This window comes from Streptomyces sp. CNZ287, from assembly GCF_007827615.1.
On the sequence record NZ_VISV01000002.1, the window covers coordinates 1 to 461,373 of the forward strand.

The 461,373-nt window shown below is 73.8% G+C and carries 394 protein-coding genes, 5 tRNA genes, 8 pseudogenes and 1 riboswitch (1 of these 408 only partly in view); of the genes and pseudogenes, 259 read left to right on the forward strand and 148 right to left on the reverse strand.

What is annotated here, in order from left to right:
* Positions 1-196 precede the first annotated feature (196 nt).
* Positions 197-994: an MIP/aquaporin family protein gene (locus FB457_RS04195; RefSeq protein WP_047014858.1), complete on the reverse strand. Its 798-nt coding sequence runs from the start codon at positions 992-994 to the stop codon at positions 197-199.
* 189 nt (positions 995-1,183) lie between these two features.
* A complete protein-coding gene (locus tag FB457_RS04200) occupies positions 1,184-1,948 on the reverse strand; it encodes an IclR family transcriptional regulator (protein ID WP_047014857.1) in 765 nt (254 codons plus the stop codon).
* A 258-nt stretch (positions 1,949-2,206) separates the two neighbouring features.
* Between FB457_RS04200 and metH the strand changes: the two genes are divergently transcribed.
* The 4 genes from metH (at position 2,207) to FB457_RS04220 (ending at position 10,248) form a co-directional block, all read left to right on the forward strand.
* Positions 2,207-5,743, forward strand: coding sequence for a methionine synthase (gene metH / locus FB457_RS04205; RefSeq protein ID WP_145780894.1), 3,537 nt, complete (start codon positions 2,207-2,209; stop codon positions 5,741-5,743).
* A gap of 164 nt (positions 5,744-5,907) precedes the next feature.
* Entirely contained in the window at positions 5,908-6,642 is a 735-nt protein-coding gene (locus FB457_RS04210) for an HAD family hydrolase (RefSeq protein ID WP_047014855.1), read from the forward strand.
* Positions 6,643-6,982: 340 nt separating this feature from the next.
* Positions 6,983-8,587, forward strand: coding sequence for an ABC transporter substrate-binding protein (locus FB457_RS04215; RefSeq protein WP_186461923.1), 1,605 nt, complete (start codon positions 6,983-6,985; stop codon positions 8,585-8,587).
* A gap of 59 nt (positions 8,588-8,646) precedes the next feature.
* Entirely contained in the window at positions 8,647-10,248 is a 1,602-nt protein-coding gene (locus tag FB457_RS04220) for an ABC transporter substrate-binding protein (RefSeq protein WP_047014853.1), read from the forward strand.
* A 67-nt stretch (positions 10,249-10,315) separates the two neighbouring features.
* Here FB457_RS04220 and FB457_RS04225 read toward each other — a convergent pair whose 3' ends face one another.
* Together FB457_RS04225 and FB457_RS04230 are read right to left on the reverse strand one after the other, a co-directional pair.
* Complete coding sequence (locus FB457_RS04225; RefSeq protein WP_047014852.1) at positions 10,316-10,987, reverse strand: response regulator; 672 nt, start codon at positions 10,985-10,987, stop codon at positions 10,316-10,318.
* A gap of 32 nt (positions 10,988-11,019) precedes the next feature.
* Entirely contained in the window at positions 11,020-12,036 is a 1,017-nt protein-coding gene (locus FB457_RS04230; RefSeq protein ID WP_186461924.1) for a PD-(D/E)XK nuclease family protein, read from the reverse strand.
* Positions 12,037-12,139: 103 nt separating this feature from the next.
* On the opposite strand from FB457_RS04230, the gene FB457_RS04235 reads away from it, so the two are divergent.
* From FB457_RS04235 to prcA, 8 genes are all read left to right on the forward strand, one after another.
* A complete protein-coding gene (locus FB457_RS04235) occupies positions 12,140-13,309 on the forward strand; it encodes a site-2 protease family protein (protein ID WP_047014851.1) in 1,170 nt (389 codons plus the stop codon).
* Between the two features lie 26 nt (positions 13,310-13,335).
* On the forward strand, positions 13,336-14,241 hold the full coding sequence (locus FB457_RS04240) for a tRNA (adenine-N1)-methyltransferase (protein ID WP_047014850.1): 906 nt from the start codon (positions 13,336-13,338) through the stop codon (positions 14,239-14,241).
* Positions 14,242-14,340: 99 nt separating this feature from the next.
* Positions 14,341-14,916, forward strand: a complete 576-nt coding sequence (locus FB457_RS04245) for a hypothetical protein (RefSeq protein WP_145780896.1) — start codon at positions 14,341-14,343, stop codon at positions 14,914-14,916.
* A 292-nt stretch (positions 14,917-15,208) separates the two neighbouring features.
* Positions 15,209-16,975 carry a proteasome ATPase gene (arc, locus tag FB457_RS04250; RefSeq protein WP_047014848.1) on the forward strand — a complete coding sequence of 589 codons (1,767 nt, stop codon included), beginning with the start codon at positions 15,209-15,211 and terminating at the stop codon, positions 16,973-16,975.
* 244 nt (positions 16,976-17,219) lie between these two features.
* Positions 17,220-18,731, forward strand: a complete 1,512-nt coding sequence (gene dop / locus FB457_RS04255) for a depupylase/deamidase Dop (RefSeq protein WP_078898142.1) — start codon at positions 17,220-17,222, stop codon at positions 18,729-18,731.
* Between the two features lie 161 nt (positions 18,732-18,892).
* On the forward strand, positions 18,893-19,111 hold the full coding sequence (locus FB457_RS04260) for a ubiquitin-like protein Pup (RefSeq protein ID WP_018836875.1): 219 nt from the start codon (positions 18,893-18,895) through the stop codon (positions 19,109-19,111).
* Between the two features lie 130 nt (positions 19,112-19,241).
* Positions 19,242-20,087 carry a proteasome subunit beta gene (gene prcB, locus FB457_RS04265; RefSeq protein ID WP_047014846.1) on the forward strand — a complete coding sequence of 282 codons (846 nt, stop codon included), beginning with the start codon at positions 19,242-19,244 and terminating at the stop codon, positions 20,085-20,087.
* 54 nt (positions 20,088-20,141) lie between these two features.
* Positions 20,142-20,978, forward strand: a complete 837-nt coding sequence (gene prcA, locus FB457_RS04270; protein ID WP_145780898.1) for a proteasome subunit alpha — start codon at positions 20,142-20,144, stop codon at positions 20,976-20,978.
* A gap of 84 nt (positions 20,979-21,062) precedes the next feature.
* On the opposite strand, the gene FB457_RS04275 is transcribed toward prcA, so the two are convergent.
* Positions 21,063-22,163 (reverse strand): LacI family DNA-binding transcriptional regulator, encoded by a 1,101-nt coding sequence (locus FB457_RS04275; RefSeq protein WP_047014844.1) that lies wholly within the window; start codon positions 22,161-22,163, stop codon positions 21,063-21,065.
* Between the two features lie 101 nt (positions 22,164-22,264).
* Here FB457_RS04275 and FB457_RS04280 point away from each other — a divergent pair, with 101 nt between their 5' ends.
* From FB457_RS04280 to FB457_RS04355, 16 genes are all read left to right on the forward strand, one after another.
* Positions 22,265-23,515 carry an MFS transporter gene (locus FB457_RS04280; protein ID WP_145780900.1) on the forward strand — a complete coding sequence of 417 codons (1,251 nt, stop codon included), beginning with the start codon at positions 22,265-22,267 and terminating at the stop codon, positions 23,513-23,515.
* Positions 23,516-23,524: 9 nt separating this feature from the next.
* The gene (pafA, locus tag FB457_RS04285; protein ID WP_018836870.1) at positions 23,525-24,886 is read left to right on the forward strand and encodes a Pup--protein ligase; all 1,362 of its coding nucleotides are present in this window, start codon (positions 23,525-23,527) and stop codon (positions 24,884-24,886) included.
* A gap of 127 nt (positions 24,887-25,013) precedes the next feature.
* The gene (locus FB457_RS04290; protein ID WP_047019763.1) at positions 25,014-26,000 is read left to right on the forward strand and encodes an FKBP-type peptidyl-prolyl cis-trans isomerase; all 987 of its coding nucleotides are present in this window, start codon (positions 25,014-25,016) and stop codon (positions 25,998-26,000) included.
* Positions 26,001-26,266: 266 nt separating this feature from the next.
* Positions 26,267-26,641, forward strand: coding sequence for an FKBP-type peptidyl-prolyl cis-trans isomerase (locus FB457_RS04295; protein WP_047014842.1), 375 nt, complete (start codon positions 26,267-26,269; stop codon positions 26,639-26,641).
* A gap of 179 nt (positions 26,642-26,820) precedes the next feature.
* Positions 26,821-27,837 carry a helix-turn-helix transcriptional regulator gene (locus tag FB457_RS04300; protein ID WP_047014841.1) on the forward strand — a complete coding sequence of 339 codons (1,017 nt, stop codon included), beginning with the start codon at positions 26,821-26,823 and terminating at the stop codon, positions 27,835-27,837.
* A gap of 47 nt (positions 27,838-27,884) precedes the next feature.
* Positions 27,885-28,820 carry a helix-turn-helix transcriptional regulator gene (locus FB457_RS04305; protein ID WP_125938797.1) on the forward strand — a complete coding sequence of 312 codons (936 nt, stop codon included), beginning with the start codon at positions 27,885-27,887 and terminating at the stop codon, positions 28,818-28,820.
* Positions 28,821-28,915: 95 nt separating this feature from the next.
* Positions 28,916-29,140 carry a hypothetical protein gene (locus FB457_RS04310; protein WP_047014840.1) on the forward strand — a complete coding sequence of 75 codons (225 nt, stop codon included), beginning with the start codon at positions 28,916-28,918 and terminating at the stop codon, positions 29,138-29,140.
* A gap of 134 nt (positions 29,141-29,274) precedes the next feature.
* A complete protein-coding gene (tatA, locus tag FB457_RS04315; protein ID WP_047014839.1) occupies positions 29,275-29,583 on the forward strand; it encodes a Sec-independent protein translocase subunit TatA in 309 nt (102 codons plus the stop codon).
* A 124-nt stretch (positions 29,584-29,707) separates the two neighbouring features.
* Positions 29,708-30,649: a twin-arginine translocase subunit TatC gene (tatC, locus tag FB457_RS04320; RefSeq protein ID WP_145781270.1), complete on the forward strand. Its 942-nt coding sequence runs from the start codon at positions 29,708-29,710 to the stop codon at positions 30,647-30,649.
* 17 nt (positions 30,650-30,666) lie between these two features.
* Positions 30,667-31,557 carry a diacylglycerol kinase gene (locus FB457_RS04325; RefSeq protein ID WP_047014837.1) on the forward strand — a complete coding sequence of 297 codons (891 nt, stop codon included), beginning with the start codon at positions 30,667-30,669 and terminating at the stop codon, positions 31,555-31,557.
* A gap of 112 nt (positions 31,558-31,669) precedes the next feature.
* The gene (locus FB457_RS04330) at positions 31,670-34,507 is read left to right on the forward strand and encodes a DEAD/DEAH box helicase (RefSeq protein ID WP_145780902.1); all 2,838 of its coding nucleotides are present in this window, start codon (positions 31,670-31,672) and stop codon (positions 34,505-34,507) included.
* Positions 34,508-34,534: 27 nt separating this feature from the next.
* Complete coding sequence (locus FB457_RS04335; RefSeq protein ID WP_145780904.1) at positions 34,535-36,016, forward strand: oxidoreductase; 1,482 nt, start codon at positions 34,535-34,537, stop codon at positions 36,014-36,016.
* Positions 36,017-36,155: 139 nt separating this feature from the next.
* Entirely contained in the window at positions 36,156-36,299 is a 144-nt protein-coding gene (locus tag FB457_RS35860; protein WP_253911151.1) for a hypothetical protein, read from the forward strand.
* Positions 36,300-36,438: 139 nt separating this feature from the next.
* Positions 36,439-37,140, forward strand: a complete 702-nt coding sequence (locus FB457_RS04345) for a PadR family transcriptional regulator (protein ID WP_078898141.1) — start codon at positions 36,439-36,441, stop codon at positions 37,138-37,140.
* 184 nt (positions 37,141-37,324) lie between these two features.
* Complete coding sequence (locus FB457_RS04350) at positions 37,325-38,362, forward strand: ATP-binding cassette domain-containing protein (protein WP_145780905.1); 1,038 nt, start codon at positions 37,325-37,327, stop codon at positions 38,360-38,362.
* Positions 38,359-39,135, forward strand: coding sequence for an ABC transporter permease (locus tag FB457_RS04355; protein WP_047014833.1), 777 nt, complete (start codon positions 38,359-38,361; stop codon positions 39,133-39,135). Before FB457_RS04350 ends, FB457_RS04355 begins: the two co-directional genes overlap by 4 nt.
* Before the next feature lie 19 nt (positions 39,136-39,154).
* Here FB457_RS04355 and FB457_RS04360 read toward each other — a convergent pair whose 3' ends face one another.
* Positions 39,155-40,015 carry an SIP domain-containing protein gene (locus tag FB457_RS04360; protein WP_145780907.1) on the reverse strand — a complete coding sequence of 287 codons (861 nt, stop codon included), beginning with the start codon at positions 40,013-40,015 and terminating at the stop codon, positions 39,155-39,157.
* 105 nt (positions 40,016-40,120) lie between these two features.
* Positions 40,121-41,029, reverse strand: coding sequence for a 5'-3' exonuclease (locus FB457_RS04365; RefSeq protein ID WP_047014831.1), 909 nt, complete (start codon positions 41,027-41,029; stop codon positions 40,121-40,123).
* Positions 41,030-41,264: 235 nt separating this feature from the next.
* Here FB457_RS04365 and FB457_RS04370 point away from each other — a divergent pair, with 235 nt between their 5' ends.
* Together FB457_RS04370 and FB457_RS04375 are read left to right on the forward strand one after the other, a co-directional pair.
* A complete protein-coding gene (locus FB457_RS04370; RefSeq protein ID WP_078898606.1) occupies positions 41,265-42,335 on the forward strand; it encodes a quaternary amine ABC transporter ATP-binding protein in 1,071 nt (356 codons plus the stop codon).
* Positions 42,328-44,958 (forward strand): ABC transporter permease/substrate binding protein, encoded by a 2,631-nt coding sequence (locus tag FB457_RS04375; protein WP_145780909.1) that lies wholly within the window; start codon positions 42,328-42,330, stop codon positions 44,956-44,958. Before FB457_RS04370 ends, FB457_RS04375 begins: the two co-directional genes overlap by 8 nt.
* Positions 44,959-45,041: 83 nt before the next feature.
* On the opposite strand, the gene FB457_RS04380 is transcribed toward FB457_RS04375, so the two are convergent.
* Together FB457_RS04380 and FB457_RS04385 are read right to left on the reverse strand one after the other, a co-directional pair.
* Positions 45,042-45,764, reverse strand: coding sequence for a helical backbone metal receptor (locus FB457_RS04380; protein ID WP_047014829.1), 723 nt, complete (start codon positions 45,762-45,764; stop codon positions 45,042-45,044).
* A 24-nt stretch (positions 45,765-45,788) separates the two neighbouring features.
* The gene (locus tag FB457_RS04385) at positions 45,789-46,871 is read right to left on the reverse strand and encodes an SLAC1 family transporter (protein ID WP_047014828.1); all 1,083 of its coding nucleotides are present in this window, start codon (positions 46,869-46,871) and stop codon (positions 45,789-45,791) included.
* Positions 46,872-46,941: 70 nt separating this feature from the next.
* Here FB457_RS04385 and FB457_RS04390 point away from each other — a divergent pair, with 70 nt between their 5' ends.
* The gene (locus FB457_RS04390; protein ID WP_047014827.1) at positions 46,942-47,886 is read left to right on the forward strand and encodes a LysR family transcriptional regulator; all 945 of its coding nucleotides are present in this window, start codon (positions 46,942-46,944) and stop codon (positions 47,884-47,886) included.
* Positions 47,870-48,391, forward strand: coding sequence for an SAM-dependent methyltransferase (locus FB457_RS04395; protein ID WP_253911150.1), 522 nt, complete (start codon positions 47,870-47,872; stop codon positions 48,389-48,391). Before FB457_RS04390 ends, FB457_RS04395 begins: the two co-directional genes overlap by 17 nt.
* 13 nt (positions 48,392-48,404) lie before the next feature.
* Here the strand turns inward: FB457_RS04395 and FB457_RS04400 are convergent, their stop codons facing one another.
* The 3 genes from FB457_RS04400 to FB457_RS04410 form a co-directional block, all read right to left on the reverse strand.
* Positions 48,405-49,103, reverse strand: coding sequence for a gamma-glutamyl-gamma-aminobutyrate hydrolase family protein (locus FB457_RS04400; protein ID WP_047014826.1), 699 nt, complete (start codon positions 49,101-49,103; stop codon positions 48,405-48,407).
* Positions 49,103-50,638 (reverse strand): ethanolamine permease, encoded by a 1,536-nt coding sequence (gene eat / locus FB457_RS04405; protein ID WP_047014825.1) that lies wholly within the window; start codon positions 50,636-50,638, stop codon positions 49,103-49,105. Before eat ends, FB457_RS04400 begins: the two co-directional genes overlap by 1 nt.
* A gap of 141 nt (positions 50,639-50,779) precedes the next feature.
* Positions 50,780-51,520: a FadR/GntR family transcriptional regulator gene (locus FB457_RS04410; protein WP_047014824.1), complete on the reverse strand. Its 741-nt coding sequence runs from the start codon at positions 51,518-51,520 to the stop codon at positions 50,780-50,782.
* Positions 51,521-51,616: 96 nt separating this feature from the next.
* Between FB457_RS04410 and FB457_RS04415 the strand changes: the two genes are divergently transcribed.
* Genes FB457_RS04415 through FB457_RS04425 form a run of 3 tightly spaced genes read left to right on the forward strand, consistent with a single transcriptional unit; the run spans position 51,617 to position 55,217 of the window.
* Positions 51,617-53,008 carry a glutamine synthetase family protein gene (locus FB457_RS04415; protein WP_047014823.1) on the forward strand — a complete coding sequence of 464 codons (1,392 nt, stop codon included), beginning with the start codon at positions 51,617-51,619 and terminating at the stop codon, positions 53,006-53,008.
* Positions 53,009-53,019: 11 nt separating this feature from the next.
* Complete coding sequence (locus FB457_RS04420) at positions 53,020-54,426, forward strand: aldehyde dehydrogenase family protein (RefSeq protein ID WP_047014822.1); 1,407 nt, start codon at positions 53,020-53,022, stop codon at positions 54,424-54,426.
* Positions 54,427-54,431: 5 nt separating this feature from the next.
* Positions 54,432-55,217: a 3-oxoacyl-ACP reductase gene (locus tag FB457_RS04425; RefSeq protein ID WP_047014821.1), complete on the forward strand. Its 786-nt coding sequence runs from the start codon at positions 54,432-54,434 to the stop codon at positions 55,215-55,217.
* 51 nt (positions 55,218-55,268) lie between these two features.
* Here the strand turns inward: FB457_RS04425 and FB457_RS04430 are convergent, their stop codons facing one another.
* Positions 55,269-56,489: an alanine racemase gene (locus FB457_RS04430; RefSeq protein WP_047014820.1), complete on the reverse strand. Its 1,221-nt coding sequence runs from the start codon at positions 56,487-56,489 to the stop codon at positions 55,269-55,271.
* A 570-nt stretch (positions 56,490-57,059) separates the two neighbouring features.
* On the opposite strand from FB457_RS04430, the gene FB457_RS04440 reads away from it, so the two are divergent.
* The 11 genes from FB457_RS04440 to pheT all read left to right on the forward strand — a co-directional run bounded on the left by FB457_RS04440 (position 57,060) and on the right by pheT (position 68,085).
* Complete coding sequence (locus tag FB457_RS04440) at positions 57,060-57,872, forward strand: hypothetical protein (protein WP_253911149.1); 813 nt, start codon at positions 57,060-57,062, stop codon at positions 57,870-57,872.
* Positions 57,869-59,206 (forward strand): type VII secretion-associated serine protease mycosin, encoded by a 1,338-nt coding sequence (gene mycP, locus FB457_RS04445; RefSeq protein ID WP_047014818.1) that lies wholly within the window; start codon positions 57,869-57,871, stop codon positions 59,204-59,206. The genes FB457_RS04440 and mycP overlap by 4 nt, the downstream gene beginning before the upstream one ends.
* Positions 59,184-59,939, forward strand: a complete 756-nt coding sequence (locus tag FB457_RS04450) for an SseB family protein (RefSeq protein WP_047014817.1) — start codon at positions 59,184-59,186, stop codon at positions 59,937-59,939. Before mycP ends, FB457_RS04450 begins: the two co-directional genes overlap by 23 nt.
* Positions 59,940-60,017: 78 nt before the next feature.
* Positions 60,018-60,383, forward strand: a complete 366-nt coding sequence (locus FB457_RS04455) for a DUF1844 domain-containing protein (protein ID WP_047014816.1) — start codon at positions 60,018-60,020, stop codon at positions 60,381-60,383.
* A gap of 319 nt (positions 60,384-60,702) precedes the next feature.
* Entirely contained in the window at positions 60,703-61,311 is a 609-nt protein-coding gene (infC, locus tag FB457_RS04460) for a translation initiation factor IF-3 (RefSeq protein WP_078564259.1), read from the forward strand.
* Between the two features lie 108 nt (positions 61,312-61,419).
* Entirely contained in the window at positions 61,420-61,614 is a 195-nt protein-coding gene (gene rpmI / locus FB457_RS04465; RefSeq protein ID WP_018852864.1) for a 50S ribosomal protein L35, read from the forward strand.
* A 99-nt stretch (positions 61,615-61,713) separates the two neighbouring features.
* On the forward strand, positions 61,714-62,100 hold the full coding sequence (gene rplT, locus FB457_RS04470) for a 50S ribosomal protein L20 (RefSeq protein ID WP_047014815.1): 387 nt from the start codon (positions 61,714-61,716) through the stop codon (positions 62,098-62,100).
* 128 nt (positions 62,101-62,228) lie between these two features.
* Positions 62,229-63,098, forward strand: a complete 870-nt coding sequence (locus FB457_RS04475) for a TrmH family RNA methyltransferase (RefSeq protein WP_047014814.1) — start codon at positions 62,229-62,231, stop codon at positions 63,096-63,098.
* 73 nt (positions 63,099-63,171) lie between these two features.
* Positions 63,172-64,257 carry a sensor histidine kinase gene (locus tag FB457_RS04480; protein WP_047014813.1) on the forward strand — a complete coding sequence of 362 codons (1,086 nt, stop codon included), beginning with the start codon at positions 63,172-63,174 and terminating at the stop codon, positions 64,255-64,257.
* A 154-nt stretch (positions 64,258-64,411) separates the two neighbouring features.
* Complete coding sequence (gene pheS / locus FB457_RS04485) at positions 64,412-65,557, forward strand: phenylalanine--tRNA ligase subunit alpha (RefSeq protein ID WP_145780911.1); 1,146 nt, start codon at positions 64,412-64,414, stop codon at positions 65,555-65,557.
* Positions 65,557-68,085 carry a phenylalanine--tRNA ligase subunit beta gene (gene pheT / locus FB457_RS04490; protein WP_145780913.1) on the forward strand — a complete coding sequence of 843 codons (2,529 nt, stop codon included), beginning with the start codon at positions 65,557-65,559 and terminating at the stop codon, positions 68,083-68,085. Before pheS ends, pheT begins: the two co-directional genes overlap by 1 nt.
* Positions 68,086-68,148: 63 nt before the next feature.
* Here pheT and FB457_RS04495 read toward each other — a convergent pair whose 3' ends face one another.
* Positions 68,149-69,006: a 3-hydroxybutyryl-CoA dehydrogenase gene (locus tag FB457_RS04495; RefSeq protein ID WP_047014794.1), complete on the reverse strand. Its 858-nt coding sequence runs from the start codon at positions 69,004-69,006 to the stop codon at positions 68,149-68,151.
* Positions 69,007-69,187: 181 nt separating this feature from the next.
* Here FB457_RS04495 and FB457_RS04500 point away from each other — a divergent pair, with 181 nt between their 5' ends.
* Positions 69,188-70,465, forward strand: a complete 1,278-nt coding sequence (locus tag FB457_RS04500) for a glycoside hydrolase family 10-like protein (RefSeq protein ID WP_486588924.1) — start codon at positions 69,188-69,190, stop codon at positions 70,463-70,465.
* Positions 70,466-70,522: 57 nt separating this feature from the next.
* Here the strand turns inward: FB457_RS04500 and FB457_RS04505 are convergent, their stop codons facing one another.
* The gene (locus tag FB457_RS04505) at positions 70,523-70,726 is read right to left on the reverse strand and encodes a DUF1918 domain-containing protein (protein WP_047014793.1); all 204 of its coding nucleotides are present in this window, start codon (positions 70,724-70,726) and stop codon (positions 70,523-70,525) included.
* Between the two features lie 130 nt (positions 70,727-70,856).
* Here FB457_RS04505 and FB457_RS04510 point away from each other — a divergent pair, with 130 nt between their 5' ends.
* The 3 genes from FB457_RS04510 to FB457_RS04520 all read left to right on the forward strand — a co-directional run bounded on the left by FB457_RS04510 (position 70,857) and on the right by FB457_RS04520 (position 73,798).
* Positions 70,857-71,315, forward strand: a complete 459-nt coding sequence (locus FB457_RS04510; RefSeq protein WP_145780915.1) for a GNAT family N-acetyltransferase — start codon at positions 70,857-70,859, stop codon at positions 71,313-71,315.
* A 21-nt stretch (positions 71,316-71,336) separates the two neighbouring features.
* A complete protein-coding gene (locus FB457_RS04515; protein WP_047014791.1) occupies positions 71,337-71,912 on the forward strand; it encodes a histidine phosphatase family protein in 576 nt (191 codons plus the stop codon).
* A 128-nt stretch (positions 71,913-72,040) separates the two neighbouring features.
* Positions 72,041-73,798, forward strand: coding sequence for a GMC family oxidoreductase (locus FB457_RS04520; RefSeq protein ID WP_145780916.1), 1,758 nt, complete (start codon positions 72,041-72,043; stop codon positions 73,796-73,798).
* 30 nt (positions 73,799-73,828) lie between these two features.
* Here FB457_RS04520 and FB457_RS04525 read toward each other — a convergent pair whose 3' ends face one another.
* Entirely contained in the window at positions 73,829-76,276 is a 2,448-nt protein-coding gene (locus FB457_RS04525) for an Hsp70 family protein (RefSeq protein WP_145780918.1), read from the reverse strand.
* 297 nt (positions 76,277-76,573) lie between these two features.
* On the opposite strand from FB457_RS04525, the gene argC reads away from it, so the two are divergent.
* The 7 genes from argC to FB457_RS04560 all read left to right on the forward strand — a co-directional run bounded on the left by argC (position 76,574) and on the right by FB457_RS04560 (position 83,006).
* Positions 76,574-77,602 (forward strand): N-acetyl-gamma-glutamyl-phosphate reductase, encoded by a 1,029-nt coding sequence (argC, locus tag FB457_RS04530; protein WP_047014789.1) that lies wholly within the window; start codon positions 76,574-76,576, stop codon positions 77,600-77,602.
* Positions 77,599-78,765 (forward strand): bifunctional glutamate N-acetyltransferase/amino-acid acetyltransferase ArgJ, encoded by a 1,167-nt coding sequence (gene argJ, locus FB457_RS04535; protein ID WP_047014788.1) that lies wholly within the window; start codon positions 77,599-77,601, stop codon positions 78,763-78,765. The genes argC and argJ overlap by 4 nt, the downstream gene beginning before the upstream one ends.
* Positions 78,762-79,712: an acetylglutamate kinase gene (argB, locus tag FB457_RS04540; protein ID WP_047014787.1), complete on the forward strand. Its 951-nt coding sequence runs from the start codon at positions 78,762-78,764 to the stop codon at positions 79,710-79,712. Before argJ ends, argB begins: the two co-directional genes overlap by 4 nt.
* On the forward strand, positions 79,709-80,893 hold the full coding sequence (locus FB457_RS04545) for an acetylornithine transaminase (RefSeq protein ID WP_047014786.1): 1,185 nt from the start codon (positions 79,709-79,711) through the stop codon (positions 80,891-80,893). The genes argB and FB457_RS04545 overlap by 4 nt, the downstream gene beginning before the upstream one ends.
* A gap of 60 nt (positions 80,894-80,953) precedes the next feature.
* A complete protein-coding gene (locus FB457_RS04550; RefSeq protein WP_101425469.1) occupies positions 80,954-81,478 on the forward strand; it encodes an arginine repressor in 525 nt (174 codons plus the stop codon).
* A 654-nt stretch (positions 81,479-82,132) separates the two neighbouring features.
* The gene (locus FB457_RS04555) at positions 82,133-82,456 is read left to right on the forward strand and encodes a DMT family transporter (RefSeq protein WP_047014784.1); all 324 of its coding nucleotides are present in this window, start codon (positions 82,133-82,135) and stop codon (positions 82,454-82,456) included.
* Positions 82,446-83,006 carry a TetR/AcrR family transcriptional regulator gene (locus tag FB457_RS04560; RefSeq protein ID WP_047014783.1) on the forward strand — a complete coding sequence of 187 codons (561 nt, stop codon included), beginning with the start codon at positions 82,446-82,448 and terminating at the stop codon, positions 83,004-83,006. The genes FB457_RS04555 and FB457_RS04560 overlap by 11 nt, the downstream gene beginning before the upstream one ends.
* Positions 83,007-83,061: 55 nt before the next feature.
* On the opposite strand, the gene FB457_RS04565 is transcribed toward FB457_RS04560, so the two are convergent.
* The 3 genes from FB457_RS04565 to FB457_RS04575 all read right to left on the reverse strand — a co-directional run bounded on the left by FB457_RS04565 (position 83,062) and on the right by FB457_RS04575 (position 85,380).
* Positions 83,062-83,616 (reverse strand): GNAT family N-acetyltransferase, encoded by a 555-nt coding sequence (locus FB457_RS04565; protein WP_145780920.1) that lies wholly within the window; start codon positions 83,614-83,616, stop codon positions 83,062-83,064.
* Positions 83,617-83,636: 20 nt separating this feature from the next.
* The gene (locus FB457_RS04570; protein WP_047014781.1) at positions 83,637-84,221 is read right to left on the reverse strand and encodes a pyridoxamine 5'-phosphate oxidase family protein; all 585 of its coding nucleotides are present in this window, start codon (positions 84,219-84,221) and stop codon (positions 83,637-83,639) included.
* 103 nt (positions 84,222-84,324) lie between these two features.
* The gene (locus tag FB457_RS04575) at positions 84,325-85,380 is read right to left on the reverse strand and encodes a tartrate dehydrogenase (protein ID WP_145780922.1); all 1,056 of its coding nucleotides are present in this window, start codon (positions 85,378-85,380) and stop codon (positions 84,325-84,327) included.
* Between the two features lie 85 nt (positions 85,381-85,465).
* On the opposite strand from FB457_RS04575, the gene FB457_RS04580 reads away from it, so the two are divergent.
* The 11 genes from FB457_RS04580 to FB457_RS04630 all read left to right on the forward strand — a co-directional run bounded on the left by FB457_RS04580 (position 85,466) and on the right by FB457_RS04630 (position 97,715).
* Positions 85,466-87,073, forward strand: a complete 1,608-nt coding sequence (locus FB457_RS04580; protein WP_145780924.1) for a DASS family sodium-coupled anion symporter — start codon at positions 85,466-85,468, stop codon at positions 87,071-87,073.
* A gap of 142 nt (positions 87,074-87,215) precedes the next feature.
* Positions 87,216-88,412, forward strand: coding sequence for an argininosuccinate synthase (locus tag FB457_RS04585; protein WP_047014778.1), 1,197 nt, complete (start codon positions 87,216-87,218; stop codon positions 88,410-88,412).
* Positions 88,409-89,869 (forward strand): argininosuccinate lyase, encoded by a 1,461-nt coding sequence (gene argH, locus FB457_RS04590; protein ID WP_047014777.1) that lies wholly within the window; start codon positions 88,409-88,411, stop codon positions 89,867-89,869. Before FB457_RS04585 ends, argH begins: the two co-directional genes overlap by 4 nt.
* Positions 89,870-89,989: 120 nt before the next feature.
* Entirely contained in the window at positions 89,990-90,961 is a 972-nt protein-coding gene (locus FB457_RS04595; protein ID WP_047014776.1) for an aldo/keto reductase, read from the forward strand.
* A 115-nt stretch (positions 90,962-91,076) separates the two neighbouring features.
* Complete coding sequence (locus FB457_RS04600; RefSeq protein ID WP_047014775.1) at positions 91,077-91,313, forward strand: hypothetical protein; 237 nt, start codon at positions 91,077-91,079, stop codon at positions 91,311-91,313.
* Positions 91,310-92,398 carry an AAA family ATPase gene (locus tag FB457_RS04605; RefSeq protein WP_145780926.1) on the forward strand — a complete coding sequence of 363 codons (1,089 nt, stop codon included), beginning with the start codon at positions 91,310-91,312 and terminating at the stop codon, positions 92,396-92,398. Before FB457_RS04600 ends, FB457_RS04605 begins: the two co-directional genes overlap by 4 nt.
* Positions 92,395-93,354, forward strand: coding sequence for a DUF58 domain-containing protein (locus FB457_RS04610; protein ID WP_047014773.1), 960 nt, complete (start codon positions 92,395-92,397; stop codon positions 93,352-93,354). The genes FB457_RS04605 and FB457_RS04610 overlap by 4 nt, the downstream gene beginning before the upstream one ends.
* A 517-nt stretch (positions 93,355-93,871) precedes the next feature.
* Positions 93,872-94,822, forward strand: a complete 951-nt coding sequence (locus FB457_RS04615; RefSeq protein ID WP_145780927.1) for a VWA domain-containing protein — start codon at positions 93,872-93,874, stop codon at positions 94,820-94,822.
* A gap of 11 nt (positions 94,823-94,833) precedes the next feature.
* Positions 94,834-95,760, forward strand: coding sequence for a S1C family serine protease (locus tag FB457_RS04620; protein WP_047014771.1), 927 nt, complete (start codon positions 94,834-94,836; stop codon positions 95,758-95,760).
* A 9-nt stretch (positions 95,761-95,769) separates the two neighbouring features.
* Complete coding sequence (locus tag FB457_RS04625) at positions 95,770-96,441, forward strand: response regulator transcription factor (RefSeq protein WP_186461925.1); 672 nt, start codon at positions 95,770-95,772, stop codon at positions 96,439-96,441.
* The gene (locus tag FB457_RS04630) at positions 96,438-97,715 is read left to right on the forward strand and encodes a sensor histidine kinase (RefSeq protein WP_047014769.1); all 1,278 of its coding nucleotides are present in this window, start codon (positions 96,438-96,440) and stop codon (positions 97,713-97,715) included. The genes FB457_RS04625 and FB457_RS04630 overlap by 4 nt, the downstream gene beginning before the upstream one ends.
* Before the next feature lie 32 nt (positions 97,716-97,747).
* Here FB457_RS04630 and FB457_RS04635 read toward each other — a convergent pair whose 3' ends face one another.
* Positions 97,748-98,419, reverse strand: coding sequence for a lysophospholipid acyltransferase family protein (locus tag FB457_RS04635; RefSeq protein WP_047014768.1), 672 nt, complete (start codon positions 98,417-98,419; stop codon positions 97,748-97,750).
* A 217-nt stretch (positions 98,420-98,636) separates the two neighbouring features.
* Between FB457_RS04635 and FB457_RS04640 the strand changes: the two genes are divergently transcribed.
* The gene (locus FB457_RS04640) at positions 98,637-99,806 is read left to right on the forward strand and encodes a glycerophosphodiester phosphodiesterase family protein (protein WP_145781274.1); all 1,170 of its coding nucleotides are present in this window, start codon (positions 98,637-98,639) and stop codon (positions 99,804-99,806) included.
* 283 nt (positions 99,807-100,089) lie between these two features.
* Positions 100,090-100,614, forward strand: a complete 525-nt coding sequence (locus tag FB457_RS04645; protein WP_047014766.1) for a GNAT family N-acetyltransferase — start codon at positions 100,090-100,092, stop codon at positions 100,612-100,614.
* On the opposite strand, the gene FB457_RS04650 is transcribed toward FB457_RS04645, so the two are convergent.
* Entirely contained in the window at positions 100,547-101,008 is a 462-nt protein-coding gene (locus FB457_RS04650) for a membrane protein (RefSeq protein ID WP_047014765.1), read from the reverse strand. The genes FB457_RS04645 and FB457_RS04650 overlap by 68 nt on opposite strands.
* A complete protein-coding gene (locus tag FB457_RS04655; protein ID WP_047014764.1) occupies positions 101,001-101,369 on the reverse strand; it encodes a hypothetical protein in 369 nt (122 codons plus the stop codon). Before FB457_RS04655 ends, FB457_RS04650 begins: the two co-directional genes overlap by 8 nt.
* 572 nt (positions 101,370-101,941) lie before the next feature.
* On the opposite strand from FB457_RS04655, the gene FB457_RS04660 reads away from it, so the two are divergent.
* The 8 genes and pseudogenes from FB457_RS04660 to FB457_RS04690 all read left to right on the forward strand — a co-directional run bounded on the left by FB457_RS04660 (position 101,942) and on the right by FB457_RS04690 (position 113,681).
* On the forward strand, positions 101,942-102,964 hold the full coding sequence (locus FB457_RS04660; protein ID WP_047014763.1) for a methionine ABC transporter ATP-binding protein: 1,023 nt from the start codon (positions 101,942-101,944) through the stop codon (positions 102,962-102,964).
* A pseudogene (locus tag FB457_RS35865) lies at positions 102,961-103,680 on the forward strand (methionine ABC transporter permease); the annotation flags it as partial. The gene FB457_RS04660 and the pseudogene FB457_RS35865, both read left to right, overlap by 4 nt.
* Positions 103,681-103,770: 90 nt before the next feature.
* Positions 103,771-104,481 (forward strand): annotated as a pseudogene (locus FB457_RS35870) (MetQ/NlpA family ABC transporter substrate-binding protein); the annotation flags it as partial.
* Positions 104,482-104,559: 78 nt separating this feature from the next.
* The gene (locus FB457_RS04670; protein ID WP_047014761.1) at positions 104,560-105,165 is read left to right on the forward strand and encodes a GNAT family N-acetyltransferase; all 606 of its coding nucleotides are present in this window, start codon (positions 104,560-104,562) and stop codon (positions 105,163-105,165) included.
* 143 nt (positions 105,166-105,308) lie between these two features.
* Positions 105,309-106,580 carry a precorrin-6y C5,15-methyltransferase (decarboxylating) subunit CbiE gene (gene cbiE / locus FB457_RS04675; RefSeq protein WP_145780931.1) on the forward strand — a complete coding sequence of 424 codons (1,272 nt, stop codon included), beginning with the start codon at positions 105,309-105,311 and terminating at the stop codon, positions 106,578-106,580.
* A 376-nt stretch (positions 106,581-106,956) separates the two neighbouring features.
* Entirely contained in the window at positions 106,957-111,225 is a 4,269-nt protein-coding gene (gene cobT, locus FB457_RS04680) for a nicotinate-nucleotide--dimethylbenzimidazole phosphoribosyltransferase (protein WP_347613142.1), read from the forward strand.
* Between the two features lie 271 nt (positions 111,226-111,496).
* The gene (cobA, locus tag FB457_RS04685) at positions 111,497-112,780 is read left to right on the forward strand and encodes a uroporphyrinogen-III C-methyltransferase (RefSeq protein WP_145780935.1); all 1,284 of its coding nucleotides are present in this window, start codon (positions 111,497-111,499) and stop codon (positions 112,778-112,780) included.
* An 82-nt stretch (positions 112,781-112,862) separates the two neighbouring features.
* Positions 112,863-113,681, forward strand: a complete 819-nt coding sequence (locus tag FB457_RS04690) for a TrmH family RNA methyltransferase (protein WP_145780937.1) — start codon at positions 112,863-112,865, stop codon at positions 113,679-113,681.
* Positions 113,682-113,781: 100 nt separating this feature from the next.
* On the opposite strand, the gene FB457_RS04695 is transcribed toward FB457_RS04690, so the two are convergent.
* Positions 113,782-115,113 (reverse strand): serine/threonine protein kinase, encoded by a 1,332-nt coding sequence (locus FB457_RS04695; RefSeq protein WP_047014756.1) that lies wholly within the window; start codon positions 115,111-115,113, stop codon positions 113,782-113,784.
* 170 nt (positions 115,114-115,283) lie between these two features.
* On the opposite strand from FB457_RS04695, the gene FB457_RS04700 reads away from it, so the two are divergent.
* The 4 genes from FB457_RS04700 (at position 115,284) to FB457_RS04715 (ending at position 117,592) form a co-directional block, all read left to right on the forward strand.
* Entirely contained in the window at positions 115,284-115,538 is a 255-nt protein-coding gene (locus FB457_RS04700) for a hypothetical protein (RefSeq protein ID WP_047014755.1), read from the forward strand.
* Between the two features lie 184 nt (positions 115,539-115,722).
* On the forward strand, positions 115,723-115,929 hold the full coding sequence (locus FB457_RS04705; protein ID WP_047014754.1) for a hypothetical protein: 207 nt from the start codon (positions 115,723-115,725) through the stop codon (positions 115,927-115,929).
* A gap of 249 nt (positions 115,930-116,178) precedes the next feature.
* Positions 116,179-117,237 carry a phosphotransferase gene (locus FB457_RS04710; RefSeq protein ID WP_047014753.1) on the forward strand — a complete coding sequence of 353 codons (1,059 nt, stop codon included), beginning with the start codon at positions 116,179-116,181 and terminating at the stop codon, positions 117,235-117,237.
* 67 nt (positions 117,238-117,304) lie between these two features.
* Positions 117,305-117,592 carry a TFIIB-type zinc ribbon-containing protein gene (locus FB457_RS04715; RefSeq protein WP_047014752.1) on the forward strand — a complete coding sequence of 96 codons (288 nt, stop codon included), beginning with the start codon at positions 117,305-117,307 and terminating at the stop codon, positions 117,590-117,592.
* A gap of 98 nt (positions 117,593-117,690) precedes the next feature.
* Here the strand turns inward: FB457_RS04715 and FB457_RS04720 are convergent.
* The 6 genes from FB457_RS04720 to FB457_RS04745 all read right to left on the reverse strand — a co-directional run bounded on the left by FB457_RS04720 (position 117,691) and on the right by FB457_RS04745 (position 120,891).
* Positions 117,691-117,762: transfer RNA gene (locus FB457_RS04720), tRNA-Val, on the reverse strand.
* 153 nt (positions 117,763-117,915) lie between these two features.
* Positions 117,916-119,058: a S1 family peptidase gene (locus tag FB457_RS04725; protein ID WP_047014751.1), complete on the reverse strand. Its 1,143-nt coding sequence runs from the start codon at positions 119,056-119,058 to the stop codon at positions 117,916-117,918.
* A 211-nt stretch (positions 119,059-119,269) separates the two neighbouring features.
* Positions 119,270-120,487 carry a GNAT family N-acetyltransferase gene (locus FB457_RS04730; protein WP_145781275.1) on the reverse strand — a complete coding sequence of 406 codons (1,218 nt, stop codon included), beginning with the start codon at positions 120,485-120,487 and terminating at the stop codon, positions 119,270-119,272.
* Positions 120,488-120,645: 158 nt separating this feature from the next.
* Positions 120,646-120,720 (reverse strand) — tRNA-Val (locus FB457_RS04735).
* 1 nt (position 120,721) lies between these two features.
* Positions 120,722-120,792: transfer RNA gene (locus tag FB457_RS04740), tRNA-Cys, on the reverse strand.
* A gap of 26 nt (positions 120,793-120,818) precedes the next feature.
* Positions 120,819-120,891, reverse strand: a tRNA-Gly gene (locus tag FB457_RS04745).
* A gap of 192 nt (positions 120,892-121,083) precedes the next feature.
* Here FB457_RS04745 and FB457_RS04750 point away from each other — a divergent pair.
* The 3 genes from FB457_RS04750 to FB457_RS04760 are packed head-to-tail and all read left to right on the forward strand — an operon-like array spanning position 121,084 to position 123,873.
* Positions 121,084-122,154, forward strand: a complete 1,071-nt coding sequence (locus FB457_RS04750) for a chorismate-binding protein (RefSeq protein ID WP_145780939.1) — start codon at positions 121,084-121,086, stop codon at positions 122,152-122,154.
* A complete protein-coding gene (locus tag FB457_RS04755; RefSeq protein ID WP_047014748.1) occupies positions 122,151-122,990 on the forward strand; it encodes an aminotransferase class IV in 840 nt (279 codons plus the stop codon). Before FB457_RS04750 ends, FB457_RS04755 begins: the two co-directional genes overlap by 4 nt.
* Before the next feature lie 52 nt (positions 122,991-123,042).
* Positions 123,043-123,873: a GNAT family N-acetyltransferase gene (locus tag FB457_RS04760; RefSeq protein WP_047014747.1), complete on the forward strand. Its 831-nt coding sequence runs from the start codon at positions 123,043-123,045 to the stop codon at positions 123,871-123,873.
* 108 nt (positions 123,874-123,981) lie between these two features.
* On the opposite strand, the gene FB457_RS04765 is transcribed toward FB457_RS04760, so the two are convergent.
* Positions 123,982-124,494 carry a DsbA family protein gene (locus FB457_RS04765; protein WP_047014746.1) on the reverse strand — a complete coding sequence of 171 codons (513 nt, stop codon included), beginning with the start codon at positions 124,492-124,494 and terminating at the stop codon, positions 123,982-123,984.
* A gap of 128 nt (positions 124,495-124,622) precedes the next feature.
* On the opposite strand from FB457_RS04765, the gene FB457_RS04770 reads away from it, so the two are divergent.
* Both FB457_RS04770 and FB457_RS35100 read left to right on the forward strand, forming a co-directional pair.
* Positions 124,623-125,105: a hypothetical protein gene (locus tag FB457_RS04770; protein WP_047014745.1), complete on the forward strand. Its 483-nt coding sequence runs from the start codon at positions 124,623-124,625 to the stop codon at positions 125,103-125,105.
* 152 nt (positions 125,106-125,257) lie between these two features.
* Positions 125,258-125,410 (forward strand): hypothetical protein, encoded by a 153-nt coding sequence (locus FB457_RS35100; RefSeq protein ID WP_164492506.1) that lies wholly within the window; start codon positions 125,258-125,260, stop codon positions 125,408-125,410.
* A gap of 94 nt (positions 125,411-125,504) precedes the next feature.
* Here FB457_RS35100 and FB457_RS04775 read toward each other — a convergent pair.
* Together FB457_RS04775 and FB457_RS04780 are read right to left on the reverse strand one after the other, a co-directional pair.
* A pseudogene (locus FB457_RS04775) lies at positions 125,505-126,062 on the reverse strand (CGNR zinc finger domain-containing protein); the annotation flags it as partial.
* 179 nt (positions 126,063-126,241) lie between these two features.
* Positions 126,242-126,655, reverse strand: coding sequence for an SsgA family sporulation/cell division regulator (locus tag FB457_RS04780; protein WP_018836768.1), 414 nt, complete (start codon positions 126,653-126,655; stop codon positions 126,242-126,244).
* A 423-nt stretch (positions 126,656-127,078) separates the two neighbouring features.
* Between FB457_RS04780 and FB457_RS04785 the strand changes: the two genes are divergently transcribed.
* Positions 127,079-127,150: transfer RNA gene (locus tag FB457_RS04785), tRNA-Val, on the forward strand.
* 137 nt (positions 127,151-127,287) lie between these two features.
* On the opposite strand, the gene FB457_RS04790 is transcribed toward FB457_RS04785, so the two are convergent.
* Positions 127,288-128,016 carry a 3'-5' exonuclease gene (locus FB457_RS04790; RefSeq protein ID WP_047014743.1) on the reverse strand — a complete coding sequence of 243 codons (729 nt, stop codon included), beginning with the start codon at positions 128,014-128,016 and terminating at the stop codon, positions 127,288-127,290.
* Between the two features lie 187 nt (positions 128,017-128,203).
* On the opposite strand from FB457_RS04790, the gene FB457_RS04795 reads away from it, so the two are divergent.
* From FB457_RS04795 to FB457_RS04815, 5 genes are all read left to right on the forward strand, one after another.
* On the forward strand, positions 128,204-128,512 hold the full coding sequence (locus tag FB457_RS04795; protein ID WP_145780943.1) for a hypothetical protein: 309 nt from the start codon (positions 128,204-128,206) through the stop codon (positions 128,510-128,512).
* The gene (locus FB457_RS04800) at positions 128,512-129,669 is read left to right on the forward strand and encodes a hypothetical protein (protein ID WP_145780945.1); all 1,158 of its coding nucleotides are present in this window, start codon (positions 128,512-128,514) and stop codon (positions 129,667-129,669) included. The genes FB457_RS04795 and FB457_RS04800 overlap by 1 nt, the downstream gene beginning before the upstream one ends.
* A 113-nt stretch (positions 129,670-129,782) precedes the next feature.
* The gene (gene thrS / locus FB457_RS04805) at positions 129,783-131,765 is read left to right on the forward strand and encodes a threonine--tRNA ligase (protein ID WP_047014740.1); all 1,983 of its coding nucleotides are present in this window, start codon (positions 129,783-129,785) and stop codon (positions 131,763-131,765) included.
* 61 nt (positions 131,766-131,826) lie between these two features.
* Entirely contained in the window at positions 131,827-132,387 is a 561-nt protein-coding gene (locus tag FB457_RS04810; protein ID WP_047014739.1) for an HIT family protein, read from the forward strand.
* A 130-nt stretch (positions 132,388-132,517) separates the two neighbouring features.
* Entirely contained in the window at positions 132,518-133,570 is a 1,053-nt protein-coding gene (locus FB457_RS04815; RefSeq protein ID WP_145780946.1) for a hypothetical protein, read from the forward strand.
* Positions 133,571-133,615: 45 nt separating this feature from the next.
* Here FB457_RS04815 and FB457_RS04820 read toward each other — a convergent pair whose 3' ends face one another.
* Positions 133,616-134,803 (reverse strand): trans-sulfuration enzyme family protein, encoded by a 1,188-nt coding sequence (locus tag FB457_RS04820; protein WP_047014737.1) that lies wholly within the window; start codon positions 134,801-134,803, stop codon positions 133,616-133,618.
* Positions 134,804-134,866: 63 nt separating this feature from the next.
* Here FB457_RS04820 and FB457_RS04825 point away from each other — a divergent pair, with 63 nt between their 5' ends.
* Positions 134,867-136,321 carry an aminotransferase-like domain-containing protein gene (locus tag FB457_RS04825; RefSeq protein WP_145780949.1) on the forward strand — a complete coding sequence of 485 codons (1,455 nt, stop codon included), beginning with the start codon at positions 134,867-134,869 and terminating at the stop codon, positions 136,319-136,321.
* 39 nt (positions 136,322-136,360) lie between these two features.
* Here FB457_RS04825 and FB457_RS04830 read toward each other — a convergent pair whose 3' ends face one another.
* Positions 136,361-137,974 (reverse strand): hypothetical protein, encoded by a 1,614-nt coding sequence (locus FB457_RS04830; protein ID WP_078898602.1) that lies wholly within the window; start codon positions 137,972-137,974, stop codon positions 136,361-136,363.
* A 140-nt stretch (positions 137,975-138,114) separates the two neighbouring features.
* On the reverse strand, positions 138,115-140,313 hold the full coding sequence (locus FB457_RS04835; protein ID WP_145780951.1) for an elongation factor G-like protein EF-G2: 2,199 nt from the start codon (positions 140,311-140,313) through the stop codon (positions 138,115-138,117).
* A gap of 251 nt (positions 140,314-140,564) precedes the next feature.
* Between FB457_RS04835 and pgsA the strand changes: the two genes are divergently transcribed.
* The 15 genes from pgsA to FB457_RS04910 all read left to right on the forward strand — a co-directional run bounded on the left by pgsA (position 140,565) and on the right by FB457_RS04910 (position 156,034).
* On the forward strand, positions 140,565-141,281 hold the full coding sequence (gene pgsA / locus FB457_RS04840; RefSeq protein ID WP_145780952.1) for a phosphatidylinositol phosphate synthase: 717 nt from the start codon (positions 140,565-140,567) through the stop codon (positions 141,279-141,281).
* Positions 141,278-142,168 (forward strand): phosphatidylinositol mannoside acyltransferase, encoded by an 891-nt coding sequence (locus FB457_RS04845; RefSeq protein WP_145780954.1) that lies wholly within the window; start codon positions 141,278-141,280, stop codon positions 142,166-142,168. Before pgsA ends, FB457_RS04845 begins: the two co-directional genes overlap by 4 nt.
* Complete coding sequence (locus tag FB457_RS04850; RefSeq protein WP_047014731.1) at positions 142,165-143,337, forward strand: glycosyltransferase family 4 protein; 1,173 nt, start codon at positions 142,165-142,167, stop codon at positions 143,335-143,337. The genes FB457_RS04845 and FB457_RS04850 overlap by 4 nt, the downstream gene beginning before the upstream one ends.
* Position 143,338: 1 nt before the next feature.
* Positions 143,339-143,893, forward strand: coding sequence for a LemA family protein (locus FB457_RS04855; protein ID WP_047014730.1), 555 nt, complete (start codon positions 143,339-143,341; stop codon positions 143,891-143,893).
* 183 nt (positions 143,894-144,076) lie between these two features.
* Positions 144,077-144,997, forward strand: a complete 921-nt coding sequence (gene pdxS / locus FB457_RS04860; RefSeq protein ID WP_047014729.1) for a pyridoxal 5'-phosphate synthase lyase subunit PdxS — start codon at positions 144,077-144,079, stop codon at positions 144,995-144,997.
* An 11-nt stretch (positions 144,998-145,008) separates the two neighbouring features.
* The gene (gene pdxT / locus FB457_RS04865; protein WP_047014728.1) at positions 145,009-145,602 is read left to right on the forward strand and encodes a pyridoxal 5'-phosphate synthase glutaminase subunit PdxT; all 594 of its coding nucleotides are present in this window, start codon (positions 145,009-145,011) and stop codon (positions 145,600-145,602) included.
* Positions 145,603-145,673: 71 nt separating this feature from the next.
* The gene (locus FB457_RS04870; RefSeq protein WP_047014727.1) at positions 145,674-146,426 is read left to right on the forward strand and encodes a YebC/PmpR family DNA-binding transcriptional regulator; all 753 of its coding nucleotides are present in this window, start codon (positions 145,674-145,676) and stop codon (positions 146,424-146,426) included.
* A gap of 123 nt (positions 146,427-146,549) precedes the next feature.
* Positions 146,550-147,209: a crossover junction endodeoxyribonuclease RuvC gene (gene ruvC, locus FB457_RS04875; protein WP_078898138.1), complete on the forward strand. Its 660-nt coding sequence runs from the start codon at positions 146,550-146,552 to the stop codon at positions 147,207-147,209.
* Positions 147,206-147,829 (forward strand): Holliday junction branch migration protein RuvA, encoded by a 624-nt coding sequence (gene ruvA, locus FB457_RS04880; protein ID WP_047014726.1) that lies wholly within the window; start codon positions 147,206-147,208, stop codon positions 147,827-147,829. The genes ruvC and ruvA overlap by 4 nt, the downstream gene beginning before the upstream one ends.
* A 67-nt stretch (positions 147,830-147,896) precedes the next feature.
* Positions 147,897-148,940 carry a Holliday junction branch migration DNA helicase RuvB gene (gene ruvB, locus FB457_RS04885; protein WP_047014725.1) on the forward strand — a complete coding sequence of 348 codons (1,044 nt, stop codon included), beginning with the start codon at positions 147,897-147,899 and terminating at the stop codon, positions 148,938-148,940.
* 233 nt (positions 148,941-149,173) lie between these two features.
* The gene (gene yajC, locus FB457_RS04890; protein WP_173534818.1) at positions 149,174-149,668 is read left to right on the forward strand and encodes a preprotein translocase subunit YajC; all 495 of its coding nucleotides are present in this window, start codon (positions 149,174-149,176) and stop codon (positions 149,666-149,668) included.
* A 163-nt stretch (positions 149,669-149,831) separates the two neighbouring features.
* Entirely contained in the window at positions 149,832-151,613 is a 1,782-nt protein-coding gene (gene secD, locus FB457_RS04895; RefSeq protein WP_186461926.1) for a protein translocase subunit SecD, read from the forward strand.
* 1 nt (position 151,614) lies between these two features.
* Complete coding sequence (gene secF, locus FB457_RS04900) at positions 151,615-152,817, forward strand: protein translocase subunit SecF (protein ID WP_145780956.1); 1,203 nt, start codon at positions 151,615-151,617, stop codon at positions 152,815-152,817.
* Positions 152,814-153,362: an adenine phosphoribosyltransferase gene (locus tag FB457_RS04905; RefSeq protein WP_047014721.1), complete on the forward strand. Its 549-nt coding sequence runs from the start codon at positions 152,814-152,816 to the stop codon at positions 153,360-153,362. Before secF ends, FB457_RS04905 begins: the two co-directional genes overlap by 4 nt.
* A gap of 173 nt (positions 153,363-153,535) precedes the next feature.
* Entirely contained in the window at positions 153,536-156,034 is a 2,499-nt protein-coding gene (locus FB457_RS04910; RefSeq protein ID WP_047014720.1) for a RelA/SpoT family protein, read from the forward strand.
* Positions 156,035-156,115: 81 nt separating this feature from the next.
* On the opposite strand, the gene FB457_RS04915 is transcribed toward FB457_RS04910, so the two are convergent.
* Together FB457_RS04915 and FB457_RS04920 are read right to left on the reverse strand one after the other, a co-directional pair.
* Positions 156,116-157,345 (reverse strand): DUF349 domain-containing protein, encoded by a 1,230-nt coding sequence (locus FB457_RS04915; RefSeq protein ID WP_047014719.1) that lies wholly within the window; start codon positions 157,343-157,345, stop codon positions 156,116-156,118.
* Positions 157,346-157,575: 230 nt separating this feature from the next.
* A complete protein-coding gene (locus FB457_RS04920) occupies positions 157,576-158,430 on the reverse strand; it encodes a peptidylprolyl isomerase (RefSeq protein WP_047014718.1) in 855 nt (284 codons plus the stop codon).
* A gap of 193 nt (positions 158,431-158,623) precedes the next feature.
* Here FB457_RS04920 and FB457_RS04925 point away from each other — a divergent pair, with 193 nt between their 5' ends.
* The 15 genes from FB457_RS04925 to aroQ all read left to right on the forward strand — a co-directional run bounded on the left by FB457_RS04925 (position 158,624) and on the right by aroQ (position 173,852).
* Positions 158,624-159,343: an MBL fold metallo-hydrolase gene (locus FB457_RS04925; protein WP_047014717.1), complete on the forward strand. Its 720-nt coding sequence runs from the start codon at positions 158,624-158,626 to the stop codon at positions 159,341-159,343.
* Positions 159,340-160,626 carry a histidine--tRNA ligase gene (gene hisS, locus FB457_RS04930; RefSeq protein WP_145780958.1) on the forward strand — a complete coding sequence of 429 codons (1,287 nt, stop codon included), beginning with the start codon at positions 159,340-159,342 and terminating at the stop codon, positions 160,624-160,626. The genes FB457_RS04925 and hisS overlap by 4 nt, the downstream gene beginning before the upstream one ends.
* Positions 160,627-160,807: 181 nt before the next feature.
* Positions 160,808-161,449, forward strand: coding sequence for a vitamin K epoxide reductase family protein (locus FB457_RS04935; protein WP_047014715.1), 642 nt, complete (start codon positions 160,808-160,810; stop codon positions 161,447-161,449).
* Positions 161,450-161,482: 33 nt separating this feature from the next.
* Entirely contained in the window at positions 161,483-162,871 is a 1,389-nt protein-coding gene (locus FB457_RS04940; RefSeq protein WP_145780961.1) for a replication-associated recombination protein A, read from the forward strand.
* A 161-nt stretch (positions 162,872-163,032) separates the two neighbouring features.
* Positions 163,033-163,644 (forward strand): 30S ribosomal protein S4, encoded by a 612-nt coding sequence (rpsD, locus tag FB457_RS04945; RefSeq protein ID WP_047014713.1) that lies wholly within the window; start codon positions 163,033-163,035, stop codon positions 163,642-163,644.
* 196 nt (positions 163,645-163,840) lie between these two features.
* On the forward strand, positions 163,841-164,296 hold the full coding sequence (locus FB457_RS04950) for a DUF948 domain-containing protein (protein WP_078898137.1): 456 nt from the start codon (positions 163,841-163,843) through the stop codon (positions 164,294-164,296).
* Between the two features lie 5 nt (positions 164,297-164,301).
* The gene (locus FB457_RS04955) at positions 164,302-164,652 is read left to right on the forward strand and encodes a DUF6167 family protein (RefSeq protein WP_047014711.1); all 351 of its coding nucleotides are present in this window, start codon (positions 164,302-164,304) and stop codon (positions 164,650-164,652) included.
* Positions 164,652-167,321, forward strand: coding sequence for an alanine--tRNA ligase (gene alaS, locus FB457_RS04960; RefSeq protein ID WP_145780962.1), 2,670 nt, complete (start codon positions 164,652-164,654; stop codon positions 167,319-167,321). The genes FB457_RS04955 and alaS overlap by 1 nt, the downstream gene beginning before the upstream one ends.
* Positions 167,322-167,346: 25 nt before the next feature.
* Complete coding sequence (ruvX, locus tag FB457_RS04965) at positions 167,347-167,814, forward strand: Holliday junction resolvase RuvX (RefSeq protein ID WP_173534916.1); 468 nt, start codon at positions 167,347-167,349, stop codon at positions 167,812-167,814.
* A 78-nt stretch (positions 167,815-167,892) separates the two neighbouring features.
* Positions 167,893-169,551, forward strand: coding sequence for an endolytic transglycosylase MltG (gene mltG / locus FB457_RS04970; protein ID WP_145780964.1), 1,659 nt, complete (start codon positions 167,893-167,895; stop codon positions 169,549-169,551).
* Positions 169,551-170,387 (forward strand): shikimate dehydrogenase, encoded by an 837-nt coding sequence (locus FB457_RS04975; RefSeq protein WP_047019751.1) that lies wholly within the window; start codon positions 169,551-169,553, stop codon positions 170,385-170,387. The genes mltG and FB457_RS04975 overlap by 1 nt, the downstream gene beginning before the upstream one ends.
* Before the next feature lie 141 nt (positions 170,388-170,528).
* The gene (gene aroC / locus FB457_RS04980; protein WP_047014708.1) at positions 170,529-171,713 is read left to right on the forward strand and encodes a chorismate synthase; all 1,185 of its coding nucleotides are present in this window, start codon (positions 170,529-170,531) and stop codon (positions 171,711-171,713) included.
* Complete coding sequence (locus tag FB457_RS04985) at positions 171,710-172,291, forward strand: shikimate kinase (RefSeq protein WP_047014707.1); 582 nt, start codon at positions 171,710-171,712, stop codon at positions 172,289-172,291. Before aroC ends, FB457_RS04985 begins: the two co-directional genes overlap by 4 nt.
* Entirely contained in the window at positions 172,288-173,415 is a 1,128-nt protein-coding gene (gene aroB / locus FB457_RS04990) for a 3-dehydroquinate synthase (protein ID WP_145780965.1), read from the forward strand. The genes FB457_RS04985 and aroB overlap by 4 nt, the downstream gene beginning before the upstream one ends.
* Positions 173,412-173,852: a type II 3-dehydroquinate dehydratase gene (gene aroQ, locus FB457_RS04995; RefSeq protein WP_047014705.1), complete on the forward strand. Its 441-nt coding sequence runs from the start codon at positions 173,412-173,414 to the stop codon at positions 173,850-173,852. The genes aroB and aroQ overlap by 4 nt, the downstream gene beginning before the upstream one ends.
* Before the next feature lie 60 nt (positions 173,853-173,912).
* Here aroQ and FB457_RS05000 read toward each other — a convergent pair whose 3' ends face one another.
* Together FB457_RS05000 and FB457_RS05005 are read right to left on the reverse strand one after the other, a co-directional pair.
* A complete protein-coding gene (locus tag FB457_RS05000; RefSeq protein WP_145780967.1) occupies positions 173,913-176,312 on the reverse strand; it encodes a protein kinase domain-containing protein in 2,400 nt (799 codons plus the stop codon).
* A complete protein-coding gene (locus tag FB457_RS05005) occupies positions 176,309-178,906 on the reverse strand; it encodes a protein kinase domain-containing protein (RefSeq protein ID WP_145780969.1) in 2,598 nt (865 codons plus the stop codon). The genes FB457_RS05000 and FB457_RS05005 overlap by 4 nt, the downstream gene beginning before the upstream one ends.
* Positions 178,907-179,098: 192 nt before the next feature.
* Between FB457_RS05005 and FB457_RS05010 the strand changes: the two genes are divergently transcribed.
* The 5 genes and pseudogenes from FB457_RS05010 to nusB all read left to right on the forward strand — a co-directional run.
* Positions 179,099-179,314: a hypothetical protein gene (locus FB457_RS05010; RefSeq protein WP_253911146.1), complete on the forward strand. Its 216-nt coding sequence runs from the start codon at positions 179,099-179,101 to the stop codon at positions 179,312-179,314.
* A gap of 145 nt (positions 179,315-179,459) precedes the next feature.
* Positions 179,460-180,197, forward strand: coding sequence for an AAA family ATPase (locus FB457_RS05015; protein WP_078898136.1), 738 nt, complete (start codon positions 179,460-179,462; stop codon positions 180,195-180,197).
* A 131-nt stretch (positions 180,198-180,328) separates the two neighbouring features.
* On the forward strand, positions 180,329-181,435 hold the full coding sequence (locus tag FB457_RS05020) for an aminopeptidase P family protein (protein ID WP_047014701.1): 1,107 nt from the start codon (positions 180,329-180,331) through the stop codon (positions 181,433-181,435).
* Between the two features lie 65 nt (positions 181,436-181,500).
* A complete protein-coding gene (gene efp / locus FB457_RS05025) occupies positions 181,501-182,067 on the forward strand; it encodes an elongation factor P (RefSeq protein WP_047014700.1) in 567 nt (188 codons plus the stop codon).
* 1 nt (position 182,068) lies between these two features.
* Positions 182,069-182,494, forward strand: a pseudogene (nusB, locus tag FB457_RS35875) (transcription antitermination factor NusB); the annotation flags it as partial.
* A 519-nt stretch (positions 182,495-183,013) separates the two neighbouring features.
* Here nusB and bldD read toward each other — a convergent pair.
* Positions 183,014-183,517, reverse strand: coding sequence for a transcriptional regulator BldD (gene bldD, locus FB457_RS05040; RefSeq protein WP_018836716.1), 504 nt, complete (start codon positions 183,515-183,517; stop codon positions 183,014-183,016).
* Positions 183,518-183,744: 227 nt separating this feature from the next.
* Between bldD and pyrR the strand changes: the two genes are divergently transcribed.
* The 14 genes from pyrR to FB457_RS05110 all read left to right on the forward strand — a co-directional run bounded on the left by pyrR (position 183,745) and on the right by FB457_RS05110 (position 200,424).
* On the forward strand, positions 183,745-184,305 hold the full coding sequence (gene pyrR, locus FB457_RS05045) for a bifunctional pyr operon transcriptional regulator/uracil phosphoribosyltransferase PyrR (RefSeq protein ID WP_047014698.1): 561 nt from the start codon (positions 183,745-183,747) through the stop codon (positions 184,303-184,305).
* A 93-nt stretch (positions 184,306-184,398) separates the two neighbouring features.
* Positions 184,399-185,406 carry an aspartate carbamoyltransferase catalytic subunit gene (locus FB457_RS05050; protein ID WP_047014697.1) on the forward strand — a complete coding sequence of 336 codons (1,008 nt, stop codon included), beginning with the start codon at positions 184,399-184,401 and terminating at the stop codon, positions 185,404-185,406.
* Entirely contained in the window at positions 185,403-186,698 is a 1,296-nt protein-coding gene (locus FB457_RS05055) for a dihydroorotase (RefSeq protein WP_047014696.1), read from the forward strand. The genes FB457_RS05050 and FB457_RS05055 overlap by 4 nt, the downstream gene beginning before the upstream one ends.
* The gene (locus FB457_RS05060) at positions 186,695-187,300 is read left to right on the forward strand and encodes a PH-like domain-containing protein (RefSeq protein ID WP_047014695.1); all 606 of its coding nucleotides are present in this window, start codon (positions 186,695-186,697) and stop codon (positions 187,298-187,300) included. The genes FB457_RS05055 and FB457_RS05060 overlap by 4 nt, the downstream gene beginning before the upstream one ends.
* Positions 187,297-188,466 (forward strand): glutamine-hydrolyzing carbamoyl-phosphate synthase small subunit, encoded by a 1,170-nt coding sequence (gene carA / locus FB457_RS05065; RefSeq protein WP_047014694.1) that lies wholly within the window; start codon positions 187,297-187,299, stop codon positions 188,464-188,466. Before FB457_RS05060 ends, carA begins: the two co-directional genes overlap by 4 nt.
* On the forward strand, positions 188,459-191,779 hold the full coding sequence (gene carB / locus FB457_RS05070; RefSeq protein ID WP_047014693.1) for a carbamoyl-phosphate synthase large subunit: 3,321 nt from the start codon (positions 188,459-188,461) through the stop codon (positions 191,777-191,779). Before carA ends, carB begins: the two co-directional genes overlap by 8 nt.
* An 85-nt stretch (positions 191,780-191,864) precedes the next feature.
* The gene (locus FB457_RS05075; RefSeq protein ID WP_047014692.1) at positions 191,865-193,034 is read left to right on the forward strand and encodes a quinone-dependent dihydroorotate dehydrogenase; all 1,170 of its coding nucleotides are present in this window, start codon (positions 191,865-191,867) and stop codon (positions 193,032-193,034) included.
* Complete coding sequence (pyrF, locus tag FB457_RS05080; protein WP_145780973.1) at positions 193,031-193,882, forward strand: orotidine-5'-phosphate decarboxylase; 852 nt, start codon at positions 193,031-193,033, stop codon at positions 193,880-193,882. Before FB457_RS05075 ends, pyrF begins: the two co-directional genes overlap by 4 nt.
* 207 nt (positions 193,883-194,089) lie before the next feature.
* Positions 194,090-194,413: an integration host factor gene (locus FB457_RS05085; protein ID WP_018836707.1), complete on the forward strand. Its 324-nt coding sequence runs from the start codon at positions 194,090-194,092 to the stop codon at positions 194,411-194,413.
* Positions 194,414-194,451: 38 nt separating this feature from the next.
* Positions 194,452-195,045: a guanylate kinase gene (gene gmk / locus FB457_RS05090; protein WP_047014690.1), complete on the forward strand. Its 594-nt coding sequence runs from the start codon at positions 194,452-194,454 to the stop codon at positions 195,043-195,045.
* Positions 195,046-195,076: 31 nt separating this feature from the next.
* On the forward strand, positions 195,077-195,349 hold the full coding sequence (rpoZ, locus tag FB457_RS05095) for a DNA-directed RNA polymerase subunit omega (protein WP_018836705.1): 273 nt from the start codon (positions 195,077-195,079) through the stop codon (positions 195,347-195,349).
* 90 nt (positions 195,350-195,439) lie between these two features.
* Entirely contained in the window at positions 195,440-196,669 is a 1,230-nt protein-coding gene (gene coaBC, locus FB457_RS05100) for a bifunctional phosphopantothenoylcysteine decarboxylase/phosphopantothenate--cysteine ligase CoaBC (RefSeq protein ID WP_145780975.1), read from the forward strand.
* Positions 196,670-196,887: 218 nt separating this feature from the next.
* Entirely contained in the window at positions 196,888-198,099 is a 1,212-nt protein-coding gene (gene metK / locus FB457_RS05105) for a methionine adenosyltransferase (protein ID WP_018836703.1), read from the forward strand.
* Between the two features lie 192 nt (positions 198,100-198,291).
* On the forward strand, positions 198,292-200,424 hold the full coding sequence (locus FB457_RS05110; protein WP_145780976.1) for a primosomal protein N': 2,133 nt from the start codon (positions 198,292-198,294) through the stop codon (positions 200,422-200,424).
* A gap of 295 nt (positions 200,425-200,719) precedes the next feature.
* Here the strand turns inward: FB457_RS05110 and FB457_RS05115 are convergent, their stop codons facing one another.
* Entirely contained in the window at positions 200,720-201,232 is a 513-nt protein-coding gene (locus tag FB457_RS05115; RefSeq protein WP_047014687.1) for a hypothetical protein, read from the reverse strand.
* Between the two features lie 299 nt (positions 201,233-201,531).
* Here FB457_RS05115 and fmt point away from each other — a divergent pair, with 299 nt between their 5' ends.
* The 4 genes from fmt to FB457_RS05135 all read left to right on the forward strand — a co-directional run bounded on the left by fmt (position 201,532) and on the right by FB457_RS05135 (position 205,927).
* The gene (gene fmt, locus FB457_RS05120) at positions 201,532-202,485 is read left to right on the forward strand and encodes a methionyl-tRNA formyltransferase (protein WP_145780978.1); all 954 of its coding nucleotides are present in this window, start codon (positions 201,532-201,534) and stop codon (positions 202,483-202,485) included.
* A 42-nt stretch (positions 202,486-202,527) separates the two neighbouring features.
* The gene (locus FB457_RS05125) at positions 202,528-203,946 is read left to right on the forward strand and encodes a transcription antitermination factor NusB (RefSeq protein ID WP_145780979.1); all 1,419 of its coding nucleotides are present in this window, start codon (positions 202,528-202,530) and stop codon (positions 203,944-203,946) included.
* A gap of 135 nt (positions 203,947-204,081) precedes the next feature.
* On the forward strand, positions 204,082-204,771 hold the full coding sequence (gene rpe / locus FB457_RS05130) for a ribulose-phosphate 3-epimerase (RefSeq protein WP_047014684.1): 690 nt from the start codon (positions 204,082-204,084) through the stop codon (positions 204,769-204,771).
* A 166-nt stretch (positions 204,772-204,937) separates the two neighbouring features.
* Positions 204,938-205,927 carry a sugar-binding transcriptional regulator gene (locus FB457_RS05135; RefSeq protein WP_047014683.1) on the forward strand — a complete coding sequence of 330 codons (990 nt, stop codon included), beginning with the start codon at positions 204,938-204,940 and terminating at the stop codon, positions 205,925-205,927.
* Between the two features lie 93 nt (positions 205,928-206,020).
* On the opposite strand, the gene FB457_RS05140 is transcribed toward FB457_RS05135, so the two are convergent.
* Together FB457_RS05140 and FB457_RS05145 are read right to left on the reverse strand one after the other, a co-directional pair.
* Positions 206,021-208,339, reverse strand: coding sequence for an ATP-binding protein (locus FB457_RS05140; RefSeq protein WP_253911145.1), 2,319 nt, complete (start codon positions 208,337-208,339; stop codon positions 206,021-206,023).
* Positions 208,314-209,501, reverse strand: a complete 1,188-nt coding sequence (locus tag FB457_RS05145; protein WP_253911144.1) for an acyltransferase family protein — start codon at positions 209,499-209,501, stop codon at positions 208,314-208,316. The genes FB457_RS05140 and FB457_RS05145 overlap by 26 nt, the downstream gene beginning before the upstream one ends.
* 144 nt (positions 209,502-209,645) lie before the next feature.
* Here FB457_RS05145 and FB457_RS05150 point away from each other — a divergent pair, with 144 nt between their 5' ends.
* Entirely contained in the window at positions 209,646-210,944 is a 1,299-nt protein-coding gene (locus FB457_RS05150; protein ID WP_047014681.1) for an MFS transporter, read from the forward strand.
* 57 nt (positions 210,945-211,001) lie between these two features.
* Here the strand turns inward: FB457_RS05150 and dgoD are convergent, their stop codons facing one another.
* The 5 genes from dgoD to FB457_RS05175 are packed head-to-tail and all read right to left on the reverse strand — an operon-like array spanning position 211,002 to position 217,360.
* Complete coding sequence (dgoD, locus tag FB457_RS05155; protein ID WP_125933853.1) at positions 211,002-212,150, reverse strand: galactonate dehydratase; 1,149 nt, start codon at positions 212,148-212,150, stop codon at positions 211,002-211,004.
* A gap of 4 nt (positions 212,151-212,154) precedes the next feature.
* Entirely contained in the window at positions 212,155-213,075 is a 921-nt protein-coding gene (locus FB457_RS05160) for a carbohydrate ABC transporter permease (protein WP_078898134.1), read from the reverse strand.
* A complete protein-coding gene (locus FB457_RS05165; protein WP_047014679.1) occupies positions 213,072-214,022 on the reverse strand; it encodes a carbohydrate ABC transporter permease in 951 nt (316 codons plus the stop codon). Before FB457_RS05165 ends, FB457_RS05160 begins: the two co-directional genes overlap by 4 nt.
* Positions 214,019-215,341 (reverse strand): ABC transporter substrate-binding protein, encoded by a 1,323-nt coding sequence (locus FB457_RS05170; RefSeq protein ID WP_125933850.1) that lies wholly within the window; start codon positions 215,339-215,341, stop codon positions 214,019-214,021. Before FB457_RS05170 ends, FB457_RS05165 begins: the two co-directional genes overlap by 4 nt.
* A gap of 24 nt (positions 215,342-215,365) precedes the next feature.
* Positions 215,366-217,360 carry a beta-galactosidase gene (locus tag FB457_RS05175; RefSeq protein WP_145780981.1) on the reverse strand — a complete coding sequence of 665 codons (1,995 nt, stop codon included), beginning with the start codon at positions 217,358-217,360 and terminating at the stop codon, positions 215,366-215,368.
* A 100-nt stretch (positions 217,361-217,460) separates the two neighbouring features.
* Between FB457_RS05175 and FB457_RS05180 the strand changes: the two genes are divergently transcribed.
* Together FB457_RS05180 and FB457_RS05185 are read left to right on the forward strand one after the other, a co-directional pair.
* Positions 217,461-218,252, forward strand: a complete 792-nt coding sequence (locus FB457_RS05180; RefSeq protein ID WP_047014676.1) for an SDR family NAD(P)-dependent oxidoreductase — start codon at positions 217,461-217,463, stop codon at positions 218,250-218,252.
* 64 nt (positions 218,253-218,316) lie between these two features.
* Positions 218,317-219,129, forward strand: a complete 813-nt coding sequence (locus FB457_RS05185; protein ID WP_145780983.1) for an FCD domain-containing protein — start codon at positions 218,317-218,319, stop codon at positions 219,127-219,129.
* 85 nt (positions 219,130-219,214) lie between these two features.
* Here the strand turns inward: FB457_RS05185 and FB457_RS05190 are convergent, their stop codons facing one another.
* The 4 genes from FB457_RS05190 to FB457_RS05205 all read right to left on the reverse strand — a co-directional run bounded on the left by FB457_RS05190 (position 219,215) and on the right by FB457_RS05205 (position 222,476).
* Positions 219,215-220,105 carry an aggregation-promoting factor C-terminal-like domain-containing protein gene (locus tag FB457_RS05190; protein WP_047014674.1) on the reverse strand — a complete coding sequence of 297 codons (891 nt, stop codon included), beginning with the start codon at positions 220,103-220,105 and terminating at the stop codon, positions 219,215-219,217.
* Positions 220,106-220,111: 6 nt separating this feature from the next.
* Positions 220,112-220,286, reverse strand: a riboswitch (cyclic di-AMP (ydaO/yuaA leader).
* Positions 220,287-220,389: 103 nt separating this feature from the next.
* Positions 220,390-221,034, reverse strand: a complete 645-nt coding sequence (locus tag FB457_RS05195) for an LLM class flavin-dependent oxidoreductase (protein WP_145780985.1) — start codon at positions 221,032-221,034, stop codon at positions 220,390-220,392.
* Between the two features lie 332 nt (positions 221,035-221,366).
* Entirely contained in the window at positions 221,367-221,615 is a 249-nt protein-coding gene (locus FB457_RS05200; protein ID WP_047014672.1) for a DUF397 domain-containing protein, read from the reverse strand.
* On the reverse strand, positions 221,616-222,476 hold the full coding sequence (locus FB457_RS05205; RefSeq protein WP_145780987.1) for a Scr1 family TA system antitoxin-like transcriptional regulator: 861 nt from the start codon (positions 222,474-222,476) through the stop codon (positions 221,616-221,618).
* 235 nt (positions 222,477-222,711) lie between these two features.
* On the opposite strand from FB457_RS05205, the gene FB457_RS05210 reads away from it, so the two are divergent.
* Entirely contained in the window at positions 222,712-223,164 is a 453-nt protein-coding gene (locus FB457_RS05210) for an ATP-binding protein (RefSeq protein ID WP_253911143.1), read from the forward strand.
* The gene (locus FB457_RS05215) at positions 223,161-223,586 is read left to right on the forward strand and encodes a hypothetical protein (protein WP_047014670.1); all 426 of its coding nucleotides are present in this window, start codon (positions 223,161-223,163) and stop codon (positions 223,584-223,586) included. The genes FB457_RS05210 and FB457_RS05215 overlap by 4 nt, the downstream gene beginning before the upstream one ends.
* A 163-nt stretch (positions 223,587-223,749) precedes the next feature.
* On the opposite strand, the gene FB457_RS05220 is transcribed toward FB457_RS05215, so the two are convergent.
* The 8 genes from FB457_RS05220 to FB457_RS05255 form a co-directional block, all read right to left on the reverse strand.
* Positions 223,750-224,703 (reverse strand): sugar phosphate isomerase/epimerase family protein, encoded by a 954-nt coding sequence (locus FB457_RS05220; RefSeq protein ID WP_047014669.1) that lies wholly within the window; start codon positions 224,701-224,703, stop codon positions 223,750-223,752.
* Positions 224,704-224,794: 91 nt separating this feature from the next.
* Positions 224,795-226,894, reverse strand: a complete 2,100-nt coding sequence (locus tag FB457_RS05225; protein WP_047014668.1) for a PQQ-dependent sugar dehydrogenase — start codon at positions 226,892-226,894, stop codon at positions 224,795-224,797.
* Between the two features lie 305 nt (positions 226,895-227,199).
* Positions 227,200-228,288, reverse strand: a complete 1,089-nt coding sequence (locus tag FB457_RS05230; protein WP_047014667.1) for a mechanosensitive ion channel family protein — start codon at positions 228,286-228,288, stop codon at positions 227,200-227,202.
* A gap of 402 nt (positions 228,289-228,690) precedes the next feature.
* Positions 228,691-229,329 (reverse strand): LuxR C-terminal-related transcriptional regulator, encoded by a 639-nt coding sequence (locus FB457_RS05235; protein WP_047014666.1) that lies wholly within the window; start codon positions 229,327-229,329, stop codon positions 228,691-228,693.
* The gene (locus FB457_RS05240) at positions 229,326-231,074 is read right to left on the reverse strand and encodes a sensor histidine kinase (protein ID WP_253911142.1); all 1,749 of its coding nucleotides are present in this window, start codon (positions 231,072-231,074) and stop codon (positions 229,326-229,328) included. Before FB457_RS05240 ends, FB457_RS05235 begins: the two co-directional genes overlap by 4 nt.
* A 265-nt stretch (positions 231,075-231,339) precedes the next feature.
* Positions 231,340-231,951 carry a transglycosylase SLT domain-containing protein gene (locus FB457_RS05245; RefSeq protein ID WP_145780988.1) on the reverse strand — a complete coding sequence of 204 codons (612 nt, stop codon included), beginning with the start codon at positions 231,949-231,951 and terminating at the stop codon, positions 231,340-231,342.
* 322 nt (positions 231,952-232,273) lie between these two features.
* The gene (locus FB457_RS05250; protein WP_047014664.1) at positions 232,274-233,431 is read right to left on the reverse strand and encodes a winged helix DNA-binding domain-containing protein; all 1,158 of its coding nucleotides are present in this window, start codon (positions 233,429-233,431) and stop codon (positions 232,274-232,276) included.
* 222 nt (positions 233,432-233,653) lie between these two features.
* Positions 233,654-234,547 (reverse strand): universal stress protein, encoded by an 894-nt coding sequence (locus tag FB457_RS05255; RefSeq protein WP_078898132.1) that lies wholly within the window; start codon positions 234,545-234,547, stop codon positions 233,654-233,656.
* Between the two features lie 436 nt (positions 234,548-234,983).
* Here FB457_RS05255 and FB457_RS05260 point away from each other — a divergent pair, with 436 nt between their 5' ends.
* A complete protein-coding gene (locus FB457_RS05260) occupies positions 234,984-236,060 on the forward strand; it encodes a S1 family peptidase (protein ID WP_047014661.1) in 1,077 nt (358 codons plus the stop codon).
* Positions 236,061-236,142: 82 nt separating this feature from the next.
* On the opposite strand, the gene FB457_RS05265 is transcribed toward FB457_RS05260, so the two are convergent.
* Positions 236,143-236,934, reverse strand: coding sequence for a diacylglycerol/lipid kinase family protein (locus tag FB457_RS05265; protein WP_047014660.1), 792 nt, complete (start codon positions 236,932-236,934; stop codon positions 236,143-236,145).
* 126 nt (positions 236,935-237,060) lie between these two features.
* The gene (locus FB457_RS05270) at positions 237,061-238,668 is read right to left on the reverse strand and encodes an FAD-binding oxidoreductase (RefSeq protein ID WP_186461927.1); all 1,608 of its coding nucleotides are present in this window, start codon (positions 238,666-238,668) and stop codon (positions 237,061-237,063) included.
* 82 nt (positions 238,669-238,750) lie between these two features.
* Here FB457_RS05270 and FB457_RS05275 point away from each other — a divergent pair, with 82 nt between their 5' ends.
* Positions 238,751-239,350, forward strand: a complete 600-nt coding sequence (locus tag FB457_RS05275) for a TetR/AcrR family transcriptional regulator (protein WP_047014658.1) — start codon at positions 238,751-238,753, stop codon at positions 239,348-239,350.
* Positions 239,347-240,966: a glycerol-3-phosphate dehydrogenase/oxidase gene (locus tag FB457_RS05280; RefSeq protein ID WP_047014657.1), complete on the forward strand. Its 1,620-nt coding sequence runs from the start codon at positions 239,347-239,349 to the stop codon at positions 240,964-240,966. The genes FB457_RS05275 and FB457_RS05280 overlap by 4 nt, the downstream gene beginning before the upstream one ends.
* Here FB457_RS05280 and FB457_RS05285 read toward each other — a convergent pair.
* The 3 genes and pseudogenes from FB457_RS05285 to FB457_RS05295 all read right to left on the reverse strand — a co-directional run.
* A complete protein-coding gene (locus FB457_RS05285; RefSeq protein ID WP_222439485.1) occupies positions 240,950-241,771 on the reverse strand; it encodes a GDSL-type esterase/lipase family protein in 822 nt (273 codons plus the stop codon). The two genes, FB457_RS05280 and FB457_RS05285, sit on opposite strands and share 17 nt — an antisense overlap.
* A gap of 124 nt (positions 241,772-241,895) precedes the next feature.
* Positions 241,896-242,087, reverse strand: a complete 192-nt coding sequence (locus tag FB457_RS05290) for a hypothetical protein (RefSeq protein ID WP_047014655.1) — start codon at positions 242,085-242,087, stop codon at positions 241,896-241,898.
* Positions 242,084-242,596, reverse strand: a pseudogene (locus FB457_RS05295) (succinate--CoA ligase subunit alpha); the annotation flags it as partial. The gene FB457_RS05290 and the pseudogene FB457_RS05295, both read right to left, overlap by 4 nt.
* A gap of 133 nt (positions 242,597-242,729) precedes the next feature.
* On the opposite strand from FB457_RS05295, the gene FB457_RS05300 reads away from it, so the two are divergent.
* From FB457_RS05300 to FB457_RS05350, 11 genes are all read left to right on the forward strand, one after another.
* Positions 242,730-243,356, forward strand: a complete 627-nt coding sequence (locus tag FB457_RS05300; RefSeq protein ID WP_240661948.1) for a TetR/AcrR family transcriptional regulator — start codon at positions 242,730-242,732, stop codon at positions 243,354-243,356.
* Positions 243,357-243,520: 164 nt separating this feature from the next.
* On the forward strand, positions 243,521-244,438 hold the full coding sequence (locus FB457_RS05305; RefSeq protein WP_145780992.1) for a ferritin-like domain-containing protein: 918 nt from the start codon (positions 243,521-243,523) through the stop codon (positions 244,436-244,438).
* Positions 244,435-245,433: an ATP-dependent sacrificial sulfur transferase LarE gene (gene larE / locus FB457_RS05310; RefSeq protein WP_047014652.1), complete on the forward strand. Its 999-nt coding sequence runs from the start codon at positions 244,435-244,437 to the stop codon at positions 245,431-245,433. Before FB457_RS05305 ends, larE begins: the two co-directional genes overlap by 4 nt.
* On the forward strand, positions 245,430-246,167 hold the full coding sequence (gene larB / locus FB457_RS05315) for a nickel pincer cofactor biosynthesis protein LarB (RefSeq protein WP_145780994.1): 738 nt from the start codon (positions 245,430-245,432) through the stop codon (positions 246,165-246,167). The genes larE and larB overlap by 4 nt, the downstream gene beginning before the upstream one ends.
* A 140-nt stretch (positions 246,168-246,307) precedes the next feature.
* Positions 246,308-247,564 (forward strand): nickel pincer cofactor biosynthesis protein LarC, encoded by a 1,257-nt coding sequence (gene larC, locus FB457_RS05320; protein WP_253911140.1) that lies wholly within the window; start codon positions 246,308-246,310, stop codon positions 247,562-247,564.
* Positions 247,565-247,625: 61 nt separating this feature from the next.
* Positions 247,626-249,992: an HAD-IB family hydrolase gene (locus FB457_RS05325; protein WP_047014650.1), complete on the forward strand. Its 2,367-nt coding sequence runs from the start codon at positions 247,626-247,628 to the stop codon at positions 249,990-249,992.
* Complete coding sequence (locus FB457_RS05330) at positions 249,989-251,227, forward strand: zinc-dependent alcohol dehydrogenase (protein WP_047014649.1); 1,239 nt, start codon at positions 249,989-249,991, stop codon at positions 251,225-251,227. Before FB457_RS05325 ends, FB457_RS05330 begins: the two co-directional genes overlap by 4 nt.
* A 131-nt stretch (positions 251,228-251,358) precedes the next feature.
* The gene (gene larAH / locus FB457_RS05335) at positions 251,359-252,936 is read left to right on the forward strand and encodes an NPN-dependent hydroxyacid isomerase, LarAH14/15/16 family (protein WP_253911139.1); all 1,578 of its coding nucleotides are present in this window, start codon (positions 251,359-251,361) and stop codon (positions 252,934-252,936) included.
* A complete protein-coding gene (locus FB457_RS05340; protein WP_145780996.1) occupies positions 252,933-253,961 on the forward strand; it encodes a lysophospholipid acyltransferase family protein in 1,029 nt (342 codons plus the stop codon). Before larAH ends, FB457_RS05340 begins: the two co-directional genes overlap by 4 nt.
* A 462-nt stretch (positions 253,962-254,423) precedes the next feature.
* A complete protein-coding gene (locus FB457_RS05345; RefSeq protein ID WP_145780998.1) occupies positions 254,424-256,094 on the forward strand; it encodes a bifunctional 3'-5' exonuclease/DNA polymerase in 1,671 nt (556 codons plus the stop codon).
* A 157-nt stretch (positions 256,095-256,251) separates the two neighbouring features.
* Positions 256,252-257,070 carry a putative protein N(5)-glutamine methyltransferase gene (locus FB457_RS05350; RefSeq protein ID WP_145781278.1) on the forward strand — a complete coding sequence of 273 codons (819 nt, stop codon included), beginning with the start codon at positions 256,252-256,254 and terminating at the stop codon, positions 257,068-257,070.
* Here FB457_RS05350 and FB457_RS05355 read toward each other — a convergent pair.
* A complete protein-coding gene (locus FB457_RS05355) occupies positions 257,039-258,145 on the reverse strand; it encodes a glycoside hydrolase family 183 protein (protein WP_145781000.1) in 1,107 nt (368 codons plus the stop codon). The two genes, FB457_RS05350 and FB457_RS05355, sit on opposite strands and share 32 nt — an antisense overlap.
* 243 nt (positions 258,146-258,388) lie before the next feature.
* Between FB457_RS05355 and FB457_RS05360 the strand changes: the two genes are divergently transcribed.
* Positions 258,389-258,943, forward strand: a complete 555-nt coding sequence (locus FB457_RS05360) for a pyridoxamine 5'-phosphate oxidase family protein (RefSeq protein ID WP_047014645.1) — start codon at positions 258,389-258,391, stop codon at positions 258,941-258,943.
* A gap of 40 nt (positions 258,944-258,983) precedes the next feature.
* Here the strand turns inward: FB457_RS05360 and FB457_RS05365 are convergent, their stop codons facing one another.
* Positions 258,984-259,805: an SAM-dependent methyltransferase gene (locus FB457_RS05365; protein ID WP_047014644.1), complete on the reverse strand. Its 822-nt coding sequence runs from the start codon at positions 259,803-259,805 to the stop codon at positions 258,984-258,986.
* A gap of 166 nt (positions 259,806-259,971) precedes the next feature.
* Here FB457_RS05365 and FB457_RS05370 point away from each other — a divergent pair, with 166 nt between their 5' ends.
* Both FB457_RS05370 and FB457_RS05375 read left to right on the forward strand, forming a co-directional pair.
* Positions 259,972-260,394, forward strand: a complete 423-nt coding sequence (locus FB457_RS05370) for a limonene-1,2-epoxide hydrolase family protein (protein ID WP_253911137.1) — start codon at positions 259,972-259,974, stop codon at positions 260,392-260,394.
* Positions 260,391-261,179: an SDR family NAD(P)-dependent oxidoreductase gene (locus tag FB457_RS05375; protein WP_047014642.1), complete on the forward strand. Its 789-nt coding sequence runs from the start codon at positions 260,391-260,393 to the stop codon at positions 261,177-261,179. The genes FB457_RS05370 and FB457_RS05375 overlap by 4 nt, the downstream gene beginning before the upstream one ends.
* A gap of 149 nt (positions 261,180-261,328) precedes the next feature.
* Here the strand turns inward: FB457_RS05375 and FB457_RS05380 are convergent, their stop codons facing one another.
* Positions 261,329-262,300, reverse strand: coding sequence for an ArsR family transcriptional regulator (locus FB457_RS05380; protein WP_145781002.1), 972 nt, complete (start codon positions 262,298-262,300; stop codon positions 261,329-261,331).
* A gap of 61 nt (positions 262,301-262,361) precedes the next feature.
* Here FB457_RS05380 and FB457_RS05385 point away from each other — a divergent pair, with 61 nt between their 5' ends.
* On the forward strand, positions 262,362-263,654 hold the full coding sequence (locus FB457_RS05385) for an MFS transporter (RefSeq protein ID WP_047014640.1): 1,293 nt from the start codon (positions 262,362-262,364) through the stop codon (positions 263,652-263,654).
* An 82-nt stretch (positions 263,655-263,736) separates the two neighbouring features.
* On the opposite strand, the gene FB457_RS05390 is transcribed toward FB457_RS05385, so the two are convergent.
* From FB457_RS05390 to FB457_RS05405, 4 genes are read right to left on the reverse strand one after another with little or no spacing between them, the layout of a single operon-like run.
* Positions 263,737-265,098 (reverse strand): GH1 family beta-glucosidase, encoded by a 1,362-nt coding sequence (locus FB457_RS05390; RefSeq protein ID WP_047019741.1) that lies wholly within the window; start codon positions 265,096-265,098, stop codon positions 263,737-263,739.
* Positions 265,099-265,118: 20 nt separating this feature from the next.
* The gene (locus FB457_RS05395; RefSeq protein WP_047014639.1) at positions 265,119-265,973 is read right to left on the reverse strand and encodes a carbohydrate ABC transporter permease; all 855 of its coding nucleotides are present in this window, start codon (positions 265,971-265,973) and stop codon (positions 265,119-265,121) included.
* A complete protein-coding gene (locus FB457_RS05400) occupies positions 265,966-266,967 on the reverse strand; it encodes an ABC transporter permease subunit (RefSeq protein ID WP_145781004.1) in 1,002 nt (333 codons plus the stop codon). The genes FB457_RS05395 and FB457_RS05400 overlap by 8 nt, the downstream gene beginning before the upstream one ends.
* Positions 266,968-266,977: 10 nt before the next feature.
* Complete coding sequence (locus FB457_RS05405) at positions 266,978-268,294, reverse strand: ABC transporter substrate-binding protein (protein ID WP_047014637.1); 1,317 nt, start codon at positions 268,292-268,294, stop codon at positions 266,978-266,980.
* Between the two features lie 149 nt (positions 268,295-268,443).
* Between FB457_RS05405 and FB457_RS05410 the strand changes: the two genes are divergently transcribed.
* Entirely contained in the window at positions 268,444-269,694 is a 1,251-nt protein-coding gene (locus FB457_RS05410; RefSeq protein ID WP_047014636.1) for an ROK family protein, read from the forward strand.
* 211 nt (positions 269,695-269,905) lie between these two features.
* On the opposite strand, the gene FB457_RS05415 is transcribed toward FB457_RS05410, so the two are convergent.
* Positions 269,906-273,361 carry a ThuA domain-containing protein gene (locus FB457_RS05415; RefSeq protein WP_145781006.1) on the reverse strand — a complete coding sequence of 1,152 codons (3,456 nt, stop codon included), beginning with the start codon at positions 273,359-273,361 and terminating at the stop codon, positions 269,906-269,908.
* A 279-nt stretch (positions 273,362-273,640) separates the two neighbouring features.
* On the opposite strand from FB457_RS05415, the gene FB457_RS05420 reads away from it, so the two are divergent.
* The 3 genes from FB457_RS05420 (at position 273,641) to FB457_RS05430 (ending at position 276,786) form a co-directional block, all read left to right on the forward strand.
* The gene (locus tag FB457_RS05420) at positions 273,641-274,459 is read left to right on the forward strand and encodes a class I SAM-dependent methyltransferase (protein ID WP_047014634.1); all 819 of its coding nucleotides are present in this window, start codon (positions 273,641-273,643) and stop codon (positions 274,457-274,459) included.
* A gap of 24 nt (positions 274,460-274,483) precedes the next feature.
* Entirely contained in the window at positions 274,484-275,206 is a 723-nt protein-coding gene (locus FB457_RS35105) for a hypothetical protein (protein ID WP_186461928.1), read from the forward strand.
* Between the two features lie 371 nt (positions 275,207-275,577).
* Entirely contained in the window at positions 275,578-276,786 is a 1,209-nt protein-coding gene (locus FB457_RS05430; protein WP_486588925.1) for a PP2C family protein-serine/threonine phosphatase, read from the forward strand.
* Between the two features lie 704 nt (positions 276,787-277,490).
* On the opposite strand, the gene FB457_RS05435 is transcribed toward FB457_RS05430, so the two are convergent.
* The 5 genes and pseudogenes from FB457_RS05435 to FB457_RS05455 form a co-directional block, all read right to left on the reverse strand.
* The gene (locus tag FB457_RS05435) at positions 277,491-278,957 is read right to left on the reverse strand and encodes an amino acid permease (RefSeq protein WP_047014632.1); all 1,467 of its coding nucleotides are present in this window, start codon (positions 278,955-278,957) and stop codon (positions 277,491-277,493) included.
* Positions 278,958-279,020: 63 nt separating this feature from the next.
* A complete protein-coding gene (locus FB457_RS05440) occupies positions 279,021-281,393 on the reverse strand; it encodes an alpha-L-fucosidase (RefSeq protein WP_486588926.1) in 2,373 nt (790 codons plus the stop codon).
* 244 nt (positions 281,394-281,637) lie between these two features.
* A complete protein-coding gene (locus tag FB457_RS05445; RefSeq protein WP_145781007.1) occupies positions 281,638-283,881 on the reverse strand; it encodes an MMPL family transporter in 2,244 nt (747 codons plus the stop codon).
* A gap of 107 nt (positions 283,882-283,988) precedes the next feature.
* Positions 283,989-284,588 carry a TetR/AcrR family transcriptional regulator gene (locus FB457_RS05450; RefSeq protein ID WP_047014629.1) on the reverse strand — a complete coding sequence of 200 codons (600 nt, stop codon included), beginning with the start codon at positions 284,586-284,588 and terminating at the stop codon, positions 283,989-283,991.
* A 98-nt stretch (positions 284,589-284,686) separates the two neighbouring features.
* Positions 284,687-285,675, reverse strand: a pseudogene (locus FB457_RS05455) (DUF3048 domain-containing protein).
* 287 nt (positions 285,676-285,962) lie between these two features.
* On the opposite strand from FB457_RS05455, the gene FB457_RS05460 reads away from it, so the two are divergent.
* The gene (locus tag FB457_RS05460; protein WP_047014628.1) at positions 285,963-286,151 is read left to right on the forward strand and encodes a hypothetical protein; all 189 of its coding nucleotides are present in this window, start codon (positions 285,963-285,965) and stop codon (positions 286,149-286,151) included.
* A 37-nt stretch (positions 286,152-286,188) separates the two neighbouring features.
* Here FB457_RS05460 and FB457_RS05465 read toward each other — a convergent pair whose 3' ends face one another.
* From FB457_RS05465 to FB457_RS05480, 4 genes are all read right to left on the reverse strand, one after another.
* Positions 286,189-287,601 (reverse strand): NAD(P)(+) transhydrogenase (Re/Si-specific) subunit beta, encoded by a 1,413-nt coding sequence (locus tag FB457_RS05465; protein ID WP_145781009.1) that lies wholly within the window; start codon positions 287,599-287,601, stop codon positions 286,189-286,191.
* Positions 287,598-287,915 carry an NAD(P) transhydrogenase subunit alpha part 2 gene (locus FB457_RS05470; RefSeq protein ID WP_047014626.1) on the reverse strand — a complete coding sequence of 106 codons (318 nt, stop codon included), beginning with the start codon at positions 287,913-287,915 and terminating at the stop codon, positions 287,598-287,600. Before FB457_RS05470 ends, FB457_RS05465 begins: the two co-directional genes overlap by 4 nt.
* Positions 287,912-289,069 (reverse strand): NAD(P) transhydrogenase subunit alpha, encoded by a 1,158-nt coding sequence (locus tag FB457_RS05475; protein ID WP_047014625.1) that lies wholly within the window; start codon positions 289,067-289,069, stop codon positions 287,912-287,914. The genes FB457_RS05470 and FB457_RS05475 overlap by 4 nt, the downstream gene beginning before the upstream one ends.
* A gap of 149 nt (positions 289,070-289,218) precedes the next feature.
* Positions 289,219-289,716: a MerR family transcriptional regulator gene (locus FB457_RS05480; RefSeq protein ID WP_486588927.1), complete on the reverse strand. Its 498-nt coding sequence runs from the start codon at positions 289,714-289,716 to the stop codon at positions 289,219-289,221.
* Between the two features lie 157 nt (positions 289,717-289,873).
* Here FB457_RS05480 and FB457_RS05485 point away from each other — a divergent pair, with 157 nt between their 5' ends.
* Positions 289,874-290,266, forward strand: coding sequence for a VOC family protein (locus tag FB457_RS05485; protein WP_186461929.1), 393 nt, complete (start codon positions 289,874-289,876; stop codon positions 290,264-290,266).
* Positions 290,267-290,324: 58 nt separating this feature from the next.
* Here FB457_RS05485 and FB457_RS05490 read toward each other — a convergent pair whose 3' ends face one another.
* Positions 290,325-291,005: a helix-turn-helix domain-containing protein gene (locus FB457_RS05490; protein ID WP_145781011.1), complete on the reverse strand. Its 681-nt coding sequence runs from the start codon at positions 291,003-291,005 to the stop codon at positions 290,325-290,327.
* A gap of 28 nt (positions 291,006-291,033) precedes the next feature.
* Here FB457_RS05490 and FB457_RS05495 point away from each other — a divergent pair, with 28 nt between their 5' ends.
* Entirely contained in the window at positions 291,034-291,903 is an 870-nt protein-coding gene (locus FB457_RS05495; RefSeq protein ID WP_047014622.1) for an Fpg/Nei family DNA glycosylase, read from the forward strand.
* A 36-nt stretch (positions 291,904-291,939) separates the two neighbouring features.
* Here FB457_RS05495 and FB457_RS05500 read toward each other — a convergent pair whose 3' ends face one another.
* Both FB457_RS05500 and FB457_RS05505 read right to left on the reverse strand, forming a co-directional pair.
* On the reverse strand, positions 291,940-292,161 hold the full coding sequence (locus FB457_RS05500; RefSeq protein WP_047014621.1) for a dodecin: 222 nt from the start codon (positions 292,159-292,161) through the stop codon (positions 291,940-291,942).
* Positions 292,162-292,222: 61 nt separating this feature from the next.
* Entirely contained in the window at positions 292,223-292,633 is a 411-nt protein-coding gene (locus tag FB457_RS05505; protein ID WP_047019739.1) for a universal stress protein, read from the reverse strand.
* A 239-nt stretch (positions 292,634-292,872) separates the two neighbouring features.
* Between FB457_RS05505 and FB457_RS05510 the strand changes: the two genes are divergently transcribed.
* The gene (locus FB457_RS05510) at positions 292,873-294,417 is read left to right on the forward strand and encodes a DHA2 family efflux MFS transporter permease subunit (RefSeq protein WP_145781013.1); all 1,545 of its coding nucleotides are present in this window, start codon (positions 292,873-292,875) and stop codon (positions 294,415-294,417) included.
* 63 nt (positions 294,418-294,480) lie between these two features.
* Here FB457_RS05510 and FB457_RS05515 read toward each other — a convergent pair whose 3' ends face one another.
* Positions 294,481-295,032, reverse strand: a complete 552-nt coding sequence (locus FB457_RS05515) for a dihydrofolate reductase family protein (RefSeq protein WP_047014619.1) — start codon at positions 295,030-295,032, stop codon at positions 294,481-294,483.
* 68 nt (positions 295,033-295,100) lie between these two features.
* Entirely contained in the window at positions 295,101-295,805 is a 705-nt protein-coding gene (locus tag FB457_RS05520; protein ID WP_145781015.1) for a helix-turn-helix domain-containing protein, read from the reverse strand.
* A 271-nt stretch (positions 295,806-296,076) separates the two neighbouring features.
* On the opposite strand from FB457_RS05520, the gene FB457_RS05525 reads away from it, so the two are divergent.
* Both FB457_RS05525 and FB457_RS05530 read left to right on the forward strand, forming a co-directional pair.
* Positions 296,077-296,847 (forward strand): hypothetical protein, encoded by a 771-nt coding sequence (locus FB457_RS05525; RefSeq protein ID WP_047014617.1) that lies wholly within the window; start codon positions 296,077-296,079, stop codon positions 296,845-296,847.
* Positions 296,848-297,173: 326 nt separating this feature from the next.
* Entirely contained in the window at positions 297,174-301,247 is a 4,074-nt protein-coding gene (locus FB457_RS05530) for a discoidin domain-containing protein (RefSeq protein WP_145781016.1), read from the forward strand.
* A 512-nt stretch (positions 301,248-301,759) separates the two neighbouring features.
* Here FB457_RS05530 and FB457_RS05535 read toward each other — a convergent pair.
* Both FB457_RS05535 and FB457_RS35880 read right to left on the reverse strand, forming a co-directional pair.
* On the reverse strand, positions 301,760-302,713 hold the full coding sequence (locus FB457_RS05535; RefSeq protein WP_145781018.1) for a pirin family protein: 954 nt from the start codon (positions 302,711-302,713) through the stop codon (positions 301,760-301,762).
* A 222-nt stretch (positions 302,714-302,935) separates the two neighbouring features.
* Positions 302,936-303,067 (reverse strand): hypothetical protein, encoded by a 132-nt coding sequence (locus FB457_RS35880; protein WP_486588928.1) that lies wholly within the window; start codon positions 303,065-303,067, stop codon positions 302,936-302,938.
* Between the two features lie 767 nt (positions 303,068-303,834).
* Between FB457_RS35880 and FB457_RS05545 the strand changes: the two genes are divergently transcribed.
* From FB457_RS05545 to FB457_RS05555, 3 genes are all read left to right on the forward strand, one after another.
* Positions 303,835-304,185 (forward strand): zinc-ribbon domain-containing protein, encoded by a 351-nt coding sequence (locus tag FB457_RS05545; protein WP_047014614.1) that lies wholly within the window; start codon positions 303,835-303,837, stop codon positions 304,183-304,185.
* Between the two features lie 100 nt (positions 304,186-304,285).
* Positions 304,286-304,879, forward strand: a complete 594-nt coding sequence (locus FB457_RS05550; protein ID WP_145781020.1) for a hypothetical protein — start codon at positions 304,286-304,288, stop codon at positions 304,877-304,879.
* 148 nt (positions 304,880-305,027) lie between these two features.
* A complete protein-coding gene (locus tag FB457_RS05555) occupies positions 305,028-305,771 on the forward strand; it encodes a hypothetical protein (RefSeq protein ID WP_145781022.1) in 744 nt (247 codons plus the stop codon).
* A 259-nt stretch (positions 305,772-306,030) separates the two neighbouring features.
* On the opposite strand, the gene FB457_RS05560 is transcribed toward FB457_RS05555, so the two are convergent.
* Complete coding sequence (locus FB457_RS05560) at positions 306,031-308,460, reverse strand: RICIN domain-containing protein (RefSeq protein ID WP_145781024.1); 2,430 nt, start codon at positions 308,458-308,460, stop codon at positions 306,031-306,033.
* Between the two features lie 149 nt (positions 308,461-308,609).
* A complete protein-coding gene (locus FB457_RS05565; protein WP_486588953.1) occupies positions 308,610-311,201 on the reverse strand; it encodes a PA14 domain-containing protein in 2,592 nt (863 codons plus the stop codon).
* Positions 311,202-311,423: 222 nt separating this feature from the next.
* Between FB457_RS05565 and FB457_RS05570 the strand changes: the two genes are divergently transcribed.
* The 6 genes from FB457_RS05570 to FB457_RS05595 all read left to right on the forward strand — a co-directional run bounded on the left by FB457_RS05570 (position 311,424) and on the right by FB457_RS05595 (position 319,718).
* On the forward strand, positions 311,424-312,455 hold the full coding sequence (locus FB457_RS05570) for a LacI family DNA-binding transcriptional regulator (RefSeq protein WP_047014611.1): 1,032 nt from the start codon (positions 311,424-311,426) through the stop codon (positions 312,453-312,455).
* Positions 312,456-312,695: 240 nt separating this feature from the next.
* Positions 312,696-313,784, forward strand: a complete 1,089-nt coding sequence (locus tag FB457_RS05575; protein WP_145781026.1) for a substrate-binding domain-containing protein — start codon at positions 312,696-312,698, stop codon at positions 313,782-313,784.
* 5 nt (positions 313,785-313,789) lie between these two features.
* The gene (locus FB457_RS05580; protein WP_145781028.1) at positions 313,790-315,514 is read left to right on the forward strand and encodes an ATP-binding cassette domain-containing protein; all 1,725 of its coding nucleotides are present in this window, start codon (positions 313,790-313,792) and stop codon (positions 315,512-315,514) included.
* Complete coding sequence (locus FB457_RS05585) at positions 315,507-316,472, forward strand: ABC transporter permease subunit (RefSeq protein WP_145781030.1); 966 nt, start codon at positions 315,507-315,509, stop codon at positions 316,470-316,472. Before FB457_RS05580 ends, FB457_RS05585 begins: the two co-directional genes overlap by 8 nt.
* Positions 316,469-317,488, forward strand: coding sequence for an ABC transporter permease (locus tag FB457_RS05590; protein ID WP_047014607.1), 1,020 nt, complete (start codon positions 316,469-316,471; stop codon positions 317,486-317,488). The genes FB457_RS05585 and FB457_RS05590 overlap by 4 nt, the downstream gene beginning before the upstream one ends.
* Positions 317,489-317,726: 238 nt before the next feature.
* Entirely contained in the window at positions 317,727-319,718 is a 1,992-nt protein-coding gene (locus FB457_RS05595; RefSeq protein ID WP_047014606.1) for an N-acetylmuramoyl-L-alanine amidase, read from the forward strand.
* A gap of 91 nt (positions 319,719-319,809) precedes the next feature.
* Here FB457_RS05595 and FB457_RS05600 read toward each other — a convergent pair whose 3' ends face one another.
* Entirely contained in the window at positions 319,810-320,409 is a 600-nt protein-coding gene (locus FB457_RS05600; RefSeq protein WP_486588929.1) for an LCP family protein, read from the reverse strand.
* Positions 320,410-320,677: 268 nt separating this feature from the next.
* Between FB457_RS05600 and FB457_RS05605 the strand changes: the two genes are divergently transcribed.
* The 5 genes from FB457_RS05605 (at position 320,678) to FB457_RS05625 (ending at position 326,005) form a co-directional block, all read left to right on the forward strand.
* Positions 320,678-322,273 carry an ABC transporter substrate-binding protein gene (locus FB457_RS05605; RefSeq protein WP_047014605.1) on the forward strand — a complete coding sequence of 532 codons (1,596 nt, stop codon included), beginning with the start codon at positions 320,678-320,680 and terminating at the stop codon, positions 322,271-322,273.
* A gap of 20 nt (positions 322,274-322,293) precedes the next feature.
* Complete coding sequence (locus FB457_RS05610; protein WP_145781285.1) at positions 322,294-323,259, forward strand: ABC transporter permease subunit; 966 nt, start codon at positions 322,294-322,296, stop codon at positions 323,257-323,259.
* A complete protein-coding gene (locus FB457_RS05615) occupies positions 323,252-324,190 on the forward strand; it encodes an ABC transporter permease (protein ID WP_047014604.1) in 939 nt (312 codons plus the stop codon). Before FB457_RS05610 ends, FB457_RS05615 begins: the two co-directional genes overlap by 8 nt.
* Before the next feature lie 110 nt (positions 324,191-324,300).
* Complete coding sequence (locus tag FB457_RS05620; RefSeq protein ID WP_145781283.1) at positions 324,301-325,314, forward strand: oligopeptide/dipeptide ABC transporter ATP-binding protein; 1,014 nt, start codon at positions 324,301-324,303, stop codon at positions 325,312-325,314.
* Entirely contained in the window at positions 325,304-326,005 is a 702-nt protein-coding gene (locus FB457_RS05625) for an ABC transporter ATP-binding protein (RefSeq protein ID WP_047014603.1), read from the forward strand. Before FB457_RS05620 ends, FB457_RS05625 begins: the two co-directional genes overlap by 11 nt.
* Positions 326,006-326,042: 37 nt before the next feature.
* Here FB457_RS05625 and FB457_RS05630 read toward each other — a convergent pair whose 3' ends face one another.
* Positions 326,043-326,771 carry a haloacid dehalogenase type II gene (locus tag FB457_RS05630; RefSeq protein WP_047014602.1) on the reverse strand — a complete coding sequence of 243 codons (729 nt, stop codon included), beginning with the start codon at positions 326,769-326,771 and terminating at the stop codon, positions 326,043-326,045.
* Positions 326,768-327,580, reverse strand: coding sequence for an SAM-dependent methyltransferase (locus FB457_RS05635; RefSeq protein WP_047014601.1), 813 nt, complete (start codon positions 327,578-327,580; stop codon positions 326,768-326,770). Before FB457_RS05635 ends, FB457_RS05630 begins: the two co-directional genes overlap by 4 nt.
* A gap of 135 nt (positions 327,581-327,715) precedes the next feature.
* Between FB457_RS05635 and FB457_RS05640 the strand changes: the two genes are divergently transcribed.
* Positions 327,716-328,564, forward strand: a complete 849-nt coding sequence (locus FB457_RS05640; RefSeq protein ID WP_186461930.1) for an ATP-binding cassette domain-containing protein — start codon at positions 327,716-327,718, stop codon at positions 328,562-328,564.
* Entirely contained in the window at positions 328,561-329,232 is a 672-nt protein-coding gene (locus tag FB457_RS05645; protein WP_047014599.1) for a hypothetical protein, read from the forward strand. Before FB457_RS05640 ends, FB457_RS05645 begins: the two co-directional genes overlap by 4 nt.
* A gap of 14 nt (positions 329,233-329,246) precedes the next feature.
* Here the strand turns inward: FB457_RS05645 and FB457_RS05650 are convergent, their stop codons facing one another.
* The gene (locus tag FB457_RS05650; RefSeq protein WP_047014598.1) at positions 329,247-330,446 is read right to left on the reverse strand and encodes an anhydro-N-acetylmuramic acid kinase; all 1,200 of its coding nucleotides are present in this window, start codon (positions 330,444-330,446) and stop codon (positions 329,247-329,249) included.
* Between the two features lie 296 nt (positions 330,447-330,742).
* Here FB457_RS05650 and FB457_RS05655 point away from each other — a divergent pair, with 296 nt between their 5' ends.
* From FB457_RS05655 to FB457_RS05690, 8 genes are all read left to right on the forward strand, one after another.
* Positions 330,743-332,092, forward strand: coding sequence for an extracellular solute-binding protein (locus tag FB457_RS05655; RefSeq protein WP_145781031.1), 1,350 nt, complete (start codon positions 330,743-330,745; stop codon positions 332,090-332,092).
* Entirely contained in the window at positions 332,089-333,057 is a 969-nt protein-coding gene (locus FB457_RS05660) for a carbohydrate ABC transporter permease (RefSeq protein ID WP_047014596.1), read from the forward strand. The genes FB457_RS05655 and FB457_RS05660 overlap by 4 nt, the downstream gene beginning before the upstream one ends.
* 14 nt (positions 333,058-333,071) lie before the next feature.
* On the forward strand, positions 333,072-333,884 hold the full coding sequence (locus FB457_RS05665; protein WP_047014595.1) for a carbohydrate ABC transporter permease: 813 nt from the start codon (positions 333,072-333,074) through the stop codon (positions 333,882-333,884).
* Between the two features lie 101 nt (positions 333,885-333,985).
* The gene (locus FB457_RS05670; protein WP_145781033.1) at positions 333,986-337,228 is read left to right on the forward strand and encodes a glycoside hydrolase family 38 N-terminal domain-containing protein; all 3,243 of its coding nucleotides are present in this window, start codon (positions 333,986-333,988) and stop codon (positions 337,226-337,228) included.
* Positions 337,229-337,249: 21 nt separating this feature from the next.
* Positions 337,250-338,962, forward strand: coding sequence for a class I mannose-6-phosphate isomerase (locus tag FB457_RS05675; protein WP_047014593.1), 1,713 nt, complete (start codon positions 337,250-337,252; stop codon positions 338,960-338,962).
* A complete protein-coding gene (locus tag FB457_RS05680; RefSeq protein ID WP_047014592.1) occupies positions 338,959-340,212 on the forward strand; it encodes an ROK family protein in 1,254 nt (417 codons plus the stop codon). The genes FB457_RS05675 and FB457_RS05680 overlap by 4 nt, the downstream gene beginning before the upstream one ends.
* On the forward strand, positions 340,209-341,270 hold the full coding sequence (locus FB457_RS05685; RefSeq protein ID WP_145781035.1) for a substrate-binding domain-containing protein: 1,062 nt from the start codon (positions 340,209-340,211) through the stop codon (positions 341,268-341,270). The genes FB457_RS05680 and FB457_RS05685 overlap by 4 nt, the downstream gene beginning before the upstream one ends.
* 105 nt (positions 341,271-341,375) lie before the next feature.
* Positions 341,376-342,176 (forward strand): IclR family transcriptional regulator, encoded by an 801-nt coding sequence (locus tag FB457_RS05690; protein WP_047014590.1) that lies wholly within the window; start codon positions 341,376-341,378, stop codon positions 342,174-342,176.
* 144 nt (positions 342,177-342,320) lie between these two features.
* Here the strand turns inward: FB457_RS05690 and FB457_RS35885 are convergent, their stop codons facing one another.
* From FB457_RS35885 to FB457_RS05710, 5 genes are all read right to left on the reverse strand, one after another.
* Positions 342,321-342,653, reverse strand: coding sequence for a hypothetical protein (locus tag FB457_RS35885; RefSeq protein ID WP_052770213.1), 333 nt, complete (start codon positions 342,651-342,653; stop codon positions 342,321-342,323).
* On the reverse strand, positions 342,650-343,180 hold the full coding sequence (locus FB457_RS35890; protein WP_486588930.1) for a hypothetical protein: 531 nt from the start codon (positions 343,178-343,180) through the stop codon (positions 342,650-342,652). Before FB457_RS35890 ends, FB457_RS35885 begins: the two co-directional genes overlap by 4 nt.
* A 23-nt stretch (positions 343,181-343,203) precedes the next feature.
* The gene (locus tag FB457_RS35110; RefSeq protein WP_186461943.1) at positions 343,204-343,464 is read right to left on the reverse strand and encodes a hypothetical protein; all 261 of its coding nucleotides are present in this window, start codon (positions 343,462-343,464) and stop codon (positions 343,204-343,206) included.
* Positions 343,465-343,570: 106 nt separating this feature from the next.
* Positions 343,571-344,158, reverse strand: a complete 588-nt coding sequence (locus FB457_RS05705; protein WP_047014589.1) for an N-acetylmuramoyl-L-alanine amidase — start codon at positions 344,156-344,158, stop codon at positions 343,571-343,573.
* A 163-nt stretch (positions 344,159-344,321) separates the two neighbouring features.
* Positions 344,322-345,638: an ROK family transcriptional regulator gene (locus FB457_RS05710; protein ID WP_047014588.1), complete on the reverse strand. Its 1,317-nt coding sequence runs from the start codon at positions 345,636-345,638 to the stop codon at positions 344,322-344,324.
* Between the two features lie 241 nt (positions 345,639-345,879).
* Between FB457_RS05710 and FB457_RS05715 the strand changes: the two genes are divergently transcribed.
* The 4 genes from FB457_RS05715 (at position 345,880) to FB457_RS05730 (ending at position 350,741) form a co-directional block, all read left to right on the forward strand.
* A complete protein-coding gene (locus FB457_RS05715) occupies positions 345,880-347,367 on the forward strand; it encodes a GntP family permease (RefSeq protein WP_253911133.1) in 1,488 nt (495 codons plus the stop codon).
* 8 nt (positions 347,368-347,375) lie between these two features.
* A complete protein-coding gene (locus FB457_RS05720; RefSeq protein ID WP_253911132.1) occupies positions 347,376-348,713 on the forward strand; it encodes a four-carbon acid sugar kinase family protein in 1,338 nt (445 codons plus the stop codon).
* Between the two features lie 139 nt (positions 348,714-348,852).
* Complete coding sequence (gene pdxA, locus FB457_RS05725; RefSeq protein ID WP_047014586.1) at positions 348,853-349,890, forward strand: 4-hydroxythreonine-4-phosphate dehydrogenase PdxA; 1,038 nt, start codon at positions 348,853-348,855, stop codon at positions 349,888-349,890.
* Positions 349,891-349,949: 59 nt separating this feature from the next.
* Entirely contained in the window at positions 349,950-350,741 is a 792-nt protein-coding gene (locus tag FB457_RS05730) for a DeoR/GlpR family DNA-binding transcription regulator (RefSeq protein ID WP_047014585.1), read from the forward strand.
* Positions 350,742-350,840: 99 nt separating this feature from the next.
* Here the strand turns inward: FB457_RS05730 and xylB are convergent, their stop codons facing one another.
* Complete coding sequence (xylB, locus tag FB457_RS05735) at positions 350,841-352,262, reverse strand: xylulokinase (RefSeq protein ID WP_145781037.1); 1,422 nt, start codon at positions 352,260-352,262, stop codon at positions 350,841-350,843.
* A 102-nt stretch (positions 352,263-352,364) separates the two neighbouring features.
* On the opposite strand from xylB, the gene xylA reads away from it, so the two are divergent.
* The 3 genes from xylA to FB457_RS05750 all read left to right on the forward strand — a co-directional run bounded on the left by xylA (position 352,365) and on the right by FB457_RS05750 (position 355,305).
* Complete coding sequence (gene xylA, locus FB457_RS05740; protein WP_047014583.1) at positions 352,365-353,528, forward strand: xylose isomerase; 1,164 nt, start codon at positions 352,365-352,367, stop codon at positions 353,526-353,528.
* 390 nt (positions 353,529-353,918) lie between these two features.
* Positions 353,919-354,371, forward strand: a complete 453-nt coding sequence (locus tag FB457_RS05745; RefSeq protein ID WP_486588931.1) for a hypothetical protein — start codon at positions 353,919-353,921, stop codon at positions 354,369-354,371.
* 58 nt (positions 354,372-354,429) lie between these two features.
* On the forward strand, positions 354,430-355,305 hold the full coding sequence (locus FB457_RS05750) for an alpha/beta hydrolase family protein (RefSeq protein ID WP_145781039.1): 876 nt from the start codon (positions 354,430-354,432) through the stop codon (positions 355,303-355,305).
* An 11-nt stretch (positions 355,306-355,316) separates the two neighbouring features.
* On the opposite strand, the gene FB457_RS05755 is transcribed toward FB457_RS05750, so the two are convergent.
* From FB457_RS05755 to FB457_RS05770, 4 genes are all read right to left on the reverse strand, one after another.
* Positions 355,317-356,117, reverse strand: coding sequence for an amino acid ABC transporter ATP-binding protein (locus FB457_RS05755; RefSeq protein ID WP_145781041.1), 801 nt, complete (start codon positions 356,115-356,117; stop codon positions 355,317-355,319).
* Positions 356,114-356,941, reverse strand: coding sequence for an amino acid ABC transporter permease (locus FB457_RS05760; RefSeq protein ID WP_145781044.1), 828 nt, complete (start codon positions 356,939-356,941; stop codon positions 356,114-356,116). The genes FB457_RS05755 and FB457_RS05760 overlap by 4 nt, the downstream gene beginning before the upstream one ends.
* Positions 356,938-357,732, reverse strand: a complete 795-nt coding sequence (locus FB457_RS05765; protein WP_047014580.1) for a basic amino acid ABC transporter substrate-binding protein — start codon at positions 357,730-357,732, stop codon at positions 356,938-356,940. The genes FB457_RS05760 and FB457_RS05765 overlap by 4 nt, the downstream gene beginning before the upstream one ends.
* Before the next feature lie 132 nt (positions 357,733-357,864).
* Complete coding sequence (locus tag FB457_RS05770) at positions 357,865-359,127, reverse strand: citrate synthase (protein ID WP_047014579.1); 1,263 nt, start codon at positions 359,125-359,127, stop codon at positions 357,865-357,867.
* A 93-nt stretch (positions 359,128-359,220) separates the two neighbouring features.
* Here FB457_RS05770 and FB457_RS05775 point away from each other — a divergent pair, with 93 nt between their 5' ends.
* A complete protein-coding gene (locus tag FB457_RS05775) occupies positions 359,221-360,384 on the forward strand; it encodes a citrate synthase/methylcitrate synthase (RefSeq protein WP_047014578.1) in 1,164 nt (387 codons plus the stop codon).
* A gap of 69 nt (positions 360,385-360,453) precedes the next feature.
* On the opposite strand, the gene FB457_RS35115 is transcribed toward FB457_RS05775, so the two are convergent.
* From FB457_RS35115 to FB457_RS05790, 3 genes are all read right to left on the reverse strand, one after another.
* Positions 360,454-360,825: an alpha/beta fold hydrolase gene (locus tag FB457_RS35115; RefSeq protein WP_052770210.1), complete on the reverse strand. Its 372-nt coding sequence runs from the start codon at positions 360,823-360,825 to the stop codon at positions 360,454-360,456.
* A 110-nt stretch (positions 360,826-360,935) separates the two neighbouring features.
* Positions 360,936-362,249, reverse strand: a complete 1,314-nt coding sequence (locus FB457_RS05785) for an SWF or SNF family helicase (RefSeq protein WP_145781047.1) — start codon at positions 362,247-362,249, stop codon at positions 360,936-360,938.
* A complete protein-coding gene (locus FB457_RS05790; RefSeq protein WP_145781049.1) occupies positions 362,246-365,146 on the reverse strand; it encodes a DEAD/DEAH box helicase in 2,901 nt (966 codons plus the stop codon). The genes FB457_RS05785 and FB457_RS05790 overlap by 4 nt, the downstream gene beginning before the upstream one ends.
* A 241-nt stretch (positions 365,147-365,387) precedes the next feature.
* Between FB457_RS05790 and FB457_RS05795 the strand changes: the two genes are divergently transcribed.
* The 7 genes from FB457_RS05795 (at position 365,388) to FB457_RS05830 (ending at position 372,387) form a co-directional block, all read left to right on the forward strand.
* Positions 365,388-366,440, forward strand: a complete 1,053-nt coding sequence (locus tag FB457_RS05795; protein WP_047014575.1) for a fatty acid desaturase family protein — start codon at positions 365,388-365,390, stop codon at positions 366,438-366,440.
* 219 nt (positions 366,441-366,659) lie between these two features.
* Positions 366,660-366,842 carry a hypothetical protein gene (locus FB457_RS05800; protein WP_026276228.1) on the forward strand — a complete coding sequence of 61 codons (183 nt, stop codon included), beginning with the start codon at positions 366,660-366,662 and terminating at the stop codon, positions 366,840-366,842.
* A 177-nt stretch (positions 366,843-367,019) separates the two neighbouring features.
* Complete coding sequence (locus tag FB457_RS05805; protein ID WP_047014574.1) at positions 367,020-367,799, forward strand: MHYT domain-containing protein; 780 nt, start codon at positions 367,020-367,022, stop codon at positions 367,797-367,799.
* A 73-nt stretch (positions 367,800-367,872) separates the two neighbouring features.
* Positions 367,873-370,920, forward strand: a complete 3,048-nt coding sequence (locus FB457_RS05815; protein WP_486588932.1) for a sensor histidine kinase — start codon at positions 367,873-367,875, stop codon at positions 370,918-370,920.
* Complete coding sequence (locus FB457_RS05820; RefSeq protein ID WP_047014573.1) at positions 370,917-371,354, forward strand: roadblock/LC7 domain-containing protein; 438 nt, start codon at positions 370,917-370,919, stop codon at positions 371,352-371,354. Before FB457_RS05815 ends, FB457_RS05820 begins: the two co-directional genes overlap by 4 nt.
* Positions 371,355-371,372: 18 nt before the next feature.
* A complete protein-coding gene (locus FB457_RS05825; RefSeq protein WP_047014572.1) occupies positions 371,373-371,792 on the forward strand; it encodes a DUF742 domain-containing protein in 420 nt (139 codons plus the stop codon).
* The gene (locus FB457_RS05830; RefSeq protein ID WP_047014571.1) at positions 371,773-372,387 is read left to right on the forward strand and encodes a GTP-binding protein; all 615 of its coding nucleotides are present in this window, start codon (positions 371,773-371,775) and stop codon (positions 372,385-372,387) included. The genes FB457_RS05825 and FB457_RS05830 overlap by 20 nt, the downstream gene beginning before the upstream one ends.
* Before the next feature lie 21 nt (positions 372,388-372,408).
* On the opposite strand, the gene FB457_RS05835 is transcribed toward FB457_RS05830, so the two are convergent.
* Positions 372,409-372,837: a PPOX class F420-dependent oxidoreductase gene (locus FB457_RS05835; protein ID WP_047014570.1), complete on the reverse strand. Its 429-nt coding sequence runs from the start codon at positions 372,835-372,837 to the stop codon at positions 372,409-372,411.
* 107 nt (positions 372,838-372,944) lie between these two features.
* Here FB457_RS05835 and FB457_RS05840 point away from each other — a divergent pair, with 107 nt between their 5' ends.
* Positions 372,945-373,949, forward strand: a complete 1,005-nt coding sequence (locus FB457_RS05840) for a DUF6397 family protein (protein WP_047014569.1) — start codon at positions 372,945-372,947, stop codon at positions 373,947-373,949.
* 7 nt (positions 373,950-373,956) lie between these two features.
* Here the strand turns inward: FB457_RS05840 and FB457_RS05845 are convergent, their stop codons facing one another.
* On the reverse strand, positions 373,957-376,485 hold the full coding sequence (locus FB457_RS05845; protein WP_145781051.1) for a DEAD/DEAH box helicase: 2,529 nt from the start codon (positions 376,483-376,485) through the stop codon (positions 373,957-373,959).
* A gap of 148 nt (positions 376,486-376,633) precedes the next feature.
* On the opposite strand from FB457_RS05845, the gene FB457_RS05850 reads away from it, so the two are divergent.
* Entirely contained in the window at positions 376,634-377,428 is a 795-nt protein-coding gene (locus FB457_RS05850) for a metal-dependent hydrolase (RefSeq protein WP_145781052.1), read from the forward strand.
* A gap of 116 nt (positions 377,429-377,544) precedes the next feature.
* On the opposite strand, the gene FB457_RS05855 is transcribed toward FB457_RS05850, so the two are convergent.
* Positions 377,545-379,326 carry an ABC transporter transmembrane domain-containing protein gene (locus FB457_RS05855; protein WP_145781054.1) on the reverse strand — a complete coding sequence of 594 codons (1,782 nt, stop codon included), beginning with the start codon at positions 379,324-379,326 and terminating at the stop codon, positions 377,545-377,547.
* A complete protein-coding gene (locus FB457_RS05860; protein WP_145781056.1) occupies positions 379,323-381,158 on the reverse strand; it encodes an ABC transporter ATP-binding protein in 1,836 nt (611 codons plus the stop codon). Before FB457_RS05860 ends, FB457_RS05855 begins: the two co-directional genes overlap by 4 nt.
* Before the next feature lie 160 nt (positions 381,159-381,318).
* Between FB457_RS05860 and FB457_RS05865 the strand changes: the two genes are divergently transcribed.
* A complete protein-coding gene (locus tag FB457_RS05865) occupies positions 381,319-382,077 on the forward strand; it encodes a L,D-transpeptidase family protein (RefSeq protein WP_047014564.1) in 759 nt (252 codons plus the stop codon).
* Between the two features lie 37 nt (positions 382,078-382,114).
* On the opposite strand, the gene FB457_RS05870 is transcribed toward FB457_RS05865, so the two are convergent.
* From FB457_RS05870 to FB457_RS05880, 3 genes are all read right to left on the reverse strand, one after another.
* Positions 382,115-383,551, reverse strand: a complete 1,437-nt coding sequence (locus tag FB457_RS05870) for a Gfo/Idh/MocA family protein (protein ID WP_047014563.1) — start codon at positions 383,549-383,551, stop codon at positions 382,115-382,117.
* A 113-nt stretch (positions 383,552-383,664) separates the two neighbouring features.
* On the reverse strand, positions 383,665-386,628 hold the full coding sequence (locus FB457_RS05875) for an FAD-binding and (Fe-S)-binding domain-containing protein (protein WP_145781058.1): 2,964 nt from the start codon (positions 386,626-386,628) through the stop codon (positions 383,665-383,667).
* Positions 386,629-386,640: 12 nt separating this feature from the next.
* On the reverse strand, positions 386,641-387,096 hold the full coding sequence (locus FB457_RS05880; RefSeq protein ID WP_125933725.1) for a MarR family winged helix-turn-helix transcriptional regulator: 456 nt from the start codon (positions 387,094-387,096) through the stop codon (positions 386,641-386,643).
* Positions 387,097-387,186: 90 nt separating this feature from the next.
* On the opposite strand from FB457_RS05880, the gene FB457_RS05885 reads away from it, so the two are divergent.
* The 3 genes from FB457_RS05885 (at position 387,187) to FB457_RS05895 (ending at position 390,416) form a co-directional block, all read left to right on the forward strand.
* Entirely contained in the window at positions 387,187-389,031 is a 1,845-nt protein-coding gene (locus FB457_RS05885; RefSeq protein WP_145781060.1) for an ABC transporter transmembrane domain-containing protein, read from the forward strand.
* Positions 389,032-389,089: 58 nt separating this feature from the next.
* Positions 389,090-389,605, forward strand: a complete 516-nt coding sequence (locus FB457_RS05890; RefSeq protein ID WP_145781062.1) for an O-acetyl-ADP-ribose deacetylase — start codon at positions 389,090-389,092, stop codon at positions 389,603-389,605.
* 73 nt (positions 389,606-389,678) lie between these two features.
* On the forward strand, positions 389,679-390,416 hold the full coding sequence (locus FB457_RS05895) for a DUF2071 domain-containing protein (protein WP_145781064.1): 738 nt from the start codon (positions 389,679-389,681) through the stop codon (positions 390,414-390,416).
* A 22-nt stretch (positions 390,417-390,438) separates the two neighbouring features.
* On the opposite strand, the gene FB457_RS05900 is transcribed toward FB457_RS05895, so the two are convergent.
* The gene (locus tag FB457_RS05900; RefSeq protein ID WP_486588933.1) at positions 390,439-391,194 is read right to left on the reverse strand and encodes a S1 family peptidase; all 756 of its coding nucleotides are present in this window, start codon (positions 391,192-391,194) and stop codon (positions 390,439-390,441) included.
* Between the two features lie 249 nt (positions 391,195-391,443).
* Positions 391,444-392,418 (reverse strand): LuxR C-terminal-related transcriptional regulator, encoded by a 975-nt coding sequence (locus tag FB457_RS05905; protein WP_145781066.1) that lies wholly within the window; start codon positions 392,416-392,418, stop codon positions 391,444-391,446.
* 89 nt (positions 392,419-392,507) lie between these two features.
* Between FB457_RS05905 and FB457_RS05910 the strand changes: the two genes are divergently transcribed.
* Both FB457_RS05910 and FB457_RS05915 read left to right on the forward strand, forming a co-directional pair.
* Positions 392,508-395,897, forward strand: a complete 3,390-nt coding sequence (locus tag FB457_RS05910) for a S8 family serine peptidase (RefSeq protein WP_145781067.1) — start codon at positions 392,508-392,510, stop codon at positions 395,895-395,897.
* A 117-nt stretch (positions 395,898-396,014) separates the two neighbouring features.
* Positions 396,015-396,881: an alpha/beta fold hydrolase gene (locus FB457_RS05915; protein ID WP_145781069.1), complete on the forward strand. Its 867-nt coding sequence runs from the start codon at positions 396,015-396,017 to the stop codon at positions 396,879-396,881.
* On the opposite strand, the gene FB457_RS05920 is transcribed toward FB457_RS05915, so the two are convergent.
* A complete protein-coding gene (locus FB457_RS05920) occupies positions 396,855-397,505 on the reverse strand; it encodes a TetR/AcrR family transcriptional regulator (RefSeq protein ID WP_047014553.1) in 651 nt (216 codons plus the stop codon). The genes FB457_RS05915 and FB457_RS05920 overlap by 27 nt on opposite strands.
* A 107-nt stretch (positions 397,506-397,612) precedes the next feature.
* Here FB457_RS05920 and FB457_RS35895 point away from each other — a divergent pair, with 107 nt between their 5' ends.
* On the forward strand, positions 397,613-397,768 hold the full coding sequence (locus FB457_RS35895; protein WP_253911128.1) for a hypothetical protein: 156 nt from the start codon (positions 397,613-397,615) through the stop codon (positions 397,766-397,768).
* Positions 397,769-397,785: 17 nt separating this feature from the next.
* Positions 397,786-398,268 (forward strand): hypothetical protein, encoded by a 483-nt coding sequence (locus tag FB457_RS05925; protein WP_253911127.1) that lies wholly within the window; start codon positions 397,786-397,788, stop codon positions 398,266-398,268.
* 16 nt (positions 398,269-398,284) lie between these two features.
* On the opposite strand, the gene FB457_RS05930 is transcribed toward FB457_RS05925, so the two are convergent.
* The 10 genes from FB457_RS05930 to FB457_RS05975 all read right to left on the reverse strand — a co-directional run bounded on the left by FB457_RS05930 (position 398,285) and on the right by FB457_RS05975 (position 411,745).
* Entirely contained in the window at positions 398,285-399,100 is an 816-nt protein-coding gene (locus FB457_RS05930; protein WP_047014552.1) for an APH(3') family aminoglycoside O-phosphotransferase, read from the reverse strand.
* Complete coding sequence (locus FB457_RS05935; protein WP_047014551.1) at positions 399,097-399,450, reverse strand: VOC family protein; 354 nt, start codon at positions 399,448-399,450, stop codon at positions 399,097-399,099. The genes FB457_RS05930 and FB457_RS05935 overlap by 4 nt, the downstream gene beginning before the upstream one ends.
* A 76-nt stretch (positions 399,451-399,526) precedes the next feature.
* A complete protein-coding gene (locus FB457_RS05940; RefSeq protein WP_047014550.1) occupies positions 399,527-400,816 on the reverse strand; it encodes an exo-beta-N-acetylmuramidase NamZ family protein in 1,290 nt (429 codons plus the stop codon).
* Positions 400,817-400,912: 96 nt separating this feature from the next.
* Positions 400,913-401,551: a LutC/YkgG family protein gene (locus FB457_RS05945; protein WP_047014549.1), complete on the reverse strand. Its 639-nt coding sequence runs from the start codon at positions 401,549-401,551 to the stop codon at positions 400,913-400,915.
* Positions 401,552-401,603: 52 nt separating this feature from the next.
* On the reverse strand, positions 401,604-403,067 hold the full coding sequence (locus FB457_RS05950) for a lactate utilization protein B (RefSeq protein WP_145781293.1): 1,464 nt from the start codon (positions 403,065-403,067) through the stop codon (positions 401,604-401,606).
* A 32-nt stretch (positions 403,068-403,099) separates the two neighbouring features.
* Entirely contained in the window at positions 403,100-403,816 is a 717-nt protein-coding gene (locus tag FB457_RS05955; RefSeq protein WP_047014548.1) for a (Fe-S)-binding protein, read from the reverse strand.
* Positions 403,795-405,312 carry a rhamnulokinase gene (locus FB457_RS05960; protein WP_145781071.1) on the reverse strand — a complete coding sequence of 506 codons (1,518 nt, stop codon included), beginning with the start codon at positions 405,310-405,312 and terminating at the stop codon, positions 403,795-403,797. The genes FB457_RS05955 and FB457_RS05960 overlap by 22 nt, the downstream gene beginning before the upstream one ends.
* Positions 405,309-407,369 carry a bifunctional aldolase/short-chain dehydrogenase gene (locus FB457_RS05965; RefSeq protein WP_145781073.1) on the reverse strand — a complete coding sequence of 687 codons (2,061 nt, stop codon included), beginning with the start codon at positions 407,367-407,369 and terminating at the stop codon, positions 405,309-405,311. Before FB457_RS05965 ends, FB457_RS05960 begins: the two co-directional genes overlap by 4 nt.
* Complete coding sequence (rhaI, locus tag FB457_RS05970; protein WP_047014545.1) at positions 407,357-408,514, reverse strand: L-rhamnose isomerase; 1,158 nt, start codon at positions 408,512-408,514, stop codon at positions 407,357-407,359. The genes FB457_RS05965 and rhaI overlap by 13 nt, the downstream gene beginning before the upstream one ends.
* Positions 408,515-408,559: 45 nt before the next feature.
* On the reverse strand, positions 408,560-411,745 hold the full coding sequence (locus tag FB457_RS05975) for an alpha-L-rhamnosidase (RefSeq protein ID WP_047014544.1): 3,186 nt from the start codon (positions 411,743-411,745) through the stop codon (positions 408,560-408,562).
* A gap of 209 nt (positions 411,746-411,954) precedes the next feature.
* Here FB457_RS05975 and FB457_RS05980 point away from each other — a divergent pair, with 209 nt between their 5' ends.
* The 8 genes from FB457_RS05980 (at position 411,955) to FB457_RS06015 (ending at position 421,008) form a co-directional block, all read left to right on the forward strand.
* Entirely contained in the window at positions 411,955-413,466 is a 1,512-nt protein-coding gene (locus FB457_RS05980; RefSeq protein WP_145781075.1) for an ATP-binding cassette domain-containing protein, read from the forward strand.
* Positions 413,463-414,503 carry an ABC transporter permease gene (locus tag FB457_RS05985; RefSeq protein WP_047014542.1) on the forward strand — a complete coding sequence of 347 codons (1,041 nt, stop codon included), beginning with the start codon at positions 413,463-413,465 and terminating at the stop codon, positions 414,501-414,503. Before FB457_RS05980 ends, FB457_RS05985 begins: the two co-directional genes overlap by 4 nt.
* Entirely contained in the window at positions 414,500-415,483 is a 984-nt protein-coding gene (locus FB457_RS05990) for an ABC transporter permease subunit (protein ID WP_145781077.1), read from the forward strand. Before FB457_RS05985 ends, FB457_RS05990 begins: the two co-directional genes overlap by 4 nt.
* Positions 415,484-415,578: 95 nt before the next feature.
* Positions 415,579-416,652 carry a rhamnose ABC transporter substrate-binding protein gene (rhaS, locus tag FB457_RS05995; protein WP_125933704.1) on the forward strand — a complete coding sequence of 358 codons (1,074 nt, stop codon included), beginning with the start codon at positions 415,579-415,581 and terminating at the stop codon, positions 416,650-416,652.
* Positions 416,652-416,987: an L-rhamnose mutarotase gene (locus tag FB457_RS06000; protein ID WP_145781079.1), complete on the forward strand. Its 336-nt coding sequence runs from the start codon at positions 416,652-416,654 to the stop codon at positions 416,985-416,987. The genes rhaS and FB457_RS06000 overlap by 1 nt, the downstream gene beginning before the upstream one ends.
* Positions 416,988-416,997: 10 nt before the next feature.
* A complete protein-coding gene (locus tag FB457_RS06005) occupies positions 416,998-418,464 on the forward strand; it encodes a BNR-4 repeat-containing protein (RefSeq protein ID WP_145781081.1) in 1,467 nt (488 codons plus the stop codon).
* A gap of 8 nt (positions 418,465-418,472) precedes the next feature.
* A complete protein-coding gene (locus FB457_RS06010) occupies positions 418,473-419,918 on the forward strand; it encodes an L-fucose/L-arabinose isomerase family protein (RefSeq protein ID WP_145781083.1) in 1,446 nt (481 codons plus the stop codon).
* Positions 419,919-419,994: 76 nt separating this feature from the next.
* Positions 419,995-421,008, forward strand: coding sequence for a LacI family DNA-binding transcriptional regulator (locus FB457_RS06015; RefSeq protein ID WP_047014536.1), 1,014 nt, complete (start codon positions 419,995-419,997; stop codon positions 421,006-421,008).
* On the opposite strand, the gene FB457_RS06020 is transcribed toward FB457_RS06015, so the two are convergent.
* Positions 420,992-422,116: an NAD(P)-binding domain-containing protein gene (locus FB457_RS06020; RefSeq protein WP_047014535.1), complete on the reverse strand. Its 1,125-nt coding sequence runs from the start codon at positions 422,114-422,116 to the stop codon at positions 420,992-420,994. The genes FB457_RS06015 and FB457_RS06020 overlap by 17 nt on opposite strands.
* Positions 422,117-422,171: 55 nt before the next feature.
* Here FB457_RS06020 and FB457_RS06025 point away from each other — a divergent pair, with 55 nt between their 5' ends.
* From FB457_RS06025 to FB457_RS06040, 4 genes are all read left to right on the forward strand, one after another.
* Positions 422,172-422,594 (forward strand): secondary thiamine-phosphate synthase enzyme YjbQ, encoded by a 423-nt coding sequence (locus FB457_RS06025; RefSeq protein ID WP_047014534.1) that lies wholly within the window; start codon positions 422,172-422,174, stop codon positions 422,592-422,594.
* Positions 422,595-422,746: 152 nt separating this feature from the next.
* Entirely contained in the window at positions 422,747-423,796 is a 1,050-nt protein-coding gene (locus FB457_RS06030; RefSeq protein WP_486588934.1) for an endonuclease/exonuclease/phosphatase family protein, read from the forward strand.
* A gap of 229 nt (positions 423,797-424,025) precedes the next feature.
* Positions 424,026-426,254 carry a PEP/pyruvate-binding domain-containing protein gene (locus FB457_RS06035; RefSeq protein ID WP_486588935.1) on the forward strand — a complete coding sequence of 743 codons (2,229 nt, stop codon included), beginning with the start codon at positions 424,026-424,028 and terminating at the stop codon, positions 426,252-426,254.
* 67 nt (positions 426,255-426,321) lie between these two features.
* Positions 426,322-427,209: a hypothetical protein gene (locus tag FB457_RS06040; RefSeq protein WP_145781088.1), complete on the forward strand. Its 888-nt coding sequence runs from the start codon at positions 426,322-426,324 to the stop codon at positions 427,207-427,209.
* Positions 427,210-427,604: 395 nt separating this feature from the next.
* On the opposite strand, the gene FB457_RS06045 is transcribed toward FB457_RS06040, so the two are convergent.
* A complete protein-coding gene (locus tag FB457_RS06045; RefSeq protein ID WP_145781090.1) occupies positions 427,605-428,981 on the reverse strand; it encodes an IS1380 family transposase in 1,377 nt (458 codons plus the stop codon).
* Between the two features lie 224 nt (positions 428,982-429,205).
* Between FB457_RS06045 and FB457_RS35900 the strand changes: the two are divergent.
* Positions 429,206-429,559: pseudogene (locus tag FB457_RS35900) on the forward strand (DUF6851 domain-containing protein); the annotation flags it as partial.
* A 269-nt stretch (positions 429,560-429,828) separates the two neighbouring features.
* Here the strand turns inward: FB457_RS35900 and FB457_RS06055 are convergent.
* Positions 429,829-430,515, reverse strand: coding sequence for an HAD family hydrolase (locus FB457_RS06055; protein WP_145781091.1), 687 nt, complete (start codon positions 430,513-430,515; stop codon positions 429,829-429,831).
* Positions 430,516-430,577: 62 nt separating this feature from the next.
* Positions 430,578-431,410 (reverse strand): annotated as a pseudogene (locus FB457_RS06060) (right-handed parallel beta-helix repeat-containing protein).
* Between the two features lie 127 nt (positions 431,411-431,537).
* On the opposite strand from FB457_RS06060, the gene FB457_RS06065 reads away from it, so the two are divergent.
* Positions 431,538-432,584: a lactonase family protein gene (locus FB457_RS06065; protein ID WP_047014530.1), complete on the forward strand. Its 1,047-nt coding sequence runs from the start codon at positions 431,538-431,540 to the stop codon at positions 432,582-432,584.
* Between the two features lie 106 nt (positions 432,585-432,690).
* On the opposite strand, the gene FB457_RS06070 is transcribed toward FB457_RS06065, so the two are convergent.
* The 5 genes from FB457_RS06070 to FB457_RS06090 all read right to left on the reverse strand — a co-directional run bounded on the left by FB457_RS06070 (position 432,691) and on the right by FB457_RS06090 (position 437,344).
* Positions 432,691-433,596 carry a sirohydrochlorin chelatase family protein gene (locus tag FB457_RS06070; RefSeq protein WP_173534816.1) on the reverse strand — a complete coding sequence of 302 codons (906 nt, stop codon included), beginning with the start codon at positions 433,594-433,596 and terminating at the stop codon, positions 432,691-432,693.
* A gap of 177 nt (positions 433,597-433,773) precedes the next feature.
* Complete coding sequence (locus tag FB457_RS06075; protein WP_047014528.1) at positions 433,774-434,766, reverse strand: N-acetylglucosamine kinase; 993 nt, start codon at positions 434,764-434,766, stop codon at positions 433,774-433,776.
* Positions 434,767-434,771: 5 nt separating this feature from the next.
* The gene (locus FB457_RS06080) at positions 434,772-435,458 is read right to left on the reverse strand and encodes a uracil-DNA glycosylase (RefSeq protein ID WP_047014527.1); all 687 of its coding nucleotides are present in this window, start codon (positions 435,456-435,458) and stop codon (positions 434,772-434,774) included.
* A 43-nt stretch (positions 435,459-435,501) separates the two neighbouring features.
* Positions 435,502-436,584 (reverse strand): beta propeller repeat protein, encoded by a 1,083-nt coding sequence (locus FB457_RS06085; protein ID WP_145781094.1) that lies wholly within the window; start codon positions 436,582-436,584, stop codon positions 435,502-435,504.
* A 106-nt stretch (positions 436,585-436,690) separates the two neighbouring features.
* Complete coding sequence (locus FB457_RS06090) at positions 436,691-437,344, reverse strand: DUF305 domain-containing protein (protein ID WP_145781096.1); 654 nt, start codon at positions 437,342-437,344, stop codon at positions 436,691-436,693.
* A 175-nt stretch (positions 437,345-437,519) separates the two neighbouring features.
* Between FB457_RS06090 and FB457_RS06095 the strand changes: the two genes are divergently transcribed.
* Positions 437,520-438,998 carry an LVIVD repeat-containing protein gene (locus FB457_RS06095; protein ID WP_078898126.1) on the forward strand — a complete coding sequence of 493 codons (1,479 nt, stop codon included), beginning with the start codon at positions 437,520-437,522 and terminating at the stop codon, positions 438,996-438,998.
* Positions 438,999-439,088: 90 nt separating this feature from the next.
* Here the strand turns inward: FB457_RS06095 and FB457_RS06100 are convergent, their stop codons facing one another.
* Positions 439,089-439,730, reverse strand: coding sequence for a TetR/AcrR family transcriptional regulator (locus FB457_RS06100; RefSeq protein ID WP_047014524.1), 642 nt, complete (start codon positions 439,728-439,730; stop codon positions 439,089-439,091).
* A 294-nt stretch (positions 439,731-440,024) separates the two neighbouring features.
* On the opposite strand from FB457_RS06100, the gene FB457_RS06105 reads away from it, so the two are divergent.
* From FB457_RS06105 to FB457_RS06115, 3 genes are read left to right on the forward strand one after another with little or no spacing between them, the layout of a single operon-like run.
* Positions 440,025-440,513, forward strand: a complete 489-nt coding sequence (locus tag FB457_RS06105) for a DUF402 domain-containing protein (RefSeq protein ID WP_145781098.1) — start codon at positions 440,025-440,027, stop codon at positions 440,511-440,513.
* Between the two features lies 1 nt (position 440,514).
* A complete protein-coding gene (locus FB457_RS06110; RefSeq protein WP_047014522.1) occupies positions 440,515-441,288 on the forward strand; it encodes a nucleotidyltransferase domain-containing protein in 774 nt (257 codons plus the stop codon).
* A gap of 58 nt (positions 441,289-441,346) precedes the next feature.
* The gene (locus tag FB457_RS06115; RefSeq protein WP_047014521.1) at positions 441,347-441,844 is read left to right on the forward strand and encodes a hypothetical protein; all 498 of its coding nucleotides are present in this window, start codon (positions 441,347-441,349) and stop codon (positions 441,842-441,844) included.
* A gap of 32 nt (positions 441,845-441,876) precedes the next feature.
* Here the strand turns inward: FB457_RS06115 and FB457_RS06120 are convergent, their stop codons facing one another.
* The 5 genes from FB457_RS06120 to FB457_RS06140 all read right to left on the reverse strand — a co-directional run bounded on the left by FB457_RS06120 (position 441,877) and on the right by FB457_RS06140 (position 445,696).
* On the reverse strand, positions 441,877-442,575 hold the full coding sequence (locus tag FB457_RS06120) for an HAD family hydrolase (protein ID WP_047014520.1): 699 nt from the start codon (positions 442,573-442,575) through the stop codon (positions 441,877-441,879).
* Positions 442,572-443,261: a phosphatase PAP2 family protein gene (locus FB457_RS06125; protein WP_047014519.1), complete on the reverse strand. Its 690-nt coding sequence runs from the start codon at positions 443,259-443,261 to the stop codon at positions 442,572-442,574. Before FB457_RS06125 ends, FB457_RS06120 begins: the two co-directional genes overlap by 4 nt.
* A gap of 10 nt (positions 443,262-443,271) precedes the next feature.
* Positions 443,272-444,213: a M56 family metallopeptidase gene (locus FB457_RS06130; protein ID WP_047014518.1), complete on the reverse strand. Its 942-nt coding sequence runs from the start codon at positions 444,211-444,213 to the stop codon at positions 443,272-443,274.
* Positions 444,214-444,285: 72 nt separating this feature from the next.
* On the reverse strand, positions 444,286-444,846 hold the full coding sequence (locus FB457_RS06135; protein WP_145781099.1) for a DUF5134 domain-containing protein: 561 nt from the start codon (positions 444,844-444,846) through the stop codon (positions 444,286-444,288).
* A 166-nt stretch (positions 444,847-445,012) separates the two neighbouring features.
* Positions 445,013-445,696 carry a glycerophosphodiester phosphodiesterase gene (locus FB457_RS06140; protein WP_078898125.1) on the reverse strand — a complete coding sequence of 228 codons (684 nt, stop codon included), beginning with the start codon at positions 445,694-445,696 and terminating at the stop codon, positions 445,013-445,015.
* 324 nt (positions 445,697-446,020) lie between these two features.
* On the opposite strand from FB457_RS06140, the gene FB457_RS06145 reads away from it, so the two are divergent.
* The 5 genes from FB457_RS06145 to FB457_RS06170 all read left to right on the forward strand — a co-directional run bounded on the left by FB457_RS06145 (position 446,021) and on the right by FB457_RS06170 (position 450,808).
* A complete protein-coding gene (locus FB457_RS06145; RefSeq protein WP_047014515.1) occupies positions 446,021-447,430 on the forward strand; it encodes a DUF6421 family protein in 1,410 nt (469 codons plus the stop codon).
* A gap of 41 nt (positions 447,431-447,471) precedes the next feature.
* Complete coding sequence (locus FB457_RS06150; RefSeq protein WP_047019723.1) at positions 447,472-448,257, forward strand: SDR family NAD(P)-dependent oxidoreductase; 786 nt, start codon at positions 447,472-447,474, stop codon at positions 448,255-448,257.
* Positions 448,254-449,354, forward strand: coding sequence for a threonine aldolase family protein (locus FB457_RS06155; protein ID WP_047014514.1), 1,101 nt, complete (start codon positions 448,254-448,256; stop codon positions 449,352-449,354). The genes FB457_RS06150 and FB457_RS06155 overlap by 4 nt, the downstream gene beginning before the upstream one ends.
* A 27-nt stretch (positions 449,355-449,381) precedes the next feature.
* On the forward strand, positions 449,382-449,957 hold the full coding sequence (locus FB457_RS06160; RefSeq protein ID WP_047014513.1) for a transglutaminase-like domain-containing protein: 576 nt from the start codon (positions 449,382-449,384) through the stop codon (positions 449,955-449,957).
* 182 nt (positions 449,958-450,139) lie between these two features.
* Positions 450,140-450,808: a phenylalanine--tRNA ligase beta subunit-related protein gene (locus FB457_RS06170; RefSeq protein ID WP_145781100.1), complete on the forward strand. Its 669-nt coding sequence runs from the start codon at positions 450,140-450,142 to the stop codon at positions 450,806-450,808.
* Positions 450,809-451,004: 196 nt separating this feature from the next.
* Here FB457_RS06170 and FB457_RS06175 read toward each other — a convergent pair whose 3' ends face one another.
* Positions 451,005-451,742, reverse strand: coding sequence for a lysophospholipid acyltransferase family protein (locus tag FB457_RS06175; RefSeq protein WP_047014511.1), 738 nt, complete (start codon positions 451,740-451,742; stop codon positions 451,005-451,007).
* Positions 451,743-451,915: 173 nt separating this feature from the next.
* Here FB457_RS06175 and FB457_RS06180 point away from each other — a divergent pair, with 173 nt between their 5' ends.
* From FB457_RS06180 to FB457_RS06195, 4 genes are all read left to right on the forward strand, one after another.
* The gene (locus tag FB457_RS06180) at positions 451,916-452,338 is read left to right on the forward strand and encodes a TlpA family protein disulfide reductase (RefSeq protein WP_047014510.1); all 423 of its coding nucleotides are present in this window, start codon (positions 451,916-451,918) and stop codon (positions 452,336-452,338) included.
* Between the two features lie 137 nt (positions 452,339-452,475).
* Complete coding sequence (locus FB457_RS06185; RefSeq protein ID WP_047014509.1) at positions 452,476-453,261, forward strand: electron transfer flavoprotein subunit beta/FixA family protein; 786 nt, start codon at positions 452,476-452,478, stop codon at positions 453,259-453,261.
* Between the two features lie 60 nt (positions 453,262-453,321).
* Positions 453,322-454,314, forward strand: a complete 993-nt coding sequence (locus FB457_RS06190) for an FAD-binding protein (protein WP_145781102.1) — start codon at positions 453,322-453,324, stop codon at positions 454,312-454,314.
* 154 nt (positions 454,315-454,468) lie between these two features.
* Positions 454,469-455,377 carry a hypothetical protein gene (locus FB457_RS06195; RefSeq protein WP_145781104.1) on the forward strand — a complete coding sequence of 303 codons (909 nt, stop codon included), beginning with the start codon at positions 454,469-454,471 and terminating at the stop codon, positions 455,375-455,377.
* 27 nt (positions 455,378-455,404) lie between these two features.
* On the opposite strand, the gene FB457_RS06200 is transcribed toward FB457_RS06195, so the two are convergent.
* Entirely contained in the window at positions 455,405-455,857 is a 453-nt protein-coding gene (locus tag FB457_RS06200) for a winged helix-turn-helix transcriptional regulator (protein WP_145781106.1), read from the reverse strand.
* 92 nt (positions 455,858-455,949) lie between these two features.
* Between FB457_RS06200 and FB457_RS06205 the strand changes: the two genes are divergently transcribed.
* Together FB457_RS06205 and FB457_RS06210 are read left to right on the forward strand one after the other, a co-directional pair.
* A complete protein-coding gene (locus FB457_RS06205) occupies positions 455,950-457,188 on the forward strand; it encodes an MFS transporter (RefSeq protein WP_186461932.1) in 1,239 nt (412 codons plus the stop codon).
* Between the two features lie 73 nt (positions 457,189-457,261).
* Entirely contained in the window at positions 457,262-458,587 is a 1,326-nt protein-coding gene (locus FB457_RS06210) for a DUF6986 family protein (protein ID WP_078898124.1), read from the forward strand.
* Positions 458,588-458,809: 222 nt separating this feature from the next.
* Here FB457_RS06210 and FB457_RS06215 read toward each other — a convergent pair whose 3' ends face one another.
* Entirely contained in the window at positions 458,810-460,003 is a 1,194-nt protein-coding gene (locus FB457_RS06215; protein ID WP_047014505.1) for a fumarylacetoacetate hydrolase family protein, read from the reverse strand.
* Positions 460,004-460,204: 201 nt separating this feature from the next.
* Complete coding sequence (locus tag FB457_RS06220) at positions 460,205-461,191, reverse strand: LacI family DNA-binding transcriptional regulator (protein ID WP_186461942.1); 987 nt, start codon at positions 461,189-461,191, stop codon at positions 460,205-460,207.
* A gap of 151 nt (positions 461,192-461,342) precedes the next feature.
* Between FB457_RS06220 and FB457_RS06225 the strand changes: the two genes are divergently transcribed.
* Positions 461,343-461,373 carry the 5' portion of an ROK family protein gene (locus FB457_RS06225; RefSeq protein ID WP_145781109.1) on the forward strand. It continues 944 nt past the right edge of the window, so only the first 31 of its 975 coding nucleotides appear in the window; it begins with the start codon at positions 461,343-461,345; its stop codon lies beyond the right edge, outside the window.

Genomic DNA, 461,373 nt, shown 5'->3' on the forward strand with positions numbered 1-461,373 from the left:
TCCTTCTGGTCCACCGACACGATCCGGCCATCGGTGTCGAACACGATGCACCGGCTCGAAGTCGTCCCCTGATCGATAGCCGCAATGAACGGGCCTGCAGTGTGTGCGTCGGTCATGTCGCTCCGATACGTCGTTGGTCCGGCATGGGTCGAGGTGGTGCCCTGCGCCGTCCCGCCCGGCGGGCGGGACGTCCGGCTCAGGCGAAGACGGCTTGGTACAGGCCGCCGGCGGCGGCGCCGCCGATCAGCGGACCGACGACGGGCACCCACGCGTAGGTCCAGTCCGAGCCGCCCTTGTTGGGCAGTGGAAGGAGGGCGTGGACGATGCGCGGCCCGAGGTCGCGCGCGGGGTTGATGGCGTAACCGGTGGGGCCACCGAGCGAGAGACCGATGCTGACGACCACCAGGGCGACGATCAGTACGCCCAGCGGGCCGAGCCCGTTGCCCTCCTGGTTGAGGCCCTGGGTGAGGATCGCGATGACCAGGACGAAGGTGCCGATGATCTCTGTCATGAGGTTCTGCACGGCGTTGCGGATCTCGGGGCCGGTGGAGAAGACGCCGAGCACCGGGCCCGCCCCCTTCTCATGGGCCTCGATCGCCTTCGCGTCCGCGTTCTCCAGGTGACCGACGACTTCCCTGTCGGTCAGGTGGTCGTGGAACTGGCCGTAGTAGGCCAGCCAGACGAACGCGGCGCCGATCATGGCACCGAGCATCTCGGAGGCGAGGTAGAGCGGTACGTCGCCCCAGTCGGTGTCGCCCTTGATCGCAAGCCCGAGGGTCACCGCGGGGTTGAGGTGGGCGCCGGATACGCCGGCGACCGCGTAGGCACCGACCATGACCGCGAGACCCCAGCCGAAGGCGATCGCGACCCAGCCCGCCTGGTGCGCCTTGGACTTCTTGAAGGTGATGGCGGCGACCACGCCGCCACCGAGAACGATCAGCAAGGCCGTCCCGAGCACCTCGCCGCTAAATATGTCCCAATTGGACGGGTCCATCCTGCGACTCCTTTGTCCTGGCTGGTCCGTACAAGGAATCCGCTCCGCGCATCACACCCTACGTCAAAATTATCGTTAGGTGTTCGACAATGCCGACCGGTGCACGGCAGTGTTCCGCCACGTCACAGGCACGTCAAGGCCCGGTGGCGGGAAAACGGGGAATCGGCCAGTCGGAGGAGGCTCGCGCGGTCAGAAGCGCCCGGCGCCCAGGTCCCTGGCGACCGCCCGGGCGCAGTCGCGCACCGCGGCCACCAGTTCCGGCCGCAGCTCGCCGCCGGGGCAGACGCGCTCCACCGCCCCGGTGACGCCCACGGCGCCCACGGGCATGCCGCGGCGGTCCCGCACGGGGGCGGCGACGGCCGCGATGCCGTCCCAGGTCTCCTCGACGTCGGAGCCCCAGCCGCGGGCCCGGGTCAGCTCCAGGATCCGCTCGAAGTCCGCCGCCCCGGTGACCGTGGCGGGCGTGAGCGCCTTGCGGTCGCCCTCCGCGGCCTCGGCGTGGGCCACCGGGTCGACCGCGCACAGGACCTTGCCCAGCGCCGTGCTGTGCAGCGGCAGCATGGCGCCTATCTCCAGCACCTGCCGGCTGTCGTCGGGCCGGAAGACGTGGTGGACGATGAGCACGCCCTGGTGGTGCAGCACGCCCAGGTGCACGCTCTCGCCGCTGGCCCTGGCCAGGTCGTCGGTCCAGGGCAGGGCGCGGGCGCGCAACTCGTGCACGTCCAGGTAGCTGTTGCCCAGGCGGAGCAGTTCGGCGCCGAGCTGGTACCGCCCGGAGACCGGGTCCTGCTCGACGAAGCCCTCCTGCTGCAGCGTGCGCAGGATGCCGTGCGCCGTGCCCTTGGCCAGGCCCAGCGTCGAGGCGACGTCGGACAGGCCCAGGCGCCGCTCTCCTCCGGCCAGCAGGCGCAGCACCGCAGCCGCTCGCTCGAGCGACTGGATGTTCCGTGCCACGGAAGATCCTCCTCAACGAGACCGGGAGTTCGACAATGCTGAACAGTATCGGTCATTGTTCCGCCGCAGGGGAGCGGTCGGGGAAGACCCCGGACGTGCCGATCGTGCCCGAGTCTGCCGGAAAACCCCGCACACCTGCACCGTCCGGGTCGTGGGACAGCCCGCGCCGCACCGGCTCCGGCCGATACCCTTGGCCCGTGCACCGGCCCCCGCGGGCCGCGCATAGCCGACAGCCGTCGCACACGAGGGAGTATCCCCATGGCCTCGCAGCCGTCCCAGCCCGCCGCCAGCCAGCAGACCCGCGCCGACGCACTGCGCGAGGCCCTCGCCACCCGCGTGGTGGTGGCCGACGGCGCGATGGGCACGATGCTCCAGGCGCAGGAGCCCACGCTTGACGACTTCCAGCAGCTGGAAGGCTGCAACGAGATCCTCAACGTCACCCGCCCGGACATCGTGCGCTCCGTGCACGACGAGTACTTCGCGGCCGGCGTCGACTGCGTCGAGACCAACACCTTCGGCGCCAACCACGCCGCCCTCGGCGAGTACGACATCGCCGACCGGATCTTCGAGCTCTCCGAGTCCGGCGTGCGCATCGCCCGCGAGTCCGCCGACGCGCACACCGCGGGCGACGGCCGGCAGCGCTGGGTCCTCGGCTCCATGGGCCCGGGCACCAAGCTGCCGACCCTCGGCCACGTCGCGTACGGCACGCTGCGCGACGCGTACCAGCAGAACGCCGAGGGCATGATCGCCGGCGGCGCCGACGCGCTGCTCGTCGAGACCACCCAGGACCTGCTGCAGACCAAGTCCGCCGTCCTCGGCGCCCGCCGGGCGCTGGCGGCCACCGGCGTGGACCTGCCGCTGATCTGCTCGGTGACCGTCGAGACCACCGGCGCCATGCTCCTCGGCAGCGAGATCGGCGCCGCGCTCACCGCGCTGGAGCCGCTGGGCATCGACATGATCGGGCTGAACTGCGCCACCGGGCCGGCCGAGATGAGCGAGCACCTGCGCTACCTCGCCCGGCACTCCCGGGTGCCGCTGTCCTGCATGCCCAACGCCGGCCTCCCGGTGCTCGGCAAGGACGGCGCCCACTACCCGCTGACTGCGGGCGAACTGGCCGACGCCCAGGAGACGTTCGTCCGCGAGTACGGGCTGTCCCTGGTCGGCGGCTGCTGCGGCACCACCCCGGAGCACCTGCGGCAGCTCACCGAGCGGGTACGGGAGCTGCAGCCGGGCGAGCGCACGCCCCGCCCCGAGCCGGGGGCCGCGTCGCTGTACCAGACGGTGCCGTTCCGGCAGGACACCTCGTACCTGGCGATCGGCGAGCGCACCAACGCCAACGGCTCGAAGAAGTTCCGTACCGCCATGCTCGAAGGCCGCTGGGACGACTGCGTGGAGATGGCCCGCGACCAGATCCGCGAGGGCGCCCACATGCTCGACCTCTGCGTCGACTACGTCGGCCGCGACGGCGCCGCCGACATGGCCGAACTCGCGGGCCGGTTCGCCACGGCTTCCACGCTGCCCATCGTGCTGGACTCCACCGAGGTCGACGTGATCCGCGCCGGCCTGGAGAAGCTCGGCGGCCGGGCCGTGATCAACTCCGTCAACTACGAGGACGGCGACGGCCCCGAGTCCCGCTTCGCCCGCGTCGCGACGCTCGCCCGCGAGCACGGCGCCGCCCTGATGGCGCTCACCATCGACGAGGAGGGCCAGGCCCGTACCGCCGAGCACAAGGTCGCCATCGCCGAGCGGCTGATCGAGGACCTCACCGGCAACTGGGGCATCCACGAGTCCGACATCCTCATCGACTGCCTCACCTTCACCATCTGCACCGGCCAGGAGGAGTCCCGCGGCGACGGTGCCGCCACCATCGAGGCGATCCGCGAGCTCAAGCGCCGCCACCCCGCCGTGCAGACTACGCTCGGGCTGTCGAACATCTCCTTCGGCCTCAACCCGGCCGCCCGCGTCGTGCTCAACTCCGTCTTCCTCGACGAGTGCGTGAAGGCCGGCCTGGACTCGGCGATCGTGCACGCCAGCAAGATCCTGCCGATCGCCCGGCTGGAGGAGGAGCAGGTGCAGGTGTGCCTGGACCTCATCTACGACCGGCGCCGCCCGGCCGAGGGCGACGAGCCCGCGTACGACCCGCTGCAGCGCCTGCTGGAGCTCTTCGAGGGCGTCGACACCAAGTCGATGAAGGCCGGCAGGGCCGAGGAACTGGCCGCGCTGCCGCTGGAGGAGCGGCTGAAGCGGCGGATCATCGACGGCGAGAAGAACGGCCTGGAGGCCGACCTGGACGCCGCGCTCGCCGAGCGGCCGGCGCTGGAGATCGTCAACGAGACGCTGCTCGACGGCATGAAGGTCGTCGGCGAGCTGTTCGGCTCCGGGCAGATGCAGCTCCCGTTCGTGCTCCAGTCCGCCGAGGTGATGAAGACCGCGGTGGCGTATCTGGAGCCGCACATGGAGAAGGTCGACGACGGCGAGGGCGGCTCGGGCAAGGGCACGATCGTGCTGGCCACCGTGCGCGGCGACGTCCACGACATCGGCAAGAACCTGGTCGACATCATCCTCTCCAACAACGGCTACCACGTGGTCAACCTCGGCATCAAGCAGCCCGTCTCGGCGATCCTGGAGGCCGCGGAGGAGCACGCCGCCGACGTGATCGGGATGTCCGGGCTGCTGGTGAAGTCCACGGTGATCATGAAGGAGAACCTGGAGGAGCTGAACCAGCGCCGGCTGGCCTCCCGCTACCCGGTGATCCTCGGCGGCGCCGCGCTCACCCGCGCGTACGTCGAGCAGGACCTGCACGAGGTCTACGAGGGCGAGGTCCGCTACGCCCGCGACGCCTTCGAGGGCCTGCGCCTCATGGACGCCCTCATCGGCGTCAAGCGGGGCGTCCCCGGCGCCGAGCTGCCCGAGCTGCGCCCCCGCCGGGTACGCGCCGCCACCCCGGCGCCCGCCGCCGACGAGGAGGCTCCCGCCCGCTCCGACGTGGCCACCGACAACCCCGTGCCCACCCCGCCGTTCTGGGGCACCCGGGTCGTCAAGGGCATCCAGCAGGCCGACTACGCCTCCTGGCTGGACGAGGGCGCGCTCTTCAAGGGCCAGTGGGGGCTGAAGGCGCCGCGCGGCGGCGGCCCGTCGTACGAGGACCTGGTCGCCACCGAGGGCCGGCCCCGGCTACGCGGGCTGCTGGACCGGCTGCAGACCGGCAACCTGCTGGAGGCGGCCGTCGTCTACGGCTACTTCCCCTGCGTCTCCAAGGGCGACGACCTGATCGTCCTCGGCGACGACGGCGCCGAGCGCACCCGCTTCACCTTCCCGCGGCAGCGGCGCGGCCGGCGGCTGTGCCTGGCGGACTTCTTCCGGCCGGAGGAGTCCGGCGAGACGGACGTCGTCGGCTTCCAGATCGTCACCGTCGGCTCGAAGATCGGCGAGGCCACCGCCGAGCTGTTCGCCGCCGACTCCTACCGCGAGTACCTGGAGCTGCACGGCCTCTCGGTACAGCTCGCCGAGGCGCTGGCGGAGTACTGGCACGCGCGGGTCCGCGCCGAACTGGGCTACGCCGGCGAGGACCCGGCGGAGATCGAGGACATGTTCGCGCTGAAGTACCGCGGCGCCCGGTTCTCGCTCGGCTACGGCGCGTGCCCGGACCTGGAGGACCGGGCGAAGATCGCCGAGCTGCTGGAGCCGGAGCGGATCGGGGTGAAGCTCTCCGAGGAGTTCCAGCTCCACCCGGAGCAGTCCACGGACGCGATCGTCATCCACCACCCCGAGGCGAAGTACTTCAACGCCCGCTGAGCGCCGCCGGCGCCCGGTCCCCGCCGGCGCTCCGGCATCGCCGTAAAACGCCCCGAACGGACTCCACGGGCGCTTTCCGGGCAGTCGGCTTACACTGGTCGGTCCGGAACAGGCCGGTCGCTTCTGGCGGCCGGCCTTTGCGCCCCTTCGAGGGAGGTGAGCGGATGACCAGCAGCATTCCCGCTGAAGGCACCCGAACGGCCCAGGACACCGCCCGGGAACGCCGGGTGCGGTCCTTCCGCGGTACGACGCCGCAGGCCGTACTGCTCGACATGGACGGCACCCTGGTCGACACCGAGGGCTTCTGGTGGGCCGCCGAGGTCTCGGTCTTCGCCGAGTTCGGCCACGAGCTGACCGAGGAGCAGCGCCAGGTCGTCGTCGGCGGCCCGATGTCGCGCAGCGCCGCGTACCTCATCGCCACCACCGGCGCCGACATCGGCCTGCCGGAGCTGACCGTGCGCCTCAACACCCGCTTCGAGGAGCTGGTCGACGGCGACGTGCCGCTCATGCCCGGCGCCCGGCGGCTGCTCACCGAGCTCGCCGCGCACGACGTGCCCACGGCCCTCGTCTCCGCCTCCCACCGGCGCATCATCGACCGGGTGGTGCGCTCGCTCGGCCACGAGTTCCACCTCTCGGTGGCCGGCGACGAGATCCCGCGTACGAAGCCGCACCCCGATCCGTACCTGCACGCCGCGGCCGCCCTCGGGGCCGACCCGCGGCACTGCGCGGTGATCGAGGACACCCTGACGGGCGTGACGGCGGCGGAGGCGGCCGGCTGCGCCGTCGTGGCGGTGCCGTCGGTGGCACCGATCGAGCCCTCGCCCGGACGGCACCTGGTGCGTTCCCTCACAGAAGTCGATCTCCCCTTTCTCCGCTCCGTAGTCGAGCGCCTCCACTGAGAAAGCGCTTGGGAAACTCCGCGCAGCGGTTCATGTATTTTGCGTGACGAAAGCCGATACCCCATTGCCGTCACCGGGCGCGGATTCGACAGGGTGAGCTTTCTCACGCGCTTGCCTCTCGACAGGAGTGCGGAACTGTGCCGAACGGGTCCCGGGGATCTCCCGAGGTGCCTCCCTGTGCCCGGTTTGGTTGGGGTTCGCGGCCATTGTTCCCGCATCCGGTTATCGGAAAGGCGCCGGGCGTAATCGGCATGTGATTTCTTCTCAACTTCCCTGCCACCCGGCCCAGCTGGGTGCTCCGGCTAATCTCTCCGGGGACGCCCGAGGGAGAAAGTCGACCATGATTCGTAAGTCGTTGGTGCTGCCCGCGCTGCTGGGTGTGCTCGTCCCGGTCGTCACCTCCTGCGGCGTGGTGGGCGACTCCGGCGGAGATGACGACGCGATCGTGGTGGGTACGACCGACAGGCTGGAGCTGACGAAGGAGAACCCGGCTCCGCTCGACCCCGCCACGGCGTACGACATCAACTCCTGGAACATCCTGCAGAACACCTTCCAGACGCTGATGCGGATGCCGCGTACGGGCTCGGAGCCCGAGCCGGACGCCGCCGAGCGGTGCGTCTTCGCCGACCGGCTCAGCGAGCAGTACCGCTGCACGCTCCGCGACGGCCTGACGTTCACCAACGGCCACGACCTCACCGCCGCGGACGTGAAGTTCTCCATCGAGCGGATGCTGAAGATCAAGAACCCCAACGGCCCGTTCCCGCTGCTCGCCAACGTCGACACGGTGGAGACCCCGGACGCGCTGACCGTGGTCTTCCACCTCAAGACGCCTGACGCAACGTTCCCCCTCAAGCTCGCCACCCCCGCCGCCGCCATCGTCGACAGCCAGGTCTATGAGAAGGACAAGCTCTACGAGGGCTTCGAGATCGCCGGCTCCGGCCCGTACAGCCTGAAGGTGGAGCACGACGACGACGTGGCCACCAAGGCCGTCTACACCGGCAACGGCGACTACAAGGGCGAGGTCGAGCCGCAGAACGACGCGGTCGAGGTCCGCTACTTCGGCACCTCCACGAGCATGGAGGACGCCATCGCGGCCGGCGACATCGACGTGATGGGCCGCAGCCTGAAGCCGGAGCAGATCAACCGCCTCGACGAGGGCACCGACGGCGACGTCAGCCTCTTCGAGACACCGGGCGCGGAGATCGCCTACCTCGTCTTCGACGTCGAGAACCCCACCGTGAAGGACCGGGCCGTACGCCAGGCCGCAGCCGAGGTGATCGACAGGACGAAGCTCGCCCGCGACGTCTACCAGCGCACCGTCGACCCGCTGTACGCGATGATCCCGCGCGGCATCATCGGGCACAACACCGCGTTCCACGACGCCTACGGCGACCGTCCGGACACCGGCGGCGCCCGCGAACTGCTGCGGGAGGCGGGCGTCGAGATGCCCGTGAAGCTCACCCTGAACTACACCACCGACCACTACGGCGAGACGACGAAGGCCGAGTTCGAGGAGCTGCGCGACCAGCTCAACAGGTCCGGCCTGTTCGACGCCGACATCAAGGGCGACACCTGGGAGACGTACAAGAAGAACTACGCGGAGAACCGGTACGCCGTCTACGGCCTGCACTGGTATCCCGACTTCCCCGATCCCGACACGTTCACCGGGCCGTTCGTCGGCGAGGAGAACTTCACCTTCAACAACTACGACAGCTCCGTCATCGGGGATCTGATCCCGCGGACCCGCCAGGAGGCACAGCGGGAGCGCACGACGGACAGCTTCGAGCGGATACAGGACGTGCTCGCCAGCGACGTCCCGTACCTTCCGCTCTGGCAGGGCAAGCAGTACATCGCGGCGCGCGACACCGTCACGGGGGCGGAGTGGGCGCTCAACTCGTCGTCGACGCTGCAGCTCTGGGAGCTGCGGCGCGGGCTGAGCGAGTAGGGGCCTCCGGCGGTGCCGCGCCGGGCAGAGATCCGACCCGAGTGAAGGAACGCACACACGTGAAGAAGGCTGTCCAGCGGTTCGCCCCACCCCTCGGCGCCGCCATGGCCACCGTACTGCTCGCTGCCGGCTGCGGCTCGGACTCCGGATCGGGGGCCGGCTCCGGCGACGCGGTCGTGATGGGGATGACCGACGAGGTCAGCGCCATCGACCCCGCCGCGGGCTACGACGTCGGCTCCTGGCTGGTGTTCAACAACGTCTTCCAGTCCCTGCTGAGCTTCCCCAAGGGGTCCACGGAGCCCGAGCCGGAGGCGGCCGAGGAGTGCACCTTCGAGGACGCCGACAGCCGCGTCTACACCTGCAAGCTGCAGGACGGGCTGAAGTTCTCGAACGGCTCGGAACTCACCTCCGAGGACGTGAAGTTCTCCTTCGAGCGCACCATCGGCATCGACGACCCCGCGGGCCCCGCGGTCATGCTCGACTCGGTCGGCAGCATCGAGACGCCCGACGAGCTGACCGTGACGTTCCGGCTGGACTACCCCGACGCGACCTTCCCCATGAAGATCGCCTCGGGCGCCGGCTCGATCGTCGACAGCGAGTCCTACCCCAAGGACAAGCTGCGCGACGACGGCAAGGCCGTGGGCTCGGGACCGTACAAGCTGGACTCCTACCAGGAGGGCAAGGAAGCCAAGTTCTCCGTCAGCTCCGGCTACAAGGGCACCGCCAAGGTGCAGAACTCCGGGATGACGCTGAAGCTCTACGGCGGCACCGGCGGCGACGAGAAGCTGAAGGCGGACCTGGAGAGCGGCGACATCGACCTGGCCTACCGCGGCCTGGCGATGAAGGACATCGCCGAGCTGCAGGACCAGGCCGGCGCCGGCCAGAAGATCCAGCTCGTCGAGGGCACCAGCGCCGAGGTGCAGCACCTGGTCTTCAACATGGACGACCCGGTCGCCGGCGACCCCGCCGTGCGCAAGGCGTTCGCGTACCTCATCGACCGCAACGCGCTCGTCCGCGAGGTCTACGAGGGCACCGCCGAGGAGCTGTACTCGATCGTCCCGGCCGGTATCACCGGCCACAACACCGCCTTCTACGACACCTACGGCGACCGCCCCGACCCGTCCAGGGCCGAGCAGGTGCTGCGCGAGGCGGGCATCGACGAGAAGGTCCGGGTGACGCTGTTTGCCACGCCCGAGCGCTACGGTCCCGGCACGGTGCCGTCCTTCGAGCTGATCGCCAAGCAGCTCAACGACAGCGGCCTGTTCCAGGCGGACGTGGAGTCCGTGCCGCTGGACGAGTTCGAGAAGGGCGTCGAGAAGGGCTCGTACGGCGTCTACGTCAAGGGCTGGGTGCCGGACTACCCGGACCCGGACAACTTCACCGCGCCGTTCTTCGGCGAGGGCAACGTGCTGGCCAACAACTACAACCCGGGCCGGATCACCAGCGAGCTGATACCGGCGACCGCCGCGCAGTCGGAGCGTACGGCCACGGTCGACGACTACGGCGAGCTGCAGGACATCGTCGCCGACCAACTGCCGGTGATACCGCTCTGGCAGGGCAAGCAGTACGCGGCCGCCCGGGAGAACATCCTCGGCCTGGAGTGGACGCTCGACGCCTCGACGGTCTTCCGCTTCTGGGAGATCTCGAAGGGCTCGGAGTGATCCGCCCGCACTGACCCGGGGTACGCGACCGGGAGCCCCGCGCACGGAAGGGCTCCCGGTACGCCGCTCAGGCCCCGCCGGGGCGCACCAGCCCGCTCTCGTACGCGTACACCGCGGCCTGCACCCGGTCGCGCAGGCTCAGCTTGGTCAGCACGTGGCCCACATGGGTCTTCACGGTCGTCTCGCTCACGAACAGGTCGGCGGCGATCTCCGCGTTCGACAGCCCGCGGGCGACCAGCTTCAGCACCTCTACCTCGCGCTCGGTGAGCGTGTCCAGGGTGTCCGGCACGTCCTGCTCTCCTGTCGGCAGCTTGGTGGCGAACTTGTCGAGCAGCCGCTTGGTGATGCTCGGGGCCAGCATCGCGTCCCCGGCGGCCACCACGCGGATCGCCTGCACCAGCTCCCCGGCCGGCGCGTCCTTCAGCAGGAAGCCGCTGGCCCCCGCGCGCAGCGCCTCCACCACGTACTCGTCGAGGTCGAAGGTCGTCAGGACCAGCACCTTCGCGGGCCCGTCCCGGCCCGCGCCGGTGATCTGCCTGGTGGCCTCCACACCGTCCATGCGGGGCATCCGGATGTCCATCAGCACCACGTCCGGCTGCAGCGCCCTGACCTGGTCGAGCGCCTGCAGCCCGTCGCCGGCCTCGCCGACCACGGCGATGTCCTGCTCTGCCTCCAGGATCATGCGGAAGCCGGTGCGCAGCAACGGCTGGTCGTCGACGAGCAGGACGCGGATGGCCACAGGGTCTCCTCTTCCTCGGCCGGACCGGGCTGTCAGGCGGTGTCCATTCTGCCCTGCGCACCCTCCCCGGCCCCGGCCGGGCGGGGCTGCGGCAGGCCGGGATCGACGCCGGTCAGCGGATACGGGGGCGGGGTGCCGCCGAAGGCCGGGCAGGAATCCTTGAAGTCGCACCAGTCACACAGCCGGCCCGGCCGGGGCCGCCAGTCGCCGCTCTCCGTCGCCCGCCGGATCGCCTCCCACAGGGCGTGCACCTTGCGCTCCACGCCGCGCAGGTCGGCCTCGTCCGGGTCGTACGTCAGCACGTCGCCGCTGCCCAGGTAGACCAACTGCAGCCGGCGCGGGACACTGCCGCGCAGCCGCCACAGCACCAGCGCGTAGAACTTGATCTGGAAGAGGGCGTCCGCCGCGTACTCCGGCGGGGGCGCCTTGCCCGTCTTGTAGTCCACGACGCGGACCTCGCCCGTCGGCGCCACGTCCACCCGGTCGATGACGCCGCGCAGCTTCAGCCCGGAGGCCAGCACGGTCTCCACGAACAGCTCCCGCTCCGCGGGCTCCAGACGCGCCGGGTCCTCCAGCGTGAACCACCGCTCGACGAGCCGCTCGGCCCCGGCCAGCCACTCCGCCAGCCGCTCCGCTGCCCCGGCAGAGGGGCCGTCCCCGCCCCCGCCCGTGCTCCCGGCCCCGTCTTCGTCACCGTCCGTGAACAGCTCGGCCAGCTCCGGCCGGTCCGCGAGCAGCCGCTCCCAGGCCGGCGCCACCAGCGCCCGCGCCCGCGGCGGCGTACGCTCGGCGGCAGGATCGTCGAACAGGCGCTCCAGGACCGCGTGCACCAGCGTCCCGCGGGCGGCGGAGGCGCGCGGCTTCTCCGGCAGTCTGTCGATCACCCGGAAGCGGTACATGAGCGGGCAGGTCATGAAGTCCGCCGCGCGGGAGGGAGACAGCGCCCGGGGCGGCGCCGGGGCCCGTGGCGCGTCCGGCCCGCCGTCCCCCCCGGGCGGCGGCGGTACGGGGTCCGCGGGGTGGTTCCCGGTGTCGGTGCGGGTACTCATGGTGTACGACCCTAGGGCCCGGGACCGACATCCGGCGGCATACGATGCAGGCCGGACCTGCGGGCAGGAAGACGGGCACCGCGAGCGGGCAGGAGTGGGAGTCGTGAGCGAGGAGCGCAGGGGCGATCGGCCCGGCCGCGGCGGCGGCATCCTCATGGGCCGCCCCTTCGGCGTGCCCGTGTACGTCGCCCCGAGCTGGTTCCTCGTCGCCGCCCTCATCACCTGGGTCTTCGGCGGCCAGCTCGAACGGATCCTGCCCGAGCTGGGCGCCCTGCGGTACGTGATCGCGCTCTTCTTCGCCGTCGCGTTCTACGCTTCCGTGCTCGTCCACGAACTGGCCCACACCCGCGTCGCCCTCCACTACAAGCTGCCCGTACGCCGCATCCAGTTGCAGTTCTTCGGCGGCGTCTCGGAGATCGAGAAGGAGTCCGAGACCCCCGGCCGCGAGTTCTGGCTCGCCTTCGCAGGCCCGCTGCTCTCCCTGGTCCTCGCCGGCGGCTTCTACGGCGCCCTCCAGCTCGTCGAGGAGGACACCGTGCCGGCGGTGCTCCTCGCCGCCCTCACGATCTCCAACCTGATCGTCGCCGTCTTCAACCTGCTGCCCGGCCTGCCGCTGGACGGCGGCCGGATGCTGCGCGCCGCGGTCTGGAAGGTCAGCGGCAAACCCATGACGGGCACGGTCGTCGCCGCCTGGGTGGGCCGCGCGCTGGCCGTGGCGACGCTCATCGGCCTGCCGCTCTTCACGCACTCGCGCGCCTCCGACCCCGGCAGCGTCGACACCGTCACCGACGCCCTGCTGGCGGCGATCCTCGCCGCGATCATCTGGACCGGCGCCGGCAACAGCCTGCGCATGGCCAGGCTGCGCGAGCGGCTGCCCGAGCTGCGCGCCCGCGCCCTCACCCGCCGGGCGGCCCCCGTCACCGCCGACACCCCGCTCTCCGAGGCGCTGCGCCGGGCCGAGGCCGCGGGCGCCCGCGCCCTCGTGGTCGTCGACGGCCGCGGCTTTCCCACCGGGGTCGTCCGCGGCGCGGCCATCGCCCAGACCCCCGCCCACCGCCGCCCCTGGGTGGCCGTCAGCTCGCTCTCCCAGGACCTCACGGACGAGATGAAGGTCTCCGCCGAGCTGACGGGCGAACAACTGCTGGAGCACCTGCGCGAGAGCCCCCACAGCGAGTACCTCGTGCTGGAGGAGACCGGCCACATCTACGGGGTCCTCGCCACCGCGGACGTCGAGCGCGCCTTCGTCGCCGCCATGGCCCGGCCGCAGTCCTGATCACCCCCGGCGGTAGGGTGAGCGGCATGTCCGAGCCGACCGGTGCCGCCCGCCGCCGCGGGCCCTTCCAGGTCGGGGACCAGGTACAGCTCACCGACCCCAAGGGCCGCCACTACACGTTCACGCTCGAGGCCGGGAAGTCCTTCCACACCCACAAGGGCTCCTTCCCGCACGACGAGCTGATCGACGCCCCCGAGGGAACCGTCGTGCGCACCACGGGCAACGTCCCGTATCTCGCGCTGCGCCCCCTGCTCCCCGACTACGTCCTGTCCATGCCGCGCGGAGCGGCCGTCGTCTACCCCAAGGACGCCGGCCAGATCCTCGCGTTCGCCGACGTCTTCCCGGGCGCGCGCGTGGTCGAGGCGGGCGTCGGCTCAGGGTCGCTGACCAGCTTCCTGCTGCGCGCGGTGGGCGACAGCGGCATGCTCCACTCGTACGAGCGCCGCGCGGACTTCGCCGACGTCGCCCGGCAGAACGTCGAGCGCTACTTCGGCGGCCCTCACCCCGCCTGGCAGCTCACCGTCGGCGACCTCCAGGACAACCTGTCCGACACCGGGGTCGACCGCGTCATCCTGGACATGCTCGCGCCCTGGGAGTGCCTGGACGCGGTCGCCAAGGCCCTGGTGCCCGGCGGCATCGTCTGCGCCTACGTCGCCACCACCACCCAGCTCGCCCGCACCGTGGAGTCCATCCGCGAGCACGGCAACTTCAACGAGCCGCAGGCGTGGGAGACCATGCTGCGCAACTGGCACGTGGAGGGCCTGGCCGTGCGTCCGGACCACCGCATGATCGGCCACACCGGCTTCCTGCTCACCGCCCGCAGGCTCGCCGACGGTGTCGAGCCGCCGCTGCGCCGCCGCAGGCCCGCGAAGGGGGCGTACGGGGAGGATTACACCGGCCCCGGCGGGCAGCGGGCTACCGCAGGGGACTGAAGGGGCAGAGAAGCGGCAGGGGTCGTTCCGCGGGCGGGCGGTGTGTGACACCATGCTGGCCTCCCCACGGCCCTCCCAGCCCTCCCAGGAGCCTCACCCGTGCAGCCTCTGCCCGGCGCCGACTTCCCGCACACGCAGCCCCGCGCGGTGCACTGGATCGCGACGGCGGCCGCCATGGCCGCCGTCATCGCCCTCGCGGCGCTCATCAAGCCCCCGTCCGTCGCCGCCGGCAACGACGCCAAGGGCGACCACGGCGGCAGACCCGCCCCCGGGCCCGACGCGAGCGCCGCCCACTACCCGGTCGACTGCGCCGGGACCGAGCCCGAGGTCTACAAACAGGGCTCCGCCGACTTCGACGCCGACGGCCGCGCCGAGACCGTCGCCGTGGTGCGCTGCCGCGCCGCCGCCGGCACCCCGCCGAGCGGGATGTACGTCGTGTCCGCCGCCAAGCCCGGCCGGTCACCGCGCGTGACCGAGACTCTCGTCGATCCCGCCGAGGGCATGAGCGTCGGGGAATTCGCTGTGCGCGAAAACGAGATTTCGGCCACCCTCCTCGGCTACTCCTCGCCCGACGTCCCCCGCAGCAAGCCGGACAAGCAGCGCAACGTGACCTGGACGTGGGAGAACGGCCGCTTCCGTCTCACCGCGGAGCCCGTCCCCGGCACCCAGGTCTGACCCCGCCGCGGCACCCCCTCCCACGTCGCCTTCCCGCCGGTTCCCGGAACCGGCGGGGGAGCGGTCGCCGTTCCGCTGCAATTCCAGGCACCCTTGGCGGGTGTTGAGCGTTGTAGACGAAACAAATGGCTGCTTTCCGATGTTGCTGGATGGGTATTTGCCTGGCGTGAGGACGGGCGCACGGGTGAAGATCGGATGCACCCCGACCGTCTTTGTGATCTAGGGGTTTCAAGCGGGACGCGGCCAGGTAGGGTCAGGAAGCGTCCAGCTCCCCTTGGAGGAGGTGAGGACCGTGGCAGCCCACGACGACGACACCAACCGCGGCATCCGGCCGGGTCGAGGGTCCGAAGACCCTGCCGGCCAGGTCGCCTACCTTGAGCAGGAGATCGCCGTCCTGCGACGAAAGCTCGCCGACTCGCCGCGTCACACGAGGATCCTCGAAGAACGCATCGTCGAGTTGCAGACCAACCTCGCCGGAGTGTCCGCGCAGAACGAGCGCCTGGCAAGCACTCTCCGTGAGGCCCGGGACCAGATCGTCGCCCTGAAAGAAGAAGTCGACCGGCTGGCCCAGCCGCCCGCCGGCTTCGGAGTCTTCCTCGAGGCCAACGACGACGGCACGGCGGACATCTTCACCGGCGGCCGCAAGCTGCGGGTGAACGTCAGCCCCAGCGTGGAGCTCGACGAGCTGCGCCGGGGTCAGGAGCTGATGCTCAACGAGGCGCTGAACGTGGTCGAGGCCATGGCGTTCGAGCGCTCCGGGGACATCGTCACCCTGAAGGAGATCCTGGAGGACGGCGAGCGCGCCCTCGTGATGGGGCACACCGACGAGGAGAAGGTGGTCCGGCTCGCCGAGCCGCTGCTGCACACCACCATCCGCGCCGGCGACGCCCTGCTCCTGGAGCCCCGCTCCGGGTACGTCTACGAGGTCATCCCCAAGAGCGAGGTCGAGGAGCTGGTCCTCGAAGAGGTCCCGGACATCGACTACACCAAGATCGGTGGCCTGGGCAACCAGATCGAGCTGATCAGGGACGCCGTCGAGCTGCCGTACCTCTACCCCGACCTCTTCAAGGAGCACGAGCTGCGGCCCCCCAAGGGCGTGCTCCTCTACGGCCCGCCCGGCTGCGGCAAGACGCTGATCGCCAAGGCGGTCGCCAACTCGCTCGCCAAGAAGGTCGCGGAGCACACCGGCCGCCCCGCCGGCAAGAGCTACTTCCTCAACATCAAGGGCCCCGAGCTGCTCAACAAGTACGTCGGCGAGACCGAGCGGCACATCCGCCTGGTCTTCCAGCGGGCCCGCGAGAAGGCCAGTGAGGGCACGCCCGTCATCGTCTTCTTCGACGAGATGGACTCCCTCTTCCGCACCCGCGGCTCCGGCGTCAGCTCGGACGTGGAGAACACCATCGTCCCGCAGCTCCTCTCCGAGATCGACGGCGTCGAGGGCCTGGAGAACGTGATCGTCATCGGCGCCTCCAACCGCGAGGACATGATCGACCCCGCGATCCTCCGCCCCGGCCGGCTCGACGTGAAGATCAAGATCGAGCGCCCGGACGCCGAGGCCGCCAAGGACATCTTCTCCAAGTACCTCACCCGGACCCTGCCGCTGCACGCCGAGGACATGTCGGAGCACGGTGACTCCGCCGAGGCCACCGTCGACGCGATGATCCAGTCCGTCGTCGAGCAGATGTACGCGGAGTCCGAGGAGAACAGGTTCCTCGAAGTCACGTACGCCAACGGTGACAAGGAAGTCCTCTACTTCAAGGACTTCAACTCCGGCGCGATGATCGAGAACATCGTGGACCGCGCCAAGAAGATGGCCATCAAGGCGTTCCTCGACCACAACCAGAAGGGCCTGCGCGTCTCCCACCTCCTCGCCGCCTGCGTCGACGAGTTCAAGGAGAACGAGGACCTGCCCAACACGACCAACCCCGACGACTGGGCCCGTATCTCCGGAAAGAAGGGCGAGCGGATCGTGTTCATCCGCACCCTCGTCACCGGAAAGCAGGGCGCGGACACCGGCCGGTCGATCGACACGGTGGCCAACACCGGTCAGTACCTGTAAATGCGGCGATCCGGCTGCGGGGGGCACCACACGGCCGCCCGCAGCCGGACACGTATTTCCACGGGTGCAAACGGACCGGAGCAAAGACTGTAATGATCTCCCCACTGCCGCCAAGGCGTTCTAGGCTCTTCCGTACCGGCGCGCAGCGCAGCGCATCGCCGCCGCGGGGACCACACGTGCCGCAGACGCCGCGGTACTTGAGTTCCGTCCAGGGCCGCGGACGGTACCGGGCAAGGAGGGCCGCATGACCGTACGGCGAGTAATGGGCATCGAGACGGAGTACGGAATCTCCGTTCCGGGCCATCCCAACGCCAATGCCATGCTCACCTCGTCCCAAGTCGTCAACGCCTACGCGGCGGCGATGCACCGGGCGCGCCGCGCCCGGTGGGACTTCGAGGAGGAGAACCCGCTGCGGGACGCCCGCGGCTTCGACCTCGCCCGCGAGGCCGCCGACTCCAGCCAGCTCACCGACGAGGACATCGGCCTCGCCAACGTCATCCTCACCAACGGCGCCCGGCTCTACGTCGACCACGCCCACCCCGAGTACAGCGCCCCCGAGGTCACCAATCCCCGCGACGCCGTGCTCTGGGACAAGGCCGGCGAACGCATCATGGCGGAAGCGGCGGAGCGCGCGGGACAACTGCCGGGTGCCCAGCCCATCCTTCTTTACAAGAACAACACCGACAACAAGGGCGCGTCCTACGGCTGCCACGAGAACTACCTGATGAAGCGGGAAACCCCCTTCTCGGACATCGTGCGCCACCTCACGCCCTTCTTCGTCTCCCGCCAGGTCTTCACCGGTGCCGGCCGCGTCGGCATCGGCCAGGACGGCAACGAACACGGCTTCCAGATCAGCCAGCGCGCCGACTACTTCGAAGTCGAGGTCGGCCTGGAAACCACCCTCAAACGCCCCATCATCAACACCCGCGACGAGCCCCACGCGGATGCCGAGAAATACCGCAGACTCCACGTCATCATCGGCGACGCGAACCTCTCGGAAATCTCCACCTACCTCAAGCTCGGCACCACCGCCCTGGTGCTGTCGATGATCGAGGACGACTTCATCGCGGTCGACCTGGCCGTGGAACAGCCCGTGCGCACCCTGCACCAGGTCTCCCACGACCCCACGCTGCGTCACCAGGTGGTGCTGCGCAGTGGCCGCACGCTCACCGCCGTACAGCTCCAGATGGAGTACTGCGAGCTGGCGCGGAAATACGTCGAGGAGCGCTTCGGCGCGGACGCGGACGAGCAGACCAAGGACGTGCTCACCCGCTGGGAGGACACCCTCAACCGGCTGGAAGCCGACCCCATGAGCCTCTCCGGCGAGCTGGACTGGCTGGCCAAGCGGGAACTGCTGGAGGGCTACCGCCGCCGCGACGCCCTGGACTGGGACGCGGCCCGCCTCGCGCTGGTCGACCTGCAGTACGCGGACGTACGCCCGGAGAAGGGCCTGTACAACCGGCTGGCGGCCCGCGGCCGCCTCAAGCGGCTCCTCACCGAGGACGAGGTCCTGCGGGCCGTGAAGAACCCGCCGGAGGACACCAGGGCGTACTTCCGCGGCCGCTGCCTCGAACAGTACGCGGACGACGTCGCCGCCGCCTCCTGGGACTCGGTCATCTTCGACCTCCCCGGCCGCGACTCCCTCCAGCGGGTCCCCACCCTGGAACCCCTGCGGGGTACCCGCAACCACGTCAAGGAACTGCTGGACCGCTGCCGCACGGCGGAGGAGCTGGTACGGGTCCTCTCGGGCGGCTGATCCGGGACGGACCGGGCTAAAGGTGGCGCGGAGGGGAATCATCCGGGTGGCCTCCGAGCGTTGAGAGAGCACCGGGCCGATGTCGGGCCCAGCTTGTAGGGTCGGATCTTGCAGGGCGACGCAGTCAGGACCATCGGGCGACACCGAGCGGGGTGAGGGATATGGCGACCAAGGACACCGGCGGTGGTCAGCAGAAGGCCACGCGCTCCCAGGAAGAGGTCGAGGAGCAGGCGCAGGACGCCGAGGTCTCCGAGGACCTGAAGGAACGGCAGGAGAAGCTGTCGGAGGACGTGGACTCGGTCCTCGACGAGATCGACGACGTGCTGGAGGAGAACGCCGAGGACTTCGTGCGCTCCTTCGTGCAAAAGGGCGGCGAGTAGCCGTCCCGGGCGTCCGTCCGGGGAGCACCCGGGCGGACGCCCGGCAGCGGCACGGGTAAGGTCCGTGCCCAGCGCAAGTCACCGGCTCGGCCCGTGGGGGGCGGGCCGCCGTACCCCCGGAAGGATTCGCGTGGAAGCCAACATCCGTGGCGCAGGGCGACTGCCGGCCGCCTTCCTCACGCCGGGCTCGTCCTCGTTTATGGACTTCCTGGGTGAGCATGCTCCGGCGGCGCTGCCGGGGAACCGGGAGGTGCCGCCCGTAAAGGGCGCCGTCGAGGCGCCGCACGGCACCACCATCGTGGCTCTGACCTTCCCCGGCGGGGTCGTCCTCGCCGGTGACCGGCGGGCCACGATGGGGAACATGATCGCGCAGCGTGACATCGAGAAGGTCTTCCCCGCCGACGAGTACTCCGCCATCGGCATCGCGGGCACCGCGGGCGTCGCGGTCGAGATGGTGCGGCTCTTCCAGCTCGAGCTGGAGCACTTCGAGAAGGTCGAGGGCGCCCAGCTCTCCCTGGAGGGCAAGGCCAACCGGCTGTCCACGATGATCCGGTCCAACCTGGGCATGGCCATGCAGGGCCTGGCCGTGCTGCCGCTCTTCGCCGGGTGGGACCCGGCGCGGGAGAAGGGCCGCATCTTCTCGTACGACGTGACCGGCGGCAGGACCGAGGAGCGGGGGTTCGCCTCCGTGGGATCCGGCTCGGTGTTCGCGCGCGGTGCCCTGAAGAAGCTGTTCACCGACGAGCTGACGGAGCGGCAGGCCGCCACCGTCGTCGTCCAGGCGCTGTACGACGCGGCGGACGATGACTCCGCCACCGGCGGGCCGGACCTGACCCGCCGTATCTTCCCCATCGTCACGTCCATCACCGACGAGGGCTTCCGCAGGCTGCCCGACGCCGAGGTCTCCGAGATCGCCCGCTCGGTGGTCGACGGCCGGCTGGAGCTGCCCGACGGCCCGCGCGCGTCCGTGCTCTAGCGGGCGCGCGGCCCCACGAGATTTCTCCACGAGCAGAGAGGGACGGATAAGCCGGTGTCGACACCGTTCTATGTCTCACCCCAGCAGGCCATGGCGGACCGCGCGGAGTACGCCCGCAAGGGCATCGCGCGCGGCCGCAGCGTGGTCGTGCTGCAGTACAGCGACGGCATCCTGTTCGTCGCCGAGAACCCGTCCCGGGCCCTGCACAAGGTCAGCGAGATCTACGACAGGATCGCCTTCGCCGCGGTCGGCAAGTACAACGAGTTCGAGAACCTGCGCATCGGCGGCGTCCGTTACGCCGATCTGCGCGGGTACACGTACGACCGCGAGGACGTCACCGCCCGCGGCCTCGCGAACGTCTACGCGCAGACTCTCGGCACGATCTTCTCCAGCGGCGCCGAGAAGCCGTACGAGGTGGAGCTGATCGTCGCGGAGGTGGGGGAGACCCCCGCCGACGACCAGATCTTCCGGCTGCCGCATGACGGTTCGATCGTCGACGAGCACGGTTCGGTCGCGGTCGGCGGCAATTCCGATCAGATCAGCAGCTATCTCGACCAGCGGCACCGCGAGGGCATGACGCTGGCGGAGGGGCTGAAGCTGGCGGCGGAGTCGCTGGCGCGGGACAACAACGGCGGCGAGCGGGAGCTGACGTCGAAGCAGCTCGAGGTCGCGGTCCTCGACCGCAACCGGCCGCAGCAGCGCAAGTTCCGGCGGATCCTCGGCAGTCAGCTCGCCCGGCTGCTGGAGGAGGACGGCGAAGGACCGGCGGGTGCCTCCGGCGCGGAGGACGGGGAGGACACCGCGGCGGACGCGGACGGCGGCGCCGAGGGCGCGGGCTCCGCGGACGGTACCGCGAAGAAGCCGGGCAACGGGTCCGGCAAGAAGAAGTAGCCGTACGGCATCGACCGGGCGGGCCCAGCGACGGGCCCGCCCGTCGTCGTGTCCGGGCCCGTCCCGGGGACGGCCCCGGCGGCTCTACGCGCCCGGGGCCGGGGCCGTCGACGCGCGTACCGTCAGGCGGGCCGGGACCGTCGTGCTGCCCGCGCCGCGGCCCGCGAGGGCGTCGAGCAGCGCCGTCATGCCGGCCGCGCCGACGCTGTCCGCCGGGAGCCGCACGGTGGTCAGCTCCGGCTCGACGGCGGTGGCCAGCGCCAGGTCGTCGAAGCCGGTGACCGACACGTCGTACGGCACCCGCAGCCCGAGGCGCCGTACGGCCTTGAGGGCACCGGCCGCGAGCAGGTCGTCGTCGCAGACCAGCGCCGTGGGCCGGTCCGCAGCCGGGGCCGTGAGCGCCCGCTGGGCCGCCGCGAGACCGCCGGCGACGGACAGCTCGGCGGGTTCGGTGCACAGCCGCACGGCGGGCACGGCGCCGAGCGCCTCGGCCAGGGCCCGGCCGCGGGCGGTGAAGGTCCACGAGTCGATGGCGGCGGCGAGGCGTGTGATCCGCCGGTGCCCGAGCTCCAGCAGGTGCCGGGCGACCTGCCGCATGCCGTCGGCCACGTCGGCGTTGACGGTGGCGACGGCACCGGTGCCGGCCGGGTCGCTGTCGAGCATGACGAGCGGGAGTCCGCCGCCGCGCAGGTTCCGTACGGCGTCGGTGGCCATGGACGAGGCGATCACGCCGTCGACGGCGGTGTGGGCGGCGGCGAAGGGGTCGCGGGCGGGGCCGATGCCCTCGGGAGAGGGGTAGAGCACGACGCCGAAGTCGTGGGCGGCGGCGGCGCGTGCGGCGCCGGCGTGGACGCCGGCGAAGAACTCGTTGGTGAGCGCGGGGACGACGAGGAGCGCGGTGCGGGTGCCTCCGGTGCGCAGGGTGCGGGCGGCCGCGTTGGGGCGGTAGTCCAGCTCGCGGGCGGCGGCGCGGACGGCGTCCGCCTTGGCGGCGGAGACGCGGCCGCGCCACTTGCCGCCGAGGACGAGGGAGACGGCCGCCTGGGAGACGCCCGCGGCGCGGGCGACGTCGCGGCTGGTGACGCCGCCGCCGCGGCCCGCGGCCGGCCGCGGGGCCGGCTCTCCCGCCGCCGGCGGCCCGGTGCGCGCCGCGGCGCGCCTTCCGTCCTCGTGCGCGCCCCGCATCGTGCCTCCTCGTCGCGTTCCGGCCTACGGGGTCGACCCTCGCCCGTGTTACGTATAACCTACGGCGTTATACGTAACACTTCAGCGTCTCGGGAGGGACCGTGCTGCGGGGATACGCCGAGTTGCTGCGCGTCAGACACGTCGGCAGGCTGCTCACCGGGACGCTCATCGGGCGGCTGCCGAACGCCACCGCCGCGTTTGCCATCGTGCTCTTCGTCCGGGCGGAAGGCGGCTCGTACACCCTGGGCGGCGTCCTCTCCGGCGGCTACGGCCTGGCCACCGCGATCGGGCAGCCGCTCCTCGGCCGCGCCGTCGACCTGCGCGGCCAGCCGCGCGTACTGCTGCCCAGCGCGCTGCTCTCCGCCGCCGGGATGGCCCTCTTCGCCGTCGTGGGCATCGATCCGCTCCCGCTGGCCTGCGTCGCCGTCCTGGTCGCCGGGCTCTTCACGCCGCCGCTTGAGGGCGCCCTGCGGGCGCTGTGGCCCAGCGTGCTCAAGCGGGAGGACCGGGTGCACGGCGCGTACGCGCTGGACGCCGTGGCGCAGGAGGTGATGTTCGCCGTCGCGCCGCTGGTCGTCACCCTGCTGGTCGCCACCGCCTCCGAGTCCGCCGCGCTGCTCGTGCTCAACGCCCTGGGCGTGCTGGGGGCCCTGTGGGTCGTCCTGTCGCCGCCCGCCCGCCGGTGGCGCTCCGAGCCGCGCGAGGCGCACTGGCTGGGGGCCCTGCGGGCGCGGGGGCTGCTGGTGATCCTCGGCGCCTTCTTCTTCGTCGGCGTCGCCCTCGGCGGTACGGCCGTCGCCTCCGTCGCGTACGCCGACGCCCGCGGCGACGACGCCATCGGCGGCTACCTCCTCTCCGCGCTCGGCGCCGGCGCGCTGGTCGGCGGCGTCGTCTACGGCGCCCGGCAGTGGCCGGGCCGGGCCGAGCGGCGGCTGCAATTGCTGCTGGCGGGCCTGGCGGTCGGCTATCTGCCGCTGATGCTCACGCCCGGCACCGTCGCCATGACGCTGCTCTCCGGTGTCGCGGGCCTCTTCCTCGCCCCGGCGCTCGCCTGCTCGTTCGTCGTCGTCGACCGGCACGCGCCGCGCGGCACGGCAACGGAGGCGTTCTCCTGGCTGGTGACGACCTTCGGTTTCGGCGCCGCCGCGGGCACCGCGATCAGCGGTCCCGCGGTCGAGCACGGTGGCGAGACGGGCGGCTTCGCGGTCGTCGCACTCGGCGGGGCGGCGGCGCTGCTGGTGTTCACCGGCTTCGTACGGGTTCTGGCGGGCACCGGCCGCCCGCCCCTGCCGGTCGAAAAAGATCGAATCGGCGGAGCTGCACCCGGTTTCGAAACCGAGCGACAGGCGTAATGTTCAGTCATGGACCGCCGCATTTTCGGGCTTGAGAACGAGTACGGCGTCACGTGCACGTTCCGGGGACAGCGCCGCCTGTCCCCGGACGAGGTGGCGCGCTACCTCTTCCGCCGGGTCGTCTCCTGGGGCCGCAGCAGCAACGTCTTCCTGCGCAACGGTGCACGCCTGTACCTGGACGTCGGCTCGCACCCCGAATACGCAACTCCCGAGTGTGACAACGTCATCGAGCTGGTCACCCACGACAAGGCGGGCGAGCGCATCCTCGAGGGCCTCCTCGTCGACGCCGAGCGCCGGCTCCACGAGGAGGGCATCGCCGGCGACGTCTACCTCTTCAAGAACAACACCGACTCCGCCGGGAACTCCTACGGCTGCCACGAGAACTATCTGGTGGCCCGGCACGGAGAGTTCTCCCGGCTCGCCGACATCCTCATCCCGTTCCTCGTCACCAGGCAGCTCATCTGCGGCGCCGGCAAGGTGCTGCAGACGCCGCGGGGCGCGGTCTACTGCGTCAGCCAGCGGGCGGAGCACATCTGGGAGGGCGTCAGCTCCGCCACGACGCGCTCCCGGCCCATCATCAACACCCGCGACGAGCCGCACGCCGACGCCGAGCGTTACCGCAGGCTGCACGTCATCGTCGGCGACTCCAACATGTCCGAGACCACCATGCTGCTCAAGGTCGGCGCCACCGACCTCGTGCTGCGCATGATCGAGGCCGGCACGGTGATGCGCGACCTGACTCTGGAGAACCCGATCCGGGCCATCCGCGAGGTCAGCCACGACATGACCGGGCAGCGCAAGGTGCGGCTCGCCAGCGGGCGGGAGGCGTCCGCGCTGGAGGTCCAGCAGGAGTACTACGAGAAGGCCGTGGACTTCGTGGACCGCCGGGGCATCCGCACCGGTGTCGTCGAGCAGGTCCTGGAGCTGTGGGGCCGCACCCTGGAGGCGATCCGCTCCCAGGATCTCGCCAAGGTCGGCACCGAGATCGACTGGGTGATGAAGCACCAGCTCATCGAGCGCTACCGGGCCAAGAACAACATCACCCTCTCCCACCCCCGGATCGCGCAGATAGACCTCGCCTACCACGACATCCACCGCCGCCGCGGGCTGTATTACCTGCTGGAGAAGCGGGGCCAGGCCGCCCGGGTCTGCAACGATCTGAAGATCTTCGAGGCCAAATCGGTCCCGCCGCAGACCACCCGGGCCAGGCTGCGAGGCGACTTCATCCGCCGGGCGCAAGAGCAGCGGCGCGACTTCACGGTGGACTGGGTGCACCTGAAGCTGAACGACCAGGCGCAGCGGACCGTGCTGTGCAAGGACCCCTTCCGCTCCGTGGACGACCGGGTGGAAAAGCTGATCGCCGGAATGTAGGCGGGGCGCGCGGTGGGTGCGGGACGGATGTGATGACGGGGATCCGGGCGCGAAGGCCGTAGAGTGGCCGAAGCTGCCCGGACCCCCTACACGAGTTGGACCCATGACACATCGCAAAATGACCCGCATGGGGGCGGCGCTCATCGTGCCCGCCCTGCTGTTCGCCGCGGCCTGTGGCTCCGAGGACTCCTCCGACTCGGACAACGGGGGGAAGACCGGCGCCGTGACCAAGGTCACCGGAGCCTTCGGCGAGGAGCCGAAGTTCGACGTCCCGGACGACGCCAAGGCGTCCGACGAGGCCGTCGTCAAGGTCCTCGGCAAGGGCGACGGTGCCAAGGTCGGGAAGGGCGACCAGGTCCGGCTGGACTTCGCCGGCAAGACCATGAAGGGCGACCAGGACCTGGGGAGCACCTGGGCGCAGCCCGCCGCGGGCGGCGGCGGTGGCCAGCAGGCCGGCGGCGCCGTGCACCAGCAGCTCATGGGCAAGGTCGGCGAGCCGAACCAGTCGCTGCCGCCGGACGTCCTCGACTCCGTCGAGGGCCATACCGTGGGCAGCCGCCTGCTGGTCGAGGGCACCGCGGGCGCGCTCGTCGGCGAGAGCCTGAACCCCGAGTCCGGTATCAAGAAGGGCGACGGCCTGGTCTGGGTCATCGACGTCGCCGGCGCCGGGAAGGTCGACGCCAAGGCCGAGCTGAAGGGCGAGTCCGCCGAGCCGCGCGAGGGCATGCCGGAGATCGAGATGCCCGCGGGCAAGGCCGCGAAGATCACCATCCCGGACGGTGCGGATGCCCCGAAGGAGCTGCAGGAGCAGGTCCTCATCAAGGGCAAGGGCGCCAAGGTCGAGGCCGGCCAGGGGCTCGTCGCCCAGTACACCGGCTACGCGTGGGAGGACGGCAAGAAGTTCGACTCCTCCTGGGACAACGCCGGTGCGGCCACCTTCCAGATCGGCACCGGCTCGGTCGTCGCGGGCTGGGACAAGGCGCTGGTCGGCAAGAAGGTCGGTGACCGGGTGCTCCTGGTCATCCCGCCGGACCTGGGCTACGGCAAGTCCAAGGGCCACGAGCTGGAGAAGAAGACCCTGGTCTTCGTCGTCGACATCCTCGGCACGGTCTGACCTGCGGTCCGCGCGGCCGGACCCGGTCCGGGACGCGCCGTGGTGCTGCGGTGCGGGTGCGGGGTGCCGGTTCCGGTGCCGTCCAGCGCAGGCGGCCGGCGGACCGGCCCCGGACCGTGAGGGCCGTCGCACCCCGCGTACGGGGGCGGCAAGCGCCGGGAGCCCGGATCCGCGCCCCCGGGGGAGGCGGCGGCACCGCCGCCCCCGGGTGTCTGCAAGACTTACGGCCCAGTCACCGTCCACTCATGCGCGAGGAGTGTTCTTCCGTGAGCATCGACAAGCCCGAGGTCGACTTCCCCGAGGGCCCGCCGCCGGCCGACCTGGAGGTCCAGGACCTGTGGGAGGGCGATGGACCCGTCGCGAAGGCCGGTGACACCGTCTCCGTCCACTACGTCGGGGTCGCCTTCTCCAGCGGCGAGGAGTTCGACGCGAGCTGGAACCGCGGCAAGCCGCTGCAGTTCCAGCTCGGTGCCGGCCAGGTCATCCCCGGCTGGGACCAGGGCGTGGCGGGTATGAAGGTCGGCGGCCGCCGCCGGCTGACCATCCCGCCGCATCTGGCCTACGGCGAGGCCGGCGCCGGCGGCGGCCGGATCAAGCCGGGCGAGACGCTCATCTTCGTCTGCGACCTGGTCGCCGTCTGACGGCACCGTCCGCACCCGGCAGCGCGCAAGGCCCCCGCCCTACGGCGGGGGCTTTCGCTTTGGCCGCCGGGCCCAGGCGGAGTACGGTCGTCATCTGCGAACACAAGCGACACGTGCGGTAGACGGTCGCCGGCGGCAGCCGCCCGCTGCCCCGGACGCGCAATAAGGAGACCCCCTCGATGGCGATCGCCAAGGCGGAGCGGCTGATGTGCCTGGCGCTGTGCCTGCTCGGCACCGGCCGCCCGCTCAGCAAGCGTGAGCTGCGCACGTCCATCGAGGCGTACGTGGAAGCCTTCGGACCCGGCCGCGGGACCGCGTTCGGCTCCGACACCTCCGGCGAGGACGCCTTCAACCGGATGTTCGAGCGCGACAAGGACGATCTGCGCGAGCTGGGCATGGTGATCGACACCGTCGAGGGCCTGGACGGCGAGCCCGGCTATCTGGCCCGCCGGGACAACAACCGGCTGCCGCCCGTCACCCTGGACGCGGAAGAGGCCGCCGCGCTCGGAGTGGCCGCGAAAGTCTGGCAGCAGGCCCGGCTCGCGGGCGCGGCCAGCGGCGCGCTGCAGAAGCTGCGCGCCGCCGGGATGCCGCTCGCGGGGGAGGGAGACGACCCCGAGGCGGGCGCGGTGGAGCAGGTCAGCGCGCTGGAGCCGCGGATTCCGGTGCGGGAGGCGGCGTTCGAGCCGCTGATGCTCGCCTGCCGGGACCGCCGGCCCGTCGTCTTCCCGTACCGCAAGGCCAATGCGGCCCGCCCGGAGGAGCGGCACGTCGAGCCGTGGCAATTGGAGTGCTGGCGGGGCCACTGGTACCTCGTCGGCCACGACCGCGGCCGCGACGCCGAGCGCGTCTTCAGGCTCTCGCGGATCACCGGCCGGGTCCGCAACCGCGGCCGCGGCTTCACCGCCGAGGTGCCGGACCGGGTGACCGTGCGCGAGACCGTCGAGCGCTGGGCCGGCGAGAGCGCGGACCGCTCGGCCCTGATCCGGCTGCGCACCGGCGCCGGCTACCCGCTGCGCGCCCGCGCGTACGGCATCCGCGAGGCGGTGCTGCCCGGCTGGGACGAGCTGGAGATCCCGTACGGGCACGGACTGGACGCCTGGCTGGTGGAGTTCGGCCCGGACGTGGTGGTCCTGGAGCCCGCTGAGCTGCGGGCCGACGTCATCGACCGGCTGCGTGCCGTGGCCAAGGGCTGAGGGGGAGCGGGGGAGCAGTGGCCAGTGCCATCGACCAGACCCGGCGGATGCTGTCGCTGGTGACATATCTGCGGGAGCGCAACGGCGCGTACCTGTCGGACGTCGCCCGCGCCTTCGGCGTCACCGAGGACGAGCTCATCGCCGACCTGGACGTGCTGCCGATGTGCGGGACGAGCTTCCGCGGCGGCGACCTGCTGGACATCGACACCGACGGCGAGCGCATCTGGTTCCACAATCCCGAGTCCACCGGCACCGGCGAGCCGCTGCGACTGGCCGCGGACGAGGCCACCGCGCTGCTGGTGGCGGCCCGGGCCGTGGCCACTTTGCCGGGGCTGCGGGCCGGTGACCGGCGGGCGCTGCTGCGGGCCACCGCGAAGCTGGAGGCCGCGGCCGGCGAGTCGGCGGCGGCCAGCTCCAGCCTGTCGGTGACGTTCGAGTCCGAGGGCGGGGTCTTCGCCGAGGTGGACCGGGCGATCTCCGAGCGGCGCCGGCTGTGGCTGCGGTACTACTCACCGTCCCGGGACGAGCTCACCGAGCGGGAGATCGACCCGATCCGGCTGGTCTCCGTCGGGCACACGTACGTGGAGGCGTGGTGCCGGCTGTCGGAGGCGCGGCGTACGTTCCGGCTCGACCGGGTCGCCGAGATCCGGATCCTCGACGCCCCGGCCGACCCGCCGCCCGTCGAGCTGCGCGACCTCTCCGAGGGCATCGTCCAGCCGTCCGCGGAGGACCCCGAGGTCGTCATCGAGGTGGGTCCCGGCGGCCGTTGGGTCGCCGAGTACTACCCGCACGACAGCGCGGAGGAACTGCCCGACGGGGGGCTGCGGATCTCGCTGCGGGCCCCGGACCCGGCGTCGCTGCGCCGGCTGGCGCTGCGGCTGGGGCGGGACGGGCGGATCGTCGCGCCGGGCGATCTCGCGGACAGCGCGCGCGACGCGGCGGTCAAGGCGCTTGCCGCGTACGACGTCGAGCATCAGGCTTAGCCATTCCGGCATAAGGGGCGTAACGTGCGAATCGGTGATCGACCCCTCCGTGCACCGGCGTCCTCCGGGGCCGCCGCGGCGGCTAGGCTGCGCCCATGATGTGGCCCATGACCGCCGTCGCGCTCGGCTTCCTCGGGCTCGTCGCCCTCGCCGTTCCGGCCCTCCGCGTCGGCCTCGAAGTGCAGCGGCTCGCCCGCCGCCTCGATGACGCGGCGCAGCAGATCAGCCGTGCGACGAGTGATCTGGAACGCTCCGCGGCGGACGTCGCCCGGCGGGCGGGCTCGACACGTGACCTCCCCGGATCGGATTTCGGGAGGTAGGCTGCAGGTCGCGGCTCCGGTGCGAGGCGGGGGCCACGATTGGTGTACGCCGGGGGATTGCCCGGAGTTCACCCCCGGGGGTTACGATCGATCACGCCCAAACCCACGCAGCCTCGGTGAGAAGGTAGACGCATATGTTCGGACGGCTCGGCCCTACCGAGATCATCCTGATTCTCGTCGTCGTCATCCTGCTGTTCGGCGCGAAGAAGCTTCCGGACATGGCCCGTTCGCTGGGCAAGTCGGCCCGCATCCTCAAGAGCGAGGCCAAGGCCATGAAGAACGAGGGCAAGACGGACGAGGCCGCTCCGGCGGACCCGCCGCAGCCCGCGCCCAAGACCATCCAGGCCGCCCCCGGCGACGTGACCAGCTCCCGTCCGGTGAGCGAGCCGCAGGTCAACGACCAGCAGCCGCAGGCTCAGACGCAGCAGCAGTCGCAGCGCTGACCGATCCGCAGGGGCACACCGCGGCCGGAGACGGCCTCGCGGCACGAGATGAGGACGTGGGTTGCTAAGCGTTGCCCGCCGTAAGGAGCGCAAGGAGCGCCAGGAGAGGGACCCCGAGGGGCGCATGCCGCTCGCGGAGCACTTGAGGGAGCTTCGCGACCGGCTCGTCAAGGCCGTCGGGGCCATCCTCGCGGTCTGCATCGTCGCGCTCTTCTTCTATCAGGACATCGTCGACTTCCTGATGGACCCGGTGCTCGAATCCGTCGGCTGCCCGGACGACCTGAAGGCGTCCGACATCGGCAAAGAGGAGGACTGCGCCTCCTTCACCGTCAACGGCCTCATCTCGCCGTTCACCATCATGCTCAAGGTCTCCTTCATGACCGGCATGGTGCTCTCGACGCCGATCTGGCTGTACCAGTTGTGGGCGTTCCTCGCCCCCGGGCTGCACAAGAACGAGAAGAAGTACTCGCTGGGGTTCGTCGCCGCCGGTGTGCCGCTCTTCCTCGGCGGTGCCTTCTTCGCGTACAAGATCCTGCCGACCACGGCAGAGGTGCTGCTGGAGTTCACCCCGGAGAACGCCACCAACCTGCTGCCGCTGCCGGAGTTCATCGACCTGCTGACCCGCATGGTCGTGGTCTTCGGGCTCGCCTTCGAGCTGCCGCTCGTGCTGGTGATGCTCAACATGGGCGGGGCCGTCACCGGTCGCCGCATGCTCGGCTGGTGGCGGGCCATGATCTTCGGCATCGTCGCCTTCGGCGCCGTCGCCACCCCCAGCACCGACCCGATCGGCATGTTCGCGCTGGCCGGCCCGGTGATCGTGCTGTACTTCCTGGCCACCGGGTTCTCCCTGCTCAACGACCGCCGCCGGGCCCGTATCGCGGCCCGTGGCCCGGCGGACGACGAGGCGTCCGACCTCGACCTCACCCCGGAGGACGTGGGCGACGTGGAGCCCGTGAGCGCCTCGGCGACGCTGCCCGAGCAGTCCACCGGCGAGGCCGACAGCGCGGGCGGGACCGGGAGCGGGGACGGTACGCCCCGCAGAAATGGTTACGACGACGCCACCTGACCGCTAGGGTCACGCGGGTGACCAGCGATATCACCGTGTTCGTCAACCCCACCGCGGGCCGCGGCCGGGGCGCCAAGGCCGCCCCCGTCGTCACCGAGGCGCTGCGCGACGCCGGCTACGAGGTGGCCACCGTCCAGGGCAGCGACGCCGCCACCGCGCTCGCCGGCGCCCGCGAGGCGGTGGCCGCGGGCACCGGGGCGCTCATATCGGTCGGCGGTGACGGGATGGCCGCCCTCGCGCTGCAGGCCGTGGCGGGCACCGAGGTGCCCGTGGGCATCGTGGCCGTGGGCACCGGCAACGACTTCGCCCGCGCCACCGGGCTGCCCGTGCGGGACCCGGCCGCCGCGGCGGAGGTCGTCGTGGGGGCGCTGGAGTCCGGCAGCACCCGGGCGATCGACCTGGGCATGGCGGGGGACACGTACTTCGGGACCGTGCTGGCCTCCGGCTTCGACTCCCGCGTCAACGACCGCGGCAACCGGATGAGCTGGCCGCCGGGCCGGTTCAAGTACGACGTGGCGATGGTCGCCGAGCTGGCGTCCTTCCGCCCGATCCCGTACAGGATGCGGCTCGACGACGGCCCCGAGACCGAGATCGAGGCGACCCTCGTCGCCGTCGGCAACGGTCCGTCGTACGGCGGCGGCATGCGGATCTGCCACGAGGCGCGGATGGACGACGGGCTCTTCGACATCACCGTCGTCGGCCGGTGCAGCCGGCGCACGCTGCTGCGCGTCTTCCCGCGGGTCTACAAGGGCACGCACCTGACCCATCCGGCGGTCACCGTGCACCGGGCCGCGCGGGTGTCACTGAGTGCCGCCGACGTCACCGGGTACGCGGACGGGGAGCCGCTGGGGCCGCTGCCGCTGACCGCGGAGTGCGTGCCGGGCGCGGCCCGGGTGCTGGTGCGCTGAGCCGCCCGGCGGCGGGGGCGCCGCAGGTCGAGGCCGTCGCCGTCCGGCTGACCTGGGGCGTCCGCAAAGATCGGGTGCGCTGTCGGTGCTGCCCGGTAGGCTCGTACTCACGATGACCGACGAGCACATCCCTCCCGCCGAGGCGTACGCGGCGCACCGCCGCCGGGCAGCCGAGGAAGCCACCGCACTCGGCTCGTTCCGCGGGCTCTACGACTTCGCGCTCGACCCCTTCCAGCTCGACGCCTGCCGGGCCCTGGAGGACGGCCGCGGCGTGCTGGTCGCGGCGCCGACCGGCTCCGGCAAGACGGTCGTCGGCGAGTTCGCCGTCCACCTGGCGCTGGAGCAGGGCCGCAAGTGCTTCTACACCACGCCGATCAAGGCGCTGTCGAACCAGAAGTACGGCGACCTCGTCCGGCGCTACGGCGCCGCGAACGTCGGCCTGCTGACCGGCGACAACACCATCAACTCCGACGCCCCGGTGATCGTCATGACCACCGAGGTCCTGCGGAACATGCTGTACGCGGGCTCCCAGACCCTCCTCGGCCTCGGCTACGTGGTGATGGACGAGGTGCACTACCTCTCCGACCGCTTCCGCGGCGCCGTCTGGGAAGAGGTGATCATCCACCTCCCGGAGTCCGTCACCCTGGTCTCCCTGTCGGCGACGGTCTCCAACGCCGAGGAGTTCGGCTCCTGGCTCGACACCGTGCGCGGCGACACCGCCGTCATCGTCTCCGAGCACCGCCCCGTGCCGCTCTGGCAGCACGTGATGGCCGGCCGCCGGATGTACGACCTGTTCGAGGAGCGCACCGCCGCCGGCGGCCGGCAGGAGCCCGCCAAGGCGGTCAATCCCGACCTGCTCCGGCTGGCCCGGCAGGAGTACGCGCGCCCCTCGGGCCCGCGCGACCGCCGCCGCGGCCGGGGCCGCGAGGCCGACCGCGAGCGCGAGCGCCGCTCCCGCTCCCGGGTCTGGACGCCCAGCCGCGTCGAGGTCATCGAGCGGCTGGACGCCGAGGCGCTGCTGCCGGCGATCACGTTCATCTTCAGCCGCGCCGGCTGCGAGGGCGCCGTACAGCAGTGCCTCTACGCGGGCCTCCGGCTCAACGACGAGGAGGAGCGCGCCGCGGTCCGCGAGATCGCCGAGCTGCGCACGGCCGCGATCCCCCGCGAAGACCTGCACGTGCTGGGCTACTTCGACTGGCTGGAGGCCCTGGAGCGGGGCATCGCCGCGCACCACGCGGGGATGCTGCCGACGTTCAAGGAGGTCGTCGAGGAGCTGTTCGCCAAGGGCCTGGTCAAGGCGGTGTTCGCGACCGAGACGCTGGCCCTGGGCATCAACATGCCGGCTCGCTCCGTGGTGCTGGAGAAGCTGGTGAAGTGGAACGGCGAGACCCACGCCGACGTCACGCCGGGCGAGTTCACGCAGTTGACGGGACGCGCGGGGCGCCGGGGCATCGACATCGAGGGCCACGCGGTGGTGCTGTGGCAGCGCGGCATGAGCCCGGAGTACGTCGCGGGCCTGGCCGGCACCCGGACGTATCCGCTGCGCTCCTCCTTCCGCCCGTCGTACAACATGGCGGTCAACCTCGTCGCCCAGTTCGGCCGGCACCGCACGCGCGAGCTGCTGGAGATGTCCTTCGCGCAGTTCCAGGCGGACAAGTCGGTCGTCGGCATCTCCCGCCAGGTGCAGAAGAACGAGGAGGGTCTCTCCGGCTACCGCGAGGCGATGACCTGCCACCTCGGTGACTTCGAGGAGTACGCGCGGCTGCGCCGCGATCTCAAGGACCGCGAGACGGAGCTGGCCCGCCAGGGCGCCGCGCAGCGCCGGGCCGCCGCCGCGGGCTCGCTGGAGAAGCTGCGTCCCGGCGACGTGATCCACGTGCCCACCGGCAAGTTCGCCGGCCTCGCCCTCGTCCTCGACCCCGGCACGCCCGCGGGCCGCACCAACGGCCACCGCGGGTTCGAGCAGCACGACGGCCCGCGCCCGCTGGTGCTCACCGCCGCCCGGCAGGTCAAGCGGCTGGCCGCGATGGACTTCCCGGTGCCGGTGGAGGCGCTGGAGCGGATGCGCATCCCCAAGTCGTTCAACCCCAAGAGCCCGCAGTCGCGCCGCGATCTGGCCTCCGCGCTGCGCACCAAGGCCGGTCACCTGGAGCCGCGGCGGCACCGCAAGGAGCGCGCCCCCGCCGCCGACGACGCCGAGATCGCCCGGCTGCGCAAGGCGATCCGCGCCCACCCCTGCCACGGCTGCGACGAGCGCGAGGACCACGCCCGCTGGGCCGAGCGGTACCACCGGCTGCTCCGCGACACCCACCAGTTGGAGCGCCGCATCGAGGGCCGGACGAACACCATCGCCCGCACCTTCGACCGGGTGTACGCGCTGCTCACCGAGCTGGGCTACATCGCCGAGCAGGACGGCGGCGAGAAGGTCACCGAGGACGGCCGCCGGCTCGCCCGGCTCTACGGCGAGCTGGACCTGCTGGCCTCCGAGTGCCTGCGCGAGGGCGTCTGGGAGGGCCTGGGCCCCGCCGAGCTGGCCGCCTGCGCCTCCGCGCTGGTCTACGAGGCCCGCCAGTCCGACGACGCGATGGCGCCGAAGCTCCCGGGCGGCGGCGCCAAGCGGGCCCTGGGCGACATGGTGCGCCTCTGGGGCCGGCTCGACGCCCTGGAGGAGGACCACGGCATCCGCCAGACCGAGGGCGTCGGTCAGCGCGAGCCGGACCTCGGCTTCGCCTGGGCCGCGTACCAGTGGGCGTCCGGGCGCAGCCTTGACGAGGTGCTGCGCGAGGCGGACATGCCGCCGGGCGACTTCGTGCGCTGGTGCAAGCAGTTGATCGACGTGCTGGGACAGTTGTCCGCCGCCGCCGACCCGGAGAGCACGGTCGCGGGCAGCGCCCGCAAGGCGGTCGACAAGGTGCTGCGCGGCGTCGTGGCGTACAGCTCCGTGGGCTGAGGCCGCCCGCGGCACTACCCTTCCCGGGTGATCACCTACGACGATCTGACGCCCCCGGAGCGGGAGTTGTGGGCCGCGTTCTCCGAAGGCCGCCCGGTGGACCTGCGCGTCGGCGACGCGGCCCTGGACGACCCCGCAGGCGGCGCGGCCTGGGGTCCGGAGCGTACGGTACGGGCCGCCGTCCTCGCCGCGCTGCTGCTCGGCGCGCACCCGCCGCAGCCCGGTGCCATTCCGGCGCTGCGGCTCGCCGGGGCGCGGATCACCGGAGGGCTGGACCTGACGGGGGCGGAGACCACCCACCGGCTGCGGCTGGAGCACTGCTACCTGCACGAGGAGGTCGTGCTCACCTCGGCGACCACCGCGAGCGTGCACCTCGACGACAGCGTGCTGCCGCGCGTCGACGCCCGGCTCGCCCGGGTCGAGGGCGTGCTGTCGGTGCGGCGCAGCTGGGTCGCCGGCGCCCTGCTCGCCACCAACGCCCGGATCAGCGGCGAACTCCTCCTGCACGGCGCCCGGTTGACCGGCGAGAACGGCTGGTCGCTCTTCGCCGGCGGGCTGGAGGTCGACGGGGCGGTCTTCTGCACCCACGGCTTCACCGGCGGCGGGGGGATACGGCTCATCGGCGCCCGGCTGTCCGGCGGGCTCTTCCTCGACGGCGCCCGGATCGGCGCCGCGGACGGCCTCGCGCTCCTCCTCGACCACGCCGAGATCACCACCGTCCGGCTCACCGACGGCTTCGCCGCCGCGGGCCGTCTGGAGCTGCGCGGCACGCACATAGCCGACCTGCTCAGCCTCGACGAGGCGCGGCTCGGCGACTGCACCGGCATCGACTGCGCCCGGATGCAGGCCACCGACTTCCGCTTCATGCCCGCCGTCCGCCCCGCCGGGCCGGTCTCGCTCGACGGCACGCAGGTGACCACGCTCCACGACGACCTGGAGAGCTGGCCCGTGACCGTCCTCCTCGACGGCTTCGCGTACGGCTCCATCCAGTCGGCGGGCGCCGCGGGGAAGGACTCCGTACCCCGCCGGCTCGACTGGATCCGCCGCGGCACCGGCTACGCCCCGCAGCCGTACGAGCAGCTCGCGGCCTGGTACCGGCAGATCGGCCACGTCGACGACGCCCGCCGCGTCCTGCTCGCCAAGCAGCGCGCCCGCCGCCGCACGCTGCGCCCCGCGGGCCGCGCCTGGAGCCTGCTGCTCGACGGCACCGTCGGCTTCGGCTACCGGCCGTGGCTGGCCGGGCTGTGGCTGGCGGCGCTCACGCTGCTCGGCAGCCTGGTCTTCGCCGCGGGCGACGACCGGCCCGTGCGCGAGGGCGAGGGGCCGGACTTCCACCCCGTCGTCTACGCCCTCGACCTGCTGATCCCGGTCGGGGGTCTCGGCCAGCGCGACTTCTGGTACATGTCAGGCGGGGCGGCGCAGATTCTCTCGTACGTGCTGGTCGCCACCGGCTGGCTGCTGACCACGGCGCTGGTGGCCGGGATGACGCGGACCCTGGAGCGTACCTAGGGCCCGGCCGCGGCGGTCTCCGCCGCCGCCCTGTCCGTCCTCGCGGCCGCGCCGACCTGCGCACGTACCGCTACGTTCTCGCCGACCGGGTCCGCCGCGCCCCGCGGAGCGCGCCGGATGCCCGGCCCGCGCCGGCCGCGTGACGTGGGTGGACCTCAACCGGCAACTGCTGTGGGTGCAGCAGGACGACGGGCTGGAGACCAGGGGCGGATGGCACCGGATCTACTGGCGCAGCATCGACCACTACTCCACCGTCGGCACGAAGCCGGGCACGGGCGGCTGAGCGGCGAACCATGCCCGGCGGCACCGTCGCCACTCGGCCGGCCCCGCTTCCGAATTCGCGATACATCTCGTCTTGACGGGCTCGGGAAACTCGCGATATGTTCGGCCACGAGTATACGGTGCCGGGTAAAGGAGGGGTCGTGCCCGCGAAGCGGCGGAAGCTCGGCAACCCGCTGGCCCTGGCCGTGCTGGCCCTCCTCGCCGAGCGGTCGATGCACCCGTACGAGATCGCCCAACTGCTGCGGCAGCGCGGCAAAGAGGAGAGCATCAAGATCAACTTCGGCTCCCTCTACACCGTGGTGCAAAACCTGGAGAAGCACGGCTTCGTCACCGCCGCGGGGGTGCAGAAGCAGGGGAACCGGCCGGAGCGCACGGTCTACGCCATCACCGACGCCGGCCGCACGGAGATGCACGACTGGCTCACCGAGATCGTCGCCGCCCCCCGCCGGGAGTTCACGCACTTCGAGGCCGCCCTCTCCCTGATCGGCGTGCTGCCGCCGGACGAGGCGGTCGAGGCGCTCCAGACGCGGCTGGCCCGGCAGGAGGTCCTTGCGGCGGGGCTGCGCGGCGCACTGGCGAAGCTGTACGAGACGCTGCCGCGCGTCTTCGTCGTCGAGACGGAGTACCAGGCGCACATGCTGGAGGCCGAGGCCGCCTGGCTGCGCGGCCTGCTGGCGGAGCTGGCCGACGGCTCCCTCAGCGGGGTCGCGGAGTGGCACGCCTGGCACGAGACCGGCGAGATGCCGGCCGAATGGCGGGATCTGGAGGAGGAGTTGCCCGGCGGCGCGGGCGGGACGCCCGGCGCCGCACAGGAGACGCAGGACGCGAGGAAGGGTCCGTAGCGGCCCGGAAGAATGCGTCCCGGCGGGCTGCGCCAACAGTCCGCCGGGACGGACCCCGAACATCCGGACCTGCGCGGAAGCAGGCGCCGGGCGCCGAGGTGCGGCACACCCCAGGATAGCCAGGCTCCGCTTTCGCCGATCGTCCGGCAGCACCCACGCACACCGTGCGAGAGCGGAGTTCACCATGCCCGGAAGAGGGACGCTCGCCGTTGAGGCGCGCGAGCTGACCAAGAGCTATCCCCACGGCGTCACGGCCCTGGACGGCATGTCCCTGGCCGTCGCGGCCGGTACGGTCTTCGGGCTGCTCGGCCCGAACGGCGCCGGCAAGTCCACCACCGTCAAGATCCTCACCACCCTGGCCAGGCCCGACGGCGGCACCGCCGCCGTCGCGGGACACGACGTGCTGCGCCGCCCCGGCCGGGTCCGGCGCGCGATCGGCGTCGTGGCGCAGAAGTCGGGCGCCGACCCGATGGCCACCGGACGCGAGAACCTGCTGCTGCAGGGACGGTTGTACGGGCTGCGCGGTGCCTCGCTCGGCCGCCGCGCCGACGAACTGCTGGCGCGCTTCGACCTGGCCGGCGCCGCGGACCGCCTCGTGCGCGGCTACTCCGGCGGCATGCAGCGGCGCCTCGACGTGGCGCTGGGCCTGGTGCACCGGCCCGAGGTGCTGTTCCTGGACGAGCCCACGACGGGCCTGGACCCCGAGGCCCGTACCGCACTGTGGGAGGAGATCGCCCGGCTCGCCGGCGGCGAGGGGCTGACCATCGTGCTGACCACGCACTACCTGGAAGAGGCCGACCGGCTCGCCGAGCGCGTCGCCATCGTCGACCGCGGGCGCGTGGTCGCCGAGGGGACGCCCGACGGGCTGAAGGGCGAGCTGCGCGGCGACGCCGTGCACGTCGAACTCGTCCGCGCCCCGGGGGAGAGGGAGGCGGAGCCGCTGCGGGCGGCGCTCACCGGGTTCGCGGGCGTACGCGACGTGGGGCTCGACGGGCGCCGGCTGAGCGCGCGGGCGGCGGACGGCGCGGCCGCCGTGCCGCTGGTGCTGGCCGCGCTGGAGCGTGAGGGCGCCGAGGCGGCCGCGGTCACCGTCGCCCGGCCCTCGCTGGACGACGTGTATCTGCGGTACGCGGGCCGCCGGTTCGCCGACGCGGACAGCGCGGGCCCGGCGGGCGACGCGCCGGCCCCGGCCGCCCCGGCCGCCGCGGGAGGTGCGCGATGAGCGCGCTCGCCGCCCACACCTGGTACATGACGCAGCGTCAACTGACCGCTTTCCTGCGGCAGCCGGCGTATCTGCTGATCACCCTCGTCCAGCCGGTGATCTGGCTCTTCCTCTTCGGCAACCTGTTCCGCGAGATCACCGAACTGCCGGGCTTCGGCACCGGCTCGTACCTGGACTACCTGGTCCCCGGCGTGGTGGTGATGACCGCGCTCAGCTCCAGCATGTGGGCGGGCATGGGCACGCTGGAGGAGATCGAGCGCGGCACGCTCAACCGGTTCCTCACCACCCCGGTCAGCCGCGGGGCGCTGATGAACGCCAACGTGGTCAACAACGGCCTCAGTGTCTTCGTCCAGTCGGTCGTGATCGTCCTGCTCGGGCTGCTCGGCGGCGCGGACTACGCGGGCGGGGCCGCCGGGCTGCTGGTGCTGGTGGCCGCGGCGATCCTGCTGGGCACCGTGTTCGGCGCGATGTCCAACGCGATCGGCATGGTGGTGCGGCAGCGTGAGTCGATCATCGGGATCAACACGTTTCTGCTGCTGCCGCTGACGTTCCTCTCCTCGGCGTTCATGGCGCCGGCGCTGATGCCCGCGTGGATGCGGCACATCGCCGACGCCAACCCCGTCGACTGGGCGGTGGTGGCCGGCCGGGGCGCGCTGTCGGCGGACCCCGACTGGGGCGAGGTGCTGCTGCGCTGCGGCGGGCTGCTGGCGGTGGCGGTGGCGGCGGTGTGGCTGTCGACCCGTACGTTCCGCACATACCAGCGGTCGGTCTGAGCGGTCCGCCCCGCGCGCCTCAGGGTGCGGAGCCGGCGGCCGGCTCCGCACCCTCCTGCTCGCGTTCGACGGCCTCGTTCCACTGCTTCTTCGAGGACTGCCAGCCGTCCTCGTCGTGGCCGAGCCGCCAGTAGCCGGAGATCGACAACTGCTCGCGCGGCACCCCCCGTTCCAGCCGCAGGTGGCGGCGCAGTTCCTTGACCATCCCCGCCTCGCCGTGCACGAAGACCTGTGCCCGGCCCGGCGGGAACTCCAGCGCCCGGACGGCCTCGACGAGGGCCCGGCCCACCGGCCTGCCGTCGCGGCAGAGCCAGGTGACCGCGCCCTCGGGGGCCGCGAGCGGCTGCCGCTCGGCGGCGTCGGCGACCTCGATCAGCACGTGCGTGACGGCCCCGTCGGGTACGCGCTCCAGCGAGGCGGCGATGGCCGGCAGCGCGCTCTCGTCGCCCGCCAGCAGATGCCAGTCGGCGGCCGGGCTGGGCGCGTACGCGCCGCCGGGGCCGAGGAAGCGCACCACCTCGCCCGGCCGGGCGCGCAGCGCCCAGGGGCCGGCCACGCCGGCCGCGCCGTGCACGACGAAGTCCAGCGTCAGCTCCCGGGCCTTGGCGTCCCAGTCGCGCACGGTGTACGTGCGCATCAGAGGCCAGCGGTCGCGGGGCAGGTCGCGGCGGATGGCGTCCAGGTCGTACGGCTCGGGGTACTCCGCGCCCGGCGCGGGAAAGAGGAGCTTGACGTAGTGGTCGGTCCACTCGCCCGCGGTGAAGCCGGCCAGTTCGTCGCCGCCGAGGACCACGCGCACCATGTGCGGGGTGAGTTGCTCGGTGCGCACCACGCGGGCGGTGTGGACCTGGCGCTTCCGGCCGGCGGGGCGGTCTGCCACGTGGACCTCCGGGACGAGGGGAAGTTAGGGTGACCTAACCTAACATCCCGACGGCCGGACCGCGGCCGGGAACCGCGGCGCCCGGCCCGTGCCGCGGCCCCGCCGTCAGCCGCGCAGCGTCGTCAGCAGCCGCTCCAGCGAGCCGCCGAGCCCCCACTGCTTCCCGAGCGCCGCCAGCCGCTCCGGGTCCCGCGGCGTCCGCGGCAGCGCCGGGTCGTACGCCGGCAGCGGCACGTCCGCCGCGACCCGCACCACCTTCGGCGCCACCTCGACGTACGGCCGCGCCTCCGCCAGCCGGCGCCGCTGCGCCGGGGTGAGGCGTGAGGAGGGGTCGTCGACGGCGGCCATGATGCCGGCGAGGTCGCCGTACGCGTCGAGGAGCTTGGCCGCGGTCTTCTCGCCGATGCCCGGCACGCCCGGCAGTCCGTCGCTGGGGTCGCCGCGCAGCAGGGCGAGGTCGGCGTAGCCGGAGCCGTCGACGCCGTACTTCTCGCGCAGGGCCGTACCGTCCATGACGGTGGCGTTGCCGACGCCCTTGACCGGGTACACCACCCGTACCCCCCGCGCGTCGTCGACGAGTTGGAAGAGGTCGCGGTCGCCGGTGACGATGTCCACGGGCCCGGCCGCCCGCGCGGCCAGGGTGCCGATCACGTCGTCCGCCTCGTACGGGGACACGCCCACCCGCGCGATGCCGAGGGCGTCCAGCACCTCCTCGATGACCGGCACCTGCGGCGACAGCGTGTCCGGCACCACCTCCTCGTCGGCCTCCTCCCCGGGGTGCTCCTCGGCGACCCGGTGCGCCTTGTACGACGGGATGAGATCCACCCGCCACTGCGGCCGCCAGTCGGCGTCCATGCAGGCCACGAGGTCATCGGGGCGGTAGTCGGCGACGAGCCGGGAGATGAAGTCGAGCAGCCCCCGCACGGCGTTCACGGGGGTGCCGTCGGGGGCCGTGACCGATTCCGGTACGCCGAAGTACGCGCGGAAGTAGAGGCTGGCCGAGTCGAGCAGCATCAGGCGTCGGGTCATCCCCTGATGATGCCGTACGCACCGCGACCAAACGCGATCGACGTGTGAACTGGATCACGCAATGGTTTGGACAGCGTGATCCTGGGCAGCGGCCGGAGTGGAGTGAACCGATGGTCTATACACGGACAATTCGGGAAGCAACCGGGCAGAACCCGCGTCACTCCACGACTTGCCGACGGGGGAGGCAGGTCGATTTTTCCGTCCGATGCGTGAGGTGTATGTGAGCAGGCTCCAGGCGGAGCACCTGTACAAGGTGTTCGGCAAACGGCCAGAAGACGCGGTCGCCCGGCTAGAGGCAGGGGAAGACCGCGAGAAACTTCGCAAGAAGGGCACGACCGCGGCGGTGGTGGACGCCTCCTTCACCGTCGAGTCGGGCGAGATATTCGTGGTCATGGGCCTCTCCGGGTCCGGCAAGTCCACGTTGCTGCGCATGCTCAACGGGCTGCTCGACGCGACATCGGGCCGGGTGCTCTTCGACGGCCAGGACCTGACGTCGCTGACCGACCGCGAGTTGCGCGAGGTGCGTTCCACGAAGATCAGCATGGTCTTCCAGCACTTCGCGCTCTTCCCGCACCGCAGCGTCCTGGAGAACGCCGCGTACGGCCTCGAAGTGCAGGGCATACCCCGGGCGGAGCGCGAGCAGCGCGCCACCGAGGCGCTGGAGCTGACCGGCCTGAAGGGCTGGGAGCACCACTGGCCCGACGAGCTGTCCGGCGGGATGAAACAGCGCGTGGGCCTGGCCCGCGCCCTGGCCACCGACGCCGACCTGCTGCTCATGGACGAGTCCTTCAGCGCGCTCGACCCGCTGATCCGGCGGGACATGCAGGACCAGCTCATCGAGCTGCAGTCCAAGCTGAAGAAGACCATCGTCTTCATCACCCACGACCTCAACGAGGCCATGCGCCTGGGCGACCGCATCGCCGTCATGCGCGACGGCCGCATCGTCCAGATAGGCACCCCCGAGGACATCCTCGTCCGGCCCGCGGACGACTACGTACGCCGCTTCGTCGAGGATGTCGACCGCACCCGGGTGCTCACCGCCGGATCCATCATGGAGGAGCCGCAGGACGGCCTCTCCCCGAAGGAACTGCGCGCCGCGGCACCCGTCAGCGTCACCGAGGACACGCCCGTCGCCGAGCTGTTCGGCCCGTTCGCGACCGGCGACGACGCCGTGGGCGTCACCGACGCCGACGGCGACCTCGTCGGCCTCGTGGAGCGAGGCCGGCTGCTGTCCATCCTGGGCGACCAGGCAGGCGACGACGAGGGCGAGAAGGTGACCGCGGGTGCCTGAGATCGACTTCGGGTCCCGGGTCGAGTCGGTCGTCGACTGGCTCAAGGATCACCTCGGCTGGCTCTTCGACTTCATCGACACGGTCCTCTCCGGCATGTACGACGGCGTCAACGCCGTCCTCGACGCGCCGGAACCGCTCGTCATGGCGGGCATCTTCGCCGTGATCGCCTTCTGGCTGCGCGGCCCGCTGCCCGCGGTGCTCGCGTTCGCCGGATTCGCCGTCGTGGACTCGGTGCAACTGTGGCCCGAGGCCATGGAAACCCTGTCGATGGTGCTGGTCGCCACCGCGATCACCGTGGTGATCGCCGTGCCGCTGGGCATCTGGGCGGCCCGTAACAAGGTCGTCAGCACCGCCGTCAGGCCGATGCTCGACTTCATGCAGACGATGCCCGCCTTCGTCTATCTGATCCCGGGCGTCATCTTCTTCTCCATCGGCATCACCCCGGGCATCATCGCGACCATCGTGTTCGCCATGCCGCCCGGCGTGCGCATGACCGAGCTGGGCATCCGGCAGGTCGATGCCGAACTGGTCGAGGCCGCCGAGGCGTTCGGCACGAAGCCCGCCGACACGCTGCGCCGCGTGCAACTGCCGCTGGCGCTGCCGACGATCATGGCGGGCGTCAACCAGGTCATCATGCTCGCGCTGTCCATGGTCGTCATCGCCGGCATGGTCGGCGGCGGCGGCCTCGGCGAGGTCGTCTACAACGCCGTCACCCGCGTCGCCATCGGCACCGGCTTCGAGAGCGGCCTCGTCGTCGTCATCCTCGCCATGTACCTGGACCGGATGACCAGCGCGCTCAACCAGCGCGTCTCGCCGCTCGGCCGGCGCGCGCTCGCCAAGACCGCGGCCGCCGTCGACCGGTGGAAGTTCCTGCACTACAAGCCCACCACCGCGATCGCCACCGTCGGCATCGTCGTGCTGGCGCTGCTCGCCGGCGGCCTGAACCTGGCCGAGTCCGACGACGAGGGCACCCAGGAGGCCGCCGCCGCGTCCACCGACGTCGGCGAAGGCCGGAAGATCGACATCGGCTACATCCCCTGGGACGAGGGCATCGCCTCCACCTTCCTCTGGAAAGAGGTGCTGGAGCAGCGCGGCTTCGAGGCCGAGGCCAAGCAGCTCGACCCCGGCCCGCTCTTCACCGCCGTCTCCGAGGGCCAGGTCGACTTCCAGACCGACGCCTGGCTGCCCGTGACCCACGAGCAGTACTGGGAGCAGTTCGGCGGCAAGATGGAGGACATGGGCTCCTGGTACGGGCCCACGACGCTGGAGCTGTCCGTCCCGTCGTACATGAAGGACGTCACGTCCCTGGAGGATCTGAAGGATCACAAGGGCGAGTTCGGCGGGAAGATCATCGGCATCGAGGCCAGCGCCGGGATGATGGGGATCCTGAAGGACAAGGTCGTGGGCGAGTACGGGCTGGAGGACTGGGAGGTCGTCTCCTCGTCCACCTCCTCGATGCTCGCGGAGCTGGAGCGCGCGTACCAGGCCGAGGAGCCGGTGGTCGTCACGCTCTGGTCGCCGCACTGGGCGTACAGCAAGTACGACATGACCAAGCTGGAGGACCCGAAGAAGGCCTGGGGCTCCGGTGACGACGTGCACACCACCGCGCGCAAGGGCTTCGCGAAGGACGAGCCCGTCGTCGCCGATTGGCTGCGCGACTTCACCATGAAGGAGAAGGAGCTCACCAGCCTGGAGGAGATGATCGTCGACGCCGGGGAGGGCAACGAGCAGCAGGCCGTCCGCGACTGGCTGGAGCAGAACGAGGGCTACGTCGACAAGATGGCCCCGCTCCCCGACGGCGGCAACGGCGGCGGCACCCGGGGCAAGGACGCGGGCAAGACCGTGAATCTCGGCTACTTCCCGTGGGACGAGGCCATCGCGTCCACGTACCTGTGGCAGAACGTGCTGGAGGACCGCGGCTACAAGACCAACGTCAAGCAGCTCGACCCCGGCCCGCTCTACACCGCGCTCGCCGAGGGCCAGATGGACGTGCAGTTCGACGCCTGGCTGCCCGTGACGCACGAGCAGTACTGGGAGAGATTCGGCGACAACCTCACCGACATCGGCTCCTGGTACGGGCCGACCACCCTGGAGCTGTCCGTCCCGTCGTACATGAAGGACATCAAGTCCCTGGAGGATCTGAAGGATCACAAGGGCGAGTTCGGCGGGAAGATCATCGGCATCGAGGCCAGCGCCGGCATGATGGGCATCCTGAAGGACAAGGTCGTGGGCGAATACGGGCTGGAGGACTGGGAGGTCGTCTCCTCGTCCACCTCCTCGATGCTGGCCGAGCTGGAGCGGGCGTACGACAAGAAGGAGCCCATCGTCGTCACCCTCTGGTCGCCGCACTGGGCCTACGGCAAGTGGGACCTGACCAAGCTGGACGACCCGAAGGGGGCCTGGGGCGAGGGCGACGACATCCACACCGTGGCCAAGAAGGACTTCGCCGAGGACTTCCCGGAGTTCCACGAGTGGCTGAAGGACTTCACGCTCTCCGAGGAGGAGCTGTCCTCGCTGGAGGTCGAGATCCAGAACGGCGGTGACGGCAAGGAGAAGGAGTCCGCCCGCAAGTGGATGGACGACAACCCCGAGGTCATCGACAGGATCGCACCGGTCTCCTGACCGGCGGTCACGCTCCGGGCGCCTCGCCGTCCCCCTGCGCGGGGGCGGCGGGGCGCCCGCCTTTTGCGCCTGCCGTCGCCGTCCTACGCCGCGCGCAGCGCCGCGCCCAGCACCCCGGGCGCTTCCGCCAGCGACGGCCCGTACCACGTCAGATGCCGCCCGCTCACCGGCGCCGCCGCCAGCGCGGGGAACGCCTCCGGGCCGTCGTCCGCCCCGAACGCGTACGGCTCGTCGGGCAGCACCACCAGCTCCGCGCCGCTCCCGTGCAGCTCCGCGAGCGGCACCCGCGGATACCGCTCCGCGTGCCCCGCGTACACGTTCGCCACCCCCAGCCGCGCCAGCAGGTCCCCGGCGAAGGTCTCCCGGCCCAGCACCATCCACGGCCGCCGCCACACGGGCACCACCGCCCGCCGCACCCGCCCCGGCGGCCGTACGTCCCGCCAGGCCGCCTCCGCGGCGGCCAGCCACGCCGGCCGCGCCGCGGCCCCGCACGCCGTCAGCACCCGCGCCAGCTCCGCGAACGCCTGCTCCAGCGTGCGGACTTCGGTGACCAGCACCTGAAGGCCCGCCGCCCGCAGCGCGGCGAGGTCCGGCTCGCGGTTCTCCTCCTCGTTCGCGACGACCAGGTCGGGCGCCAGCGCGACGATCCGCTCGACGTCCGGGTTCTTCGTCCCCCGCACCCGTACGACGTCGAGCCCCGCCGGGTGGGTGCACCAGTCGGTGGCGCCGACGAGGGCGCCGGGCGCCGAGACGGCGACCGCCTCGGTCAGCGACGGTACGAGGGACACCACACGCCTGCCTGCCATCCCCTCAGGCTACGGCGGCGGTCGTCAGCGGGCCGGGGCCGCGAGGAGGCCGCCGCGGGCCACCGCCGCCGCGGTACGGACCGCGGCCGTCAGCCAGGCCGCGACCAGCAGCCCGTACAGCAGCAGCGCAAGCCCGCGGAACGCCGCGAGCCCCGTATGCTCCGCCAGGCTCGTCGCACCCGTCACGCACGTGCCCACCGGAAACGTGAACGCCCACCAGGTCAGCGCGAACGGCATGCCGCGCCGCGCGGCCCGTACGACCAGCGCCCCCGCCACCGCCAGCCACAGCAGCGCGAAGCCCAGCACCGGCACCCCGTACAGCGCGGCGAACGCTCCCGGTACCGCCGCCGAGCCGTCCGCCAGCGCCCCCGCGGCCGTCGTCGACTGCCCGAGCGGGCCCAGCACCAGGAACAGCGCCGGGGTGAGCGCGAGCGGCAGCGGGCCCCGCTCCACCAGCCGGGCGAAGACCAGCGGCAGCATCAGCAGTGTCGCCAGCAGGCTCATCCCGAACATCCCGAAGCAGCCCAGCACCAGCGACTCCCGCCACTGTCCCGCGGGCAGCCGCGGCGCCAGCGCCGGGCCGGTCGCGGCCGACACCATCGGGGCCACCACCGGCAGCAGCCACACGGGCGAGGCGTCGCCGGGCCGCACCCGGTGGCGTACGACCATCAGGTACGGCACGGCCACGGCCGCCGCCAGCCCCACCGCGGTACCCGCCACCCACAGGGCGGCGTGCACGGCGAACGCCGCGTCGCCGCCCGTCACGCGCGCCCCCACGGCGGTCGTCGCGGCACCGACCGCGAGCAGGGCCATCGACAGGCACCCGTAGAACGGCGCGACCGCGGGATCGGCGAGGTGCTCGCGGGCGCGGTCGGCGTGCCGGGCCCAGTGAACGGCGCGGGCGGCGAGCAGCGCGGCGAGGAGCACGGCGGCCAGGGCCCAGACGGGGACCAGCGCGGCGGGCGGCAGGCCGACCGCGGCGCCGGCGGTGGCGACGATGGCGGTGCCCATGACGCCGGCGTACCAGTGGGGGCCGAGCTCGCGGACGGAGAGCCGGTGGTGTGCGCGGGCGGCGGGGCGGGGGCGTACGAGGACGGTGGCGGCCATGGCAGCAGCCTCGCCCGGGTGGCGGGCGCCCGGTAGGGACCGATTTTCTCTCAGCTCATAAGCTGGGGTTATGAGCGCGTACGAGGCCGCGGGCGAACCGGAGTCGCTGGCCCGCCGGGTGCCGGACCTGGCGGCGCTGGAACTGCTGCTCGCCGTGGCCCGGCTGGGCAGCCTCGGGCGGGCGGCGAAGGCCGTCGGCGTGAGCCAGCCCGCGGCCAGCGCGCGCATCCGGTCCATGGAGCGGCAGCTCGGTGTCGCGCTCGTGCACCGCTCGCCCGCGGGCTCGCGGCTCACCGAGGCCGGGGGTGTGGTGACGGAGTGGGCCCGGCGGGTGGTGGAGGCGGCGGAGGCGTTCGACGCGGGCGCGGCGGCGCTGCGCGCGCGCCGGGACTCGCGGCTGCGGGTGGCGGCGAGCCTCACGGTCGCGGAGTACCTGCTGCCGGGGTGGCTGGTCGCGCTCCGCGCGGCGCGGCCGGAGACGGCGGTGTCGCTCCAGGCGGGCAACTCGGTGGCGGTGGCGTCGCAGGTACGGTCCGGGGCGGCGGACCTGGGGTTCGTGGAGGGCCCGGGGGTCCCGTCGGGGCTGGACGGGGCCGTGATCGGGCGCGACCGGCTGCTGGTGGTCGTGGCGCCGTCGCATCCGTGGGCGCGGCGCCGGCGGGGGCTGCCGCCGGGGGAGCTGGCATCGGCGGCGCTGGTGCTGCGGGAGCAGGGCTCGGGTACGCGGCAGGTGCTGGACGAGGCGCTGGGCCCGTACGGCGGGCTGGGGACGCCGCTGCTGGAGCTGGCGTCGACGACGGCGGTGAAGTCGGCGGCGGTGACGGGGGCGGGGCCGGCGGTGCTGTCGGAGCTGGCGGTGGCGGACGAGGTGGCGACCCGGCGCCTGGTGGCGGTCGCGGTCACGGGCCTGCCCCTGACCAGAGCCCTCCGCGCGGTCTGGCCCCGCGGCCAGCGCCCCACGGGCCCGGCCCGTGACCTCCTGTCCCTGACGAGAAGGGGTGAGCGGGCGGGATGAGGGCCGGCCGGGTGCGTGGTGGGGTTGCCCCGTCCCCGCCCCTTCCCGGTTCCTCAGGGGCTCCGCCCCCGGGCCGCTCGTCACCCGGCTCATCGACTTCGACGAACCGCTCGCCGTGCTCTACCTGTCGGTCATGCACCACGTACCCGACGCCGACGACCCCGTCGGCGTCCTCGGCGCCGTGCTCGGCCGCGCGCGGCCCGGCAGTTGCGTGTGTCTGTCGCAGGTGGTCACCGACGATCCCGCCACCAGCGCCGCGATGACCGAGAGCGTCCGGGCCAAGGGCATCCCGTGGCAGACGAGGACGCCCGCCGAGGTCGACGCCCTCGTCCGGGGGCTGGAGCCCGTCGAGCCCGGGCTGGTGGATCTCGTCGACTGGCGGCCCGACCGGTTCCAGCCGCCGCTGGCCCCCGTCGACCCGGCCCTCCGGCCGTACCTCGGCACCACCAAGCACGCCAAGCCCGTCTACGAGTACGGCGGCATCGTCCGCAAGCCCGCGGGCTGAGGCGCCGGGTCCGTCAGCCCGCCGCCTCCACCAGGCCCCGCAGCACCCGCGCGTCCTCGCCCATCTCCGGGTGCCACTGCACCCCCAGCGCGAAGCCGCCCGCGTCCGGCAGCTCCAGCGCCTCCACCACGCCGTCCGCCGCGTACGCCGACGCGATCACGCCGGTGCCCAGATCCGCCACCGCCTGGTGGTGGTACGCCGGGACCGTCACCGCCTCCGGCAGCAGCGAGGCGAGGCGCGTGCCCGGGACCGGTTTGATCTCGTGGGCGCCGAAGACGCCCGGGCGCTCGCGGTGGCCCTCCATGTGCTGGCGCAGCGTGCCGCCGCGGACGACGTTCAGCAACTGCGCCCCGCGGCAGATCCCCAGCAGCGGCAGCTCCGCCGCCAGGGCCGCCTCGATCAGGGCCAGTTCCCACTCGTCGCGCTCGCGTGACGTCGGGGTGACGGGGTCCGTACGGGCGTCCGCCTCGGCGCCGTAGCGGGCCGGGTCCAGGTCGGGGCCGCCCGCGATGATCAGGCCGTCCAGGCGGCGCAGGGTCTCCGCCGCGCGGGCCGGGGCGTCCGGGGGGAGCAGCGCGGCGAGGCCGCCGGCACGCTGGGTGAGGCGGTGGTAGCCGGCGGGCAGCAAGGCGGCGGGCAGGTGCCACCGGCCCCATGCGGCCTCGTCGACGAGGTAGGTGGAAACGCCGATCAGGGGCCGGGTCCTGCTCATCACTTCTCCCTCGTCGTCGGGCGTTCGAGTTCGGCTTCCGCCTCCGCCAGCGCCGCGAACTCCTCCTCGGGCGCCGCCGCTACCAGACGGTGCCGACTGTAGAGCGCGAAATATCCCAGGGCCACGGCGTACACGCAGCCCGCGATCATCGCCGCCCACTTGTCCACCAGGAACGTCGCCACCAGCGCGGACAGCGCGAGCACGAACGCCACGGAGGACGTCACCGCCCCGCCCGGCGTGCGGTACGGGCGGTGCAGCCCCGGTTCGCGGCGGCGCAGGACGATGTGCGAGAGCGCCATCAGCGCGTACGAGATGGTGGCCCCGAACACCGCGACGTTCAGCATCCGCGCCCCGTTCCCGCTCCCGGCCGCCAGCGCGAAGCCGATCGCGCCGGGCACCAGCAGGCCCAGGAACGGGGCCTTGCGGCGGGAGGTGAGGGAGAGGACGCGGGGCAGGTAGCCGGCCCGGGAGAGCGCGAAGAGCTGGCGCGAGCCGGCGTAGATGAGGGAGAAGAACGAGGCGACGAGCCCGGTGAGGCCCGCGTAGTTGACGAACCGGCTGAGCGCGGTCGCCTCGCCGTCCGGCTGCAGCGCCTCCACCAGCGGATTGCCCGCGTCCTGTACGGCGGCCGAGCCGCGGGCGCCGGCCGCGGCGATGAAGGTGACGACGGCGAGCAGCAGCAGCACGCCCATCGCCCAGGCCATCGCCCGCGGCAGCGTACGGGACGGGTCCTTGGTCTCCTCCGCGGCCAGCGGCACGCCCTCGACGCCCAGGAAGAACCACATCCCGAACGGGAACGCCGCCCAGATGCCCAGGATCCCGAACGGCAGCCAGGAGCTGGCGCCCAGCGCGCCGTGGTCGACCGGGATGTCGTTCAGCGAGCCGGCGCTGAACTCCGTGAGGGCGCCGACGGCGAAGATCAGCAGCGCGGCGACCGCGACGGCGGTCACGACGAGGCTGAAGCGCAGCGCCTCGCCGACGCCCCACAGGTGGATGCCGAGGAAGAGGACGAAGCAGGCGAGGTAGACGGGCCAGCCCGAGGTGAGCCCGAACAGCTCCAGCGACTCGACGTAGTCGCCGATGAAGATGACGATCGCGGCCGGCGCCAGGACGTACTCGATGAGGATCGCCGTGCCGGTCATGAACCCGCCCCAGGGACCCAGCGCCTTGCGCGCGAAGCCGTAGCCGCCGCCGGCCGTGGGCAGCACGGAGGCCAGCTCGGCGAGGGCGAAGACCAGGCACGTGTACATCACGCCCATGAGCAGTGCGGCGATGGCCAGGCCGCCGAACCCGCCCTCGGCCAGGCCGAAGTTCCAGCCGGAGAAGTCGCCGGAGACGACGTACGCCACGCCCAGGCCGGTGAGCAGCAGCGGCCCGGCGCTGCCGGCGCGCAGCGCGCGGCGCCGGAGGTACGCGTCGTCCGCGGCGTCGTGCGCGGCCGGGCCCGAGCCGGCAGGGCCGGGGGCGCCGGGACCGCCGTCGGGGGCGGCGCGGGGGCCGGGCGGTGCGGTGCGGGACTCGGTGCCTTCGCTCATGGTGCCGCTCCTGCCTCAACGGACGATGGGATCCAGCAATGGTGTGGCCCCATACCTTTGCGGCGCCGAGGTCACGAGCGCAAGCCCCCTGCATGAAGGTCCTGTTACACGGCCCCGCCCGCGGCGGTGTGCCGGACGGGCCTAGCCGAGGAAGCCGCGCAGCAGCGCCGCGGTGCCGGCGCAGTGCTCGCGCATCATCTCGCGGGCGGCGTCCGGATCGCCGTCGAGCACCGCGCCGACGAGCGCGGCGTGCTGCGCCTGGCTGTGCTCCAGGTTCCGCACCAGCAGCGGGATGCAGTCCAGCAGGTCGTTGACGGTGGCCCGGACGGCGGCGTACTGCGCCGCGAGCCGCGGCGAGCCCGCGAGTTCCGCGAGGGTGAGGTGGAGCAGGGTGTCCAGCCGCCGGTAGTCGCCCAGCGGTGCGTCCTGGGTGGCCTCCAGGGCGGCGCGCAGCCGCGTCCGCTGCCCGGGCGCCATCTCGGTGCCGGCGCACAGCTCGGCGGCGCCCGTCTCCAGCACCTCGCGGAAGCGCAGCACGTCCTCCAGGTCCGTACGCTCCGTGCGCCGGCGCAACTCCTCCTGCGCGTCCCGGCTGGCGGGGGTGCGCTCCCGTACGAACGTGCCTCCGTAGCGCCCCCGGCGGCTCTCCACCAGCCCTTCGTCCGCCAGCACCTTCAGCACGTCCCGCAGCGTCACCCGGCTGATCCGCAGCCGCTCGGCCAGCTCCCGCTCCGCGGGCAGCCGCTCGCCAGGCGGCACCAGACCCAGGCGCAGGACCTGGAGTATCTGCTCCAGCGCCTCCTCGAAGCCGTTGCCCGCGCGCACCGGGCGCAGTACGGTCCGCAGCCCGTCGCCGGCCGCCGCGTTGCTGAACGCCTTCATCCCGACCCCGCCCTCCCGACCCGCTGCCTCTGCCTACTTCCCAACCAAAGGTATCCACGCATACCTTAAGACGTCCGCAGAAGAGGAGACCGATCCGTGACCGACTCCGCACGCACCCCCGCTCTGCCCGTGCCCGAGCTGCGCCGGCTCGTCGAGGCCGGTGAGCTCGACACGGTAGTCCTGGCCTTCACGGACATGCAGGGCAGGCTTCAGGGCAAGCGCTTCGCCGCCCCCTTCTTCCTCGACGAGGTGCTGGCGCACGGCACCGAGGGCTGCAACTACCTGCTGGCCGTGGACGCCGACATGAACACCGTCGAGGGCTACGAGATGTCGTCCTGGGAGCGCGGCTACGGCGACTTCGCCATGCACCCCGACCTCGCCACCCTGCGCCGCATCCCCTGGCACCCCGGCAGCGCCATGGTCACCGCCGACCTCGCCTGGCACGACGGCGCGCCCGTCACCGCCTCGCCGCGGCAGGTGCTGCGGCGCCAGCTCGACCGGCTCGCCGAGCGCGGCTGGACCGCGTACGCGGGCACGGAGCTGGAGTTCATGGTCTTCAAGGACACCTACGAGCAGGCGTGGAACAGCGCGTACCGGGACCTGACCCCCGCCAACCAGTACAACGTCGACTACTCCGTCCTCGGCACCGGCCGCGTCGAGCCCCTGCTGCGCCGCATCCGCAACGAGATGGCCGCCGCCGGAATGACCGTGGAGTCCGCCAAGGGCGAGTGCAACCTCGGCCAGCACGAGATCGCCTTCCGCTACGACGACGCGCTGACCACCTGCGACCAGCACAGCATCTACAAGACCGGCGCCAAGGAGATCGCCGCCCAGGAGGGCACGGCGCTGACCTTCATGGCCAAGTACGACGAGCGCGAGGGCAACTCCTGCCACATCCACCTGTCCGTGCGCGACGCCGACGGCGCCCCCGTCTTCGCCGCCCCCGGCGGTCCTGACGACGGGGACGCCCCGTACGGCATGTCCGAGACCATGCGGCACTTCGTCGCGGGGCAGCTCGCCTGCCTGCCGGAACTGACGCTCCTCTACGCCCCGAACATCAACTCCTACAAGCGCTTCCGCCCCGGCTCCTTCGCCCCCACCGCCGTCGCCTGGGGCCCCGACAACCGCACCTGCGCCATCCGCGTCGTCGGCCACGGCGGCTCGCTGCGGCTGGAGAATCGGCTGCCGGGCGGCGACGTCAACCCGTACCTCGCCGTCGCCGGGATGATCGCCGCCGGGTTGCACGGCGTCGAGCGGAAGCTCGAACTCCCCGAAGCCTGCACCGGCAACGCCTACACCGGCGACGCCGCGCACGTCCCCGCCACCCTCCGGGACGCCGCCGAGCTGTGGAGCGGCAGCACGCTGGCCCGGGAGGCGTTCGGCGAGGACGTCGTACGCCACTACCGCAACATGGCGCGGGTCGAGCAGGAGGCGTACGACACCGCCGTCACCGACTGGGAACGCTTCCGGTCCTTCGAGCGCATGTGAGGTCGACACCCTTGGCAGCATCGGCACCCGCAGCGCCGGCACCCCCCGCCGCGCCGCACGAGCACACCGTCGTCAACCCCGCCACCGAGGAGGCCGTCGCCACCGTCCCGGCCGCGGGCCCCAAGGAGGTCGCCGCCGCCGTCGCCCGCGCCGCCGGGGCCCAGCGGGGCTGGGCCGCCCTCGCCCCCGGCGACCGCGCCCGGCTGCTGCGCCGCTTCGCCGCCGAGGTCGACGCCCGGATCGAGGAACTGGCCCGGCTGGAGGTCACCGAGGCCGGGCACCCGGTGGCCGCCGCCCGCTGGGAGGCGGGCAACGTACGCGACCTCCTCGACTACGCCGCCGGGGGAGTGGAACGCCTCACCGGCAGCCAGATCCCGGTGGCCGGCGGACTCAACGTCACCTTCGCCGAGCCGCTCGGCGTCGTCGGGGTCATCGCCCCGTGGAACTTCCCCATGCCGATCGCCGCCTGGGGCACCGCCCCCGCGCTCGCCGCCGGCAACGCCGTCGTCCTCAAACCGGCCGAGGCCACCCCGCTGACCGCGCTGCGGCTCGCCGAGCTGGCGCTCGAAGCGGGCCTGCCGGAGGGGCTGTTCCAGGTCGTGCCGGGCGCGGGACCGGTCGCCGGCGCCGCCCTCGTCGACCACCCGGACGTGGCGAAGGTCGTGTTCACCGGCTCCACCGCCGTCGGCAAGCGGATCGCGGCGCGCTGCGCGGAGCAGGTCAAGCGCGTCACGCTCGAACTCGGCGGCAAGAGCCCGAACATCGTCTTCGCCGACGCCGACCTGGAGCGCGCCGCGGCCGCCGCCCCCGCCTCGTTCCTCGACAACACCGGCCAGGACTGCTGCGCCCGCAGCCGCATCCTCGTCCAGCGCAGCGTGTACGACCGCTTCCTCGCCCTGCTGGAGCCCGCCGTCCTCGCCTTCACCGCCGGCGACCCGGCCGACTCCGGTACCCGGATGGGCCCGCTGATCTCCGCCGCCCACCGCGAGCGGGTCCGCGGCCACGTCCCCGAGTCCCGCCCCGCCGCCATCCGCGGCACCGTCCCGGAAGGCCCCGGGTACTGGTACCCGGCCACCGTCCTCACCGACGCGCCGCCCGACGACCCGGTCAGCCGCGAGGAGGTCTTCGGCCCCGTCGCCGTCGTCCACCCCTTCGACGACGAGGCCGACGCCGTACGCCTCGCCAACGCCGGACCGTACGGTCTGTCCGGCTCGCTGTGGACCCGCGACACCGCCCGCGCCGTCCGCGTCTCGCGCGCCGTCGCCGCCGGGAACCTCTCGGTCAACTCGCACAGCAGCGTGCGCTACTGGACCCCCTTCGGCGGCTTCAAGCAGTCCGGCCTCGGCCGCGAGCTGGGCCCGGACGCGCTCGCGTCGTTCACCGAGACCAAGAACGTCTTCATCAGCACCGAGGAGTGAGCACGTTGACCGACCAGACCCCCGTCTGCCGCCGGCTGCCCGGCCGCACCGCCGTCGTCACCGGAGCCGGCAGCGGCATCGGCCTGGCCACCGCGCGCAGGCTCGCGGCGGAGGGCGCGCACGTCGTCTGCGCCGACGTCGACGAGACCGCGGGCAAGGCGGCGGCCGAGGCCACCGGCGGGCTCTTCGTACGCACCGACGTCACCGTCCAGGAGGACGTCGAGGCGCTGTTCAAGGCCGCGTACGACACGTACGGCTCGGTCGACGTCGCGTTCAACAACGCGGGCATCTCGCCGCCCGAGGACGACTCCATCCTCCTCACCGACATCGACGCGTGGCGCCGGGTGCAGGAGGTGAACCTGACCTCCGTCTACCTGTGCTGCAAGGCCGCCATCCCCTACATGCAGCGGCAGCGCCGCGGCTCGATCGTCAACACCGCCTCGTTCGTGGCCGTCATGGGCGCCGCCACCTCCCAGATCAGCTACACCGCCTCCAAGGGCGGGGTGCTGGCCATGTCCCGCGAGCTGGGCGTGCAGTTCGCCCGCGAGGGCATCCGGGTCAACGCGCTGTGCCCGGGGCCGGTGAACACCCCGCTGCTCCAGGAGCTGTTCGCCAAGGACCCGGAGCGCGCGGCGCGGCGGCTGGTGCACATCCCGGCGGGCCGCTTCGCGGAGGCGGAGGAGATCGCCGCCGCGGTGGCGTTCCTGGCGAGCGACGACGCGTCCTTCGTCAACGCCGCGGAGTTCCTGGTCGACGGCGGCATCGCGGGCGCATACGTCACGCCGCTGTAGCCGTGCTCCGCGCGGGCGGTCCGCTCCGGCGGTCCTTCCGGGCGGTCCCGCCTAGAGGAACGTGCGGCCCTCGCCGCGGTACGTCGGGACCGTCTCCGTGACGCGCTCGCCCTCGATCAGGTGCAGCGCGTCGAACCGCTCGCACAGCTCGCCCGCCTTGGCGTGCCGGAACCACACCCGGTCGCCGACCAGCAGGTCGTCGGCGGGCGGGCCGAGCAGCGGGGTCTGCACCTCGCCCGCGCCCTCCTGCTTGTCGTAGCGCAGGCCCTGCGGCAGGTACGGCACGGGCGGCCGGTCCGGGCCGGCGGGCCCGGAGGCGGGGTAGCCGCCGCCGAGGACGGTGACGACGCCGACGCCGGGGCGGCGGACGACGGGCAGCGCGAAGACGGCGGCGGGGCGGCCGGTGAACGCGGTGTAGTTGTCGAACAGCCGCGGCTGGTAGAGCCCCGAGCCGGCGGCGATCTCGGTGACCGCGTCCTCGGCGGCGGTGTGCTGCACGCTGCCCGTACCGCCGCCGTTGACGAACTCCAGGTCCGCCAGCCGCCGCACCGCCGCCACCGCCTCCGCCCGGCGCTCGGCGAGCTGCCGCCTGGCCACCGCCTGCATCAGCCGTATCCCGCGCGACGTGAGCGGCCACCCGGGGATGTCGTCCCCGACGCCGGCCACGTGCCCCTCGTACGCCATCAGCCCCACCAGCCGGAAGCCCGGCCGCCGCACCACCTCGCGGGCCACCGCCGCCAGCGCCGCCGCGTCGGACAGCGGGGAGCGGCGGGCGCCGACGCGCAGCCGGCCGCCCAGCAGCCGCAGCGAGGTGTCCAGCTCCAGGCAGACGCGCACCTCCTCGCGCCCGCGCCCCCGGGCCGCGTCGACGAGGTCCAACTGCGCCGGGTCGTCCACCATCACCGTCACCGCGGCGGCGAGCTTCGGGTCGCCGGTCAGCTCGGCGAAGCCGGCGCGGTCCGCGGACGGGTACGCCAGCAGCACGTCCGCGAAGCCGGAGCGCGCCAGCCACAGCGACTCGGCGAGCGTGAAGGACATGATCCCGGCGAACCCCGGCGCGGCGAGCACCCGCTCCAGCAGCGCCCGGCAGCGCACCGACTTGCTCGCCACCCGCACCGGCTTGCCGGCGGCCCTGCGCACCAGATCCGCGGCGTTGGCGTCGAACGCTTCGGTGTCGACGGCGGCGAAGGGGGCGTCGAGGTGGGCGGTGGCGCGGTCGTAGCGGGCGCGCAGGGCCGCGTGGTCCGGGACGGGGGCGGTGTGGGCCGGCATGGGGGAAGCCTGCCACCGCGTGCCCGGGAGGCGGTAGTGGGTACGGACAGGATGAGGCGCTCGGGCGGCGCACCGTCCGTCGCGGGAGCCCAGTAGAGTGTCGCGAGCGCCTGTCCGGCAGGCCATCGGGGGGCTACTCACAGGAGGGGAGTGAGGGGGCTGTTGAGCACTGACGCAGAGCAGACTCCCGCGGCCCCGCCGTCGCCGGATTCCCCGCCCGCGGCGAGGCCGCGCGAGAGCGCGAAGCCGGAGAGCGCGGAGCCCGTACGGCCCGTACGGCCGCGGCCGGGCGCGGAGCCGCAGCGACCGGTCGGCCCCGCGGGCGGTTCCGGCACCGCGGCACGGGCCGCAGGGCCCGCGCCGACCGGCGGTCCCGTGCGGCCGAAGCGCCCGCGGGCGGCCGAACCCCCGCCACCCGCCGCCGAGTCCGCCGGCACCGCCACGTCCGGCGGCACCGTGCCCCCAGCCGGGTCCGGGTCCGCCGGGGCCACGCCGCCGCGGCTCCCGCCGCGGCCGTACGCCCCGCCCGTGCCCGCCGTCCCTCCCAAGCCCGTAGGCGCCCCGCTGCACATGGCATCCGTGCTCCCCTCCGACATCCCCCGTCCCGAGCCGGAGCCGCCCGCGGAACGGCGCAGCATCGCGCGCACCGTGGCCGCCGCCGTCGCGCTCGTCACCGGCGTCGGCCTCGTCGTGGGCGCCGCCACCGGCAGCCTGCTCAGCGACGGGCCGAGCGCGCAGGCCACGCCCGGGGCGTACGAGGTGGCCCGCGGCCTCTGGCACGCCACCCCCGTCGACACCCTCTTCCCGCCCCGGCTCGAAGGCGACGGCGCGGGCCCCGGCGGCGCCGACCGCGTCTGGGTACGCGTCGCCGTCGCCCCGCCCGCGGACTGCAAGGAGGGCCTCGACGCGGCGCTGGCACGGGAGTTGCGCCGCGTCGGCTGCGAGAAGCTGCTGCGCGCCACGTACACCGACGCCACCCGCAGCAGCGTCACCACCGTCGGCATGGTCTTCACCGCGGCGGGCGCCGCGAAGATGGGCCGGTTCGAGGACCGCTTCGACGAGCGGGAGCTGGCCGCGCGGGCGGACATGCTGCCGCGCGCGTACGGCACGGAGACGGGACCTGCCGCCGGCTTCGGCGCCGAGCAGCGCGCGACCTGGACCATGCGCGTGCTCTCCGACGCCCCCGTCGTCCTCTACGCCGTCACCGGCTTCGCCGACGGCCGCGCCGTGACGGAACCGCAGCCCGCCAACGAGGCCGTCCACCCCGACGCCACCACCGCGCCCGCCCAGGCGGGACTCGGCCACGACGCCGAGGGCATCGCCGACCGGGTCGAGCGCGGACTGCGCAAGACCTCCGCCAAGGCCACGGAGTCCCCGCGGTGACCCGCCCGTTCCGCGTCCACCGCCGCGCCGCCGCGCTCCTCGCCGCGCTGGCCGCCGCCGCCCTGCTCGGCGCCACCGCCGCCCCCGCGCACGCGGACGGCCTCCAGGAGCTGCAGTGGGGCCTGGACGACGTCCGCGCCCCCGAGGCGTGGAACACCACCCGCGGCGAGGGCGTCACCGTCGCCGTACTCGACACCGGCGTCGACGCCGGCCACCCCGACCTCACCGGACAGGTGCTGGACGGCAAGGACTTCGTCGGCTTCGGCGCCCGCCGCGGCGACGACTCCTGGGCCCGGCACGGCACCGCCATGGCCGGCATCATCGCCGCGCACGGCCACGGCCCCGGCGCCGCGGAAGGCGTCACGGGCGTCGCGCCGGACGCGAAGATCCTGCCGGTACGGGTCATCCTGGAGGACGGCGACGCGCAGCGCGGCAAGGCCCGCGAGACCCGCGGCAGCGCGCTCGCCGACGGCATCCGCTGGGCCGTCGACAACGGCGCCGACGTCATCAACCTCTCCCTCGGCGACGACAGCAAGTCCGCCCACCCCGAGCCCGGCGAGGACGCCGCCGTGCAGTACGCGCTGCGCAAGGGCGTGACCGTGGTGTCGTCCGCGGGCAACAGCGGGGAGAAGGGGGACCGCATCTCGTACCCCGCGGCCTACCCCGGCGTCATCGCCGTCACCGCCGTCGACCGGACGGGGGCCCGCGCCGACTTCTCCACCCGGCACTGGTACGCCACCGTCGCCGCCCCCGGCGTCGACGTCGCCATCGCCGACCCCGACCGCACCTACTACGAGGGCTGGGGCACCAGCGCCGCCGCCGCTTTCGTCTCCGGCGTCACCGCCCTGGTCCGCGCCGCCAACCCGGACCTCACCCCCTGGCAGATCCGCGACCTGCTGCGGGAGACCGCGCAGGACCCGCCGGAAGGCGGCCGCGACGACGAGCTGGGCGCCGGCCGGGTCGATGCGGCGGCGGCGGTCGCCGCGGCCCGGGAGCTGAAGGCCGCGCCGCAGGAGCCGAAGTCGGCCGCGTACGACGAGAAGCGCTTCGGCTCGGCGCCCGCGCTCGTCGCCACCGAGGACGACGGGCCCAACGGCCTGGCGCTCGCCGCGGGCGTCATAGGCGTGGGGCTGATCGCGGGCGCGTGGTTCCTGTGGCGCGGTCCGCGGTCGCGTGCGGCCGGCGTCTGGCGCGGCCCCGAGCCCCCGCCCTTCGCGCCGCCGCCGGCCGGGCCGTCGCGGTCGGCGCCCCCGCCCGGCGCCGCAGGACCGCGCCCGCGGGGCGACGACGGGCGACCGCTAGGCTCGTCGGGTGTCGCTGAAGAACATCCCTGACCCCGGCTTCGCCGCCGACGACGGCTCGGCGGACCCCGGCCTCGCGGCCGCCCTCACCGCGTACGCGGAGGCCCCCGACGACCCCGCGGCCGGGGTCCGGGTGCTCGCGGCCCTCGCCGGCACGCGGGTGCTGGTCCCCGTCGTCGCGCTCCTCGGCGAAGCGGAGGAAGGCCCGGACAGGCTGCGCCGCGACAAGACCAGCGATATGGCGGTGCCCACCCTCGAAGTCCCCGGCGGCCGGCGCGCCCTGCCCGCCTTCACCTCCACCGCCGCCCTCGCCCGGTGGGACCCCGCCGCCCGCCCCGTGGCCGTGGCGCTGCCGCAGGCCGTACAGGCCGCCGTCGCCGAGCGCGCCGACACCGTCGTCCTGGACGTCGCGGGCCCCGTGCCGTACGAGCTGACCGGGCCGGCCCTGCTCGCCGCCGCCGAGGGCCGCGGCAGCACCGACCCGCTGGCCGACCCCGGCGTCGTCGCGGCCGTGACCGCCGTGGTCTCCGGAGTCGCCGGGATACGTGCCGCGTCCCTGGCCCGCGCCGGCGAGGCGGACGGCACCCTGGCCCTCGTCCCCGCCGCCGGCACCGCCCCCGCCGCCGTCGCCCGTGCCGTCGCCGAGGCGCTGGCCGCCGACGCCACCCTGCGGGCCCGGCTGGTCCGCGGTCTGGACCTGGCGCTGCTGCCGCCGGACACCCCGCTCCCCGGCGCACCGCTGCCGCTGCGGCCCGGGGCCGGGTAGCGCCCGTACCCGGCCCCGGGCCGCGGCCCCGGCGCTGGTTAGGGTGGCCTCCGGTCCCGTACGAGGAAGTGAGCCCCCATGAGCGACACCGGCCCCGGCGCCGACGCAGGACCCGACTTCGACGCGCTGACCCGCGACATCGCCGAGGTCCCCGCCGTGGAGGTGATCACGACGGTGGCGGTGCACCTGATGAGCGCCGCCGCGGTCAAGCTCGGGCTCGCCGAGGACGGCGCCGCGCACAAGGACCTCGACGAGGCCCGCAAGCTGATCACCGCACTGGCCGGGCTGGTCACCGCGGGTGCCGCGGAGGTCGGCTCGTACCACGCGGCACCGCTGCGCGACGGGCTGAAGTCGCTCCAGCTCGCCTTCCGCGAGGCGTCCGAGCACCCGGACGAGCCGGGCCAGGGTCCCGGCGAGGCGTACACGGGCCCCGTCTTCAGCTGACCCCCGCCGTGGGCGCGGCACGGATGTGCGGGGTCTCTCCGCGCACTGGTATGCTGGACAGCGACCGGCCGGACGCGCCATGCAGGAAAGAGGAGCGACCGGCCCGCAAGTGGAGGCTCCGATCTCCCACCTTCCGGCCCCCGGTCGGCGGGTCACCGGTCCCAAGCGCCCCGCGGCTGGCTCTGCGGTGGTGCTCCCCGGCAGGAGCCGCATTTGCGTCCCGTCCGGGGATTTTTTCGTGCCCGCGTCGGATGGTCGGCAGACAGAACGTGACGCGGTTGCCCGCCAGGCAGTCGCGTGGTGGAAATGAGGAGGCCACATCAGCGCCGAGCCCCGCATCAACGACCGGATTCGCGTCCCCGAGGTGCGACTTGTCGGCCCCAGCGGCGAGCAGGTGGGCATCGTCCCGCTCGCCAAGGCTCTGGAGCTTGCCCAGGAGTACGACCTCGACCTGGTCGAGGTGGCGGCCAACGCCCGTCCTCCGGTGTGCAAGCTGATGGACTACGGGAAGTTCAAGTACGAGTCGGCCATGAAGGCCCGTGAGGCGCGCAAGAACCAGGCGCACACGGTCATCAAGGAGATGAAGCTCCGGCCGAAGATCGACCCGCACGACTACGACACCAAGAAGGGTCACGTCGAGCGGTTTCTCAAGCAGGGTGACAAGGTCAAGATCACGATCATGTTCCGCGGTCGTGAGCAGTCCCGTCCCGAGTTGGGCCGGCGGCTGCTGCAGCGGCTCGCGGAGGACGTGCAGGAGCTGGGCTTCGTGGAGTCCAACCCCAAGCAGGACGGCCGCAACATGATCATGGTCCTCGGTCCGCACAAGAAGAAGACCGAGGCGATGGCCGAAGCCCGGGAGGCCCAAGCCGCCCGCAAGGCGGAGCGCAGGGGCGACGACAACGCTCCGGCGGAGCGCGCCGAGGCCTGATCGCGGACCCGGCCCCGGGTCCGGAGACGTACGAAGTCAGTCTGACGCTTCCGCATGCCCTTTTACGGGGGTGGTGGGAGGCGCCGAAGACGAGGAGTGAACGGCGAGATGCCGAAGAACAAGACCCACAGTGGTTCCAAGAAGCGCTTCCGCGTGACCGGCTCCGGCAAGGTGCTGCGTCAGCGTGCCAACCGGCGCCACTACCTGGAGCACAAGCCGTCGACTCTGACCCGGCGCCTCGCCGGCACGGTCGAGCTGTCCAAGGCCGACGCCAAGAAGGTCAAGAAGCTTCTCGGCAGGTGAGTCGCCGCCCTGCACCGGCAGGGCGCAGGACTCAAGAGACCGGGACCCAGCCGTTCCGGGTCGCGCAGCCGACGCGACCCAGCCCCAAGGAGTGAACAAGTGGCACGCGTCAAGCGGGCAATCAACGCCCAGAAGAAGCGCCGGGCGATCCTCGAGCAGGCCAGTGGTTACCGCGGCCAGCGCTCCCGCCTCTACCGCAAGGCGAAGGAGCAGGTCACCCACTCCCTCGTCTACAACTACAACGACCGCAAGAAGCGCAAGGGCGACTTCCGGCAGCTCTGGATCCAGCGGATCAACGCCGCTGCCCGCGCCAACGGCATCACCTACAACCGCTTCATCCAGGGCCTGAAGGCCGCGGGCGTCGAGGTGGACCGCAAGATGCTGGCCGAGCTGGCCGTGAACGACGCGGGCGCGTTCGCCGTGCTCGTCGAGGTGGCGCAGAAGGCGCTGCCCAGCGACGTCAACGCGCCGAAGTCCGCCGCCTGAGCCACCGCGCTCGCACGGTACGTACCAAGGACCCGCAGGCCCCGCCGGCCTGCGGGTTCTGTCTTCGGCGCGGGTCGTCCCGCCGCCCGCGCCCCGCACCCGCTGTACGAAAGGTCTCCCCGCCGCCCATGGGCATCCCCGAGCCGATCTCGCCGCGCTCCGCCCGCGTCACCGCCGCCCGCAAGCTGCTCAGGCGCGCGGGGCGGGCCAAGGAGCGCAGGTTCCTCGCCGAGGGGCCGCAGGCCGTGCGGGAGGCGGTGGCGTACGGGGCCGGAGCGGCCGGCGGCGCCGGTCCCGTGCTGGCCGAGCTCTTCGTCACCGCGGAAGCCGCGGAGCGGCACGCGGAGATCGTCGGGGCGGCCCGGAGCACGGGGGTACGGGTGCACACCGCCGCCGAGGACGTCGTCGCCGGGCTCTCGCAGACCGTGACCCCGCAGGGTCTCGTGGGCGTCTGCCGGTTCCTCGACGTGCCCCTCGCCGACGTCGTCGCCGCCCGCCCCCGGCTCGTGGCCGTCCTGGCGCACGTCCGCGACCCCGGCAACGCCGGCACCGTGCTGCGCTGCGCCGACGCGGCGGGGGCCGACGCCGTGGTGCTGACCGACGCCTCCGTGGACGCGTACAACCCCAAGGCCGTACGGGCCTCCGCCGGCAGCCTCTTCCACCTGCCCGTCGTCACCGGCGTGCCCGCCGAGCGTGCCGCCGCCGAGCTGCGCGCCGCCGGCGTGCGGCTGCTGGCCGCGGACGGTGCGGGGGAGCGGGACCTCGACGACGAGCTGGACGACGGCGGCCTCGCCGCCCCCACCGGCTGGATCTTCGGCAACGAGGCGTGGGGGCTGCCCGCGGAGACCAGGGCGCTCGCCGACGCCGTCGTGCGGGTGCCGATCCACGGCCGCGCCGAGAGCCTGAACCTCGCCACCGCCGCCGCCGTCTGCCTCTACGCCTCGGCCCGGGCGCACCGCCCGATCGGCGGGTGCCGTGCCGTCAGCTCCGCCCGGTAAGGTGACCGCTCTAGGTCCGCGAGTCGACCGTACGGGCAGGCCAACGCCCGGTCCGCGGGAGGGGGTTCATGGGGTGGAGAGTGCAGATGACGGGCCCGGGGTGAAGGACCTCGGCTGTGCGCCCGACGATCTGCCGGACGGCCTCGTCGTGGCCGACGAGCACGGCGTCGTGGTGCGCTTCAACGCCGCCGCCGCGCGGATCACCGCCCTGGAGCCGGCCGCCGTCCTCGGCCGCCCGCTGGCCGAGGCGCTGCCCCTGGAGGATCTGAAGGGCCGCCGCTGGTGGCGGCTGACGGACCCGTACGGCGGCCTGGCCATCCGCACCGGGCACCCGGAGCGCAACCTGCTGCTGCCCGGCAACCGCGAGGTGCTGGTCGCCGCCCGGTACGTGCGCGACGGGCGCACGGGCCCGGTGCGCAAGCTCGTCGTCACCCTGCGCGGCACGGAGGCCCGGCGGCGCAGCGAGCGCAGCCACGCGGAGCTGATCGCCACCGTCGCGCACGAGCTGCGCTCGCCGCTGACCTCTGTGAAGGGCTTCACCGCCACGCTGCTGGCGAAGTGGGAGCGGTTCACCGACGACCAGAAGCGGCTGATGCTGGAGACGGTGCACGCCGACGCCAACCGCGTCACCCGGCTCATCGCCGAGCTGCTGGACATCTCCCGGATCGACTCCGGCCGGCTGGAGGTGCGCAAGCAGCGCGTCGACGTGGTTGCCGCGGTGCACCGGCACGTGGAGGCGCAGACCACCGCGGGCCAGGACCCGGCGCGGTTCCGCACGCTGGTGCCGGGGGAGCTGCCCGAGCTGTGGGCCGACCCGGACAAGGTCGACCAGGTGCTGGGCAACCTGCTGGAAAATGCCGTGCGCCACGGCGAGGGACTTGTCACCATCGAGGTGGCACCCGCCACTCTCACCCACGGCAGGGAAGGCACCCAGGTCACCGTGAGCGACGAAGGCCCCGGCATCCCGGAGGAGTCGATGAGCCGCGTCTTCACCCGCTTCTGGCGGGGCAGCAAGCGCGGCGGCACGGGCCTGGGGCTGTACATCGTCAAGGGCATCGTGGAGGCCCACGGCGGGATCATCACGGTCGGCCGCGCCCCCGGCGGCGGCGCCCGCTTCCGATTTACCCTGCCCGTCGGCGCCCCGGCCCACCTCGCCTGAGCAGCGGCCGCCCGCCCACGGGCCACACCCACGGGCTTCACCCACGTCCACGCGCCCGTAGACTCGACCCCCGGCCCCTCGGCGACCTCGCTCGCCGACACCGCCGCGGCCGCCGGGTCGGGGCGCAGCCAGCCAATCGGAAGTACGGGAAGAGATGTCGGCACCGAACAAGTCGTACGACCCTGTCGAGGTCGAGGCACTGAAACCGGAAGAGATCGACCGGGTGCGCGACGAGGCGCTGGCCGCCATCGCCGCGGCCGGCGACCTCGCAGAGCTCCGCGAGGTGAAGATCGCCCACGCCGGCGACCGCTCCCCGCTGGCGCTGGCCAACCGCGAGATCGGCGCCCTGCCGCCGCACGCCAAGGCGGACGCGGGCAAGCGCGTGGGCCGGGCCCGCGGCGAGGTGGGCCAGGCGCTCAAGCGGCGGCAGGAGGAGCTGGAGGCGGAGCGCGACGCCCGGGTGCTCGTCGAGGAGGCGGTGGACGTCACGCTGCCGTACGACCGCTCGCCCGCCGGCGCCCGCCATCCGCTGACCACGCTCTCCGAGCGCATCGAGGACATCTTCACGGCGATGAGCTGGGAGGTGGCCGAGGGCCCCGAGGTCGAGGCGGAGTGGTTCAACTTCGACGCCCTCAACATCGCGCCCGACCACCCCGCGCGCAGCGAGCAGGACACCTTCTTCGTACGCGGCCCGCAGGGCGACGGCGCGGGGGAGCGGCAGGGCGACGACGAGTCCGGCGTCGTGCTGCGTACCCACACCTCGCCCGTGCAGATCCGCACCATGCTCGACCGCGAGCCGCCGGTCTACGTGATCTGCCCCGGCCGCGTCTACCGCACCGACGAGCTGGACGCCACCCACACCCCCGTCTTCATGCAGGTCGAAGGGCTGGCCGTGGACGAGGGCCTGACGATGGCCGACCTCAAGGGCACCCTCGACCACATGGTCTCCTCGCTCTTCGGCGAGGGCATGCGGACCCGGCTGCGCCCGGACCACTTCCCCTTCACCGAGCCGTCCGCCGAGATGGACATGGTCTGCTTCGTCTGCCGCGGCGAGTCCGTCGGCAACCCGGACCGGCCCTGCCGCACCTGCGGCTCCGAGGGCTGGATCGAGCTGGGCGGCTGCGGCATGGTCAACCCGAAGGTGCTGGTCGCCTGCGGCATCGACCCGGAGCGCTACAGCGGGTTCGCGTTCGGGTTCGGGATCGAGCGGATGCTGATGTTCCGCCACAACGTCGAGGACATGCGAGACATGGTCGAGGGTGACGTGCGCTTCACCAGGCCGTTCGGGATGGAGATCTGATGCGAGTCCCGCTTTCGTGGCTGCGGGAGTACGTCGACCTGCCGGCCGGCGAGACCGGCCGTGCCGTCCAGGCCCGGCTGATCAGCGCCGGCCTGGAGGTCGAGACCGTCGAGCGGCTCGGCGCGGGCCTGACGGGCCCGCTGGTCGTCGGCCGGGTGCTGGCGATCGAGGAGCTGACGGAGTTCAAGAAGCCGATCCGCTACTGCCAGGTCGACGTCGGCCAGGCTGGGGGTACCGGCGAGCCGCAGAACATCATCTGCGGCGCGAGCAACTTCGCCGTCGGCGACAAGGTGGTCGTCATCCTGCCCGGCGGCGAGCTGCCCGGCGGCTTCAAGATCGGCGCCCGCAAGACGTACGGCAAGGTCTCCGAGGGCATGATCTGCTCGGTGCGCGAGCTGGGCATCGGCGACGACCACGACGGCATCCTCGTGCTGCCGCCGGAGTACGAGCCGGGCACCGACGCGATCGAGCTGCTGGAGCTGAACGACGAGGTCCTGGACATCGCCGTCAACCCCGACCGCGGCTACGCGCTGTCCCTGCGCGGCGTCGCCCGCGAGACCGCCATCGCCTACGGCCTGCCGCTGCGCGACCCGGCGCTGCTCGACGTGCCCCCGCCGAACGACTACGGCTACCCGGTCAAGGTCGACGACCTGCGCGGCTGCGACCGGTTCACCGCCCGCGTCGTCACCGGCGTCGACCCTGAGGCCCGCTCGCCGATCTGGCTCCAGCGCCGGCTGCAGAAGGCCGGCATGCGCCCGATCTCGCTCGCCGTGGACGTCACCAACTACGTGATGCTGGAGATCGGCCAGCCGCTGCACGCCTACGACCGCGACCGGCTCGACGGCCCCCTCGGCGTCCGCCGCGCGGCCCCGGGCGAGAAGCTCACCACCCTCGACGGCGTCGAGCGCACCCTCGATCCCGGGGACCTGCTGATCACCGACAACCGCGGCCCGATCGGGCTGGCCGGGGTGATGGGCGGCGCCGACACCGAGATCGCCGAGGCCGGGGTACGCGACCACCTGCTCGGCGCCGTGGCGGGCACCACCGACATCGTGATCGAGGCCGCGCACTTCGACCCCGTCTCCATCGCCCGCACCTCGCGCCGCCACCGCCTCACCTCCGAGGCGTCGCGCCGCTTCGAGCGCGGCGTCGACCCGGAGGCGGGACCGGCCGCGGCGCAGCGCACCGTGGACCTGCTGGTGCTGCTCGCCGGCGGCTCCGCCGAGGCCGGCGTGACCGGGGTCACCGCGCCCCGGGGGCCGCGTACGGTGCGGATGAAGGCCGACCACCCGGACCTGGTGGCGGGCGTGACGTACGGGCGCGACACCGTGGTGCGCCGGCTCCAGGAGGTCGGCTGCGACGTCTACGGCGCCGACGAGCTGACCGTCACCGTGCCGTCCTGGCGCCCCGACCTGGGCTCGCCGAACGACCTCGCCGAGGAGGTCATCCGGCTCGAGGGCTACGAGAACCTGCCTTCGACGCTGCCCCGGCCGCCCGCGGGCCGCGGTCTGACCGGCCGGCAGCGGCTGCACCGCAGGGTCGGCCGGGTGCTGGCCGGCGCCGGCTACGTCGAGGTGCTGAACTACCCGTTCGTGGGCGAGGCGGCGCTCGACGCCCTCGGCCTGGAGCCGGACGACGCCCGCCGCCGTACGGTCACCCTCGTCAACCCGCTGAGCGACGAGGAGCCGGCGCTGCGCACCACGCTGCTGCCGGGGCTGCTCGCCGCCCTGCGCCGCAACCACGGCCGCGGGGCCGCGGACCTGGCGCTCTTCGAGACCGGCCTGGTCTTCCGGCCCTCCGGCTATGAGACCGCGCCGGTGCGGCTGCCCGTCGACCGGCGGCCCACGGACGAGGAGATCGCCCGGCTCGACACCGCCCTGCCCAAGCAGCCGCGCCGCGCCGCCGTCGTCCTCGCCGGCGCCCGCGAGCGTGCCGGCTGGTGGGGCCGGGGCCGCCCGGCGGACTGGGCGGACGCGGTGGAGGCGGCCCGTACCGTGGCCCGCGAGGCGGGCGTGGAGCTGGCGGCGGAGTCCGACCGGCACGCGCCGTGGCACCCCGGCAGGTGCGCCGCGCTCTTCGCGGTCGTGGACGGCGAGCGGCGGGTCGTCGGCCACGCGGGCGAGCTGCACCCGCGGGTGGTCAAGGCGATGCAGTTGCCGGAGCGCACCTGCGCGATGGAGGTCTCGCTCGACCTGCTGGAGATCGCCGGCGGCGGCCCGCTCCAGGCGCCGCGGATCTCCACGTACCCGGTGGCGACGCAGGACGTGGCGTTGGTCGTGGCCGCGGACGTGCCGGCGGCGAAGGTCGCCGCCGCGCTGCGCGCGGGGGCGGGGGAGCTACTGGAGTCGGTGCGGCTGTTCGACGTCTTCACCGGCGAGCAGGTGGGCGAGGGCCGCAAGTCGCTCGCCTACGCGCTGCGGTTCCGCGCCCCCGACCGCACGCTGACCGCCGAGGAGGCGGGTGCCGCCCGCGACGCCGCGGTGGCCAGGGCCGCGGCGGAGACGGGCGCGGTGCTGCGCGGGGCGTGAGCCCGCACGATGGTACGGGGCCGGCCGCGGGCCCGGGCCCCGTACCGTGCCGGCCGGGACGCCTCAGTACGTGTAGAACCCGGCGCCCGACTTCCGGCCCAGCCTCCCGGCCTCGACCATCCGCGCCAGCAGCGGCGGCGTCGCGTACGACGGCTCCTTGTACTCGGCGTACATCGAGTCGGCCACCGAGGCGACGATGTCGAGGCCGATGAGGTCCGAGAGCTTCAGCGGGCCCATCGGGTGGGCGCAGCCCAGCTCCATCCCGTTGTCGATGTCCTCGCGCGTGGCGATGCCGGACTCGAACATCCGGACCGCGGAGAGCAGATACGGGATCAGGAGCGCGTTGACGACGAACCCGGAGCGGTCCTGGGCCCGGATGGCGTGCTTGCCGAGCACGTCGCGGGCCAGCGCCTCGGTGCGCTTGAGCGTGTCGTCGCTGGTCGTCAGCGCCGGGATCAGCTCGATGAGGCGCTGCACGGGCGCGGGGTTGAAGAAGTGCATCCCGATGACCTGCTCCGGTCGCGTGGTGGCGACGGCGAGCTTGACCAGCGGGATGGAGGAGGTGTTGGAGGCGAGGATCGCGTCCTGGCGGGCGACGACCTGATCAAGGACCTGGAAGATTTCGGTCTTGACCTGTTCGTTTTCCACCACCGCCTCGATCACGAGATCGCTCTCCGCAAGCTCTCCGAGATCGGTCGTGAAGCTCAGCGCGCCCAGCGCCGCGTCCCGTTCCTCCTTGCTGATCTTGCCGCGGTCGGCCGCCTTGGCGAGGGAGCTGATGACGCGGGTACGGCCCAGTTCGAGGGCATCGCCGGTGGTCTCGGCGACGACGACCTGAAGGCCGGAGCGGGCACACACCTCGGCGATGCCCGAGCCCATCTGGCCGGATCCGACCACTCCGACGCGTTCGATGTCGGTCAATGTCTCTCCTCGTCCCTCGTCCTGCCGTGTGGGCAACCCTTTCGGACCCCTGACGTTACCCGCGTAGCGCATGGCTCTTGTCCCCGGGTGAGGCAGGGCGCGAGGATGTGCCGCAACTGACGAGTGGTTCAGACCACTTGGCGCAGTCGGATTCTTGTTCTCGGCGATTCGGAGGATCCAGATGGGGAGCAGCACTCCCGGCAGACCGCACCACCTCAGCCGGCGCCGGTTCGGCGCCGCGGCGGTGGGCGCCCTGTCCGCGGTGACCGTGGCGGGCGACGCGATCGCGTCCCCGGCGGGCGCCGCGGGACGCGCCCACGGCCGACCGGCCGGGCAGATGCGCGGCTCGTGGGTGGCGACGGTGGCGAACATCGACTGGCCGGACCAGCAGGGCCTGAGCGCGGCGGAGCAGCAGCGACAGTTGCTGGCCCGGCTCGACGAGGCGGCGGACCGGCGGATGAACACCGTCGTCTTCCAGGCCCGGCCGACAGCGGACGCGATGTGGCCGTCGCCGTACGAGCCGTGGTCGGAGTGGCTCTCCGGGACCCAGGGCGCCGACCCGGGCTGGGACCCGCTCGGCTTCGCGGTCCGCGAGGCCCACCGGCGCGGTCTCGAACTGCACGCCTGGTTCAACCCCTACCGGGTGCGCAACGACGCGCTCGCGGAGAAGCTGGTGCCCGACCACCCGGCGAACCGGCACCCCGAGTGGGTCGTCCCGTACGGCGGCAAGATCTACTACGACCCGGGGGTGCCGGAGGTCCGCCGCTTCGTCCAGCGCTGCATCCTCGATGCCGTCCGGCGCTACGACATCGACGCCGTGCACTTCGACGACTACTTCTACCCGTACCCGGTCGCGGGCCAGGAGTTCGCCGACGAGGAGACGTACCGGAGGTACGGCGGCGCCTTCGCGGACAAGGCCGACTGGCGGCGCAACAACGTCGACCTGCTGGTCGCGGAGCTGGGCCGGGCCATCAAGCGGACGAAGCGCACCGTGCAGTTCGGTGTCAGCCCGTTCGCGGTCTGGCGGAACGCGGCCACCGACCCCGAGGGCTCCGACACCCAGGCGGGCACGCAGACGTACGACAACCTCTACGCCGACACCCGCACATGGGTGCGCGAGCGCTGGATCGACTACATCGTCCCGCAGGTGTACTGGAACATCGGCTTCGCGGTCGCCGACTACGCCAAGATCGTGCCCTGGTGGAACGACGTGGTCGCAGGCACCGGCGTCAACCTCTACATCGGCGAGGCGCTCTACAAGGTCGGCGCCGCCGGCCAGCCCGCCGCCTGGTTCGACCCGGCGGAGCTCTCCCGTCACCTGACGTTCTGCCAGGGCTACCCGGAGGTCCAGGGCAACATGTACTTCTCCGCGAAACTGCTGCCCCAGGACCCCCTGGGCGCGGTCAGCAGGCTCGTCGCCGACCACTACCGCGAGCCGGCCCGGCCGCCGCGCTGCTGACGGCGCGCCCGCCGGCCCCCGTCGTCCCGGCCGCCCCGCCACCCGCGGCCGCGGACGTCAGCCCTGCCCGGACTCCCGGTCCCGATGCCGGACCACGGAGTCCGGGCCGGGTGACACCAGCGCCTCGTGGCCGTCGTCGAACCGCACCCGGTAGGGCGGTGCCCCGGCTGGGCCCATGACTTCGAGGATCTCCGCCGTCCGGTCCTCCTGACCGACGACACGGCCGTGCACACACAGCTTGTCGCCCACTTCAGCCTGCATCGGGTCGACCTCCTGTCCGGCTCGTCCCCAGATGATGGGGTCCGTGACCGCCAGTTTAAGGGCGGGCGCGGCGCTTGGCTTCCGGAGAATTCCGGTGTACGGGCCATGCACCGCGTGCCAGGCTCTGCCCATGGCTCACGTACCCGCACCGTATGAGGTCTCCACCGACCCCGCCCGGCTCGACCGGGCGCTCGTCCACCGGTGGCTGTCCACCGACGCGTACTGGGCGCTCGGCCGCAGCCGCGCGCAGCAGGACACCGCGATCGACCACTCCCTGAACTTCGGCGTCTACGCCGCGGAGACGGCCGCCGCCGGGGACGGCCCGCGCGGCGCGGGCGGGCAGATCGCGTACGCGCGCGTCGTCACCGACCGTGCCACCTTCGCCTGGCTCTGCGACGTCTACGTGGCCCGCGAAGCCCGCGGCGCGGGCGTCGGCAGCGGCCTGGTCGCCGCCGTCCGCGACCACCTCGCGCCGTACCGGCTGCGCCGCATCCTGCTGGCGACCGGCGACGCCCACGAGGTCTACGCGAGGCTCGGCTTCGAGCCGCTGGCGGATCCGACCCAGTGGATGGCTCTGGGCAGAGCCTGACGGCGCTCCTACCATCACCGCATGAACGTTCGTCTCACGCTCCTCGCCGCGGCCCGCAACTCCTCGCGGCTCGCGGAGCGCTTCGACGACGACCGGCCGCTGGACGCGGACGGCTGGGTGGCGGCGGAGCGCGCCGTTCCGGTGTTCTCCCCGCTGGCCGCCGCCGAGTTGCGGTACTGCTCGCCCACCCAGCGCTCCCGCGAGACCGGCCGGGTGCTCGGCCTCGCGCCGCTGGCCCAACTCGCGCTGCGCGACTGCGACATGGGCCGGTGGCGGGGGCGCACGCTGGAGGAGGTGATGATGACCGAGCCGCGCGACGTGGACGCCTGGCTCGCGGATCCGCACGCCGCCCCGCACGGCGGCGAGGCGCTGATCGCCTTCATCCAGCGGATAGGGGGCTGGCTGGACACCCGCCCGGTGGACGACGGCACCCACGTGCTCGCCGTCACCGAGCCCTCGATCATCCGCGCCGCGCTGGTCTACGCGCTGAAGGCGCCGCCCGTCTCGTACTGGCACATCGACGTGATGCCGCTGTCGGCGATCAGCCTGACGGGGCGTCCCGGGCGGTGGAGCCTGCACATCGACAGCTGGGCGTGAGCGCCGGGGCGAGTGGACTGCGGGGCGCGGCGGGCGGATGATGTCGGGGCCATTGCCAACTCCCTACGGGTAGGTAAGTCTACTGCCTGGTAGGTAGCCGCAGCACCGGGTGCGAGGAGCGAGACGCGATGAGCTCGTACGACGTGATCGTGATCGGTTCCGGCTTCGGCGGCTCGGTGGCCGCCCTGCGCCTGACCGAGAAGGGCTACAAGGTCGGCGTGCTGGAGGCCGGCCGCAGATTCGCCCGCGAGCAACTGCCCAAGAACTCCTGGCGGCTGCGCGACTACCTGTGGGCCCCCGCCCTCGGCCTCTACGGCATCCAGCGTATCCACCTGCTCAGCAACGTCATGGTGCTCGCCGGCGCCGGCGTGGGCGGCGGCTCCCTCAACTACGCCAACACCCTCTACGTGCCGCCGCCCGCCTTCTTCCGGGACGGGCAGTGGGGCCACATCACCGACTGGCAGGAAGAGCTGGCCCCGTACTACGACCAGGCGCAGCGGATGCTCGGCGTCCGGGAGAACCCCACGACCACCGAGGCGGACACGTACCTGAAGACCACCGCCGAGCGCATGGGCGCCGGCGACTCCTACCGGCTCACCCCCGTCGGCGTCTTCTACGGCGACGGCCGCGACGCCCGCGGCGAGACCACCGCGGCCCCCGGCGAGACCGTGCCCGACCCGTACTTCGGCGGCGCGGGCCCGGAGCGCGCCGCGTGCCTGCAGTGCGGCTCGTGCATGACCGGCTGCCGCTACGGTGCGAAGAACACCCTGACGGAGAACTACCTCTACCTCGCCGAGCGGCACGGTGCCGTGATCCACCCGCTCACCACCGTCGTCGACGTGCACGAGGCCGCCGGCGGCGGCTACGAGGTGACCACCGTGGCGACGAACAAGCGCCGCCGCGGCAAGCGGGAGGTGCTCCGCTGCGACCACGTGGTGGTCGCGGCGGGCACGTACGGCACCCAGACCCTGCTGCACCGCATGAAGGCCGGCGGCCGGCTGCCCGGGCTCTCCCCGCGCCTCGGCGAGCTGACCCGCACCAACTCCGAGGCCCTGGTCGGCGCGGTGACCTTCCCGCGCACGTACCGGAAGAAGCGGGGCGCGGGTGAACTGGACTTCACCAAGGGGGTGGCCATCACCTCCTCGATCCACCCCAACGACACCACGCACATCGAGAACGTGCGCTACGGCAAGGGCTCCAACGCGATGGCGCTGCTGTGCGTCCCGCAGTTCAAGCCCACCGGGAAGCTGCCCAAGGCGCTGCGCGTGCTGGGCGCGTATCTGCGGCACCCGGTGCTGGTGGCGCGGACGGCCACGACGTACCGGTGGTCCGAGCGGACGATCATCGGGCTCGTCATGCAGACCCACGACAACTCGCTCACCACGTACCTGAAGGACAAGGGCCTCGGCAAGGGCCTGCTCACGGCCCGGCAGGGCCACGGGGCGCCCAACCCGGTGCACCTCCCCGAGGGGGCGGAGGCGGCACGGCTGCTCGCCGAGCAGATCGGCGGCCAGCCGGGCACGAACCTCGGCGAGCTGATGGGCAAGCCGCTGACGGCGCACTTCCTGGGCGGCTGCCCCATCGGCGAGGACGCGGAGCACGGCGTCATCGACCCGTACCACCGGCTCTACGGCCACCCGGGGATCTCGGTGGTGGACGGCTCGGCGGTCTCCGCGAACCTCGGCGTGAACCCGTCGCTGACGATCACGGCCCAGGCGGAGCGCGCGATGGCGCTGTGGCCCAACAAGGGCGAGAAGGACCCCCGCCCCGCCCAGAACGACCCCTACGCCCGCGTCCGCCCGGTGCCGCCGCGGCAGCCGGCGGTGCCGGCAGGCGCGTTCGGCGCACTGTTGCTGCCGATCCCCGAGGTCCCGCCCAAGGGCTGACCGGTCACACGGACCGCGCGGGACACGCTCTCAGGAGTCCGGGAGAGTCGCAGGGGCGAGAGCGCGCAGGCCGGGCCAGCGGGAGGAGCGGAGGAGCGCGGCAGCCCGTTCCATCGTCGCCTGGTCGACGGTGGCGACCGCCTTGTTGCCCGTGCCCAGGTCCTCGGCTGTGATGTGCAGAATGTCGTTGGGATCGCAGTCGGCCGTCACCTCGATCCGTGGCACGCCGCGGGGAGCGGGCGGCAGGGCGAGTTCGAGGACCGCAAGGGTCCGGTCGCGGGCCGGGTCCTCCCCCTCGCCCTCGACGACGTGGAGCACCACCGCGCTCTGGTGATCCGTGTGGGTGGTGAAGACCTCGGAGCGCTTCGTGGGGATCGTCGTGTTCCGCTCGATCAGCTCCGTCGTGGTCCCCTCGACGGTTTCGATGCCGATGGAGTGAGGGGTGAGATCGAGGAGCAGCACGTCCTTCACGTCGCCGGTCATGATGCCCGCCTGAAGAGCGGCGCCGCCGGCGACAGCCCCGGGGATCAGGCCCCGGTGGGGCTCACGGCCGCCCGTGAGCCGGCGGATCAGGTCGCCCACGGCGGGCATCCGGGCGGCGCCGCCCGTCAGGACGACCCGGTCGATGTCGGCGGGCGTCCGTTCGGCGTCGGCGAGGATGTGTTCGACGTGCGCCCGGCAGCGTTCCAGCAGATCCCGGGTGAGCGTCTCGAACTCCTCGCGGGTCAGCTCCTCCTCGAGGTGGACGGGGCCGTCCGGTCCGGTGGCGAGGTAGGGCAGCCGGAGGGTCGTGGTGCGCACCGCCGAGAGCTCGATCTTCGCGGCCTCGGCCGCCTCGCGCAGCCGCTGGGCCGCGGTGGCGTCGCCGGTGAGGTCCACGCCGTGCCGCAGCCGTACGCGGTCGGTCAGGTGCTCGACGATCCGCCGGTCCCAGTCGTCGCCGCCGAGCCGGCTGTCGCCGGCGGTGGCCCAGGCCAGCACGGTGCCGTCGCCGAGGTCGACGAGGGAGACGTCGAGGGTGCCCGCGCCGAGATCGAAGATCAGGACGGTGCAGTCGTCCCGGTGCAGGCGGTAGGCCATCGCCACCGCCGAGGGCTCGTTGATCAGCCGCATGACGGGGAGCCCGGCCCGTTCGCCGGCCCGGAGCAGCGCGGCCCGCTGGTCGCGGCGGAAGCCGGCGGGCACCGCCAGCACCGCGGCGGTGAGCGGCCGGCCGAGGTGGGCCTCGGCGTCCTGGCGCAGGCGGGCGAGGATCAGCCCGGCGGCGTCCTCGGCGGTCAGCCGGACGTCGCCCCGCGTGACACGCCAGCCGGTACCCAGCTCCAGCTTGGCGGCGCGCGGGGTGTGAGCGGGGTTGGCGAGGGCCTGCCGCCCGGCGGCCGTGCCGACGAGGACGTCCCCCTCGGCGGTGAGGCTCACCAGGCTGGGAGTGGTCTGCGCGCCCTGGGCATTGGGGACCGGCCGGACCTTGCCTGCTTCCAGGACGGCCACGGCCGAGTTCCTCGTGCCGAAGTCGATGCCGGCGACGGCCGGACGCGACGCGTCCGGTTCGCCGTCCGGCGCCGTGGTCCCGGCGGCTTCGGTGTAGGGGGCGGTCGGGGGTGTGGCGCGCCTCTGGATGAGGGTGGTGACGGCATCCGGCCAGGGTGAGACGCCGGGGAAGTCGTCCGCCGGCTCCCAGTGCGCCCCGATCCGCGCCAGCAACGCTGTGAGCGTGGGCCGTTCACGGGGGTTCTTCGCCAGGCATGCACCGACCAGTTCGCGCAGCGGTCCGGTGAGCCCGTCCAGCCGTGGTGGCCGGTTGACGACCCGGTGGAGCACCGCCAGCGGCGGGCCCTCCCCGAAGGGTCCGGCGCCCGTGGCGGCGAAGGCGATCACCGCCCCCAGCGCGAACACGTCGCCTGCCGGGCCGACTTCACCGCCCTCTGCCTGCTCAGGCGCCATGAAGCCCGCCGTCCCCACCACCAGGCCGGTCGCCGTCAGTGCGGTGTCCTCCAGCGTCCGCGCGATCCCGAAATCGATCACCCGCGGCCCGTCCGCGGCCACCAGCACGTTCGACGGCTTCAGATCCCGGTGCAGCACCCCCACCGCGTGAATGGCCTGCAACGCCTCCACGAGCCCGGCCGCCAGCCGCCACGCCGCGCCTTCAGGGAACGGCCCCGCCCCGCCGACCGCCGCCGCCAGATCGGGCCCCGGAATGTAGCCGGTCGCGATCCACGGCAGGTCGTCCTCAGGACCGGCGGCCAGCACCGGAGCCGTGAACGCCCCGCCCACCGCCCGCGCCGCCGCCACCTCCCGCGCGAACCGCCGCCGGAACTCCGCCTGCCGCGCCAGATGCGGATGCACCACCTTCACCGCCACCGCCCGCCCGCCCGGCGACCGGCCCAGGAACACCTCGCCCATCCCGCCGGCACCCAGCCGGCCCCGCAGCCCGAACCCGCCCACCGTCTCCGGGTCCCCGGCCCTCAGCGGCTCCACCCCGGCCCCCTTCCCCACCCCGGCTCCCACGACCCGGCGCCAACGCCCGGCGCCCCCACGCAGGTTACGTTCCCCCGGCGCTCGCCGTGGCCGGCCGGAGGGCCGAGCCCGCATCCGGACGTGTGCCCGGCGGTGCGTGCCAATGATGAGGACGGCGGCTCTGCCAGGCGCGGCCCCGGGAGCGGCGAGCACACGAGTGCGGCCGGTAGCCGGCGATCCGGCGACCGGGTGCCGCCGGATATTCTTTGCATAGCTCTGCTGTCATCCGTATAGTCATGCTGGGACGAGGAGGAGCGGATGACCGTGCGGGTGGCAGTGGCCGGGGCGAGCGGGTACGTGGGCGGGGAGCTGCTGCGGGTGCTGCTGGGGCACCCCGGGGTCGAGATCGGGGCTCTCACCGCCCACGCCAACGCCGGGCGGCCCCTCGGGGACATACAGCCCCACCTCGCGCCCCTCGCAGGACGGGAGCTGGCCGGGACCGCGCCCGGCGTGCTCGCCGGGCACGACGTCGTGTTCCTCGCGCTGCCGCACGGGCAGTCCGCCGCCGTGGCCGCGGAGCTCGGCGACGACGTGCTCGTCGTCGACTGCGGCGCCGACCACCGGCTCGCCGACGCCGCCGACTGGGAGCGGTTCTACGGCACGCCGCACGCCGGCACCTGGCCGTACGGGCTGCCCGAGCTGCCCGGCCACCGCGACGCGCTCCTTGGGGTCCGGCGCATCGCGGTGCCCGGGTGCTATCCGACCGCCGTCTCCCTCGGCCTCTTCCCCGCGTACGCCGCCGGGCTCGCCGAGCCGGAGGCCGTCGTCGTCGCCGCCTCCGGCACCTCCGGCGCCGGCAAGGCGCTCAAGCCGCACCTGCTGGCCAGCGAGGTGATGGGCTCCATGAGCCCGTACGGCGTCGGCGGCGGGCACCGGCACACGCCGGAGATCGGCCAGAACCTCAGCGCCGTCGCGGGGGAGCCGGTCACGGTCTCCTTCACCCCGACCCTCGCCCCGATGCCCCGCGGCATCCTCGCCACCAGCACGGCGCGGGCCCGCCCCGGCACCACGGCGGAGGCGGTGCGCGCCGCGTACGAGAAGGCGTACCAGGGCGAGCCGTTCGTCCGGCTGCTGCCGCCCGGGCAGTGGCCCGCCACCGGCGCGGTCACCGGCTCCAACACCGTGCTGCTGCAGGTCGCGTACGACGAGAGCGCCCGGCGCATCATCGCCGTCAGCGCCATCGACAACCTTACGAAGGGCACCGCGGGCGGCGCGGTGCAGAGCATGAACATCGCCCTCGGACTCCCCGAGGAGCTGGGGCTTTCTACGACAGGAGTGGCACCTTGAGCGTCACGGCAGCCAAAGGGTTCACGGCGGCGGGCATCGCCGCCGGGATCAAGGAGAACGGCAACCCGGACCTGGCCCTCGTGGTCAACGAGGGGCCGCGCCGCGCCGCCGCCGGCGTCTTCACCGCCAACCGCGTCAAGGCCGCCCCGGTCGTCTGGTCCGAGCAGGTGGTCAAGGGCGGCGAGGTGTCCGCGGTGATCCTCAACTCCGGCGGCGCCAATGCCTGCACCGGACCCCGCGGCTTCCAGGACACCCACGCCACCGCCGAGCGCGTCGCCGAGGTGCTCGGCCACAGCGCCGCGGAGGTCGCCGTGGCGTCCACCGGGCTGATCGGCACGCTGCTGCCGATGGACAAGCTGCTGCCCGGCGTCGGCCTGGCCGCGGCGGAACTGTCCGCGCACGGCGGAGAGAAGGCCGCCATCGCCATCAAGACCACCGACACCGTGCACAAGACCGCCGTCGTCACCGCCGGCGGCGACGACGGCGCGGCCTGGACCGTGGGCGGCATGGCCAAGGGCGCGGGCATGCTCGCGCCCGGGCTGGCGACCATGCTCGTCGTCCTCACCACCGACGCCGACGTGCCCGCCGCCGATCTCGACGCCGCGCTGCGCGCCGCGACCCGTACCACCTTCGACCGCGTCGACTCCGACGGCGCCATGTCCACCAACGACACCGTGTTGCTGCTGGCCTCCGGCGCCAGCGGGGTCCGGCCGCCGCAGGCGGAGTTCGCCGAGGCGGTACGGGCCGTCTGCGACAGCCTCGGCCGGCAGCTCATCGCCGACGCGGAGGGCGCCAGCAAGGAGATCAAGATCGAGGTCGTGGGCGCCGCCGGCGAGGACGACGCGGTGGAGGTCGGCCGCTCCATTGCCCGCAACAACCTCCTCAAGTGCGCCATCCACGGCGAGGACCCCAACTGGGGCCGGGTGCTGGCCGCGATCGGCACCACCTCCGCCGCCTTCGAGCCGGACCGGCTGAACGTCGCGATCAACGGCGTGTGGGTGTGCAAGAACGGCTCGTTCGGCGAGGACCGCGAGCTGGTCGACATGCGCTACCGCGAGGTCCACATCGTGGCGGACCTCGCCGCCGGCGACGCGGAAGCGGTCGTCTGGACCAACGACCTGACCGCCGACTACGTCCACGAGAACAGCGCGTACAGCTCATGACGACGACCTCCGCGCCCGCCGCGGCACCGGCAACCCCCACCCGCAAGCACACCGCCCTGCCCAAGGCCCGCACCCTCATCGAGGCGCTGCCCTGGCTCACCCGCCACCACGGCAAGGTCGTCGTGGTCAAGTTCGGCGGCAACGCCATGGTCGACGACGACCTGAAGCGCGCCTTCGCCCAGGACGTCGTCTTCCTGCGGCACGCCGGGCTCAGGCCCGTCGTCGTGCACGGCGGCGGCCCGCAGATCAGCGCGCAGCTCGACCGGCACGGCCTGGCCAGCGAGTTCCGCGCCGGGCTGCGGGTGACGACGCCGGAGGCGATGGCCGTCGTACGGATGGTGCTCGCCGGCCAGGTGCAGCGCGAGCTGGTCGGGCTCCTCAACGAGCACGGCCCCTTCGCCGTCGGCCTCACCGGCGAGGACGCGCACACCATCACCGCCACCCGGCACCGGCCGCTGGTCGACGGCGAGCCGGTCGACATCGGCCGGGTCGGCGAGGTCACCGACATCGACACCGGCGCGATAGAGGCGCTGCTCGCGGACGGCCGCATCCCGGTCGTCTCCTCCGTCGCCCGCTCCGCCGACGAGTCCGACGCGGCCGGCGAGGTCTTCAACGTGAACGCCGACACCGCCGCCGCCGCGCTGGCCGCCGCGCTCGGCGCGGAGACCCTGATGGTCCTCACCGACGTCGAGGGCCTGTACGAGAACTGGCCGGACAGCGACGAGGTCATCAGCCGGCTCACCGCCGGCGAGCTGGAGCGGCTGCTGCCCGACCTGGCCAGCGGCATGGTCCCGAAGATGGAGGGCTGCCTGTACGCGGTGCGCCACGGCGTGCACACCGCGCGGGTCATCGACGGCCGGGTGCCGCACTCCATCCTGCTGGAGATCTTCACGGACGAGGGCATCGGCACGATGGTCGTGCCGGACGCGGAAGGGGCTGCGACATGAGCGGCAACGCGGAGCTGACGGAGCGCTGGCAGGGCGCGCTGATGGACAACTACGGCACCCCCCGCCTGCCCCTCGTCCGCGGCGCGGGTGCGAAGCTGTGGGACGCCGACGGCAACGAGTACCTGGACTTCGTCGGCGGCATCGCCGTCACCTCCCTCGGCACCGCCCACCCGGCGGTCGTCGAGGCCGTCTCCCGGCAGATCTCCACCCTCGGCCACGTCTCCAACCTGTACGTCGCCGAGCCCCCGGTGGCGCTCGCCGAGCGGCTCCTCGAACTCGCCGGCCGGCCCGGCCGGGTCTTCTTCGCCAACTCCGGCGCGGAGGCGGTGGAGGCCGCGTTCAAGATCGGCAGGCTGACGGGCCGTACGCACATGGTGGGCACCGAGGGCGGCTTCCACGGCCGCACCATGGGCGCCCTGGCGCTGACCGGGCAGCCCGGCAAGCAGGAGGGCTTCGGCCCGCTGCCGGGCGAGGTCACGCACGTGCCGTACGGGGACGAGGAGGCGCTGCGCGCCGCGGTGACCGAGGAGACCGCGCTCGTGATCGTCGAGCCGGTGCAGGGCGAGAACGGCGTCGTCGTCCCGCCGGACGGCTATCTGGCCGCCGCCCGCGAGATCACCAGGGCCGCGGGCGCGCTGCTGGTGCTGGACGAGGTGCAGACGGGCATCGGGCGTACGGGCCACTGGTTCGCGGCGCAGGCACAGGGCGTGGAGGCGGACGTCGTCACCCTCGCCAAGGGCCTCGGCGGCGGCCTGCCGATCGGCGCCACGCTGGCCTTCGGGCCCGCCGCCGGCCTCTTCACCCCCGGAAGGCACGGCTCCACCTTCGGCGGCAACCCCGTCGCCTGCGCCGCCGCGCTGGCGGTGCTGGACGTGATCGCGGCCGACGGGCTGCTGGCGCAGGTGAAGCGGGTGGGGGAGCGGCTTCGGGACGGAATCGGCCGACTCGGGCACCCGCTGGTCGACCATGTGCGAGGCGCGGGCCTGCTGCTCGGTATGGTGCTCACCGAGGCCGTCGCGCCGCAGGTGCAACAGACGGCCCAGGCAGCGGGATTCCTGGTCAACGCGGTGGCGCCGGACGTGATCCGGCTCGCCCCGCCGTTGATCCTCGGCGAGGCGGAGGCGGACGCCCTCCTCGCCGCGCTGCCGGCCGTCCTCGATGCGGCGGGTCCCGCAGCCTAGGGGGCCCTGGACGGCGCTGTTTGCCAGACAGGGCCCAGCCCCGACGAGCCGGAGAGTGACATGTCCGAGGAGCACAACGGTCCCGCCGTGCCGCACACGCGCACGGCACGCCACCGCAGGATCGTCGACATCCTGAACCGGCAGCCGGTCCGCTCGCAGAGCCAGCTGGCCAAGCTCCTCGCCGACGACGGCCTGACGGTGACGCAGGCGACGCTCTCCCGGGACCTCGACGAACTGGGCGCGGTGAAGATCCGCAACACGGGCGGCGAACTGATCTACGCGGTCCCCTCGGAGGGCGGCTTCCGCACCCCGCAGGTGCCGCTGGGCGAGTCGGCGAAGGAGGAGCGGATGGCCCGGCTCGCGGGTGAACTGCTCATCTCGGCGGAGGCGTCGGCGAACATCGTGGTGCTCCGCACCCCGCCGGGCGCGGCGCAGTTCCTCGCCTCGGCGATCGACGCGGCTGAGCTGACGCCGATCCTCGGCACGATCGCGGGGGACGACACGCTGATGGTGATCAGCCGCGACCCCTCGGGCGGCCAGTCCCTCGCCGACCACCTCCTGAAACTCGCCGAACGCGAACGGTGACCCCTGCGGGGCGCGGCGGGGCCTCCGGGGTGGTCCGTGCCGGTGGCGAAGCTGGCGGGGTGCTGCGCGGCGGGAAGGGGGCGGGAGCGTAGCTTCCGGGGTGGTCCGCGCCGGTGGCGAAGGTAGCGGGGTGTGAGGCACAGCCTCACGGGGGGGGGAGGGGTGCTGAGCCTCGGGTCGTTCCGTGGGCCCGCGGCTCTGGCCGGCGGGTGCCGCGGGCAGCGCGGCGTGGGGGCGCGGGCCCCGGTGGGCAGGGGCGGAGCCCGAGATCGTCCGCGCAGGTCGCGTGTAGCGGGGGGTGTCGGGCGGCCTCCTACCAGACAGCGGTGGTGCTTCGGTCGGTCGCGCGGGCAGTGGGGTCCGGGGCGGAGCCCCGCGCGGGGGCCGGAGGGCGCAGCCCCCGGTGGGCCGCGCCGCAGGCGCGGTGGGGGTTGTGCCGACAGCGGGGTCCGGGGCGCCGCCCCGTGCGGGGTCCGGGGGCGTAAGCCCCCGGTGGTCCGCGCCGTGGGCGCGGTGGGGGCCGCGGCAGCGCCCCGGTTTCGGGAAGGGGCGGGGTCGGGGAACACCCCCTCCCCGCCACCGCCCCCGGCTCCCGTACACTGAAAACCTGGACAGATGTCCAGCTAGTTTCCCCGGAGTACGGGAGGGCGGACGATGACCTACGTGCTGCTGATCGGTGCCATCCTCAGCGAGGTGACGGCAACCGTCTCGCTGCGGCTCTCCGAGGGCTTCTCGAAGATCCTCCCGTCGCTCGTCGTGGTCGTCGGCTACATCACCGCCTTCACCCTCCTCAGCCTGGTGCTCAAACGCGGCATGTCCATCGGCATCGCCTACGGCATCTGGGCCGCCGCCGGCGTGGCCCTGGTGGCGCTCATCGGCGCCGCCTTCCTCGGCGACGGCCTCACCGGCGTCCAGATCGGCGGGCTCGTCCTCGTCGCCGCGGGGGTCGTCGCGCTGGAGGCCGGCGGTGCGCACTGAGACCGGCGCCGCCGACGGGCGCGTGCAGCGCGGGCAGGAGCGGCGGCGGCTGCTGCTCGCCGCCACCGTCCGCGTCATCGGCCGCGGCGGCGTCGCCGCCGTGACGCACCGGGCCGTCGCCGCCGAGGCGGGCGTGCCCAAGTCGGTGGCCACGTACCACTTCCCGGCCGTCGCCGATCTCTTGGCGGCAGCGCTCAGCGACAGCGTCGACGCCTACGCCACCGCGCTCGCCGGCGCGCTGCCGGAGTCGTACGACACCGCCGATCTCGGCCGGCACCTGGCCGCGTATCTGGACGAGCACGGCGCGCGCTGCGCCGCGGAGTTCGACCTGTACCTCTACGCCGCCCGCCACCCGGAACTGCGCCCCGTCCTGGGCCGCTGGCACGATCTGCTGGCCGGCATCGCCGGCCGGTTCACCAGCGATCCGGTCGCCGTCACCGCGTTCTCGGCCGCGCTCGACGGGCTCAGCCTGCAGTCGCTGCTGCGGGACGAGCCGCTCACCGCCGCCGAGATCCAGCAGGTCGTCGACCACGTCCTGCACCGCCGCTGAGCCGCTGAGCCGCTGCCGCCGCCGAGCCGCGGCGGCCCGGCGGCTTGCGCCGGGATCAACTGCCCCGCGCCTCCCGCCACTCGTGGCTCAGCAGCGACCAGACCTCCAGGTCGTGCCGCTTGCCCGCCATCTCGAACCGGCTGCGCAGCGTGCCCTCGTGGCTCATGCCCAGGCGCCTGGCGACCGCGATGCTGGCCTTGTTCGCCGGGTCGACCAGCCACTCCACGCGGGACAGCCCGCGTACGTCCACCGCCCACTCGATCATCCGCCGGGACGCCTCGGTGACCAGCCCGCGCCCCTGCGCCTCGGGCGCCAGCCAGGCGCCCAGCTCGCAGGAGCCCTCCGCGGTGTCGAAGAGCCGGTAGATCATGCCGCCGACCAGTTCGCCGTGCAGCCGGATGGCGAACATCCGGCCGGCGTCGCGGGCCTGCTTGTCGGCGTACGCCTGGAGGAAGCGGCGGGCGCCCGCCTCGTCGGTGACGGCGTGCACCCAGGGCAGCCACGGCTCCAGGTGCGCCCGGTTCCGGTCGGTGAACGCGGTGAGCTCCGCGGCCTGCCACGGCTCCAGCGTGGTCAGCTCCGCGCCTTCGGCCAGGGGTGTGCTCAGCATCGGTGCGGCTCTTTTCTCGGTCACGGGGTGGGTGGCAGCGGCAGCGGAAGCCCGGGCAGCCCGTCGATGCTGGCCGCGATGTGCTCCTTCTTGCGGAAGTACGCGTCCAGCCCGGCGTCGTCCTCCCGCGCGAAGCGCCGGGCGTGCAGGTCGCGGTCGGCTTCGTAGGTCATGAAAGGCACAGCGTAGCCGCAGGTGTCGCGAATCAGTTCGGCGGTCACGACGACGATCGCCCGCAGCCCGTGCCGGGACGGGTCGATGGCGGGGAAGTGCCCGAGCAGGGCGGGGAAGCGGGGGTCGTCCCGGAAGACGGCCTCACCGCTGCCGTGCACCCGCACGATGTTCGGCGGGCCGTCGAAGGCGCACCACATCAGCGTGATCCTGCCGTTCTCCCGCAGGTGCGCGATGGTCTCGGCGTTGCTGCCGGCGAAGTCGAGGTAGGCCACGGTGCGCTCGTCGAGGACGGCGAACGAGCCCGTCAGCCCTTTCGGCGAGAGGTTCACGGTGCCGTCCGCCGCCAGCGGCGCGGTCGCCGTGAAGAACATGTGCTGCGCCTCGATGAAGGCGCGCAGCCGGCCGTCGATGCGTTCGTACGTTTTCCCCATGCGCCAAGTGTGCGGCGCGGTACGGCCGCGGCGCGCGGAGTTTCGCGGTGCGGGACCGCGTGCCGCGCCCCGCGGCGTCACCGTGCCGCCGCCCCGCCCGCCGTCACAGCCGGGCGACCACGGTACGGGTGAACTCCTCCGTGCTCGCCGAGCCCCCCAGGTCCGGGGTGCGGACGTCGGTGGCGGCGAGCGTCGCGGCGATGGCCTCGACCACTTCTGCACCGGCCCGCTCGTGGCCGAGGTGGTCGAGCATCAGCGCCGCCGACCAGACGGCGCCGATCGGATCGGCGATCCCGCGGCCCGCGATGTCCGGCGCCGAGCCGTGCACCGGCTCGAACATCGAGGGGTGCGTGCCCTCGGGGTTGAGGTTCGCCGACGGCGCGATGCCGATGGAGCCGGCGACGGCGGCGGTGAGGTCGCTGAGGATGTCGCCGAAGAGGTTGGAGGCGACGATCACGTCGAACCGCCCGGGGTCGAGGACAACCTTGGCGCAGAGTGCGTCGATGTGCTCCTGGTCCCACGCCACCTTCGGGTGCTCCGCGGCCCGTTCGCGTACCAGCTCGTCCCAGAACGGCATGGTGTGCACGATGCCGTTGGACTTGGTCGCCGAGGTGAGCCGGCCGGTGCGGCGGCCGGCGAGGCCGAAGGCGTAGTCGAGGACGCGGGTGACGCCGGCCCGGGTGAAGACCGCCTCCTGCACTGCCATCTCCTCCGGGAAGCCGCGGTGCAGCCGGCCGCCGATCTCGCTGTACTCGCCCTCGGTGTTCTCGCGCACCACGACCAGGTCGACGTCGCCGGGGCCGGCGGCCCGCAGGGGGCTCTCCATGCCCTCGAAGACCCGCACGGGCCGGAGGTTCACGTACTGCCGGAAGGCCCGGCGGATGGGAATGAGCAGTCCCCACAGCGAGATGTGGTCCGGCACGTCCGGCGCGCCCACGGCGCCCAGGAACACCGCGTCGTACGCGCACAGCCGCGCGATGCCGTCCTCCGGCATCATCGCGCCCTCGCGCTGGTAGCGCGCGCAGGACCAGTCGAGGTGCGTGTACGCGAACTCCACCCCGTGCCGCCGCCCGACGGCGTCCAGCACCTCCAGTGCGGCGGGTGTGACCTCCTGCCCGATGCCGTCCCCGGGGATGACCGCGATCCGATGTGTTGTCATGACCCCTTCCCCTCAGCCGAGTTGTGCCCCACCTTACGGAGCAGCCCTGAATGTAAGCCAGGCCGCACGGTTATCCGGAGGGACGATGAAGTCCGACGCCACGGCGCCACGTACCAAGACCGACGTCGAGCAGGCACTGCTCGGCCATGCCACCTACCGCAGCCTCGGCGAACAGAAACTCTCGCCGCAGGAGGAGAAGTTCGAACGGGGGCGGCGGACCACCGGGTTCTGGCTGGCCCCGCTGGTCGCCCTCATCTTTCTCGCGCTCCCGCTGGACATGGCGCCGAGCCAGCAGACACTGGCCGGCATCCTGCTCGGCGTGATCGTGCTGTGGGTCACCGAGCCCGTGCCGATCCCGGTGGGCGGGCTCATCGGCGTCGGCGCGATCGTCGTCCTCGGCGTGGTGCCGCCGGACGACGCGCTGGCGCCCTTCGGCTCCTCCACGATCTTCACCTTCATCGGCGCGTTCATCCTCGCCCAGGCCATGCTCAAGCACGGCGTGGCCCGCAGGTTCGCGTTCTGGATCCTGGGCCTGCCGGGGGTCGGCCGCTCGACGTTCCGGCTGATCGCCGCCTTCGGCGTGATCACCTGCCTGCTGTCGGCGTTCGTCTCCAACACCGCGACGGTGGCGATGCTGCTGCCCACTGCGCTGGGCATCCTCACCGTGATCGCCAAGATGCTCCAGGACCGCGGCCTGGTGGAGCAGGACTTCGACCCCACGCGGCTGCGCGTCGGCGCCGCGCTGGTGCTCATGCTCGCCTACGGCGCGAGCGTCGGCGGCCTGCTCACCCCGGTCGGCAGCCCGCCGAACCTCATCGGCCGCGGCCTCATCGAGGAGGCCACCGGCGAGAAGATCTCCTTCGCCGAGTGGACGGCCACCGCGCTGCCGCTGTGCGCCTGCATGTTCGTGATCCTCGTCATCGTCCTGCTGCTGCTCAACAAGCCGGAGATCCGGCGGATCGAGGGCGTGGAGGAGTACGTGCGCGAACAGCGCGCCGCGCTCGGCAGGTTCTCGCGGGCGGAGTGGAACACGCTGATCGCCTTCGGCGTCACCGTGGTGCTGTGGATCACGCCGGGCATCGTCGCGCTCGCCGTGGGCACCGAGGCGTCCGCGTACACCACCGTCAGCGACCGGCTCGACGAGGGCATCGTCGCCGTGCTCGGCGCCGCGCTGCTGTTCATCCTGCCGACGAACTGGGCGCGCCGCGAGGCGACCCTCAACTGGAGCGACGCGGCCCGTATCGACTGGGGCACGATCCTGCTCTTCGGCACCGGCATCATCTTCGGCTCGCTGCTCGCCGACACCGGGCTGGCCGAGACGATCGGCAAGGAGTCCAACGACCTGCTCGGCTTCTCGAGCGTCTTCACCATCACGATCTTCGCGGCCGTGCTGGCGGTGATCGTCTCCGAGACGACGAGCAACACGGCCTCCGCGGCGGTGGTGGTGCCCATCATCATCCCGATCGCCATGGCCGCCGAGGTCGATCCGTTCGTCCCGGCGCTGGCCGCGACCTTCGCCGCGTCCTTCGGCTTCATGCTGCCGGTCTCGACGCCGCAGAACGCCATCGCCTACGGCTCCGGGGTCGTGCCGATCACCACGATGATCCGCTCCGGTGCGGGCTTCGACGTCCTCGGGGTCATCCTGATCATCCTGGGGCTTCCGCTGATGGTCACGGTCACCGGCATCGGCTAGCGGGCTCCCCGGGCCCGTAGAACCGCCCGGCCGGGGCGCGCTGCTCCGGCCGGGCGGTCCGCTGTGCGCGCGGCGTTTTGACGAACCATACGGTGTGCTGCATACTTATTCCGGTCAGCGTATGCATCCTAAGGAGACTCCCGTGACCGAGCGCGTCGTACTCGCCTACTCGGGCGGCCTGGACACCTCCGTCGCCATCGGCTGGATCGCCGCGGAGACGGGCGCCGAGGTCATCGCCGTCGCCGTGGACGTCGGCCAGGGCGGCGAGGACCTCGACGTGATCCGCAAGCGCGCGCTGGCCTGCGGCGCCGTGGAGGCCGAGGTCGCCGACGCCAGGGAAGAGTTCGCCGACGAGTACTGCCTCCCGGCGATCAAGGCCAACGCGCTGTACATGGACCGCTACCCGCTGGTCTCCGCGCTCTCCCGGCCCACCATCGTCAAGCACCTCGTGGCCGCCGCCCAGAAGCACGGCGCCGGCACCGTCGCCCACGGCTGCACCGGCAAGGGCAACGACCAGGTCCGCTTCGAGGCCGGCATCTCCTCCCTCGCCCCGGGCCTGAAGTGCATCGCCCCCGTCCGGGACTACGCCATGACCCGGGACAAGGCCATCGCCTTCTGCGAGGAGAAGGGCCTGCCCATCGCGACCACCAAGAAGTCGCCGTACTCCATCGACCAGAACGTCTTCGGCCGGGCCGTCGAGACCGGCTTCCTGGAGGACATCTGGAACGCCCCGATCGAGGACGTCTACGAGTACACCCAGAACCCCGCCGTGGCCCGCGAGGCCGACGAGGTCGTCATCGCCTTCGAGCGCGGCGTGCCCGTGGCCCTCGACGGCCGCCCCGTCACCGTGCTCCAGGCCGTCCAGCAGCTCAACGAGCGGGCCGGGGCGCAGGGCGTGGGCCGGATCGACATGGTCGAGGACCGGCTCGTGGGCATCAAGTCCCGGGAGGTCTACGAGGCGCCCGGCGCCATCGCGCTGATCACGGCCCACCAGGAGCTGGAGAACGTCACCGTCGAGCGGGAGCTGGCGCGCTACAAGCGGCAGGTCGAGCAGCGCTGGGGCGAGCTGGTCTACGACGGCCTGTGGTTCTCGCCGCTCAAGCGGGCCCTGGACGGCTTCATCCAGGAGGCGAACGAGCACGTCACCGGCGAGATCCGGATGACGCTGCACGGCGGCAGGGCCGTCGTCACCGGCCGGCGATCGCCCGCCTCGCTCTACGACTTCAACCTCGCGACGTACGACACGGGCGACACCTTCGACCAGTCGATGTCCAAGGGCTTCATCGAGATCTTCGGCCTCTCCTCGAAGATCGCGGCCGGGCGGGACCTCGCCCGGTGAGCGACGGCACCGAGGGCGCGGCGCCGCAGGACGTGAAGCTCTGGGGCGGCCGGTTCGCCGACGGCCCCGCCGCGGCGCTGGAGCGGCTCTCCGCGTCCGTCCACTTCGACATGCGGCTCGCCCCGTACGACATCGCCGGCTCCCGTGCGCACGCGCGGGTGCTGGCCAGGGCCGGCCTGCTGACGGCCGATGAGCTGAACCGGATGCTCGCCGGTCTCGACCATCTGGAGACGGACGTCGCGACCGGGGTGTTCACCGCCACCATCGCCGACGAGGACGTGCACACCGCGCTCGAACGCGGCCTGCTGGAGCGGCTCGGCCCCGAGCTCGGCGGCAAGCTGCGCGCCGGCCGGTCCCGCAACGACCAGGTCGCCACCCTCTTCCGGATGTACCTGCGCGACCACGCCCGCACCCTCGGCGGACTCCTCGCCGAGCTGCAGGAGGCCCTGGTCGGCCTCGCCGAGGCGCACCCGGACGTCGCCATGCCGGGCCGTACGCACCTCCAGCACGCCCAGCCCGTGCTCTTCGCCCACCACGTGCTCGCGCACGCCCAGGCGCTCTCCCGGGACGCCGAGCGGCTGCGGCAGTGGGACGAGCGCACGGCCGTCTCGCCGTACGGATCCGGGGCGCTCGCGGGCTCCTCGCTCGGCCTGGACCCGGAGGCCGTCGCCGCCGAGCTGGGCTTCGAGCGCGGCTCGTCCGGCAACTCCATCGACGGCACGGCCGCGCGGGACTTCGCGGCGGAGTTCGCGTTCGTCACCGCGATGATCGGCGTCGACGTCTCCCGCATCGCGGAAGAGGTCATCCTGTGGGCCACGAAGGAGTTCTCCTTCGTCACCCTGCACGACTCCTTCTCGACCGGCAGCTCGATCATGCCGCAGAAGAAGAACCCGGACATCGCCGAGCTGGCGCGCGGCAAGGCGGGCCGGCTGATCGGCAACCTCACCGGGCTGATGGCGACGCTGAAGGCGCTCCCGCTCGCGTACAACCGCGATCTGCAGGAGGATAAGGAGCCGGTCTTCGACTCGATCGACACCCTGGAGGTCCTGCTGCCCGCGTTCACCGGCATGATGGCCACGCTCACCGTCAACCGGGAGCGGCTGGAGGAGCTGGCCCCGGCCGGCTTCTCGCTGGCCACCGACATCGCCGAGTGGCTGGTCAAGCAGGGCGTGCCGTTCCGCGTCGCGCACGAGAGCGCGGGGGAGTGCGTCAAGGTCTGCGAGGCCGAGGGCATCGAGCTCGACCAGCTCACCGACGAGCAGTTCGCGAAGGTCTCCCCGCATCTGACGCCCGAGGTACGGACCGTGCTCACCGTCCCCGGCGCGCTCGCCGCGCGCGACGCCCGCGGCGGCACCGCGCCGGCGGCGGTCGCGGTGCAGCTCGCGGAGGTCAAGGAGGACGTGGCGGCGCAGGTGCGCTGGGCGGCGGCGACGCGGCAGGCGGGTCCCGCGGCGTAGCAGAGCGGACGCGGTGGTGGGGCGGCGCGGCAGAAAGCCGTGTCGGGCGCTGCGGGCGGCGGGGCCCGTCTTCTACGGTGGACGGGCCTGACAGCCGCACCGAGGACGTAGGAGCCCGCGATGGCGTTCGACCGACTGACCGAAGTGACGACGCCCGCCGCCCACATCGGCTTCGGGCTGGCCGCCGTGGGCCGCCCCGCGTACCTCACCACGGGGCGCGCCGAAGACCTCCCCGCCGGGCGGGGCGTCGAGGAGATGCGCGCCCGCACCCACGAGCTGCTGGACGCCGCCTACGCCCAGGGCGTGCGGTATTTCGACGCCGCCCGCTCCTACGGCCGGGCCGAGGAGTTCCTCGCCGACTGGCTGAAGCAGCACCCGGACGCCCGGGACGCGGTCGTCGGCAGCAAGTGGGGCTACGCCTACGTCGGCGACTGGCGCGCGGACGCCGAGGTGCACGAGGTCAAGGACCACGGCGTCGATGCCTACGACCGGCAGCGCGAGGAGTCCGCCGAACTCCTCGGCGACCGCCTCGACCTCTACCAGATCCACTCCCTCACCCCCGACAGCCCGGCGCTCACCGACACCGACCTGCACCGGCGCCTCGCCGCCCTGGCGGCGAACGGCGTCACGGTCGGCTTCTCCACCAGCGGCCCGGAGCAGGCCGCGGCGGTACGGGCGGCGCTGGAGGTCACCGTCGAGGGCGAGCGGCTCTTCGACACCGTGCAGAGCACGTACAACGTGCTGGAGCCGGCGGTCGGCGAGGCGCTGGCCGAGGCGCACGACGCCGGGCTGACGGTGATCGTCAAGGAGGGCCTGGCGAACGGCCGGCTCGCCGGCGCCGACGCGCCCGCGGAACTGCGCGCCGTCGCCGCCGAGTGCGGCGCGGAGCCCGACGCCGTGGCGCTCGCCGCGGTGCTGCGCCAGCCGTGGGCCGGCGTCGTGCTCTCCGGCGCCGCCACCGCCGCGCAGCTGCACTCCAATCTCGCCGCCGCCGCGGTCGACCTCGACCCCGCGCAGTACGACCGCGTCGCCGCCCTCGCCGAGCCCGCCGCCGACTACTGGCAGCGGCGCGCGGCGACCCCCTGGTCGTAGGCGCGGTGATCGGCACCGCCCGTCCGACGGGCCCCGTGCGCGGCGGGCTTTAAGGGGATTTTCGCCTCCCGGTGATGACATGCGGTAACGCACTCGTCTGACGGAGGAGACCCCGATGTCCCGTCGTATACGCAGGCTCTCGGTCGCCGGTGCCGCCGTGTTCGCCGTCGCCGGCCTGGCCACCGGCGCGTCCGCCGCGCTCGACCGCGGCGACGACAAGCCCGAGGTCCGGCTCGTGGTCAACGAGGACCGCGAGCAGACCGGCGCCCAAAGCGCCGACCACGAGGACTGCCCCGACAAGGGCGGTTCCGGGGCGCCCTCGGGAGCCGCCGAGAACGCGGGCGACCTGTGACCACCACCACCCCCGCGGGACCGGGGCCCGGCGCCGCGCCGGGCCCCGGGACGGCGCTCCTGGAACAGGCGCTCTTCGAGGTGAAGCGGGTGATCGTCGGCCAGGACCGGATGGTCGAGCGGCTGCTGACCGCCGTGCTCGCCCGCGGGCACTGCCTGCTCCAGGGCGTACCGGGCGTCGCCAAGACGCTGGCGGCGGCCACCCTGGCGACCGTGTCGGGCGGCACGTTCCACCGCATCCAGTTCACCCCCGACCTGGTGCCGTCCGACATCACCGGCACCCGCATCTACCGGCCCTCCAGCGAGACGTTCAGCGTCGAACCCGGGCCGGTCGCCGCCAACTTCGTGCTCGCCGACGAGATCAACCGGGCCCCCGCCAAGGTCCAGTCCGCGCTGCTCGAAGTCATGGCCGAGCGGCAGGTCAGCATCGGCGGCCGGACCATCCCCATGCCCGAGCCGTTCCTCGTCCTGGCCACCCAGAACCCCATCGAGTCCGAGGGCGTCTACCAGTTGCCCGAGGCCCAGCGCGACCGCTTCCTGCTCAAGGTCGACGTCGCCGCGCCCACCGAGGACGAGGAGCTGGCGATCCTCTACCGGATGAGCGTGGACCCGCCCGCCGCCCGCCGGGTGCTCGCGCCGCACACCCTCGCGGCCCTCCAGCGCCGCGCCGACGACGTGTTCGTCCACCACGCCCTCGCGCAGTACGCGGTACGCCTCGTCCTCGCCACCCGCGACCTCGCCGCCCGCGGCGACGCCGCCGGCGGCGGCCGGCTCGCGTACGGCGCGGGGCCGCGGGCCACCCTCGGCCTGGTGGCGGCGGCGCGGGCGCTGGCGCTGCTGCGCGGGCGCGAGTACGTGCTGCCCGCCGACATCACGGCGCTCGCCCACGAGGTCATCGCCCACCGGCTGGTGCTCTCCTTCGACGCGCTGGCCGACGACGTCACGCCCGAGTCGGTCGTCGACGAGGTGCTGGCCGCCGTGCCGCAGCCCCGGGTCACGCCGCACCAGGCGGAGGACGCGGCGGCCGGTGGCCTGGCCGAGGCCGGGAGTGCCGCGAGCGCCGGGAAGGCCGGGAGGGCGGCATGAGCGCGACCGGCAGCGCGGCGGGTGCGACGGCCCGGGGCGTGCCCGGCTCGCCGTCGCTGGGCGAACTCACCCCGGAACAGGCGCTCCAGCACCTGCGGCTCCTCTTCACCCGCCGCCCCGACGGCCTCCTCCAGGGCGACCTCACCGCCCTCGTCCCCGGCCCCGGCGGCGAGCCGGACGAGAGCCGCCCGTACGCCCCGGGCGTGGACGACGTACGCCGCATGGACTGGAACGCCACCGCCCGCACCACCGTGCCGCACGTGCGGATGACCCTCGCGGACCGCGAGCTGACCACCTGGATCGTCCTCGACGCCAGCGCCAGCATGGACTTCGGCACCGGCCGGATGGAGAAGCGCGACCTCGCCGTCGGCGCTGCCGCGGCCGTCGCGTTCCTCACCGAGCGCGCGGGCAACCGCCTCGGCGCCCAGCTCGTCCGCCCCGACGGTATCCAGCGCATCCCCGCCCGCGGCGGGCGGCGGCATCTGATGCGGGTGCTGCGCACCGCGCTCGAACGCCCCCGCGTGCCGGCGGGCCCGCAGACCCACACTCTCGCCGAGGCGGTGGCCGCGCTGCAGCGCGCGGAGCGCCGCCGCGGGCTGGTCGCCGTCGTCTCCGACTTCCTCGAACCGGGCTGGGAGCAGCCGCTGCGGGCCCTGGCCCGGCGGCACCAGGTCCTGGCCGTCGAGATCGTCGACCCCCGCGAGCTGGAGCTGCCCCCGGTGGGGCTGCTCACCGTCGTGGACCCGGAGTCGGGCCGGCGCCGGGAGATCCCCACGTACTCGAAGCGGCTGCGGGAGCGGTACGCCGCCGCCGCGGCGGAGCAGCGCGCGGCGATCGCCCGGGCGCTGCGGGCCGCGGGCGCGGCACGGCTGCCGCTGCGCACGGACCGTGACTGGGTCCGGGACATCGCCCGCTACGCGGCGGCACAGCGCCGCGGGACGGGCGGTGCGGCATGACCTCCGGTCCTGCACCCGGTTCCCGCGCGGCCCCGGCGGTCTCGCCGGGCCTGGCGCCGCCGGCCGCGGGCGCGGCTGGATACGGACCACGACCGGGGGCGGGGCATCGGGCGCTACGCGCCACAGCGCCGCCGCACGGGCGGGGCGGCATGCCCCCCGGCCGTCCGGGTCCCGCCGTGGTGCCGGTGGCGGCGGCCCGGTCGTCCCGGGCGGGGCGGGGGCCGTACCCCCGCCGTCCGCCGGGCCGCGAGGACAGCAGGCACCCCGCGGGTCACCGCCGCACCGGTACGGCAACCGCCGCCCCCACGCGCCGGGTTCGCCTGCCCGGCCCCGGCCCGTACGGCACACGGGGAAGTGCCCCCGGTCTCCGCCCACGGCGGCACACCGCCGCCCCCGCGGCTCCCACGCGCGCCGCCCACACCGGCGGCGGCCCCGCGTCCGGCGCGCACGCCCTCGGCCGCACCGGCCCGCCCCGTACCCGCGTCCGCCCACCCCGCCGACTCCCGGAGGGCCCCGCATGAGTCTCGCCTCGCCCGGGTGGCTCCTGCTGCTCGTGCCGCTCGCCGCCCTCGCCGTCGCGTACGTCGTCATGCAGGCCCGGCGCAGCCGCTACGCCGTGCGGTTCACCAACGTCGACCTGCTCGACAAGGTCATGCCCCGCCGCCCCGGCTGGCGCCGCCACGTGCCGGCCACCGCGTTCTGCGCCATGGCCGGGCTGCTCGTCGTCGGCTTCGCCCGGCCCACCGCCGAGACCGAAGTGCCGCGGGAGCGGGCGACCATCATGGTCGCGCTGGACGTCTCCGCCTCGATGCGGGCCACCGACGTACAGCCGTCGCGGTTCACCGCCGCGCAGGACGCCGCCCAGGCGTTCGTGACCGAGCTGCCCGAGCGGTTCAACGTCGGGCTCGTCACCTTCAGCGGCACCTCCGCCGTCGCGCTGCCGCCGACCACCGACCGCGAGGCCATGCGCCGCGCGCTCGACCGGCTGGACACCCGGCAGGGCACGGCGATCGGCGAGGCGGTCTTCTCCTCCGCCGAGGCGATCCGCACGCTCGACGAACAGGCCGAGCGCGAACCGCCGCCGGCGCACGTCGTGCTGCTCTCCGACGGGCAGAACACCACGGGCCGTGCCACCTCCGCCGCCGCCGAGGAGGCTGCCGCGGCCGGGATCCCGGTGTCGACGATCGCGTACGGCACCGAGGGCGGCACCATCGACCTGGCCAGCGGGCAGAGTGTGCCGGTGCCGGTCGACGCGCCCGCGCTGGAGGAGCTGGCCACCGCGACCGGCGGCGCGTTCCACGAGGCCGCCTCCGGCGAAGAGCTGCAGGCCGTGTACGAGGACATCGGCAGCTCCATCGGCTACCGCACCGAGGATCGCGAGATCTGGCAGTGGTTCGTCGCGGCCGCGCTGATCGCCGCGCTGCTGGCCGCGGCCACATCCCTGCTGTGGTTCTCGCGCCTACCGTGAGGAGAACGACCGTGACCCACGCCCGTCCCGGCCTCGGCGAGCCCCGCGGCCCCGCGTTCACCGCGGGCGACCGCGCCGGCACCGCCGCCCCGCGTCCCGCGGGCGGGCCCCCGCAGGCCGGGCCCGTGCCGCCCGCGTCCCCGTACCGCGTCCCCCCGGCACCCACCCCGACCCCGCCCCCGGCGCCCCGCCGCGCGGCGAACCGGGCCCTCGCCGTCGCCGTCGTCGCCGCAGTCCTCGCCGGCGGCGCGGCCGGGTTCGCCGCCGGCGAGATACGCGGCCCCGGGGGCGGTGAGGAGGCGGCGGCCGGAGCCCTCCCACCGGCCGCCGCCGGGCGGAACCCCGGCGACCTCGACAGCGTCGCCGCCCGGGTGCTGCCCAGCGTGGTCTCCGTACAGGCCGGCGAACGGCAGGGCTCCGGCTTCGTCTTCGACGACCGTGGCCGCATCCTCACCAACGCCCACGTCGTCGGCACCGCCACCGACGCCACCGTGGTGCTGCACAGCGGCCGCCGGGTGGACGCCGAGGTGCTGGGCCGCGACACCGGACGGGACGTGGCGGTGCTGGAGGTGGCGGGCCCGTACGCCCCGCGCCCGCTGCCCAGGGGCCGCGCCGCGGACCTGTCCGTCGCCGACTCGGTGCTGGCCATCGGCTCGCCGCTGGGCCTGACCGGCACCGTCACCTCCGGCATCGTCAGCGCCGTCGACCGCGAGGTCTCGCTCGGCGGCGGCGCGCAGCAGCGGGCGGTGCAGACGGACGCCTCCATCAACCCCGGCAACTCCGGCGGCCCGCTGGTGGACGCCGCAGGCCGCGTCGTCGGCATCAACACCGCCATCGCCTCGCTGGACCGGGGCAGCGGCGGCTCGATCGGCATCGGCTTCGCCGTACCCGTGGAGGACGCGGTCCGGGCGGCGGACTCGATCATCGACGGCGATTAGGTTCATGGCATGCGGATACTCGTGGTCGAGGACGAAGAGGACCTGGTGGGCGCGCTCCGGGTCGGGCTGGTGCGCTCCGGATACGCGGTCGACACCGCCGCCGACGTGGACGGCGCGCTGGAGAAGCTCGGGGTCAACGAGTACGACCTCGTGCTGCTCGACCTCACCCTGCCCGACGGCGACGGCCTCGCCGTCTGCCGGGAGATACGCGGGGCCCCCGGCGGGCCGCGGATCCTGATGCTCACCGCCCGCGACCGCCTCGCCGACCGGGTGCGCGGCCTCGACGCGGGCGCCGACGACTATCTCGTCAAGCCGTTCGCGCTGCCGGAGCTGCTGGCGCGGATACGGGCCCTGCTCCGCCGCGACGAGGGCGGCACGTCCGTCGTGGAGGTCGGCGAACTGCGGCTGGACACCGCCAGGTTCGAGGCGTACCGCGGCAGCCGCCCGCTGCGGCTCACGTCCAAGGAGTTCGGCGTGCTGCACTACCTGATGACCCGCCCCGGCCGGGTCGTCTCCGCGGAAGAACTCCTGGAGCACGTCTGGGACGAGAACGCCGACCCGTTCACCAACACCGTGCGCGTCACCGTCGGCTCGCTGCGCCGCAAGGTCACCGGCCAGGAGGAGCCGCTGATCGAGACCGTCATCCGGCACGGCTACCGGCTGAAGGAGGAGACGCCGTGAGGCGGCCCCGGCTGCCGCTCCCGGCCTTCGTCCACACCATCCGCTTCCGGCTCACCGTGCTCTACTCGGTGCTCGTGTTCTGCCTGACCGCGCTCGTGCTCGGCGGCGCGTACGTCGCGGTGCAGCGCAGCGGCGACGCCCAGCCGGTCAGCAAGGAGCTGCAGGCCGAGAAGCGGGTCGACGGCGTACGGGTCGGGGACATCGACGTCGTCAAGGCCGAGGACGTCGAGGCCGCCGTGAACTACGAGACGCTGGGCAACCTGCGCACCTTCTCCTTCGCCGTCCTCGGCGGCGTGGCCGTCGCCAGCCTCGGCACCGGCTGGGTGCTCTCCGGCCGGGCGCTGCGCCCCGTACGCGCCATCGCCCGTACCGCCGAGGAGATCCAGGCCGGCAGCGACCTCTCCCGCCGGATCCGGCTCGAAGGACCGCGCGACGAGCTGCGCATGGTCGCCGACACCGTCGACTCGATGCTCGACCGGCTCGACGGCGCCTTCGCAGCGCAGCGCCAGCTCGTGGACGACGCCTCGCACGAACTGCGCACCCCGCTGGCCATCATCCGGGCCAACCTCGACGCGGTGCTCTCCGTCGAGGAGTCGGAGCCGGAGGAGCGGCGGCGGGCCGTCGCCGTGGTCGACCGGGCCACCACGCGGATGACGCGGCTGGTGGAGGACCTGCTCGCGACCGCGCGGCGGTCCGCCGCCGCGTTCGCCGACGCGGACGTGGACCTGGCCGACGTGGCGGACGAGGCGTGCGAGGAGTTCGCGCCGCTGGCGACGGAACGGGGCCTGGTGATCCGGCGCCGGCTGGACGAGGGCCTGGTGCTGATCGGCGACCCGTACGCGCTGCGCCGGGCCGTCGGCAACCTCCTCTCCAACGCGGTACGCCTCGCGCCCGCCGGCACCCGCATCACGGTCGCGGCCGGCCGCGCGGAGGGCTGGCTGTGGATCGCCGTGCAGGACGCGGGCCCCGGCATCGGCGAGGGCGAGCAGGCCCGGGTCTTCGACCGGTTCTGGCGCGGCGAGGCGGGCCAGGAGGGGCGGCCCAGGGACCGGCACGCGGGTCTCGGGCTGGCGATCGTGCGGCAGATCGTGGAGTCGCACGGCGGGCAGCCGCGGCTGTTCTCCCGGGTGGGCGCGGGCAGCACGTTCGTGCTGTGGCTGCCCGACGCGGGCGCGGCGGCCGGTGCGCGCGGTGCGGGCGGGCCGCCGGACGGGCTGCCCGCGGAGATGCGCGGCGGGGAGGGCGACGGGCCGGTGGAGCTGCTGGAGAAGTAGCCGCCGCGGACGGGCGGTTCGTACCGTACGGCTCAGGCGGCCGACTTCACCTTCGTGGCGTACACGTCGACGTACTCCTGCCCGGACAGCCGCATGACCTCGCTCATCACCTCGTCGGCCACCGCCCGCAGCACGTACCGGTCGCGGTCCATGCCCTCGTAGCGGGAGAAGTCCAGCGGCTCCCCGAAACGCACCGTGAACCGGGCGATCCGCGGCCGGCCCGCGCCGCCCGGCTGGATCTTCTCCGTACCGACCATCGCGAACGGCACCACGGGCGCGCCGGTCATCAGCGTCAGCCGCGCCACACCCGTACGCGCCCGGTACAGCCGGCCGTCGGGGGAGCGGGTGCCCTCCGGGTAGATGGCGAAGACCCGGCCCTCCTCCAGGATCCGGCGCCCCGTCATCAGCGCCGCGACACCGCCGCGGCCGCCGTCCCGGTCCACCGGGATCATCCCGACCGAGGTGAAGAACCAGGCCATCAGGCGGCCCTTGACGCCCTTGCCCGTGACGTACTCGTCCTTGCCGATGAAGAACACCGGCCGCTTCACGACCAGGCCGAGGAACATCGAGTCGACGAACGTGAGGTGGTTGCCGGCGAGGACGACCGGGCCCGTGCCGGGAATGTGCTCGTGGCCCTCCACCCGGGGGCGGTACAGGACACGCATGAGCAAGCCGAGAAACGCCTTGATCAGGATGCGGAACAAGGAAGGATCCTCCGGTCGGGACGGTGACGCCTGCGACCATACTCGCCTGACCGGGCGGTTCCCACTCCGGCTTCAACCGGCCGAGACGCAGTGTTGCCGCCGATTTCACAAGCGCGCCGCCGCAAGTCTCCCGCACCCGCGCCGCTGCCGCCTAACATCGGGCCGTCTTTTGTCGAGGCGCCGTCGATGGCGCGGGTACGACGGAGAGGTGGCTGATATGAGCGACGGCGGTACGGAGCGGCAGCAGCCCGGCAGACGGGCGGTGCTCGGCGCGGCGGCGCTGGGCGGTGCGGCGGCCGCGGTGGGCCTGCCGGGTACGGCGCGGGCGGCGGGCGGGTCCGGCGGCAGCGGCGGTCCGGGCCCGGGCGGGAGGCTGCCGAACCCGGCGGTGATCGCGCACCGCGGGGCCAGCGGCTACCGGCCCGAGCACACCCTGGGCGCGTACCAGTTCGCCCTCGACATGGGCGCGGACGTCATCGAGCAGGATCTCGTGCCGACGAAGGACGGCCACCTCGTCTGCCGGCACGAGAACGAGATCGGCGGCACCACCGACGTCGCGGACCACCCGGAGTTCGCCGCCCGCAAGACCACCAAGACGGTCGACGGCGCGCAGATCACCGGCTGGTTCACCGAGGACTTCACCCTCGCCGAGCTGAAGACGCTGCGGGCCACGGAGCGCATCCCCGCCGTACGGCAGCGCAACACCCTCTACAACGGCCGCTGGGAGGTGCCCACCTTCGAAGAGGTGCTGCAGTGGGCGGAGCGGCAGCGGCGCGGCACCGGCAGGCCGGTTTACCTGCACGTCGAGACAAAACACCCCAGCTTTTTCCGCTCCATCGGCCTTGAGCTGGAGAAACCGCTGGCGCGGCTGCTGCGCCGCTACGGCCGGGACAAGAGCAACTCGCCCATCTTCCTGCAGTCGTTCGAGCCCAGCAGCGTCGAGCGGCTCGCCGGGCTCGTCGACTCACCGGGTGTCGTGCTGCTCGGCGCGGCGTCCTCGCGGCCATGGGACTTCGTCCAGGCCGGGGACCCGCGCACCGTCGCCGACCTGGTCACGCCCGAGGGGCTGGCGTGGATCGCGGGCTTTGCCAAGGGCCTCGGCCCGACGCTCGACCTGATCATCCCGAAGGACTCCACCGGCAAGCTGCTGGAGCCCACCGCCCTCGTCCGCGACGCGCACGACGCCGGGCTGGTGCTGCACCCGTACACGATGCGCAACGAGAACACGTTCCTGCCGGCGGACTTCCGCAGGGGCACGGACACGACGCACTACGGCGACGCGTTCGGCGCCTTCCAGGTCTACTTCGAGACGGGCATCGACGGGATCTTCACCGACAACCCCGACACCGGGCTGCTCGCCCGGGACGCCTTCCTCACGCGAGGCTGACCCCGGGGGGCCGCCGGGCAACCGGCGGCCCCCGTCCGCCCGTTGCCTCCCGCGGGTCCGTTCCCGGCGGCGGACGGCGGGCCCGCCCGTGTCCCGTACCCCGACATCTCAGGCGAGTTGGCAATATCACAGGGATGCCGGGGCCTCGTCCGTAGCCACGGCACGACCGCGCCGCGCAGAATGCTCACGGCGGAGGTTGCGCCGGGTGAAGTGCGGGGAAACACGCGGTAGGCCGCAGGTTTTTGCGGCCTGTCTACGGGTGCACAGAGGAGGCGGGCGCGGCATGGGCAAGAGTGTGACGATTACGCCGGCGACGAACGACGACGCCGAGCAAGTCCTGAAACTCCAGTACCTCTGCTACCAGGCCGAGGCCGCGCTGTACGGGGACTACCGCATACCCCCGCTCACCGAGACCCTGGACGAGCTGCGCGCGGAGTTCGACCGCGGCGCCGCCGTCGTCGCCCGCCTCGGCGACGAGGTGGTCGGGGCCGTCCGCGGCACGGTGCAGGCCGACGGCACCGCCGTCATCGGGCGGCTCATCGTGCACCCCCGGATGCAGGGCCACGGCCTCGGCGCCCGGCTGCTGCTCGCCATGGAGGTCAGGCTCGCCGAGGGCGGCGCGCCCGTCGAGCGGTTCCAGCTCCTCACCGGACACCGCAACGAGGCGAACCTGCGGCTGTACCGGCGGCTGGGCTACGAGCCGGTGGGCACGGAGAAGGTCAGCCCGCGGCTGAGCCTGGTCACTCTGGAGAAGGCCCCTCAGGGCGCGCCCGCGACGACTGCTTCCTCAGCCACCACAGCCCGATGACCGGCAGGATCACGGGCAGGAAGAGGTAGCCGCGGCCGTAGTCGGACCACACGGTCTGGTCCGGGAACTCGGACGGCTGCACCTCCGTCCAGGTGCCGATCGCCAGCACGCCGATCAGCTCGGCGGTGATGCACACCAGCGCGAGCCGCCGCGCCGTCTCCCCGCCGCGCGCGAGGGCGACGGTGATGAAGACGTAGACGACGGCGGCGAGCGCGGAGAGCACGTACGCGAGCGGCGCCTTGCCGAACTCCGTGCTGAGCTGGTAGACCGCCCGCGAGGTGGCGCCGACCGCGAAGACCCCGTACAGCGCGAGGATCAGCCGCCCCGGCCCGCTGGACAGCCCCGTGTGCCCGCTCTCGCGCGGCTCCCCGGCCGCCTGCCGCTGCTCAGCCACCGGAGCCCGCCCAGATGTCGTGCAGCCGCACCTGGAGCACGGCCAGGACGAACCCCCCGACGGCCACCGTCGCCGAACCCCAGCGGCTGCGCTCCGACAGCGACAGCAGGCCGGTGGCGGGGACGGCGAAGCCCGCGGCGAGCAGATAGGCGACGAAGACCGCCGTGCCCTCGTCCGCCTCCTCGCCGCGGCCGAGCTGCACCAGGCCGACGGCGACCTGGGCCAGCGCGAGCACCGTCACCACGGCCATGCCGGCGAAGTGCCAGTCCTTCGTGGGCTCATCCTTGACCGCGGCGTACCCGCACCAGGCCGCGAGGGCGAGCGCGGCCACCGCGACCGCGATGGTCAAGGGGAGGAACATGACTCGACCTTACTGCGTCGCCCCGGGGCCCCTGATCCGGGTCCCGGCGCGGTCCGTACGCTTCCGCCCACGCGCCCGCCGCCGTGGCGTTGGCCACAGGGCGCACCCCTCCGCGCCCCTTCCGCTTCCCCGCCCGGCACCGTATTTATGCAGGTCACAGAGGTGTACGGGGACTCCGGTGCCGCTCCGCCCCGGGTTGTCCGCAATGCGGACAGCCGTCCCGGCCCGTGGCACCCATCTGTTTTACTGATCCGCATGACCACGACGAGCAGCCGCACCTGTGCGACCGAGGCGAGCAGCATGACGCCCGGTGCTCGTTGTATGTGTCGAATGCACCGCTGAGGGCCCCCGCCACGAGACTCGCGCCCCGAAGCGAGTCCGCGGGCCGCTCCGCCGCCGTGCCCCGCACGGCCGCGCCCCGAGCCGAGCCCGTGTGTACCGAGGCCGCGCCGCGCCCCCCGCGCACCGCCGCCCGGAGCCACCCCCCGAGACCCGAGCCGCGCGCCCCGCCGTGGGCGCGCCGTGCCCTCCCGCGCCCCCGCGGCCGGGCACCCGAGAGCGATGGAACCCACGTGATCACAGTCAGGGACCTGAAGAAGGTCTACCGCTCCCGCGGCCGCGGGACCGCCGCGCTCGACGGCGTCGACCTGCGCGTACGCGAGGGCGAGGTCTTCGGCGTCGTCGGCCGCAGCGGCGCCGGCAAGTCCACCCTCATCCGCTGCATCAACCTCCTGGAGCGCCCCGACTCCGGCACCGTCACGGTCGCGGGCCAGGACCTCACGGCCCTGACCGGCCGCGAGCTGCGCGCCGCCCGTACCCGTATCGGCATGATCTTCCAGCACTTCAACCTGCTGAGCGCCCGCACCGTGCAGGACAACGTAGAACTGCCGCTGGAGATCCTGGGCCTCTCGGGGCAGGAGCGCGCCCGCAAGGCGCTCGAACTCCTCGACCTCGTCGGCCTCGCCGACCGCGCCAGGGCGTACCCCGCGCAGTTGTCCGGCGGCCAGAAGCAGCGCGTCGGCATCGCCCGCGCGCTCGCCGGGGAACCGCAGGTGCTCCTCTCCGACGAGGCCACCTCCGCGCTCGACCCCGAGACCACCCGTTCCGTCCTGGAGCTGCTGCGCGAACTCAACCGCGAACTCGGCCTGACCGTCCTGCTCATCACCCACGAGATGGACGTCGTCAAGGCCGTCTGCGACTCCGCCGCGCTGATGCGCGCCGGCCGCATCACCGAGTCCGGCACCCTCGACGAGCTGCTGGCCACCCCCGGCTCCGAGATCGCCGCCCAGCTCTTCCCGGTGGGCGGCGAGGCATACGGCAGCGAGAGCACCATCGTGGACATCACCTTCCACGGCGACGCTCGCGGCCGGCCGGTGATCTCCCACCTGTCCCGCACCTACAACCTCGACGTGTCGATCCTCGGCGCCGCCATGGACACCGTCGGCGGCCGGCAGGTCGGCCGGATGCGCATCGAGCTGCCCGGTCCGTACGAGGAGAACGTCGTCCCCCTGGGCTTCCTGCGCGAGCAGGGCCTGCAGATCGACCCGGTCGGCGTCGACGCCGCCGGCCTGCCCGCCCTGGAGAGTGCCAAATGAGCTGGACCGAGATACGCCCCGAGCTGCTGACCGGGCTCTGGGAGACGCTGGCCATGGTCGGCTGGGCGGCGCTCGTCGCCGTCGTCGTCGGCACCCCGCTGGGCGTGCTGCTGGTCCTCACCGACCGCGGCCGGCCGCTGCAGAACGTCCTCGTCAACCGGGTCATCGGGCTCGTCGTGAACGTCGGCCGCTCGCTGCCGTTCATCATCCTGCTGCTGGCGCTGACCGCGTTCACCCGCGCGCTGGTCGGCACCTCCATCGGCCTCAAGGGCGCCATCGTGCCCCTGGCGATCAGCGCCATCCCGTTCTTCGCCCGGCTGGTCGAGACCGCGGTACGGGAGGTCGACGCCGGCCTCGCCGAGGCCGTGCAGTCGATGGGCGGCAGCACCTGGACCGTGGTCGTCAAGGCGCTGCTGCCGCAGGCGCTGCCGTCCCTGGTCGCGGGCCTGACCACCACCGTCATCGCCCTCGTCGGCTACTCGGCCATGGCCGGCGCCGTCGGCGGCGGCGGCCTCGGCGACGTCGCCATCCGCTACGGCTACCAGCGCTACGAGGGCGACGTCATGCTCGCCACCGTCGTGCTGCTCGTCGTCCTCGTCAACGCCGTCCAGCTGATCGGCGACTTCTTCGTCCGCAGCCTCGCCGACCGCAGCACCCGCAGCGCCGCCTACCTGCGCATCTCCCGCCCCGCCCGGGCCGGGGTGACCGCGGTCGCCGGCGTCGCGCTCGTCGGTTCGCTCACGGTGGGCACCGTGAACCTCACCTCGGAAGGCGGCGACGGCGGCGCGAACACCGTCACCGTGGCCGCGACGCCCGCGCCGCACGGCGAGATCCTCACCTTCGTCAAGGACAACCTCGCCGCGGACGCCGGGATCGACCTGCGCATCCGTGAGTTCACCGACTACGTCAAGCCCAACGAGGCCGTCGCCAACGGCGAGGTCGACGCCAACTTCTTCCAGCACACCCCGTTCCTGGACGACTACAACGACAAGAACGGCACCGACATCGTCCCGACCGTCGGCGTGCTGGTCGAACCGCTCGGCCTCTACTCCGAGCAGGCGGACGACGTCTCGGGCATCGGCGGCGGCGACACCGTCGCCGTACCGAACGACACCACCAACATGGGCCGCGCCCTCCACCTCCTCGACGCCGAAGGTCTCGTCGAGCTGAAGGACGGCACGGGGCTCAACGCCACCCTCGCCGACATCGCCGACGACCGGGGCCTGGACATCCGGGAGCTGGAAGCGGCCCAGACGCCGCGTGCGCTCCAGGACGTCGACGCCGCCGTGATCAACGGCAACTACGCCATCGACTCCGGCCTCGACCCCCGGTCCGACGCCATCGCGCTGGAGGAGGCCGAGGGCAACCCGTACGTCAACATCCTCGCCGTACAGGCCGGCGACGCGGACGACCCGGAGATCGAGAAGCTCGGCGACCTGCTCAACTCCCCGGAGACCAAGGCGTTCATGGAGAAGGAGTTCCCCTCGTCCGTCCCGGTGTTCGGCCCCGTGGGCTGAGGCCGTGGCACATCCGCCGTCGGATGCTGCATGCTGTCCGGGTCAGCTCGTCATCGGTCCACGCACTCGGAGAAGCGCATGTCATCCACCTTCCCGGACGTCTCCCTCAGCACGGACCGGCTGGTGCTCCGCCCGTTCGACGAGGAGGACGTGCCGGCGCTGACGGAGATGATGAACGACGAGGCGGTCACCGCGTGGACGCAGGCGCCGCACCCGTACACCGGGGACGACGCCTACGACTGGGTGACGCGCGTAGCCCCGGCCGAGCGCACCGGCGGCCGGGGCATCGTCTTCGCGGTCTCGGAGTTCCTCACCCAGCGCCTCGTCGGCAACGTCCACCTGAGACGGACCGACTGGCGCACGCTGGCCACGGAGGCCAGGTTCGTCGTCGCCCCCTGGGCGCGCGGCGAGGGGTACGCCGCGGAGTCGGTGCTCGCCGTCGCGCGCTGGCTCTTCGACGTGCAGAAGTTCGAGCGCCTCGAACTGCGCACCGCCGCGGACAACACCGCGGCGCAGCAGGTCGCGCAGAAGCTCGGCGGCATCAGCGAGGGCGTCCTGCGCAACGCCTGGATAGCGCGCACCCGCACCGAGGACGGCGGCTGGACGGATATCCGCACCGACCTCATCGTCTGGAGCCTGCTGCCGGAAGACCTGGATCCGGACGGCGGGAGCAGTGTGCTCTGACGCCCCCTTACCTCCGGCCCCCACCTCCGGCGCGCCTTCGCGCGGACGGCACGTACGCTACGGGCGTGCCCCTTCGCGGCGCCGGGAGCGGCCGCCGGCGGGCCGGCGCACCCCGCAGTCGACGACCAGGAGAAGAGTGAGCGATGGCGGACCGGGTCACCGTGATCGGGTGGGACGGTTCCCCGCTGACCGAGGCGGCGCTCGGCGCGCTCGGTGCGGCCAGCCTCGTGGCCGGGGCGGCGCACCACCTCGCCCTGCCCGAGGTGCCGCCCGGCGCCGAGCGGATCCGGCTGGGCAGCGTGGGCCTCGCGGCCCGCAGGATCGCCCGGCACCGCGGCACGGCGGTGGTCATCGCCGACGGCGACCCGGGCTTCTTCGGCGTCGTACGCACCCTGCGCGCCCCTGAACACGGCCTGGAGGTCGAGGTGCTGCCGGCGGTCTCGTCCGTCGCCGCCGCCTTCGCCCGCGCCGGGATGCCCTGGGACGACGCGCAGGTCGTCGTCGCACACGAGCGCAACCTGCGCCGGGCCGTCAACGTCTGCCGGGCGCACCCCAAGGTCGCCGTCCTCACCTCGCCGGGCGCGGGACCCGCGGAACTCGCCCTGCTGCTGCGGGACGTCCACCGGACGTTCGTCATCTGCGAGGAACTGGGCGGGGCGCACGAGCGTGTGACGGTGCTCACGTCCGACAAGGTGGCCGAGCACGTGTGGCGCGACCCGAACGTGACGCTGGTCATCGGCGGCGGCATCGGGGCCGGCGCCGGGCCGACGACCGCGGGGGGCGCCGCCGCGCCCGCGGCCGGCGGCTGGCTCGCCGGCCACGACGCGGGCTACCCGCCCCCGGTGCGCGGCTGGAGCCTGGCCCCCGCGGAGTACGGCGCCGCCCCCGACGAGGGCGAGGCGCCGCAACTGCGCGCCGTCCAACTCGCCCGGCTCGGGCCCCGGCAGGGCGACCTGGTGTGGGACATCGGCGCGGGCAGCGGCGCGGCCGCGGTCGAGGCCGCCCGCTTCGGCGCCGCGGTCATCGCCGTCGACCGCGACCCCGGCGCCTGCGCCCGCGCCTCGGCCGCGGCCCGCCGCTTCGGGGTGCTGCTGCAGACCGTCCACGGCACCGCCCCCGGGGTCCTCAACGACCTGCCGGAGCCGGACGTCGTCCGGGTCGGCGGCGGGGGCGCGGCGGTCGTCGCGGGGTGCGCGGCCCGGCGGCCGGAGCGGATCGTCGCCCACGCCCGTACCCGGGACGGCGCGGAGGAGATCGTACGGGCCCTGACGGACGCCGGATACGCCGTGGAGTGCTCGCTGCTGCAGTCCGTCGACCTCGACCCGCAGGGCCCCGCGGACGCGGGTGCAGGCGCGGGGTGGCGGGAGCGGGAGCGCACGGTGGTGTTCCTCATCGCGGGGAGCCGCGCGGGCTGAGCCGGGGGTGCGCCACGGGGTGCGCGCGGTGCGCACGACGCGCTCCGGGCGCGCGGGAGGCATGCGCCGGATGCTCCCCGCGATGCACCGGACGGCACCCGCGGGGCCCGACCCCAGCCGGACTCGCGTGCGGATTACGGGTAGGCTGGCCGACTGTTGTGCCGTGACCTGGCATTCGTTGCAGCGTTGCCGAATGCCGGTAATGTCCGGGGGTCTTGTCGCAGTTGTCGGGAACGTAAACCGCGCGGGTGGTCGTGCCGCCGGGCGGGGTGTGCTCGTTCTAGCTATGGGCGGCCGGTCTGTCCCGCGGGGGCTGCGGCCGGACGGACGGACGGTCGGAGAAGGAGCTGGAGCGATGGGCGAGGGGTACGGACGCATGACTGACACCGGCAAGCTCCCGGAAGGGCACCAGCCGGAGCCGGACGACGTCGCCGGAGGCCACCACCCCGCCCCCGCCGCGACTCCCGACACCGCCCCTGCGGTCGAAGGCGCGGCGGACGACGACGATTTCCTCTTCCTGCCCGGCGCGCAGGGCGCCTGGACGGACCCGGGGGTCCCGGCCCCCGCGGGCGCGCGCGGCGCGGAGCCGGCCACGGGCGCGCAGCGGCGTCCGCTGCACATGGGCCCGCCGGTGCCGGAGCAGGCCGGGGGAGTGGTGCGCTCGCTCGCGGACCGGGGTCCGGCGAGCGGTTCCGCCGACACCCGGGAGGCGGTCGCCGCCGCGGACGCGGCGAACGCGGGCGGCACGGGCGCCGGTTCGGCGGCGCAGGGCGCCGGCGGCACTCCGCAGCCGCCCGCGGCCTCCGCGTACACCGAACGGACGAACCAGACCGCGCAGGCCGAAGAGGCTGGACAGCCCGCGGAGAACACCGTCGCGGGACCGGGCATCGCAGCGGTGGCCGAGCAGGATGCGCCCGCCGGACCGGCGGCCGCACCGGGGGCCGTGGCGGACCAGGGCGCTCCGGCGCCGGGCGGGAACGCCGCCGACCAGACCGCGGCCGCGTCGGGGCAGTCGGCGCCGACCGCGGCGGTTTCCGGACCGCCGCAGGCGGCGGGGGTGCCCGGGCAGGCGCCGCAGCAGCCGGTACGTACGCCGGGGCCGCCGACGGTCGGCCCGGAGTACCTGGACGTCACCCGGGTCGGCGCGACTCACCTGCCGGGCCCGCAGCTCGGCGAGATCCCGCCCGCGCCGGCGGGCTGGACGGCGGTGTCGCAGGCCAACGGCGAGGCGCTCGCCCAGGCCCAGCCCCGGGAGGTCGGCGGAGAGGCACCGGCCCCCGGCGCGGAGGCGGCCCCCGCGCAGTACGCGCCGGCTCCGAACGGCGAACCGGCCGCGGCGGCGCAGACCACGGGCGGTGCGCCCGCACCGGCCCCGGTGGACGCGGCGCAGGCCGCCGTGCGCAGGGCGGCGGCCTCCGCGGGCGCGTCGCTGGGCCGCGGCATCTCCGCCAACGGCGCCGTCGCGAACGGCCGTCACGAGGCCACCGGGGCGGAGCCCGCGGACGCGACCCACGTGCGGCAGCCCGCCGACGGCACCGCGGACGCGGCCACCGCCGCGGGGCAGACGAATCAGCCGGCCCCGGACGGGCAGCCAGGCGCGGCGGCGGCGCCCGGGAGTGACCCGCAGACGGAGAGCGGTCAACCCGCGGCGGGCGCCGCCCAGCCCGCCGAAGGCGCCGCAGGCCGGACGCCGGGCGGTCACGCCGCGGACGGGTCCGCGGTGCCCGCGGGGGAGAACGGCCAACCGGCCGCCGATACGGCAGGGTCGAGCGGTCCGGAGGGCGCCGCCGCGGCCCAGGCGCCGAGCGGTCATGCCGTGAACGAGTCCGCGCCGCACGCCGTAACGGTCGACGGGACGGCCATCGCCGTATCGGGTGTCTCCGAGGGCTCCGCCGCGCCCCAGGCGCAACCCGCGAACGGGACCGTGCCGCATGCCGTCCCCGCCGTCCGATCCAGCAGCGATGCCGCGGCCCAGCCCGGTGCAGCCGCCGCCGTACCGGGCGGGGCGGAAGGCGCTTCGGCCGGCAACCCCGTGGCCGCGGCGGCGCCGCAGGCCGGCGACAACTCCCGGGCCCCGGCCGGCGGTCAGGACGACTCCGACACCGGGGACCGGCCCGCGGACGGGCCCGTCCTCCACGCCGTACCCGGCGACGACACCGCGGCCCAGGCCGCGGACAGCGCGGTCCGCACCTCCGGGCAGGCGGCCGCGGACCAGGCGGCCGCCGCCGCGCAGGCGAACGAGCAGACCGGCGGCGACTCCGCCGCCCGTCAGGACCGTCAGGGCGACGCCGGGCAGCAGCTCGCGGACGCGGCCGTGCTCCACGCCGTGGCCAACGGGCAGCCCGTCAACGGCGCCAAGGCGCGGGCGGCGAACGGCCAGGCGGTGCCCGGTGGGCAGCCCTCCGTCCCCGCCGCGCGGGCGGCGAGCGACGAAGCCGCCACCGCCGGTGCCGTACACGCCGCCGCCGCTGGGCGGCGCGGCGTGTCGCTGGGGGTCCAGAACGGCGCCCAGGCCGCCGCCTCCGGCACCGCGGGGGAAGCCGCGGCCGGCTCGCCGTCCGAGGCTCAGCCCGATGGCGGCGCGGCGCAGCGCACCGGTGCACCCGTGACGCAGATCCGCACCCGGCGGCGCCGCGGCACGGCCGTGAGCGCGCCGGTCACCGCCGGCACCCCGGCCGGCGACGCGCAGGCGGCGCAGGACACCGCGGCGGCGCCCGGCGCCTCCGTACCGGCGCAGGCCGCCGCGCCCCAACCCGCCCCCGCGGAGGAGGCGCCGGCCACCCCGGTGCCCGCTGCCGCCGAGGCCGCACCCGCGGCCGACGCACCGGCTGCCACCGGCGACGCAACGCCCCCGGCCGCCGCCGCACCGGAAGCCCCCGCCGCCGACGCGCCCGCCGCTCCCGCGGACGAGCCCGCCGCCCCCGGCTTCGCCGACGCCGAGCGGGCCGCCGTCCACCGGGTCATGCGCGAACGCCGCGACATCCGCAACGGCTTCCGCTCCGACCCCGTGCCGCACGAGGTGCTGCTCCGCGTCCTGGAGGCCGCCCACACCGCCCCCAGCGTCGGCCACTCCCAGCCCTGGGACTTCGTCGTCATCCGTTCCGAGGAGACCCGGCACCGGATGCACGAGCTGGCCGCCCGCCAGCGCGAGGCGTACGCGAAGAGCCTGCCCAAGGGCCGCGCGAAGCAGTTCAAGGAGCTGAAGGTCGAGGCCATCCGGGACACCCCGGTGAACATCGTCGTCACCGCCGACCCCACCCGCGGCGGCCGGCACACCCTCGGGCGGCACACCCAGCCGCAGATGGCCCCGTACTCCTCCGCGCTCGCCGTCGAGAACCTCTGGCTCGCCGCCCGCGCCGAGGGCCTCGGCGTCGGCTGGGTCAGCTTCTTCGACGAGCGCGAGCTGGTCCGCGAGCTGGACCTGCCGGAGCACCTGGACGTCGTGGCGTACCTCTGCATCGGCTACGTCGACGAGTTCCCCGACGAGCCGGAGCTGGTGCAGGCCGGCTGGTCCAAGCGCCGTCCGCTCTCCTGGGTCGTCCACGAGGAGAGCTACGGCCGCCGCGCGCTGCCCGGCGCGGACCCGCACGACCTGCTCGCCGAGACCCTGGAGGGCATCCGCCCGCTGGACGCCAAGGCGCTCGGCGAGGCGTGGGAGCGGCAGAAGCGGATGACGAAGCCGGCCGGCTCGCTCGGCATGCTGGAGATCATCTCGGCGCAGCTCTGCGGCCTGTCCCGCAAGTGCCCGCCGCCGGTGCCCGAGCCCGCGGCGGTCGCGGTCTTCGCCGGCGACCACGGCGTGCACGCGCAGGGCGTCACGCCCTGGCCGCAGGAGGTCACCGGCCAGATGGTCGCCAACTTCCTCGGCGGCGGCGCCGTCTGCAACGCCTTCGCCACCCAGGTCGGCGCCGAGGTGTGCGTCGTGGACGCCGGGGTGGCGGCGGAGCTGCCCGCCACCGCGGGGCTCGTACCGCGGAAGGTGCGCAAGGGGACCGCGGACATGACCGCGGGTCCCGCGATGACCCGCGAGGAGGCGCTGCGGGCCGTCGAGGTCGGCATCGAGACCGCACGGGACCTGGTCGCGGCGGGCAACAAGGCGCTGCTGACCGGCGAGATGGGCATCGCGAACACGACCGCGTCCGCCGCGATCATCGCCGTCTTCACCGACTCCGAGCCCGCCGACGTGACCGGCCGCGGCACCGGCATCGACGACGAGACGTACGACCGCAAGGTCGACGCCGTCCGCCGCGCGATCGAGGTCAACCGCCCTGACCCGGCCGACCCGATCGGCGTGCTGGCCGCGGTCGGCGGCCTGGAGCACGCCGCGCTCGTCGGCTACATCCTCGCCGGGGCCTCGCTGCGCACGCCCGTCGTGCTGGACGGGGTGAGCGCGGGCGCGGCGGCGCTGGTCGCCCGCGCGGTGGCGCCGGAGGCGCTGGCCGCGTGCATCGCGGGCCACCGCAGTCCCGAGCCGGGGCACGCGGCGGCGCTGACGAAGCTGGGGCTGCGCCCGCTGATCGACCTCGACCTGCGCCTCGGCGAGGGCACCGGCGCGCTGCTGGCGCTGCCGCTGGTGCAGAGCGCGGCGCGGGCGATGCACGAGGTGGCGACGTTCGACGCGGCGGGCGTGACGGAGAAGGGCTGACCCCGCCGCGCCTGGGGCGTTCGCACGCGCGCGTCGACGTGCCGCGTACGCCCCCGGGCGCACCCGCGGTCCGCGCCGGGGCGGCTTTTCCGCGTACGTCGCGGGCGGACCGGGCCCGTCGCGCGGGCGTCCGCCGCGGCGGGGCGTCCGCGCAGGCCATAGGGTTGGCGTCGCGGGCCCGCGACGCCGCGCCCGTCCCGACCGCAGTCCGCGACGAACCGCCGCTCCAGCGCCGCAGCGGCCGGCACACCGTACGAGGAGCCGCTTCGCCATGTCCCGTCCCCCAGCCCACTCCGCCCCCGGTTCCGACGCGTTCGCCTACCCCGTCGGGCTGCGCCTCGCGGGCCGGCGCGTCGTCGTCCTCGGCGGCGGCCAGGTCGCCCAGCGCCGGCTGCCCGCGCTGCTCGCCGCCGGCGCCCGGGTCACGCTCGTCTCGCCGTCCGCCACCCCCTCCGTGGAGGCGATGGCCGACGCCGGGGAGCTGACCTGGGAGCGGCGGCCGTACGCGGACGGGGATCTGGAGGGCGCCTGGTACGCGGTCGTGGCCACCCGCGACCCCGCCGCCAACGCCGCCGCCTCCGCAGAGGCCGAGCGCCGCCGCGTCTGGTGCGTACGCAGCGACGACGCCTCCGCCGCGACCGCCTGGACCCCCGCCACCGGGCGCAGCGAGGGGGTCACCGTCGCCGTGCTCACCGGCAGCGACCCGCGCCGCTCCGCCGCCGTGCGCGACGCCGTCGTGGAGGGCCTGCGCGACGGCACCCTCAGCGCCCCTCGCCACCGCACGCTCCCCCAAGGACCTCCGACAAGCTCCGGTCCAGGGGGTACCCCCGTCCCAGGCGTCGCCCTCGTCGGCGGCGGACCCGGCGACCCGGACCTCATCACCGTCCGCGGCCGCCGGCTGCTCGCCGAGGCCGACGTCGTCATCGCCGACCGCCTCGGCCCCCGCGACCTCCTCGACGAACTGCCGCCGCACGTCGAGGTGATCGATGCCGCGAAGATCCCGTACGGCCGGGCCATGGCCCAGGAGGCGATCAACGACGCGCTGATCCGGCACGCCAGGGCCGGCAAGGCGGTCGTCCGGCTGAAGGGCGGCGACCCGTTCGTCTTCGGCCGCGGCATGGAGGAGGCGGAGGCGCTGGCGCGGGCGGGCGTGGCGTGCACGGTGGTGCCGGGCGTCACCAGCGCGATCAGCGTCCCCGCGGCCGCCGGCATCCCGGTGACGCACCGCGGGGTGGCGCACGAGTTCACCGTCGTCAGCGGCCATGTCGCGCCCGGCGACGAGCGCTCGCTCGTGGACTGGCCGGCGCTCGCCCGGTTGCGCGGCACGCTGGTCCTGCTCATGGCCGTGGAGCGCATCGGGGCCATCGCGGAGACGCTGGTACGCGAGGGGCGCGACCCCGCAACGCCGGTGGCGATCGTGCAGGAGGGAACGACGGCGGCGCAGCGTCGGGTGGACGCCACACTCGGCACCGCCGCGGCGGCGGTGGCGCGCGAGGGGGTGCGGCCGCCGGCGGTGATCGTCGTCGGCGAGGTGGCGGCCAGGTCGCCCGGCTGACGGAGGGGCGGGCGCCGCGGGGCGGCGCACGTCACGTACCCCCGGCGTCGGAATCCGGCCCGCGGCACGGCAGGATCGTCCCGTGGCAGAACTCCTCACCGTCGACGACCCCGCCGACCCGCGCCTGTCCGACTACGCGAGCCTCACCGACGTCGAGCTGCGCCGCCGCCGCGAGCCGGCGGAGGGGCTGTTCATCGCCGAGGGCGAGAAGGTCATCAGGCGCGCGATCGGGACCGGCTACGAGACGCGCTCCATGATGCTCTCGGTCAAGTGGGTCGACGCGATGCGGGACGTCATCGACGCGCTGCCGGCCCCGGTGTACGTCGTCGACCCCGGGCTGGCCGAGCAGGTCACCGGTTACCACGTGCACCGCGGTGCGCTCGCCGCCATGCGCCGCAAGCCGCTGCCCGGCGCCGCCGCGCTGCTGGCGCGCGCCCGCCGCGTCGCGGTGCTGGAGACCGTCAACGACCACACCAACGTCGGCGCGGTCTTCCGCAGCGCCGCCGCCCTCGGCATGGACGCCGTGCTGCTCTCGCCCGACTGCGCGGACCCGCTCTACCGGCGGTCGGTGAAGGTCTCCATGGGCGCCGTCTTCCACGTCCCGTACGCGCGGCTGTCCTCCTGGCCGCAGGATCTGGAGACGGTCCGCGAGGCGGGCTTCACCCTCGTCGCCCTCACCCCGGACCCGCGGGCGGTGCCGATCACCGAGGCGGCGCCGGGGCGGCTGCCGCGGGCCGCGCTGATGCTGGGCACGGAGGGCGCGGGGCTGTCGGCGCGGGCGCTGCGGGCGGCGGATCAGCGGGTACGCATCCCGATGTCGAACGGCGTCGACTCGCTCAACGTCGGCGCCGCCGCGGCGGTCGCGTTCTACGCCGTGGCGACGGCCCCCGCCGGGGACTGAACCCGCCCCCGGGCCAGGCGCATGGCGCCGTGGCCGAAATCCGCTCCGGGCGCGGCGGATCCCCCCGGGGCGGTGCACCCCATGTGATCCGCCGGTTGTACTAGAGCGGGCCCTGGCAGCCCTGGGCCGCCGCGATACCGAGCGCGACCAGCAGCGTCACCGTCACGAACACGATCAGCCGCTGCCGCATCAGCCGGGCCCGGTCCGGCGCGGGCCTCCGCTGCGGCGCGGGCTTGCGCGGCGCCGACGCGGCACCCTCGCGCGGACCGCTCCGCGGCGCCTGCGCCCGCTGTTCCGCCTGCCGCCCGCGGTCCGCACCCTGCCGGCCGCGCTCCGGCGCCGGAGCCGGTGCCTGCTTGCGCGCCGCACCGCCGCCCGCGCGCTGCCCCGGCCGCTGCGCCGCCCCGGGCCGCTGCGCGGGTCCCGGACGCTGCGGCGCACCCGGCCGCCCGGCGCCGTGCGGCCCCGGCCGCTGCGCGGCGCCCGTACCGGGACCCGGCCGGCCCGCGCCCGTCGCCCGCGGCGCCGGCGGCCGGTGCGCGGCCGTCGGGCCCGGGGCCGCACGCTCCGCGGCGGTCCTCCGCGGCGGGGCCTCCTCCGGCCCCGCGCCGTGCGCCTCGCGGGCCGCGATCTCCTTCAGCCGCAGCGACAACTGCAGGGTCGAGGGACGGTCGTCCGGGGTCTTCGCCAGACACGTGCGCAGCAGCGGCGCCAGCGCGTCCGGCACCCCGTCGAGCAGCGGCTCCTCGTGCACCACCCGGTAGAGCATCACCTCGGAACTGCCCTGCCCGAACGGCGAGTCGCCCGTCGTCGCGTACGCGAGCGTGGCGCCCAGCGAGAACACGTCGCTCGCCGGCGTCACCGGCTGCCCGCGCACCTGCTCGGGCGCCAGGAACCCGGGCGAGCCGACCGCCGTGCCGACGTGCGTCAGCGTGGAGGCGCCGGTCGCCCAGGCGATGCCGAAGTCGATGATCCGCGGGCCCTTGGGGGAGAGCAGGATGTTCGACGGCTTCAGGTCGCGGTGCACCACGCCCGCCTCGTGCACGGCGACCAGGCCCTCGGAGAGCGCCGCGCCGATCGCCGCGACCCGCGCCGCGATCAGCGGCCCCTCGTCGCCGACCTTGTCGTGCAGGGAGGGCCCCGGCACGTACTGCGTGGCGAACCACGGCCGGTCCGCGTCCAGATCGGCCGCCACCAGCCGCGCCGTACAGCCGCCGCGGATCCGCCGGGCGGCGGAGACCTCGCGGGCGAACCGCGACCGGAACTCCTGATCCTCCGCCAGATCGGGCCGGATCACCTTGAGTGCGACCCGCTGGCCGCGCCGGTCCGAGCCCAGGTAGACCACGCCCATGCCGCCCGCGCCGAGCCGCCGGTGGATCCGGAACGAGCCGACGACACGCGGATCCTCCCGGCGGAGCCGCATCATCGCCATGCCGTAACCATCCCCGCTGCCCGGTCTGTCTGCCGTGCACAGCTTACGGACTTGACCGCCGCTCGCGCTGGCAGGGCGCCGTGCGGCGGGCCGAATTGTCAGTCCCAGGTGGGATCCTGGAGATATGGCCGGGCCCAAGTGCGGCCCCTACGAAGGGGGATGCGGGACAGGTGAAGGGCGATCGAGTGGAGATAGTCGTGGACGCGGGGGACACGACGCGGACGTACCAGGTGGTGGCCTCGCGCGCAGGCCGGAGGGTCGAGACGTCGGTGCGCCGGGGCGTGGTCGAGGTGAGCGAGGTGACGCGCAGCGGCTCGGTGGTGCGCACGGCGCGGTTCATGGCCACCAGGGTGCTCGCCCTGGTGGAGCATCCCGTGCCGCGTACGGACGGCGAGGTCCCTCTCGGGGAAGACCCTGGGACGTAGTACCCGGTCTCCACCCATGGGAGTAGCGACTTCGCGCCGCAGTCATCCTCCGGGAGGCCAGGCAATCGATACGCGGGCATGACGACCCGTGCCGATCATTTCCCTAATGTTGTCGTCAAGCGGCGGGCGCAGCACTCGTCCCCCGAGGTCGGACGCCCGCCGCCCCAACACAGGAGTGGCTGCCATGGAGAGAACAGCGGAGCACACCGCACGGCCCAAGGCCGTCGCAGGGGCGCTCGCCGCGTTCGGCGCACAGCCGTCGGAGCGCAGGCACCCGCTGGTCGCTCTCGCGATGGTGCTGCCCCTGGCGATCGTGCTCACCGTCCTCTTCGGCGGGTGGGAAGCGGTCATCACACATGCGTCGTCCGTGGCCGGAATGATGGGGCACTAGCCCCGTCAGGCCCGGGAGAGCGGCCCGGGCCGGGGACAGCCGGCTCAGCCCCGTGGGGACGGGGGTGCGGCGGACGGACGTGTACGCCCGGGCGTCTGGGGAGACGCCCGGGCTACGCGTTTTCCGGGGCGGTACGCGGCGGGCACGCCTGTGCCGCGGCCCGCGGCGAGGCACCTCGCCGCCGCGGCCGCCGGTACCGGTCCTGTCACGTTCGTGCAGGCCGTCGCGGTGGGGGCCTAGGATGAGCCGGTGCGCGCACGCCTCGTCGACCGGCTGGCGGAGCTGAGCCGGGGGGCCGGCGAGCCCGCGGTGATCGTCGACCGCCCGGACGTGACCGTCGTACGCGGCGGGGGCACCGTACTCAAGGCGCACGCGCCGCGGCTCGACCCCGCCGCTCTCGCCGTCCGGCTGCGGGTGGCGGCGCATCCGCTGCTCGCGGGCATCCTGCTGGCGCCGCTCGGCGGGCTGACAGGGCCCGTCGAGGGCCGGTACGTGAGCCGCTGGCCGTACGGGACCCCGGTGGCACCGGACGCCCCGGAGGCGGCGCCGTGGCGGGAGGCGGGGCACCTGATCGCCCGGCTGCACGCGGTGCCGGCGGACCGGCTGCCGGGCCCCCTGCCGCCGATGTCGGGACCGGCGAACGCGGCCCGCGCCATCGCGGCCCTGCGCGCGGCACAGGCCGCCCCCGCGCCCCGTACCCCCGCTGACTCCAGCCCGCCGCCGGACGGTACCCGCGCGACCGTTCCGGCGCCGCCCGCACCGGAGCGCGTCCCCGCACCGGCCCCCGCTCCGTACCCCGCCCCCGCCCCGGGCCGTACCGCCGCCGCGGTCGTGCTCCGGGCCTGGGCGCGGCTGCCCGCCTGGGCCCGGGACGACGAGCCCCGCGCGCAGCCCCGCTCGCTCCTCTGCCACGGCGACCTCCACCTCGGCCAACTCGTGTGCCACCCCGCCCCCGACGGCCCCTGGCACCTCATCGACGTCGACGACCTCGGCCTCGGCGAGCCCGCCTGGGACCTCGCCCGACCCGCCGCCGGCTACGCCACCGGCCTCATCCCCGCCGCCGACTGGGCCGCCTTCCTCGCCGGCTACCGTGCCGCCCGCGGCCCCGCCGTCGCCCCCGGCGACGACCTCTGGCCGCCCGAGGTCGACGTGCCGGCCCGCACCCTCACCGTCCAGCTCGCCGCCCGCGCCCTCGTGGACGCCGCGACGGGCGCGAGGCCCCTGGACGGCACCGACCACGACCTGCTCGCCGCCTGCGCGCGTATCGCCGGGATGGAGGACGGGACGGAGCCGGGCGGCACATCGTAGGCTGTGCAGCCATGGCCGCCGTCCGTCATCCGTGGCGGCGGAAGAGTTCGAGGAGTTGAGGGCGACCATGCAGTGTCCCAAGTGCCGTGCGCCGATGCAGACGTACAACCGCAACGGCGTGCAGATCGAGCAGTGCAGCGGGTGCCGGGGGATCTTTCTCGACTACGGCGAGCTGGAGACCCTGACCCGGCTCGAGGCCCAGTGGGCACAGCAGGCCCCGCCGCCCCCGCCGCCGCCCGCCCAGGGCGGCTACCCGCAGCAGGCCCCGGGCTGGGGCGGCGGCCACCACGGCGGCGGCCACGGTCACTACGGCCACCGCAAGGGCGGCTTCTCCCGCATGCTGTTCTCGTCCTGACCGGCGGTCTGACAGCGGCCGTACGGCCCCCGCCCGCGGGGGCCGTACGCGCGACCACACGGAGAAGGGCCGGAGCGTCGGCTCCGGCCCTTCTGCTGTGCGCGGTACTGGGATTGAACCAGTGACCTCTTCCGTGTCAGGGAAGCGCTCTCCCGCTGAGCTAACCGCGCGGGCTTGCTGCGGCTAGATACTTCCACGCGCCGACCGCCATCGCAAGTCCATGATCATCGCGTGGCCGTACGGCCCGTGCCACCCGCCGGCGGGCGAGCGGCACGGGCCTGCGGTCACCGGCGAGGGGCCGGTGCCACGGGGATCGCGTCGCCCTACGCGGTGTGCAGCGTCAGCCCGTAGCGGCCGAGGATCTCGTTGACCGGCTGGTACCAGGTCTCGCCGCCGCCGCTGCAGTTGCCCCAGCCGCCGGACGTGACGCCCTGCGCCTGGTCACCGCTGATGAACGAGCCGCCCGAGTCGCCGGGTTCCGCGCAGACGCTCGTCTTGGTGAGCTGGCGCACGACCGCGCCGCCGCTGTAGTTGACCGTCTCGTTCTTGGCCAGCAGCGTGCCGCAGTGCCAGCGCGTGGTGGAGCCGGAGCGGCAGATGGAGGCGCCCACCGGGGCCTCCGCGGAGCCGCGGACGAGCTGGTCGGGCACGGTGCCCCAGCCGAGGACCACGGGGACGGTCCACCAGCCGCTGCCGACATTGACCCAGGCGTAGTCGTTGTCGGGGAAGGACGAGCCCTGGAAGTTGCCGATGTACGAGCGGTCCCAGCCGCTGACCGCCTGGCCCGCGCCGCCGCAGTGGCCCGCGGTGACGAAGCCGCCGTGCACCGAGAAGCCGATGGAGCAGCGGACGTTGCCCGTGTAGTACGGGTCCCCGCCGACGGTGCCGGCGGCGAAGGTGCTCGGCGCCTCGGCGACCGTGCCGACCTCGACGGGACCGGCGGCGCGGGCCCGTTCGAGGAAGGCGCGGACCGGTGCGTCGCCGCGGTGGCCGGCGACGACGTCGACCCGGACGCTGTTGGCGCGCGCGTCCACGTGCCAACTGGCCACCCCGGCAGGGGCGGAGAGCGCGTCCAGGCGCTTCATCGTCGCGTCCAGCCGCGCGGCGCTGTGCTCGACGACGCGTACGTCGGCGCCCGTCGCCCGGACCGCGTCCGCGCGCCGGGTGCCCGTGAGGGCGACGGTGAGCCGGCCGCTGTCCGCGTCGAACCAGGAGCCGCCGTAGGCGGCACCGGCCGCGCGCTCGGCCTTCTTCTCGGTCTCGCCCGCCCGCCGTTCGTCCGCCAGCCGCTCCCGCGCCTGGTCGGCCGTGAGGCCCAGGTCCCGCTGGAGTGCGCGGGCCAGGCCCGGCGAGAGCTCCCGCGCGGAGTCCGCGCCGGCGGCGGGGGCGAGGGCGGCGGCGCCGCCCCAGGTGCTGAGGAGCAGGAGTGCGGACAGGCCGAGCCTTAATCCGAAGGTGCGTCTCACGATGGTGACCTTTCTGCTGTTCCCTCATGTCGAGTGGGGGTGGAACACAGATGGTTGAGAGCGCTCTCAATCGGCGCGCTGTCACCACAGCACGGGCCCGCACGTTTGTCCAGACCTTTCGCAGGCGCGAAAGGCGGCCGCCCGGCCCCGCGGGGACCGGGCGGCCGCCTTTGCAACCGCCGTGCGGCGTACGCCTCTTCGGCCGCGCCTGCTAGAACTCCTCGACCGTGTGCGGCAGCAGCGGCGTGCGCAGCGCCGCGTCGAGCGCGTCGGTGGCGCCCGCGGTGTGCTCGGTCGCCAGGCCCGCGCGGACGGCGGCGGCGAGGGGGGTGCCGCCGAGGTAGGCGGCGGACAGGTCGCGGATGTCGACGGTGAGGTCCGGCGCCGCGTCGGTGCTCTCGTACGCGGCCGGGGCGCCGGGCGCGACGGTGAGCCGGAACGTGCCCTCGTTGGCCGGCACCGCCGGGTCGGTCACCGCCAGCACGACGTCCGCCGCGGCGGCCCAGGAGCGGCGGCGCAGGGCCGTGCCGACGTCGAGCAGCCGCACCCACAGCGCGGGGAACGTGCTCGTGACCCGTACCTGGTCGCGGTCGGCGGCGAAGAGCAGCAGCGGGTCGTCGAGCGGGCGGCCCCAGGCGCGTACCGTGCCGGTCAGGTCCAGGGAGGCGAGATAGCGCCACAGGGCCGCGGCCACGGCGGGGGTGTCCGCCTCCAACTCGTCCAGCCGCACCAGACCCGAGGTCTCCGGACGGTCGCTGTCGCCGTCCTTCGTGCGGTAGACGGCGTAGCCGGCGAGCGGCTCGCCGAGGGCCACGACGCGCGGCCGGGAGAAGTCCTCGTCGTCCGGGTCCTGTTCGGCCATCCATTCCCTGGCCCACCACTCCTCGCTGCGCTCGGGGCGGCCGGCGCGCACGGCGCGGGTGCGGTCGTAGTACGGGCCGAGCAGCGCGGGCGCCGCGGCCGGATCGACCAGCCGCAGGGGCCGCTCGTCGGGGGCGATCCGCAGCCGCAGCGCCTCCCGGGAGTCGATCTCGATGGTGGCGCCGTACGTGCCGGGGCCGAAGCCGAACCGCCCGTAGATCGCGGTCTCCGACGCCCACAGCGCCGCCACCGGCCAGTCCTCGGCCGGGCAGCGCGCGAACAGCTCGGCGATCATCCCGGAGAGCACCCCGCGGCGCCGGTGCGTCGGCGCCACGGAGACGAACGTCAGGCTGGGACAGGGGAGTTCGGCGCCGGGGACGGCCATCGTGAACGGCAGCGCGGCGACCATGCCGACCAGCGTCTCCGCGTCGTACGCGCCGATGCGCAGGCAGCCCGCCAGGAGTTCGTGATGGCGTTTGCGAAGTTCGTTCTCGGGCTTTTCGTGGAAGACCAGATAGGCCAGCTCCTGCGCCCGGTCGATGTCACTTTCGGGTATTTCGCGGACCACAATGGCAGCACGGTCGTTCATATTCTGACACTATCTATCATGACCGATGCCTGCACATCGCTTTCGTGCCAGGTCCCGGGACGGGTGCGCCACGGCCGGGCGGCAACGACGAAGGCGGCCCATGCGCGCGCCGGGCGCGGGCATGGGCCGCCTTCGGGTGGTGGACGATACTGGGATTGAACCAGTGACCTCTTCCGTGTCAGGGAAGCGCTCTCCCGCTGAGCTAATCGTCCGAGGTGGAGACGGGATTTGAACCCGTGTAGACGGCTTTGCAGGCCGTTGCCTCGCCTCTCGGCCACTCCACCAGCGGGGGCCCGGGAGACCCCCATCGAGCGGACGACGAGATTCGAACTCGCGACCCTCACCTTGGCAAGGTGATGCTCTACCAACTGAGCTACGTCCGCCGGTCGTGCTCCGAAGGCGCCCGGTGAGGCGCTTCCGGTAGTCATGAACCTTAGCGGATTCCGGGGCCAGCTCAAATTCGGTTTCGCGCGCGCCCGGCCCGCGCCCGGCCCGCGGACGGCCCGCGGACGGGCCCGTGCCGGGGCGGCGCCCGCCCCGGGCCCGGTGTCCGCCGGCCGCCATAGACTCGCGGCGTGCCCCGCCTCGCCCCGCTCGTCCGCTTCGGCGGTCTCGTCGCCTCCGACCTGCGCGACGTGACCGACGACCCGGCCGCGCTCGACTCCGCGGGCTGGTGGGCCGTCGTCGCCGGGTACGAGGGCCGGACGGTGTGCGCGCGCTTCGGTGACGTACGCCCCGATCCGCACCCGCCCGCCGCCCGCGCGCACCGCTGGCGCGGCCCCGGCGCCGCGTGCTGGACGACCTCCCTCGACCGCGCCGGATACGTGGCCGGGGTGCATCGCATAAGGGAGCGCATCGCCGCCGGCGACGTCTACCAGGTCAACCTCTGCCGCGTCCTCGCCGCCCCGCTCCCCGGACCGGACCAGGACGCCGCCGACGTCGACGCCCTCGCCGCCGTCCTCGCGCGCGGCAACCCCGCCCCGTACGCCGGCGTCGTCCGGCTGCCCGCGCACGGCGTCGAGGTCGCCACCGCCTCGCCCGAGCTGTACCTGCGCCGGGCCGGCCGCGCCGTCGAGTCCGGCCCGATCAAGGGCACCGGCCGCACCGCCGCCGACCTGACCGCCAAGGACCGCGCCGAGAACGTCATGATCGTCGACCTCGTGCGCAACGACCTCGGCCGCGTCTGCACCACCGGCTCCGTCACCGTGCCCGCCCTCTGCGCCGTCGAGGAGCACCCGGGCCTCGTCCACCTCGTCTCCACCGTCCGCGGCGAGCTGGCCCCCGGCGCCGGCTGGGCGGAGCTGATCGGCGCCACCTTCCCGGCGGGATCCGTCACCGGCGCGCCGAAGAGCAGCGCGCTGCGGATCATCGACGAGCTGGAGACCGTCCCCCGCGGTCCGTACTGCGGTGGCGTCGGCTGGGTCGACGCCGACCGCGGCACCGGCGAACTGGCCGTCGGCATCCGCACGTTCTGGATCGACCGGGCCGCGCCCCGCGGCCCGGCGCTGCGCTTCGGCACCGGCGCGGGCATCACCTGGGGCTCCGACCCGGAGCGCGAGTGGCGGGAGACCGAATTGAAGGCATCCCGGCTGCTCGCGGTAGCGTCGGAGGCGGAAGTGACGAGTGAAGGGACCGTACGCCCATGAAGGTCTGGCTCGACGGCGGGCTGCGCGAGGTGGCCGACGCCCGGGTCTCCGTGTTCGACCACGGCATCACCGTGGGCGACGGCGTCTTCGAGACGCTGAAGGCCACCGGTGGCACCGCCTTCGCCCTCACCCGGCACCTGGAGCGGCTTGCCCGCTCCGCCCGTGGCCTCGGCCTGCCCGAGCCCGACCTCGACGAGGTGCGCCGGGCCTGCGCCGAGGTGCTGGCCGCGGAGCCCGTGGCGCACGGCCGGCTGCGCATCACGTACACCGGCGGTGCCGCGCCGCTGTCCTCCCACCGCAGCGATCCGGACGACAGCCGCCCCACCCTGGCCGTCGCCCTGGCCGCCGCCGACCCGCGGCCGGACGAGACGGACGCCGTCACCGTCCCCTGGACGCGCAACGAGCGCGGGGCCGTCGCGGGGCTGAAGACCACCTCGTACGCGGAGAACGTCGTCGCGCTCGCCCGCGCGCACGAGGGCGGCGCCAGCGAAGCGCTCTTCGCGAACACCCGGGACCGGCTCTGCGAGGGCACCGGCTCCAACGTCTTCGTCGTCCTCGGCGGCGAGCTGCACACGCCGCCGCTCGCCTCCGGCTGCCTGGCCGGGATCACCCGGCAGTTGCTGCTGGAGTGGACCGGCGCCCGGGAGACGGACCTGCCGTTCTCGGTGCTCGCGGAGGGCGGCGAGGTGGAGGAGGTCTTCCTGACGTCCTCGCTACGCGACGTCCAGGCCGTACGGCACCTCGACGGCCGCGAACTGCCCGGTGCCCGCGGTCCGGTCACGGCGAAGGCCATGCAGGTGTTCGCGGAGCGCTCCGCGGGGGACATCGACCCGTAGAAGGACCGCGCCACCGGCGGACTCCGCGCGTCCGAGGACGAAGGGGGAAGCGATGACGACCCATCTGCGCCCGGCCGGAGCCGAGCGGCGTGAGCCGGACGGCGGCCGTACGCGCGCGTTCGCCGTGTGCGTCAACGGCCGCCCGGTCGGCGAGGTCGAACTGGCCACCGCCCCGCGCCTCGGCTCCGCCACCGGGCGCGTCCGCACGCTGCGGATCCAGCGGTCCGAGCGCGGCCGCGGCCGGGGCACGGTCGCGGCGCTGGCCGCCGAGGAGGTGCTGCGCGGCTGGGGCTGCCGGGAGGTCCTGCTCAGCCTGGACCCGCGCGCGGAGGTCGGCCTGCGGCTGGCCGCGGCGCTCGGCTACACCGAGACGGGCCGGACGATGGCCAGGGAACTGGCCGCGGTGCCGAAGCTGCCGCCCGGCTCCGCGGTGCGGCCGATGGCCGCGGGTGAGTACCCGGGATGGCGGACGGCGGAGGTGGAGGCGTTCGCGCGCCACTGGCTGGACCGGGGGACGCCGCCCGACGAGGCGCGGAGCCGGGCCGGTGCCGCCCACGACGCCCTGCTGCCGGCGGGCGCCGCCACCCCGGACATGGCGCTGCGGGTCCTGGAGCACGAGGGGGCGGGGGTGGGCACGGTCTGGATCGCGCTGAAGCCCGAGATCGCCACCGGGGGGTACGTCTACGCCGTGACCGTCGTTCCCGAGCACCGGGGGAGGGGCCACGGCCGGACGCTGATGCTCGCCGCCGAGCGCGAGTGCCTGGCGGCGGGGCTGCCCACGCTGGGGCTGCACGTCTTCGCGTGGAACGAGGTGGCGCGGCGGCTGTACGAGTCCCTGGACTACGCGCCCACGGCGTACCACCTGCGCAAGCCGCTGATCTGAAGGCGGGCGGCGGCCCACGGTGCCCCGGCCGGGGGAGGAGGGCCGGGGCGCCGCCTGGCCGTAGGCCCCGGCCTCCGCGCGGGGGGTTCCGCGGGCCCGGGCCCCGCGTCAGTCCGCCGCGGCCAGCAGCCGGTCCGCGATCTCCTCGATCCGCTCGCGCAGCCCCTCCTGGCTCTTGCCGCCGTCCAGGCGCTCGCCCCCGATGACGTACGTCGGCGTGCCCGTCACGCCGATCGCCTTGCCCTCCGCGACGTCCGCGTCCACGATCAGGAAGTGGCGCCCGTCCACGAGGGCCGTCTCCACCTCCGCGGCGTTCAGGTCCAGCTCGCGCGCCGTCTCGACCAGCAGCGGCTCGCCCCGCTTGCCGAACGTCTCCGCCACGGCCAGGACGGCCTCGGCGTACTCCCAGCCCTTCCCCTGCGCGAACGCCTCCTCGGCGGCCTGGGCGCCCGCCATCGCGTGCTGGTGCTTGTCCAGCGGGAAGTGGCGCAGCCGGATGTCGAGCCGGTCCCCGTAGCGCTCCCGCAGCGCGCGCAGGTCGGTGAGCGCCGTCCGGCAGTCCGGGCACTGCAGCTCGCACCAGACGTCGAGGACGGGCGCACCGTTCACATCGTTCTCCATGGACGCCAGTCTTCCAGGCTCCGAGGGGTGGCGCCGTCTCGGTCCTGCGGACGACCCGGACCCGGAGATGTCCCCCATGACGTGCCGCACCATGGCAATCGCGGCGCGTTCCGGTGCACGATGGAGACATGTTCACCACCACGGTATGCGCCGCGCTCTCCGCGGCGGGGCTCGCGATCGCGCTGTTGACCGCATACCGGCGAAGGTTCCGGCGGGCGACGAAGATCGCTGCCCTGTCGCTGGTGCCCGTCGGCCTGGCCATGGCGGGGCTGGTCAAGCTCGGCGGCAAGGTAGGCAGGGCCACGGGGGACTGGGCCACGGATCTCGTCTTCAAGCCCTCCGTCTGGGGCGGCTTCGGCGTGCTCGCGGTCGCGGTCGTGCTGTGGGTCGCCCAGCGCTTCGCCGGCGAGCGCGCCAAGCGCAAGGCCGGCGGGGGCGCCGCGGCCCCCGCGGCGGCGCCCGCGGCGTCGCAGCCCGCGCTGGGCGCCGGCCGGGGAGGCAAGTCGCGCGGCTCCGCCCCGGCGACGACGGGGCGGCGGGGCTCCGGCTCCGGCTCCGGGGACGAGGACTTCTCGGACATCGAGGCGATCCTGAAGAAGCACGGAATCTGACGCTACGGGCCCGCCGAACTACCCTGCGCAGCCGCGAAGTCGATCTCTGTCGACAAGAATTGATCATGCGCGGCCGATCTTCGTGAACAGGCCGGGTTTTCCTGGCGTGTTGCCCACTTGGGCATGCGTGCCTGCGCAATTATCTGCGCGAGATGAACGACCACACGCCCGCACCGCGGCCTCCCGCCCCCGCCGAGACCCGCGGCTGCCTCTTCGCCCTGTCCCAGCCGCCGTTGATGCTCTTCCTCACCGTCGTGGGCGTGCTGATCTTCGGCACTTCGGTCTACGACCTCATCGGCTGGTGAGCGCCGCCCCGCCGGCGGCCCCGGCCGCCGCCTTCCCGTTCCCGTTCCCGTTCCCGTTCCCGTTCCCGTTCCCGTTCCCCGTCCCGTTCTCCGCCGCCGCCTCGCGCTGCCGGGCGCGGTACGCCGCCACGTGCAGCCGGTTGCCGCAGGTGCGGCTGGAGCAGTAGCGGCGGGAGCGGTTGCGCGAGTAGTCGACGAAGGCCCGGCCGCAGTCCGGCGCCTCGCAGCGGCGCAGCCGCTCGCGCTCGCCGGCGACGACGAGGAACGCCAGCGCCATCCCGCCGTCCGCGGCCAGATGTTCCGCGACGGAGGCGCCGGGCGCGAAGTAGTGCACGTGCCACTCGTACCCGTCGTGGTCCGTGAGCTGCGGCGTGGTGCCGGCGGCGGCGACGATCGCGTTGAGCCGCTCCGCGGCCGTGCGGTCGTCAGGCGCGGCGAAGACGGCCGAGAGGTCCCTCCGTACGGCCCTGACCGCGTCCAGGTCGGAGCGGCAGAGCGCTTCCAGCCCGCTGATCTCGTGCTCGTCGACGAAACTCTGGAGCGCCCTCACGTCCACGAGCACGTCCGCTTCCTCGCCCCCGTCCCCGGCGTCCGTGTTCAGCAGCGCCACGACGATGTCTAGCGCGCACCGGGTGTCGTGATTGATCAGCACCGTTCCGCTCCCCTGGTCGGGCCGCGCGTTCCCCTGGTCGGTCTGACGCCGACTCTAGCCAACGCGTGACACCGCCGTCGCCCAGTGGAACGACGGCGGGTGCAGTGATGCGGTTGTCCGGTGGGGTGTCCGGCCGTCTCCCCGAGGCGGACGGCTACGGACGGTGAGGTCGTAGGGGTTCAGCTCTCCGCGAGGATGTGCGAGAGCTCGGTGTCGAGGTCGAAGTGGCGTGGCTCCGTCCCGGGCGGCACGGCGGCGTCCGTGCGCTTCAGGAAGGACTCCAGCGCCCGCGCGGGGGCTTCGAGCAGTGCCTCGCCCTCGGGCGAGCTGAGGGCGATGCAGACGACGCCCTGGCCGTGGCTTCTGGATGGCCAGACGCGGACGTCGCCGGTGCCGGTCGGGCGGTGGAGCCCTTCGGCGAGCAGATCGCGGGCGAACACCCATTCGACCGTCTCTTCTGCGCCCGTGTGGAAGGTGGCGTGCACGGCGTAAGGATCCGCGGTGTCGTACCGCAGACCTGCGGGGACAGGCAGGGAAGACTCGCTCGACACAACGAGGCGCAGGTGCAGCTCGCAGCTGACCGTGTGGTTCATAAGCGCCAGGGCCTTTCGCTCAGTGTGCGCTCGGGGATTCGCACGTCGGCGAAGTCGACATGCCACCTACCGGGGCGTTGTAAACCCCTCTGACTGTTTTGCGATGTTTTTCGTAGTTCGTACGGCCTAGTGAGGGTTCTCGGAGCAGGGCCGTTCCGGTGAACTCTCCGACACGCATAGTTTGCGCTCTCTGGATGCGGAGAGTAACGAGAACTGGGCACAGTGTGACGGAGGCGCGCGGAGGGTGCGTCGGCGATGGCCGGTAAGGGGCATACGGGGATGCTCACGCCGGGTGACGTCGGGCGTCCCCAGTGTGCGGCTGCGTCGCGCGGAAGTGACCCTCTGCTGCCCTGCCGCGGCAACGGGTTTGAACGCCGACCCCACCGCCCTGTATGGTTCTGACCGCGCCACCAAGGCGCTCCAGGGCGATTAGCTCAGGGGGAGAGCGCTTCGTTCACACCGAAGAGGTCACTGGTTCGATCCCAGTATCGCCCACAGAGACGAAGGCGATCTGCATCCGCAAGAAGCACGGACGCAGATCGCCTTCGTCGTTACCGCGCGGCTCCGCCGCGGGGGCTTCGCCCCCGCACCCCCGCTTCCCGGCGACGGGGTACACCGCAACGCCAATCGAGTCAGGCCACCGTCGCCAGGCCGGACGTGCGCAAGGGCCAGGCCGGGTCGCAGCGTTCGTCCGAGCCCGTGCGCGCGAACCACGCCGTCAGGCCGCGCGCCTGCGCGCCGTGCCAGGCCGCCTGCCGCTCGTGCAGCTCCGGTGCGGTCAGCTCGCCCAGCCGGTCCGCGTACCGTTGCCCGATGGCCCGTACGAGACGCAGCGCCGCCGTCGCGTCCGCGCCCGCCTCATGGGCGCCGGCCAGCTCCACGCCGTAGTGCTCGCACAGCGCCGTGAGCGTGCGGCTGCCCTTGCGGTAGCGGTCGAGGTGACGGTCCAGCACCAGCGGGTCCAGCACGCACAGCGGCGCGCCGCCGAGGTACTTCGGCAGGGAGGAGGCGCGGTGCCGGCGTAACTCGCGGTCCAGCAGCGTCAGATCGAACGGTGCGTTCATCACCACCAGCGGTACGTGGCTCGCGCACTGCGCCGCCAGGGCCTTGCCGACCTCCTCCATCACCGGCGCCGGCCAGCGGCCCAGACGCTGCAGATGCGCCAGCGTCAACCCGTGGACCGCCGTGGCCGCGGCCGGGATCTCCACGTCGGGGGAGACGAGCCACGAGGTACAGCGGGGCGGCGAAGTGATGTGGGGCTGGACGACGACGGCTGCGGAGAGTATCCGGTCGCGTTCCACGTCCACGCCGGTCGTCTCGGTGTCGAAGGCGGCCAGCGGCCCCTCGTACCAGAGCGTCATCAGCCCAACTCCCTGGAGTTTTATGGTGGGTGGGGTCGTTCCCACCCGACCGGGTGATACCCCCAACGCCCCTCGTTCGAACAATGGTTGTTTGGCGGAGAGCCCGTGCGGTGACAACAGAGAGTGAGGGCCGGGCGCACCTCGGCCGCCCGTGGCGGGGCCGGCCCCCGTCAGCTACCGACAGCGCGTGGAAGGCAGTTGGGCCATGGCCCTCACCCGGCCGGAACCGCGCGGTCCGCTCCTCGGGCGGACCGCACCGCGGCGCGGCGCTCTCGCCGCGACGGCGTGCACGGAGACGCTGCGGACCGGCTGTCCGCACGCGGTCGTTGCCGCTGCCCGCTGCACCCCGGTGCAGCCCTTCCCCGGCAGCGGCATCGACCGGCACGTCCGGGTGCGGGCCGGGTGCGACCGGGCCGGCCACGCGCTGACCCGTGTCTTCGCCGGCCGTGCGCTCCACGCGCTCACCGCCCGGGCCGGCAGGGGAGGGAGACCCTGATGTACCGGCAGCCTCCGGAGCCCGACCCCGCCCATACGGACCCCGCCGTGCTCGGCGCCCTCCTCGCCCGCCATGGCTGGCGCCGGCACGGCGGTTCCACCGGCCGGTACGCGCGCTTCACCCCGCCCGGCGACGCACCGGGCGGCGCCGGCGTCCTCGTACCGGCCGACCGCGCCTTCCCCGACTGCACCGACCTGCTCGCCGAAGCGCTCAGCGCGCTGGCCCGCAGCCCCGAGCCGTCCGCCCCGCTCGTCCTCACCGCGGTGGCCGTGCCCAGCGACGAGGTGAGCTGGGAGTACGGTGCCGGGCGGCGCGCCGGGCCGGCCCGGTGGGCCGACGCCGAGCGGCTGTCCGCCGCCGCCCGCGCCATGCTGCTGGCCGGTGCGCTCGCCGCCCGCCGCCCCGCGGGCTTCCACGGCGCCCGGCTGCGCCCGCATGCCGCGCGGGACGTCGAGCAGACCCTGCTCGGCTCCGGCGCCCACGCCGCCCGGCTCACCGCCTTCGTCCCCGCGCCGGAGAGCCGCGCGGTCACCACCACGCTGCTCCGTGCCCTGCGCGGCACCCGCGAAGCGGTGGACCGCCATCACACCACCGGGGCCATGGACGACTTCGACCACGCCGTCGGACTCGGCGTGTGCCACGAGCTGGCCGAGGCCCTGACCGCGCTTGTGCGCGGCACGGACGGCGTGCGCATCGCCCTGGCCTGGGCGCCCGCGTACCCGCCGCCGGAGGGCTTCGCCGCCGCCCCCGAACCTACGGAGTTCACCCCCGGCGACATCCCGGCCCTGCAGCGGGCCGCCGTGCGCTACCGGAGCCGGGAGCCCTCCCTCCCGGTCCGGCTCACCGCAGCCGTCACCCGGCTCAGCCGGACGGCAGCCACCGGCCGGGGCCGGGTGCGGCTGCGGGTACTCGCGGGCGCGGACGTCACCGAGGTGCGCACGTCGCTCGGCGAGGAGGAGTACCGCGTCGCCGGCCAGGCACACCTGGCCGGCGTCCCGGTGCGGCTCAGCGGCATGCTGGAGAGCCGCGGCGGCTTCCGGCGGCTGACCGGGGCGTCGGGGGTGCGGCCCGTACCGGTGGCGGACGCCGAGGGGGACCGGCTGCCGAAGGCCCACGAGCACCTGGACTTCTGCGACGAGGCGTACGGCGACGGCTGAGAGCACCGGTCCGCGCACGCGACGCCCGATTTCGCGGTGCGCCCCCCCGGCTCGGTACGATTCACGCCGTGCCGCCGCCGCGTGCGGCACCCCGTTCCCGTGAAGGAGACCCCGTGTCCGACGTCCGTGTGATCATCAGCCGCGATGCCGCCGAGCGGGAAGAGCGCGTGGTCACGACGGGCACGACGGCCGGCGACCTCTTCCCCGGCGAGCGCACCGTGATCGCCGCCCGCGTCGCAGGCGCGCTGAAGGACCTCGCGTACGTGGTCGCCGACGGCGACGAGGTCGAGCCGGTGGAGATCGACAGCCCCGACGGGCTGGACATCCTGCGGCACTCCACGGCCCACGTCATGGCCCAGGCCGTGCAGGAGCTCTTCCCCGAGGCCAAGCTCGGCATCGGCCCGCCCATCAAGGACGGCTTCTACTACGACTTCGACGTCCCCGAGCCCTTCCACCCCGACGATCTCAAGCGCGTCGAGAAGAAGATGCAGGAGATCGTCAAGCGTGGCCAGCGCTTCTCCCGCCGCGTCACCACCGACGCCGACGCCCGCGAGGAACTGGCCGCCGAGCCCTACAAGCTGGAGCTGATCGGCCTCAAGGGCAACGCCGCCGACGCCGCGGAGGGCGCGTCCGCGGAGGTCGGCGCCGGCGAGCTGACGATCTACGACAACCTGGACGCCAAGACCGGCGAGCTGTGCTGGAAGGACCTCTGCCGCGGCCCCCACCTGCCGACGACGCGGCTCATCCCCGCCTTCAAGCTGATGCGCTCCGCCGCCGCGTACTGGCGCGGCAGCGAGAAGAACCCGCAGCTCCAGCGGATCTACGGCACGGCCTGGCCGTCGCGGGACGAGCTGAAGGCGCACCTGGAGTTCCTGGCCGAGGCCGAGAAGCGCGACCACCGCAAACTCGGCACCGAACTGGACCTCTTCTCCATCCCCGAGGACATCGGCTCCGGCCTGGCGGTCTTCCACCCCAAGGGCGGCGTCGTGCGCCGCGTGATGGAGGACTACTCGCGCCGGCGGCACGAGGAGTCGGGCTACGAGTTCGTCTACACCCCGCACGCGACGAAGGGGAAGCTCTTCGAGAAGTCGGGCCACCTGGACTGGTACGCCGACGGCATGTACCCGCCCATGCAGCTCGACGAGGGCCAGGACTACTACCTCAAGCCCATGAACTGCCCGATGCACAACCTGATCTTCGACGCCCGCGGCCGCTCGTACCGTGAGCTGCCGCTGCGCCTCTTCGAGTTCGGGACCGTCTACCGGTATGAGAAGTCCGGCGTCGTGCACGGCCTCACCCGGGCCCGGGGCTTCACCCAGGACGACGCGCACATCTACTGCACCAAGGAGCAGATGGCCGGCGAGCTGGACTCGCTGCTGACCTTCGTGCTGAACCTGCTGCGCGACTACGGCCTGGAGGACTTCTACCTGGAGCTGTCCACCAAGGACCCGGAGAAGTCCATCGGCTCCGACGAGGTCTGGGAGGAGGCCACCGAGATCCTGCGCCGGGCCGCGGAGAAGCAGGGTCTGCAACTGGTCATGGACCCGGGCGGGGCGGCGTTCTACGGGCCGAAGATCTCGGTGCAGGCCAAGGACGCCATCGGCAGGACGTGGCAGATGTCCACGATCCAGGTGGACTTCAACCTCCCCGAGCGCTTCGACCTGGAGTACACCGCCGCGGACGGCTCGCGGCAGCGGCCCGTGATGATCCACCGCGCCCTCTTCGGCTCCATCGAGCGGTTCTTCGCCGTCCTGCTGGAGCACTACGCGGGCGCCTTCCCGGCGTGGCTGGCGCCGGTGCAGGTCGTCGGCATCCCGATCGGCGACGACCACGTGCCGTACCTTCAGGAGGTCGCGGCGAAGATGCGGGCCCGCGGGCTGCGGGTCGAGGTCGACTCCTCCTCCGACCGGATGCAGAAGAAGATCCGCAACGCCCAGAAGGCCAAGGTCCCGTACATGCTCATCGCGGGCGACGACGACATGGCCAAGGGCGCCGTCTCCTTCCGCTACCGCAGCGGCGAGCAGAACAACGGCGTGCCGATCGACGACGCGATCGACGAGGTGGCCCGCGCGGTCGCGGAGCGCGCCGGGTCGTGATCCTGCGCGGCCGGGGGCGCCGGGCCGGGCCCGGCGCCCGGTCGGCGGGCCCGTACGCCATATGCTGCTGAGCATGACCAGTGAGCCGGAGCAGCAGCTCGGGGTCGGCACCCCGGATCAGTTCCAGCGGCTGTGGACACCGCACCGCATGGCGTACATCCAGGGGGAGAACAAGCCCACCGGCACCGCCGCCGGCGACGGCTGCCCGTTCTGCGCGATCCCGGAGAAGTCCGACGAGGACGGGCTGATCCTCGCCCGCGGCGCACAGGTCTACGCGGTGCTGAACCTGTACCCGTACAACGGCGGCCACCTGATGGTCGTCCCGTACCGGCACGTCGCGGACTACACCGAGCTGACCGGCGAGGAGACCGCGGAGCTGGCGGTCTTCACCAAGCGCGCGATGACCGCCCTGCGCGCCGCGTCCGGGGCCCAGGGGTTCAACCTCGGCATGAACCAGGGCCCGGTCGCGGGCGCGGGCATCGCCGCGCACCTGCACCAGCACGTGGTGCCGCGATGGGGCGGCGATACGAACTTCATGCCGGTCGTCAGCCACACCAAGGTGCTGCCCCAACTCCTGGCGGACACCCGGGCGATGCTCGCCGCCGCCTGGCCCGCGGACTAGCAGCGGCCCGTACCGCCCGCGCAGGTCCGTGGTGTCCGACCGGGGTCGGATTTCCGGGGTTTCGTGCACACTGGATCCGAAAGCGGGGGTTCGGCCCCCCGCGTGCGCGGCGGTGTGCAGGGGGGCACAGATGTCGGGTGACGAGACGGTCGTCTACGCGGAGAGATCGTGGAACCCGCTGGCGGCGAAGGTGCGGCTGACGGCGGACGGGTTGTCCCTGGCGCGGGGCTCGTACGTGCGGGCCGGGGACATGAACCTGATGGCCATGGCCGAGGCGTACGTGCGGGGGAAGTGGCTCGGCGGGCGCGGGACGGAGCGCGCGCTGGCGCGGATCAGGAACGGGCCCGGTGCCGTGCCCCTGACCCGCGTGACCGGTTCCGCCCAGGTGATCCGGGTGCGGCAGGCGGCGGCGTTCGCCGGGGCCCTCGGCGAGCTGGCCGTGGAGCTGAGCGGCGGGCCCGCGGAGGTCGCCGCGGCCGGGCGGCGGGCCGAGGAGGAGGGCGTGCCGCTGTGGATGGCACGGCGGTCCGCAGCGGGGCCGCACGGCGGCATGGTGACGGTGGCCCTCGACCGGCGGCTGGTGCGCGCGGACGTGTGGGCCGCGGGGGTGCCGGGGACGCCCGCGGTGCGGCTGCGCGGAGAGGCCGGCCTCACCACGGAGGAAGTGCGGACGAGGAATCCACCGCTGACGGTCACCGTGGCCGGGCGCCCGGCCGTCCTCACCGTTCTCGACTCCTCGGCCCGGGGGTTGGTCGCCCGCCTCCGGACGGCGAGGACGCAGTGGGAGCTGGAAGGGCGGGACGTCGAGTCGTCCCGCTTGCTGCGGGGCGGGCGCCCGGTGGCCCTTCTCACCCGGCGCCGCGACTTCGAGGTGCGGTACGCGGCGGTGGAGCCGCTGAGGGACGTGCGGTACGAGTCCGGCGACCCGCTGGACGCGGTGGTGGCCCACTTCTTCGGTGCGGTGTGCGGTGCGGGAGACGAGAACGCGCTCATCCGCCTCGGCACGGTGGAGCCGGTGCGGGACCCGTACGGGGCCGGCGGGGCGGACGGTGCGCAACGCGGCTGGGACACCCCGTACTCCACCGACCTGGGCCACTCGCCCTCCGGCGGCGCCGGCGGGGGCTGGTTCGACGGCGGTGGCCACGACAGCGGCGGTGGCAGAGGAGGCGACGGCGGCGGGTGAGCCCGGGGCGCCCCGGGCCGGTGGCGCCAGGGCCGCCCCGGCCGCTCAGCCCGCCGACTTCGCCAGCGCCTGCGCCAGGTCCGCCCACAGGTCGTCCGGGTGCTCGATGCCCACCGACACCCGCACCGTGCCCTCGCCGATGTCCATCGCCGCCAGCGCCGCCGCGTCGAGCTGCCGGTGCGACGTGCTCGCCGGGTGCATCACCAACGTCTTGACGTCCCCGAGCGACGGGCTCAGCAGCGCCAGCCGCAGCGACTCGACGCACCTGCGCCCCGCGTCCCGGCCGCCCGCCAGGTCGAACGCCAGCACTCCGCCGCCGGCGGCCAGCAGCCGGGCCGCCGTCGCGCGGTCCGGGTGGTCCGGCAGCCCCGGGTGGCGGACCCGGGCGACCGCCGGGTGGACGGCGAGCCGTTCGGCCAGCGTCAGGGCGGTCGCGGACTGCCGCTCGACGCGCAGCGCCAGGGTCGCCATGCCCCGCAGCGTCAGCCACGCCGCGAACGGGTCGGCGGCGGCGCCCTGTTCGACGGCGTGCGCCCAGACCCGGCGGCGCAGCCCGGCGTCGCGGAAGACGGCGACCCCGCCCAGGACGTCGGCGTGGCCGCCGAGGTACTTCGTCGCCGAGTGCACGACGACGTCGGCGCCGTGCTCGACCGGGCGGCAGAGCAGCGGGGTCGCGAAGGTGTTGTCGACGACGCCGGTGACCCCGGCCTCCGCGGCGGCGGCCAGGAGCGCGGGCAGGTCGGTGACGGCGGTGGTGGGGTTGGCGATGGTCTCCAGGTAGAGCACCCGGGTCCTTGGCGTGCACGCGGCCCGTACCTCGTCGGCGTCCCGGCCGGAGACGTACGTGACCGACACCCCCCAGCGCTCCGCCAGATCGGTCAGCGTCGCGTAGGTGCCGCCGTACAGGGAGCGCTGCGCGACGACGTGGTCGCCCGCGGAGAGGAGGCTGAGCAGCACGGCGTTGATCGCGCCCATGCCGGACGCGAACGCCAGCCCGCCCGCGCCCCCTTCGAGGTCGCTGACGGCCTCCTCCAGCGCGCGGACGGTCGGGTTGCCGAAGCGGCTGTAGAGGTACGCGCCGTCCGGGTCGTGGAAGGCGGCGGCCATCGCGTCCGCGGAGCCGAACGAGAAGACGTGCCCCTGGTGGATCGGCACGGTCACCGGGCGGCTGCCCTCGGGGACCGGCACGGGCGGGTGGGCGGTACGGGTCGAGGGGTGCAGGTCGGCGCTCATGGTGAAAGTCTCCGCGGTGAATGGGTTGCCGGAACAGGGCCAATTCCGGGAGATTGGTCCGCCATGGACACCGACGACGTGCGGGCCTCGGAACTGGTGGCCGCCCTGGGCCGGTGGTCGGCCGGGCGCGGCCCGCTGTACGTGCTGCTCGCCGCCCGGCTCCGGCGGCTGGTCGACGAGGGCCGGCTGCGCCCGGGCGCCGCCCTGCCGCCGGAGCGCGCGCTCGCGACGGCGCTGGCCGTGGGGCGCACGACGGTGGTCGCGGCGTACGGCGTGCTGCGGCAGGAGGGCCGCGTCGTCCGGCGGCAGGGGAGCGGCACCCGCGTCGCCGAGGCGGCGCTCGTGCCGGGCCGTACGGCGGAGACCGCGAACCCGCTCTTCCTCAACCTGCTGGAGCCGGCCGACGGCGTGATCCTGCTGAGCTGCGCCGCCCCGGACGGCCCGCCGCCCGAACTGGCCCGCGCCTACCGGGACCTGGCCCTGCCCGCGACCGGTCTCGGCTACCACCCCGCCGGGCTGCCCGCCCTGCGCGCCGCCGTCGCCGCCCGCTACGCCGCCCGCGGCATCCCCACGGACCCGGCGCAGATCCTCGTCACCACCGGCGGCCAGCAGGCGCTGGCGCTGCTGACCCGGCTCTTCGTCGCCCCCGGCGACCCGGTGCTGGTCGAGGCGCCCGCGTACCCCGGCGCGCTGGACCTGTTCCGGGAGGCGGGCGCCGTGCTGCGGCCCGTGGCGGTGGGGCCGCACGGGATCGACGTGGACGCCGCCGTGCGGACGCTGGCGGAGCACCGGCCGGCGCTCGCGTACGTCGGCTCGGTCTACCAGAACCCGACCGCCGCCGTGCTGCCCCCGCTGCGCGGGCGGCGGCTCGCGGAGGCGGCGGGGCACTTCGGCGTACCGCTGGTGGACGACGAGGTGGTGGCGGACCTCGCGTTGGAGGGCGCCGCGCCGCCGGCGCTCGCCGCGGGCGCGGACAGCGCCGAGGTCATCAGCGTCGGGTCGCTGAGCAAGGTGGTCTGGGGCGGCCTGCGCATCGGCTGGGTGCGCGCCCCCGCGGGCGTCGTCACCCGGCTCGCCCGGCTGAAGGCCGTCCACGACCTCGGCACCGACGTGCCGGCGCAACTCGTCGCCGTCTCCCTGCTGGCCGCGTACGAACCGCTGCTCGCCCGCCGCCGCGCCGAACTGCGCGCCGCCCACGGCCACCTGCGCGCCGAACTGGCCCGGCTGCTGCCCTCCTGGGTCTGCCCGCCGGTGCCCGGCGGGCAGACGGTGTGGGTGCGGCTGCCGTACGGGGACGGGGTGTCCTTCGCACAGGTCGCACTCCGGCACGGGGTCGCCGTCCTGCCCGGCGCCTGCGTGGACGCCGCAGGGGGAAGCGGCCCGTACCTGCGGCTGCACTTCTGCTCCCCGCGGGACGTGCTCACCGACGCCGTCGAGCGGCTGGCCGCGGCCTGGACGGCGTACGACGGGAGCAGCCGGCCGGCGACGCCCGCGGCCCTCGGCGGCGTGACGGTGTGAGCGGGGCAGAACCCCCGCCCGTGTGCGCCGTGCGCGCCGTCAGCCGTCGTACACGTCCGCCTGCCGCGGCTCCGCGCTCTGCACCATCCCGCTGAGCGCCATCGACCGGCCGGCGAAGTTCGTGGTGTCCACGTTGTTCTCCTCCAGCACCCGCAGCGCGGCCTGGTGCACCACCCGCAGCACCGGCGTCGCCGCGCGCAGCGCGTCGTCCGCCATGAAGCGGTGCCGCCACGGCTTGTCCGCCCACACGTGCCGCAGCCCGAAGGGCTCGGGGAGCTTCAGCTTGCCGCCCAGGTAGTCGAGGAGCGGCGGGTACCAGGTGAACGGCGCCCGCGCGGCCAGCCGCACCACCTCGCGGGTGCGGACCAGGGGGAGCGGCTTCTCCTTGGTCTCCCAGAACTTCATGCCGCTCACGGTCTTCGTCTCGCGGCTGGGCTTGCTGGTGAACAGCGGGTGCACCGGGCCCAGCGCGTGCCCCGTGACCTCGATGCGCAGCGTGTGGTGCAGCACGGTCACCGAGACCAGCAGCGTGATGACCAACTGGCCGTCCCAGAGCGTGAACTGCACACCCAGATAGTGCCGGTTGCCGGCGCCGAACTGCTGCTCGTTGCAGATCCGCTGGACCTCGAAGTCCCGTACGGAATAGCCGTCGACGATCGTGCCGCCGGGCCGGGCGACCTCGCCGGCGCCCTCGCCTATCGGCGAGACGATCCAGTGCTTTATCGCGGGCGCCGGGAAGCCGCCGGTGTGCAGCGGGGTGCGCTCCAGCATGCGCAACTGGTCGTGCACCGCCTTGACGATGTCCCAGCTCCGGAAGGGGTTGATCTCGCCGCCGGACTCCTTCGGCTTGAGGTCCTCCGCCAGGTGCCAGGCGCCCCAGCGGGTGCCCATGCCGAGTATCCCCTTGGGGCCCGCGTAGAAGACGACGTTGCTGTGCTGCTCCGCCGACAGCTTCGCCAGGCCCAGCCGCAGCCGCTCCGCGCTGGCCTCGCCGGGGTTGCTCGGCACCGCCTCGGGGATCTTGGCGCCGAGGCCGCCGCCGGACAGCAGCGCCGTCCAGTGCTCGCGCAGGCCCTTGGCGTACTTCTCGCAGATCCGGTTCGCCCAGAACCAGCCTATGATCGGCGCGACCAGCAGGCCGCGCAGATAGATGTAGAGCAGGCCGTCGAGCGGCATCGTGAGGAAGAGGTAGATGGCCGCGACGCCGATAAGGCCCAGCAGCACGTACCCCACCGCGCCGACTCGCTTGTCCGACGCGCCGGCCAGGGTGCGGCGGAGCTGGAAGACGCCGAGCCAGAGCAGCACCCCGGGCAGGAACAGCAGCCCGAAGACGCCCATGACCACGGTGAGCCGGGTGTCGCGCTCCTTGCGGTAGCGGTTGGCCGCCAGGCAGTGCTCCAGCACCGCCTGCGGTTCCGTGCCGAACGACTGGATGAGCGGCTTGCGGCCGTCGGCGAGCATACGCACCGTGACGGCGCGCGCGAACGCCTCGCCCAGGTTCGGCTCGAAGAGCGACAGCCGGCCCTTCTTGAATTCCGACTTGCTCCAGTCGTTGTTGGCGTCGAGGAGTTTGGTGACGGCGCTGTCGCGGTACGCCGTGGAGGCGAGCGCGTGCGTCGCCGCCGTCTGACCCTGGGCGCCGGAGAGCGGCACCTGTGCGCGCGGGGCGAAGTCGAACTCCAGCCCCTCAGAACCTGCCACTGCCGCCCCCAACGCCGCGCGTCCGCCCCGGTGATGGGGCCAGGCCCGCGGGCAGCGGGCCCGACCACCAATGTGCCCCAGCCTAGCCGCGGTCAACCGTCGCGGGCCTGCCGATCACGGATCTTGGCCGCCAACTGCTGCGGCATCGGCTCGTGTCTGGCGTAGGAGCGGTCGAACCGGCCGGTGCCGTGCGACAGGGAGCGCAGATCCACCGCGTACCTGCCGATCTCGAACTCCGGCACCTCCGCGCGCACCAGCGTCCGGCCGCCGCCCGCCTGCTCGGTGCCGACCACCCGGCCGCGCCGCCCGGACAGGTCGCTCATCACCGGGCCCACGTACTCGTCGGCGACCAGCACGCCGATCTCGGCGACCGGCTCCAGCAGATGGATCTGCACCTGCGCCGCGGCCTCCCGCAGCGCCAGCGCGCCCGCCGTCTGGAACGCGGCGTCGGACGAGTCCACCGAGTGCGCCTTGCCGTCGACGAGCGTGATCCGTACGTCGACCAGCGGATAGCCGGTGGCCACGCCCTTGACCGCCTGGCCGCGTACGCCCTTCTCCACCGACGGGATGAACTGCCGCGGCACCGCGCCGCCGACCACCTTGTCCACGAACTCGATACCCGAGCCCTCCGGCAGCGGCTCGACCTCGATCTCGCAGATGGCGTACTGCCCGTGGCCGCCGGACTGCTTGACGTGCCGCCCGCGCGCCGCCGATCTGCCCGAGAACGTCTCGCGCAGCGACACCTTGTGGTCCACCGAGTCGACCTGCACGCCGTACCGCGTGCGCAGCCGCTCCAGCGCGACGTCGCGGTGCGCCTCGCCCAGGCACCAGAGCACCAACTGCCGGGTCGACGCGTTCTGTTCCAGCCGCATCGTCGGATCCTCGGCGCACAGCCGCGCCAGACCCTGCGACAGCTTGTCCTCGTCCTGCTTGGTGTGCGCCTCGATGGCCACCGGCAGCAGCGGGTCGGGCATCACCCACGGCGCCATCAGCAGCGGCTCGTCCTTGGCCGACACGGTGTCGCCGGTCTCCGCGCCGTTCAGCTTGCCGACGCAGGCGATGTCGCCGGCGATCGCCGCGTCCAGCGGGCGCTGGAGCTTGCCGAACGGGGCGGTCAGCGAGCCGATCCGCTCGTCGGTGTCGTGGTCCTCGTGGCCGCGGTCCTCCATGCCGTGCCCCGAGACGTGCACCGTCTGTTCGGGGCGCAGCGTGCCGGAGAAGACGCGCAGCAGCGACAGTCTGCCGATGTACGGATCCGAGGACGTCCTGACCACCTCGGCGGCCAGCGGCCCGGCCGGGTCGCAGGCCAGCCCCGGGCGCTTCTCGCCGCGCACGGTGGTCACGTCGGGGATCCGGCGCTCCAGCGGGGTGGGGAAGCCGCCGGTGATCAGCTCGAGCAGCTCGACCGTGCCGAGACCCTGGGTGCCGCCGTCCGCGGCGGGTGCGGCGGCCAGCACCGGGTGGAACACCCCGCGCGCGACGGCCTTCTCCAGGTCCTGCACGAGTGTCTTGACCTCGACGTCCTCGCCGCCGAGGTAGCGCTCCATGAGGGACTCGTCCTCGCTCTCGGAGATGATCCCCTCGATGAGCCGGTTGCGCGCCTCCTCGATCAGCGGCAGCTCCTCCTCGCGGGGCGGTCTGTCCTCGCGGGCGCCGGAGGTGTAGTCGAAGACGCGCTGCGTGAGCAGGCCGATCAGCCCGTGCACGGGCGCGTGGCCGTCCGCCGCCTGCTCGCCGAGGAGCGGCAGGTACAGCGGCAGCACGGCGTCGGGGTCGTCGCCGCCGAACGCCTCCCGGCAGGTCTCCGTCATCTGGTCGAAGTCGGCTCTGGCGGCGTCCAGGTGCGTGACGACGATCGCCCGCGGCATCCCTACCGCCGCGCACTCGTCCCACAGCATCCGGGTCGCGCCGTCCACGCCGTCCGCGGCCGAAACGACGAAGAGGGCCGCGTCCGCGGCGCGCAGACCGGCCCGTAGCTCCCCGACGAAGTCCGCGTAGCCGGGGGTGTCCAGCAGATTGATCTTGATGCCGTCCCATTCCACCGGGACCAGCGAGAGCTGCACCGAGCGTTGCTGGCGCTGTTCGATCTCGTCGTAGTCGGATACGCAGCCGCCGTCCTCGACCCGGCCGGCCCGGGTGAGCGCCTTCGTGGTGAACGCCAGCGCCTCCACCAGCGTCGTCTTACCGGATCCGCTATGGCCGACCAGCGCCACGTTCCGAATGTCGGAGGGCCGGGCGGCCGCCGCTGCCCTGCCGGCGGCTCCGGGGTGTGCGTTTGCCTTGTCACCCATGTGTCTCGCCTCCGTCTGACACGTGCGGTGCATTCGAGCTTTGCACCGCGGTCAGACCCCGTCCATAGCACGGACGGCTTCGGAAACGGCGAGCGGCCGGACGTGCGTACGGCCCGGCCGGTCAGGGGCGTACGGCCCGCGCGGCCCCTGCGGGGCGCTGGCTACGATGGCTGCGCTACGTTGAGCGACTTCCACCGACGAGCCCCCCGGCCACCCGCGGGGGCCCGCCGACCGGCGACCCTGGGACGGCCATGCTGAACAAGTACGCGCGTGCGATCTTCACGCGTGTCTTCGCACCGATCGCCGCGATGCTGCTGCGTCGTGGCGTGAGCCCCGACACCGTCACCTTCGTGGGCACCCTCGGGGTGATGGCGGGGGCCTTGGCCTTCTTCCCGCGCGGGGAGTTCTTCTGGGGCACGGTGATCATCACCCTCTTCGTCTTCTCCGACCTGATCGACGGCACCATGGCCCGCCAGTCCGGCCGCTCCAGCCGCTGGGGCGCGTTCCTGGACTCGACGCTCGACCGCGCCGCGGACTCCGCCGTCTTCGGCGGCATCGCGCTCTGGTACGCGGGAGACGGCGACGACCTCATGATGTGCGCGGTGGCGATCTTCTGCCTCGCCGGCGGCCAGGTCGTCTCGTACACGAAGGCCCGCGGCGAGAGCATCGGGCTGCCGGTGAAGGTCAACGGGCTGATGGAGCGCGCCGACCGGCTGGTGATCACCCTGGTGCTCGCCGGCTTCGCGGGCATGGAACGCACCTTCGGCATCCCGCACATCGACCTCCTGCTGCCCATCGCGCTCTGGGCGGTCGCCGCGGGCAGCGCCGTCACGCTCTTCCAGCGGATGGTGACCGTGCACCGGGAGGCGGCGGAGAAGGACGCGGAGGACCCGCTGCCGCCGCCCGCGCCGCGCGGCGGCCCGCGCCCCGACGCCGAGGCCGCGCCGGCGGACCAGGAGAGCGCGTGAGGGAGCGCCTGACCGACGGGGTGTACGGCCTGGGCTGGGCCGCCGTGAAACGGCTGCCCGAGCCCGCCGCCGCCGCCCTCGGCAGGCGCATCGCCGACACCGCCTGGCGCCGCGACGGCAAGGGCGTACGGCGGCTGACGTCGAACCTCGCCCGCGTCGTCCCGGACGCCGGGCCCGAGCGGCTGGCGGAACTCAGCCGGGCCGGCATGCGCTCGTACATGCGCTACTGGATGGAGTCCTTCCGGCTGCCGGCCTGGAGCAAGCAGCGCATCCGCGACGGCTTCGACCCCCAGGACGTGCACTGGCTCGAGGACGGGCTCGCCGGTGACACCGGCGTGATCCTCGCGCTGCCGCACATGGGCAACTGGGACCTGGCGGGCGCCTGGGTCACCACCAAGCTGGGGGTCCCCTTCACCACCGTGCAGGAGCGGCTGAAGCCGGAGTCGCTGTACGACCGCTTCGTCGCGTACCGCGAGAGCCTGGGCATGGAGGTGCTGGCGCACGGCGGCGCGAGCGCCTTCGGCACCCTCGCCCGGCGGCTGCGCGGCGGCGGTCTCGTCTGCCTGGTCGCCGACCGCGACCTGTCGGCCACCGGCGTCGAGGTGGACTTCTTCGGCTCCGCCGCCCGGATGCCCGCGGGACCCGCGCTGCTCGCCCAGCAGACCGGCGCGCTGCTGCTGCCCGTCACGCTCTGGTACGACGACTCCCCCGTCCTGCAGGGGAAGGTGCACGCGCCCGTCGAGGTGCCCTCGACCGGTACCCGCGCCGAGAAGACCGCCGCGATGACCCAGGCGATGGCCGACGACTTCGCCGCCGGGATCGCCGGGCACCCGGAGGACTGGCACATGCTCCAGCGCTTCTGGCTGGCGGACCTGGAGTCGCGGTGAGGGTCGGGATCGTCTGCCCGTACTCCTGGGAGGCGCCCGGCGGGGTGCAGTTCCACGTCCGGGACCTGGCGGAGCACCTGCGCGCCGCCGGCCACGAGGTCTCCGTCCTCGCTCCCGCGGACGACGACACTCCGCTGCCCGAGTACGTCGTCTGGGCCGGCCGCGCCGTCCCCGTGCCGTACAACGGATCCGTGGCGCGCATCAACTTCGGCTTCCTGTCCGCCGCCCGGGTGCGCCGCTGGGTGCGCGACGGCGACTTCGACGTGCTGCACATCCACGAGCCGGCCGCCCCGTCGCTCGCCCTGCTGGCCTGCTGGGCGGCGAAGGGGCCGATCGTGGCCACGTTCCACATGTCGAGCCCGCGCTCCCGCGGCATGATCGCCGCGTACCCGATCCTGCAGTCGGCGCTGGAGAAGATCAGCGCGCGCATCGCGGTCAGCGAGTACGCGCGCCGCACCCTGGTCGAGCACCTGGGCGGCGACGCCGTCGTCATCCCCAACGGCGTCGACGTCTCCTTCTTCGCCGGGGCCGGGCCCAAGGCCGAGTGGCAGGGCCGCACGCTGGGCTTCATCGGCCGGATCGACGAGCCGCGCAAGGGACTGCCGGTGCTGATGGAGGCGTTCCCGCGGATCCTGGAGCGGGTGCCGGACGCCCGCCTGCTGGTCGCCGGGCGCGGCGATCCGGCCGAGGTCGCCGGGCACCTGGCGCCCGGGGTGCGCGAGCGGGTGCAGTTCCTCGGCATGGTCAGCGACGAGGACAAGGCGCGGTTGCTGCGCAGCGTCGACCTGTACGTCGCGCCGAACACCGGGGGCGAGTCGTTCGGCATCATCCTCGTCGAGGCGATGTCCGCGGGCGCACCCGTGCTCGCCGCCGACCTCGACGCCTTCGTGCAGGTGCTGGACGGCGGCACGGCGGGCGAGGTGTTCGCGCGCGGGGACGCCGGGGACCTGGCCGAGCGGGCGGCCGGGCTGCTGCTGGACGACGCCCGCCGGGCCGAACTGCGCGAGCGCGGCAGCAGGCACGTACAGCGCTTCGACTGGTCGACGGTCGGCGCGGACATCCTGGCGGTGTACGAGACGGTGACCCAGGGCGCCGCGTCGGTGGCGGAGGACGAGCGCGCCGGCCGCTGGGCGGCCCGCTTCGGCCCCGCCCGCGACCGGGAGGCATGACGTGTCGACCGCCCTCACCCTGCTGCTCGTCGCCGTCGGGCTCTGCCTGATCGGCGTCTACCTGAGCTGGACCGCCGGCCGGCTCGACCGGCTGCACACCCGCATCGACGCCGCCAAGGCGGCCCTCGACGCCCAACTGCTGCGCCGCGCCTCGGTGGCGCAGGAGCTGGCCACCAGCGGCGTGCTCGACCCGGCCGCCTCGATCGTGCTCTACGAGGCCGCGCACGCGGCCCGGCAGGCGGAGGAGGACCAGCGCGAGGTCGCCGAGAGCGAGCTGAGCCAGGCGCTGCGGGCGGTCTTCGAGGCGCCGGAGCAGGTGGAGGCGGTACGCGGGGCGCCGGGCGGCGAGGAGGCCGTACACGAGCTGGCGGAGGCCGCACGGCGGGTCCCCATGGCACGGCGCTTCCACAACGACGCGGTACGGGCGGCGCGGGCGCTGCGCCGGCACCGCAAGGTGCGCTGGTTCCGGCTGGCCGGGCACGCGCCGTTCCCACTGGCGGTCGAGATGGACGACGAGCCGCCGCCGGCGCTGACCGACCGCGCCCCCGCGGGCTGACCGCCGCCGCCCGCCGGGCGGCCACAGCTTGCCGATTGGCTCTTTCCCGACCCCTCCCGCCTGGGGTTTCCTTGTCGGTGGCGCGCGTTCGGGCCCGGCGTCCGAACGTGTTTACGATGGAAGCAGCGCACCGTACGCCGCCCACACACCCACACCGCACCCATCACCGAGCGAGGTTCCACCGTGTCCAGCACGCCCAGGTCCGCCCCCCAGTCGTCGGCTCCCGAGACCGGCACCGCACGCGTCAAGCGCGGCATGGCCGAGCAGCTCAAGGGCGGCGTGATCATGGACGTGGTCACCCCCGAGCAGGCGAAGATCGCCGAGGACGCGGGTGCCGTCGCGGTGATGGCCCTGGAGCGGGTGCCCGCCGACATCCGCAAGGACGGCGGCGTGGCGCGGATGTCGGACCCCGACATGATCGAGGGCATCATCGAGGCCGTCTCCATCCCCGTGATGGCCAAGTCCCGCATCGGCCACTTCGTGGAGGCGCAGATCCTCCAGGCGCTCGGCGTGGACTACATCGACGAGTCCGAGGTGCTCACCCCCGCCGACGAGGTCAACCACTCCGACAAGTGGGCCTTCACCACCCCCTTCGTCTGCGGCGCGACCAACCTCGGCGAGGCCCTGCGCCGGATCGCCGAGGGCGCCGCCATGATCCGCTCCAAGGGCGAGGCCGGCACCGGGAACGTCGTCGAGGCCGTCCGCCACCTGCGCCAGATCAAGAACGAGATCGGCGCCCTGCGCGGCCTGGACAGCCACGAGCTGTACGCCGCCGCCAAGGAGCTGCGGGCGCCGTACGAGGTGGTCGCCGAGGTCGCGAAGCTCGGCAAGCTGCCCGTCGTGCTCTTCTCCGCGGGCGGCGTCGCCACCCCCGCCGACGCCGCGCTGATGCGCCAGCTCGGTGCCGAGGGCGTCTTCGTCGGCTCGGGCATCTTCAAGTCCGGCGACCCCGCCAAGCGCGCCGCCGCCATCGTCAAGGCCACCACCTTCTACGACGACCCGAAGGTCGTCGCGGACGCCTCCCGCAACCTCGGCGAGGCCATGGTCGGCATCAACCTCGACACCCTGGACGACGCCGAGCGCTACGCCGGCCGGGGCTGGTGAGGTCGGCAGCCATGGGCACCGCCCCCGTCATCGGCGTCCTCGCCCTCCAGGGCGACGTACGCGAGCACCTGGCCGCCCTGGAAGAGGCCGGCGCGAGCGCCGTGCCGGTCCGCAGGCCGGCGGAGCTGGCGGAGGTCTCCGGCCTGGTCATCCCCGGTGGCGAGTCCACCACGATCTCCAAGCTGGCGGTCGCCTTCGGGCTGCTGGAGCCGCTGCGCGAGCGGGTGCGGGCGGGTATGCCCGCGTACGGCTCCTGCGCCGGCATGATCATGCTGGCCGACAAGATCCTCGACCCGCGCTCCGGGCAGGAGACCGTCGGCGGGATCGACATGATCGTGCGCCGCAACGCCTTCGGCAGGCAGAACGAGTCGTTCGAGCTGCCGCTGGAGGTGGCCGGCGTCCCCGGCGGCCCCGTGCACGGTGTCTTCATCCGGGCGCCGTGGGTGGAGTCCACCGGTGCCCGGGTGGAGCGGCTGGCGGAGGCCGGCGGGCATCCCGTCGCGGTCCGGCAGGGTCCGCTGCTGGCGACGTCGTTCCATCCGGAACTCACCGGCGACCACCGCGTGCACGCCCTCTTCGCGGATATGGTGCGCCGGGCGGCCTGACCGGCACCGGTAGGATCGACGAGTTCGTTGCCGGTTAGTCGAATGCGCGGAACGCGGAATGGAGCGGGGCTGTGTCCGGCCACTCTAAGTGGGCAACCACCAAGCACAAGAAGGCCGTGATCGATGCCAAGCGAGGAAAGCTCTTCGCCAAGCTGATCAAGAACGTCGAGGTCGCGGCGCGGCAGGGGGGAGCCGACCCCGACGGAAATCCCACGCTGTACGACGCGATCCAGAAGGCCAAGAAGCAGTCCGTCCCGAACAAGAACATCGACAGCGCCGTCAAGCGCGGCGCCGGTCTCGAAGCGGGCGGCGCCGAGTACGAGACGATCATGTACGAGGGCTACGGCCCCAACGGCGTGGCCGTGCTCATCGAGTGCCTGACGGACAACCGCAACCGCGCCGCCTCCGACGTCCGGGTCGCCATGACGCGCAACGGCGGCTCCATGGCCGACCCCGGCTCCGTGTCGTACCTGTTCAACCGGAAGGGCGTGGTGATCGTCCCCAAGGGCGAGCTGAGCGAGGACGACGTGCTGGCCGCGGTGCTGGACGCCGGCGCCGAGGAGGTCAACGACCTGGGCGAGTCCTTCGAGGTGCTCAGCGAGGCCGGCGACATGGTCGCGGTCCGCACCGCGCTGCAGGACGCCGGGATCGACTACGACTCGGCCGAGGCCAACTTCGTCCCCACCATGCAGGTGGAGCTGGACGAGGAGGGTGCCCGCAAGATCTTCCGGCTCATCGACGCCCTGGAGGACAGCGACGACGTCCAGAACGTCTTCGCCAACTTCGACGTCTCCGACGAGGTCATGGAGAAGGCGTCCGCCTGAGCCGCAGGCGCACACCGTGAGGGGCCCGCAGGATGGCGACATCCGGCGGGCCCTTCGGCCGCGCTGTCGGTGCCGGCCGGTAGCCTGCACACACGTACGCGGGCAGACGAGAGGGGGCGGCCGGTGCGGGTGCTCGGAGTGGACCCGGGGCTCACGCGGTGCGGCGTGGGCGTCGTGGACGGAGCGGCCGGCCGGGCGCTGCGGATGGTCGCCGTCGGGGTCGTGCGCACCCCGTCCGACGCCCCGGCTCCCGAGAGGCTGCTGCTCATCGAGCGCGGCATCGAGGAGTGGCTGGACGCGCAGCGGCCCGACGCCGTCGCCGTCGAGCGGGTCTTCAGCCAGCACAACGTACGCACGGTGATGGGCACCGCCCAGGCCAGCGCCGTCGCCATCCTCTGCGCCGCCCGCCGCGGCCTGCCCGTCGCGCTGCACACCCCCAGCGAGGTCAAGGCCGCCGTCACCGGCTCGGGCCGCGCCGACAAGGCACAGGTCGGCGCCATGGTCACCCGGCTGCTGCGGCTCGACGCCCCGCCCAAGCCGGCCGACGCCGCCGACGCCCTGGCACTCGCCATCTGCCACCTGTGGCGCGCCCCCGCCCGGGACCGCCTGCTGCGCGCGCGTGCCGCCGGCGCGCCCGCGCGCGCCGCGACGGCCGCCCGCGCCGCCGCCCCGGGTGTGCGGCGCACCGCGCGCCCGGCCGGCCAGGGCGCCCCGTGCGCGGGCCGCACGGGCCAGGACCGCCCGGAGCCCCGGGACCGCGAGATCCGGAGAGACCCCGCATGATCGCCTTCGTCAGCGGCCCCGTCGCCGCCCTCGCCCCCGACGCCGCGGTCATCGAGGTCGGCGGCATCGGCATGGCCGTGCAGTGCACGCCCGACACCCTCTCCACGCTGCGCGTCGGCAAGGACGCCCGGCTGGCCACCTCCCTCGTCGTCCGGGAGGACTCCCTCACCCTCTACGGCTTCGCCGACGACGACGAGCGCCAGGTCTTCGAGCTGCTGCAGACCGCCAGCGGCGTCGGCCCCCGGCTGGCCCAGGCCATGCTCGCCGTGCACCGCCCCGACGCGCTCCGCCTCGCCGTCTCCACCGGCGACGAGAAGGCGCTGACGGCCGTCCCCGGCATCGGCAAAAAGGGCGCGCAGAAGCTGCTGCTGGAGCTGAAGGACCGGCTCGGCGAGCCGCTGGGCAGCAGCGGCCTCGCCGGCAGGCAGGCAGGCGCCGCCGCGGCCGCCGGCTGGCGCGAGCAGTTGCACGCCGCGCTCACCGGCCTGGGGTACGCGCCACGCGAGGCCGACGAGGCCGTCACCGCCGTCGCCCCGCAGGCGGAGGAGGACGGCGCAGCGCCCCCGCCGCTGCCGCAGTTGCTGCGCGCCGCCCTGCAGACCCTGAACCGCGCCCGATGACGGCGCCCGGCCCCCGGCGCGTACGACACCTCGCACCAGCACCCGAACCACGACGGACGGATCCACGATGACCTGGGAGGACGCCGACCCGCGGCTGGTGGACTCGGCCGCCGACGCCGACGACCGGGCGGTGGAGACCGCACTGCGCCCCAAGGACCTGGCCGAGTTCGTCGGCCAGGAGCGGGTCCGCGAGCAGCTCGACCTGGTGCTGCGCGCCGCCCGCCAGCGCGGCGGCGCCGCCGACCACGTGCTGCTCTCCGGCGCCCCCGGCCTCGGCAAGACCACCCTCGCGATGATCGTCGCCGCCGAGATGGCCGCCCCGATCCGCATCACCTCGGGCCCCGCCATCCAGCACGCCGGCGACCTCGCCGCGATCCTCTCCTCCCTCCAGGAGGGCGAGGTGCTCTTCCTCGACGAGCTGCACCGCATGTCCCGCCCCGCCGAGGAGATGCTCTACATGGCAATGGAGGACCTGCGCGTCGACGTCATCGTCGGCAAGGGCCCCGGCGCCACCGCCATCCCGCTGGAGCTGCCCCCCTTCACCCTGGTCGGCGCCACCACCCGGGCCGGGCTGCTGCCCCCGCCGCTGCGCGACCGCTTCGGCTTCACCGGGCACATGGAGTTCTACTCGCCGGCCGAGCTGGAGCGCGTCCTGCACCGCTCCGCCCACCTCCTCGACGTCGCCGTGGACGCCGCAGGCGCCGCCGAGATCGCCGGCCGCTCCCGCGGCACGCCCCGCATCGCGAACCGCCTGCTGCGCCGGGTGCGGGACTACGCCCAGGTCAAGGCCGACGGCGTGATCACGCGCGAGATCGCCGCCCGCGGCCTGGAGGTCTACGAGGTCGACGACCGCGGCCTCGACCGCCTCGACCGGGCGGTCCTCGGCGCCCTGCTCAAGCTCTTCTCCGGCGGCCCCGTCGGGCTGTCCACGCTGGCCGTGGCGGTGGGGGAGGAGCGGGAGACCGTCGAGGAGGTCGCCGAGCCCTTCCTCGTACGCGAAGGGCTGCTGGCCCGTACGCCCCGCGGCCGCGTCGCCACTCCGGCGGCCTGGGCCCACCTGGGCCTTGCGCCCCCGCAGCCCGGCGGCGGCGTGCAGCAGACCGCGTTCTGAGGTCCCCGCCGCGCCCGCCGCGGCGTGGCGGGGGCCGGCGGCGCGGGCGCCCCGGCGGGTACCCGCGGCGGTGCGGGGAGTCGCCGGTTACGGAACCCGGGTGACATGCTGGGCGTTGTTCACACGGCGGAACTCGCTTAGACTCCGCCGACGCCTTCCGGAATCGGAGGGTACCCCCGCCCCCCAGAACGAGGCCGTGGCGAACGCGGTCCTACGAAGGAAACCCGGACACCGTGGATATCACGATTCTCTTGCCGTTCATCGTGCTCATCGGGGCGATGTTCCTGATGACCCGCTCGGCAAAGAACAAGCAGCGCCAGATGATGAACATGCGGGACCAATTGCAGCCGGGCAGCGGCGTGCGGACCGTCGGCGGCATGTACGCCACGGTCAAGGAGGTCCACGAGGACACCATCCTTCTGGAGGTGGCCCCCGGAGTACACGCGATCTACGCCAAGAACTCCATCGGCGCCGTCCTGGACGACGCCGAATACAACCGCATCGTGCACGGCGCTCCGGAGTTCGACGACGAGGACATCACGGCGCCCGACGACGCCTCCTCGCTGACCGGGTCCGCCGACGGCGACGCCGGTGACGAGGACGCCGAGGACCGCAAGGAGACCTCGGACCGCATCGACCTCGACAAGAAGGACGCGGCCGACGACGCCGAGAGCGCGGACACGAAGGACGAGGACGAAAAGAAGAACGGCGGCTCCGCCGCGAAGTGACCGCGGCCCTTCGGCGGCGGCCCCGCACCTGGTGCGGAGGCGCCGCCGCCGGCCGCGGTGAACGGGGGACCGGTCACTTTTCGCCTCGCGGCACCGCGGGGCTACACTTCGTGACCGCGCGACGAGCCCCGCCGCGCGGTGTCTGGACAGGAGAATCGAGAAGGTGGCAGCACCCAAGACGGGCCGCAGGTCCCAGGGATCTCACGGCAGGCCCTGGCGCCCCCTGCTGCTGATCCTGACCGCGATCGCCGCGCTCACCGGTGGGATGTTCCTCTCCGGGCACACCACCCCGCGCCTCGGCATCGACCTGGCCGGCGGCACCAGCATCACGCTGGAGGCCAAGCCCCAGCCGGGCGGCGAGAACGCGATCAACTCCACCAACATGGAAACCGCCGTCAACATCATCGAGCGCCGCGTCAACGGCCTCGGGGTGCAGGAGGCGGAGGTCCAGACCCAGGGCGACCGGCACATCATCGTCAACATCCCCAAGGGCACCGACCAGAAGACGGCGCGCGAGCAGGTGGGCACCACCGCGCGGCTCTTCTTCCGCCCCGTGCTGTCGTACGAGGTGAACGAAGCCCCGAAGCCGTCGCCCAGCGCCTCGGAGTCCGGGGACAAGGACAAGGACGCCGACAAGGAGAAGGACGCCTCCTCCTCGCCGTCCCCGTCCGAGAGCGCCTCCGACGAGGCGAGCGACGGCGCGAGCCCGAGCGACGGCGCCACCGAGCAGGGCCGCGCCCTCTCCGAGGGCCTCGCCCAGGCCGACGACTCGCCCAGCCCGACCGAGTCGCAGGCGCCGCCCGCCGAGACGCCCCCGGCCGAGCAGGCGCCCACCGGTCAGGTCCCGGCCGACGTGCAGAAGAAGCTGGACGCGCTGGACTGCTCCGACGCCGAGGAGCGCACCAAGATCGGCGAGAACGCCAAGCCGACCGACACCGTCGTCGCGTGCGACAGCGAGGGCGCGTACAAGTACGCGCTCGGCCCGGCCGAGGTCGAGGGCACGGACGTCGACGACGCCTCCGCCACGTACGACGCCCAGCAGGGCTCCGGCTGGATCGTGCAGCTCGAGTTCAACGGCAAGGGCTCCGACAAGTTCGCCGACGTCACCGGCACCCTCGCCGGCCAGGCCCCGCCGAACAACCAGTTCGCGATCGAGCTCGACGGCGAGGTCGTCTCCGCGCCCTCCGTCGACGAGTCGATCACCGGCGGCCGGGCGCAGATCTCCGGCAGCTTCAACCAGGAGTCGGCCGAGGAACTGGCCAACGTCCTGTCGTACGGTGCCCTGCCGCTGTCCTTCGAGGAGTCCGAGGTCACCACCGTCTCGCCGGCCCTCGGTAACGAGCAGCTCCAGGCGGGCCTCATCGCCGGCGCCGTCGGGCTGGGGCTGGTGATCATCTATCTCGTCGCGTACTACCGCGGGCTGGCCCTGGTGGCCGTGGTCAGCCTCATGGTCTCCGCCGCCCTCACGTACACGATCATGGCCCTGCTCGGCCCCGGCATCGGCTTCGCGCTGAACCTCCCGGCGGTCTGCGGCGCGATCGTGGCGATCGGCATCACGGCGGACTCGTTCATCGTCTACTTCGAGCGCATCCGCGACGAGATCCGCGAAGGGCGCACGCTGCGCCCCGCGGTGGAGCGCGGCTGGCCGCGGGCCCGGCGCACCATCCTGGTGTCCGACTTCGTGTCCTTCCTGGCGGCGGCCGTGCTCTTCGCGGTCACCGTCGGCAAGGTGCAGGGCTTCGCCTTCACCCTGGGCCTCACCACGCTCCTCGACGTCGTCGTGGTCTTCCTCTTCACCAAGCCGGTCATGACCATCCTGGCCCGCAAGCGGTTCTTCGCCAGCGGCCATCCCTGGTCTGGGCTCGATCCCAAACGGCTGGGAGCCAGGCCACCGCTGCGCGGGCGCCCGCGCACCGCCGGTCCCGTCAACCCGAAGGAGGTCTGAGATGTCGCGCCTCGGCACCCTCGGCGCCCGCCTCTACCGCGGTGAGGCCGGCTACGACTTCGTCGCCAAGCGGTTCCTCTGGTACGGCGTCTCCGTCCTCATCACGATCATCGCGATCGCGGGCTTCCTCATCCGCGGCCTGAACATGGGCATCGAGTTCGAGGGCGGTGCGGTCTTCACCACCCCGAAGACCGAGACCTCGGTCTCGCAGGCCCAGGAGGTCGCCGAGGAGGCGTCGGGGCACCAGGCGATCGTCCAGGAGCTGGGCAGCGGAAAGCTCCGCATCCAGGTCAGCAGCATCGAGACGCAGCAGTCCGACAAGGTCAAGACGGCGCTCGCCGACGAGCTGAACGTCTCCGCCGAGGACATCAACGACCAGCTCGTCGGGCCCAGTTGGGGCGAGCAGATCGCGAAAAAGGCGTGGCAGGGCCTGGCGATCTTCATGGTCCTGGTGGTGATCTACCTCGCCATCGCCTTCGAGTGGCGCATGGCGCTCGCGGCGCTCGTCGCACTGATCCACGACCTGACGATCACGGTCGGCGTCTACACCATCGTCGGCTTCGAAGTCACCCCGGGCACGGTCATCGGTCTGCTGACCATCCTCGGTTACTCGCTGTACGACACGGTGGTGGTCTTCGACGGGCTCAAGGAGAGCACGAAGGACATCACCAAACAGACGGGCTTCACCTACCGCGAGGCGGCCAACCGCAGCCTCAACGGCACGCTCGTCCGCTCCATCAACACCTCCGTCGTGGCCCTGCTGCCGGTCGCCGGCCTGCTCTTCATCGGCGGCGGCGTGCTCGGCGGCGGCATGCTCAACGACATCGCGCTGTCGCTGTTCGTCGGCCTCGCGGCCGGCGCGTACTCCTCGATCTTCATCGCCACCCCGCTGGTGGTCGACTTCAAGGAGCGCGACCCCGCCATACAGTCCCACAACAAGCGGGTCGCCGCCCGGCGCGCCTCCGACGCCCGCTCCGCCGCCCGCGGTGAGAGGGGGACGGCCGGGCGCGCGGACGGCCCGGACGCGGCGGCCGTCGAGGACGACGAGCCCGAGGACGGCCCCCGTGCCCCCCAGCCCGCGGGCCAGGGCGTCGTCGGCCCCGCGCGGGCCGAGGGCCGCAGGCAGCAGCCGGTGTCCCGGCAGCGCGGCCGTGGCCGCCCCTCCGGCAGCCGCGGCGGCCGGTCGGGGGGCAAGCGGCGGTGAGTGTGCCGGAGGGGACCAGGGAGCTGCTGCTCAGCCGGATCCAGGACGTGCCGGACTACCCGCAGCCGGGCGTGATGTTCAAGGACATCACCCCGCTGCTGGCCGACGCGAAGGCGTTCGCCGTGCTCACGGACGCGCTGACGGAGGTCTGCCGGGAGCAGGGCGCGCAGAAGGTCGTGGGCCTGGAGGCGCGCGGCTTCATCCTGGGCGCGCCGGTCGCGGTGCGCGCCGGGATCGGCTTCGTGCCCATACGCAAGGTGGGGAAGCTCCCGGGCGCCACCTTCGGGCAGGCGTACGACCTGGAGTACGGCACGGCGGAGATCGAGATACACGCCGACGCCGTGCGGCCCGGCGACCGCGTGCTGATCATCGACGACGTGCTGGCCACCGGCGGTACCGCGGAGGCGTCGGTGCAGCTTATCCGGCGGGCCGGCGGCACCGTGACCGGCGTGGCCGTGCTGCTGGAGCTGGGCTTCCTGGCCGGCCGGGCGCGGGTCGAGCAGGCGCTCGCCGGGGCTCCGCTGGACGCGCTCGTCACCGTCTGAGCCGACCCGGGGCCCACCCCTGGGCCCGGGGCACGTGCGGAAAGCCCGCCCGGCCGGTGTTCTGCCCGGTCGGGAGCCTGGTCAGGCGGTTGCCGGGTGGTGAGGGCGGGACGGCAGATACCATGGCAGTTCCGGGGATCTCCCCGTGGGCCTTCCACCGTCGAGGAGTGCTCTTGCCAGACGAGGCTCATCGGTCCACCGCCGCGCCGCCCGAGAAGCAGCGGCAGCCGGGCGCGGCGGACCGCCCGCTGCCCGCGCGGGCCGCCGAGAACGGCTCGGGACGCCGGACCGCGCCGCCGGAAGGGCGGACGCAGCCGGCCGCTCCGGCGCGCGTCGAGCCCGCCTCGGGGCACGGCGGCGGGCAGGCGGGCCGCGGCGGCTCCCCGAGCCGCGTGCGGGCCCGGCTGGCGCGCCTCGGAGTGCAGCGGCAGAGCCCGTACAACCCGGTGCTGGAGCCGCTGCTGCGGATAGTGCGCGGGAACGACCCCAAGGCCGACACCTCGACGCTGCGCCAGATAGAGCGCGCCTACCAGGTCGCGGAGCGCTGGCACCGTGGCCAGAAGCGCAAGAGCGGCGACCCGTACATCACCCACCCCCTGGCCGTCACCACGATCCTGGCCGAGCTGGGCATGGACCCGGCCACGCTCATGGCCGGCCTGCTGCACGACACGGTCGAGGACACCGAGTACGGCCTCGAGGACCTGCGCCGCGACTTCGGCGACCAGGTGACGCTGCTGGTGGACGGCGTCACCAAGCTGGACAAGGTGAAGTTCGGCGAGGCCGCGCAGGCGGAGACCGTGCGCAAGATGGTCGTCGCCATGGCCAAGGACCCGCGGGTCCTGGTGATCAAGCTTGCCGACCGACTGCACAACATGCGCACGATGCGCTACCTGCGCCGCGAGAAGCAGGAGCAGAAGGCGCGCGAGACGCTGGAGATCTACGCGCCGCTGGCCCACCGGCTGGGCATGAACACCATCAAGTGGGAGCTGGAGGACCTCGCCTTCGCGATCCTCTACCCGAAGATGTACGACGAGATCGTCCGCCTGGTCGCCGAGCGCGCCCCGAAGCGGGACGAGTACCTGGCCGTCGTCATCGACGAGGTGCAGCAGGACCTGCGCAGTGCCCGGATCAAGGCGACCGTCACCGGCCGTCCGAAGCACTACTACAGCGTCTACCAGAAGATGATCGTGCGCGGCCGGGACTTCGCCGAGATCTACGACCTGGTGGGCATCCGCGTCCTCGTCGACTCCGTCCGCGACTGCTACGCGGCGCTGGGCACCATCCACGCGCGGTGGAACCCCGTCCCCGGACGGTTCAAGGACTACATCGCGATGCCCAAGTTCAACATGTATCAGTCGCTGCACACGACGGTCATCGGGCCCGAGGGCAAGCCCGTCGAGCTGCAGATCCGCACGTTCGACATGCACCGCCGCGCCGAGTACGGCATCGCCGCGCACTGGAAGTACAAGCAGGAGGCCACCGGTGGCGCCGCCCGCCAGCAGGGCGCCGGCACCCGCAGGGGCAGCAAGTCCGAGCAAGTCAACGACATGGCCTGGCTGCGCCAGTTGATCGACTGGCAGAAGGAGACCGAGGACCCCGGCGAGTTCCTGGACGCGCTGCGCTTCGACCTCTCCCGCCACGAGGTCTTCGTCTTCACGCCCAAGGGCGACGTGATCGCCCTGCCCGCCGGCGCCACGCCCGTCGACTTCGCGTACGCGGTGCACACCGAGGTCGGGCACAAGACCATAGGGGCGCGGGTCGGCGGCCGGCTCGTACCGCTGGAGTCCGCACTCGACAACGGCGACACCGTCGAGGTCTTCACCTCCAAGGCGGCCGGCGCGGGCCCCTCCCGGGACTGGCTGAACTTCGTCAAGTCGCCGCGCGCGCGCAACAAGATCCGCGCCTGGTTCTCCAAGGAGCGCCGGGACGAGGCCATCGAGCAGGGCAAGGACGCCATCGCGCGGGCGATGCGCAAGCAGAACCTGCCGATCCAGCGCATCCTCACCGGCGACTCGCTGGTCACCATCGCGCACGAGATGCGCTACCCCGACATCTCCGCGCTCTACGCGGCGATCGGCGAGGGCCACATCTCCGCGCAGAACGTGGTGCAGAAGCTGGTCCAGGCGCTCGGCGGCGAAGAGGCGGCCACCGAGGACATCGAGGAGACCGCGCCGCCGTTGCCCGGCAAGACCCGCAAGCGCCGGGCGGTCAACGACCCCGGGGTGATCGTCAAGGGCGTCGACGACGTCTGGGTCAAGCTCTCCCGCTGCTGTACGCCGGTGCCCGGAGACCCGATCATCGGCTTCGTCACCCGCGGCAAGGGCGTCTCCGTGCACCGTGCCGACTGCGTCAACGTCGAGTCGCTGTCGCAGCAGCCCGAGCGGATCATCGAGGTGGAGTGGGCGCCGACGCAGTCGTCGGTCTTCCTCGTCGCCATCCAGGTGGAGGCGCTGGACCGCTCCCGGCTGCTCTCGGACGTCACCCGGGTGCTGTCCGACCAGCACGTGAACATCCTGTCCGCCGCCGTGCAGACCTCCCGCGACCGTGTGGCCACCTCGCGCTTCACGTTCGAGATGGGCGACCCGAAGCACCTGGGGCACGTACTGAAGGCGGTACGGAAGGTGGAGGGCGTCTACGACGTGTACCGCGTCACCTCCGCCCGGAACAACTGAGCGCACCCGCCGCCACCGTCCCCGTACGTACGACCAGGGCCCCGCCGTCCGGCGGGGCCCTGGTCGTACGTACGGCTCGTCTCAGCCGCCGAACTCCCGCAGGCCCTTGAGCGCCTGGTCGAGCAGCGCCTGCCGGCCCTCAAGCTCACGCGCCAGCTTGTCGGCCTTGGCCGTGTTGCCCTGCGCCCGCGCCTGCTCGATCTGCCGGTGCAGCTTGTCGACGGCGTCCTGCAACTGCCCCGTCAGACCCTCGGCGCGCGCCCGTGCCTCCGGGTTCGTACGGCGCCACTCGGCCTCCTCCGCCTCGCCGATGGACCGCTCCACGGCGTGCATCCGGGCCTCGATCTTCGTCCGGGCGTCCCGCGGCACGTGCCCGATGGCCTCCCACCGCTCGTTGATCGAGCGGAAGGCGCCTCTGGCGGCCTTGAGGTCGGTGACCGGCAGCAGCTTCTCCGCCTCCGCGACCAGTTCCTCCTTGCGCGTCAGGTTCTCGCGCTGCTCGTGGTCGCGCTCGGCGAAGACCTCGCTGCGGGCCTGGAAGAAGACGTCCTGCGCGCCGCGGAAGCGGGACCACAGGTCCTCCTCCTGGTCGCGCTGCGCGCGGCCCGCGGCCTTCCAGTCCGCCATCAGCTCGCGGTAGCGGGCGGCCGTCGGCCCCCACTCGCGGGAGCCGGAGAGCGCCTCCGCCTCCTCCACCAGCTTCTCCTTGCGCCGCCTGGCCTCCTCGCGCTGGGCGTCGAGCGAGGCGAAGTGCGCCTTGCGGCGCTTGGAGAACGCCGAGCGCGCGTGGCTGAAGCGGTGCCACAGCTCGTCGTCGCTCCTGCGGTCCAGCCGCGGCAGCCCCTTCCAGGTCTCCACCAGCTCCCGCAGCCGCTCGCCCGCCGCGCGCCACTGCTCGCTCTGCGCCAGCTCCTCCGCCTCGGCGACCACCGCCTCCTTGGACTCGCGCACCTCCTGCTGGTGCTTGACCTTGGCCGCCTTGCGCTCCTCCTGACGGGCGCCCACGGCCTCCACCAGCCGGTCGAGCCGCGCCGTCAGCGCGTCCAGGTCACCGACCGCGTGCGCCTCCGAAACCTGCGCCCGCAGGTGATCGATGGCGATGGTGGCGTCCTTCGTGGACAGGTCGGTGGTCTGCACCCGGCGCTCGAGGAGGCCGATCTCCACGACCAGGCCCTCGTACTTGCGCTTGAAGTAGGCGAGCGCCTCCTCGGCCGAGCCCGCCTGCCAGGAGCCGACGACTCGCTCGCCGTCGGCGGTACGCACGTACACGGTGCCCGTCTCGTCGACCCGGCCCCATGGGTCGCTGCTCACAGCGCCTCCTCACATGACGCCCCGCGGGCCCGGCAGCCCGGCGGCGTCTTCCACAGTTGTCTGCGGCCGGAAAGGGGATGGGGTACCGGATCCGGCCGATCCGGCGGCGGGCGAAAGCGACTGCCGCCGGCACCCCCGCACCTGCACAACGCCAACATAGGCGAACGGCGGGCCGGCTGTCCGCATCCCGCGCGAGACCAATCACGTAACGACGCAGGGCCGGCCGTGGCTCAGTGGTCGGTCTCCTGCTCCTTGGTGCCCTTGGTGACGGTCGCCTTGTCGATGACCACCGTCGCGTTCGGGGCGGTGTTGCCCGTCTGCGGGTCCTGCGGCTGCGCGCCGGCCTCGGCGATGGTCTTGACCGTGGCCGTGCCCTCGTCGGTGAGCTGACCGAACGGCGTGTAGTTCGGGGGCAGCGGGCTGTCCTGGTAGACGAGGAAGAACTGGCTGCCGCCGGAGTCCTTCTGACCGGTGTTGGCCATCGCCACGGTGCCCGCGGGGTACGTCCCGCCCTTCACCGCCTTGTCCTTGAGGTTCTCGTCCGGGATCGTGTAGCCGGGGCCGCCCTGGCCGGTGCCGGCCGGGTCGCCGCACTGCAGCACGAAGATGCCGGACTCCTGACCGGTCAGCCGGTGGCACGGGCTGTGGTCGAAGTAGCCCTCGTCGGCGAGGAAGCGCATGTTGTTCACGGTGTGCGGCGCCTTGCCCGCGTCCATCTCGATGCCGATGTCGCCACAGGTGGTCGACAGCGTCATCGTGTACGTCGCCGAGTCGTCGATGTCGAGCTTCGGCTCCTTCTTCCACGTCTTCTCCGACGGCTTGCCCTTCTCCGGCTTGCCGCAGGGGTCGTGCGCCTTCTCCGGGCTCGCGCTGGGCGCCGCGGCGTCGTCCTTCTTCTTGTCGTCGTCGTCCGACCCGAAGCCCGTGGCCGCCGCGACCGTGACGGCGGTGATCACCACCACGAGCGGGGCGGCGATGATCGCCGCGATCTTCCGCCTGTGCTTTCTGCGGTCGGCGCGCCTGCGCTGCTGCCGCTCGTACTTGTCCCGGGCGAGCTGCCGCCTCCGCTGGTCCCTGCTGACCACCGCGTCTTCTCCCTCGAGTCGCTGCCACACGCGTTCGTGGACCGGAATTCCGTGTGCCGTACCGTATATCGATTCGCTGCCGGATGAGGAGCGCCGGTAGTCTCGGTACGGCCGCAATTCCGGGGCCCCCGCCGGCCGCGCGGATCCCGGCGGCGGCACACATCCGACGAGATCCGACAGGTGAAGGACGATCGTGCTCATTGCCGGGTTCCCCGCGGGCGCATGGGGCACCAACTGTTATCTCCTCGCCCCGGCCGCCGGGGAGGAGTGCGTGATCGTCGACCCCGGGCACCGGGCGGCGGACGGCGTCGCGGAGACCGTCGCCAAGCACCGGCTGAAGCCGGTCGCGGTGGTGCTCACCCACGGACACCTCGACCATGTCGCTTCGGTGATCCCCGTCTGCGGCGCCCACGACGTGCCCGCCTGGATCCACCCCGCCGACCGGTACATGCTCGCCGACCCGGAGAAGGCGCTCGGCATGGCCGTCGGGGCGCCGCTGCTCGGCGACCTGACCGTGGGGGAGCCGGACGACGTGGCCGAGCTCGCCGACGGCGCCGAGCTGGAGCTGGCCGGGCTGAGCCTCACCGTCGCGCACGCGCCGGGCCATACCAAGGGGTCGGTGACCTTCCGGCTGCCCGAGCAGCGGGATGTGCCGCAGGTCCTCTTCTCGGGTGACCTGCTCTTCGCCGGCTCCATCGGACGCACCGACCTGCCCGGCGGCGACGGCGCCGAGATCCTGGAGTCGCTGGCCCGCGTGTGCCTGCCGCTCGACGACTCGACCGTGGTGCTCCCCGGGCACGGCCCCCAGACGACCATCGGCCGCGAGCGCGCCGGCAACCCCTTCCTGCGGGAGCTGGCCGCCGGCCGGGCGGGCGGCCCTGCCGCCCCGCTCCGCCACCGACGAGGAATGTGACGACACCCTCCGTGAGCACTTCACCGGCCTTCAAGGCCCCCAAGGGCACCTACGACCTCATCCCACCGCGCTCCGCGGCCTACCTGGCCGTCCGCGAGGCGTTCGCCGCGCCCGTACGCCGCGCCGGCTACGGCTACGTCGAGACCCCCGGCTTCGAGGACGTGCGGCTCTTCGCCCGCGGCGTCGGCGAGTCCACCGACATCGTGACCAAGGAGATGTACACCCTCACCACCAAGGGCGGCGACGAGCTGGCGCTGCGCCCCGAGGGCACCGCCTCCGTGCTGCGCGCGGCGCTGGAGAGCAACCTGCACAAGCAGGGCAACCTGCCGGTCAAGCTCTGGTACTCCGGCTCCTACTACCGCTACGAGCGCCCGCAGAAGGGCCGCTACCGGCACTTCTCCCAGGTCGGCGCCGAGGCCATCGGCGCCGAGGACCCGGCGCTCGACGCCGAGTTGATCGTCCTGGCCGTCGACGGCTACCGCGCGCTGGGGCTGACCGGCTTCCGGCTGCTGCTCAACTCGCTCGGCGACCAGGAGTGCCGGCCCGCGTACCGCACCGCGCTCCAGGACTTCCTCCGCGGTCTCGACCTCGACGAGCCCACCCGCGAGCGGATCGAGATCAACCCGCTGCGGGTGCTCGACGACAAGCGCCCGGAGGTCAGGACCCAGCTCGACGCCGCGCCGCTGATGCGGGACCACCTCTGCGAGGCGTGCAAGGCGTACCACGAGCAGGTCCGCGAGCTGCTGACCGCCGCGGGCGTCGCGTACGAGGACGACCCCCGGCTGGTCCGCGGCCTCGACTACTACACCCGCACCACCTTCGAGTTCGTCCACGACGGCCTCGGCGCGCAGTCCGCCATCGGCGGCGGCGGCCGGTACGACGGGCTGTCGGAGATGATCGGCGGCCCCGCGCTGCCCTCGGTGGGCTGGGCGCTGGGTGTGGACCGCACGGTGCTGGCGCTGGAGGCCGAGGGCGTGGCGCTGGACCTGCCCGCGACGACCGACGTGTACGCGGCGGCGCTCGGCGAGCAGGCCCGCAGGACGCTCTTCGGGGTGGTCACCGAGCTGCGCAGGGCCGGGATCGCGGCGGACTTCGCGTTCGGCGGCAAAGGGCTGAAGAACGCGATGAAGTCCGCCGACCGCTCCGGCGCGCGCTTCGCGCTGGTGGCGGGGGAGCGGGACCTCGGCGAGGGCGTGGTGCAGCTCAAGGACCTCGGCAGCGGCGAGCAGCGGGCGGTCGGGCTGGCCGAGGTCGTCGGCGAGCTGCGGAAGCTGCTGGCCTGACCCCTGCGGGTGGCGCGGTGACGGGTGGATTTACGCCGGTCGAATGCGCGGTCGGGCATCGTTGACCCCTGCCGGTGGATGGCCGGGGGTCACCGGCAGGGCACCGGTGCACCGGTGCCTGATCGCCCTGCGTTGCGGCACAATGAGGTGCCGCCACCGAGCCGAGCCCACGGAAGCAGAGATGACCACGACCGCAACGAGAACGGCCCCGTCCCAGCACGAGGATCCGCCCGATTCCGGACTGATCGGATCGGGCCGACCGTTCGCCTGGCTGCTGGTGATCGGCGGTGTGCTGGGTCTGGTCGCGTCCGCGGTGATCACGCACGACAAGATGAAGCTGCTGGAGGACCCGGACTACGTCTCGGCCTGCAGCCTGAACCCCGTCCTGTCGTGCAACAACATCATGAAGAGCTGGCAGGCGTCGGTGTTCGGGTTCCCGAACCCGTTCGTCGGCTGGATCGCCTTCCCGATGCTCGTCGTGATCGGCGTCGGCCTGCTGTCCGGCGCCACGCACCGCCGCTGGTGGTGGACCGGGCTGTGGGCGGGCTCCCTCTTCGGGGTCGGCTTCGTCACCTTCCTCCAGTACTCGTCGCTCTACAAGATCGGCTCGCTCTGCCTCTGGTGCTCGCTGGTCTGGGCCGTGACGATCCTGATCTTCTGGTACACCACCGTGCACAACGTCAAGACCGGCGTCTTCCCGGTCTCGGCGCGGGTGCGCGAGACGGTGCTGGAGTTCAACTGGGTGGTGCCCGTCCTGTGGTACGGGATCCTGCTCATCCTGATCGGCATCCGCTGGTGGTCGTACTGGAAGACGCTCCTCTGAGCGCTGTCAGTCCCGTGGCATAGGGTCGGAAGCGTGGAGCCCGACCTGTTCACCGCAGCGGCCGAGGAGCGCCAGGAGAAGGATCCCGGCAGCTCCCCGCTGGCTGTCCGGATGCGCCCGCGCAGCCTCGACGAGGTGGTGGGCCAGCAGCATCTGCTCAAGCCCGGCGCGCCGCTGCGCCGGCTCGTCGGCGAGGGCGCCGGGGGCCCGGCGGGCCCGGCGTCCGTGCTGCTGTGGGGTCCGCCGGGCACCGGCAAGACGACCCTGGCCTACGTGGTCAGCCAGGCCACCCAGAAGCGCTTCGTGGAGCTGTCCGCGATCACCGCGGGGGTCAAGGAGGTCCGCGCGGTCATCGAGGGCGCCCGCCGCGCCGCCGGGGGGTACGGCAAGGAGACCGTCCTCTTCCTCGACGAGATCCACCGCTTCAGCAAGGCCCAGCAGGACTCGCTGCTGCCCGCGGTGGAGAACCGCTGGGTGACGCTGATCGCGGCCACCACGGAGAATCCGTACTTCTCGGTGATCTCCCCGCTCCTCTCCCGCTCGCTGCTGCTCACGCTGGAGCCCCTCACCGACGACGACGTGCGCGGGCTGCTGCGCCGGGCGGTCGCCGCCGAGCGCGGGCTGGGCGGCGCGGTGACGCTGCCCGAGGAGTCCGAGGAGCACCTGCTGCGCATCGCCGGCGGCGACGCGCGCCGGGCGCTCACGGCGCTGGAGGCGGCGGCCGGCGCGGCGCTGGCGCAGGGCGAGGCGGAGGTGTCGCTGCCGACGCTGGAGGCGGCGGTGGACCGCGCCGCCGTGGCGTACGACCGGGACGGCGACCAGCACTACGACGTGGCGAGCGCCCTGATCAAGTCCGTGCGCGGCTCGGACGTGGACGCGGCGCTGCACTATCTGGCGCGCATGATCGAGGCGGGCGAGGACCCGCGGTTCATCGCCCGCCGGCTGATGATCTCCGCCAGCGAGGACATCGGCCTCGCCGACTCCTCGGCGCTGCAGACGGCGGTCGCGGCGGCCCAGGCGGTGGCGATGATCGGCTTCCCGGAGGCGGCGCTGACGCTGGCGCACGCCACGGTGGCGCTCGCGCTGGCCCCGAAGTCCAACGCGGTGACGATGGCCATCGGCGCCGCCATGGACGACGTACGGGCTGGGAAGGCGGGCCCCGTGCCGGCGCATCTGCGGGACGGGCACTACAAGGGCGCGGAGAAGCTGGGGCACGCGCAGGGGTACGTGTATCCGCACGACATACCGGGCGCCATCGCCGCCCAGCAGTACGCCCCCGACGCCCTCGCCGGCCGCAGGTACTACGAGCCGACGCGGTACGGCGCCGAGGCCCGGTACGCCGAGGTGGTCGAGCGGGTGCGGGAGCGGCTGGCGGGCGGGGGCCAGGACGCCCCCGGCCGGGGCGGCGACGGACGCGACTGACAGTGGCGCACGGCCGCCCGGCCGCCCGGTGACGCGGATCACGGCGCCCGGTCGCCGGGAATGCCCGAAATCGCGGGCGCGTTTTCCAATGTGAGAGTGCGAGAGCGCCGACATCGCTTAAGGTAAGCCTTGCCTAACTTCCCCAAGGAGGACGGAACCACGTGAACCAGCCGCGCCCCAAGGTCCGCAAGTCGCGGGCCCTCGGCATCCCGCTCACCCCGAAGGCCGCCAAGTACTTCGAGAGCCGCCCGTACCCGCCCGGCATGCACGGCCGCGGCCGGAAGCAGACCAGCGACTACAAGGTACGGCTGCTCGAAAAGCAGCGCCTGCGCGCGCAGTACGACATCAGCGAGCGCCAGCTCGTCCGGGCGTACGAGCGCGCCAGCAAGGTGCAGGCCAAGACCGGGGAGGCGCTGATCGTCGAGCTGGAGCGCCGGCTCGACGCGCTGGTCCTCCGCGCGGGCCTGGCCAGGACCGTCTACCAGTCCCGGCAGATGGTCGTCCACGGCCACATCGAGGTCAACGGCCGCAAGGTCGACAAGCCGTCCTTCCGCGTCCGCCCCGACGACGTGGTGAAGGTCCGCGAGCGCAGCCGCGAGAAGTACCCGTTCCAGGTCGCGCGCGAAGGCGGTTACGCGACGGACGGCGAGACCCCCCGCTACCTGGAGGTCAACCTGCCGGCGCTCGCCTTCCGGCTCGACCGGGAGCCCAACCGCCGCGAGATCCCGGTCATCTGCGACGAGCAGCTCGTCGTCGAGTACTACGCCCGCTGACGCCCCGCCCGCCGCGGGGCGCACGGAACGTACGCGGAAGTATGCGCAACGTACAATCCGCTCGCGCAACTCCCCAGTGCACGGGGGCTAATCCGGTACGGGCCTGTCGGTCCGGCGCGATAGGGTCGGAGCCTGCCCTGGCAGCGCAACACCCCGTCGACTCGCCCGGCGAGCAGCCCTGAAGGAGCGGTGCATCGTGTCCGGTGGAGAGGTGGCCGGCATCCTCGTGGCCGTCTTCTGGGCCATCCTGGTCTCGTTCCTGGCCGTGGCCCTCTTCCGGCTCGCCCGCACGCTGCGCGCGGCGGGCGAGTTGGTCACGCGCGTGACCGAGGAGGCCGTCCCGCTGCTCACGGAGGCAGGCGCCACGGTCCGCTCGGCCAACACGCAGCTCGCCCGGGTCGACGCCATCGCCTCCGACGTGCAGGAGGTCACGGCCAACGCCTCGGCACTCTCCTCCACCGTCTCCACCGCCTTCGGCGGCCCCCTGGTGAAGGTGGCCGCGTTCGGGTACGGCGTGCGCCGCGCGCTCGGCCGGAACCGCGGTCCGGCCGGGGACGACGGCGACGTGATCGTCGGCCGCCCGGTCGGCGGGCCCGCGGGCGCCCGGGTGCCCGCCGCCCGGGGCTTTTCCGCCAGGCGCAGAAAGGGCTGAGCAGCATGTTCCGTCGGACCTTCTGGTTCACGACCGGTGCGGCCACCGGGGTCTGGGCCACCGTCAGGGCGCAGCGCGCGATGCGCCGCGTCTCGCCGGAGGGCATCGCCGCCACGGCGGCCAACCGCGCCGTCGACACCGGCCGCCGCGCCCTGCTCTTCGCCCAGGACGTGCGCGCCGCGATGGCGGAGCGCGAGGACCAGCTCAACGACGCCCTCGGGCTCAGCCGCCGCAGCCGCCCCGCGGAGCTGCCGGGACAGCGCGCCAAGGCACAGCTCGAACGGAAGGCCGCGCGGCGCCGCCCCGGCGACCGCGGCCCGTACCACCGCAATCGCAACCTGAAAGAGGACCACTGATGGAGTCGGCCGAAATCCGCCGCCGCTGGCTGCGCTTCTTCGAAGAGCGTGGGCACACCGTCGTGCCGTCGGCGTCGCTGATCGCCGACGACCCCACGCTGCTCCTCATCAACGCGGGCATGGTCCCCTTCAAGCCGTACTTCCTCGGTGAGGCCACCCCGCCGTACAAGCGCGCCACGAGCGTGCAGAAGTGCATCCGCACCCCGGACATCGACGAGGTCGGCAAGACCACCCGGCACGGCACGTTCTTCCAGATGTGCGGCAACTTCTCCTTCGGCGACTACTTCAAGGAAGGCGCCGCCACCCTCGCCTGGGAGCTGCTCACCAGCTCGCAGGACGCGGGGGGGTACGGTCTCGACCCCGAGCGCCTGTGGATCACGGTCTACGAGGACGACGACGAGGCCGAGCGCATCTGGCGCGACGTCGTCGGCGTGCCCCCGGAGCGCATCCAGCGCCTGGGCAAGGAGGAGAACTACTGGGACATGGGCGTGCCCGGTCCCTGCGGCCCGTGCTCCGAGGTCAACTACGACCGCGGCCCCGAGTTCGGCGAGGCCGGCGGCCCCGCCGTCAACGGCGAGCGGTACGTGGAGATCTGGAACCTGGTCTTCATGCAGTACGTGCGCGGCCCCGGCAAGGGCAAGGACTACCCGATCCTCGGCGACCTGCCCCAGCAGAACATCGACACCGGCCTCGGCCTCGAGCGACTGGCGATGATCCTGCAGGACGTGCACAACATGTACGAGATCGACACCTCGCGCGCCGTCATCGACAAGGCCGAGGAGCTGACCGGCGTGCGCTACGGCGCCGCCGACCATTCGGACGTCTCGCTGCGCGTCGTCTCCGACCACATGCGCGCCTCCGTCATGCTCATCGGCGACGGCGTCACCCCCGGCAACGAGGGCCGGGGCTACGTGCTGCGCCGCATCATGCGCCGCGCCGTGCGCAACATGAAGCTCCTCGGCGCCGACCGCCCCGTCGTCGGCGAGCTGGTCGACGTCGTCATCAGCACCATGGGCGAGCAGTACCCGGAGCTGGTCGCCGACCGCAAGCGCATCGAGTCCGTCGCGCTCGCCGAGGAGGCCCGCTTCCTCAAGACCCTCAAGGCCGGCACCAACGTGCTGGACGCCGCCGTCACCGAGGCCAGGTCCGCCGGCTCCGGCGTGCTCCCCGGCGACAAGGCGTTCCTGCTCCACGATACCTGGGGCTTCCCGATCGACCTCACGCTGGAGATGGCCGGCGAGCAGGGCCTGACGGTCGACGAGGACGGCTTCCGCCGGCTGATGAAGGAGCAGCGGGACCGGGCCAAGGCCGACGCCGCCGCCAAGAAGACGGGCCACGCCGACCTCTCCGCGTACCGCGAGGTCGCCGACTCCGCCGGCGCCACCGAGTTCACGGGCTACACGCACACCGCCGCCGAGTCCACCGTCGTCGGCCTGCTGGTCGGCGGCGCGGCCTCGCCCGCCGCCACCGAGGGCGACGAGGTCGAGGTCATCCTCGACCGCACCCCCTTCTACGCGGAGGGCGGCGGCCAGCTCGCCGACACCGGCCGGATCCGGCTCGGCTCCGGCGCCGTGGTCGAGGTGCGCGACGTGCAGCAGCCGGTGCCCGGCGTCAGCGTCCACAAGGGCGTCGTCCAGGTCGGCGAGGTCACCGTCGGCGAGCCCGCCCAGGCCGCCATCGACGTGAGCCGCCGCCGTGCCATCGCCCGTGCCCACAGCGCCACCCACCTGACCCACCAGGCGCTGCGCGACGCCCTCGGCCCGACCGCCGCTCAGGCGGGCTCCGAGAACGCCCCGGGCCGCTTCCGCTTCGACTTCGGCGCGCCCGCGGCCGTACCGGGCGGTGTCCTCGGCGACGTCGAGCAGAAGATCAACGAGGTGCTCGCCCGCGAACTCGACGTGCACGCCGAGGTCATGTCGATGGAGGACGCCAAGAAGCAGGGCGCGCTGGCCGAGTTCGGCGAGAAGTACGGCGACCGGGTGCGCGTCGTCACCATCGGCGACTTCTCCAAGGAGCTGTGCGGCGGCACCCACGTGCACAACACCGCCCAGCTCGGCCTGGTCAAACTGCTCGGCGAGTCCTCCATCGGCGCCGGCGTGCGCCGGGTGGAGGCTCTGGTCGGCGTGGACGCGTACAACTTCCTGGCCCGCGAGCACACCGTGGTCCACCAGCTCACCGAGCTGCTGAAGGGCCGCCCGGAGGAGCTGCCCGAGCGGATCTCCGGCATGCTGGCCCGGCTGAAGGACGCGGAGAAGGAGATCGAGAAGTTCCGCGCCGAGAAGGTGCTGCAGGCCGCCGCCGGGCTCGCCGAGGGCGCGAGGGACGTCGGCGGCGTCGCGCTCGTCGCCGCCCGGGTGCCCGACGGCACGGCCGCCGAGGACCTGCGCAAGCTCGTCCTGGACGTACGCGGCCGGATCCCCGGCGACCGGCCGGCCGTCGTGGCGCTCTTCTCCGTCGCGGGCGGCCGTCCGGTCACCGTGATCGCCACCAACGAGGCCGCCCGCGAGCGCGGTCTGAAGGCCGGCGACCTGGTGCGTACGGCCGCCAAGACGCTCGGCGGCGGCGGCGGTGGCAAGCCCGACATCGCCCAGGGCGGCGGGCAGGACCCGCAGGCCGTCGGGGAAGCCGTGGCCGCGGTGGAGCGGGGCGTCGCGGAGGCAGCCGCCTGATATGGAACCGCCGCCGGAGGGCCGGATGATCCGCCGCGGGCGCAGGCTCGCGGTGGACGTCGGCGACGCCCGCATCGGGGTCGCGTCCTGTGACCCCGACGGGATCCTCGCCACGCCCGTGGAGACCGTGCCGGGCCGCGACCTGCCCGCGGCGTTCCGCAGGCTGGCCGCGCTCACCGAGGAGTATGAGCCGCTGGAGGTGCTCGTCGGGCTGCCGCGCTCGCTGCACGGCGGCGAGGGCCCGGCGGCCGCCAAGGTCCGCGGCTTCGCGGAGAAGCTGGCGCGCCGCGTCCACCCCGTGCCCGTGCGGCTCGTCGACGAACGCATGTCCACGGTGACGGCCGCGCAGAACCTGCGTGCGGCCGGGAGGTCGAGCCGCAAGGGCCGATCGGTGGTCGACCAGGTGGCGGCCGTCGTCATCCTCCAGAGTGCGCTGGAAGCCGAACGGGCGTCGGGGGTGGCGCCGGGTGAGAGCGTCGAGGCGGCCCTGTGATCGCGATACGGTAACGTTCCGCGCGGACACGGCACCCGTCGTATAAAAGCACCGGCGGCCACGCGGCATAGGGGACTGATGACTGACTACGGCCAAAACCCCGGCTCCCAACCCTGGCAGCCCGACGACGGCCTTTACGGCGGGCAGCAGGAGTGGCCGGGCGGGCAGCCCGGCGCCGGGCACCACCACTACGGGGGACAGCAGCCGCAGCAGCACCACCCGCATCAGCAGCAGTCCTCCTGGGACCCGGGCCAGCACCAGCAGTACCCCGGCGGCTGGGACACCACCGGCGGCGCCGGGATGCCGCTGGCCGACCCCTACGCCGCCCCCGAGCCGCAACCCGACTACTACGGCACGCCGGACGCCTACCCGCCGCCGAACCCGCACCCGGGCCGCCCGCACCCGCAGCAGCAACCGGGCCCCCCGCACCAGCAGCAGGGCCCCCCGCAGCACGGGCACCACCAGCCCCCGCCGCACCAGCAGCAACCCCCGCACCCGGGCCAGGGCGCCCGCCGCAACCGCGGCCGCGAGGACTGGGACCCCGCCTCCCGCCCGCCCGAGCGCGACGGCCACCCCTTCTTCGACGGCGACGGCGACGGCGACGGAGACGACGACTTCGACGACGGCCCCCGCGAGGGCCGCGGCGGCGGCCGGAGCGTCGGCCGCGGTACGGGCCGCGACCGCCGCGGCGCCAAGCGCCGCAACGGCTGCGCGTGCCTCGTCATCGCCCTCGTGCTGGCCGCGGGCCTCGGTGGCCTCGGCTACCTCGGCTACAACTTCTGGAACGACCGCTTCGGCGCCGCCCCCGACTACTCGGGCGAGGGCGAGGGCAGCGTGAACGTCGAGATCCCCGAGGGCGCGAGCATCACGCAGATGGGGAACATCCTCAAGGACAAGGGCGTGGTCAAGAGCGTCCAGGCGTTCGTCGACGCCGCCGGCGACGAGATGCTCCACCCCGGCTCGTACACGCTGCACAAGGGGATGTCGGGCGAGGCCGCGGTGAAGATGATGCTGAGCCCGGAGGCCGCCAACCAGCTCGTCATCCCCGAGGGCCGGCGCGCCACCGCCGTGTACGCGATGATCGACGAGCACCTCGGGCTCAAGGAGGACACCACCGCCAAGATCGCCGAGAAGGGCGACCTCGGCCTGCCCGACTGGGCGGACGGCAACCCCGAGGGCTTCCTGTGGCCGTCGAGCTACTCCGCCGCCGAGGGCACGGACCCCGAGAAGCTGCTGCGCGAGATGGTCAAGCGGGCCAACGCCAAGTACACCGAACTGGGCCTGGAGGAGAAGGCGGAGAAGGTCGGGCAGACCCCGTACGAGATCGTCACCATCGCCAGCCTCATCGAGGCGGAGGGGCAGTCGAAGGAGGAGTTCGGCAAGGTCTCGCGGGTCATCTACAACCGCATGAAGCCGGACAACACCGCCACCAACGGCATGCTCCAGTTCGACTCCACCATCAACTACGCCAAGGGCGAGTCGAACCTCGACATCTCCAACCAGGACACGCAGTTCGACTCCCCGTACAACACTTACCTCCACGCCGGACTGCCGCCCGGCCCCATCGACAACCCCAGCGAGCGGGCCATCGCGGCGGCCCTCGAGCCGACCCCCGGCGACTGGCTGTACTTCGTCACCGTCAAGCCGGGCGACACGCGCTTCACCGCCAGCAAGGAGAAGCACGACCGCAACGTCGAGGAGTTCAACGAGAACCAGCGCAAGAAGGAGGACGAGTGATCGCGCAGACCCGGCGAGCGGCCGTCCTCGGCTCGCCCATCACCCACTCCCTCTCGCCGGTGCTGCACCGCGCCGCCTACGGCGAACTGGGCCTGACCGGCTGGACGTACGGCCGCTACGAGGTGGACGAGCGGCGGCTCGCCGGCTTCCTCGACAGCCTGGAGCCGGGGGAGTGGGCCGGGCTCTCGCTCACCATGCCGCTCAAGCGCGCGGCGATCCCGCTGCTCGACGAGGTGAGCGCCACGGCCCGGTCGGTCGAGGCGGTCAACACCGTCGTGCTGCACGACGACGGCCGCCGCTTCGGCGACAACACCGACATCCCCGGCATCACCGCGGCGCTGCGCGAGCGCGGCATCGAGAAGGTCGAGCGCGCCGCCGTCCTCGGCGCCGGCGCCACCGCCTCCTCCGCGCTCGCCGCCCTCGCCTCCGTCTGCACCGGGGAGGTCACCGCGTACGTGCGCTCCGCCGCCCGCGCGACGGAGATGGAGCAGTGGGGCGAGCGCCTCGGCGTCTCGGTGCGCTGTACGGACTGGTCCCAGGCCGCAGCCGCCTTCGACGCCCCGCTGGTCGTCGCCACCACCCCGGCCGGTGCCACCGACGCCCTTGCGGCCGCGGTCCCGGAGCATCCGGGCGCGCTCTTCGACGTGCTGTACGAGCCCTGGCCCACCCCGCTCGCCGGGGCCTGGGCCGCGCGCGGCGGGACAGTCGTCGGAGGTCTCGACCTGCTGGTGCACCAGGCGGTGCTGCAGGTGGAGCAGATGACGGGCGTCGCGCGCGCCCCGCTGGCGGCCATGCGCGAGGCCGGCGAGGCCGCGCTGCGCGCCCGTACGCCCTGAGCCCCGGCACCCCCGGCGAGCCGGCCGCCGGGGGTGCAAGTGTTTGCCCGTCCGGCCGTCCATTCCGTGGACCTGGACGAGTGCGGGGCCCGGAGCGTGCGAGGATCGGGGCGAGGACTTCGCACTCGTAAGGGAGCACCGTTGAGCAGGTTGCGCTGGCTCACCGCAGGGGAATCGCACGGCCCGGCACTCGTGGCGACACTGGAGGGCCTCCCCGCGGGGGTGCCCGTCACCACCGACCTGGTCGCCGACCACCTCGCCCGCCGCCGGCTGGGGTACGGCCGCGGGGCGCGGATGAAGTTCGAGCGCGACGAGGTCACCTTCATCGGCGGCGTACGCCACGGGCTCACCCTCGGCTCCCCGGTCGCGGTCATGATCGGGAACACCGAGTGGCCCAAGTGGGAGAAGGTCATGGCCGCCGACCCGGTGGACCCGGCCGAGCTGGCGGGCATCGCCCGCAACGCCCCGCTGACCCGCCCGCGGCCCGGCCACGCCGACCTGGCCGGCATGCAGAAGTACGGCTTCGACGAGGCCCGGCCGGTGCTGGAGCGCGCCTCCGCCCGCGAGACCGCGGCCCGGGTGGCGCTGGGGGCCGTGGCCCGCTCGTACCTGAAGGAGACCGCCGGCATCGAGGTCGTCTCGCACGTCGTGGAGCTGGGCGGCGCCAGGGCCCCGTACGGCAGCGTCCCCACCCCGGCCGACGTGGCGCGGCTCGACGCCGACCCGGTGCGCTGCCTGGACGCCGACGCGAGCAAGGCGATGGTCGAGGTCATCGACCAGGCCCACAAGGACGGCGACACCCTGGGCGGTGTCGTCGAGGTCGTCGCGTACGACGTGCCGGTCGGCCTCGGCTCGCACGTGCACTGGGACCGCCGTCTCGACTCCCGGCTGGCCGGGGCGCTCATGGGCATCCAGGCCATCAAGGGCGTCGAGCTGGGCGACGGGTTCGCGCTGGCCCGCGTGCCGGGGTCGCAGGCCCACGACGAGATCGTCGGCACCGACGACGGCATCCGCCGCTCCTCCGGCCGCTCCGGCGGCACCGAGGGCGGGCTGAGCACCGGCGAACTGCTCCGGGTGCGCGCCGCGATGAAGCCCATCGCGACCGTGCCGCGGGCGCTGGCGACGGTGGACGTCGCCAGCGGCGCGGCCACCAAGGCGCACCACCAGCGCTCCGATGTCTGCGCCGTACCCGCCGCGGGCATCGTGGCGGAGGCGATGGTGGCGCTGGTGCTGGCCGACGCGGTGGCGGAGAAGTTCGGCGGCGACAGCGTCACGGAGACCGCCCGCAACGTCCGCGGCTACCTGGAGAACCTGGCGATCCGATGACCAGCAGCACCGAGGGCCGTGAGCGCCCCGACACCGCATCCGAGCCGGCCGCCGCGGGCGGTACGGACGGCCCCGCCGTCGTGCTCGTCGGCCCGCCCGGCGCCGGCAAGTCCACCGTCGGCGCCGTGATCGCCGCCCGCCTCGGCACCACCGTCCGCGACACCGACGAGGACATCGAGAAGGCCGCGGGCAAGCCGATCCCCGACATCTTCTACGACGACGGCGAGCCCGCCTTCCGCGCACTGGAGCGCGCCGCCGTGCGCGCCGCGCTCGCCGAGCACCCCGGCGTGCTGGCCCTCGGCGGCGGCGCCGTCATGGACCCCGGCACCCGCGAGCTGCTCGCCGCGCACCGCGTCGTCTTCCTCGACGTCGAGATGGCCGACGCCGTCAAGCGCGTCGGCCTCGACGCCCCCCGCCCGCTGCTCGCCGTCAACCCGCGCCAGCAGTGGCGCACCCTGATGGAAGAGCGCCGCCCGCACTACACCGAGGTCGCCCGCGCGACCGTCACCACCGCCGGCCGCACGCCGGACGAGGTCGCAGAGCTCGTACTCGCCGCATTGGAGAGCCACCCCGCATGACACCGAGCGCCGAAGGGGCCGAGGTCACCCGCATCCACATCGGCGGCACCGCCGGTACGGAGCCGTACGAGGCCGTCGTCGGCAGGCAGTTGCTCGGCGAGCTGCCGCGGCTGATCGGCGAGCGGGCCAGGCGTGTCGCCGTCCTGGTGCCGGAGGCGCTGGCCGAGACCGGCGAGGCACTGCGCGAAGACCTGGCGGGGCAGGGATACGAGGCCGTCGTCATCCAGGTGCCGAACGCGGAGGAGGCCAAGACCGCCGAGGTCGCCGCGTACTGCTGGCGGGCCCTGGGCCAGTCCGGCTTCACCCGCAGCGACGCCGTCGTCGGCGTCGGCGGCGGCGCCACCACGGACCTCGCCGGGTTCGTGGCCGCGACCTGGCTGCGCGGCGTGCGCTGGGTCGCGGTGCCGACGACCGTGCTGGGCATGGTGGACGCGGCGGTCGGCGGCAAGACCGGCATCAACACCGCGGAGGGCAAGAACCTCGTCGGCGCGTTCCACCCGCCGGCCGGGGTGCTGTGCGACCTCGCCGCGCTGGACTCCCTCGGCGTCCACGACTACGTCTCCGGCCTCGCCGAGGTCATCAAGGCCGGCTTCATCGCCGACCCGGCGATCCTGGAGCTGGTCGAGGCCGACCCGGAGGGCGCCCGCAGCCCCGCGGGTCCGCACACCGCCGAGCTCGTCGAGCGCGCGATCCGGGTCAAGGCCGAGGTGGTCTCGGCGGATCTGAAGGAGTCGGGGCTGCGCGAGATCCTCAACTACGGGCACACCCTCGGCCACGCCATCGAGAAGAACGAGCGCTACAAGTGGCGGCACGGCGCCGCCGTCTCCGTCGGCATGGTCTTCGCCGCCGAGCTGGGCCGGATCGCCGGCCGCCTCGACGACGCCACCGCCGACCGGCACCGCGCGGTGCTGAGCGCCGTCGGGCTGCCCGTGACGTACCGCGGCGACCAGTGGCCCAAGCTGCTGCAGACGATGAAGGTGGACAAGAAGACCCGCGGCGACCTGCTGCGTTTCATCGTCCTCGACGGGCTGGCGAAGCCCGCCGTGCTGGAGGGCCCCGACCCGGCGATGCTGCTCGCCGCGCACGCAGAGATCGCGGCGGACGCGGGGGTGGCGGCCCGGTGACGCGCGTGCTGGTGCTCAACGGGCCGAACCTCGGCCGCCTCGGCTCCCGCGAGCCCGACGTCTACGGCGCCACGTCCTACGCCGGGCTCGTCGAGCAGTGCACCGCGCTCGGCAAGGAGCTGGGCTTCGAGGTCGAGGTGCGGGAGACCAACGACGAGGGCGAGATGATCCGCTGGCTGCACGAGGCCGCGGACGGCCGGCTGCCCGTGGTGATCAACCCGGGCGCCTTCACGCACTATTCGTACGGGATGCGCGACGCGGCGGCGCAGCGCACGGCGCCGCTGATCGAGGTGCACATCTCCAACCCGCACGCCCGCGAGGTGTTCCGGCACACCTCGGTGATCGCCGCCGTCGCCTCCGGCACGATCGCGGGCTTCGGTATCGGCTCGTACCGGCTGGCGCTGCGCGCGCTCGCGGAGGACCTGGCCTCCTCCTGAAGCCGCGGGTTCGAACTCCGGGCCGAGCGGGCGCCCTGACGGCCCGTACGGTACGGGCCGTCAGCCGCCGTCCCGGACGGTGTAGCCCTCCGCGCCGGTCGCGCGCCGGCCGATGAACGACACCACGCGATCGCCCGCCGCGGCGACCCGCCGGTCCGTCGGGTCCTCGAACGCGGCGGGCAGCGTCCCGTCGCCGAGGACCTCCCCGTCGTCCAGCGCGTACTCCACCAGGTGCACCTCGTCCTCGGTGCCGAACTCGGCCCGTACGGTGACCGATTCACCGTCCATCGCCAGGATCGACGGCGCGCCGAAGGTCAGGCCCTTGTGCCAGCGGATCTCGCCGGTCGCCGCGTCGATCGCCGCCAGCCGGTCCGGCGCCACCACGCTCGGCGCCTCGGCGGCGACGACCACGCTGTCGCCGTACGCGCCGATCCAGGGGAGGGCGATGTCCTCGGCGCCGTTGAGGTTCAGCTCGCCGAACGGCGTGTGCACCGGGACCTCGTGGTGGTACTTGCCGGTCCGGTCGATGACCAGCAGCGCGTTCTTGCTGCCGTCGCCGCCGCGCCCGAGCTGGACCGAGACCGGTTCCGCGGTCAGCGGCCACGACTCGATGGCGTTGTCCGGCAGTTCGAAGCGCCAGCGCTCCTTGCCGGTGGCGGAGTCGAGTTCGACGACCGTGTTGGGGTTGGTGGCCCGGCCGCAGGTCTCCATCAGCACCGTCGTGCGCGGTCCGGTCAGCGCGTCGGACAACTGGCAGCCGTCGATGCCCTCGGTGCGCTGCCAGCGCTCGTCCCCGGTGCGTGGATCGAGGCCGAGCACCCCCTTCTCGGCGGCGATGACCAGCCGCCCGCCGGACATGCCGACCGCCGGACTGCGGGTCGAGGAGCCGCCGGTCTCCCGCTGCCACAGCAGCTTGCCGGCGGCGGTGTCGACGGCGCCGACCACGCCGCAGTCGTCGAGCCCGTCGGCCCTGTCGCCGTAGACGACCGCGCCGATCCCGTCGTGCGTGGCGGTGCGGCCCTGGGACGTCCGGCACGCCACCGCCGAGCCCTTCGGCGGGGGTACGGACCACAGCCGGCTGCCGTCGGCGGGGTCGAGTCCGAGGGTGCCGCGGGAGTCGGTGCGGGCGGCGGCGTGTTCGGTGAGCCAGCCCCCGACCAGGGCCGTCTGGTTCTCGGTGCCGGAGACCGGGGCGCGCCAGTCGCGGACGCGGTCACCGGCTGCGGTGACGCCGGCGGGGGAGTCGGCGGCGGGGCCGGAGGGCTCGGGCGCCGCGGTACGGCCGCCGCCCTTGCCCTTGTCCCCGTCACCGTCCTTGTCCCCGGGTGTACGGGGCGAGGTCGTGCCCATCCCGGCAGACTCCGGCCCGCCGTCGTCGCCGGGGAGGAGGAGGAAGGCGCCGGCCAGCAGCGCGGCCGTCGTCACCGCCGCCGTGGCGGCGAGTGCCACGGGGCGGGCCGCCAGCCGCCGGAGATCGCCCCGGCCCGCCGCGGCCGTCGGCGCGGGGGAGCGGGGCGGAGCCAGCGGGTACGAGGTGGTCGCGCCGCCGCCCGGGGGGGCCGGGGCGCCGCCGGCCGCGGGCGACCGCGGTGTGGGGGGATGCGGCGACCCGGGATCCGGTGCCTCCGGATCCGGCGCCTCCGCCGCCCGGGCCGCCGCGATCACCTCCGTCGGCGTCGGCCGGTCCGCGGGCTCGCGCGCCAGGCAGGCCCGTACGAGGTCGGCCAGCTCGGCCGGCACCCCCGTCACGTCCGGCGTGCCGTGCACCGTCCAGTACGCCAGCGTCGCGGCGGGGGCGTCGCCGTAGGGCGGCCGCCCGGTCGCGGCGTACAGCAGCACCGCGCCGAGGGAGTACACGTCGCCGGCCGGGCCCACGGGGCCGTCGTCGACGAGCTGCTCCGGCGAGGCGTAGCCGAGGGTGCCGATGGCCATGCCCGTACCGGTCAGGCCCGTCGCGTCGGCGGCCCGCGCGATACCGAAGTCGATGACGCGCGGCCCGTCGTCGGCGAGCAGGACGTTCGACGGCTTCAGGTCGCGGTGCACGATCCCGGCGGCGTGCACCACGACGAGCGCCTCGCCGAGCGCGGCGGCCAGCGAGCACAGCCGGCGCGGCGGCAGCGGCCCGTCCGCCGCCACCGCCTGCGCCAGCGAGGGGCCCGGGACGTACTGCGTGGCCAGCCAGGGCGCCGGGTCGTCGGGGCCGGCGGCGACGAGCGGCACGGTGAAGAAGCTCAGCACCCGGCGCGCGGCGTCGACCTCCTGGCGGAAGCGCGCCCGGAACTCGGGGTCGGCGGCCAGATCCTCGTGCACCAGCTTCAGCGCCACGTGCCTGCCGTCCTCGGCCCGCGCGAGGTGCACCTCACCCATGCCGCCCGCGCCGAGCAGCCGCACCAGCCGGTACGGGCCGACGCGCGCGCCGGCCGCCCGGCCGTCCGGCTCCGCCCCCCGCGGCGTACTCATGTGCCCGGCGCGGACAGCAGCGCCATGCCCTCGGTGGAAGTCGGCGAGTCGAAGATGATCACGGTGTCCTCTCGTGCCAGCAGGGCGTCGACGTCGGGGATCTGCAGCGGGAGCGTGCCGCCGGTGCGGACGTCCCCGTCCGCCAGGGCCAGCCGCATCAGCGGGATGTTGCCGAAGACCTTCTCCGAGCTGCCGAGGAGCACCCCGTCGTCGTCCACGCCGTAGACCGCGCCGAGGGCGTCGCCGGGCAGGGTGCGGTGCCAGCGCCACTCGCCCGTGCGCGCGTCGTACGCCGCGATGCCGAACTCCGGCCGCGTCCCGGGACCGGCGTGGTACTGGGTCACCAGGGTGTTCCGCCAGCCGACCATCTCGGGCGCGAGGGTCTCGCCGAAGTTGCTCGTGACGACGTCGCCGAACGGCTGCTTCCCGGTCAGCGGCCGGTGCGCGGTCCCGTCCGGGGCGAAGACCTGGAGCGGCTGCTCGTCGGAGTCCTCCAGGTAGGTCCGTACGGCGACGGGCTCGACCGTCTCGATGTTGCCGCCGGTGACTTCCGCCCCCAGCTCGGTGGACCAGCGCTCCGTGCCGTCCGCCGCGTTGAGCTGCGCGACGCGCACCCGGCTCCCGCTCGACTGGTCGGCCCGCCGCCGGTCGTCGCCTGCGGGCTCGCAGACGGAGATCATCGCGACGCTCGTCCGCCCCGCGGCGGCGCCGCCGAGCGCGCACCCGTCGCCGGTCCTCGGGGTGCGCAGCCACACCGGGCGGCCGTCGCCGAGGGCGTAGCCGACGAGGCCGGAGTACGAGCGGACGACGACCCGGTCGCCCACGACCCCGACCGTCGTGCTCACTACGTGGTCCCGGTCGCCGTCCGGGGGCCGCAGCCCGGTGCGCCAGACGGTCGCGCCGCTGCCGGTGTCGAGGACGGCGAGCCGGTCGCAGCCCTCGTCGGCCTCGGCGGAGGTGCCGTACGCGACAGCGCCCCGGCCGTCGCTCACGGTCCGCGACATGGCGCACGGCACCAGCCCTTTCGCCGGGGGCGTGGCGGTCCACCGGAGGTCGCCGTCGGCGCGGTCGTAGCCGCGCACGGCGTGCTCGTCGGCCTGGACGACGGTGTCGTCGGTGAGCCAGACGCCGAGCAGGCCGAGGGGGGTGATCTCGTTGGTGCCCTCCCCGGCCGAGGGCTCGGGCGGGCGGTTGTCCCAGGTCACGGACCACTCCCCGGCGGCGAGGCTGACGTCCTCGACGAGGCTGGCGGGCTCGGGCAGGGCCCGGTCGCCGCCGGGCTGCGCCGGGTTGGTGACGGGCGAGCCGGAGGCCGCGGGGCGGCCGCGGCCTCCGGCGCCCGGCGGTGCACCGTCCCCGTCGTGGTCGCCCCCGTCGCCGCCGTCGCCGAGCAGGGACGCGGCGAGGACGGCGGTGGCCGCGAGCACCGCGACGGCGGCGACCGCGGCGGCGAGCACGCCCCGGCGGCGCCGGGGGCCGCCGGCGTAGCGGCGCGCGTCGGCGGTGACGGGCGGTCCCGGCAGGGCGCGTGCCCCGGGGGCCGCCGTCGGCGGTACGGGACCGAGGTCGGGCGGCGGCCCGAAGACCCCCGCGGGGCCTGCGCCGTTCCGCGGCACGGGCCGGTCGCGGGGGAGATCGGCGGGCGGCTCGTCGCGCACGTCGGGCGCGCCGCCCTCGCCGCCCGCGTCCTGCGGGGTCCCCGCCCCGCCGGGGCCGGATGCGCCTTCCTCCCGTACGGGCCCGGCCCCCCGGTCCCGTACCGCCTCCGCCGCGAACGCCCACGACACCCCGCCCGCGGGACCGGCCGCCTCCGCGACCGCCGCGACCCCGGGCCGCCCGCCCGGGTCCTTGGCCAGGCAGCCCGCGACCAACTCCCGCAGCCCCTCCGGCACTCCCGCGAGGTCCGGCTCCCCGTGCACCGTCCGGTACGCCACCGCGTGCGCGGGGCCGTCGCCGAACGGCCGCCGCCCCGTCGCCGCCGTCGCCAGCACCGCGCCCAGCGCGAACACGTCGCAGGCCGGCGTCGAGACGCCCTCGGTCAGGTGTTCCGGCGCCGCGTACCCGGCGGTGCCCATCAGCACGCCGGTTCCCGTCAGCCGCGTCGCGTCGGCAGCGCGGGCCACCCCGAAGTCGATGACGCACGGCCCGCCGGCGCCCACGATCACGTTCGACGGCTTCAGGTCCCGGTGCACGATCCCCGCCGCGTGGATCGCCGCCAGTGCCGCCGCCAGCGCGGCGGCCAGCCCTCTCAACCGCCCCTCGTCCAGCGGCCCGTGCGCCCTCAGCAGCGCGGCGAGCGTCGGCCCCTCGACGTACGCGGAGGCCAGCCAGGGACGTTCGGCGTCCGGATCCGCGGCCAGCAGCGCCGCCGTGCAGGGGCTCGTCACCGCCCCCGCCGCCGCCACCTCCCGGGCGAACCGGACGCGGAACTCGGGGTCGCGGGCGAGGAAGGAATGCACGACCTTGACGGCCGCCGCCCGGCCGGCGGCGTCGCGGGCGAGGAACACCCGGCCCATGGCGCCGCGGCCGAGCGATCCGACCACGCGGTACGGGCCGAACCGCGCCCCGCCGTCCGCCTCCTGCCGACCACTCATCCGCCGCTCCTTCGCCGGTCCTTCGTCTCCCGCCGCTCGGATGACAGAGACGCCCCGTACCGCCATTGGAGTTCCGGATCTTCTCCTCGATACGAAGGCGTAACCTCGCCGCCCCTCCCGCGGATAGGAAGGCGGGACCGCCGAGTCTCCGTCAGAAGCACTCGGCAACACCGACGACGAGGAGAAACGCGTATGCGCGTATGGGCACGGGTGGCGGTCGCGATGGTCGCGGCGCCGGCGGGCGTGGGACTGCAGGGAGGAGTCGCCGCCGCCGACGAGCACTACAACGGCGGCAGCGTCTCGAACGGGTCGAGCTTCGCCCTCCTCCGCACGGGGCAGATCGACGACCCGATGGAGGACGTGCTGGAGCACTTCCTCCTGCTCGGCGGAAACCACACCTGGGACTAGGCCGGCACGGGGCTCCTGGCAGGATCGTTCCCACCATGGCGGGTCGTGCGGGTACCGTGCGGGGCTAAGGCAGCCCCGGACCGCGGTACGGCCATGACCAGCCGGGCGTCGGTACGTGACGGTCACAGAGCAGAGGGTGCACGGGATGCAGCACGCAGTGGGGGTTCCGCAGCCGCCCCAGGGCAGACCTGGCCCTGCCGGTCCGCCGCCGCCGGCGGCCGGGCCGCATGACGCGGTGGAGACGACCGGCCACATCAAGCTCCCGGTCGGCGGCCCCGTGGCCCTGCCCAGCCCGCCGCCCGCACCCATGCCGCACGGTGCACCGCCACCGACGGTGGCGGTGCTCCTCATCGGCCCGGCCGGGGCCGGCAAGACCACCGTCGCGCGCTACTGGGCGGACACCCGCAGGGCGCCGACCGCCCACATCAGCCTCGACGACGTACGCGAGTGGGTGCGCGCCGGCTTCGCCGACCCGCAGGCCGGCTGGACCGACCACTCCGAGGCGCAGTACCGTCTCGCCCGCCGCACCTGCGGCTTCGCCGCCCGCAACTACCTGGCCAACGGCATCTCCTGCATCCTCGACGACGCCGTCTTCCCCGACCGCCCCGTGGTCGGCCTCGGCGGCTGGAAGCGGCACGTCGGCCCCGGGCTGCTGCCCGTGGTGCTGCTGCCGGGACTGGAGTCCGTCCTCGCCCGCAACGCCGCGCGCACCGGCAACCGGCGGCTCGCGGACGAGGAGGTGGCCCGCATCCACGGCCGGATGGCCGGCTGGTACGGGTCCGGCCTGCCGATCATCGACAACTCCCACCACGACGTGCCCGCGACCGTACGGATGCTCGACGACGTCGTCGGGCGCAGCCTGGCGAGCCCGCCGGCCTGGTAACCCGGGGCACGCCGTGCGAGGCCCGCCGGGGCCGGACTCCGTACCGACGGCGTGCCGTGCCGAGCCGGGCCCCGTGCCCGTACGGACGCGCTCCGGCGGCCCGGGACCCCGGGCCGCCCTAGGCTCGGATCATGCCCGAGGTACACGCTGCCCGCCGTACCCGGCTGCGCTCCCACTGCGAGGCGGCCGGCGGCGACGCCGTGCTCGTCTCCCGGCCGGCGAACATCACCTACCTCACCGGCTGCGCCCCGCCGGGGGCCGTCCTGCTGCTCGGCGCCGGCGAGGACATCCTCGTACGCCCCGGCGACCCCGCACTGGACCCGGCCGGCGCTCCGCACCCCGACGACCTGCGGATCCACGCCCTCGGCGGCCCCGAAGGGGACGCCGCCGTCGCGGCCACCGGGCTCGCGGCCGCGAGCGGGGCCACCATGCTGGCCGTCGAGGAGCACCACCTGACCGTGGCCCGGCACCGTGCCCTGGCCTCCGTCGCGCCCCGCCTCGCGCTGATGGACCTCTCCCGCGCCGTGGAGCAGCAGCGCCTCGTCAAGGACGACGAGGAGATCGCCTGCCTGCGGATCGCCGCCGAGATCGGCGACCAGGCGCTGGGCGAGCTGCTGGAGTCCATCCTCGTCGGCCGTACGGAACGGCACCTGGCGCTGGAGCTGGAGCGGCGGCTGGTCGACCACGGCGCCGAGGGGCCGGCGTTCCCCACCGCCGTCGGCACCGGGCCGCACGCCGGCCGCGCCGGGCACGTGCCGACCGACCGGCGGGTGGAGGAGGGCGACTTCCTCACCGTCTGCCTGGGCGCGCGCTACCGCGGCTACCGCTGCGAGATCGGCCGCACCTTCGTCGTCGGCACCGCCCCCGACGACTGGCAGATCGAGCTGTACGACCTGGTCTTCGCCGCGCAGCGGGCCGGCCGGGAGGCGCTGACGCCCGGCGCGGAGTACCGCGAGGTGGACCGGGCGGCGCGCCAGGTGCTCACCGCGGCCGGACACGGCGACGGCGTCGGTCCCTTCACCGGCCACGGGGTGGGACTCGAAATCGACGAGGACCCGCGGCTGGCCCCGGGGGCGATGGGTAAACTGGACGCTCGTGTGCCGGTCACCGTCGAGCCGGGAGTCCATCTCCCCGGCCGGGGCGGGGTCCGGATCGACGACACGCTCGTCGTCCGCTCGCCGGCGGACGGCGGTCCCGAGCTACTCACCATCACGACGAAGGAACTGCTCGCGCTCTGACCCGGCCGGGTCCCGGGCGAACCGGGCCTCCTTCGTCGTCCACGCAGTCCAGGAGATTTCGCGACGTGGCCACCACGAACGACCTCAAGAACGGCTTGGTGCTCAAGCTCGACGGCGACCAGCTCTGGTCCGTCGTCGAGTTCCAGCACGTGAAGCCCGGCAAAGGCCCTGCCTTCGTCCGTACGAAGCTGAAGAACGTGCTCTCCGGCAAGACCGTCGACAAGACGTTCAACGCCGGAGTGAAGGTCGAGACGGCCAACGTCGACCGCAGGGACATGCAGTTCTCGTACAAGGACGGCGAGTACTTCGTCTTCATGGACATGGAGACGTACGACCAGGTCCACATCGACCCCAAGACCGTCGGGGACACCGCCAACTACCTGCTGGAGGGCTTCGACACCACCGTGGCGCTGCACGAGGGCACGCCGCTCTACGTCGAGCTGCCCGCGGCCGTCGAGCTGACCATCGCGCAGACCGACCCGGGCGTGCAGGGCGACCGCTCCACCGGCGGCACCAAGCCGGCCGAGCTGGAAACCGGGTTCTCCATCCAGGTCCCGCTCTTCATCACCACGGGCGAGAAGATCAAGGTCGACACCCGCTCCGGCGAGTACCTCGGCCGCGTGAGCGGCTGACGTGGCCGCACGGAACACGGCGCGCAAGCGCGCGTTCCAGATCATCTTCGAGTCCGACCAGCGCGGCGCGCCCGCGGGGCAGGTGCTGGAGGACTGGATCCGGCTGGGGCGGACCGATCCCCGGCAGCCGCCGGTCGGCGACTTCACCCGGCGGCTGGTCGAGGGCTACGCGGAACACGCCGCCCGGATCGACGAGCTGCTGAGCTCGTACTCGGTCGGCTGGACCCTGGACCGGATGCCGGTGGTGGACCGCAGCATCCTGCGTCTGGGGGCGTACGAGCTGATCTGGGAGGACGAGACGCCCGACGCGGTGGCGATCGACGAGGCGGTGCAGCTCACCAAGGAGTTCTCCACGGACGACTCCCCGGGCTTCGTCAACGGCCTCCTGGGCCGGCTCCAGGAGCTGAAGCCGCGGCTGCGCAGGGACACGGACGAGGGCCCGGCGGCGGCAGCGGAGGCGGTCCCGGAGCCGGGAGCGGACGCGGTCGGCGCGTCGGCGCCCCGGGATGCCGGTGCGGACCCGGGCCGTGACACGGCAGCCGACGGGAGCCGGAGCGCGGCGCGGGACGAGAGCGGCGACGCCGCGGCCACCGGGGACTCCGGTGGCGCCGCGGCGGAGCAGGTGCCCGGAGCCCCCCCGGCGGAGGACGTGCCGGACGGCGCACGGTCCGACGCCGGCTAGCGCCCCGCGCGCCTCCTACGCGGACTGCCGCCGTGGGGGGGCCCCGGCCCGCCCGGGCCCCGGCCCCCCCCGGCGCGCCGGTTAGGACGGGGGGGGGGCGGGCCCGCTGCGCGGGGCCGCCCCCCTGGGGGGTCTCCCGGCCCCCCCCCCCGGGCGCGTCCCCCGGCCCCCGGGGCCGGCTCACGGCGTGGCTCCCGTCGGCGGACCGGGCCCGTCCGGGCCCGGTCCGCCGACGGCGGCACGTTTCTGCAGGTGAGGCGAGAGTCAGGCGTCTTCGTGCACCACGACGGCGCGGCGGGCGTCGGCGTCCAGGACACCCCAGCCGATGAGCTGCTCGGTCAGCACCGAGGGGGACTGGTCGTAGATCACGGCGAGCGTGCGCAGGTCGTCCTGGCGGATGGAGAGGACCTTGCCGTTGTAGTCCCCGCGCTGGCTCTGGATCGTCGCCGCATAGCGCTGCAGCGGGCCCGCCTTCTCCGCGGGGATCTGGGCCAGGCGCTCCAGGTCCAGCACGAGCTTCGGCGGCGGCTCCGCGGCCCCGCCGGGCGCCGAACCCGGGAGAAGCTCCTGCACCGGCACCCCGTAGAAGTCCGCCAGCTCCGCCAGGCGCTGCACGGTGACCGCACGGTCCCCGCGCTCGTACGACCCGACGACGACGGCCTTCCAGCGCCCCTGGGACTTCTCCTCCACGCCGTGCAGTGAGAGGCCCTGCTGGGTACGGATGCCCCGGAGCTTGGCCCCGAGCTGTTTGGCGTATTCGCTGGACATATGGCTCCCCGGACGACAGTCTGGTAACTCACTGTGAGGTTACGCAGCGTAACTTGGCTTCGTCAAGCGGAAGATTCATCCGGTCGCCACCCATCGGGGTGGTGCGCGCGCGGCGGTGGAGCGGCGGAGCCCCGGCGGCGGTGGTGTCCGGCCGCGCTGTTACGGTAGAGGGGACCTGACGTCCTTTAACGCCCGTCCTGTGAGGCGGGGAAGGGGGTCCTTTTCGTATGGACACGCACAGCCCTGAACCGGCGCGGCCCGTGCTGGAGGCGCCGGACATCCAGCGGGTGCTGACCCGCATCGCGCACGAGATCGTGGAGCGCACCAAAGGCGCCCACGACGTGGTGCTCCTGGGCATCCCGACCCGCGGCGTGTGGCTCGGCCACCGGCTCGCCGCGAAGCTCGAAGAGATCACCGGCAGCAAGTTCGGCCAGTCGGGCGTCGGCTCGCTCGACATCACGATGTACCGCGACGATCTGCGCATGGGCCCGCCCCGCGCGCTCGCCCGCACCGACATCCCCGCGGAGGGGATCGACGGCCGGCTGGTGGTGCTCGTGGACGACGTGCTCTTCTCCGGACGCACGATCCGCGCCGCGCTCGACGCGCTGAACGACATCGGCAGGCCGCGGGCGGTACAGCTCGCCGTCCTCGTCGACCGCGGCCACCGCGAGCTGCCCATCCGCGCCGACTACGTCGGCAAGAACCTCCCCACGTCGCTGCGGGAGACGGTCCGCGTCCAGCTCACCGAGGAAGACGGCCGCGACGCCGTGCTGCTCGGCTCCAAGTAGGACGCCTGCCCCGGCCGCCGGCCGCCGGGGGCGTACACCCCCGTGAGCCGCGGCGCGCGACCCGCCGTACCCACGACACCCCGGAGCATCCCAGTGAAGCGCCATCTCATCTCGGCCGCCGACCTGTCCCGCGACGACGCCGTGCTGATCCTCGACACCGCCGAGGAGCTGGCCCGGATCGCGGACCGGCCCATCAAGAAGCTGCCCACCCTGCGCGGCCGCACCGTGGTCAACCTCTTCTACGAGGACTCCACCCGCACCCGCATCTCCTTCGAAGCCGCCGCCAAGCGGCTCTCCGCCGACGTCATCAACTTCTCCGCCAAGGGCTCGTCGGTCTCCAAGGGCGAGTCCCTGAAGGACACCGCCCTGACCCTGGAGGCCATGGGCGCCGACGCCGTCGTCATCCGCCACCACGACTCCGGCGCCCCGCACCGGCTGGCCACCTCCGGCTGGATCAACGGCTCCGTCGTCAACGCGGGCGACGGCACCCACGAGCACCCCACGCAGGCCCTCCTCGACGCCTTCACCATGCGCCGCCACCTGGCGCCCGGCACCGGCGGCGGGCTCGACGGCCGCCGGATCACGGTCGTCGGCGACATCCTGCACAGCCGGGTCGCCCGCTCGAACGTGCTGCTGCTGCACACCCTCGGCGCCGAGGTCACCCTGGTCGCGCCGCCCACGCTGGTGCCGGTCGGCGTGGAGAGCTGGCCGTGCGAGGTCTCGTACGACCTGGACGCCGTGCTGCCGAAGTCCGACGGCGTGATGATGCTGCGGGTGCAGCGGGAGCGGATGAACGCCGCGTTCTTCCCCACCGAGCGGGAGTACGCCCGCCGCTACGGCCTCGACGGCGACCGGATGGCGCGCATGCCCGAGCACGCCCTCGTCATGCACCCGGGCCCGATGAACCGCGGTATGGAGATCACCGCCGAAGTCGCCGACTCGCCCCGCTGCACCGCCGTCGAGCAGGTCGCCAACGGCGTCTCCATCCGCATGGCCGTGCTCTACCTGCTGCTCGGCGGCGCACCGGGCGAGGCCCCCGCGGCAGCCCCGGCCGCCACCCCCGCCCCGACCACCGCACGCACCGAGGAGACCGACCGATGAGCAAGACCCTGATCCGCGGCGCGAAGATCCTCGGCGGCGAGGCCCGGGACGTCCTGATCGACGGCGAGACCGTCGCCGAGGTCGCCGGGCCCGGCGTGGCGCTGCCGGCCGGCGGCGCCGAGGTGGTCGAGGCCGCCGGGCGGATCCTGCTGCCCGGCCTGGTCGACCTCCACACCCACCTGCGCGAGCCCGGCCGCGAGGACTCCGAGACCGTCCTGACCGGCACCCGCGCCGCCGCGAAGGGCGGCTTCACCGCCGTCCACGCGATGGCCAACACCTTCCCCGTCGCCGACACCGCGGGCGTCGTGGAGCAGGTCTGGCGGCTCGGCCGCGAGTCCGGCTACTGCGACGTGCAGCCGGTCGGCGCCGTCACCGTGGGCCTGGAGGGCAAGCAGCTCGCCGAGCTGGGCGCCATGCACGAGTCCGCGGCCGGCGTCGTGGTCTTCTCCGACGACGGCAAGTGCGTGGACGACGCCGTGATCATGCGCAGGGCGCTGGAGTACGTGAAGGCGTTCGACGGCGTCGTCGCGCAGCATGCGCAGGAGCCGCGGCTGACCGAGGGCGCCCAGATGAACGAGGGCGTCGTCTCCGCCGAGCTGGGCCTCGGCGGCTGGCCCGCCGCGGCCGAGGAGTCGGTCATCGCCCGGGACGTGCTGCTCGCCGCCCACGTCGACTCCCGCGTGCACGTCTGCCACCTGTCCACCGCCGGCTCGGTGGAGATCGTGCGCTGGGCGAAGTCCAAGGGCTGGCGGGTCACCGCCGAGGTCACGCCGCACCACCTGCTCCTCACCGACGAGCTGGTCCGCTCCTACGACCCCGTCTACAAGGTCAACCCGCCGCTGCGCACCGAGACCGACGTACGCGCCCTGCGCGAGGCGCTGGCCGACGGCACCATCGACTGCGTCGCCACCGACCACGCCCCCCACCCGCAGGAGGACAAGGACTGCGAGTGGGCCGCCGCCGCCATGGGCATGGTCGGCCTGGAGACGGCGTTGTCCGTCGTGCAGCAGACGATGGTCGACACCGGGCTGCTCGACTGGCCGGGCGTCGCCGACCGGATGTCCTTCCGCCCCGCCGCCATCGGCCGCCTCGACGGCCACGGCCGCCCCGTCGCCCCCGGCGAGCCCGCCAACCTCACCCTGCTCGATCCGGCCTACCGTGGCCGGGTGGATCCGCACAGCTTCGTCTCCCGCAGCCGCAACACCCCGTACGCGGGCCGCGAGCTGCCCGGCCGGGTCACGCACACCTTCCTGCGCGGCCGGGCCACCCTCGCCGGAGGTGAGCCCGTATGAGGCTCGCCACCCTCCTCGCCGAGGAGCCGCGGTCGCAGCCGGTGACCGACTGGGCGGCGCGCATCGGCTGGGTCGTCGGCCTGATCCTCTTCATCGCGCTCGTCTACTGGCTGATGCGCGAGGGCTGGAAGTGGCGCGGCCAGCTCCAGTCCGGCATTCCGGACCTGCCCGCGATCCCCGAGGAGACGGGGGAGGTACGGCTGGAGCTCACCGGCCGCTACCACGGCACGACCGCCGCCGGGCAGTGGCTCGACCGCATCGTCGCCCACGGCCTGGGCGTACGCAGCCGCGTCGAGCTGACCCTCACCGAGCAGGGCCTGGCGGTCGTACGCCCGGGGGCCGCAGACTTCTTCGTCCCCGCCGCGCACCTGCGCGGCGCCCGGCTCGACAAGGCCATCGCGGGCAAGGTCCTCACCGAGGGCGGCCTGCTGGTGGTCACCTGGGCCCACGGCGGCGCGGAGTACGACTCCGGGTTCCGCTCAGACCACGCCGCCGAGCACGCCGCCTGGGTGGCGGCGCTCGGCGCCCGGACGACCGAGAACGCTCCCGCCGACGCCGCCGCGAGCACCGCAGACAGCACCACCACGGAAGGCACACGATGACCGCAGCCCACCGCGGCCAGGACAGCCCCGCCGTACTCGTCCTCGAAGACGGCCGCAGCTTCCGCGGCCGCGCCTACGGAGCGACGGGGGAGACCTTCGGCGAAGCCGTGTTCTCCACCGGCATGACCGGCTACCAGGAGACCCTGACCGACCCCTCGTACCACCGCCAGGTCGTCGTCATGACCGCCCCGCACGTCGGCAACACCGGCGTCAACGACGAGGACGCCGAGTCCGCCCGCATCTGGGTCTCCGGCTACGTCGTGCGCGACCCCGCCCGCGTCCCCTCCAGCTGGCGGGCCACCCGCTCCCTCGACGAGGAGCTGCGCCGCCAGGGCGTCGTCGGGATCTCCGGCGTCGACACCCGGGCGATCACCCGGCACCTGCGCGAGCGCGGCGCCATGCGCGTCGGGATCTTCTCCGGCGACCGGATCGCGGACCCCGACGCGATGCTCGCCAGGGTGCGGGTGCAGGAGCAGATGAAGGGCGCGGACCTCGCGCCCGAGGTCGCCACCGACGAGCCGTACGTCGTCCCCCCGATCGGCGCGAAGCGCTTCACCGTCGCCGCCCTCGACCTCGGCATCAAGGGCATGACGCCCCGGCGCATGGCCGAGCGCGGCATCGAGGTGCACGTGCTGCCGGCCACCGCCACGGTCGAGGAGGTCTACGCGACCGGGCCCGACGGCGTGTTCCTCTCCAACGGCCCCGGCGACCCGGCCGCCGCCGACCTCACCGTGGTCCGCGCGGTGCTGGAGCGCGGCACGCCGCTGTTCGGCATCTGTTTCGGCAACCAGCTCCTCGGCCGCGCCCTGGGCTTCGGCACGTACAAGCTGAAGTACGGCCACCGCGGCATCAACCAGCCCGTCCAGGACCGCACCACGGGCCGGGTCGAGGTCACCGCGCACAACCACGGCTTCGCCGTGGACGCCCCCCTGGACGAGATCACCGAGACCCCGTACGGGCGCGCCGAGGTGAGCCACGTGTGCCTCAACGACCGGGTGGTCGAGGGCCTGCGGCTGCTGGACCGGCCGGCGTTCTCCGTCCAGTACCACCCCGAGGCGGCCGCCGGGCCGCACGACGCCGCGTACCTCTTCGACCGCTTCGTCCAGCTCATGGCCGCTCAGCCGGCCCAGACAGCACCGCCAGCACAGGGAGCCCAGCGTGCCTAAGCGCACCGATATCCGGTCCGTCCTGGTCATCGGCTCGGGCCCGATCGTCATCGGCCAGGCCGCCGAGTTCGACTACTCCGGCACCCAGGCGTGCCGCGTGCTCAGGGCCGAGGGCCTGCGCGTCATCCTGGTCAACTCCAACCCGGCGACGATCATGACCGACCCGGAGATCGCCGACGCCACCTACGTCGAGCCGATCACCCCCGAGTTCGTCGAGAAGATCATCGCCCGCGAGCGTCCCGACGCCCTGCTGCCCACCCTCGGCGGGCAGACCGCGCTCAACACCGCGGTCTCGCTGCACGATTCCGGGGTGCTGGAGAAGTACGGCGTGGAGCTGATCGGCGCCAACGTCGAGGCCATCCAGAAGGGCGAGGACCGCGACCAGTTCAAGGAGGTCGTCGCCGAGGTCCGGCGCAAGACCGGGCACGGCGAGTCCGCGCGCTCGGTGATCTGCCACACGATGGACGAGGTGCTGGCGGGCGTCGACGGGCTCGGTGGCTACCCCGTGGTCGTCCGTCCCTCCTTCACCATGGGCGGCGCCGGCTCCGGCTTCGCCCACGACGAGGAGGAACTGCGCCGTATCGCAGGCCAGGGGCTCGCGCTCTCGCCGACGACCGAGGTGCTGCTGGAGGAGTCCATCCTCGGGTGGAAGGAGTACGAGCTGGAGCTGATGCGCGACAAGCACGACAACGTCGTGGTCGTCTGCTCCATCGAGAACCTCGACCCCATGGGCGTGCACACCGGCGACTCCGTGACCGTCGCGCCGTCGATGACGCTCACCGACCGTGAGTACCAGATCCTGCGCGACATCGGCATCGCCGTCATCCGCGAGGTCGGCGTCGACACCGGCGGCTGCAACATCCAGTTCGCGGTCGACCCGGCGGACGGCCGGGTCGTCGTCATCGAGATGAACCCGCGCGTCTCCCGCTCCTCGGCGCTCGCCTCCAAGGCCACCGGCTTCCCGATCGCCAAGATCGCCGCGAAGCTGGCCGTGGGCTACACCCTGGACGAGATCCCCAACGACATCACCCGCGAGACCCCCGCGTCCTTCGAGCCCACGCTCGACTACGTGGTGGTGAAGGTGCCCCGCTTCGCCTTCGAGAAGTTCCCCGCCGCCGACGCGACGCTCACCACCACGATGAAGTCCGTCGGCGAGGCCATGGCCATCGGCCGCAACTTCACCGAGGCGCTGAACAAGGCGCTGCGCTCGGTCGAGAAGAAGGACGCCCCCTTCGACTTCGCCGGCCCGCCGCCGGGACCCGGGGAGAAGGCCGCGCTGCTGGAGAAGGCCGCCGTGCCCACGGACGGCCGGCTGAACACCGTGATGGCCGCCATCCGGGCCGGCGCCACCGAGGCGGAGGTGCACGAGGCGACGCGGATCGACCCGTGGTTCGTCGACCAGTTCTTCCTCATCAAGGAGGTCGCCGACGAGCTGGCCGCCGCGGACCACCTCGGCCCGGACCTCCTCGCGTACGCCAAGCGCCACGGCTTCTCCGATGCTCAGATCGCCGGCGTCCGGGGGCTGCGCGAGGACGTGGTGCGCGAGGTGCGGCACGCGCTGGGCGTACGCCCGGTGTACAAGACCGTCGACACCTGCGCCGCCGAGTTCGCGGCCCGTACCCCCTACCTCTACTCCTCGTACGACGAGGAGACCGAGGTCGCCCCGCGCGAGCGGCCCGCGGTGATCATCCTCGGCTCCGGGCCCAACCGCATCGGCCAGGGCATCGAGTTCGACTACTCCTGCGTCCACGCCTCCTTCGCCCTCGGCGAGGCGGGCTACGAGACCGTCATGGTCAACTGCAACCCGGAGACCGTCTCCACCGACTACGACACCTCCGACCGGCTGTACTTCGAGCCGCTGACGCTCGAGGACGTGCTGGAGGTCGTGCACGCCGAGACCCAGGCGGGCCCGGTCGCCGGCGTCCTCGTGCAGCTGGGCGGGCAGACCCCGCTGGGGCTGGCGCAGGCGCTGAAGGACAACGGCGTGCCCGTCGTGGGCACGTCGCCGGAGGCGATCCACGCCGCCGAGGATCGCGGCGTGTTCGGCCGCGTGCTCGCCGAGGCGGGGCTGCCGGCGCCCAAGTACGGCACCGCGTTCTCCTTCGCCGAGGCCAAGAAGATCGCCGCCGGAATCGGCTACCCGGTCATGGTGCGGCCGTCGTACGTGCTCGGCGGGCGCGGCATGGAGATCGTCTACGACGAGCCGTCGCTGGCCGCGTACCTGGAGCGGCACGCCGGGCTCATCTCCGAACACCCCGTCCTCGTCGACCGGTTCCTCGACGACACCATCGAGATCGACGTCGACGCGCTCTACGACGGCCACGAGCTGTACCTCGGCGGCGTCATGGAGCACATCGAGGAAGCCGGCATCCACTCCGGCGACTCCGCCTGCGCGCTGCCCCCCATCACCCTCGGCGGGCACGACATCAAGCGGCTGCGCGCCTCCACCGAGGCCATCGCGCGCGGCGTCGGCGTCCGCGGGCTGATCAACATCCAGTTCGCGCTGGCCGGGGACATCCTCTACGTCCTGGAGGCCAACCCGCGCGCCTCGCGCACCGTCCCCTTCACCTCCAAGGCCACCGCCGTCCCGCTGGCCAAGGCCGCCGCCCGCATCTCCCTCGGCGCCACCGTCGCCGAGCTGCGCGCGGAGGGCATGCTCCCGGCCACCGGCGACGGCGGCACGCTGCCGCTGGACGCGCCGATCTCGGTGAAGGAGGCCGTGCTGCCGTGGACCCGCTTCCGCGACATCCGCGGCCGCGGCGTCGACACCGTGCTCGGCCCGGAGATGCGCTCCACCGGCGAGGTCATGGGCATCGACAGCGTCTTCGGCACGGCGTACGCCAAGTCGCAGGCCGCCGCCTACGGCGCGCTGCCCACCCGGGGCCGCGCGTTCGTCTCGGTCGCCAACCGGGACAAGCGCTCGATGGTCTTCCCGGCCCGCGAGCTGGTCCAGCACGGCTTCGAGCTGCTGGCCACCTCCGGCACCGCGGAGGTGCTCAGGCGCAACGGCATCGCCGCGACCGTCGTACGCAAGCACTCGCAGGGCCCGGGGCCCGACGGCGAGCGCACGATCGTGCAGTTGATCCACGACGGTGCCGTCGACCTCATCGTCAACACGCCGTACGGCACCGGCGGCAGGCTCGACGGGTACGACATCCGTACCGCCGCCGTCGCCCGCGGCGTGCCGTGCCTGACGACCGTCCAGGCGCTGGCCGCCGCCGTCCAGGGCATCGAGGCGCTGACCCGCGGGGAGGTGGGGGTGCGCTCCCTGCAGGAGCACGCCGGGCACCTCACCGAGGCCCGCGCCCGCTAGCCGCCGCCCCCGAGTCGTCCCGTGCCCCCGCCGGTCCGCCACCGGCCGGCGGGGGCACGGCACCCGAAGCAGCCGAAGGTCCCTCATGTATCCCTTGCTCTTCCACAGCGTCCTCTCCCGGCTGGACTCCGAGCGGGCCCACCGCCTGGCGTTCGCGGCCATCCGCGCCGCCGCCGCCGCACCCGGCGTGCGCAGCGCGGTCCGCGTCACCGCGGCCCCCCGCCACCCCGAACTCCGCGTCCACGCGCTCGGCATCGACTTCCCCGGCCCCTTCGGGCTCGCCGCGGGCTTCGACAAGAACGCCGTCGGCATCGACGGACTGACCATGCTCGGCTTCGACTTCGTCGAGGTCGGCACCGTCACCGCGCGTGCCCAGCCGGGCAACGAGCCGACCCGGCTCTTCCGGCTGATCCCGGACCGGGCCCTGGTCAACCGGATGGGCTTCAACAACGACGGCTCCGCCGCCGTCGCCGCCCGGCTGGCCCGCCGCCGGTACGGGCAGCGCACCCCGTACCGGCCCCACGCCGTCGTCGGCGTCAACATCGGCAAGACCAAGGCCGTCCCCGAATCGGGTGCCGTCGCCGACTACGTCACCTCCGCGGAACGGCTCGCGGGACACGCCGACTACCTCGTCGTCAACGTCTCCTCGCCGAACACCCCGGGACTGCGCGACCTCCAGGCCGTCGACCACCTGCGCCCGCTGCTCGAAGCGGTCCGCGCCGCCGCCGACCGCGTCGCGGGCGGCACCGCCAGGGCCGCCGCGCCGGGCACCCCGGGACGCGTACCGCTGCTGGTCAAGATCGCCCCCGACCTCGCGGACGAGGACGTCGACGCGGTCGCCGACCTGTCCGTGGAACTGGGCCTCGACGGCATCATCGCCACCAACACCACCATCGCCCGCGAAGGGCTTGTCACCGCGCGCTCCCGGGTCGAGTCCATCGGCGCCGGCGGCCTGTCGGGGGCGCCGCTGCGGCGCCGCTCCCTGGAGGTGCTGCGCCGCCTCTACGCGCGCGTGGGCGCGCCCGGCGAGCACGGGATCGTGCTCGTCGGCGCCGGCGGCATCGAGACCGCCGAGCACGCCTGGGAACGGATCCTCGCCGGCGCCACCCTCGTCCAGGGCTACAGCGCCTTCGTCTACGAGGGCCCGCTGTGGCCCCGCAGGATCCACCGCGGCCTGGCGGAGCTGCTGGCCGCGTCCCCGTACGCCACCCTCGCCGACGCCGTCGGCGCCGACGCCAGGAAGGCGACCGCATGAGCCCCGAGCCCGCCGAGCCCTTCGGCCGCCGGCTGCACCGGGCGACGGCCGCCCGCGGCCCGATGTGCGTCGGCATCGACCCGCACGCCGCCCTGCTGGCCCGCTGGGAGCTGCCGGACGACCCAGCGGGTCTGGAGTGGTTCGCGATGACCGCCGTCGAGGCGCTGGCCGACCGCGTCGCCGTGCTCAAGCCGCAGTCCGCGTTCTTCGAGCGCTTCGGCTCCCGCGGCGTCGCCGTGCTGGAGAGGGCGGTCGCGGCGGCGCGGGCGGCCGGGGCGCTGGTCCTCATGGACGCCAAGCGCGGCGACATCGGCTCGACGATGGGCGGCTACGCCGCCGCGTACCTCGGCGAGGACGCCCCCCTGCGCTCCGACGCGCTGACCGTCACCCCCTATCTGGGGTACGAGTCGCTGCGCCCCGCGCTGGACGCCGCCCACGCCGCGGGCGCCGGCCTCTTCGTCGTCACGCTCACCTCCAACCCGGAGGGCGCCGAGGTGCAGCGCGCCGCCGTGCACGGCGCGCACGGCGCACGAACCGTCGCGCAGACGATGCTGGACCACATCGCCGCCGAGAACCGCGGTGCCGAGCCGCTCGGTTCTGTCGGCGCCGTCGTCGGCGCCACCCTCGCAGAAGCCGGCGCCGACCTGGCCGTCAACGGCCCGCTGCTGGCCCCCGGGATCGGCGCCCAGGGAGCCGCGCCCGCCGACCTTCCGCGGGTCTTCGGGGCCGCGCTGCCCCAAGTCCTGCCCAGCGCAAGCCGGTCGGTGCTGGCGCACGGACCGGATATCCGGAGGCTGCGGACGGCGGCCGAACAATTGGCCGATGACGTACGGAACGTATACTCATAAACCGGGTCATATACCCAGAACTTGCCGCGGAACTTGAGTCTGACCAGGACTTTTCGTCTGTTCTCGCTGACTGGCGCGTTCTCGGCCGCTAGTCTCCGTCATCAGAGCGCGGGCGCCAGCGCGTTGCTCGTTGCTCCGCAGGTGCGGGGCCACTAGGTTCCACACCGTTCCATATCCGATTAGTTCGACATCCGAGGTGACGTAGGCGTGGCTCTTCCGCCCCTTACCCCTGAACAGCGCGCAGCCGCGCTCGAGAAGGCCGCAGCGGCTCGCCGGGAGCGCGCCGAGGTCAAGAATCGGCTGAAGCACTCCGGCGCTTCCCTGCACGACGTCATCAAGCAGGGCCAGGAGAACGACGTCATCGGCAAGATGAAGGTCTCCGCCCTGCTTGAGTCCATGCCCGGCGTGGGCAAGGTGCGCGCCAAGCAGATCATGGAGCGTCTCGGCATCTCCGAGAGCCGTCGGGTGCGCGGTCTGGGCTCCAACCAGATCGCCTCGCTGGAGCGCGAGTTCGGCAGCACCGGTTCCTGACGTTCCGAGGCACTTCCGGAAACCGGGATAATCGCTGCATGAGTACAGCCTTCTCCCGGGGGGCGGCCCCCGTCCCGCCGGCAGATCGTCCGCGGCTGACCGTGCTCTCCGGCCCCTCGGGGGTCGGCAAGAGCACGGTCGTCGCGCATCTGCGCAAGGTCCATCCCGAGGTGTGGCTCTCGGTCTCCGCGACGACCCGCAGACCCCGCCCCGGCGAGCGGCACGGCGTCCAGTACTTCTTCGTCAGCGACGACGAGTTCGACAAGCTCGTCGCCAACGGCGAGCTGCTGGAGTGGGCGGAGTTCTCCGGCAACCGGTACGGGACCCCGCGCGGGCCCGTGCTGGAGCGGCTGGACGCCGGCGAGCCCGTGCTGCTGGAGATCGACCTCCAGGGGGCGCGGCTGGTCCGGGAGAGCATGCCCGACGCGATGCTGGTCTTCCTCGCCCCGCCGAGCTGGGACGAGCTGGTCCGCCGGCTCACCGGGCGCGGCACGGAGCCGCCGGAGGTCATCGAGCGCCGGCTGGCCGCGGCGCGGACCGAGCTGGCGGCCGAGGAGGAGTTCGACACGACCCTTGTCAACACCTCCGTCGAGGACGTCTCCGCCGAGCTGCTAGCCTTGATGCAGGTTTGATTCGTGAAGTTCCACTGGAAGGCTGGATAGGTTGTCCTCTCCCATCACCGCGCCCGAGGGCATCATCAACCCGCCGATCGACGAGCTGCTTGAGGCGACCGACTCCAAGTACAGCCTCGTGATCTACGCGGCGAAGCGCGCGCGGCAGATCAATGCGTACTACTCCCAGCTCGGCGAGGGCCTGCTGGAGTACGTCGGCCCGCTGGTGGACACCCACGTGCACGAGAAGCCGCTGTCCATCGCGCTCCGCGAGATCAACGCGGGTCTGCTGACCTCCGAGGCCACCGAGGGCCCCGCGCAGTAGGCATCCCTCATCCACCGGGCCCGGCAGCGCGGCTGCCGGGCCCGTGGTGTGTCATGGGGGGTGGAGACGACGAGCGGCGGGGAGCGGAGCATGGCGGAAGCGGCGAACGAAGCGGCACCGGCCGAGGTGGTGCTGGGCGTCAGCGGCGGCATCGCGGCGTACAAGGCGTGCGAGCTGCTGCGGCTCCTCACCGAGTCGGGCCACGCGGTACGGGCTGTGCCCACGGCCGCCGCGCTGCACTTCGTCGGCGAGGCCACCTGGGCGGCGCTCTCCGGCCGCCCCGCCGCCACCCAGACCTGGACGGACGTGCACGAGGTCCCGCACGTGCGGATCGGCCGCCGGGCCGACCTCGTCGTCGTCGCCCCCGCCACCGCCGACGTGCTCGCCAAGGCCGCTCACGGCCTGGCCGACGACCTGCTGACGAACACCCTGCTCACCGCCTCCTGTCCGGTCGTCTTCGCGCCCGCCATGCACACCGAGATGTGGGAGCACCCCGCCACCCGGGCCAACGTGGCCACGCTGCGCGCCCGCGGCGCCGTCGTCATCGAGCCCGCCGTCGGCCGGCTCACCGGCGCCGACACCGGCAAGGGCCGGCTTCCGGAGCCGGCGGAGATCTTCGAGGTCTGCCGCCGCGCGCTCGCCCGCGGCGCCGGGGGCCTGGCCCCCGACCTCGCCGGGCGGCACGTCGTCGTCAGCGCCGGCGGCACCCGCGAGCCGCTGGACCCCGTGCGCTTCCTGGGCAACCGCTCGTCCGGCCGCCAGGGCTACGCCCTGGCCCGTACCGCCGTGGCCCGCGGCGCCCGCGTCACGCTGCTGGCCGCGAACACCGCGCTGCCCGATCCCGCGGGCGCCGACATCGTGCGCGTGGGCACCACCGTGGAACTCCAGGAGGCCGTGGTGAAGGCCGCGGCCGACGCCGACGCCGTCGTCATGGCCGCGGCCGTCGCCGACTTCCGCCCGGTCACGTACGCCACCGGCAAGATCAAGAAGAAGGACGACCGCGAGCCTGACCCGATCACCCTCACCCGCAACCCCGACATCCTCGCCGGGATCTCCGCCGCCAGGCCGCGCCCCGGGCAGGTCGTCGTCGGCTTCGCCGCCGAGACCGACGACGTGCTCGCCAACGGCCGCGCCAAGCTCGCCCGCAAGGGCTGCGACCTGCTCGTCGTCAACGAGGTGGGGGAGACCAAGGCGTTCGGCTCCGACGGCAACGAGGCCGTGGTGCTCACCGCCGACGGGCACGAGGTGCCCGTGCCGTTCGGCCCCAAGGAAGCGCTGGCCGACGTGGTGTGGGACCTCGTCGCGGAACGGTTCGGCTGAGCCGCCCCCGACCGACACTCCGGCAGATTATTGCTGCTTGCCGGGGGAACTCCTGCGGGAACCTGCTGTTCCCCAGGTCAACGGGCATCCAGGGACCGAGACGGGTTGTCCCCCGAGCGAGACTCCCGGATAAAATGGCCCGCGGGCCCGTCCCGGAAGTGCCGTGCCCGGGTTCCGCAACCGATCAGCCAGCAGCCGCTGCAACCGTGGGGAGCGATGTGTCCCGCCGCCTTTTCACCTCGGAGTCCGTTACCGAGGGCCACCCCGACAAGATCGCTGACCAGATCAGCGACGCCATCCTCGACGCTCTGCTCAAGGACGACCCGCACTCGCGCGTCGCGGTCGAGACGCTGATCACCACCGGCCAGGTGCACGTGGCCGGCGAGGTGACCACCTCCGGTTACGCCGACATCGCGACCCTCGTGCGGAACAAGATCCTGGAGATCGGGTACGACTCGTCGAAGAAGGGTTTCGACGGCGCCTCCTGCGGTGTCTCCGTGTCCATCGGCGCCCAGTCGCCGGACATCGCCCAGGGTGTGGACACCGCGTACGAGAGCCGGGTCGAGGGATCCGGCGGCGACGACCTCGACCTCCAGGGCGCCGGCGACCAGGGCCTGATGTTCGGCTACGCCTGCGACGAGACGCCCGAGCTGATGCCACTGCCCATCCACCTGGCGCACCGGCTCTCCGCCCGGCTCAGCGAGGTCCGCAAGAACGGGACCATCCCCTACCTGCGCCCCGACGGCAAGACGCAGGTCACCATCGAGTACAACGGCGACAAGGCGGCCCGGCTCGACACCGTCGTCGTCTCCTCGCAGCACGCCTCCGACATCGACCTGGACTCGCTGCTGACGCCCGACATCCGCGAGTTCGTCGTGGAGCCGGAGCTGAAGGCGCTCCTCGACGACGGCATCAAGCTGGACACCGAGGGCTACCGCCTGCTGGTGAACCCCACCGGCCGGTTCGAGATCGGCGGCCCGATGGGCGACGCCGGGCTCACCGGGCGCAAGATCATCATCGACACCTACGGCGGCATGGCCCGCCACGGCGGCGGCGCCTTCTCCGGCAAGGACCCGTCCAAGGTCGACCGCTCCGCCGCGTACGCCATGCGCTGGGTCGCCAAGAACGTCGTGGCCGCAGGACTGGCCTCGCGCTGCGAGGTGCAGGTGGCGTACGCGATCGGCAAGGCCGAGCCGGTCGGGCTCTTCGTCGAGACCTTCGGCACCGCGACGGTCGACGTCGAGAAGATCGAGAACGCGATCTCCGAGGTCTTCGACCTCCGCCCGGCGGCGCTCATCCGCGACCTGGACCTGCTGCGCCCGATCTACTCCCAGACCGCCGCGTACGGCCACTTCGGCCGCCCGCTGGCCGACTTCACCTGGGAGCGGACCGACCGCGTCGACGCGCTGCGCAAGGCCGCCGGCATCTGAGCGCCCATCCCGCTTCCCCGCGGAGCGCGGTCCGCACACCGGGCCGCGGTACGCGGACGGCGCGACGACTGAGGTCCCGCGCCGCACCGCGGGCCCGTAGGTGATCCGCCGGACGATCCCGGGGCCCCGGACCGCGGTCCGGGGCCTCCGGCCGTCCGGCGGGGTGTCCGCCGCGTCTGGTAGGACGGAAGGGTGAGCAGCGACGACGGCCGGGAGGCGGCACCCGAGGGCGTGGAGCAGCTCGCCCTCATCCGGGAGACCGTGCGCAAGGCCAAGGGCCCCCGCGCCCGCCCGCGCACCTGGCGCGGCGCCGCGCTGGCCGAGGAACTGCCCGTCGCCCGCGTCCTGGTCGACAAGGGCCTGCTCCACCTCGACCGCCTCTTCGACTACGCCGTACCCGCCGCGATGGACGCCGAGGCGCGCCCCGGCGTGCGCGTCCGCGTCCGCTTCGGCGCCGGCGAGCGCGAGGGGCGCCGCGAGGGCGGCGGGCTGATCAACGGGTACGTGGTCGAGCGCCGCGCCGACAGCGACTTCCCCGGCACCCTCGCCCCCCTTGCCCAGGTCCTCTCGCCCGAGCCCGTCCTGGGGGCGCAGCTCCTGGACCTGTGCCAGGCCGTCGCCGACCGGTACGCCGGCGCCCTCGCCGACGTCGTCCAGCTCGCGCTGCCGCCGCGGATGGCCCGTGCCGAGAAGAAGCCCTCGCCGGACCCGCTCCCGCCGCCCCCCGCCCCGGACGCCGGGAGCTGGGCGCGCTACGCCAACGGGCCCGGGCTCCTCGCCGCACTGGCCGGCGGCGGCGCCCCGCGGGCGGTGTGGACGGCGCTGCCGGGACCCGACTGGCCCGACGAGCTGGCCCGCGCGCTCGCCGCCGCCCTCGCCGCCGGCCGCGGCGCCCTCGCGGTGCTGCCCGACGCCCGCGCCGCCGTCCGCGTCGACGAGGCGCTGACCGCCCTCGTCGGGCGCGGCCGGCACGTGCTGCTCACCGCCGACGCCGGGCCCGAGGCCCGCTACCGCCGCTGGCTCGCGGTGAACCGCGGCGCCGTCCGCGGCGTCGTCGGCACCCGGGCCGCCGCCTTCGCGCCCGTACGGGACCTCGGGCTCGCCGCCATCTGGGACGACGCCGACACCTCGCATGCCGACGACCGCGCCCCGCAGCCGCACGCCCGCGAGATCCTGGCCCTGCGCGCGGCCCGCGAGCACACCGGGCTCCTCGTCGGCGGTCACGCGTGCAGCGTCGAGGCCGCCCGCTACGTGGAGAGCGGCTGGGCCCAGCCCGTCGCCGCCGCACGTGAGACGGTACGGGCCGCGGCGCCGCTCGTCCGCACGGTCGGCGACAGCGAGCAGGCCCGCGACGCGGCGGCCCGCGCAGCCCGGCTGCCGACGCTCGCGTGGCAGGTCGCGCGGGAGGGGCTGCGGGCCGGTCCCGTGCTGGTGCAGGTGCCGCGCCGCGGGTACGCGCCCCGGCTGGCCTGCGCCCGCTGCCGCGCGCCCGCGCGCTGCGCCCGCTGCGCGGGGCCGCTGGTCGGCGAGGGCCGCGGGGAGGCGCTGGTGTGCGGCTGGTGCGCGACCCGGGAGCACGCCTGGCGGTGCCCCGAGTGCGGCGGCACGCGGCTGCGCGCGCAGGTCGTCGGCGCCCGGCGGACGGCGGAGGAGCTGGGGCGGGCGTTCCCGTCGGTGCCGGTGCGCACGTCGGGGCGCGACCATGTGCTGGCGCGGGTGCCGGACGCCCCGGCGCTGGTCGTCAGCACGCCGGGCGCGGAGCCCGTTGCGGAGGGGGGGTACGCGGCGGCGCTGCTCCTCGACGGCTGGGCGCTGCTGAACCGCCCGGACCTGCGGGCCGGGGAGGAGGCGCTGCGGCGCTGGCTGACCGCCGCGGCGCTGGTCCGCGGCTCCGCCGAGGGCGGGGTCGCGGCGGTCGTCGCGGACCCGGCGCAGCGTCCGGTGCAGGCCCTGGTGCGCTGGGACCCGGCGGGCTTCGCCGGCACCGAGCTGGCGGAGCGCGCGGAGCTGGGCTTCCCGCCGGTGTCCCGGATGGCGGCGGTCTGGGGACCGGGGGAGGCGGTCACGGCGTTCGTCGGCGACGCGGGGCTGCCGGCGTCGACGGAGGTGCTTGGCCCGGTGCCGGTGCCGGAGTCGCCGGGCAGGCGGGGTGCGCCGGGCGGTGGCCCGGCGCCCGGGGAGTCGTGGGAGCGGGTGCTGCTGCGGGTCCCGCCGGGCCACGGCGCCGCCCTGGCGGCGGCCCTGAAGGCGGCGCAGGCGTCCCGCATGGCCCGCCGTACGGGCCCGCCCCTGCGCATCCGCATCGACCCCCCGGACATCGGCTAGCCGCTCCCTGCGGGGGCGGCGGGGTCCGGGAGGGGTGCCGGGAAGCCGTACGTGCGCGGTACGAGCCGCAGAGGCGCAGGAGGGTACGGGACGCCCGCCGTCGCCACGGGTGGGCCCGCGGCGCCGCGCGGGTCAGGAGTGCGCGCTGTCGGCGTCGTGCCGGACTCCGGGAGGGCGGGGCGGCACTCGACGGGATGCACGAGTGCGGGCCGGCCCTCGTGGCACAGGACGGCAGGGGACTGGCGCGTGCATACGGAGGGGGCAGCCGTCGACCGCGGGCCCCGGGCGGCCGCTGTCAGGACTGCGTGATCGCCACCGCGTCCGTCTGCTGCGTCGGCGTCGTCGTGCCCGGAGCCGGGCGGGCGGCCGGGACGACCGGGAGCGTGCCCGACGGCAGCCTGGACTCGCCGGTGGGAGCGCCCGCGGCCTCGGCGGAGCCGGCCTCGCGGGGCGCCTGCTGGGCGCGGCGGGTGCCGTAGCGGCGGTGGACCGCCTGCTTGGTGACGCCCAGCGCCGAGCCCACCGCGTCCCAGGAGAAGCCGAGCGAGCGGTCGAAGTCGACGGCCGCGGTCACCAGCGTCTCGACGCTGTCCCGCAGCTCCTGGGCGAGCCGCACCGTGGGCGCCGGGGCCCGCCCGTACACGACGAATCCCGCGGACGGGCCCGTCCGCCGGGGGCGGTAGACGTTGCCAAGCTGGGCGGTGAGGGTGCGCAGCGCGTCGACCTGCCTGCGCACCCTCTCGATGTCCCGCACCAGGAGCTGCAGGCTCGCCCGCGCCTGGGCGTCGTGGCTTGCGTGGTCGGCCATGGAGAAGCCTCTCGAACCGGCGTCGTTCGGATCGGGCCGCGGAGCGGCCCGTTTCGGTCGTTCTTCACTTTCCTGACTGAGCAACGCGACACTTACCCGGCGGTCACGGGTCGGGGGCGCACGCTCCGTGCCCGGGAGCGTGCGGCCGACCGCACGCCCCTGGCGTATCCGGACCACGGCGTTCCGCACGTGCCCGCCCCCGCCCCCGCCTGCACGGGTCCTAGACTTGGCGGCCCGACGTGGTGCCGCCTACCGCCCCATGTCGCCCCACGCAGCAGCCGAGAGGATCCGCACCGCCCATGAGGCTCGTTTTCGCCGGTACGCCGGAAGTCGCCGTACCCGCCCTCGACGCCCTGCTCGCGTCGGACCGGCACGAGGTCGTCGCCGTCGTCACCCGGCCCGACGCGCCCGCCGGGCGGGGCCGGCGGCTGGTGGCGAGCCCGGTCGCGCAGCGCGCCGAGGAGACCGGCATCGAGGTGCTGAAGCCCGGGCGGCTCAAGGAGCCGGAGTTCCTCGACCGGTTGCGCGCCATCGGCCCCGACTGCTGCCCCGTCGTCGCGTACGGCGCCCTGCTGCCCAAGCCCGCGCTCGACATCCCGGTGCACGGCTGGGTCAACCTGCACTTCTCGCTGCTGCCCGCCTGGCGCGGCGCCGCGCCCGTGCAGCACGCGATCCTCGCCGGCGACGAGGTGACCGGCGCGACCACGTTCCGGATCGAGGAAGGGCTCGACTCCGGGCCGGTGTTCGGGGTCGTCACCGAGCAGGTGCGGCCCACCGACACCAGCGGCGACCTGCTGACCCGGCTGGCCATGGCCGGCTCGGGGCTGCTCGCCGCCACCATGGACGGGATCGAGGACGGCAGCCTCGAGGCCGTGCCGCAGCCCGCCGAGGGGGTGACGTCGGCGCCGAAGATCCAGGTGGCGGACGCGCGGCTGGACTTCGCCGCCCCCGCGCTGCGCGTGGACCGCGTGGTCCGCGGCTGCTCCCCCGCACCCGGCGCCTGGACGACGTTCCGCGGCGAGCGGCTGAAGGTCCGCTCGGTTGCCCCCCGCCCCGAGCGCACCGACCTGGCGCCCGGTGAGCTGGCCGTGGGGAAGTCCGCGGTGCACGTCGGCACCGGTTCGTACGCCGTGGAGCTGCAGTGGGTGCAGCCTCAGGGCAAGCGCCCGATGGCGGCGGCGGACTGGGCGCGCGGGGTGCGCATCGCCTCCGGCGAACGCCTCGGCGACGGGCCGGAGCCCGCCGGGGCGTAGGCTTCCGGTGTACGCAACTGCCAGCCCCGGAGCACATTTCACGTGAGCGACCAGCCGCGCCGTCGCCGGCCCGCCAAGCCCTACCGCAGGCCGCAGAAGGATCCCGTGCGGATCCTCGCCTACGACGCGCTCCGCGCGGTCGACGAGCGCGACGCCTACGCCAACCTCGTGCTGCCGCCCATGCTCAGGCAGGCCCGGCAGCGCGACGGCTTCGACGCCAGGGACGCGGCACTGGCGACCGAGCTGGTCTACGGCACGCTGCGCCGCCAGGGCACGTACGACCGGATCATCGCCGCCTGCGTCGACCGCCCGCTGCACGAGGTCGACCCCGAGGTGCTCGACGTCCTCAGCCTCGGCGCCCACCAGCTCCTCGGCACCCGCATCCCGCCGCACGCCGCCGTCTCGGCGACGGTCGAGCTGGCCCGCGTCGTCCTGGGCGACGGGCGGGCGCGGTTCGTCAACGCCGTGCTGCGCAAGATCGCCGCCCGCGACCTGGACGGCTGGCTGGCCGAGGTGGCACCGCCTTACGCCGACGACCCCGAGGAACACCTCGCCGTCGTCCACTCCCACCCCCGCTGGATCGTCTCCGCGCTCTGGGACGCGCTCGGCGGCGGCAGGGCCGGGATGGAGGAGCTGCTGACCGCCGACAACGAGCGCCCCGAGGTCACCCTCGTCGCCCGCCCGGGACGGGCCACGCCGGCGGAGCTGAGCGGGCCGGACACGCTGCCGGGGCGCTGGTCCCCGTACGCGGTGCGGCTGGCCGAGGGCGGCGACCCGGGCGCGCTGGACGAGGTGCGCGACGGCCGGGCAGGCGTGCAGGACGAGGGCAGCCAGCTCGTCGCGCTGGCGCTCGCGAACGTCCCGCTGGAGGGCCCCGACACCCGCTGGCTCGACGGCTGCGCGGGCCCCGGCGGCAAGGCGGCGCTGCTCGGGGCGCTGGCCGCCGAGCGCGGCGCGGCGCTGGTGGCGGCCGAGAAGCAGCCGCACCGGGCCCGGCTGGTCGCCCGCGCCCTTGCCGGTAACCCGGGCCCGTACCAGGTCGTCGTCGCCGACGGCACCCGCCCGGCCTGGCGCCCCGGCGGCTTCGACCGCGTCCTCGTGGACGTCCCCTGTACGGGCCTGGGCGCCCTGCGCCGCCGCCCCGAGGCCCGCTGGCGCCGCCGCCCCGAGGACCTGGAGGGCTTCGCGCCGCTCCAGCGGGCGCTGCTGGAGGACGCGCTGCGGGCGGTGCGCACCGGGGGCGTCGTCGGCTACGTCACCTGCTCCCCGCACCCCGCCGAGACCCGCGCCGTCGTCGACGACGTGCTGAAGGCGGCCGGCGCCCCCGCCGCCGAGCTGGTCGACGCCCGGCCGCTGCTGCCCGGCGTACCGGAGCTCGGCGAAGGACCCGACATCCAGCTCTGGCCGCACCGCCACGGCACCGACGCGATGTACCTCGCGCTGCTGCGCCGCACCGGCTGAGCCCCCCCGGCCCACGGCCCCCGGCGGAAGGACCCGGCGCCGAACCCGACATTCCGGCCCACGCACGGTGAACGGGGAGTGGCGGCACGGGTACCGCGGCCCCGGCCCCGGCGCGGGCATGGCAGGCTGGGGGGCATGGCAGTCCAGATCAACCCCAGCATCCTCTCCGCCGACTTCGCCCGCCTCGCCGAGGAGGCGGACGCGGTGTCGGGCGCCGACTGGCTTCACGTCGACGTCATGGACAACCACTTCGTGCCCAACCTGACGCTCGGCGTCCCGGTCGTCGAGTCGCTGCGCCGGGCCACCGACACCCCGCTGGACTGCCACCTGATGATCGACGAGCCGGACCGCTGGGCCCCCGCGTTCGTGGACGCGGGCGCCGGCTCCGTGACCTTCCACGCCGAGGCGGCCGCGGCGCCGGTGCGCCTGGCGCGCGAGCTGCGCGCCAAGGGTGCGCGGGCCGCGATGGCCCTCAAGCCCGCCACCCCCATCGAGCCGTACGAGGACCTGCTGCCCGAGCTGGACATGCTGCTGGTCATGACCGTCGAGCCGGGCTTCGGCGGCCAGGCGTTCCTGGACATCATGCTGCCCAAGGTGCGCCGCACCCGGGAGCTGATCGCCAAGCACGGCCTGGAGATGTGGTTGCAGGTCGACGGCGGTGTCTCCGCGGAGACCATCGAGCGCTGCGCCGAGGCGGGCGCGGACGTGTTCGTCGCCGGTTCCGCGGTGTACGGGGCCGAGGATCCGGCCGCCGCGGTGCGGGCGCTGCGCGCCCAGGCGCAGGCGGCCGGCGAGGGGGCTCCCTGGGCGACGGGCTGCCACTAGCGCCCGCGCACACCGGCACAGCCCCGCGCCCGCGGCCCGCGCCCCTTCGGAGCCGACGCCTCCGGGCCGGGATCGTGAAAGTATTGAAGACGGAGCAGCGCCTTCGAGCAGCTCCGCCGGGGAGAGCAAAGGAGATCTCGTGTCGACGGGCCGGACGGCTGCGCGGATGGGACCCGCGGAGCTGGTACAGGCGGCGGCGATGGCCCGCCGCTTCTACCTGGAGGGCAAGTCCAAGATCCAGATCGCCGACGAGTTCGGCGTCAGCCGCTTCAAGGTCGCCCGGGTGCTGGAGACCGCGCTCGAGCGCGACCTCGTACGGATCGAGATCCGCGTCCCCGCCGAGCTCGACGCCGAGCGCTCCGACGCCCTGCGCGCCCGCTTCGGCCTCAGGCACGCCGTCGTCGTGGAGGCGCCGGCCGACGCGGTGCCCGACACCCGCGACCCGGAGAACCTCGGCAGCGTCGCCGCCGACCTCCTCGCCGAGCTGGTCACCGAGGGTGATGTGCTGGGCCTGGCCTGGGGCCGGTCCACGATCAACATGGCGCAGGCGCTGCACCGGCTGCCCCCGTGCACCGTCGTGCAGCTCACCGGCGTCTACGACGCGGGCACCGCGGAGCGCGGCTCCGTGGAGGCCGTGCGCCGCGCCGCGGAGGTCGCCGGCGGCGAGGCCCACCCGATCTACGCGCCGATGCTGCTGCCCGACGCCGCCACCGCCACCGCGCTGCGCAGCCAGACCGGGGTGGCCCGCGCCTTCGAGTACTTCGACAAGGTGACCGTCGCCGCCGTCTCCATCGGCTCCTGGGAGGAGGGCATCTCCGCCATGCACGACATGCTCTCCGAGGAGGAGCGCGCGCACTACGCCTCGCTGGGCGCCGCCGCCGAGATGTCCGCGCACCTCTTCGACGCCGAGGGCCGGCGCATCGGCCGCGACCTGGGGGAGCGGTGCATCACCGTCGAGGCGGACCGGCTGCGCCGGATTCCCGAGGTGGTCGCCATCGCGGGCGGCGCGCGCAAGCGCGAGGCGATCGTGGCGGTGCTGCGCTCGGGGCTGGTCACGAGCCTGGTCACGGACACCGTGGCCGCGGACTACCTGCTGGACGAGGTGGCGCCGGGCCCGCGCCCCGCGCTGGAGCGCGCCGACCCGGACGAGCTGTAGCCCCGCGGGGGCCGTGGCGTACGAGCCGCGCCGTAGGGAGGCCGGCCCGTTCCGTACGCCCGGCGCACCTTTCCCGTACGAACCGGGCCGCGGTCATCCGTCCACGGGCGCGTGCAGCGGGCCGGAGAGGACGCCCGGGATCTGCGAGCGCGAGGTGAAGCCGAACTTCGCCAGGATGTGTTCCACGTGCGCGTCCACCGTGCGTTTGGAGATCACCAGCTTCTCGGCGATCTCCCGGTTCGTCAGCCCTCTGGCCACCAGCCCCGCCACCTGCCGCTGCCGCGGCGTGAGCCCGTCGCCCGCGCCCGGCGGCTGCGCCGGTACCGCGGGCGCGGCCGGCGCCGCCTCGTCGGCGAGCGCCAGCGCCACCGCGGCGTTGGTGGGCAGCCGGCCGCCCTCGCGGAACGCGGTGTCGTAGCCGTCGTTGCCCAGCGCCTCGCGGGCCGCGTCCGCCGCGCCGCCGTGCAGGTCGTGCAGGACGCAGATGCCGAACCTGGCCTCCTTCACCGCCCGGCGCCACAGCGCGTCCGCCGCGCCCTGCAACACGGCCACCCGCTCGAAGTGCCGCAGCTCCGCCGCCCGCCAGGCGAAGCCCTCCAGGAAGTGCGCGACGCCCGTCAGGTCGTGCAGCACCGCCTTGGCGCGGATGCCCTGCCTGGCGCACTCGATGCTCTCCAGGTGCTCGCCCTTGAGCCACAGGCCGATGCTCTTGACCCACAGCGCCCAGCCGCGCGACCAGAGCTCGGCCGGGGTGGCCGCATTGCGCCGGAGGGAGTCCTCGCTGAGCGCGATGCCCTCGCCCGTACCGCCGTTGAGGACGTGGAAGAAGCCCACGATGAAGCCGCTCATGAGCAGCCCGGTCTCGTCGCCCTGCTCCGCCAGCTCCCGCCGGGCGGCCTCGAAGCCCTCGGCGACGCCGTCGGTCCGGCCGCGGAAGTAGCGGGAGTGGTGGCGGAAGGTGCGGGTCCAGGCGAGGCCCGTACGGTCGTCGATGCGCAGGGCGATGGCCTCGGCCTCGTCCAGCAGCGCGAAGGTGTCGCCGCGCTCGCCCTGCATGTCCATGAACCAGCAGGTCAGCCAGAGCGCCTTCACCCGCTCCGGGCGGTCCTCAGGGCAGCGGTCCAGGGCGCGGCGCAGCCAGTAGCGGCCCTCGGTGAGCAGCCCGGTGCAGTGCCAGTAGCCCCACAGCAGCGTGGCCATCCGCAGGCCCGCGGAGGGGTCGTCCGGGTCGGCGACGCAGAACTCCAGCGCGACCCGTACGTCGGCCTGGTCGCGCACCATCTCCCGCAGCAGCACCGCCTGCCGGTCGCCGGTCCACTCGGCGTCGAAGAACCGGGCCCGGCGCAGGAAGTGGTCGCGGTGCCGGCGCCGGGTGCGCTCCGCCTCGGCGCCGGGGCCGAGCTGTTCCAGGCCGAACTCCCTGATGGTGTCCAGCATCCGGTAGCGGGTGCCGTGCTCGGACTCCACTCGCAGCACCACGGACTTCTCCACCAGCCCGATCAGCGCGTCGAGCACCCCCTCGACGGGCAGCGCCCCCTCCGCGCCGACCGCCTCGGCGACGTCCAGGCTGAACTCCCCGGCGCACACCGCGAGCCGCGACCACAGCAGCCGCTCGGGCTCGGTGGACAGATCGTAGCTCCAGCCGATGGTGGTACGGAGCGTCTGGTGCCGCGGCACGGCGGTGCGCCGGCCGCCGGTGAGCAGTTGGAAGCGGTGGTCGAGCCGGTTGAGCATCTCCTCGGGGGAGAGCACTCGCAGCCGGCTGACGGCCAGTTCGATGGCGAGCGGGATGCCGTCGAGGCGGCGGCAGAGGGCGAGGACGTCGGCGCGGTTGTCGTCGTCGACGGTGAAGCCGGGCACGGCCGCGGCGGCCCGGTCGGTGAACAACTGCAGCGCGTCGTCCGCGGGCCCCGAGTCCGGGACGGCCAGCGGCGGGATCGGCAGGATGTGCTCGCCCGCCACGTCCAGGGGCTGCCTGCTGGTGGCGACGACGTGCAACTGCGGGGCGGCGCGCAGCAGTTCCTCGGTGAGCACGGCGCAGGCGTCGACCAGGTGCTCGCAGGTGTCGAGGATGAGCAGCGCCGTCTTGTCCTTGAGGTACGCGGCGAGCGCGTCCTGCGCCGGCAGCGCGGTCTGCTCCGGCAGGTCGAGCGCGGCGGCGACGGTGTTGGGCAGCAGCCGAGGGTCGGCGAGGGCGGAGAGCGGGACGAGGGTGACGCCGTCGGGGAAGCGGGAGCGCAGCCGGTGCGCGCCGCGCACGGCGGTGCGGGTCTTGCCCACCCCGCCGGGTCCGGTGAGCGTGACCAGGCGGGCCTGCCGCAGACAGGCGTCGAGCAGCGCGAGTTCCTGCCGGCGGCCGACGAAGCTGGTGGCTTCGGCGGGCAGCTCACCGGCGCTGCGGTTCCTCATCATGGCCCCCCGGAGGTCGGTGACCGGCTGGCGAGGTACAACCGGCGGTCGTACAACCGACGACGGTAAAGGGCGCGCGGGCGGGCATCGGAGCGAGTCCGCGGGATTCAACCGAACGGGGGGCGCGGGAGGGCACACTGCCCGCCGGTCGGAACAGCGGCGCGAGCCGTGGCTCGACCGCCCAGCGCAGCGCCCGGCGTACCGGCGGGCTGCACAGCAGCGCCATGCCCGCGGCGGCGGCGAGGGTGACGGCCACCGGCCCGGCGGGTGTCGAGAGCCACGCGGGCTCGTACCAGCCGCCGTAGCGGACCCCTTGGGTGGCGAAGGCGTGCAGCAGGTAGCCGTAGAGGGTGCCCGTGCCCAGCACGGTCCACCACAGCCGCCGTCCGGGCACCCAGGCGAGGAAGGCCGCGGCAAGCAGCAGCGAGCAGCAGAAGAGCACGGGTACGGCGAGCAGTCCGGTGGTCCCGGAGTAGCCGATCTCCTGGGCGGCGGTGCTGCGGTAGAGCCAGCGACGGTCGGTGTGGGGGCCGAGGAGGTAGGCGGCCACCGGTGCGGCGAGGAGCACCGGGGCGGCCAGGATCCGCGCTTCGCGCCGCCGCAGCAGCCGCAGCGGCTCCGGTGCGCAGGTGAGGCCGAGGACGAAGAACGGCAGGAGCTGGAGCACTCGTTGCAGCTCCAGGTCATTGCCGATGCCGGGGGTGGCGGTGGCCAGCGCCGCGACCGCCAGCGCCACCGGCAGCGGGTGGCGGAGCGCCGTCCACAGCGGCACGGACAGCCGCCAGACGAAGAGCGCGAGCAGGAACCACGTCACGCCCCAGGGGTCGAGCAGGCTGAAGGGGCTCGCGTTGTCGCCGGCGTGGCGGCCGAAGAGCGTGTACGCCGTTTCGAAGACCAGGTACGGCACGGCCAGCCCGGTGATCAGGCCCCGGGCCCGGCGGGGCGAGCCGTCCTGGCCGCGGGAGAAGTAGCCGGAGACGAGGACGAACAGGGGCATGTGGAACGCGTAGACGGTCTCGTACGCCGCGGCGACCGCCCGGCTGCCGTCCACCAGCGGCTCCCAGGCGTGCCCGCACGCGACGAGCACCACCGCCAGGAACTTGACGTTGTCGAAGTACGGGTCCCGCGGGGTGCCGGGGCTGCCCTTGTCGTTGCCGCTCACCATTCTTCCCTATCATGCCGATAGGAATTCTAGGGAAACTGCCTCGGTCGGTGCCGCGGGCTCCCCCGGACTCCCCGGCCGCCACCTGCACTTCAGGGCGCGCGGGTGATCTCGTACAGTGTCGGCCGACCCTGCCGAGGAGCGCGCATGACGGCCGACGCCCGCCGCACGGACCGCGCCCTCGGCGCCCCCGCACCCGTTCCCGGCGGCCCGCCGGGCGGCTCGCGGCGGTGGATGTGGCTGGCCGCCTGGCCCGTCGTGGCCGCGCTCGCCCTGTCCAACGAGCCCGCGCCGCTGTACGTGCTGTGGCAGGGCCGGTTCGGCTTCTCCGCCGCCACGATCACGCTGGTCTACGCCGCCTACATCGCCGGCCTGCTGGTCACCCTGACGTTCGCCGGCACCCTCGCCGACCGGTACGGCCGCAGGCCGGTGCTGCTGCCGGGGCTGGCGCTGTCGCTCACCGCCACGGTGCTCTTCGCCACCGCGGAGTCGGTCGCCGTGCTCGGCGTGGCGCGGCTGCTCAGCGGGTTCGCGGTGGGCGCGGTGCTGGCGGCGGGGATGGCGGCGGTGGCGGACCTGGCGCCGCCGGGGCAGAAGCAGTTCGGCGGGCTGGTCGCGTCCGCGTCGATGGTCGGCGGGGCAGCGCTGGGGCCGATGCTCGCCGGGGTGCTGGCGGAGACGCTGCCGCACCCCACGAGGCTGGTCTTCGTGGTGCAGACGGGGCTGCTGCTCGTCGCGCTCGCGGTCGTGCTGCGGATGCCGCTGTCCCGGCCGGGGGAGCGGCGTGGGGAGCGGCCGGGCGGGGGAGCGGAGGCCGGGACCGGTGACGGGAGCGCGGCGGACTCCGCTGCCCGGCGCGCGCGCCGGCTCGTGCGCATCCCGTCCGTGCCCCGCCCGCACCGCCGCACGCTGCTGCTGAGCCTGGCCGTCCTCGCCCCGGGCATGACCGCCACCGGCTTCGTGCTCTCCCTCGGCCCTGCCCTGCTGGCCGACTTGCTGGACAGCGACAACCGCGCGCTCGCCGGCGGCATGATCTTCCTGCTCTTCGCGGCGGCGACCGGCGTGCAGTTCGCGGTGCGCACCCTGCGCGTACGCGTCCTCTTCATCCTCGGCGCCGTCCTCACCACCGCCGGCATGGCGGCGCTGGTGCTGGCGACCGCCGTGACCTCGGTGCCGCTGCTGCTGGCCGCCGCGGTGCTGGCCGGGCTCGGCCAGGGCAGCGCGCAGCTCGGCGGGCTCAGCACGCTCAGCGCCCGGATACCGGCCACCCGGCTGGCCGAGGCGAACGCGGCCCTCACCGGCGGCGGTTACCTGATGGCCGGGGTGCTGCCGGTCGCCGCCGGGTACCTCAGCGACGCGGTGGGGCTGACGGCGGGCACCACGGCGTTCGGCATCGCGGTCGCGGTGCTGGTGACGGCCGGCGCGGTGGCGGCGACCCGGCGCTGAGCCGCCGCCCCCGGCGCGTCACCACCCCGCGTCACACCACCCCGCGTGCACTCCACGTCACCACTCCGCGTACGACCCGTCCGGGTGCCGCCACACCGGGTTGTGCCAGGACTCCGCCGTCCCGTCCGCGGCCCGTACCGCCCGCTCGTCGATCTCCACGCCGAGACCGGGCCCGGCCGGCCGCAGCAGGTGCCCGTCGTGGAAGCGGAAGACCTCCGGGTCGGCGACGTAGTCGAGCAGTTCCGCCCCGGTGTTGTAGTGGATGCCGATCGACTGCTCCTGGATGAGGAAGTTCGGCGTGCAGAACGCGAGTTGCAGGCTCGCGGCCAGCGCCAGCGGCCCCAGCGGGCAGTGCGGCGCGATCGCCACGTCGAACGTCTCGGCCAGCGAGGCGATCCGCCGGCACTCCGAGATGCCCCCCGCGTGGGAGAGGTCCGGCTGGAGCACCGCGACGCCCGCCCGCAGCGCCGGCAGCATCTCCGCGCGGGAGAACAGCCGCTCGCCCGTCGCCACCGGCAGCGCCGTCGAACCGGTGACCCGCTCCAGCAGATGCGTGTGCTCGGGCAGCACCGGCTCCTCCACGAACATCGGCGCGTACGGCTCCAGCACCCCGATCGCCTTGATCGCGCCGGCCGCGGAGAACCGGCCGTGGAAGTCGACGGCGAAGTCCCGTTCCGGGCCGAGCGCGTCGCGCGCGGCCTCCGCGCGCGCGGCGACCCGGCGCAGCTCCGCGACGTTCGGCAGCCGGTCCATCCGCCCGGAGCCGTTCATCTTCACCGCCGTGAAGCCCGCTTCCACCTGCGCGGCGACTTGGTCGCGCACCTCGCCCGGCTCGTCGCCGCCCACCCAGCAGTACGCGCGGGCGCGCTCGCGCACCGGGCCGCCGAGCAACTGGTGCACGGGTGCGCCGAACGCCTTGCCCGCGAGGTCCCACAGCGCCTGGTCGAGACCCGCGACGGCGGAGGAGAGGACCGGACCGCCGCGGTAGAAGGACCCCTTCGTCATGAGCTGCCAGTGGTCCTCGATCCGCAGCGGGTCCGCGCCGAGGAGGAACTGTTCGGCGAGCTCGTGGACGGCGGTGCGGACGGTCGCCGCCCGGCCCTCCACGACCGGCTCGCCCCAGCCCACGAGACCGTCGTCGGTCTCGATCCGGCAGAACAGCCAGCGCGGCGGCACGGCGAAGGTCTCGACCCGGGTGATCTTCAACTGCCTACTCCTTGACGCTGCCCTCGGTGAGCCCGGTCTGCCAGAAGCGCTGGAGGACGAGCATCGCGACGGCCAGGGGGATGACGGAGACGAAGGCTCCGCCGATGGTGTACTGGGTGAGTTCCGGCACCCGGTCCGCGGCCTGCTGCCAGGTGACCAGCCCGAGCGTGATCGGGTACTTCCGGTCGTCGGAGAGCATCACCAACGGCAGGAAGTAGTTGTTCCAGATGTGCACGAACTGGAAGAGGAAGACGGTCACCAGCGCCGGGGTCATGATCCGCAGCACCAGCGAGAAGAAGATCCGCCCTTCGCCCGCGCCGTCCACCCGCGCCGCCTCCAGCAGCGTGTCGGGCACCGCCGCCTCCGCGTAGATGCGGCACAGGTAGACGCCGAACGGGCTGACGACGCTGGGGATCAGGACGCCCCAGTAGGTGTTGGTGAGCTCCAGCTTGCTGAACATCAGGTACAGCGGCAGCGCCAGCGCCGTCGAAGGCAGCAGCACGCCGGCGAGGACGAACGTGAACACCGCCTCCCGGCCCGCGAAGTTGTACTTGGCGAGTGCGAAGCCGGCCGCGGCGGACAGCAGCGTCGCCAGCACCGCGCCGACGCCCGCGTACAACAGGGAGTTCAGCATCCAGCGCAGGTAGACATGGCCGTCGTAGCTGAAGACCCGGCTGAGGTTGTCCCACAGCCGCGGGTCGTCGAACCACAGGCCGAAGGAGCCGTAGAGGCTGTCGTTCGACTTGGTGGCCGCGATCACCAGCCAGTAGACCGGCAGCAGGAAGTACAGCGCGGCCGCCGTGAGCACGGCCACCAGGAGGATGCGGCCGGGGCGCGGTGCCCGCCGCGGGCGCGGTGCGGGGGTGGCGGGCGGAGACCCGGCCACCTCGGTGCCGGTCCTTGGCCGGGTGCCGGTGGCGCTCACCGCTCGCTCCTTTGCCTGCGGGTGACGAGGCTGAGGAATCCGAACGACAGCACCATGGCGACGACGGCGAGGATGACCGACTTGGCCGCCGCCAGATAGAGGTTGGCGTTCGCGAAGGCGTCGAAGTACGCGCTGAGGTTGGGGGTGTAGTCGGTGGTGACGGCCGGGGCGACCTTCTTCAGCACCAGCGGTTCTGCGAAGAGCTGCATCGTGCCGATGATGGAGAACACGGTGGTCAGCACGAGGGCCGGCCGTACCAGCGGGATCTTGATGCGCAGCGCCGTCTGCCACGGCCCGGCGCCGTCGATCCTGGCCGCTTCGTACAGCTCCTGCGGCACGGATTTGAGCTGGGCGATGATGATCAGCATGTTGTAGCCGGCGAACTGCCAGACCACGATGTTGGCGATCGACCACAGCACGCTGTCGTAGCCGAGGAAGTCCGGCTGGAAGCCGAGGTCGCCGAGCACGGACGTGATCGGGCTGACCCCGGGCACGTACAGGAAGCCCCACAGGATGGTGGCGACCACGCCGGGGATGCCGTACGGCAGGAAGTACGTGGCCCGCAGCAGTCCCGCCCAGCGGTGGGAGACCTGGTCCAGCAGCAGCGCGAGCACCAGCGCGAGCAGCAGCATCACCGGCACCTGCACGATGCCGAAGAGCAGCACCCGGCCGAAGCCGTCGACGAACGTCTCCTGCTGCAGGGCCAGGGAGTAGTTCTCGAAGCCGGCGAAGCCGACGGACGGCTCGCCGAGCCCCATCGGGCCGCTGCGCTCGACCTTCAGCATGCTCTGGTAGACGGCGTAGAGGACCGGCACCACCATCGCGAACAGGTACAGCGCCAGGAACGGGCCGAGGAACGCCCACGCCTTGCGGTCGGGGCGGCCGCCGCGCCGGCCGCGGCCGGCCGTGCCGGACCGCGCCCGGCCGGGTTTCACGGATGTGCTCATCGCGCGCTCCTCGCCTTGAGCCCCTTGGCCTTCAGGTCGTCCACGAACATGCCCTCGGCGTCCTTGAGGGCGTCCGCGAGCGAGCCGTGGCCGGCCAGGACGCGGCCGAAGGCGTCCTGGATGTGCGCGTACGACTGCGTCGTCGTCGGCGCGAAGCGCCAGGAGGTGTCGACGTTGCGGTCGGCGAGCTGGAAGACCTCGTTGTAGCGCTGGCCGCCGAAGAACGGGTCGGGCTTGCCGAGCGCGGAGTCCGCCAGCTCGATCTTCGCCGCGGGCCAGCCGTAGCCCGCGGCGATCAGCAGGTCGATCGCCCCGGGGTCGGTGTTGAGCCAGTGGGCGAACTCCAGCGCCTCCACCGGGTGCCGGCTGCCCTGGAGGATCGCGGTGGCCGAGCCGCCCCAGTTGGACGAGGCGTGCCCGCCGCGCTCCCACTGCGGCAGCTCGGCGACCCGCCACCGGCCCTCGGTGCGCGGCGCGTTGCCGCGGATCAGGGCGTCGTACCACTGCGCGCCCGGCCAGGTGGCGAGTCCTCCCGTCTGCAGCCCCTTGAAGAACGCCGACTGCGCGTCCTGGACGGGCGCGACGAGCCCGTCGGCGAGCATCCCGTCCCAGAAGTCGGCGACCTCGAGCGACTCCGGGCCCGCGAGGTCGACCACCCAGGTGTCGCCCTCGGTGGTCACCCAGTGGGCGCCGCGCTGCCAGGGGAAGGCGGCGAACCACTGGGCGTTGGCGGGCGGGAAGGCGGTGATGAGGGAGCCGCGCTTCTTGATCTTCACCGCGGCGGCCCGGTACTCGTCCCACGTGGCCGGGACCTCGATGTCCCACTTGTCGAAGAGGTCCTGGCGGTAGAAGAGCCCCATCGGGCCCGACGCCTGCGGGATCGCGTAGGTCTTCCCGGCGAACACCCCCTGTTGCCACTGCCAGTCGACGTAGGCGCCCTTCAGCTCGTCGGCGCCGTACTCGCTCAGGTCCGTGAGGCCGTTCACCAGCATGAACTCGGGCAGTGCGTAGTACTCCACCTGCGCCAGGTCGGGCGGGTCGCCCGCGGTGAGGGAGGAGTGCATCTTCTGGTAGCCGCCGGAGGTGTTGGCCGGCACCGTCTGCACGTCGACCCGCACGTCCGGGTTCTGCTCGTTCCACAGCGCCACGGCCTTCTGCAGGGGCACCCAGGTCCAGAAGGTGAGCGTGACCTTCTGCCCCGGCCTGCGCCTGGCCGCCGTGGTCGTACGGGCCGCGCCGACCTCCTCGCCGCAGCCGGCCAGTGCGGGCGCGGCGGCGGCCGCCGCGCCCCACGCCAGGATCTTCCTTCGGGTGGGCATCCGACCTCCTTGTCAGTGCACTCCTCAGGCCCGCAGGACGACGACGCCGCGGGCGGGCAGGTCGACGGAGGCGACCGGTCCCGCCGCCGGGTCCACGCCGTCGCCGGCGACCGCGGGCATCGGCTCGGGCAGGGTGACGGTCGCGGTACCGGCACCGTGGTTGAGCAGGAAGAGGAAGCGCCCCTCCGCGCCCTCCCGCACGGTGGCCTGGATCCCCGCCGGCAGCCCCGGCAGCACGGGTGCCACGCCCGCCCTGGCGCGTACCCGGTCCACCAGAGCGCGCATCGCCGCCACCGGCAGCCGGGTGCCCGCGTACCAGGCGACTCCGTCCCCGTACGCGTGCCTGGTGACCGCAGGCCGTCCGGCCAGCTCGCCCGCGCCGAAGGCTGCGACCTCCTCGGCGCCTTCGAGGTCGATCGCCTCGGACCACAGGTCTCCGCTGCCGGTCAGCGTCCCGGTCAGCGGCAGGTGCTGCCCCTCGGCCAGCGGCCAGAACTCCTCGACGCGCAGCCCCAGCACCTCGCGCAGCGGCGCCGGGTAGCCGCCGAGGTGGACGCGGTCGCAGTCGTCGGAGATGCCGGTGAAGTACGAGACGAGCAGGTGGCCACCGGCGCGTACGAACTCGGTCAGCCGGGCGCCCGTCTCCGTGCTCATCAGGTACAGGTTCGGCACCACCACGAGCCGGTACGCGGACAGGTCGCGGTCCGGCGGCACCACGTCGCACTCCACGCCCGCGTCGAAGAACGGCCGGTAGTGGCGGCGCAGCGTCTCGGCGAAGTCCAGGTCCGCGGACGGGTGCGAGCCCTGCTCCAGCGCCCACCAGCTGTGCCAGTCCGCGAGCAGCGCCACCTCCGGGCGCGAGCGGGCGCCGGCGAGCTGCGGCACCGCGGCCAGCTCCCGGCCCAGCGCGCGCACCTCGCGGAAGATCCGGGTGTCGGTGCCGGCGTGCGGCACCATCGCCGAGTGGAACTTCTCGGCGCCGCCGGGGGTCGCCCGCCACTGGAAGTACAGCACCGCGTCCGCGCCCTGCGCGACGGCCTGCCAGCTCCACAGCCGCATCGTGCCGGGCGGCTTGGGGCTGTTGCGGGCCCGCCAGTTGACGGCGCTGGGCGCCTGCTCCATCAGCATCCAGGGGCGCCCGCCGCCCGCCGAGCGGGTCACGTCGAAGGCGAGGGCCGCGCCGACGTGTGTCTCGGGGTCGTACGGGTCCTGGTAGAAGTCCAGTGCCTGGACGTCCTCGTGCGCCGCCCAGGCGTACGGGTCGACGGGCTTGTGCAGCGGCATGTGGTTGGTGGTGACGGGCACGTCGGGGGTGATCCGGCGCAGCGCCTCCTTCTCGGCGAGGTAGCACTGCAGCAGCGCGTCGTCGCAGAAGCGGGCGTAGTCCAGCACCTGGGCCGGGTTGGGGAAAGTGGGGGTGGTGCGCGGCGGGAACACCTCCTCGAAGGTGCCGTAGCGCTGGGACCAGAAGGTGGTGGCCCAGGCGGTGTTGAGCGCCTCGACGGTGCCGTAGCGCTCGTGCAGCCAGCGGCGGAAGTCGGCGGCGGAGACGTCGCAGTAGCAGCGGGGGTTGGAGCAGCCGTACTCGTTGCCGATGTGCCAGCTCTCCAGGGCGGGGTGGGTGCCGTAGCGGGTGGCCAGCTCGGTGACCAGGCGCACGGCGTGCTCGCGGTAGACCGGGCTGGAGGGGCAGAAGTGCTGGCGTGAGCCGGGCCACCTGCGGACGCCGTCGGCGTCCTGCGGCAGCACCTCGGGGTGTTGTTCGGTCAGCCACGGCGGCGGGGAGGCGGTCATCGTCGCCAGGCAGACGCGGATGCCGGCGCCGTGCAGGTCGTCCAGCACGCGGCCGAACCAGTCGAAGTCGTACGCGCCGGGCCGCGGTTCGACCAGCGCCCAGGAGAAGATGCCGGCCGTGACCATGGAGACCCCGGCCTCCTTCATCAGCCGGATGTCCTCGGCCCTCACCTCCTCCGGCCAGTGCTCGGGGTTGTAGTCGCCGCCGAAGTGGATGCGCCCCACGCTGCCTCCGCCCCTCTTGCTCAATTCTTAAATTACGAATTAACCTTGGGGAAACGTAGAAGTGCCGCGGCGGATCCGTCAACACCCGGAGCGTGAACTCGTGACAGCAGCCGGAGCCACGCAACTCCCGCACACCGCACGCTTCGACGGCCGCACCGCCGTCGTCACCGGGGCCGCCGCCGGCATCGGCGCGGCCACCGCCCGCCGGCTCGCCGCCGAGGGCGCCGCGGTCGTCGTCGCCGACATCGACGGCGACCGGGCGGAGGCCACGGCCGCGGAGATCCGCGCCGCGGGCGGCGCGGCGGCCGCGGCCGCCGCGGACGTGGCGGAGGAGGACGGCTGGCCCCGGATCCTGGCCGCGGCCGCGGACTTCGGGCCCGTCGGCGTCCTCGTCTCCAACGCCGTCGCCGTCGACGTCGCCCCCGCGCACGAGACGTCGCCCGCCTCCTGGCGGCGCCAGGTCGACGTCGGGCTGACGGCCGCGTTCCTCGGCTTCCGCGCCTGCCTGCCCGGGCTGCGCGCGCAGCAGGGCGCCCCGGGCGCCGCGGTGCTGGTCTCGTCGGTGCACGCCAGGCACGGCATCCCCGGCCACCCCGCGTACGCCGCCGCCAAGGGCGGGCTGCTGTCGCTGGCCGGCCAACTGGCCGTCGAGTACGGCCCGTCGGTGCGGGTGAACACCGTGCTGCCGGGACCGGTGCTCACCCGGCTCTGGGACCGCGTCCCCGAGGAGGACCGCAGGGCCAGCGCCGCGCAGACCGCCGCGGGGCGGCTGGGCGCGCCGGAGGAGGTGGCCGCCGCCGTCGCCTTCCTCGCCGCGCCCGAGGCGTCTTACGTCACCGGTGCGAGCCTGGTCGTGGACGGCGGCTGGAGCGTCGTAAAGTCATCGGCCTGAGCGGGGGCGCCGCGGGGGCGGCGGAGCACGGGCGGGCGGGGAGCTGAGGGAGGAGCGAGGGGGCATGGCGGGTTATGCGCGCCGCGGGGTGCACGGGCAGACGGTGGAGACCCTCGCGCACCGGGTGCTCGGCGGTGAGATCGCCGAGGGCGCCACCCTCGACCTCGCCGCCCTCCAGGCCGAGCTGGGCGTCAGCCTCACCGCGCTGCGCGAGTCGCTGAAGGTGCTGGCGGCCAAGGGCATGGTCGACGCCCGGCAGAAGCGCGGCACGTTCGTCCGGCCGCGCGCCGACTGGCACCTCCTCGACGCCGACGTGCTGCGGTGGCGCTTCGAGACCGCGGGCAGGCAGCAGGGCGAGGGCGCCGCCGCGCGGGCCGCCTCCCCGCTGCTGCGCGACCTGGACGAGGTGCGCGGGATCGTCGAGCCCGCGGCGGTCCGGCTGGCCGCGGTGCGGCGCACCGACGCGGACCTGGCGGCGCTGGAGGCGGCGCTCACGGCGATGGCCGGGGCGCGGGACGGCGCGGCCGAGGCGGTCGCCGCGGACCTCGCGTTCCACCGTGCCCTGCTGGCCGCCTCGCACAACGAACTGCTGGAGCGCATGGACCAGGTCCTCGCCAGCGGGCTGGCCGCCCGCGACCGCCTGGTGCACGGCCCCGGACACCACCCGAGCGACCCCGTGCCCGGCCACCGGGCCGTGCTGGCGGCGATACGGGCGCAGGACCCGGACGCCGCGGAGGCGGCGATGCACCGGCTCCTCGCCCAGGCGGCCCGGGACCTGGCCGAGTTGTCCGCCGGTGAGCCCGGCGCCGGCTCCGCCGAGGGTTCCGCCCCCGAGCCCGCCGGCGGGTCCGCCGCGGAGCGGGCGGCCGGGGCGTAGCCCGTACGGCGAACACGCCCCGCCGCGCGGACGGATCCGCGCGGCGGGGCGAGAGGAGAATCCCGCGGGCCAGGGCCCCCCGGTATCAGTACCAGTTGTTCGCCTGCCAGAAATCCCACGCGCCGCACGGGCTGCCGTAGCGGTCGTTCATGTAGTCCAGGCCCCACGTGATCTGCGTGACCGGGTTGGTGCGCCAGTCGTCGCCGGCCGAGGCCATCTTGTCGCCCGGCAGCGCCTGCATCAGGCCGTACGCGCCGGAGGTGGGGTTCGTCGCGGTGTGGTCCCAGCCGCTCTCGCGCTCCACGATGCTGCTGAAGCAGGTGAACTGGTCGGCGGGCACGATCTCCCGGGCCGCCGCCTGGATGCCGGACTCGGTGGTCGGGACGCTCGCCTGCGACGCCTCGGTGGCGCCGCCGGAGCCCTCGGACGCCGACGAGCCGTTCGGGTCGATCGACTTGTCGACCTTGCCGCCCTCGGTGTCGACGCGCAGCTCGGTGCCGACCGTCAGTGCGGCCGGGTTGTCGCCGATGGCCTCCTCGTTGTCGACGTACACCCGCTGCCAGCCGCCGGGCACGTCGTACTTCCCGGCGATCGTGGCCAGCGTCTCGCCGGCGGCGACGGTGTGCTCGACGTAACGCTGCTGCTTCTGCTCGGTCTTGGCGGCGCTCTGGTCGGCCTCGGCGGGCTTGCTGGCGGCCTTCTCATCCCCCAGGTCCAGCTCCTGGCCCGGCAGGATCAGGTGGGGATTGTCGCCGACGGCCTCCTTGTTGGCCTCGTACAGCCGCTGCCAGTCGGGACCGAACCCGTTGTCCTCGGCGATCTCCGAGAGGGTGTCGCCCTTCTCGACCGTATAGGCGTGCGCGGCGGTCGCCGCGATTCCGCCGGCGACGGGCAGGGCTATGCCCACCCCCGCAGCGGCGGCATAGCGGCGGGTGGAGCGCGACTTGGGCGCGCGCCGGGTGCCGGTTCCGGCCATGTTGGCTCGCTCTTTCTCCGACGCCTGCGAAGTGAGCTGTCGGGTTCGGGCTGGAGTTGCCCGGCCGCGTCGTGCTGTGCGGCTTCACCCCGAGTCGGGGAGTGCGGTGCGGTGCTGCCACCGTGCTCCTGCCGACGGAGAAGTGGTTCCCCCGCTCCTGCCCGAACGGCTGTGGGGACGACGGTTCCGGGCTCCGACGGGCAGGATTCGGCGTACCGGAGCACGGTGCTCGCGTGTGCGAACGACTCGGACACTAGGAGATCGAACGGCAGATCACAAGCGGATCACGAGGATCCATGCGGACTCTGACGCTCCGTGGTGACGCGCGCACCCGTGGGGCGGTTGTGGCGCGTGTGACGTTCGGCACGCACGCTGAGGCGCAGTGCCTCCAACAGGGGCTGCCCGGCCGGTACGACGAGACCGTGCACCCCGCGCTCCGCGGCGCCGGTGAGCGCGGTCCGCCAGGCGTCGGGACCCGCGGGCGCCGCCGCCGGGGTCCAGCGCCCGGCGCCCGGCTCCTCGTAGCCGGGTCCGGCGGGGGCGAGCCGGCGGAAGGCGGGCACCGCCGGTGCGACGGCGCCGAGTTCGGCGCACCGCCGGGAGTCGGCGGCGAGCGCGAGCCGGCCGCCGCTGAGCAGCACCACGGTGGCCAGCGCCCGGGCCAGCAGCGCGGCCTGCGGCACGTGGTCGGGCAGCGCGACGACCAGCCGCGCCCGGCCGGTGGCGGCGGCCAGGGCGGCGGCGAGCGCCAGCACGTCGTGCGCCGGGTCGGGACCGCCGTCCAGCCACAGTGCGTCGGCGCCCGCCGAGTCGTACGCCGCGCACTCCGCCAGCCAGGCCGCGGGCTCCTCCGGCAGCCGGGGGAGTAGCACTCCGACGCGGACCGCAGGCGGAACCGCGCCGGCGGACGGAGGTGGAGATGCGCTCATCGCGGGCCTCCCCGGGGGCTGACGAGGGCCATCGGGGGCATACCGTACGCCCATACCCTGCGGAAGGCAGCGGTGCGGACACCCACGGTTCATGATTTCTGGAATTTCATCTGCCGTGCCCCCGGGCGCCGTTGCGCGCCCGTACCCCGGCGAACGCCGAGGGAGGGGACCCCCCCGGGGTGTCCCCTCCCTCTCTGTGCTCCCGGCCGGTGGCCCACGTCAGTGCGGGTGGGCCACACCCCCGTTCGCCGGGATGGGCTCGCCGTCCGGCTCGGACGGCGAGTGGACCGGGCGGCGCGGTTGCCGGTGCGCGGGCACCGCGCCTGACGCGGTCACGCCGGGCTCCGCGACAGCAGGAAGTCGGCTTCGCCGGCCTTGGCACCCTCGATGAACGCGTCCATTTCACCGGGGGTGTAGATGAGGGCGGGACCGTCGGGGTGTGCCGAGTGCCGTACCGCTATGCGCCCGTCCCGCAGCTTCATGGCCTCGACGCAGTTGCCGCCGTTGCCGCCGCTCCACGGCTTGTGCCAGCCCTCGGTGCCGAGGTCCGCCGCCGGCATGCCGTTGTAAATGCGTTCCATTCACAGCTCCTTGCGGAAGTCCCGGAGGATTTCCTTCGTGCGTTTAGCCGTCGCCGCCTGGGCCGCCATGTGGTCCAGGGCGGCGAGGTGTGTGGCCACCTCGTGCCGGCCGTCGAGGTAGACGGCGCCGGTGAGGTACTCGGTGTAGATCATGTCCGGCAGCTCGGGCATGGCGAACCGGAAGAGGACGAAGGGGCTGTACGTGCCCGGGTGGTGGCCGGTGCGGAACTCCGCCATCTGGAGCGTGACGTTGGGCAGCGAGGCGATGTCGAGGAGCCGGTCGACCTGCGCGCGCATCACCGCGGCTTCGCCCACCGGGCGGCGCAGGACCGTTTCGTCCACGATGACCCAGAAGCGGGGCGCGTCCTCGCGGGTGAGCAGCTCCTGGCGCTCCATGCGGAGCGCGACGTGCCGCTCGATCTCCGCGGGCGCGACCCGGCCGAGGGAGCCGACCTTCAGCACGTGCCGCGCGTAGTCCTCGGTCTGCATCAGACCGGGCACGAAGTGCGGCTCGTACGACCTGATGAGCGACGCCGCGCCCTCCAGGCTCACGTACATGCTGAACCAGTCGGGCAGGATGTCGTGGAAGCGCTGCCACCAGCCGGGCTCGTTGGCCTCCTCGGTGAGCGCGATGAAGGCGTCGATCTCCTCCTGGTCGATGCCGTACGCCTGCAACAGCAGTTGCACGTACGGAACCTTCAGCGCGACCTCGGCGGTCTCCATCCGGCGCACGGTGGCGGGGGCGACGCGCAGGGTCTTCGCGGCTTCCTCGCGCTTGAGCCCGGCCCGCTCGCGCAACTCCTGGAGCCGCTTGCCGAGCACGACCTGCCCCACGGTCGGCGCAGACCGCGGTTCGCTCACGCCATACCTCCCTGTCGGAACTGCCTCAAGCAGTGTGCCACGCCCCGGGCTTGGCGAACACAGTGCAACAGCAACTCTGAAAAATTCACAGTGGGGGTTGCCAAGTGGCCGTGGCAGGGCCATAGTTTGGGATGTGAGCCAGTCCACACAGCCGTACCAGACGGGGGTCGTGACACAGGATCCCGGCTTGCCGGGATTCCGTTCGGGGGCCGGTGCGGTGCGGTGCGGTTTCGAGGTGCCAGGTCGGGCGGACGCCGTTATGGTCGCCCGCCGGCTGGCCCGCGAGCAGATGCACCGCTGGGGGGTGGAGGGCGAGGTGGGGGAGACTGCCACCCTCGTCCTCTCGGAACTGGTGACCAACGCACTGCTGCATACGGGGAGTCGGCGCATAGGGTGCGAACTGCGCTGTAGCGCCGACCGCCTGCGGCTGGCCGTCACCGATCAGGGTGTCGAGCCGGGAAGCCTGCGGGTGCAGCGGTCGTCCGCGGACGAGCAGGGTCGGGGGCTCCTGCTCGTCACCGCGGTCAGCAGTAGCTGGGGGGCATACGACGCGCGGCCCGGCCCGGGTCTGGTGGTCTGGGCGGAGCTGCAGCGCGAGGTGTCGGCGGCCGGGGGGGCCGCCGCGCCGCGCGTTTCCGGTTCCCGTACCGGGGCCGGCCCAGCCGCCGGTGAGCGGGCGGCCGGATGATGCGCACCGAGCCCGGCGGCCGGCTCCGGCTGGCCGTACCGGGCGCGGGTGCCGCGGCCCTCGGCTGCGACGCGGTGGGCGTGTCGCAGCGGATCGGCTACGACGTCATGGCCCGGCTTCCCCGCGTGGGCTGTGTCTTCGCCGACGGCAGCCGATGGTGGTGGATCGTGCCGGCCGGCGCAGGTCTCGGCCTGCAGTGGCCGCGGAGCGTGCACTACGCGCCGGGCGCCGATATCTCGGGGGCGGCCGCCGGCACCGGCGGGCCGGCGGCCGTACCCCGGCTGGTGCACCGGCCGGCCGACGGGGTCCCGTACACGCCGCCGATCCCGCTCTTCCTGGCGGTCTGCCGGCGTACGGGTGTCGAGCCCGCCTGGTCCTGCGATGTCGCCCTGGCGGCCGCGGGCCGCAGCGACGCCGCCTGAGCACCCGCGGCGGCCCGGCCGGCGGGCACCTCCTTGTTTCGGTTGCGGGGGAGGAGCCCGCGGCCGGCCCGCCGCGGGAATGACGAACCGCGGCCCGCGGCGCGGGTCCCGCGGATCGTGTCGTTCGCGCGTGCGGTGGCTACCGCGCGGTGCCGGGGTTTACTCAGTCCCGGCTGCGCAGCGCGACCATCGCGTCGTAGCTGGCCTCGGCCGCCCAGATCGAGCCCTGCGGCTCCTGCGGAGCTCGGTCCTGCTCCCAGAAGTACAGCGGCAGCCCCGGCGCCCGCAGCCCGCTGAAGAAGCGGCGGAAGTCCAGCTCGCCCTGGCCGAAGACGACGTCGCGGTACTGGTTCGTCAGCGCCGGGTCCCGCACGCCGTCCTTGACGTGGAAGGCGATGTAGCGCTGCGGGGCGGCGTTGACGTAGTCCAGCGGGTCGAACTCGCCGAGCTGGTCGCGGAACCTCACCGAGGCGCCGAACGCCCAGAGGATGTCCAGCTCCAGGAAGACGTACCGCGGGTCCGTGCCGCTCAGGAAGAGGTCGTGGCGCCGCTCGCCCGGCCGGTCGGTGACCGGGCCGAACTCGTTGGTGTGGTTGTGCTGGTAGATCTTGAGCCCGTAGCCGCGGGCCACCTCGCCGGACTCGTTGAAGCGGTCGGCGCCGGCCTGGATCTCCGCCGCCGTACGGCCGGGGAAGTCGCTGGCGGTGCCGACGTAGTCCATGCCGAGCGCGGCGGCGTTCTCGAACTCCCGCTCGCGGGTGCTCGCGTTGAGCAGGGCGTCGAGCCCGAGGTGGGCGCCGCCGGCGCACAGCCCGTTGTCGTCGAGGAGCTTGCGGAGCTTGGGGACGGTCATGTCCGGCTCGGCCGGCGAGGTGTAGCCGGCGAACTCGATGTGCTTGTAGCCGATCGCGGCCAGCTCGGTGAGCACGGGCGTGAAGCCGCGCTGCTGGATCTGGTCGCGGACGCTGTAGAGCTGCAGGCCGATACGGCCCCGGGGGATCAGGCCGCCGTGGCCGGCGGCGGCGGGGGACGCGAAGGCCCCGGCGCCCGCGGCCACGGCGGCGGTGCCGGCGGCGGCCCTGAGGAATCCACGGCGGTGCAGGCTGGATTTGCTCATGTCGGATCTCTCCTGCGAAGTTCGGGTGTGGATGTGGTGGGAACCGCGGGGTGGCGTACGTGCGCACGCCACCCCGCGCCGTAGCGGAAGGTCAGCCGACGATCTTCATGACCGCCCGGTCGCTGCCGGTGAGGCCGCCCGGGTCGGTGTACTCGGCGACGAACACGCCGGTGACGTTGCCCTCGGACGGGTCGTGGCCCGCCACGGGCTCGGTCTGGACCGTGCCGGTGCAGCCCGCGGTGGTGCTCTGCGGGTGGCCGTGCGCGTCATGGCCCACGATGTAGTGCACCTGGACCTTGCTGCAGTCGACCTCGGCCTCGTCGGTCACCGTGACCTCGAACTGCACCGCGTCGCCGAAGTGGAACTCCTGCTGGTTGACGGGCTTGACGAGGGTGACGACCGGGGCCTGGTTGCCCACGGTGATGTCGACGTCCTTGTACGCCGCCCGGCCCTTGCTGTCGGTGACCTTCAGGGCCGCCTTGTAGGTGCCGTCCTCGGTGTACGTGTGCGAGGGGCTGACGTCGGTGGAGTCGGTCCTGCCGTCACCGTCGAAGTCCCAGGCGTAGCGCACCGTGTCGCCGTCCGGGTCGGTGGTGCCGGCCGCGGAGAACCCGACGGTCAGCGGCGCGAGGCCCTTGACCGGCGTGGCGGTCAGCGCGGGCTTCGGTGCGTGGTTGCCGGTGCGGCCGATGTAGTCGATCCGCGAGAGCTGCGCGTCCGGGTTCTCGGAGAAGTAGCCGTCGCCGTACTCCAGGACGTAGAGGGCGCCGTCCGGGCCGAACTCCAGGTCCATGGGGTTGTCGACGGGCGGCTGCCCGACCCCCTGGGCGACCGGGTTGATCGCTTCCACGGCGCCGGAGCGGTCGAGCCTGAACTCCCTGATGTAGTCCCGGCCCCACTCGGCGAAGAGCGGTGTCCCGTCGTAGTACCGCGGCCAGGCCACGGCCCGGTTCCGCGCCTCGGTCGCCGGGTCGTACTCGTACGCCGGTCCGGCCATCGGGGCGATGCCGCCGGTGCCCAGGCCCGGGAACTCCGCGGACTGACCGTAGGAGTACCAGACCTCCGGCTGCTCGACCTCGGGCAGCTCGGTGCGGCCCGTGTTGTGCGGCGAGGCGTTCACCGGCTTGGCGCAGTCGAACCGCGCGCCGGAGGTCTTGGTGGCGAAGTCGTAGTCGTTGTACGGCATCTTCGCGGTGGCGCAGTACGGCCAGCCGTAGTTGGCAGGCTCGTCGAGCACCAGCCACTTGCCCTGCCCGGCGGGGCCGCGGGTGTCGCTGGCCGCGCGGGCGTCGGGGGAGTAGTCGGCCACGTAGACGTCGTCGGTCTGCGGGTCGATCTCCATCCGGAACGGGTTGCGCAGGCCCATGGCGTAGATCTCCGGCCGGGTCTTCTCGGTGCCCGGCTTGAAGAGGTTGCCCCTGGGTATCGCGTACGAGCCGTCGCCGCGGACCTTGATGCGCAGCACCTTGCCGCGCAGGTCGTTGGTGTTCCCGGAGGTCCGCTGGGCGTCGAACGCCGGGTTGCGGCCGTCCCGTTCGTCGATCGGCGTGTAGCCGTCGGACTCGAACGGGTTGGTGTCGTCACCGGTGGTCAGATAGAGGTTGCCGTCGGAGTCGAAGGCCATGTCGCCGCCGACGTGACAGCAGATGCCGCGGTCCACCGGGACCTGGAGGATCTTCTGCTCGGTGGTGAGGTCGAGGGTGTCGCCCTTGAGCTTGTACCGGGAGAGCTGCAGGTGGCCCTTGTAGCGGTCCCAGTCCGCCTGCGTGCCCTGGAAGGGCGCGTCACCCTCGTTGACGGGGGTGTCGGGGTCGTCGACGGGGGTGTCCAGCGGCGGCGAGTAGTAGAGGTAGACCCACTTGTTCTTGCTGAAGTCCGGGTCGATGGCGACGTTCTGCAGCCCCTCCTCGTCGTGCTGGTACACGTCGAGTTCGGCGGCGAGCTTGTTCACGCCGGTGCCCGGGTCGTTGAGCCAGACCTTGCCGGCGCGGGTGACGTGCAGGACTCGCTTGTCCGGCAGGACGGCCAGGTCGAGCGGCTCGCCCGGGCGGTCGTTGAGCGTGATCTTCTCGAAGGCGTTGTCCGGTGGCGGCTGCTCGGCGGCTTGCGGTGCCACCGCGGTCGCGCCGGGCGCGACCAGCAGTGCGGCACTGACCGCGCCGGCGGCCAAAAGGGCCAGTTTACGTAGCATTTCCCCTCCCGGGGGCTGGACGACAAGGCGGCTGGACACGCTCCTGGGTGGTCGGCCCGTTCGCGCCGTCCTTGATCGGCCCGCGCGCTGCGGCTCGTGCGCGGCTTCACGTCCCCCCGCCGTCCACGTCCCGACATGTGACGGCGGCCGGTTGGAGATTAGACCTCTTTAGACGAAACGCCAATGCCTACGGCCAGGATTGGCATCACTTTGTCTTTGGAAAGAGCAAACTAGGGTGCGGTCACGGACGGTCCGGCCCCGCCTGGCGGGGCCGTACGGGAGGGGAGCGGGAGGGCGCCGCGGGGTCAACTCGCGGACGGGCCGCCGACGGGCACGTCGGACTCCTTGCGCTGCCGCGGCAGCAGCAGCACCGGGGTGTCCTGGTGCTGCAGGACGATGTTGCGTACGGGGTGGGCGATCTCGATGCCCTCTTCCCGGTAGCGCAGTTGCAGCCGCTTGATGAACTCGTGCTTGATCCGGAACTGGTCGCTGAACTCGAGCGCGCGGAGCACCACGGAGAAGCCGGCGCGCGAGTCGCCGAAGGTGTGGAAGCGGACCACCGGGTCGTGGTCCGGCACGCCGCCCTCGACCGCCGCCATGACCTCGTGCGCCACCTCCACCGTCACCCGCTCGACCAGGTCGAGGTCGCTGGAGAGCGCCACGCCCGCCTGTACGACGATGGACAGCTCCTGCTCGGGGCGGTGGTAGTTGGTCATGATGGTGCTGGCGAGCTGGTCGTTGGGGATGACGACGAGGTTGTCCGACTGGGTGCGGATCACGGTGTTGCGCCAGTTGATGTCGGTGACGTAGCCCTCCTCGCCGCTGCTGAGCCGGATGTAGTCGCCGACCTGCACCGTCTTGGAGGCCAGGATGTGCACCCCGGCGAAGAGGTTGGCGAGGGTGTCCTGCAGCGCCAGCGCCACCGCGAGGCCGCCGACGCCGAGCGCGGTGAGCAGCGGGGCGATCGAGATGCCCAGGGTCTCCAGCAGGATCAGCAGCCCGATCGCCAGCACCGCGATGCGGGTGATGTTGACCAGAATCGTGGCCGAGCCCACCCCCTGTGAGCGGACGCCCATGAGCTGTGCGACCACCCGGGCCGCGGCCACGGTGACCGTCAGGATGAGCACGGCGACGACGATCTGCTCCACCGTGTGCTCGACCGGGCGCTTCAGCGGCAGCGCGGCGGCGGCGATCGAGACGCCGCCGGCCAGCGCGCCCCAGGGGGCCATCGTGCGCAGCGCGCCGACGAGGATGTCGTCGCCGGCCCAGCTCGTCCGGGTCGCGCCCTTGCCCAGCCAGCCCAGCAGCACGCGCAGGAGCAGGCCGGCGCCGATGCCGCCGAGTATCGCGGAGCCGGCGACGACCAGATCGTGCAGAGTGAGGGCTCGGTTCACCTTGATACCTGTCTTCGTTCGGGGACGGGGGCGTCCGGACGTCTGTGCGATCCGGCGCGTTCGCCATCCTGCCGTATGCGGCGGGGCAGTTGGCGCCGTGACCGTAGGAACCGGACGATCCGGTCCCGTTCGCGCGCGTGGGCCGCGCCGTTGCGGAGGCGGAAGTTCAGGGTCAGCCCTGAGGCGCGGTCCGCACCGCGCGGCTACGGTGGTCGGCACCGGCTCCGCTCCGCGGCGGGCACGCGGGGATGCGCGGGGGACGAACGGGGGCGCGCGTGGGGGATCGCCGCGGAGCGGCGGCCGGCACCGCGGCCGGGTGCGGCGCGCCGACGCGGCCGGCCGCGTGCGCCGCCGGTCCGGGGCTGCCGCCGCGGGGGGTGCGGCCTGCCCCGGCGGGAGCGTTCAGCCGCGCAGATACCTGAGCACGGCCAGCACCCGTCGGTGTCCCGAGTCCTCCGACTCCAGGCCGAGCTTGGCGAAGATGTTCCGTACGTGCGTCTCGACGGTCTTGCCGCCGATCACCAGGTCCCGCGCGATGGCCTCGTTGGAGCGCCCCTCCGCCATCAGCGCCAGTACGTCCCGCTCCCGCGCCGTCAGCCCGGCCAGCGGCTCCGCCGCGCGCGGCGACCGCATCAGGTGCGTGACCACCCGCGGGTCCACGACGCTCTGGCCCGCCGCCACCCGGTGCAGCGCTCCGGCCAGCTCGTCCGCGTCGGCGACCCGCTCCTTCAGCAGATATCCGAAGCCGCGCGGGTCCTCGGTGAGCGCCCGTACGACCGTGCCGGTCTCGACGTACTGCGAGAGCAGCAGCACGCCCGTGCCCGGATGCCGGGCGCGGATCGCGGCCGCGGCCCGCAGCCCCTCGTCGGTGTGCGTCGGCGGCATCCGGATGTCGAGCAGCACCGCGTCCGGGCGGTGCCGCTCGACCAGGGCGAGCAGCGGGTCGGCGTCGCCGCACTGCGCGGGGACCGCGACGCCCGCGTCGCCCAGCAGCCGGACGATGCCCTCGCGCAGGATCGCGGAGTCCTCGGCGACGATCACTCGCACGGCAGCTCCGCGACCACGCGCGTACCGCCGCCGGGCGGGCTGTGCACCGTGAGGACGCCGCCCACCGCCGAGACCCGGTCGGCCAGACCGCGCAGCCCGCCGCCGAGGTGGTCGTGGCGGGCGCCGCCGATGCCGTCGTCCACCGCCTCGACGACCAGCCGGCCGTCACGGTGGCGGGCGCTGACGCTGACCGCCCGGGCGCGGGCGTGCTTGGCGGAGTTCGCCAGCGCCTCGCTGACGGTGAAGTACGCGGTGGCCTCGACGTGCGGCGCGAAGCGCCGGTCCTCCGCGGCCACCACCACCGGCAGCTCCGCCCGCCCGGCCAGCTCCCGCAGCGCGGACGCCAGCCCCTCGCGGGTCAGTACCGCCGGGTGGATGCCGTGCGCGAGGCCGCGCAGCTCCTCGACGGCCAGCCGCAGGCTCCGCTCCACCTCCGCGACCGAGCGGCGCAGCTCCTCGTCGGGGTGGTCCGCCAGGCCCTTCTCCACCCGGCGGAGCGTCATCAGCGCGAAGACCAGCCGGGCCTGCGCCCCGTCGTGCAGGTCGCGCTCCAGCCGCCGGCGCTCGCTGTCCGCGGCCTCGACGACGCGGGCGCCCGCCGCCCGTGCCTCGGCCTGCAGCCAGACGTTCTCCAGCGCGAGCCGCAGCGCGGCGACCGCCGAGCGCAGCAGCTCCTCGTCCTGCGCGACCGCCGGATCGTGGCGCAGCAGTGCCAGCGGGGCGCCGCCGGCCGCGTCGATCCGGGTGCTGCCCGTCGCGGCCTCCTCGACCGGATCACCCGCGGCGTCCACGTAGGCGCCGGCCGCGGGCCGCCACACGCCCAGCCGCAGCCCAGGGTCGCCGAGCACCGGCACCAGCGCCTCGCGCAGCCGCCCGGGGTCCGGGTCGCCGCCGACCTCCATCACCAGGCCGCCGACCTCCGCGCGCTGCAAGCGCATGCGGAGGAGTCCGACGAGGAAGGCGAGTGGCACGGCGGTCTGCGCCACGTCCGAGAACACGCCCACGGCGCCCTCGACCGGCTCGCCCGCGGGCACGAGCACCACGAGCACGTCCCAGAGCAGGAAGGAGGTGGCGACCAGGACGGCGAGCCAGGCCGGCAGCAGCGCGCGGCGGCGGGCGGCGGAGGCGCGCCGCCAGCGGCGTACGACCGCCACCACCACGGCGAGCGAGACGGCCCAGCCGATGGCGCGGAAGCCGGCGTCGAACGTGGGGAAGAGGTCGCTGAGCGCGGGGGTGAAGAGCGGGTTGGGGCCGCAGTCGCGGCAGGCGAGGTAGGAGCCGCCGGGGTGGGCAGCCGGATCGAAGGCCAGGGTGCGCAGCAGGCCGCCGGTGGCCACCAGGCCGTAGCCGAGGAGCACTATCCGGCGGGTGGCGGGCGAGCCGGTGCGGCCGTCGGGGTAGGCGAGGACGAGGTGGGCGAGGACGGCCACGTTCAGGCCCTCCCACCAGGCGCCGAGGGCGAAGAGCGCCGGGATCGTGGTGCCCTGGAGGTTGCCGATGAACCAAGTGATGCCCACCGCGGTCATCAGCGGCCCGGTGGCGTTGGCCGGGCGCCGCCACCAGGCGGCGAGGCCGGCGCCCGCGTAGGCCCAGCCGACGGCGAGGTCGCGCAGGAGGTCGGCGGTGGAGGCGCCGGTGCCGGCGTACGCCCAGGCGCCGACGCCGCCGGAGACGACGGCGGCCAGCGCGGCGGCCACCGTCCAGCAGCGCATGACCTGCGTCGGTTCCGGGGAGTGCACGGGCCAACGCTAAGCCATCCGGAGGGGTGCATGTCGCCGCGAGCGGGCCGGGAGACGACCCTGGCGGGCCGTCTGACCTGGGGCGGGACCCCGGGGAAGGCGGTAGGGACTACCGGAAGGGTGAATTCCGGCGGTCGGTGTGACGGGGTGACGGAAAGCCGGGACCCCGTCGTCCGGCGGGGGAGAGAGAGTGCCGGACGGCGGGGTCCCGGGGATCAGGTGCGCGCGGGGCGGGCCGCCGCCGCGGGGACGGTGCGCGGCCGGCTCAGTAGGCGCCCCAGACGTTGTCGATCGAGCCGTAACGGTCGGCGGCGTAGTTGCACGCGGCGACGATGTTGGCGACCGGGTCGACGATGTTCTTGGTGGTGCCGGGCACGTGGTAGGCGTCGAACGTGGGCGGGATCACCTGCAGCAGGCCCTGTGAGGGGACGCCGTTGACGGCGTTGATGTCCCAGTTGTTGACCGCCTGAGGGTCGCCGCTGGACTCACGGATGATGTTGCGGTGGATCCCCTCGTATGTGCCGGGTATGTCGTGGCGCTCCATGACGTCCATGGCCTGCTTGATCCACTCGTCCAGGTTCGTGCCCTTCGTCGCGTGCACGGGGGACGAGGACGACGAGGACGGCGCGGAGGGCTTGGCCGGCGCGGCGGGCTTGGAGGGGGCGGCGGGCTTGGCCGGTGCGGAGGGCTTGGAGGATGCGGCGGGCTTGGAGGGTGCGGAGGCGTGGGCGGAGGCAGGGGCGGCGCTCTGCGGCGCGGCGGCGACGGCCTGCGGCGCGACCGCGCCGGTGAGGGCTACGGCCGCGGCGGCCCAGCCGCCTGCGGCCAGCAGTCGTCGGCGGGCGGCGGCGGGACGCAGAAGGGTGGGAGCAGACATGTGAGCGGGTCTCTTTCCGTGTGCCTACGTGGGGGGACAGCCGCCCGGAGTCGGCAAAACGGGCGACTCGGGAAGTTTTAACGGACACAAACCGGGAATGTCACGCACCCCTGTTACTACCGCCCGTAGTGCGACAAGCCGGAAAGGATGCCCCCTCGCTGAGGCACCGGGCGCCCCCGTGCCGGGAGGCGGAGTACGACCGCGCTTCGTATGTGACGCAGCCCATGTGGGGGAGGTCACAAATGAAAGCGGGCGCTACCCGCTGAAACGGACATGTCCGTCTCTTGGTCTGCAACCTGCCACGGGTGCCCGGGGCGGGGCGTCAGCCGGTCAGCTCCTTGGTCATCGGCGCCGGGAAGCTGACCACGAGCCGCTGCTCCGCGAGCCAGCCCTCCAGCCGCTCCGCCTCCGCCGCCACGGCCCTGCGAGCCTCGGCGCCGCGGTCGGCGAGCAGCCGGTGCACCACGGCGCCGTCCCGGCGCTGCGCCCAGGCGCCGATGATCTCGCCGCGCCACCAGACCGTGGGCCCGGCGTTCCCGGCGCTGTCGAAGAGCCTCGTCCGGTGCGCCGGGTCCGTATACCAGTCGCGGTCGCGCCAGCCCATCGTGGCCGGGTCGAGGCCGGGCAGCAGCGCCGCCCACGGGCCGGGGTCCGGATCCTCGCCGAGATCGCCCGGCAGGACGTATCCCACGCCCGCGTCGAGCGCCGCTTCCTCCGCCCCCAGCTCTGCCAGCGCGGCCCTGACCTGGCGCAGCGGCAGCCCGGTCCACCACCTGACGTCCGCGAGCGTCCCCGGCCCGAACGCCGCCAGCCAGCGCCGCACCAGCTCGGCGCGCGCCCGCGCCGGGTCCATCGGAGCCACCGGCGGCGCCACCGCGAAGCGGAACTGCCCCGACGTCCAGCCGCCCAGCGGCCGGGTGCGCCGGATCCGGCCTTCCATGCCCAGCACCCGCATGACCCCGCTGCCGGCCCGGGGGCGTGACTCGTACGGCTTCCCCGGAGAGAGGGTGTACCTCAGGGCCAGCTCCGGCACCGCCGCCGTGACCTCGGCCGCGCTCGCCTCGCCCAGCTCCGCCAGCGCGGCCAGCGCCCGCTCTTCCGCGGCGGTCAGCCACGCCTCGTCGTACTGCGGCCCCGCGGTGCCGAGCTGCTTCACCAGCAGCGCGCGCTCGCGCGCGGCGACGGTCTCGCCGACGGCGAAACGGAAGACGGGCACCAGCTCCGTGGGCACCACCCACAAGGTGCGCCGCATGGCGTGCATGCGCTGCAGCGACCCCTCCTCGTACAGCGCGCGGTCCAGCGCGGCGAGCGACGGCTCGCGCAGCCGGGCGCGCGCGGACAGCGCGACGGTCGGCGAGTCGGTCGCGTGCAGCCCCGCGAGCGCCTCCGCCACCTCCTCGGGCGACGTGGCGCGGGCCGGGCCGACGAGCAGGTGGCGGTGCGCGAGCCGGGCGCGGCGCTGCGCGGTGGTGATCACCATGCCGCCACCCTACGGAGCGGGTCTGACACCGGCCCGTACGCGACCGCGGGAGCCGCCCCGGCGCGGGTGCCCCGACCGCCTGCGCCGGGTGCCGCCAGGCGGCGGGACGCTGGGCCGCGTCCCCTTCTGTCCCCTCTTCCGGGCCCGCCGGCCGTCCCAGTCCTTCCCGTCCCTCTAGCTTGATCTTTAACCTGTGCGCACGCCGCACAGGTTAAGACCAAGCTAGTCCTCCCGGACCACCGCCACCGGGCACGGGGCCAGGTGCAGCACCCCGTGGCTGACCGGGCCCAGTTGTATGCCCGTCGCCCCCGCGCCCGCCGTCGCGTCCGCGAGCGGAGTGCGACGGGCGCCGAGGACCACCAGGTCCGCCTCTGCCGCCGCCGTCAGCAGGGTGTCGCGCGGCAGGCCCTCCGGCGACTGCCGCTCCAGCGGTACGTCCGGATGGCGCTCCACCGCCGCGCGCACCGCGCGGCCCAGCGCCCACTCCGCCTCCCGCATCCGCGGGTCGGGTGTCCCGCCCAGGGTGTGCGCGTGCGTCGCCACACCCCGCTCCGGCGAGCGCCACGAGTGCACGGCCGTCACCCTGCAGCCGCGCGCCTGCGCCGCCCGGAACGCGAAGTCCACGGCCGCCGGCTCCGCCCCGTCGTTCCCGGTGCCGAGCACGATCCGGCCGAACTCGCCGCGCCGCGCAGCCTCTTCGCCCCGCACCACCACCACCGGGCAGGCCGCCCGCGCCGCCACCGTCAGCGCCACCGAGCCCAGCGGCAGCGCGTCGTGACCGCCGCGGCCCCGGTCGCCGACGACCAGCACCGTGCCCTTCTCGGCCTCGCGCAGCAGCGCAGGCACCGGATCGCCGGAGAGGAGCTCCGTCTCCACCTCGATGCCCCGGCCCTGTTCGCGGGCGCGGTCCGCCGCGGTCACGAGGACGTGCTCCGCCACGCTCCGGCCGCGCGGCCGGGCGACGGCGAACTCCGGCCACGTGCGCTCGTACGGCTCCCACAGCGGCGCGTACACGATCCGCAGCTCCGCCCCGCGCCGGACCGACTCGGCCACCGCCCAGTCGAGTGCCGCGAGGCTCGCGTCCGAGCCGTCCACCCCTGCCACCAGCTTTCTCATGCCTCCGAGGCTTGCACATCGCGCCCGGCGCGGGCGAGGGGGCGCACTTCCCCTTGACGTCCGGGGCGCGCCCCGCGGGCGCCCTCTGCCGCCGTCGCCACCGGTGCTCCGGGGGCCGCGGGGGAGCACGGCGCGGGCCGCGCGCCCCGTGTGCGCCGGGCAACACCGCCCGCGCCCGGGCCCGTCCACGGCGCCCGCAGGCGTGCCCGCGAAGCGCCCCGTACGGCCGGGCTCTTGGACGCGTTCCGTTGCCCCGGCCTCAAGTGATCTGGCACACAAGGAGCGTGGCCTTGTGTGCTACTCACGAGTTGGTCATACTCGGCGAGTTGTCTGGCAGTGATAAATCTGTTCGCTGCTTGGCATGCGCATGTCCAACTAAATCCTCCAAGATCCGCCCCTCAGCGGGTGGATCCAACCCCCCATAGGAGGCAGCACGTTGAGGTATCGAGCCATATCCAAGAGCCGGTACGCCCTCGCGGGCGTCGGCGCCGCCGCGCTGATCGCCGGCAGTCTGACGCTCGCGACCGCCAACGCCAGCACGAGCGAGCCCGTCGCCGACACGCTGTCGTCGGCCGCCGCGGGTGAACTCGCCGGCACCCTCGTCCAGGACCTCAAGGGCGGGGCAGCAGGGGCGTACTACGACGCCCAGGCGAAGGAACTCGTCGTCAACGTCGTGAACGACGAGGCAGCCGAGCAGGCCGAGGCGGCGGGCGCCCGTGCGCGTACCGTCGACCACACCACGAAGGAGCTCAAGGCCGCGAAGGCGGACCTCACGCAGGGCGCCATTGCCGGCACGTCGCGCGCGCTCGACCCGGTCACCAACCAGGTCGTCGTCACCGCCGACAGCACGGTCAAGGGCGCGGAGCTGGCCCAGCTCAAGAAGGAGGTCGCGGCGCAGGACGGCAAGGCCGTGCTCAAGCGCACCGCGGGCACGTTCAAGCCGTACATCTCCGGCGGCGACGCCATCTACACCGGCGGCTCCCGCTGCTCGCTCGGCTTCAACGTGACCAAGGACGGGGAGCCCTACTTCCTGACCGCGGGTCACTGCGTCGAACTCGGCGGCAGCTCCTGGTCCGAGTCCTCGGGCGGGCCCGTCATCGGCGAGGCCGAGGCCGCGACCTTCCCGGGCAACGACCGGGCGCTCGTCAAGTACACGGCGGACGTCGAGCACCCGAGCGAGGTCGACACCTACGACGGCAGCGCCCAGGAGATCACCGGCGCGCGTGAGGCCACGGTCGGCGAGACCGTGCAGCGCAGCGGCAGCACCACGCAGCTCCACGACGGCAGCGTCGTGGCGCTCGACGTGTCGGTGACCTACCCGGAGGGCACGGTCGACGGTCTGATCCAGACCGACGTCTGCGCCGAGCCCGGCGACAGCGGCGGCGCGCTCTTCGCGGGCAGCGACGCGATCGGCCTGACCTCGGGCGGCAGCGGCGACTGCACCAACGGCGGCGAGACGTTCTTCGAGCCGGTGGTCGCGGCCCTCGACGAGTACGGGGCCACCATCCCGTAACCGGAGCGCTCCACGCACCGGCGCAGCACGTACGACCCGGGCCCCCGGCACCGCGCGCCGCGCGGTGCCGGGGGCCCGGCCGTCAGCGCAGCACCCGGAGCGCCCCCGGCAGCACCTGCGCCGTCAGCGGCACTCCGGACGCCGGGATGCCGTCGGCGGCGTACGGCATCGGCCGGTCCGCCTCGACCCGCACGCGCCGCCCGCGCAGCGTCTCGCCGCGCGTCCGCGTCGGCCGCCCCGGGCCGCCGCCGAGGACCGCGACGTCCAGTGCGCCGTCGTCGAGCAGGACGCCGGGTCCCGACCCCGGGGCGGCCGGGGCGCCGTGGCAGGGGGCGTTGGCGAGGACGGCGGTGTGCCCGCGCAGCTCGTACGGCGTGCCGTCCACGGTGATCCGGAAGAGCGCCGACCGCCGCGACGCCAGCGCCCGGCCCGGTGCCGTACGGGCCGCGCCCGCGCCGATCCACACCGCGCCGAGCGCGAAGGACCGCGTCTCGCCGTCGACCCGCAGCACGTCCACCGGCCGCGGCTCGCCGTGCAGCAGCAGCTCCGCCAGCTCCTCCGCCGCCCGCGGCAGCCCCAGCGCCCGCGCGACCGCGTTGCGCCCGACCGCACCGGGCACCAGCCCGCACACCGCGTCGCTCTCCGCGAGCGCCCCGGCCACGGTGCCGGCCATCCCGTCGCCGCCGACCGCGAGCACGGTGCGCCCCGCCCCGGCGGCGCGTTCGGCCAGCTCGGCGGCGTGCCCGAACCCCCGGCTGTACTCCGCCTCGACCTGCGCGCCCGCGCCCCGCAGGGCCCGTGCCAGCGGAATGAGCGCGGCCGCCCCGGCGGCCCGGCCGGCGGCGGGATTGACGAGGGCGGTGAATCGGCGCATGGCGGCCTCCGGTTCGGTGGTGCGTACAGCGGTCAGGAGGTCACCGGCGAGCCGGGGGCGGGCGGCCCGCGCGCCGGCCGGACGGCCGTCCCGTACCGGACGGGCCGTGCGGGCGCCGCCGCCCGCTCACTCGTCCGCCCCCGGCAGCAGCACGCCCGGGTTGAGGACGCCCGCCGGGTCCAGCGTCGACTTGACCGCCCGGAGGGCCGCCACGGCCAGGGGGCCGATCTCCCGGGCGTACCACGGGCGGTGGTCCGTGCCCACACCGTGGTGGTGCGTGATCGTGCCGCCGCACTCCAGGATCGCGTCGCTCGCCGCGCCCTTGGCGCGCTCCCACGCGCCCAGCGGGTCGCCGCCGCGGGCGCCGACCACCGTGAAGTACAGCGACGCACCCGTCTCGTACACGTGCGAGATGTGGCACATCACCAGCGGCGGCGTCCCCGCCGCCGTCAGGGTCTCCGTGAGCGCACCGCGCACCGCCTCGTACAGCCGGGGCAGCGCCGGCCAGAAGGCCGCCGTCTCCAGCGTCTCCGCGAACGCCCCGGCGTCCAGCAGCGCGTCGCGCAGGTACGGGGCCCGGTAGCGGCCCGCGGCCCAGGACTCGCCCGGCTCCGCGCCCAGCGACTCCCCGCCCGCCGCCCGCAGCACGACCCGCGCCGCCGCGCGGCGGTCCGCCGTCTCGCCCGCCGCGCCCTCGTACCCGGTGACGACCAGGCAGCCGCCCGGCGAGGAGCCGTCCGGCGCGCCGAGGTCCTCCGGGCGCGCCAGGCCCACCATCGTCTCGGTCTCGTCGGACAGCCGCAGCACCGTCGGCAGCGGCCCGTCCTGCGCCAGCGCACGCAGCGCCGCCGCGCCCGCGTCGAAGGAGCCGAACCGCCAGCCCTCGTACGCCCGCACCTGCGGCAGCGGCCGCACCCGTACGGTCACCGAGGTGATCACCCCGAACGCGCCCTCGGAACCCAGCACCAACTGCCGCAGATCCGGCCCCGCCGCGGAGCGCGGCGCCCGGCCCAGCCGCAGCGTGCCCTCCGGCGTCGCCACGGTCAGACCCACCACCATTTCGTCGAACCGCCCGTAGCCCGCGGACGCCTGGCCGCTGCCGCGGGTCGCGGCGAAGCCGCCGACGGTCGCCCACTCGAAGGACTGCGGGAAGTGCCCGAGGGTGAACCCCCGCTCGCCGAGCAGCCGTTCGGCCTCCGGCGCGCGCAGGCCCGCGTCCAGCTCCGCGGTGCGCGCGACCTCGTCGAGCGCGGCCAGCCGGTCCAGCCGGCGCAGGTCGAGGGCGATGACGCCGGAGAAGCCGCCCCCGTTCGCGTACGGCGCGAGCCCGCCGGTCACCGACGTGCCGCCGCCGAACGGCACCACCGCCACCCGCCGCTCCGCGCACGTGCGGAGCACCGCCAGCACCTCGTTGTGGCCGCCGGGCAGCACCACCGCGTCCGGCGCGTCCGCGACCTCCCCGGCGCGGATGCGCAGCAGGTCGGGCGTGGACTTGCCGCGGGTGTGCCGCACCCGGCCCGCCGCGTCGGTGCGTACGTGCGCCGCGCCGCCCGCCGCGCCCGCGAGCGCGTCGAGGACGTCCGCGCCGAGCCGCGGCGGCGGCACGTCGAGGCCCGCGAGGGCCACCGGCGGGGTGTCCGCGGGCCGTACCCCCAGCAGGTCGCGCAGCAGGTCGCGGACGCCGTCGGGGAGCGGTGCCGCCTGCCCGGGGTCGCCCCACCCGTTCCACAGCATGTCCAACGCGAACCTCCCGTACGGGCCCGGCACCCCGGCCGGAGGGGTTTCCTCGACCGCTATCCTCGTTACACTGTGACAGGTGAAGTCGAAACGTCACAAGCCCTCGCTGGACGACCTCGCGCTCGACGCGCTGCGGGACTGCGTCCTGGCCGTGGGCGTGCGCCGCACCACGCTCACGGACGTGGCCCGCCGCGCGGGCGTGTCGCGGATGACGCTGTACCGGCGCTGGCCCGACGTGCAGTCCCTCGTGGGCGATCTCATGACGCGCGAGTGGATCGGTGTCGCGCGCGGGGCGCTCCCCGCCGCGGACGGCGCGGCGAACGCGCGCGAGGTCCTGGTGGCGGGGCTCACGGAGGGCTCGCGCGCGCTGCGCGCGCACCCGTTGTTCCGCAAAATCCTCGACGTCGACCCCGAACTGCTGCTGCCGTACATGCTCGACCGCCGCGGCGCCAGCCAGGACGTCCTGCTCGACCTGATCGCCGAAGACGTCCGCAAGGGCCACGCCGACGGCTCCGTACGCGAGGGGCACGCGGTGCGGCAGGCCAGGGCCGCGCTGCTCGTCGTGCAGTCCTTCACCTTCTCCATGCGCACCATGACCGACGAGGACGACCCCGACCTCGGCACCGCCGCGTTCGAGCACGAGCTGCGCGGGGTGCTGGAGAGGATGCTCTCGCCATGACCGTGCAGCCCGCCGGCGGGCCCGCCGGCCCGAGTGCCGCGAGCGCGGCCGACGCCCCCCGGGACTTCTCCCTGAACGCCCGCCGCCGCACCCGCGAGCTGGCCGCGCTGGCGGCCGGCGAGCGCGTCGACCTGCTGGTCGTCGGGCTCGGCGCCACCGGCGCGGGCGTCGCCCTGGACGCCGCTGCGCGCGGTCTCTCCGTCGCCGCGATCGACGCGCACGACCTGGCGTTCGGCACGTCGCGCTGGAGCAGCAAGCTCATCCACGGCGGGCTGCGCTACCTCGCCTCGGGGCAGGTCGGCATCGCCCGCGAGTGCGCGGTGGAGCGCGGCGCGCTGCTGGAGCACATCGCGCCGCACCTCGTGCACGCCCAGCCGTTCGTCATCCCGCTCACCCCGCTCACCACCCGCGCGCAGGCCGCCGTCGCCTGGGCCGGACTGCGCTCGGGCGACCTGCTGCGCGCCGCCGCGCGCACGTCCCGCGCGGCGCTGCCGCCGCCCCGCCGGCTCTCCGCGGTGGAGACCGGGCAGCTCGTCCCCGGGCTGCGGCGGTACGGGCTGCGCGGCGGGCTCCTCTCCTGGGACGGGCAACTGACCGACGACGCCCGGCTGGTGACGGCAGTCGCGCGGACGGCCGCGGGGTACGGGGCCCGGGTGCTGACCCGGGTCCGTGCGGAGGAGCTGACCGGCACCGGCGCCGTGGTCCGCGACGAGACGACGGGGGAGCGGCTCCGGATCCGCGCCCGCGCGGTGGTCAACGCGGCCGGGGTGTGGGCCGGTTCGCTGGTCCCGGGGGTGCGGCTGCGCCCCTCGCGCGGCACGCATCTGGTGCTGCGCGCCGAGGCGCTGGGGATGGGGCGCCAGCCCGGCGGGGCCGGGGTGCACATCCCGATCCCCGGCGCGACGGGACGGTTCGCGCTGGTGCTGCCGCAGGACGACGGCCGGGTGTACGTGGGGCTGACCGACGAGCCGGTCGACGGCGAGGTGCCGGACGTGCCGGCGGCGCCGGAGACGGACGTCGGCTTCCTGCTGGACGTGCTGGACTCGGCGCTTGACGTGCCGGTGCGCCGGTCGGACGTCGTCGGCGCCTTCGCCGGGCTGCGCCCGCTGCTGGAGAGCGACGGCAGCACCGCCGACCTCTCCCGCAGGCACGCGATCCGCACCTCCCCGGACGGCGTGGTCACCGTCGTCGGCGGCAAGCTGACGACGTACCGGCGGATGGCAGAGGACGCGGTGGACACGGCCGTGTCCTGCGCGGGACTGACCGCGGGCCCGTGCCGCACCGCCCGGCTGCCGCTCGTCGGCGCCGCGCCCGCGGCGGAGCTGGCCGGGCTCGACGCGCCGCGCCGGCTGGTGCAGCGCTACGGGACGGAGGCGCCTGCGGTGCAGGCGCTGGCCGCCGCCGAGCCGGCACTTGCCGCGCCGGTCGTCCCCGGGTATCCGGTCACCGGCGCCGAGCTGGTGTGGGCCGTACGCCACGAGGGCGCGCTCGACGAGGCCGACCTGCTGGACCGGCGCACCCGGCTGGGGCTGGTGGCGGCGGAGCGGGCGGCCGCGGTGGCGGCCGCCCGCGAGGTGCTGTCCGCGGTGCGGTCGGCGGTCAGGCCAGGCCGTTGAACACGGGGTAGTAGCCGCCGGACTGCCCGGCCGCCGTGGGGTGGTACGAGTCACCGATGGGGAAGGTGACGCTGTGCAGCCATTCGCTGTCCGAGCAGATCTCGTGCCCGGAGAACGTCGGCCGGACGTCGCCGTACGCGAAGCCGTGGTCGGCCGCGCGCTTGGCGGTCACGTCGCTCAGGAGGTCCGAGGCGCCGTTGATGGCGGCCCTGGAACGCTCGCTGATGCCGAAGAAGCAGCCGCCGTTGAGCTTGTACATCCGCGGGTAGCCGAGCACGACCACCTGCGCGTTGGGGGCGCGGGCGGTGATCGCGTCGTAAGCCGCGTCCAGCCGCCCCGGAAGGGTGCCTTCGATATAGGTGCGCGCCTGGTTGATGCGGTTGATACAGGCCGACTCGCCCTGGAGCACACAGGTGGTCATGGCATCGGCGAAGCCCGCGTCGTTGCCTCCGATGCTGATGGAGACGAGGGAGGTGCCGGAGTTGAGCGGGCCGAGCTGGTTGTTGATGACGTCGTTGGTACGGGCGCCGGAGCAGGCGGTGAAGGAGAAGGACGCCGGGGCGTGCGCGTTCTTCCACAGCACCGGGTAGGCGTTGTTGCTGCGTTTGCAGTCGCCGCTCGCCGAGTCGTACGAACCGGCGCCCACGCCGGAGGCGTAGGAGTCGCCGAGCGCTACGTAGTTTTCGGCGTAGGCGCTCGAGCCGGCCGCGCTCTCGGCGGCCTGCGCGGGCACGCTGCCGAGCAGCGCCACTGTGGTGGCGACGAGGAAACCCAGCAGCAGCCGCAAGGGCCGGGCAGTTCTCATGGAACCCCCTGGGGGTGAGGTTGTACCGAGTGGTAACCACACCCTGCCCCCTGAGACCCATGTCCATGCCAAGTTGCAACTGCGCGCCTGTGATGAGCCGTTCAGTCCGTGTGACGCGCGTTCATCAGGGCATGAGCTGATAATCGGGGAATTTGCCCGGCGGGCGTTCGCCCGCCGGTCCCTCGGTGACGCCCAGCCGGGCGTCCATGCAGGCGAGTACGGCGACCCTGCCGGCCGGTGTCCTGGCCGCCGGATCGAGCGGGGCGAGGGCCGCGCCGCCCCGGCGCCGGGCGAGCAGGTCCTCGGCGCCGGTCATCCCAGCGCCCCGCGGGCCAGCCGCGCCGTCTCCGACGGGGTGGTGCCGACCCGTACGCCGGCGGCCTCCAGGGCTTCCTTCTTCGCCTGGGCCGTGCCGGAGGAGCCGGAGACGATGGCGCCGGAGTGGCCCATGGCCTTGCCCTCGGGGGCGGTGAAGCCGGCGAGGTAGCCGACGACGGGCTTGGTCACGTGGGCCTTGAGGTAGTCCGCGGCCCGCTCCTCGGCGTCGCCGCCGATCTCGCCGATCACCACGACGAGTTCGGTGTCCGGGTCGGCCTCGAAGGTGCGCAGGCAGTCGATGTGCGTGGTGCCGACGACCGGGCCGCCGCCGATGCCGACGCAGGTGGAGAAGCCGAGGCCGCGCAGCTCGTACATCAACTGGTACGTGAGCGTGCCGGACTTCGACACCAGGCCGATGCGGCCGGGGCCGGTGACGTCGGCGGGCATGATGCCGGCGTTGGAGAGGCCGGGGGAGAACAGCCCGGGGCAGTCGGGGCCGACGAGCCGTACGCCCGCGGCCTCGCCGACGTGCCCTCTTGACCGGAGCTTTGGCCCGCCCCTCTTGTCCCGGCCGGGCGTTCACCGAAGACTTGACGCAATGAGCAAAATGCACACCTGCGTTGGAGCGTGAGCGACCACCGTGACCGGGAAGAGAACGCTGGGCCCTCGGGTGCGGCCGCTCGGGCCCCGCCCCGGCCGTCCCGACACCAGGGCGGACATCATCCGGGCCGCCAAGCGCATGTTCGCCCGCGGCTACGGTGCCTGCAGCCTGCGCGCGGTCGCGCGCGAGGCGGGCGTCGACCCGTCCCTCCTCGTCCAGTTCTTCGGCAGCAAGGAAGGGCTGTACCTGGCCGCCATCGCCGACGTGATGCGCCCCGACGACGTGCTCGGGCGAATCATCGGCGACGCCTCCGACGGTCTGGGCGGCCGGCTCGCCGCCTATTACTTCGATCTGTGGGACGACGCCGAGACCAGGTGGCCCTTTCAGGCGATCCTGCTCTCCGCCGCCTCGTACCAGCCGGCCGCCGCCATCCTGCGCGACTTCATCACCCGCGAACTGGTCGCCCGCATCGCCTCCCGCGCCGTCAAGGACCGCGCGGAGCTGCGCGCCGGCCTCGCCGGCTCCCACCTCGTGGGCACCGCGCTGGTGCGGTACGTGGTGCGCTTCGGCCCGCTCGCCGAGTTGCCTCGGCCGGAGTTGGCCGAGATCGTGGGCCGTACCATCGACGGCTATCTCTTCGGACCGCTTCCCGCCGCAGCGAGTTAGCGCGCCGAGTCAACCTCAGGAGTGTCTGCTGCGTCACGGGTGGGGGCAGTGGCGTGCGGGTCAGGCCGCGATCTAGAATCGCGAGCTAACTCAACAGATGTTGATAAAGAGCTTCGTGCCGTGATGGACTCGGCGCAATCGGCGCATCTGCCGGAGGGAGAGCAATGGCCTTCGACATACCGGGCTACATCAACACGGCCGGACGCGTCCAGGTCGACGATCTGGATCTCGACGCGTTCGCCGAGCGCCCGCTGTCCGCGGAGGCGCTGCGCTGTCTGCGGTACATGTCGGACGTGGAGAGCCACACGGTCTGCTACCTGCGGGACGTGCTCGTCACCCCCTCACACCGGGATCCGGACGTCACGGCGTTCATGTCGATGTGGGCCTTCGAGGAGTTCTGGCACGGCGAGGCGATCGACTCGGTGCTGCGCGCCCACGGGCAGAAGGCCGACTACGACCACATCCGCGAGGTGCGCGAGGCGCAGGGGCTCAAGGACCGGCTGGCGCCGATCTACCAGTCCATCGCGGCCAACGCCATCGGCGACGACTTCGTCGCCGTGCACATGACGTGGGGTGCCATAAACGAGTGGTCCGCGCACGCCGCGTACGGCAGCCTCATCGAGAAGGAGCAGCACCCCGAGCTCACCAAGCTGCTCGGCCGCATACAGCGTCAGGAGTCCCGCCATCTCGCGTTCTACGCCAGCCAGGCCAAGGAGCGCCTGGAGCGCTCCCAGCGCGCCCGTTCACTGGCCCGCTGGGTGACCGAGCGCTTCTGGCAGCCGGTCGGCTCCACCATCCAGCCCGTGGAGGAGACCCAGTTCGTGCTGCGGCACCTGCTGGGTGACGACGCGGGCGCCACCGCCGTGCGCAAGATCGACGAGAAGGTGCACAAGCTTCCCGGCATGGAGGGGCTCAACCTGGTCCAGCGCGGCGTCGCGGGCTTCGGCGTCGGCGTGCCGGTCGGCGACGTGGGCGCCGCCAAGCGCGGCTCCCGCAAGCGGCTGGTCGCGGGCGCCGCGGTGGTCGCGGGCGCGGCCGGGATCGCCGCCGTACGACGTCGATCGGCGGGCTCACACGCATGACGGACGCCGGCCCCGCCGCGCACCACGGCCCCGCCGCCGACCGGCGCGGGCCCACCGCAACCGCCGCCGGTGACCCCGCGGCCGTCCCCGCACCGGGGGCGGCGGCCGCGGACTCCGGCGAGCCGGACGCGGGCGCGGCCGCCGCCGCTCTGCTGGCGGAAGTCGGACGACTCGGCAGCGTCGCGGTGGCATACTCCGGTGGCGTGGATTCCACGGTCGTCCTCGCCGCGGCCGTACGCGCCCTCGGCCCCGGCCGGGCCGTCGCCGTCATCGCCGACTCGCCCGCCCTGGCCCGCGGCGAGCTGGCCCTCGCCCGCGAGACGGCGGCGGACCTCGGCGCCGAACTCGTCGTGCTGGACACCGACGAGCTGTCCGTCGCTGGCTATCGCGCCAACGCCGGCGACCGCTGCTACTTCTGCAAGCAGACCGTCCTCGGCCGGGTCTCCGGCTACGCCGCGGAGCACGGCTTCGCGCACGTCGCCACCGGCACCCACCTCGACGACCGCCGCGCCGCCCACCGCCCGGGGCTGCGCGCCGCCAAGGAACTCGCCGCCGCGGAACCGCTGGCCGCCGCCGGGCTCGGCAAGGCCGCGGTGCGCGCGGTCGCGCGGGCGTGGGGGCTGCCGGTCGCGGAGAAGCCCGGCATGCCGTGCCTCGCGTCCCGGATCGCGGTGGGCATCACGGTCTCCAAGGACCGGCTGCACCTGGTCGAACGGGCCGAGGAGCGGGTCCGCGAGACGCTGGACGAGCACCGGGTGGGCGCCCGCGACGTCCGCGTACGGCTGCTGAAGCAGGGATTCCGGATCGAGCTGGACGCGCCCGCGCACCGCGAGGTCGCCGCCGCCCACGGCCTCGGCGACACGCTGCTGCGCGAGGTCGCCGCCGTCGGCCCGCTCGGCGAGGGCAGCCTCGCCCCGTACCGTACGGGCGCGGTGAGCACCGCCGCCCGCGCCGCCTCCCGCACCGTCTCTTCCGACGGAGCGCCGACGCGATGAGCGAGCCGCGCGGCAGCGCCCTCGACCCCACCGGCCTCGCCGGGCTGCTGTCCGGCGGCGTCGCGGAGGTCGGCGACTTCGCCCGCCTCGACGTGGGCAGGCGGCGGCGCACCGGCGTGCCCGAGGTCGTCTACGCGGACGGCAAGACCCCGCAGCAGACCCTCCAGCTCCTCGCCGAACTGCGCCTCCGCGCACCGGACTCCCCGGCGCTGGCCACCCGCTGCCCCGAGGAGGTGCTGCGGGACGCGCCCGACACCTTCGCCGACGAGCCGGTACGGGTCGACACCCGCGCCCGCACCGTCACCGTGGGCCCGCTGCCGGCCCCGCGCGGTACCGTCGCCGTACTCACCGCCGGCACCAGCGACCTGCCCGTCGCCCGCGAGGCCGTCGCCACCCTCGACGCCCTGGGCACCGGCTCCCGGCTCTACGCCGACGTCGGCGTCGCCGGGCTGTCCCGGCTTCTCTCGGTGCTCGCCGAGGTGCGTGCCGCGGACTGCGCGATCGTCGTCGCGGGCATGGACGGCGCCCTCCCCAGCGTCGTCACCGGACTGCTCACCGCCCCCGTCGTCGGCGTCCCCACCAGCGTCGGCTACGGCTTCGCCGACGGCGGCCGCGCCGCCGCGGGCGCGATGCTCGCCTCGTGCGCCCCCGGGCTCACGGTCGTCAACATCGACAACGGCTTCGGCGCCGCTGTGCACGCCGCCAAGATCGTGGGGGTACGCGCCGGTGACTGAAGAGCGCAGCGCCCGCCCCGCCTTCGCGTACGACGTCGCTCACACGGGGGAGGCCGCCCCGCGCGCCGGTGTGGCGGCGGAGACGTACGGGAAGGGCTCCCCCACCGCTCACGAACGGGACTCGCCGGGGGTGACACACGGTGGCTGAGGGGACGGCCGCGGCCCATCTCGACTGCACCGCCGGGGTGGCCGGCGACATGCTGCTCGGCGCGCTGCTCGACGCCGGTGCGCGCCTGGCGGCCGTACGTGACGCCCTCGCCGCACTCAAGATCGACGGGCTCGACGTGTCCGTGGCGCGCGACCGCCGCGGCGGCTTCGGGTGCCACCGCGTCACCGTCCACCGCCCCGCCGTCCCCGACCACCACCGGCACCTCGCCGACGTCCTCGCCGACCTCGACCGTGCCACGGGCGCCGGACTCGCCCCGCCCGCGGCGGACTTCGCCGCCCGCGTCTTCCGGCTGCTCGCCGAGGCCGAGGGGAAGGCGCACGGCACGGCCGCCGAGGAGGTCCACTTCCACGAGGTCGGCGCCTTCGACGCGCTCGCCGACGTGGTCGGCTGCGCCGCCGCCCTCGCCGATCTGGGGCTGCTCGCCCCCGGCGCCGCCGTCACCACCTCCCCGCTCGCCGCCGGCAGCGGGGAAGTCGACTGCGCGCACGGCCGGATGCCCGTCCCCGTACCCGCCGTACTGCACCTGGCCGCCGCCGGCGGCCTCGCGCTGACCGGCGGCGGCCTCGCCGGCGAGCGCACCACCCCCACCGGCGCCGCGCTCGTCGCCGCCCTCGCCGCGCCGGGACCGCTGCCGGACATGACGGTACGGGCCGTGGGCACCGGCGGCGGCCGCCGCGACACCCCCGACCGCCCCAACATCACCCGCGTCGTCGTCGGCACCCGCACCGCCGCCGCGTCCGGCGGGCCCGCCGAGGGCGAGGTCACCGCCGTGGAGAGCACCGTCGACGACCTCGACCCGCGGCTGTGGCCCTCGGTCCTCGCCGCCCTGCGCGCCGCCGGCGCGTGGGACTGCTGGACCACCGAGACCGTCGGCAGGCACGGCCGCCCCGGCCGCGTCGTCACCGCGCTGTGCGCGGCGGAGGTGCGGCCCGCCGTGGCCGACGCGCTCTTCCGGCACACCACCACGCTCGGCGTCCGCTGGTCCGCCCACCGGCGCCTGATGCTGCCCCGGCAGAGCGCCGTGGTCGCCGTCGGCCCGCCCGGCGCCGAGCAGCAGATCACCGTCAAGGTCGCGGAAGGACCCGGCGGCGCGCTCACCGTGCAGCCTGAACTGGCCGAAGCGGAGGCCGCCGCGGCCGCGCTGGGCTGGCCCGTACGCGCGGTGTGCGAAGCTGCCGCAGTCCGCTACCGGGGCGACCTGGCGGTGCCGCGGCCCGCCACCGGTTGACGCCGGTCCGCAAGAGAAACAGAGACCGGCACATGCAAGACCAGACCAGGGGAGGGCACGAGTGACGGGGACTTACCGCATCGGGCGACTCGACGACGCGCACGTCCTGCTGACGGGGGCCACCGGCTTCATCGGGCAGGCGCTGCTGGAGCGGCTGCTGTCCGGCCATCCCGGCACCCGCGTCTCGATCGTCGTCCGCCCGCGGGGCAACGGCGGCGCCGCCGACCGCTTCCGCCGCCTGCTGCGCAAGGACGTCTTCCGCACCTGGCGCGAACAGGTCGGCGACGAGGCCGCGTTCGCCGAGGCGGAGCGGCGCGTCACCGTCATCGAGGGGGCCCTCGACAGGCTGGAGGACGTCGAGTTCCCCGCGGACATCGACGTCGCCATCCACTGCGCCTCGTCCGTCTCCTTCGACCCGCCCATCGACGAGGCGTTCCGCAGCAACGTCTCCGGCGCCGTCGCGCTGTACGAGAAGCTGGGCAGGCAGGAGCGCCCGCCGCACATCGTGCACATCTCCACCGCGTACGTCTCCAGCGGCGGCCAGGGCCTCGTCCGGGAGGGCCGGCTCACCCACGACGTCGACTGGCGCGGCGAGCTGGCCCAGGGCCTGGCCGCCCGCGAGGACGTCGAGCGCGCCTCCCGCCGCCCCGAGGTGCTGCGCAAGGCGCTGGAGAAGGCCGGCCGCGACCACGGCAAGGCGGGACCGCAGATCGCCGCCAAGGACGCCGAGGACGCCCGCCGCGCCTGGGTCGAGGAGCGACTCGTCGAACACGGTGCCACCCGCGCCGAGATCCTCGGCTTCTCCGACGTCTACACCTTCACCAAGGCGATGTCCGAGCGCGCCGTCGAGGAGCTGTGGGCGGGCCGGCCGCTGTCGATCGTGCGCCCCGCGATCGTGGAGAGCGCGCTGCGCCACCCGTACCCGGGCTGGATCGACGGCTTCAAGATGGCCGACCCGCTGATCATCGCGTACGGCAGCGGGCTGCTGCGCGACATGCCGGGGCAGCCGGACACCGTCATGGACGTCGTCCCCGTCGACCTCGTCGTCAACGCCACCCTCGCCGCGGCCGCGGCGCCACCCGAGGAGGACGCGGGACCGCACTACTTCCACGTCGGCTCCGGCGCCACCAACCCCCTCACCCTGCGCGACCTCTACAAGCACGTGCACTCCTACTTCCGCCGGGACCCGCTGCCGGAGAGCAGCGGCCGCGGCCACGTCCGGCCGCCGTCGTGGACGTTCCCCGGCGCCGCCCGGGTGGAGTTCGCGCTCGGCGCCGGCGAGCGCGCCGCGAACCTCGCCGACAAGCTCCTCGGCCAACTGCCCGGCACCGAGCGCACCCAGGAGTGGGCGAGCAGGCTGCACAAGGAGAAGCGCTCGCTGGAGACCCTGCGCCGCTACTCCGACCTGTACGGCGTCTACACCCGCACCGCCGTCGTCTACGACGACCGCGAGCTGCGCGCGCTGAACGCCGCGCTGCCCGCCGACCGCGCCGCCGAGCACGGCTTCGACCCGGCCGAGATCGACTGGTACACGTACCTCGAAGAGGTCCACTGCCCCAAGGTCACCGCGCCGCTGCGGGCCAGAACCGGCGGCGGACGCAAGACCCGCAAGCCCAACCCGGCCGCGCTCCCGTCCGGCGGCGACGTCGCCGCCGGCAGCACGGCCGCCGTCTTCGACCTGGACGGCACGATCATCGCCTCCGACATCGTCGAGTCCTACGTCTGGACCCGGCTGGCGTCGCTGCCGCGCGGGCGCTGGGCCCCCGAGCTGTTCGACCTCGCCCGCAACGCGCCGCGCTACCTGCTCGCGGAGCGGCGCGACCGCGGCGACGTGATGCGCTCCTTCTTCCGCCGCTACGAGGGCGCACGCGCGGAGGAACTGCGCGCCCTGGTCGCGGAGCAGGTCGGCGACGCGCTGCTGCACCGCGTGATGCCCGAGGCCGTACGCCGCATCCGCGCGCACCGGGCCGCAGGACACCGCACCGTGCTCATCACCGGCAGCCTCGACCTGCTCGTGGAGCCGCTGCGGCCGCTCTTCGACGACATCGAGGCCACCCATCTCGCCGAGCACGACGGCGTTCTGACCGGCTTCCTGCGCACCCCGCCGATCGTCGGCGAGGGCCGCGCGGCGTGGCTGCAGAGCCACGCCCGCGAGCGGGAACTGAACCTCGGCGCCAGCTTCGGCTACGCCGACAGCTACTCGGACCGGCCGCTGCTGGAGGTCGTGGGCAAGCCGCACGCGGTCAACCCCGACACCCGGCTGTTCCGGCACGCCAAGCGCCACCGCTGGGAGATCGCCCGCTGGGGGACGCACACCGCGAGCCGCTGGGACGCGCTCGCGGGCACCGTGATCAGCCACACCCGGCCGCGTCCCGTACGGGCCCTGCCCGCGGCCGGCCGCACCGCATCCGACGGAGAGGCCCGATGAGCCTGGCGCTTCAGTACCACCGTTCGCCCGCGCGCTTCCTGGCCGCCCGCGGGCTCAGCCGCACCCGCAGCCGCGCCGCCGGCTCGCTGGCCGGCTCGCTCGCGCCGCTGCGGCTCACCCGCGACCGGCGCGAACTGCCCAAGGGCGACGGCTGGACCCGGCTGGCGCCCAGCCTGTCCGGCATCTGCGGCTCGGACCTCGGGATGCTCAACGGCACCGTGTCGCCGTATCTGGCGGCGCTGACGTCCACGCCGTTCGTGCCGGGACACGAGGTCGTCGGCACCACCGTCGACGACCTGCCGACCATCCCGCGCGGCACCCGCGTCGTGCTCGACCCGGTGCTCTCCTGCGCGGTGCGCGGCCTGCCCGAGTGCGACGCCTGCCGCGCCGGGCACACGAACCGCTGCGACCACATCACCTCCGGGCACCTGTCGCCCGGCATGCAGACCGGCTACTGCGCCGACACCGGCGGCGGCTGGGCGCAGCGCATGGTCGCCCACGAGCACCAGCTCCGCCCGGTGCCCGACGACCTGCCGGACGAGCGCGCGGTGCTCGTCGAGCCGCTGGCGTGCGCGATCCACTCGGTGCGCCGGGTGCCGATCGAGCCGGGCGCCTCGGTGCTGGTCATCGGCGCCGGCACGGTGGGGCTGTTCACCGTGCTCGCGCTGCGGCAGCTCACCGAGGCGGGCACCATCCACGTCGTCGCCAAACACGGCCACCAGCGCGAACGGGCGCTGGCGCTGGGCGCGGACGAGGCCGTCGAGCCGGACCGCGCGCTGCGCGCCGTCCGCCGGATGACCTCGGCGCTCGCCCAGCGTCCCGAGATGGGGTCGGAGTTCCTGCTCGGCGGGGCGGACATCGCGTTCGAGTGCACCGGCGGCGGCGCCGGCCTCGACACCGCGCTGCGTACCGTACGGGCCGGGGGGACGGTCGTCGTGTCCGGCATTCCGGGGGGCGCCGACCTGACCCCGCTCTGGTACCGGGAGCTGAGCCTCGTCGGCGCGTACACGACCAGACGCCGCGAGGACGTCACCCCGGACGACCCGGACGCGGGCCCCGACGGCCGCGCCGGCACCGACTTCGACAAGGCGGTGCAGCTCGCCGCCACCGCGCCCCTGGACGGGTACGTCGAACGCTATGCGCTCCAGCAGTGGCGCCCTGCGCTGGAGCACGCGTTCGCGGCCGGCTCGGCGGGCTCCGTCAAGATCGCCTTTGATCCGACCCTGGACGGCTGACCGGGGACGAATGGCAGGGTAGGGGCCGGTACCGTAGTCGGCCGCCCCCCACCGCCGTACGCAGCCGCCGGGCACCCGACGCCCGCACCGCCGCCCGCTGCAGGCGCCGGCGACCACACTGAGGAGAGAGCGTGAGCAGACCAGGCTTCGTGCTGGAAGTCGACGAACGAACCCCGCCCCTGCTGGTGCACGAGGGCGAGAATTTCCGGCTGGAGCGGCTGCCCCACGGCACCCGGGTGATCTACCCGCCCGACTCGCTGCCCGGCATCCGCGACCTCGACGGGGTCATCCGCCGCGCGCTGCTCGAACCGCACGGCAGCGAACCCCTGCCCGAGCTGCTCTTCGCCGGCATGCGGCTGACGATCGTCTTCGACGACCTGTCGCTCCCGCTGCCGCCGATGCGCCGGCCCGACGTACGCCAGCGGATCATCGAGCAGGTGCTGGAGATGGCGGCGGTCAAGGGCGTCGACGACGTCGAGCTGATCGCCGCCAACGCCCTGCACCGGCGCATGACCCCGGCGGAGCTGCAGCACGTCGTGGGCGACCGGGTGTTCCGGTCGTTCTTCCCGCAGCACCTCACCAACCACGACGCCGAGGACCGCGACAACCTCGTGCACCTCGGCGACACCGCGGAGGGCGAGGAGGTCGAGATCAACCGGCGGGCGGCCGAGAGCGACCTCGTCGTCTACGTCAACATCACCTCGACGGCGATGAGCGGCGGCCCCAAGTCGGTGTCGGTGGGCCTGGCCAGCTACCGCAGCATCCGCCACCACCACAACGTGCACACGCTGCGGCACTCCCGGTCGTTCAACGACCCCCCGAAGTCGGCCATGCACCACTCGTACAACCGCATGCACGACCTGATCGGCGGCCAGGTCAAGGTGTTCACCGTCGAGACGACGCTGAACAACGACACCTTCCCGTCCGCCACCCGCTTCCTCAACAAGCGCGAGTGGGAGTGGAACTACGGCGACCAGGCGGCCTACCTCGCCTCCCGGCGCGGCAACTCCCTGATGACGCCGTCGATGCGGCGCCGGCTGTGGCACAAGACGGAGGCGCCGTACGGGGTCACGGGCGTGAACGCGGGCGCGCCGAGCGAGGTGCACCCGATCACCCTCCGCAACGTCCACCGCCAGCAGCTCACCGAGGTGCAGGGGCAGGCGGACGTCGCGGTGTACGGCCTGCCGTACATCTGCCCGTACAACGTCAACTCGGTGATGAACCCGATCCTGACGATGTGCCTGGGCCTCGGCTACTTCTTCAACCTGTATCTGAACAAGCCGATCGTGCGCGAGGGCGGCGTCGGGATCTTCTACCACCCGATGCCGAACGAGTTCCACCCCGTGCACCACCCCAGCTACATCGACTTCTACGAAGAGGTGCTGGCCGAGACCACCGACCCGGCGGTCATCGAGGCCAAGTTCGAGAAGCAGTTCGCCACCGACCCGTGGTACACGCACCTTTACCGCAAGAGCTACGCCTACCACGGCGTGCACCCCTTCTACATGTGGTACTGGGGCGCGCACGCGATGCAGCACCTGGGCCAGGTCATCTTCGTCGGCGCGGACCGCAGCGCGGCGTCCCGGCTCGGCGTGCAGTCGGCGTCGACGCTGAACGACGCGCTGCAACTGGCCTCGCAGACGGTGGGCACCAGCCCCTCCATCACTTACCAGCACATGCCGCCGCTGACCCTGGCGTCCGTCCGATGAGCGGCGCGAAGGGCCCGCGCAAGGGCGGCAAGCCGGGCCGGGGGAGCCTCCGCGGCGACCTGGCGATGGTGCGGTCGGGCCGCGACTGGCGGGGCCGGGCCCTGGCCCCGCGCGGCTACCGCACCCCGGGCGGCAGCGCGGCGGGCTTCGGGGCGGGGAAGGTGGAACAGAAGACGTTCCCCACCGCGTGGGCGCGGACGCCCGCGGCCCGGGCGGTGCGCAACGTCCTGCAGCGCGGGGTGCTCAAGCAGTACGCGTGGGCCAAGACCCGGCCGCAGATCGAGGGCCTGGACCTGCTGGAGTCGCTGCGCGGCCCGGCGATCTTCGTCGCCAACCACTCCAGCCACCTCGACACGCCGCTGATCCTCGGCTCCCTGCCCCGCCGCATCGCCGACCGCACGGCGGTCGGCGCGGCGGCGGACTACTTCTTCACCTCGACGGCGGTCAGCATCACCACCGCGCTGATGTTCAACGCCTTCCCGGTGGACCGCTACGGCTCGCGCCGCGGCGGGGTGTCGCTGCCGGCGGAGCTGATCGACGACGGCTGGAGCCTGCTGCTGTACCCGGAGGGCACGCGGTCGCACGACGGCTGGATGAGCTCGTTCAAGATGGGTGCGTCGCGCCTGTGCGTGAACATGGGCATCCCGGTCGTCCCGGTGGCGGTCCGCGGCACGTTCGCCGCGATGCCCCGCGGCAAGGCCCTGCCCACCCGCACGGGCACGCGCCTGGTGGTCCGCTTCGGCCGCCCCCTGCCCCCGCAGACGGGCGAGTCGGTCACGGACTTCCGCGCCCGCATGCTGCGCCACATCGCCGCTCTGTGGGCGGAGGAGGACCTGGGCTGGTACCAGTCGCTCCGCGCGGCGGAAGAGGGCCGCCTGACCCTCCCGGAGGGCCGCACGACGGCGCTCCCGCTGACGTCGACGCCGGTGGAGCAGGGGAAGCCGGTGGCGGAGTGGCGGAGAGTCTGGGAGGCGACGAGACCGTCGCTGGGGGACGGCCGCCGGGAGGTGTGGCGGGACGACTGAGGGCCACGGCGCCGGGGCGAGGCGAGGGGCACAGGAGGGGACGCAGCCCCCGCACCTGCCGACGCCGGAGCCACGGTAACGGCGATCCGGGGCGCCAGCCCCGGTGACCGCAGGGCCGAAGCCCCTGAACGCTCCCCACCGCGCCGCACCGGCGCTCGCGGGGCCCGGGGCGGAGCCGAGGTTACGGCAGGGGCGGGGCGCCGCGGCGGGGTCCGGGGCGCCGGGGTGTCGCAGGGGCGGAGCACCTGGCGTCTTTGGGCGTTGGGGCGTCGGGCGTCGTGGCGGGGTCTGGGGGCGGCAACTCCGGGGTCTCAGGGGCGGAGCCCCTGAATCCGCCCACCGCGCCGCGGGCGCAACGGCGGGGTCCGGGGCGGAGCCCCCGGGTTCGGGAAGGGGCGGGGTCGGGGGACGAACCCCTGCCGACCCGGCCCGTTGTCAGTGCGCGGTGGCAGACTCGGGCTCATGCGCTGGGCCATGGCCGACGGACCCCGCGGCGGGGTCATCGTCTGCCCCGTCGACGCCGCAGGCGACCCCCAGGGCCCCGAACACACCTACCCCCACCCCGCCCACGCCCTCCGCCACCACCCCACCGCCGACCGCTGGATCTGGTCCTCCACCGCCGCGTTCTACCCCCGCCTCCTCGACGCCGGCGAGACCGTCCCCCGCTGCCACGACGTCGAAGCCGCCGAAGCCATCCTCCTCGGCCACGAGGGGATGTGGGGCCTGCCCCGCTCCCTCGCCGCCGCCTGGGCGCGACTCCGCGGACTCCCCGTCCCGAAGGACCCGCCGCCCCGCTCGTTCGCCGGCGAGCCCCAGCCCACCCTTTTCGACGCCGCCCCCGCCCGCCCCCACGGCACCGACGACCTGCCCGCCCTCCTCGCCGTCCACGCCGCGCAGCAGGATCGCGTCGCCGCCTCCGCCCACCCGCACCGCCTGCGTCTCCTCCTCGCCGCCGAGTCCGCCGGCATGCTCGTCGCCGCCGAGATGCACCACGCCGGCCTGCCCTGGCGCGCCGACGTGCACGACGCCCTCCTCACCGAGCTGCTCGGCGGCCGCTACCCGGGCGGCCTGGAGCCGCCCCGTCTCGCCGCGCTCGCCGACGACGTGTCCCGCGCCTTCGGCGAGCGGGTCCGCCCCGACCTGCCCGCGGAGGTCGTCCGCGCGTTCCGCAAGGCGGGCGTCAGGATCACCTCCACCCGCAAGTGGGAGCTGCAGGACATCGACCACCCCGCGGTCGCCCCGCTGCTGGAGTACAAGAAGCTGTACCGGCTGCATACCGCCCACGGCTGGTCCTGGCTCCAGACCTGGGTGCACGGCGGCCGGTTCCGCCCCGAGTACCTGCCGGGGGGTGCCATGTCGGGACGCTGGACCACGCACGGCGGCGGCGCGCTGCAGATCCCGCGGGTGGTGCGCCGCGCGGTGGTCGCGGACGAGGGCTGGCGGCTGGTGGTCGCCGACGCCGACCAGATGGAGCCGCGGGTGCTGGCGGCCGTCTCGGGTGACGCGGGGCTGATGGCGGCGGCGGACGGTACCAGGGATCTGTACGAGGCGCTGGCCGCCCGCGCGTTCGCCGGCGGGCGCGCGGAGGCGAAGCTGGCGCTGCTGGGCGCGATCTACGGTCAGACCTCCGGCGACGCGCTGACGTACCTGGCGGATCTGCGCCGCCGCTTCCCCGCCGCGGTGGCGTACGTGGACGAGGCCGCCCGCGCCGGCGAGGAGGGCCGGCTCGTCCGCAGCCATCTGGGCCGTACGTGCGCGCCGTCGGAGGCGGCGGACGACGGCGAGGCGGGGCTGCCGCAGGAGGACGACGGGGGCGGGGCGGCGGCCCGCGGGGGCGCCGCGGCGCGGGCGCGGGGCCGCTTCACGCGCAACTTCGTGGTGCAGGCGAGCGCGGCGGAGTGGGCGCTGTGCCTGCTGGCGGCGCTGCGCCAGGAGCTGGCGGGGATGCGGGCGGAGCTGGTGTTCTTCCAGCACGACGAGGTGATCGTGCACTGCCCGGAGGCGGAGGCGCCGGCGGTGGAGAAGGCGCTGGCGGTGGCGTCGGCGCGGGCGGGGGAGGTGATGTTCGGCCAGACGCCGGTGGTGTTCTCGTTCACGACGGCGGTGGTGGAGTGCTACGCGGATGCGAAATAAGGAGGGGCGGAGCGTACGGGCCACGAGGTAGAACGGGTACGTGCCAGAGACCCCGCAGCGGAACGCCCCGCACCACGAACCCGCACGGCACGAAGGACGCCCACAGGAACCCGCACCGCCCCAGCCCCCGCCTCACCGGCCCGGCCCTCCGGCCCCGCTGGTGGCCCGCCTCCGCGCCGCCGGCTGCGTCTTCGCCGAGGACGAGGCCCGTCTCCTCCGGGCCGCCGCCTCCACCCCCGCCGAGCTGGACGCCCTCGTCGCCCGCCGCGTCGCCGGGTGGCCGCTGGAACAGGTTCTGGGCCGGGCCGAGTTCTGCGGGCTGCACATCGCCGTCGAGCCCGGCGTGTTCGTACCCCGCAGGCGCAGCGAGTTCCTGGTCCGGCACGCCGCAGAGGCGGCGGCGACCGCCGCATGCCCCGTCGTGCTCGACCTGTGCTGCGGCTCCGGCGCCATCGGTGCCGCCATTGCCGCCGCCGTGCCCGGCGCCGAGCTGCACGCCGCCGACGTCGACCCGGCCGCGGTCCGCTGCGCCCGGCTCAACGTCGGGCCCGGCGGCACCGTCTACGAGGGCGACCTGTACGCGCCGCTGCCCGGACACCTCCGCGGCCGCGTCGACGTGCTCGTCGCCAACGCCCCGTACGTGCCCACCGCCGAGGTCCCGTTCCTGCCGCCCGAGGCCCGCGACCACGAGCCGCTGACCGCGCTGGACGGCGGCGCCGACGGGCTCGACGTGCAGCGCCGCGTGATCGCGGCGGCCCCGGAGTGGCTGGCGCCCGGCGGGCTGCTGCTCGTGGAGACGAGCGGGCGGCAGGAGCCCCGTACCCGCGCGGCCGTCGCCGCCGCCGGGCTGACGGCGCACACGGCGGTGTGCGCGGACCTGGCGGCGACGGTCGTCACCGGTCGCGCGCCGCGGGCGGGCGGTGCGCGGCCCGGCGCGGGCCCGGCTACACGAACCCCCTCACCCGGTGCTGCATGACCCGGTACGGCCAGCCTTCCGCGGTGTTCCACTGGCTCACCGCCAGGTGCAGGTTGTCCGGCGTCGAGCCGGGGATGACGTAGCCGCCGTACAACTGCGCCACGTGTGAGTCGTCCTCGTTGCCCCACTGCCCGCCCCACACCAGCGTCCGCCGGTGCGCCTCGTACAGGTTGGACGTGGGGGTGTCCATGAGGATGCCGTCGATGCGGTAGTCGGCCTCGTTGAACCACGTGAGGATCCACTTGCCCGCCATCGGCCGCAGGCACATCTCGCCGAAGCGCCCCTCCAGCACCGGCGTCGGCGGATTGCCCCACGCCCAGGCGCCGTTGCGGTAGCCCCACGGCTCGTACGCGCCGGGGTCGGCGATCCGGGCCGCCGGCACCCGCTGGAGGATCACCGGCTTGCTGCGGGTGAACTCCGTGGAGAACACGTACACGAAGCCGTCGTCGCCCGCCGCCCAGGTCAGCAACTGGAAGAGCCCGCCGTGCAGGTCGGGGGCGAACTTCGCGCCGGTGTGCACCCAGGTGGCGCCGTTGTCGTCGGAGCGCCAGATCTCCGTCCAGACGACGTTGCCGAGGCCCTTGTTGACCATGGCGTGCAGATACATCGTCGAGCCGATGGTGATGACGTCGGACGGCAGGACGGTGGAGAAGACGGGGTTGTCGTGCTCGTACGCCCACAGTTGCTGCGCCGCCGCACCGCCCACCGCGCCGGACCAGGTGACGCCCGCGTCGAGGTTCGTCGTCCGCGAGTACAGCGCGACGGGCGAGCGCCACCAGCCCCCGCCGACGCGCGCCCCCTCGAAGGTGTCGCCGAAGACGAAGAGCATCCGGCCGTCCGGCGTACGCACGGGGATGCCCAGGTCGGTGGCCTCCATCCGGTACGCGGTGGTGATCCCTGGCCCGGTGAGGTCCCGGATCTTGGTCACCTCCGGGGCCGCCGCCCCGCGCCCGTCACGTGGCGCGCCCCCGCGGCCCGCGCCCGCCGGCTCCGCCGCCGCCCGGCCGGTCCCCAGCAGTACCCCGCCGCCGACGGCGGCGCCGGCCGCCGTTCTCAGGAACCGCGCCCTGCTCATGGGCGTACCGCGCCCGGCTCCGACTTCGCGATGACTGCCCATGGGCCCTCCCGAAGGTGTCCTGAGAAATCGATTTCACGAACTCGGAAACAGAGCCTCCCATCGCGTTCCTGGACCGTCAACAACGCCGACACGCCTCCGTGGTGGCGCCGCCCGATGAGTTCCGGCCGCCAGGCTGGTCGACACCGGCAGGGAGAACAGCGCGCGGGAGACCGCCGAGACCGTGCACCGCAAGGAGTCCGCATGACAGAAGCGACAGCCCACCAGCCCGAGACGACGCTCGATGCGGCCTTCAGCGGCGCCGGGGCCGCCGCCACCCCCTGGCCGGACGCCCGCCGCGAGCTGGAGACGGCCGCGACCTTCTGGCTGACGTCCGTACGCCCCGAGGGCCGCCCCCACGTCACCCCGCTGATCGGCGTGTGGCTCGACGGCGCCGTGTACTTCGGCACCGGTGCCGAGGAGCGCAAGGCCCGCAACCTCGCCGCCAACCCGCACTGCATCGTCAGCACCGGCGGCAGCGCCCTTGACGAAGGGCTCGACGTGGTCGTCGAGGGCGACGCCGCACAGGTCCGCGACCGCGCCCTGCTCGGCCGGGTCGCGGACGCGTACACCGCCAAGTACGGCCGCCACGTCACCTCGCCCGAGGGCACCTTCCACGGGCTCCCCGAGGCCATCCGCCGCGGCGAGGGCCCGCTGGTCTTCGAGGTCACTCCGCGGGTCGCGTTCGCCTTCGCCAAGGGCGAGCCGTTCGGCCAGACCCGCTACCGTTTCCCCGCCCGGGCGCCCGGCGGAGCCTGAGCCGCGGGCGCTCCGGCGGGGCCTTGCCGGGTCCGCCGCGTCACGGCTTGCGGCCGACGCCTCCGGCCATCAGGCGCTCGTAGAGCTTCAGATCCGTGCGCACCGGCTTGTCGGGACGCCAGTGCGGCAGCGAGACCACGCCCGGCTCCAGCAGTTCGAGACCGGTGAAGTAGCTCTCGATCTCGGCGGCGGTGCGGAAGCGGCCGGTGCCGAGGAAGGAGAGGAAGGTGTCCTGCAGCGCCCGGGCCTCCTCGCCGACGTCGCAGAAGGCGGTGATCACCAGGTGGCTGCCCGACGGGACCGCGTCCATGTACGCGTCCACGATGCCCTGCGGGTCCTCGTCGTCGTGGAGGTGGTGGAGGATGCCGACGAGCAGGATCGCCACCGGACGGGAGAAGTCGATCAGCCGGCGCACGTCGGGGTGCTCCAGGATCTCCTGCGGGCGCCGCAGGTCTGCGGTGATGACGAAGGTGTCGTCGTTCTCCTGGAGCAGCGCGCGGCCGTGGGCGAGGACGATGGGGTCGTTGTCGACGTAGACCACGCGGGCGCCCGGCAGGTGGCGCTGGGCGACCTGGTGGGTGTTCTCCATGGTCGGCAGCCCGGCGCCGAGGTCGATGAGCTGGTCGATGCCCGCCTCGGCGGTCAGGTAGCGCACTGTGCGGCCCAGCGCCTCGCGGTTGAGCCACGCCAGGTCGTCGATGTGCGGCATGGTCTCCCGCAACTGGTCGGCGACGGCCCGGTCGACCTTGTAGTTGTCCTTGCCGCCGAGCACCACGTCGTAGGCCCGGGCGATGCTGGGCTTGGTGGTGTCGATGTCGCCGGGTCCCGGTTTGGCCGCCCGCCCGTTGCCCTCGTCCTCCACAACAGTCCCTTTCTGCCCGGCTGGTGACGTGGGGGCCGAGCCTATCCGCTGCCACGGGGCGTCGCACCATGGGGTCAACGACCTTGAGCCATGGGACGATTGGGGCTGGCGAGAAGTACGGCTCCGCCTTGACGGGCGGCGCGGGCGCTCAATAGCGTTCCGGGACATGCCAGCCCCGAACGAACCCGCCACCGAAGAAGAAGCCCTCGTCGTGCAGTTCTTCGCCGACATGGGCACCACCTACGCCGAGATGGTGCCCGCTTTCCGCCGCCATCTGGCCGACGACTGCGTCTGGGACAACCAGGGGCTGCCGGAGGTCCGCGGCACGGAGCAGATCCTGGGCTTCCTCCAGCAGCTCGTCGACCAGACCGGACTGGAGAGCGTGGGGGGAGAGGTGTTGCGGATCGCGAGCCGGGGCGGCACCGTGCTCACCCAGCGCCACGAGCACTGGACCGGCAAGGACGGCGCCGTCCTGGTCGAGTCGCTGCCCGTCATGGGCACCTTCGAGGTCGCCGACGGCAAGATCACGTCCTGGCGCGACTACTACGACTCCGCGCTCCTGGCCCACCTGATGGCGGGCGACGCGTGACCGCGCAGACCGGGGAGGACCCGGGCGGGCGGTTCGCGGGCAGGACCGCCGTCGTCGCCGGGGCCAGCGAGGGCATCGGCCTGGCGGTCGCCGCCGGGCTGGTGGCCGGCGGCGCCAACGTCGTCCTGGTGGCAAGGCGCGAGGACGTGCTCGCCGAGGCCACCGCCAAGCTCGGCCCGGCCGCCTCCGGCGTCGCCGGCGACGTCGCCGACGAGACGACCGCCGCCCGCGCGGTCGCCCACGCCGTCGACACCCACGGCGGTCTGGACCTGCTGCACTTCAACGCCGGCACGCTGCTGCCCGGCGACATCGCGGGACAGCCGCTCGACCACGTCGACCGCATGCTCGCGGTCAACCTGCGCGGCCCCATCACCTTCGTCCGCGCGGCGGCGCCGGAGCTGGCGAAGCGCCCCGGCGCGGCGGTGACCCTCACGTCGTCGGCCACCGGCCGGCTGCCCGTCCCGGGCCTCGGCGTGTACGGCGCCACCAAGGCGGCGCTGCACTACCTGGTGTCCACCTGGGCCATCGAGCTGGCGCCCAGCGGCATCCGGGTCAACGCCCTCTGCCCGGGCGGCACGTACACGCCGTCGATGTACGAGGCGGCGAAGGCCATCCCGGGGCTGGAGGAGGCCACGATCGCCACCAACCTCGTCAAGCGGATGGCCACCCCGGAGGAGATCGCCCGGCCGGCCCTGACCCTGCTGGACAGCGCGGAGAGCGGGTACGTCACGGGCGCCGTCTGGGACATCGACGGCGGCTACCAGCGCGACCGTTCGGCCGGCTGAGCGTTCCCGGCGGTACGCACGCACCCGTCCCGGACCGGGACGGCGGGCGGGCCCGTCACGGGCGGCCGCGTACGCCCGTCTCGCGGCGGCCCGTACGCCGCGGGGGCGGCACCCGTATGACGCCGGGGCCGCGCCCGTACGCCGCGGGCTCAGTCGTCCCGTTCCGCCGCGACCAGCACCTCGCCGACTGCCGTGCGGTAGTACAGCACCGACCGCCCCGCGCGCCGCCGTCCCACCAGCCGGGCGTCGCGCAGCACCCGCAGGTGCCGCCCCACCGAGCCGAGGCCCTGCCCGGTGAGCGCCACCAGTTGCGTGGTGCTCTTCGGGGTGTCCAGCAGCGCCAGCACCGTCGCCCGCCCCGGGCCGAGGAGCCGGCCCAGCGACTCCGCCGGGGCGGCGGTCCCGGTGTCGGCCAGGGCCCCGGCGCAGGGGTAGACGAGGGCGTAGCGGTGCGGTGCCTCCCAGCAGACCCAGCCGGTGCGCGGCACCACGGGCACGAAGAGCAGTTGCGCGCCGGAGACGTCCCGCGGCGGGTAGTCGCGCACGTTTATCTGCAGCCGGCTCGCGCCCAGCCACCGCGTCCCCGGCCGCAGCGCGTCCAGCGCCGCCGCCCAGCCGCCGTGCCCCACCTGCGCGGTGCGCGCGACGATGTCCGCCTCGATGATCCGCCGGCGCCGCGGCCAGTCCGGCAGCACCGTCTCCCGCCAGACCCACTCCATGACCTCCGCCGCCCGCCGCGGCAGGTCGTCGCGGCGCAGCCGCTCCGGCAGCCGGCCGTCGAGGGAGACGGCGACGTCGGCGCGGGCGGCGTCCGGGGGCGTGGCCCGTACCGCCGCCAGCTCCTCCTCGAAGGACGCCCCCGCCGCGCCCGTGGGCGTCGGGGTGAGGAAGTCCGCGTTCCACGGCCGCAGGAGCCCCGCCCGGACCAGCTCGTCGGCCACCGGGTCCGCGGCCTGCCGCGCGCGGTACGCGGGCAGGTGGGCGTCGAGCCAGGCGCGCTCCCCGGGGTGCGAGGGGGTGCCGCGGGCGAGGGTCTTCAGGCACGCGAGGGTCTCCGCGAGCGGCGAGACCACGAACCGGCTGCCCGCCAGCGTGTCCGCGTCGACCTGCCACCACCCCATTGCTTTCGCCTCCCGGCGAAACTCTAACCCCCCGGCCGCGATCTCCCCGAGGCTGCCCGGCATGCGCACCTATCGCGAGCTGTTCCGGGCCCCGGAGTTCACTCCCCTCTTCGCCGCCTCCTCCCTCCAGGTCGCCGGGCTGACGATCAGCGGCCTGGCGCTCGGCACGCACATCTACGAGCAGACGGGTTCCCCGCTGCTGTCGGCCCTCGCCATGTTCGGCCCCTCGCTCGCCCAGGTGCTCGGCGCGACCCTGCTGCTGTCCGCCGCGGACCGGCTGCCGCCGCGCGGCGCGATGACCGCGCTCGCCCTCGTCTACGCCGCCGCCACCACCGCGCAGGCCGCGCCGGGGCTGCCGGTGTGGGGCGCGTTCGCGATCCTGGTCTGCCTCGGGCTGCTCGCCTCCGTGGGCGGCGGGGTGCGCTACGGGCTGCTCAACGAGATCCTGCCGCGCGACGGCTACCTGCTCGGCAGGTCGGTGGTGAACATGTCCGCCGGCGCCATGCAGATCACCGGCTTCGCGGTCGGCGGCGTGCTCGTGACCGTGCTGTCGCCGCGCGGCACGCTCCTCGTCGCCGCCGCGGCGTTCCTCACCGGCGCCGCCGTCGCCCGCGCCGGGCTCGGCCGCCGGGCGCCGCGCGCGGCGGGCCGGCCCTCGGTCGCGGAGACCTGGCGGGTCAACGGGCTGCTCTGGTCCTCGCGGCACCGCCGCACCCTGTATCTCGCGCTCTGGCTGCCCAACGGCCTCGTCGTCGGCGCCGAGTCGCAGTTCGTGCCGTACGCACCGGACCGCGCCGGCGCCCTGCTGGCCCTCACCGCGCTGGGCATGCTCACCGGCGACGTCCTCACCGGACGGGTGCTGCCCGCCCGGTGGCGGCCCCGGCTCGGGGTGCCGCTGCTGTTGCTGCTGGCGGTCCCGTACCTGGTCTTCGCGCTGCGCCCGCCGCCGGCGGTGGCGGCGGTGGCGGTCACCCTCGCCTCGGCCGGGTTCGCCGCGAGCCTCGTCCAGCAGGAGCGGCTGATGGCGCTGACGCCTGACGAACTCAGCGGCCAGGCTCTCGGGTTGCACACCTCGGGGATGCTCACCATGCAGGGCGTGGCCGCCGCCCTCGCCGGCGGCATCGCGGAGCTGACCTCGCCGGCGACGGCGATGGCCGCGATGGCGGCGCTCTCGATCGCCGTCACGCTGACCCTGACTCCCGGCCTGCGCGCGGCGGGTGCGGCGGGCCGGGTGAGTGCGGACGGTGGTGCCGCCACCGCCCCGGCGCGGGACCCGGCCCCGCGTCCGCCCGGTGGCGGGGGCGGGACGCGGGACCGGGAGTCCGGGGCCGGGCCGCGGGCGCCGCGCGCGTGACCGCCCGGGCACGCCGTCGTGGTGGGGGGATGCCGTGCGGGGCACGCGGCGGCGGACCCGGGCGGAGCGTGTGCCGTACGCGCTACGCCGCGCGCCGCGCCGCCGCGCGGTGGCCGCGGATCAGCTCGGCGTAGCGCCGGCCGCTGCCCTTCACGGTGCGCCGCTGGGTGGCGTAGTCGACGTGGACGAGCCCGAAGCGCTTGTCGTAGCCGTACGCCCACTCGAAGTTGTCCAGCAGCGACCACGCGAAGTACCCCGCCAGCGGCACACCCCGGCGCACCGCCTCCGCGCAGGCGGCGAGGTGCTCCTCCAGATAGCGGGTGCGCTCCGGGTCGTCGATCCGGCCGTCGGGGCCGACCGCGTCCGGGTAGGCGGCGCCGTTCTCGGTGACGTACAGGCAGCGGGCGCGGTAGTCGTCGGCCATCCGCTCCAGCGTCTTCGTCAGCCCCTCGGCGTGAACCTCCCAGCCCATCGCGGTGCGCCGCACGCCGGGCAGGTCGACCTGGCGCGCGTACGGCAGCGGCCCGTCCGGATCGTCGGCGACGACCTGGCGGAAGTAGTAGTTCAGGCCGAGCCAGTCCAGCGGGGCGGCGATGGTCTCCAGGTCCCCGGGGTGCTCGGGCAGGTCCACGCCGTACAGCCGGCGCATGTCCTCCGGGTAGCCGCGGCCGTGGACGGGGTCCATCCACCAGCGGTTGGTGTGCCCGTCCGCGCGCGCGGCGGCGGCGATGTCCTCGTCGCGGTCGGAGGCCGGCTCGCAGTGCGTGAGGTTGTTGACCAGCCCGATCCGTGCCCCCGGCACCGCGGCGCGCAGCGCCTGGACCGCCAGGCCGTGGCCGAGGTGGAGGTGGTACGAGGCCCGTACCGCCGCCGTGAGGTCGGTGAGCCCCGGTGCCATCCGGCCCTCCAGATGGCCGATCCAGGCCGAGCAGAGCGGCTCGTTGAGCGTGGCCCAGTCGGTGATCCGGTCGCCGAGCCGGCGGGCCACCGCGTCCGCGTACGCCGCGAACGCCTCGGCGGTCGCGCGCTCCGCCCAGCCGCCGCGCTCCTGGAGCGCCTGCGGCAGGTCCCAGTGGTAGAGCGTGGGGAAGGGCGTGATGCCGGCTTCGAGGAGCGCGTCGGTGAGCCGGTCGTAGAAGGCCAGCCCCGCCTCGTTGACGGGCCCGTCGCCGCCCGGGACGACCCGCGGCCAGGCGATCGAGAAGCGGTACGCCCCGGCGCCCAGCCGGCGCATCAGCGCGATGTCCTCGGGCCAGCGGTGGTAGTGGTCGCAGGCGGTGTCGCCGGTGTCGCCGCCGTCGACCATGCCGGGCGTGTGCGAGAAGGTGTCCCAGATCGACGGGGAGCGCCCGTCCTCGCGTACGGCGCCCTCGATCTGGTACGCGGCGGTGGCCGTGCCCCACACGAAGTCGGACGGGAGGCGGTCGAGGTGCAGGTCGGTCACGGAGTTCCTTTCGGACGTGGTCACTTGACGGCTCCTGCGGTCAGCCCGGCGACGAGATAGCGCTGGAGCAGCAGGAATCCGGCGACGACGGGGAGGCTGACGACGAGGGAGGCGGCCATGACCTGGTTCCAGTACACCTCGGTCCGGGTCGCGTACCCCTGCAGCCCGACGGAGAGCGTCCGGGTGACGTCGTTGGTCATGACCGAGGCGAAGAGCACCTCACCCCAGGCGGTCATGAAGGAGTAGATGGCGACGGCGACGATCCCGGGGACCGCCGCCGGCACCACGACACGGAACAGCGCCTTCAGCGGCCCGCAGCCGTCGACGAGCGCCGCCTCGTCCAGGTCGCGGGGGAGGGAGTCGAGATAGCCGACCAGCATCCAGATCGAGAAGGGCAGGGTGAAGGTCATGTACGTGAGGATCAGGCCGCCGCGGGAGCCGTAGAGGGCGATCCCGGTGGTGTTCCCGATGTTGACGAAGATCAGGAAGAGCGGCAGCAGGAACAGGATGCCGGGGAACATCTGGGTGGACAGCACCGTGACCGTGAAGAGCCGCTTGCCGCGGAAGCGGTAGCGGCTGACCGCGTACGCGGCGAAGACCGCGATGACGACCGAGCAGCCGGTCGCGGCGCCCGCCACGATCAGCGAGTTCAGGAAGTAACGGGCCAGCGGCACCGTGTCCCAGATGTCGAGGTACGGCCGGATGGTCAGCCCGCTGGGGATCCACCGGAACGCCCCGGTGACGTCCTCCAGCGGCTTCAGCGAGCTGCTGAGCATCACGTACACGGGCGTGACCGCGAAGACCGTCAGCAGCGTGAGCACGATCCGCCGGGTCCAGACGAACGACCGCGGTGGTGCGGTGGGGGAGCTATGCACGGGCCGCCTTCCTTCCCCGCGAGGTGAGCAGCAGATAGCCGGCCGTGACGACCAGGAGGAAGAGCAGCAGCAGCACGGACATGGCCGAGCCGGCGCCGAAGTTCCAGGTCACGAAGGACGACTGGTAGATGTGGATGGAGATGATGTCCGCGGACTCCGGTGCCGACTTGCCGAAGAGGATGTACGGCACGTTGAAGTCGTTGAAGGTCCACAGGAACAGCACCAGGACCAGCACCTGGTTGACCGGCCGCAGCGACGGCAGCGTGATCCGGCGGATCTGCTGCCAGATCCCGGCGCCGTCGATCGCGGACGCCTCGTACACCTCGCGCGGGATGCTCTGGAGCGCGGCGGTGAGCACCAGGAAGGCGAACGGCCAGGTGCGCCAGACCGAGACGACGACCAGCGAGACGAACGCGTTGTCGCCGATCAGCCAGAACGTGGGCTGGCCGGTGAACCCCAGCTGGTCGTGGAGCACGTGGTTCACCAGGCCGTTGTCCCGCTGGAGCATGAAGGACCAGGTGATGACGGCGGTGTAGACGGGCAGCGCGTACGGGGTGAGGAAGAGCGCGCGCAGCAGGCCGCGGCCGCGGAAGGCGTCCTGCATCAGGATCGCCGCGGTGACGCCGAGCAGCCACGAGAACCCGACCGCGAGCACCGTGAACGCGCAGGTGATGAAGAACGAGCGCAGCAGCGCCTCGCCCACGGGGGCGTCGAAGTCGACGGCGATACGGAAGTTGTCCAGGCCCGTCCAGGGTGCGGCGCCCCAGTCGCGGATGTAGTGCTGGGTCAGCTCCTTGAAGCTCATCACCACGCCGACGGCCATCGGCACCAGGTGGATCAGCAGCTCAAGGAGGAGCGCGGGCAGCAGCAGGAGGTACGGCAGGGCGCCGCGCCGTACGCGGCCGGTGCGGCGGCGCTTGCGGGTGGCGTCCCGGCCGGCGGGCGGCTTGTCGCCGGGGCCGGCCGGGGGCGTGTCGAGGACGGTCGCGGTCATCCGGCGCCGCTCACTTCTGCATCTGCTGCTGGGCCTCGGTCAGCCGCTTCCGGACCGACTCCGTGGTCACCTCGTCGCCGGCGGCGGCGTCCGCGAACAGCTCCTTCATCGCGTCGCCGACGAGGGTCTCGAACTGCGCCTCGTCCGGCACCTGCGGCAGCGGCGCGGAGCTGGTGGACAGCACCTCGCGCAGCACGGTCAGGTCGGTGGTGCTGAACGCCTCGTGCTCCTGCGCCTCCTTGACCGGGGGGATGGAGCCGTAGGTCTTGTTGAGGATCTGCTGCTCCTCGGTGGAGGTCATGAACTCCACGAAGTCCAGGGCGCCGTCGAGGTTGTCGGTGTTCTTGAAGACGGCGATGTTGATGCCGGCGACCATGGAGTTGACGTTCCGGCCCTCCGGCGGGTTCTCGCTCTGCATCGGTACCGGCGCGACGCCGTACTCCTCGGGCTTCATGCCGTGCGCCTTGAGCGAGCTGCCGGCGGCCTGCCACAGCAGCATCCCGGCCTTGCCGGTGGCGAGGTCCTTGATCGACTGGTTCTGTGCGTACTCGGCGTTGCCGACCGCGGCGATCTTGTCGTCGGCGAGGAAGTCGACGTACTGCTTGACCGCCGCCACCGCCTCGGGGGTGTCGAACGTCGGGTTGCCCTCGGCGTCGAAGAAGTCCGCGCCGTGCTGCTTGCCGAAGACGAAGGCGTGGTGCGAGTTCTCCACCGGGTTGCCGCCCTCGACGGCGACGCCGTACTTGCCGTCCTTCGTCAGCTTCTTGCCGACGGCGACGAAGTCGTCCCAGGTCGCCGGGGGTTCCTCGATCCCCGCGTCGGCGAACATCTGCTTGTTGTAGTAGAGCGCGTACGAGAGGGAGTACAGCGGTACCGCCGCGGGGTCCTGGCCCTCGGCACCCGCGGCGGCCAGCGCCGAGGGGACGAACCGGTCCCTGCCGCCGATCCGGTCCAGCGTCTTGTCGTCCCACGCCAGCAGCCCCTCGCTCGCCTGCAGCGAGGCGGACCAGGTGTTGCCTATGTTGAGCACGTCGGGGCCCTGCCCGGAGGAGGTGGCCGCGAGGATCCGGTCCAGCAGGCTGTCCCAGGGGATGACTTCGAGCTTGACGTCGATGCCCGTCTTCTTCTCGAACTTCTCGATCTCCGGGGTCAGCACCTCCTTGTCGTGCTCCAGGCTGGTGCCCTGGTTGCTCGCCCAGTACGTCAGCTCGTCGGGCTTGTCGTTGCTGCCCTCCGAACCCGTCGAGCTGCCGCCGCCGCAGGCGGCGGCGGTCACACTGAGGGCGGTGGCGAGTGCGGCGGTCGCCGCCAGGCGGATTCTGCGCATGGGTGGGGCCCCTCTCCGGGCACATGGCTTAAGGCTGTGAACGCGGCCCGCGCTTAATTCAGGGCGTGAGTTAAGTAGTGAAAGAAGTCCTCGTCAACCCTTCTCACACGCGTTTCCCGGCACGTATCTTTCCTCCGGGAAGGAGCCACATGGCGAGAAACAACGGCCGTACCGTGCGCGACCTGCGCCGTAGCAACCGCTCCGCGGTACTGCGCCACCTGTACTTCGAAGGGCCGCTGAGCCGTCAGGAGTTGGGCCCGGTCACCGGGCTCAGCTCCGGGTCGATCAGCAACGTCGCCGCGGAGCTGATCGCGGAGGGGGTGCTGGAGGAGGCGGGCGCGGTCGACTCCGACGGCGGCCGCCCCCGCACCCTGCTGCGGGTGGCGCCGCGCTGCGGGCACATCGCCGGCGTCGACGTCGGCGAGACCCGGGTGCGGGTGGAGCTGTTCGACCTCGCCCGTACCGAACTCGCGCGTGCCGAGCGCCCGCTCGCCGACGGCGGCCGGGACGCCGGGCGGGTCGTCGCGCACATCGCCGAGGGGCTGGCCGCCGTGCTCGCCGACGCGGGCGTCGCCGCCGGCGAGCTGCTCGGCGTCGGCCTCGGCGTCCCCGGCATCGTCGACCGCGAACCGGCCCGCGGCGGCGCGGTGGTGTACGCGCAGACCATCGGCTGGGACGCCGTACCCCTGGAGGCGATGCTGCGCACCGCCGCGACCGGCGCGCCCGGCCTGGCGGACGTGCCGTACACCGTGGCCAACGGCGCCAAGACGCTGGGCCAGGCCGAGATGTGGTTCGGCGCGGGCCGCGGCGCGCGCAACGCCGTCATCGCGCTCATCGGCTCCGGCGTCGGCGCCTGCGTCGTCACCGACGGCACCGCCTACGGCGGCTCGTCCAGCGGCGCGGGGGAGTGGGGGCACACCACCATGCGGATACGCGGACGGCGCTGCCGGTGCGGCGCCCGCGGCTGCCTGGAGGCGTACGTCGGCGCGGAGGGGATGCTGCGGCGCTGGCGGGAGGCGGGCGGCGAACCGGTCGCCACGGACGAGGAGTCGGCGCTCGCGGAGCTGATCGCCGCCGACGACCCCGCGGCCCGCGCCGTGCTGGACGAGACCGCCGAGTACCTCGGCGCCGGCATCGCGGACCTCGTCAACCTCTTCAACCCGGAGCGCATCGTACTGTCGGGCTGGGCCGGGCTGCTCGCGGGCCCCCGGCTGCTGCCGGCGGTACGCGGGGCCACGGCCATGTACGCGCTGCGCTACCCGGCGGCGCGCGCGGCGATCGAGATGGGCGAACTCGGCACCGACGCCGTGACGGTCGGCGCCGCGACGCTCCCGCTGAGCCACTTCCTCGACGCAGGCGGCACGTCACACCGCGACACCGCGGCAACCCCGGCCCGCTGAAGCCTCCCGGCGCTCCCGCCCGCGCACGAACCGCCGCCCGGCGCCGGGTGGGCGGCGCCCGGTGCGGGCCGCCGCGAAGCCTGCGGCCTTCTCCGGCTCCGGTCCGCCCTGCGCTGCCCCGGCCCGCCCTCCCGCGGCGCCCGCGGCAGGCGCAGGGCGGCCGGCCGGGCGTCCCCGGCCGGCCGCCGCCGCATGGTGCGTCAGCCTGCGGTCAGTTCACCGTCACCTGCACCGCACCGGTCGTCAGGTTCCCGGTGTCGTCCGTGACGGTCAGATGCGCGGTGTACGTCCCCTTCCCGGTGTACGTGTGCGTCGCCGTCGCCGCACCGTCGCCCGTCGCGTTGTCCCCGAAGGTCCAGTGGTACGACGTGGCCGTACGCCCCTCGGGCAGCGTCACCGCGCCCTCGAAGGAGAACTCCGCCGGCGCCGTCGCGCTCTCCGGCGAGGCCGTCACCGTCACCTTCGCCGCCGACTCCTTCTCCGCGCCGCGGCCGTTGAAGTGCAGCCAGTCCAGCGCCATCAGGTCCGGGCTCGACGGCGTCCACGCCGGGTTGGTGAAGACCAGGTAGACCTTCTCCACCCCGCCCGGATCGGTGAGCGGCACCGTGGGCGAGACCACCTTGGCGAAGTCCCCGGTGTTCGGGATCGTCGCCTTGCCCAGCAGCTCGCCGTCCGGCGCGTTCGCGCGGAACTCGACGTCGCCGCCGAGCCCGCCGGAGGAGGCGCCGACCGTCACCGAGTCGATCCCGCTCGGGGTCCCCGGGTCCAGCACGATCCAGTCGCCGTGCTCGATCTCGCCCAGCCGCTTGCCCCCGGAGGAGTCCTCCCGGGCCAGCGTCTCCACGCCGCCGTTCGCGCCGCCGGTGCCGTTGTGGTGCTCGGCCTCGCGGAACTTCTGCCGCAGGCTCAGCGAGTCGGAGCCGACCAGGCTCGGCACGCCCTCGGCGCCGTCGTCCTCGTACTGCGCGCTGATGCCGTAGTAGAGGTTCTGCCCCGGGCCGTGGCTGTCGCCCGGGTCGGTCTTGAACTCGCCCTCGCAGCCGGTCAGGTTGTCCAGCGGGTGCAGGTGGTCGTCGTGCCCGAGCTGCGTCTGCACCACCACGCGCGAGCAGTCGATGTCACCGTCCTCCGCGTCGCTCACCTCCACCTTGTACGGAACGGTGTCGCCGAAGTCGAACGCGGTGCCGTCGGCCGGCGTGGTGACCTTCACCTCGGGACGGGTGTTGCCGACGGTGACCTCGTGCACCGCCATCGCCGTACGCTCCGGCGGCCCCTCCACCGTCAGCCGGGTGGTGAACCGGCCCTTCTCGGTGTAGGTGTGCGTCGGGTGGGGGTCCGTGGAGTCGGTCGTGCCGTCGCCGTCGAAGTCCCAGGCGTACGTGATCGGGTCGTCGCCCGGCGAGTGCGAGCCCTCCGAGGAGAACTCCACCGTCAGCGGCGCGGGCCCGGAGTCCGCCGACGCCGACAGCTTCGCCACCGGCGGCCGGCCCTCGGCCACGTAGTCGATGCGGTAGATGCCCGCCTTCTCGTTGCTGCCGCCGCGGCCGGTGCCGCTGCCCTCGCCGAAGTCGATGACGTACAGCGAGCCGTCGGGGCCGAAGTCCGCCTCGAAGGGCTGCACCCAGCTCATGTCGCCGAAGATCCCGTTGATCGACTGCAGGTCGCCCTTCTTGACGGGCGCGAACCGCGGATCCTCGAACTGCTGGTCCTTCTCCTGGAACGAGAAGGTCTTGAACCACTTGCGGGTCAGCTCGTAGGTGATCCACTTCCCCTCGAAGTACTCGGGGAACTTGTACGGGCTGTCGTTCTCCGGGTCGTAGTCGTAGACGGGGCCGCTCATCGGGCCGCCGCCGCCGGTGCCCAGCTCGGGGAACTCCTGCGAGGCCGAGTACGCGTACCAGACCGTGGCGGGCTGCGCGGGCGGCAGCTCCGTCTTGCCGGTGTTGTTCGGTGAGTCGTTCACGGGCGCCGAGCAGTCGAACTTCTCCCCGGCCTTGCCGGCCGCGAAGTCGTAGTCGTTGAACGGCGTGTTGTTGCCGATGCAGTACGGCCAGCCCTGGTTGCCCGCCTTGGTGATCCGGTTGTACTCCACCGTCCCCTCGGGGCCGCGGTTCGGGTCGGCGCTGCGCGCGTCGGGGCCGTAGTCCGCGACCAGAAGGGCGCCGGAGATCGGGTCGGTGGTGATGCGGAACGGGTTGCGGAGGCCCATCGCGTAGATCTCGGGACGGGTCTTCGATTCGCCCTGCCTGAAGAGGTTGCCCTTCGGGATGGTGTAGCCGCCGCCGTTCGTGGGCGTCACCCGCAGCACCTTGCCGCGCAGGTCGTTGGTGTTGCCCGCGGTGCCCTGGGCGTCCCAGGCGCGCCGGCCTTCGCGCTCGTCGATCGGCGTGAAGCCGCTGGACTCGAACGGGTCGGTGTTGTCGCCGGTGGCGACGTAGAGGTTGCCCTTCGTGTCGAACGTCAGCGAGCCCGCCATGTGCACGTTGGCCCGGCCCTCGCCGCGCCACGTCGGGACCGTCAGCAGCACCTTCTGCGACGCCGGGTCCGCGGTGTTCCCCTTCATGGTGAAGCGGGACAGGTTGATGAGGTTCTTCTCCTTGTCGGAGTGGAGGAGATAGATCCAGTTGTTGCGCGCGAAGTCCGGATCCAGGGTGAGCCCGAGGAGGCCGTCGGACTGGCTGGTCATCTCGGGGGTGTAGTCGAAGTCCAGGGCCGTGGTGACCTGCAGCGTCTCCTGGTCGACGACCTTCAGCTCACCGGTGCGCTGGGCGTAGAACACCCGCCGGTCGGGGGCGACGGCCAGCTCGAACGGGTCGGCCAGGTCGCTGGTGACCAGCGGGGTGCGCTGGAAGTTGCCGGTCTGGGTGGCCGAGCAGTCGCCGGGCGCGTCGCCCGCGGCCCACCGGATGCCGCCGAGCAGGTGCTTGAGGAAGAGCGGCTCGTCGAAGGACGAGGCGTCGTGGCCGCCGGCGGTGAACCACGACCGGCCGCCGTCGTACTTCTGGCACCACGAGAACGGATGGTCGACGCCCTCGTCCAGCCCGGTGATGCCGTCGCGCACCTTGATCTGCGCGAGGGTGTGCACCTTGCCGGTCGGGTTGGCGCGCCAGTTGTACCACTCCTCGTTCCGCTCCCAGAGCTGGGGCAGGCCCTTGGTGGAGGGGTGGGTGTTGTCCAGCACCTTGATCCGGCCGGTCTGCGGCACGGGGTGCTTGTCGAAGATCGCGCCGACCAGGCCCTCGTACCAGTCCCAGTCGCGCTCGCTGGCCGAGGCGGCGTGCAGGCCGAGCCAGCCCCCGCCGCCCTGGATGTACGACTGCAGCGCGGCCCGCTGGCCGGCGTCGAGCAGGTCGCCGCTCTCCGGCGTGGAGTTGGTGTTGTTGAAGACGACCGCCTCGTAGTTCGCGAGGTTCTCCTCGGTGAACGCGGCCGCGTCGTCGGTCGAGTCGACCTCGAACCCGTGCTCCTCGCCGAGCTTCTCGACAGCCTCGATGCCCGCCGGTATGGAGTCGTGGTAGAAGTTCGTGACCTTGGAGAAGACCAGGACCCGGAAGCCGGCCTCCTCGTCCTGCGGGGCGGCCGTCGCCGAGGCCGTGCCCAGGAGCAGCGCCAGCAGCGCGGCCAGGACGGCGATGGGTGACAGGGGTGGTCTTGCTAGGCGTCTCATAGTGCTCCCAGTCGTGCCGGAACGCGGGCGCGCCGGAGGGCGGGCCCGTTTCGAGTGGCGTAGAAAGCGCTTGCTGACGGTGCCCTGTCAAAGTAAGCCCTTACCTCCAGGTGGTCAACGGTCGTGCGCGGACCGGGAACCGGCCGCCCTCCGGGTGTACGGGAAGGGGCGGAAACCCCACGTGAGCGGAGCGCCGGGATGTCCGGTCACGTGCGGCGCACCGCCCCGCTCGCGGCGTCGCCGCGAGTTCAAGATCTCGTAGCCGGGTATCCTCACGGAATGGGCGAGGACCTGAGCGCGGCGGCGGCCAAGGGCTGGGCGGTGCGCTGGGAACTCCAGCGGGAGCAGCGGGAGGCCGGTCGCGAGGAGCGGTTCACCGTCGTCGGTGACCTCGTGGAGCTGATCACCGCGGGCCGGGAGCGCCCTGTCGTCCTCGACCTCGGCTGCGGTACGGGCTCGCTGGCTTCCCGGCTCAAGCGCCGGATGCCCGCGCTCGACGTCGTCGCCGCCGACGCCGACCCCGTGCTGCTCGGCCTCGGCCGCCGGATGCACGGCACGCAGGTGCGCTTCGTCGACACGGTGATCGGCGGCATCGGCTGGCAGGACGAGCTGGAGCTGGACCGCCCCCTGGACGCCGCCGTCTCCGCGACCATGCTGCACCGCCTCCCCGAGCGCGTGCTCCTGGAGGTCTACGGCAGGCTGCACACCCTGCTCCGCCCCGGCGGGCTGCTCGTCAACGCCGGCCGGCTGCCGCCGGAGGACGCGGCCGTCGCCGAGCTGGCGGGCGAGGTCGGCAGCCGGCTGGCCGAGCGGCGGCGGATGCCGGGCGGCGAGGACTGGTCGTCGTGGTGGGACGCGGCGGCCGAGGCGCCCGAGCTGGCCCGGCTCTTCGCCGAGCGGCGCCGCCGCGGCGCGGCCCCCGCGGGGGACAACGGGCTGAGCCTGGCGCGCCACGTGGACCTGCTGCAGAAGGCGGGCTTCGCGGCCGTCGGCACGGTCTGGCAGTGCGGCGACAGGTGCGTGCTGGTCGCGGTCCGCGGCGATGAGCCCCCGACACCCGCCGAGGACGACGTCGAGCGGGCCCCATCCGGCCGGTGACGTCTCCCGGTAGGTCGAGGCGCGATGAGCGCCGAGCGTACGGACGAAGTCCAGGTTGGCGGCCCTGGCCAGGGCCGTGACGTCGGGGCCGTACGCCCGGCCGAGCTGACCTCCGCCGCCGCCCGGCCCGCCGCCGCGGCGACCGTCGTCACCGTGCTGCACCCGGTGCTGCTGCCGCTGCTGGTCCTCTCCGTCACCCCCCTGCGCATGGGGCGCCGTACGGGGCGCGCGGTCGAGCACGCCGCGCACCACCGCAACCTCGGCGACTCCCGCCTGCGCAACGTGTTCCGCTCCTACACCACCGAACGGAACACCGCCGACGAGGTCCGTGCCGGCACCATGGCCGGCTTCCTGACCCGGCAGTACCGCATCGCCTCCGGCCGCCTGGAGGCCGAACAGCTCACCGCCACCCGGCAGGCCCTGGTCGTGCAGGGCGCCGGCGACGCCCTCACCGCCGTCGGAACGCTCGCGACCTGGAGCGCGCTCGTGCTCCTGATGTCGCCGGCCGCATGGATCTCGCAGACGCCGACCCCGCCACCGTCCTGTGCAAGGTCGCGCTCGTCCCGCAGGACTACAGCCGCTGGCCGCCGGCCGCCCGCGAGAACATCACCCTCGGCCAGCCCTGCCCTGAGGGCGACGCCGCCGTGCACGCCGCCGCCGAAGCAGCCGGCGCCGACACCGTCATCGCCGGTTTGCCGAATGGCCTGGACACCTCGCTGGCCCGCTCCTGGTCGGGTCACCGGATAGCCGCGGACGCGTGGCGGGCGGCCCATATCCGGGCACCACGGACGCATCTCCACGGCTTCAGCATGCGTTCGAGTGCAAGGCCAGGCCGCGACGCCGCGGCGCTTGCGGGCCTCGCGCACCGACGCCTCCTGGAGGTCCACCAAACAGGAACCGCCTCCGCTCCGCGGGGGGACACGTGGCTCGATGCCGATGTCTCTTGGCCGCCCCGGGAGTTCTGCGGCCGCGTCGCGCTCCTCGCAGACCCTCTGAGACACCTGCTCGGCCGAATCCGGGAGGGCTTCGGCGATCGTTAACTCCACGGTGATGGTGTCGGACGAGTGAAGGGACGTGACCCGGTGGCGCGGGGTGAGTCGGAGAACCGGAGGGTTCCGGTGGATCTGTCGGAGGGGTTCGGCGAGCGGCTGCTGGGTCAGCTGCTGGACCGGGCCCATGAGATGCCGCCGCAGCTCATCGCCCCGCTGGTGGCCGAGGAAGTGAAGAGGGTCGGTGGCTGGGACGTGATGATCCTGCTCCAGGACTACGAGCAGCTCATGCTGGTGCCGCTGCCGGGCAGAGGGCTGGTCGGCGGTGAGGCAGTGCCCATCGATGATTCCCGGGCGGGCGAGGCGTTCTTGCACCTGACGGCGGTTGAGGAGGCCCGGGACGACGGTGTCCGGGTGTACCTGCCGCTGCTGGACGGAAGCGACGAGGTCGGGGTGATGGGCTTGACCCTGGAGACCGTCGAGGACGGAGACCGCAGGCTGCTGCGGCGGCTGGCCGGCCTGGTGGCCGACATGCTGGTGACCAAGGACGCGTACACGGACAGGTTCTTCCAGGCCCGGCGTCGAGAGCCGATGAGTGTGGCCGCCGAGATCCAGTGGTCGCTGCTGCCACCGTTGTCCATGCGTACCCCGCAGGTCGAGGTCGCCGGCATTCTGGAGCCCGCCTACAACATCGCCGGTGACAGTCTGGACTACGCCCTCAACGACGACATTCTGCACCTGGCCATCGTCGACGCGATGGGCCACGGCCTGAACGCGTCCGTCCTTGCGACCGTCGCCGTGGGCGCCTACCGCCACGCTCGGCGCGCCGATGTCAACCTGGACGAGTTGTACTCCTTCATGGACACCGCCATCGACGAGCAGTTCGGCCCTGACCAGTTCGTCACCGCACAGATGATGCGCCTGAACATCGGAACCGGTCACCTGCAATGGGTCAACGCCGGACACCCGGCCGCACTGCTGATCCGCGACCACCGGGTCGTGCGGTCACTGGAGAACCCGGGCACGCTGCCGGTCGGCTTCGGCGGCGCCACACCACTGGTCTCAGCCCTGGAACTCCAACGAGGCGACCGGGTGATGTTCTTCACCGACGGTCTCACCGAAGAACACCAGCCTGGCCAGGAACAGTTCGGCGAGGAGCGCATGATCGAGATGATCGAACACGTCGGACCCACGTGCGGGAGCGTGCAGCAAATGGCGCGGGCCCTGTCCCACGCCCTGAAGAGAGAGAGGCGCGACCTCACCAGCGATGACGCCACCCTCTTCCTCGTCGAATGGCGGGGCGGCACCGCGGACCACCTGGCCACACTGGACTTCTAGCGAGAACGGACCTCCCTGCGTACGGCGGGGCGTGCGAGCACCTGACCGATCCGGCGTCGGGTTACCGGCCGTTCCCCGCCCGGCCGTCGTCCCAGACCGAGTCCTGGAGCGGGGTATCCGAGGCCATGAGCCTGATGCGCACGCCCAGGGTGCAAGATCATCCCGTTGCGGGTTTCTGCCGTGTCTGGGTCATGCCCTCCCTCGGTGCGACCGGGCTTCATCGCCCGGTGCTGCACCAACGGAATCGCCCAGGCCCGGCTCACGGCGACCGTGCGGACGGCGTCGACCTTGCCGCCGAGGCGGTCGGCGACGGCGTCGGCCGCGGCGAGCCGGCGGCGCCGGCGCCGCCGGCCAGGGCCGCGAGAGCTAAGAGCACGGCCAGCGGGCCGTGACGCGGGTGGACATGGGCTACTCCGATGAGACCTCGAAAATGGGGCCTCGGCGGCCCCTCGGTCTCGTCTAAGACGATCGTCCCGTTGCACTCTCGGTCGGGAGGCGGCGGCCCAGCCGGGCCGCCGGTGGCGGTGTGGTTCCGTCTGGAAGGTGAGACCCGGCGGGCGCCGGAAACTCATCACCCCTCCTCAGGAATCCACCGGCGGGTTGAGCCCCGGTCCGTGGGCGGTCGCAGTCCCGTCTCAGCACCCCCGGGCGGCAGGGCCCGTACCGGCGCACTGTCCGCGTCCGGTACGGGGCCCGCCCCGGCGTCAGCCGCGCGGCTCGTCCCGCTTGTGGAGATCGGGCCCGTCCGCCGCCGCCTGCTCGGCGCGGGCCAGTTCACTGCGGCGGTAGGAGTACGCGAAGTACACGACCATCCCGACCGCGAACCACACGCCGAACCGCAGCCACGTCTCCCACTTCAGGAACGTCACCAGCCAGATCGAGAAGCCGACCCCTATCAGCGGCACGACCGGCATCCCCGGGCAGCGGAACGTCCGCGGCAGGTCCGGCTGCCGGTAGCGCAGCACGATCACCGCGACGCACACCACCACGAACGCCAGCAGGATCCCGATGTTCGTCAGCTCCGCGGCCTCTCCGATCTTCAGGAAGCCCGCGATCAGCGCCGAGCCGACGCCCACGATCCACGTCACCCGCGTCGGCACGTGCCGCGTCCGGTGCGTCTTGGCGAACCACTTCGGCAGCAGACCGTCGCGGCTCATCGAGAACCAGACGCGCGTGACGCCGAGCATGAAGGTGAACATCACCGTGAGGATGCCGATGATCGCTCCCACCGCGATCAGGTTCGCCAGCCAGCCGAGACCCACCGACTCGAACGCCGTGGAGAAGCCGCTCTCCGGGTCGATGCCCTTGTAGTTCTGCATCCCCGTCAGCACCAGCGTCGCGGCCACGTACAGCAGCATCGAGATCGCCAGCGAGTAGAGGATCGCCTTCGGCATGTGCCGCTGCGACTCCTTCGACTCCTCGGCCGCCGTCGACATCGCGTCGTAGCCGAAGACCGCGAAGAACACCGTCGCCGCGCCGGTGAACGCGCCGCCGACGCCGTAGGGGAAGAAGGGGTTGTAGTTGGCGGTGTCGATGTGGAAGACGCCGACCAGGATGACGACGAGCACGACCACGACCTTCAGCACCACCACGACGGTCTCGAAGCGCGCCGCGTTCTTGATCCCGAGGGTCAGCAGGTACGCGACCAGCAGGCACAGCACGACCGCGAACAGGTCGACCTTGTGCCCTTCGCCGGTGCCCGGGGCGCCGAGCATCCACGCCGGCAGGTCGGCGCCCAGGTTCTCCATGAGGAAGGAGAAGTAGCCGGAGATGCCGATGGCCACCACCGCGACGATCGCGGTGTACTCCAGCAGCAGATCCCAGCCGATGAACCACCCGGCGAGTTCGCCGAGGACGGCGTAGCCGTACGTGTACGCCGACCCCGCCTTGGGGATCAGGCCGGCGAACTCCGCGTACGACAGGGCCGCCGCCGCGCTCGCCACCCCCGCGATGAGGAAGGAGACGAGCACGGCGGGGCCCGCCGTACCGTTGGCGACCGCGCCGGCGAGCGCGAAGATGCCCGCGCCGATGATGCCGCCGACGCCGATCGCCGTGAGTTGCCACAGCCCGAGGACCCGGGTGAGCTGTTCGCCGCTCCCGCCCTCGGTCGCCCCGATGTGCTCGATGGGCTTGCGGCGCAGTACGCCGTCCGTGCTCCAGAGCCCTGCCATGGTGCGTCCTCTCCGTCGAGGCCGTTCGATGACAGTGGAGCACGATGACGGATGAGGTGCCTTTCAGGAAGAGGGGCGGGTGCTCACCTTGAAAACCCAGACGTGCTTCCCCGCCCTGCGGGCCGCCGCCGGAACCTCGACGACCAGCGCGCCGCCGTCGACGTCCCAGTTCAGCGGGCGGTCGCCGTAGCCGAGCATGGTGATCTCGTCGCCGGCCCTGACGGGCACCGGGGCCTCGACGACGAGCCGGGGCGAGGGTGCGGCGAGCGAGTGAATGTAGAAGGCGTCGCGCTTCATGGTGAACCGCAGGTCCTCGCCGAGCTGGGCCATGCGCGACCAGTAGGTGGTGCCGTAGATCGCCTCGCCGTTGACGCGCAGCCACTCGCCTGTCTCGCGCAGCCGCCGCTCCATGATCTCGGGGATGGTGCCGTCGGCGCGCGGGCCGATGTCGAGGAGGAAGTTGCCGTTCTTGCTGACGATGTCGACGAGGCTGTGCACGACCTCCTCGGTCGTCATGTATGCGTCGTCGGGCGTCTCGGCGTTGTAGCCGTAGGACCGCGGATCGAGGCCGCGGCTGGCCTCCCACTTGGCGACGACGGTGTTCTCGTACACCTCGTACTCGGGCGTGGTGAAGTCGTGCGGGCCGATGCCGGAGCGGTTGTTGACCGTCACCTCGATCGGCCGCGGGCGGTTCTTGGCGTGGTTGAAGAACTCGGCGAGCACCCGGTGGCTGTCGTTGTCGCCGCCGATGTCGCACCACATGATCTCGGTGTCGTACTCGTGGATCAGCTCCAGCATCTGCCCGGCCTGGTAGTCGCGGACGTAGTCCTGCCCCGGGGCGTAGCCGGTGTAGGGCACGGGCTCCAGGGTGTACGGGTTGCGCGGGGCGTGGCCGTACCAGGGGTTGTCCGGGTTGAACCACTCCGGCATCGAGAAGTACAGCCCGCAGTGCAGGCCGGGGGTGTACCTGCGGGACGCGTCGAAGAGCTCCCTGATCAGGTCGCGGCGCGGGCCCATCGCGACGGAGTTGCGGGTGGAGAGCTTGGTGTCCCAGAGCGCGAAGCCCTCGTGGTGCTTGGAGGTGAGCACGTGGTACTGCGCGCCCGCGTCCCGGAACAGCTCGACCCAGGAGCGCGGGTTGAAGCGCTCGGCCCGGAACATCGGGATGAAGTCGTCGTACGCGAAGTCCTCGCCGTACACCTCCCGGTGGTGCGCGTGCGTCGGGTTGTCCGGCTGGTTCATCTGCTGCCAGTACCACTCCGCGTACTGCTTGCCGACCGGCGCCCAGGCGGGCACCGAGTACACCCCCCAGTGGATGAAGATGCCGAACTTGGCGTCGTTGAACCAGTACGGCGCCTGATGGCTGCTCAGCGACGCGTCGGTGGGCTCGAAGTCGGGCACGCCGAGAGTCAGCGGACGCGTGACCTCGGCGGCCGTGCCGCCCCGCCCGGTGGCGACGACGCGGCCTTCCTGCACGGTGCCCGGCGCCACGCCCGCGCGGTTGCGGATGCCGACCGTGACCCGGGCCTGCTCGCCGGGGCCGAGCCGCGGCACCGCGACGGGCGCGACCGTACGGGCTCCCTCGGTGTCGACGGTGACCGACAGGCCGTCGCGGGCGGCGATCCACACTCCGCCGGCGTTGATCAGCGTTGCCTCGACGGACTGCGCGCCGGAGCGCTCCAGCGAGGTGGTGGTGGAGCGGACGTTGCGCAGCGCGACGGCGCGCCCCTCGGCGACGGGCTGCAGGGAGAGCGCGAAGACGTGCAGCGCCGACTTGTCGGGCTCGGCCCGGTTGATGACCGGCAGGGTGAGCGCGACCGCCTCGCGCACCGGGTCCAGGCCGAGTTCGACGACGGCGATGGAGACCTGGTGCGGGTCCTTGGTGCCGTCGGGGGCGTAGCGGTACGGGGCCCTGAGCGAGCCGCCGCCGGAGTACCAGTCGGGGGCGGACAGTCCCGCGGTGGCGGTGCCGCCGTCGGCGTAGTGCACGGTGGCCTCGCCGGAGGCGGTGCCGTACGAGGAGGAGGCGAGGAAGAGCACGCTCAGGTAGTGGCCCGGGGGCAGTTCGATGCGCTGGCCCATGGCGACGACGTTGTTGGGGGCGCCGGCGCCCGAGCCGGGGAAGTCGAAGGGGAACCCGTCGACCTCGACCGGCCCCGCGGGCAGTTCCTCGCCCGGGTAGGTGTAGCCGCTGCCGTCGAAGTCGCCGCCGCGGGCGTCGGCGGTGTCGACGCCGTCGTTGTCGAAGTGGCCCGTCAGCGGTACCGGTACGGGGTCGGGGACCCGGCCCCAGTCGTCGGCGGTCGCGTTCTCGCCGGCGGCCCCGGCCGGGCCCTGTGGCGCGGCGCCCGCGGCGGTGGGCGCGAGGCCCAGCGCGGAGCCCGCCGCGGTTCCCGCGCCGATCGCCAGCACGTGCCGTCGTGCAAACCCGTTCATCCCGTTCTCCCTCTAGGACCTTGACCCATCCGATGTCTATGGGGGTTGTGTCAGATTCAAGCGCTTGCTGGAGAGGGAACGTAGAGATTCATCGGATGAACGTCAAGGCTCGCCGCAGCGGGCCGCAGCGGGGCGGCGACAGGTGGGGCCGAGCGGCAACGCGCCGGGGCCCGGTGGCGCGAACGCCACCGGGCCCCGGTCGGGTTGATGTGGTCCCGCGGTGCCGGGCACCGCGGGTCGTGCCTCAGCGCACGCCGGTGGGCTCGGGTGCCCGCTCCTCACCGGCCGTCGGCGGCGGCGCGGGGGCCGCGGCGAGCTGCCGGTACAGCTTCTCGCCCTCCACGTCGACGTTCGGCAGGATCCGGTCCAGCCACTTCGGCAGCCACCAGGCGGACGTGCCGATCAGCGCGAGCACCGCGGGAACGATGGTCATGCGAACCAGGAAGGCGTCGAAGAGGACCGCCACCGCCAGGCCGAAGCCCATCATCTTGATCATGGAGTCGCCCGCGCCGATGAAGCCGGCGAAGACGCTGATCATGATGACCGCGGCCGCGGTGACCACCCGGGCGCCGTAGCGGAAGCCGGTGACTACGGCGTCGCCGGCCGACTCCCCGTGGACGTACGCCTCGCGCATCCGGCTGACGAGGAAGACCTCGTAGTCCATGGCCAGACCGAAGACCACGCCGATGAGGAAGATCGGCATCATCGACATGATCGGACCGGTCTCCTCGACCCCCAGCAGCCCGGCCAGCCAGCCCCACTGGAAGACCGCGACGACGGCGCCGAGCGCGGCCAGCACGGAGAAGAGGAAGCCGAGCGCGGCCTTCAGCGGCACCAGCACCGAGCGGAACACCAGCATCAGCAGGACGAACGCCAGGCCGACGACCAGTGCCAGATACGGCACCAGCGCGTCGTCGAGCACCTGCGAGAAGTCGATGATCACGGCCGTGTTGCCGGTGAGGTAGAGCTCGGCACCGGTCTCGTCCTGGAGCGCCGACGCCAGGTCGCGGATCTCGTGGACCAGGTCCTTGGTGTCGGTGTCGCTCGGGCCGGTGGACGGGGTGACCATGACGGTCGCGGTGTCTCCGGCCTCGTTGAACGCCGCGGGGGTGACGGAGACGACGCCGTCCACATCGGAGATCCGCGCGACGGCTTCGTCGGCCGCCTGCTGCGGGTTCTCCGCCTCACCGGCGTCGATGACGCCGGTGACCGGGCCGTTGAAGCCCGGGCCGAACGCCTCGGACAGCATGTCGTACGCCTTGCGCTGCGTCGTGTCCGTCGGCTGGCTGCCCTCGTCCGGCAGGCCCAGCTCCATGCTCGCCACCGGCGCGGCCAGCGCGCCGAGCCCGATGACGGTGGCGGCGAGCACCAGGACCGGGCGCTTGAGCACCCCGCGGGCCCAGCGGGTGCCCATGTTCGGCTTGGCGTCGTGGTCGGACGCCTTCGGAGCGCCGGTCTCCGGGTTGGCCTTGCGCACCTTCTTGCCGTAGATCCGCTTGCCCACGATGCCGAGCGCCGCCGGGACCAGCGTGAGCGCGATGAGCACGGCGAGCGCGACCGTGCCGGCCGCGGCCAGGCCCATCTTCGTCAGGATCGGGATGTTGACGACCGCCAGGCCGGCCAGCGCGATGATCACGGTGAGGCCGGCGAAGACCACCGCGGAACCGGCGGTGCCCACGGCGCGGCCCGCCGCCTCCTCGCGGGAATGGCCGTCCGTCAGCTCCGCCCGGTAGCGGGAGGCGATGAACAGGGCGTAGTCGATGCCGACCGCGAGGCCGATCATCATCGCCAGCGTGGAGGTGGTCGCGGACAGGTCGAACACGGTCGCCAGGGCGGTGATCGAGGAGATGCCGATCCCGACGCCGATCAGCGCGGTGATGATCGGCAGCCCGGCCGCGACCAGCGAACCGAAGGTGATCACGAGCACGACCAGTGCGATGCCGATACCGATGATCTCACCGTTGCCCATGTCGGGCTCGGCCATCACGGCGTCGCCGCCGGCCTCGATGGTCAGCCCGTCGTCGCGCTCCTTCTCCCCCAGGTCGGTGAGGGCTTCGCGGGTCTTGTCCTCGATCTCCATGGACGTGACCTTGTAGTCGACGACCGCGTACGCCGTGGAGCCGTCCTTGCTGACACCCGCGTTGTCCGCGAAGGGGTCGCTGACGGACTCCACCTGGTCGCCCGCGATGCCGTCGAGCACGCCGTCGACAGCCTCGCGGTTGTCGGTGGCGGTGATCTTCTGGCCGTCGGGTGCCTCGAAGACGATGCGGGCCGTCGCGCCGTCGGCGGACTGCCCGGGGAAGCGCTCCTCAAGAAGGTCGAAGGCCTGCTGTGCCTCGGTGCCGGGCAGCGCGAATTCGTCCTCGGGCGGGGTGCCCGCCGTCGCCGCCCCGGCCCCGGCGAGGCCGAAGAGCAGCAGCCATATCAGCGCCGTGATACGGCGCCGCCGGAAGGCTAGCCGACCGAGTTTGTATAGGAAGGTGGCCACGAGCAGGTTCTCCTGATCTCGACGGTGGGTTGTGTTGAACCAGCCCGACGACGAGAGCGGCGTGCGCCAGGTGGAGCCGTGTTCTGTTGTGGTTGGCGAACGACTGGTCAGTTCATATGCAGGGCGGGGAGAATCACTGCGTCGACATAACGGACAAGATAGTCGCTGGTGACCGGCGCGTTCTCGATGAGGGGCCGGGCCAGCATGGCCCCCAGCATCATGTGCGGGACGAACTTCGCGGCGGGGATGTCCGCGGGCAGCTCGCCGCGCGCGACGGCGCGATCGATCAGCTCCTGGAAGGCGGCCAGCTCCGGCTCGATCAGGAGGTGCCGCATGGCCTGCTGCAGTTCCTCGTTGGACTGCTGGGCGAAGGCGACCGCGCGCAGAAGGGCCGAGTCCTTCTCCGCGTTCTGGCACACGCCGTCGGCGAACTGCACGAGGTCTCCGCGCAGCGTGCCGGTGTCGATCCCGGCCGACCTCACCGGCTTGCTGTGCCGGAGCGCCGTGGCGACCAAGTGCGGCTTGGAGTGCCACTGGCGGTAGAGGGTGGCCTTGCTCGACCGCGTACGAGCCGCGACCGCGTCCATGGTGAGGGCCTCGTAGCCGACTTCGCGCAGTTGGTCGAGCACGGCGTCGAAGAGCTCCTGCTCGCGCTCGGCGCTCAGCCGGCTCCGGCGCCCGGTGGTACTGGTGTCCTGCACGACCATCGGGCCCCCTCCCCAGTCAGCGGAACGAAACGGTTTCGTACTCAAAAAATGGTAGCGGCTGTCAGAACCTGTTCGCGCCAATCAGGGTGTGGTTTGCGTCACTCCGTGAAGACGACCCAGACCGGGCCGCGCGCGAATCGCAGCCGCTCGCCGTCGGCGTCGGTGAACTCCGTGCCGCCGCCCGCCGATCGGCGCTCCCAGCGCGCCTCGTACGACCTGCCGCCGCGCAGCACCTCCGCCTTCCCGGTGCTGACGGTCTCGGTGAAGGGGGAGACGTTGCCCGAGCGGTCGCCGAAGCCGGAGCCGTGGATCTTCACATGCTGGACGACGACCGTCGCCGCCGAGAGCCGCCCGCCCGCGACGGTGGCGGCAGGAGTGCCGTCGAAGGAAACCAGCCAGCGCGCTTCCCGTCCTCGTCCCAGGTGAAGCCGAAGCTGGCGGCCGGGTAGCGCACGGTGCGCTCGGCGGTGGCCTCGCCGCCCTTCGGCGCCGGGCCGAAGCGGAAGCCGACGTCCCGTGCCCGGTCCGCGTCCGGCGCCGCGGCCGGCGCCCGCTCCGGCCGGACGAAGAGGTGGTGCGGTACGGGCTTCGCCGGGTCGCGCAGGTACGCGTCGGCGGCCGTGCCCGGCGGCACCGGGAACAGGGGTGCCTCGTCGATGACCGGGAGCAGCTTGGACTGCGCCCCGGAGAAGGCGAGCGCGGGCCTGCCGAACTGCTCCAGGACTTCGAGGTCGGACTCGCGGGCGCTGCGCACCGGGCCGACCCGCTCCGGCAGGTGCGAGGCGTAGACCGCGAGCAGCCGGCTGAGACCGGCTTCCACCCGTTCGACGTAGACGATGTCCGCGTGCTCCAGGCCCGTCTGCGGGCGGCCGGGCTCGGCGTTGTCGACCTTCACGCCCAGGACCGGTCCGCCGCGTCCCGCCAGTCCGGGGAACGGCGAGCCGCTTCCCTGCTCGTCCCGGGGTTTTCCGGGCTTCTGCGTCGCCTCCTCGGTGCATCCGCCCGCGAGCAGCAGCGGCAGCAGCAGGAGTACGGCCGGCAGGGCCGCGGCCGTACGCAGAAGGCGGGCTATGCCGCTGGTGCCCATGGCGCCCCTTCCCCGGGTGAAATGACCCTGATATGCGGCTGTGGCCCGATTCCAGAATCGATCCGCCGGACCGGATAACGCCGGGCGTCCCCGGCCCCGAGTCGTTACCCTGGGGAAATGGACAGCCCCGCCCCCGGGGAAGGGTTCGACACCTCGGACCGTCCGCGAGCTACGCCGGCGCCACCGCGTCCGAACTGCCCACCCGAACAGCCCGGGGTGTCCGCCGCCGACACCCGCCGCCCGGCCAGGGCGGGCTGACCAGTTCACATGACCCGGAGGAGTGCACCTTGACCACCGAAGCCGCACCGGAACGGCATCCTCAGCCCGCGCCCCGGCCGCACCCGCGCCCGCGCGTGCCTGAGGAGTCCCTGACAAGCCTGGACGTGTGGGCGCGCTCGGCCCCCATCCGGCTCGCCGGATACGAGGACGACCCGGCCGACACCGCCGAGCTGCACATCCTGCGCGGCATCGACTGATCCGGCCGGGCCGCCCGCGCCCGCACGCCACGGTGCCCTAGCCGACGAACGTGCGGACCGCCGCCTTGAGGTCGGCGAGCCCCTTCTTGGCGTCGGTGAAGAACATCCCGGTGTTCTCCGCGGTGTACAGCTCGTTGTCGATGCCCGCGTACCCGTGGCCCATCGACCGCTTGATCACCACCACGCTCTTGGCCCGGTCCACGTCCAGGATCGGCATGCCCGAGATCGCGTTGCCCGGCCGCCGCGCGGCCGGGTTGGTGACGTCGTTGGCGCCGATCACGAGCGCCACGTCCGCCTGCGGGAACTCCGGGTTCGCCTCCTCCATCTCCTTGAGCTGCGGATACGGCACGTTCGCCTCGGCCAGCAGCACGTTCATGTGCCCGGGCATCCGGCCGGCCACCGGGTGGATCGCGTACGTGACCTCCACGCCGTGCTCCTCCAGCAGGTCCGCCAGGTCGCCCAGCTCGTGCTGCGCCTGCGCGGCCGCCAGCCCGTACCCCGGCACGATGACGACCTTGCCGGCGTATGCGAGCTGGATCGCCACGTCGTCGACGGAGACCGGCCGCACCTGCACGTCCCCGTCCGTGCCCACGGCCGCCGCCTCGTCGCCGGTGCCGAAGCCGCCGACGATGATGGCCGGAATCGAGCGGTTCATGGCGTCCGCCATCAGCTTGGTGAGGATCGTGCCCGAGGCGCCGACGAGCGCCCCGGCGATGATCAGCGCCGGCTCGTTGAGCACGAAGCCGGCCATGCCGACCGCGGTGCCGGTGAAGGCGTTGAGGAGCGAGATCACCACGGGCATGTCCGCGCCGCCGATCGGCAGCACCATCGTGACGCCGAACGCCAGCCCCGCGAGCGTCAGCAGCGTCAGCGCCGCGACGCTGCCCGGGTCCACCACCAGCCAGACGCCGGCCCCGGCGAAGACCACGGCGAGCCCGGCGTTCAGCGCCCGGGTGCCCGGCAGGACGATCGGCTTGCCCGGGATCACGCCCTGCAGCTTCCCGGCGGCGATCAGCGAGCCGGAGAAGGTGATGGCGCCGATGAGGATGTCGATGCCGCCCGGCACGGTGGTGCGCGCGCCGAGGTCCTCCGGATGCGCGTGCTGGAGTACCTCGACGATGGCGAGCAGCGCGGCGGCGCCGCCGCCGACCGCGTTGAAGAGGCTCACCAACTGCGGCATCGCGGTCATCTCGACGGTACGGGCCAGATACAGCCCGGCGCCGGAGCCGACGATGGTCGCGGAGAGCAGCACCAGCCAGCCGGTCGCCGTGATGTCGCCGCGCTCCGCCAGCAGCACCGCGGTGGCCACGATCGCCACCGCCATGGCAGCGGCCGAGAGGGTGTTGCCGCGGCGGGCGGTGGCGGGGGAGTTCATCAGCCGCAGGCCGAGCACGAAGCACGCGGCGGCGGCCAGCAGCACGTACCGTACGGCGGTCTCGAGATCGCTCACTTCGCCGCACCCCCCTTGGCGCCGCCCGGCGTGGGCCGGGCACGGAACATGTGGAGCATCCGGTCCGTGACGACGTACCCGCCGACGACGTTCATCGCGCCGAACGCGACGGCCACGAACGCCAGCGCGTACTCCAGCGGCTCGTCGGCCAGGGACGTCACCAGCATCGCGCCGATCAGCACGATCCCGTGGATCGAGTTGGCGCCGGACATCAGCGGCGTGTGCAGCGTCGCCGGCACCTTGCTGATCACTTCGAAGCCGACCAGCACGCTGAGCACGAAGATCGTGACGGCGGTGAGCAGATCGAGGTTCACCGGTTCCCTCCGTTCCGCGGGGCGACCGCGTCGCTGACGACCTCGCCGCCGTGCGCGACGACCACGCCGGCCTGGATGTCGTCGTCGAGGTCGATGCGCACCGCCTCGTCGGCCACCAGGTGTGCCAGCAGCGCGCTGATGTTGCGGGCGTACGCGGTGGAGGCGGCCGTCGCCATCACCGACGGCAGGTTGCCCGCACCGATCAGCGTGACGCCGCCGGCGAGCACCGCGGTCTTGTCCGGCTCGGAGAGCTCCACGTTGCCGCCGAGTTCGCTGGCGGCCATGTCCACCACCACCGAGCCCGGTCGCATCTGCTCCAGCGCCTCGGCCGTGACCATCAGCGGCGGCTTGCGGCCCGGCACCCGGGCGGTGGTGATCACCACGTCGAAGCGCGGCACCGCCGCCGTCAGCGCGGCGAGCTGCGCCCGCTGCTCCTCGTCGGTGAGCACGCGCGCGTAGCCGCCCTCGCCGGCCGCCGAGGCCACGCCCTCCAGCTCCAGGAACTTCGCGCCCAGCGACTCGATCTCGCCCTTTGCCGCGGGCCGGACGTCGTACGCGGTGACGATCGCGCCGAGCCGGCGGGCGGTGGCGATGGCCTGCAGCCCGGCGACGCCCGCGCCGAGCACGAGGACGGCGGCGGGCTTCGAGGTGCCCGCCGCCGTCGTCAGCATCGGAAAGTACCGGTCGTAACTGTCGGCGGCGAGCAGCACCGCCTTGTATCCCGCGACGTTGGCCTGGGAGGTCAGCGCGTCCATCGTCTGGGCCCGGCTGAGCGTACGGGGCAGCAGGTCGAGGCTGACGACGGTCACCCCCCGGGCGGCCAGCTCGCCGATCAGGGTGGCCTGGCGGAGCGGGTCGAGCATGCCGATGAGCGTCTGCCCGGAGCGCAGGGCGGCGGCGGTCTCGCGGTCGGGCGGTGCGACGCAGAGCACGACGTCGGCCCGGCGGATCAGCTCGTCCGCGCCGACGACCTCGGCCTCCGCGGCCGTGTAGTCGGCGTCGGTGAACCAGGCGCTCGTGCCCGCGCCGGTCTCGACGAGGACGTCGACACCCGACCGGCGCACACGGGTGACGACTTCGGGGGTGAGGGCGACGCGGCGCTCATCCGGCGCGCGCTCCCTCAGGACCCCCGCGGTGACGGCTTGGGCTCCCATGCTTCTCGCTCCCTCTTGGGCGAATTGCGGGCGACCTCAGGGTGCTGCCCTCGGTGCGCGGTGGGGACACCTCGGGCAGTGGTGATGCGGGTGTGCGTTGGCGGTGCGGTGGTGGCGCGGTGTGCGGTGGTGGTGCCGGGACGGGCACGCTATCGGATAACCGTTCCGTTCGGACCGCCCCGGACGTGCGGTTCCTGCGGATCGCGACCGGCGGACGGGCCGGTCCCGACCGGGAGCTGAGCCAGGCTCTCGCCGGCCGCGAGCCGGCGCACGAGGGCCTGGAAAGTGGGGCAGCGGGTGAAGTCGTGCGCCTCGCACTCCAGCGCGTGGTCGATCATCGCCTTCGACCGCTCGATCTCCCGCATCCGCTCCTGAAGCTCCTCCCGGTGCCGTGCCAGCAGCGCGTGCCGGTCGCCGGGGCCCTGCGCGGCGAAGAGCTCGCGCAGTTGCTCCAGGCTGAGCCCGCCGCGCTTGCCGCCGATGATCATGGCGACCCGGGAGATATGGTCGGAGGTGTAGCGCCGGCGGCCGTTCACGCGCTCCGCCGGGGTGAGCAGGCCCATGGCCTCCCAGTGCCGCAGCACGTGGGCGGCGAGGCCGAAGCGGCCGGCCAGCTCGCCGATGGTCATGGACTCGTCCGACTTCATGTTCACATTAACTTGCAGAGTCGGCGCGGAGTCAAGGGCGGAGACCCGGGTACGACGTGATGGCCGCGGGCACCGGGCCGGCCGAACTGCGCCGGGCGGGTGAGGGCGTCCGATTCGTTCAAGACGCGCGTGCGGGACCGTTCCTAGGGTCGGGGCCATGACCGCACGATTCGACGCCATCGGAATGGTGACCGCCGACATGGCCGCCACCCTCGCCTTCTACCGCCTGCTCGGCCTGGACATCCCCGGCGACGCCGACGGGCAGCCGCACGTCGAGGCCGCACTACCCGGCGGGCTGCGCCTGATGTGGGACGCGGAAGAGACGATCAAGTCCTTCGCGCCCGACTTCGAGCCGCCGACCGGGGAGGGGCGCATCGGCCTCGCCTTCCGCTGCGAGGGCCCCGCCGACGTGGACGCGACGTACGCGATGCTCACCGAGGCGGGGTACAAGTGCGCCATGGCGCCCTGGGACGCCGAGTGGGGCCAGCGCTACGCGCAGGTGCACGACCCGGACGGCAACGGCGTCGACCTCTTCGCCCCGCTCGGCTGACCGCCGCGCCCGCGGGGGCCCGGGGCCGGGGTGGCCGCGGCCCGGGCCGGGGTGCAGGTCAGAGCAGGGCCGTCAGCGGCACCCCGGTCAGCGCCCGCATCTCGCGCGCCAGGTGCGCCTGGTCCGCGTACCCCGCCAGCGCCGCCGCCGCGGCCGGGGGCGTACCCGCCCTGGCCAGCGCCAGCGCGCGGTTCATCCGCAGCACCCGGGCCAGGGTCTTCGGCCCGTACCCGAAGGCCGCGAGGCTGCGCCGGTGCAACTGCCGTTCGCCGAGCCCCACCGCCCCCGCGACCTCGGCCACCGGCCGGCCCGCCGCCAGCGCCGCGACCACCGCCGGCACGTACGGCTCCGGCGGCTCCGCGTCCGCCAGCCGGGCCCGCGCCAGCGCCTCCAGCGCCGCGCCCGGGTCCGCCGCCCCGGCGACCCGCTCCGCCGCGATCCGGGCCCGCCGTTCGCCCCACAGGTCCGCCAGCGGCACCCGCAGGTTCCGCAGCTCGTACGCGGGCGCGCCCAGCACCGCCGGGCCCTGCCCGGGGGCGAAGCGCAGCCCGGTGTACGTGTCGCCCGCGGCCGCGGTGCCGACGTGCGCCACCGTGTCGGGGCCCGCGGCGAGCAGCCCGCCGGGCGTGAGGATCAGGTCGGTGCCGCCGTCCGGGAGCACCCGGTACGGGCCCGGGCGGACGTCCCGGCGGTGCCAGACGACCGCGCCGCCGAGCAGCACCGGTCTCTCCTCGTACATCACTCCAGGATGCCGCAGACTGGGAGGCATGCCCGAGCTTCCCGAAGTCGAAGCGCTCAGCGGATTCCTCACCGAGCACCTGGTGGGGCGGTACATCGCCCGGGTGCAGCCGGTCGCGATCAGTGTGCTCAAGACGTACGACCCGCCGCTCACCGCGCTGGAGGGCGCCGAGGTCACGGCCGTCGGGCGGCACGGCAAGTTCCTGGACCTCACGGTCGCCGACGAGCTGCACCTGGTGATCCATCTGGCCCGGGCCGGCTGGCTGCAGTGGAAGGACAAGCTGCCGGCCGCGCCGCCGCGTCCCGGCAAGGGCCCGCTGGCGCTGCGGGTGCGGCTGGCCGAGCCGGAGGGCGCGGGCTTCGACCTCACCGAGGCGGGCACCCAGAAGCGCCTCGCGGTCTACTGCGTACGGGATCCGCGGGACGTGCCCGGCGTCGCCCGGCTGGGGCCCGACCCGCTGGACGCGGCGTTCACGGCGGAGGCGTTCGCGGGGCTGCTGGCGGGCGAGCGGCGGCAGATCAAGGGCGTGCTGCGGGACCAGTCGACGATCGCCGGGATCGGCAACGCGTACTCCGACGAGATCCTGCACGTCGCGAAGCTCTCCCCGTACAAGCTCGCCGCGAACCTCACCGACGAGGAGACCGCCGTGCTCTACGCGGCGATCGGCGACACCTTGCGCGGCGCCGTCGAGCGCTCCCGCGGCGTGGCCGCGGGGCGGTTGAAGGCGGAGAAGAAGAGCGGGCTGCGGGTGCACGGGCGGGCCGGGGAGAAATGCCCGGTCTGCGGCGACACGATCCGCGAGGTGTCGTTCGCCGACTCGGCGCTGCAGTACTGCCCCACCTGCCAGACCGGCGGCAAGCCGCTGGCCGACCGGAGGATGTCCCGGCTGCTGAAGTGAGCGCGGCCGCGGCGGGCTGCCGGCCGCGGAGGGCCGTCAGGAGCCGCCCGCGTCCTCCAGCCGGAAGCCCACCTTCAGGCACACCTGCCAGTGCGCCACGGCGCCGTTCTCCAGTTGCCCGCGCACCTGGGTGACCTCGAACCAGTCGAGGTTGCGCAGCGTCTGCGAGGCGCGCGCGACGCCGTTGCGGACGGCGTCGTCGACACCGGTGTGGGAGGAGCCGACGATCTCGGTGAGGCGGTACGTGTGATCGCTCATGAACCCACCGTGCCGCAGACCCGCCGGGCCCGCGACACGGACGGCGCCCGGCCGGCGGCGGTTACGGCACCACGGTGACCGGCCAGCGGCCCGCCTTGACCAGGCGCACCGCCACCGAGCCGACGAGCCGGTGCCCCGCCTGCTCCGAGGCGCCGACGATCACCGCGTCCGCCGTGAGGTCCTGCGCCGCCTGCACCAGCCCCGTGTACGCGTCACCGTGCAGGGTGTGGAACTCCCAGCGCACGTCGAACAACCCGCGCAACTGAGCCACCGCCTGCCGGATCTCCGCCACCAGCTCCTCGGCGACCTCCGCCGTCGTGCCCGCCACCGGCGCGCCGAGCGCCGCCGCGGCGGCCAGCGTCGGCTGCACGTACACCACCGCGAGCAGCGAGCCCTGCCGCCGGGCCAGCCCCGCGGCGTAGGCGGCGGCGCGCCAGGAGGTGTCGGAGCCGTCGACGCCGACGAGGATCACCTTGGGGCCGTCGGTGCCGCGCTCGAAGCCGGACGCGGCCCCGGGCCGGTCTCCCGGGCGGTCGTCCGGGCGCTCCCCGGTCCCGTCCCCGGACCCGCCCGCCGACCTCTTCTCTGACCTGTCGTCGAGGTTGCCCCCGGTGCCGGCTTCGCTCACAACCCGGACGGTACCCGACGCGCCGCACGGCGGGCACGCTCCGGTACGGTGCGCGCGGCCGGGCGGTGCGGTTGACTGCGGGCATGACGCACTCCCACCCGCCGGCCGGTGCACCCGCGGATCTGCGGCTCGCCCAGCCGGCCGGGCGCTGGCTGCTGACCGCGGTGGTGATCGGCTCGGGCATCACCTTCCTCGACGCCACCGTCGTCAACGTCGCGCTGCCCACCATCGGCGACGAACTCGGCGCCTCCCTCGGCGGTCTGCAGTGGACCGTCAACGGCTACACCCTCACCCTCGCCGCGCTCATCCTCCTCGGCGGCGCCCTCGGCGACCGCTACGGCCGCCGCCGGATCTTCATCTTCGGCACCGTGTGGTTCGCGGTGGCCTCGCTGCTCTGCGCGCTGGCGCCCAACGTCGGCATCCTCATCGCCGCCCGCACCCTCCAGGGCATCGGCGGCGCGCTGCTGACGCCCGGCTCCCTCGCCCTCATCCAGGCTTCCTTCGCCCCCGAGGACCGGGCCCGCGCGATCGGCGTCTGGTCGGGGCTCGCCGGCATCGCGAGCGCCCTCGGCCCGCTGCTCGGCGGCTGGCTGGTGGAGGCGGCGAGCTGGCGGTGGGTGTTCGCCATCAACGTGCCGCTGGCCGCCGTCGTCGTGGCCGTCGCCGCCCGGCACGTACCCGAGAGCCGCGACGAGACGGCCACGGGACGCTTCGACTGGACCGGCGCCGCGCTCGGCGCGCTCGGCCTGGCGGGCGTGACGTACGCCCTGATCGCCGCGCCCGGGAAGGGCGTCTCGGCGCTGCTGCTGGCCGCGAGCAGCGCCGTGGGGGTGGCGAGCCTCGCGGCGTTCGTGTGCGTCCAGCGGCGCAGCAGCCACCCGATGCTGCCCACCGGGATCTTCGGCTCCCGCCAGTTCACCGCGGCGAACCTGGTCACGTTCGTCGTCTACGCCGCCCTCGGCGGGGTGACCTTCTTCCTCGTGCTGGACCTGCAGATCGCCGCCGGCTACTCGCCGATCGCCGCGGGCTCCGCGCTGCTGCCGGTGACGCTCATCATGCTGGCGCTCTCGGAGCGGTCGGGAAAGCTGTCGGAGCGCATCGGGCCGCGCATCCCGATGACGGTCGGCCCGGCGATCTGCGCCGGCGGGCTGCTGCTGATGCTGCGCATCGGCGGCCCCGGCGACAACGTGTCGTACGTACGCGAGGTGCTGCCCGGCGTGGTGCTCTTCGGCTTCGGCCTGGCGACGACGGTCGCGCCGCTCACCGCCACCGTCCTCGGCGCGGTGGAGGACAGGCACTCCGGCATCGCCTCCGGCGTCAACAACGCGGTGGCCCGCGCCGCGGGCCTGCTCGCCGTCGCCGCGCTGCCGCTCGCCGCCGGGCTCTCCGGCAACGACTACCGCAACCCCGGGGCGTTCGGCGACGGCTTCCGCGTCGCGCTGCTCATCTGCGCCGCGCTGCTCGCGGGCGGGGCCGTGCTGTCGTGGCTGACGATCCGCTCGCCGAAGAAGCCGGCGGTACCGGCGGAACCGCCGTGCCACGTGCACTGCGCGGTGGCGGGCCCGCCGCTGCAGTCCCTGATCGAGGACCCGCCCGCCACCGACCCCGAGGAGCCGGAACGCCCTTAGGCCCCGGACGCCGGTTCGGAGGCGGTACGGCTCGGCGACTCGAGTGGGGGACGGGCCTGCCGTCTAGTCGGCCGGTCCGTAGACCAGGTGCAGCACGCCGGAGGCGAACGCCCTGGAGTCGAGCAGCTTCAGGGGGATCCTGGTGCCGCCCTCGTCGAAGAGCCGCTCGCCCTGGCGCACCGCCACGGGGTGGACCAGCAGGTGCAGTTCGTCCAGCAGGCCGTGCGCGAGCAGTTCGCGGATCACGGAGACCGAGCCGCCGATGGAGACGTTCCCGCCGGGCTCCTTCTTGAGCGCGGTCACGCCGGTGACCAGGTCGCCCTGGAGCTTCTCGGAGTTGCGCCAGCTCAGGTCGACCTCGCCGCGGCTGACGACGATCTTGCGGGCGTCGCCGAGGATCTTCGCGAACCCGGCGTCCTCGTCGTCGGTCCCCTCCCGCTGCGGCCACGCCTCCGCGAAGCTCTCGTAGGTCTTGCGGCCGTAGAGCATGGTGTCGGACATCAGCCCGCCGACCGCCTCGCCCATCTCGTCGTCGAAGTAGGACATGTGCCACTGGTCGGGCGCCTCCACGACGCCGTCGAGGGAGATGAACAGGCTGGCAACGATCTTTCTCACGAGAGGCTCCAGAAGGCGGGGGGTCGGCGGACGTGCAGTCCGTCGGGACGTTAGCGGCCGCCGGGCCGTCAGGTCTTGTACAGAAGCGCCAGCGGCCGCGCGGGCCGCGGGTCGTTCCGCAACTGTCCCGCGGTCCGGCCGATGAAGCGGCTGAGCGCGTGGGCCAGATGGGGTTCGTCGTAGTAGCCGAGGCGGTGCACCACGTCGTCGGCCGCCGTGCCCTCGCGGAGCAGCACCGCGGCGTGCCGCGCCCGTTCTATCTGCCGGGCGGCGCCGTGGGTGAACCCGGTCGCGGCCTGGAAGCGCCGCTGCGCGGTGCGCGCGGAGACGTCCGGCGTGCCGCCGCGCATCAGGTCGCTGACGAGCGGGTCGCGGGCGAGCACGCCGGCGCGCACCAGCCGGTCCGCGAACGCCTCGGCGTCGTCGGGCCCCGGCACCGGCCAGTGGGAGCCCTTCAGCCAGAACGACCTGTGCGTCGCGCCGGGTATGTCCACCCCGCCGTCGACGAGCAGGGGCGCCGGCAGATGCGTCAGCGAGGTGCCCAGCGCGAAGGTGATGCCGAAGAACGCCGCCTCCTCGGGCACCGGCGCCGTGCTCGTCCGCGACTCGGGGCCCGCCACCGCGGCCTGGAACCCGGCGCGCGACTCCCAGAACACCAGGTCCCAGCAGGCCGACGCGACCGCCGTCATCCGGTCGACGCCCTCGCTGCGGCTGCGCCAGACGTATGACACGTACGGTGAGTCCGACGCCCGTCCCTCGATCTCCAGCCCCATCGCGCCCCTTGCGACAACCGGCACCCCGCGCGGGCGCGCTCCCACCGTGCAGTCTGGCACGCGCCACCGACACCGGCCCGGCGGCGGACAGCGGGACGGGCGCGCGGCGGTCGCCCCGGACCGTCTCCGCCGCCGCGAAGCCCCGTGCGGCGTACGGGTGTTGCCCGCGGCGGCGCGCACCCCCCGGAGCAGGGCTTTTATACCCGCTTTCGCGGCCCGGTGCTTCGATGCGGGCCGCGAACGATCCACCGAGATCCCTGAGGGGGACCCCTTGAGACGTCTCGCCACGGCCCTGGCCGCCGTCCTGGCAGGTGCGGTCGCGCTGACCCCGCTCGCCCAGGCCGCCGCGCCCGCGGCCGCGCCCGACCCCGCGCCCGGCGGGCCGCAGCGCCCGTACGAACCGGATGTGGAGGGCACCGACAACATCGACACCCTGGACGTCACCGCGACCCGCGGACCCGGGCGGAGCGTGACCGTCGCCTTCGACCGGCGCAGCCGCGCCGCCGAGGGGACGACGCCCGTCGCGGCCCGCCGCTTCGTCTTCCTCTTCGACAGCTCCGTCAGCCTCCGCCCGGAGTCCTTCCCGACCTGCGCCCGCGCCGTCGTCGAAGCCGGCGGCGTGGCAGCCTGCCCGCCCGGCTCACTCGTCGGCGAGGGCCTCGGCACCTGGCCGGACGGCTCGGAGCACGAGGTGACCGTCGTCAACACGCGCGTCGACGGCACGCCAGGGGTGCTCGTGGTCATCCCCGGCGCCGGCTCGATCCTGGAGCAGACCTTCGAGCGCGTGGCGGATCCGTACCGCGGCGACTACCGGTGGGCGGCCGACGAGATCCTGCCGCCCAGCCCGGTGCCGCCGGGGGAGCGCGTGGGCACCACCCGCTTCCAGCTGTCGTTCGGCGCGACCCGCGAGGACCGCGGCCGCACCGTCGGCTTCGTCGAGACGACGGCGCGGCCCGGCGACGAGCTGCGGTTCGGGCTGTGGAGCGAGTTCGTCACCGGCCAGGTCGTGCTGCCCACGGCGACGGTGCGGCTACGGCCCTGACCTCCTCCCGGCCGGGGCCTGTATCCCGTACGGGCCCCGGCCGGGGTCGTGGTGTGCGCAAGAAGCCACCAAGAAATGTAAGCGAGTTGCGTCCTGGGGCGCATGGCGGGCGGGTCGGCATCGGCGACGTGGATGTCTCCAGCTCCGCACGCTGCCAACTCGTGCGTACGCGGCCCCTGAAGGCATGCTGTCATGTCCACGCAAGTCGATGAGTTATGGCTGCGTGCAGGAACGGGGTCGGTGTCGCGGCCGTAGACTTACCATGATCGTTCTGCAATTCTTCGATATCTCAGCGCAATTAGCTAACTCACAGGTTGGACGACCCCATGAGAAAGCACCGCTCGAGACATCGGCCCACCGTCGCCGCCCTCGCCACCGGACTGCTCCTGTTCGGCCTGCCCGCCCTCCCCGCCCTCCCCGCCGTCGCCGCGACCGGCTCCGACGCCGCAGCCGGCCGCCCCGCCGCCGCGAGCAGCGCCGCCCCGCGGCACGCCGCCGCGGAGGTCACCGACGGCGACCAGGACACGTACTGGCAGAGCCGGGGCACCGGCGCGCAGTGGGTGCAGACAGACCTCCGTCGGCGGGCGCGCGTAGACGAGGTCGTGCTGCGACTGCCCGCCGACGCCTCCGCGCGCAAGCAGACGCTCGCCGTGCAGGGCAGCGCCGACGGCACCACCTTCCACACCCTCTCCGCCGAGGACACCCGGGCCTTCCGCCCCGCCGCGGACAACACCGTGACCGTGCGCTTCCCCGCCTCCCTCACCCGCTACGTGCGCGTGCAGTTCGCCGGCACCACCGCGGAACGCCCCGCCCGCCTCGCCGAACTCACCGTGCACACCGCCGCGGACGGCGCCGCCGACCTCGCCGCGGGCCGCCCCCTCCTGGCCAGCAGCCACACCGGCGACCGGACCGCCGACCGGGCCGGCGACGGCGACCGCGACAGCTTCTGGCAGAGCGGGAAGAGCAAGCGCGAGCAGTGGCTGCGGACCGACCTGGGCGCCACCGTCGGCATCGACCGCGCCGTGCTGAAGCTCCCCGAGGGCGGCGCCGCCCGGGTGCAGAACCTCAAGCTGCAGGGCAGCACGGACGGCCGGGAGTTCACCGACCTGACCGCCGCCCGCGACATCGCCTTCGGCTCCTCCGGCGGCCACAGCGCGACCCTCTCCTTCGACACCGCCGTCACCCGCCACGTACGCGTCGTCTTCACCGCCGGCACCGGCAGCGCCCGGCTGGCCGAGCTGGAGGTCTACGGTCCGGCCGAGGGCGACACCCGGCCGCCCGGCACCCCCCGCGACCTCACCCGCACCGCGCTGCCCGACGGCCGCGTCCAGCTCGACTGGCGGCCCCCGGCCGGCGGCGCGGACGACCTCGACGGCTACGACGTCTACGCCGACGGCCGGCTGCGCACCGGCGTCGGCGCCGACGTGACGACGTACGTCGACACCCCGGCGCCCGGCGATTCCGTCACGTACCGCGTACGTGCCCGGGACACCGCCGGCAACCAGTCGCCCGACAGCGCCAAGGTGGCCGTCCGGGCCCGCCCGTCCGCCACCGCCACCGCCGAGCCCGCCGCACCGGACCCCGGCACCGCCGCCGCGACCGCGGCCGCCGCCGATCCCGACCTGGCCGGGGGCAAGCCGATCACCGCCTCCTCCCACGTGCACAACTTCGTCGCGACCAACGCCAACGACGGCAACCGGGGCACCTACTGGGAAGGCGCCGGCGGGGCCTACCCGGGCACCCTCACCGTCGAACTCGGCGCCAACGCCGACGTCAGCGCCGTCGTCGTCCAGCTCAATCCCGACCCCGTCTGGGGCCCGCGCACCCAGACCTTCTCGGTCCTCGGCCGGGAGCAGGACGCCACCTCGTTCACCACCCTCAAGGCCGGCGCCCAGTACGCCTTCGACCCCGCCACCGGCAACAGCGTCACCGTCCCCGTGACCGGCCGCGTCGCCGACCTGCGGCTGTCGTTCACCGCCAACACCGGCGCCTCGGCGGGCCAGGTCGGCGAACTCCAGGTCCTCGGCACCGCCGCGCCCAACCCCGACCTGGAGATCACCGGCCTCACCCCCACCCCCGCGAGCCCCGACGAGACCCAGTCCGTCACCCTCGCCGCGACCGTGCACAACGCCGGCGGAGAGCCCGCGGCGGCCACCGGCGTCGACTTCCTGCTCGGCGGCGAGCCGGCGGGCACCGCCGACGTCGGCACGCTGGCCCCGGGCGCCACGCGGACCGTGACCGCGAACACCGGGGCGCACGACGCCGGCGAGTACGCACTCGCCGCCGTCGTCGACCCCGACGACACCGTCGTCGAACAGGACGAGGCGAACAACGAGTACACCGCTCCCACCCCGCTCCGCGTCTCGCCCGTGCAGAGCAGCGACCTCGTCGCCTCCGTGGGCTGGACGCCCAGCTCCGCGACCGGCGGGGAGAGGGTCGACTTCTCGGTCACGCTGAAGAACCAGGGCACCCAGGCGTCGGCGAGCGGCAGCCACCCGATCACCCTCACGCTGCGCAGCGCCTCCGGCGGCACGGTCACGACGCTGAACGGCGCCCACAACGGCACCATCGCCGCCGGTGCCACCACCGCCCCGGTCGGCCTGGGCAGGTGGACCGCGGCCAACGGCTCGTACACCGTCGAGGTGACGGTCGCCGCCGACGCCAACGAGGTGCCGGTCAAGCGCGAGAACAACACCAGCACCGAGTCGCTCTTCGTCGGCCGCGGCGCCGACATGCCGTACGACACGTACGAGGCCGAGGACGGCGCCGTCGCCGGCGGCGCGCAGGTCGTCGGCCCGAACCGCACCATCGGCGACGTCGCGGGCGAGGCGTCCGGGCGGCGCGCGGTGACCCTCGACCAGACCGGAGAGTCGGTCGAGTTCACCACCAAATCGAGCACGAACACCCTGGTCACCCGGTTCTCCATCCCCGACGCTCCGGGCGGCGGCGGCATCGACGCCACCCTGAACGTCTACGTCGACGGCACCTTCCACAAGGCCATCAGCCTCACCTCGACGTACGCCTGGCTGTACGGGGCCGAAGCCGCCCCGGGCAACAGCCCCGGCGCCGGGCCCGCGCGGCACATCTACGACGAGGCGAACCTGATGCTGGACAGGACCGTGCCCGCCGGCAGCAAGATCCGGCTGCAGAAGGACGCGGCCAACACCACCAGCTACGCGATCGACTTCGTCAGCCTGGAGCAGGTCGCGCCGAAGGCCAACCCGGACCCGGCCGCGTACACCGTGCCCGCCGGGGTCACCCACCAGGACGTGCAGAACGCCCTGGACCGCGTGCGCATGGACACCACGGGACAGCTCAAGGGCGTCTACCTGCCGCATGGCGAGTACCAGACGTCGAGCAAGTTCCAGGTGTACGGCAAGCCGGTGCAGGTCGTCGGTGCCGGACCCTGGTACACCCGCTTCCACGCGCCCGCGGGCCAGCAGAACACCGACGTGGGCTTCCGCGCCGAGCAGGCGGCGGCGGGGTCCTCCTTCCGCGGCTTCGCCTACTTCGGCAACTACACCAGCCGTATCGACGGCCCCGGCAAGGTCTTCGACTTCCAGAACGTCTCGGACATCACGATCGACGACATCTGGAACGAGCACATGGTGTGCCTCTACTGGGGCGCGAACACCGACGACATCACCATCGGGAACTCCCGCATCCGCAACTCCTTCGCGGACGCGATCAACATGACGAACGGCAGCACCGGCGCCCACGTCGTCAACAACGAGTCCCGCGCCACCGGCGACGACAGCTTCGCGCTCTTCTCCGCGATCGACGCGGGCGGCTCCGACATGCACAGCAACGTCTACGAGAACCTGACCTCGCTGCTCACCTGGCGGGCCGCGGGCATCGCCGTCTACGGCGGCTACAACAACACCTTCCGCAACATCCGCATCGCCGACACCCTCGTCTACTCCGGAGTCACCGTCAGCTCGCTGGACTTCGGCTATCCGATGAACGGCTTCGGCACCCAGCCGACGACCCTGGAGAACATCACCATCGAGCGGTGCGGCGGGCACTTCTGGGGCGCGCAGACCTTCCCCGGCATCTGGCTCTTCTCCGCCTCGAAGGTCTTCCAGGGCATCAGGATCAACAACGTCGACATCACCGACCCGACGTACTCCGGGATCATGTTCCAGACGAACTACGTGGGAGGCCAGCCGCAGTTCCCGATCAAGGACACCATCCTCACCGACATCACCGTCTCGGGCGCCCGCAAGAGCGGTGACGCCCTCGACGCCAAGTCCGGCTTCGGCCTGTGGGCGAACGAGATGCCCGAGGCGGGGCAGGGCCCGGCCGTCGGTCAGGTCACGTTCCGCAACCTGACCCTGAGGAACAACGCGCAGGACGTCAAGAACACCACGTCCACCTTCACCATCGACATCCAGCCCTGATCCGCGGCCCCTCGCGGGCCGGCGCCCCGGCCGGAGCCCGATGCCCGGCCGGGGCGCCGTCGCCGGCACATACGGCGCGCGCCCCGGAGCCCGGGGGCGGCCGGGCGCGGCCGGAGCAGGCGAATCCGCCGTTCTCGTACCTCATCCGCCTGACTGCCCGCGCCTCCGCCACCGCCGGGCGCTGCCCCAGCGGCATCTCGGCGCCGCCGCACGCGGCGCCCCGGTGGCGGGCGGAAGATTCCGGGAAACGGCACTTCTGACTATTGGGCGCCTTGATCCCGGTTCGCCATGGGGTTCGTGCCCGTCTCCCGGCGTGCGGCGGGCCCCGTATGCCTGAACGGTCATCGACGCAGGTGGCCGGATTCTGACCAGGCGCGGGCGGACCGCTTCGCAAGAGCGCTACTGACGCGTAGTCTTCTGTTCGGGCCCCGTTGTTCCCCCGGCAGCGGGGCCCATGACGTGCCCCGCCGCCGTGCCCGTACGGGTACGGCGGCGGGTGAACAGCCAGGCGCTCAGCGCGGCTTGAGCGGGGTCGGCGGCAGCGGCGGCGCCTCCAGCCGAGGGCCCTCGTAGCCGTGGACCTCGCCGAAGCCGGTGCCGCTCATCCACTCCGCACGGGCCCAGTCGATCTCGTCGTGGTGGCGGCCCACGAAGTTCCACCACATCACGAGCCGCTCCGCGAACGGCTCGCCGCCCAGCAGCATCAGCGAGCTGTCCACGTCGGCCCGCAGCGGCAGCTCCGTACGGCCGCAGCCCAGGTAGACCATGGACTCCGGGGCGAGTCGCAGCCCATCGACCTCCGCCTCGCCGGACATCGTCAGCGCCGCGTACTCGTAGTCGGGCTCGACCGGCAGCCGCGCCTCCGTGCCCGCCGTCAGGGTGACGTCCGCACCGACGATCGGCGTGTACGTCGTCCCCGGGGACGACGCGCCGGCCAGCTCGCCGAGGATCACCGTCGCCGACAGGCCGCCGCCGGCCACGTGCGGCAGCTCCGCGTGGTGCTCGAAGGCGGGTGCGGTGGCCCGGTGGGCGTCGGGCAGCGCCACCCACAGTTGCGCGCCGTGCAGCATCCGCGAGTGGTCGCGCGGCGACTCCTCCGAGTGGGCGATGGCCCGCCCCGCCGTCATCAGCCCCAACTCCCGCGGCCGCACCGTCTGCAGGCTGCCCAGGCTGTCGCGGTGCAGGACCTCGCCGTCGTGCAGCCAGCTCACGGTCTGCAGCCCGGTGTGCGGATGCGGCGGTACCTGCATCCCGGGCTCGCCCGCGATGTCGTCGGGGCCGTAGTGGTCGACGAAGCACCAGGCGCCGACCATCCGCCGGCCGAGGTTCGGCAGCAGCCGCCGCACCACCGTGCTCTCGCCCAGCGGCATGTGGCGCGCCTCCAGCACCTCGCGCACCGGCTCCGCCGTCACGTCCGCCCGCCCGCCGCAGGCGGCGACGGGGGGCTTCATGTCCAGATTGCTCATGGTGCCCATGGTAGGGAAAGCGCCCTTGAACTGCGATGATGTGAGCTTCCTGACGGGCACGGTGAGTCCCTGGGACTTCTCGGGGACATTCGGCACGCCGGACGGGCCCCGGCGATGACCGACCGGTTCCGGGGCCGCACGCGGCAGCGGAGCCCACACCCCGTCCGGCTAGCGCGCCCTGTCGCGTGGCCGCAGCACTCCCTGCGGGGTGCGGACGGCGACTCACTGCTCCTCTGCGGGCAGGCCGATGACGTCGACGGGCCGAGGGGTGCCGTCCGTCCCGGCCGAGCCGGGCTCCCGCCGCAGCGGCCTGCGAGCCAGCCACACCTGACCGGCCCGCCCGTCGGTCTTCATCAGCGGCTGCTGAGGAAGTGCCCTGAGCCTTGCGTGCACATAGTGGTAGACGTCGGTGACCGTGACGGAGCCGTCGTGGCCACGGCTCCGTGGCGCAGCCCGGCGACCAGGTGCTCGGTGAAGAGACTGGGCCTGCGTCCCCGACTGTTCGCGTCTCCGCGGTTCTGTCGGCGGCGCTGTCGTACGACGTCTCGTCCGGGCCGGAACCGGTCATCACGAACCGTCCGTGTCCGGCGAACCGGGCCGCGGGATCGGCGCCCTTTCCTGACGGCCGCGACGACCGAGGTTGTGACGGCCGGTGTGAGGACGACGACCACTTCAAGGCCACCGCCCTTCGCGCCAGGTGTCTCCCGTGTGTGGGGCGCAGGGCCTTCGGCCGTGTGCGCCAGGTCCTGGTGCAGCGGCCGGGTCTCCTGTCAGATTTCGTCAAGGTTCTTCACCAGACGCGTGTGGGAGGGTTGTTCCGCTGCAGATCGCCATGCCAGGAACGGGGAGCGTCATGTCCGTGCGACCAGCGGCCTCTCCGACGTCAACCCACGCGTCCAGGCTCCCGGGGCCTTCTCCTTCGTGCGGGCCTCGGAGACAGCCGGACTCTGCAGTCGCGAGCATCCGCAGCTACGTTCATCCGTTGCGCCGGGAGTTCGGCACGGACGCAGCGCGGACATGGGGCCCGAGGCTGGGAAGCCGGGTGGAGCGCATGAGCGGGCGGCGTCAGCCAGGGGCATCACCCCCCGTTCGACATCATTTCCGAGGGAGCGGACAGAACAGTGATCATCTTTGGTACCCGGACCACCGCGGCCCAGCTCGCCGTGATCAACCTCCTGTGCGGCATGTGCGGGAACCCGGCGGCACACAGCCTGCTCAAGCGGGTCACGAAGTTCACGCTGTTCTTCATCCCGCTGTTCCCCGTCTCGACGAAGTACTTCACCCAGTGCACGTTCTGTGGGGCGTCGGGCCAGATAACCAAGGAGCAGTCCGAGCAGTTCCAGTTGCAGGTTGCACCGCAGCCGGCGCCCCAGCAGGGCACCGGCAACCCGTTTGCCCAGGAGCCCGCGTCTCAGCAGCAGCCGCAGCCCGGTGGCCGGCACCCGTACAGCCGGGACCCCCACAGCTCCTGAGAACAGTCGACCCGCAAAGTGAACTCTTCGAAGTTCAGCGCGTCTGAGTAGTTCGCAACGAGCTCTCGATCTCGTATCCCGGACCATTCGACCTGTTCTCATGAAGGAGGATTTCGTGCCAAGCCTGAGGAAACTTTCTGCACTGGCCCCCGTGTCGTGCGCGGCCCTCGTGCTGACCCTCGCATTGCCGGGGACGGCCTCCGCGGCAGCGCCGACCCCCGACCCCGACGGCGAGCACTGTGTCCTCGTCCTCGGCGAGTCCGACGAGGAAACGGTGTGCTTCGCAACGGCAGAGGAGTCGACTCGCTACATGTCCGTCAAGCAGCTCCGCAACCTGGTGACGGTCTATGACTGGGTCGGCTTCAACGACTCCGGCCCCACCACCGCCGTTGCCTCGACCGATTACGCAGTCTGCACGGACAGCACCGGCGATATCGACTGGGCCAGACAGACCCTCTACGGCAAGCAGTTCGTCATGCGCAATCCCGATGGCGTGTCCGAGAATGATGCATACAGCTCGGTGCAGACGTTCAACGGGTGCGACATCAGGCTGTCGGACTGGGTCAACAACAACGTGGACGGCGGCCGCTCCGCCTGGATCAACTCCTGCTCCAATCTGAACGGGAGCGGCGAAGGGGACTGCCCCACCGTGAACAACTGGAACAACCGTGCCAGTTCCTGGCAGCTGAGTTGATCATGGGGCGATTTTCGATGTCCAGGCGCGGGTTACGCAGCCGCCGCGGCCGGCTTGCCGGGTTGCTTGCCCTCGTGCTCGGCGCCGGTCTGCTGCAGACTCCGGCCTCTCAGGCGGACACGCACCACCGCCGTCCTCCGTGCAGGGCGTGTGGGACCAGCTCCAACCGGCCACTCCGGCCGGGGAATCGTCTCCCGGGCCCGCGCCCGGCGACGCGGTCGGGCCCGGCGTCCGCGCCGAGGTGCTGGGCGAGGACTGGAAGTCCTCCGCCGACCGGGCCTGGACCACAACGGGAGACGCCACGGGGTTCCACCTCCTGGTGGCCGACGTCCGCCACGGCTGCGCCTGGCGCACGGCAGCCACGCCGGCCGAACCCGGCTTCGAGACGGACAGGTGGATCGGCAACGCCTGCGTGACCGGGTCGGGGAAATGGGCGGTGGTCGTCTACGCGCCGCGGACCTTCACCAACGATCCGCTGCTCATGTCGCGGGGCGCCTTCACCTCGGTGGTGAACCTTGCCTCGGGCGAGGTGCGCCGGCTGCCCGCCCAGGCGAGTCTGCCGTACTGCAACCCCGGCTGCGGGACGGGCGACAGGGCGGTGCTGGCCCAGTCGGGCGGCGACCATGACGCCACCCGGCTGACGGTCGTCGACGTGCCGCGGGCAGACCCTGCCCCGCCGGTCGAGGTGTCCGGGCAGGTGACCTCGGCGGTTCCGGTCGGCGGCAAGGTGTACGCCGCTCGCGGCGGGGCGTCGTCTCCGTCTCGGACACCGGGAAACCGACCGACATCGCCGCCACCGGTAGCACTCCGTACCGACTGGCGCCGGACGCGGACGGTGGGCTGGTCTTCATGGCACCAGACGGCGAGGAGAGGGCGCGGACCGGACATCTGACCGCCGCGCAGCTCGCGGACGGCGCGCAAGGGCTGCGTGCCCGCACGCCGCGGACGCTCGCCGAAGGGCCGCTGAACGGCACCGTCCTGACCCGTACGGCGACGGGCGGGGTCTGGCTGACCGGCGAAACGGAGCAGGTCGCACGCGATCTGCCGGACGGCGTCCGGGTGCTGCCCGGCACGCCACGCGACGCGCGAGCCTCCACCACCGGCGCGGCCCTGGTGACGGACGTGGCCGCCCGCGCGTCAGCCGGCGTGGGTCAGGCCGGGGCCGCGGCCAGTCGCCACAGGTGGTCCGCGGTGCCGTTGTCGTCGTACTGCACCACCTGCGCGCTGTTCGACGCCGACATGCCGTCCACGCCGAGCACCTTGCCGCTGTGCTCGTTGCGGATGCGGAACCAGCCGTCCGCGTCGGGCACGATCCGCCACAGGTGGTCAGGGGCGCCGTCGTCCTCGTACTGCACGACGGGCGCGCTGTTCGCCGTCGATCCGCCGTCGACGGCGAGCACCTTGCCGCTGTGGCCGTTGCGGATCACCAGCAGCCCGTCGCCCCGCTCCAGCAACTGCCAGGAGTGGTCGGACGTGCCCGAGTTGTCGAACTGGTGGACCCGCGCGCCGTCCGACAGCGACATCCGGTCGACGGCGAGCACCTTGCCGCTGTGCTTGTTCTCCACCCGGTGGTGCGGGGGCTCCGGGGTCCACGGCGTGCCGTCCGGGTCCGCCGTCGGGAACGCCGTGATCCGCAGCCGGGCCGCGCCCATCGGGATCAGCGTCACCGCCTCCGGCGTCTCCGTACTGCGGGCCGGGCTCTGCTGCAGCGGCGCGACGACGCGCTGCCGGTCGGCCACCCACTCCGGCAGCCGGCGCGCGGGTGCGGTGATGCGCACCGGGGTGTGCTCGTGGGTGAACGGGTCGCCGGTCAGCGGCCCGTCGTCGCGGTGGAACGCGAGGGCCGCCGGGGCGTCGGGGGCCAGGGCGTAGTTCCACGGGGTGGTGGCGTGCACGGCGAAGTGCGGGAAGTCGTCGCTGCCGCCGATGCGCTCGTACGATTCGCCGATGCGCAGCGCGTACGTCAGCGGCCCCCGGTCGACGCTCACCGCGCCGCCGTTGGCGTCCCACACCCGCACCGAGGTGCGCTGCGGCAGCCGCAGCACGACGGTGTCGCCGCGCGCCCAGGTCCGCTTCACCGGGGCGAAGCCCGGCCCCGGAGCCGCCGTCACCGGCCGCCCGTTGACCGTCACCTCCGGTGCGTCGCACCAGCCGGGCACGCGCAGCCGCAGTGTGAAGGGCACCTTGCGGGCGGCGCCGATCCGCAGGGTGACGGTCTCGGTGAACGGGTAGTCGGTCTCCTCGGTGATCGTCACCTCGGTGCCGCGCACCCGGGTGCGCACCTCGCACGGCGCGTACATCGCCGCCGCGAGCCCGCCGTCCGGCGTGCTCAGCCACAGCTCCTCGGTGAAGTACGGCCAGCCCATGCCGTAGTTGTGCGGGCAGCAGCGGTACTGGTCGACGCCCGGCTGGAACGACTGCATCGCGAAGCCGTTCTGGAACTGGCCGTCGTTCTTGCGCACGTCGTCCAGGTCGATCGAGTTGGCGCTCGTCGCGTAGTGGACGCCGCGGCCAGCCGGGTCGGTGGCGGCGGGCAGCAGGTTGAACGCCAGCTCCTCGCAGCGGTCGGCCCACAGCGCGTCGCCGGTGATCCGGGTCAGCAGCTCGTGGCTGGCCATGAACTCGACGATGCCGCAGGTCTCGAAGCCCTGCCGGGGGTCGCCGAAGCCGGGCCTGGCGTTCTCGTCGCCGGCGAAGCCGCCGCCGGGGAACTGCCCGTACTCCGCGAGGATCCGCTCGTAGCCGCGGTACGTCGCCCGGGTGAGAGCGGCGTCGCCGGCGCGCAGCGCGTACTGCGCGGGCTCCCGGAAGCCCTGGGCGACGTTGACGTTGTGCAGGTCGGGGAAGTTGTCCACCCAGTTCCCGCCCCACCGGTGCATCTTGTCCGTCAGCTCCAGCAGGAAGTCCTCGCCGGTGCGGGCGTGCAGCCAGTACGCGATGTCGATGCCGTCGCCCCACCGCCTGGACACCCAGCTGGAGTCGAACGCGCCCTTGCCCTGCGCGTTCATGTACCGCAGGAAGGGCAGCACGAAGGGCACGATCCGCTCGTCGCCGGTGAACTCCTCGTGGCTCCGCAGCGCCTGGAGCAGCGGCAGGTACGGCCAGAAGTCGGGGCCGCCGTTGAGTGCGGTGCGCAGCCGGGTGGGGCCGAAGAAGCCGTCGGGCTGTCCGGTGGCGAGGATGGCGTCGATCCAGCGGCGGGCGGTGGCCTGCGCGGTGGAGTCGCCGGTGAGCGCGGCGAGCGAGACGTAGCCGCGCAGCCAGTACGTGACCTCCTCCCAGCCGGCGCGGTCGGGGTGCACCCAGCCGGAGCCGTCGTGGTCGAGGAAGTGGGAGATCCGGTCGTAGCGGCCGAAGAGCCCGCCGAGGAGGGTGCCGAGCTGCCCGGCGAGCCAGCCGCGCGCGGTGACGCTGCCGAGGGGCAGCTTGCCGAAGGCGGCGGCCGCGTACGGGGTGCCGGCGGCCCTGCCGGCGGCCGGCCCGTACGCGTGGGCCGGGAGGGCGGTGGCGCCGAGGGCGAGCGCGCCGGCCCCGGCGGCGGAGGCGTGCAGGAAGTGGCGGCGGTTCAGCGGAGGAGGCATGTCGGGTCCCTGGGTGCCTGGAAGGTGAGGGGGTGCCTGGTGCCTGGTGTTCGGGGGCGCCCCGGTGGTACCGCCGGGGCACGCGGGGCCCGTCCCCTGTCCCGGCCGCGGCTGGCGCCGCGGCCGGGGTGCGGGGAACGGGCGGTGTGTCAGGAGGCGTCGCAGGTGAGGGTGCCGTCAGCGGCCCCCTCGATCAGCGCCTCATGGGCGGCCCTGATGCGTTCCACATCGGGCTTGAGGACCTTGCGGTCGTAGGTGAGCAGTCCGTTCAGCTCGCCCTCCACATCCGTGATCTGGGTGTAGACGGCGCCGCTGCTGCCGTTGCAGGCGGCGAACCGCTCGACTTCGGCCAGCTTGATCAGGTACTCCTCGGTGTACGCCTCGCGGTCGACGCCCACGTAGGTGTGCCGCACCGGCCAGGCGTGGCCCGGGATGGCCAGCCCGAGGCCGCCGTACTCGCCGCTGACGAGCGCGCGTGTGCCGTCCGGATTGGGCAGTTGCGCGCTCGGATAGCCGTGCGCGTCGGAGATGTCGCCGTTGCCGCCGTCGACCGCGCCGCAGCAGTTGTGGCCGCTCATGTTGTTGACCAGCCGCGCCGGGTCCAGCTCCTTGGCGTAGTCGGCGATACGGGCCTGGTCGTACTGGCCCCAGCCCTCGTTGAACGTCACCCACATGACCACCGACGGGTGGCTGTCGTGCTGCTCGATCATCTCCTTCAGCTCGTGCTCGAACTGGGTGCGGGAGTCCTGCGAGGGCGTCTTGGTGTTCATCGACGGCATGTCCTGCCACACCAGCAGGCCCAGCTTGTCGGCGTGGTAGAACCACCGGTCGGGCTCGACCTTGATGTGCTTGCGCACGGAGTTGAAGCCCATCTCCTTGTGCATCTCGAGGTCGTACTTGAGCGCCTTGTCGGTGGGTGCGGTGTGGATGCCCTCGGGCCAGAAGCCCTGGTCGAGGGTGGCCATGGCGAAGACCGGCTCGCCGTTGAGCGTCATCCGCTGCTGCCCGTCGATCGTCTCGAGGCCCACGGTCCGCATGCCGAAGTAGCCGCGCACCTGGTCGGCCGAGGGACCGCGGCCGACCGTCACCTTCAGGTCGTACAGGTGCGGGTCGTCGGGGGACCACAGCTTCGGGTCGGGCACGGGCACGGTCAGCGGCTCGCCGGTCTTCCCGGTGGCGGTGCCGACCTCGCGGCGGCCGTCGTACGCGGTGGCGGTGACCGGCACCCCGTCGCGGACGCCGCGCACCTGGACGGCGGCCTGCTCGCCGGCCACGTCGGGGGTGATCTTCAGGTCCTCGGCGCGGTCGGTGGGCACCGGCTCCATCCACACGGACTGCCAGATGCCGGAGGAGGAGGTGTACCAGATGCCGCTGGGCGACAGCCGCTGCTTGCCCATCGGCGGGTTCTCGCCGTCGGCGGAGTCGGTCGGGTCGTAGACCCCGACGATCAGCTCCTGCTTGCCGCTGCCGCGCAGGGCCTGGGTGACGTCGGCGCTGAACCGGTCGTAGCCGCCCTTGTGGGACGCGACCTGCTTGCCGTTGAGCCAGACGTCGGCCTTCCAGTCGACCGCGTCGAAGTTGAGCTGGAGCCGCTCGCCGTGCTGGCCGACGCCCCAGTCACGCGGCACGGTGAAGGTGCGCTTGTACCACATGCGCTCCTCGTGCCGCTGGACGCCGGACAGCTCGGACTCGACCGGGTAGGGCACGACGATCTTCTCGTCCAGCGTGCGGCCGAACGGCGGGCTCTCGCCCTCCGTGGCGCCGGCGAACTGCCAGGTGCCGTTGAGGCTCTGCCAGTCCTCGCGGGTGAGCTGCGGGCGCGGGTACTCCGGGAGCGGGGCGTCCTCGTCGACGTCGTCGGCCCACTTCGTCCGCAACTGGTACTCGGAGTCGTTCGCCCCCGAGGTCCAGAACTCGCCGATGTCGGAGCCGTCGGCGCCGGTCAGGCCGCCCTCGCCGTCGTAGCGCACATCGGCGGAGCCACCCTGGCCGACCACCGGCTCGTCGAGCGGGACGATCAGCCGCGAGGGGTCGTCAGGATCCAGCTCGGCCGCGGCCCGCGGCCAGTCGGCGCCGCCGATGACGGTCTCCAGATGCTCGTCGAACGTCGCCGGGGGAGCGGTGAGCGGCTGGGCGAAGTCCATGGTCAGCGTGCGGCCGTCGGGCTGCACGGCGACGTCGGTGGGACCGGTGTAGTCGAAGTCCGCGGGGAGCGTGAACGCGGACTGCGGCACGGCCTCCTTCTGGACGCCGGGCTTGGTCCAGCGCAGGTGGAAGTTCGAGCCGCCGTAGTGCTCGAAGTACTCCACCTTGATGTCGTACGTGCGGCCCGCCTCCAGGGTCACGGGCTGCGAGGTCTGCTCCTTGTCCCAGTCGTCGATCCAGTGGTCGATGACGATCTCGCCGTCCACCCACAGCCGGAAACCGTTGTCCGCGCTGACGTGGAAGGTGTGCGCGCCGGAGACCTCGGGGGTGATCCCGCCGGTCCAGCGGACGCTGACGTGGTCGGCCTGCCCGGCGCGGGCCGCGAGGCGCGGCTCCAGGTTGTCGAAGTCGAGCGACGGGTCGAAGGCGGTGGCCTTCAACTGGTCGAAGTCGAACGCGCCGGGGGCGCTGTGGGTGTAGTACTCGCCCTTGAGGCCGTGGACCTCCGCGGCTGCGCGGGAGTCGGCGGCCTCGGCGGCGGCCGGGCGGTCGGCGCTCGTGGCCGAGAAGCCGGGACCGGCGGGGACCAGGGTCAGGGCGAGTGCCGCGAGGATGGGCGTCGGCCAGCGGAGTAGTCGCCGCCGTACGCGTCTGAGCGAGGGGTGCACGGGTACCTCCGGAAGTCGGAGAATGCGGGTGCTGGGGCTGCCCTTTGCCCCCGGGCGTCTTGTATAACGTTGGAAACAAGGGCAGTTGGCATGACAGCACGCCTCCTGCGTTGTGTCCAGTGCATGACCAAACGGCGTAGGAGGAACGCGTTGAGAGTCAGCCTGAAGGATGTGGCCGAGCGGGCGGGCGTGTCGGTGAAGACCGTCTCGAACGTGGTCAACAACTATCCGCACGTCACGCCGGCGATGCGGGCGCGGGTGCAGCAGGCGATCGACGAGCTGGGTTACCGCCCCAACCTCACCGCCCGCCACCTGCGCAAAGGTCGTACGGGTATCATCGCGCTCGCCGTGCCCGAGCTGGGCAACCCCTACTTCGCCGAGCTGGCGGGACACGTCATCGACGAGGCCGCCCGGCACGACTTCACCGTCCTGCTCGACCACACCCAGGGCCGGCGCGAGCTGGAGCTGCTCGTCACCCAGGGCTTCCGGGCCCGGGTGATGGACGGGCTGATCCTCAGCCCGCTGGAGCTGGACACCGAGGACCTTCGCGGCCGGGCCGAGGAGAGCCCGCTGGTGCTCCTCGGCGAGCGGCGCTACGACCTGCCGTACGACCACATCGCGATCGACAACATCGCCGCGGCCCGGCAGGCGGTCGGCCATCTGCTGGACCTCGGCCGGCGCCGCATCGCGTTCCTCGGCGCCCGCGAGGACCGCGCCCACCAGCCGGCCCACCTGCGACTTCTCGGCTGGCGGGCGGAGCTGGCGGACCGCGGCGTACCGGTCGACGAGGCGCTGGTGGCGTACACCGAGGGCTGGGAGCGGGCGGACGGCGCGGTGACCATGGCGGCGCTGCTGGACTCCGGGCAGCGGCCGGACGCGGTCTTCGCGTACAACGACCTGATCGCCATCGGCGCGATGCGGGTGATGTCCGAGCGCGGGCTGCGGGTGCCGGAGGACGTGGCGGTGGTCGGATTCGACGACATCACCGAGAGCCGCTACGGGGCCGTCACGCTGACCACCATCGCGCCCGACAAGCAGGCCATCGCCAGGCTCGCGGTGGAGTCCCTCGTCAAGCGTCTCGACGCCGCCCACGGCGACGGCAGCGTGCCCGAGTCGCAGGAGATGCACCCCGCGTTCTCGCTGGTGGAGCGGGAGAGCACGCGCGGCCGCACGCGCGGCTGACCCCGTGGAACACCCCGCCCGGACCGGCCCCCGGGCGGGCGCCCCGGCCTGCCCCGCGCCGGGCTGACGGGGCGTCAAGTCCCGTACGGCACACGCGCCTTGGCGATCTTCGCCGGGCAAATCCGTGCTGCGGGAGGTGTTTACAGCGCCCTTCCAACGATGTAAAACATCCCCTGAATTCTTCCGGTCCCGCGCAGCGGCCCGGCCCTCGTACTCCACCGCCCGAATTGGGGTATCACCATGAAGCCGCACGCCCGTACCGCCGCCAGAACACTCCTCGCCGTCGCGCTCAGCGCGAGCCTCGCGCTCGCGGCCGGCTGCGCCAAGTCCGAGGACGACGACGAGGGGAGCACCGGCGCCGCCGGCTCCGAGGAGGCCAAGGGCAGCGAGCAGAAGGTCTCCGGGGGCTCGGGCCCGACCTGTGTGATCGGCGACTACGGCGCCGAGGAGACCGACCTCTCCGGCGCCACCGTCGGCTTCTCGCAGTCCGAGAAGGAAGCCAACCCGTTCCGCATCGCCGAGACCGCCTCGATCAAGGCCGAGGCCGACAAGCGCGGCATCGAACTGCTCACCGCCAACGCCCAGTCGCAGTTCTCCAAGCAGATCAGCGACGTCCAGGACCTCATCGCCAAGGGCGCCGACCTGCTGGTCATCGCCCCGCTGAACTCCGACGGCTGGGACCCGGTGCTGAAGTCCGCGGCGAACAAGAAGATCCCGATCGTCACCATCGACCGGAAGATCAACGCCGAGCCCTGCAAGGACTACGTGAGCTTCATCGGCTCCGACTTCACCGAGCAGGGCAAGCGGGCCGCGGACAAGATGATCGAGGCCACCGGCGGCAAGGGCGAGATCGCCATCCTGCTCGGCACCCCCGGCAACAACGTCACCACCGAGCGCACCAAGGGCTTCAAGGACCGGATCGCCGAGAAGGCCCCGGACCTGGAGGTCGTCTTCGAGCAGACCGGCGAGTTCGCCCGCGAGAAGGGCCAGCAGGTCACCGAGCAGCTCATCCAGTCCAACCCGGAGATCACCGGGATCTACGCCGAGAACGACGAGATGGGCCTCGGCGCCGTCAACGCGCTCAAGGGCGCGGGCAAGGAGCCCGGTGCGGTCAAGATCGTCACCATCGACGGCACCCGCAACGCCGTCCAGGGCATCGTCGACGGCTGGATCGACTCCGTCATCGAGTCCAACCCGCGCTTCGGCCCGCTGGCGTTCGAGACCCTCGACGCCTTCACCAAGGGCGAGGAGGTCGGCCAGGACATCGTGATCGAGGACAGCGAGTACACCGCCGACAACGCCGAGGCCGACCTCGGCAAGGCGTTCTGACGCCGATGGCCGCAGCGAACGAGCCGCCCGAGCGGCACGGACCGGGCGGGCCCGCCGGGCCCGCCCGGTCCGCCGGGCCGCACCCGGCGGAGCCCCAGGAGGTCACGGACGCCGAGGGCGCCGCCCGTGACCGCGGCGACGACACGGCGGAGCGTCCCGCCGTCCTGGCCGTACGCGGCCTGACCAAGCGCTTCCCCGGCGTCCTCGCCCTCGACGGCGTCGACTTCACCGCCCGCGCCGGCGAGGTGCACGCCCTCGTCGGCGAGAACGGCGCCGGGAAGTCCACCCTCATCAAGGTCCTCACCGGCGTCTACCACCCCGACGAGGGCGAGCTGACCTACCGCGGCGAGCGGGCGTCCTTCGCCACCCCGCTCGCCGCCCAGCAGGCCGGGATCTCGACCATCTACCAAGAGGTCAACCTCATCCCGCTGATGAGCGTGGCCCGCAACCTCCTCCTCGGCCGCGAGCCGCGCCGCCGCGGCGGCCTCATCGACTTCGCCCGCATGCACCGCGAGTCCGAGCGCATGCTCCTCGACTACGGCGTCCGCGTCGACGTCCGCCGACCGCTGGCCGAACTCGGCGTCGGCGCCCAGCAGATGGTCGCCCTCGCCCGCGCCGTCTCCGCGGCCGGCCGCACCGACGTCGTCGTCATGGACGAGCCCACCTCCTCCCTCGAACCCCGCGAGGTCGAGACCCTCTTCGGCGTCATCGGCCGGCTGCGCGCCGACGGCGTCGCCGTCGTCTACGTCAGCCACCGCCTCGACGAGCTCTACGCCGTCTGCGACGCCGTCACCGTGCTCCGCGACGGCCGCGTCGTGCACACCGGACCGCTCGCCGCGCTCGACCGGCTCCGGCTGGTCTCCCTCATGCTCGGCCGGGAGATGGGCGAGGTGCGCGCGGAGGGACTCACCAAGTTCACCGGGGACCACGGCACCGGTGCCGAGCCGGTGCTGCGCGCCGAGGGCCTGACCCGTCGGCACGAGCTGCACGACGTCTCGCTCTCCGTCCGCCCCGGCGAGGTCGTCGGCCTCGGCGGACTCCTGGGCTCGGGACGTACCGAGACCGCCAAGGCCATCGCCGGTGCCCTCCCGCTCGGCGCCGGCCGCGTCACCGTCGCGGGCGCGCCCGTACGCACCGGCTCCACGCCCGCCGCGATCCGCGCCGGCATCAGCCTGCTGCCGGAGGACCGCAAGTCCGAGGGCATCGTGCCGGGGCTCTCGGTCCGCGAGAACATCGCGCTCGCCGCGCTGCCGCGCATGTCGCGCTACGGGCTGGTATCCGAGGCCCGGATCGACGCCGTCGTGGAGACGTTCGTCAGCAGGCTGCGCATCAAGGCGGCGAGCCCGCACCAGAAGGTCGGCGAACTCTCCGGCGGCAACCAGCAGAAGGTGCTGCTGGCCCGGTGGCTCGCCATGCAGCCCAAGGTGCTGCTGCTGGACGAGCCGACGCGCGGCATCGACGTCGGCGCCAAGGCCGAGGTGCAGAAGCTCGTCGACGAACTCGCCGAGGACGGCCTCGGCGTCCTGCTGATCTCCTCCGACGTGGAGGAGCTGATCGAGGGGTCCGACCGCGTGGTGGTGCTGAGGGACGGCGCCGTCGTCGGCGAGCTGACCGGCGACGACGTCACCGAGGACAGACTCATGGAGGCCATCGCGGCCGCCGCCGAGCCGGGCGGGGACCCGGACCCGGCGCTCCGCGGGGCCGGTGCGGAGGCGACCGGCCATGGCTGACCTCACGCTGCGCCGCGCGCTGCCCGCCGACCGCGAGCGGGTGCTGCGCTGGCTCCAGGAGTACGGCGTCTACGCGGGCGTCGCCTTCCTGCTGCTCGTCAACATCGCCTTCACCCCCCACTTCCTCTCCGCCGAGAACTTCCGCACCCAGGCCGTCCAGGTCGCCCCCGTCGTCATCGTCGCGCTCGGCATGGCGCTGGCCATCGGCAGCGAGGGCGTCGACCTGTCCGTCGGCTCCGTCATGGCCCTGTCCACCTCGCTGGTCGCGCTCTACATGGGGTACGGGCCGTGGATCGCGCTGATCGTCGCGATCGCCGGCGGTGCCGCGGTCGGCCTGGCCAACGGTTCGCTGATCGCGTTCATCGGAGTGCAGCCCATCGTCGCCACGCTCGCCCTCATGGTCGGCGCCCGGGGCCTCGCGCTGGTGCTGCTGCCGCAGTTGGAGGACATCCGCGACCCGGGCATGGCGACCCTCGGCTCCGGCGAGTTCGCCGGCGTGCCGTACGTGGTGCTCATCGCCGTGGCGCTCGCGCTCGTCGTCGCCTTCGTCGTCCGCCGCACCACCTTCGGCCGCCAGTTGCTCGCCATCGGCGACAGCCGCCCCGCCGCCAGGCTCGCCGGGCTGCCGGTGCGCCAGGTGCTGATCGTGGTGTACGTCGTCTGCGGCGTGCTCGCCGCCGTCGCCGGCTTCCTGGCCACCGCCCGGCTGTCCGCCAGCGACCCCACATCGCTCGGCAACCTGATGGAGCTGTCGGCCATCACCGCCGTCGTCGTCGGCGGCACCCCGCTCACCGGCGGCCGGGTCCGCATCGGCGGCACGGTGGCCGGCGCGGTGCTCATCCAGTTGCTGACGGCCACCCTGATCAAGCACGACCTGGAGCCGTCGTGGACGCAGATCGCCCAGGCCGTGGTGATCATCCTCGCCGTCTACGCCGCCAGGGAGAGGGGGAAGCGGTGACCGTCGTGAAAGACGAACCCGTCGCCGTGGCGTACGGCCCGGAGGAGCCCGCGGGCCCCGGGCGCGGCGAGCGGCTGAGCGCCCTCGCGCAGCAGCACGGCGCGCTGGTCGCGCTCATCGCCATCGCCGCCGTCGCCTCGCTCTCCTTCGACTCCTTCGCCACCACCGGCAACATCGAGAACATGGCGGTCTCCTCCGCCTTCCTCGCCATCGTCGCCCTCGGGATGACCTTCGTCATCATCACCGGCGGCATCGACCTGTCCGTCGGGTCGGTCTTCGTGCTCGGCGGCGTGCTCGCCGCCTGGGGCTCGCGCCACGGCACCCTGGTGGCACTGCTGCTGCCGCTCGCCGTCTGCGGACTCTTCGGCCTGGTCAACGGGTTGCTCATCGCCCGGCTCCGGCTCGCGCCGTTCATCGTCACGCTCGCCGCCATGCTCGGCGCCCGCGGCGTGATGCTGTCCCTCACCGACGAGGGCGCCGACACCTACCTCGTCGCCGACGGCTCGTTCTTCGCCGACCTCGGCCAGGGCAAGCTGCTCGGCATCGGCGTCCCGGTGTGGATCACCGCGGCGCTCTTCGTCGCCGGCGGCATCCTGCTCCGCCGCACCCGCTTCGGCCAGCACGTCTACGCCGTCGGCGGCAACGAGGACGCCGCCGCGCTGATGGGCGCGCCCGTCGCCCGTACCAAGACGCTGGTCTACACCCTCAACGGGCTGCTCGCCGGCTTCGCCGGCGCGCTCAACGCCGCCTGGCTCGACTCCGGCGTGACCATCCTCGGCTACGGCATGGAGCTGGAGGCGATCGCCGCGGTCGTCATCGGCGGCACGCTGCTCTCCGGCGGCATGGGCTTCGTCGGCGGCTCGCTCGTCGGCGTGCTGCTGCTGAAGGTGATCCAGAACGTCATCAACCAGATCGGCTCGCTCGACTCCGCCTACCAGCAGGTCGTCAGCGGCGGCTTCCTGGTGGTCGTCGTCATCGCGCAGACCTGGCTCGCCCGGCGCCGCCGGGCCCCCTGACCGGCCGCAGGGCGACCGGGCGGGTTGGCCCGGCGGCCGAACGGCGGCCGGCCGCGGCCCGAGCCGCGGTCGGCCGTCGGCACCGGTCTGGACCAGTGCCGCCGTGCAGATGGGCGGCAGCCGGGCTGACGTGCAACTTTCGTGCCCCTGGAAGGGATTGACGGGTACGTGACCGAGTCGGTACCCCTGGTACGCACCGCACGCGCACGTCCGCGTCCCGACCCCCTGAGGAGTCCCGTTGCCTCCCACTCCAGCCACCCGCCTCCGTGTGAACCTGCGAAGACGACCCTGGGCGACGGCCGCCGTCGCCGCCGGCCTGCTGCTGCCGCTGACCTCGGCGTCCCTCCCGGCCGCCGCCGGCGGCGGCGAGGACGCGGCGGCGCCCGCGACCCGGCAGGCGGCGTACGCCGCGGCGGCCGACGAGTACGGCGTGCCGGAGAGCGTGCTGCTCGGCGTGTCGTACCTGGAGTCCCGCTGGGACACCCACGCCGGCGAGCCGAGCACCGACGCCGGCTACGGCCCCATGCACCTGACCGACGCCCCCACCGTGCTCGCCGAGGACCACCACGGCGGCACCGCCGAGGATCCCCGGGGCGACACGGAACGGCCCGTCGGCGACGAGACGTTCGGCCCCGCGCTCACCACGCTGTACGCGGCCGCCGAGCTGACCGGCACCGACGCGGCGACGCTGCGCGCGAAGCCCGCGGAGAACATCGCCGGCGGCGCCGCGCTGCTGGCCGCGTACCAGGAGGACCTGGGCGCGCCGGCCTCGGCCGACCCGGCCGACTGGTACGGCGCGGTGGCGAAGTACGCGGGCGCCGCGTACGAGCAGGACGCGGCGGCGTTCGCCGACGAGGTCTACGCGACCATCCGCGACGGCGCCGCCCGCACCACCGACGACGGCCACGCCGTCCGGCTGGCCGCCGACCCGTCCGTGGCGCCGCGGCAGCGTTGGCTCGGCGAACTCGGCCTGCCGCGGCTGACGGACGAGGAAGTGGAGTGCCCGGACCGGCTCGGCTGCGAGTGGATCCCGGCGACGTACCGCCAGACCAACCCGGACGACATCCAGGCGTACGTCAACCACGACAAGGCCGACCGGCCGCGCGACCAGAAGATCGAGTACATCGTCATCCACGACACCGAGGGCCGCTATCCCGGCGTCATCAACATGGTCCAGGACCCCAACCGCGCGGCGAGCTGGCAGTACACACTGCGCAGCTCCGACGGCCACATCGCCCAGCACATCAAGCACAAGGACGTCGCCTGGCAGGCGGGCAACTGGAACATCAACGCCAAGTCCATCGGCCTGGAGCACGAGGGCTTCGCCAAGGACCAGGGCACCTGGTACACCGAGGCGATGATGCGCAGTTCGGCGACGCTGGTGCGCTACCTGGCGGCCACGTACGACATCCCGCTGGACCGCACGCACATCATCGGCCACGACAACGTGCCCGGCACCACCACGGCGAACATCCGCGGCATGCACTGGGACCCGGGCCCGTACTGGGACTGGGAGCGGTACTTCGAGCTGCTGGAAGCCCCGCTGCGCAGCCCGGGCGGGTTCTCGAAGTCGATGGTGATGATCAAGCCGGACTTCGCGGAGAACAAGCCGCAGTTCACCGGCTGCAGCTACGAGTCGGGCTCCGACCCGAAGGAGCCGTGCCCGCTCGCGCCGTCGTCGTCGGTGATCCTGCACTCGCAGCCCGACGCGGACTCCCCGCTGCTGGCGGACATCGGTCTGCATCCCGACGGCCGGGCGTCCGACATGCACGTCTCGGACATCGGCAGCCGGGCCTCGGCCGGACAGACGTACGCGGTGGCCGAGCGCAAGGGCGACTGGGTGGCGATCTGGTACCACGGCCTCAAGGGCTGGTTCCACAACCCCGCGGGCGCGCGGGTCGCCGACTACACCGCAGGGAAGATCGTCACGCCCAAGCCGGGCAAGGAGTCGGTGCCGGTCTACGGCCGGGCGTACCCGGAACAGGCCGCGTACCCGCCGGAGATCCCGTACCAGCCGATCTCGGCGCACCCGTACGAGTTCAAGGCCGGCCAGGCGTACTCCTACGGCGGCACCGTCCCCGGCGAGTACTACCGCGCCGTGACCTTCGACGGCTCCGCACCCGGGGACCGCACGGTGGTCCGCGGCAAGATGAAGTACCACATCATCCAGATCGGGCACCGCATCGGCTTCGTCAACGCCGATGACGTGACCGTGCGCCGGGTCCTCTGACCCGTCGCGCACCGCGGCGCCGCCGGTCCCATGCCCGGCGGCGCCGCTCGCGTGCGCGCCCCGTGGCCCGCGGCGCCCCGCGTGCCCCGCGTCAGCCGGAGTCCCAGTCCATGCGGTCGCCGGGGGCGGCCCGGCCCGTCCAGTCGAAGCACCGCGCGGGCCCCGCTCGCCGCCCGGCGCCAGCGTGCGGTCGGCGGCCGGCCGCCGGAACATGGCGCGGGCCCGCTCCTCGTTCCACTTCACGGCCGAGCCCCACTGGCCCGACGGGTGGCTGATGCTCTCCAGTGGCACGGTTCGCGAACTCCACGTTCCGCAGCCGCAGATGCGGCGCCTGCCAGCCCAGCGCCAGCATGTCGGCGACGCTCGTGCGCGGGCCCGGGCGCAGCCCGCGGGCGACCTCGCCGGCGAGCGCGTCCAGCCGCGGCGGATCCGCCAGGGTGCCCGCTGCCAGATGCCGTCCGGCGATGCCGGCGACCAGCCGCTGCTGGCGGCGTACGCGGTCGATGTCGCCGTGCCCGCTGTGCCGGGTGCGGACGTACCGCAGTGCCCCGGCGCCGTCGAGGTGGTGCCTCCCGGGGTCGAGGTCGATGCCCGAGTTCTTGTCGCGCATCGGCTCCTTCGTGCACACCGGTGCGCCGCCCAGTGCGTCGACCGCCTGGACGAAACCCTTGAAGCGCGCCTGCTGGGCCATGGCGGTCCTTCCCGGTGGGGTACGGGACACCGGATGCTACGGGGCGGAATGCCCCGGGATATCCGTAAAGGCTGCCGTGTCCCGCCCGGGGCCACCCGGTCGACGCAAGGAGCGGGGCCGCTCCTTCCGCTATCCGGACGCTGACCTCGGCGGACCATGCGCACGCAGGGTGCCCGCGGAGTGGACTCCTCATTGCGCCATGCACCGATCATGGGTTCTAATTGCGAACTGTTCGCAATAACAGTGGACCTTCAACAGGGGAGTGGGCATGTCAGTCCGCGGCATACGCGCAGCGGTCTCGGTCACGGCGGCAGCGGCGGTGCTCGCGGGGGCTGCCGCCTGCTCGAACCCGGACGCCGACGACGGCTCCGGCGGGGACGGCGCCACCGCCGTCATCGGCGTCGCCAACGAGCCCGACACCCTCAGCCCGCTCCTCGGCTACGGCAAGGACGGCAACTCCAAGATCTTCGACGGCCTCCTCGCCCGCGACGGCGACATGGAGCTGAAGCCCGCCCTCGCCCGCGCGCTGCCGGAAATCACCGACGGCGGCACCACGTACACGTACGAGCTGCGCGACGACGTGACGTTCAGCGACGGCGAGCCCTTCACCGCCGCCGACGTCGTCTTCACCTACGAGACGATCCTCGACCCCGGCACCAACAACGCCTCCAAAGGTGACCTGGAAGCCGTCGAGAGCGTCGAGGCCAAGGGGGACGGCACCGTCGTCTTCACCCTGAAGTACCCCTACGCGCCCTTCGCCGAGCGCACCGTGCTGCCCATCGCGCCCGAGCACGTCGCCGGCAAGGGCGACGTCAACACCGGCGCGTTCAACACCGAGCCCATCGGCACAGGCCCGTACGTCCTGGACGACTGGCGCAAGGGCGAGAAGCTCACCTTCTCCGCCAACCCCGGCTACTGGGGCGGCAGGCCGAAGGTGAAGAAACTGACCATGGCGATCATCGCCGACGACGACATCCGCGCCACCCGGCTGCGCTCCGGCGACCTCGACGGCGCCATCCTGCCGCCGAACCTCGCCAAGACCTTCGCCGAGGACGACGACAAGCAGACCCTGGCCGCCACCACCGCCGACCACCGCGCCGTCACCCTGCCCACGGACAACCCCGTCACGGGTGACATCGCCGTCCGCCGCGCCCTCGACGTGGCCGTCGACCGCGGCGCGATGGTCGACAAGCTGCTGGAGGGCCGGGGCAAGGCCGCCTACGGTCCCGTGCCCACCGGCAGCGAGTGGTTCGCCAAGGGCACCGAGCGCCCCTACGACACCGGGCTGGCCGGGAAGATCCTCGACGACGCCGGCTGGCGCGCCGAGGACGGCGGCATCCGCGAGAAGGACGGGCAGCGCGCCTCGTTCACCCTCTACTACCCCTCCGGCGACAAGGTCCGGCAGGAGCACGCCCTCGCCTTCGCCGGCGACGCCAAGAAGGTCGGCATCGAGGCCAGGGTGGAGAGCGGCACGTGGGAGGTCATCGAGCCGCGGATGGGCGAGGACGCCGTGCTCGCCGGCGGCGGCAGCCCCGCCGACCCCGACTTCGACCTCTACCCGATGCTCTACTCCGAGCTGGCCGGCCAGGGCTTCAACAACATGGCCTCGTACGAGAACCAGGACGTCGACACCGCCCTCGTCGAGGGCCGGGAGAGCCCCGACAAGGCCGAGCGCAAGCGGGCGTACGACAAGGTGCAGCAGGAACTCACCGAGAACCCGGGCTACGTCTTCCTCACCCACATCGACCACATCTACGTCGTCGCCGACACCTGGCGCGGCCTGACCACCCAGGTCGAGCCGCACGAGCACGGCTTCGGCAGCGGTCCCTGGTGGAACGTCGAGAGCTGGCAGCCCGCGTCGTGACCGGGCTGCCGCTGGCCCCGATGGCGCGGATGGCCGGGCGGCGGCTGCTGTACGCCGTCCCCGTCCTGCTGGCCGTCACCTTCGGGGTGTTCGCCATCGCCGCCGCCTCGCCGTTCGACCCGGTGAAGGCGTACGCGGGCACCGCCGGGTTCAGCGCCTCCGGGGAGGCGCTGGACCAGCTCCGCGACAGCCTCGGCGCCGACGACCCGTTCGTCACCCGCTGGTGGGACTGGCTGACCGCCGTCGTCACCGGCGACCTCGGCCAGTCGACCAGCATGCGCCAGCCGGTCGCCGACGTCATCGGCGAGCGCATCGGCTGGACGGTGCTGCTCTGCGCGGTCGCGTTCGCCGTCGCCATCGTCGCCGGCACGCTCCTCGGCGTGCTCGCCGCCCGCCGCCGCGGCGGGCTGCTCGACCGGGCGGTCACCTCCGTCGCGTACGCGCTGGAGGCGGCGCCGCCGTTCTGGCTCGGGCTGCTCGCCGTCTGGCTCTTCGCGCTCCGGCTCGACGCGCTGCCGGCCGGCGGACTCACCGACACCGGCACGGACGTCGTCACCTTCGGGCAGGTCGCCGAGCACGTGCTGCTGCCCGCGTCGGTGCTCGCGGTCTCGCAGATGCCGTGGTTCGTCCTCTACGTCCGCCAGGGCGTCGGCGACGCGCTGGACGAGGACCCCGTGCGCGGCGCCCGCTCCCGCGGGCTCGCCGAGCGCACCGTACTGCTGGGGCACGCGCTGCGCTCCGGGCTGCTGCCCGTGCTCACCCTGATCGGAACCCGGGTGCCGGAGCTGATCACCGGTGCGCTGCTCATCGAGACCGTCTTCAGCTGGCCGGGCATCGCCGCGGCCACCGTTGAGGCCGCCACGTCCGTCGACTTCCCGCTGCTCGCCGCGCTGACCGTGCTGGCGACGGCGGCGGTGCTCCTCGGCAACCTGCTGTCCGACCTGCTGTACGGACTCGCCGACCCGAGAGTGGGCTTCGATGGCTGAGGCACCAGAGGCACCGGAGGCACCGCGGGCGGTACGGAAGCCGGGCATGTCCGCCGCCGGGCGGCCGGACACGACCCGCTGGCGCACCCGCGGCACCGGCCGCAAGTCGGTGCGCGCGCTCCGCGTCCGCACCTCCGCGGCGGTCGTCGCGCTCGCCGTGCTGGCGGTGCTCGTCGTACCGCCGCTGGTCCAGCTCGACCAGCAGGCCGTCGACATCGGCAACAAGCTCGCCGCCCCGTCCCTCTCCCACCTCTTCGGCACCGACGACGTCGGCCGCGACGTGCTGCTGCGCTGCGTCTACGGGCTGCGCGTCTCGCTGCTCGTCGGCGTGGTCGCCGCGCTCGTCGCCACCGTCGTCGGCACCGCGATCGGGGCGCTGGCCGGCGCGCTCGGCGGGCACGTCGACCGGGCCGTGATGCGGCTCGTGGACGTCTTCGCCTCCGTACCGCACCTGCTGCTCGGCATCTTCATCGTCGCGCTCTTCCAGCCCGGGGTGTGGCCGGTCGTCGCCTCCGTGGGGCTGACGCACTGGGTGTCGACCTGCCGCATCGTGCGCGCCGAGGTGCTGTCGCTGCGCGGCCGGCCGTTCGTGGACGCGGCCGTCTCCGGCGGCGCCTCGCGCACCCGGGTCGCGATCCGCCACCTCGTGCCCGGGGTGCTGCCGCAGGCGGGGCTCGCGGCGGTGCTGATGGTGCCGCACGCCATCTGGCACGAGTCGGCGCTGTCGTTCCTCGGCCTCGGGCTGCCGCCGCACCAGGCGAGCCTGGGCGCGATGGTCCAGGGGGCGCGCGGGTCGCTGCTGGCGGGGGACTGGTGGCCCACCCTCTTCCCCGGCCTGTTCATCATCATCCCGACCCTCGCCGTCGCCGGCCTGGCCGGCGCGTGGCGGGAGCGGCTGAACCCGCGCCGCCGATCGGAGCTGACGCTGTGACGGACCGCACGGATCACCGGCTTCACGCCAACCACGACAACCGCGATGACCACGACAACCACGGCGACCACGAGGGCCGCGCCGCCGCGCCGCTGCTGGCCCTCGACCGGATGTCGGTGCGCTTCCGGATGCCTCGCGGCCGGTACGTCGCGGCCGTCACCGACGTCTCCCTCGCCCTCGCCCGCGGCGAGTGCGTCGCCCTCGTCGGCGAGAGCGGCTGCGGCAAGTCCGTCCTCGCCTCGGCGCTCCTCGGGCTGCTGCCGGGGAACGCCGAGACCGCGGGCACCGCGCACCTCGGCGGACTGGAGCTGCTGGGCGCCGGGGAGGCGGAGCTGGCCCGCCGGGTACGGGGCCGCCGCGTCGGGCTCATCCCGCAATCCCCGGCCGCGCACCTCACGCCCGTCAGGACCGTGCGCTCCCAGCTCCAGGAGGTCGTCAGGGAGCTGACGGACACCCGCAAGGCCGGGCTGCGCGCGGCCGCGGAAGAGGCCGCGGAGCGGGCCGCGTTCCCCGCCGACCACCTCGACCGCTACCCGCACGAACTCTCCGGCGGCCTCGCCCAGCGCGCCGCCACCGCCCTCGCCCTCGTCGGCGGCCCGCCGCTGCTCCTCGCCGACGAGCCGACCACCGGGCTCGACCGCGACCTCGTCGAGCGCACCGTCGACGAGCTGCGCCGCCAGGTCGACGACGGGCACGGGCTCCTGATGATCACCCACGACTTGGCCGCCGCGGAGCGGATCGCCGACCGGGTGGCGGTGATGTACGCCGGGCGGATCGTCGAACTCGCCGGCGCCGCCGCCTTCTTCGGCGCCCCCGGGCCCCGGCACCCGTACGCCCGCGGCCTCCTCGACGCCCTCCCGGAACGCGCCTTCACCCCGATCCCCGGGCTGCCGCCGGAGCTGGGCGCGCTGCCGCCGGGCTGCGCGTTCGCGCCGCGGTGCGCGTACGCGACGGCCGCCTGCGCGACGGTGCCCGCCCTGACGGCGGGCGTGGCCTGCCACCACCCGCTGGCCGCGGCGGCAGTGCCGCCGGACAAGCCCGCGAGCGCCGGGCCGACGCAGGTGCCGGCGCGGCCGGCAGGAGCGCCGGGATCACCGCAGCCGGAGGCCGCCGATGCCCGCTGAAGCCCCGCCCCCGCTGCAACTCCGCGCCGTCACCGCCGGATACGACCGCCGCGCCCCCGTCGTCCGCGACGTCTCCTTCACCCTCGCCCTCGGCGAGGCCGCCGGGCTCCTCGGCCCCAGCGGCTGCGGCAAGTCCACCCTCGCCCGCGTCGCCGCGCTGCTGCACCGCCCGGAGGCAGGCGAGGTGCTGCTCGACGGCGTGCCCGTACGCGGCTGGCGCCACCGCGCCCCCCGCGCGCAGCGCACCGCCTTCGGCGTCGTCTTCCAGCAGCCCCGCCTCGCCGCCGACCCCCGGCTGACGCTGGCCGCCCTGATCGGCGAGCCGCTGCGCGCCACCGGCCGCCGCGCGGAGGCTCAGGGCCGTACAGAGGAACTGGCCGCACTCGTCGGTCTCACCTCCGACCTGCTCGCCCGCCGGCCGCACGAGGTCAGTGACGGCCAGCTCCAACGCGCCTGCCTCGCCCGCGCGCTGGCGCTGCGCCCCCGGATCCTGGTGTGCGACGAGATGACGGCGATGCTCGACGCCTCCACCACCGCGGCCCTCGTCGCGGCTGTCGAGGACTACCGCCGCACCTCGGGCGCCGCGCTGCTGGCCGTGGGGCACGACCGGACGCTACTGGAGCGCTGGTGCGACCGCACCGTCGCCTGGGAGGAACTGGCCCCGGGGGCGAAGCCCACGCCGAGTGGCTGATTGCTTTCGCAGGGACGGACGGTGCGTGAAGGCGCCGTTACGGACAGCCCAGCAGGTCGGCCAGGAGGGTGAAGTCCCGCGCCGCGACATCGGCCGGCACGTCCGCGTCCGCCCCGCCTCCCGGACCCTTCTCCAGCGGGCGGGAGACGAACGCCGTCCTGAGCCCCGCGTCGCGCGCGCCCGCCAGGTCCCAGCCGTGGCACGCCACCATCAGCAGTTCGCCCGGCGCCACGTCCAGCAGCCGCGCGGCCGTCAGATACGGCGACGGGTCCGGCTTGTAGTGCTGCGCCAGCTCGGCGGAGAGGATGCAGTCGAACGGCAGCCCCGCCGCCTTCACCAGGTGGGTCAGCAGTGCGAAGCCGCCGTTGGAGAGCGCCGCCACCACATACCGGCCGCGCAGCCGCGTCAGACCCGCGGCCGCGTCGTCCCAGGCGGGCAGCCGGTGCCAGGCGCGTACCAGCTCGGCGCGGTCGGCGTCGCCGAAGGCGGCGCCGACGCCGTGGCGTTCGAGCAGCTCGTCCAGCGACTCGCGGTGCAGCACGTCGAGATACGCCCACCCCCGCTCGCCGCTGTTGACCCGGCCCATCGACGGCAGGTACATCTCCCGCCACTCGTCGGCGAAGCCGGCGCCGTCCAGCTCCACGCCGCGCCGCGCCGCCAGGCGCGCCACCTGCTCCGCGACGCCCGTGCGCCAGTCGACGGTGGTGCCGAAGATGTCGAACGCGAGGGCCCGTACCGACCCCGGATCGAACTCCGCTCCCGTCACGCGCTTCCCGCCTTCCGTCCCACGCCGCCGAAGAGGTCGAGCGGCTCCGGCTCCCCGCCGCCGTCCGGCCGCCACCGCGGGCACGACACGACACCGGGCGCCACCAGCTCCAGGCCCGTGAAGAAACCTTCTATCTCCTCCGGCGTGCGCAGCACGTACGGCACCGCGCCGCTCCTGTTGTACGCGTCCTGCGCCCGTCTGGCCTCCGGGCGCACCACGCCCGTACCGTCGTTGAGCGCCAGATGGCTGCCCGCGGGCAGCGCGCCGACCAGCCGCGTCACGATCCGGCGCGCCTCGTCGTAGTCCGCGACGTGCCCCAGGATCCCGCTGAGGATCAGCCCCACCGGCTCGTCGAAATCCAGCGTCTTCGCCGCGCTCGCCAGCACCGCGTCCGGGTCCTGCACGTCGGCGTTCACGTAGTCGCACACCCCGGTCGGCCGGGAGACCAGCAGGGCGCGTGCGTGCGCGAGGACCATCGGGTCGTTGTCGACGTAGACGACCCGCGCCGACGGGTCCACCGCCTGCGCCACCTCGTGCGTGTTCTGGGCCGTCGGCAGCCCGGTGCCGACGTCGAGGAACTGGCCGATCCCGGCCTCGGCCGCGAGGTAGCGCAGGGTGCGGGCGAGGAAGGCCCGGGAGGCGCGGGCGACGTCGACGATGGCGGGCGAGGTCCGCACGTAGGCCTCGCCAGCAAGCCGGTCGACACGGTAGTTGTCGCTGCCGCCGAGCCAGAAGTTCCAGATACGCGCCGACTGCGGCACGGTGGTGTCTATCACCGGCGCTCTTCCGCCGTCATCTGCGTCCCCCATCAGATCTCTCCCACCAGCAGTCGTGCTTGAAGCCACACAAAGTAGTCCAACGGCCCGTGCACGGTAAGCGATCCGGCCACCCGGACGCACGTCAGTGCGGTCGCCGCGGGCGCGGCCGTGGGATCATCCGGGTCCATGAGGCTGGACGGCGTCGGGCGGCGCTACGGCAGACGCGGCCCCTGGGTGCTGCGCGGGGTCGACCTGCGGGTGCCGGCGGGCGCGCTCGTACGCGTCGAAGGGGCCAACGGCGGCGGCAAGTCGACGCTGCTGCGGCTGCTGGCCGGCATCGACCTGCCCAGCGCCGGGCGCGTCGCCGACCGCCCCGCGCGCACGGCGTACGTGCCGGAGCGCTTCCCCGCCGCCCTGCCGCTGACGGCGCTCGGCTACCTGACGCACCTGGGCCGGGTGCAGGGGCTCCGCGGTGCCGAGGCGCGGCGGCGGGCGGGGGAGTGGCTGGAGCGGTTCGGGGCGGGAGAGTCGGCGCGTACGCCGCTGGACGAACTGTCGAAGGGCGGCGGCCAGAAGGTCGCGGTGGCGCAGGCGTTCCTCGCGGAGCCGGAGCTGCTGGTGCTCGACGAGGCGTGGACCGGGCTGGACACGGGCGCGCGGGCGGAGCTGGACGCGGCGGTGGCCGAGCGGCTGGCGGCGGGCGGGGCGGTGGTGTTCGTCGACCACGACCCGCGGCGGCTGGCGGACGTGCCGTACGCCGCCTACCGCGCCGGCGGCGGGCGGGTCGTCGCCCGGCCCGCGGGCGGAGCCCCGGCGGTGGTGGTCGAGGCGGTCGGGCCGGCGGGCGCGCGCGTGCCCGGCGACCTGCCGGGGGCGCCGCTCTGCGAGGAACTGCCCGGCGGCGGCTGCCGGCTGACGGTGCCCGCCGCGTACTCCGACGCCCTGCTGCGGGTGCTGCTCGGCGCACGCCCCGGCTGGCACATCCGCGGCGTGCGCCCTCTGCCGTACGCGCGGGAGGAGGACCCGGCGCCGTGACCGCGCTCGTGCGCTACCAACTCGCCCTGCTCGCCGGGTCGCACCGCTGGCTGCCGCCCCTGCTGGTGTACGCGGCGGCCGTGGCCGTCGGCGTCCAGCCCGGGCAGGCGGTGCTGGACTCGCTCGGGGTGGCCGCGGCGGCGGTGCTGCCGGTCGCCGCGTGGCTGGTGCGGGTCTGCACCGGCATGGAGCCGCCCGCCGCACGGGCCTGCCTGGCCGCGGCCGCGGGCCCGGCGCGGGCCCATCTGGCAAGCCTGGCCGCGGCGTTCGCGGCGGCGTCCGCGCTGGGTGCGGCGGGCGTGGCCTACGTCGTGCTCGTCAGCGACGCGCACGGCTCCGACCGGGCCTCGGAGACCGCCGTCCCGGTCGCGGCGGCGGCGGGCGCGGGGCTGCTCGCGACGCTGACCTGCGCGCTGCTGGGGACGGCGGTGGGCACGCTCTGCAACCGGCCGCTGCTGCGCAGCCGGGCCTGGACGGTGCCGGCGACGCTCGCCGGCGCGGGGGCGGTGCTGGTGGCGGCCGGCTCGCCGGCCAACGCCGCGGTGACCGGCCTGGTCAGCGGCTCCCGCGCGGCGGAGGTGCCGCTGCCGCTGCTGCCCCTGGCGGGCGCCGCCGTTGCGGCGGCGGTGACCGCGGCACTGGCGGCGGCGCTGAGCGCCCGGCGCTGACCGGCCGCCGGCCCTCACACCACCCGCAGCCGCACCGGCGCCTGCGCCGCCGGCTCCGGCAGCCGCAGCGGCCGGGCGCCCGGGGTGACCGAGCCCAGCAGCGCCGCCTCGCGCGCGCCCGTCGCCGACGGGACGGACGCCGGCAGCCCGCATACCGTCAGAAAGCCCAGCAGCGCGAAGAGATACCCCTCCTTGCCCTGCGACGACAGCCCGTGGTCCTCCATCCGCGACACCCGCGCCGGCGCGCACAGCTCCGCCAGCCGCGCCATCAGCGCCGGGTTGCGCACCCCGCCGCCGGAGACGACCAGCTCCTCGACCCCGTACTCCCGGCACGCCGCCGCGGCCAGCTCCGCGGTGAGCTCCGTGACGGTGGCCACCAGGTCGTCCAGCGCGGCCCTCGCACCCGCCGCGGCCACCTGCTCGCGCAGGTACGCCCCGTGGAAGAGCTCCTTGCCCGTCGACTTGGGCGCCGGCAGCGCGTAGTACGGCTCGGCCAGCAGCCGGCGCAGCAGCTCCCGGTCCACCGTGCCGCGCCGCGCCCGCGCGCCGTCGGTGTCCATGGTCTCCGCGCCGCCGGTGCCGTCGGCCACGGCCGCGTCGATGAGCGCGTTGGCGGGGCCCAGGTCGTACGCGACGACCCCGCCGCCGCCGCGGACGGTGATGTTGGCGATGCCGCCGAGGTTCAGCGCCCCGCGCCGCGGTCCCGGACCTTCGCCGAGGAGGAGCAGCGCGTCGAGGGTGGAGGCCAGCGGGGCGCCCTGGCCGCCACGGGCGATGTCTCGGGTGCGGACGTCGGAGACCACCGGCAGCCCGGTCGCCTCGGCGATCCAGGCGGCGCCGCCGAGCTGGAGGGTGCCGCGGGCGCGCCGGCCCTCGACCCAGTGGTAGACGGTCTGGCCGTGCGAGACCACGAGGTCCGCCTGCCCGCCCGCGACCGCGTCGACCGCCTCGGCGGCCACCCGGCCGAAGAACCGGCCCAGTTCGGTGTCGAGCCGGCAGACCTCCGCCATCGTCGTCGCGGCCGGGGGCAGGCAGGCGGCGACGGCGCGGCGCAGCTCGCCGGGGAACGGGGCGCTGTGCAGGCCGCGGGGGTGCAGGAGCAGTTCGTCGCCGGCCAGGCGCAGGTCGCAGACGGCGGCGTCCGCTGCGTCGTACGAGGTGCCGCTGAGCAGGCCGACGACGGTGAGCGCGGGGGCGGGGTGCGGGTGGGTCATCGGGCCATTGTCGTCGGCGCGTTCACGGGGGTGCGGGCGGCGTACGGCGGCGGCGTGGAGGTCGCAGGCCCGGCGGCCGGGGGCCGTCCTTGCGCAGAGGCACGGCGACGGGCCTGCTACCCCGCTGGGCCAGAACTATACATTTCGGGCATTCCGCCGCAAGAAGAGGCGCGGCCCGACTTGTCAGGCCGTCTGCTGAAATTTCACTGCAAGCCCATTGACGTCGGCCGCAGTCGGCCGTCAAGCTCTCTCCACTGCGTGTTAACGATAACACGAGCGACCAAGGGAGCCGCCCGATGTCAGGTCGTCATCCGCCGATCCCCCCACCACCCGCCGACCCCCGCACGACCATCCCCCGCCCCGGCCGCTTCGACCGCCGTACCCTGCTCCGGGTCTCCGCGGCCGGAGCGGCCGCCTCCGCCACCGGAGGACTGGCCGCCGCCTGCGGCAGCGCCGCGGGGCAGGGCCCGGGAAAGGTCGCCATCCACGGCGACAACGCCACCTGGGAGGCGCCGCTGCAGGCAGCCGGGAAGGCGCTCAAGGCCACCGCAGGACTGCAGCTCGTCCCCGAGGTCATCCCGTCCCTCGAGTCCTTCGAGCAGATCGTCAAGTCCTCGCTCCGCACGAACAAGACCCCCGACCTGCTCAAGTACTGGTCCGGCTACCGGCTGCGCGACCTCGCGCGCACCGGCGGCATCGAGGATCTGTCCAAGCAGTGGGAGTCCGCCGAGTCCCAGGGCTGGGTCGACCCCTCGCTGCGCGAGGCGTTCACCTACGGCGGACGTGTCTACGGGCTGCCGATGAACCTCGCCTACTGGGTGATCTTCTACAACCCCGAGGTCTTCGCGGAGCACCGCCTGGGGAAGCCCGAGACCTGGGACGACTTCCTCACCGCCTGCACCCGGCTGAAGGACAACGGCATCACCCCGCTGCACGGCACCACGGCCGGCCGCTGGCCCGCGTTCATCTGGTTCCAGGAGATCCTGAGCCGTCAGGATCCCCAGTTCTACGACGACCTGATGAACGGGCGCGAGCGCTACACCGACCCGCGCGCCGAACGGGCGCTGCGCACGATCGCCGGCTTCTTCGACAAGAACTGGTTCACCAGCATGGACGTGGACCACAACAACGCCGCCGCCGCCGTCGTCCACGGCGACATCGGGATGGTCGCCTGCGGCACGTGGCTGGGCGGAGTCTTCGCCGGTGCCGGTGCCAAGCCCGGCAAGACCGTCGACGCCTTCGTCCTGCCCATGGCCGACCCGGCGGCGCGCCCCTGCGTGATCTTCGAGTCCAGTGCCTTCGCGGTCACGGTCAAGGGCCCGGACAAGGAGGAGGCGCTGAAGGCCGCCGGCGGCTGGCTGCACCCCGAGGTCGCCACCGCCTTCGCCCACGGCCTCTCCGACGGCAGCCCCAACCCGAAGGTCGAGCCGGCCAACGCGGTCATCGAGGGCATCACCCGCCAGTCGAAGGACCTGTGGCTGCTCAACCGGTTCTGGGAACAGGGCCCGCCCGAACTCGTCGAGTCCACCGTGGACGACCTCGCGGGCATGCTCATCGATCCGCACTCGTACCGCAGCGGGCTGCGGACCATGCAGGAGCGCGCCGACGAGGCGTGGAAGGTGTGGCGGGAGGCGGAGAAGTCATGACCGACACCGTGGGCACGGCGGACGCCGCCAAGCCCGTACGCGTCCGCCGCCGCATACCCGTGCGCACCCCGCACCAGGCCGCGAGGAACACGTCCACCCGCCGCCTGGGAGGACCGTTCGCCGGCGTCCCCTGGGCGCTGCCCGCGCTCGCCCTCGTCGGCGTGCTGCTCCTCTATCCCTTCCTCCGCAGCATCTACGGCAGCTTCTTCGAGGACAACGGCTTCACCAGCAGCTTCACCGGCGTCGACAACTACACCCGGCTCGCCGAGGACCCGATCTTCGGCCGCTCGCTGCTCAACACCTTCATGTGGGTCGCCGGCACCCTGCTGCTGCCCGTCGTCGCCGGCCTCGCCATCGCGGTGGCCACCCACCGGATGCGCCGCTTCGGCGGCCTCGCCCAGCTCGTCATCGTGCTGCCGTTCGCGATCTCCGGCGCCGCCACCGCCGCGCTGTGGCGCTTCATGCTCACCACCGACGGCGCGGTCAACGAGATCCTGCGCGGCGTCGGCCTCGACTCCTGGGCGCAGAGCTGGCTGCTGGAGTGGCCGCAGAACACCCTCTCGATGATCGTCGCCAGCACCTGGCAGGCCACGGGACTGAACGTGGTCCTCTTCGCCATCGGCCTGCGCGCCATCCCGCGCGAGACGATCGAGGCCGCCGAGCTGGACGGCGCCACCGGCTGGCGGATGTTCCGCCACATCACGCTGCCGCAGTTGCGCGCCGTGACGGTCGTGGTCGTCGGCATGGCGATCGTCAACAGCCTCAAGGCGTTCGACATGATCTGGGTCCTCACCCAGGGCGGCCCCTCGCGCAGCTCCGAGACGCTGGCGCTGACCATGTACCGCGAGGCGTTCCGCCTCTTCCACGTCGGGTACGGCTCCGCCATCGCGCTCGTGCTCTCCGTGATCGTCGTCGCTTCCTCCTGGCTGTACCTCCGCCGCCAGATGCCCGGTGCCAAGGACTGAGAGGAGACACCGACATGGGACGCCACATGCGCAACCTCTTCGTCGCCGGCTGCGTGCTGCTCTGGCTGCTGCCGCTCTACCTGCTGATCGTCAACGCCCTCACCCCCGCCGAGGAGTACACGGGCTCCGTCGACTGGACCCCGCAGGGCTTCGCGATCTTCGACAACCTCAAGACCGCCTGGGTCGACGCCGGCATCGGCGACGGCTTCGCCAGCTCGATGCTGTACGCCGTCGTCTGCGGCGCGGTGGCCGTGGTGGTCGCGGCGATGGCCGCGTTCGCCGTCATCGTGCTGCCGATACCCCGGCCCGCCCTGTGGTTCTGGGCGATCTTCTCCGGGACGCTGTTCCCGCTGCAGATGTTCCTGGCCCCGCTCTTCGGCATGTACGCCGACGCCAACCTCTACGACACCCGCCTGGGCCTGATGCTCGTCTACGCGGCCTGGGCCATCCCCTTCGCGTTCTTCCTCATCCGCAACCAGATGACGACGATGCCACCGGAGATCACCGAGGCCGCGATGCTCGACGGCGCGTCCATGCGCCGCATCTTCTGGCGCATCCACGTGCCGCTGATGCGCTCCGGGCTGGGCGCCGCGTTCATCTTCCAGTTCACCGCCGTCTGGAACGACCTGCTGTTCGGCATCACGCTCAGCCGCAGCCCCGAGATCCAGCCGGTGATGGCCGCCCTCAACTCCCTCAACCAGGCGTACAGCTCGGCCGGGCCGCCGGTGATCCTCGCCGGCGCGTTCATCGTCTCGCTGCCCACGCTGCTGGTGTTCCTGGTGTTCCGCGGCCTCTTCCTGCGCGGCATCACCGCATCCGCCCGCTGACCGCCCGCCCGCCGACCCATCCGCCCGCCGGCCCCCGCCCGGCCCACGAACCCGCCCGCTTCACCGCCCGCGCCGCCGCGGGAGAGTACGGAGACCGCCGCATGACCACTCGGGCCCTCGTCAAGACCACCGACTGGGACAACGACCGCATCCGCGACAGCCTGCGCGGCAGCGTCGTCAGCGCCGAGGGCAGCCTCGCCGGCACCGCCCTGCGCCTCACCCAGGAGCCGCTGCTCAAGCACGCCGAGGGCGGCGGGCTGCTGCAGAGCCTGCGCGTCGAGGCCACCGGCGGCCCTCTGCCCGCCGAACTGGCCGCCGGTTCCTCCACCGCCTTCGTCGTACGCACCGAGTCCGGCACGGCGCTGCCCGCCGTGCCGGAAGCGGGCCCCGGCGGGTCCGTACGCCTGCTGCTGCCCGCCGTCGACACCGCCACCCGCGTCACCGTCGGCCTGGCCGCCGACCCCGATGCCGGGGCCGACGCCGGCATCGTCCTGACCCTCACCCCGCAGCGGCAGTGGACCCTCCACCTCGTCCACCACTCCCACCTCGACATCGGCTACACCGACCCCCAGGGCCGCGTCCTCGCCGAGCACCTGTCCTTCCTCGACTCCTGCCTGGAGCTGACCCGCGCCACCGACGACTGGCCCGCCGAGTCCCGGTTCCGCTGGTGCGTGGAGTCCCTGTGGTCCTTCCGGCAGTGGGCCGACGCGCGCCCCGCCGAGCAGGTCGAGGAGTTCGTACGGCGCGTCCGCGAGGGCCGCATCGAGCTGACCGCCATGCCGTTCAACCTCCACACCGAGACCTGCTCCACCGACGAGCTGCACGAACTGCTGCGGCTCGCCGACGAGGTGCGCGACGAGCACGGCGTCGAGTTCACCTCCGCGATGCAGACCGACGTACCCGGCGCCGTCGTCGGCCTCGTGGACGCGCTCGCCGCCGCCGGCGTCAGGTACCTGTCCGTGGCGCACAACTGGGCCGGCCGGTCCGTGCCCCACCTCGTCGGCGGCGAGAAGCTGCCCCGGCTCTTCCGGTGGCGCGCGCCCAGCGGCAACAGCATCCTCGTCTGGGTCACCGACACCCCGCACGGCCTGGCCTACATGGAGGGCCCGCTGCTCGGCTTCGACACCGACTACGACAGCGTCGACGACCTGCTGCCCGCCTATCTGACGTCGCTGGCCAGCAACCCGTACCCGTACCGCGGCGGGATCTTCGGCTGGGCCATGGACCAGGCCGACGTCAAGCGCGAGCCATACCCGTGGGACATCCTGCACCTGCGCGTGCAGGGCAAGTTCGGCGACAACGCGCCGCCGCGGCGGATCATCGCCGACACCGTCCGCCGCTGGAACGAGACCTGGGCCTACCCGCAGCTCCGGCTCTCCCGCAACGAGGACTTCTTCACCGACGCCGAGGCCCGCCTCGGCGACGAGATCCGCACCTTCGAGGGCGACTGGACCGACTGGTGGGTCGACGGCGTCGGCTCCGGCGCCCGCCCGCTCTCCCTGGCCCGCACCGCGCAGGCCACCGTCGCCGACGCGCAGACCCTCGGCACCTTCGCCGGCATCCTGGGCGCCACGGGCGCCGCCGACGACAGCCGGGACGCGGCCCCCGTCTACGAGGCCGTGTCGCTCTTCGACGAGCACACCTGGGGCGCCGGCGACCCCTGGACCCACGGCGACCACGGCGGCCACAGCGGCGAGGAGCAGTGGCACTGGAAGTACGGGCAGGCGCTGCGCGCGTACGACGACGGCAACTCGCTCCTCGACCGGGCCCGCGCCCGCCTCGGCCAGCGGCTCGCCGGCGCGCCCGACGCCGTGTCGTACCACGTCGTCAACACCTGCTCCTGGGCCCGCACCGACGTCGTGCGGATCTTCCTGCCGGAGAGCAGCGTGCCGCTGGAGCAGCGCGTCGCCGTCCGCGACGCCCGCACCGGCGAGAAGCTGCGGCACGAGGAGCAGGCGCAGGTGAACGACGACCACCGGGACGCGGGCCGGTTCCTGCTGGTGTGCGTCGCCGACGTGCCGCCCGCCGGCTCCGTACGCCTCGACGTCGTCGCCGAAGGCGCCGGCGACGGGGCCGCCGACGGCGAGGGCACCGTCCTGAAGGCCGCCACCGGCTGGAACCCCACCGGCGGCACCGAGAAGGAGGACCCCGCGGAGACCGCCGCCGCCGCGCACGCCCAGGCCGACCCCACGCTGCTGGAGAACGAGCACCTCGCGGTCCGCGTCGACCTCGCCCGCGCCTGCATCGCCTCCGTCGTCGACAAGACCACGGGACGCGAACTGGTCCGCGGCGCCGATGCGGGCGCAGCCGCCGGCTTCAACGCCTACATCCACGACAGCTACACCACCGCCGGCGGCTTCAACCACAACTCCAGCCGCACCACCGCCTCCGAGCGCCTGGAGCACCTCGGCAACCGCTCCGTCGCCCCGCCCGCCGCGCTCATCGCGCGCACGTCCACCGCCACCGGCGAGACCCTCACCTACGAGACCCGCCCCGCCGGCGCCAACCGGGTGCGCACGACGCTCACGCTGCCGCACGGCGCCGCCCGCCTCGACATCGAGAACCGCGTCGACAAGGACGCCACCCCCGGCAAGGAGAGCGCCTACTTCGCGTTCCCCTTCGCCTTCGAGGCGCCCACCGTGCGGATGGAGGCCACCGGCGGCGCCACCGGCACCGGCCTGTCCGTCATCCCCGGCTCCGCGCGGCACATGCGGGCCGTACGCCGCTGGGTGACGCTCGCCGACGACGGGCTCGCCGTCGCCTGGGCCACCCAGGACGCGCCGCTGGTACAAGTCGGGAACATCGCGCTGCCGTATGCGCCGTTCCCGAAGACGATGGGCGAGGACGAGCCCGCCACCGTCTTCTCCTGGATCCACAACAACCTGTGGGACACCAACTTCCCCAGCGAGCAGGGCTTCGAGTTCACCTTCCGCTACAGCCTCGCCTGCGGTACGGACGCCGCCGCCCCGCACGGCTCCCTCGGCGCCCGCACCGCCGCGGGACTCAGCCGCCCGCTGCACGCCGTACGGGCCCGCGCCCCGCACGCCGAGGGCCCCGAGGTCACCGACGGGCTGGCGTTCGCCGAGGTCGGCGACCCGCGGGTGCGGCTCGTCGGCGCCACCACCCCCGGTGGCGAAGCCGGCGAAGGCGCCGTGCTGCTGCGGCTGCAGTCCTTCGCCGAGGAGCCCGTGGCCTGTCCCGTACGCGCCCTCTTCCCCGTCACCGGGGCCGGGCTCGCCGACTACCTCGGCCGCCCGGGAGACGACCTGCCGGTAACGGACGGGGAGGTCACCGTCGACCTCCCCACCCTCGGCACGACCGCGGTGCTCTTCCGGCGCCGCTGAACCACATCCGAAGGAGACTGCGTGTACCGGCTCGACCCGCGCTACGCACCCGCCCCGCCGGCCGTCCTCACCACCGGCTGGCGGGCCGTGGCGGCGGAACTCCCCCACGGCCCGGCGGTAGTGGCCGTCGAGGGACCCCCGTCCGCGGACTGGGACGCCCTCGCCGGCCGGCTCCGGCGCGAGCTCACCGCCCGCGGCACCCCCGTGGCACTCCTCGACGTACGGCGCCACTACGCGCCGGCCGACGAGGTCAGACGCCGCACCGAGCGGCCCGAGGACGCCGCCGACCCGCACTACTGCAAGCTCGCCGAGAACCCCCTCGACGACCTCTTCGACACCCCGCCCGCGGCGCGCCGCCCCGACGCCGGGCTGCTGCTGGTCTACGGCCCCGGCGCCGCCGTCGTACCGCACGACCTGCTCTGGTACGCCGACGTGCCCAAGCGCTACGCCGAGGCCGCCGTCACCGCCGGCACCACCGGCACCAACCTGGGCCTGCCCGGCGAAGCACCCGCCCTCCGGCGGCTGTTCTACGTCGACTGGCCCATGCTCGACCGCCACCGCGACGCGGTGGCCCGCCGCATCGACGGCTGGCTCGACGTCCAGGACCCCGGCCACCCCGTCCACCTCGACGGCGACGGGCTGCGCGGCACCCTCGCCGCGCTCGCCCGCCGGCCCGTACGCACCCGGCCCTACTTCAACTCCACCCCCTGGGGCGGCCACTGGGCCCAGCGCGAGCTGGGCTTCGCCCCCGACGCGCCCAACACCGCCCTCGGCTACGAGCTGATCGCCCCCGAGGCCGGCATCCTGATCGGCACCGGACCGGACGCGCAGGCCGAGGTGCCGTTCCAGCTCATGTGCGTCCTCGCCCCCGAGGACGTGCTCGGCGCCGAGGTGCACGCGCGGTTCGGCACCTCGTTCCCGATCCGCTTCGACTACCTCGACACCGTCGACGGCGGCAACCTGTCGCTGCACTGCCACCCGCGCGAGGCGTACATGCGCGAGCGGTTCGGCTGGCCGTACACCCAGCACGAGACCTACTACATGACGCTCGGCAGCGCGGAGACGAAGGTGTACCTCGGGCTGCGCGAGGACGCCGACACCGGGCAGTTCCGCAAGGAGATCGAGAAGGCGATCACCGACGCGGTGCCGATGGACCCGGAGGACCACGTGCTGGCCTTCCCGGGCGAGAAGGGGCAGTTGTTCATGATCCCCGCCGGTACGCCGCACGCCAGCGGCGCCGGCAACCTCGTCCTGGAGATCAGCGCCACGCCGTACCTCTACAGCCTCCGCTTCTACGACTGGCTGCGGCCCGGCGCCGACGGCAGGCCGCGGCCGATGCCGTACGAGCACGGGCTGGCGAACCTCGAGACCGCGCGGCGCGGCGAGGCGGTGGCCCGGGAGCTGGTGCAGGACCCGCGCGAACTGCGCTCGGGCCCCGGCTGGCGGGAGGAACTGCTCGGCGCGCTCGACGAGATGTTCTACGAAGTCAGGAGGTACACCCTGGACGAAGGAGCCGAGGCGGGCGACGACACCGAGGGCCGCTTCCACGTCCTCAACGTGGCCGAGGGCGCCGGCGTCACCGTGCACACCGCGGCCGGCGACATCCACGAGCTGGCGTACGCCGAGACGCTGACCGTGCCCGCGGCGGTCGGCGGCTACCGGCTCGTGGCCACCGCGGGCGGCGGGCCCGTGCGGGTCGTCAAGGCCCTCGTCAGGAAGGCCGCCGAGCGTTGATCCCCGTCCTGGAGATCGGCGGTACGCACGTCACCGCCGCGCTGGTCTCCCCGCGGGCCGCCGCCGTCGCCACCCGCGTGCGGCGTCCGCTGGACGCGCGGGCCCGCGCCGGGGACATCCTCGGCGCGGTCCTGCGCTGCGCCCGCGCCCTGCCGGCGGCGCCGGCGGGCGCGCGGTGGGGGGTGGCGGTGCCGGGTCCCTTCGACTACGCGACCGGCGTCGCGCTCTTCGCCGGCGTCGGCAAGTTCGAGTCGCTGTACGGGGTGGACGTGCGGGCGGCGCTGCTCGACGGGCTGCCGGGGAGCCCGTCGGGCGTCGCCTTCCGCAACGACGCGCACGCCTTCCTCGCCGGCGAGTGGGCCGCGGGCGCCGCCCGCGGCCACACCCGCGCGGTGGGCATCACCCTGGGCACGGGTGTCGGCTCGGCGTTCCTCGCGGACGGCACGCTGCACACGACCGGCCCGGGGCTGCCGCCGGAGGGCCGGATGGACCTGGCCAGGATCGACGGCAGACCGCTGGAGGAGGTGGTCTCCCGCCGAGCGATCCTCGCCAGGTACTCGGTCGCCGCGGGCGCCGGCGGCGGGACGGTGTGCGGGGGAACCGGCTCCGGGGGAGGACCGGGCTTCGCGAGCGGGTCCGGGTCGGCGGGGGAGTACGGCGGGCCGCCGGGAGAGCCCGGGGGCGAAGCCGCGGGGGCCTCCGGCCGGCCGCGCCGCCCGGAGGGAGCGGACGGCGCGTTCGCCTCCGCCGGCGCGGAAGCCGCCGTCGACGTGCGCGAGATCGCGGAGCGCGCGCGGGCGGGGGAGGAGCGGGCGCGCCGGGTCCTCGACGCGGCGTTCGGCGCGCTCGGCGCGGAACTGGGGCCACGGCTGGCGGCGTTCGGCGCCACGGCGCTGGTCGTCGGCGGCTCCATGGCGGAGTCCTGGGACCTGGTCGCCCCACCGCTGACCACCGGCCTGACGGCCGGAGGCTGGCGGCCGGCCGCCGGGACCGGGGTCCACGGCGTACGTGCCGCAGGGGACCCCGGCCGGCCGGAACCCGCCCGCTCGCCGCGGTCCGGCGGCCCGGCGGGAGGCCCGCTGCCGCCCGGCGGTCCCGGCGGCACCGGGGAGCCGGGCCGTACCCCCGCGGAGACCCGTCCCCAGAGCCCCGCGGAACCGCCCCCGGGTTCCCGGCGGCTGGTACGGGCCCTGCTCGGCGAGGACGCCGGACTGATCGGGGCCGCCGCCGCGGTCGGGGGTGCCGGGTGACGCCGGGGCCCGCCGGCGGGGCCGCTCCGCGGGACGCGCAGCCCACGCTGCGGGACGTCGCGGAACGCGCCGCGGTCAGCGCCATGACGGTCTCGCGCGTGCTGCGCGACGACCCCAAGGTGCTGCCCGCCACCGCCGCCCGCGTCCGCGCCGCCGTCGCCGAACTCGGCTACCGGCGCAACGAGGTCGCCCGCAGCCTCCGCCTCGGCAGCGGCACCGGGCTCGTCGGCCTCGTCGTCACCAACCTCGCCAACCCCTTCTACTCCCGCCTCGCCCTCGGCGTCGACGCCGTCGTCGCCCAGCACGGCCTGAAGGCCGTCATCGGGAACACCGGCCAGGACATCGACACCGAACGCAGCCTCGTCGAGGACCTCGTCGCCCGCCGCGTCGACGGCATCGTCGCCGTCCCCGCCGGCGGCGACCAGCGGCACCTGGCCGCCGCCGCGGCCGAGGGCGTGCCCGTCGTGCTGGCGAGCCGGCCGCCCGTCGGGTTCGCCGCCGACCACGTCCTCGTCGACGACTACGGCGGCGCCCGCGCGGCGACCGAGCGGCTGCTGGCCGCCGGGCACCGGCGCATCGGCTTCCTCGGCACCCCGCCCGCCGTGTACACCGGCACCGAGCGACTCCGCGGCTACACCGCCGCCCTCGCCGACGCCGGGCTGCCCGCCGACGGCACGTACATACGGCAGGGGCAGCAGCAGACCGCGGAGGCCGCCGTCGCCACCGCCGCGCTCCTCGCCCTGCCCGAGCCCCCGACCGCGCTCTTCTGCTCCAACAACCGCAACACCATCGGCGCCTTCCGCGCCATCCGCGAGGCCGGCACCGCCACCGCCCTCGCCGGGTTCGACGACTTCGAGATGGCCGACACCCTCGGACTGCCGCTCACCCTCGTCGCGTACGACACCGACGAACTCGGCCGCGAGGCCGGCCGCCTGCTCCTCGCCCGCCTCGGCGAACGCGCCGGCGCCGGCCCTCGCGTGGACGCCGCCCCCACCCCGCCGGAGCGCCGGACCATGGTCCCGACCACCCTCGTCTCCTACGGCACCCCCGACCCGTAACGGGTTCCGCGCACCCGGACCCACCCGTCCATGTAACATCCGCTATCTGGATGAGCCATCTTCCCGCCAGGGGAACGGGGGCCGGGACCGGGAACGGAGGTCGCGATGGCGGCAACGGGAGGCACCGCGTCGGGCACGCAGAGCGTGGAGCGCGCCCTGTCACTGCTGTCGTACTTCACCGACGAGCAGCCGGAGCGCCGCATCGCCGAGCTGGTCGAGCTGAGCGGCCTCGGCCAGTCCACCGTCTCCCGGCTCGTGGCCGCCCTGGAGTCGCTCGGCTATCTCGTCCGGGACGAGCGCAGCGGCCTGCACCGCATCGGCCCCAAGGTCGTCGAACTCGCCGGCGTCGCGCTCAACCAGTCCAGCGTCCACCGCGCCGCCCGCCAGGTCGCCCAGAACCTCGCCCACGAACTCGGCCTCGGCGCCAACGTCGCGGAACGCCACGGCGACCGCATGTTCTACCTCTGCCACTTCGAAGGCCCCCTCGCCCCGCGGACCTTCACCCTCACCGGCCGCTCCGCCCCGCTGCACGCCACCGCCATGGGCAAGGCGCTGCTCTCCGGGCTCGCCGAGGACGAGGTCCGCGACCTCATGGGCCCCGACTACCCCGCGTACACCCGCAGGACCATCACCGGCCTCCCCGGGCTGCTCGACGCCCTGGCCGAGACCCGCGCCCGGGGCTACGCCACCGAGGTCGAGGAGCTGGCCTTCGGCCGCGCCTGCCTCGCCGCGCCCGTACGCGACCGCTCCGGCGCGGTCGTCGCCGCGCTGTCCGTCTCCGGCTCGCTCTCCGCCATGGACCTGACCGCCCGCCAGGACACGCTCGCCGCCAGGACCGTCGAGTACGCCGACCAGATCTCCACCGGCCTCGGCTACCTCGCCCACGCCCGCCCCGCCGCGCTCTGAACCCGCCCTCCCCGCACGCCGGTACGGCCGTTCCGTACCCAGGACAGAGGTGAGCCCGGTCCCGGGGTGCGGGCCTCGGGACCGGGCTCCGGCGGCGTCGGCCGAACCCTCGACGGCGACGACCGCCCGCTCACGTGCGCACGCTCATGACCTCCCGCCCACCAGCCGGTAGTCGTGCCCCGCGCGCAGCGGGAACCCGACCGCGCCGGTGACGGGGTCCACGGAGAAGCCGACCGCGCGGCCGGTGGTCGTGTCCAGCACCTTCAACGACTTCGGGTGCCAGCCGGCGTTCGCGTTCACGATCCGCGACGTGCGCTTCCCGTCACCGTAGCTGTACACCGAATCCCGCGTCACCGGGAATACCTGCGCCAGAAGCCGCGCCGAGGAACCCGCCTCCGCCCGGCGCACCAGCACGCCCTTCCCGCCCACGAACGCCGGCACGTCGCCCCTGGCCACCCGGTGGTCCGTGAGCGTCACCGGACCCTCGTGCCGCTCACCGGTGTTGACGTCGATCCACAGCCGCTGGCGGCGAGGTTCAGCAGGTTCACCGGCATCCGGTCGGGGTCCTCGTGGTACACCGCGCCCGTGCCGTAGATCGTGTCGTTGATCCGCGCCCAGTCACCGGGCAGCGCATAGGCGGTGTTGCGCACCATCACCGCGTCCCCGGCGTCGTGGAGCGCCTTCAGCAGCGCGTTCCAGTTGCCGTCGCGCCACAGGTCGGGGCTGTAGAGCATGGTGTCCTCCTTCCAGCCGTCCACGCCCCACTTGCGGGTCTGCGCCACGTACCAGTCGACGGCCTCCGGATTCCGGCCGTCCAGCACGTACGACGCGCCGGAGGGGAACTGCGCCCTGGTGACCTTCACCGGCGCGCCGTCCGCGCCGGCCAGCAGATACCCCTGGCGCCTGGCCTCCTCCACGAACCCGGCGTCGGTGACCGGGTTGTGGTTGCCGCCGTCGTCCCGCGCGGCCTTGAAGTTGTTGCGCGCGCCGAGGAGGAGCGCCACGTCGTTCTCCGCGAAGAGCCGCTTCAGCGCATCCGGGTCCGGGTAGCGGGGGTTGGGCAGGCCGTCGTCGCGGCCCTCCTCCGCGGTGTCGTCCGGTACGTCCCGCCCGTGACGACCAGGCCGCGCCCCCGCTCGGCGACGCGGTACCCCGCCGGGCTCCCCGCGGAACCCGCCACCCCCGGGACCCCCGCGCCGCGCCCCGCGTCCGCCGGCTGCGCGGCCTGCGCGAGCGGCAGCGCCGTCAGCAGCGTACGGGCACAGGCGATGGCAGATTCCCACATCATGCAAGTGGTATGCAAGAAGTGTATTGGCCTTTACGGAAGAGGGGACCCGATGAGCGGCAACACCCCTGAGCCGCCCACCGGGTGCTCGTGGGTCCGGCGCCGCGCGTCAGGCGGCCCGTACCAGCCCCATGTACTTCGTCCAGTCCCAGTTGGGGCCGGGGTCGGTGTGGGTGGCGCCGGGGACCTCGTTGTGGCCGATGATGCGGTCACGGGTGCGCGGGATGCCGTAGCGGGTGCAGATCGCCGCGGTCAGTTGTGCCGACCGCCGGTACATCACGTCCGTGAACCAGGCCGGCTTGTCCACCCAGCCCTCGTGCTCGATGCCGATGCTGCGGGTGTTGTAGTTCCAGTTGCCGGCGTGCCAGGCGATGTCCTTCTCCCGGACGAGCTGGGCGATGTAGCCGTCGGCCGAGGCGATGAGGTAGTGCGAGGAGACGTCGCGGCTGGGGTTCTGGAAGATGTCCACGGCGTCCTGGAAGTACTCCTGGGTCACGTGCACGACCACGAAGTCCACCGGGTACGCGGTCGGGCGGCTGGAGACCGTGTAGTTGGACCGGTCCGCCGGTATCCAGTGCGTCGGGGGGTACTGCGCCGCCTGCGCGGGGGTGGCGGCGAGGCCGCCGAGGCCGGCCGCGGCGGCGGTGGCGGCGGCGCCCTGGATGAGCCGCCTGCGGGGGAGGTTCGCGAAGTCCATGGGGCTCCTGACAGCGGAGGGACATTTGCGCGTACATGACAGTCCGGAAACCATCATGAGGACACGTCGGGCCCGCTGCCAAGACATGGCCGGATATGCCAATGGGCGTACCAAAGGCGGTGGTCGGGGGCGCGGTACGCGGGAGGCGCCCGGTGCGCGCCGGTCAGCCGGCGGTGACCGCGCCCGGCGCCTCCATGACGGCGTCGACCTCGCTCAGCGCGGCTCCGAGCAGCGGCCCCTCGGCGCCGAGCGCCGAGACGGTCAGCCGTACGGTACGGGCCGGGTCGGCGAGCCGGCGGCCCAGCTCGCGTTCGACCGCGGGCACCACCCAGGGCCCGAGTCCGGCGAGCGCGCCGCCCAGCACGACGGTCTCCGGGTCGAGGAGGTTCACGGCGCCGGCGAGCGCGATGCCCAGCGCACCGCCCGCCTCGCGCAGCGCCGTCCGCACCAGGGCGTCGCCGTCCCCGGCGCGGGCGGCGAGCATGGCGATCCGCGCGCCGGGGCCCGGGTGTGCGGCGCGGGCCCCCGCCGGCTCGATGCCGGAGGCCCGCAGCACGGCCTCCTCGCCCGCGTACTGCTCCAGGCACCCGCGTCCGCCGCAGGCGCACGGCCGGCCCTGGGGGCGTACCGGCACATGGCCCAGTTCCCCGGCGAACCCGTGTGCCCCGCGCAGCAGTTCGCCGTCCATGACGACGGCGGCGCCGATGCCGATCTCGGCGGAGACGAAGAGGAAGTTCCGTCCGGGCCCGGGGGAGCCGTGGTCCCCGGCCGGGAGCGCGGCGTCCTGCCGGTCCCCGGGATCGAGGGCGGGACCCGGGCCGGGCTCCCCGTCCGCGCCGGTGCCCGGCGGCTCCGCCGCGGTGCGTTCCAGGCGCTGTTCCGCGAGCGCGCCGAGGTTGGCCTCGTTGCCGACGCGGGCGGGCGGGGCGGCCGGGAGGAGCGGGCCGAGGTCGACGCCCTGCCAGCCGAGGTTGGGGGCCCGTACGACGGTCGACTCGTCGCGCGCGATGAGACCCGGGACGGCGACCGTCAGCCCGGTCGGCGTCAGGCCCTCGCCCCGTACCTCCGCCACGACCTCCTCGATCAGCCCGGCGAGCCGCGCCAGCACCGGCCCCGGCGGGTGGTCCCGGTTCGCGGCGTCGGCGGCGACCCGGGCCCGTACCCGGCCGCGCAGGTCCACCGCGCAGACCGCGAGGTGGTCCACGCCGATCTCGGCGCCGAGGCCGCACGGCCCGCGGTCGTTGAGCGCGAGGGCGCTGCCGGGCCTGCCCACCGTGCCGGGGCGGCCGGGACCCAGCTCCACCAGTAGCCCTGCCCGCAGCAGTTCGTCCACGACGGCCGCGACCCCCGCCCGCGTCATTCCGATCCGCGCCGCCACGGCCGCGCGCGACAGCGGGCCCCCGGCGGCCACGGCGCGCAGGGCCAGGGACAGGTTCCGCTGCCGCAGCGCCTGCTGCGTGCGGGGAGAGGGCGCCGACACGGGCGACTCCTTCAGGCGGTGAACGGGCCGTGAACGGCGGTGATGACCGTCACGTCGGGCTCGGGCACGACGACCCTACGGCCTCGGGGCGCCGTACCGGAGCATGGCGGACAGGCTCACCAGCAATAGTTGCGCGAAGTGCGCAGAAAATCTTGGTCGTACTGCTTGTTTCGCGCAGGTTACGCGTGCATGATGTGCCTGTCCGAACGGACGTCCACAGCAAAGTCGGAGGAGGATCGGCGTGGATCTTCAGCTCTTGGCGGCGCTCGTGCTCGGTATCGCCACGATCATCGTCATCGTGCTGCGCACCAGGCTCGACGCCTTCGTCGCACTGCTCGTCGCCTCGCTGGTGACGGGCTTCGTCGCGGGCGCGCCCGCCACGGAAACCCTCGATTCGATCACCGCCGGCTTCGGCTCGACGCTCGGGTCCATCGGCATCGTGATCGGCCTGGGCGTGGGCCTGGGCAAGATCCTGGAGGTCTCCGGCGCCGCGGACGCGCTGGCCAGGGCGTTCGTCAGGGCGTTCGGCAAGGGCCGCGAGCCGTGGGCGATGGGCACGACCGGCGCGGTCGTCTCGATCCCGGTCTTCTGCGACTCCGGCTACGTGATCATGAACCCGCTGGCCCGCTCCATAGCCCGCGTGAAGCGCGCAGGTTACGTGACGCTCGCGCTCGCGCTGGGCTGCGGCATGACGCTCACCCACCACCTGGTGCCGCCGACGCCGGGCCCGCTGGGCGTGGCCGGCATCCTCGGCGCCGAGCTGGGCGCGCTGGTGCTGGCGGGCCTGGCCTTCTCCGCCGTCCTGCTGCCCATCGTGATCGCGTACGCGCGCTGGATGGGGCCGAAGCTGGAGAGCGAGGTCTCGGACGAGGTCCGCGAGGCCGTGTACGGCAAGGCCGCGGTCGCCGCCGGCGCCGGTCCGGGCTCCGCGGGCGCGCCGGCCGGCCTGTCCGAGAACGACTTCGCGGACGAGCCGGAGCCGGAGCGCGACCCGGCGGCCGCCCTCGGCACCCCGCCGCCCGGCGCCAAGCCGCACCGGATGAATCCGGGCCTGGCCACGCTGCCGCTGCTGGTGCCGCTGCTGCTCATCATCGCCAACACCGTGGCCTCCGCCATCGACCAGAACCGCCAGGGCGCGGTCGGCTCCGACGACTACGAGCCCTCGGCCCTCCCGAAGGCCCTGGCCTTCATCGGCAGCCCCGTCGTGGCGCTCCTCATCGGCATCGTGCTCGCGGTCTACGTGCTGCTGCCCCGCTGGACGACCCGTTCCCAGGTCGGCGGCTGGCTCTCCGAGGCGGCCGCGTCCGCCGGGCTCATCATCCTCATCACCGGCGCGGGCGGTGCCCTCGGCCAGGTGCTGCGCGACACCGGCGTGGGCGACGAGCTGGCCGAGGCCATCTCGTCCTGGAGCCTGCCGGGCGTGCTGGTGCCGTTCCTCATCGCCTCGCTGGTGCGGGTCGCCCAGGGCTCCGGCACGGTGGCGATGATCACCGCCGCTTCCGTCACCGCACCCCTCATCGACGGCCTCGGGATATCCGCGCTGCTTGCCGCCCTGGCCTGCTGTGCCGGCTCGATGGTCTTCAGCTACTTCAACGACTCCTACTTCTGGGTCGTCACCCGCTTCACCGGTCTCGACGGGATCGCGGCCATCCGCGGCTGGTCGGGCATCACCACCGCCGTGTGGCTCGGCTCCCTGCCGCTGCTGCTGGTCGCGAGCACGTTCATATGAGCGGGCCGGTGAGGGCGCGTCCGGCCGGCCGGCGAGCGGCCGTGCTGGTGGCCGCGGACGACCTGACGGGCGCGAACGCCACGGCGGCGGGCTTCGCCCGGGCCGGGCTGCGCGCCGTGACCGTCGGCGCCGACCAGGGTCCGGACGTCCTCGCCGGGCTCGCGGAGCGGTTCGACGCCGTGGTGGTCAGCACCGACAGCCGGCACTGCCCGCCCGCCGAGGCGGCGCGCCGGGTGACCGGCGCCGTACGGGCCGGCTGGCCGGCCGAACTGGTCAGCAACCGCGTCGACTCCACCCTCCGCGGCAACGTCGGCGCCTCCACCGAAGCCCTGCTGGCGGCCGTGCGCGCGGCCTCCGGCCGGCGGGCCGTGGCCCTGTGCGCACCGGCCCACCCCGAGGCGGGCCGGCACACCGTGCAGGGCACCCAACTCCTCGACGGCGTCCGGCTGGAGGAGACGGAGCTGGCGCGCGACCCGCGCTCGCCCGTGCCGACCTCGGACATCGCGGAGCTGCTGCGCCGCCAGGCGGACCTGCGGATCGCCCGCGTGCCGCTGTCGGTGGTCACCGCCGAGGCCGGGACGCTCCAGGCCCATCTGGACAAGGTCGTCGCCGAGGGCGCGGAGGTGGTCGTCGCCGACGCGCTGACCGTGGAGCACCTGGAGCGCACGGCCGCGGCGGCCGTCGCCGCCGGCGGCGGCGAGATCGTGTGGACCGGCGTCGACTCCGGGCCCGGCTCCGTGGCGCTGGCCCGCGCGCTCGGCATCACCGGCCGCGCCGCGGGCTTCCCGGTGCTCGCCGTCTCGGGCTCCGCCACCGCGCTGACCCGCGCCCAGCTCGCGCGGCTGCGGGCTGTCGAGCCCGTGCGCGTCGTCCGCCCCGTCACCGCTCCCGGCTCGCCCGTCCCCGAGCCCGCCGCCACCGCCGAGGCGCTGGCGGCGGAGCTGGCCGCCGCGGGCCCGGGCGAGGTGGTGCTGCTCGCGACCGTGCTGGAGGACGCCGACGTCGTCGCCCTCGACCCCGCGGACGCGGCGCGGCTGCCGGCGGAGCTGGCCCGCACGGTCCGTACCGCCCTGGAACGGCAGCCCGTCGATGGTCTCTTCGCCACCGGCGGCGACGTCTCCGCCGCCCTCTTCGCCGCGCTCGGGGCGGCCGGGCTCGACGTCGAGGACGAGTTGGAGCCGCTGGCGGTCGCCGGCGGCTTCGTCGGCGGCGACTGGGCCGGCCTCCCGGTCGTCACCAAGGGCGGCCTGATCGGCGGCGCCGACACCACCGTCGCCTGCGTCGCCCATCTGCGCCGCGCCGCTGCCGCCGCCCGGCGGCACGTTCCGGCCGCCGGGAGACGTTGACCCCGTGAAGCCGGCCACCCCGAGGACACTGTGAACCCGTGACGCCCGTGCAGACCGACCGGCCCGAGGACTTCGGGCCGACCGCACCCCACCGGACGGCGAGCGCACCGCGCCGCCGCACCACGAGGAGGAACCACCGATGACCCGCCCCGTCCTCGCCGTCACCCTGGGCGACCCCGTCGGGATCGGCCCGGAGATCACGGCCCGCACCCTGGCCGAGGTCGCCGGGCAGACCGGGCACCACGGCATCGCCGTCGGCGACGCAGAGGCGCTGCGCCGCGGCGCCCGCGCCGCCGGTCTCGACACCGAGGTGCGCGCGGTGAGCGGCTTCGACGCCGAACCCGCGGGCCCCGGCGTCATCGACGTCTTCGACACCGGCGAACTCGGCACGGACGTACCGGAGTGGGGCAAGGTCGACGCCCGCGCGGGCCGCGCCGCCGTCACCGCCATCGAGGTCGCCACCCGCGCCGCGCTCGACGGCAAGGTCTCGGGGATCGTCACGGGCCCCATCAACAAGGAGGCCATCTGGAAGGCCGGCTCGAAGCACCTCGGCCACACCGAGATGCTCGGCGAGCTGACCGGCGTGACCCGCCAGGACACCATGTTCGTCGTGCGCAACACCGCGGCCGAAGGCCACCACCTGCGCATCTTCTTCACCACCCGGCACGTCGCGCTGCGCACCGCGCTCGACCAGATCACCGCGGAGCGCGTCGGCAGGTCGATCCGCGAGGCGGTCACCGCGCTGCAGGTCTTCGGTACCGAGGCGCCCCGGCTGGCGGTCGCCGCGATCAACCCGCACGGCGGCGAGAACGGCGCGTTCGGCGACGAGGAGATCGTGCACATCGCCCCCGCCGTGGAGGCGGCGCGCGCCGAGGGTCTGGACGTCAGCGGGCCCGTCCCCGCGGACTCCGTCTTCCACCAGGGCCTCGTCGGCCGCTACGACGGCGTGCTGTCCCACTTCCACGACCAGGGCCACATCCCCGCCAAGACCTACGACTTCGACGGCACCATCTCCGTCACCGTCGGGCTGCCGATCCTGCGCACGTCCGTCGACCACGGCACGGCCTTCGATATCGCGGGCACCGGCCGCGCCGATCACGGCACAATGCTCTCGGCGTATCTCGCGGGCGTGGACTACAGCCCGTTCGCGGAGCGGATCCGCCGGACGTACGGCTGACCCACCCCGCCCGCCGCGGGACCCGCAGCGGCGGGCGGACACGACAGACGGAGGCACGTGTGGCCCACCCGACGGCGCGGCGCGGCACGCGCGAGCGGCACGAAGCCCTGCTGCGGCTGCTCCGCGAAGGCACCACGCAGGTGGAGGAGCTGGCCGCGGCGCTCGCCGTGTCGCCGTCGACCGTACGGCGCGACCTGGGCCGGCTCACCGAGGGCGGCCGGGTGACGCGCACCTACGGCGGCGCGGTGGTGCCCGAGGCGTTCCCCGAGCGCCCGGTGGGGGAGAGCGCGCTCGTCCGGCTGCACGCGAAGGCCGCGATCGCGGAGGCCGCGCTCGCGCTGGTGCCGGAGAGCGGCGCGGTGTTCGTCGACGCGGGCACCACGTGCGCGGCGCTGGCCCGCCAGTTGCTCGACGCCGACGTGCACGCGGGCGGCAGCGTCGTGGTCACCCGCGGCCTGGAGACCGCGCAACTGCTCGCCGGGGCGCCCGACATCGACGTGGTGATGCTCGGCGGCAGCGTGCGCCCGCTCAGCCACGGGCTGGTCGGCCCGCTCACCGACCTGGCACTGGACCGGCTGTCGTTCTCGGTGGCGTTCCTCGGCGCCGACGCCGTCGACCCCGAACGCGGCGTCGGCGAGCCGACGCTGGAGGAGACGGCGGTCAAGGAGCGCGTCGCCGCGCGGGCGCACCGGGTCGTGGTCCTCGCCGACGCGACGAAGCTGGTCGTCGACGACGCCCCGGCGTGGACCCGGCTGCCCCGGGGCTGGACGCTGGTGACCGACGCGGAGGCGCCGGAGGACCTGGCGGAACGCTGCGCGGCGGCGGGCGTGACGTTCGTCCGCGCGGGCTGACCCGCCACGCCGGTACGCGGCCGCCGTCCCGGCGTACGCGGCGCAGGCCGGCGCGCGGACACCGCCGGGCCCGAGCTGCCGCCACCGGTCCGTACGCCCTCAGTCCGCCCGGCGCAGCAGCGCGCCCGCGTCCGCGAGCACCGCGCCGATCCGCTCCAGGGTCGCGTCGTCCCGCTCCAGCGGCTCGTACGTGCGCCCCTCCGCGGTGGACCAGCGCCTGGCCACCGCCGCCGAGTCCTCGTCCAGCAGCAGCCCCGCCGCCTGCGCCGCCGCGCCGAGGGCGACCAGCTCCTGCGCCCGCGGCACCTGCACCGCACGCCCCGACAGCCGCCGCACCGTCTCCCGCCACGCGGCGCCCTGCGCCCCGCCGCCGATGAGCAGCAGCGGCGCGTCCGGGTCGGCGTCGGGCCCGGAGACCTCCGCCAGCGCCGTCAGCAGCGCGTGCACCGCGCCGTCGTACGCGGCCTGGAGCACCTGCCCGGGGGTGGTGTCGTGGCGCAGCCCGTGGACGAGGCCGGAGGCGTGCGGCAGGTCGGGGGTGCGCTCGCCGTCGAGGAAGGGCAGCACGACGGCCGTGCCACCGGGTTGCACCTCCTCGCGGTAGCGGCTGAGCAGCGCGGCGATCCGGTCCACGGCCTGGGTGCAGTTGAGGGTGCAGGCCAGCGGCAGCCAGTCGCCGCGCGCGTCGGCGAAGCCCGCGACGGTGCCGGTGGGGTCGGCGGGGCGGTGCCGGGAGACGGCGTAGACGGTGCCGGAGGTGCCGAGGCTGAGCACCGGTTGCCCTGCGGCGAGGCCCAGGCCCAGGGCGGCGGCCATGTTGTCGCCGGTGCCGGGGGCGACGAGGGCGCCGCGGGGTACGGGCAGTCCTTCGGCGTGTACGGTGCCGGCCGCCCCGCCCGGCCGCACCACGCGCGGCAGCCGGTCGGGGGAGAGGCCGACGTGCTCCAGCGTCGCGCTGTCGTACGCCTCCGTCGCGGCGTCCCACCAGCCGGTGCCCGAGGCGTCGCCGCGATCGGTGACGGCCTCGCCGGTGAGCCGCTCGGTGAGGTAGTCGTGCGGCAGCCGGACGGCCGCGGTGGCGGCGGCGGACTCAGGCTCCTGCTCGGCGAGCCACGCCCACTTGGTGACGGTGAAGGAGGCGGCCGGCACGCTGCCGGTGCGCTCCGCCCAGCCCTTCGGCCCGCCCAGCTCCGTGACCAGGCGGTCGCGCTGCGCGGCGGAGCGCACGTCGTTCCAGAGCAGCGCGGGACGTACCGGACGCCCGCCGGCGTCCAGCGTCACCAGCCCGTGCTGCTGCGCGCCCACCGAGATGGCCGCCGCCTCCCGGGCCGGCGGGCCGCAGGCGGCCAGGGCGGCGCCGAGCGCGTCCCACCACTGCTCCGGATCGCTCTCCCGCCGGCCGCCGGTGCTGACGACGTGCGCGGCCTGGCCGTGCGCCACCACCTGCCCGGTCTCGCTGTCGACGACCAGCGCCTTGGTGGACTGCGTCGAACTGTCGACGCCGATGACGAGGGGCCCCATGCTGTGTCCTCCGCGACTCGTGGGCCGGCTCTTCCCTCCGACCCGGTCGGCATCCTATTTTGTAAAGCGGCCTTACGAAATAGATCCGCCGAAGGAGCCGTCATGTCGTATACCCCGACCCCCGAGGACAAGTTCAGCTTCGGTCTGTGGACCGTCGGCTGGCAGGGCCGCGATCCCTTCGGCGACGCGACCCGCGAGCCGCTCGACCCGGTGGAGAGCGTCCGCCGGCTGGCGGATCTCGGGGCGTACGGGGTCACGTTCCACGACGACGACCTGATCCCCTTCGGTGCCTCCGAGACGGAGCGCGAGTCGCACGTCAAGCGCTTCCGGCAGGCGCTCGACGCCACCGGGATGGCCGTCCCCGCGGCTACCACGAACCTCTTCACCCACCCCGTCTTCAAGGACGGGGCCTTCACCGCCAACGACCGCGACGTCCGCCGCTACGCGCTGCGCAAGACGATTCGCAACATCGACCTGGCGGTGGAGCTGGGAGCGAAGGTTTACGTCGCCTGGGGCGGTCGCGAGGGCGCCGAGTCTGGCGCGGCGAAGGACGTGCGGGTCGCGCTCGACCGGATGAAGGAGGCTTTCGACCTGCTCGGCGAGTACGTCACCGGGCAGGGCTACGACCTGAAGTTCGCCATCGAGCCGAAGCCCAACGAGCCGCGCGGCGACATCCTGCTGCCCACCGTCGGCCACGTGCTGGCCTTCATCGAGCGGCTGGAGCGCCCCGAGCTCTACGGCGTCAACCCCGAGGTCGGGCACGAGCAGATGGCCGGGCTCAACTTCCCGCACGGCATCGCCCAGGCCCTGTGGGCGGAGAAGCTGTTCCACATCGACCTCAACGGCCAGAACGGCATCAAGTACGACCAGGACCTGCGCTTCGGCGCCGGGGACGTGCGCGCCGCGTTCTGGCTGGTGGACCTGCTGGAGACGGCCGGCTACGCGGGTCCGAAGACCTTCGACTTCAAGCCGCCGCGCACCGAGGACAAGGAGGGCGTGTGGGCGTCGGCCGCGGGCTGCATGCGCAACTACCTCATCCTCAAGGAGCGCGCCGCGGCCTTCCGCGCCGACCCCGCGGTGCAGGAGGCGCTCCGCGCCTCGCGGCTGGACGAGCTGGCGCAGCCCACCGCGGACGACTCCGGCCTCGCCGGGCTGCTCGCGGACCGGGGCGCGTACGAGGACTTCGACCCGGAGGCGGCGGCGCGGCGCGGGATGGCCTTCGAACACCTGGACCAGCTCGCGATGGACCACCTCCTGGGCGTCTGACGTCGCAGGGATGGACCACATCCTGGGCGTCTGACGCCGCAGGGATGGACCACGTCCTGGGCGTCTGACGCCGCAGGACGGCGTACGGGCCGCGCCGCCGGGGAATGCCGGCGAGCGGCCCGTACGCCCCCGAATCCCGGTAAGTCACCGCACGTCCCCCGCACACCCGCCCCAGGGTAGGCCGCCCCTCCGGCAGAAGGCCGGGTGCACGCCCGCCGGCGGCAGACAGGCGGGCCCCGGCCCGGCGCCCATCGGCCGTCGGCCGGGCACGGGCCCTCACGCCGCCCGCAGGGCCGCCGCGGCTCTCTGACCGGCGGCGGAGTGTCGCAACCCTGTCACGAGCCCGGCGGAGCCATCCCTTCCGCCGCCACCGCGGGCGAAGCTGGGGCCATGAGTTACCCGCCGCCCGCAGACGCCCCGCCGCCGGACCACACACCCCCGCTCGGCAGCAGCACCCAGCACTGGCCCGCCCCGCCCCCGCCGCCCGACGGCGGCGGCAGGAAGCGGTGGCTCCCGGCGGCCGCGGTGGTCGTGGTGCTCGCCGGCGGCGTCGGTCTGACGTACGCGCTCGTCAGCGGCGGTGACGACGACGAGGGGACGTGCGCCTGCAAGCCGCCGCCCAGCGAGAGCCCGTCCGCCGGTCCCGACGACCCCAAGCTCCCCGAGGACATCCCGACCGAGCTGCTGCCCAGCGGCCTGGACCCCGAGGACCTGCCCAGCGGCCTGAACCCCGAGGACATCCCGACCGAGCTGCTGCCCAGCGGCCTCGACCTCGACGACCTGCCCAGCGGCCTGAGCCCCGAGGACATCCCCACGGAGCTGCTGCCGGAGGGCATCTCCTAGGACACAGGCCCCAGGCCGCCGCGGGGTCGCGCCGCCGGCCGCCGTAGGATCGATCACCATGACGACCCGGGCGGAGACCGTACGGCGAGCCGAGCGGCACGAGTTGACGTACGGCGGGCGCCGCCGGCGCTTCCTCCTGCTGCGGCCGGAGCCCGGCCCGCGTGACCGCCCCGCGCCGCTCGTCGTCGACCTGCACCCCAGCGGCCTCGGCCCGGCCGCCCAGCTCCGCGGCAGCGGCCTCGGCGAGCTGGCCGCGCGCGGATACGCCGTCGCAGCGCCCCAGGGAGCGCTGCCCTATCAGGGCGGCTGGGCCTGGTCCCTGCCCGGGGTGCCGCTGGCGGGGGAGGAGCGGATACGGGACGAGGCCGCCGGCGTCGACGACGTCGCCTTCCTCGCCGCGCTGCTCGACACCCTCGACTGCATGCTCCCGCTCGACCCCGCCCGCCGCCACCTCTCCGGTTTCTCCGGCGGCGCCCGGCTCGCGAGCCACGCCGCCGTCGCCTTCGGCGACCGCCTCGCGTCCGTCGCCTGCGTCGGGGGCGTACGCCGCCCGGGCGGCCCCGGCGACACCGCACCGCCGCTGCTCGCCGTCCACGGGCTGCGGGACGCCACCAACCCGTACCGCGGCGCGGCCGGCCCCCGCTGGGACGAGCCCGTGCCGGACGCCGTCGGCCGCTGGGCCGGGGCCGCGGGCTGCGCGGCCGAGCCGGTACGGGCCGAATCCGCGCCCGGCGTCACGGAGTTCCGCCACCGCGACGCCGCGGGCCGTGAGCCCGTACGCCTCGTCGCCGTCGCGTCCCTGGGCCACGCCTGGCCGGGCACGCCCGACCCGCTGCTCGGCGGGCACGCCGACGGCTCGGGCAGCGACGCGTACGACGCCTCGGCGGCCGTACGCGGCTTCTTCGACGAGTTCGGCGGCGTACGGGCCGCCTGAGCCCGTAGGCCCTACAGCTCCGCGACCTCCGCCGCCGCCGGGTCCAGCACCCGCGCCAGGAACGTCCGCGTCCGCCGGTGCTGCGGCTTGCCGATCACCTGCTCCGGCACGCCCTGCTCCACGATGGTGCCCTCGTCCATGAAGACCACCCGGTCCGCCACCTCCCGCGCGAAGCTCATCTCGTGCGTGACCACCAGCATCGTCATGCCCTCGTCCGCGAGGTGCCGCATCACCGCCAGCACGTCGCCGACCAGTTCGGGGTCGAGCGCGGAGGTCGGCTCATCGAAGAGCATCAGCTCCGGCTCCATCGACAGCGCCCGCGCGATCGCCACCCGCTGCTGCTGCCCGCCGGACAACTGCGCCGGGTACGATGCCTCCTTCTCGGTCAGCCCCACCCGCACCAGGTTGGCCCGCGCGACCTCCTGCGCCTCCGGCCGGCTGCGCCCGAGCACCCGCCGCTGCGCGATGGTGAGGTTGTCCAGCACCGTCAGATGCGGGAAGAGGTTGAACGACTGGAAGACCATGCCGATCCGGCGCCGCACCCGGTCGATGTCGACGTCCGGGTCGGTGACTTCGGCGCCGGCCACGGTGATCCGCCCCGCGCTCGGCTCCTCCAGCATGTTCACGCAGCGCAGCAGCGTCGACTTGCCGGAGCCCGAGGGCCCGATGACGCACACCACCTCGCCGCGCGCGACCGTCAGGTCGATGCCGCCGAGCACCTCCAGGTCGCCGAAGGACTTGTGCAGCCCCTCGACGCTGATGGCCGGCGCTCCCTGGGCGGCCGTGTCCCCCGTCTTGTCCTCCGTGGTCACCGCGCCTTCGCCGCCTTCGCCTCTAGCCGTCGGACGAGATGCCCGAGGGGGATGGTGATGATGAGGTAGCACAGCCCCGCGACGAGGATCGGCGTCAGGCTCAGATTGTCGTTGAGCGCGTCGCGGCCGAACTTCGTCAGCTCCTGCTCGTCCACGGTCAGCCCCAGCACGTAGACGAGCGAGGAGTCCTTGGTGAGCAGGATCAGCTCGTTCGTCAGCGGCGGCAGCACGATGCGGAACGCCTGCGGGATCACGATCGTGATCATCGCCCGCGTCTGCGACATGCCCAGCGACCTGGCCGCTTCCACCTGCCCCTTCGGCACGGCCTGGATGCCCGCGCGGATGGTCTCCGCCATGTACGCGGCGCCGACCAGGCCGAGCGCGAGCATCGTGGTGAGCAGCAGGTTGATGTTCACCTTGAAGGCCAGCGGCACGCCGTAGCCCAGGGCGATGAACACCAGCAGCGCGGGCACGCCGCGGAAGAGTTCGATGTACGCGGTCGCCAGCCACCGGTTCGGCGGTACGGACGACAGCTTCATCAGCGCCAGCAGCAGCCCGAGCCCCAGCCCGAAGACGAAGCCGAGCGCCGTGTACGTGACCGTGTTGACGAGCGCGGTCGTGATGACGTCGGGGAACTGGTTCTCCGCGACGTCGAGGTTGAAGAACGCGTCCTTGACCTCGCCCCAGTCGGCCAGCAGGCCGATCGCGACGGCCGCGGCGAGCAGCACCCCGTACTGCGCGCCGCGCGCCAGCCGCGCCCGCTGGCGCCGCGTCAGGGACCGGCTCCCCGCGGGCTTGTTGCCGGGATTGTCGGGCTCTTTCACTGGGGCGCCTCGCCGAACCACTTCTGGTAGATCTTGTCGTACGTGCCGTCGTCCTTCGCCTTCGCGAGAACGTCGTTGATCACCTTCAGCAGTTCCTTGTTGTCCTTGCCGACGCCGATGCCGTACTGCTCGCCGGTGTCGAACTCGGTGGAGACCTCGAAGTCCGGCCGGTCCTTCACCCAGTCGTAGAGGACGCCGTTGTCGTTGATCGCGGCCGGGATCTGGCCGCCCTCCAGCGCCTGCAACTGCAGCCCGAGGTCCTCGTAGTCCTTCACCTCGACGCCCTCGGCGTTCTCCTGCGCGTACATCTGGCCCGTGGTGTCCATCTGCACGCCGAGACGCTTGCCCTTCAGCGCCTCCAGCGAGTCGAGCCCCGAGCCCTTCTTCGTCGCGAGCGCCTGCGTGGCGTCGAAGTACGGGTCGGAGAAGGCGAACTTCTTCTTCCGCTCGTCCGTGATGGTCATCCCGGCCGCGGACAGGTCGCACTTGTTGGAGGCGAACACCGCGCCGGACTCGATGCCTTCGAAGGGCGTGTCGATGACTTCCTGCTTGACGTCCAGCTCTTTCGCGACGAGGTCGATCAGCTCGATGTCGAAGCCGACGATGTCGCCGCTCTTCTTGTCCTGGTACTCGAAGGGCTCGTACGGCAGGCCGGTGCAGTTGAGCAGCTTCCCGTTCTCGACGAGCGATACTTCACCGCTCTGCCCGGACTTCTCGGTGCTGCTGCACCCGGCGAGGAGCACGGCCGCCGCGCCGATGGCTATGAGCGGCAGCGGGGGGCGGTACGACACGATGCCTCCTGGGCAGGTCGGCGCAATAGATGTGCTGCTGGGACTGCGATCCTGCCACCGGTCTACGCGCGTGTCGCCGCCCCGGTCATTGCGAGCATGTAACGGAGCCGTTCACATGATCCGTAACGCTCCCTATGGGAGGGGTTGTGCCGGGGGCGGACCGGTGTAGCGGCCGCTCGGACGCATGCGCAGGGGGCGCTCGGCGTACTCCTCCAGCGCATGCGCGACCCATCCGGCCGTACGCGCCACCGCGAACACCGTCTCGCCCGCCTCCGCCGGCATACCGGCCGACACGGACAGCACGGCCAGCGCCAGATCGACGTTCGGCCGTACGGGCACGTCCCTCGCGGTGATCTCGGCGACCTCCCGGGCGGCGGCCAGCGCCGCGGCGGCCCGCGGGATCCCGTCCAGGAGCGCGAACAGTACTTCGGCGCGCGGGTCTTCGCCCGCGTACAGCCGGTGCCCCAGGCCCGGGACGCGCCGCCCGGCGCGCAGGTGGTCGGAGACCACGGCGGCGGCGCTGCCGCGCGCCAGCGCCTCGGCGAGCATGCGGTGCGCGAGGCCGCTCGCGGCGCCGTGCAGCGGGCCGTCGAGGGCGCCGAGCCCGGTGGTGACGACGGCGTACGGGTGCGCGCGGGCGGAGGCGGCGACGCGGGTGGCGAGGGTGGAGGCCGCCAGGTCGTGGTCGATGAGGAGGGTGAGCGCGGTGTCCAGGCAGCGTACGGAGCCGGCGTCGGGCGGCAGCGCCGTCAGCCGCGCCCACAGCCGGCGGGCCACGGGCGCGTCCGGGGCGTGCGCGGGGCCGGTCAGGGGGAGCGCGGTGGCCATGGTGGCGACCAGGCCGCGGGCGGTGGCGCGGACGGCGTCGTCCGCGAGGTCGAAGCGCAGCGGGTCGGCCGCCGCGGCCGCGACCACGGCGGCGCGCAGCCGGTCGACGGGGCCGGCGTGGGCGGGGAGCGCGGCGACGGCGGCCGTCGCGGCGGCCAGCAGCCCGGGCGGTGCGGTGAAGCGGACGCCGGGGGTGAGCCGGCCGGTCCACAGCCAGCCGGCGACCTCCTCGTAGCCGTACGCGGCGGCCAGGGCGGTGGCGTCGACGCCGCGGAAGAAGTAGCGGTCGCGCTCGATGAGCGTGATGCCCGTACGGACCGGGGTGCCGGCAGGCGTCTCGCCGTCCTCCCCGGTGGCGGGGGCGGTGGCCACGGCGGCGTGCGGGCGGCGGTGGCGGCGCGCCAGGGCGTCGACCTCGCGGGCGTCGAAGAGGCTGCCGCGGCCCCCGGGCGCCTTGCTGCTGCTCAGCAGGCCGCGGCTGACGTAGGCGTAGACGGTCTCGGGCTTCACGCCCAGCCGCTCGGCGGCCTCGCGCGTGGTCAGCGCGTCCCGCGTCTCCTCGGCCATCGTCTCCTCCCTTCTATGTTGATTCAATCAAGATTGACAGCCATTGAATCAAGGGTGGACAGTCGAATCAATAGAGGAGAGAGGAAGATCGGCATGGCCACAACCAGGGCCGACGCCCCGGCCCCCGCCCCGCGGGGGCTCAGCGGCGTCGTCGTCACCGAGACCCGGCTGGGCGACGTACGCGGACGCGAGGGCTTCTACCACTACCGCCAGTACTCCGCGGTGGACCTCGCCCGCGAGCGCACCTTCGAGGACGTCTGGCACCTGATGTTCGAGGGCGAGCTGCCGGACGCCGCGCAGCGTGCCGCGTTCACCGCGCGCACCGCCGCGCTGCGCCACCTGCCGCCGGACCTGCGCGACGCGCTGCCGGGCATCGCCCGCTCCAGTGTGCTCGCGGGCCCGCTCGCCGGGCTGCGCACCGCGCTCTCCCAGGCGGGCGCGGCGGCGGACTTCCGGCCGCTGTACGACCTGACGCCGGCCCAGCGCCGCGAGAACGCGCTCGCCGCGTGCGCGAGGGTGCCCACGCTGCTGACCGCGCTGCACCGCATCGGGCAGGGGCAGGAACCCGTCGAGCCGCGCGACGACCTGCCGTACGCGGCCAACTACCTGTACATGCTCACCGGCGAGGAACCGGACCCCGCCCGCGCGCGGGCGATCGAGGCGTACCTGATCTCCACCGTCGACCACGGCTTCAACGCCTCGACCTTCACCGCCCGTACGATCGCGTCCACCGGCGCGGACCTGGCGGCGTGCCTCGTCGGCGCGATCGGCGCCCTCTCCGGGCCGCTGCACGGCGGCGCGCCGAGCCGTGCGCTGGACGCGCTCGACGCCATCGGCACGCCGGACCGCATCGACCCGTGGATCCGCGAACGGGTGCTGGCGGGCGAGCGGATCATGGGCTTCGGGCACGCGGTCTACCGCACGGAGGACCCGCGCTCGCGGCTGCTGCGGGGGTTCGCGGAGTCGTTCGGCGGGCCGCTGGTGGAGTTCGCGGTCGAGGTCGAGCGGCGGGTGGTGGAGATACTCGCGGAGCTGAAGCCGGGGCGGGAACTGCACACGAACGTGGAGTTCTACGCGGGCGTGGTCATGGAGCAGTGCGGGCTGCCGCGGGACATGTTCACGCCGACGTTCGCGGCGGCGCGGGTGGTGGGCTGGAGCGCGAACGTCCTGGAGCAGGCGGAGGACCCCAAGATCATCCGCCCGGCGGCCCGTTACGTGGGGCCCCCGCCGCCGCAGCCGGTCCCGCGGGCGGCCTGAGCGCCGAGCGCGCCCGCGCCGCCGCGGCCCCGCCGCGGATGGCGGCCGACGGGGGCGCCCCCGGGGCGGTCAGCCGGAGAGGAAGTCCCGCACCTCCGCCAGCAGCCGGTCGCGGCCGAAGCCGGGCCGCTCCAGGTGGAGGTAGTGGGAGGCGCCGGGCAGCGTACGCACCCGGGCCTCCGCGGCGCGGGTGAGGTGGCGGCCGAGCAGTTCGGCGTCCTCGGGCCGGGACCAGAAGTCGTCCTCGCCGCGGAGCACGAGGGTCCGGGCGCGGATGAGGCCGGCGTCGTAGAACTGCCGCCCCTGCGCGAGGTAGAAGGCGTCGACGAGCGGCCCGGTCGGGTTGCGGAAGGCCGGAGGGGCGGGCTGGCCGCCGGGTGCTGTTGCGGTCCCGGCCGGGGGACCGTGGCGCAGGGCGGGCTCGCGGTACGCGGCGCGCACCGCCGGGTCGCGGCGCGCGTCGGGGTCCCGGCCGGCGGGCAGCCCGGCGTCCCAGCGGGCGGTGAGCGAATCGGGGCGTGGTCCGCCTGTGGCGAGGTCCGCCTGCGGCGTCAGGCGTCTTCCAGGACCATGGCCAGGGCTGCCGCCGGGTCCGGGGCCGGAGGGCCCGCCGGGGTCCAGGTGGTGCCCTCCTTGCGGTACGGCCACCAGCGGCCGTCGGGGCCGTAGCGGAGCTGGGCGCCGCGGCCCACCGCCGTCCAGCGGGTGCCCGTGGCGCGGAGGCGGGGGCGGGTGTCCGGGGCCCAGGCGGCGGCCAACTGGTCCGTGGCGCGGGCCAGGGCCGCCGGGTCCGGGGTCCATTCGTCCTCCAGCACCGCGAGGCCCGCGGCACCGCCGTGGCGCCAGGCCCGTACCGCACGCTCCATGCCGCCCCGGTCCCGCCCGCTGCCCCGCGCCAGCCGGACGGCGATCCGCGCCGCCGCGCCGCCCGCGTCGGCGTCCGAACCGTCTCCCGGGCCCGCGGACTTCGCCGTCGCCGCCATCCGTACCGCGTCCTGCGACTCCGTCAGCTCCGGCGGCAGCGGCGCCCCCGCGTGGTCCGGCGCCAGGGCGTCGGCCAGCAGCCGGCGGGCCCGTACCGCCGTGTCCGCGACCAGGAACTCCAGCGCCGCCACGTCCAGTCCCGCCGCCGGCTCCGCGCCGCCGGTGAGCACCGGGGGCGTCCCCGCCTCCGCGACCGGCCCCACGGCGGGCGGCAAGGGGCGCGGAGGCGCCGCGTACGCCTCGTCCGCCCGTACCCCCGCGGCCACCGCCGGGACCGCGGACCCCGCGGACCCCGCCTCCTGCTCCGCCCGCGCCGCGCTCCGCTCCTGGAGGTCCGCCAGCAGCCGCGCCTCGCCCCGCCCCCGCATCAGCAGCAGCACGAACGGGTCCGCGTCCAGCAGCCGCGCCACCAGGTAGCTGAGTGCCGCCGTGTGCTCGCAGTGGTCCCACTCCCCGCAGCCGCACTCCGGCTGCAGGTCGCCGATCCCCGGCAGGAGCGACACCCCGGCCGCCGCCGCGTCCTCGTCCAGCTCCGGCGGCATGTCCCGGTCCAGCAGCGCCGCGATGTGTCCCGCGCGGTCGGCGATCGTGTCCAGCAGCCGCTCCCAGTCGGCGTCGTCGAGCTGCTGCACCAGCACATCGGTGCGGTACGGCGTACGGTCCTCGCCCAGCACCCGCGCCGTGAGCCGCCCCGGCCGCACCGCGACCGCGCCCACCGCGCCCGCGCGCGCGTGCTTGCGCCCGCGGCGCAGCAGCGTGCCGTCCAGCACCGTGTCCTCCAGCGCCTTCTGCCAGGCCCGCCCCCACCACGTGTGGGCGAACCCGCGCCCCCGGCTCGGCGGCAGCGCCTCGAAGGTCAGCTCCTCCCGCTCCGTCATCACTCGCCCCCTCGCGGCCCGGCCAGCCGGACCAGCTCCGCCAGTTGCCCGTCGGACAGTTCGGTGATCGCCGCCTCGCCGGCGCCGCCGAGTACGGCGTCCGCGAGGCCCTGCTTGTGCTGCAGCATCTGCGCGATGCGGTCCTCGATCGTGCCCTCGGCGACCAGCCGGTGCACCTGCACGGGCTGCGTCTGCCCGATGCGGTACGCGCGGTCGGTGGCCTGCGCCTCGACGGCGGGGTTCCACCAGCGGTCGTAGTGCACGACGTGTCCCGCGCGGGTGAGGTTGAGGCCCGTGCCGGCGGCCTTCAGCGAGAGCAGGAAGACCGGCACTTCGCCGTCCTGGAAGCGCCGTACCAGCTCCTCGCGTTCGGGCACCGGTGTGCCGCCGTGCAGCAGTTGGGCGGGGACGCCGCGGGCCGCGAGATGGGTCCCGAGCAGCCGGGCCATCTGCACGTACTGGGTGAAGACCAGCGCGCTGCCGCCCTCGGCGAGGATCACGTCCAGCAACTCGTCGAGGAGTTCGAGCTTCCCCGAGCGGCCGGGGATGCGCGGGGCCTCCTCCTTCAGATACTGCGCGGGGTGGTTGCAGATCTGCTTCAGCGCCGTCATCAGCTTCAGGATCAGCCCGCGTCTGGTCATCGCGTCCGCCTCGGTGATCGCCGCGAGCGTCTCGCGCACCACCGCCTCGTACAGGCCGGCCTGCTCCACCGTCAGCGCCACCGCCAGGTCGGTCTCGGTCTTGCGCGGCAGCTCCGGCGCGATGCCCGGGTCGGACTTGCGGCGGCGGAGCAGGAAGGGGCGGACGAGCCGGGCGAGCCGCTCGGCGGTGTCGCCGTCTCCTTCGCTCCCGCCCGACCGACCCGCGCCCGATTCCGCGGCGTCCGCGTAGCGCGTACGGAACCTCCGCAGCGGGCCCAGCAGTCCGGGCGTCGTCCAGTCGAGGATCGCCCACAGCTCGGAGAGGTTGTTCTCCACCGGCGTGCCGGTCAGCGCGACCCGCGCCCGGGAGGGGATGGTGCGCAGCGCCTTCGCGGTCGCGGAGAAGGGGTTCTTGACGTGCTGCGCCTCATCGGCGACGACGAGCGACCAGCCCGCCTCCGCCAGCCGCCCGGCGTCGAGCCGCATCGTCCCGTACGTCGTCAGCACGAACTCGCCGTCCGCCAGCGCCTCCAGCGACCGCCCGCCGCCGTGGAAGCGGCGCACGGGGGTGCCGGGCGCGAAGCGCTCGATCTCGCGCTGCCAGTTGCCGAGCAGCGACGCCGGGCAGACCACCAGCGTCGGGCCCGCGGTCTCCTCCCGTTCCTGCCGGTCGAGGTGGAGGGAGATGAGCGTGATGGTCTTGCCCAGGCCCATGTCGTCGGCGAGGCACCCGCCGAGGCCGAGCGAGGTCATGCGGCGCAGCCAGCCGAGCCCGCGCAACTGGTAGTCGCGCAGCGTCGCGGCGAGGGCGGCGGGCGGGGCGGTCGGCTCGCTCTGCTCCTCGGGGTCCGCGATGCGCTTGCGCAGCGTGTCGAGCCAGCCGCTCGCGGCGACCTCGACCCGCCCGCCGGGCACGGCCGGGTCGTCGATCTCCCCGGTGAGCGCCGCGCCGAGGGCGTCGACGGGCGTCAGGTCGGCGTCCTTGCGGTCCAGTGCGCGGCGTACGGACTCGGGGTCGACGAGCACCCAGTGGTCGCGCAGCCGCACCACCGGGCGGGCCGCCTCGGCGAGCCGGTCCAGCTCGGCGCGGGTCAGCTCCACGTCACCGACCGCGTAGCGCCAGCCGAAGGCGACGAGGGCGTCGGCGGTGAGGTAGGACGGGCCGGGGTGGCGGCCGTCCGGGTCGTCGGCGGGGCCGACGACGGCGCGGGCGGTGAGGTGCCGGGTCAGGTGACGGGGCCAGTGGATCTCCACGCCGGCGGCGGCCAGGTCGCGGGCGCCGGGGCCGAGGAGGGCGGCGAGGTCGTCGTCGCCGAGGTCGACGGCGTCGGGCACGGCGGCCGAGAGCAGCGGGGTGAGCGCGTCCCAGGCGCGGGCGGCGCGGCGCAGGGTGAGCAGGGCCTGCATGCGGGCACCGGGGCCGAAGTGGGCCGCGGTGCCGGCCCACACGTCGGCGGCGTCGGCGAGGAGGGTGGGATCGGAGGTGCCGTGGAGCTGGACGACGGCCCGGAAGGCGGGGCGGTCGCCGGTGGTGTCCATGTCGACGCGGAGCGAGACCCGTACCCCGGCGTCGTGCCCGGCTGCGACGTCGTCGGCCCAGGCGCGCTGCTCGGGGACGTGCCGCGGCTCGGGCGCGGCGAAGGCCCGGCCGCCGGCCGCCAGGACGGCGGCGGGGGAGCGGGGGAGGCCGTCGGCGACGGCGTCGAGGAAGGCGCGGACCAGGTGCTCGGGGCCGGGGAGGAGCACGGGGTCCGTGTCCGGGGCGCCGTCCCGCGGCTGCGGTGCCGCGTGCGCCTCCGGCGGCATCGCCGCCGCCAGCTCCCGCAGGTCCCGTACGTCGTCCTCGCCCAGCGGGCCGCAGCGCCAGGCGTCGTACGCGCCCATGCTCAGCCCCGGCAGCAGCTTGCCGCGGGCGGCGAGGCGCAGCGCCAGCAGCGCGGCGGTGCCCCAGAAGACGGCGGCCGGGTGCACGCCGTCCGCGCCGGCGGCGTGCGCCGCCCGGGCGCGGGTGAGCACGGGCACCGCGTCCGCGGCGGGCAGCAGCAGCGCCGGCACCTCGCGGGTGCCGCCGCCCGGTCCTGCGACGGTCAGCGCGGTGCGGGTGCCGCGGGGGTGGTCGGGCGGGCCTGCGGCGGGGTCGGGCCCCTGGCCGGAGGCCCGGTCGTCGTCCGGGAGCCAGAAGGCCATCCGGCCGGTGCGGGCGGGGTCGGCGGGGAGGAAAAGGGCGGCGCAGCGGGAGAGCGGGGGAAGGGCGGTCACGTACGGACGCACTCCTCAAGTTTGACTACCGGGCGGTCGAGAGTACCCCAGGCCCCGCGGCCCCGGACGGCGCCGCGGAGTGATCAACTTCACTTTTCCGCGTGCGGTGCCGCGGGGGGTGTATCTGGCACTACCTTGTGCCGGGTGGATTGCACCCGGGCGTTCCGGGTGCTGACGTCATCGCGCCGAGCTGTCGGTTTCCGTAGCGTCGAGGTCCTCGCACCGAGAGACCGGAGGCGCCATGCCGCAGGCCACTGTCACGTCGGCCCCCAAGGGGGCGGCAACCGTCAGGAGTTCGGAGTTCACGCCGCTGTTGCGGGAAGTGAAGGCCGCCGGACTGCTGCGCAGGCGGCGCGGATGGTACGGGTGCAGCATCGCGGTCACGCTGCTGTCGCTCGCCGCCACCGGCGTCGGCATCCACCTCCTCGGCAACACCTGGTGGACCCTCTTCCTCGCGGTGCCGGCCGCGGTGTTCAGCACCCGTACCGCCTTCATCGGCCACGACTCCGGCCACGCGCAGATAGCCGGCACCCGCAAGGCCAACCGCGCGCTCGGGCTCTTCCACGGCAACCTGCTGATCGGCATGAGCTACCACTGGTGGACGGACAAGCACAACCGCCACCACGCCAATCCCAACCACATCGACAAGGACCCCGACGTCGGCGTCGGCGCGCTGGTATGGACCCAGCGCCAGGCCGCGCAGCGCGAGGGCTTCGCCCGCTGGCTCACCCGCCACCAGGCCGCCCTGTTCTTCCCGATGCTGCTCCTCGAGGGCATCGCGCTGAAGGTGTCGAGCTGGCAGGACCTGCGCCGGCAGGGCAAGGGCGAGCGCCGCCTCGAAGCCCTGCTCCTCGGCCTCCACGTGCTCGGCTACGCGACCCTGCTGCTGACCGCCATGTCGCCCGGCAAGGCCGTGGTCTTCGCGCTCGTGCAGCACGCGGTCTTCGGTCTGCACCTGGGGATGTGCTTCGCGCCCAACCACAAGGGCATGGAGATGCCCGAGACCGGCGACGACGACTGGGGCCACCTGCGCCGCCAGGTGCTCACCTCCCGCAACGTGCGCGGCGGGGCCGTCACCGACTGGCTCATGGGCGGCCTGAACTACCAGATCGAGCACCACCTCTTCCCCAACATGCCCCGCCCCCACCTGCGCCGCGTCCAGCCGCTGGTACGGGCGCACTGCGCAGCGCTCGGGCTGCCGTACGCGCAGACCAGCGCGGTCGAGTCGTACCGGCTGGCGCTGGAGCACATGCACGAGGTCGGCGAGCCGCTGCGCGCCCCCGACGTCCCGTAGGGGGCGCACGCTCTGCCCCCCTGCTGCACCCGGGGCGGGACCGCCTCCCGCCCCGTCATGGCGCACCTCCCGTCCGTAACGGGGAACCCGTCCCGTAATGGGTCCCTCATCCACATGTATGACGCCCTCCGGCCCCGGTCATGGGATAAAGGAACCGGGGGAGCGGCGCGGCCGTTCCCCAGTCGAGGGCGGTATGCCGCCGCTGTAGGAGGCAGGAAGATGACGAATCGAGGGAAGGTCGCGGCCGGCGGGGTGGCGGTCGGCTTGCTGCTGTGGTGGTTGACCTCGTTCTGGATCGCCGTGCTGGTGATCGTCGGTGTGCCGGTGGCCGCCTATCTGGCGCTCGACCCCGGGCAGCGCCGCAGGCTCAAGAGGGTGACACGCAAGGAGCTCGGCCGCTGACCGTGCGCCCTCCCGCGGAGGCACACGGCCGATGAGGCATATGCCGTAAGAAATGTGCCAGGGATGTGCCTCTTCGGGCGTTGCCCTGGTCGATCGAGGCAATGACTCTGTCAAATTCAGTCAGGTTTGGCATGCGCCCCGGTCGTGCGCCCCCAACCGGACTAGCGTCCCTGAGACATGGGACACCTCGACCACGCAGCCTACGGGTGGCTGACACCCGTTCTCTCGTACGCGATGGCGTGCATCGGCGCCGCGCTCGGGCTGCGCTGCACCGTCCAGGCGCTGGCGGCCCCCACCGCCCGCTCCCGGCGCAACTGGCTGCTCACCGCCGCGTCCGCCACCGGGACCGGCATATGGACGATGCACTTCATCGCCATGCTGGGCTTCACCGTCAGCGGCACCGAGATCCGCTACGACATCCAGCGGACGGTCCTCAGCCTCGTGGTCGCCATGGCCGTCGCCGGCGCCGGCGTCTTCGCCCTCGGCCACCTCCGGGCCCGCGGCCCGGCCCTGCTGGTCGCCGGGCTCGCCACCGGGCTCGGCGTGGCCGCCATGCACTACCTCGGGATGTCCGCCGTCCGCCTGCACGGCTCGATCGCCTACGACCTCCCGGCCGTGGTGCTCTCCGTCCTCATCGCCGTCGCCACGGCCACCGCCGCGCTGTGGGCCGCGCTCACCATCCGCTCTCCGCTTGCCGTGACCCTCGCCTCCCTCGTCATGGGGGCGGCCGTGACGAGCATGCACTACACCGGGATGGCCGCCGTGTCCGTGTCCGTGATGCCCTCGCCCGAAGCCCTGGCCGGGGCGACCGCCACCCAGTTCGTCTTTCCCCTGACCGTGGGTCTCGGCTCGTACCTCTTCCTCACCTCGGCGTTCGTCGCGCTCACCCCGACCGCCGCGGAGCGTGCCGCCACCGTCTCCGCCCAGCGCCTGACCCGAGCGCCCGGCGCCGTCTAGCCGGCCGCGCCGCGCCCGCACACCGGCGGACGGACCCCGCGGGGCAGGCCCCGCCAACCGATATGAGGTGGACATGCGAACCCCGGACAGCACCCCGCCGAGCGGCCCGTCCGGTACGCCGTCCGCACCTCCGGCCGAGCTGCCCGCCGGGCACGGGGCGGGCGGGACGGCGCCACCTGTGCCCGCGCCGGTGCGCGGCCGGCGGGCGCACGCGGGACCGCCCGCCGACGAGTCCGGGCCGCCGCCGGGGCCGAGCGCCTGGGAGCGGGCGTACCTGCCCGGCGGACCGGGCGCGGCGGGCGGCGGGGAACCGGCGGGCTCCGGCGGTGTGGACGCGGGGGGTGCACAGAAGGCGCCGGCGTCCGGGCACCGCGGACGGCTCCGGCGGTTCGGGCCCCGTACCGTACGCGCGCGCGTCATCTGCCTGCTGACCGTGCCGGTCGTCTCCCTGATAGCGCTCTGGGGCTACGCCACCGTAGGCACCGCACAGGACGTCTCCCGCTTGCGCCGGATCGAGCAGGTCGAGACCGAGGTGCGGCAGCCCCTTGCCGCCGCCGTCGCCGCGCTCCAGGACGAACGGCGCGCCGCCGCAAGCCACCTCGCCGGCCCCGGCGGTGACCGCCGCCGCGCCTACGGTGCGGCCGCCGTCCGCACCGACCGGGCCGTCGACCGGTTGCGGCTCGACGGCAGCCACACCGTCGCGGAGGGCGCCGACCTGCCCCGGGACGTCACCCGGCGGCTCGACGGCTTCGTCACGGGCACGGAGTCGCTGGGCCGGCTGCGTACCCGGGTGGAGGCCCGTACGACCGACTGGTCGCGGACGTACGAGGAGTACACCGCGGCCGTCGACCGCGCCTTCGGCGTCTCCGGCGCACTCACCGGTATCCGGGGCCCCGAGGGGGCGTCCGAGGCCCGGGTGCTGCACGAGTTCGACCGGGCCGGCGAGATGCTCGCCCGCGAAGACGCGCTCCTGGCCGCCGGGCAGGTGCGCGGGTCGCTCAGCGCCGCGCACCACCGCGCCTTCGCCGACGCCGCCTCCGCCCGCGCCGCCCTGGAGGAGGGCTCGGCCGACGACCTCGGCGGCGGTGAGGCGGAGGTGTGGCGGCAGGCCCGCGAGAGCGAGGCGTATCGCACCCTCGGCGAGCTGGAGGACGCCGTGGCCGCCGCGGACTCCGGCACCGCCGCCGTCGAGGCCGCCCCCGCGCGCGACTGGGAGGGCCCGTACGCGGACGTGGCCGGCGCCGTCCGCGCCGTCGGACGGGAGCACGCCGCGGAGGCCGACCGCACCGACCCCTTCACCGACGGCATGCTCACCCCCTCCGGCGCCGCGGCGGTCCTGGGCCTCGCCGCCGTGGCCGCGGCTCTCCTCATCTCCGTACGGATAGGCCGCGGGCTGATCGTCGAACTCGTCGGCCTGCGCAACTCGGCCCTCGAACTCGCCCGCCGCAAGCTGCCGCACGCGATGCACCGGCTGCGCGCCGGACAGGAGATCGACATCGCCGGCGAGGCCCCCGGGGGCGACCCGGGCGACGACGAGATCGCCCAGGTCGGCGAGGCGCTGACCACCGTGCACCGGGCGGCGCTGCGCGCCGCCGTCGAGCGGGCCGAGCTGGCGAGCGGCATCTCCGGGGTGTTCGTCAACCTCGCCCGCCGCAGCCAGGTGCTCGTCCACCGCCAACTCGCGCTGCTGGACAGCATGGAGCGGCGCGCCGAGGACCCCGAGGAACTGGACGACCTCTTCCGGCTCGACCACCTCACGACCCGCATGCGGCGGCACGCCGAGAGCCTGATCATCCTCTCCGGCGCGGCCCCGGGCCGCGCGTGGCGGATGCCGGTGCCGCTGCAGAGCGTGGTGCGGGCCGCGGTCTCGGAGGTGGAGGACTACGCGCGCGTGGAGGTGCGGGCGCTGTCGGACGTGGCCGTGGTGGGCGCGGCGGTGGCCGACCTGACGCACCTGCTGGCCGAGCTGGTGGAGAACGCCGCGCAGTTCTCGCCGCCGCACACCAAGGTGCGGGTGTACGGCGAGCAGGTCGGCAAGGGCTACGCGATCGAGGTCGAGGACCGTGGCCTGGGCATGGGCAAGGAGGCGCTGGCCGCGGCGAACCGGCGGATCCGGGAGTCGGAGGCGCTGGACCTGTTCGACAGCGACCGGCTGGGGCTCTTCGTGGTGAGCCGGCTGGCGGCGCGGCACGGGATCCAGGTCAGCCTGCGGGAGTCGGCGTACGGGGGGACGACGGTGGTGGTGCTGCTGCCGACAGCGGTGCTGGAGGCGGCGGTCGAGGGAGCGGTGGATCCGGGGGCGGGGGTGCGGGGCGCCGCGGCGCGGCCGTTCCCGGGAGGGCTGGTGCCCGGGGGGCCCGGTGGATCCGGCGGTCCGGGGGTGGCGGGCCCGGCGGGTGGTGCGAGGGTTCCGGGGCTGCCCGGGGTGCCGGTGCGGAACGGGGCGGACGGGGGCGGCTCCGGCACGCACGGGGCGGAGAACGGCCTGCCGGAGCGGCGGGCCGGGCGGGCGCTGCCGGGGCCGTGGCGCACGGGGCCCGGGGCCGGAGGCCCGGCCGTCGGGCCGGTGGGGGAGCGGCCGGTGCTGGCGCCGCGGGAGGACGTGGTGCTGCTGCGGGCCCGGCTCGGCGTGGACACGGCGGGTGGGACGGCGGAGGGCGGGGACGGCGCGGGGGTGGCGGTGGAGGACGGGGGGCCCTTCGGCGGATCGGGGACGTACGCGGGGCGGGCCGGGCAGGAGGCGGCCGCCGTCCAGGCCCCCGGGGACGTCACGGAGCTGCCCAGGCGCGTACGGCAGGCCAGCATGGCGCCGCAGTTGCGGCTGGAGCGCGGCTCCGGCGACGGCGGCACGCACACCGGGGACGCCGGGGACGTCGCCGAGGACGTCACGGACACCGGCGCCGGGGCCGCCGGAGCGCGCGGGGAGCCCGGCGCCGCGGGTCGCCCCGCACCGCGGGAGCGCACGCCGGAAGAGGCGCGCGCCCGTATGGCCGCCTACCGCAGCGGCTGGTTACGCGGCGGCGGCCTGCCCGTCGGCCGCACGTACGGCGGTGGACCGGGCGCCGGGCGCCCGGAGCCGGACGAGACCGCGCACACGTCGACGGAAGGGGAAAGCCCATGATCGAGCCGGGCACGGTGCACACGCAGAGATCCGGGGGACTCGACTGGCTGCTGGACGACCTCGTCAGGCGCGTCGCCGACGTGCGCCACGCCGTGGTGCTCTCCGGCGACGGCCTCGCGGTCGGCAACTCCAGAACGCTCTCCCGCGAGGACGCCGAGCACCTGGCGGCGGTCGCGTCCGGCTTCCACAGTCTCGCCAAGGGCGCCGGGCGGCACTTCCGCGCGGGCGGCGTACGGCAGACGATGGTCGAGATGGACGACGGCTTCCTCTTCGTGGCCGCGGCCGGGGACGGCTCCTGTCTTGCCGTATTCAGCGCCGCGACGGCGGACATGGGCCTCGTCGCGTACGAAATGGCCCGCCTGGTCGCACGGGTGGGCGAACATCTATACACCGCCCCGCGAACGGCCGCAGCGAAGCCGCGGAATCCGGGCTGAGCACGGCGGTGACACGTTATGACTGAAGATATGAGTGGCACCCCTCCGCACCACGGCAGTCACTGGTACGACGCCGAGGCCGGTCCGCTGGTCCGCCCGTACGCGATGACCGGCGGCCGGACCCGGCCGGTGACGACCACCGTGCGGTTCGACCTCATCGCGCTCATCGACCTGGAGGAAGAGGCGCTGGAGGCCGCGGGGAAGGAGGCCGGGACGTTCGGGCCCGAACACCGGGCGCTCATCGACCTCTGCCGGATCGAGACCCAGTCCGTCGCCGAACTGGCGGCGGAGACCGATCTGCCGGTGGGGGTCGTGCGGGTGCTCCTCGGCGATCTGGTCGAACTCGGCTGCGTACGGGTGAGCAGGCCCGTGCCGCCGGCGCAGCTTCCCGACGAGATGATCCTGAGAGAAGTGATCGATGGACTCCGCGCCCTCTGACCGCAGGGTCGACGACGCGCTGGCGCTGAAGATCCTCATCGCCGGCGGTTTCGGGGTGGGCAAGACCACCCTGGTCGGTTCCGTCAGCGAGATCCGTCCGCTGCGCACCGAGGAGCAGTTGAGCGAGGTCGGCACCGCCGTCGACGACACCGGCGGCGTGGACGAGAAGACCACGACGACGGTGGCGATGGACTTCGGCAGGATCACCATCCGCGCCGGACTCGCGGTCTATCTGTTCGGCACGCCGGGGCAGGACCGCTTCTGGTTCCTCTGGGACGAGCTGGCCACCGGCGCGCTGGGCGCGGTGGTGCTGGCGGACACCCGCAGGCTGCAGGACTGCTTCCCGGCGGTGGACTACTTCGAGCACCGCAGCATCCCGTTCATCGTCGCGGTGAACTGCTTTCCCGGGTCGCGCGGTTTCGGCGCCCACGAGGTCGCCCGTGCCCTCGACCTCGACCAGGGCACTCCCGTCGTGCTGTGCGACGCGCGCGACCGCGACTCGGGGAAGGAGGTGCTGATCAGGCTGGTCGAGTACGCCGGGCGGGTGCACACCGCCCGGCTGCTCGACACGGTCGGCACGGAGCCGGTGGGGTGAGCGGGCCCGGGGTGCCGCGGGTCACTCGGCCACGCGGGCTTCGGAGACCACCTTGTCGATGGTGACGCGGACGAGGAGTTCGCCGGCGACGGCGTTGCGCGCGCCGTAGGTCTCGGCCAGTTCCCTGTCGACGTAGCGGGCGGCGATGACCGTGGCCCAGCGGCGCATCTCGTCCAGGTCGTCGCTGAGCCTCGCGCGGCCGGAGAGCACGGCGAACGAGTACGGATAGCGCTCGTCGTCGACGCAGAGGGTGGCGCGGCCGTCGCGCGCGAGGTTGCGGCCCTTGACGCTGCCGGCGCCGGTGTTGAAGACGAAGTCGTCGCCGTCGAGCACGAACCAGATCGGGGCCACGTGGGGGCTGCCGTCGGCGCGGACGGTGGCCAGCTTGCCGGTGCGGGTGCCTGCGGAGACGAAGGTGCGCCACTCTTCGCCGGTCATCTTCTCGCCCATGCGAGCAGGTTATCCACAGGGGGAGGCGGGGCGGGGAGCGACGCGCTAGGCTCGTCACTGAGAGTAATCGAGGCGGCGCTTTTCGAGCAACGACGGGGGAGATGGCCATGGTGGTAAGGACCGGGGCGGGCGCGGGTGCGCGGACGGCCGGCGCGGCGGGCGAGCGGGCGGAGCTGCTGACGTTCGGCCGGGCGGCGGCGGAGCTGGGGCTGCTGCCGCGCGAGTTGGAGCTGGCGGTGCAGCTCGGGCTGGTGCCGACGGAGCCGCCGCAGCGGGCCGGCGGGCGGCGCCGGGTGGCCCGGGCCGAGGTAGCGCGGCTGCGCGCGGAGGACGGCACCGGGGGCGCCGGCGGTGCCGGGGCGGCGGCTGCGCTGCGTGAGCGTCTGCGGCTGGTGGGGACGGTCGCAGGGGCGGAGGAGCTGGGCATCTCGTCCGTCCGCTTCACGCGGCTGGCCCGGGCGGGGTGCTTCGCGCCCGCGCGGTTCTATGTGAACCGGTACCGGGTCGTGGTCTGGCTGTATCTCGCGACGGAGGTGGAGCGGTTCGGGGAGCGGGAGCCGGGGCTGCTGCGCGGACCGCTGCCGCCGGCGATGCGGGCGGAGCTGGCTGAGGGCGCGGACGCCCGGGCCCGCGGCTGGCGCCAGCGGCGGGTGGAGCAGTTGCTGTCGGAGCGGGTGGATCCGTGGGAGCGGGCGGGCGCGTACGCGGCGGTGCTGAGCGACGCGGAGCTGGCGGAGGAGGTGCCCGACACCGGGGAGCGGGCGCGCGTCGTGGAGCACCGGGCGGAGCTGGTCGCCCCGGCGCGCGGCGGTAGCGAGACGGCCCGCAGGGCGGCGGAGGACGTGCTGCTGGCGGAGACCGACGCGGAGGCCCTGGGCTACCGGCTGGGACTGGCGGTGGAGCTCCAGGCCGCGCGCGTCGACTACGCCACCCCGGGCCCGTCCCTCCCTCCGGAAGCGTCCCCGGCGCCGCTCCCCGCCCCGCTCGCGGCTCCGCCGCCGCCCCCCGGCGGCGCCCCGCCCGCGCGCCCGGCGGGAGGCACCCGCCCACGCCGCGGCAGCCTCAACTGGCTGCGCCGGGGCCGCCGGCGCCGCACGGGCCTGCCGCGCTGACGGCAGGTCAGCCGGCCGCCCGGCTCAGCGGGCCGACGTCGGTGACGCGGAGGACGGCCTGGGCCTCGGCGTCGGAGGCGGTGAGGTCCACCTCCGCGGAGATGCCCCAGTCGTGGTCGCCCTCCGGGTCGGCGAAGGTCTGGCGGACACGCCAGAGGGCGTGCTCCGGGTCCTCCTCGATCCGCAGCAGCCGCGGCCCGCGGGCGTCGGGACCGGTGCCGATGTCCTCGTACTCCTCCCAGTACGCGTCCAGCGCCTCGCCCCAGCGCTCCGCGTCCCAGCCGGACTCCTCGTCCAGCGCGCCGAGTTCGTCGGCGTCGTCGAGCGCCGCCAGCTCCACCCGGCGGAACAGCGCGTTGCGCACGAGGACGCGGAAGGCGCGCGCGTTGGCGGTCACCGGGCGCACCTGGTCGGCGTGCTCCATGGCCTGCTCGGCGGTCTCCTCCGCCGGGTTGGCCAGTTGCTCCCACTCGTCCAGCAGGCTGGAGTCGACCTGGCGGACCATCTCGCCGAGCCAGGCGACGATGTCCTCGAAGTCCTCGGACTTCCGCTCGTCCGGAACGGTGTGGTCCAGCGCCTTGTACGCGCCGGCCAGGTAGCGCAGCACGATGCCCTCGGTGCGCGCCAGCTCGTAGAAGGAGACGAACTCGCCGAAGGTCATGGCCCGTTCGTACATGTCACGGATGACCGACTTGGGAGAGAGGGGGTGGTCACCGACCCACGGGTGGCTCTTGCGGTACAGCCCGTAGGCGTGGGACAGCAGCTCCTCCAGCGGCTTGGGGTAGCCGATGTCCATCAGCCGCTCCATCCGCTCCTCGTACTCGACGCCGTCCGCCTTCATCTCCGCGACCGCCTCGCCGCGCGCCTTGTTCTGCTGGGCGGCGAGGATCTGCCGGGGGTCGTCGAGGGTGGACTCCACGACGGAGACCATGTCGAGCGCGTAGGAGGGGGACTCGGGGTCGAGGAGGTCGAACGACGCCAGTGCGAAGGTCGACAGCGGCTGCTGGAGGGCGAAGTCCTGCTGCAGGTCGACGGTGAGCCGCACGATGCGGCCCTGCGCGTCCGGCTCGTCGAGCTGCTCGACCACGCCGCCGTCGAGGAGGGAGCGGTAGATCGCGATGGCGCGGCGGATATGCCGGAGCTGCTTCTTGCGCGGCTCGTGGTTGTCCTCCAGCAGCCGGCGCATGGCGGTGAAGGCGTTGCCCGGGCGGGCGATGACGGACAGCAGCATGGCGTGGGTGACGCGGAAGCGGGAGGTGAGCGGTTCGGGATCGGCCGCGATGAGCTTCTCGAAGGTGTTCTGCGACCAGTTGACGAAGCCCTCAGGCGGCTTCTTGCGCACCACCTTGCGGCGCTTCTTCGGATCGTCGCCCGCCTTGGCGAGCGCCTTCTCGTTCTCCACGACGTGCTCCGGCGCCTGCGCCACCACCAGCCCCGAGGTGTCGAAGCCGGCCCGCCCGGCCCGGCCGGCGATCTGGTGGAACTCGCGGGCCCGCAGGGTGCGCACCCGGCTGCCGTCGTACTTGGTGAGCGCGGTGAACAGCACCGTGCGGATCGGCACGTTGACGCCGACGCCGAGGGTGTCGGTGCCGCAGATGACCTTCAGCAGCCCGGCCTGCGCCAGCTTCTCCACCAGCCGCCGGTACTTGGGCAGCATCCCGGCGTGGTGGACGCCGATGCCGTGCCGGACGTAGCGGGAGAGCTGCTTGCCGAACCGGGTGGTGAAGCGGAAGTTGCCGATGAGGGCGGCGATCTCGTCCTTCTCCGCGCGGGTCGACATGTTGATGCTCATCAGCGCCTGCGCCCGCTCCACCGCCTGCGCCTGGGTGAAGTGCACGATGTAGACGGGCGCCTGCCGGTTCTCCAGCAGCTCCGTGAGGGTCTCGGTGAGCGGGGTGGTGCGGTACTCGTACGACAGCGGGACCGGCCGGGTCGCCGAGCGGACCACCGAGGTGGACCGGCCGGTGCGCCGGGTCAGGTCCTCCTCGAAGCGGGAGACGTCGCCGAGCGTCGCGGACATGAGCACGAACTGCGCCTGTGGCAGCTCCAGCAGCGGGATCTGCCACGCCCAGCCGCGGTCCGGCTCGGCGTAGAAGTGGAACTCGTCCATCACCACCTGGCCGATGTCGGCGTCCTTGCCGTCGCGCAGCGCGATGGACGCCAGCACCTCGGCGGTGCAGCAGATGACGGGTGCGTCGGCGTTGACGGAGGCGTCGCCGGTGAGCATGCCGACGTTCTCCGTGCCGAAGATCTTGCACAGGTCGAAGAACTTCTCCGACACCAGCGCTTTGATCGGCGCGGTGTAGAACGAGACCTCGTCCCGGGCCAGCGCCGCGAAGTGCGCACCGGCCGCGACCAGCGACTTCCCGGAGCCGGTGGGGGTGGACAGAATCAGGTTCGAGCCGGAGACGACCTCGATCAGAGCCTCTTCCTGCGCCGGATAGAGGGAGATGCCCCGCTCCTCGGTCCAGGAGGAGAACGCCTCGAAGAGGTCGTCGGGGTCGGCGGTGGGCGGCATCTGATCGATAAGGGTCACCCGACCATACTGCCCTCCACCGCCCCGGAAGTGTGAACCCCCGGTACGTCTGAAGATCACCCACGCTAGGCTGTGCCGCCGACGGGCGGAGCCTGTGGGGCCAACGGCCGTTCACCACACGGGCGGACGAGGGGCGGGGGAGTTTTTCATGATGGGTCCAGCGCACTCGCTTTCCGGGGCGGCGGCGTGGCTGGGGGTGGGCGCGGCGGCCACCGCGACGGGCCACGAGATGCCCTGGCCGGTGCTCGTCGTCGGCGCCCTCATCTGCGCCGGGGCGGCCCTCGCCCCGGACCTGGACCACAAGTCCGCGACGATCTCCCGCGCCTTCGGCCCGCTCTCCCGCATCCTCTGCGAGGTCATCGACAAGCTCTCCGCCAGTGTCTACAAGGCGACGAAGAAACGCGGCGACCCCCGCCGCTCCGGCGGCCACCGCACCCTGACGCACACCTGGCTCTGGGCGGTCCTGGTCGGCGCCGGCTTCTCCGCGCTCGCGGTCCTCGGCGGCCGGTGGGCGGTCCTCGGGATCCTCTTCGTCCACATGGTGCTGGCCATCGAGGGCCTGCTGTGGCGTGCCGCCCGGGTCTCCAGCGACGTCCTCGTGTGGCTCCTCGGCGCCACCAGCGCCTGGATCCTCGCCGCCGTCCTCGACCGGCCCGGCAACGGCTCCGACTGGCTCTTCACCGAGCCCGGCCAGGAGTACCTGTGGCTGGGCCTGCCCATCGTCCTCGGCGCCCTCGTCCACGACCTCGGCGACGCCCTCACCGTCTCCGGCTGCCCGGTCCTGTGGCCGATCCCGGTGGGCCGCCGGCGCTGGTACCCGATCGGGCCGCCGGACTTCATGCGCTTCCGCGCCGGAAGCTGGATCGAGCTGAAGATACTGATGCCGGCCTTCATGCTCGCCGGCACCGCCGGCGGGCTCACCGCGATGGGCGTCATCGGCTGACGACGCCCCGGCCGGGCCCACGGAGGGGTGGCCGGCCGGGGCGCGACGAGGGGACCGCGACGCGAGGGACGGGGCGTACCCGGGGCGCGCGGTCCAGGACACCGTCCGGCGGGAGGTCAGCCGTGCCAGGAGCGCCAGAGGGCCGCGTAGGCGCCGTCTGCCGCGACCAGTTCGTCGTGGCTGCCGAGTTCGCTGATGCGGCCCTCCTCGACCACCGCGATGACGTCCGCGTCGTGCGCGGTGTGCAGGCGGTGGGCGATGGCCACGACCGTGCGGCCGTCCAGGACCTTCGCCAGCGACCGCTCCAGGTGCCGCGCCGCCCGCGGATCGAGCAGCGACGTCGCCTCGTCGAGGACCAGCGTGTGCGGGTCGGCCAGCACCAGCCGGGCGAGCGCGATCTGCTGCGCCTGCGCCGGGGTGAGGGCCGTGCCGCCCGAGCCGACCTCGGTGTCGAGGCCGTCGTCCAGCGCCCGGGACCACTCGCCCGCGTCGACCGCGCCCAGCGCCGCCCACAGCTCCGCGTCGCTCGCCCCGGTACGCGCCAGGCGCAGGTTGTCGCGGAGCGAGCCGACGAAGACGTGGTGCTCCTGGTTGACCAGCGCCACATGCTCGCGCACCCGCTCGGCCGGCATCCGCGCCAGCTCCGCGCCGCCGAGCCGGATCTCGCCGCGCCGCGGCGAGTAGATCCCGGCCAGCAGCCGCCCCAGCGTCGACTTGCCCGCGCCCGAGGGCCCGACCAGCGCCAGCCGGCTGCCCGGCCGCAACCGCAGCGAGACGCCGTGCAGCACGTCCGCCCCCGCGCGGTAGCCGAAGCGGACCTCGTCGGCGTGGACGTCCCGGCCGCCGGGCCGCACGGCCGCGTCGCCGGGCTCCTCCTCGATGTCCCGTACGCCCACCAGCCGGGCCAGCGACACCTGGGCCACCTGGAGTTCGTCGTACCAGCGCAGGATCATGCCCACCGGCTCGGTGAGCATCTGCGCGAGCAGCGCGCCCGTCGTCAGCTCGCCGACGCTCATCCAGCCCTGGAAGACGAACGCGCCGCCGATCAGCAGCACGGAGCCGACCACGACGACGTGCGTGGCGTTGAACACAGGGAAGAACATGCAGCGCAGATAGAGCGTGTACCGCTCCCACGCCACCCATTCCTTCACCCGCCGGTCCGAGAGCGCGACGCGGCGCGCGCCCAGCCGGTGCGCCTCCACCGTGCGCCCCGCGTCCACCGTCTCGGAGAGCGCCGCGGCCACGGCGGCGTACCCCGCGGCCTCCGAGCGGTACGCGCTCGGCGCCCGCTTGAAGTACCAGCGGCAGCCCGCGAGCAGCACCGGCGCGGCCAGCACCACCGCCACCGCCAGCGGCGGCGCCATCACCACCATGCCGCCGAGCACCAGCCCGACCCACACCACCGCGATCGTCAACTGCGGCACGGCCTCGCGCATCGCGTTCGCCAGCCGGTCGATGTCCGTGGTGATACGGGACAGCAGATCGCCGGTCCCGGCCCGCTCCAGTACGCCCGGGGGCAGGCCCACGGACCGCACGAGGAAGTCCTCGCGCAGGTCCGCGAGCATCCGCTCGCCCAGCATCGCGCCGCGCAGCCGCACCAGCCGGATGAAGACCGCCTGGATCGCCAGCGCGATCGAGAACAGCACCACCGCGCGCGTCAGAGGGAGGTCCTCGACCCCCGCGGACAGGTCCTCGACCAGTCCGCCCAGCAGGTACGGGCCGGTCATGGAGGCGATGACGGCGATCGCGTTGACGGCGATCAGCAGCAGGAATGCCGTCCGGTGCCGGCGCAGCAGCTCCGCCACGTAGCCGCGCACGGTCGCGGGAGCGCCCACCGGCAGGGTGGTCGCGGTGCGCGGCGCGGCCGGGTCGTACTCCGGCGGTCGCACGCCGATCATGCGGTCTCCTCCATCATCTGCGGCACGCCGCCCTCGCCGCGTACGGCAGGATCGCCTTCCGGTACGCGGCCGGCCTGCGTCTCGCCGTCCGTCTCCCGGGTGACCACGGCGCGGTACGCGACGTCGCCGTGGAGCAGTTCGCGGTGCGGCCCCTCGGCCAGCACCGTGCCGTCCTGCACGAACACCACCGTGTCCGCCCGGTCCAGCAGCAGCGGGCTGGAGGTGAACACCACCGTCGTACGTCCCGCGCGGATCTCCCGCAGGCTCTCGGCGATACGCGCCTCGGTGTGCGAGTCGACCGCCGACGTCGGCTCGTCCAGCACCAGCACCTCCGGGTCGGCCACCAGCGACCGCGCCAGTGCCAGCCGCTGGCGCTGGCCGCCGGAGAGCGACCGGCCGCGCTCGGTGATCGGCGCGCCCATCGGCGCCCCGTCGCCGTCCGGCGCCGCGGCCGCCGCCTGCGCCAGCGCGGTGAGCACGTCGCCGCACTGCGCGGCGGCCAGCGCGGCGGCGGGCTTGACCGATCCCGACGCGGGTACGTCCAGCAGGTCGGCCAGCGTCCCGGACAGCAGCATCGGGTCCTTGTCCTGCACCAGCACCGCCGCCCGCGCCCCCGCGAGCGGCACGTCGTCCAGCTCCACGCCGCCGAGCCGCACCGACGGCAGCTCGCCCGGCTCCGCCGGGTGCCCGCCGAGCCGGTCGGCGAGCCGCCCCGCGGCGTCCGGGTCGCCGCACACCACGGCGGTCATCTGGCCGGCCGCGGCGCGCAGCCCGGTCGCCGGGTCGTGCAGCTCGCCGCCGAGCGGGCCGTGGTCGGTGCCGGTGCCGCCGGTCGTGGTGCGGGCGAGCCCGAGGACCCGGGCGGCGCGCTTGGCGGAGGGACGGGAGAAGGAGTACGCCATCGCCAGCTCGGCGAAGTGATGCATCGGGAAGAGCAGGAACGTCACCGCCCCGTAGACCGTGACCAGCTCGCCGACCGTGATCGTCCCGTTCCGCGCGAGCCCCGCCCCGTGCCCGACGACGACCACCAGCAGCACCCCCGGCAGCGCCACCTGCACGGCGTGGATCAGCGCCCACATCCGCGCGCTGCGCACCGCCGCGGTCCGCACCTTCTGCGACGCCTCCCGGTAGCGGTCGAGGAACAGCTCCTCGCCGCCGATGCCGCGCAGCACCCGCAGCCCCGCCACGGTGTCCGCGGCCAGCTCGGTCGCCCGGCCGGCCTTGGCCCGCTGGTCGTCGGCGCGGCGGGTGGCGTACGGCAGCAGCGGCAGCGGCGCGAGCGCCAGCACGGGCAGCGCGACGGCGACGAGGAGGCCCAGCTCCGGCGCGTAGACGACGAGGCCCGCCGTGACGGCGAGGGCGGTGAACAGCGCGGCGGTGAACCGCGAGAACGACTCGACGAACCAGCCGATCTTCTCCACGTCGCCCGTGCTCACCGCGACCACCTCGCCGGCCGCCACCCGCCGGGTGAGGATCGAGCCCAGGTCGGCGGCCTTGCGGGCCAGCAACTGCTGGACCCGGGAAGCGGCGGTGATCCAGTTGGTGACGGCCGCGCGGTGCAGCATGCTGTCGCCGAGCGCCATCAGCGCGCCGAACGCGATCAGCAGCGCGCCGGCGACCGCGAGCCGCCCGCCGTTCCGGTCCACGACCGCCTGCACGGCCATGCCCACGGCCAGCGGCATCGCGCCGAGGGGCAGCATCCACACCAGGCCCCAGAGGAGCGCGGCCACCTGGCCGCCGAGCTGCATGCGGCCGAGCCAGACGAGGAAGTGGCGGCCGGATCGGACGTCGGGTTCACCGGGGTCCGTGTGCGGCAGGTCGCGCAACTGCATGGCATCCCAAAATGGTCGTCTCGGGTGTGGGTGAGCCGTGCAAGGCTGGCGGTTTGCGGGCGGGTTTTCAACCGGTTTTCCCCCCGCGCCGTGGCCATCGCGCCACGGCCCGCGGGGCCCGCCCGGGAGGGCGCGGGACGCGGCGTGTGACGATGGGTGTATGCGTGCGTACGGGACGAGCGGGCGGCTGCCGCGCCGGACGGCCGCCGCGGCGGTGGGGCTGATTCTGCTGGCCGGCTGCGGCACTTCGGGCGGCGACGGCGGTGACGGCGGGGGTACGGGCGGTACGGGCAAGGCCGCGCCCACCGGCGACGCGAGCGCGTCGCCGGGCACCCCGCCCGGCGACATCCCCGGCGTCGGCGCCCGGCTGAACGGGAAGGTGCCCGCGGACTCCCGCCAGGCCGTCGCCGTCTACGGCGAGGGCCCCGACTCCGCCGACGCCACCGTCGTCCTCTACGAGAAGCGCGGCGGGGACTGGCAGCGCCGGGAGAGCTGGCCCGCGCACAACGGCAAGAGGGGCTGGACCCCCGACCACCGCGAGGGCGACAAGCGCAGCCCCGTGGGGGTGTTCACGCTCTCCGACGCCGGCGGCGTCCTCGCCGACCCGGGCGCGAAGCTCCCGTACCTGCAGAGCCCGGCCTTCGCCGCGCCCCACTACTGGCCCGAGACGCACTGGAACGACTTCGACCTCGTCATCGCCATCGACTACAACCGCGTGCGGGGCACCTCGCCGCTCGACCCGACGCGCCCGCAGGGGCAGGGGAAGGGCGGCTCGATCTGGTTCCACATGGACCACGGCAGCGGCACGTCCGGGTGCGTCAGCATCTCCAAGTCCGGGATGACGACGCTGCTGCGCACCCTGGACCCGCGGAAGGACCCGGTCGCCGTGATGGGCGACCGGGCCTCCCTGGCCGGCTAGCGGCGCGCCGCGCCGCGGACCGGCCGTAAGCCGGCGCTCACGCCTCGTCGGGCTTCTCCGAGTCGACGCCGGAGCGCTTGTCCTTCCACCCGCCGCGGGTGAAGTCCGGGATCTGCTGCGGCCTGCCGCCCGCCTTGATCGACTCGTGGCTGAGCGGCACCGGCGCGGTCCAGGTCACGGCGTCGTAGACGTCGAAGTCCGGGACCAGGCCGAGGCGCATGCACTGCATCAGCCGGAAGATCATGATGTAGTCCATGCCGCCGTGGCCGCCGGGCGGGTTGGAGTGCTCCTTCCACAGCCAGTGGTCGTACTCCGCGAAGTCCGCGAAGCTGTGCCACCGGTCGTCGGTGTGCATCGGCTCCAGGTAGATGCGCGGCTCGTAGTCCTCGAAGACGCCCTTCGTGCCGCCGAGGGAGTTGATCCGGCTGTACGGGTGCGGGGTGGAGACGTCGTGCTCCAGCCGGATGACGCGGCCCCTGGCCGTCTGCAGCACGCTGAAGGTGCGGTCGCTGCCGATGTACGTCTCCTTCCAGCTCGGGTCGCCGGCGGGCATGTGCTCCTCGCGGTACTCGGCGAGGCCCAGGGCCGGAGTGCCGAAGCTGGAGATCTGCGTGACGCGGTCGCCGCGGTTGACGTCCATGTAGTTGGCCGTCGGGCCGAAGCCGTGGTTGGGGTAGAGGTCGCCGCGCAGCCGGGTGTGCCACAGCCGGCGCCACGGGCCCTCGTAGTAGTCGGGGTCGAACATCAGCCCGCGCAGGTCGTGGTTGTACGCGCCGGCGGCGTGCAGCAGTTCGCCGAAGAGCCCGGCGTGCGCCATGCGCAGCACCCGCATCTCGTTCTTGCCGTACGCGCAGTTCTCCAACTGCATGCAGTGCCTGCGTGTGCGCTCGGACAGGTCGACGAGGTCCCACAGCTCCTTCACGGTCATCGCGATGGGGCACTCGACACCGACGTGCTTGCCGTTCGTCATGGCCGCCTTGGCCATCTCGAAGTGCCAGTCCCAGGGGGTGGCGACGTAGACGAAGTCGATGTCGCCGCGGGCGCAGAGCTGCTCGAAGTCGTGGTCGCCCTTGGTGTACGTGGCGGGCGCCGGCTGGCCGGCGGCGACGACCTTCTTCGCGGCCCGCTCCACCTTGTCCACGACCGGGTCGCACAGCGCGGTCACCCGGACGCCCGGCTGGGCCAGGAACAGGTCGATCATGCCGCCGCCGCGGTTGCCGAGGCCCACGATCCCGACCCGCACGGTGGTGTGGGTCTCGAAGGGCACGCCGATCATCGTCCTGCCCCGCCGCGGCGGCACGGCCGGCGCCGCGGCTTCACCGGCCGCGCCTGCGTCTGCCGCCTGGGCCTGGGAGGCGCCGAAGGCCCCCAGGCCGAGCCCTGCACCGGCGATGCCCGCCGAGCGCAGAACCGAACGGCGGGAGTAGCCGTCGTCGGAATCGCCTGGTCTCGGGGTGGCGTTCTCCTCGCGCATGCGTCCTCCGGAAGGTGTGCGGAAGGTTCGCCGCCACCCTCGCCGGACCCGCGCGTGCCGACAAGAGGTCTGCACCACTGAGGAGTTGGACTTACCGCCCGGGCCGGATGGACTTATCCGCGGCGTCCCCGGACCCCCGCGGGGCGGGTGGCGCGCTCCAGCTCCAGCAGTACGGAGCGGTACGAGCGGCCCGTGGCCCGGTCCATGCCGATCTCGCACATCCGGTTCGCCGACAGGTGCGCGTCGTACTCCCGGGCGGCGACCTCCGCGGCCTCGCGCGCGGTCGCGGACGCGGTCAGCTCCTTGTGCAGCAGGCCGCGGTCGCCGGCGAAGGCGCAGCAGGCCGCGTCGTCCGGCACGACGACCTCCTCCGCGACCGCCTCGGCCAGCGCGGTGAGCCGGCCGGTGTTGCCCAGATGGCGCATCGAGCAGGTCGGGTGGACCACGGCGGAGGCGGTCTTGCGCTCGACCGTCAGATGGGGCAGCAGCTCGTCGGCGGCCCAGTCGAGCGAGTCGACGACGGTGAGCTGCGCGTGCAGCTTGCGGCTCGCCTCCGTCAGATACGGCACCACCTCGTGCGCGAGGCCCAGGGTGCAGGACGAGGCGTCGACGACGACCGGCAGCCGGGCGCCGTCGGTCCACCACCAGGCGGCCTCGACGATGCGGTTGGCCATCACCCGGGTGCCGTCGGCGTAGCCCTTGGAGTGCCAGATGGTGGAGCAGCAGGTGCCGGTGACGTCGTCGGGGATCCACACGGGCCGCCCGGCGCGGGCGGAGACGGCGACGACGGCCTCCGCGAGGTTCGGTCCGCGCGCGTCGTCCGGGCCGCCGAAGATGCGGTTGACGCACGCCGGGAAGTAGACGGCGGCGGCGTCCTCGCGGACGGTGCCGGGCAGCCGGCGCGCCGCCGGAGCGGGGATCTCCGGCAGCCACTCGGGTACGAGGTCGGGGCGTACCGCGCGGCGCGCGAGCCGGGTCGCCGCGCCCGGCACCCGGTCGCCGAGCCGGTGCGCGACGGCGACGGCCAGCCGGGCGGCCCGTTCGACCTGGCGGAAGCGACGGGCGGTGGCGGCGGCGGCGCGCTCCTCGCGGGCGGAGTGCCGGGCGTGCCGGAAGTCCTTCATCATCTGCCCGGTGTCGATGCCGACGGGGCAGTCCAGGCCGCACGTGGAGTCGCCGGCGCAGGTGTCGACGGCGTCGTACCCGTACGCCTGGAGAAGGCTGCCGGTGACCGGCGCGTCCGGCGGCTGGCGCAGCATCTCCCGGCGCAGCACGATGCGTTGCCGCGGGGTGGTCGTCAGGTCGCCGCTGGGGCAGGTGGGTTCGCAGAAGCCGCACTCGATGCACGGGTCGGCGACGTCCTCGATCCGCGGGATGGTCTTCAGCCCGCGGAGGTGCGCCTGCGGGTCGCGGTCGAGCAGCACCCGCGGGGCGAGGATGCCGTGCGGGTCGATCAGCTCCTTGATCCGCCACATCAGCCCGGTGGCCCGCTCGCCCCACTCCAGCGCGAGGAACGGGGCGATGTTGCGGCCGGTGGCGTGCTCGGCCTTCAGCGAGCCGTCGAAGCGCTCGACGGTCAGCCGGCAGAAGTCGTCCATGAAGGCCGCGTACCGCTCGACGTCGGCGGGCTCCGCGGCGTCGAAGGCGAGCAGGAAGTGCAGGTTGCCGTGGGCGGCGTGGCCGGCGACGGCGGCGTCGAAGCCGTGCCGCGCCTGGAGTTCGAGCAGCGCCTCGCAGGCTTCGGCCAGCTGGCCGGGCGGGACGGCGAAGTCCTCGGTGATGAGGGTCGTACCGGCCGGGCGGGAGCCGCCGACGGCGGTCACGAACGCCTTGCGCGCCTTCCAGTAGCCGCCGATGCGGCCCGGGTCGCGGGTGAACGCGTTGCCCTCGGCCGCCACGGACCCGACCGGCGCTACGAGGTCGAGCCCCGCCAGCACCCCGGCCGCCGCCTCCTCGTACGCCTCCCGCGCCGCCTCGTCCGGCGCCCGGAACTCCACCAGCAGCGCCGCCGTCTCCTTCGGCAGCTCCGCCCAGTCGGCGGGCACCCCGGCGACGCTCACCGAGGCGCGCAGCGTGTTGCCGTCCATCAGCTCCACGGCCCGCGCTCCGGCGGCGTTGAACGCCGGCACCGCGGCCGCGGCGGCCTGGAGGGTGGGAAAGAACAGCAGCGCCGTGGAGGTGTGCCGGTCCAGCGGCAGCGTGTCGAAGACGGTGTCGGCGATGAAGCCGAGCGTGCCCTCGGAGCCGACCATCAGCCCGCGCAGTATCTGCACGGGGGTGGCGCCGTCGAGGAAGGCGTCGAGCCGGTAGCCGTTGGTGTTCTTGATCTCGTACTTGGCGCGGATGCGGGCCGTCAGCTCCGCGTCCGCCTCGATCTCGGCCTTGAGCGCGAGCAGACCGCTCCACAGCTCCGGCTCGGCGGCGGCCAGCCGTTCGTCGGCGTCGGGCGCGGCGGTGTCCACGACGGTGCCGGAGGGCAGCACGAAGGTCAGCGAGGCGAGCGTGCGGTACGAGTTGCGCGTGGTGCCCGCCGTCATGCCCGAGGCGTTGTTGGCGACGACGCCGCCGAGGGTGCAGGCGATGGCGCTGGCCGGGTCGGGGCCGAGGACGCGGCCGTGCCTGGCGAGGGTGGCGTTGGCCCGTACGACGGTGGTGCCGGGGCCGACGCGGGCGCGTGCCGCGGCGTCGTCGAGCACCTCGACGCCCGCCCAGTGGCGGCGGACGTCGACGAGGATGTCCTCGCCCTGCGCCTGGCCGTTCAGCGACGTGCCCGCCGCCCGGAAGACCAGCTTCCGGCCGTGCTCGTGGGCGAACCTGAAGAGCGCCGAGACGTCCGCGACCGTCTCGGCCAGGGCCACCGCCCGCGGCACGAACCGGTACGGGCTGGCGTCCGAGGCATACCGCACCAGGTCCGAGGCGCCCGTCAGCACCTTCTCCGCACCCAGCAGCGCCGTCAGCTCCGCGCGCAGCGGCTCCGGCGTGCCCGCGGCGAGGTCGTCGGCGACCCGGTCGGGCGCGGGCGCCGCCGCTCCGCGGCCGGGGCGCAGGGCCGAGGGCTTGGGCTGGAGCAGCGGCATGGAACGGACTCCTCAGCAGGGGTGGCCGTGCGGGTCGACCAGGGGGGCGATGAGCCCGAGCAGTTTTTCACGCTGCTGTTCCGACAGCGGCTCCAGCACGTCCGCGGCGGCGGCCAGGCGGGCCCGGTGCAGCTCGGCGAGCGCCGTGCGCCCGGCCGCGGTGGTCTCGATCCGGATCACCCGCCGGTTGGCCGGGTCGGGCACGCGCCGGACCAGGCCGCCCGCCTCCAGCGCGTCGACGTGCGTGGTGACCGCGCGGGGGACGACGCCCAGGCGCTCGGCGAGGTCGGCCATCCGCGGCGGTTCCTCGTGGCGCTCCAGGGTGCGCAGCAGCCGGGACTGGGCGGGCGTGATGCCCAGCGGCTTGAAGTGGTGCTTCTGCGCGTAGTGGATGCGGCGGGTGAGCAGCAGGAGCTGCTCCGCCAACTGGCCGGTCACGTCTGCGGGGGGCGGGGGCGACTGGGACACGCTCCGAGGGTAGCAGGAGCATATTCATTGTGTATATAGGTAACAATGAGCTACCCTCCCATAAGGTCGTCACGCTCTTCTAGGAGGCCCATGCCGCACGATCCACTCGACGGGTGGTCACCCCCGCCCTCCGATCCGGAGCAGCCCGCCCAGGTGCGCCGGATCCTCGCGCTCTTCCGCCCGTACCGCGGCCGCCTCGCCGTGGTCGGGCTGCTGGTGGCCGCGTCCTCGCTGGTCTCGGTCGCCTCGCCGTTCCTGCTCCGCGAGGTCGTCGACACCGCCCTGCCCGAGGGCCGCACCGGGCTGCTCAGCCTGCTCGCGCTCGGCATGGTCGGCGTCGCCGTGCTCGGCGGCGTCTTCGGCGTGCTCCAGACCCTCATCTCCACCACCGTCGGCCAGCGCGTCATGCACGACCTGCGCACCGCCGTCTACGCCCAGTTGCAGCGCATGCCGCTGGCGTTCTTCACCCGCACCCGCACCGGCGAGGTGCAGTCCCGCATCGCCAACGACATCGGCGGCATGCAGGCCACCGTCACCACCACCGCCACCTCGCTGGTCTCCAACCTCACCAGTGTCATCGCCACCGTCGTCGCCATGCTCGCGCTCGACTGGCGGCTGACCGTCGTCTCGCTGCTCCTGCTGCCGCTCTTCGTCTGGATCGCCCGCCGCGTCGGCCGCGAGCGCAAGAAGATCACCTCGCAGCGGCAGAAGCAGATGGCCGCCATGGCCGCGGGCGTGACCGAGTCGCTGTCGGTGAGCGGCATCATGCTCGGCCGCACCATGGGCCGCTCCGACAGCCTCACCCGCGGCTTCGCCGACGAGTCGGAGAGCCTGGTGGACCTGGAGGTACGGGCCAACATGGCGGGCCGCTGGCGGATGGCCACCATCGGCGTCGTCATGGCCGCCATGCCGGCCGTCATCTACTGGACCGCGGGCCTGGCCTCCGGCACCGGCGGGCAGGCCGTGTCCATCGGCACCGTCGTGGCCTTCGTCTCACTCCAGCAGGGCCTCTTCCGGCCCACCGTCAGCCTGCTCTCGACCGGCGTGCAGATGCAGACCTCGCTCGCCCTCTTCCAGCGCATCTTCGAGTACCTCGACCTGCCCGTCGACATCGCCGAGCCCGAGCACCCGGTGCGGCTGGTGAAGCCCCGCGGCGAGGTGCGCTTCGAGAAGGTCGACTTCGCGTACGAGGCGGGACAGCCGACGCTGCGCGACGTCGACCTCACCGTGCCCGCCGGCAGCAGCCTGGCGATCGTCGGCCCCACGGGCGCCGGCAAGTCCACCCTGGGCTATCTGGTGCCGCGGCTGTACGACGTCACCGGCGGCCGGGTCACCCTCGACGGCACCGACGTGCGCGACCTCGACTTCGACTCGCTCGCCCGCGCGGTCGGCGTCGTCGCCCAGGAGACGTACCTCTTCCACGCCTCCGTCGCCGACAACCTGCGCTTCGCCCGCCCGGACGCGACCGACGCCGAGATCGAGGCCGCCGCCCGCGCCGCGCAGATCCACGACCACATCGCCGCCCTGCCCGACGGCTACGACACCCTCGTCGGCGAGCGCGGCTACCGCTTCTCCGGCGGCGAGAAGCAGCGCCTGGCCCTCGCCCGCACCATCCTGCGCGACCCGCCGGTGCTCGTCCTCGACGAGGCCACCAGCGCCCTGGACACCCGCACCGAGCGCGCGGTGCAGGAGGCGGTGGACGCGCTGGCCGCGGGCCGTACGACGATCACCATCGCGCACCGGCTCTCCACGGTCCGCGACGCCGACCAGATCGCGGTCCTGCACGACGGCCGGATCGCCGAACTCGGCACGCACGAGAAGCTGATGGCCGCCGGCGGCCGGTACGCGGCGCTGGTCCGCCGCGACCTCGACGCGGACGCGAGCGCGGTCGCGGGAGGCGAGCCGGTGGCGGAGGGCGCGTCGGTCACCGTCTGAGCCGGCGTACCGGCCGGGCGCCCGGCCGCCGGCCCGGTGCCCGTACTACGGTGGCGCCATGGGTGTGCTCACGGCCGTGCGCGGCGACATCACCGAGCAGCGGGTCGACGCGCTGGTCAACGCCGCCCACTCCTCGCTGCTGGGCGGCGGGGGCGTCGACGGCGCCATCCACCGCAGGGGCGGCAAGAGCATCGTCGAGGAGTGCCGCGAACTGCGCGCCTCCGCCTACCCGGACGGTCTGCCGGCCGGCCGCGCGGTGGCCACCGCCGCCGGGCTGCTGCCGGCCCGCTGGGTGATCCACACCGTCGGCCCGGTGTGGACGCGGAGCGGGGACCGCTCGGCGGAACTGGCCTCCTGCTACCGCGCGTCGCTGGCCGTCGCCCGCGAACTGGGCGCCCGCACGGTCGCGTTCCCCGCCGTCTCCACCGGTGCGTTCGGCTGGCCGCTGGACGACGCGGCCCGGATCGCGGTGGCCGCCGTCCAGGAGTCCGTCGACAAGCGGGCCTTCGACGAGGTGCGCTTCGTCCTCTTCGACACCCGGGCCCACGAGGCGTTCGCCCGGCACCTCGGCTGACGATCCATAGGAGCGTCCCGGCCGCGGCGCGCCCACCCGGGCCGCGCCGCGCCGGCACTGCGATGCTGGCACCGTGCAGAAGCCCGAGCCCGTCACCCCCGACGCCCCGCACGCCCTGCGGTTCCCGCTCCTCACCCAGCAGTGGCTGGACCTGACGTTCGTCCACTGGGCCGTCGAGCCGGACGCCGTGGCGCGCCTGCTGCCCCGCGGGACCGCGCCGGACACGCACGACGGGGTCGCGTACGCCGGGCTCGTCGCGTTCCGGATGCACCGCGTCGGGTGGCTGCGGCTGCCCGCGGTGCCGTACCTCGGCTCCTTCCCCGAGACCAACGTGCGCCTGTACTCGGTCGACGGCCGCGGGCGGCGCGGTGTCGTGTTCCGGTCGCTGGACGCCGCCCGGCTGGTCCCCGTGGTGCTGGGCCGGCTCGGCTTCGGGCTGCCGTACGTCTGGTCGCGGATGGCCGTCCGCCGGGCCGGTGACACGGTCGTCTACACCAGCTCGCGCCGCCGGCCGGGCCCGCGCGGCGCGTACAGCCGCCTGACCGTGCGTCCGGGCGCACGGATCGGCGAGCCGAGCGCGCTGGAGCACTTCCTCACCGCGCGCTGGGGGCTGCACACCGCCTTCTTCGGCGGTACCGCCTACCTGCCCAACGAGCACCCCCGCTGGCCGCTGCACCGCGCGGAACTGGTGCGGTGCGAGGAGAACCTGGTCGCGGCGGCGGGCCTGCCCGCGCCCGCCGGCGACCCGGTCAGCGTCCTGTACTCGCCGGGCGTCCAGGTGCGCTTCGGCCGCCCGCGGCGCGCCTCGTGACCGGCCGGCCGTAGCGGGCGGGTCAGGCGCCGCCGACGATGGCGTCGATCCGGGACTTCACCGACGTCACATCCCCGTAGATCGCGGGCGAGACGGCGCACGTGCCCGCCGTACCGCGGCTCGTGGCGCCGACGAGCCGCCAGTCGCCGGGCCCGCCGACGACCGCCGGGCCGCCGGAGTCGCCGTAGCACGCGCCCCGGCCGCCGCCGCCGTTCACGCACAGCTCGTACGCGCCCTGGATGCCCGCGCAGGAGGAGTCGGCCAGGACCGTGGTGTCGAGCTGCCGCAGCCCGACCGGCGGGGCGCCGCAGCCGCGGGTCGGACAGGTCTGGCCCCAGCCGATCAGCCGGGTCGCCGAGCCGGCGGGCGCGGAGGCGGCGATGGGCACGGGCGTCTTCGTCGAGGGGGTGCCGAGCCGCAGCAGGGTCATGTCGGCGGCGAGCTGGCGGCGTTCGACGACGCGGCGGACCTCGCCGCCCGCGGTGCGGTCGGTGGTGCCGATCCGCACCTGGTACGGGGTGCCGCAGTGCGCGGCGGTGACGACCCAGCTCGGGTCGACCAGGCTGCCGCCGCAGGTGTGGCCGCCCGACGCGCTCTGCAGCGAGGCCATGAAGGAGTACGTCTCGGAAGCCGGCTGGCCGCCGACGATCTGCGCCGTGGGCGGGGGCGTGGGCTCCGGGCCGCCGGTGGCCGCGGCCGCACCCGACATCGACAGAATGGCCACGACGGCGGTCGTTAACCCGCCGAGCCGCATGATGGTGCGCATTCGTCCGTTCATTCGCGGTTTCCTCCCATGGAGACTTTGGCGCGGGTACGCCGGAGGTAAATCGCAGGAGCGTAAACACGAGTTCAGCCGGAGGTAAACAGGGCGGCGGGCGGAACGGGAATTCACCAACCCGGAAATCGCGGCACTGAGCTGGGAGTTCATCATCTGGAAATCGTGATTCCGGGACCGGTCGAGGAAATCGCTTACATCACGCGGCGATATGGCCATGGAACAATGCGAGGCGCCGGCGAGCGGCGGGAATTACTCCCGCCGGCCGTGCGCCTCCGGGTCGGGAAGCCAGCCGCGGCGCTGGGCCAGGATTCCCGCCTGGAAGCGGGTACGGGCGCCGAGCTCGTCCAGCAGCTCCGCCAACCGCCGGGTGACCGTCCGCGGGCTCACGCCCAACTGCCGGGCGATCGCCTCGTCCTTGACCCCCGCCGCCAGCAGCGTGAGCAGCCCCAGGTCCGAGCACGAAGGACGGTCCTGTGCGGGCCGGGGCAGCAGCGGCGCGGCCTGCTGCCACAGCAGCTCGAAGAGGCTCACCAGCGCGTCCAGCAGCGCGCACGGGCGGATCACCAGCGCGCTGTCCACCTGGTCGTCGAGCGCGATCGGCAGCAGCGCCACCGCGCGGTCCGCGAGCGCCAGCTTCATCGGCACCTGCGGATGGACCCGCGACTGCTCGCCGTTGGCCGCCGCGCGCCGCGCCGCGGCCAGCGCGCCGGGGTACTCCAGCGACTCCGGGGCGTAGATGCCCCGTACCACCACCTGCTCGTGCAGCCGCGCCGTCACGCTCTCCTCCGAGGGCGTCACGTCCGCCGCGTACGGCGGCCGGTCGAAGACCAGCAACTCCCGCTCGCAGCCGCGGACGAGCTGGCCGAAGCGCTCCGCGATGGCCTGCCGGCCGGTGAGGATCTCCAGCAGCTCGTCCGGCTGCCGGCCCGTGCTCAGCGTCGCCGCCAGCGCCCGTGCGTTGCGCTGCAGCTCGCCCAGCTCCCGGCGGCGCCGCGCGACGAGCAGGTCGACGGCGGTGTCAGGGCGGGTGGCCAGCAGCCGCACCGGGCGCCCGGGCAGCCGGCTGACCAGGCCCACCTCCTCCAGCTCCGTGACGCTGCGCCGGGTGACGCGCTCGGAGCGCCTCAGCTCCCCGGCGAGCTGGGCGACGGTGCGGCCGGGCGCCGCGAGCAGCGCGCGGTAGACGGACTCGGCGTACGGCGGTATCCCCAGGGCCTCAAGCATCCGGCCATGGTGGCTACTTGTGGACGTGGCGACAAGACGCCACGAAGATTCGTTCCGCCGCGCAGGTCCGCCGGGGTAAGACCGGGATCATGTCCTCCAGACGGCTCTCTCAGCACGTCCGCGCCGCCGTGACGGCCCTCCTCCTCGGCGGGCTGACGCTCCCGGCCCTGTCGGCCACGCCGGCCGCGGCCGGCCCTCCGCCCCTCGCCGCGCCGCCCGCGGGCGGCGCCGCTCCCTCCGCCTCCGCCACGGTCACCCTCGTCACCGGCGACGAGGTCACCCTCGACGCCCCCGCCGCGGACGGTCCCCCCGCCGTCTCCGTCACCCCGCGGCCTGGCTCCGGCAGCCGCTCCTTCACCACCCTGCGCGACGGCGACGACGTCTACGTCGTCCCGGACGACGCCGCAGGACTCGTCCCCGAGGTGCTCGACCTCGAACTCTTCAACGTCACCGCTCTCGTCGAGATGGGCTACGACGACGCCTCCACCCGCGCGCTCCCGCTGATCGTGCAGGGCCCCCGCCCGTTGGCCGCGGCGGGCGAGGCGGCCCGCGAGGACGCCCTGCCGCTGCCCGCCCTCGACGCCGTCGCCGTCGAGCTGCCCAAGAAGCGCGCCGGCACCTTCGCCGCGACCCTCGCCCGGCCCGCGGGCCCGGCCGCGGCCGGGGTGCGCCGGGTGTGGCTGGACCGCAGCCTGGAGGCCGCGGAACTCGACGGCAACCTGAGCCAGATCGGCGCCCCCGAGGTCTGGGACGCCGGGCTGAGCGGCGCCGGCGTGGACGTCGCCGTGCTCGACTCCGGTGTCGACGCCGACCACCCCGACCTGCGCGGCAGGGTCGCCGGCGCCGCCGACTTCACCGGCGAGGGCACCACGGAGGACCGCAACGGCCACGGCACCCACGTCGCCTCCCTCGTCGCGGGCAGCGGCGCCGCGTCCGGCGGCGCCCGCAAGGGCGTCGCGTACGGCGCCCGGCTGCTGTCCGGCCGGGTCCTGGACGGCGAGGGCCAGGGCCGGGCGTCCTGGGTGATCGCCGGGATGCAGTGGGCCACCGAGCAGGGTGCCGACGTGGTCAACCTCAGCCTCGGCGGCACCGCGCCCGAGTACCCGGAGAACGATCCGGTCGCCCGCGCGCTCGACACCCTGGCCGCCGACACCGGCACCCTCTTCGTCGTCGCCGCGGGCAACTCGGGGCCGTACTCCGGCACCATCGGCAGCCCGGGAGTCGCGGAGAGCGCGCTGACCGTGGGAGCCGTGGACGCCGGCGGCGGTACGCCCCGGTTCACCAGCATCGGGCCGACGACCGGCGCGTACCTCTCCAAGCCCGACCTGGCCGCCCCGGGCGTCGCCGTCACCGGCGCCCGCGCGGGCGGCGGCACGGCCGATCCGTACACGGAGATGAGCGGCACCTCGCAGGCCACCCCGCACGTCGCCGGCGCCGCCGCGCTGCTGCTGGAGAAGCACCCCGACTGGGACTGGCGGCGGCTGAAGACCACGCTCATGACCACCGCCGACGGCGACGCCGCCGCACCCCGGCCGCACGCGGCCGGCGCCGGCGTCCTCGACCTGCCGGGCGCCGCGAACGAGACCCTCCGACTCGACCGCGGCAACGTCGATTTCGGCTACCTGCGCTACCCGGATGGCGAGCGCCCCGCGTCGATCGAGGTGACCCTCACCAACAACGGCACCGAGCCCCGCGCGATCTCCCTCACCGACCTCGCCACCGAGCGCGCCGGCGCCCCTCTCGCCGAGGGTGCCGTGAGCGTGACGCCCGCCGCCGTGACCGTCGCACCCGGTGCCACCGAGCGGGTGACGGTCACGCTGACGCCCGAGGGCGTCGCGCCCGGCGTCTACTCCGGCGCCGTCGTCCTCACCGAGAGCGGGCACGACACCGTCACCCTGCCGCTCAGCTTCTACCTCGAACCGCCCCGCCACGACGTGGACCTGACCGTCCTCGACCGGAACGGCCGGCCCTGGGCGGGCGGCAGCCTGTGGCTGCTCAACATGCGGGAGACGTACCCCGAGACCGGCGGCGGCTTCCGCACCGTCCACCTGGACGAGAACGGCCGCGCCACCGCCCGCATGCTGCCGGGGCCGCTGTCGATGCTGGCCAAGGTGGAGACCCCCGCCGCGGACGGCGAGGCCGGCACCGTCGCGTTCGCCGGCTCGCCCGAGGTCATGCTCGACGGCGACATGGCCTACACCATCGACGCCCGCAAGGCCCTGCCGCTGCGGCCCGCGACCGTCGAGGGCGCGGACACCAGGGTGCGGCACGCCTCCGTCCACTACGCGCGCCACGACGAGTCCGGCACCGGCGGGATGGACGAGGGGATCTACGCGACCGGCGAGGAGATCGAGCAGGGCCGGGTCTTCCTCCAGCCCACCGAGCCGGTACGGCACGGCACCTCGGCGTTCGCGACCCGCTGGCGGCTGGAGGCCGACGGCAGGCCGCAGGGGCGGCAGGCCGACGTCTACGAACTGGTGCTCGGCCAGGGCAGGACGATCCCCGACCCGCCGCGCTACCGCGTCACCCGCGCCGAGGCGCGTCAACTGGCCCGCGTCGAGGCCGACTACCGCTCGCTGCACGGCCGCGCCGACACGTACACCGAATCGCGCGAGGCGCGCCCCGCCGGCATCGAGACCGCCCTCGTCCACGAGTACCCGCTCGACGTGCCGCAGCGCCGCGTCGAGATGGTCACCGCACGGCCGGACGTGAAGTGGCGCCACTGCGTCCTCGGCCCCGAGCCGGCGCTCCCGCGGCTGTGCGCGCCCACGCTGCCGTACGAGCGGGGGGAGAGCGCGGCGCCGGTCTGGTACGGCGCCCCGGCCCCGGCGGTCATCGCCGGGCTGCACTACGGCGACCAGCTCGACCTGCCGGTGTCGCTCAGCGACGGCGAACACCAGGGTTCGATCTGGAACATCGCGACCGCCGGGAACGAGAGCCTGCGGCTCTTCCGCGACGGCAGGGAGATACCGGCCCGCCCCGGCACCAGCTACTTCCCGGTCGCGCCTGAACCCGCCACGTACCGGCTGGAGCACACCTCGCGCCCCGACCGCGACGCGCTGCCCATCGGCGGCGAGACGCGCACGAGCTGGACCTTCCCGGCCCGCGGTCCCGCGGATCCGCTGGTGGGACAGGAGCGGGTGCGGCTGCTGGGCGTCGACTACGCGCCCCGCACCGACCGCGACGGGACCGTCCCCGCGCACCGGCCGCTCACCGTCGGCCTGCGGCTCACCTCCACCGCGGGCCCGGAGGACGCGATCAGGACCGAGCGCGGCAGCGTGCGGTTCTGGGCCTCCACCGACGGCGGCGAGCGCTGGCACGAGGCGCTGGTGTTCCCCGGGCGGGACGGTGAACTGACCGCGCTGGTGCCGGGGGTGTGGCCGCGGCCGGGCCAGGAGGTGTCCGTACGGGTGCGCGGTACGGCCGCCGAGGGCCGGGCGATCGAGCAGACGATCATCGACGCCTACCGCGCCGGCTGAGCCGCCGTGCCGGCCCCGGCGCACCGCCGGGGCCGGCACGCGCACCCCGCGCGCCGATCGCTTCCCCCTCCCTTCACGGCCCTCAAACTGAGCGAACGGTCGTGCTATCTTCTGACCATGAAGCCTGTCGTCACCGCGCTCATAGGCAAGGTCCTCAACGCCACCGCCGCCGTCTCCCCGGGCCTCGCGGGCCGCGGCGCCCTCGTCCTCTACCGCCATCCGCGCTCCGACCGCGCCTTCGACGACGCCGAACGCCGGCTGCTCGCGGGCGCGTTCACCGGCTGTCTCACCGTGGCCGGCAAGAACGTGGTCACCTACTGCTGGGGCGACGGCGAGCGGCCCGTGCTGCTCGTGCACGGCTGGCGCTCCCGGGCCACGCACTTCGCCCCGTACATCGCCGCGCTGCGCGCCGCCGGCTACACGCCCGTCGCGTTCGACGCCCCCGCCCACGGCGCCTCGGAAGGGCGCCGCACCACCGTGCTGGAGTACCGCGAGATCATCGCCCGGCTGTACGAGGAGCACGGCCGGTTCGAGGCCGTCGTCGCGCACTCCCTCGGCGGCTCCGCCGCCTTCCTCGCGCTGCGCGGCGCCGCCGCCTCGGACCGCCTCGTGGTGATCTCCGGCGTCGCCGACTTCGACCACGTCGTCGACGTGTTCTGCGCAGGGCTCGGCCTCGGGCCCCGGGTGAAGACCGCGCTGCGGCGGCGCATCGAGACCGACATGTTCCCCGGCGAGCACGACCTGTGGCGGCGCTTCGACGTCACGTACCGCCCGGCCGAGGTCACCCCCCCGATCCTGCTCGTCCACGATGAGAAGGACCGCATGGTCGCCGCCGCGCAGGCGGACAAGACCGCGGCGGCCTACGGCGGGCAGGTCAGGCAGCACCGCACCAGCGGCCTCGGGCACCGGCGGATCCTCGCGGATCCCGGCGTGGTGCGCACGGCGCTGGAGTTCGTCTCAGCAGGGGAGCGCGTCCGGGACTGAGTCCGGCTCCGCGGCCGCCGCACGCAGCCGCGCCACGACGGCGGAGGCGGCCAGGTCGTACGCGTCCTGCGCGCCGTGCAGCAGCGACAGCAGGTTGGCGTGCTCCAGGAGCGCGATCAGCTCGAACGCGAGCCGTCCCGCGCCGGTGTCCGGCCGCAGTTCACCGGCGGCGCGGGCCTCCTCGACGGTCCGCTCCACGTACGCCGCCCAGTCGCGGTGCGCCGCCGCCACCGCGTCGTGCACGGCGCCGCTGCGGGAGGCGAACTCGGCCGCCGCGCCGTAGAAGAAGCAGCCGCCGGGGAAGACGCGCTCGCGCGAGTAGCGCAGCCAGTGGGAGCAGAGCGACAGCAGCCTGCCGACCCCCGGCGGCTGGTCCTGTACGGGCCCGACCACGGTCTTGGCGAACACCGCTCCCGCGGCCCGCACCGTCGCGAGCTGCAGCTCCTCCTTGGAGCCGAAGAGCGCGAAGACGCCGCTCTTGCTCAGCCCCAGCTCGTTCGCGATCCGGCCCAGCGACAGGCCCTCCAGGCCCTCCACCGAGGCGATGTCCATCGTCCGCCGCAGCACGAGCCGGCGCGTGTGATTGCCGCGCTCGACCCGCCCGTCCACCCGCGTACCGGCCACTCCGCTCACCTCCTTTACCTACCGGCCAGTCTACTGACCAGTGCCGTCCCCGCCCCCGGCGGAAAGGGCAGGGCCGGTTGCGGGTGGCGGGCGGCACACTGGTCGGTATGGGTGAGACGCGAACCGCGATCGAGGAGCTGACGGGGCTGTGGTTCTCCAGCGGCGGCGACGAGGACGGGCCGATGCCCACGCGCACGACCGGGCCCCGCGCGACGGGGCCCCGCGCGAGCCGGCGCCGCGCGGCCCGCGGGGCTCGCGGCTGATCCTCACCGGCGCCGTCGTGTCCGGGCTGCTGCTGGTCAGCGGGGTCTGGGCGGTGCTCGGGGACTCGCAGCGGACCTTGGGCGTGCCGGTGCCCGGCGCGGAGCTGGTGCACTTCGCGTCCGGTCACGGGTACGAGCCGGTGCGTACGGTGCTGCGCTCGCGCACGGACGTCGCCGACTTCGCGAAGCGGTACCCGGCGGCGGCGAAGAGCGCGCGGGACCCCGGCGGGCCGGGCCGGCGGGACTTCACGACCGAGGCGCTGGTCGCCTTCGCGTGGCGCACCGGGTGCACCCGCGCCGGCTCCGCCGACCTGCGCAGTTCCGAGGAGCGCGGGCTGTTCGCGGAGCCGGCCGACACCACGGCGTACCGGAAGTGCGCGGAGCCCTTCGACGCGCTCGCCGTCTTCGCGGTGCCGCGGGAGTGGGCGCCGCACGGCGTCGAGCTATCGGGCGAGCCGCCGGATCCGCCGGGACCCACCGGGGCGCCGGAGGAGCGGTGACGCGGATGACGGGGCGTCAGAAGAACTCGTCCAGCAGGGTGTAGAACTCCGTCCGGGCCGGGTCGACGCGCACGTCCCCCTCGCCGGCCGCGCGGTAGGTGCGCAGGAACAGCCCGGCGGCCGCCGGGCCGTGCTGCGGGTTGAGGTCCTCGTCGGAAAAGCTGCGGACGGCCAGCGCGAGGTCCAGGTGCCGGTCGGCGACGCCCAGGCGGCCCAGGTCGATGACGCCGGAGACCTCCAGCGTCGCCGGGTCGACCAGCACGTTCGGTGCGCACAGGTCGCCGTGGCAGACGACGAGGTCCTCGACGGCGGGGCGGGTGCGCTCCAGCTCGGCGAAGAGGCCGGCGGCGCTGCGGCCGCGCCGGCCGTCGTCGAAGTCCTCCTCGTCCACCAGCCCGGCGGCGACCGCCGCCCCCGCCAGCGGCACCGTCACCGACAGGTTCCGGACGAACGGGCAATCGGCGACGGGCAGTTCATGCAGCCGCCGGGTGAACCGGGCCAGCGCCTCGACGGCCCCCGCCCGCAGGTCCGCCGGCCACGGCTCGGCCAGCGACCGCCCGGGCCGCGCCCGCGTCACCAGCCACGTGGTCCCGTCCGCCGCCCCGGCGTCGAGCACCTCGGGCGCGGGGAGCCCCTGGGCGCGCAGCCACCGGGTGCACGCCGCCTCGTGCCGCAGATCGGCGCCGGGCTCTGCGGGCCCGTCCCCGGCCGCCGCCGTCTTCACGAACAGTTCACCCGGCCCGGTGAGCCGCCAGACGCCCGCGCCCGACATGCCGTCGGTCACCGGCTGCCAGTCGTACGACGCATAGCGGGCCCGCAGCTCGGCCGTCACCGCTCCTCTTCGAAGACGCAGAACTCGTTGCCCTCGGGGTCGGCTATGACCGTCCAGTCGATCTCGTCGTCACGCCGGCGGACCAGCGTCGCGCCCAGCGCCTCCATCTCCTCCGGGACACCCCAGACGTCGAGGTGTATCCGGTTCTTCACCGTCTTCGCCTCCGGGACGGGATTGATCCAGATCAGCGGGCCCCGCCCGGCCGGGTCGTGGATGGGCACCGGCCACTCGGCGGGCCACTCCTCGCCTGACTCCTGCCGGCGGGCGTAGCCCAGGGCGGTGCACCACCAGTCGGCGAGCGCCTGGTGGTCCCGGGCGTCCAGCGCGAGATCCTTGAAGCGTGCGGGCATACGGGCGATCCTAACCCCCGCCCCGCGGGCCGCCGGGGCCCGCCGCGGGGCGGGTCCCCGGGAGCCGGGGCGTCCGTCAGCGGTAGAGCAGGTAGCGCCGGCGGCGGCGGGTGAAGTCGGCCAGTTCGTCCTTCCACGCGGCCACGACCTCGGCCACGTCCCGGCCCTCGTCGATCATCGTGCGCATCCGCGGCGAGCCCGACAGCTTGTCGATCCAGAAGGGCCGCTGCGGGTCCCAGCTGTCCTGCCGCCAGGCGAACTCCGGGTAGCGCGCGGCCTCCACGAGCATCGCCACCGCGGCCGTCACCGGCTCGTAGCGGCGCCGGTCGGCGACGTGCACCTGCACGCCCGCGCACGTCGCGCCCACGTGCTTGCCGAACGTCGGCACGAAGTACGCCTCGCGGAACTCCACTCCGGGCAGCCCGCGGGCGTTGAGCCGGTCGCTGTAGTGGTAGTCCAGGTAGGGCGCGCCGATCCACTCGAACGGGCGCGTGGTGCCGCGGCCCTCGGAGAGGTTGGTGCCCTCGAAGAAGCAGGTGCCCGCGTACGCCAGTGCCGTGTCGGCGGTCGGCATGTTCGGGGAGGGCGGCACCCAGGGCAGGTCGCCGTCCTGCGCGTACGACTCGGGGTCCCAGCCCCGTACCCGTACGACCTCCAGCTCCACCCGGCCGCCCGCGCCCTCGTCGGGCAGCAGTTCGCCGTTGAAGTAGCGGGCCAGCTCGCCGACGGTCATGCCGTGCTGCTGGACGATGGGCTTGAGGCCCACGCCCGAGGTGAAGCCCGGGGTCATCATCGCGCCGTCGGCGCGGCGGCCGATCGGGTTGGGGCGGTCGAGGACGACGAAGGCGGCCCCGGTCTCGCGGGCGGCGACCATCGCGTTGTACATGGTCCAGATGTACGTGTAGAAGCGTGCGCCGACGTCCTGGATGTCGAACACGATCGTGTCCGCGCCCGCCTTGGCGAACAGCTCGGCCATCTTCGCGGCGTTCGCGCCGTACGCGTCGTAGACCGTCAGCCCGGTGCGCGGGTCGATGGTCTCCGGCTCGGCCTCCCCGGCCTGCGCGCTGCCGCGGAAGCCGTGTTCCGGGCCGAAGACGCCGGCGATGTCGAGGGTGCCGGAGGTGTGCATGGAGTCGACGACGTGGCGGGTGTCGCGGAGGATGCCGGTCGGGTTGCTGACGATGCCCAGCCGGCGGCCGCGCAGCACGGACCAGCCCTCTGCGGCGGCGGCGTCGGCGCCGGCCTGCAGCGCGGCGGGGCGCCCGCCCGCGCGGGCGGGCGCGGCGCCGGCGAGCAGGGGTACGGCCGCGCCTGCGGCGGTGCCCGTCAGGAGCGTACGGCGGGACGGTGCGGAAGGTCTCGGCATGGCGCAGAAGCTAACCGACCGCGGGGGAGGGGAACAGGGTCCCGGCGGGTTGCCAGTGGTGTACAACTCTGGTGGCGGGAGGCAACTGAGGGGATGTCAGCCCGTCACCAGCACGACCTCCAGCGTCCGCGGCCCGTGCACGCCCTCCACCCGGTCCAGCTCGATGTCGCTGGTCGCCGAGGGGCCCGAGATCCAGGTCTGCGGCCGGGCCGGGTCCAGCCGCTCCATGGCCTGCGGCAGCGAGTCCACCACCTGCTCCGGGACCCGCACCACGCACACGTGGTGGTCGGGGATGAGGGTGATCCGCCGCCTGCCCTGCCCGGCGCCGGCGTCCAGCACGATCGTGCCGGTCTCCGCGACGGCCAGCGCGCAGCCCGTCAGCACGCTGTCGACCGCGTCCAGGTCCCGGGCGGTGCTCGCGGCCGTGTCGGGGACGCGGGTGGCACCGACCGCCGCGGTCCAGGCGGGCGGCAGCCCGTCGGGTACGAGCAGGGTGCGGGTGCCGCGCCCGGCGAACAGCCGCGCCAGCAGCGCCGGCAGCCCCCCGGCGTCCGTACGGTGCACGAGGGCGCGGTAGTCGGCGAGGTTCTCCGCGAGCAGGTCCGCGGACTCGGCGGGGGAGCGGTCGCCGTGCACGCGCAGGTAGTCGCGCGGCACCGCCGGCTCGGGCGTGCCCGCGGTGTCGCGGGTGGCGGCCCGTACCCGCGCGAGGATCGTCTCCCTGCTGCTGCTCACCGCGCACTCCTCCCGCTCCGCGTCCCACGACCGGCCCGTACGGTACGGCCCGTCACGATCCCGCTCCGCGGGTGCGCTGCCACCATGCGCGGAACGACTCCTTCGGCACCGGCGGCAGGTCCCGCGTCGCCGACCACGCCTTCCCGGGCCCCGGCAGCCGGCGCGGGTGCAGCCGCCGGGTGCCTGTCGTGGCGCGCAGCGCGGCGCCGTAGACGCGCGGGTGGTCCATCGTCCAGCGCGCCGCGCGCATCGCCGCCCGCTCCGCTGCGTGTCCCTTCGCCGGCTTGATCACGGCCTTCGTGCCGCGCACCGTGTACGTGCCGCCCTCGGCGACCCGCGTGCGCAGGTGCACGAGCACCTCGGGGATGTCGATGGCGACCGGGCACACCTCGTAGCACGCGCCGCACAGCGTCGAGGCGTACGGCAGCGAGGCGTCCAGCGCGCTTGCCGTGCCGCGGAGCTGGGGGGTGAGGATCGCCCCGATCGGGCCCGGGTAGGCGGAGCCGTACGCGTGCCCGCCGGCGCGCTCGTAGACCGGGCAGACGTTGAGACACGCCGAGCATCTGATGCACCGCAGCGCCTGGCGTCCCACCTGGTCGGACAGCGTGTCGGTGCGTCCGTTGTCCAGCAGCACGAGGTGGAAGTCGCGCGGTCCGTCTCCCTCGGCGGGGCCGGTCCAGGTACTCGTGTACGGGTTCATCCGCTCGGCGGTCGAGGAGCGCGGCAGCAGTTGCAGGAAGACCTCCAGGTCCCGCCAGCTCGGCACGATCTTCTCGATGCCGACGACGGAGATCAGCGTCTCCGGCAGCGTCAGGCACATCCTCCCGTTGCCCTCGGACTCCAGCACCACCATCGTGCCGGTCTCGGCGACCATGAAGTTCGCGCCGGAGACGGCGACCCTGGCGTCGAGGAACTTCTCCCGCAGGTGCAGCCGCGCGGCCTCGGCCAGCTCCGCGGGCCGGTCGCCGAGCCCGGCGGGCGCGGGGCGGCCCCAGTCGGCCATGCGGTCGCGGAAGATGTCGCGGATCTCGCCGCGGTTCTTGTGGATGGCGGGGACCAGGATGTGCGACGGCAGGTCCTCGCCGAGCTGCACGATCAGCTCGGCGAGGTCGGTCTCGTACGCGCGGATGCCGGCCTCCGCCAGCGCCTCGGTGAGCCCGATCTCCTGCGTGGCCATCGACTTGACCTTGACGACCTCGTCGGCGCCGGTCTCCCGGACCAGACGGGTGACGATCGCGTTGGCCTCCGCGGCGTCGACCGCCCAGTGCACGTGCCCGCCCGCGGCGGTCACCGCCGCCTCCAACTGCTCCAGATAGTGGTCCAGGTGGCGCAGCGTGTCGTCCTTGATGGCGGCGCCCGCGGCGCGCAGCCGGTCCCAGTCGGCGAGTTCGGCGACGGCCGCCGCGCGCTTGCCGCGGATGGTGCGCGTCGCGTGGGTGAGGTTGGCGCGCAGGGTGGCGTCTGCGGTGGCCGCGGCGGCGGACTGCGGGAAGGCCGCCGGGCGGGTGCGGGGCATGCCCAGGAACGTACGGGCCGCTCGGGTCTCGCTCACCACACGTCCCCTTCCGTGCTCGCCAGGATCTCCGCGATGTGCACCGGCCGTACCGGCGAGCCGCGGCGCGCCAGCGTGCCGCCGATGTGCATCAGGCAGGAGTTGTCCGCCGCGCACACCGCCTGCGCGCCCGACTCCTCCACGTGCCGCGCCTTGTCGGCGCCCATCGCCGCCGAGACCGCGGGGTTCTTCAGTGCGAACGTACCGCCGAACCCGCAGCATTCGTCCGCGCCCTCCAGTTCGTGCAGGGTCAGCCCCTTCACCTGCTCCAGCAGGTGCCGTGGCCGGTCGCCGAGACGGAGCACGCGCAGACCGTGACAGGTCGGATGATAGGTGACCGTGTGTGGGTAGTACGCGCCGACATCGGTCACGTCGAGGACGTCGGTGAGGAACTCCGTCAGCTCGTACGTGCGCGGGGCGACGGCCGCCGCGGCGGGCTCGCCGATCCGCGGGTAGTTGTCGCGGACCATAGCCGCGCACGAGCCGGACGGCGAGACCACGTACTCGTAGTCCGCGAACACGTCCGCGTAGCGACGCGCGAGCGGCCGGGTCTCACCCAGATAACCGGTGTTGAACTGGGCCTGCCCGCAGCAGGACTGCGCGAGCGGGAAGTCGACCGTCACCCCCAGCCGCTCCAGCAGGGCCACGACCGCACGCCCGGTGCGCGGGTAGAGCGTGTCGTTGACACATGTCACGAAGAGCGCAACGCGCATTCCGCTTCCTCCCAGGCCGATCCGCCGCCGCCGGGTTCATACTCCCGCAGCGGCTGCGTTCTGTGAAGCAGAGATCGGAGGTCTGACAGGGTGCCGTCGATCACGCCGGCCGCCCGCGCCTGGACGAGGACGTTGCCGAGGGCCGCCGCCTCCACCGGACCCGCGACCACCGGCAGCCCGCAGGCGTCCGCCGTCAGCCGGCACAGCAGCCCGTTGCGCGCGCCACCGCCGACCACGTGCACCACCCGCACCGTACGCCCCGACAGCCGCTGTGCGTCGGCCACCGCGCGGCGGTGCGCCAGGGCGAGGGAGTCCAGCACGCAGCGCACGGTCTCCGCCGCGGACCGCGGCTCCGGCCGCCCCGCCCGCCGGCACGCCGCCGCGATCCGCTCCGGCATCCGGCCCGGGGCGAGGAACGCCGGGTCGCCGGCGTCCACGTACGAGCGCAGCGGGGGCGCCGCGGCGGCGCCGGCGAGCAGGGCGTCCAGCTCGTAGGTGTGCCCCTCGGCGTCCCAGGCGCGCAGGCACTCCTGGAGCAGCCACAGACCCATGATGTTGCGCAGGTAGCGGACGGTGCCGTCCACGCCCAGCTCGTTGGTGAAGTTGGCGGCGCGGCTCTCCTCGGTGAGTACGGGCGCGGGCAGTTCGACGCCCGCCAGGGACCAGGTGCCGGTGGCGATGTACGCGAAGTCCGCGTCCCGCGCCGGCACGCCGACGACGGCCGAGGCGGTGTCGTGCGAGCCGACCGCGGTCACCGGCACCGGACCGGTCAGGCCCGTCTCCTCCAGCACCGCGGGCAGCAGCTCGCCCGCCGGGTCGCCGGGGCGGCGCAGCGGCGGGAAGAGCCCGAGGTCGACGCCCGCGGCCTCGGCGACGCGGCGGGAGAACGCGCCGGTGCGCGGGTCGACCAGCGCCGTGGTGGAGGCGTTGGTCAGCTCGGTGCCGGCCTCGCCGGTCAGCCAGTACGCGACGAGGTCGGGAATGAGCAGCAGTCGCCGGGCCGCGGCCAGGGCGGGAGTGCCGCGGGCGGCGAGGAGCTGGTAGACGGTGTTGAACGGCAGGTGCTGCAGGCCCGTCGCCCGGTACAGCTCCGCGGCGGGCAGCACCGCGGCCAGCTTCGCCGCCATCCCCTCGGTGCGGGCGTCGCGGTAGTGCACCGGGTTGCCGATCAGCGCGCCGGACGCGTCGAGCAGGCCGTAGTCGACGGCCCAGGAGTCGACGCCCACGCCGGCGAGCCCGCCCCCGGAACGCCGGCCGGCCGCGCGCAGTCCTTCCAGCACGCCCGCGTAGAGCGCCAGGACGTCCCAGTGGAGCGTCCCGGCCAGCCGGACCGGCCGGTTGGGGAACCGGTGCACCTCCTCGATGTGCAGCTCGCCGCCGCCGGCCCGGCCGAGCATCACGCGCCCGCTGGCGGCGCCGAGGTCCACGGCCGCGAACGGCAGCGAGTTCCCGTCGGCCCCGCCGCCGCCCGTGCCCGGCCCGTACGCCCGGCTCACCGCAGGAACGCGGCGGCGACGCCCGCGTCCACGGGGATGTGCAGCCCGGTCGTGTGGCTCAGCTCGCCCGCCGTGAGCGCGAACACCGCGTTCGCCACGTGCTCCGGCAGCACCTCGCGCTTCAGCAGCGTCCGCTGCGCGTAGAACTCGCCGAGCTTCTCCTCCGGCACCCCGTACACCGCCGCCCGCCTGGCGCCCCAGCCGCCGGCGAAGATGCCGGAGCCGCGCACGACGCCGTCGGGGTTGATGCCGTTGACGCGTACGCCCAGTTCACCCAGCTCCGCGGCCAGCAGCCGCACCTGGTGTGCCTGGTCGGCCTTGGCGGCCCCGTACGCGATGTTGTTCGGACCGGCGAACACGCCGTTCTTGGAGGCGATGTAGACGATGTCTCCGCCCACGCCCTGGGCGGCCAGCACCCGCGCCGCCTCGCGGGAGACGAGGAACGAGCCGCGCGCCATGATGGCGTGCTGGGTGTCCCAGTCCGCCGCGGTGGTCTCCGCCAGCGGCTTCGAGACCGAGATCCCGGCGTTGTTGACGACGAGGTCCACGCCGCCGAACGCGAGCACGGCGGCCCGGAACGCCGCCGCGATCTGCTCCTCCTCCGTGACGTCCACCGGCACCGCGACCGCCTTGTCGGGACCGCCCAGTTCCGCGGCGACCGCCCCCGCGCCCGCCGCGTCCCGGTCGGCGACGACGACGCACGCGCCCTCCGCCGCCAGCCGCCGGGCGATGGCCCGCCCGATGCCCGAGCCCGCGCCCGTGACCAGCGCCACCCGGGTGGCCAGCGGCTTCGGCGGCGGCATGCGGCGCAGCTTGGCCTCCTCCAGCTCCCAGTACTCGATACGGAACTTCTCCGCCTCGGCGATGGGGGCGTACGTGGACACCGCCTCGGCGCCGCGCATCACGTTGATCGCGTTGACGTAGAACTCGCCCGCCACCCGGGCCGTCTGCTTGTCCTTGCCGAAGCTGAACATTCCCACGCCGGGCACCAGGACGATCGCCGGGTCGGCGCCGCGCATGGCAGGCGAGTCCGGGGCGGCGTGGCGCTCGTAGTAGGCGCGGTAGTCCTCGCGGTACGCCGCGTGCAGCTCCCGGAGCCGGGCGACCGCCTCCGCCGCCGGCGCGTCCGGCGGCAGGTCGAGGACCAGCGGCCGGACCTTGGTGCGCAGGAAGTGGTCGGGGCAGGAGGTGCCGAGGGCGGCCAGCCGCGGGTGGGCCTCGCGCGCCAGGAAGTCCAGCACGGCCTCGCCGTCGGTGAAGTGCCCGACCTGCGGCCGGTCCGCCGAGGCCAGCCCGCGGACGACCGGGGCCAGCACGGCGGCCCGCGCCCGGCGTTCGGCCTCCGGCAGCGGCCCGTAGCCCTCCAGGAGCGGGCCGAAGGGCTCGGGCCGCCCCTGCTCGGCGAGGAACCGCTCGGCGGTGCGGATGATCTCCAGCGAGTTGCGCTCGCACTCCGCGGAGTCCGCCCCCCACGCCGTGATGCCGTGGCCGCCGAGGACCACGCCGATCGCCTCGGGGTGCGCCTCGTGCACCGCGGCGATGTCCAGGCCCAGTTGGAAGCCGGGCCGCCGCCACGGCACCCACACCACGCGCTCGCCGAAGCACCGCCGGGTCAGCTCCTCGCCGTCCGCGGCGCAGGCCAGGGCGATGCCCGAGTCGGGGTGGAGGTGGTCGACGTGCGCGGCGCCGACCAGGGCGTGCATGGCGGTGTCGATCGAGGGCGGGGCGCCGCCCCTGCCGTGCAGGCAGTAGTCGAACGCGCCCACCATCTCGTCCTCGCGGTCCACCCCCGGGTACGTGCCGGTCAGCGCGCGCAGCCGGTCGAGGCGCAGCACCGCCAGGCCCGCGGCGGTCAGCGTGCCGAGGTCGCCGCCGGAGCCCTTGACCCACATCAGCTCCACGTCGCCCCCGGTCACCGGGTCCTTCGCGGTGCCCTTCGCGGAGGCGTTGCCGCCCGCGTAGTTGGTGTTGCGCGGGTCCGCCCCCAGCCTGTGCGCCCGCGCCAGCAGGTCCGCCACCGGGTCGTACGCGCCGGCCCCCCCGCTCACGCGCCCCACCCGGCCTGCGTGCCGCCGACCCGCTCCGCGGCGATCCGCTCGGCCCACCCCGAGCGCCGGTACGCGGCCATCGGGTCCGGGTCGAGCCCCATCTCCTCGCGCACCTCGGCCAGGAGCGGCCGCACGTCCGTGTTGTAGGCGTCCATCAGCACGGCGTTGGCGGCCAGCACGTCGCCCTCGCGCTGCGCGGCGGCCAGCGCCTCGCGGTCGACGAGAAGCGCCTTGGCGGTGGCCTCCTGGACGTTCATCACCGAGCGGATGATCGCGGGGATCTTCGGCTCGATGTTGTGGCACTGGTCGAGCATGAAGGCGACGCCGGGGCCGAGCCCCCCGCCGCGTACCACCTCGTACATGAGGCGGAACAACTGGAACGGGTCGGCCGCGCCGACCATCAGGTCGTCGTCGGCGTAGAAGCGGGAGTTGAAGTCGAAGCCGCCGAGCTTCCCCTCCCGCAGCAGCACCGCGACGATGAACTCGATGTTGGTGCCAGGCGCGTGGTGCCCGGTGTCCACGACCACCTGCGCCCGGTCGCCCAGGCGCAGGCAGTGCGCGTACGCCGTGCCCCAGTCCGGCACGTCCATGTGGTAGAACGCCGGCTCGAAGAGCTTGTACTCCAGCAGCATCCGCTGCCCCTCGCCCAGCCGTTCGTAGACCGCGGCCAGCGCCTCTGCGAGCCGGTCCTGGCGCTCGCGCAGGTCGTCCTGGCCGGGGTAGTTGGTGCCGTCGGAGAACCACAGCTTCAGGTCCCGCGAGCCGGTGGCGTCCATGATGTCGACGCACTCCATCAGGTGCGCGAGCGCCTTGCGCCGCACCGCCGGGTCGGGGTGGGTGACCGAGCCCAGCTTGTAGTCGTCGTCCTGGAAGACGTTGGCGTTGATGGCCCCGAGCCTGAGCCCGCGCTCCTTCGCGTACGCCGCGAGCGCCGCGTAGCCGTCGGCGCCCTCCACCCGGTCCCACGGGATGTGCAGCGCCACGGACGGCGCCACCCCGGTGTGCTCGTGCACCCGGGCGGCGTCGTCCAGCTTCTCCTGGGGCGTGCGCGGCACCCCCGGCTGCGCGAAGACCTTGAAGCGTGTGCCTGAGTTGCCGTACGCCCAGGAGGGTGTCTCGACTGCCTGGGACTTGAGTGCCGCTTTCACGGTCATCGCGAAGCCTTTCCGCGCGGGGTGTCGCTGTCGTGTGGGGTGTGGTCAGTTGGCGAAGCGGTGCGTGCCCGCGTCCGCGGCGAAGACGGCGCAGCCGTCCTCCGTCCGCAGGAAGCGGGCGCGGCCGTGGGAGACGTCCGCCGCGGCCCGGGCCGGGACCCAGACCTCGGCGGTGGTGTTGAAGGGGAGCGTCACGTCCAGCCGCAGCCGGCCGTCGCGCACCTGCCAGTCGGTGGTGACGGGGCCGTAGAGCGTGCTGAGCCGGCCGCGCGCCCGGTCGACCTCGCCGCCGGGGCGGGGCCGGATCAGCAGCTTGCGGAAGCCCGGCTCCGCGGGGGCGATCCCGGTGATGTGGCGGTACATCCACTCGCCGACGCAGCCGTAGGCGTAGTGGTTGAAGGAGTTCATGCCCGCGTCCTGGAACGATCCGTCGGGCTTGATGGAGTCCCAGCGCTCCCACATGGTGGTGGCGCCGTTGGCGATCTGGTAGCCCCAGCCGGGGAAGGTGTCCTGGTGCAGCAGCCGGTACGCGACGTCGGTGTGCCCCGTGGCCGTCAGCACCGGCAGCAGCCGGGGGGTGCCGAGGAAGCCGGTGGACAGGTGCCAGTCGCGGGCCCCGACGAGCGCGACGAGCCGGTCGGCGGCGGGCTTGCGGGCGTCCTCGGGCAGCAGGTCCATGGAGAGCGCCAGCACGTACGCGGTCTGCGTGTCGCCCTTGATCCGGGCGCCGCCTTCGGAGACGTACGCGGCCGTGAACGCTTCGCGCACGGCGCGGAAGAGCGTGTCGTACGGGGCCGGGTCGCGGCCGAGGACGCGGGCGATCCGGGCGACGAGGTCGGCGCTGTGCGCGAAGTACGCGGTGCCGATGACGTCCTTGGGGGTCTCGTCCTGCGTGTTGAGCCAGTCGCCGTAGCCCGCGGCGGGGCGGAGGTAGCCGTTGCTGTTGCGCTTCAGGTACTCCAGCCACTCCAGCATCGAGGACCACGACTGCTCCAGCACCCGGGTGTCGCCGTACGCCTGGTACAGCGCCCACGGGACCGTCGTGCCGGCGTCGCCCCAGCCGGCGACGCCCTTGCCGACGGGCCCGACCCACGGGGCGACGTCGGGGTACGCGCCGTCGTCGTCCTGATCGTCGCGCAGGTCGTACAGCCACTTGGTGAGGAAGCGGGCGGACTCCATCGTGTACGCCGCGGTGGGCGCGAAGACGTTGATGTCGCCGGTCCAGCCGAGGCGTTCGTCGCGGGCGGGGGTGTCGGTGGGCACGGAGAGGAAGTTGCCGCGCTGGCCCCAGGTGATGTTGGAGTGCAGTCGGTTGAGCGTCGGCACGTTGGTCTCGAACTCCATCGTGAACGGCGCGGCGGTGTGCATGACCCGGCCGGTGACCGCGGTCTTCTCCGGCCGTCCCGGGTAGCCGGTGACTTCGACGTAGCGGAAGCCGTGGAAGGTGAACTTCGGCTCGTAGACCTCGCCGCCGTCCGCGCCGCTCAGGGTGTACGTGTCGGTGGCGCGGGCGGTGCGCAGGTTGGCGGTGTACAGGGTGCCGTCGGGGTTGAGGACTTCGGCGTGGCGCAGCGTGACGACCGTGCCGGCCCTGCCCTTCACCCGCAGCCGCACGGCGCCGACCATGTTCTGGCCGAGGTCGAAGACGAACACCCCGGGCGCGGGCTCGGTGACCGTCCGCGCTGGCAGCTCGCTCTCCACCCGGGTCGGCGCGTCGACCTGCGCGACGATCGCCGTGCCGCCTCCGTCGGCGGCCTCGGCGGGCCGCCAGCCGGAGTCGTCGAAGCCGGGCGAGGTCCAGCCGGGGGTCTCCAGCCGGGCGTCGTGGTCCTCGCCGGCCATCAGGTCCGCGGCGGTGACGGGGCCGCCGGCGCCGCGCCAGCCGGTGTCCGACAGGATCCGCTCAACGCCGCCGTCGGCGTACGTGACCTCCAACTGCGCGAGCAGCGCAGGGCGTTCGCCGTAGTGGTGCGGGCCGAACCAGCCGAGGTTGCCCGCGTACCAGCCGGCGGCCAGGTCGACTCCGATGGCGTTGGCGCCGGGCCGCAGCAGGCTCGTGACGTCGTACGTCTGGTACTGCACCCGCTTGTGGTAGTCGGTCCAGCCGGGTGCGAGCACGTCCTCGCCGACCCGGTGGCCGTTGAGGTGCGCCTCGTACAGCCCGAGGGCCGTGGCGTACAGCCGCGCGCGGACGATGCGCCGCGTGGGCAGCCGGAACTCGTGCCGCAGCCTGGCGGCGGGCAGTGAGACGGGCACGGCGACCTCGCCCCACGGGCCCGCGCCCCAGGGGGCCAGGACCTTGGCGGCCTCCCAGCCGGAGTCGTCGAAGTCCGGCGCGGTCCAGCCGGCGGCCGGCTCGGCGTCGGCGGACTTCCAGTCGCCGTCGGTGACCAGGGTGGTCACGCCGTCGGCGGTGGTCAGTTCGAGGGCGCCGAGCAGCCCGGCGGGACCGACGGCGCCGTTGGTGGCGGAGACCGCGATCACGGCGGTGCCCGCGGTGAGCAGCCCCGTCACGTCCACGACGTCGGGGCGGTTCCAGGCGGTGCCGGAGGAGACCTCGGTGCCGTCGACGTACGTGGTGTGGCGGTCGTCCGCGGCCACGGCGAGCCGGGCCCGGGTGACGCCCTCGGGGACGGCGAGCCGGGCGCGGAACCAGCGGGTCTCGGCGGGGGCGCTGCTCGCCGGGTCGCCCTCGGGGAACCAGATCCACGAGGAGCCGGTGATGTCGGGCGCGTCGGCCGGCAGGCCGGGCGCGGCGATCCAGCTCGCGTCCCAGTCCTCGCCGCGCAGCCCGGTCTCCCACCAGGTGGGCTCGCTCCAGTCGGAGGCGGTGCCGTCCTGGTCCCAGACGCGGACCGTCCAGTGGTAGCGGGTACGGGGCCGCAACTCGGGACCGCCGTACGGCACGAGGACGGAGTCGCCGGATTCGACCTTGCCGCTGTCCCACACGTCGGGGTCGCTCAGCTTCTGCTCCGCGGTGGCCACCTTGATCCGGTACGCGCTCTGCGTCCCGCCCGGCGCGCCGGACTCCACGGGCCAGCTCAGCCGCGGGCGGTCGACGTCGAGACCGAGGGGCCGGCCGGCGTACTCGACGGTCGGCCGGGTCACCTCCGCCTCCCGGACCGCATCACTCCCGGCGACCGTGGCAGCGCGGGCGGCGGGGGTGGCGCCGGTGGCGGCGGCGGTGCCCAGGGCGGTGGCGGTGCCGAGGAGTCGACGTCTGCTGATCACGGGGTCCTCCGGGGGACGGCGCGAGCATGAATCGTTTCAGATCACGAAGTTAGGGAGGCGTCGAGGGGGTGTCAAGGGGCCGCGGGGAACTTGACATTGCCCGGAAAGTTTCCATGTCTGACCCATTGACGTGCCTGTTGGGGGAGGTCTAGCTTCCGTGAAAACTCATTGAAACCTTTCATGAACTGCCGACCGCAACGGTGCTGACCATGACAGAAGTGCCCGTCCTGGCCGCGCGCGGCCTGAGCAAGTCCTTCGGGGCCGTACGCGCCCTGCAGGACGTCTCCCTCACGCTGCACGCCGGCGAGGCGCACGCCCTCGCCGGCGAGAACGGTGCGGGGAAGTCCACCCTCATCAAGACCCTCGCCGGCGTGCACAGCCCCGACGCCGGCCAACTGCTCCTCGACGACGCCCCGGTGGCCTTCCACGGCCCGGCCGACGCCCGCGACGCGGGCATCGCCGTGATCTACCAGGAACCCACGCTCTTCCCCGACCTGTCCATCGCGGAGAACATCTTCATGGGCCGCCAGCCCCGCCGCACCCTGCGCCGCATCGACCGCGCCGCGGTCCACGACGCCACCGCCGCGCTCATGCGCCGCCTCGGCGTCGACCTCGACCCCGACCGGCCGGCGCGCGGCCTGTCCATCGCCGACCAGCAGATCGTGGAGATCGCCAAGGCGCTGTCGTTCGACGCCCGCGTCCTGATCATGGACGAGCCCACCGCCGCCCTCACCGGCAGCGAGACCGCCCGTCTCTTCGCCGTCGTCGAGGCGCTGCGCGCCGAGGGCGCCGCGGTGCTGTTCATCTCCCACCGGCTGGACGAGATCTTCCGGCTCTGCCGCCGCGTCACCACGCTGCGCGACGGCCGCTGGATCGCCACCGACGAGGTCGCCGCGCTCACCGAGGACGACCTGGTACGCCGCATGGTCGGCCGCGACCTGGACGAGCTGTACCCCAAGCAGGACGCGGAACTGGGCGGGACCGCGCTGTCCGTACGGCGCCTCACCCGCGAAGGCGTCTTCCACGACGTCTCCTTCGACGTCCGCCGCGGCGAGATCGTCGCGCTCGCCGGACTCGTCGGCGCCGGCCGCAGCGAGGTCGTCCAGGCCGCGTTCGGCGTCGACACCCCCGACGCCGGCGAGGTGCACGTGGCCGGCCGTCCGCTGCGCCGGGGCTCGCCCACGGCCGCCATGGACGCGGGCGTCGCCCTCGTCCCCGAGGACCGGCGGCAGCGCGGCCTGGTCATGGAGATGTCCATCGAGCGCAACATCGGCCTCACCGGACTCGGCCGCCTCGGCTCCGCCGGGCTCGTCAAGCGGACGCTGGAGCGCGGCCGGGCCGCCGACTGGGCGGCGAAACTGCGGCTGAAGTACGGCCGGCTCTCCGACGACGTCGGCGTGCTCTCCGGCGGCAACCAGCAGAAGGTCGTCCTCGCCAAGTGGCTCGCCACCGAGCCCTCGGTGCTCATCGTGGACGAGCCGACCCGCGGCATCGACGTCGGCACCAAGGCCGAGGTGCACCGGCTGCTCTCCGAACTGGCCGCCGGCGGCCTGGCCGTCCTCATGGTCTCCTCCGACCTGCCGGAAGTCCTCGGCATGGCCGACCGCGTGCTCGTCATGCACGAGGGCCGCCTCGTCGCCGAGATCCCGCGGGCCGAGGCCACGGAGGAGTCGGTGATGACCGCCGCGACCGGCCGCGGCGCCAGGGAGGCGGCGGCATGAGCGCGACCGTACAGAAGACGGAACCCGCCCCCGCGGGCGGCGATGAGCGCTCCGCGCGCTCGGTTACCGACATGATCTTCCGCGCCCGCGAACTCTCCATCGGCGGCGCCCTCGTCTTGCTGATCCTCTGCACCTGGATAGCCAACCCCAGCTTCCTGGACGACCAGGGCGTCAAGGACCTGCTGCTCAACTCGTCCATCCTGGTGCTGCTCGCCGTCGGCCAGTCCGTCGTCGTCATCACCCGCAACATCGACCTCTCGGTCGGCTCCGTCGTCGGCCTCACCGCCTTCGCCTGCGGCGACTTCGTCTCCGGCACCGACCACAGCGCGTTCACCGTCGTCCTCCTCGGCATCGCGCTGGGCACCGCCTGCGGACTGGTCAGCGGGCTGCTGGTGAGCTTCGGCAAGGTGCCCGCGCTGGTCGTGACCCTCGGCATGCTCTACGTGATCCAGGGCCTTGACTACTGGTGGGCGGGCGGCGAGCAGATCAACGCCGCCAACCTCCCCGACGACGTCCTCTCCCTCGGCACCGGCAGCCTCCTCGGCATCCCGTACCTGCCGCTGATCACCGCCGCCGTCCTCGCCGCCACCGCGTACTACCTGCGCGCCTACACCGGCGGCCGGGAGCTGTACGCCATCGGCTCCAACCCCGAGGCCGCCCGCCTCGCCGGCATCCCCATCCGTCGCCGCGTGCTCGGCGCGTACGCCTTCTCCGGCGCCATCGCCGGCTTCGCCGGCGCGCTCTGGCTCGCCCGCTTCGGCACCGTCGTCGCCGACGCCGCCAACGGCTGGGAGCTGACCGTCGTCAGCGCCGTCGTCGTCGGCGGCGTCGCCATCACCGGCGGCGTCGGCTCGGTGTGGGGCGCCGCGCTCGGCGCCGCGCTGCTCACCACCATCGGCAGCGCGCTGGTCGTGCTCAAGGTCAGCTCCTTCTGGCAACAGGCCATCACCGGCGTGCTGCTGCTCGCCGCCATCACCACCGACCGCATCGTGCAGCGGCGCACCACCAGCGCGCTGCGGAAGAGGAGGCGGCAGTGAAGTCGCTCGGCACCTACCTGCGGTGGGACACCGCCGTCGGCATCCTGCTGATCGCGGTGTTCCTGGCCGGCACCTCGTCCACCGACGGCTTCGCCTCCACCGGCAACATGTCCGCCGCGCTGAACGACACCGCCGAGATCGCCCTCATCGCGCTGCCGATGACGCTGCTCGTCGTCGCGGGCCAGGTCGACCTGTCGGTCGCCTCCATGCTCGGCCTGTCCAGCGCGCTCGCGGGCTCCCTCTGGGACGCGGGGTACGCCTTCGAGCTGATCGTGCCCGTCTGCCTGCTCGCCGGCGCGGCGGGCGGGCTGCTCAACGGCTGGCTCGTCACCCGCGTCGGGCTGCCGCCGCTGGCCGTCACCATCGGCACGCTCACGCTCTACCGGGGCCTGGCCTCGGTGGTCCTCGGCGACAAGGCCGTCGCGGGCTTCCCCGACACCTACTCCCAGTGGGCCTCCTCCACCGAGACCGTGCCGGGCACCTTCGTGCCGTACCCCATCGCGCTCTTCGCGGTGCTCGCCGTGCTCGCCGCCGTGCTGCTGCACATGACCGGCTTCGGCCGGTCGCTGTACGCCATCGGCGCCCAGGAGGACGCCGCCTGGTTCGCCGGCGTCCGCGTCAAGCGCATCAAGCTCGCGCTGTTCGTCGTCTCCGGCCTGATGGCGTCCTTCGCCGGCATCGTCTACACCCTCCGCTACGGCAGCGCCCGCGCCGACAACGGCCTCGGCCTCGAACTCGTCGTGATCGCCTCCGTGCTCCTCGGCGGCGTCGACTTCAACGGCGGCAAGGGCACCCTCGGCGGCGCCGTGGCCGGTGTGCTCCTCATCGGCCTGCTCAACAACCTCCTCACCCTCAACGACGTGGCCAACGAGATCCGCGTGATCGTCACCGGGCTGCTGCTCATCGCCTCCGTACTCGCCCCGCGCGCCATCTCCACGCTCGCGGAGCGCCGCAACCGCCGCCTCGCTGCGGCCCCCTGACCTCGTACCCCGACCCTCGATACCCCCCAGCCCCATCCCCCCGGTCTGCCTCAGCTCCGCGGATCCGCGGAACCGAACGCGAAAGGTTCACCCGCATGCGTAACAAGAGCCGCACCCTCGCCGCGACAGCCGCGCTGTGCGCCCTCACCCTGGCGGTCGGCGCCTGCTCGGGCACCACGAAGGACGACGCGGAGAACGACGCCAAGGAGCAGGCGTCCGACGCCACCGCGAACCCGGACGCGCCCCTGAAGAAGGGGCTGAAGATCGCGTTCCTGCCCAAGCAGATCAACAACCCGTACGAGCAGATCGTCGACGAGGCGGGCATCGAGGCGAGCGCCGAGTTCGACGCCGAGGCCAAGGAGGTCGGGCCCTCCGACGCGAAGGCGTCCTCGCAGGTCTCGTACATCAACACCCTCGTCCAGCAGCGCCAGGACGCCATCCTCATCGCCGCCAACGATCCCAACGCGGTCTGCGGCCCGCTGAAGACGGCCATGCAGCAGGACATCAAGGTCGTCGCCTACGACTCCGACACCGCCAAGGACTGCCGCCAGCTCTTCATCAACCAGGCCAGCTCCGAGGAGATCGGCCGCAGCCAGGTGCAGCGCATCGCGGAACAGCTCGACTACAAGGGCGAGATCGCCATCCTTTCGGCGACGCAGAACGCCACGAACCAGAACACCTGGATCGACTTCATGAAGGACGAGCTGAAGAAGCCCGAGTACAAGGACATGAAGCTGGTCAAGGTCGCCTACGGCGACGACGACGACCAGAAGTCCTTCCAGGAGACCCAGGGTCTGCTCAAGGCGTACCCCGACCTGAAGGGCATCATCTCGCCCACCACCGTCGGCATCGCCGCCGCCGCCCGCTACATCAGCACCTCCGACTACAAGGGCGACGTCGTGCTCAACGGCCTCGGCACGCCGAACCAGATGCGCAAGTTCATCAAGGACGGCACCGTCGAGGAGTTCTCCCTCTGGGACCCCAAGGACCTCGGCTACCTCGGCGCCTACGCCGCCGCCGCGCTGGCCTCGGGCCAGATCACCGGCAAGGAGGGCGAGACGTTCGAGGCCGGCCGGCTCGGCGAGTACACCGTCGGCAAGGACGGCGAGATCATCCTCGGCCCGCCGACCGTGTTCGACGAGAAGAACATCGACGAGTACGACTTCTGATGGCCGGCGCGGAACAGCGCCGCGTCTGCTTCCTGCTGAAGGTGCGCGCCGACCGGCTGGCGGAGTACCGCGAGCGGCACGCGGCCGTCTGGCCGGACATGCTCGCCGCGCTCTCCGCCGCCGGCTGGCGCAACTACTCGCTCTTCCTGCGCGACGACGGCCTCCTCGTCGGCTATCTGGAGACCCCGGACTTCGCCGCCGCGCAGGCCGCGATGGCCGCGAGCGAGGTCAACGCGCGCTGGCAGGCCGAGATGGCCCCGTTCTTCGAGGCGCTCGACGGCGCCGCGCCGGACGCGGCCGTACGCCCCCTGACAGAGGTCTTCCACCTCGACTGAGGACCCCCCCATGAGACTGCTCTCCCGCACGTTCGTGAAGCCCGCGCTCCTCACCGCCGCGCTGCTGCTGACGGCGACCGCCCTCCCGGCCGCCGCGGCGGACGCGGGACCCGCCGCGGCGCCGGGGCCGCCCCCGGCGCCCGGCCCGTCGCTGACCCGGATCGCCGACACCGAACTCGACCCGGAGGCCGTCTACTTCGTCTCGTTCGACGGCCTGGTCAACAACAGCTCGTTCACGAAGAACGGCATCCTCACCCACAAGCGGCACCAGTACGCGGCCTGGTACACCGCCGACCGCAGTGCCGTCGTCGCCCGCCGGGCGCTCGGCGACCGGGAGTGGGAGACCGTCACCCTGGACCACCGGCTGAAGTACGACGACTCCCACAACGTCATCTCCCTCGGCCTCTCCGCCGCCGACGGCCGGCTCCACGTCAACATGGACTCGCACGCCGACGGATTCTTCTACCTCAAGTCCGCGCCCGGGCTGATGAACCGGCCGGAGGCGCACGACTGGACGGCGGACGCCTTCGGGCCCGTGCAGACCTCGCTGGACGCTCTCCCGCTCACCGACCGCTTCACCTACCCCCAGTTCGTCGCCACCCCCGCCGGCGGGCTGCTGCTCAGCTACCGCGACGGCGTCTCCGGCAACGGCCGCAACGCGCTGGCCGCGTACGACGGAAAGCGGTGGCGCGCGCTCGGCCAGTGGTCGGGCTCCACCGGCACGTACACGACGGAACACGGCAGCAGCTCCGCCCGCAACATGTACCTGCACGGCATCGACTACGGACCGGACGGAACCCTGCACGCCTTCTACACCTGGCGCGAGCAGAACACCGCCGTCATGTGCGCCCCCGGCGGCCTCAGCAACCACGACACCGGTTACGTCCGCTCCACCGACGACGGCCGCACCTGGACCAACGCCGCGGGCGAGGCCGTCGGCACCACCGGCGGCCCCGACCTCGTCGCCTTCGACGACCCCGGCACCGTCGCCGACCCGCTCAACGCCGACCATGCGCTGATGAACCAGGAGCACCAGGCCACCGACTCCGCCGGCCGCCCGCACGCCCTCATCAGCTACGTCCCCGGCCGCTTCGGCCAGTGCTCCACGGACTACGTCGCCGACCGCAAGGCGAACGCCCGCACCTTCCACCTCCACCGCGACGACGCCGGGCGCTGGCACAAGACCGAACTCCCCGTGCCCCTGGCGTCCAGCCAGCGCTCCAAGCTCGCCTTCGACCGCTACGACAACGCCTACGCCGTGCTGCCCTACGGCCGGATCGCCGCCGCCTCCGCCGCCTCCGGGTGGACCGACTGGAAGGTCCTCTTCGACGGCGCGGACCTCGACGCCTTCGGCGAGGTGAACCTCGACGAGACCCGGCTCACCCAGGACGGCGTCCTGTCCTTCATGTACCAGCAGAAGTCCACCGGCACCACGCCCTCGCCCCTGCGCACCGTGGACTTCGCCCTGCCCCGCTAGGAGCCACCATGACGACCGCACGCATCCCCGCCACCGCCCGCCGTCCGCGCGTCGGCCTGGTCGCCGGCGGACTCGGCGCGTACTGGCCGCAGTTCCCCGACCTGCTGCCGCAGCTCAGGCGCTCCGCCGCCCGGGTGGCCGAGCGGATGGCGGGGTTCGACGCCGAGGTCGTCGACGCCGGCTTCATCTCCGACACCCCCGGGGGCGCCGCCGCGGCGGAGAAGCTGCGCGCCGCGGACTGCGACCTGATCGTCGGCTTCCTCACCACGTACATGACCGCGACGATGCTCGTCCCCGTCGCCCAGCGCAGCGGCGCGCCGGTGCTGCTGATCAACCTGCAGCCCACCGAGGCGATGGACCACGCGAGCTTCGACACCGGCCAGTGGCTCGCCTACTGCGGCGCCTGCCCGCTGCCCGAGATGGCCAACGCCTTCGAGCGCTGCGGCGTCCCCTTCCGCTCGGTCTCCGGCCATCTGGAGGACGAGCGGGCGTGGGCCAGGATCGGCCGCTGGATCCGGGCGGCGGGGGTGCGGGCCGTGCTGCGCGGCGGCCGGCACGGGCTGATGGGCCACCTCTATCCGGGCATGTACGACGTCTCCACCGACCTCACCATGGTCCCCGCGAACCTCGGCGGCCACGTCGAGGTGCTGGAATTCGACGACCTGCGGGTACGGGCCGCGAAGGCCGGCGACGCCGAGGTGGCGGCGAAGCTCGCCGAGACCCGCGAGGTCTTCGACCTCGACGCGACCGTCGACCCCGACGACCTGGCCTGGGCGGCGCGGGTGTCGGTGGGCCTCGACCGGCTCGCCGCCGACTTCGACCTCGACTCCCTCGCGTACTACCACCGCGGCCTCGACGGCGAGACGCACGAGCGGCTGGGCGCCGGCATGATCCTCGGCGCGTCCCTGCTCACCGCCCGAGGCATCCCCGCCGCGGGCGAGTACGAGCTGCGGACCTCGCTCGCCATGCTCGTCGCCGACCGGTTCGGCGCCGGCGGCTCCTTCACCGAGATGCAGGCGCTCAACTTCCGCGACGGTGTCGTGGAGATGGGCCACGACGGGCCCGGGCACCTGGCGATCAGCGAGGGCCGGCCGCTGCTGCGCGGCCTCGGCGTCTACCACGGCAAGCGCGGCTGGGGCGTGTCCGTGGAGTTCGACGTACGGCACGGGCCGGTCACCGCCGTCGGCCTCGGCCAGTCCCGCGACGGGCGCTACCGGCTCATCGCCTCCACCGGCACCGTCACCCCGGGACCGCTGCTGGCCATCGGCAACACCACCTCCCGCGTCGACTTCGGCCGGGATCCGGGCGAGTGGTGCGACGAGTGGAGCGCGAGCGGAGTCGGCCACCACTGGGCGCTGGCCACCGGCCACCTGCTGCCGGAGCTGCGGGCGCTCGCGGATCTCGCCGGGCTGGACCTGGTGGAGGTTGCGGGGAGTGGCGAGGGCGATGCGTAGCATGAGCGACGGGCCGCGGCCGGGGCGCGCCGCGTACGACCGGCTGGACGGCTGAAGGGGAACGCGCGTGGGGCGCATGGTGGGCATCAAGGACGTCGCGCGGCACGCGGGCGTCTCCGTCGGCACCGTGTCGAACGTCATCAACCGGCCGGACAGCGTGGCCGCCGCCACCCGCGAGCGGGTGCAGGCGGCCATCGACCGGCTCGGCTACGTACGCAGCGAGTCGGCGCGGCAACTGCGCGCCGGGCGCAGCCGCATCATCGCGCTGCTCGTCCTCGACATGACCAACCCGTTCTTCGTCGACGTCGCCACCGGCGCCGAGCGCGCCGCGCGCGAAGCGGGGCTCGGCGTGATGCTCTGCAACAGCGCGCAGAGCCCCGCCGAGGAGGCCGAGTACCTGGGCCTCTTCGCCGAGCAGCGGGTGCGCGGCGTGCTCGTCACCCCGGCCGACACCAGCGGACGCACGCTGGAGTCCTTCGGCCGGCACGGCATCCCGTACGTCTTCGTGGACCGCACCGTCGCCAGCGCCGACGCCTGCTCGGTCTCGCTGGACGACGTCCAGGGCGGCGTGCTCGCCGCCCGTCACCTGATCGGCGCAGGCCACGGCTCCCTGGTCTACGTCAGCGGCCCCATGCAGCTCCCGCAGTGCCAGGACCGCCACACCGGGGCTCTGGCCGCCCTCGCCGAGGAGGGGCTCGGTCCTGAGGCGCTCATCCACGTCGAGACCGAGCAGATGGACGTCGCCGCGGGCCGGGACGCCGGGGCCAGGCTGCTGGGCATGTCGCCGCGCCCGTCGGCGGTCTTCTGCGCCAACGACCTCCTCGCGCTCGGCGTGCTCCAGACCCTCTTCGCGGCGGGCGTCTCGGTGCCCGGCGACATCGCGCTCGTCGGCTACGACGACATCGAGTTCGCCGCCGCGGCGGCGGTGCCCCTCACCTCGGTGCGCCAGCCGGCGCACCGGATGGGCCGGGAGGCCGCGGAGCTGCTGATCGAGGAGACGGAACGGGGCGTGGAGGACCACGACCACCAGCGGATCGTGCTCCAGCCCGAGCTGGTGGTCCGCAGCTCCAGCCTCAGACAGCAGCGCTGACGGCGCCGGGCTCCGCGGGTACGGGCCCGGGGCCGCGGCCGGGCGTGCCGGCCAGGAGCCGGGTCAGCTCGCGGACCGCCGCGCGGCCGGCGCGGTTGGCGCCGATGGTGCTCGCCGACGGGCCGTAGCCCACGAGGTGGATCCGCGGGTCGCGGGCCGCGCGGGTGCCGTCCATGCGGATGCCGCCGCCCGGCTCGCGGAGCCGCAGCGGCGCCAGGTGGTCGACGGCGGCGCGGAAGCCCGTGGCCCACAGGATCGCGTCCGCGCCGAAGACCGTCCCGTCCGCCCAGGCCACGCCGTCCGGCGTGATCCGCTCGAACATCGGCCGCCGCACGAGCACGCCGGCCGCCCGCGCGGCGCGTACCTCGTCCGTCAGCGCCAGACCGGTCTCGCCGACCACGCTCTTCGGCGGCAGCCCTGCCCGTACCCGCTCGTCGACCCTGGCGACCACCGCGCGGCCCCAGTCCTCGGTGAACGGTCCCTCCCGCCACACCGGCGGCCGGCGTGTCACCCAGGCGGTCTCCGCCGCGGTCCCCGCCAGCTCCAGCAGGTGCTGCGTGCCGGAGGCGCCGCCGCCGACGACCACCACGCGCTGCCCGGCGAAGTCCTGCGGGCCGCGGTACTGCGCCGTGTGGAGCTGCCGGCCGCGGAACGTCTCCTGGCCCGGGTAGCGCGGCCAGAACGGCCGGTCCCAGGTGCCCGTGGCGTTGACCAGCGCCTGCGCCGACCACGTGCCCGCGTCCGTCACCACCTGTAGCCGCCCGGTCTCCGCCCCGGCGCCCTCGCGCACCTCGGCGACGTTCACCGGCCGGCGCACGGGCAGCTCGAAGGCGCGTTCGTACGCGCCGAAGTACTCCGCGACGACCTCCGCGGCCGGCCGGGTCCCGTCCGCCTCGGCGGCGGTCAGCGCCATACCGGGCAGGTCGTGCACGCGGTGCGCCTTGCCGTACGTGAGCGTCGGCCACCGGAACTGCCACGCGCCGCCGGGCCCGGGGGAGTGGTCCAGGACGACGAAGTCCAGGCCCGCGCGGCGGAGGAAGTACGCTGCCGACAGCCCGGCCTGCCCCGAGCCGATCACCACCACCTGCGTCCGTACGATGCCGCTCATGTGTGCGCCAACGCCCGTGGCGGCACGGATCTTCCCCATGCGCGATGCTGGCCCCATGACCGACGTCTTCACCACCCACGCGCTGCGGATCACCACGGGGTCCGGCGAGACCGTGCACGACCTCACCGCGGAGTGCGACGCCTTCCTGCGTGAGGCGGCCGACGGCCGCGACGGGCTGCTCAACGTCTTCGTCCCGCACGCCACCGCGGGCATCGCGCTCATCGAGACGGGCGCGGGCAGCGACGACGACCTCCTCGCCGCGCTGCACGACCTGCTGCCCGCCGACGACCGCTGGAACCACCGGCACGGCAGCCCGGGACACGGCCGCGACCACGTGCTGCCCGCGCTGGTGCCGCCGCACGCCACGCTGCCGGTGATCGGCGGCCGGCTGGAGCTGGGCACCTGGCAGTCGGTGGTGCTGGTCGACACCAACCGCGACAACCCGCAGCGCAGCGTGCGGCTGTCCTTCCTCGGCTGAGCGCGGGCCGCCTGACGGGGCGTAGCGCAAAGGAGGTCGTCTGGTGCCGATCCACTTCCGATGACACCATTCCCAGCGATCACCTGGGCTCCATCTCTCCCATCTGCCGTGGGCCGCAAGGCTGTTCGCGGCCGAGAAGGAAGGACGCTCCCATGCTGCGACGCAGGGCCCACGCCGTCTTGCCGGCGCTGCTGCTCACCGTGGCCGCCGCGGCGCCGGCCGCCGCCGGTCCCGCACCGGCGGCGCCTCCGTCCAGGGACGCCTCCGGCGCACCGGTCGGATTCCTCACGTACAACATCTGCGGCAACAGCCCGAACACCGCGGACTGCTCCGCGACCCGCGAGGTGGAGAAGAGACGCGAGGCGGTCGTCGCGCACGCCCGCGCGGAGAAGAGCGACTTCGTCTTCCTCCAGGAGGTCTGCTCGCAGCAGTTCGAGACGATAGGCCGGGCCCTGAAGGGCGACGGCTACCACGGGCACTTCGTCGAGACCTTCCGGCGGCCCGGCGTGTGCGACGTGAAGGAACCGGACGGCACGGTCACCAAGGGCGTGTACGGCATCGCCGTCTACGCCAAGGGGCCGATCACCCCCGGCGAGGCCGTCACGATCGACCCCGACGACGACTACACCCGGCAGTACTCCGGCCCGGAGGCATGGCACGCGGCGTGCGTCGAGGCGGAGATCCGGGGCCGGAAGACCCGCGGCTGCTCGGTCCACCTCTACCCGCAGTACGACGGCAAGCCGCCGGACATCAACGCCAGGCAGGCCGCCAACCTGGCCGCCCACCCGTGGCTCGGCGCCGGCACCCCGGTCGTGCTGGGCGGCGACTTCAACCCGCTGCACCGCACCGACACGATCCCCGACCGCACCACCAGCCCGCGCTCCACCGACCTCGACCCCTTCTACCGGCCCGGGCTGGGCGGCAGCGGCCGGCTCATGGAGGTCGACGAGACCGACGCGGCCCGCTTCGACGCCACCTGCAAGGCCGCTGCGCCGCGGCCCCGCGCCTGCCGGTCGGGAGAGCCCACGCACCTCCGCCAGTCGGCGGAGGTCAAGGAGGCGAAGCTCGACTACATCTTCGTGGACCGGGACCACTTCGGGAACGTCAGGGGCGACGCGCTGCCGCGCGACAGCGAGATCTCCGACCACTACGCGCTCGTGGGCTCCGCCACCGTCAGGCACGGCGACGGCGAACAGCGGTAGCCCGCGCGTGCCCGGGTCCACTCGGGGACATCCCTGAGGAATACCTCCGGCCGCTCGCGGCATACTGATTCGTAAGCAACCCGGTCGAACCCGCCGGGTCGCCGCGGCGGTTCCCCGTTGACTGCCCCGCGACGGCCCGGCCGGCTCCCTCCGCTACCCGGGACCGAGTCGGGCGTGCGGCCCCCCCCCGCAAGGGGCGCGCGCACGAGGGGCGGAGGTGGAGCCGCTGATGGCGACCGAAGCGGAGCGGACGGCGGACGCGGATCCCGCGGCACGCGCGGCGGATGCGGACCAGGCGGCGCGCGCCGCGCGTACGGAACGGGCCGCGGGCGGGGCGTGGCCGGCGGTGCTCCCGCTGCACGCACGACCCGCCCGGGATCCCGGCAGCGCCGGGGCCAAGGCCGCCAACCTGGCCCGCGCCGCCGCCGCGGGGCTGCCCGTCCTCCCGGGCTTCGTGCTCACCGACCCCGCCCTCGCCCCCGGCGCCCCCGCGGGACCCGGCGCGCTGTACGCCGCCTGGCGGGATCTCAGCGAGGGCGGGCGGCGGCCGCTGATCGTACGGTCCTCCTCCGCGTACGAGGACGCCGCGGACTCCTCGATGGCCGGCTGGTACGAGACCGTGCCGGACGTCCGCGGCTGGGACGACTTCGCCGCCGCCGTCCGCCGCGTGCTCGACTCCGCCGCCCGCGGGCTCGTCGGCCCCGCCGCCGCGCCCCGCGAGGCGCCGCTGCGCGCCGGGGCGCCCGGGCGCATGGCCGTCCTGGTGCAGCCCATGCTGCGGGCCGCGGCCGGCGGCGTGATGTTCGGCGCCGACCCCGTGGCGGGACGCCACGACCGGCTGCTGGTCAGCGCCGTCGACGGCGGCCCCGGCACCCTCGTCGACGGCACCGCGCAGGGCGTCCGCTACCAGCTCACCCGGTGCGGCCGGCGGATCGCCGCCGTCCCCGCGGAGCCGCCGGGCGCGCGCCTCCTCGGCCGCGGGCGTCTCGCCCGGCTGGCGTCGCTGGCCCGGCGCGCGGAGCGGGTCTTCGGCGAGCCGCAGGACGTCGAGTTCGGCTTCGACGCCGACGGGCGGCTGTGGCTCTTCCAGTCCCGGCCGATCACCGCGATGCCGCCGCGCCCGCCGCGTACCGCCCGGCTGCTGGGCCCGGGGCCGGTCGCCGAGACCTTCCCCGCGGTGCTCCAGCCGCTGGAGGAGGACCTGTGGGTCGCGCCCATGTCGCACGGCCTGACGGTCGCCCTCGACATCGCCGGCACCGCGCCCCGGCGGCACCTGCGCGCGCTGCCCGCCGTCACCACCGTCGACGGCCGGGCCGCCGCCGACCTCCGGCTGCTCGGCGCGGTCAAGTCCGCCCATCCGGTACGGGACTTCATGAACCCGCTGCGCGGCGCCCGGCTCCTCGGCGCGGCCTGGCGCACGGGGCGGCTGCGCACCGCGCTGCCCGTGCTCGCGCGCGACCTCATGGCCGAGGTCGACGAGCAGCTCGCCGGGCTGCCCGAGCCGGCCGCGATGGCCGGCGGCCGGCTGCTCGACGCCGCGGGCTGGGGCCGTACCGTGCTCTCCGCGCTGCACGCCCAGGAGTCGCTGGCCGGCGCGCTGCCCGGCGCGGGCACCGGGGCCACCGCGGCGGGGGAGGCGCTGGCCGTGCTGGCGGAGGTGCCGCGGCAGGACGCGGCGCACGACGACGCCGAGCTGATCGCCCGGCACCCGGTGCTGCTGGCGCTGCTGCCGCCGGCGCTCGGCGCGGCGCCGGCGCTGCCCGTGCGCACCCGGTGGAGCGGGGTGCCGCGCGGGGTGGGCGCGTTGCCGGTGCGGGAGGGGCTGCGGCTGCGGATCCGGTGGGTGCAGGAGATGCAGAGCCGGGTCGTCGCGGAGCTGGCGGAGCGGCTGGCGGCGGCGGGTGCGCTGGACGGCGCGGCGCGGGTGGCGCTGCTGCGCTGGCCCGAGCTGGTCGCGCTCGCGGACGGCAGGGGACTGCCGCGGGACTTCGCGGAGCGGCTGCCGCGGCCGGAACGGCTGGGGCTGCCCGCGGCGTTCCGGCTGGCCGGCGGGCGGCCGGTGGCGGAACCGCAGGATCCGGCGGGCGCCGGGCCGGCGGCGGGCGGCGGGCAGGGCGCGGGCGGCGGCAGCGGCGCGGGGGTGGCCTGGGACGGTGCGGGGGAGCGGCCGGAGCGGGCGGTGCTGGTGGTGCCGGTGCTCGACCCGGGGCTCGCACCGCAGCTCGCCGGGCTCGCCGGACTGGTCGCGGAGACCGGCAGCGCGCTGTCGCATCTGGCGGTGCTGGCCCGGGAGTTCGGGGTGCCGACGGCGGTGGGCGTACCGGGGGCGGTGGAGCGCTTCCCGCCGGGTACGGCGCTGGCGGTGGACGGCACGACGGGTGCGGTGACGGCCGCCGGGGGCGAGGCACGTACCGGCGGCGACGCGGCCCACGGGGACAGTCCCGGGGCGGCGGCGTGACCGGCGGGCGACGCTGCCGGGACGATCGCGTGCCCGACCGCACGCGCGGCACGGCGGGGGAGGCGGCGTGAAGTACGCGGGCTATGTCTTCGGCGGGCTCTCCGGCGCCGCCGCCGGGGGCTACTTCGTGCTCTACCTCTACCGCTGGGAGTGGCAGCGCGCGCTCATCAGCGGCGTGCTGCTGCTGGCCGTCGAGGTGCTGCTCGTCGGCATCGTCCTGCACGCCCGGGTCTCCCGGCTCCGCCGCGAGGTCGCCGAAGGACGCGACCGCACCGAGGAGATCCTGCGCGGCCTGGCGCGCACCAGGCCCGATCCGTCGCCGCGGTTCCGCTGGCTGGAGGCCCGGCGCCGTGACGGCACGCACCGCACGTACGTCTTCGTGCCCGTGCTGATGGCCGCGGGTGCGGTGATGTCGGCCGCCGCCTGGGCGGTGCAGAAGCTCGCCTCCGCCGCCGGCGGCCCCGGGGACCGCCGCACCGCCGCCCGGCTCGCGGGACTGGCGGCACCGCCCGGCGGCGTGGGCCGCGCGGAGCCGCTGGAGTCCCGCCCCGCGGTACGGCGCCCGCCCCGGGTCCGCACGTTCGTCGTCGCCGTACTGGCCCTGACCGCCCTGGCGTTCGGCGTCGGCCGGCTCGCGGACGCCACCCAGACCCGGCCCCGGGAGCGGCCCACCGCGGCGGCGACGACGGTCGTCTTCGAGGTCGCGGTGCGCGGCTCCGCCGACGCGGCGGCGGGCCGGATGGCCGCGCGCGACCTGTGGGAGAGCTGCCGCCGCGCGACCCGCGTCCCGGCGCGCCACGCCCCGCTGAGCCGGCTGGAGGGCGACCTCTGGGTGGGCAGCGTGCGCCCGGCGCTCGGCGACCACGACCGCATGCGGCTGCGCGGCTGCCTGGACGACGCCACCGCCGAGCGCACCACGGCGAAGGTTCTGGGCGACGGCCAAGTCGGCGGCTGAACACCCGCGGGTATTTCGGGAAATCCTTCGCCGGTTCCGTCCTTTTCCCTCGCTGAATGCGCGTGGAAAGGATCCGGTCAACCCCCCTGAAGGCTCCGATCCGAGTAGTGCGGACTACTCGGTCGCGCGGTGGACCGGGCGGCCGAACTCAGGAGCCTTTTCACGGGGATTCGCGCGGCCCGTACGCGCTTCGCATTGTTCCTCGAATTAACGGAAGCTCTAACCTCGATGTTGCATGAGGGTCCGTCAGCTTGCTGGCGGACCCTTTTCGGTGAGTGTTGGTGGGGATTTTCGCAGTCTGGGCAGGTTGAGTGCCCGGCTGTCGCGTCGGGTGTGCGCCGGGTTCCACGGCTCCGGTCGGGGTGGTGCTGCTCGCAGGGATGGGAACGTGCTGGTCAGCCGGGGTTCGGGAGGACGTGGAGCCGGTCCAGGGCATCGGTGATCACGTCGGTCCAGGGCCAGTGCCTGGCCAGGCGGAGGTAGCGGCGTCGGCCGGTGGTGACGAGCTGGGCGGCGGTGGAGAACAGGCGGAGCCGCAGGCGGCGGGGCTCCCAGAGCCGGGCTTGGCCGGTCAGGGCGAGCAGGGGCATCCAGGCGAGCAGGTCGAGGGCGATCTGGATGATCTCCAGCCAGATCTGGTTCTGCGCGGTGTCGTGGAGGGGGAGGTTGCGCAGGCCGGTGGCGCGGGCGGCGCGGATGCGGTCCTCGGCCCGGGCCCGCTGGCGGTGGCGCAGTTCGAGGGCGGCGATCGCCTCGTCGGCGGTGTTGGTGGCGAAGCAGGTCAAGCGCATGCCGTCGGCGTCGGTGAAGCGCAACTGGGCGCCGGGGTGCGGCCGTTCCTTGCGCACGATCAGCCGCAGCCCCTTCGGCCAGCCCATCAGGCAGTCGCCGGCGAGTTCGGCGACCCAGGCGCCGTCGCGGACATCGCCGTCAGGTTCGACGGCCGGTGTCCAGGCCGAGGCCGGGACCTTCGAAACGGCCTGGTGGATGGCGTCGGTGATGGTCATCCCGACCGAGTACGACAGCCACCGCCCGCGGGCTGCGAGCCAGGCGACGAACTCGTGGGTGCCGCCGCCGGAGTCGGTGCGGATCAGCGTCTGACGCCCCCGCCGGAGCCGTTTCGGCAGCTGGGCCAGGGCCAGTTTCGTGGCCTCGATGTGGTCGGCGGCGGTGTTGGAGCCCGCGTTGCCGGGCCGCAGCAGGCCCACGACCGGCTCGCCGGACCCGCCGCGGCCGTGGTCGACGAACCCCATCAGCGGGTGGTGCCCGAAGGTCTTCTTCCAGGTGGCGGCGGCGTCCTGCTTCTCGGAGTGCGCCAGGACGAGGACGCCGTCGATGTCCACGATCACCTGCCCGCCCGCGTCTGGCGCTGCATCACCGGCCAACCGCCATACGTGTTCGCGTACTTCGGCGCGGGCAGTGCGCAGCGCGGCCAGGACCCGATTGCCGCCCGAGGCCAACTGTCCGACCAGGCGGGAGACCGTTGGGTCGGAGGCCACCAGCCCGAACACGGCCGGCTCGGCCCGCAGCAGGGCCACATCAGCCAGGCAGTCCCCGCCCAGCGCGACGGCGAGCGCGACATCCAGCAGGATCTTGCCCGGATCGTGCACCGCCCGCGGCTTGTGCCACGGCTCAAGCGCCGCCGATATCGCTGTATCCAGACCGGTCTTGCGGACGGTCTCGACCAGCAGCACCGCACCGGCCTGCGAAACCACTCCGCGACCACCGCCCTCGACGCAGACACGCGGATAGGACCCGATACGCTTCTTCACCTGGAAAGTGCCTCCGGTGGTGGCGGGAACAAGGACCTCAGCAATCCTCATTCTCGCTGGTCAGAGGCACTTTCTGTTTTCTTGACCACCAGTCGGACAGCTCGCCTCGCGAAAGCGTGAGGCTAAGGAAACTTGAAAGCGCGGCGCAGGCGCACGGCGATCTCGGCCTGGACGACCTCGTCCACCTGCTCTTCGGCAGCTCCGTCGCGATCTACGATTCGCTCGTGGCGATCTGGCACTACAAGGCCACGTATGACGCCGTCCGGCCGTTCAGCGCGGTCCGGCACGTCTACGGCAGCCGCCGGGTCACCTCCTGGGGAGGCGTGGGCAAGGGCACGGTGCGCGACATGCCCGCCGACGAGTGGACGAGCTACTCAACGCCGGCGACCAACCCCGAGTACCCCTCCGGCTCCGGGGGCGTCTGCGCGGCCCAGGCGCAGGCGACGCGGCGGTTCTTCGACGACGACGTGCCGGACTGGACGTCCCGGGCGCCGGCCGGGTCGACGATGGTCGAGCCGGGGACCACCCCGGGCGCCGACCTCGCGGTGCACTGGGACACCTGGACGGAGTTCGTCCCCGACTGCGCGTACAGCCGGCTCTGGGGCGGCGTGCACTTCTCGAAGACGGCGGAGCGGTCCCATCCCGTTCGGCGAGCAGTTCGGGGATCTGGCCTACGAGTTCGTGCAGCGGCACGTCAGGGGCGAGGTGGCGGAGGACTGACCCGGGCCACCGGGACGCGGGGAGCGCGGGGCGGTGCGGAACCACGGCACCGCCCCGTGCCCGGCTGCCGTGCGGCGCGCGTCCGCGCGGTACGCCCGGCCCGTACGCTCCGGTGCGCAGCCGCGGGTCACGATCCGCCCGTCACCCACGCGAACGCCCGCTCCGCCGAGAACTCCCGCTGCCCGTCCCGGAACACCAGCCCCGCACCCGACCCGACCGCCTCGTCCGCCTGCTCCGGCAGATACGGCACCGCCACGCACCGCATCCCGGCCCGGCGCGCGGCCTCCCACCCCGGCCGCGCGTCCTCCACCACCGCGCAGTCCTCCGGCCGTACGCCCAGCCGCCGGGCGGCCTCCAGGAACACGTCGGGCTCCGGCTTGCCCCGCTCGACCTCCTCCGCCGAGACCAGCGTGGGAAACAGCCCGTCGAGCCCCGCCGCGGGCAGCACCGCCTCGATGGCGGCGCGCGAGGAGCCGGACGCGACGGCGATCGGGCTCCCGGCCGCGCGCAGCATCTCGGCGAACGTCCGCATCTGCGGATACGCATGAGTCGACGCCCGCGCCAGTTGCAGATACACCGCGTTCTTCTCCGCCATCAGCTCCGCCGCCGGCGCCGCCAGCGCATACCGCTCGCGCAGCGTGCGCATCGTCTCCAGGGTGCCGACGCCCAGGAAACCCGCGTGCTCCTCCCAGGTGAAGCCCGTGACGCCGTGCTGTTCGAGCACACGGCGCCCGGCCTCGTAGTAGTTGGGTTCGCTGTCGACGAGGGTGCCGTCGAGGTCGAAGACGACGGCGGTGGTACCGGTGGCGCTCATACGGCAAGCATGCCAAGCCCGGCATGAAGCGGACGCCCCGGGCCCGTCGGCCGGGGCGGCGGTCAGCCGGTGACCGGGACGCCGGGGTTGACCAGGCCGCGGCCGCCGCTGGCGGTGCTGCTGCCGGAGACGGTCACGGGGCAGTTCAGCGCGTCGTGGTTGGTGACGTCGATGGCGTACCGGTCGGGGCCCGTCGCGCCGCCCAGGCCGGACCGCGGAACGGGGCGTTGCAGCCCCAGCCGTCCTGCACCTCGTGGGTCTGGTAGCCGTCGTTGGCGGTGCCGCGGCCGGTGTTCTCCGCCACCAGCACGTCGTCGCCCGTGATGCCGACCCACGAGTCGTCGTAGTCCGCGCCCGTCAGGCCGCTGCCGTCAAAGGTGTTGCCGATGATCCGGGCGCCGGTGGTGCCCTCCTTGATGTCCACGTTCCCGCCGCCGGCGCCGGGGCCGATCGTGTTGCCCTCGATGAGGATGCGGTCGCTGCGGTCGCCGGTGCCGCCCGCGCTGCCGACGTAGACGCCCTCGCCCATGCCGCGGCCGTTACGGCCGGTGTCGTAGATCCGGGAGTCGGTGGTCGAGCCGTCGGAGCTGGAGTTGCGGAAGTGCACGGCCTCGGTGTCCAGGCAGTGCACGGTGACGGAGGCGATGTCCACGTGGCAGGCGGCGTCCGTCACGATGCCCTACTGGCCGCCGGTGACCGTGAACCCGGTCAGGTTCCGGTACGAGGCGCCGTCCAGGTGCAGTCCGTAGCCGCCGCCGGCGGAGCCGGTGATGTCGACGTTGCCGCGGTACGTGCCGTCCTCCATACGGATGGTGTCGCCCGGTCCCGCGTGTGGGGGGATCTCACGGTCCGCGGCCCCTGCGCGGACCACATTGTGCTGCACATCCCCCCCGATGCGGTAAGGGCCCGGCGGGGCGGGACCGGGTGGGGAGCGCAGGGGTGAGGGAGACAGCCGGACGGCCGGGAGATCGTCGGGTAGGGTCGCCCGGACCGGCTCCGGACCTGCTGGAAGGGGAAAGCGCATGGGTGAATCGGTTCTGCGGGCTTGTGTGGGCTCGTTCTCCAGTCGCGGCGGCGCCGGGATCACCGTCGCCGACATCGACCCGGGTACGGGCGCCCTCACCCCGCGGCACTCGACCGACGCCGTCGCCGACCCCTCGTTCCTCGCCGTCGCCGACGGCGGCCTGCTGTACGCCGTGAGCCAGACCGAGGGCGGCAGTGTGGCCGCGTTCCGGCTCGCCGACGACAAGCCCGAGCCCGCCGGCGACCCGGTGCCCGTCAGCGGCGACCACCCCGCCCACCTCGCGCTCGCCGGCGGCCACGTCCTGACCGCCAACTACACCTCCGGCAGCTTCAGCACGGTGACCGTCAACCGCGACGGCACCCTCGCGGGTCCCGCCGCGCTGCTGCAGCACGAGGGCAGTGGCCCGGTCACCGAGCGGCAGGAGGGACCGCACGCCCACCAGGTGGTCCCCGACCCGACCGGCCGCTGGGTCCTCGGCGTCGACCTCGGCACCGATTCCGTGCTCGTCTGCGCCCTCGACGCCGACCGCGGCGCCCTGCGGCTGAACCACGAGGTGCCGCTGCGCCCGGGCACCGGCCCGCGCCACCTGGCCTTCCACCCGGAGGGACACCGCGTCTACGTCGCCTGCGAGCTGGAGCCCGTCGTCACCGTCTGCTCCTGGGACGCCGCCACCGGCACCCTCGAACCGCTCGCCGAGGCCCCGATGCTGACGGACGAGACGGCCGCGGTGGACGAGACCCCGTACGCCTCCGGCATCGCCGTCTCCCCGGACGGCCGCTTCTGCTGGACCGCCGTCCGCGGCCCCGACGTCGTCGCCACCCTCGCGCTCGGCGACGACGGCGGCGTCCGCGGCCTCGTCTCGAACGTCCCCTGCGGCGGCACCTGGCCGCGGGACCTCGCGATCGACCCGGGCGGCCGGCACCTCTACGCGGCCAACGAGCACTCCGGGGACGTCACGTGGTTCGACATCGACAGCGAGAGCGGCACGCCGCGGCGCTCCGGCTCGGCCGCGCTGCCGGCGGCGTCGTGCGTCGTGTTCGCCTGACCCGGGCGCGGCGGACGGCCCGTACCCCGGGCGCGCGGACGCGGTCCTGAAGCAGCGGAGCCGCCGGCGTGCGCCGGCGGCTCCGGACGATGTCCTGCGGGGTACGTCAGCGCAGCGGCGACCCGGCGGGCTGCGGCGCGATGCCCAGCGTCGTCGTGTACTGCGTCAGCGCCAGTTGCCCCACCGACGGGTACGGGCCCAGCGGCTCCGCCGCCTCGCACGCCGCCTCCTCGGCCGCGGTGGCCAGCATCCCCGCGGGCAGCTCGGGGCCCAGCGCGTACGGCGCGAGCGCGAGCCGGGCGGAACCCGAACTGCGCAGCGACTCCGCGACCTTGGCCACCGCGCCCGGCTGGTCCAGCGCCGCCGCCATCACCGGCACCGCCAGCCGCGCCGAGAGCAGCATGCCCGTCACGCCCGCCGCCTGCACGGCCTCCTCGCCGCCCACGGCACCGAGGATGATGCCGTCCGCGGCGGTCGCGACCGTGAACAGCCGCGCGCGGTCCGCGCGGGCGAGGCCCGCCTCGGAAAGACGCACGTGCAGCGCCTCGGCGAGCAGCGGGTGCGGCCCGAGGACGTCGGTGAGCTCGACCGCCGTCCCGCTCGTCGCGACCGCGTCGCGCAGCCGGTCCAGCAGCACCGGATCGGGGCCCGCGAGCAGCGGCACCACCACGGCCACCGGCACGTCCTCCGCCACCTCCAGCGTCCCGGCCTCGGCGTGCGCGGCGCGCTGCGCCGCGGCCTGCGCGAGGACCGCCGTCAGCGGCGGGAACTCCTCGTTCTCGCCCTCGGCGTAGGCCACCCGGCCGTCGAGCCCCGGAAGGTCGGAGCGGGCGATGCTGAGCACCTCCTCCGCCATGCCGCGAATCTCCGCGGACGGCGCCCCGGGCACGGCCAGGACCAGCGCCGGCGCGCCCTCGGGCGCGCTCGGCCGCTCCGGCTTACGGTGCCGCCCCGGCTGACGGCGGGGCATACGTACGGGCAGACCGGCTGCGTGTCCATCGGCAGAGCTCATGGCGCCGCATGCTAACGCCTCACCGCGGTCCGCCACATGCCCGGGGTCGCCATTCGCCCGCGGGCGTGACCGCGGGGGCACACCGGCGGACAGGCGGTGACCGCCCTCGTACGGACCGTCCCCGCGCCGTTACGTGCCGTCCCCGCGCCCGCGCCGCCCGCGGCCCGGAAAAGGGGTCTACCAGACGTCGAGCATGCCCCGCTCCACCGGCAGCAGCAGCTCGCCGGCCGCCAGCGCGGCGGCGATCCGCAGCGACCCCGCCAGCGGCGTCGCCGTCGCGGTCGACACCCGGGCGCGCGGCAGCCGCACCGCGAGTTCCGCGCGCAGCGGCGCGAGCAGCGGCTCCCCGATGCCGAAGAGCCCGCCCGTGAGCGCGACCGCGCTGCCGGGGTCCGCGGGGCAGACCGCGACGGCCGCGGCGGCGATGTGCTCGCCCGCCTCGGTGAGGATCCCGGCGGCGACCGGGTCGTGCGGCGCGCAGCGCGCGACCTCCGGCGCGAACGAGGCCAGCACCGCCGGGCGGTCGGGCCGCGGGTAGAGCAGACCCGGCATCTGCGTGCCGGTGCCGAACACCGTCTCCATCCGGGCCAGGAGCGCCGCGGAGCCCCCGCGGCGGCCGTCGAACGCCCGCATCGCCGCCTCCAGACCCGCCCGCCCGATCCACGCGCCGCCACCGCAGTCGCCGAGCAGGTGCCCCCAGCCGTCGGCCCGCCGCCATCCCGCGGCGTCGAGCCCGGTGCCGACCGCGATCATGCCGGTGCCGGCGGCGACGACGGCGCCGGGATGCTGCCCGATGGCGCCCGCGTACGCGGTGACCCCGTCGGCGGCGAGCGCCAGGTGCCGTGCGCCGAGGGCGTCCGCCAGGGCGTGCGGCAGCCGGGCGCGCAGATCGGCGCCGAGGGAGGCCATGCCGGCGGCGCCGACGCACACGGCCTCGAACGACTCGGCCCCCGCGGCGCCCCGCAGCCGGTGCGCGGCGGGCAGCAGCTTGCCGAGGAGGTCGTCGGCGTCGATCCCGTTGTCCCCGGTGGCGACGGGCCCCGCGGTCTCCACGGTCGCGTCGTCCTCCGCGGGGTCGCCGCCGTCCGCGGGGACGGCGGCCGCGGCGATGCGCAGCCCCGAGCCGCCGGAGTCGATGCCGAGCACCCATCGGGGCGTAGCGCTGGTCATGGCGGCTATCCGTTCGTCGGCAGCGTCCAGTCCACCGGCTCCGCACCCTGCTTCTGCAGCAGCTCGTTGGCCCGGCTGAAGGGGCGGGAGCCGAAGAAGCCGCGGTCGGCGGACATGGGGGAGGGGTGGGCGGACTCGATGGCGGGGTAGTCGCTGAGCATGGGGCGCAGGTTGCGCGCGTCGCGGCCCCACAGGATCGCCACCAGCGGCCGGCCGCGGGCGGCGAGCGCCTGAATGGCTTGCTCGGTGACCTGCTCCCAGCCCTTGCCGCGATGCGCGGCGGGGCGCCTGGGGGCGGTGGTGAGCGCCCTGTTGAGCAGCAGCACGCCCTGCGTGGTCCAGGGCGTGAGGTCGCCGTTGGCGGGGCGGGGGTGGCCCAGGTCGTTGTGCAGCTCGCGGAAGATGTTCTCCAGGCTGCCGGGCAGCGGGCGCACGTCCGGGGCGACGGAGAAGCTGAGGCCCACGGCGTGACCCGGGGTGGGGTACGGGTCCTGGCCGACGATGAGCACCCGCACGTCGTCGAACGGCTGCTGGAAGGCCCGTAGCACGTTCGGTCCCGCGGGCAGGTATGTTCGCCCCGCCGCGACCTCCGCGCGGAGGAAGTCGCCCATGGCGGCGATCTGTTGGGCGACCGGTTCCAGGGCCTTGGCCCAGCCGGCTTCGACGATGTCGGGGAGAGGACGTCCAGCCATGGCCGGTCACTCTACTGGCTCCACGGGCCCCACCCGCCACGTCTCAGACAGCCGCCGCCCGTACGCACAGCACGTCCGGCAGGTGCGCGGCGAGCTGCGTCCACCTCTCCCCTTCGTCGGCGCTGGCGAAGACCTCCCCGTTGCGGTTGCCGAAGTACACCCCCGCGGGGTCGGCGTCGTCGGTGCACAGCGCGTCCCGCAGCACCGTGCCGTAGTGGTCCTCCGCCGGCAGCCCCGCCGACAGCGGCTCCCAGGTCGCCCCGGCGTCCGACGTGCGGTAGACCCGGCAGCGGTTCCCGGCGGGCACCCGGTCGGCGTCGGCGGTGATGGGGAAGAGGTACGCGGTGTTCCCGCGCGAGGGGTGCGCGGCGACGGCGAAGCCGAAGTCCGACGGCAGTCCCGCGCCGATGTCGGTCCAGGTGGCCCCGGCGTCGTCGCTGCGGTAGACGCCCCAGTGGTTCTGCAGGTAGAGCCGGTCCGGGTCGACGGCGTCCCGCGCGACCTTGTGCACGCACTGGCCGAACTCCGGGAACCTCTCCGGCTGGAAGACGACCTGCACGCCGGAGTTCGACGGGGCCCAGCTCGCCCCGCCGTCCACCGTGCGGTACACCCCGCCGGCGGACACGGCGACCGTCACGGACCGGGCGTCCCGCGGATCGGTGACCACCGTGTGCACGGCGAGCCCGCCGCCGCCCGGCTCCCACTTCTCCCGCGTCGGGTGGTCCCACAGCGAGCGCATCAGCTCGAACGTCTCGCCGCCGTCCTGGGACCGGAAGAGGCCGCCGGGCTCCGTGCCCGCGTACACCACACCGGGGGCCTCGGCCCCTCCGGGCTGCAACTGCCAGACCCGCTCCAGCGAAGTGCCGGTGTCCTTCGGGTACTTCACCGGCTGCCGTCCGGGCTCCTCCCAGGTCGCGCCGAGGTCGTCGGAATGGAAGACCGACGGGCCCCAGTGGCTGCTGTCGCCTCCGGCGAGCACCCGGGGCGCCGCGCCGCGGGTGTCGATGCCCACCGAATAGATCGCCTGGGCCCTGAAGTGCGGCCCGTCCAGCTCCCACGCGCCGCCCCGGCGCCGTCCCAGGAACAGCCCCTTGCGCGTTCCGACCGCCAGCACCACGTCCTGCATAGGGTCCACCTCCGTGCGACCGTGCGACCTCGTCGTCGACTACGGGTCAGTCTGCACCCGGCCACTGACAACGCCCCCGGGACGCGCGGAACCGCAGGCCGGGGAGCTACGCCAGCTTCTCCATCCGGCCGATCTCGCTGAGCTGCTGCGCGATCACGCCGGTCGCCAACTGCTCGACGTACTCGTTGTTGCCCTTGCCGAGCACCTCCTCGGCCATCTCCACCGCGCCCTCGTGGTGGGCGATCATCAGCTTGAGGAACAGCGCGTCGAACTCCTCGCCGCGCGCCGCCCGCAGCCGGCCGAGGTCCGCCTCGCTCGCCATCCCGGGCATCGCCTCGTGCCCGCCCGCGTGCCCGCCGTCGTGGCCGTCCTCCCCGCCGCCCTGGTTCTCCTCAAGCCACGCCTCCATCACCGCGATCTCCGGCTGCTGCCCGGCGGCGATCCGCTCGGCGATCCCGCGCACGCCCTCGGCGCCCGCGCGCTTCTCGGCGAGGCCGGTCATCACGATCGCCTGCCCGTGGTGCTCGATCATGTCGCGCATGTACGTGGTGTCCGCCGTGTTGGGCCGGTCGTCGCCGCGCGCCTCTTCGACCTGGTCCGCGGGGATCCTGCTCGCCTCTTCCCCCGGCTTCCCGGGCGCGATGACGGACGCCTTGCCGCCGTCCCCGGCGTCGTCGGACGAGTCGCCCCCGGTGCAGCCGGCCAGCAGCAGGGCGGCGGTGAGCGGAACGACTGAGGCGAGCGCGCGTGGGTGCCGCAAGGTGACCTCCGTACAGGTGGTTCCGGCGAGTTGCCAGGTAGGTCTAGCACGAGCAGGTGCCGACAGGACCAAAAGTTTGCATGACAACTGTGTTTCCGTCTGTTGTGATGTACATGCTTGGCGAGATACTGCCTTGATTTCAACTGCCGTAGAGGCACCAGTGGGAGGGAATCACGTGACGTCGTTGCACAGATCACGTACGCGGCGCAGAGGTCTGGCCGCGGCCGCGGCCCTGATCGGGCTCGTGGGGTCGCTGCTGACCGCCGGCACCGCGGCCGCGGTGCCGGACCCGGGCGACGGGCCGAACGCCCCGAAGAAGCTCAGCAGCAGTGAACGTTCGCAGGCGCAGGAAGCCATCGAGCGCGGTGACGTGCCGGGCGTGGACGAGATCGACAACAGCGACAACATCGAGCACGTCGCCCACCTCGACAAGGGTGCCCTGCAGGGCACCAACTCGGACATCGCCTTCCAGGGCCGTTACGCCTTCGCGGGCAACTACGACGGCTTCGTCATCTATGACATCGCCGACCCGAAGAGCCCCGAGGTCGTCAGCGAGGTGCTCTGCCCCGGCTCGCAGAACGACGTGTCGGTCTCCGGCGACCTGCTGTTCCTGTCCACCGACTCGTCGCGCAGCGACGACTCCTGCAACAGCACCACCCAGCCCGCCACGGAGAAGGACTCCTGGGAGGGCATGAAGGTCTTCGACATCAGCGACAAGCGCAACCCCGAGTACGTCGCCGCCGTCGAGACCGCCTGCGGCTCGCACACCCACACGCTGGTGCCCGAGCGCAAGAACGTCTACCTCTACGTCTCCTCGTACTCGCCCAGCGCCACCTTCCCCGACTGCCAGCCGCCGCACGACGGCATCTCCATAGTCAAGGTGCCGCGGTCCGCTCCGGAGCGCTCGGAGGTCATCGACTTCCCGGTGCTGTTCCCCGACGGCGGCAACCCGGGCAGCCCCGGCAAGTCGGCCACCACCGGCTGCCACGACATCACCGCCTTCCCCAAGCTCGACCTCGCGGCCGGCGCCTGCATGGGCGACGGCATCCTGATGGACATCTCCGACCCGGCGGCGCCGGAAGTCATCGATCAGGTGAGTGACTACGAGAACTTCGCGTTCTGGCACTCGGCGACGTTCAGCAAGGACGGCCAGAAGGTCGTCTTCACCGACGAGCTGGGCGGCGGCGGCGCCGCGACCTGCAACGAGGAGATCGGCCCGAAGCAGGGCGCGAACGGGATCTACGACCTCAAGCAGCGCGGAACGAAGTCCGAACTCATCTTCCGCAGCTACTACAAGATCCCGCGGCACCAGGCGGACACCGAGAACTGCGTCGCGCACAACGGCTCGCTGGTCCCGGTGGCCGGCGGCCGCGACATCATGGTGCAGGCCTGGTACCAGGGCGGCGTCTCCGTGTGGGACTTCACCGACTCCCGCAACCCCAAGGAGATCGGTTACTTCGAGCGCGGCCCGCTCTCGGACACCTCCCTGGTCACCGGCGGTTCCTGGTCCGCGTACTACTACAACGGCTATGTCTACTCCAACGACATCGCCAAGGGCCTGGACGTCCTGAAGATCAACGACCGGCGCACGGACAGCGCGCGCTGGGTGCGGCTGCCCGAGCTGAACACGCAGACGCAGCCTGACTACCGCTGATCCGCGGGCGCCGCTGACCGGCACGTCGCGGGCCGGCTCCGGTCCGTGTTCCGTCGGGTCCGCGTACCCGGCGGTGGCCGCTTCCTGCGGCTACCGCCGGTGCGCGGCCCGCACCGGCGTCCCGTCGAAGGGCTGCACGCCTTCCGGCGGGACGCCGAGGTGCCAGTCCAGCCCGTAGCGCCGGAACAGCTCGCCGCGCAGCCGGTCGAGCGGCATCGGCACCCCCGGCAGCAGCAGCGCGAAGACCGCGCCCATGAGCTGGGCGCGCAGCATCGGGTACTCGGTGTCCGGGTGGGGCGAGCCCCAGCACGCCACGGTGTCGCGGAGCAGGACCGCGAGCTGTTGCTGCTCCGCGCACTGGATGAAGCCGTCCGCCTGCAGAATGCCCGCCATGTGGTGGCGCATGAGCACGGGGTGGTCCTGCGAGAGGCCCAGGATCGCGTCGATGGCCCGGGCCATCCGCTCCTGCCCGTCCTCCGTGTGGGACGGGCGCTCCAGGGCGGCCCCGAGCGTAAGATGCATCAGCCGGTGGACGGCCGACTGCACCAACTGGCGTTTGCCGGGAAAGTAGTACGAGACCAGACCGCGCGCGGAACCCGCGCGTTCCGCGATGTCTCCCAAGGTCGTGCCCTCGAAGCCCCGTTCGTCGACCAGCTCCACCGTGGCTTGCAGCAGACGCTCCCGGGAACGGCGTCGGAGTTCTTCATTGACTGCGGGCCTGCGGGGGGACATCCTGTAACTCCTGCCTTCACTGGCTGAGAGCCAGTATACTCGGCAAGGCTTCCGGTACTGAGGCGAGCACGCCCGGTGCCGGGAGGAGTGGTGGGCTCGGGCGATGCGGGGGATCGCCTGAGCCCACCATGCCTCGGCGCGGAAATTCTCTCGTTCCGCCGGGAACCCGGAGCCTCCGTCGGCCGTTTGACGGTGTGAGGCCCCGCGCTCCCCCGTCGCGGGGCCTCACCAATTGCCGCGGCCGGCCGGCCCGCCCAGGTACCGTGCCCGGGGGACGTGTACGGGAGGAAGGGCATGCTGACACCGGGCCGCGAGGTCGAGGTCACGCTGGTCAAGCAGCTCAGGCCGGGCCTGAGCTACCCCGCGGTCGTCATCCGCGACGACGGCAACCACGCGGTGGTGCGGGCCCCCTGGGCCGGCCCGAAGGAGCGCGACGCGGGGTACGTGCGGTTCGAGCAGGGCGACGTGTGGACCGAGCACTTCTGGCGCGACCGCTGGTATTCGGTCAAGGAGATCCAGGCCGCCGACGGCCGTATCAAGGGCTGGTACTGCGACGTGGCCAGGCCCGCCCGCGTCGAGGAGGGCCGGGTCACCGTGCACGACCTGGAGCTCGACCTCTGGCTCTCCGGCGACCGGCAGACGCTTCTCCGGCTCGACGAGGACGAGTTCGTCGCCAGCGGCCTGCCCGAGCGCGACCCCGGCACCGCCGCCCGCGCCCGCGCCGCGCTCGACGAGCTGGAGGAGCTGGCCCGCGCCGGCCTCGACGAGCTGCTGGCCGCCTGACATGCCCCCGCGCGACGCCGCCGGGCCGCTCCTCGACCGCTTCCTCGCCGCCCTGCGCGCCGCCGTGCCGCTGGAGGCGCTGTGGGCCCACGGCTCGCTCGCCCTCGGGGACTACCGCCCGTACCGCAGCGACCTCGACCTCATCGCCGTCGTCCGCCATGACGTCGGCGCCGACCCCGCCGCCCGCGGGCGGCTGGAGGCGCTGCACCGCAGGCTCCACCGCGAGGTGCCGCTCGCCGCCAAGCTGCACTGCTCGTACATGGCCCTGGACCGCCTCGCCGGCGCCGGCCTCGACCACCTCACCTGGGCCCACGCCGAGTTGTTCAGCCGCCCCGTCACCCCGGTCACCCGGCGCGAGCTGCACACCGGCGCGCTGGTGCTGCACGGTCCCGGTCCTTCCGAACTGCTCCCGCCGCTGCCGGACGCGGAGTTGACGGCGTTCATCCGCAAGGACCTCGCGGAGTACTGGCTGCCCGCCACCGCCTCGCGGCGGCGGTGGCTGCGCGACGTGTGGGTCGACCTCGGCCCGATCACCGTCGCCCGGGCCGGCGTCACCCTGCGCGAGGGCCGTCTGATCACCAAGGGCGAGGCCCTCGACGTCCTCGCCGCCACCGGCGCCCCCGCCGCCCTGGTCGACGACATCCGCGACCGCCGCTACGCGGAACACCCGGCCCGCACCGCCCCGCTCTGGCGGCTGCGCCGCGCCACCCTGGCCCGCGACTACGTCCGCTCCCGCATCCCCGTCACCCTCGTGGACCCCGGCACCGCTCCTTGACAGGAGGGCGTACGGAGTCCACTGTTCCGTGCACTTCCCCACCCCGAACGGGAGTCGCATGGCTGTCTACATCTGCTCGCTCATCGTCGACGAACCGCAGGTCATACCCGCCGACGGCGAGTACCACATCGTCCGCTTCCCCTACGGCGCCCGCGAGTCGTTCGACGCCCACGGCATGCACCAGGCGGCCCAGCCGGACGGCAAGCGGTCCTCCTACCCGGACCGCCGCTCCGGCCTGATCTGGCCGAGCCGGGAGGGCTGGGGGTCGCTGACCGCGATGGTGTACTGGGAGAAGGGCGACTACACCGAGGTCCGGGACAGGTTCGTCCGCGACCCCCTCGGCCTCGCCGGCGGCTACGACGCCACCGCGACCGAGGACCACGCCGGCACCCCCGGCGGCGAGTACCGCCACAAGCACCACGAGATCTTCGTCCGGCCGCGCACCCCGCTGGCGTTCCTCGTCCGCCACAACGGCGCGAGGAGTGCGCGCATCATCCACGCGCAGTTCAAGCTGGCCATCCACCCGGCCGCCGAGATGCCGGCCGCAGGAAGCTGAACCCCCCCCGCGGGCGGCGGCCGTACGCGCTCTCAGCCGGCGAGCCCCAGCACCGGCCCCAGCCCGTCCGGGCGTTCGGCGGCCGGCAGGTGGTCCACCGGGAGGTAGCCGCACCCCAGCGCCGTGGCGCCGCCGTCGGCGCGGCGGTCGTCGCCGACCATCAGCACGTCCTCCGGCGCCCGCCCGACCGCCTCGCACGCCACCCGGAACAGCCGTGCGTCCGGCTTCTGCACCCCGTGCTCGTAGGACAGCGTGTACGCGTCCACGTACGCGTCGAGCCCGTGCGCGCGGAACACCGGCCGCAGGTCCCAGCCGATGTTGCTCACCACCCCCACCCGCACCCGCCGCTCCCGCAGCCCGCGGAGCACGGCCGCCGCGTCGGGGTACGGGTCCCACGCCGCCGGCGCCATGTGCCGCTCGTACAGCGCCTCGTAGATCCCATCGGGCCACGGCAGCGGGACCAGCCGGGCCAGGCCCGTGTACGCGGCCCGGTGCCGCTCAGCGCTCCGGTCCCGGGTTCGCCACAGCTCCGCCAGCGACTCCGGTACGCGCTCGGGGAAACTGCCGCCCGGCAGCGCCCCCGCCCGCTCCAGCGCGGTGGCGTACCGCGCGATCGCGGCGTCGTCGGCCGTCACCCCTGAGGCGTCGAGTGCCGCGCGCAGCCAGCGCACCGAGGGCTCGATGCGGAAGAGCGTCCCGGAGAAGTCGAAGAGCACGGCCTTCGGGCTCATCCGCGCACCTCCGACCGCTCGGCGCGCGGGGACCGTGCCACCGCGCCGTACGCCACCGCCGTGATGGCCGCGATGGCCGCGCCCATCAGGGCGCCGCCGATCACGTCGCTCATCCAGTGCACCCCGAGCCACACCCGGGTGAAGCACACGCCCGCCACCGACACGGCCGCCGCCGTCCACGCGGCGTACCGCAGACCGGCCGGCACGCCGGGCATGCGGCTCAGCACCCACAGGAGCAGGCCGCAGACGAGCGCGACGGCCATCGCGTGTCCCGAGGGGAAGGCGGCGTGCGAGGCGGAGTCCACCGGGTGGGCCCACGTCGGCCGGTCCCGGCCGACCCCCGCCTTCAGGGCGTACTGCAGCACCCAGCCCACCGCGACCGCGCCGGCCAGCCACAGCGGCAGCAGCCGCGCGCCGCGCCACAGCAGCCAGAAGATCACGGCCAGCATCAGCAGCCGCATGGTCGCGGGGTCCCAGACCCAGTCGGTCATGATCCGGTTCGCCTTCGTCCAGCCGGAGTGGGAAAGGGCGGCGGAGTGCAGACGGTCGGCGACGCCGCGGTCGGCGTCCATCAGCGGCTGCCAGGTGGCGGCCACCAGCACCGTGAGCAGGACGCTCAGCAGCGTGAGGACGGCGGCGGTGAGGCGCAGGGCGGGGGAGGTGTGGCGAGGCACGGCGGCTGTCACGCCGCCGACCCTACGCGAGCGCGCTGAGGCCGGGGCCGAAAGCGACCAGCAGCGGTACGGCGGGTGCCGCCAGCGCGGCGACGGTCAGCCGCAGCCGGCGGGCCGGGGTGAACCGCGGTGCCGCCGCGAGCAGCCGGTCGACGCGCTGCGGGAGGTGGGCGTGGTGGCCGTGGCCGGGCCCGGGGCCGAACACGCCGCGTTCCTCGTTGAGTTCGACCAGCGCGGTGGCGAACGTCATCCGCCCGAAGCGGCGCGAGGCGACGTCGTCGGCGGCCAGTTCGCACAGCCGGTGCACCTCGTCGCGGAAGGCCCGGAAGACCGGGAAGCTCGGCACGCCCGCGAGCGCGCCCGCGCAGTGCCGGAGCCAGTGGTGGCGGGCCCGGCTGTGCCCCTGCTCGTGCGCGAGCACCGCGTCGAGCTGGCGCTTCTTCAGCCGGCGCAGCGCGGCGGTGGTGATGATGAGCTGGGCGGCCTGCCCGCCGGGCAGCCACCAGGCGTCCGGGCGCTCGCCCTCCAGCACCACCAGCCGCTCGGCACCGGCGTCCTCGCCGGGCAGCAGCGGCGCCCGGCGGCGCAGTTCCTCGCGGCGCCGGCGGCGCTGCACCCGTGCGGTACGGACCTCGCGTACGAACATCACGGCCGTCCACAGCCCGCCCGCCGCCAGCCCCACGGCGAGCACCGCGGCCCAGGTGGCGCCGGTGGCGTCGCCGTACGCGTCCCGCACCGCTGCGGGTGCCGGGGCGAAGACCCCGCTGTGCACCTGCGCCCAGGCCACGGCGGCGCTCAGCGACATGGCCAGCCCGCAGCACAGCAGCACGGCGGCCACGACGCACTGCCACACCCAGAGCGCGAGCACCGGCTCGCGATCGGCCCACGCGGCGCGGGTCAGCAGCCGGGGCGCGACCGCGGCGACGAGGACGGCGAAGGCGAGCAGCGTGAGCGGGATCACCATGTGATCAGCGTACGGAGCCGGGACGCCGGCCGGTACGTGTGTGCCCGTGAAGTGACGGACGACACCGGGGAGTCAGAGGGCGAGGAGCATCGCGACCATGCCCGCCCCCATGCAGACCCGGCACGCACCGGCCAGCTCGGGCCGGCCGGCCCACCCCCCGCCGCCCCCGGCCGCGACCGGCCCCCGCGGACCCCCTGCTCCCGCGGCGACCGGCCTCAGCCCCCCGTACAGCACATACAGCACGTAATACGCCAGCAGCCCGGCGGTGACGGCCGGCAGCCCGGCGGCGGCGCCGTGCCCGCCGTGGTCCGCCGCGCCCATGGCCACCGCCATGTACACCATCGCCAGCGCGCCGATCGCGTGGTGCAGGTGGTGCCCCGCGGCACGCAGCGGCAGCACGGCACGTACGAACGCGGCCCCGAAGACCGCCGCCAAGGCGCCCGCCGTCCAGGCCGCGGGCCCCGGCAGCCCCGCGGGCAGCGCCATCGCCGCCATCCCCAGTCCCATGAGCGCGTCCCCCGCGGCGCCGCGCCGCTCCTCGGCGGCGACGGCCCGCATCCGTAGCAGACACAGGCCGGCGACGCCCGCGCACAGCGCGGTCAGCAGCAGGCCGGCGAGCGGTGGTCCGTGCACCCGGGCCCCCTCGGACGACGACGGCGGCGGCCCCGCGGCCCGACTGCGGGGTCCGGGGGTGCCGACCCGGGGCGCAGGGAGCTTTGACGGAAGGCTGCCCTCGCGACTGCGCCCGCACGCGAGCGCACAGGCGCAAGGAGCGGGCGCAGGGGGAGCGCGCTGCGGCTCAGGCCGTGAAGCGCACCGAGTGCTTCATCCCGGGGAAGTCCGTCACGACGCCCTGCAGCCGGAGGCCGCGGGCGAGCTTCAGCTCCTCGGGGGTGTTGACCGTCCAGGCGATGACCTGCAGCCCGGCGTCGTGCGCGCGGTCGGCCAGCTCCAGCGTGAGCCGGCGGATGTTCAGCGACAGCATGACCGCGCCGACCTCGCGGGCGCGGTCGACCACCCCGACCCCGTAGTGGCTGGCGACCAGCACCCGCGGCACGTCGGGCAGGAGTTGCCGCATCTCCGCCAGCGCCTCGTCGTGGAACGAGAGCACCTCGACGCGGCCGGCGAGGTCGTGCGCGGTCATCGCGCCGGCGAGGGCCTTCGCCGCGGCGACGTCCTTGATCTCGACCTGGAGCCGGCCCTTCACCGCCTCGACCACCTCGTCGAAGGTCGGGACGCGCTCGCCCTGGCCGGCGTCCAGCTCGCGCAGTTCGGCGAGCGTGAAGTCGGCGATGGGGCCCTCGCCGTCCGTCGTGCGGTCCACGTCGGGGTCGTGCATGACGACCAGGTGGCCGTCCTTGCTCAGGTGCACGTCGAGTTCGATGGCGTCCATGCCCTCGCGATCCGCGCGGACGAAGGAGCGGATCGTGTTCTCCGGCTCGACGCCCATCAACCCGCGGTGACCGATGGTCAGAAATGACACTGCGCTCTCGCCCTCCGTCGGCGGTCCGTCACAGACTGGCGCAAAGCCTAGGCCAATTCGGGGAGATCGACACCGGTCGTGCGCGGGTCGGCACGGCGGGTCGGGGGCGGGGCCCTCCGGGCGTGGGCGGGCTGCCCCGTGCTGCCGCTCCGGTACCCCATAAGGCATGGAGACGGGAAAGACCAGGGGATGAACCTCTCTTCGCCGGAAGAATTCCGTTACGTACCCGTGATCTGTGCAAGGTTTCCCGGAGGCCCGCTTGAGGGAGGTCCCGGTGCAGGGATACGGTGGGGAAACGGGAAGTTCTTAACGTAGGAGTGGTCCATGACGGAAATCCTTGCGTCCGTAACCGCGGAAGGTGACGTTCTGTCCGCCGCGGACGGGCCGCGCGTAGTCGAGCACCCCGCCTGGGCGCGGCTCAAGGCGGCCGTCGAGGAGATCCGCCCCTGGCAGGCCAAGGACGGTTCGATCGACTTCGAGGCCGAGGGCGCCCCGGCGCGTCCCGCCGCCGAGGACGCGGTCGAGCGCGCCGCCGCCGCGGTACGGGAGCTGTCCCCGCTGGTGCCGCACGACGCCGCGTACCACGACGCGGTCGTGGCCGACCTGCGCCGGTGGGCCGCCGACGGGTTCGGCGTGCCCGACTTCCTGGACTCGGTGCTCGCCTTCCACCCCGCGGAGCACCGCGCCGACGGGCTGCAGCACCTCGTGGTCTTCCCCATGTACACCCAGAACGGCAACCCGGACCGCAACTTCGAGGCCGTCGTCATCCGCGTCGTCTGGCCCGGCTGGCTCGCCGAGCTGGAGCGCACCCGCTACGACAACCCCATGTTCCTCGGCATCACCTTCGAGGACTTCACCGCCGGGTACGACACGAACTCCGCCGTGCTCTTCCCCGAGACCATCGCCATGCGCGAGGTCCCCCCGCGCTTCACCTGGGGCGCCATCTTCTGCGACCGCGAGGCGGCCCGCTTCCGCCGTGTCAGCGCCGCCGCCGTCGAGGCCACGGGGCTGGAGCTGCCCGAGGAGGCCCGCGGCCTCCTCACCGACCAGGACCGCGCGCAGCAGACGTTCGTGCTCTGGGACATGGTCCACGACCGCACGCACAGCCACGGCGACCTGCCGTTCGACCCCTTCATGATCAAGCAGCGGCAGCCGTTCTGGATGTACGGCATAGAGGAGCTGCGCTGCGACCTCACCGCCTTCCACGAGGCCGGAAAGCTCGCCGCCGACGGCTTTCCGCAGGGCCGCGACGTGCAGTACACGGTGCTCATGGACCGGCTGTTCCGCTTCCCCGTCACCGGCGAGCGCAACCGCAACTACGACGGCCTCGGCGGCCAGCTCCTCTTCGCCTACCTGCACAAGCACGACGCGCTGCGCTGGACCGACAACCGGCTGTCCGTCGACTGGGACCTGGCCCGCGAGGTCACGGGACGGCTGCGCAACGAGATCGAGACGCTGTACCGCGAGGGCATCGACCGCCCGAAGCTGGTCCACTGGTTCAAGGCGTACGACCTGGTGTCCACCTACCTGGCCCCGCACCCCGGCTCCACCTGGGCCAAGGGCCCCGACGCCCTCGACCTGACGAAGCCGCCGCGGAAACTCGTGGACGACGTGCTGCCCGACGAGTTTCCCCTCAGCATGTTCTATGAGGCCCTTGCCAAGAAGCTGCGCAAGGTGATCGAGTCGACGCGGGGCATCACGGCCGAGACCGCGGAACTGGCGGACGCCGCGTGACGGACCCCGCGGTCGGCAGGGCAGCGGAGGAGGAGATCGTCATGAGCCCCGGGGCAAACGGCAGGAACGGAAAGAGCGGGCCGCTGACCGGCGCCGTCGTGGCCGTGGCGGGAGCGGGCGGGCCCGCGGGGCAGGCGGCGCTGTGCCGGCTCGCCAAGGCCGGCGCGGTCCTCATCGGCTGCGACGCGGACGCCGAGCGGCTCGCCGAGGCCGTCGACGCGGCGCGGGCCGCCGGCGGCGGCATGGCGCAGGTCACCGGCGACACGGTCGACCTGCTCGACCTGCACGCCGCCCACGCGTGGGCCGAGCGCATCGAGAAGGACTACGGCCGCGTCGACGGCCTGGTCCACCTCGTCGGCGGCTGGCGCGGCTCGCGCTCCTTCGCCGCCACCGACCTCGCCGACTGGACCGTCCTGCACGACCTGCTCCTGCGTACCGTGCAGCACACGTCCCTCGCCTTCGACGAGCCGCTGCGCCGCAGCGACCGCGGCCGCTACGTCCTCGTCAGCGCCGCCGGCGCCAGCCAGCCCACCGCGGGCAACGCCGCGTACGCCGCCGCCAAGGCCGGCGCCGAGGCGTGGACGCTGGCCATGGCCGACGGCTTCCGCAAGGCCGGGGAGGCCGAAGGGCTGGACGGGCCCGCCGGGGCGGCCGTCATCCTGGTGGTCAAGGCGCTGGTGAACGACGCGATGCGGAAAGCCAAGCCGAACGCCAAGTTCGCCGGCTTCACCGACGTGGACGACCTTGCCGACAACATCGCGGAGGTCTGGGACCGGCCCGCGCAAGAACTGAACGGGACCCGCCTGTGGCTCACCGCCCAGCCATGACCACGACGACCACGGGAGCCGCGGGGCAGGCTCCGCGCACCGACGCCAAGCGCCGCCACGACCCGGCGGTGCGCGGCTTCGCCAGCGACAACTACGCCGGCGCGCACCCGGAGATCCTCGCCGCGCTCGCCCTCGCCAACGGCGGCCACCAGGTCAGCTACGGGGAGGACGACTACACCGCCCACCTGCAGCACGTCTTCCGCGGCCACTTCGGCATGGACGCCGACGTCTACCCGGTCTTCAACGGCACCGGCGCCAACGTCGTCGCGCTCCAGGCCGTCACCGACCGCTGGGGCGCGGTGATCTGCGCGGACACCGCGCACATCCACGTCGACGAGTGCGGCGCCCCCGAGCGCGTCGGCGGGCTGAAGCTGCTCACCGTACCGACGCCGGACGGCAAGCTCACCCCCGAGCTGATCGACCGCGAGGCGCGCGGCTGGGACGACGAGCACCGCGCCATGCCGCAGGTCGTCTCGATCACCCAGGCCACCGAGTACGGCACGGTCTACACCCCCGACGAGATCCGCGCCGTCTGCGACCACGCGCACCGCCGCGGCATGCGCGTCCACCTGGACGGCGCCCGGATAGCCAACGCGGCGGCGAGCCTTGACGTGCCGATGCGCGCGTTCACCAACGTCGCCGGCGTCGACATCCTCTCCTTCGGCGGCACGAAGAACGGCATGCTCCTCGGCGAGGCGGTCGTCGTGCTCGACCCCGGCGCCGTACGCGCGATGAAGCACCTGCGCAAGCTCTCGATGCAGCTCGCCTCCAAGATGCGCTTCGTCTCGGCCCAGTTCGAGGCCCTGCTCGCCAAGGACCTGTGGCTGCGCAACGCCCGCCACGCCAACGCGATGGCCGCCCGCCTCGCCGACGGCGTCCGCGGCATCGACGGCGTCGAGGTGCTGCACCCCGTGCAGGCCAACGGCGTCTTCGCCCGGCTGCCGCACGACGTGTCGCTGGCGCTGCAGAAGGACTTCCGCTTCTACTTCTGGGACGAGGCGGACGGCGTGGTGCGCTGGATGTGCTCCTTCGACACCGCGGAGGAGGACGTCGACACCTTCGTCGCCGCGATCGCGGAGGAAATGCGGAGGACGTAACCGCCGCATGCCTATACGCTGCCCTGCATGGAACTCCAGCAGGAGCGGCCCGACCTGTCCGCGTACCTCGCCGCCGACGCGGTCGTCGACCACGAACACCCGCTCGTGGCCGGGACCGCGTACCGGCTGCGCGAGGTCGCGGAGGCGCCGGAGGCGTACGCCAAGGGGGCCTACGAGTTCATACGGGACACGATCCCGCACTCCAACGACGCCGGGGACCTCCGCGTCACCTGCCGCGCCTCGGACGTACTGAAGGCCCGTACCGGGATCTGCTACGCCAAGGCCCACGCCCTCGTCGCCCTCCTGCGCGCGCAGGGCATACCGGCCGGCTTCTGCTACCAGCACCTCGGCGTGCTGCACGGCCTGGTCGCGGTGCGGCTGCCCGGACGCGACTGGATCCGCCAGGATCCCCGCGGCAACAAGCCGGGCGTGGACGCGCAGTTCCGCCTCGACCGCGAGCAACTGGCCTTCGTCCCCGACCCGTCCGCGGGCGAGCACGACGACCAGCTGGTCCGCGCGACGCCCCATCCGGCTACGCTCGAAGCGCTCCGCGCGGCCACCGACCGCCGCCACCTGGACCGCATCCTCCCCGCCGCCCTGTGACCCCCGCGCAATCCCCCTGCAAACCCCACACAACCCCTCACACCCACCCAAGGGCAGGCCGCCCACCTGACAAAGCCGCCGCTCGCCGCACCCCCGCGGGCCCGTCTCCCGTACCGTGCGTACGCCCCGGCACCGCCGCGGCCCACCGACCCCCACCCCGCCCCGACCCGCAGAAGGACCGCATGACCCTCCGCACCCACGTCGCCGACGACGTACGCGCCCTCGCCCCCGGCTTCTCCCACGTCGCCGTCGTCGCCCGCGGCCTCGTCGGCGGCCCCAGCGACGCCGCCGGCGCCGCGCTCCTCGACGACGCCGCCCGCCGCCTCGCCGCGCGCCTCGGCGGCACCCCGCCGCAGCAGGACCCGCACATGCAGGCGTGGCGGGCCGCGTACGCCGCCTTCGGCGCCAAGCCGTCCAAGTTCCGCAACTCCGCCGAGGCGCTCGCCCGCCGCGCCCTCGCCGACGCCGGCCTGCCGCGCATCAACCGGCTGGTGGACATCTACAACGCCGTCAGCGTCGCCCACCTCGTCCCCGTCGGCGGCGAGGACACCGACCACATCGACGGCGACATGCACCTCATCCGCGCCACCGGCGAGGAGCGCTTCGACGAGGAGCACCCCGACCCCGGCGAGGTCGTCTGGCGCGACGGCACGGGCGTCACCTGCCGCCGCTGGAACTGGCGCCAGGGCGTGCGCACCCGGCTCACCGAGGACTCCACGAACGCGCTGTTCCTGCTGGAGCGGCAGGAGCCGATGACGTACGACGAGCTGACCGCCGCGGCGGAGGAACTGGCCGAGGCGCTGCAGAAGAGTTCGCCCGGCGCCGAGATCGAGATCCGCGACCCGGCCTGAGGCCCGCTCCCACCCTGAACCTCACCCTCGACCTGACGCCGGGATCGAGGGCGAGGGGTACGGCAGGCCGAGGCCGGGTGGAGGCGAGTCGGGGCCGGTCCCGCGGTATGCCCCGACCCCCGCCGCTCGGCCCTCGGCCCTCAGCCCTCGCCGCGCAGCCCTCCGGCCGCCGTTCGGACTCCCGCCGCCCCGCCGCTCAGACCCCCGGCACCGGCGCGCTGCCGCCCAGGTGCGCCGGCTGCCACCAGTCGTCCCCCGGCCCCCGCGGGCGGTCGGGGTACGCGTGCTGCGCCGCCTCCAGCAGCTCCTGGATCCGCCCCTTGAGCCGCTCCGTCAGCTTCTCCGCGTCCTCGTGCGCCCCCTCGGCCGGCGCGTCCGCCACCCCGTCCCCGGTCGGCACCGGCGCGCCCAGGCGCAGCGTGATCGGCAGGTGGTTCCGCCCGAAGTCGCGTGACCGGCCCTTGGTCCAGATCCGCTGCGTCCCCCACACCGCCATCGGCAGCAGCGGCACTCCCGCCTGCTGCGCCAGCCGCGCGGCGCCCGACTTGAACGACTTCAGCGTGAACGACTGCGAGATCGTCGCCTCGGGGAAGACGCCGACGACCTCGCCGGAGCGCAGCGCCCGCAGCGCGTGCGCGAACGCCTGCCCGCCCTGCGCGCGGTCGACGGGGATGTGCTTCATCGCGCGCAGCAGCGGTCCTGAGACGCGGTGGCGGAAGACCGACTCCTTGGTCATGAAGCGCACGAAGCGCTTCGCGGGCCGGGCCGCGTAGCCGCAGAAGACGAAGTCCAGGTAACTGATGTGGTTGCTCACCAGGACGGCGCCGCCGCGGCGCGGCACGTGCTCCTGGCCCTTCAGGTCGATCCGCAGGTCCATCGCCTTGAAGGCGGTCTTGCAGATGCCGACGACGGGCGGGTAGACGAGGTCTGCCATGCCGGGCTGGTCCCTTCTCCGGCCCGGAGGGTCAGGAGCTCCCGGCGGAAGTTACGCGTGCGTAGGTGCATACACCCCGATCGTGCACGACGTGTGCGCCCCGCGCCAGACCCACCCTTCGGCGTGACGGGATCTTGTCATTGACCCGGCGGCGGTGCTGCATGCTGGAATGCATGGCGGACGGCACGACGGAACGGGCGGCGGCGGAACGGGCAGGCGCTGAGCAGCCGGTGGAGCGGCTGACGGCGGCGGACCTCGACGTGCGGGAGCTGGGGGAGCGGGCCACGCTCGTGCAGTTCTCCAGCGCCTTCTGCCGCCCCTGCGCGGCCACGCGGCGCATCCTCGCGGACGTGGCGGGCATGGTCGCGGGCGTGGCCTACGCGGACGTGGACGCCGAGAGCCATCTCGGGCTCGTCCGCAGGCTGGAGGTGACGCGCACGCCGACGGTGCTCGTGCTGGACGCGGACGGCCGGGTGGTGCGCCGCGCGGCGGGCCTGCCGCGCAAGGCCGACGTCATCGCCGCGCTGGGTGAGGCGATCACGGGGGAGCAGGGGCGGGCGGAACGGGTAGGAAATGTCACAGCCGGGCGACCTTGAGCGAAGGGCGCCCGCACGGGTTTACTGGCGAGTAATAAACTGGACGGCGACCACCGGATCCGCCCGGTGGCAGCCGTCGATGGCGCCTATGCTGCCAGCACGGCAGTGTCTCGATACGAAGCGGTAGGAGAGCCGGCGTGAGCTTGAGGATCGTTGTCTGTGTGAAGTACGTGCCCGACGCCACCGGCGACCGGCACTTCTCCGATGACCTGACCACCGACCGCGAGGCCGTCGACGGCCTGCTGTCGGAGCTGGACGAGTATGCGGTCGAACAGGCCCTGCAGATCTCCGAGGCCGCCGACGACGCGGAGATCACGGTGCTGACCGTGGGCCCCGAGGATGCGCGCGACGCGCTGCGCAAGGGCCTGTCCATGGGCGCCGACAAGGCCGTGCACGTCGAGGACGACGAGTTGCACGGCACCGATGTCATGGGCACCTCGCTCGTCCTGGCCAAGGCCGTCGAGCACGTCGGCTACGACCTCGTCGTCTGCGGCATGGCCTCCACCGACGGCACCATGGGCGTGCTGCCCGCGATCCTCGCCGAGCGCCTGGGCGTGCCCCAGGTGACCCAGCTCTCCGCCGTCGCCGTCGCCGACGGCAAGGTGACCGGCCGCCGCGACGGCGACGCCGCGAGCGAGCAGTTGGAGGCGGCGCTGCCGGCCGTCGTGTCCGTGACCGACCAGTCGGGCGAGGCCCGTTACCCGTCGTTCAAGGGCATCATGGCGGCGAAGAAGAAGCCGGTGGAGACCCTGGACCTGGACGACCTGGGCATCGACGCCGGGGACGTCGGCCTGGCGGGCGCCTGGACGAAGGTCGAGGACGCCACGAAGCGCCCGGAGCGCACCGCCGGCACGGTCGTCAAGGACGAGGGCGAGGGCGGCAAGCAGCTCGCCGAGTTCCTCGCGGGCCAGAAGTTCATCTGAGTCCCCGCACCCCCTTCGCCGTTCCGCCTTCCGCCCTCGTATCGCAGGAGAACGAGATCCATGACTGAAGTCCTCGTCTACGTCGACCACGTCGACGGTGCCGTGCGCAAGCCGACGCTCGAACTGCTGACCCTCGCCCGCCGCATCGGCGACCCGGTCGCCGTCCACCTGGGCCCCGGCGTCGACGCCGCGGCGCCCGTGCTCGCCGAGCACGGTGCGGTGCGCGTGCTGACGGCCGACGCCGCCGAGTTCGCCGACTACCTCGTCGTACCGAAGGTCGACGCGCTGAAGGCCGCGTACGACGCCGTGCAGCCGGCCGCCGTGCTGCTGCCGTCGTCGGTGGAGTGCAAGGAGATCGGCGCCCGCCTCGCGGTGCGGATCGGCTCCGGCATCATCACCGACGCCGTGGACGTCGAGGCCGGTGATGGGGACACCGCCCAGGGCGAAGCCTCTGGGGGAGGCCCGGTCACCACGCAGGCCGTGTTCGCCGCGGCGTTCACCACCCGCTCGCGCGTCTCGCGCGGCACCCCTGTCATCACCGTCAAGCCCAACTCCGCCGCCCCCGAGGCCGCCCCCGTCGAGAGCGCCGTGGAGCAGTTGACGTTCGGCTTCGGCGAGTCCGCCGCCGGTACGAAGGTGGTGGGCCGGACCCCGCGCGAGTCGACGGGCCGTCCCGACCTGACCGAGGCGGCGATCGTCGTCTCCGGCGGCCGCGGCGTCAACGGCGCGGAGAACTTCCGCATCATCGAGGAACTGGCCGACTCCCTCGGCGCGGCCGTCGGCGCCTCCCGGGCGGCGGTGGACGCGGGCTGGTACCCGCACTCGCACCAGGTCGGCCAGACCGGCAAGACCGTCTCGCCGCAGCTCTACATCGCGGCCGGCATCTCCGGCGCGATCCAGCACCGGGCCGGCATGCAGACGTCGAAGACGATCGTGGCCGTGAACAAGGACAACGAGGCGCCGATCTTCGACCTCGTGGACTACGGCGTCGTCGGCGACCTGTTCGCGGTCGTCCCGCAGCTCACCGAGGAGGTCAAGGCCCGCAAGGGCTGAGCGCGGCGGGCGCGGCGAGGCGCGCCCGCAGTGCTCACTGCCGTCCGGAAGGGCCCGCGGTGTGGGCCCTTCCGCGTGCGCGGAGCAGTCACGGACGGGGGCACCGCGGTCGTGCCGTGGTGGGGGGTGTACGGCGCGTGGGAGGATGCGGCGCATGAGCGGGAGCGGTGGCACGAGCCCGTACGCCTGGCTGCCGCGGGGTGCACGGGAGTGGAGCCCGCCGTACGGCGGGCTGCCGGGCACCTGGCCGCGGTTCACGGCGGCGTACGCCCTGCTGGTGCTGCTGCGGATCACCGGGGACGTGCCGGTGCCGTGGCTGCTCGGAGCGGCGGCCGTCGTGGGCGCGGCGAGCGTGGCGGGGTACTGGCTGCGGCGGCGCGGGTTCCGGCCGCGGGGCGGCAGTTGGGTGCTCGCCGGGCGGGGTGCGGCGTCGCTGGTGGCGCCGGGCGGTGCGGCTGGGGCGGCGGTGCGTACGACGGTCGCGGGCGGGGGCCGGGTCCTGGGCGGGGCGGAGGCGGCGGCCGCGCTGCGCGGTGCGGCGGCCCTGCTGCGCGCGGCGGACCGGGACGCGGCGCTGCTGACGGTGGTCGCGTCGGGTCCCGGGCGGGACGGCGGGGCGCTGTACGTCGTGTACGACGAGGCGTCCGCGTTCGTGCTCCGGGCCGGCGCCCCCGGCGCATCCCGCGCGGACCGGCCGGGCGGGAAGCCGGACCGGGGCACGGGCGCCCGGCAGCGGGCGCTCCTCGCGGACCTTGCCGGGGAGTTGGGCGCGGAGGTGCCGCCGGGTGACGATCCGGCCGGCTCCGGTGGTGTGGACGGCGCGGGCGCCCCCGGTGACGCACCGGACGAGCTGACTCCGGCCGGACGCGCCGCCGCGTCCCTGGCGGCGACGGCCGCCGCGGCCGCCGGAACCCCGCTGCCGGCCACGGATCCCGACGTACGCCCCCTGCCCTGGCCGCCGCACCGCGCCGCCGCCGCGACGGCGGACGGCGCGCTGCGCCTGCTGACGTTCGCGGTGCCGGTCGCGCTCTGGTTCGCCTGGCTCGCGGGCGCCTGGTCCTGACGCCCCGGCAACGGTGTCACCCGCGGATCAACCGGTGGAGACCTTGCGTACCTCGGTCTCGCCGGGACCCAGCCGCCGCCCGTCCGCCGACAGCACCTCCAGCCCGCGCAGACGCCGCCCCTCCCGCCGGTCGAGCAGCTCCGAATGCGGTTCGCCGGGCGCGAAGGCGTTCTCCTCGCCCCACTGCCGCAGCGCCACGATGACGGGGAAGAGCGCCTCCCCCTTCGGCGTCAGCACGTACTCGCGGTAGGCGCTGCCGTCCGAGGCGGGGACGGCGGCGAGGACGCCGCCGTCGACGAGGGTGCGCAGCCGCGCGGTGAGGATGTTCTTCGCCACCCCGAGGCTGCGCTGGAACTCCCCGAACCGTCTGCTGCCGTCGAACGCGTCCCGCACGATGAGCAGCGACCACCAGTCGCCGATCGCGTCCACCGAGCGGGCGACGGGGCATTCGCTGTCGTCGAAGCGCGTCCTGGCCACCATGGCGGCCCCCTCTCGAAGTCGGTTGCAACATGCTACCAAGCCGGACTACCGTCTCGCTGGTGGCAAGATGAAACCAGCTTGAGGGAGCGCCCATGCCCGGCAGTGCCGACGCCGCGACCCGCCGGGGCGCGGCCCGCAGCGACGAGGAACCCGCCCTGTCCCGGGGCGTCGTCATGCTCTTCGCCGTCGCCTGCGGTGCCGCGGTGGCCAACGTCTACTTCTCCCAGCCGCTCCTGGTGGCCATGGGCGACGACCTCGCCATGAGCCCGGCGCTCGTCGGCGGCATCGTCACCCTCACGCACGTCGGATACGGGCTCGGGCTCTTCCTCCTCGTGCCGCTCGGCGACATGGCCGACCGCAGACGGCTCGTCGTGGCCCAACTCCTGCTCCTGGTGGTGGCCCTGACCGTGGTGGCGGCCGCGCCCACCGCGGCGGTGCTGCTCGCGGGGACGGCCGCGATGGGGCTGCTCGCGGTCGTCACGCAGACCCTGGTGGCCTTCGCCGCGTCGCTGGCCCCGCCCGCCGCGCGCGGCCGGGTCGTCGGACTGGTCACCGGCGGCGTGGTCATCGGCATCCTGCTCGCCCGTACCGTCTCCGGCGTCCTGGCCGACCTCGCGGGCTGGCGCTCCGTCTACCTCGCCTCCGCCTCGGTCACCGCCCTGCTCGCCCTGGTCCTGCACCGCGTGCTGCCGCGGCACGGCGCCACCCCGCCTGCGACCCTGCGCTACGGGCAACTCCTGCGCTCCACCGTCACCTTGTTCGCAGGGGAACCGCTGCTGCGGCTCCGCGCGCTCTTCGGGCTCCTGGTATTCGCCGCGTTCAGCACCCTGTGGAGCAGCGTCGCGCTGCCGCTCAGCGAGGAGCCCTACTCCCTGTCGCACAGCGCCATCGGGATGCTGGGCCTGATCGGCGTCGTCGGCGCCCTGGCCGCGTCCGCGGCGGGCCGCCTGCACGACCGCGGGCTCTCCGGGCGGACCACCGGCGCCGCCCTGGCGCTACTCGCCGTCTCGTGGCTGCCCCTGGCCTTCACGGGCAGCTCGCCGGGGGCGCTGGTCGCCGGGGTGATCCTGCTCGACCTCGCGGTGCAGGCGGTCCACGTCACCAACCAGACCCTGATCTACGCGCTGCGCCCTGACGCCGGCAGCCGCCTCATCGGCGGCTACATGGTCTTCTACTCGGTCGGCAGCGCCACCGGCGCCATCGCCGCGACCTCGCTCTACGCGGCGGCCGGATGGGGCGCCGTCTGCGCGCTGGGCGCCGGGTTCAGCGGGCTCGGGTTCGTGCTGTGGGCGGCGACCCGGCGCGGCGCGGCGGCGGCTCGCAGGGTGTGAGCACTGTCCGTTGACGGTTCGCGGACGCCCGGATACGTTCGCTTTCAACGTTTTGTTGAACACCGGGAGGTGCATGGTGGCGCAGGACGACCCGGCCGCGACGTCGATCGGCGCCCCCGTACGGGCCCGGATCGCCGCCGCCCTCGCCCCCGTCGACGCCGAACTCGCCCGCCGGTACCCCGGCGACCCCGGAACCCGCCAGCCCGTGCACACCGTCTACGTCCCCGCCGACGCCTTCGGCGCCGGTACCGTAACGGAGTGGGGCCGTCAGGCCCTCGACGCCCTCGACGCGCACGCGCCGGACGCCGGCGTGCTGGCCGCCGCGCTCGGGCTGCCGGCGGGGGCGGCGGCCGAGGTCTACGACAGGGTGCGCGCCAAGCTCGCGCGCGAGCCGGTCGAGGACCTGCGCGTCGACTTCGAGGACGGCTACGGGCCGCGCCCCGACGACGAGGAGGACGCCGCGGCGGTGGCCGCCGCCCGGCTCGTCGCGGAGGCCGCCGCCGGTGGCGGGGCCCCGCCGTACGCCGGCATCCGCGCCAAGTGCCTGGAGGCCGCCGTCCGCGACCGCGGCATCCGCACGCTCGACCTCTTCCTCACCGCGCTGCTGAGGGCGGGCGGCGGCACGCTGCCGGACGGGCTGGTGCTGACGCTGCCGAAGGTCACGTACCCGGAGCAGGTGAGCGCGATGGCGGCGCTGCTGGGGGAGTTCGAGCGGGTGCACGGGCTCGCGGCGGGGCGGCTCGGCTTCGAGATCCAGATCGAGACGACGCAGGCGATCCTCGGCGCGGACGGCCGCGCCACGGTCGCGCGGATGATCGACGCGGCGGGCGGGCGGGCGACGGGGCTGCACTACGGCACGTTCGACTACAGCGCGGCGTGCGGGGTGAGCGCGGCGCACCAGTCGATGGACCACCCGGTGGCGGACCACGCGAAGGCCGTGATGCAGGCGGCCGCGGCGGGCACGGGCGTGCGGCTCTCCGACGGCTCGACGAACGTGCTGCCGGTGGGCGGCACGGCGCAGGTGCACGCGGCCTGGCGGCTGCACTACGGCCTGGTGCGGCGGTCGTTGGCGCGCGCGTACTACCAGGGCTGGGACATGCACCCGGGCCACCTGCCGACGCGGTACGCGGCGGTGTACGCGTTCTGCCGCGAAGGGCTGGACGCGGCGTGCGCCAGGCTGACGGCGTACGCGGGGCGCCTGGGAGGGACGGAGGGAGGGGCGGGGGCCGGTGCGGGTGCCGGTGCCGTACTGGACGAGCCCGCGACGGCGCGGGCGCTGAGCGGCTTCCTGCTGCGGGGCCTGGACTGCGGGGCGGTGGACGAGGCGGAGGTCGCGGACCGAACGGGGCTGGGGCGTACGGAACTCGACGCGCTGGCGGGCCGTCCGCCGCGGGGGTGAGGGCGGGGCGCGGCCGGGGGCGGGTGCGTGGCGGCCGGCCCGCCGTGGGCGAGGCGTGCGTGTCAGCGGGGCGGCCTACCCTGGGGCGGGTGTGCGGGGAAAGGGGGAGATGCCGGATGCCGGGGCGCCCATCGAGGGACATCCTGAGGCGTCAGGGCGTCAGGGCGTCAGGGCGTCAGGGCGTCAGGGCGTCACGGCGGCCACGCGTATCCGCGTACGGCGTCAAGGCGTCGTCGTCCCCAGCAGGCCGCGGTGGGCGAGGTTGGCGTACAGGGTGCGGATGCCCGCCTCCCACGGGGGTGCCTGCTCGCTGGTGGTGACGGTGTTGCGGAGGGTGCCGAGGAGGGGCGTCGATATCTCCACCAGGTCGCCCTCGCGGTGGGTGAAGCCGCTGCCCGGGGCGCCGCGGTCGGCGGTGGGCGCGAAGAGCGTGCCGGTGAACAGCACGACGCCGTCCGGGTATTGATGGCGGCGGTTCACGGCCTGGGCGACCAGGGTCTCCAGCGGGCGGCTGATGCGCGCCATGTCGGACGAATCGTGCAGGACGAAGCCGTCCTCACCCTGCACCGACAGGGCGATCGTCGCGTCGCGTACGGAGTCGACGGTGAAGGCGTCGTCGGTGAGGCGGACGAACGGGCCGAGGGCGGTGGAGGCGTTGTTGTCCTTCGCCTGGGGCAGCAGCAGGGCGCTGCGGCCCTCGACGTCGCGGAGGTTCACGTCGTTGCCGAGGGTGACGCCCGCGATGCGGCCGTCGGAGGTGACGACGAGGACCAATTCGGGCTCGGGGTTGTTCCATGCGGAGACCTCGGCCACGCCGATGCGCGCCCCGTACCCCACCGCCGACAGCACCGGGCCCTTGGTGAAGATCTCCGCGTCCGGCCCGAGGCCGACCTCCAGGTACTGCGACCACAGCCCCTGCTCCCGCAGCCACGCCAGCAGCTCGACGGCCTCCGGGCTGCCGGCCCGTACCGTCTCCAGCCGGGTGCCGAGGCGCGCGCCGATGCGCGCCCGGATCTCGTCCGCCGCGGCGGCGACGCCGCCCGCGCGCTCCTCGATGACCCGCTCCATCATGCTGTCCGCGAAGGTCACCCCGGCCGCCTTGAGCACCTGGAGATCCACCGGCGCCAGCAGCCGCGCCCGGCCCGCGTCCCCGGCGGCGGTGGCCGCCAGCACCTCGCCCAACGGCCAGTTCCGCCCACCCGCCGCCCCACGGACGCGCGCGGCGGCGTCGGGGTGCTCCAGCAGATCCGAGACGGTCGGCCCGAGATCGGTGACGTCGACGAGAAGGTCGCCGCGGACGGTGACCAGACTCGGGCCGCCGTCGGCGGGGTCGAGCAGGCGGCCGACCAGCAGGGCGGCGTCCGCGTCGGCGGGCAGGACGTCGGCGGGGGTGGAGGAGATCTCACGGGAGGCCATGGGGTTCCGGCCTTTCTGTGCGCGTGGCGGCGGTGCTCGTACGGACTTCGCATGATGATCGGAACACACCCGCAGGGGAAGGGGGAGCCCTCTCGTCACCACTTCCTCCGGGTCACCATGCGAAGGCTCGGCCCGTATCCGAACGCCACCCCCGGCACGACGTAACCGGCGACAGCGGGCCGGGCCACAGCACCCCGAGCATCAGGGCACCGGCGGCTGTTCGCCCGAGCCGCGGGTGATCAGGCGGGTCGGCAGGACCAGCCGGTCCGGGTCGCCCACCGCGCCGTCCAGGCGCTGGAAGAGCCGGGCCGCCGCGCGGCGGCCCAGTTCCGCCGGGTCCTGGGCGACGACGGTGATCCCGGGGGAGAGCAGGTCGGCCAACTCGAAGTCGTCGAAGCCGACCAGCGCCACCGTCCGGCCGCCGGCCGTCAGCGTCCGCACGGCCGTGACGGTGACCCGGTTGTTGCCCGTGAAGAGGGCCGTCACCGGCTCGGGCCCCGAGGTCATCCGTACGCACTCCGCAGCCACCCGCGCCGGCTCCGTGCTGCCCGGCGACGTCCACCCCGCGGCGACCGGCAGCCCGGCGTCCGCCATCGCCGCCCGGTAGCCGCGCAGCCGTTCGGCGGCGGTGTGGATGCCCGGGTGGTCGCCGATGAAGCCGATCCTGCGGTGCCCGTGGCCGACGAGGTGCTCGACCGCCCGGCGGGCGCCGCCGTAGTTGTCGGAGAGCACGGTGTCGGCGCTGATCCGCCCCGGCGGCCGGTCGACGAAGACGGCGGCCACGCCCGCGGCCAGCTCCGGCTCCAGATAGCGGTGGTCGGTGCTCGCCGGCACGACCACCAGACCGTCCACCCGCCGCGCGCAGAGCGCGAGCACCAGTTCCTCCTCGCGCGCGGGATCCTCGCCGCTGGAGCCGTGGATGAGCAGCGAGCCGTGCGCGCGGGCGACCTCCTCGACGGCCCCGCTGAGGGGCGCGTAGAACGGGTCGGCCAGGTCCTCCAGGACCAGCCCGACCGTGGCGGTGCGGCCCTTGCGCAGGATGCGGGCGCTGTCGTTGCGGCGGAAGCCGAGCGCGTCGATGGCCTCCCGCACCCGCCGCTCGGTCCCCTGCGTGACCCCGGGCTCGCCGTTGACCACCCGCGAGACGGTCTTGAGGCCGACACCCGCGCGGGCGGCGACGTCCTTCATCGTCGGACGGCTGCCGTAGCGGGGCCGCTGCGGGCCGGGGAGGTGATCGGACACGCGCCTGATGATAGGGGCTGGACAACGTTGTCACGCTACGGGCAGACTGTCCGCGCACCGCATCCGCCGCCCGCCCCGGCCCCCAGGAGACGCCACGATGGTCGCCGCCCAGCCGACCGAGCTCGTCG

What these genes read in the sequence shown, in the direction of transcription:
- FB457_RS04195 (WP_047014858.1), bottom strand. Translation starts at nt 994, where the DNA reads ATGGACCCGTCCAATTGGGACATATTTAGCGGCGAGGTGCTCGGGACG.
- FB457_RS05360 (WP_047014645.1), top strand. Translation starts at nt 258,389, where the DNA reads ATGACAGAAGCGACAGCCCACCAGCCCGAGACGACGCTCGATGCGGCC.
- FB457_RS05530 (WP_145781016.1), top strand. Translation starts at nt 297,174, where the DNA reads ATGAGAAAGCACCGCTCGAGACATCGGCCCACCGTCGCCGCCCTCGCC.
- FB457_RS05665 (WP_047014595.1), top strand. Translation starts at nt 333,072, where the DNA reads ATGGGACGCCACATGCGCAACCTCTTCGTCGCCGGCTGCGTGCTGCTC.
- FB457_RS05270 (WP_186461927.1), bottom strand. Translation starts at nt 238,668, where the DNA reads ATGCTGTGGAACGGGTGGGGCGACCCCGGGCAGGCGGCACCGCTCCCC.
- FB457_RS05605 (WP_047014605.1), top strand. Translation starts at nt 320,678, where the DNA reads ATGTCAGTCCGCGGCATACGCGCAGCGGTCTCGGTCACGGCGGCAGCG.
- FB457_RS05875 (WP_145781058.1), bottom strand. Translation starts at nt 386,628, where the DNA reads ATGCCGCTGCTCCAGCCCAAGCCCTCGGCCCTGCGCCCCGGCCGCGGA.
- mltG (WP_145780964.1), top strand. Translation starts at nt 167,893, where the DNA reads ATGACTGACTACGGCCAAAACCCCGGCTCCCAACCCTGGCAGCCCGAC.
- FB457_RS05010 (WP_253911146.1), top strand. Translation starts at nt 179,099, where the DNA reads ATGCGCGTATGGGCACGGGTGGCGGTCGCGATGGTCGCGGCGCCGGCG.
- FB457_RS05255 (WP_078898132.1), bottom strand. Translation starts at nt 234,547, where the DNA reads ATGAGAAAGCTGGTGGCAGGGGTGGACGGCTCGGACGCGAGCCTCGCG.
- FB457_RS06145 (WP_047014515.1), top strand. Translation starts at nt 446,021, where the DNA reads ATGACGGAAATCCTTGCGTCCGTAACCGCGGAAGGTGACGTTCTGTCC.
- FB457_RS05225 (WP_047014668.1), bottom strand. Translation starts at nt 226,894, where the DNA reads ATGCTACGTAAACTGGCCCTTTTGGCCGCCGGCGCGGTCAGTGCCGCA.
- FB457_RS04670 (WP_047014761.1), top strand. Translation starts at nt 104,560, where the DNA reads ATGTCATCCACCTTCCCGGACGTCTCCCTCAGCACGGACCGGCTGGTG.
- pdxT (WP_047014728.1), top strand. Translation starts at nt 145,009, where the DNA reads ATGGGCACCGCCCCCGTCATCGGCGTCCTCGCCCTCCAGGGCGACGTA.
- FB457_RS04610 (WP_047014773.1), top strand. Translation starts at nt 92,395, where the DNA reads ATGAGCGCGACCGGCAGCGCGGCGGGTGCGACGGCCCGGGGCGTGCCC.
- ruvX (WP_173534916.1), top strand. Translation starts at nt 167,347, where the DNA reads ATGATCCGCCGCGGGCGCAGGCTCGCGGTGGACGTCGGCGACGCCCGC.
- tatC (WP_145781270.1), top strand. Translation starts at nt 29,708, where the DNA reads ATGCCGCTCGCGGAGCACTTGAGGGAGCTTCGCGACCGGCTCGTCAAG.
- cobT (WP_347613142.1), top strand. Translation starts at nt 106,957, where the DNA reads ATGACTGACACCGGCAAGCTCCCGGAAGGGCACCAGCCGGAGCCGGAC.
- FB457_RS06055 (WP_145781091.1), bottom strand. Translation starts at nt 430,515, where the DNA reads ATGAGCGCCACCGGTACCACCGCCGTCGTCTTCGACCTCGACGGCACC.
- FB457_RS04330 (WP_145780902.1), top strand. Translation starts at nt 31,670, where the DNA reads ATGACCGACGAGCACATCCCTCCCGCCGAGGCGTACGCGGCGCACCGC.
- FB457_RS04310 (WP_047014840.1), top strand. Translation starts at nt 28,916, where the DNA reads ATGATGTGGCCCATGACCGCCGTCGCGCTCGGCTTCCTCGGGCTCGTC.
- FB457_RS05775 (WP_047014578.1), top strand. Translation starts at nt 359,221, where the DNA reads ATGGCCACAACCAGGGCCGACGCCCCGGCCCCCGCCCCGCGGGGGCTC.
- FB457_RS04600 (WP_047014775.1), top strand. Translation starts at nt 91,077, where the DNA reads ATGTCCCGTCGTATACGCAGGCTCTCGGTCGCCGGTGCCGCCGTGTTC.
- FB457_RS05905 (WP_145781066.1), bottom strand. Translation starts at nt 392,418, where the DNA reads ATGCTTGAGGCCCTGGGGATACCGCCGTACGCCGAGTCCGTCTACCGC.
- FB457_RS05915 (WP_145781069.1), top strand. Translation starts at nt 396,015, where the DNA reads ATGAAGCCTGTCGTCACCGCGCTCATAGGCAAGGTCCTCAACGCCACC.
- FB457_RS06105 (WP_145781098.1), top strand. Translation starts at nt 440,025, where the DNA reads ATGCTGACACCGGGCCGCGAGGTCGAGGTCACGCTGGTCAAGCAGCTC.
- FB457_RS04260 (WP_018836875.1), top strand. Translation starts at nt 18,893, where the DNA reads ATGGCGACCAAGGACACCGGCGGTGGTCAGCAGAAGGCCACGCGCTCC.
- rpe (WP_047014684.1), top strand. Translation starts at nt 204,082, where the DNA reads ATGGCAGTCCAGATCAACCCCAGCATCCTCTCCGCCGACTTCGCCCGC.
- FB457_RS04410 (WP_047014824.1), bottom strand. Translation starts at nt 51,520, where the DNA reads ATGAAGGCGTTCAGCAACGCGGCGGCCGGCGACGGGCTGCGGACCGTA.
- FB457_RS05000 (WP_145780967.1), bottom strand. Translation starts at nt 176,312, where the DNA reads ATGAGTACGCCGCGGGGGGCGGAGCCGGACGGCCGGGCGGCCGGCGCG.
- FB457_RS06215 (WP_047014505.1), bottom strand. Translation starts at nt 460,003, where the DNA reads ATGGCCTCCCGTGAGATCTCCTCCACCCCCGCCGACGTCCTGCCCGCC.
- FB457_RS06100 (WP_047014524.1), bottom strand. Translation starts at nt 439,730, where the DNA reads ATGTCCCCCCGCAGGCCCGCAGTCAATGAAGAACTCCGACGCCGTTCC.
- rhaI (WP_047014545.1), bottom strand. Translation starts at nt 408,514, where the DNA reads ATGACCGTGAAAGCGGCACTCAAGTCCCAGGCAGTCGAGACACCCTCC.
- pyrR (WP_047014698.1), top strand. Translation starts at nt 183,745, where the DNA reads ATGGACACGCACAGCCCTGAACCGGCGCGGCCCGTGCTGGAGGCGCCG.
- FB457_RS35100 (WP_164492506.1), top strand. Translation starts at nt 125,258, where the DNA reads ATGAACGACCACACGCCCGCACCGCGGCCTCCCGCCCCCGCCGAGACC.
- FB457_RS05805 (WP_047014574.1), top strand. Translation starts at nt 367,020, where the DNA reads ATGGGACACCTCGACCACGCAGCCTACGGGTGGCTGACACCCGTTCTC.
- larE (WP_047014652.1), top strand. Translation starts at nt 244,435, where the DNA reads ATGACGGACGCCGGCCCCGCCGCGCACCACGGCCCCGCCGCCGACCGG.
- FB457_RS04355 (WP_047014833.1), top strand. Translation starts at nt 38,359, where the DNA reads ATGAGCGCGCTCGCCGCCCACACCTGGTACATGACGCAGCGTCAACTG.
- gmk (WP_047014690.1), top strand. Translation starts at nt 194,452, where the DNA reads ATGAGTACAGCCTTCTCCCGGGGGGCGGCCCCCGTCCCGCCGGCAGAT.
- pafA (WP_018836870.1), top strand. Translation starts at nt 23,525, where the DNA reads ATGGACCGCCGCATTTTCGGGCTTGAGAACGAGTACGGCGTCACGTGC.
- metH (WP_145780894.1), top strand. Translation starts at nt 2,207, where the DNA reads ATGGCCTCGCAGCCGTCCCAGCCCGCCGCCAGCCAGCAGACCCGCGCC.
- FB457_RS04385 (WP_047014828.1), bottom strand. Translation starts at nt 46,871, where the DNA reads ATGGCCGCCACCGTCCTCGTACGCCCCCGCCCCGCCGCCCGCGCACAC.
- FB457_RS05885 (WP_145781060.1), top strand. Translation starts at nt 387,187, where the DNA reads ATGCCGCACGATCCACTCGACGGGTGGTCACCCCCGCCCTCCGATCCG.
- FB457_RS05140 (WP_253911145.1), bottom strand. Translation starts at nt 208,339, where the DNA reads ATGATGAGGAACCGCAGCGCCGGTGAGCTGCCCGCCGAAGCCACCAGC.
- FB457_RS04935 (WP_047014715.1), top strand. Translation starts at nt 160,808, where the DNA reads ATGACCACGACCGCAACGAGAACGGCCCCGTCCCAGCACGAGGATCCG.
- FB457_RS04760 (WP_047014747.1), top strand. Translation starts at nt 123,043, where the DNA reads ATGACGACCCATCTGCGCCCGGCCGGAGCCGAGCGGCGTGAGCCGGAC.
- FB457_RS05165 (WP_047014679.1), bottom strand. Translation starts at nt 214,022, where the DNA reads ATGAGCACATCCGTGAAACCCGGCCGGGCGCGGTCCGGCACGGCCGGC.
- FB457_RS05600 (WP_486588929.1), bottom strand. Translation starts at nt 320,409, where the DNA reads ATGGCCCAGCAGGCGCGCTTCAAGGGTTTCGTCCAGGCGGTCGACGCA.
- FB457_RS04810 (WP_047014739.1), top strand. Translation starts at nt 131,827, where the DNA reads ATGCTGCTGAGCATGACCAGTGAGCCGGAGCAGCAGCTCGGGGTCGGC.
- FB457_RS06200 (WP_145781106.1), bottom strand. Translation starts at nt 455,857, where the DNA reads ATGGTGGCCAGGACGCGCTTCGACGACAGCGAATGCCCCGTCGCCCGC.
- pheT (WP_145780913.1), top strand. Translation starts at nt 65,557, where the DNA reads ATGCGAGTCCCGCTTTCGTGGCTGCGGGAGTACGTCGACCTGCCGGCC.
- FB457_RS05305 (WP_145780992.1), top strand. Translation starts at nt 243,521, where the DNA reads ATGGCCTTCGACATACCGGGCTACATCAACACGGCCGGACGCGTCCAG.
- FB457_RS05860 (WP_145781056.1), bottom strand. Translation starts at nt 381,158, where the DNA reads ATGCAGTTGCGCGACCTGCCGCACACGGACCCCGGTGAACCCGACGTC.
- FB457_RS06035 (WP_486588935.1), top strand. Translation starts at nt 424,026, where the DNA reads ATGGCGACCGAAGCGGAGCGGACGGCGGACGCGGATCCCGCGGCACGC.
- FB457_RS05625 (WP_047014603.1), top strand. Translation starts at nt 325,304, where the DNA reads ATGCCCGCTGAAGCCCCGCCCCCGCTGCAACTCCGCGCCGTCACCGCC.
- tatA (WP_047014839.1), top strand. Translation starts at nt 29,275, where the DNA reads ATGTTCGGACGGCTCGGCCCTACCGAGATCATCCTGATTCTCGTCGTC.
- argC (WP_047014789.1), top strand. Translation starts at nt 76,574, where the DNA reads ATGACCGTGCGGGTGGCAGTGGCCGGGGCGAGCGGGTACGTGGGCGGG.
- FB457_RS04230 (WP_186461924.1), bottom strand. Translation starts at nt 12,036, where the DNA reads ATGAGTACCCGCACCGACACCGGGAACCACCCCGCGGACCCCGTACCG.
- FB457_RS04390 (WP_047014827.1), top strand. Translation starts at nt 46,942, where the DNA reads ATGAGCGCGTACGAGGCCGCGGGCGAACCGGAGTCGCTGGCCCGCCGG.
- FB457_RS05520 (WP_145781015.1), bottom strand. Translation starts at nt 295,805, where the DNA reads ATGGGGCTGGAGATCGAGGGACGGGCGTCGGACTCACCGTACGTGTCA.
- FB457_RS05980 (WP_145781075.1), top strand. Translation starts at nt 411,955, where the DNA reads ATGACAGAAGTGCCCGTCCTGGCCGCGCGCGGCCTGAGCAAGTCCTTC.
- pdxA (WP_047014586.1), top strand. Translation starts at nt 348,853, where the DNA reads ATGACCCGCCCCGTCCTCGCCGTCACCCTGGGCGACCCCGTCGGGATC.
- FB457_RS04695 (WP_047014756.1), bottom strand. Translation starts at nt 115,113, where the DNA reads ATGGCGATGATGCGGCTCCGCCGGGAGGATCCGCGTGTCGTCGGCTCG.
- larB (WP_145780994.1), top strand. Translation starts at nt 245,430, where the DNA reads ATGAGCGAGCCGCGCGGCAGCGCCCTCGACCCCACCGGCCTCGCCGGG.
- FB457_RS05400 (WP_145781004.1), bottom strand. Translation starts at nt 266,967, where the DNA reads ATGACCGCGACCGTCCTCGACACGCCCCCGGCCGGCCCCGGCGACAAG.
- FB457_RS04380 (WP_047014829.1), bottom strand. Translation starts at nt 45,764, where the DNA reads ATGGCAGGCAGGCGTGTGGTGTCCCTCGTACCGTCGCTGACCGAGGCG.
- FB457_RS05145 (WP_253911144.1), bottom strand. Translation starts at nt 209,501, where the DNA reads ATGGTGAGCGGCAACGACAAGGGCAGCCCCGGCACCCCGCGGGACCCG.
- FB457_RS06180 (WP_047014510.1), top strand. Translation starts at nt 451,916, where the DNA reads ATGGCGGACGGCACGACGGAACGGGCGGCGGCGGAACGGGCAGGCGCT.
- FB457_RS05800 (WP_026276228.1), top strand. Translation starts at nt 366,660, where the DNA reads ATGACGAATCGAGGGAAGGTCGCGGCCGGCGGGGTGGCGGTCGGCTTG.
- FB457_RS04210 (WP_047014855.1), top strand. Translation starts at nt 5,908, where the DNA reads ATGACCAGCAGCATTCCCGCTGAAGGCACCCGAACGGCCCAGGACACC.
- FB457_RS06015 (WP_047014536.1), top strand. Translation starts at nt 419,995, where the DNA reads ATGGTGGGCATCAAGGACGTCGCGCGGCACGCGGGCGTCTCCGTCGGC.
- FB457_RS05940 (WP_047014550.1), bottom strand. Translation starts at nt 400,816, where the DNA reads ATGCCGAGACCTTCCGCACCGTCCCGCCGTACGCTCCTGACGGGCACC.
- FB457_RS04300 (WP_047014841.1), top strand. Translation starts at nt 26,821, where the DNA reads ATGGCGATCGCCAAGGCGGAGCGGCTGATGTGCCTGGCGCTGTGCCTG.
- FB457_RS06110 (WP_047014522.1), top strand. Translation starts at nt 440,515, where the DNA reads ATGCCCCCGCGCGACGCCGCCGGGCCGCTCCTCGACCGCTTCCTCGCC.
- eat (WP_047014825.1), bottom strand. Translation starts at nt 50,638, where the DNA reads ATGAGCGAAGGCACCGAGTCCCGCACCGCACCGCCCGGCCCCCGCGCC.
- FB457_RS04430 (WP_047014820.1), bottom strand. Translation starts at nt 56,489, where the DNA reads ATGCCGGCCCACACCGCCCCCGTCCCGGACCACGCGGCCCTGCGCGCC.
- FB457_RS05195 (WP_145780985.1), bottom strand. Translation starts at nt 221,034, where the DNA reads ATGAGCGCATCTCCACCTCCGTCCGCCGGCGCGGTTCCGCCTGCGGTC.
- FB457_RS05190 (WP_047014674.1), bottom strand. Translation starts at nt 220,105, where the DNA reads ATGGCCGGAACCGGCACCCGGCGCGCGCCCAAGTCGCGCTCCACCCGC.
- FB457_RS05585 (WP_145781030.1), top strand. Translation starts at nt 315,507, where the DNA reads ATGGCTGACCTCACGCTGCGCCGCGCGCTGCCCGCCGACCGCGAGCGG.
- FB457_RS04770 (WP_047014745.1), top strand. Translation starts at nt 124,623, where the DNA reads ATGTTCACCACCACGGTATGCGCCGCGCTCTCCGCGGCGGGGCTCGCG.
- bldD (WP_018836716.1), bottom strand. Translation starts at nt 183,517, where the DNA reads ATGTCCAGCGAATACGCCAAACAGCTCGGGGCCAAGCTCCGGGGCATC.
- FB457_RS04755 (WP_047014748.1), top strand. Translation starts at nt 122,151, where the DNA reads ATGAAGGTCTGGCTCGACGGCGGGCTGCGCGAGGTGGCCGACGCCCGG.
- FB457_RS04520 (WP_145780916.1), top strand. Translation starts at nt 72,041, where the DNA reads ATGAGCTCGTACGACGTGATCGTGATCGGTTCCGGCTTCGGCGGCTCG.
- FB457_RS04575 (WP_145780922.1), bottom strand. Translation starts at nt 85,380, where the DNA reads ATGACAACACATCGGATCGCGGTCATCCCCGGGGACGGCATCGGGCAG.
- FB457_RS05865 (WP_047014564.1), top strand. Translation starts at nt 381,319, where the DNA reads ATGCGTGCGTACGGGACGAGCGGGCGGCTGCCGCGCCGGACGGCCGCC.
- rhaS (WP_125933704.1), top strand. Translation starts at nt 415,579, where the DNA reads ATGCGTAACAAGAGCCGCACCCTCGCCGCGACAGCCGCGCTGTGCGCC.
- cbiE (WP_145780931.1), top strand. Translation starts at nt 105,309, where the DNA reads ATGGCGGACCGGGTCACCGTGATCGGGTGGGACGGTTCCCCGCTGACC.
- FB457_RS05490 (WP_145781011.1), bottom strand. Translation starts at nt 291,005, where the DNA reads ATGTACGAGGAGAGACCGGTGCTGCTCGGCGGCGCGGTCGTCTGGCAC.
- FB457_RS06120 (WP_047014520.1), bottom strand. Translation starts at nt 442,575, where the DNA reads ATGAGCCCGAAGGCCGTGCTCTTCGACTTCTCCGGGACGCTCTTCCGC.
- FB457_RS06070 (WP_173534816.1), bottom strand. Translation starts at nt 433,596, where the DNA reads ATGAGCTCTGCCGATGGACACGCAGCCGGTCTGCCCGTACGTATGCCC.
- FB457_RS05835 (WP_047014570.1), bottom strand. Translation starts at nt 372,837, where the DNA reads ATGGGCGAGAAGATGACCGGCGAAGAGTGGCGCACCTTCGTCTCCGCA.
- FB457_RS04835 (WP_145780951.1), bottom strand. Translation starts at nt 140,313, where the DNA reads ATGGGTGACAAGGCAAACGCACACCCCGGAGCCGCCGGCAGGGCAGCG.
- FB457_RS05670 (WP_145781033.1), top strand. Translation starts at nt 333,986, where the DNA reads ATGACCACTCGGGCCCTCGTCAAGACCACCGACTGGGACAACGACCGC.
- FB457_RS04640 (WP_145781274.1), top strand. Translation starts at nt 98,637, where the DNA reads ATGAGCGACGGCGGTACGGAGCGGCAGCAGCCCGGCAGACGGGCGGTG.
- FB457_RS05560 (WP_145781024.1), bottom strand. Translation starts at nt 308,460, where the DNA reads ATGCCTCCTCCGCTGAACCGCCGCCACTTCCTGCACGCCTCCGCCGCC.
- FB457_RS05830 (WP_047014571.1), top strand. Translation starts at nt 371,773, where the DNA reads ATGGACTCCGCGCCCTCTGACCGCAGGGTCGACGACGCGCTGGCGCTG.
- FB457_RS05495 (WP_047014622.1), top strand. Translation starts at nt 291,034, where the DNA reads ATGCCCGAGCTTCCCGAAGTCGAAGCGCTCAGCGGATTCCTCACCGAG.
- FB457_RS05250 (WP_047014664.1), bottom strand. Translation starts at nt 233,431, where the DNA reads ATGGTGATCACCACCGCGCAGCGCCGCGCCCGGCTCGCGCACCGCCAC.
- pyrF (WP_145780973.1), top strand. Translation starts at nt 193,031, where the DNA reads ATGAGCCCCGAGCCCGCCGAGCCCTTCGGCCGCCGGCTGCACCGGGCG.
- FB457_RS05650 (WP_047014598.1), bottom strand. Translation starts at nt 330,446, where the DNA reads ATGACCCACCCGCACCCCGCCCCCGCGCTCACCGTCGTCGGCCTGCTC.
- FB457_RS04820 (WP_047014737.1), bottom strand. Translation starts at nt 134,803, where the DNA reads ATGAGCGCCGACCTGCACCCCTCGACCCGTACCGCCCACCCGCCCGTG.
- FB457_RS05285 (WP_222439485.1), bottom strand. Translation starts at nt 241,771, where the DNA reads ATGAGAACTGCCCGGCCCTTGCGGCTGCTGCTGGGTTTCCTCGTCGCC.
- FB457_RS05850 (WP_145781052.1), top strand. Translation starts at nt 376,634, where the DNA reads ATGATGGGTCCAGCGCACTCGCTTTCCGGGGCGGCGGCGTGGCTGGGG.
- cobA (WP_145780935.1), top strand. Translation starts at nt 111,497, where the DNA reads ATGTCCCGTCCCCCAGCCCACTCCGCCCCCGGTTCCGACGCGTTCGCC.
- FB457_RS05485 (WP_186461929.1), top strand. Translation starts at nt 289,874, where the DNA reads ATGACCGCACGATTCGACGCCATCGGAATGGTGACCGCCGACATGGCC.
- FB457_RS05345 (WP_145780998.1), top strand. Translation starts at nt 254,424, where the DNA reads ATGCGCTGGGCCATGGCCGACGGACCCCGCGGCGGGGTCATCGTCTGC.
- aroB (WP_145780965.1), top strand. Translation starts at nt 172,288, where the DNA reads ATGACACCGAGCGCCGAAGGGGCCGAGGTCACCCGCATCCACATCGGC.
- FB457_RS04240 (WP_047014850.1), top strand. Translation starts at nt 13,336, where the DNA reads ATGTCCGAGCCGACCGGTGCCGCCCGCCGCCGCGGGCCCTTCCAGGTC.
- FB457_RS04505 (WP_047014793.1), bottom strand. Translation starts at nt 70,726, where the DNA reads ATGCAGGCTGAAGTGGGCGACAAGCTGTGTGTGCACGGCCGTGTCGTC.
- FB457_RS06080 (WP_047014527.1), bottom strand. Translation starts at nt 435,458, where the DNA reads ATGGCTGGACGTCCTCTCCCCGACATCGTCGAAGCCGGCTGGGCCAAG.
- FB457_RS04615 (WP_145780927.1), top strand. Translation starts at nt 93,872, where the DNA reads ATGAGTCTCGCCTCGCCCGGGTGGCTCCTGCTGCTCGTGCCGCTCGCC.
- FB457_RS04985 (WP_047014707.1), top strand. Translation starts at nt 171,710, where the DNA reads ATGACCAGCAGCACCGAGGGCCGTGAGCGCCCCGACACCGCATCCGAG.
- FB457_RS05020 (WP_047014701.1), top strand. Translation starts at nt 180,329, where the DNA reads ATGCCCGAGGTACACGCTGCCCGCCGTACCCGGCTGCGCTCCCACTGC.
- FB457_RS05855 (WP_145781054.1), bottom strand. Translation starts at nt 379,326, where the DNA reads ATGATCGGCGTGCGACCGCCGGAGTACGACCCGGCCGCGCCGCGCACC.
- FB457_RS04455 (WP_047014816.1), top strand. Translation starts at nt 60,018, where the DNA reads ATGAGCGACACCGGCCCCGGCGCCGACGCAGGACCCGACTTCGACGCG.
- FB457_RS05420 (WP_047014634.1), top strand. Translation starts at nt 273,641, where the DNA reads ATGGGCGAGGACCTGAGCGCGGCGGCGGCCAAGGGCTGGGCGGTGCGC.
- FB457_RS05580 (WP_145781028.1), top strand. Translation starts at nt 313,790, where the DNA reads ATGGCCGCAGCGAACGAGCCGCCCGAGCGGCACGGACCGGGCGGGCCC.
- FB457_RS05185 (WP_145780983.1), top strand. Translation starts at nt 218,317, where the DNA reads ATGGCGGGTTATGCGCGCCGCGGGGTGCACGGGCAGACGGTGGAGACC.
- FB457_RS05355 (WP_145781000.1), bottom strand. Translation starts at nt 258,145, where the DNA reads ATGAGCAGGGCGCGGTTCCTGAGAACGGCGGCCGGCGCCGCCGTCGGC.
- FB457_RS05115 (WP_047014687.1), bottom strand. Translation starts at nt 201,232, where the DNA reads ATGGCCGACCACGCAAGCCACGACGCCCAGGCGCGGGCGAGCCTGCAG.
- FB457_RS05480 (WP_486588927.1), bottom strand. Translation starts at nt 289,716, where the DNA reads ATGAAGTCGGACGAGTCCATGACCATCGGCGAGCTGGCCGGCCGCTTC.
- FB457_RS05575 (WP_145781026.1), top strand. Translation starts at nt 312,696, where the DNA reads ATGAAGCCGCACGCCCGTACCGCCGCCAGAACACTCCTCGCCGTCGCG.
- FB457_RS05935 (WP_047014551.1), bottom strand. Translation starts at nt 399,450, where the DNA reads ATGCCCGCACGCTTCAAGGATCTCGCGCTGGACGCCCGGGACCACCAG.
- FB457_RS05745 (WP_486588931.1), top strand. Translation starts at nt 353,919, where the DNA reads ATGAGTTACCCGCCGCCCGCAGACGCCCCGCCGCCGGACCACACACCC.
- carA (WP_047014694.1), top strand. Translation starts at nt 187,297, where the DNA reads ATGACCGCAGCCCACCGCGGCCAGGACAGCCCCGCCGTACTCGTCCTC.
- FB457_RS04955 (WP_047014711.1), top strand. Translation starts at nt 164,302, where the DNA reads ATGTTCCGTCGGACCTTCTGGTTCACGACCGGTGCGGCCACCGGGGTC.
- FB457_RS06160 (WP_047014513.1), top strand. Translation starts at nt 449,382, where the DNA reads ATGGAACTCCAGCAGGAGCGGCCCGACCTGTCCGCGTACCTCGCCGCC.
- FB457_RS05640 (WP_186461930.1), top strand. Translation starts at nt 327,716, where the DNA reads ATGAGGCTGGACGGCGTCGGGCGGCGCTACGGCAGACGCGGCCCCTGG.
- FB457_RS05900 (WP_486588933.1), bottom strand. Translation starts at nt 391,194, where the DNA reads ATGAACGGACGAATGCGCACCATCATGCGGCTCGGCGGGTTAACGACC.
- FB457_RS04510 (WP_145780915.1), top strand. Translation starts at nt 70,857, where the DNA reads ATGGCTCACGTACCCGCACCGTATGAGGTCTCCACCGACCCCGCCCGG.
- FB457_RS04800 (WP_145780945.1), top strand. Translation starts at nt 128,512, where the DNA reads ATGTACCGGCAGCCTCCGGAGCCCGACCCCGCCCATACGGACCCCGCC.
- FB457_RS05410 (WP_047014636.1), top strand. Translation starts at nt 268,444, where the DNA reads ATGGCGAGAAACAACGGCCGTACCGTGCGCGACCTGCGCCGTAGCAAC.
- FB457_RS05245 (WP_145780988.1), bottom strand. Translation starts at nt 231,951, where the DNA reads ATGTCTGCTCCCACCCTTCTGCGTCCCGCCGCCGCCCGCCGACGACTG.
- FB457_RS05340 (WP_145780996.1), top strand. Translation starts at nt 252,933, where the DNA reads ATGAGCGGCGCGAAGGGCCCGCGCAAGGGCGGCAAGCCGGGCCGGGGG.
- FB457_RS05535 (WP_145781018.1), bottom strand. Translation starts at nt 302,713, where the DNA reads ATGAGCAATCTGGACATGAAGCCCCCCGTCGCCGCCTGCGGCGGGCGG.
- FB457_RS06190 (WP_145781102.1), top strand. Translation starts at nt 453,322, where the DNA reads ATGACTGAAGTCCTCGTCTACGTCGACCACGTCGACGGTGCCGTGCGC.
- FB457_RS06065 (WP_047014530.1), top strand. Translation starts at nt 431,538, where the DNA reads ATGGGTGAATCGGTTCTGCGGGCTTGTGTGGGCTCGTTCTCCAGTCGC.
- FB457_RS05475 (WP_047014625.1), bottom strand. Translation starts at nt 289,069, where the DNA reads ATGGGAGCCCAAGCCGTCACCGCGGGGGTCCTGAGGGAGCGCGCGCCG.
- fmt (WP_145780978.1), top strand. Translation starts at nt 201,532, where the DNA reads ATGAGGCTCGTTTTCGCCGGTACGCCGGAAGTCGCCGTACCCGCCCTC.
- FB457_RS05950 (WP_145781293.1), bottom strand. Translation starts at nt 403,067, where the DNA reads ATGCCCCGCACCCGCCCGGCGGCCTTCCCGCAGTCCGCCGCCGCGGCC.
- FB457_RS04400 (WP_047014826.1), bottom strand. Translation starts at nt 49,103, where the DNA reads ATGAGCAGGACCCGGCCCCTGATCGGCGTTTCCACCTACCTCGTCGAC.
- FB457_RS06000 (WP_145781079.1), top strand. Translation starts at nt 416,652, where the DNA reads ATGGCCGGCGCGGAACAGCGCCGCGTCTGCTTCCTGCTGAAGGTGCGC.
- FB457_RS05890 (WP_145781062.1), top strand. Translation starts at nt 389,090, where the DNA reads ATGGGTGTGCTCACGGCCGTGCGCGGCGACATCACCGAGCAGCGGGTC.
- FB457_RS05500 (WP_047014621.1), bottom strand. Translation starts at nt 292,161, where the DNA reads ATGAGCGATCACACGTACCGCCTCACCGAGATCGTCGGCTCCTCCCAC.
- FB457_RS04565 (WP_145780920.1), bottom strand. Translation starts at nt 83,616, where the DNA reads ATGCTGAGCACACCCCTGGCCGAAGGCGCGGAGCTGACCACGCTGGAG.
- FB457_RS06075 (WP_047014528.1), bottom strand. Translation starts at nt 434,766, where the DNA reads ATGACCAGCGCTACGCCCCGATGGGTGCTCGGCATCGACTCCGGCGGC.
- argB (WP_047014787.1), top strand. Translation starts at nt 78,762, where the DNA reads ATGACGACGACCTCCGCGCCCGCCGCGGCACCGGCAACCCCCACCCGC.
- FB457_RS06005 (WP_145781081.1), top strand. Translation starts at nt 416,998, where the DNA reads ATGAGACTGCTCTCCCGCACGTTCGTGAAGCCCGCGCTCCTCACCGCC.
- FB457_RS05705 (WP_047014589.1), bottom strand. Translation starts at nt 344,158, where the DNA reads ATGGACTTCGCGAACCTCCCCCGCAGGCGGCTCATCCAGGGCGCCGCC.
- FB457_RS05005 (WP_145780969.1), bottom strand. Translation starts at nt 178,906, where the DNA reads ATGAGTGGTCGGCAGGAGGCGGACGGCGGGGCGCGGTTCGGCCCGTAC.
- FB457_RS05955 (WP_047014548.1), bottom strand. Translation starts at nt 403,816, where the DNA reads ATGCGCGTTGCGCTCTTCGTGACATGTGTCAACGACACGCTCTACCCG.
- ruvB (WP_047014725.1), top strand. Translation starts at nt 147,897, where the DNA reads ATGACCTGGGAGGACGCCGACCCGCGGCTGGTGGACTCGGCCGCCGAC.
- FB457_RS05055 (WP_047014696.1), top strand. Translation starts at nt 185,403, where the DNA reads ATGAGCAAGACCCTGATCCGCGGCGCGAAGATCCTCGGCGGCGAGGCC.
- FB457_RS04780 (WP_018836768.1), bottom strand. Translation starts at nt 126,655, where the DNA reads ATGAACCACACGGTCAGCTGCGAGCTGCACCTGCGCCTCGTTGTGTCG.
- FB457_RS05660 (WP_047014596.1), top strand. Translation starts at nt 332,089, where the DNA reads ATGACCGACACCGTGGGCACGGCGGACGCCGCCAAGCCCGTACGCGTC.
- pgsA (WP_145780952.1), top strand. Translation starts at nt 140,565, where the DNA reads ATGCTGAACAAGTACGCGCGTGCGATCTTCACGCGTGTCTTCGCACCG.
- FB457_RS04500 (WP_486588924.1), top strand. Translation starts at nt 69,188, where the DNA reads ATGGGGAGCAGCACTCCCGGCAGACCGCACCACCTCAGCCGGCGCCGG.
- xylB (WP_145781037.1), bottom strand. Translation starts at nt 352,262, where the DNA reads ATGGGGCCCCTCGTCATCGGCGTCGACAGTTCGACGCAGTCCACCAAG.
- ruvA (WP_047014726.1), top strand. Translation starts at nt 147,206, where the DNA reads ATGATCGCCTTCGTCAGCGGCCCCGTCGCCGCCCTCGCCCCCGACGCC.
- FB457_RS05075 (WP_047014692.1), top strand. Translation starts at nt 191,865, where the DNA reads ATGTATCCCTTGCTCTTCCACAGCGTCCTCTCCCGGCTGGACTCCGAG.
- FB457_RS05770 (WP_047014579.1), bottom strand. Translation starts at nt 359,127, where the DNA reads ATGGCCGAGGAGACGCGGGACGCGCTGACCACGCGCGAGGCCGCCGAG.
- FB457_RS05015 (WP_078898136.1), top strand. Translation starts at nt 179,460, where the DNA reads ATGCAGCACGCAGTGGGGGTTCCGCAGCCGCCCCAGGGCAGACCTGGC.
- FB457_RS05280 (WP_047014657.1), top strand. Translation starts at nt 239,347, where the DNA reads ATGACCGTGCAGCCCGCCGGCGGGCCCGCCGGCCCGAGTGCCGCGAGC.
- FB457_RS05620 (WP_145781283.1), top strand. Translation starts at nt 324,301, where the DNA reads ATGTCGGTGCGCTTCCGGATGCCTCGCGGCCGGTACGTCGCGGCCGTC.
- FB457_RS04305 (WP_125938797.1), top strand. Translation starts at nt 27,885, where the DNA reads ATGCTGTCGCTGGTGACATATCTGCGGGAGCGCAACGGCGCGTACCTG.
- FB457_RS04765 (WP_047014746.1), bottom strand. Translation starts at nt 124,494, where the DNA reads ATGGAGAACGATGTGAACGGTGCGCCCGTCCTCGACGTCTGGTGCGAG.
- secF (WP_145780956.1), top strand. Translation starts at nt 151,615, where the DNA reads ATGTCGCGCCTCGGCACCCTCGGCGCCCGCCTCTACCGCGGTGAGGCC.
- FB457_RS05060 (WP_047014695.1), top strand. Translation starts at nt 186,695, where the DNA reads ATGAGGCTCGCCACCCTCCTCGCCGAGGAGCCGCGGTCGCAGCCGGTG.
- FB457_RS06170 (WP_145781100.1), top strand. Translation starts at nt 450,140, where the DNA reads ATGACCCTCCGCACCCACGTCGCCGACGACGTACGCGCCCTCGCCCCC.
- FB457_RS04825 (WP_145780949.1), top strand. Translation starts at nt 134,867, where the DNA reads ATGGACACCGACGACGTGCGGGCCTCGGAACTGGTGGCCGCCCTGGGC.
- FB457_RS05415 (WP_145781006.1), bottom strand. Translation starts at nt 273,361, where the DNA reads ATGAGACGCCTAGCAAGACCACCCCTGTCACCCATCGCCGTCCTGGCC.
- FB457_RS04290 (WP_047019763.1), top strand. Translation starts at nt 25,014, where the DNA reads ATGGGGGCGGCGCTCATCGTGCCCGCCCTGCTGTTCGCCGCGGCCTGT.
- FB457_RS04655 (WP_047014764.1), bottom strand. Translation starts at nt 101,369, where the DNA reads ATGTTCCTCCCCTTGACCATCGCGGTCGCGGTGGCCGCGCTCGCCCTC.
- rpmI (WP_018852864.1), top strand. Translation starts at nt 61,420, where the DNA reads ATGCCGAAGAACAAGACCCACAGTGGTTCCAAGAAGCGCTTCCGCGTG.
- FB457_RS05985 (WP_047014542.1), top strand. Translation starts at nt 413,463, where the DNA reads ATGAGCGCGACCGTACAGAAGACGGAACCCGCCCCCGCGGGCGGCGAT.
- FB457_RS05510 (WP_145781013.1), top strand. Translation starts at nt 292,873, where the DNA reads ATGACGCACTCCCACCCGCCGGCCGGTGCACCCGCGGATCTGCGGCTC.
- FB457_RS05380 (WP_145781002.1), bottom strand. Translation starts at nt 262,300, where the DNA reads ATGGGGTGGTGGCAGGTCGACGCGGACACGCTGGCGGGCAGCCGGTTC.
- FB457_RS05450 (WP_047014629.1), bottom strand. Translation starts at nt 284,588, where the DNA reads ATGGTCGTGCAGGACACCAGTACCACCGGGCGCCGGAGCCGGCTGAGC.
- FB457_RS05840 (WP_047014569.1), top strand. Translation starts at nt 372,945, where the DNA reads ATGGTGGTAAGGACCGGGGCGGGCGCGGGTGCGCGGACGGCCGGCGCG.
- FB457_RS05750 (WP_145781039.1), top strand. Translation starts at nt 354,430, where the DNA reads ATGACGACCCGGGCGGAGACCGTACGGCGAGCCGAGCGGCACGAGTTG.
- FB457_RS05690 (WP_047014590.1), top strand. Translation starts at nt 341,376, where the DNA reads ATGGCGGCAACGGGAGGCACCGCGTCGGGCACGCAGAGCGTGGAGCGC.
- FB457_RS04595 (WP_047014776.1), top strand. Translation starts at nt 89,990, where the DNA reads ATGGCGTTCGACCGACTGACCGAAGTGACGACGCCCGCCGCCCACATC.
- FB457_RS06150 (WP_047019723.1), top strand. Translation starts at nt 447,472, where the DNA reads ATGAGCCCCGGGGCAAACGGCAGGAACGGAAAGAGCGGGCCGCTGACC.
- FB457_RS04570 (WP_047014781.1), bottom strand. Translation starts at nt 84,221, where the DNA reads ATGGGGAAAACGTACGAACGCATCGACGGCCGGCTGCGCGCCTTCATC.
- FB457_RS05385 (WP_047014640.1), top strand. Translation starts at nt 262,362, where the DNA reads ATGCGCACCTATCGCGAGCTGTTCCGGGCCCCGGAGTTCACTCCCCTC.
- FB457_RS05635 (WP_047014601.1), bottom strand. Translation starts at nt 327,580, where the DNA reads ATGGGGGACGCAGATGACGGCGGAAGAGCGCCGGTGATAGACACCACC.
- FB457_RS06020 (WP_047014535.1), bottom strand. Translation starts at nt 422,116, where the DNA reads ATGAGCGGCATCGTACGGACGCAGGTGGTGGTGATCGGCTCGGGGCAG.
- FB457_RS04545 (WP_047014786.1), top strand. Translation starts at nt 79,709, where the DNA reads ATGAGCGGCAACGCGGAGCTGACGGAGCGCTGGCAGGGCGCGCTGATG.
- FB457_RS05655 (WP_145781031.1), top strand. Translation starts at nt 330,743, where the DNA reads ATGTCAGGTCGTCATCCGCCGATCCCCCCACCACCCGCCGACCCCCGC.
- FB457_RS04715 (WP_047014752.1), top strand. Translation starts at nt 117,305, where the DNA reads ATGCAGTGTCCCAAGTGCCGTGCGCCGATGCAGACGTACAACCGCAAC.
- FB457_RS04815 (WP_145780946.1), top strand. Translation starts at nt 132,518, where the DNA reads ATGTCGGGTGACGAGACGGTCGTCTACGCGGAGAGATCGTGGAACCCG.
- FB457_RS05615 (WP_047014604.1), top strand. Translation starts at nt 323,252, where the DNA reads ATGGCTGAGGCACCAGAGGCACCGGAGGCACCGCGGGCGGTACGGAAG.
- FB457_RS06030 (WP_486588934.1), top strand. Translation starts at nt 422,747, where the DNA reads ATGCTGCGACGCAGGGCCCACGCCGTCTTGCCGGCGCTGCTGCTCACC.
- FB457_RS05265 (WP_047014660.1), bottom strand. Translation starts at nt 236,934, where the DNA reads ATGCGCCGATTCACCGCCCTCGTCAATCCCGCCGCCGGCCGGGCCGCC.
- FB457_RS06115 (WP_047014521.1), top strand. Translation starts at nt 441,347, where the DNA reads ATGGCTGTCTACATCTGCTCGCTCATCGTCGACGAACCGCAGGTCATA.
- FB457_RS04365 (WP_047014831.1), bottom strand. Translation starts at nt 41,029, where the DNA reads ATGCTGCTCGACTCGGCCAGCCTCTACTTCCGCGCGTACTTCGGCGTA.
- FB457_RS05825 (WP_047014572.1), top strand. Translation starts at nt 371,373, where the DNA reads ATGACTGAAGATATGAGTGGCACCCCTCCGCACCACGGCAGTCACTGG.
- FB457_RS04215 (WP_186461923.1), top strand. Translation starts at nt 6,983, where the DNA reads ATGATTCGTAAGTCGTTGGTGCTGCCCGCGCTGCTGGGTGTGCTCGTC.
- FB457_RS05370 (WP_253911137.1), top strand. Translation starts at nt 259,972, where the DNA reads ATGCCAGCCCCGAACGAACCCGCCACCGAAGAAGAAGCCCTCGTCGTG.
- FB457_RS05870 (WP_047014563.1), bottom strand. Translation starts at nt 383,551, where the DNA reads ATGCGCGAGGAGAACGCCACCCCGAGACCAGGCGATTCCGACGACGGC.
- alaS (WP_145780962.1), top strand. Translation starts at nt 164,652, where the DNA reads ATGGAGTCGGCCGAAATCCGCCGCCGCTGGCTGCGCTTCTTCGAAGAG.
- FB457_RS05440 (WP_486588926.1), bottom strand. Translation starts at nt 281,393, where the DNA reads ATGAACGGGTTTGCACGACGGCACGTGCTGGCGATCGGCGCGGGAACC.
- coaBC (WP_145780975.1), top strand. Translation starts at nt 195,440, where the DNA reads ATGGCGGAAGCGGCGAACGAAGCGGCACCGGCCGAGGTGGTGCTGGGC.
- FB457_RS04515 (WP_047014791.1), top strand. Translation starts at nt 71,337, where the DNA reads ATGAACGTTCGTCTCACGCTCCTCGCCGCGGCCCGCAACTCCTCGCGG.
- FB457_RS04645 (WP_047014766.1), top strand. Translation starts at nt 100,090, where the DNA reads ATGGGCAAGAGTGTGACGATTACGCCGGCGACGAACGACGACGCCGAG.
- FB457_RS35895 (WP_253911128.1), top strand. Translation starts at nt 397,613, where the DNA reads ATGGGTGAGACGCGAACCGCGATCGAGGAGCTGACGGGGCTGTGGTTC.
- FB457_RS06130 (WP_047014518.1), bottom strand. Translation starts at nt 444,213, where the DNA reads ATGGTGATCCCGCTCACGCTGCTCGCCTTCGCCGTCCTCGTCGCCGCG.
- FB457_RS06155 (WP_047014514.1), top strand. Translation starts at nt 448,254, where the DNA reads ATGACCACGACGACCACGGGAGCCGCGGGGCAGGCTCCGCGCACCGAC.
- FB457_RS04625 (WP_186461925.1), top strand. Translation starts at nt 95,770, where the DNA reads ATGCGGATACTCGTGGTCGAGGACGAAGAGGACCTGGTGGGCGCGCTC.
- FB457_RS05820 (WP_047014573.1), top strand. Translation starts at nt 370,917, where the DNA reads ATGATCGAGCCGGGCACGGTGCACACGCAGAGATCCGGGGGACTCGAC.
- FB457_RS05405 (WP_047014637.1), bottom strand. Translation starts at nt 268,294, where the DNA reads ATGCGCAGAATCCGCCTGGCGGCGACCGCCGCACTCGCCACCGCCCTC.
- FB457_RS35110 (WP_186461943.1), bottom strand. Translation starts at nt 343,464, where the DNA reads ATGATGTGGGAATCTGCCATCGCCTGTGCCCGTACGCTGCTGACGGCG.
- FB457_RS06195 (WP_145781104.1), top strand. Translation starts at nt 454,469, where the DNA reads ATGAGCGGGAGCGGTGGCACGAGCCCGTACGCCTGGCTGCCGCGGGGT.
- FB457_RS04350 (WP_145780905.1), top strand. Translation starts at nt 37,325, where the DNA reads ATGCCCGGAAGAGGGACGCTCGCCGTTGAGGCGCGCGAGCTGACCAAG.
- dop (WP_078898142.1), top strand. Translation starts at nt 17,220, where the DNA reads ATGACCGTACGGCGAGTAATGGGCATCGAGACGGAGTACGGAATCTCC.
- FB457_RS05290 (WP_047014655.1), bottom strand. Translation starts at nt 242,087, where the DNA reads ATGACCGGCGCCGAGGACCTGCTCGCCCGGCGCCGGGGCGGCGCGGCC.
- FB457_RS05215 (WP_047014670.1), top strand. Translation starts at nt 223,161, where the DNA reads ATGATGCGCACCGAGCCCGGCGGCCGGCTCCGGCTGGCCGTACCGGGC.
- xylA (WP_047014583.1), top strand. Translation starts at nt 352,365, where the DNA reads ATGTCGTATACCCCGACCCCCGAGGACAAGTTCAGCTTCGGTCTGTGG.
- FB457_RS05150 (WP_047014681.1), top strand. Translation starts at nt 209,646, where the DNA reads ATGACGGCCGACGCCCGCCGCACGGACCGCGCCCTCGGCGCCCCCGCA.
- FB457_RS06210 (WP_078898124.1), top strand. Translation starts at nt 457,262, where the DNA reads ATGGTGGCGCAGGACGACCCGGCCGCGACGTCGATCGGCGCCCCCGTA.
- FB457_RS05795 (WP_047014575.1), top strand. Translation starts at nt 365,388, where the DNA reads ATGCCGCAGGCCACTGTCACGTCGGCCCCCAAGGGGGCGGCAACCGTC.
- FB457_RS06085 (WP_145781094.1), bottom strand. Translation starts at nt 436,584, where the DNA reads ATGCAGGACGTGGTGCTGGCGGTCGGAACGCGCAAGGGGCTGTTCCTG.
- FB457_RS05435 (WP_047014632.1), bottom strand. Translation starts at nt 278,957, where the DNA reads ATGGCAGGGCTCTGGAGCACGGACGGCGTACTGCGCCGCAAGCCCATC.
- FB457_RS05330 (WP_047014649.1), top strand. Translation starts at nt 249,989, where the DNA reads ATGAGCCTGGCGCTTCAGTACCACCGTTCGCCCGCGCGCTTCCTGGCC.
- FB457_RS05135 (WP_047014683.1), top strand. Translation starts at nt 204,938, where the DNA reads ATGGGACCCGCGGAGCTGGTACAGGCGGCGGCGATGGCCCGCCGCTTC.
- FB457_RS35880 (WP_486588928.1), bottom strand. Translation starts at nt 303,067, where the DNA reads ATGAAGACCGACGGGCGGGCCGGTCAGGTGTGGCTGGCTCGCAGGCCG.
- FB457_RS04475 (WP_047014814.1), top strand. Translation starts at nt 62,229, where the DNA reads ATGGGCATCCCCGAGCCGATCTCGCCGCGCTCCGCCCGCGTCACCGCC.
- FB457_RS05170 (WP_125933850.1), bottom strand. Translation starts at nt 215,341, where the DNA reads ATGCCCACCCGAAGGAAGATCCTGGCGTGGGGCGCGGCGGCCGCCGCC.
- FB457_RS04555 (WP_047014784.1), top strand. Translation starts at nt 82,133, where the DNA reads ATGACCTACGTGCTGCTGATCGGTGCCATCCTCAGCGAGGTGACGGCA.
- pheS (WP_145780911.1), top strand. Translation starts at nt 64,412, where the DNA reads ATGTCGGCACCGAACAAGTCGTACGACCCTGTCGAGGTCGAGGCACTG.
- FB457_RS06010 (WP_145781083.1), top strand. Translation starts at nt 418,473, where the DNA reads ATGACGACCGCACGCATCCCCGCCACCGCCCGCCGTCCGCGCGTCGGC.
- FB457_RS05610 (WP_145781285.1), top strand. Translation starts at nt 322,294, where the DNA reads ATGGCGCGGATGGCCGGGCGGCGGCTGCTGTACGCCGTCCCCGTCCTG.
- FB457_RS06205 (WP_186461932.1), top strand. Translation starts at nt 455,950, where the DNA reads ATGCCCGGCAGTGCCGACGCCGCGACCCGCCGGGGCGCGGCCCGCAGC.
- FB457_RS06175 (WP_047014511.1), bottom strand. Translation starts at nt 451,742, where the DNA reads ATGGCAGACCTCGTCTACCCGCCCGTCGTCGGCATCTGCAAGACCGCC.
- FB457_RS04550 (WP_101425469.1), top strand. Translation starts at nt 80,954, where the DNA reads ATGTCCGAGGAGCACAACGGTCCCGCCGTGCCGCACACGCGCACGGCA.
- FB457_RS06025 (WP_047014534.1), top strand. Translation starts at nt 422,172, where the DNA reads ATGACCGACGTCTTCACCACCCACGCGCTGCGGATCACCACGGGGTCC.
- FB457_RS05550 (WP_145781020.1), top strand. Translation starts at nt 304,286, where the DNA reads ATGAAGGAGGATTTCGTGCCAAGCCTGAGGAAACTTTCTGCACTGGCC.
- FB457_RS05220 (WP_047014669.1), bottom strand. Translation starts at nt 224,703, where the DNA reads ATGAGCAAATCCAGCCTGCACCGCCGTGGATTCCTCAGGGCCGCCGCC.
- FB457_RS04440 (WP_253911149.1), top strand. Translation starts at nt 57,060, where the DNA reads ATGGCATCCGTGCTCCCCTCCGACATCCCCCGTCCCGAGCCGGAGCCG.
- FB457_RS05200 (WP_047014672.1), bottom strand. Translation starts at nt 221,615, where the DNA reads ATGGAACGCATTTACAACGGCATGCCGGCGGCGGACCTCGGCACCGAG.
- FB457_RS05815 (WP_486588932.1), top strand. Translation starts at nt 367,873, where the DNA reads ATGCGAACCCCGGACAGCACCCCGCCGAGCGGCCCGTCCGGTACGCCG.
- FB457_RS04705 (WP_047014754.1), top strand. Translation starts at nt 115,723, where the DNA reads ATGGAGAGAACAGCGGAGCACACCGCACGGCCCAAGGCCGTCGCAGGG.
- FB457_RS05910 (WP_145781067.1), top strand. Translation starts at nt 392,508, where the DNA reads ATGTCCTCCAGACGGCTCTCTCAGCACGTCCGCGCCGCCGTGACGGCC.
- FB457_RS35105 (WP_186461928.1), top strand. Translation starts at nt 274,484, where the DNA reads ATGAGCGCCGAGCGTACGGACGAAGTCCAGGTTGGCGGCCCTGGCCAG.
- FB457_RS04790 (WP_047014743.1), bottom strand. Translation starts at nt 128,016, where the DNA reads ATGACGCTCTGGTACGAGGGGCCGCTGGCCGCCTTCGACACCGAGACG.
- FB457_RS04580 (WP_145780924.1), top strand. Translation starts at nt 85,466, where the DNA reads ATGAAGTCCGACGCCACGGCGCCACGTACCAAGACCGACGTCGAGCAG.
- FB457_RS04275 (WP_047014844.1), bottom strand. Translation starts at nt 22,163, where the DNA reads ATGCGGGGCGCGCACGAGGACGGAAGGCGCGCCGCGGCGCGCACCGGG.
- FB457_RS06220 (WP_186461942.1), bottom strand. Translation starts at nt 461,191, where the DNA reads ATGAAGGACGTCGCCGCCCGCGCGGGTGTCGGCCTCAAGACCGTCTCG.